This window comes from Bradyrhizobium sp. USDA 3256, from assembly GCF_054058275.1.
The window spans coordinates 2,889,018-3,338,431 of the sequence record NZ_JBSSAE010000002.1; the positions used below are offsets into that span (position 1 = coordinate 2,889,018).

Annotated in this window: 423 protein-coding genes, 4 tRNA genes and 6 pseudogenes (1 of these 433 only partly in view); 224 read left to right on the top strand and 209 right to left on the bottom strand. The window is 64.7% G+C overall.

From position 1 onward, the window contains the following. Positions 1–6: 6 nt before the first annotated feature. Positions 7–252 (top strand): PilZ domain-containing protein, encoded by a 246-nt coding sequence (locus ACVWY5_RS15155; protein WP_028332304.1) that lies wholly within the window; start codon positions 7–9, stop codon positions 250–252. A 125-nt stretch (positions 253–377) separates the two neighbouring features. Here ACVWY5_RS15155 and ACVWY5_RS15160 read toward each other — a convergent pair whose 3' ends face one another. Continuing rightward, positions 378–626, bottom strand: coding sequence for a hypothetical protein (locus ACVWY5_RS15160; protein ID WP_028332303.1), 249 nt, complete (start codon positions 624–626; stop codon positions 378–380). 150 nt (positions 627–776) lie between these two features. Between ACVWY5_RS15160 and ACVWY5_RS15165 the strand changes: the two genes are divergently transcribed. Both ACVWY5_RS15165 and ACVWY5_RS15170 read left to right on the top strand, forming a co-directional pair. Beyond that, entirely contained in the window at positions 777–1,454 is a 678-nt protein-coding gene (locus ACVWY5_RS15165; RefSeq protein ID WP_016843937.1) for a nitroreductase, read from the top strand. 235 nt (positions 1,455–1,689) lie between these two features. After that, entirely contained in the window at positions 1,690–2,853 is a 1,164-nt protein-coding gene (locus ACVWY5_RS15170; protein ID WP_028332302.1) for an acyl-CoA dehydrogenase family protein, read from the top strand. A gap of 98 nt (positions 2,854–2,951) precedes the next feature. Here the strand turns inward: ACVWY5_RS15170 and ACVWY5_RS15175 are convergent, their stop codons facing one another. Beyond that, complete coding sequence (locus ACVWY5_RS15175) at positions 2,952–5,033, bottom strand: methyl-accepting chemotaxis protein (RefSeq protein ID WP_028332301.1); 2,082 nt, start codon at positions 5,031–5,033, stop codon at positions 2,952–2,954. Positions 5,034–5,198: 165 nt separating this feature from the next. Next, complete coding sequence (locus ACVWY5_RS15180; RefSeq protein WP_283090515.1) at positions 5,199–5,513, bottom strand: hypothetical protein; 315 nt, start codon at positions 5,511–5,513, stop codon at positions 5,199–5,201. 132 nt (positions 5,514–5,645) lie between these two features. On the opposite strand from ACVWY5_RS15180, the gene ACVWY5_RS15185 reads away from it, so the two are divergent. Both ACVWY5_RS15185 and ACVWY5_RS15190 read left to right on the top strand, forming a co-directional pair. Then, positions 5,646–6,236 carry an NADPH-dependent FMN reductase gene (locus tag ACVWY5_RS15185; RefSeq protein ID WP_028332299.1) on the top strand — a complete coding sequence of 197 codons (591 nt, stop codon included), beginning with the start codon at positions 5,646–5,648 and terminating at the stop codon, positions 6,234–6,236. Between the two features lie 34 nt (positions 6,237–6,270). Beyond that, entirely contained in the window at positions 6,271–7,053 is a 783-nt protein-coding gene (locus ACVWY5_RS15190; RefSeq protein WP_028332298.1) for an SDR family oxidoreductase, read from the top strand. Positions 7,054–7,138: 85 nt separating this feature from the next. Here the strand turns inward: ACVWY5_RS15190 and ACVWY5_RS15195 are convergent, their stop codons facing one another. Beyond that, complete coding sequence (locus ACVWY5_RS15195) at positions 7,139–7,522, bottom strand: hypothetical protein (RefSeq protein WP_016843931.1); 384 nt, start codon at positions 7,520–7,522, stop codon at positions 7,139–7,141. Between the two features lie 175 nt (positions 7,523–7,697). Between ACVWY5_RS15195 and ACVWY5_RS15200 the strand changes: the two genes are divergently transcribed. Then, on the top strand, positions 7,698–8,327 hold the full coding sequence (locus ACVWY5_RS15200; RefSeq protein ID WP_456671675.1) for a L,D-transpeptidase: 630 nt from the start codon (positions 7,698–7,700) through the stop codon (positions 8,325–8,327). Between the two features lie 76 nt (positions 8,328–8,403). On the opposite strand, the gene ACVWY5_RS15205 is transcribed toward ACVWY5_RS15200, so the two are convergent. Further along, positions 8,404–9,486: a hypothetical protein gene (locus ACVWY5_RS15205; RefSeq protein ID WP_051376006.1), complete on the bottom strand. Its 1,083-nt coding sequence runs from the start codon at positions 9,484–9,486 to the stop codon at positions 8,404–8,406. Positions 9,487–9,865: 379 nt separating this feature from the next. On the opposite strand from ACVWY5_RS15205, the gene ACVWY5_RS15210 reads away from it, so the two are divergent. From ACVWY5_RS15210 to ACVWY5_RS15220, 3 genes are all read left to right on the top strand, one after another. Then, on the top strand, positions 9,866–10,447 hold the full coding sequence (locus tag ACVWY5_RS15210; protein ID WP_321177255.1) for a septal ring lytic transglycosylase RlpA family protein: 582 nt from the start codon (positions 9,866–9,868) through the stop codon (positions 10,445–10,447). A 382-nt stretch (positions 10,448–10,829) separates the two neighbouring features. Continuing rightward, positions 10,830–11,000 carry a hypothetical protein gene (locus ACVWY5_RS15215; protein ID WP_160321804.1) on the top strand — a complete coding sequence of 57 codons (171 nt, stop codon included), beginning with the start codon at positions 10,830–10,832 and terminating at the stop codon, positions 10,998–11,000. 105 nt (positions 11,001–11,105) lie between these two features. Further along, positions 11,106–11,312 (top strand): hypothetical protein, encoded by a 207-nt coding sequence (locus tag ACVWY5_RS15220; protein ID WP_028332295.1) that lies wholly within the window; start codon positions 11,106–11,108, stop codon positions 11,310–11,312. On the opposite strand, the gene ACVWY5_RS15225 is transcribed toward ACVWY5_RS15220, so the two are convergent. Beyond that, positions 11,309–12,037, bottom strand: a complete 729-nt coding sequence (locus ACVWY5_RS15225) for a class I SAM-dependent methyltransferase (RefSeq protein WP_028332294.1) — start codon at positions 12,035–12,037, stop codon at positions 11,309–11,311. The genes ACVWY5_RS15220 and ACVWY5_RS15225 overlap by 4 nt on opposite strands. 128 nt (positions 12,038–12,165) lie before the next feature. Between ACVWY5_RS15225 and ACVWY5_RS15230 the strand changes: the two genes are divergently transcribed. Beyond that, positions 12,166–12,351: a hypothetical protein gene (locus tag ACVWY5_RS15230; protein WP_028332293.1), complete on the top strand. Its 186-nt coding sequence runs from the start codon at positions 12,166–12,168 to the stop codon at positions 12,349–12,351. A gap of 81 nt (positions 12,352–12,432) precedes the next feature. On the opposite strand, the gene ACVWY5_RS15235 is transcribed toward ACVWY5_RS15230, so the two are convergent. From ACVWY5_RS15235 to ACVWY5_RS15265, 7 genes are all read right to left on the bottom strand, one after another. After that, complete coding sequence (locus ACVWY5_RS15235; protein WP_016840755.1) at positions 12,433–12,669, bottom strand: hypothetical protein; 237 nt, start codon at positions 12,667–12,669, stop codon at positions 12,433–12,435. A 424-nt stretch (positions 12,670–13,093) separates the two neighbouring features. Beyond that, the gene (locus ACVWY5_RS15240; protein WP_321177256.1) at positions 13,094–13,267 is read right to left on the bottom strand and encodes a hypothetical protein; all 174 of its coding nucleotides are present in this window, start codon (positions 13,265–13,267) and stop codon (positions 13,094–13,096) included. A gap of 9 nt (positions 13,268–13,276) precedes the next feature. Further along, positions 13,277–13,507, bottom strand: coding sequence for a DUF6894 family protein (locus ACVWY5_RS15245; RefSeq protein WP_028332292.1), 231 nt, complete (start codon positions 13,505–13,507; stop codon positions 13,277–13,279). 140 nt (positions 13,508–13,647) lie between these two features. Then, entirely contained in the window at positions 13,648–13,992 is a 345-nt protein-coding gene (locus tag ACVWY5_RS15250; protein WP_028332291.1) for a tRNA-binding protein, read from the bottom strand. After that, entirely contained in the window at positions 13,992–14,618 is a 627-nt protein-coding gene (locus ACVWY5_RS15255; protein ID WP_028332290.1) for a LysE family translocator, read from the bottom strand. The genes ACVWY5_RS15250 and ACVWY5_RS15255 overlap by 1 nt, the downstream gene beginning before the upstream one ends. 18 nt (positions 14,619–14,636) lie before the next feature. Further along, a complete protein-coding gene (pdxY, locus tag ACVWY5_RS15260) occupies positions 14,637–15,509 on the bottom strand; it encodes a pyridoxal kinase PdxY (RefSeq protein WP_063616694.1) in 873 nt (290 codons plus the stop codon). Between the two features lie 10 nt (positions 15,510–15,519). Beyond that, the gene (locus tag ACVWY5_RS15265) at positions 15,520–15,693 is read right to left on the bottom strand and encodes a hypothetical protein (RefSeq protein ID WP_016840760.1); all 174 of its coding nucleotides are present in this window, start codon (positions 15,691–15,693) and stop codon (positions 15,520–15,522) included. A gap of 588 nt (positions 15,694–16,281) precedes the next feature. Here ACVWY5_RS15265 and ACVWY5_RS15270 point away from each other — a divergent pair. Beyond that, positions 16,282–16,524: a hypothetical protein gene (locus ACVWY5_RS15270; protein ID WP_028332289.1), complete on the top strand. Its 243-nt coding sequence runs from the start codon at positions 16,282–16,284 to the stop codon at positions 16,522–16,524. Positions 16,525–16,610: 86 nt separating this feature from the next. Continuing rightward, complete coding sequence (locus ACVWY5_RS15275) at positions 16,611–17,279, top strand: FMN-binding negative transcriptional regulator (protein ID WP_038377178.1); 669 nt, start codon at positions 16,611–16,613, stop codon at positions 17,277–17,279. 268 nt (positions 17,280–17,547) lie between these two features. On the opposite strand, the gene ACVWY5_RS15280 is transcribed toward ACVWY5_RS15275, so the two are convergent. Further along, a complete protein-coding gene (locus ACVWY5_RS15280) occupies positions 17,548–18,351 on the bottom strand; it encodes an alpha/beta fold hydrolase (RefSeq protein ID WP_028332288.1) in 804 nt (267 codons plus the stop codon). A 116-nt stretch (positions 18,352–18,467) separates the two neighbouring features. On the opposite strand from ACVWY5_RS15280, the gene ACVWY5_RS15285 reads away from it, so the two are divergent. From ACVWY5_RS15285 to panD, 6 genes are all read left to right on the top strand, one after another. After that, the gene (locus tag ACVWY5_RS15285) at positions 18,468–19,406 is read left to right on the top strand and encodes a LysR family transcriptional regulator (protein ID WP_028332287.1); all 939 of its coding nucleotides are present in this window, start codon (positions 18,468–18,470) and stop codon (positions 19,404–19,406) included. 465 nt (positions 19,407–19,871) lie between these two features. Further along, positions 19,872–20,609 carry an ROK family protein gene (locus tag ACVWY5_RS15290; protein ID WP_028332286.1) on the top strand — a complete coding sequence of 246 codons (738 nt, stop codon included), beginning with the start codon at positions 19,872–19,874 and terminating at the stop codon, positions 20,607–20,609. A gap of 130 nt (positions 20,610–20,739) precedes the next feature. Then, the gene (locus ACVWY5_RS15295) at positions 20,740–21,000 is read left to right on the top strand and encodes a PepSY domain-containing protein (protein ID WP_028332285.1); all 261 of its coding nucleotides are present in this window, start codon (positions 20,740–20,742) and stop codon (positions 20,998–21,000) included. Positions 21,001–21,183: 183 nt separating this feature from the next. Then, complete coding sequence (locus ACVWY5_RS15300; RefSeq protein WP_028332284.1) at positions 21,184–22,467, top strand: cystathionine gamma-synthase family protein; 1,284 nt, start codon at positions 21,184–21,186, stop codon at positions 22,465–22,467. Between the two features lie 106 nt (positions 22,468–22,573). Continuing rightward, positions 22,574–22,876 (top strand): putative quinol monooxygenase, encoded by a 303-nt coding sequence (locus ACVWY5_RS15305; protein WP_028332283.1) that lies wholly within the window; start codon positions 22,574–22,576, stop codon positions 22,874–22,876. A gap of 240 nt (positions 22,877–23,116) precedes the next feature. Then, positions 23,117–23,506 carry an aspartate 1-decarboxylase gene (panD, locus tag ACVWY5_RS15310; RefSeq protein ID WP_051376016.1) on the top strand — a complete coding sequence of 130 codons (390 nt, stop codon included), beginning with the start codon at positions 23,117–23,119 and terminating at the stop codon, positions 23,504–23,506. Between the two features lie 11 nt (positions 23,507–23,517). Here panD and ACVWY5_RS15315 read toward each other — a convergent pair whose 3' ends face one another. Further along, positions 23,518–23,868, bottom strand: a complete 351-nt coding sequence (locus ACVWY5_RS15315) for a zinc ribbon domain-containing protein YjdM (RefSeq protein WP_028332282.1) — start codon at positions 23,866–23,868, stop codon at positions 23,518–23,520. Positions 23,869–24,140: 272 nt separating this feature from the next. On the opposite strand from ACVWY5_RS15315, the gene ACVWY5_RS15320 reads away from it, so the two are divergent. Further along, complete coding sequence (locus tag ACVWY5_RS15320) at positions 24,141–25,358, top strand: trypsin-like peptidase domain-containing protein (RefSeq protein WP_051376005.1); 1,218 nt, start codon at positions 24,141–24,143, stop codon at positions 25,356–25,358. On the opposite strand, the gene ACVWY5_RS15325 is transcribed toward ACVWY5_RS15320, so the two are convergent. Continuing rightward, a complete protein-coding gene (locus ACVWY5_RS15325; RefSeq protein WP_028332281.1) occupies positions 25,351–26,337 on the bottom strand; it encodes an LLM class flavin-dependent oxidoreductase in 987 nt (328 codons plus the stop codon). The genes ACVWY5_RS15320 and ACVWY5_RS15325 overlap by 8 nt on opposite strands. A gap of 85 nt (positions 26,338–26,422) precedes the next feature. Here ACVWY5_RS15325 and ACVWY5_RS15330 point away from each other — a divergent pair, with 85 nt between their 5' ends. From ACVWY5_RS15330 to ACVWY5_RS15340, 3 genes and pseudogenes are all read left to right on the top strand, one after another. Then, positions 26,423–26,560 (top strand): hypothetical protein, encoded by a 138-nt coding sequence (locus tag ACVWY5_RS15330; RefSeq protein ID WP_321177257.1) that lies wholly within the window; start codon positions 26,423–26,425, stop codon positions 26,558–26,560. Between the two features lie 406 nt (positions 26,561–26,966). Then, positions 26,967–28,091, top strand: a complete 1,125-nt coding sequence (locus tag ACVWY5_RS15335) for a metallophosphoesterase (protein WP_028332280.1) — start codon at positions 26,967–26,969, stop codon at positions 28,089–28,091. A 356-nt stretch (positions 28,092–28,447) separates the two neighbouring features. Then, positions 28,448–28,715 (top strand): annotated as a pseudogene (locus tag ACVWY5_RS15340) (DUF2312 domain-containing protein). Between the two features lie 156 nt (positions 28,716–28,871). Here the strand turns inward: ACVWY5_RS15340 and ACVWY5_RS15345 are convergent. Beyond that, on the bottom strand, positions 28,872–29,567 hold the full coding sequence (locus ACVWY5_RS15345) for a hypothetical protein (protein ID WP_028332279.1): 696 nt from the start codon (positions 29,565–29,567) through the stop codon (positions 28,872–28,874). A 318-nt stretch (positions 29,568–29,885) separates the two neighbouring features. Here ACVWY5_RS15345 and ACVWY5_RS15350 point away from each other — a divergent pair, with 318 nt between their 5' ends. The 3 genes from ACVWY5_RS15350 (at position 29,886) to ACVWY5_RS15360 (ending at position 31,509) form a co-directional block, all read left to right on the top strand. Continuing rightward, a complete protein-coding gene (locus ACVWY5_RS15350) occupies positions 29,886–30,080 on the top strand; it encodes a GapR family DNA-binding domain-containing protein (RefSeq protein WP_283090530.1) in 195 nt (64 codons plus the stop codon). A gap of 251 nt (positions 30,081–30,331) precedes the next feature. Further along, positions 30,332–31,039: a L,D-transpeptidase gene (locus ACVWY5_RS15355; protein ID WP_028332278.1), complete on the top strand. Its 708-nt coding sequence runs from the start codon at positions 30,332–30,334 to the stop codon at positions 31,037–31,039. 38 nt (positions 31,040–31,077) lie between these two features. Then, complete coding sequence (locus ACVWY5_RS15360; protein ID WP_321177258.1) at positions 31,078–31,509, top strand: lysozyme inhibitor LprI family protein; 432 nt, start codon at positions 31,078–31,080, stop codon at positions 31,507–31,509. Positions 31,510–31,643: 134 nt separating this feature from the next. On the opposite strand, the gene ACVWY5_RS15365 is transcribed toward ACVWY5_RS15360, so the two are convergent. After that, positions 31,644–32,237 (bottom strand): SDR family NAD(P)-dependent oxidoreductase, encoded by a 594-nt coding sequence (locus tag ACVWY5_RS15365; protein WP_321177290.1) that lies wholly within the window; start codon positions 32,235–32,237, stop codon positions 31,644–31,646. A 140-nt stretch (positions 32,238–32,377) separates the two neighbouring features. Beyond that, positions 32,378–36,151 (bottom strand): vitamin B12-dependent ribonucleotide reductase, encoded by a 3,774-nt coding sequence (locus tag ACVWY5_RS15370; RefSeq protein ID WP_028332276.1) that lies wholly within the window; start codon positions 36,149–36,151, stop codon positions 32,378–32,380. 809 nt (positions 36,152–36,960) lie between these two features. Here ACVWY5_RS15370 and ACVWY5_RS15375 point away from each other — a divergent pair. After that, positions 36,961–37,854, top strand: coding sequence for a DMT family transporter (locus tag ACVWY5_RS15375; RefSeq protein ID WP_028332275.1), 894 nt, complete (start codon positions 36,961–36,963; stop codon positions 37,852–37,854). A gap of 6 nt (positions 37,855–37,860) precedes the next feature. Here the strand turns inward: ACVWY5_RS15375 and ACVWY5_RS15380 are convergent, their stop codons facing one another. Together ACVWY5_RS15380 and ACVWY5_RS15385 are read right to left on the bottom strand one after the other, a co-directional pair. Further along, positions 37,861–40,098 (bottom strand): CHASE3 domain-containing protein, encoded by a 2,238-nt coding sequence (locus ACVWY5_RS15380; protein WP_028332274.1) that lies wholly within the window; start codon positions 40,096–40,098, stop codon positions 37,861–37,863. Between the two features lie 19 nt (positions 40,099–40,117). Further along, positions 40,118–40,522 (bottom strand): response regulator, encoded by a 405-nt coding sequence (locus tag ACVWY5_RS15385; protein ID WP_028332273.1) that lies wholly within the window; start codon positions 40,520–40,522, stop codon positions 40,118–40,120. Between the two features lie 183 nt (positions 40,523–40,705). Between ACVWY5_RS15385 and ACVWY5_RS15390 the strand changes: the two genes are divergently transcribed. Next, entirely contained in the window at positions 40,706–41,602 is an 897-nt protein-coding gene (locus ACVWY5_RS15390; RefSeq protein WP_028332272.1) for a DMT family transporter, read from the top strand. 68 nt (positions 41,603–41,670) lie between these two features. Here ACVWY5_RS15390 and ACVWY5_RS15395 read toward each other — a convergent pair whose 3' ends face one another. Continuing rightward, positions 41,671–42,237, bottom strand: coding sequence for a BA14K family protein (locus ACVWY5_RS15395; RefSeq protein WP_028332271.1), 567 nt, complete (start codon positions 42,235–42,237; stop codon positions 41,671–41,673). A 268-nt stretch (positions 42,238–42,505) separates the two neighbouring features. On the opposite strand from ACVWY5_RS15395, the gene ACVWY5_RS15400 reads away from it, so the two are divergent. Continuing rightward, entirely contained in the window at positions 42,506–42,916 is a 411-nt protein-coding gene (locus ACVWY5_RS15400; RefSeq protein ID WP_028332270.1) for an NADH:ubiquinone oxidoreductase subunit NDUFA12, read from the top strand. 373 nt (positions 42,917–43,289) lie between these two features. On the opposite strand, the gene ACVWY5_RS15405 is transcribed toward ACVWY5_RS15400, so the two are convergent. Beyond that, on the bottom strand, positions 43,290–43,976 hold the full coding sequence (locus tag ACVWY5_RS15405) for a DJ-1/PfpI family protein (protein WP_028332269.1): 687 nt from the start codon (positions 43,974–43,976) through the stop codon (positions 43,290–43,292). A 159-nt stretch (positions 43,977–44,135) separates the two neighbouring features. Between ACVWY5_RS15405 and ACVWY5_RS15410 the strand changes: the two genes are divergently transcribed. Then, positions 44,136–45,074, top strand: coding sequence for a GlxA family transcriptional regulator (locus ACVWY5_RS15410; protein ID WP_028332268.1), 939 nt, complete (start codon positions 44,136–44,138; stop codon positions 45,072–45,074). 122 nt (positions 45,075–45,196) lie between these two features. After that, positions 45,197–45,415, top strand: coding sequence for a hypothetical protein (locus tag ACVWY5_RS15415; protein ID WP_028332267.1), 219 nt, complete (start codon positions 45,197–45,199; stop codon positions 45,413–45,415). A gap of 246 nt (positions 45,416–45,661) precedes the next feature. Here the strand turns inward: ACVWY5_RS15415 and ACVWY5_RS15420 are convergent, their stop codons facing one another. The 4 genes from ACVWY5_RS15420 to ACVWY5_RS15435 form a co-directional block, all read right to left on the bottom strand. Next, positions 45,662–46,051, bottom strand: coding sequence for a hypothetical protein (locus ACVWY5_RS15420; protein ID WP_018271397.1), 390 nt, complete (start codon positions 46,049–46,051; stop codon positions 45,662–45,664). Between the two features lie 159 nt (positions 46,052–46,210). Then, positions 46,211–47,434, bottom strand: coding sequence for an SLC13 family permease (locus ACVWY5_RS15425; protein ID WP_028332265.1), 1,224 nt, complete (start codon positions 47,432–47,434; stop codon positions 46,211–46,213). A gap of 163 nt (positions 47,435–47,597) precedes the next feature. Beyond that, positions 47,598–48,539: an alpha/beta hydrolase gene (locus ACVWY5_RS15430; RefSeq protein ID WP_028332264.1), complete on the bottom strand. Its 942-nt coding sequence runs from the start codon at positions 48,537–48,539 to the stop codon at positions 47,598–47,600. Between the two features lie 119 nt (positions 48,540–48,658). Beyond that, the gene (locus tag ACVWY5_RS15435; protein ID WP_028332263.1) at positions 48,659–49,438 is read right to left on the bottom strand and encodes an SDR family oxidoreductase; all 780 of its coding nucleotides are present in this window, start codon (positions 49,436–49,438) and stop codon (positions 48,659–48,661) included. Positions 49,439–49,696: 258 nt separating this feature from the next. Here ACVWY5_RS15435 and ACVWY5_RS15440 point away from each other — a divergent pair, with 258 nt between their 5' ends. After that, on the top strand, positions 49,697–50,701 hold the full coding sequence (locus tag ACVWY5_RS15440; RefSeq protein ID WP_038377177.1) for a DUF2155 domain-containing protein: 1,005 nt from the start codon (positions 49,697–49,699) through the stop codon (positions 50,699–50,701). A 108-nt stretch (positions 50,702–50,809) separates the two neighbouring features. On the opposite strand, the gene aat is transcribed toward ACVWY5_RS15440, so the two are convergent. Continuing rightward, positions 50,810–51,490: a leucyl/phenylalanyl-tRNA--protein transferase gene (aat, locus tag ACVWY5_RS15445; protein WP_028332261.1), complete on the bottom strand. Its 681-nt coding sequence runs from the start codon at positions 51,488–51,490 to the stop codon at positions 50,810–50,812. A 223-nt stretch (positions 51,491–51,713) separates the two neighbouring features. On the opposite strand from aat, the gene ACVWY5_RS15450 reads away from it, so the two are divergent. The 7 genes from ACVWY5_RS15450 to ACVWY5_RS15480 all read left to right on the top strand — a co-directional run bounded on the left by ACVWY5_RS15450 (position 51,714) and on the right by ACVWY5_RS15480 (position 63,180). Then, on the top strand, positions 51,714–53,159 hold the full coding sequence (locus ACVWY5_RS15450) for a DASS family sodium-coupled anion symporter (RefSeq protein WP_018271403.1): 1,446 nt from the start codon (positions 51,714–51,716) through the stop codon (positions 53,157–53,159). Between the two features lie 178 nt (positions 53,160–53,337). Continuing rightward, positions 53,338–54,657, top strand: a complete 1,320-nt coding sequence (locus tag ACVWY5_RS15455) for an MdtA/MuxA family multidrug efflux RND transporter periplasmic adaptor subunit (protein WP_428841167.1) — start codon at positions 53,338–53,340, stop codon at positions 54,655–54,657. Further along, positions 54,654–57,761 (top strand): MdtB/MuxB family multidrug efflux RND transporter permease subunit, encoded by a 3,108-nt coding sequence (locus tag ACVWY5_RS15460; protein ID WP_028332259.1) that lies wholly within the window; start codon positions 54,654–54,656, stop codon positions 57,759–57,761. Before ACVWY5_RS15455 ends, ACVWY5_RS15460 begins: the two co-directional genes overlap by 4 nt. Before the next feature lie 3 nt (positions 57,762–57,764). Next, positions 57,765–61,049, top strand: a complete 3,285-nt coding sequence (locus tag ACVWY5_RS15465; protein ID WP_028332258.1) for an efflux RND transporter permease subunit — start codon at positions 57,765–57,767, stop codon at positions 61,047–61,049. Continuing rightward, on the top strand, positions 61,050–62,525 hold the full coding sequence (locus tag ACVWY5_RS15470) for an efflux transporter outer membrane subunit (RefSeq protein WP_456671676.1): 1,476 nt from the start codon (positions 61,050–61,052) through the stop codon (positions 62,523–62,525). An 8-nt stretch (positions 62,526–62,533) separates the two neighbouring features. Then, the gene (locus ACVWY5_RS15475) at positions 62,534–62,842 is read left to right on the top strand and encodes a hypothetical protein (RefSeq protein ID WP_028332256.1); all 309 of its coding nucleotides are present in this window, start codon (positions 62,534–62,536) and stop codon (positions 62,840–62,842) included. A gap of 11 nt (positions 62,843–62,853) precedes the next feature. Then, a complete protein-coding gene (locus tag ACVWY5_RS15480) occupies positions 62,854–63,180 on the top strand; it encodes a BA14K family protein (protein WP_244482490.1) in 327 nt (108 codons plus the stop codon). 25 nt (positions 63,181–63,205) lie between these two features. Here ACVWY5_RS15480 and ACVWY5_RS15485 read toward each other — a convergent pair whose 3' ends face one another. The 8 genes from ACVWY5_RS15485 to ACVWY5_RS15520 all read right to left on the bottom strand — a co-directional run bounded on the left by ACVWY5_RS15485 (position 63,206) and on the right by ACVWY5_RS15520 (position 70,796). Then, a complete protein-coding gene (locus ACVWY5_RS15485; RefSeq protein WP_028332254.1) occupies positions 63,206–63,841 on the bottom strand; it encodes a hypothetical protein in 636 nt (211 codons plus the stop codon). Positions 63,842–64,044: 203 nt separating this feature from the next. After that, positions 64,045–65,136, bottom strand: coding sequence for a sensor histidine kinase (locus tag ACVWY5_RS15490; protein ID WP_028332253.1), 1,092 nt, complete (start codon positions 65,134–65,136; stop codon positions 64,045–64,047). Next, on the bottom strand, positions 65,133–65,573 hold the full coding sequence (locus ACVWY5_RS15495) for a response regulator (RefSeq protein WP_028332252.1): 441 nt from the start codon (positions 65,571–65,573) through the stop codon (positions 65,133–65,135). The genes ACVWY5_RS15490 and ACVWY5_RS15495 overlap by 4 nt, the downstream gene beginning before the upstream one ends. Further along, entirely contained in the window at positions 65,570–67,099 is a 1,530-nt protein-coding gene (locus ACVWY5_RS15500) for a sensor histidine kinase (protein ID WP_038377175.1), read from the bottom strand. Before ACVWY5_RS15500 ends, ACVWY5_RS15495 begins: the two co-directional genes overlap by 4 nt. A gap of 99 nt (positions 67,100–67,198) precedes the next feature. Next, entirely contained in the window at positions 67,199–68,557 is a 1,359-nt protein-coding gene (accC, locus tag ACVWY5_RS15505; protein ID WP_028332250.1) for an acetyl-CoA carboxylase biotin carboxylase subunit, read from the bottom strand. Positions 68,558–68,581: 24 nt separating this feature from the next. Then, on the bottom strand, positions 68,582–69,076 hold the full coding sequence (gene accB / locus ACVWY5_RS15510) for an acetyl-CoA carboxylase biotin carboxyl carrier protein (RefSeq protein ID WP_028332249.1): 495 nt from the start codon (positions 69,074–69,076) through the stop codon (positions 68,582–68,584). A gap of 52 nt (positions 69,077–69,128) precedes the next feature. Beyond that, a complete protein-coding gene (gene aroQ / locus ACVWY5_RS15515) occupies positions 69,129–69,614 on the bottom strand; it encodes a type II 3-dehydroquinate dehydratase (protein WP_028332248.1) in 486 nt (161 codons plus the stop codon). A 363-nt stretch (positions 69,615–69,977) separates the two neighbouring features. Beyond that, positions 69,978–70,796, bottom strand: coding sequence for a DUF1236 domain-containing protein (locus tag ACVWY5_RS15520; protein ID WP_028332247.1), 819 nt, complete (start codon positions 70,794–70,796; stop codon positions 69,978–69,980). Between the two features lie 50 nt (positions 70,797–70,846). On the opposite strand from ACVWY5_RS15520, the gene ACVWY5_RS15525 reads away from it, so the two are divergent. After that, positions 70,847–71,164: a hypothetical protein gene (locus ACVWY5_RS15525; protein ID WP_167350428.1), complete on the top strand. Its 318-nt coding sequence runs from the start codon at positions 70,847–70,849 to the stop codon at positions 71,162–71,164. Positions 71,165–71,187: 23 nt separating this feature from the next. Here the strand turns inward: ACVWY5_RS15525 and ACVWY5_RS15530 are convergent, their stop codons facing one another. Together ACVWY5_RS15530 and ACVWY5_RS15535 are read right to left on the bottom strand one after the other, a co-directional pair. Further along, a complete protein-coding gene (locus ACVWY5_RS15530) occupies positions 71,188–71,955 on the bottom strand; it encodes a DsbA family protein (RefSeq protein ID WP_016840097.1) in 768 nt (255 codons plus the stop codon). Positions 71,956–72,041: 86 nt separating this feature from the next. After that, a complete protein-coding gene (locus ACVWY5_RS15535; protein ID WP_028332246.1) occupies positions 72,042–73,448 on the bottom strand; it encodes a M48 family metalloprotease in 1,407 nt (468 codons plus the stop codon). A gap of 227 nt (positions 73,449–73,675) precedes the next feature. Between ACVWY5_RS15535 and ACVWY5_RS15540 the strand changes: the two genes are divergently transcribed. Both ACVWY5_RS15540 and ACVWY5_RS15545 read left to right on the top strand, forming a co-directional pair. After that, on the top strand, positions 73,676–74,863 hold the full coding sequence (locus tag ACVWY5_RS15540; RefSeq protein WP_028332245.1) for an aminotransferase class I/II-fold pyridoxal phosphate-dependent enzyme: 1,188 nt from the start codon (positions 73,676–73,678) through the stop codon (positions 74,861–74,863). A gap of 219 nt (positions 74,864–75,082) precedes the next feature. Further along, entirely contained in the window at positions 75,083–76,417 is a 1,335-nt protein-coding gene (locus ACVWY5_RS15545) for a dicarboxylate/amino acid:cation symporter (RefSeq protein WP_028332244.1), read from the top strand. A gap of 70 nt (positions 76,418–76,487) precedes the next feature. Here ACVWY5_RS15545 and ACVWY5_RS15550 read toward each other — a convergent pair whose 3' ends face one another. Both ACVWY5_RS15550 and ACVWY5_RS15555 read right to left on the bottom strand, forming a co-directional pair. After that, the gene (locus tag ACVWY5_RS15550; protein WP_028332243.1) at positions 76,488–77,720 is read right to left on the bottom strand and encodes an NAD(P)/FAD-dependent oxidoreductase; all 1,233 of its coding nucleotides are present in this window, start codon (positions 77,718–77,720) and stop codon (positions 76,488–76,490) included. 106 nt (positions 77,721–77,826) lie between these two features. Next, positions 77,827–80,358, bottom strand: coding sequence for an Rne/Rng family ribonuclease (locus tag ACVWY5_RS15555; RefSeq protein ID WP_428841059.1), 2,532 nt, complete (start codon positions 80,356–80,358; stop codon positions 77,827–77,829). Positions 80,359–80,385: 27 nt separating this feature from the next. Here ACVWY5_RS15555 and ACVWY5_RS15560 point away from each other — a divergent pair, with 27 nt between their 5' ends. The 6 genes from ACVWY5_RS15560 (at position 80,386) to ACVWY5_RS15585 (ending at position 89,008) form a co-directional block, all read left to right on the top strand. Further along, positions 80,386–81,111 (top strand): hypothetical protein, encoded by a 726-nt coding sequence (locus ACVWY5_RS15560; protein ID WP_028332241.1) that lies wholly within the window; start codon positions 80,386–80,388, stop codon positions 81,109–81,111. 615 nt (positions 81,112–81,726) lie between these two features. After that, complete coding sequence (locus tag ACVWY5_RS15565; protein ID WP_028332240.1) at positions 81,727–83,037, top strand: N-acetylmuramoyl-L-alanine amidase; 1,311 nt, start codon at positions 81,727–81,729, stop codon at positions 83,035–83,037. Positions 83,038–83,274: 237 nt separating this feature from the next. Next, complete coding sequence (locus ACVWY5_RS15570; protein WP_028332239.1) at positions 83,275–85,776, top strand: penicillin-binding protein 1A; 2,502 nt, start codon at positions 83,275–83,277, stop codon at positions 85,774–85,776. Between the two features lie 208 nt (positions 85,777–85,984). Next, a protein-coding gene (gene prfB / locus ACVWY5_RS15575; protein WP_152977819.1) for a peptide chain release factor 2 occupies positions 85,985–87,116 on the top strand; the annotation gives its coding sequence in 2 pieces (ribosomal slippage) (positions 85,985–86,053 and positions 86,055–87,116; 1,131 coding nt in all). Positions 87,117–87,119: 3 nt separating this feature from the next. Next, positions 87,120–87,989, top strand: a complete 870-nt coding sequence (locus ACVWY5_RS15580) for an NAD(P)-dependent oxidoreductase (RefSeq protein WP_028332237.1) — start codon at positions 87,120–87,122, stop codon at positions 87,987–87,989. Positions 87,990–88,072: 83 nt separating this feature from the next. After that, positions 88,073–89,008, top strand: coding sequence for a DMT family transporter (locus tag ACVWY5_RS15585; protein WP_028332236.1), 936 nt, complete (start codon positions 88,073–88,075; stop codon positions 89,006–89,008). Here ACVWY5_RS15585 and ACVWY5_RS15590 read toward each other — a convergent pair. Beyond that, positions 88,968–91,121 carry a carbamoyltransferase C-terminal domain-containing protein gene (locus ACVWY5_RS15590; RefSeq protein WP_028332235.1) on the bottom strand — a complete coding sequence of 718 codons (2,154 nt, stop codon included), beginning with the start codon at positions 91,119–91,121 and terminating at the stop codon, positions 88,968–88,970. The two genes, ACVWY5_RS15585 and ACVWY5_RS15590, sit on opposite strands and share 41 nt — an antisense overlap. Before the next feature lie 160 nt (positions 91,122–91,281). On the opposite strand from ACVWY5_RS15590, the gene ACVWY5_RS15595 reads away from it, so the two are divergent. Continuing rightward, positions 91,282–92,517, top strand: coding sequence for an ABC transporter substrate-binding protein (locus tag ACVWY5_RS15595; RefSeq protein WP_028332234.1), 1,236 nt, complete (start codon positions 91,282–91,284; stop codon positions 92,515–92,517). A gap of 193 nt (positions 92,518–92,710) precedes the next feature. Here ACVWY5_RS15595 and ACVWY5_RS15600 read toward each other — a convergent pair whose 3' ends face one another. The 6 genes from ACVWY5_RS15600 to ACVWY5_RS15625 form a co-directional block, all read right to left on the bottom strand. After that, positions 92,711–93,997, bottom strand: coding sequence for an O-antigen ligase family protein (locus ACVWY5_RS15600; protein ID WP_028332233.1), 1,287 nt, complete (start codon positions 93,995–93,997; stop codon positions 92,711–92,713). A gap of 6 nt (positions 93,998–94,003) precedes the next feature. Next, complete coding sequence (locus ACVWY5_RS15605) at positions 94,004–95,431, bottom strand: glycosyltransferase family 4 protein (RefSeq protein ID WP_028332232.1); 1,428 nt, start codon at positions 95,429–95,431, stop codon at positions 94,004–94,006. After that, positions 95,428–96,168 (bottom strand): ABC transporter ATP-binding protein, encoded by a 741-nt coding sequence (locus tag ACVWY5_RS15610; protein WP_028332231.1) that lies wholly within the window; start codon positions 96,166–96,168, stop codon positions 95,428–95,430. The genes ACVWY5_RS15605 and ACVWY5_RS15610 overlap by 4 nt, the downstream gene beginning before the upstream one ends. 3 nt (positions 96,169–96,171) lie before the next feature. After that, positions 96,172–98,109 carry a glycosyltransferase gene (locus ACVWY5_RS15615; protein ID WP_028332230.1) on the bottom strand — a complete coding sequence of 646 codons (1,938 nt, stop codon included), beginning with the start codon at positions 98,107–98,109 and terminating at the stop codon, positions 96,172–96,174. Between the two features lie 17 nt (positions 98,110–98,126). After that, on the bottom strand, positions 98,127–98,339 hold the full coding sequence (locus ACVWY5_RS15620) for a hypothetical protein (protein ID WP_028332229.1): 213 nt from the start codon (positions 98,337–98,339) through the stop codon (positions 98,127–98,129). Positions 98,340–98,773: 434 nt separating this feature from the next. Further along, positions 98,774–99,205 carry a hypothetical protein gene (locus ACVWY5_RS15625; protein ID WP_028332228.1) on the bottom strand — a complete coding sequence of 144 codons (432 nt, stop codon included), beginning with the start codon at positions 99,203–99,205 and terminating at the stop codon, positions 98,774–98,776. A gap of 163 nt (positions 99,206–99,368) precedes the next feature. Here ACVWY5_RS15625 and ACVWY5_RS15630 point away from each other — a divergent pair, with 163 nt between their 5' ends. Together ACVWY5_RS15630 and ACVWY5_RS15635 are read left to right on the top strand one after the other, a co-directional pair. Continuing rightward, positions 99,369–100,244, top strand: coding sequence for a DUF6502 family protein (locus ACVWY5_RS15630; RefSeq protein ID WP_028332227.1), 876 nt, complete (start codon positions 99,369–99,371; stop codon positions 100,242–100,244). Continuing rightward, positions 100,241–101,488, top strand: coding sequence for a DUF5666 domain-containing protein (locus ACVWY5_RS15635; protein ID WP_028332226.1), 1,248 nt, complete (start codon positions 100,241–100,243; stop codon positions 101,486–101,488). Before ACVWY5_RS15630 ends, ACVWY5_RS15635 begins: the two co-directional genes overlap by 4 nt. Before the next feature lie 171 nt (positions 101,489–101,659). Here the strand turns inward: ACVWY5_RS15635 and ACVWY5_RS15640 are convergent, their stop codons facing one another. Both ACVWY5_RS15640 and ACVWY5_RS15645 read right to left on the bottom strand, forming a co-directional pair. Beyond that, on the bottom strand, positions 101,660–103,015 hold the full coding sequence (locus ACVWY5_RS15640) for a M23 family metallopeptidase (protein ID WP_080666947.1): 1,356 nt from the start codon (positions 103,013–103,015) through the stop codon (positions 101,660–101,662). Positions 103,016–103,115: 100 nt separating this feature from the next. Next, positions 103,116–103,829, bottom strand: a complete 714-nt coding sequence (locus ACVWY5_RS15645) for a peroxiredoxin (protein WP_321177260.1) — start codon at positions 103,827–103,829, stop codon at positions 103,116–103,118. A gap of 227 nt (positions 103,830–104,056) precedes the next feature. Between ACVWY5_RS15645 and ACVWY5_RS15650 the strand changes: the two genes are divergently transcribed. Further along, positions 104,057–107,758 carry a YhdP family protein gene (locus tag ACVWY5_RS15650; protein ID WP_028332222.1) on the top strand — a complete coding sequence of 1,234 codons (3,702 nt, stop codon included), beginning with the start codon at positions 104,057–104,059 and terminating at the stop codon, positions 107,756–107,758. Between the two features lie 671 nt (positions 107,759–108,429). Here the strand turns inward: ACVWY5_RS15650 and ACVWY5_RS15655 are convergent. Both ACVWY5_RS15655 and tyrS read right to left on the bottom strand, forming a co-directional pair. Beyond that, complete coding sequence (locus ACVWY5_RS15655; protein WP_028332221.1) at positions 108,430–109,677, bottom strand: MFS transporter; 1,248 nt, start codon at positions 109,675–109,677, stop codon at positions 108,430–108,432. 56 nt (positions 109,678–109,733) lie between these two features. Then, positions 109,734–110,987 carry a tyrosine--tRNA ligase gene (tyrS, locus tag ACVWY5_RS15660; protein WP_028332220.1) on the bottom strand — a complete coding sequence of 418 codons (1,254 nt, stop codon included), beginning with the start codon at positions 110,985–110,987 and terminating at the stop codon, positions 109,734–109,736. A 152-nt stretch (positions 110,988–111,139) separates the two neighbouring features. On the opposite strand from tyrS, the gene ACVWY5_RS15665 reads away from it, so the two are divergent. The 3 genes from ACVWY5_RS15665 to ACVWY5_RS15675 all read left to right on the top strand — a co-directional run bounded on the left by ACVWY5_RS15665 (position 111,140) and on the right by ACVWY5_RS15675 (position 113,336). Further along, the gene (locus ACVWY5_RS15665; protein WP_028332219.1) at positions 111,140–112,243 is read left to right on the top strand and encodes an anhydro-N-acetylmuramic acid kinase; all 1,104 of its coding nucleotides are present in this window, start codon (positions 111,140–111,142) and stop codon (positions 112,241–112,243) included. 82 nt (positions 112,244–112,325) lie between these two features. Continuing rightward, entirely contained in the window at positions 112,326–113,003 is a 678-nt protein-coding gene (locus tag ACVWY5_RS15670) for a glutathione S-transferase family protein (RefSeq protein ID WP_028332218.1), read from the top strand. A 3-nt stretch (positions 113,004–113,006) separates the two neighbouring features. After that, positions 113,007–113,336 carry a DMT family transporter gene (locus ACVWY5_RS15675; protein WP_028332217.1) on the top strand — a complete coding sequence of 110 codons (330 nt, stop codon included), beginning with the start codon at positions 113,007–113,009 and terminating at the stop codon, positions 113,334–113,336. A gap of 195 nt (positions 113,337–113,531) precedes the next feature. Here the strand turns inward: ACVWY5_RS15675 and ACVWY5_RS15680 are convergent, their stop codons facing one another. After that, entirely contained in the window at positions 113,532–114,179 is a 648-nt protein-coding gene (locus ACVWY5_RS15680) for an alpha/beta hydrolase (protein ID WP_016843213.1), read from the bottom strand. Between the two features lie 145 nt (positions 114,180–114,324). Here ACVWY5_RS15680 and ACVWY5_RS15685 point away from each other — a divergent pair, with 145 nt between their 5' ends. The 9 genes from ACVWY5_RS15685 to ACVWY5_RS15725 all read left to right on the top strand — a co-directional run bounded on the left by ACVWY5_RS15685 (position 114,325) and on the right by ACVWY5_RS15725 (position 122,322). Continuing rightward, positions 114,325–114,522, top strand: coding sequence for a hypothetical protein (locus ACVWY5_RS15685; RefSeq protein ID WP_028332216.1), 198 nt, complete (start codon positions 114,325–114,327; stop codon positions 114,520–114,522). Between the two features lie 100 nt (positions 114,523–114,622). Next, positions 114,623–115,780: a cysteine desulfurase family protein gene (locus tag ACVWY5_RS15690; RefSeq protein WP_028332215.1), complete on the top strand. Its 1,158-nt coding sequence runs from the start codon at positions 114,623–114,625 to the stop codon at positions 115,778–115,780. 94 nt (positions 115,781–115,874) lie between these two features. After that, positions 115,875–117,371 (top strand): Fe-S cluster assembly protein SufB, encoded by a 1,497-nt coding sequence (gene sufB / locus ACVWY5_RS15695; RefSeq protein ID WP_028332214.1) that lies wholly within the window; start codon positions 115,875–115,877, stop codon positions 117,369–117,371. Between the two features lie 57 nt (positions 117,372–117,428). Beyond that, positions 117,429–118,181, top strand: coding sequence for a Fe-S cluster assembly ATPase SufC (sufC, locus tag ACVWY5_RS15700; RefSeq protein ID WP_028332213.1), 753 nt, complete (start codon positions 117,429–117,431; stop codon positions 118,179–118,181). Positions 118,182–118,198: 17 nt separating this feature from the next. Further along, positions 118,199–119,521: a Fe-S cluster assembly protein SufD gene (gene sufD, locus ACVWY5_RS15705; RefSeq protein WP_456671677.1), complete on the top strand. Its 1,323-nt coding sequence runs from the start codon at positions 118,199–118,201 to the stop codon at positions 119,519–119,521. Further along, complete coding sequence (locus tag ACVWY5_RS15710) at positions 119,518–120,765, top strand: cysteine desulfurase (protein ID WP_028332211.1); 1,248 nt, start codon at positions 119,518–119,520, stop codon at positions 120,763–120,765. Before sufD ends, ACVWY5_RS15710 begins: the two co-directional genes overlap by 4 nt. Beyond that, positions 120,762–121,133 (top strand): SUF system Fe-S cluster assembly protein, encoded by a 372-nt coding sequence (locus tag ACVWY5_RS15715; RefSeq protein WP_016845787.1) that lies wholly within the window; start codon positions 120,762–120,764, stop codon positions 121,131–121,133. Before ACVWY5_RS15710 ends, ACVWY5_RS15715 begins: the two co-directional genes overlap by 4 nt. Positions 121,134–121,295: 162 nt before the next feature. Beyond that, positions 121,296–121,685 (top strand): HesB/IscA family protein, encoded by a 390-nt coding sequence (locus tag ACVWY5_RS15720; RefSeq protein ID WP_028332210.1) that lies wholly within the window; start codon positions 121,296–121,298, stop codon positions 121,683–121,685. A 169-nt stretch (positions 121,686–121,854) separates the two neighbouring features. Continuing rightward, positions 121,855–122,322 (top strand): TfoX/Sxy family protein, encoded by a 468-nt coding sequence (locus ACVWY5_RS15725; protein WP_028352419.1) that lies wholly within the window; start codon positions 121,855–121,857, stop codon positions 122,320–122,322. 128 nt (positions 122,323–122,450) lie between these two features. On the opposite strand, the gene ACVWY5_RS15730 is transcribed toward ACVWY5_RS15725, so the two are convergent. The 4 genes from ACVWY5_RS15730 to ACVWY5_RS15745 form a co-directional block, all read right to left on the bottom strand. After that, positions 122,451–123,518 carry a GGDEF domain-containing protein gene (locus ACVWY5_RS15730; RefSeq protein WP_028332209.1) on the bottom strand — a complete coding sequence of 356 codons (1,068 nt, stop codon included), beginning with the start codon at positions 123,516–123,518 and terminating at the stop codon, positions 122,451–122,453. Positions 123,519–123,835: 317 nt separating this feature from the next. Beyond that, the gene (locus tag ACVWY5_RS15735; RefSeq protein ID WP_028332208.1) at positions 123,836–125,317 is read right to left on the bottom strand and encodes a DEAD/DEAH box helicase; all 1,482 of its coding nucleotides are present in this window, start codon (positions 125,315–125,317) and stop codon (positions 123,836–123,838) included. A 253-nt stretch (positions 125,318–125,570) separates the two neighbouring features. Then, a complete protein-coding gene (locus ACVWY5_RS15740) occupies positions 125,571–126,263 on the bottom strand; it encodes a helix-turn-helix transcriptional regulator (RefSeq protein ID WP_051376003.1) in 693 nt (230 codons plus the stop codon). 252 nt (positions 126,264–126,515) lie between these two features. Beyond that, positions 126,516–127,469, bottom strand: coding sequence for a helix-turn-helix transcriptional regulator (locus ACVWY5_RS15745; RefSeq protein WP_028332207.1), 954 nt, complete (start codon positions 127,467–127,469; stop codon positions 126,516–126,518). 230 nt (positions 127,470–127,699) lie between these two features. On the opposite strand from ACVWY5_RS15745, the gene ACVWY5_RS15750 reads away from it, so the two are divergent. The 3 genes from ACVWY5_RS15750 to ACVWY5_RS15760 all read left to right on the top strand — a co-directional run bounded on the left by ACVWY5_RS15750 (position 127,700) and on the right by ACVWY5_RS15760 (position 131,494). Next, on the top strand, positions 127,700–129,196 hold the full coding sequence (locus ACVWY5_RS15750; RefSeq protein ID WP_051376002.1) for a caspase family protein: 1,497 nt from the start codon (positions 127,700–127,702) through the stop codon (positions 129,194–129,196). A gap of 76 nt (positions 129,197–129,272) precedes the next feature. Continuing rightward, the gene (locus ACVWY5_RS15755) at positions 129,273–130,517 is read left to right on the top strand and encodes an FAD-dependent oxidoreductase (RefSeq protein ID WP_028352420.1); all 1,245 of its coding nucleotides are present in this window, start codon (positions 129,273–129,275) and stop codon (positions 130,515–130,517) included. A gap of 200 nt (positions 130,518–130,717) precedes the next feature. Continuing rightward, positions 130,718–131,494, top strand: coding sequence for an outer membrane protein (locus ACVWY5_RS15760; protein WP_038377172.1), 777 nt, complete (start codon positions 130,718–130,720; stop codon positions 131,492–131,494). Between the two features lie 75 nt (positions 131,495–131,569). Here ACVWY5_RS15760 and ACVWY5_RS15765 read toward each other — a convergent pair whose 3' ends face one another. The 4 genes from ACVWY5_RS15765 to ACVWY5_RS15780 form a co-directional block, all read right to left on the bottom strand. Next, on the bottom strand, positions 131,570–132,340 hold the full coding sequence (locus ACVWY5_RS15765; RefSeq protein ID WP_028332203.1) for a glucose 1-dehydrogenase: 771 nt from the start codon (positions 132,338–132,340) through the stop codon (positions 131,570–131,572). 197 nt (positions 132,341–132,537) lie between these two features. After that, a complete protein-coding gene (locus tag ACVWY5_RS15770) occupies positions 132,538–133,329 on the bottom strand; it encodes an outer membrane protein (RefSeq protein WP_028332202.1) in 792 nt (263 codons plus the stop codon). Between the two features lie 226 nt (positions 133,330–133,555). After that, on the bottom strand, positions 133,556–135,616 hold the full coding sequence (gene parE, locus ACVWY5_RS15775) for a DNA topoisomerase IV subunit B (RefSeq protein ID WP_028332201.1): 2,061 nt from the start codon (positions 135,614–135,616) through the stop codon (positions 133,556–133,558). Between the two features lie 126 nt (positions 135,617–135,742). Then, entirely contained in the window at positions 135,743–136,111 is a 369-nt protein-coding gene (locus ACVWY5_RS15780; RefSeq protein WP_028332200.1) for a hypothetical protein, read from the bottom strand. Between the two features lie 185 nt (positions 136,112–136,296). On the opposite strand from ACVWY5_RS15780, the gene ACVWY5_RS15785 reads away from it, so the two are divergent. The 5 genes from ACVWY5_RS15785 to ACVWY5_RS15805 all read left to right on the top strand — a co-directional run bounded on the left by ACVWY5_RS15785 (position 136,297) and on the right by ACVWY5_RS15805 (position 140,561). After that, on the top strand, positions 136,297–136,827 hold the full coding sequence (locus tag ACVWY5_RS15785) for a DedA family protein (protein WP_028332199.1): 531 nt from the start codon (positions 136,297–136,299) through the stop codon (positions 136,825–136,827). 148 nt (positions 136,828–136,975) lie between these two features. Further along, positions 136,976–137,965, top strand: coding sequence for an MBL fold metallo-hydrolase (locus ACVWY5_RS15790; RefSeq protein ID WP_028332198.1), 990 nt, complete (start codon positions 136,976–136,978; stop codon positions 137,963–137,965). Positions 137,966–138,304: 339 nt separating this feature from the next. Next, a complete protein-coding gene (locus ACVWY5_RS15795) occupies positions 138,305–138,982 on the top strand; it encodes an FMN-binding negative transcriptional regulator (RefSeq protein WP_028332196.1) in 678 nt (225 codons plus the stop codon). Further along, positions 138,979–139,956, top strand: coding sequence for an N-acetyl-gamma-glutamyl-phosphate reductase (argC, locus tag ACVWY5_RS15800; RefSeq protein ID WP_028332195.1), 978 nt, complete (start codon positions 138,979–138,981; stop codon positions 139,954–139,956). Before ACVWY5_RS15795 ends, argC begins: the two co-directional genes overlap by 4 nt. Before the next feature lie 14 nt (positions 139,957–139,970). Next, positions 139,971–140,561 (top strand): class I SAM-dependent methyltransferase, encoded by a 591-nt coding sequence (locus ACVWY5_RS15805; protein ID WP_028332194.1) that lies wholly within the window; start codon positions 139,971–139,973, stop codon positions 140,559–140,561. A gap of 50 nt (positions 140,562–140,611) precedes the next feature. Here ACVWY5_RS15805 and ACVWY5_RS15810 read toward each other — a convergent pair whose 3' ends face one another. Further along, complete coding sequence (locus tag ACVWY5_RS15810) at positions 140,612–141,010, bottom strand: MAPEG family protein (RefSeq protein WP_028332193.1); 399 nt, start codon at positions 141,008–141,010, stop codon at positions 140,612–140,614. 109 nt (positions 141,011–141,119) lie between these two features. After that, positions 141,120–142,928 (bottom strand): class I poly(R)-hydroxyalkanoic acid synthase, encoded by a 1,809-nt coding sequence (locus tag ACVWY5_RS15815; RefSeq protein ID WP_028332192.1) that lies wholly within the window; start codon positions 142,926–142,928, stop codon positions 141,120–141,122. 291 nt (positions 142,929–143,219) lie between these two features. On the opposite strand from ACVWY5_RS15815, the gene ACVWY5_RS15820 reads away from it, so the two are divergent. The 7 genes from ACVWY5_RS15820 to ACVWY5_RS15850 all read left to right on the top strand — a co-directional run bounded on the left by ACVWY5_RS15820 (position 143,220) and on the right by ACVWY5_RS15850 (position 150,963). Next, the gene (locus tag ACVWY5_RS15820) at positions 143,220–143,495 is read left to right on the top strand and encodes a hypothetical protein (protein WP_016842954.1); all 276 of its coding nucleotides are present in this window, start codon (positions 143,220–143,222) and stop codon (positions 143,493–143,495) included. 217 nt (positions 143,496–143,712) lie between these two features. Further along, the gene (locus tag ACVWY5_RS15825; RefSeq protein ID WP_016842955.1) at positions 143,713–144,933 is read left to right on the top strand and encodes an LL-diaminopimelate aminotransferase; all 1,221 of its coding nucleotides are present in this window, start codon (positions 143,713–143,715) and stop codon (positions 144,931–144,933) included. 38 nt (positions 144,934–144,971) lie between these two features. Further along, positions 144,972–146,291, top strand: a complete 1,320-nt coding sequence (locus tag ACVWY5_RS15830; RefSeq protein ID WP_028332191.1) for a homoserine dehydrogenase — start codon at positions 144,972–144,974, stop codon at positions 146,289–146,291. 79 nt (positions 146,292–146,370) lie between these two features. After that, positions 146,371–147,369, top strand: a complete 999-nt coding sequence (gene glpX, locus ACVWY5_RS15835; protein ID WP_028332190.1) for a class II fructose-bisphosphatase — start codon at positions 146,371–146,373, stop codon at positions 147,367–147,369. A gap of 140 nt (positions 147,370–147,509) precedes the next feature. Next, the gene (locus tag ACVWY5_RS15840; RefSeq protein ID WP_028332189.1) at positions 147,510–148,229 is read left to right on the top strand and encodes a haloacid dehalogenase type II; all 720 of its coding nucleotides are present in this window, start codon (positions 147,510–147,512) and stop codon (positions 148,227–148,229) included. 55 nt (positions 148,230–148,284) lie between these two features. Beyond that, entirely contained in the window at positions 148,285–150,126 is a 1,842-nt protein-coding gene (gene recJ, locus ACVWY5_RS15845) for a single-stranded-DNA-specific exonuclease RecJ (protein WP_028332188.1), read from the top strand. A gap of 18 nt (positions 150,127–150,144) precedes the next feature. Then, positions 150,145–150,963, top strand: coding sequence for an SDR family NAD(P)-dependent oxidoreductase (locus ACVWY5_RS15850; RefSeq protein ID WP_028332187.1), 819 nt, complete (start codon positions 150,145–150,147; stop codon positions 150,961–150,963). A 199-nt stretch (positions 150,964–151,162) separates the two neighbouring features. On the opposite strand, the gene ACVWY5_RS15855 is transcribed toward ACVWY5_RS15850, so the two are convergent. Together ACVWY5_RS15855 and ACVWY5_RS15860 are read right to left on the bottom strand one after the other, a co-directional pair. Next, complete coding sequence (locus ACVWY5_RS15855) at positions 151,163–152,398, bottom strand: lytic murein transglycosylase (protein WP_028332186.1); 1,236 nt, start codon at positions 152,396–152,398, stop codon at positions 151,163–151,165. Between the two features lie 138 nt (positions 152,399–152,536). Next, the gene (locus ACVWY5_RS15860) at positions 152,537–153,037 is read right to left on the bottom strand and encodes a hypothetical protein (RefSeq protein ID WP_157344997.1); all 501 of its coding nucleotides are present in this window, start codon (positions 153,035–153,037) and stop codon (positions 152,537–152,539) included. Positions 153,038–153,231: 194 nt separating this feature from the next. Here ACVWY5_RS15860 and ACVWY5_RS15865 point away from each other — a divergent pair, with 194 nt between their 5' ends. Next, positions 153,232–154,749 carry a tetratricopeptide repeat protein gene (locus ACVWY5_RS15865; protein WP_198400188.1) on the top strand — a complete coding sequence of 506 codons (1,518 nt, stop codon included), beginning with the start codon at positions 153,232–153,234 and terminating at the stop codon, positions 154,747–154,749. A gap of 47 nt (positions 154,750–154,796) precedes the next feature. On the opposite strand, the gene ACVWY5_RS15870 is transcribed toward ACVWY5_RS15865, so the two are convergent. Then, a complete protein-coding gene (locus tag ACVWY5_RS15870) occupies positions 154,797–155,372 on the bottom strand; it encodes a MarR family winged helix-turn-helix transcriptional regulator (protein WP_028332183.1) in 576 nt (191 codons plus the stop codon). A gap of 95 nt (positions 155,373–155,467) precedes the next feature. Between ACVWY5_RS15870 and ACVWY5_RS15875 the strand changes: the two genes are divergently transcribed. From ACVWY5_RS15875 to ACVWY5_RS15885, 3 genes are all read left to right on the top strand, one after another. Further along, positions 155,468–155,947 (top strand): carboxymuconolactone decarboxylase family protein, encoded by a 480-nt coding sequence (locus ACVWY5_RS15875; protein ID WP_028332182.1) that lies wholly within the window; start codon positions 155,468–155,470, stop codon positions 155,945–155,947. A gap of 37 nt (positions 155,948–155,984) precedes the next feature. Beyond that, a complete protein-coding gene (locus ACVWY5_RS15880; RefSeq protein ID WP_028332181.1) occupies positions 155,985–156,491 on the top strand; it encodes a cupin domain-containing protein in 507 nt (168 codons plus the stop codon). A 147-nt stretch (positions 156,492–156,638) separates the two neighbouring features. Further along, positions 156,639–157,532, top strand: coding sequence for a dihydrodipicolinate synthase family protein (locus tag ACVWY5_RS15885; RefSeq protein ID WP_028332180.1), 894 nt, complete (start codon positions 156,639–156,641; stop codon positions 157,530–157,532). A gap of 122 nt (positions 157,533–157,654) precedes the next feature. Here the strand turns inward: ACVWY5_RS15885 and ACVWY5_RS15890 are convergent, their stop codons facing one another. The 4 genes from ACVWY5_RS15890 to ACVWY5_RS15905 all read right to left on the bottom strand — a co-directional run bounded on the left by ACVWY5_RS15890 (position 157,655) and on the right by ACVWY5_RS15905 (position 161,033). Then, a complete protein-coding gene (locus tag ACVWY5_RS15890) occupies positions 157,655–158,107 on the bottom strand; it encodes a DUF805 domain-containing protein (protein WP_080666945.1) in 453 nt (150 codons plus the stop codon). A 298-nt stretch (positions 158,108–158,405) separates the two neighbouring features. Further along, on the bottom strand, positions 158,406–160,010 hold the full coding sequence (locus ACVWY5_RS15895; protein ID WP_028332178.1) for a peptidoglycan DD-metalloendopeptidase family protein: 1,605 nt from the start codon (positions 160,008–160,010) through the stop codon (positions 158,406–158,408). A gap of 127 nt (positions 160,011–160,137) precedes the next feature. Then, positions 160,138–160,704: an elongation factor P gene (gene efp, locus ACVWY5_RS15900; protein ID WP_016844580.1), complete on the bottom strand. Its 567-nt coding sequence runs from the start codon at positions 160,702–160,704 to the stop codon at positions 160,138–160,140. 164 nt (positions 160,705–160,868) lie between these two features. Beyond that, positions 160,869–161,033 carry a hypothetical protein gene (locus tag ACVWY5_RS15905; RefSeq protein WP_157345005.1) on the bottom strand — a complete coding sequence of 55 codons (165 nt, stop codon included), beginning with the start codon at positions 161,031–161,033 and terminating at the stop codon, positions 160,869–160,871. Positions 161,034–161,379: 346 nt separating this feature from the next. Here ACVWY5_RS15905 and epmA point away from each other — a divergent pair, with 346 nt between their 5' ends. The 3 genes from epmA to ACVWY5_RS15920 all read left to right on the top strand — a co-directional run bounded on the left by epmA (position 161,380) and on the right by ACVWY5_RS15920 (position 164,029). Further along, positions 161,380–162,432 (top strand): EF-P lysine aminoacylase EpmA, encoded by a 1,053-nt coding sequence (epmA, locus tag ACVWY5_RS15910; RefSeq protein WP_028332177.1) that lies wholly within the window; start codon positions 161,380–161,382, stop codon positions 162,430–162,432. Then, entirely contained in the window at positions 162,429–163,520 is a 1,092-nt protein-coding gene (locus ACVWY5_RS15915; RefSeq protein ID WP_028332176.1) for a lysine-2,3-aminomutase-like protein, read from the top strand. Before epmA ends, ACVWY5_RS15915 begins: the two co-directional genes overlap by 4 nt. A 263-nt stretch (positions 163,521–163,783) precedes the next feature. After that, positions 163,784–164,029, top strand: a complete 246-nt coding sequence (locus tag ACVWY5_RS15920; RefSeq protein WP_244978602.1) for a hypothetical protein — start codon at positions 163,784–163,786, stop codon at positions 164,027–164,029. A gap of 66 nt (positions 164,030–164,095) precedes the next feature. Here the strand turns inward: ACVWY5_RS15920 and ACVWY5_RS15925 are convergent, their stop codons facing one another. From ACVWY5_RS15925 to ACVWY5_RS15940, 4 genes are all read right to left on the bottom strand, one after another. After that, positions 164,096–165,181, bottom strand: a complete 1,086-nt coding sequence (locus ACVWY5_RS15925; protein ID WP_028332173.1) for a 3-deoxy-7-phosphoheptulonate synthase — start codon at positions 165,179–165,181, stop codon at positions 164,096–164,098. Between the two features lie 235 nt (positions 165,182–165,416). Next, positions 165,417–165,989 carry an HdeD family acid-resistance protein gene (locus ACVWY5_RS15930; protein WP_028332172.1) on the bottom strand — a complete coding sequence of 191 codons (573 nt, stop codon included), beginning with the start codon at positions 165,987–165,989 and terminating at the stop codon, positions 165,417–165,419. An 88-nt stretch (positions 165,990–166,077) separates the two neighbouring features. Then, positions 166,078–167,937 (bottom strand): acyltransferase family protein, encoded by a 1,860-nt coding sequence (locus ACVWY5_RS15935; RefSeq protein WP_051376001.1) that lies wholly within the window; start codon positions 167,935–167,937, stop codon positions 166,078–166,080. 79 nt (positions 167,938–168,016) lie between these two features. After that, positions 168,017–169,054 (bottom strand): PrsW family glutamic-type intramembrane protease, encoded by a 1,038-nt coding sequence (locus ACVWY5_RS15940; RefSeq protein ID WP_028332171.1) that lies wholly within the window; start codon positions 169,052–169,054, stop codon positions 168,017–168,019. A gap of 353 nt (positions 169,055–169,407) precedes the next feature. On the opposite strand from ACVWY5_RS15940, the gene ACVWY5_RS15945 reads away from it, so the two are divergent. Then, the gene (locus tag ACVWY5_RS15945; protein ID WP_028332170.1) at positions 169,408–170,313 is read left to right on the top strand and encodes a sulfite exporter TauE/SafE family protein; all 906 of its coding nucleotides are present in this window, start codon (positions 169,408–169,410) and stop codon (positions 170,311–170,313) included. Between the two features lie 7 nt (positions 170,314–170,320). Here ACVWY5_RS15945 and ACVWY5_RS15950 read toward each other — a convergent pair whose 3' ends face one another. Then, positions 170,321–171,553 (bottom strand): Zn-dependent hydrolase, encoded by a 1,233-nt coding sequence (locus tag ACVWY5_RS15950; protein ID WP_028332169.1) that lies wholly within the window; start codon positions 171,551–171,553, stop codon positions 170,321–170,323. A gap of 152 nt (positions 171,554–171,705) precedes the next feature. Between ACVWY5_RS15950 and ACVWY5_RS15955 the strand changes: the two genes are divergently transcribed. The 3 genes from ACVWY5_RS15955 to ACVWY5_RS15965 all read left to right on the top strand — a co-directional run bounded on the left by ACVWY5_RS15955 (position 171,706) and on the right by ACVWY5_RS15965 (position 172,517). After that, a complete protein-coding gene (locus ACVWY5_RS15955) occupies positions 171,706–172,050 on the top strand; it encodes a hypothetical protein (protein WP_028332168.1) in 345 nt (114 codons plus the stop codon). Positions 172,051–172,134: 84 nt separating this feature from the next. Next, positions 172,135–172,284, top strand: a complete 150-nt coding sequence (locus ACVWY5_RS15960; RefSeq protein WP_016844593.1) for a hypothetical protein — start codon at positions 172,135–172,137, stop codon at positions 172,282–172,284. 158 nt (positions 172,285–172,442) lie between these two features. Next, positions 172,443–172,517 (top strand) — tRNA-Glu (locus ACVWY5_RS15965). Between the two features lie 323 nt (positions 172,518–172,840). Here ACVWY5_RS15965 and ACVWY5_RS15970 read toward each other — a convergent pair. Further along, positions 172,841–173,482: a methyltransferase domain-containing protein gene (locus tag ACVWY5_RS15970; protein WP_050384302.1), complete on the bottom strand. Its 642-nt coding sequence runs from the start codon at positions 173,480–173,482 to the stop codon at positions 172,841–172,843. A gap of 201 nt (positions 173,483–173,683) precedes the next feature. Between ACVWY5_RS15970 and ACVWY5_RS15975 the strand changes: the two genes are divergently transcribed. The 3 genes from ACVWY5_RS15975 to ACVWY5_RS15985 are packed head-to-tail and all read left to right on the top strand — an operon-like array spanning position 173,684 to position 174,715. Next, positions 173,684–174,178: a hypothetical protein gene (locus ACVWY5_RS15975; RefSeq protein WP_028332167.1), complete on the top strand. Its 495-nt coding sequence runs from the start codon at positions 173,684–173,686 to the stop codon at positions 174,176–174,178. Next, positions 174,178–174,435, top strand: a complete 258-nt coding sequence (locus tag ACVWY5_RS15980) for a PilZ domain-containing protein (RefSeq protein WP_028332166.1) — start codon at positions 174,178–174,180, stop codon at positions 174,433–174,435. Before ACVWY5_RS15975 ends, ACVWY5_RS15980 begins: the two co-directional genes overlap by 1 nt. Positions 174,436–174,466: 31 nt before the next feature. Beyond that, positions 174,467–174,715 (top strand): hypothetical protein, encoded by a 249-nt coding sequence (locus ACVWY5_RS15985; RefSeq protein WP_028332165.1) that lies wholly within the window; start codon positions 174,467–174,469, stop codon positions 174,713–174,715. An 18-nt stretch (positions 174,716–174,733) separates the two neighbouring features. Here ACVWY5_RS15985 and ACVWY5_RS15990 read toward each other — a convergent pair whose 3' ends face one another. The 5 genes from ACVWY5_RS15990 to ACVWY5_RS16010 all read right to left on the bottom strand — a co-directional run bounded on the left by ACVWY5_RS15990 (position 174,734) and on the right by ACVWY5_RS16010 (position 177,871). After that, entirely contained in the window at positions 174,734–175,375 is a 642-nt protein-coding gene (locus ACVWY5_RS15990) for a glutathione S-transferase family protein (RefSeq protein WP_028332164.1), read from the bottom strand. 348 nt (positions 175,376–175,723) lie between these two features. After that, positions 175,724–176,176, bottom strand: a complete 453-nt coding sequence (locus tag ACVWY5_RS15995; protein ID WP_028332163.1) for a VOC family protein — start codon at positions 176,174–176,176, stop codon at positions 175,724–175,726. Between the two features lie 804 nt (positions 176,177–176,980). Further along, complete coding sequence (locus tag ACVWY5_RS16000; protein WP_321177261.1) at positions 176,981–177,112, bottom strand: hypothetical protein; 132 nt, start codon at positions 177,110–177,112, stop codon at positions 176,981–176,983. Positions 177,113–177,401: 289 nt separating this feature from the next. Further along, positions 177,402–177,629 carry a hypothetical protein gene (locus ACVWY5_RS16005; protein WP_038377169.1) on the bottom strand — a complete coding sequence of 76 codons (228 nt, stop codon included), beginning with the start codon at positions 177,627–177,629 and terminating at the stop codon, positions 177,402–177,404. A gap of 68 nt (positions 177,630–177,697) precedes the next feature. Then, positions 177,698–177,871, bottom strand: a complete 174-nt coding sequence (locus ACVWY5_RS16010) for a hypothetical protein (protein WP_018271496.1) — start codon at positions 177,869–177,871, stop codon at positions 177,698–177,700. Positions 177,872–178,041: 170 nt separating this feature from the next. On the opposite strand from ACVWY5_RS16010, the gene ACVWY5_RS16015 reads away from it, so the two are divergent. Together ACVWY5_RS16015 and ACVWY5_RS16020 are read left to right on the top strand one after the other, a co-directional pair. After that, entirely contained in the window at positions 178,042–178,389 is a 348-nt protein-coding gene (locus tag ACVWY5_RS16015; RefSeq protein WP_028332161.1) for a GrlR family regulatory protein, read from the top strand. A gap of 254 nt (positions 178,390–178,643) precedes the next feature. After that, complete coding sequence (locus ACVWY5_RS16020) at positions 178,644–178,829, top strand: hypothetical protein (protein WP_038377167.1); 186 nt, start codon at positions 178,644–178,646, stop codon at positions 178,827–178,829. 448 nt (positions 178,830–179,277) lie between these two features. Here the strand turns inward: ACVWY5_RS16020 and ACVWY5_RS16025 are convergent, their stop codons facing one another. Then, positions 179,278–179,439, bottom strand: coding sequence for a hypothetical protein (locus ACVWY5_RS16025; protein ID WP_321177262.1), 162 nt, complete (start codon positions 179,437–179,439; stop codon positions 179,278–179,280). A 250-nt stretch (positions 179,440–179,689) separates the two neighbouring features. Between ACVWY5_RS16025 and ACVWY5_RS16030 the strand changes: the two genes are divergently transcribed. The 4 genes from ACVWY5_RS16030 (at position 179,690) to ACVWY5_RS16045 (ending at position 182,120) form a co-directional block, all read left to right on the top strand. Further along, a complete protein-coding gene (locus ACVWY5_RS16030) occupies positions 179,690–180,451 on the top strand; it encodes a Sir2 family NAD-dependent protein deacetylase (protein ID WP_028332159.1) in 762 nt (253 codons plus the stop codon). Positions 180,452–180,660: 209 nt separating this feature from the next. Next, on the top strand, positions 180,661–181,323 hold the full coding sequence (locus tag ACVWY5_RS16035) for a cold-shock protein (RefSeq protein ID WP_028332158.1): 663 nt from the start codon (positions 180,661–180,663) through the stop codon (positions 181,321–181,323). A 121-nt stretch (positions 181,324–181,444) separates the two neighbouring features. After that, positions 181,445–181,924 (top strand): DUF192 domain-containing protein, encoded by a 480-nt coding sequence (locus ACVWY5_RS16040; RefSeq protein WP_028332157.1) that lies wholly within the window; start codon positions 181,445–181,447, stop codon positions 181,922–181,924. A gap of 119 nt (positions 181,925–182,043) precedes the next feature. Then, positions 182,044–182,120 (top strand) — tRNA-Pro (locus ACVWY5_RS16045). A gap of 193 nt (positions 182,121–182,313) precedes the next feature. Here the strand turns inward: ACVWY5_RS16045 and ACVWY5_RS16050 are convergent. Continuing rightward, positions 182,314–182,496 carry a hypothetical protein gene (locus tag ACVWY5_RS16050; RefSeq protein ID WP_028332156.1) on the bottom strand — a complete coding sequence of 61 codons (183 nt, stop codon included), beginning with the start codon at positions 182,494–182,496 and terminating at the stop codon, positions 182,314–182,316. A gap of 425 nt (positions 182,497–182,921) precedes the next feature. Between ACVWY5_RS16050 and ACVWY5_RS16055 the strand changes: the two genes are divergently transcribed. Beyond that, positions 182,922–183,698, top strand: a complete 777-nt coding sequence (locus ACVWY5_RS16055) for a cyclase family protein (protein WP_028332155.1) — start codon at positions 182,922–182,924, stop codon at positions 183,696–183,698. 320 nt (positions 183,699–184,018) lie between these two features. Here the strand turns inward: ACVWY5_RS16055 and ACVWY5_RS16060 are convergent, their stop codons facing one another. Then, positions 184,019–184,306, bottom strand: a complete 288-nt coding sequence (locus tag ACVWY5_RS16060) for a hypothetical protein (protein ID WP_080666942.1) — start codon at positions 184,304–184,306, stop codon at positions 184,019–184,021. 367 nt (positions 184,307–184,673) lie between these two features. Between ACVWY5_RS16060 and ACVWY5_RS16065 the strand changes: the two genes are divergently transcribed. Continuing rightward, a complete protein-coding gene (locus ACVWY5_RS16065; protein ID WP_028332154.1) occupies positions 184,674–186,491 on the top strand; it encodes a carbamoyltransferase family protein in 1,818 nt (605 codons plus the stop codon). Between the two features lie 85 nt (positions 186,492–186,576). On the opposite strand, the gene ACVWY5_RS16070 is transcribed toward ACVWY5_RS16065, so the two are convergent. Then, positions 186,577–187,740 (bottom strand): OpgC domain-containing protein, encoded by a 1,164-nt coding sequence (locus ACVWY5_RS16070; protein WP_028332153.1) that lies wholly within the window; start codon positions 187,738–187,740, stop codon positions 186,577–186,579. 242 nt (positions 187,741–187,982) lie between these two features. Here ACVWY5_RS16070 and ACVWY5_RS16075 point away from each other — a divergent pair, with 242 nt between their 5' ends. Next, positions 187,983–188,288, top strand: coding sequence for an ETC complex I subunit (locus ACVWY5_RS16075; RefSeq protein WP_016846428.1), 306 nt, complete (start codon positions 187,983–187,985; stop codon positions 188,286–188,288). A 33-nt stretch (positions 188,289–188,321) separates the two neighbouring features. Here the strand turns inward: ACVWY5_RS16075 and ACVWY5_RS16080 are convergent, their stop codons facing one another. Then, a complete protein-coding gene (locus tag ACVWY5_RS16080; RefSeq protein WP_028332152.1) occupies positions 188,322–188,816 on the bottom strand; it encodes an Lrp/AsnC family transcriptional regulator in 495 nt (164 codons plus the stop codon). A gap of 2 nt (positions 188,817–188,818) precedes the next feature. Beyond that, on the bottom strand, positions 188,819–189,472 hold the full coding sequence (locus tag ACVWY5_RS16085; protein WP_028332151.1) for a TetR/AcrR family transcriptional regulator: 654 nt from the start codon (positions 189,470–189,472) through the stop codon (positions 188,819–188,821). 192 nt (positions 189,473–189,664) lie between these two features. On the opposite strand from ACVWY5_RS16085, the gene ACVWY5_RS16090 reads away from it, so the two are divergent. The 4 genes from ACVWY5_RS16090 (at position 189,665) to ACVWY5_RS16105 (ending at position 195,506) form a co-directional block, all read left to right on the top strand. Then, a complete protein-coding gene (locus tag ACVWY5_RS16090) occupies positions 189,665–190,837 on the top strand; it encodes an isovaleryl-CoA dehydrogenase (RefSeq protein WP_028332150.1) in 1,173 nt (390 codons plus the stop codon). Positions 190,838–190,978: 141 nt separating this feature from the next. Next, positions 190,979–192,583, top strand: a complete 1,605-nt coding sequence (locus tag ACVWY5_RS16095; RefSeq protein WP_028332149.1) for a carboxyl transferase domain-containing protein — start codon at positions 190,979–190,981, stop codon at positions 192,581–192,583. 2 nt (positions 192,584–192,585) lie between these two features. Then, positions 192,586–194,595 (top strand): acetyl-CoA carboxylase biotin carboxylase subunit, encoded by a 2,010-nt coding sequence (locus ACVWY5_RS16100; RefSeq protein ID WP_028332148.1) that lies wholly within the window; start codon positions 192,586–192,588, stop codon positions 194,593–194,595. Further along, positions 194,592–195,506, top strand: coding sequence for a hydroxymethylglutaryl-CoA lyase (locus ACVWY5_RS16105; protein ID WP_028332147.1), 915 nt, complete (start codon positions 194,592–194,594; stop codon positions 195,504–195,506). Before ACVWY5_RS16100 ends, ACVWY5_RS16105 begins: the two co-directional genes overlap by 4 nt. A 318-nt stretch (positions 195,507–195,824) precedes the next feature. On the opposite strand, the gene ACVWY5_RS16110 is transcribed toward ACVWY5_RS16105, so the two are convergent. Continuing rightward, positions 195,825–196,007 (bottom strand): hypothetical protein, encoded by a 183-nt coding sequence (locus ACVWY5_RS16110; protein ID WP_016846867.1) that lies wholly within the window; start codon positions 196,005–196,007, stop codon positions 195,825–195,827. Between the two features lie 491 nt (positions 196,008–196,498). Between ACVWY5_RS16110 and ACVWY5_RS16115 the strand changes: the two genes are divergently transcribed. The 3 genes from ACVWY5_RS16115 (at position 196,499) to ACVWY5_RS16125 (ending at position 201,653) form a co-directional block, all read left to right on the top strand. Further along, a complete protein-coding gene (locus ACVWY5_RS16115; RefSeq protein WP_028332146.1) occupies positions 196,499–198,115 on the top strand; it encodes a sensor domain-containing diguanylate cyclase in 1,617 nt (538 codons plus the stop codon). A gap of 990 nt (positions 198,116–199,105) precedes the next feature. Beyond that, entirely contained in the window at positions 199,106–200,830 is a 1,725-nt protein-coding gene (ilvD, locus tag ACVWY5_RS16120) for a dihydroxy-acid dehydratase (RefSeq protein ID WP_028332145.1), read from the top strand. Beyond that, positions 200,817–201,653 (top strand): tetratricopeptide repeat protein, encoded by an 837-nt coding sequence (locus tag ACVWY5_RS16125; RefSeq protein ID WP_026192730.1) that lies wholly within the window; start codon positions 200,817–200,819, stop codon positions 201,651–201,653. Before ilvD ends, ACVWY5_RS16125 begins: the two co-directional genes overlap by 14 nt. Before the next feature lie 21 nt (positions 201,654–201,674). Here ACVWY5_RS16125 and xth read toward each other — a convergent pair whose 3' ends face one another. Further along, entirely contained in the window at positions 201,675–202,466 is a 792-nt protein-coding gene (gene xth, locus ACVWY5_RS16130) for an exodeoxyribonuclease III (RefSeq protein ID WP_028332144.1), read from the bottom strand. Between the two features lie 162 nt (positions 202,467–202,628). On the opposite strand from xth, the gene ACVWY5_RS16135 reads away from it, so the two are divergent. Next, on the top strand, positions 202,629–203,762 hold the full coding sequence (locus tag ACVWY5_RS16135; RefSeq protein ID WP_028332143.1) for an efflux RND transporter periplasmic adaptor subunit: 1,134 nt from the start codon (positions 202,629–202,631) through the stop codon (positions 203,760–203,762). Positions 203,763–203,765: 3 nt separating this feature from the next. After that, positions 203,766–206,894, top strand: a complete 3,129-nt coding sequence (locus ACVWY5_RS16140; RefSeq protein ID WP_028332142.1) for an efflux RND transporter permease subunit — start codon at positions 203,766–203,768, stop codon at positions 206,892–206,894. 63 nt (positions 206,895–206,957) lie between these two features. Here ACVWY5_RS16140 and erpA read toward each other — a convergent pair whose 3' ends face one another. Next, positions 206,958–207,287, bottom strand: a complete 330-nt coding sequence (gene erpA / locus ACVWY5_RS16145) for an iron-sulfur cluster insertion protein ErpA (protein ID WP_016846874.1) — start codon at positions 207,285–207,287, stop codon at positions 206,958–206,960. A 138-nt stretch (positions 207,288–207,425) separates the two neighbouring features. Between erpA and ACVWY5_RS16150 the strand changes: the two genes are divergently transcribed. From ACVWY5_RS16150 to surE, 12 genes and pseudogenes are all read left to right on the top strand, one after another. Then, positions 207,426–208,634 carry a deoxyguanosinetriphosphate triphosphohydrolase gene (locus ACVWY5_RS16150; protein WP_028332141.1) on the top strand — a complete coding sequence of 403 codons (1,209 nt, stop codon included), beginning with the start codon at positions 207,426–207,428 and terminating at the stop codon, positions 208,632–208,634. Positions 208,635–208,643: 9 nt separating this feature from the next. Beyond that, positions 208,644–210,440: an arginine--tRNA ligase gene (argS, locus tag ACVWY5_RS16155; RefSeq protein WP_028332140.1), complete on the top strand. Its 1,797-nt coding sequence runs from the start codon at positions 208,644–208,646 to the stop codon at positions 210,438–210,440. 118 nt (positions 210,441–210,558) lie between these two features. Next, the gene (locus ACVWY5_RS16160) at positions 210,559–212,025 is read left to right on the top strand and encodes an SPOR domain-containing protein (protein ID WP_028332139.1); all 1,467 of its coding nucleotides are present in this window, start codon (positions 210,559–210,561) and stop codon (positions 212,023–212,025) included. A gap of 46 nt (positions 212,026–212,071) precedes the next feature. Further along, positions 212,072–213,094, top strand: a complete 1,023-nt coding sequence (gene nagZ / locus ACVWY5_RS16165) for a beta-N-acetylhexosaminidase (RefSeq protein ID WP_028332138.1) — start codon at positions 212,072–212,074, stop codon at positions 213,092–213,094. Beyond that, the gene (locus ACVWY5_RS16170; protein WP_028332137.1) at positions 213,091–213,912 is read left to right on the top strand and encodes a segregation and condensation protein A; all 822 of its coding nucleotides are present in this window, start codon (positions 213,091–213,093) and stop codon (positions 213,910–213,912) included. Before nagZ ends, ACVWY5_RS16170 begins: the two co-directional genes overlap by 4 nt. Positions 213,913–213,934: 22 nt before the next feature. After that, positions 213,935–214,816, top strand: a pseudogene (gene scpB / locus ACVWY5_RS16175) (SMC-Scp complex subunit ScpB); the annotation flags it as partial. A gap of 180 nt (positions 214,817–214,996) precedes the next feature. Next, positions 214,997–215,230, top strand: coding sequence for a twin-arginine translocase TatA/TatE family subunit (locus ACVWY5_RS16180; RefSeq protein WP_028332136.1), 234 nt, complete (start codon positions 214,997–214,999; stop codon positions 215,228–215,230). Between the two features lie 159 nt (positions 215,231–215,389). Continuing rightward, positions 215,390–215,890 carry a Sec-independent protein translocase protein TatB gene (gene tatB / locus ACVWY5_RS16185; RefSeq protein WP_028332135.1) on the top strand — a complete coding sequence of 167 codons (501 nt, stop codon included), beginning with the start codon at positions 215,390–215,392 and terminating at the stop codon, positions 215,888–215,890. Next, entirely contained in the window at positions 215,887–216,693 is an 807-nt protein-coding gene (gene tatC, locus ACVWY5_RS16190) for a twin-arginine translocase subunit TatC (RefSeq protein WP_028332134.1), read from the top strand. Before tatB ends, tatC begins: the two co-directional genes overlap by 4 nt. Before the next feature lie 202 nt (positions 216,694–216,895). Next, on the top strand, positions 216,896–218,227 hold the full coding sequence (gene serS, locus ACVWY5_RS16195; RefSeq protein WP_028332133.1) for a serine--tRNA ligase: 1,332 nt from the start codon (positions 216,896–216,898) through the stop codon (positions 218,225–218,227). A 13-nt stretch (positions 218,228–218,240) separates the two neighbouring features. Beyond that, positions 218,241–219,290 (top strand): hypothetical protein, encoded by a 1,050-nt coding sequence (locus ACVWY5_RS16200; protein WP_456671678.1) that lies wholly within the window; start codon positions 218,241–218,243, stop codon positions 219,288–219,290. Positions 219,291–219,369: 79 nt separating this feature from the next. After that, entirely contained in the window at positions 219,370–220,137 is a 768-nt protein-coding gene (gene surE, locus ACVWY5_RS16205; protein WP_028332131.1) for a 5'/3'-nucleotidase SurE, read from the top strand. 108 nt (positions 220,138–220,245) lie between these two features. On the opposite strand, the gene ACVWY5_RS16210 is transcribed toward surE, so the two are convergent. Further along, positions 220,246–220,623, bottom strand: a complete 378-nt coding sequence (locus tag ACVWY5_RS16210; RefSeq protein ID WP_026192734.1) for a response regulator — start codon at positions 220,621–220,623, stop codon at positions 220,246–220,248. A gap of 377 nt (positions 220,624–221,000) precedes the next feature. Here ACVWY5_RS16210 and ACVWY5_RS16215 point away from each other — a divergent pair, with 377 nt between their 5' ends. Continuing rightward, complete coding sequence (locus ACVWY5_RS16215; protein ID WP_050384337.1) at positions 221,001–221,657, top strand: protein-L-isoaspartate(D-aspartate) O-methyltransferase; 657 nt, start codon at positions 221,001–221,003, stop codon at positions 221,655–221,657. Between the two features lie 110 nt (positions 221,658–221,767). Continuing rightward, entirely contained in the window at positions 221,768–223,159 is a 1,392-nt protein-coding gene (locus tag ACVWY5_RS16220) for a LysM peptidoglycan-binding domain-containing M23 family metallopeptidase (protein WP_028332129.1), read from the top strand. Positions 223,160–223,388: 229 nt separating this feature from the next. On the opposite strand, the gene ACVWY5_RS16225 is transcribed toward ACVWY5_RS16220, so the two are convergent. After that, complete coding sequence (locus ACVWY5_RS16225) at positions 223,389–224,372, bottom strand: ATP-binding protein (RefSeq protein ID WP_028332128.1); 984 nt, start codon at positions 224,370–224,372, stop codon at positions 223,389–223,391. Positions 224,373–224,562: 190 nt separating this feature from the next. On the opposite strand from ACVWY5_RS16225, the gene yajC reads away from it, so the two are divergent. The 5 genes from yajC to ACVWY5_RS16250 are packed head-to-tail and all read left to right on the top strand — an operon-like array spanning position 224,563 to position 228,855. Further along, on the top strand, positions 224,563–224,919 hold the full coding sequence (gene yajC, locus ACVWY5_RS16230) for a preprotein translocase subunit YajC (protein ID WP_026192737.1): 357 nt from the start codon (positions 224,563–224,565) through the stop codon (positions 224,917–224,919). A 39-nt stretch (positions 224,920–224,958) separates the two neighbouring features. Continuing rightward, positions 224,959–226,560 carry a protein translocase subunit SecD gene (gene secD / locus ACVWY5_RS16235; RefSeq protein ID WP_028332127.1) on the top strand — a complete coding sequence of 534 codons (1,602 nt, stop codon included), beginning with the start codon at positions 224,959–224,961 and terminating at the stop codon, positions 226,558–226,560. A gap of 10 nt (positions 226,561–226,570) precedes the next feature. After that, positions 226,571–227,605 (top strand): protein translocase subunit SecF, encoded by a 1,035-nt coding sequence (secF, locus tag ACVWY5_RS16240; protein WP_028332126.1) that lies wholly within the window; start codon positions 226,571–226,573, stop codon positions 227,603–227,605. Between the two features lie 6 nt (positions 227,606–227,611). Then, complete coding sequence (locus tag ACVWY5_RS16245; RefSeq protein WP_018271534.1) at positions 227,612–227,995, top strand: Mth938-like domain-containing protein; 384 nt, start codon at positions 227,612–227,614, stop codon at positions 227,993–227,995. Next, entirely contained in the window at positions 227,992–228,855 is an 864-nt protein-coding gene (locus ACVWY5_RS16250; RefSeq protein ID WP_028332125.1) for a phytoene/squalene synthase family protein, read from the top strand. The genes ACVWY5_RS16245 and ACVWY5_RS16250 overlap by 4 nt, the downstream gene beginning before the upstream one ends. Here the strand turns inward: ACVWY5_RS16250 and ACVWY5_RS16255 are convergent. The 4 genes from ACVWY5_RS16255 to ACVWY5_RS16270 all read right to left on the bottom strand — a co-directional run bounded on the left by ACVWY5_RS16255 (position 228,852) and on the right by ACVWY5_RS16270 (position 232,029). Beyond that, positions 228,852–229,136 (bottom strand): DUF1488 family protein, encoded by a 285-nt coding sequence (locus ACVWY5_RS16255; RefSeq protein WP_028332124.1) that lies wholly within the window; start codon positions 229,134–229,136, stop codon positions 228,852–228,854. The two genes, ACVWY5_RS16250 and ACVWY5_RS16255, sit on opposite strands and share 4 nt — an antisense overlap. An 87-nt stretch (positions 229,137–229,223) precedes the next feature. After that, a complete protein-coding gene (locus tag ACVWY5_RS16260; RefSeq protein ID WP_028332123.1) occupies positions 229,224–230,327 on the bottom strand; it encodes a serine/threonine protein kinase in 1,104 nt (367 codons plus the stop codon). Between the two features lie 5 nt (positions 230,328–230,332). Then, positions 230,333–231,766: a methylenetetrahydrofolate--tRNA-(uracil(54)-C(5))-methyltransferase (FADH(2)-oxidizing) TrmFO gene (gene trmFO, locus ACVWY5_RS16265; protein WP_028332122.1), complete on the bottom strand. Its 1,434-nt coding sequence runs from the start codon at positions 231,764–231,766 to the stop codon at positions 230,333–230,335. Positions 231,767–231,876: 110 nt separating this feature from the next. Then, a complete protein-coding gene (locus ACVWY5_RS16270) occupies positions 231,877–232,029 on the bottom strand; it encodes a DUF1127 domain-containing protein (RefSeq protein WP_016846063.1) in 153 nt (50 codons plus the stop codon). A gap of 722 nt (positions 232,030–232,751) precedes the next feature. On the opposite strand from ACVWY5_RS16270, the gene ACVWY5_RS16275 reads away from it, so the two are divergent. Next, complete coding sequence (locus ACVWY5_RS16275) at positions 232,752–233,036, top strand: hypothetical protein (RefSeq protein ID WP_028332121.1); 285 nt, start codon at positions 232,752–232,754, stop codon at positions 233,034–233,036. Positions 233,037–233,170: 134 nt separating this feature from the next. On the opposite strand, the gene ACVWY5_RS16280 is transcribed toward ACVWY5_RS16275, so the two are convergent. Both ACVWY5_RS16280 and ACVWY5_RS16285 read right to left on the bottom strand, forming a co-directional pair. Continuing rightward, the gene (locus ACVWY5_RS16280; protein ID WP_028332120.1) at positions 233,171–233,986 is read right to left on the bottom strand and encodes a lytic murein transglycosylase; all 816 of its coding nucleotides are present in this window, start codon (positions 233,984–233,986) and stop codon (positions 233,171–233,173) included. Positions 233,987–234,215: 229 nt separating this feature from the next. Beyond that, the gene (locus ACVWY5_RS16285; RefSeq protein WP_028332119.1) at positions 234,216–235,127 is read right to left on the bottom strand and encodes a DUF2189 domain-containing protein; all 912 of its coding nucleotides are present in this window, start codon (positions 235,125–235,127) and stop codon (positions 234,216–234,218) included. 288 nt (positions 235,128–235,415) lie between these two features. Here ACVWY5_RS16285 and ACVWY5_RS16290 point away from each other — a divergent pair, with 288 nt between their 5' ends. Both ACVWY5_RS16290 and ACVWY5_RS16295 read left to right on the top strand, forming a co-directional pair. Next, entirely contained in the window at positions 235,416–235,829 is a 414-nt protein-coding gene (locus tag ACVWY5_RS16290) for a DUF3597 domain-containing protein (RefSeq protein WP_028332118.1), read from the top strand. A gap of 105 nt (positions 235,830–235,934) precedes the next feature. Beyond that, on the top strand, positions 235,935–236,726 hold the full coding sequence (locus ACVWY5_RS16295; protein ID WP_028332117.1) for a fumarylacetoacetate hydrolase family protein: 792 nt from the start codon (positions 235,935–235,937) through the stop codon (positions 236,724–236,726). 111 nt (positions 236,727–236,837) lie between these two features. Here ACVWY5_RS16295 and ACVWY5_RS16300 read toward each other — a convergent pair whose 3' ends face one another. Continuing rightward, entirely contained in the window at positions 236,838–237,110 is a 273-nt protein-coding gene (locus ACVWY5_RS16300) for a GNAT family N-acetyltransferase (RefSeq protein ID WP_028332116.1), read from the bottom strand. Between the two features lie 100 nt (positions 237,111–237,210). Between ACVWY5_RS16300 and ACVWY5_RS16305 the strand changes: the two genes are divergently transcribed. The 4 genes from ACVWY5_RS16305 to ACVWY5_RS16320 all read left to right on the top strand — a co-directional run bounded on the left by ACVWY5_RS16305 (position 237,211) and on the right by ACVWY5_RS16320 (position 241,468). Further along, a complete protein-coding gene (locus ACVWY5_RS16305) occupies positions 237,211–238,155 on the top strand; it encodes a tetratricopeptide repeat protein (RefSeq protein ID WP_028332115.1) in 945 nt (314 codons plus the stop codon). A gap of 180 nt (positions 238,156–238,335) precedes the next feature. Next, positions 238,336–238,737, top strand: a complete 402-nt coding sequence (locus tag ACVWY5_RS16310; RefSeq protein WP_028332114.1) for an SPW repeat protein — start codon at positions 238,336–238,338, stop codon at positions 238,735–238,737. A gap of 210 nt (positions 238,738–238,947) precedes the next feature. Continuing rightward, a complete protein-coding gene (locus tag ACVWY5_RS16315) occupies positions 238,948–240,588 on the top strand; it encodes an acyl-CoA synthetase (RefSeq protein ID WP_051376000.1) in 1,641 nt (546 codons plus the stop codon). A 4-nt stretch (positions 240,589–240,592) separates the two neighbouring features. Continuing rightward, on the top strand, positions 240,593–241,468 hold the full coding sequence (locus ACVWY5_RS16320) for a PCC domain-containing protein (protein WP_028332112.1): 876 nt from the start codon (positions 240,593–240,595) through the stop codon (positions 241,466–241,468). Positions 241,469–241,779: 311 nt separating this feature from the next. Here the strand turns inward: ACVWY5_RS16320 and ACVWY5_RS16325 are convergent, their stop codons facing one another. After that, the gene (locus tag ACVWY5_RS16325) at positions 241,780–242,103 is read right to left on the bottom strand and encodes a hypothetical protein (RefSeq protein ID WP_038377162.1); all 324 of its coding nucleotides are present in this window, start codon (positions 242,101–242,103) and stop codon (positions 241,780–241,782) included. Between the two features lie 83 nt (positions 242,104–242,186). Between ACVWY5_RS16325 and ACVWY5_RS16330 the strand changes: the two genes are divergently transcribed. The 5 genes from ACVWY5_RS16330 to ACVWY5_RS16350 all read left to right on the top strand — a co-directional run bounded on the left by ACVWY5_RS16330 (position 242,187) and on the right by ACVWY5_RS16350 (position 245,814). Further along, positions 242,187–242,954, top strand: coding sequence for an AAA family ATPase (locus ACVWY5_RS16330; protein ID WP_028332110.1), 768 nt, complete (start codon positions 242,187–242,189; stop codon positions 242,952–242,954). A 157-nt stretch (positions 242,955–243,111) separates the two neighbouring features. Beyond that, positions 243,112–243,651 carry an SRPBCC family protein gene (locus tag ACVWY5_RS16335; protein ID WP_028332109.1) on the top strand — a complete coding sequence of 180 codons (540 nt, stop codon included), beginning with the start codon at positions 243,112–243,114 and terminating at the stop codon, positions 243,649–243,651. Between the two features lie 84 nt (positions 243,652–243,735). Then, positions 243,736–244,695 carry a YVTN family beta-propeller repeat protein gene (locus ACVWY5_RS16340; RefSeq protein WP_456671774.1) on the top strand — a complete coding sequence of 320 codons (960 nt, stop codon included), beginning with the start codon at positions 243,736–243,738 and terminating at the stop codon, positions 244,693–244,695. Positions 244,696–244,953: 258 nt separating this feature from the next. Beyond that, positions 244,954–245,286 carry a PRC-barrel domain-containing protein gene (locus ACVWY5_RS16345; protein WP_028332108.1) on the top strand — a complete coding sequence of 111 codons (333 nt, stop codon included), beginning with the start codon at positions 244,954–244,956 and terminating at the stop codon, positions 245,284–245,286. A gap of 225 nt (positions 245,287–245,511) precedes the next feature. Beyond that, positions 245,512–245,814 carry a VOC family protein gene (locus tag ACVWY5_RS16350; RefSeq protein WP_028332107.1) on the top strand — a complete coding sequence of 101 codons (303 nt, stop codon included), beginning with the start codon at positions 245,512–245,514 and terminating at the stop codon, positions 245,812–245,814. A 118-nt stretch (positions 245,815–245,932) separates the two neighbouring features. Here the strand turns inward: ACVWY5_RS16350 and uvrA are convergent, their stop codons facing one another. The 3 genes from uvrA to ACVWY5_RS16365 all read right to left on the bottom strand — a co-directional run bounded on the left by uvrA (position 245,933) and on the right by ACVWY5_RS16365 (position 250,860). Continuing rightward, positions 245,933–248,914: an excinuclease ABC subunit UvrA gene (uvrA, locus tag ACVWY5_RS16355; RefSeq protein ID WP_028332106.1), complete on the bottom strand. Its 2,982-nt coding sequence runs from the start codon at positions 248,912–248,914 to the stop codon at positions 245,933–245,935. A 269-nt stretch (positions 248,915–249,183) separates the two neighbouring features. Beyond that, positions 249,184–249,843 carry an outer membrane protein gene (locus ACVWY5_RS16360; protein ID WP_028332105.1) on the bottom strand — a complete coding sequence of 220 codons (660 nt, stop codon included), beginning with the start codon at positions 249,841–249,843 and terminating at the stop codon, positions 249,184–249,186. Positions 249,844–250,113: 270 nt separating this feature from the next. Further along, entirely contained in the window at positions 250,114–250,860 is a 747-nt protein-coding gene (locus tag ACVWY5_RS16365) for an outer membrane protein (RefSeq protein WP_028332104.1), read from the bottom strand. 448 nt (positions 250,861–251,308) lie between these two features. Between ACVWY5_RS16365 and ACVWY5_RS16370 the strand changes: the two genes are divergently transcribed. The 4 genes from ACVWY5_RS16370 to ACVWY5_RS16385 all read left to right on the top strand — a co-directional run bounded on the left by ACVWY5_RS16370 (position 251,309) and on the right by ACVWY5_RS16385 (position 257,347). Beyond that, a complete protein-coding gene (locus ACVWY5_RS16370) occupies positions 251,309–251,800 on the top strand; it encodes a single-stranded DNA-binding protein (protein ID WP_028332103.1) in 492 nt (163 codons plus the stop codon). Between the two features lie 253 nt (positions 251,801–252,053). Then, positions 252,054–252,452: a DUF2306 domain-containing protein gene (locus ACVWY5_RS16375; protein WP_028332102.1), complete on the top strand. Its 399-nt coding sequence runs from the start codon at positions 252,054–252,056 to the stop codon at positions 252,450–252,452. A 224-nt stretch (positions 252,453–252,676) separates the two neighbouring features. Beyond that, positions 252,677–255,403 carry a DNA gyrase subunit A gene (gene gyrA, locus ACVWY5_RS16380; protein ID WP_028332101.1) on the top strand — a complete coding sequence of 909 codons (2,727 nt, stop codon included), beginning with the start codon at positions 252,677–252,679 and terminating at the stop codon, positions 255,401–255,403. A 168-nt stretch (positions 255,404–255,571) separates the two neighbouring features. Next, positions 255,572–257,347: an adenylate/guanylate cyclase domain-containing protein gene (locus ACVWY5_RS16385; protein ID WP_028332100.1), complete on the top strand. Its 1,776-nt coding sequence runs from the start codon at positions 255,572–255,574 to the stop codon at positions 257,345–257,347. 115 nt (positions 257,348–257,462) lie between these two features. Here the strand turns inward: ACVWY5_RS16385 and ACVWY5_RS16390 are convergent, their stop codons facing one another. Together ACVWY5_RS16390 and ACVWY5_RS16395 are read right to left on the bottom strand one after the other, a co-directional pair. Then, a complete protein-coding gene (locus tag ACVWY5_RS16390; RefSeq protein WP_050384392.1) occupies positions 257,463–259,361 on the bottom strand; it encodes a potassium transporter Kup in 1,899 nt (632 codons plus the stop codon). 166 nt (positions 259,362–259,527) lie between these two features. Beyond that, a complete protein-coding gene (locus ACVWY5_RS16395) occupies positions 259,528–259,785 on the bottom strand; it encodes a hypothetical protein (protein ID WP_028332098.1) in 258 nt (85 codons plus the stop codon). A 267-nt stretch (positions 259,786–260,052) separates the two neighbouring features. On the opposite strand from ACVWY5_RS16395, the gene coaD reads away from it, so the two are divergent. The 5 genes from coaD (at position 260,053) to queA (ending at position 263,244) form a co-directional block, all read left to right on the top strand. Further along, positions 260,053–260,550 (top strand): pantetheine-phosphate adenylyltransferase, encoded by a 498-nt coding sequence (gene coaD / locus ACVWY5_RS16400; protein WP_028332097.1) that lies wholly within the window; start codon positions 260,053–260,055, stop codon positions 260,548–260,550. 45 nt (positions 260,551–260,595) lie between these two features. After that, a complete protein-coding gene (locus ACVWY5_RS16405) occupies positions 260,596–261,159 on the top strand; it encodes a peptidylprolyl isomerase (protein WP_028332096.1) in 564 nt (187 codons plus the stop codon). A 5-nt stretch (positions 261,160–261,164) separates the two neighbouring features. After that, on the top strand, positions 261,165–261,602 hold the full coding sequence (locus ACVWY5_RS16410; RefSeq protein ID WP_028332095.1) for a hypothetical protein: 438 nt from the start codon (positions 261,165–261,167) through the stop codon (positions 261,600–261,602). After that, the gene (locus tag ACVWY5_RS16415) at positions 261,578–262,042 is read left to right on the top strand and encodes a peptidylprolyl isomerase (RefSeq protein WP_028332094.1); all 465 of its coding nucleotides are present in this window, start codon (positions 261,578–261,580) and stop codon (positions 262,040–262,042) included. The genes ACVWY5_RS16410 and ACVWY5_RS16415 overlap by 25 nt, the downstream gene beginning before the upstream one ends. A gap of 125 nt (positions 262,043–262,167) precedes the next feature. Continuing rightward, positions 262,168–263,244, top strand: a complete 1,077-nt coding sequence (queA, locus tag ACVWY5_RS16420) for a tRNA preQ1(34) S-adenosylmethionine ribosyltransferase-isomerase QueA (protein WP_028332093.1) — start codon at positions 262,168–262,170, stop codon at positions 263,242–263,244. 371 nt (positions 263,245–263,615) lie between these two features. Here the strand turns inward: queA and ACVWY5_RS16425 are convergent, their stop codons facing one another. Further along, positions 263,616–264,653, bottom strand: a complete 1,038-nt coding sequence (locus ACVWY5_RS16425) for an aspartate-semialdehyde dehydrogenase (protein WP_028332092.1) — start codon at positions 264,651–264,653, stop codon at positions 263,616–263,618. 118 nt (positions 264,654–264,771) lie between these two features. Here ACVWY5_RS16425 and ACVWY5_RS16430 point away from each other — a divergent pair, with 118 nt between their 5' ends. Continuing rightward, positions 264,772–264,900 carry a hypothetical protein gene (locus tag ACVWY5_RS16430; RefSeq protein ID WP_283087423.1) on the top strand — a complete coding sequence of 43 codons (129 nt, stop codon included), beginning with the start codon at positions 264,772–264,774 and terminating at the stop codon, positions 264,898–264,900. 85 nt (positions 264,901–264,985) lie between these two features. Here the strand turns inward: ACVWY5_RS16430 and ACVWY5_RS16435 are convergent, their stop codons facing one another. The 3 genes from ACVWY5_RS16435 to ACVWY5_RS16445 form a co-directional block, all read right to left on the bottom strand. After that, complete coding sequence (locus ACVWY5_RS16435) at positions 264,986–265,603, bottom strand: PepSY domain-containing protein (protein ID WP_050384363.1); 618 nt, start codon at positions 265,601–265,603, stop codon at positions 264,986–264,988. Positions 265,604–265,859: 256 nt separating this feature from the next. Continuing rightward, the gene (locus ACVWY5_RS16440; protein WP_028332090.1) at positions 265,860–266,609 is read right to left on the bottom strand and encodes a TetR/AcrR family transcriptional regulator; all 750 of its coding nucleotides are present in this window, start codon (positions 266,607–266,609) and stop codon (positions 265,860–265,862) included. A gap of 96 nt (positions 266,610–266,705) precedes the next feature. Beyond that, positions 266,706–267,839 carry a patatin-like phospholipase family protein gene (locus tag ACVWY5_RS16445; protein ID WP_028332089.1) on the bottom strand — a complete coding sequence of 378 codons (1,134 nt, stop codon included), beginning with the start codon at positions 267,837–267,839 and terminating at the stop codon, positions 266,706–266,708. 248 nt (positions 267,840–268,087) lie between these two features. On the opposite strand from ACVWY5_RS16445, the gene tgt reads away from it, so the two are divergent. Then, a complete protein-coding gene (gene tgt, locus ACVWY5_RS16450) occupies positions 268,088–269,221 on the top strand; it encodes a tRNA guanosine(34) transglycosylase Tgt (protein WP_028332088.1) in 1,134 nt (377 codons plus the stop codon). Between the two features lie 9 nt (positions 269,222–269,230). On the opposite strand, the gene ACVWY5_RS16455 is transcribed toward tgt, so the two are convergent. Beyond that, positions 269,231–269,446 carry a hypothetical protein gene (locus ACVWY5_RS16455; protein ID WP_028332087.1) on the bottom strand — a complete coding sequence of 72 codons (216 nt, stop codon included), beginning with the start codon at positions 269,444–269,446 and terminating at the stop codon, positions 269,231–269,233. 224 nt (positions 269,447–269,670) lie between these two features. Here ACVWY5_RS16455 and cysK point away from each other — a divergent pair, with 224 nt between their 5' ends. Both cysK and ACVWY5_RS16465 read left to right on the top strand, forming a co-directional pair. Further along, positions 269,671–270,645 (top strand): cysteine synthase A, encoded by a 975-nt coding sequence (cysK, locus tag ACVWY5_RS16460; protein ID WP_028332086.1) that lies wholly within the window; start codon positions 269,671–269,673, stop codon positions 270,643–270,645. Between the two features lie 18 nt (positions 270,646–270,663). Beyond that, the gene (locus ACVWY5_RS16465) at positions 270,664–270,903 is read left to right on the top strand and encodes a BrnA antitoxin family protein (protein WP_021081279.1); all 240 of its coding nucleotides are present in this window, start codon (positions 270,664–270,666) and stop codon (positions 270,901–270,903) included. An 83-nt stretch (positions 270,904–270,986) separates the two neighbouring features. On the opposite strand, the gene ACVWY5_RS16470 is transcribed toward ACVWY5_RS16465, so the two are convergent. Continuing rightward, positions 270,987–271,862 (bottom strand): DMT family transporter, encoded by an 876-nt coding sequence (locus tag ACVWY5_RS16470; RefSeq protein WP_028332085.1) that lies wholly within the window; start codon positions 271,860–271,862, stop codon positions 270,987–270,989. Between the two features lie 143 nt (positions 271,863–272,005). Here ACVWY5_RS16470 and ACVWY5_RS16475 point away from each other — a divergent pair, with 143 nt between their 5' ends. Continuing rightward, a complete protein-coding gene (locus ACVWY5_RS16475) occupies positions 272,006–272,404 on the top strand; it encodes a RidA family protein (RefSeq protein ID WP_028332084.1) in 399 nt (132 codons plus the stop codon). Between the two features lie 93 nt (positions 272,405–272,497). Here ACVWY5_RS16475 and ACVWY5_RS16480 read toward each other — a convergent pair whose 3' ends face one another. The 7 genes from ACVWY5_RS16480 to ACVWY5_RS16510 form a co-directional block, all read right to left on the bottom strand. Next, positions 272,498–273,052, bottom strand: coding sequence for a hypothetical protein (locus tag ACVWY5_RS16480; protein ID WP_028332083.1), 555 nt, complete (start codon positions 273,050–273,052; stop codon positions 272,498–272,500). Then, positions 272,997–273,356: a hypothetical protein gene (locus tag ACVWY5_RS16485; RefSeq protein WP_076828571.1), complete on the bottom strand. Its 360-nt coding sequence runs from the start codon at positions 273,354–273,356 to the stop codon at positions 272,997–272,999. The genes ACVWY5_RS16480 and ACVWY5_RS16485 overlap by 56 nt, the downstream gene beginning before the upstream one ends. A gap of 193 nt (positions 273,357–273,549) precedes the next feature. Then, entirely contained in the window at positions 273,550–274,149 is a 600-nt protein-coding gene (locus tag ACVWY5_RS16490) for a formyltransferase family protein (protein WP_028332082.1), read from the bottom strand. Between the two features lie 121 nt (positions 274,150–274,270). After that, positions 274,271–275,560 (bottom strand): hemolysin family protein, encoded by a 1,290-nt coding sequence (locus ACVWY5_RS16495; RefSeq protein ID WP_028332081.1) that lies wholly within the window; start codon positions 275,558–275,560, stop codon positions 274,271–274,273. A 164-nt stretch (positions 275,561–275,724) separates the two neighbouring features. Then, positions 275,725–275,982, bottom strand: a complete 258-nt coding sequence (locus tag ACVWY5_RS16500) for a hypothetical protein (protein ID WP_028332080.1) — start codon at positions 275,980–275,982, stop codon at positions 275,725–275,727. A gap of 128 nt (positions 275,983–276,110) precedes the next feature. Next, positions 276,111–276,326 (bottom strand): hypothetical protein, encoded by a 216-nt coding sequence (locus ACVWY5_RS16505; RefSeq protein WP_028332079.1) that lies wholly within the window; start codon positions 276,324–276,326, stop codon positions 276,111–276,113. A gap of 218 nt (positions 276,327–276,544) precedes the next feature. Beyond that, on the bottom strand, positions 276,545–276,694 hold the full coding sequence (locus ACVWY5_RS16510; RefSeq protein ID WP_321177264.1) for a hypothetical protein: 150 nt from the start codon (positions 276,692–276,694) through the stop codon (positions 276,545–276,547). Positions 276,695–276,944: 250 nt separating this feature from the next. On the opposite strand from ACVWY5_RS16510, the gene ACVWY5_RS16515 reads away from it, so the two are divergent. Further along, on the top strand, positions 276,945–277,136 hold the full coding sequence (locus ACVWY5_RS16515) for a hypothetical protein (protein ID WP_157348719.1): 192 nt from the start codon (positions 276,945–276,947) through the stop codon (positions 277,134–277,136). Positions 277,137–277,273: 137 nt separating this feature from the next. Then, complete coding sequence (locus ACVWY5_RS16520; RefSeq protein ID WP_028332078.1) at positions 277,274–278,125, top strand: 3-hydroxybutyryl-CoA dehydrogenase; 852 nt, start codon at positions 277,274–277,276, stop codon at positions 278,123–278,125. Positions 278,126–278,281: 156 nt separating this feature from the next. Here ACVWY5_RS16520 and ACVWY5_RS16525 read toward each other — a convergent pair whose 3' ends face one another. After that, complete coding sequence (locus ACVWY5_RS16525) at positions 278,282–279,073, bottom strand: hypothetical protein (RefSeq protein WP_028332077.1); 792 nt, start codon at positions 279,071–279,073, stop codon at positions 278,282–278,284. A 339-nt stretch (positions 279,074–279,412) separates the two neighbouring features. On the opposite strand from ACVWY5_RS16525, the gene ACVWY5_RS16530 reads away from it, so the two are divergent. The 3 genes from ACVWY5_RS16530 to ACVWY5_RS16540 all read left to right on the top strand — a co-directional run bounded on the left by ACVWY5_RS16530 (position 279,413) and on the right by ACVWY5_RS16540 (position 280,420). Continuing rightward, positions 279,413–279,673: a DUF3551 domain-containing protein gene (locus ACVWY5_RS16530; RefSeq protein WP_028332076.1), complete on the top strand. Its 261-nt coding sequence runs from the start codon at positions 279,413–279,415 to the stop codon at positions 279,671–279,673. A gap of 88 nt (positions 279,674–279,761) precedes the next feature. Beyond that, positions 279,762–279,926 (top strand): hypothetical protein, encoded by a 165-nt coding sequence (locus ACVWY5_RS16535; RefSeq protein WP_016846117.1) that lies wholly within the window; start codon positions 279,762–279,764, stop codon positions 279,924–279,926. A gap of 35 nt (positions 279,927–279,961) precedes the next feature. Continuing rightward, positions 279,962–280,420: a hypothetical protein gene (locus tag ACVWY5_RS16540; protein ID WP_028332075.1), complete on the top strand. Its 459-nt coding sequence runs from the start codon at positions 279,962–279,964 to the stop codon at positions 280,418–280,420. A 27-nt stretch (positions 280,421–280,447) separates the two neighbouring features. On the opposite strand, the gene ACVWY5_RS16545 is transcribed toward ACVWY5_RS16540, so the two are convergent. Next, positions 280,448–280,666, bottom strand: coding sequence for a hypothetical protein (locus ACVWY5_RS16545; protein WP_028332074.1), 219 nt, complete (start codon positions 280,664–280,666; stop codon positions 280,448–280,450). Between the two features lie 266 nt (positions 280,667–280,932). Between ACVWY5_RS16545 and ACVWY5_RS16550 the strand changes: the two genes are divergently transcribed. The 3 genes from ACVWY5_RS16550 to ACVWY5_RS16560 all read left to right on the top strand — a co-directional run bounded on the left by ACVWY5_RS16550 (position 280,933) and on the right by ACVWY5_RS16560 (position 282,686). Beyond that, positions 280,933–281,127 (top strand): hypothetical protein, encoded by a 195-nt coding sequence (locus tag ACVWY5_RS16550; protein ID WP_016846119.1) that lies wholly within the window; start codon positions 280,933–280,935, stop codon positions 281,125–281,127. Positions 281,128–281,345: 218 nt separating this feature from the next. Next, a complete protein-coding gene (locus tag ACVWY5_RS16555) occupies positions 281,346–282,251 on the top strand; it encodes a ribonuclease Z (RefSeq protein WP_028332073.1) in 906 nt (301 codons plus the stop codon). Between the two features lie 198 nt (positions 282,252–282,449). Further along, on the top strand, positions 282,450–282,686 hold the full coding sequence (locus ACVWY5_RS16560) for a hypothetical protein (RefSeq protein ID WP_028332072.1): 237 nt from the start codon (positions 282,450–282,452) through the stop codon (positions 282,684–282,686). A 365-nt stretch (positions 282,687–283,051) separates the two neighbouring features. Here ACVWY5_RS16560 and ACVWY5_RS16565 read toward each other — a convergent pair whose 3' ends face one another. Together ACVWY5_RS16565 and ACVWY5_RS16570 are read right to left on the bottom strand one after the other, a co-directional pair. Then, the gene (locus tag ACVWY5_RS16565) at positions 283,052–283,183 is read right to left on the bottom strand and encodes a hypothetical protein (RefSeq protein ID WP_256438746.1); all 132 of its coding nucleotides are present in this window, start codon (positions 283,181–283,183) and stop codon (positions 283,052–283,054) included. 773 nt (positions 283,184–283,956) lie between these two features. Continuing rightward, the gene (locus ACVWY5_RS16570) at positions 283,957–285,330 is read right to left on the bottom strand and encodes a N5-glutamine methyltransferase family protein (protein WP_028332070.1); all 1,374 of its coding nucleotides are present in this window, start codon (positions 285,328–285,330) and stop codon (positions 283,957–283,959) included. A gap of 470 nt (positions 285,331–285,800) precedes the next feature. Between ACVWY5_RS16570 and ACVWY5_RS16575 the strand changes: the two are divergent. Beyond that, positions 285,801–286,007, top strand: a pseudogene (locus tag ACVWY5_RS16575) (hypothetical protein); the annotation flags it as partial. 45 nt (positions 286,008–286,052) lie between these two features. Here ACVWY5_RS16575 and ACVWY5_RS16580 read toward each other — a convergent pair. The 3 genes from ACVWY5_RS16580 to ACVWY5_RS16590 form a co-directional block, all read right to left on the bottom strand. Further along, a tRNA-Lys gene (locus tag ACVWY5_RS16580) sits at positions 286,053–286,128 on the bottom strand. Between the two features lie 189 nt (positions 286,129–286,317). After that, positions 286,318–289,167 (bottom strand): glycosyltransferase, encoded by a 2,850-nt coding sequence (locus ACVWY5_RS16585; RefSeq protein WP_028332068.1) that lies wholly within the window; start codon positions 289,165–289,167, stop codon positions 286,318–286,320. A gap of 5 nt (positions 289,168–289,172) precedes the next feature. Continuing rightward, positions 289,173–289,973, bottom strand: a complete 801-nt coding sequence (locus tag ACVWY5_RS16590) for a beta-1-3, beta-1-6-glucan biosynthesis protein (RefSeq protein ID WP_456671679.1) — start codon at positions 289,971–289,973, stop codon at positions 289,173–289,175. A gap of 245 nt (positions 289,974–290,218) precedes the next feature. Here ACVWY5_RS16590 and ACVWY5_RS16595 point away from each other — a divergent pair, with 245 nt between their 5' ends. Continuing rightward, positions 290,219–291,847 (top strand): glycoside hydrolase family 17 protein, encoded by a 1,629-nt coding sequence (locus ACVWY5_RS16595; protein WP_028332066.1) that lies wholly within the window; start codon positions 290,219–290,221, stop codon positions 291,845–291,847. Here the strand turns inward: ACVWY5_RS16595 and ACVWY5_RS16600 are convergent. Together ACVWY5_RS16600 and ACVWY5_RS16605 are read right to left on the bottom strand one after the other, a co-directional pair. After that, on the bottom strand, positions 291,807–292,187 hold the full coding sequence (locus ACVWY5_RS16600; RefSeq protein WP_028332065.1) for a hypothetical protein: 381 nt from the start codon (positions 292,185–292,187) through the stop codon (positions 291,807–291,809). The two genes, ACVWY5_RS16595 and ACVWY5_RS16600, sit on opposite strands and share 41 nt — an antisense overlap. Before the next feature lie 94 nt (positions 292,188–292,281). Beyond that, positions 292,282–293,655, bottom strand: coding sequence for a hypothetical protein (locus tag ACVWY5_RS16605; RefSeq protein WP_028332064.1), 1,374 nt, complete (start codon positions 293,653–293,655; stop codon positions 292,282–292,284). Between the two features lie 182 nt (positions 293,656–293,837). Here ACVWY5_RS16605 and glmU point away from each other — a divergent pair, with 182 nt between their 5' ends. Next, positions 293,838–295,196, top strand: coding sequence for a bifunctional UDP-N-acetylglucosamine diphosphorylase/glucosamine-1-phosphate N-acetyltransferase GlmU (gene glmU / locus ACVWY5_RS16610; RefSeq protein ID WP_028332063.1), 1,359 nt, complete (start codon positions 293,838–293,840; stop codon positions 295,194–295,196). A gap of 293 nt (positions 295,197–295,489) precedes the next feature. Here glmU and ACVWY5_RS16615 read toward each other — a convergent pair whose 3' ends face one another. From ACVWY5_RS16615 to ACVWY5_RS16625, 3 genes are all read right to left on the bottom strand, one after another. Then, positions 295,490–297,073 (bottom strand): solute symporter family protein, encoded by a 1,584-nt coding sequence (locus ACVWY5_RS16615; protein WP_028332062.1) that lies wholly within the window; start codon positions 297,071–297,073, stop codon positions 295,490–295,492. Positions 297,074–297,085: 12 nt separating this feature from the next. Then, positions 297,086–297,412: a DUF485 domain-containing protein gene (locus ACVWY5_RS16620; protein WP_080666934.1), complete on the bottom strand. Its 327-nt coding sequence runs from the start codon at positions 297,410–297,412 to the stop codon at positions 297,086–297,088. 81 nt (positions 297,413–297,493) lie between these two features. Next, on the bottom strand, positions 297,494–298,444 hold the full coding sequence (locus tag ACVWY5_RS16625) for a LysR family transcriptional regulator (protein ID WP_028332060.1): 951 nt from the start codon (positions 298,442–298,444) through the stop codon (positions 297,494–297,496). Between the two features lie 276 nt (positions 298,445–298,720). On the opposite strand from ACVWY5_RS16625, the pseudogene ACVWY5_RS16630 reads away from it, so the two are divergent. The 6 genes and pseudogenes from ACVWY5_RS16630 to ACVWY5_RS16655 all read left to right on the top strand — a co-directional run bounded on the left by ACVWY5_RS16630 (position 298,721) and on the right by ACVWY5_RS16655 (position 304,708). After that, a pseudogene (locus ACVWY5_RS16630) lies at positions 298,721–299,786 on the top strand (carbon-nitrogen hydrolase family protein). 175 nt (positions 299,787–299,961) lie between these two features. Further along, on the top strand, positions 299,962–300,756 hold the full coding sequence (locus tag ACVWY5_RS16635) for an adenylate/guanylate cyclase domain-containing protein (RefSeq protein WP_028332058.1): 795 nt from the start codon (positions 299,962–299,964) through the stop codon (positions 300,754–300,756). 137 nt (positions 300,757–300,893) lie between these two features. Beyond that, a complete protein-coding gene (locus tag ACVWY5_RS16640) occupies positions 300,894–301,169 on the top strand; it encodes a hypothetical protein (RefSeq protein WP_028332057.1) in 276 nt (91 codons plus the stop codon). After that, on the top strand, positions 301,166–301,813 hold the full coding sequence (locus tag ACVWY5_RS16645) for a hypothetical protein (protein ID WP_028332056.1): 648 nt from the start codon (positions 301,166–301,168) through the stop codon (positions 301,811–301,813). The genes ACVWY5_RS16640 and ACVWY5_RS16645 overlap by 4 nt, the downstream gene beginning before the upstream one ends. A gap of 175 nt (positions 301,814–301,988) precedes the next feature. Then, positions 301,989–303,815, top strand: a complete 1,827-nt coding sequence (glmS, locus tag ACVWY5_RS16650; RefSeq protein ID WP_028332055.1) for a glutamine--fructose-6-phosphate transaminase (isomerizing) — start codon at positions 301,989–301,991, stop codon at positions 303,813–303,815. A gap of 95 nt (positions 303,816–303,910) precedes the next feature. Beyond that, positions 303,911–304,708: a DUF502 domain-containing protein gene (locus ACVWY5_RS16655; protein ID WP_028332054.1), complete on the top strand. Its 798-nt coding sequence runs from the start codon at positions 303,911–303,913 to the stop codon at positions 304,706–304,708. A gap of 109 nt (positions 304,709–304,817) precedes the next feature. Here ACVWY5_RS16655 and recG read toward each other — a convergent pair whose 3' ends face one another. Further along, positions 304,818–306,926: an ATP-dependent DNA helicase RecG gene (gene recG, locus ACVWY5_RS16660; RefSeq protein WP_028332053.1), complete on the bottom strand. Its 2,109-nt coding sequence runs from the start codon at positions 306,924–306,926 to the stop codon at positions 304,818–304,820. Between the two features lie 252 nt (positions 306,927–307,178). On the opposite strand from recG, the gene ACVWY5_RS16665 reads away from it, so the two are divergent. From ACVWY5_RS16665 to ACVWY5_RS16675, 3 genes are all read left to right on the top strand, one after another. Continuing rightward, positions 307,179–307,469, top strand: coding sequence for an FAD assembly factor SdhE (locus ACVWY5_RS16665; protein WP_028332052.1), 291 nt, complete (start codon positions 307,179–307,181; stop codon positions 307,467–307,469). Then, positions 307,466–310,984 (top strand): transcription-repair coupling factor, encoded by a 3,519-nt coding sequence (gene mfd, locus ACVWY5_RS16670; RefSeq protein ID WP_028332051.1) that lies wholly within the window; start codon positions 307,466–307,468, stop codon positions 310,982–310,984. The genes ACVWY5_RS16665 and mfd overlap by 4 nt, the downstream gene beginning before the upstream one ends. A 193-nt stretch (positions 310,985–311,177) precedes the next feature. Continuing rightward, positions 311,178–313,847 (top strand): arylsulfatase, encoded by a 2,670-nt coding sequence (locus ACVWY5_RS16675; protein ID WP_028332050.1) that lies wholly within the window; start codon positions 311,178–311,180, stop codon positions 313,845–313,847. 154 nt (positions 313,848–314,001) lie between these two features. On the opposite strand, the gene ACVWY5_RS16680 is transcribed toward ACVWY5_RS16675, so the two are convergent. The 3 genes from ACVWY5_RS16680 to ACVWY5_RS16690 form a co-directional block, all read right to left on the bottom strand. Next, positions 314,002–315,228 (bottom strand): hypothetical protein, encoded by a 1,227-nt coding sequence (locus tag ACVWY5_RS16680; protein WP_028332049.1) that lies wholly within the window; start codon positions 315,226–315,228, stop codon positions 314,002–314,004. Positions 315,229–315,333: 105 nt separating this feature from the next. After that, positions 315,334–316,887, bottom strand: a complete 1,554-nt coding sequence (locus ACVWY5_RS16685; RefSeq protein WP_028332048.1) for a class I adenylate-forming enzyme family protein — start codon at positions 316,885–316,887, stop codon at positions 315,334–315,336. 28 nt (positions 316,888–316,915) lie between these two features. After that, positions 316,916–318,652 (bottom strand): extracellular solute-binding protein, encoded by a 1,737-nt coding sequence (locus ACVWY5_RS16690; protein ID WP_321177291.1) that lies wholly within the window; start codon positions 318,650–318,652, stop codon positions 316,916–316,918. A gap of 400 nt (positions 318,653–319,052) precedes the next feature. Here ACVWY5_RS16690 and ACVWY5_RS16695 point away from each other — a divergent pair, with 400 nt between their 5' ends. Continuing rightward, positions 319,053–319,883, top strand: a complete 831-nt coding sequence (locus ACVWY5_RS16695) for an invasion associated locus B family protein (protein ID WP_028332046.1) — start codon at positions 319,053–319,055, stop codon at positions 319,881–319,883. A gap of 340 nt (positions 319,884–320,223) precedes the next feature. Further along, positions 320,224–321,498 (top strand): MFS transporter, encoded by a 1,275-nt coding sequence (locus ACVWY5_RS16700; RefSeq protein WP_028332045.1) that lies wholly within the window; start codon positions 320,224–320,226, stop codon positions 321,496–321,498. A gap of 47 nt (positions 321,499–321,545) precedes the next feature. Here ACVWY5_RS16700 and hspQ read toward each other — a convergent pair whose 3' ends face one another. Then, the gene (gene hspQ / locus ACVWY5_RS16705) at positions 321,546–321,878 is read right to left on the bottom strand and encodes a heat shock protein HspQ (protein ID WP_021081543.1); all 333 of its coding nucleotides are present in this window, start codon (positions 321,876–321,878) and stop codon (positions 321,546–321,548) included. A gap of 121 nt (positions 321,879–321,999) precedes the next feature. On the opposite strand from hspQ, the gene ACVWY5_RS16710 reads away from it, so the two are divergent. Next, positions 322,000–322,953, top strand: a complete 954-nt coding sequence (locus ACVWY5_RS16710; protein ID WP_028332044.1) for an AEC family transporter — start codon at positions 322,000–322,002, stop codon at positions 322,951–322,953. A gap of 70 nt (positions 322,954–323,023) precedes the next feature. Here ACVWY5_RS16710 and ACVWY5_RS16715 read toward each other — a convergent pair whose 3' ends face one another. Next, a complete protein-coding gene (locus ACVWY5_RS16715; RefSeq protein WP_028332043.1) occupies positions 323,024–324,208 on the bottom strand; it encodes a UbiH/UbiF family hydroxylase in 1,185 nt (394 codons plus the stop codon). Between the two features lie 132 nt (positions 324,209–324,340). Between ACVWY5_RS16715 and pcsA the strand changes: the two genes are divergently transcribed. The 3 genes from pcsA (at position 324,341) to ACVWY5_RS16730 (ending at position 326,924) form a co-directional block, all read left to right on the top strand. Beyond that, positions 324,341–325,069: a phosphatidylcholine synthase gene (gene pcsA / locus ACVWY5_RS16720; protein ID WP_051375998.1), complete on the top strand. Its 729-nt coding sequence runs from the start codon at positions 324,341–324,343 to the stop codon at positions 325,067–325,069. After that, positions 325,066–325,791, top strand: a complete 726-nt coding sequence (locus ACVWY5_RS16725; protein ID WP_028332041.1) for a TerC family protein — start codon at positions 325,066–325,068, stop codon at positions 325,789–325,791. Before pcsA ends, ACVWY5_RS16725 begins: the two co-directional genes overlap by 4 nt. A 158-nt stretch (positions 325,792–325,949) precedes the next feature. Next, complete coding sequence (locus tag ACVWY5_RS16730; protein WP_028332040.1) at positions 325,950–326,924, top strand: quinone oxidoreductase family protein; 975 nt, start codon at positions 325,950–325,952, stop codon at positions 326,922–326,924. A 117-nt stretch (positions 326,925–327,041) separates the two neighbouring features. On the opposite strand, the gene ACVWY5_RS16735 is transcribed toward ACVWY5_RS16730, so the two are convergent. Next, a complete protein-coding gene (locus ACVWY5_RS16735; protein WP_028332039.1) occupies positions 327,042–328,238 on the bottom strand; it encodes an acetylornithine transaminase in 1,197 nt (398 codons plus the stop codon). A 235-nt stretch (positions 328,239–328,473) separates the two neighbouring features. After that, on the bottom strand, positions 328,474–329,799 hold the full coding sequence (gene rimO, locus ACVWY5_RS16740) for a 30S ribosomal protein S12 methylthiotransferase RimO (RefSeq protein WP_028332038.1): 1,326 nt from the start codon (positions 329,797–329,799) through the stop codon (positions 328,474–328,476). 116 nt (positions 329,800–329,915) lie between these two features. Here rimO and ACVWY5_RS16745 point away from each other — a divergent pair, with 116 nt between their 5' ends. The 3 genes from ACVWY5_RS16745 to ACVWY5_RS16755 all read left to right on the top strand — a co-directional run bounded on the left by ACVWY5_RS16745 (position 329,916) and on the right by ACVWY5_RS16755 (position 332,155). After that, positions 329,916–330,506, top strand: a complete 591-nt coding sequence (locus ACVWY5_RS16745) for an ANTAR domain-containing response regulator (protein WP_028332037.1) — start codon at positions 329,916–329,918, stop codon at positions 330,504–330,506. Continuing rightward, complete coding sequence (locus tag ACVWY5_RS16750) at positions 330,503–331,660, top strand: CmpA/NrtA family ABC transporter substrate-binding protein (RefSeq protein ID WP_028332036.1); 1,158 nt, start codon at positions 330,503–330,505, stop codon at positions 331,658–331,660. The genes ACVWY5_RS16745 and ACVWY5_RS16750 overlap by 4 nt, the downstream gene beginning before the upstream one ends. A 342-nt stretch (positions 331,661–332,002) precedes the next feature. Next, complete coding sequence (locus ACVWY5_RS16755) at positions 332,003–332,155, top strand: hypothetical protein (protein ID WP_321177265.1); 153 nt, start codon at positions 332,003–332,005, stop codon at positions 332,153–332,155. A 74-nt stretch (positions 332,156–332,229) separates the two neighbouring features. Here the strand turns inward: ACVWY5_RS16755 and ACVWY5_RS16760 are convergent, their stop codons facing one another. From ACVWY5_RS16760 to pxpB, 4 genes are all read right to left on the bottom strand, one after another. Then, positions 332,230–332,646: a hypothetical protein gene (locus ACVWY5_RS16760; protein ID WP_051375997.1), complete on the bottom strand. Its 417-nt coding sequence runs from the start codon at positions 332,644–332,646 to the stop codon at positions 332,230–332,232. Positions 332,647–332,798: 152 nt separating this feature from the next. Beyond that, positions 332,799–333,572: a LamB/YcsF family protein gene (locus tag ACVWY5_RS16765; RefSeq protein WP_028332035.1), complete on the bottom strand. Its 774-nt coding sequence runs from the start codon at positions 333,570–333,572 to the stop codon at positions 332,799–332,801. 30 nt (positions 333,573–333,602) lie between these two features. Further along, positions 333,603–334,637, bottom strand: coding sequence for a 5-oxoprolinase subunit C family protein (locus tag ACVWY5_RS16770; RefSeq protein WP_028332034.1), 1,035 nt, complete (start codon positions 334,635–334,637; stop codon positions 333,603–333,605). Next, positions 334,634–335,365, bottom strand: a complete 732-nt coding sequence (gene pxpB, locus ACVWY5_RS16775) for a 5-oxoprolinase subunit PxpB (RefSeq protein ID WP_028332033.1) — start codon at positions 335,363–335,365, stop codon at positions 334,634–334,636. Before pxpB ends, ACVWY5_RS16770 begins: the two co-directional genes overlap by 4 nt. 212 nt (positions 335,366–335,577) lie before the next feature. Between pxpB and ACVWY5_RS16780 the strand changes: the two genes are divergently transcribed. Both ACVWY5_RS16780 and ACVWY5_RS16785 read left to right on the top strand, forming a co-directional pair. Next, positions 335,578–336,276 carry a ribonuclease activity regulator RraA gene (locus ACVWY5_RS16780; protein WP_028332032.1) on the top strand — a complete coding sequence of 233 codons (699 nt, stop codon included), beginning with the start codon at positions 335,578–335,580 and terminating at the stop codon, positions 336,274–336,276. Positions 336,277–336,299: 23 nt separating this feature from the next. After that, positions 336,300–336,704 carry a (R)-mandelonitrile lyase gene (locus tag ACVWY5_RS16785; RefSeq protein WP_016847553.1) on the top strand — a complete coding sequence of 135 codons (405 nt, stop codon included), beginning with the start codon at positions 336,300–336,302 and terminating at the stop codon, positions 336,702–336,704. A gap of 211 nt (positions 336,705–336,915) precedes the next feature. Here ACVWY5_RS16785 and ACVWY5_RS16790 read toward each other — a convergent pair whose 3' ends face one another. The 9 genes from ACVWY5_RS16790 to ACVWY5_RS16830 all read right to left on the bottom strand — a co-directional run bounded on the left by ACVWY5_RS16790 (position 336,916) and on the right by ACVWY5_RS16830 (position 346,410). Further along, positions 336,916–337,725 carry a DUF2147 domain-containing protein gene (locus ACVWY5_RS16790; protein ID WP_028332031.1) on the bottom strand — a complete coding sequence of 270 codons (810 nt, stop codon included), beginning with the start codon at positions 337,723–337,725 and terminating at the stop codon, positions 336,916–336,918. Positions 337,726–337,896: 171 nt separating this feature from the next. Further along, the gene (locus ACVWY5_RS16795) at positions 337,897–338,670 is read right to left on the bottom strand and encodes a transporter substrate-binding domain-containing protein (RefSeq protein ID WP_321177266.1); all 774 of its coding nucleotides are present in this window, start codon (positions 338,668–338,670) and stop codon (positions 337,897–337,899) included. A 54-nt stretch (positions 338,671–338,724) separates the two neighbouring features. After that, entirely contained in the window at positions 338,725–339,390 is a 666-nt protein-coding gene (locus ACVWY5_RS16800) for a hypothetical protein (protein WP_051375996.1), read from the bottom strand. A 100-nt stretch (positions 339,391–339,490) separates the two neighbouring features. Beyond that, positions 339,491–340,915: an amidase gene (locus tag ACVWY5_RS16805; RefSeq protein WP_028332029.1), complete on the bottom strand. Its 1,425-nt coding sequence runs from the start codon at positions 340,913–340,915 to the stop codon at positions 339,491–339,493. Positions 340,916–340,984: 69 nt separating this feature from the next. After that, entirely contained in the window at positions 340,985–341,974 is a 990-nt protein-coding gene (locus ACVWY5_RS16810; RefSeq protein ID WP_028332028.1) for a hydroxyacid dehydrogenase, read from the bottom strand. A 29-nt stretch (positions 341,975–342,003) separates the two neighbouring features. After that, on the bottom strand, positions 342,004–343,104 hold the full coding sequence (locus ACVWY5_RS16815) for an ABC transporter ATP-binding protein (RefSeq protein WP_028332027.1): 1,101 nt from the start codon (positions 343,102–343,104) through the stop codon (positions 342,004–342,006). A gap of 4 nt (positions 343,105–343,108) precedes the next feature. Beyond that, a complete protein-coding gene (locus ACVWY5_RS16820; protein WP_016847559.1) occupies positions 343,109–344,020 on the bottom strand; it encodes a carbohydrate ABC transporter permease in 912 nt (303 codons plus the stop codon). After that, complete coding sequence (locus tag ACVWY5_RS16825) at positions 344,020–344,958, bottom strand: carbohydrate ABC transporter permease (RefSeq protein ID WP_028332026.1); 939 nt, start codon at positions 344,956–344,958, stop codon at positions 344,020–344,022. The genes ACVWY5_RS16820 and ACVWY5_RS16825 overlap by 1 nt, the downstream gene beginning before the upstream one ends. A gap of 111 nt (positions 344,959–345,069) precedes the next feature. Then, complete coding sequence (locus ACVWY5_RS16830) at positions 345,070–346,410, bottom strand: ABC transporter substrate-binding protein (protein ID WP_028332025.1); 1,341 nt, start codon at positions 346,408–346,410, stop codon at positions 345,070–345,072. A 454-nt stretch (positions 346,411–346,864) separates the two neighbouring features. Here ACVWY5_RS16830 and ACVWY5_RS16835 point away from each other — a divergent pair, with 454 nt between their 5' ends. Beyond that, a complete protein-coding gene (locus ACVWY5_RS16835; RefSeq protein WP_028332024.1) occupies positions 346,865–347,611 on the top strand; it encodes a Spy/CpxP family protein refolding chaperone in 747 nt (248 codons plus the stop codon). A 301-nt stretch (positions 347,612–347,912) separates the two neighbouring features. Here ACVWY5_RS16835 and ACVWY5_RS16840 read toward each other — a convergent pair whose 3' ends face one another. The 3 genes from ACVWY5_RS16840 to ACVWY5_RS16850 are packed head-to-tail and all read right to left on the bottom strand — an operon-like array spanning position 347,913 to position 350,944. Further along, on the bottom strand, positions 347,913–348,314 hold the full coding sequence (locus ACVWY5_RS16840) for a VOC family protein (protein WP_028332023.1): 402 nt from the start codon (positions 348,312–348,314) through the stop codon (positions 347,913–347,915). A 24-nt stretch (positions 348,315–348,338) separates the two neighbouring features. Further along, positions 348,339–349,526, bottom strand: coding sequence for an acyl-CoA dehydrogenase family protein (locus tag ACVWY5_RS16845; RefSeq protein ID WP_028332022.1), 1,188 nt, complete (start codon positions 349,524–349,526; stop codon positions 348,339–348,341). 11 nt (positions 349,527–349,537) lie between these two features. Next, on the bottom strand, positions 349,538–350,944 hold the full coding sequence (locus ACVWY5_RS16850) for an MFS transporter (RefSeq protein WP_028332021.1): 1,407 nt from the start codon (positions 350,942–350,944) through the stop codon (positions 349,538–349,540). 264 nt (positions 350,945–351,208) lie between these two features. Here ACVWY5_RS16850 and ACVWY5_RS16855 point away from each other — a divergent pair, with 264 nt between their 5' ends. Both ACVWY5_RS16855 and ACVWY5_RS16860 read left to right on the top strand, forming a co-directional pair. After that, positions 351,209–351,460, top strand: coding sequence for a PilZ domain-containing protein (locus tag ACVWY5_RS16855; protein ID WP_028332020.1), 252 nt, complete (start codon positions 351,209–351,211; stop codon positions 351,458–351,460). An 85-nt stretch (positions 351,461–351,545) separates the two neighbouring features. Further along, entirely contained in the window at positions 351,546–352,277 is a 732-nt protein-coding gene (locus ACVWY5_RS16860) for an adenylate/guanylate cyclase domain-containing protein (protein ID WP_028332019.1), read from the top strand. Between the two features lie 159 nt (positions 352,278–352,436). Here ACVWY5_RS16860 and ACVWY5_RS16865 read toward each other — a convergent pair whose 3' ends face one another. Continuing rightward, the gene (locus ACVWY5_RS16865) at positions 352,437–354,506 is read right to left on the bottom strand and encodes an ATP-dependent helicase (protein WP_028332018.1); all 2,070 of its coding nucleotides are present in this window, start codon (positions 354,504–354,506) and stop codon (positions 352,437–352,439) included. Positions 354,507–354,618: 112 nt separating this feature from the next. Here ACVWY5_RS16865 and ACVWY5_RS16870 point away from each other — a divergent pair, with 112 nt between their 5' ends. Then, positions 354,619–354,876 carry a hypothetical protein gene (locus ACVWY5_RS16870; RefSeq protein WP_018271640.1) on the top strand — a complete coding sequence of 86 codons (258 nt, stop codon included), beginning with the start codon at positions 354,619–354,621 and terminating at the stop codon, positions 354,874–354,876. Positions 354,877–355,049: 173 nt separating this feature from the next. Here ACVWY5_RS16870 and ACVWY5_RS16875 read toward each other — a convergent pair whose 3' ends face one another. After that, positions 355,050–355,304 carry a hypothetical protein gene (locus ACVWY5_RS16875; protein ID WP_028332017.1) on the bottom strand — a complete coding sequence of 85 codons (255 nt, stop codon included), beginning with the start codon at positions 355,302–355,304 and terminating at the stop codon, positions 355,050–355,052. 118 nt (positions 355,305–355,422) lie between these two features. After that, positions 355,423–355,623 (bottom strand): DUF3072 domain-containing protein, encoded by a 201-nt coding sequence (locus ACVWY5_RS16880; RefSeq protein ID WP_026192767.1) that lies wholly within the window; start codon positions 355,621–355,623, stop codon positions 355,423–355,425. A gap of 61 nt (positions 355,624–355,684) precedes the next feature. Between ACVWY5_RS16880 and ACVWY5_RS16885 the strand changes: the two genes are divergently transcribed. After that, positions 355,685–355,996, top strand: a complete 312-nt coding sequence (locus ACVWY5_RS16885) for a hypothetical protein (RefSeq protein WP_038377154.1) — start codon at positions 355,685–355,687, stop codon at positions 355,994–355,996. Between the two features lie 133 nt (positions 355,997–356,129). Further along, positions 356,130–356,348 carry a hypothetical protein gene (locus tag ACVWY5_RS16890; protein ID WP_016845796.1) on the top strand — a complete coding sequence of 73 codons (219 nt, stop codon included), beginning with the start codon at positions 356,130–356,132 and terminating at the stop codon, positions 356,346–356,348. A gap of 116 nt (positions 356,349–356,464) precedes the next feature. Here the strand turns inward: ACVWY5_RS16890 and ACVWY5_RS16895 are convergent, their stop codons facing one another. Then, positions 356,465–358,453, bottom strand: coding sequence for a hybrid sensor histidine kinase/response regulator (locus tag ACVWY5_RS16895; protein ID WP_051375995.1), 1,989 nt, complete (start codon positions 358,451–358,453; stop codon positions 356,465–356,467). A gap of 273 nt (positions 358,454–358,726) precedes the next feature. On the opposite strand from ACVWY5_RS16895, the gene ACVWY5_RS16900 reads away from it, so the two are divergent. From ACVWY5_RS16900 to ACVWY5_RS16920, 5 genes are all read left to right on the top strand, one after another. Beyond that, the gene (locus ACVWY5_RS16900) at positions 358,727–365,017 is read left to right on the top strand and encodes a HAMP domain-containing protein (protein ID WP_028332016.1); all 6,291 of its coding nucleotides are present in this window, start codon (positions 358,727–358,729) and stop codon (positions 365,015–365,017) included. A 16-nt stretch (positions 365,018–365,033) separates the two neighbouring features. Continuing rightward, entirely contained in the window at positions 365,034–366,530 is a 1,497-nt protein-coding gene (locus ACVWY5_RS16905; RefSeq protein ID WP_038377200.1) for a sensor histidine kinase, read from the top strand. An 84-nt stretch (positions 366,531–366,614) separates the two neighbouring features. Continuing rightward, positions 366,615–367,772 (top strand): HlyD family secretion protein, encoded by a 1,158-nt coding sequence (locus ACVWY5_RS16910; RefSeq protein WP_028332014.1) that lies wholly within the window; start codon positions 366,615–366,617, stop codon positions 367,770–367,772. Continuing rightward, positions 367,769–369,382, top strand: coding sequence for a DHA2 family efflux MFS transporter permease subunit (locus ACVWY5_RS16915; RefSeq protein WP_028332013.1), 1,614 nt, complete (start codon positions 367,769–367,771; stop codon positions 369,380–369,382). The genes ACVWY5_RS16910 and ACVWY5_RS16915 overlap by 4 nt, the downstream gene beginning before the upstream one ends. Positions 369,383–369,462: 80 nt before the next feature. Then, positions 369,463–370,806 carry a PQQ-dependent sugar dehydrogenase gene (locus ACVWY5_RS16920; RefSeq protein WP_028332012.1) on the top strand — a complete coding sequence of 448 codons (1,344 nt, stop codon included), beginning with the start codon at positions 369,463–369,465 and terminating at the stop codon, positions 370,804–370,806. A gap of 119 nt (positions 370,807–370,925) precedes the next feature. On the opposite strand, the gene ACVWY5_RS16925 is transcribed toward ACVWY5_RS16920, so the two are convergent. Next, the gene (locus ACVWY5_RS16925; RefSeq protein ID WP_028332011.1) at positions 370,926–371,183 is read right to left on the bottom strand and encodes a hypothetical protein; all 258 of its coding nucleotides are present in this window, start codon (positions 371,181–371,183) and stop codon (positions 370,926–370,928) included. A 201-nt stretch (positions 371,184–371,384) separates the two neighbouring features. Between ACVWY5_RS16925 and ACVWY5_RS16930 the strand changes: the two genes are divergently transcribed. Further along, positions 371,385–372,203 (top strand): aminoglycoside phosphotransferase family protein, encoded by an 819-nt coding sequence (locus ACVWY5_RS16930; RefSeq protein ID WP_028332010.1) that lies wholly within the window; start codon positions 371,385–371,387, stop codon positions 372,201–372,203. Between the two features lie 12 nt (positions 372,204–372,215). On the opposite strand, the gene ACVWY5_RS16935 is transcribed toward ACVWY5_RS16930, so the two are convergent. Both ACVWY5_RS16935 and ACVWY5_RS16940 read right to left on the bottom strand, forming a co-directional pair. Further along, complete coding sequence (locus ACVWY5_RS16935; protein ID WP_321177267.1) at positions 372,216–372,383, bottom strand: hypothetical protein; 168 nt, start codon at positions 372,381–372,383, stop codon at positions 372,216–372,218. A gap of 86 nt (positions 372,384–372,469) precedes the next feature. Continuing rightward, entirely contained in the window at positions 372,470–372,928 is a 459-nt protein-coding gene (locus ACVWY5_RS16940; RefSeq protein WP_028332009.1) for a winged helix-turn-helix transcriptional regulator, read from the bottom strand. 149 nt (positions 372,929–373,077) lie between these two features. On the opposite strand from ACVWY5_RS16940, the gene ACVWY5_RS16945 reads away from it, so the two are divergent. Continuing rightward, on the top strand, positions 373,078–373,998 hold the full coding sequence (locus ACVWY5_RS16945) for an alpha/beta fold hydrolase (protein ID WP_028332008.1): 921 nt from the start codon (positions 373,078–373,080) through the stop codon (positions 373,996–373,998). Between the two features lie 96 nt (positions 373,999–374,094). Here ACVWY5_RS16945 and ACVWY5_RS16950 read toward each other — a convergent pair whose 3' ends face one another. The 9 genes and pseudogenes from ACVWY5_RS16950 to ACVWY5_RS16990 form a co-directional block, all read right to left on the bottom strand. Next, positions 374,095–374,649: an SGNH/GDSL hydrolase family protein gene (locus ACVWY5_RS16950; protein WP_028332007.1), complete on the bottom strand. Its 555-nt coding sequence runs from the start codon at positions 374,647–374,649 to the stop codon at positions 374,095–374,097. Positions 374,650–375,254: 605 nt separating this feature from the next. After that, positions 375,255–375,992 (bottom strand): DUF6065 family protein, encoded by a 738-nt coding sequence (locus ACVWY5_RS16955; protein ID WP_028332006.1) that lies wholly within the window; start codon positions 375,990–375,992, stop codon positions 375,255–375,257. 26 nt (positions 375,993–376,018) lie between these two features. Next, positions 376,019–378,364: an outer membrane beta-barrel protein gene (locus ACVWY5_RS16960; RefSeq protein ID WP_321177268.1), complete on the bottom strand. Its 2,346-nt coding sequence runs from the start codon at positions 378,362–378,364 to the stop codon at positions 376,019–376,021. Positions 378,365–378,672: 308 nt separating this feature from the next. Continuing rightward, positions 378,673–379,011: pseudogene (locus ACVWY5_RS16965) on the bottom strand (SphA family protein); the annotation flags it as partial. Positions 379,012–379,203: 192 nt separating this feature from the next. After that, positions 379,204–379,362: pseudogene (locus ACVWY5_RS16970) on the bottom strand (phage integrase central domain-containing protein); the annotation flags it as partial. A gap of 208 nt (positions 379,363–379,570) precedes the next feature. Further along, a complete protein-coding gene (locus tag ACVWY5_RS16975; protein WP_321177269.1) occupies positions 379,571–379,693 on the bottom strand; it encodes a hypothetical protein in 123 nt (40 codons plus the stop codon). Between the two features lie 162 nt (positions 379,694–379,855). After that, positions 379,856–379,945, bottom strand: a tRNA-Ser gene (locus tag ACVWY5_RS16980). A gap of 68 nt (positions 379,946–380,013) precedes the next feature. Beyond that, a complete protein-coding gene (locus ACVWY5_RS16985) occupies positions 380,014–380,187 on the bottom strand; it encodes a hypothetical protein (RefSeq protein ID WP_244978851.1) in 174 nt (57 codons plus the stop codon). Between the two features lie 799 nt (positions 380,188–380,986). Beyond that, complete coding sequence (locus ACVWY5_RS16990) at positions 380,987–381,133, bottom strand: hypothetical protein (protein WP_157348611.1); 147 nt, start codon at positions 381,131–381,133, stop codon at positions 380,987–380,989. A gap of 447 nt (positions 381,134–381,580) precedes the next feature. Here ACVWY5_RS16990 and ACVWY5_RS16995 point away from each other — a divergent pair, with 447 nt between their 5' ends. Together ACVWY5_RS16995 and ACVWY5_RS17000 are read left to right on the top strand one after the other, a co-directional pair. Further along, entirely contained in the window at positions 381,581–381,952 is a 372-nt protein-coding gene (locus ACVWY5_RS16995; RefSeq protein WP_152977684.1) for a hypothetical protein, read from the top strand. Positions 381,953–383,625: 1,673 nt separating this feature from the next. Continuing rightward, positions 383,626–384,096, top strand: a complete 471-nt coding sequence (locus ACVWY5_RS17000) for an arsenate-mycothiol transferase ArsC (protein WP_063616697.1) — start codon at positions 383,626–383,628, stop codon at positions 384,094–384,096. Here ACVWY5_RS17000 and ACVWY5_RS17005 read toward each other — a convergent pair. Next, positions 384,050–384,484, bottom strand: coding sequence for an NUDIX domain-containing protein (locus ACVWY5_RS17005; protein ID WP_051375994.1), 435 nt, complete (start codon positions 384,482–384,484; stop codon positions 384,050–384,052). The genes ACVWY5_RS17000 and ACVWY5_RS17005 overlap by 47 nt on opposite strands. A 794-nt stretch (positions 384,485–385,278) precedes the next feature. Here ACVWY5_RS17005 and ACVWY5_RS17010 point away from each other — a divergent pair. Continuing rightward, positions 385,279–386,211, top strand: coding sequence for a septal ring lytic transglycosylase RlpA family protein (locus tag ACVWY5_RS17010; protein ID WP_080666931.1), 933 nt, complete (start codon positions 385,279–385,281; stop codon positions 386,209–386,211). Between the two features lie 33 nt (positions 386,212–386,244). On the opposite strand, the gene ACVWY5_RS17015 is transcribed toward ACVWY5_RS17010, so the two are convergent. Then, a complete protein-coding gene (locus ACVWY5_RS17015) occupies positions 386,245–387,180 on the bottom strand; it encodes an alpha/beta fold hydrolase (RefSeq protein ID WP_028332000.1) in 936 nt (311 codons plus the stop codon). Positions 387,181–387,447: 267 nt separating this feature from the next. Here ACVWY5_RS17015 and ACVWY5_RS17020 point away from each other — a divergent pair, with 267 nt between their 5' ends. The 6 genes from ACVWY5_RS17020 (at position 387,448) to ACVWY5_RS17045 (ending at position 394,020) form a co-directional block, all read left to right on the top strand. Further along, a complete protein-coding gene (locus tag ACVWY5_RS17020) occupies positions 387,448–388,602 on the top strand; it encodes a D-alanyl-D-alanine carboxypeptidase family protein (RefSeq protein ID WP_198400337.1) in 1,155 nt (384 codons plus the stop codon). A gap of 1 nt (position 388,603) precedes the next feature. Next, the gene (tmk, locus tag ACVWY5_RS17025; RefSeq protein ID WP_028331998.1) at positions 388,604–389,290 is read left to right on the top strand and encodes a dTMP kinase; all 687 of its coding nucleotides are present in this window, start codon (positions 388,604–388,606) and stop codon (positions 389,288–389,290) included. Further along, entirely contained in the window at positions 389,287–390,327 is a 1,041-nt protein-coding gene (locus ACVWY5_RS17030; protein ID WP_028331997.1) for a DNA polymerase III subunit delta', read from the top strand. The genes tmk and ACVWY5_RS17030 overlap by 4 nt, the downstream gene beginning before the upstream one ends. Positions 390,328–390,416: 89 nt before the next feature. Next, positions 390,417–392,411, top strand: a complete 1,995-nt coding sequence (gene metG / locus ACVWY5_RS17035) for a methionine--tRNA ligase (RefSeq protein WP_080666951.1) — start codon at positions 390,417–390,419, stop codon at positions 392,409–392,411. Between the two features lie 14 nt (positions 392,412–392,425). Further along, the gene (locus tag ACVWY5_RS17040) at positions 392,426–393,217 is read left to right on the top strand and encodes a TatD family hydrolase (RefSeq protein WP_028331995.1); all 792 of its coding nucleotides are present in this window, start codon (positions 392,426–392,428) and stop codon (positions 393,215–393,217) included. Further along, a complete protein-coding gene (locus tag ACVWY5_RS17045) occupies positions 393,214–394,020 on the top strand; it encodes an MBL fold metallo-hydrolase (protein ID WP_028331994.1) in 807 nt (268 codons plus the stop codon). Before ACVWY5_RS17040 ends, ACVWY5_RS17045 begins: the two co-directional genes overlap by 4 nt. 4 nt (positions 394,021–394,024) lie before the next feature. On the opposite strand, the gene ACVWY5_RS17050 is transcribed toward ACVWY5_RS17045, so the two are convergent. The 5 genes from ACVWY5_RS17050 to ACVWY5_RS17070 form a co-directional block, all read right to left on the bottom strand. Beyond that, the gene (locus ACVWY5_RS17050; protein ID WP_028331993.1) at positions 394,025–395,674 is read right to left on the bottom strand and encodes an acyl-CoA synthetase; all 1,650 of its coding nucleotides are present in this window, start codon (positions 395,672–395,674) and stop codon (positions 394,025–394,027) included. 25 nt (positions 395,675–395,699) lie between these two features. After that, positions 395,700–397,586 (bottom strand): TRAP transporter large permease, encoded by a 1,887-nt coding sequence (locus tag ACVWY5_RS17055; protein WP_028331992.1) that lies wholly within the window; start codon positions 397,584–397,586, stop codon positions 395,700–395,702. 40 nt (positions 397,587–397,626) lie between these two features. Continuing rightward, positions 397,627–398,646, bottom strand: a complete 1,020-nt coding sequence (locus ACVWY5_RS17060) for a TRAP transporter substrate-binding protein (protein WP_028331991.1) — start codon at positions 398,644–398,646, stop codon at positions 397,627–397,629. A 640-nt stretch (positions 398,647–399,286) separates the two neighbouring features. Continuing rightward, a complete protein-coding gene (locus ACVWY5_RS17065; protein WP_028331990.1) occupies positions 399,287–399,895 on the bottom strand; it encodes a cysteine hydrolase in 609 nt (202 codons plus the stop codon). A gap of 101 nt (positions 399,896–399,996) precedes the next feature. Beyond that, positions 399,997–400,200: a CsbD family protein gene (locus ACVWY5_RS17070; protein ID WP_028331989.1), complete on the bottom strand. Its 204-nt coding sequence runs from the start codon at positions 400,198–400,200 to the stop codon at positions 399,997–399,999. A gap of 238 nt (positions 400,201–400,438) precedes the next feature. Here ACVWY5_RS17070 and ACVWY5_RS17075 point away from each other — a divergent pair, with 238 nt between their 5' ends. The 3 genes from ACVWY5_RS17075 to ACVWY5_RS17085 all read left to right on the top strand — a co-directional run bounded on the left by ACVWY5_RS17075 (position 400,439) and on the right by ACVWY5_RS17085 (position 402,832). Then, positions 400,439–400,927, top strand: coding sequence for a YciE/YciF ferroxidase family protein (locus ACVWY5_RS17075; protein WP_028331988.1), 489 nt, complete (start codon positions 400,439–400,441; stop codon positions 400,925–400,927). 87 nt (positions 400,928–401,014) lie between these two features. Next, entirely contained in the window at positions 401,015–402,262 is a 1,248-nt protein-coding gene (locus tag ACVWY5_RS17080) for a DUF763 domain-containing protein (RefSeq protein ID WP_028331987.1), read from the top strand. 138 nt (positions 402,263–402,400) lie between these two features. Beyond that, the gene (locus ACVWY5_RS17085) at positions 402,401–402,832 is read left to right on the top strand and encodes a CBS domain-containing protein (protein WP_028331986.1); all 432 of its coding nucleotides are present in this window, start codon (positions 402,401–402,403) and stop codon (positions 402,830–402,832) included. Positions 402,833–403,024: 192 nt separating this feature from the next. Here the strand turns inward: ACVWY5_RS17085 and ACVWY5_RS17090 are convergent, their stop codons facing one another. From ACVWY5_RS17090 to ACVWY5_RS17150, 13 genes are all read right to left on the bottom strand, one after another. Next, entirely contained in the window at positions 403,025–403,354 is a 330-nt protein-coding gene (locus ACVWY5_RS17090; protein WP_028331985.1) for a four-helix bundle copper-binding protein, read from the bottom strand. Between the two features lie 9 nt (positions 403,355–403,363). Beyond that, positions 403,364–403,588 carry a hypothetical protein gene (locus ACVWY5_RS17095; protein ID WP_028331984.1) on the bottom strand — a complete coding sequence of 75 codons (225 nt, stop codon included), beginning with the start codon at positions 403,586–403,588 and terminating at the stop codon, positions 403,364–403,366. A gap of 53 nt (positions 403,589–403,641) precedes the next feature. Continuing rightward, entirely contained in the window at positions 403,642–404,724 is a 1,083-nt protein-coding gene (locus ACVWY5_RS17100) for a YihY/virulence factor BrkB family protein (RefSeq protein WP_028331983.1), read from the bottom strand. Between the two features lie 2 nt (positions 404,725–404,726). Further along, positions 404,727–405,230 (bottom strand): hypothetical protein, encoded by a 504-nt coding sequence (locus ACVWY5_RS17105; protein ID WP_028331982.1) that lies wholly within the window; start codon positions 405,228–405,230, stop codon positions 404,727–404,729. Positions 405,231–405,337: 107 nt separating this feature from the next. Continuing rightward, entirely contained in the window at positions 405,338–405,781 is a 444-nt protein-coding gene (locus ACVWY5_RS17110; RefSeq protein ID WP_321177270.1) for a hypothetical protein, read from the bottom strand. 4 nt (positions 405,782–405,785) lie between these two features. Continuing rightward, entirely contained in the window at positions 405,786–406,007 is a 222-nt protein-coding gene (locus ACVWY5_RS17115; protein ID WP_028331981.1) for a hypothetical protein, read from the bottom strand. A gap of 33 nt (positions 406,008–406,040) precedes the next feature. Further along, positions 406,041–406,889 (bottom strand): hypothetical protein, encoded by an 849-nt coding sequence (locus tag ACVWY5_RS17120; protein ID WP_028331980.1) that lies wholly within the window; start codon positions 406,887–406,889, stop codon positions 406,041–406,043. A 266-nt stretch (positions 406,890–407,155) separates the two neighbouring features. Beyond that, positions 407,156–407,410, bottom strand: a complete 255-nt coding sequence (locus ACVWY5_RS17125) for a hypothetical protein (RefSeq protein ID WP_028331979.1) — start codon at positions 407,408–407,410, stop codon at positions 407,156–407,158. Positions 407,411–407,771: 361 nt separating this feature from the next. Beyond that, positions 407,772–407,972 carry a hypothetical protein gene (locus ACVWY5_RS17130; protein ID WP_028331978.1) on the bottom strand — a complete coding sequence of 67 codons (201 nt, stop codon included), beginning with the start codon at positions 407,970–407,972 and terminating at the stop codon, positions 407,772–407,774. A 303-nt stretch (positions 407,973–408,275) separates the two neighbouring features. After that, positions 408,276–409,022, bottom strand: a complete 747-nt coding sequence (locus tag ACVWY5_RS17135; RefSeq protein WP_028331977.1) for a Crp/Fnr family transcriptional regulator — start codon at positions 409,020–409,022, stop codon at positions 408,276–408,278. Beyond that, entirely contained in the window at positions 409,023–412,193 is a 3,171-nt protein-coding gene (locus tag ACVWY5_RS17140; protein WP_028331976.1) for a CheR family methyltransferase, read from the bottom strand. Between the two features lie 364 nt (positions 412,194–412,557). Next, entirely contained in the window at positions 412,558–412,827 is a 270-nt protein-coding gene (locus ACVWY5_RS17145) for a hypothetical protein (protein WP_028331974.1), read from the bottom strand. Further along, entirely contained in the window at positions 412,827–413,837 is a 1,011-nt protein-coding gene (locus ACVWY5_RS17150) for a chemotaxis protein CheB (RefSeq protein WP_028331973.1), read from the bottom strand. The genes ACVWY5_RS17145 and ACVWY5_RS17150 overlap by 1 nt, the downstream gene beginning before the upstream one ends. 97 nt (positions 413,838–413,934) lie before the next feature. On the opposite strand from ACVWY5_RS17150, the gene ACVWY5_RS17155 reads away from it, so the two are divergent. Both ACVWY5_RS17155 and ACVWY5_RS17160 read left to right on the top strand, forming a co-directional pair. After that, complete coding sequence (locus ACVWY5_RS17155) at positions 413,935–414,360, top strand: response regulator (protein ID WP_028352427.1); 426 nt, start codon at positions 413,935–413,937, stop codon at positions 414,358–414,360. A gap of 119 nt (positions 414,361–414,479) precedes the next feature. Then, positions 414,480–414,659, top strand: a complete 180-nt coding sequence (locus tag ACVWY5_RS17160; RefSeq protein WP_321177271.1) for a hypothetical protein — start codon at positions 414,480–414,482, stop codon at positions 414,657–414,659. 417 nt (positions 414,660–415,076) lie between these two features. Here ACVWY5_RS17160 and ACVWY5_RS17165 read toward each other — a convergent pair whose 3' ends face one another. The 3 genes from ACVWY5_RS17165 to ACVWY5_RS17175 all read right to left on the bottom strand — a co-directional run bounded on the left by ACVWY5_RS17165 (position 415,077) and on the right by ACVWY5_RS17175 (position 416,437). Continuing rightward, a complete protein-coding gene (locus ACVWY5_RS17165) occupies positions 415,077–415,256 on the bottom strand; it encodes a hypothetical protein (RefSeq protein WP_028331971.1) in 180 nt (59 codons plus the stop codon). A gap of 236 nt (positions 415,257–415,492) precedes the next feature. Continuing rightward, on the bottom strand, positions 415,493–415,687 hold the full coding sequence (locus ACVWY5_RS17170) for a hypothetical protein (RefSeq protein ID WP_028331970.1): 195 nt from the start codon (positions 415,685–415,687) through the stop codon (positions 415,493–415,495). A 402-nt stretch (positions 415,688–416,089) separates the two neighbouring features. Further along, entirely contained in the window at positions 416,090–416,437 is a 348-nt protein-coding gene (locus tag ACVWY5_RS17175) for a response regulator (RefSeq protein WP_028331969.1), read from the bottom strand. A gap of 650 nt (positions 416,438–417,087) precedes the next feature. Here ACVWY5_RS17175 and ACVWY5_RS17180 point away from each other — a divergent pair. From ACVWY5_RS17180 to ACVWY5_RS17190, 3 genes are read left to right on the top strand one after another with little or no spacing between them, the layout of a single operon-like run. Then, a complete protein-coding gene (locus tag ACVWY5_RS17180) occupies positions 417,088–419,499 on the top strand; it encodes a phosphoketolase family protein (protein WP_028331968.1) in 2,412 nt (803 codons plus the stop codon). A 3-nt stretch (positions 419,500–419,502) separates the two neighbouring features. Beyond that, a complete protein-coding gene (locus tag ACVWY5_RS17185; RefSeq protein WP_028331967.1) occupies positions 419,503–420,687 on the top strand; it encodes an acetate/propionate family kinase in 1,185 nt (394 codons plus the stop codon). A 42-nt stretch (positions 420,688–420,729) separates the two neighbouring features. Next, positions 420,730–421,302 (top strand): DUF6496 domain-containing protein, encoded by a 573-nt coding sequence (locus ACVWY5_RS17190; RefSeq protein ID WP_321177272.1) that lies wholly within the window; start codon positions 420,730–420,732, stop codon positions 421,300–421,302. Between the two features lie 246 nt (positions 421,303–421,548). On the opposite strand, the gene ACVWY5_RS17195 is transcribed toward ACVWY5_RS17190, so the two are convergent. Beyond that, a complete protein-coding gene (locus tag ACVWY5_RS17195) occupies positions 421,549–422,355 on the bottom strand; it encodes an enoyl-CoA hydratase/isomerase family protein (protein ID WP_028331965.1) in 807 nt (268 codons plus the stop codon). A gap of 74 nt (positions 422,356–422,429) precedes the next feature. Between ACVWY5_RS17195 and nthA the strand changes: the two genes are divergently transcribed. The 3 genes from nthA to ACVWY5_RS17210 are packed head-to-tail and all read left to right on the top strand — an operon-like array spanning position 422,430 to position 424,092. Next, complete coding sequence (gene nthA, locus ACVWY5_RS17200) at positions 422,430–423,059, top strand: nitrile hydratase subunit alpha (RefSeq protein WP_028331964.1); 630 nt, start codon at positions 422,430–422,432, stop codon at positions 423,057–423,059. Next, positions 423,056–423,715 carry a nitrile hydratase subunit beta gene (gene nthB / locus ACVWY5_RS17205; RefSeq protein ID WP_028331963.1) on the top strand — a complete coding sequence of 220 codons (660 nt, stop codon included), beginning with the start codon at positions 423,056–423,058 and terminating at the stop codon, positions 423,713–423,715. Before nthA ends, nthB begins: the two co-directional genes overlap by 4 nt. Further along, positions 423,715–424,092 carry a nitrile hydratase accessory protein gene (locus ACVWY5_RS17210; RefSeq protein WP_028331962.1) on the top strand — a complete coding sequence of 126 codons (378 nt, stop codon included), beginning with the start codon at positions 423,715–423,717 and terminating at the stop codon, positions 424,090–424,092. Before nthB ends, ACVWY5_RS17210 begins: the two co-directional genes overlap by 1 nt. 434 nt (positions 424,093–424,526) lie before the next feature. Here ACVWY5_RS17210 and queC read toward each other — a convergent pair whose 3' ends face one another. Next, a complete protein-coding gene (gene queC, locus ACVWY5_RS17215; RefSeq protein WP_028331961.1) occupies positions 424,527–425,246 on the bottom strand; it encodes a 7-cyano-7-deazaguanine synthase QueC in 720 nt (239 codons plus the stop codon). 128 nt (positions 425,247–425,374) lie between these two features. On the opposite strand from queC, the gene mazG reads away from it, so the two are divergent. Next, positions 425,375–426,229 (top strand): nucleoside triphosphate pyrophosphohydrolase, encoded by an 855-nt coding sequence (gene mazG / locus ACVWY5_RS17220; protein ID WP_028331960.1) that lies wholly within the window; start codon positions 425,375–425,377, stop codon positions 426,227–426,229. Positions 426,230–426,373: 144 nt separating this feature from the next. On the opposite strand, the gene mgtE is transcribed toward mazG, so the two are convergent. The 8 genes from mgtE to dusB form a co-directional block, all read right to left on the bottom strand. Beyond that, on the bottom strand, positions 426,374–427,744 hold the full coding sequence (gene mgtE / locus ACVWY5_RS17225) for a magnesium transporter (RefSeq protein WP_028331959.1): 1,371 nt from the start codon (positions 427,742–427,744) through the stop codon (positions 426,374–426,376). A gap of 155 nt (positions 427,745–427,899) precedes the next feature. Further along, positions 427,900–429,282, bottom strand: a complete 1,383-nt coding sequence (gene hflX / locus ACVWY5_RS17230) for a GTPase HflX (protein WP_028331958.1) — start codon at positions 429,280–429,282, stop codon at positions 427,900–427,902. A gap of 11 nt (positions 429,283–429,293) precedes the next feature. Then, positions 429,294–429,542, bottom strand: a complete 249-nt coding sequence (gene hfq / locus ACVWY5_RS17235; protein WP_006020546.1) for an RNA chaperone Hfq — start codon at positions 429,540–429,542, stop codon at positions 429,294–429,296. Positions 429,543–429,918: 376 nt separating this feature from the next. After that, on the bottom strand, positions 429,919–431,289 hold the full coding sequence (gene ntrX, locus ACVWY5_RS17240) for a nitrogen assimilation response regulator NtrX (protein WP_028331957.1): 1,371 nt from the start codon (positions 431,287–431,289) through the stop codon (positions 429,919–429,921). Between the two features lie 17 nt (positions 431,290–431,306). Further along, positions 431,307–433,778 (bottom strand): sensor histidine kinase NtrY-like, encoded by a 2,472-nt coding sequence (locus ACVWY5_RS17245; RefSeq protein WP_028331956.1) that lies wholly within the window; start codon positions 433,776–433,778, stop codon positions 431,307–431,309. A gap of 177 nt (positions 433,779–433,955) precedes the next feature. Further along, the gene (ntrC, locus tag ACVWY5_RS17250) at positions 433,956–435,398 is read right to left on the bottom strand and encodes a nitrogen regulation protein NR(I) (RefSeq protein ID WP_021079341.1); all 1,443 of its coding nucleotides are present in this window, start codon (positions 435,396–435,398) and stop codon (positions 433,956–433,958) included. Between the two features lie 9 nt (positions 435,399–435,407). Next, positions 435,408–436,583, bottom strand: coding sequence for a two-component system sensor histidine kinase NtrB (locus ACVWY5_RS17255; protein WP_028331955.1), 1,176 nt, complete (start codon positions 436,581–436,583; stop codon positions 435,408–435,410). Next, complete coding sequence (gene dusB / locus ACVWY5_RS17260; RefSeq protein WP_244978399.1) at positions 436,580–437,533, bottom strand: tRNA dihydrouridine synthase DusB; 954 nt, start codon at positions 437,531–437,533, stop codon at positions 436,580–436,582. The genes ACVWY5_RS17255 and dusB overlap by 4 nt, the downstream gene beginning before the upstream one ends. Positions 437,534–437,866: 333 nt before the next feature. On the opposite strand from dusB, the gene ACVWY5_RS17265 reads away from it, so the two are divergent. The 3 genes from ACVWY5_RS17265 to ACVWY5_RS17275 all read left to right on the top strand — a co-directional run bounded on the left by ACVWY5_RS17265 (position 437,867) and on the right by ACVWY5_RS17275 (position 440,233). After that, on the top strand, positions 437,867–439,063 hold the full coding sequence (locus ACVWY5_RS17265; protein ID WP_028331953.1) for a bifunctional 2-C-methyl-D-erythritol 4-phosphate cytidylyltransferase/2-C-methyl-D-erythritol 2,4-cyclodiphosphate synthase: 1,197 nt from the start codon (positions 437,867–437,869) through the stop codon (positions 439,061–439,063). Between the two features lies 1 nt (position 439,064). Continuing rightward, the gene (locus ACVWY5_RS17270) at positions 439,065–439,664 is read left to right on the top strand and encodes a CinA family protein (protein ID WP_028331952.1); all 600 of its coding nucleotides are present in this window, start codon (positions 439,065–439,067) and stop codon (positions 439,662–439,664) included. A 173-nt stretch (positions 439,665–439,837) separates the two neighbouring features. Next, positions 439,838–440,233 carry a BA14K family protein gene (locus tag ACVWY5_RS17275; protein ID WP_028331951.1) on the top strand — a complete coding sequence of 132 codons (396 nt, stop codon included), beginning with the start codon at positions 439,838–439,840 and terminating at the stop codon, positions 440,231–440,233. A gap of 88 nt (positions 440,234–440,321) precedes the next feature. On the opposite strand, the gene ACVWY5_RS17280 is transcribed toward ACVWY5_RS17275, so the two are convergent. The 3 genes from ACVWY5_RS17280 to lipA all read right to left on the bottom strand — a co-directional run bounded on the left by ACVWY5_RS17280 (position 440,322) and on the right by lipA (position 442,399). Then, positions 440,322–440,789, bottom strand: a complete 468-nt coding sequence (locus tag ACVWY5_RS17280; protein WP_028331950.1) for a type II toxin-antitoxin system RatA family toxin — start codon at positions 440,787–440,789, stop codon at positions 440,322–440,324. Beyond that, positions 440,789–441,328, bottom strand: coding sequence for a P-loop NTPase family protein (locus ACVWY5_RS17285; RefSeq protein WP_028331949.1), 540 nt, complete (start codon positions 441,326–441,328; stop codon positions 440,789–440,791). The genes ACVWY5_RS17280 and ACVWY5_RS17285 overlap by 1 nt, the downstream gene beginning before the upstream one ends. Positions 441,329–441,439: 111 nt before the next feature. Then, entirely contained in the window at positions 441,440–442,399 is a 960-nt protein-coding gene (gene lipA, locus ACVWY5_RS17290; protein ID WP_028331948.1) for a lipoyl synthase, read from the bottom strand. A 187-nt stretch (positions 442,400–442,586) separates the two neighbouring features. Between lipA and ACVWY5_RS17295 the strand changes: the two genes are divergently transcribed. Beyond that, a complete protein-coding gene (locus ACVWY5_RS17295) occupies positions 442,587–443,192 on the top strand; it encodes a DNA-3-methyladenine glycosylase (protein ID WP_038377151.1) in 606 nt (201 codons plus the stop codon). An 18-nt stretch (positions 443,193–443,210) separates the two neighbouring features. On the opposite strand, the gene ACVWY5_RS17300 is transcribed toward ACVWY5_RS17295, so the two are convergent. The 4 genes from ACVWY5_RS17300 to ACVWY5_RS17315 form a co-directional block, all read right to left on the bottom strand. Beyond that, positions 443,211–446,078, bottom strand: coding sequence for a valine--tRNA ligase (locus tag ACVWY5_RS17300; protein WP_028331946.1), 2,868 nt, complete (start codon positions 446,076–446,078; stop codon positions 443,211–443,213). Positions 446,079–446,267: 189 nt separating this feature from the next. Continuing rightward, positions 446,268–447,002 carry a PopZ family protein gene (locus ACVWY5_RS17305; protein WP_028331945.1) on the bottom strand — a complete coding sequence of 245 codons (735 nt, stop codon included), beginning with the start codon at positions 447,000–447,002 and terminating at the stop codon, positions 446,268–446,270. Between the two features lie 334 nt (positions 447,003–447,336). Continuing rightward, complete coding sequence (locus ACVWY5_RS17310) at positions 447,337–448,740, bottom strand: TolC family outer membrane protein (RefSeq protein ID WP_028331944.1); 1,404 nt, start codon at positions 448,738–448,740, stop codon at positions 447,337–447,339. Positions 448,741–448,955: 215 nt separating this feature from the next. After that, positions 448,956–449,414, bottom strand: partial view of a protein-L-isoaspartate O-methyltransferase family protein gene (locus ACVWY5_RS17315; protein WP_028331943.1) — the 3' portion only. The gene runs 207 nt beyond the window's last position; 459 of the gene's 666 nt are visible here — the last part of the coding sequence; the start codon falls outside the window, past its right edge — the gene reads right to left on this strand; its stop codon occupies positions 448,956–448,958.

Here is a 449,414-nt window from a genome sequence, read left to right on the forward strand (position 1 = left end):
ACGGTAATGCATCCCCGGAGATTTGCGCGTGTTCGTCCGATCGGATGCGTATCCAGCGTGGTCAAGCTCCAGCTTGAACCGAAGGCGCCGCTGATCGAATGCCGGCTGGTGGACTATTCCGCCGGCGGAGCCTGCCTGGAATTTGCCAAGCCGATCCAGTTGCCGGAACGTTTCGAAATGTTTCACGGCAACACCAGGAAACGGTGCCGGCGGGTCTGGAGCAGGGGCGTGCGGGTCGGCGTCTCGTTCTGAGGGCGCCCGCCGGTCGGGGGCGATCCACCAGCCGAAAGCCGTTCGGGCCGCGCCCTGCGCGACCCGATGGTTTGTCCCGATTGAAGTCTGTCCCGATGAGGGGTGAAAAGGCGTCGACGAGGGGCTCAGGCGCCGCTCTGGCACTTCTTCATGAACGAGGTTTTGGCCGCGCCGGCCAGCTTCTTGCCGTCGGAGCCGACTGCCTTGCTCTCGCAGGCATCCGTTGTGCACTTCTTCATGAACGAGGTCTTGGCCGCGCCGGCCAGCGGCTTGCCGTCCTTGCCGACGGCTTTCGTCTCGCAGGAGGCGTCCTGTGCAAATGCCGAACCGGCGGCAAAGGTCGCGATCACGGCCGCCAAGAAAATCCGCTTCATCTGGGTTCTCCCTAAACCAAACCAGTGCCCGGATTGGATACGGGATTCCTGGTCCGATCAAGTTCCCATGGCCGATTTTGTCGATAAAATACCCGGATCAGATCAAGGAAATTCCGCGGGCAGCGCGGAACAAAATCGGGGAAGCGCGGAATGGAATTCGAGACGCTGGTACAGTCACGCAAAAGCGTGCGCGGGTTCAAGAAGCAGCCGGTGTCGCGGGCGACGGTCGAGGAGATCATCGAGGTGGCCAAGCGCGCGCCGTCCTCGATGAACACCCAGCCCTGGCACGTCCACGTCCTGACCGGGGCGCCGCTGGAGGAAGTGCGCCGCCGCAACATGGATGAGATGGTCGCCGGTGCCAAGGTGAAGCGCGACATCGTCAGCCATGGCGAGTACCAGGGCGTGCATCGCGGCCGCCAGGTCGACATCGCCAAGAAGCTGTTCGGGGCGATGGGCATTGCCCGCGACGACAAGCCGATGCGGCAGGACTGGGTGCTGCGCGGCTTCCGCCAGTTCGATGCTCCGGTGTCGCTGGTCCTGACCTACGACCGGATCCTCGATCCGGGCGCGGTCTGCCATTTCGATCTCGGCGCGCTCTGCTACGGCATCGTGCTCGCAGCCTGGGATCGCGGCCTTGGCAGCGTGATCAACGGTCAGGGCATCATGCGCTCCGACATCGTGCGCGAGGTCGCCGACATCCCGGAAGACGAGGTGATCATGACCTGCGTCGCGATGGGCTATCCCGACGACAGCTTTGCCGCCAATGCGGTGCGCTCCGACCGCGAGGCCAACAACGATTTTGTCCGCTACGTCGGCTTTGCCGATTAGCGCGGTGTCGATCGCCTGCTCAGGGGCAACAACCTCGTGCGGCGCGCTTGGTTGCTCGATGCGCCGGCGTGTCCGGCGCATTTGCGTACGCGCCGACCACGCCGCGGGATATTGAATTCCGCGCCGTGAAACCATCGCGCGAGCGTGAGCGCGGCTGCGCGTTTCCGCTATTCCGGCCGATAAAAAATGCGCTACTGGTTTTTTGAAGCACAACAGCGCAGGCGAGGAATCTCAGATGAGCGACGATGAACAGACAGCCATGATCCGCGAAACCGTCGCGAGATTCGTCGATCGCGAACTGATCCCGCTCGAGCCGCACTATCTGAAATCGAAGCTGCCCGGCAGCGATCACCCCGAGCTCACGTCGGAACAGCGCAAGCGGCTGCGCGACGTCTCGAAGGAGCTCGGCCTCTGGGGCCTCGATGCGCCCGAGGATCTCGGTGGCCACGACCTGCCGACGCGCACGATGGCTGCGGTGCACGAAGAACTCGGCCGCAGTTGCGTGCCGTTCGTGCTGCCGCCGGACTCGCCGAACCTGCGCATGCTGCAGGCGGTCGGTACCGACGCGCAGAAGAAGAAGTATCTGCAGCCCTATATCGAAGGCCGGATGGCCTCGGCGATCGCGATCTCCGAACCCGGCGCCGGCGGCGATCCCGCGGGCATGAAGACGCGCGCGGTGCTCGAAGGCGAACAGTGGGTGCTTAACGGCCGCAAGATCTGGATCAGCAATGCACGCGCCGCCGACTTCATCATCGTGATGGCGCGGGTCGGCAACGATCAGCGCCAGGGCGGCATCACCTCCTTCATCGTCGAGAAGGGCACGGCGGGCTTCATCATCGAGCGCGAGATCCCGATGGTCGGCGGCGGCTCGACCTACGAGATGGTGTTCGAGGATTGCCGCATCCCGAAGGACTCCGTGCTCGGCGAGGTCGGCAAGGGCTACGCGCCGATGCAGCTGCGGCTGCGCACGCGGCGACTCGAGATGGGATCGACCTGCGTCGGTATCACCAAGCGTGCGCTCGACATGATGTGCGAGCACGCCAGGCAGCGCGAGACGTTCGGCGTCAAGCTCGCCGAGCGCCAGGCGATCCAGTGGTGGATCGCCGATATCTCCACGCGCATGCATGCGTGCCGGCTGATGGTGCGCGAGGCCGCCGACAAGACCGACCGCGGCGAGGACATCCGCCACGAGGCTTCGATGATCAAGGTGTTCGCGACCGAGATGGCCTATGACGCCTGCGACCACGCGATGCAGACGCTCGGCGCGCTCGGCGTGACGCTGGAATTGCCGCTCAACGCGCTGTGGCAGAAGGCGCGCCTGATGCGGGTCTACGAAGGCCCGAGCGAGGTGCATCGCCAGGCGATCGCACGCCGCGTACTCGGCTTGCGGGGCGGCTAGGCCCTCAGAGCCTGTCATCGGGCGCGCGTTCGCGCGACCCGTTGGCTCGCAGTGACGGGGAGAACCTTTCCGCTCCTGTGATCGCGGCGTGTTCTCGATTACGCCGCCCGCACGTCGGACAGGAAGCGGTTGACCTGGCCGGCGAGGTCCTTGGACTGCGTCGAGAGCTGTTCGGCCGCGCCGAGCACCTGGTTCGCGGCGCCGCCGGTGTCGTCGGCGGCGCGCTGCACGCCGGAGATGTTGGAATTGACCTCCTGGGTACCGCGCGCGGCTTCCTGAACGCTGCGCGAGATCTCCTTGGTCGCCGAGCCCTGTTCCTCGATCGCTGCGGCGATCGCGGTGCCGATCTGGTCGATCTCGGTGATGACGTCGATGACGCTGCGGATCGCCGTCACGGTCTCGTCGCTCGCGGTCTGGATCGCGGTGATCTGCTCGGAGATCTCCGTGGTTGCCTTCGCGGTCTGGCCGGCCAGCGACTTCACCTCGGACGCGACCACGGCAAAGCCGCGGCCGGCCTCGCCGGCGCGGGCCGCCTCGATGGTGGCGTTGAGCGCGAGCAGATTGGTCTGTGCCGCGATGCTCTGGATCAGCGTTACGACGTCGCCGATCTTCTGCGCGCCCTCGGCCAGCGAGCGCGCGGTGTCGCCGGTGCGCCGGGCATGGTCGACCGCGCGCGCGGCGATCTCGGTCGAGGTCGCGACCTGGCGGGCGATCTCCGAAATCGAGGAGGTCAGCTCCTCGGTGGCGCTCGCCACCGTCTGCACGTTGGTCGAGGTCTGATCGGATGCCGCGGCGACGACGGCGGCCTGGCGGTTGGTGGCGGCGGCGGTGGCCGACATCGATTGCGCCGTGTCCTCCATCACCGAGGATGCCGCGGACAACCCGCCGACCAGCTCGGTGACCTTGGCTTCGAAGGCGCGGGTCAGGTCGTCGAGCACGCGGGCGCGGCGCATCTTGACGTCGTTCTCGGCTTCCTTCTCGGCAGCGAGGCGATCGGCTTCGATCTTGTTGTCCTTGAACACCTGCACGGCGGCGGCCATCGCGCCGATCTCGTCCTTGCGCGCGGCGCCCGGGATCATCTCGGCAACTTCGCCCGAGGCAAGGCGCGACATCCGGCCGGTGAGGGCCGCGATCGGGTTGAGGATGCGGCGACGGACCATGACGATCAGGCCGGCGCTGACGGCAACGACCGCGAGCAGTCCGATCAGCGCCACCACGAAGCTGAAGCGCGCCGACGAATAGGCGCTCGCAAGGCCTTGCTCGGCATTCTCGTAGAATGCGTCGCGCACGGTGATGATGGAGGCGAGGCCGATCTGGGATTCAACGTAATAGGTCTCGACGTCCTGCTCATACTTGCCGGAGATCGCGCCTTCCTTGGCGAGCTTCAGCGCCTTGCCGAAACGCTCGACGTAGTCGGCCTGCATCTTGCCCAGCGCCGTCAGGACATTGGCTGATGTCGCCGGATTGTTGCGCAACTCCTGCAGCGTCGAGAGGATCTGCTCGGTGCGGCCGGTGCTGCGGAACAGCTCCAGCTTTTCCTGTTCGGTCGCGACACGCTTGGCGCCGACCAGCGCCTTGTGCAGGCTGGCATTGAGGCCGCCGGTGTCGCGCAGCGTCCAGGCGACATTGGCATAGCTGGCCTGGCGGTAGGCGTTGCCGTCAAGGCCGGCGAGGCGGCGCACCTGCTCGTCGAGCAGCACGGTGACGCCGGCGTTGAAGACGGAGTTGTCAGCGACGATCTTGGTTGCGGCCGGACGGCGGGCGTCGACCGGACCTGCGATCGCCTTCTCGATCGCGTCGCGGAGCGCGGCGAACTTGGCCTTCAGCGCATCGATCGCGCTCGCAACCGCTTCGCCGTCGTCGAGCGAGCCGGGCAGCGTGGCGCGGACCTGATTGACCTTGGCGAGCGCGCTGTCGGTCAGCTTGCGCAGCTTGTCGAGATCGGCGATCTGCTTCTGGTCGATCGCGCCGGTGCCGAACAAGAGGTTGGTGGACATGCCGCGCTCGGAGTTCATGTAGCGCGGGATGTCGCCGACGGCGCGGACGATTTCGAGCCGGTTCTGCGCGGTCGAGACCTTGTCCATGGTCTGGTACTTGGTCACCGCGACATAGGCCGCCAGTCCGCCGCCGACCGCGGACAATGAGACGATCGCGGCCGTCAGGAGAGTACCGATTTTCATGGGATGCGCGCCATTCTTGACGAGAGAGGGGAGGCCTCAACCGTAGCGGGCGTGCATTAAGCTTGGGTTTATGATGCGGGAGCCGCCGCAACGGTCCCGGCCGTTTGGTCCGAAAGTCGAAGGCGCCGCGCCGCCCGGCCGCGCGTGGCGGCAGGGCGTGACACGTCAGTGCTCGTCGTCGTCAGCGCCCTTGGCCGCGGGGCGGTGTTGGGTGGCGCCGTTCGAGCCCGCTTCGCCGCAGGGGAGCTGGTTCCAGGTGCCATCGGCGGCCTGCTGATAGGCCTGGCAGCCGGACGAAGTGGTGGTGGTGGATTTTTCGTCGGCCTTCTGCCGCTCGGTACTCTTCGCCAGCGCAGGCGTGGCAACGGCAGCGATGGCTGCGAGCGAGCCTGCGAAGACCAGGTTTGCGATCCGCATGTCGGTTCCTTCTTCTCGAAGCGAAAACATATCCAGAAAACAAATCTGGCGATTTTTGGCCACGGCGAAGGGCCTGCGACGAATTGCTTAATGCCGGCGGAAAGAGCTGGAATGCCGGTTAACACTCGTGCGCGGCGGCTCACCGCGCACCCACCGCAGGACGCTGTTGCCACACCGTGCTAGGATCGGCTTGTCATGACCCACCGCATACTCGTGTTCTACGGCTCCTATCGCTCGGATCGCATGGGCATCCGGCTGGCACACTTCATCGTCGACGGCCTTCGTGCGCGCGGCGACGATGTCGAGTTGATCGATGCCAAGGCGGTCGGCCTGCCGATGCTCGACCGGATGTACAAGGAACATCCCAAGGGGCAGGCGCCGGCCGTGCTCGAAACGCTCGCCGGAAAAATCCGCGACGCCGACGGCTTCTTGTTCATCACCGGCGAATACAATTGGGGCATCCAGCCCGGGTTGAAGAACCTGACCGACCATTTCCTCGAGGAATGGTTCTGGCGTCCCGCGGCGATCGCAAGCTATTCGGCCGGGCGGTTCGCCGGCGTGCGCGCCGCGACCGCTTGGCACGGTACGCTGTCCGAGATGGGCATGGTGGTGGTGTCGAGCACGATCGGTGCGGGACCGATCGCGCAGACGCTGTCGGCCGAGGGCAAGCCGATCGGCGAGGCCGGCAAGGCGCTCGAACGCGCCTTTCCGCGTTTTGCCGACGATTTTTCCTGGTGGATCGAAGCCGCAAAGGCACAGCGCGGGCGCAAGGCGCCGCCCTACTGAGCGCAGGTCTGCCAACTCCAGGAGTTTCGCGATCATGAGCTTCTTCACATCGCCGTTCGATCCCGCGCGCGAGACAGCCCTGGTGACCGGCGCGGGCAACGGCATCGGCCGCGCCATTGCGCAGGCCCTGGTCGGCGAAGGTGTGCGGACGGTGTTTGCCGATCTGCATGAGGACAAGGTTCTGGCGGCGATCAAGGCCGCGCCGCGTCCCGAACTCGCGGTCGCGTGGGCCGGCGATCTCGCGCAGCGCGCGGCGTGCGACGCCCTGCTGGCGCATGCGCAAGCCACAGTCGGACAGGTGACCCATTTCGTCCACAGCGCTTCGCCGCCGCGCCGCGAAGCCGATCATGCGATGGCCGTCGACGAAGAGACCTGGCGGCAGATGCATGCGGTCAATCTCGATGCCGGCTTTCATATGTCGCGCGAACTGGCGCGTAAGCTGATCGCAGCGAAGACGCCGGGCTCGTTCCTGCTGCTCACCTCGCTGCATGCCGGCACGCCGCGCAACCTGCCGCATTACTCGACCGCGAAGGCCGGCATGGCGATGCTGGTGAAGGAGCTTGCCAAGAGCTGGGGCCGCTATGACATCCGCGTCAATGCGCTGGTGCCCGGCGCGATCGCGGCCGGCGGCTTCGTCGCCGATCCAGCGCTGGCAAAGCACATTCCGCTCGGGCGGCTTGGCCAGGCGGACGATCTCGCGCCGATGGCGCTTGCCGTGCTCTCGCACAAGCTCTCCGGTTACGTCACCGGGGCGTCGATCGTGGTCGACGGCGGCCTGTCGCTGACCAACTGGTTCGCGCCGCCGGAGCTCGATTGAGGATTCTTGTCTGACGCGTTTTCTTCACGCGAACCGGTGCCCATCCCGCATCAGGTGCGGGACAGGCTTCGCTCGAAAACGCTTTCTATTCCTTCGTCCTGATGTAACCCGCAAGCCGCGTCTTCTGGTCCTGGCACCAGGTGGTCATGCTGCCGGCGCGGCGCTGATCGAGGTCGGTGGTCTGGGTTGCGATCGCGACTTCCGTCATCAGGTCGTCGGCCTGCTTCTCGCCCATCTTGCCGCCCGTATGCATGAAGGCGATCGCCTTGCGCACCTTCTCGGTGGTGCCGTCGGGCAGATGCATGTCCTGCGCCCGCTGCACGAGGTCCTGATAGACCAGATCGGTGCCGGGGCACTCGACCTTGGCGGCGAAGGCCTGCAGCACCATCGTGACATAGGCCGCGCGCGGATCGGCATGGGCAGGGGTTGCTGCGACAATCAGGCCGCCGATCAGCAGAGCGTAGCGCATGGATTTCCTCCGGAGGTTTTGGACGTTTTTTGTGAGGCTAGCGTCCAAGGGAACCGAGTGCAACCGCCGGGACACACTCACGGAAAGAACCGATCAAACAGACGTGTTCCAACCTGCGCTGCCACGATTTCAGCACGATTTCGGCAGCATGTGGCACAAGTTGACGCAGGGGAGAATGATCGTGTCAAAGTTGGGGCTTGCTGCGGTGCTGGTGGGGTCGCTTGCGCTTGGCGGCTGCATGCAGGCGACGCTGTCGCCGGCGACGGATGTCGCGATGACGCCGCGTGATCGGCAGTTGCTGGCGCATCCGCCCTATGCGGACGCCAAGATCCCGCAGCAGTTCCAGCGGCACATTGTCGAGTACACCCGTCGGGAGCAGCCGGGTTCGATCCTGGTCGATACCGACGCGCGCTACCTCTATTACGTGCTGCCCGGCGGCAAGGCGATCCGTTACGGCGTCGCCGTCGGCGAGGAGGCGATGGCTTTCTCCGGCGTCGCCACGGTCGGCCGCCTGGCCGAATGGCCGGATTGGGTTCCGACCCAGGATATCCAGGAGCGGCTCGGGCCGTATCCGAAGCGTGTCGCCGGTGGACCGGCCAATCCGCTCGGCGCCCGGGGCATCTACCTCTACCAGGGCAACAAGGACACGCTGTATCGCATCCACGGCACCAACCAGCCCGAATATATCGGGCAGGCGATCTCGTCGGGCTGCATTCGCATGACCAATGGCGACGTGATCGACCTTTATCAGCGGATCAAGCCGGGCGCGACCGTGGTCGTGCTGCCGCCGGGACAGAGCGCTTAATTCGAATACGAAGCGTTATCGCGGCCGATCGCGTCATCGCGATCGGCCGCACGCTTTTTTACCGGTCGGTCAGGCTTCAGCGCAGCGGCATCGGCGGCCGAACCACCGGGCCGCCATCATCCGCGTCAACAACAGAGGACTGCTGCTGCACCGGCCGCGGTGCCGCAACCGCCTGCGGGGCGGCGGGAGCCGGCAGCGGCGCTGCTGACGCGGGCGGCGGAGGCGGCGGGATATAGGCCTGCGCCGGCCGGCGGACCGGCGGCGGCGCAACGGCGGCATGCGGCGCTGCCTGTGGCGTGACCGCGGCGCGCGGGCGCGGCGGAGCGACCGGCCGCGGCTCGACGGCCCTGGTCTCGGTCGTCTTCGCGACCCGCTGTGCCAACTGATCCTGGCTGGCCTTGAGCTGGTCGATGCTGGTCTTCAGTTGCTCGATCTGCTGTCCCATCGACGCGAGATCGCGCGCCATCGATTGCAGCAACTGCGTCTGGTCAGGTGTGGCTGCGGCTGGTGCCGCCGCGGCAGCGGGCGCAACCGGCGCTGCTGCAGCAGCCGGAGCCGCGGCAGGGGCGGGCGCCGGCGCGGCTGTGGCAGGCACGGCCGTGGCGACGTCCTGTGGCGGAGTGGCCGGTGCGGCTTCAGCTGCCGCCTGATCGGTGGTCGCCGCCTGTGCTGGCGGCGCACTCGCCTGATCCGAGGCGGAGGCTGCCTTGCCCGGGATCAGCGAAGTCAGTGCAGCGATCTGAGGCGCCCACTCGGCGGCCATCTGCCTGGCGCGATCGCCGTAGTGCTGCCACGCCGCGGTGCCCATGGCGCCGGCGATCGCGAAGCAGAACCAGAAGGCGCGGATCGCCCATTTGCTGGTGGGGCGCGGCGCGCGGTCCAATCTGATGTCGTCAAGTCGGCCGTTATGGCTTGGCGCGCTATAGGCCGGCTCGGCCGGCGGCTCCGGCGCCACTGACGGCGGCACCGAGGCGACGGCCGCGGCGGATGCGACCGGGGGCGCGGACGAAGGCGCGAGGCTCGGGCCGAAATAGGGCTCGCGCTGCCCCGGCGCTGCCCTTCCGGCAGGCGCAACGGCGTTGTCCGGACGTACCGGAGCGAAGCTGGGTTCGATCGCGAAAATATCGTGTGGATCTGCGTCTTTCAGTGTCGATTGCATGGCGGTCCCCGTTTCATTCCAAGGTCAACCGCAAATGGGCGGCCGGCAAATTTACGCTCTGTATTGACCCCTGACCCTGTCCCCACGACTCCAGTCCGGTTTGACCAAAGCAAGGCGAGAGGGTGGAGAGGTTGGGGAGTTTCGGGAACCCCGGCCGGGGACGAAGCGCACGAGCGTCCACGGCCTCTCGCGCAGCGCCCCGTACTGCATTCCGGATGAAAGCTCCCTGGGTTGTGTGGCGTATCCACCACACCCGAGGGCAAATCGCATCGCGTCCGGCAGGTCCGACCGTGCTCCGCCACCGTTCCGCCCCGATTGGATTCGGCTGATAGGCCGTTGGATTTTCGGCTTGGGCTGGGGCGCAAGTTGGGGGTGCAACATGTCACGCGACGATGCAGTCAACTCGTACGTCGGCGTCAGATGCAGCGCGCATGGTGCTGCGGCCTCGATCCTGTTTGCGCATGCCCAAAAGCCGCTCAGGCTGCTTGCTGTGATGATCGGCGCGGCGTCGCTCGCGGCGTGCGCGCAGTCCTCCGTTGTCAGCCAGCGCTCGCAGGCGCTCGCGAGCCGGCCGGCATCGATCGAGCCGTCGCGGGCTGCGTCATCTGCCACGCGCACACGCATCGCCACGGCGCGCAGGCATACGCCTTATGCCTCGCGCAGGACCGGCGACAGCAAGATCGCCTCGCATGGCGTTGCGAGCTTCTACAGCGAGGAGCAGCCGACCGCGAGCGGCGAGAAGTTCGACGGGCGCGAGTTGACGGCCGCGCATCCGACATTGCCGTTCGGCACCAGGCTTCGCGTTACCGACGTCAAGAGCGGCCGTTCGGTCACGGTGCGCGTCAATGACCGCGGACCCTACGTTCCCGGGCGCATCGTCGACGTCTCGCATTCTGCGGCGCAATCGCTCGGCATGATCGGCAAGGGCATCACGAATGTCAGGCTCGACGTCGTGCAGTGAACGGCGTGCTGCAAGCCGGGCTCGGGATTTTTGCCGGCGCAATCGGGAAAAAGTCCCGGCGTTGGGCGCGCTTTAATCCTGTTGCCCGAACGATGGCGGCAAATAGAATTGTTGCCGCTACTTCCCCGCGCTCTCCATTTCCAGGCGCGTGGATTTCTACCCAATGAACCTTCCCCGCCTTGGTGTCCCTCCAGGGCGGGGTTTTTCTTGTGGCCGCCATGGGCGCCGCATGCGTTGACAGGGCAAGCCGGCGCCATAACTTCCGTCCTGCTCTGGAGGGCGGCGATGCCAAACAACAATCAAGAAACTGACGGCTTCGCATTGGGGCGGCCGTCACGGCGCGGGGCATTGCAGCTCTTCCTGGGCGGCGCCGCGGTCATGCTTGCAGCTTGTTGCCGGTCATCGTCGTGGTGCCCTCGCGCGGCGCGTCGAGGCCGACCTCGATCCGGTGCGTGCCTCTGCCGTCCTGGGACCGCAGATGCGATTCGCGCGCAGCGTCAACGTCAACTCATTGGCGCTGGATATGCCGACCTTGATGGGAAAGCTCGCATAGGCGCGTCCGCGGATTGCGCGCTGCCGCATCTTGCGCCGGCGGTTCCACCAAATTGTCACACTCCCAGCGAAATCCGGCCCAAAGCCGCTGCCAACAAATCGCCGGATGGACCACGTCGGCGAGGGACAAGCGTTGGCCTACAAGATGATCGCAGAACGCGAGAACGAAACGGTCAGGATCGAGCGCGAGAGCACCTTCATCATCATCGCCAAGGCCAAGGTCTGGGCGAGCGAAGGGTGGCAGGTGGTAATCACCGACAAGGACGGGAAATCATACCCGCCCGAGGAGTTCGACAAGCTGCTCGCGGCCTAGCGTTGCGCTGACACCAGCAGCATCATCGGGCGTTCGAGCTCGTCGGCCAGTTCGGGCATCGCCTTGATCTGCTCGCGCGTCGGGGAGAATTCCTCGACATGGCGCAGCGTGAAGCCGGCGCCGATCAACGCGTTGAGCGTGGTGCCGATGGTGCGGTGATATTTCAGCACGCCCTTCACATACCAGTCGGTCCGGCGGTCGCCTTCGATGAAATAGCGGTTGACCGGCCAGGTCTTGCGGCCGTCTTCGTCCTGCCCCCAGTCCGGATGGGCCGCCGCCATGTAGACCGGATGCTCGATGGTGAAGACCAGATGCCCCTCCGGGACAAGAGCGCGATACAGCATGCGCGCCAGGCGATCGAAATCCCTGATGTAGTGGAAGGCGAGGACGGAGTAGGCGAGATCGAATGTCGATTTCGGCAGCTCCAGCGTCTCGAGGTCGGCGATCTCGTAGGTGATCGCCGCATCCTGTGTCATGGCCGCGGCGCGGGCGATCATGTTCTGCGAGAGGTCGACGCCGAGCACGTCGGATGCGCCCTGCTCGCGCATCCAGCGCGACACCCAACCGAAGCCGCAGCCGAGATCGACCACGCGCTTGCCCGCGACATCGGGCAGCATGGCGCGGATCGCCGGCCATTCGGGCGCACCGAGCAGTCCGCGGACCTGCCGCGGCAGCTGGCTGTAGCCGGCGAAGAAGCCGGGATCGTCATAGATGTTCTGCGCCATGGCTCTCTCTGTAACCGCCGCCGCGCCGCGTGGGAACGGCTGATTGTGGCGCGCCCGGCGTGCTGCTGGAACCAGATGCGGCGCTCAGTGGTTTCTGATGTCAGCAGTCGACAGCCGAGGAGAGCGCCATGTTAGCCGAGATGCAAATCCACACCATCGCGCGGCAGATGCTGTTGAAGCACGGTCCGGAGGCGATCGCCCAGGCCGCGCAGAACGCCGTGGCCTGCGAGAGCAAGGGCGAGACCGACGACGCGCGCGACTGGCGCCATATCGAGGACGCAATGAAGATGATGCGCGGGCCGCATCAGAGCTGACGGCGGGCAGAGACGACCCGCCGTCGCGCAACAACGCTGGGACCGCGCGAGCGCGATCGCCGCAATCCTAACCGACGGTCGCTAGCCCGCCCGGCGCCACCGCGGCACGGGATCGAGCGGCGTGCGGTAGAGCTCGCGCCGGTCGATGTCGGTGACGCGCACGGCGCAGCCGCGCGCCTTCAGCTCCGGTTTGACCTGCGACAGCTCGTTGGCGAGCTGGTCGGCGCGGTCGGAGGCGAGGCTGATGTCTTCGAGGATGATGGTTCCTTGATTGCGGAACTCGTCCCCCACCACGAGATCGAAGGTGTAGTACGGCATTCCGAAGTCTCCGTTTCGGTTTGCATCACAGGGTAACACTGAGTCGAGCATTCCCTAAGATGCGTGGCGCACAATCAACGTGCGATCGGCGCAAAAACGATGTGCAGCGCATCAAGCACGACGAACGAACAAGCCACGCCGCACGGCGAAGGAGTCCTTTGAACCAGCTCACCGCCATGCCGTTAAGATTTGATTAAAACAGTCGTCGCAAGCTTGAGACCAAGTGGAATCGCAGCGGAACCGGACTCCGGGAACCGGCAGCTGCAGGAGAAGGCCGGTGGCGTAACGCCCGCCGGCCTTTTCTCGTCGGGGATGCCGCGAAGCTAGAGCATGATCCGGAAAAATGCGACGCGGTTTTCCGAAAAGATCATGATCAAACAAAGAGCTAAAGCGCGATGACGATTCGACCCAATCTCATCGCGCTTTAGTCGCGCAGGGCGGCTTGCCGCCGGGCGCGGCACTTCGGGCCGGGCCCGCGCATGTAGTACAGTTCGGGGCGATAGGGGTTGATGACGCCATCGATCAGCGTGACGCAGCGCGCGACGAGGCGGGCGAGGTGGCGCCGCAACGGCCGCAGGGCAAGTTCCATCGAATTCATGGCATGCCCTCAGTGCAGCTCGCCGAGGATGGCGGTGAACGGCAGCTCGAAGATCTCGGTTCCGATGTCGTCGGTGACGTGGACCGCCCAGTTGCGCCAGTCCTCCACGCTCGGTGTCATGACAAAGCTGCGCGCCAGCTGCTCCGCATACACGCGTGCCTCCGCCAGATCCATCGCGGCGCCGGTGCGATCCAGGATGACGTGCTTGTCGTCGGAGCAATGAAAGAAAACTGCGGACATTCTTCCGATTCCCATGCCGAAGCGATTCTCGCGCGTTGCAATAGCAGCGCGCGCGGGCACGGAGAATCCGGGTGATCCCCCATCGGTAAACTACGGGGATTCCAGACGATTTGAATCACGCGGCCGTGATCAGTCCGACGTCAGAAGATCGGCTCGCCGATCGCAACCTCGCTGCGCGGACCGAGCACGATCACCTTGCCACCGGCGTCCTTGGCGCCGAGGATCAGGAGTTCCGAGGTGAAACCCGCGATGTTCTTCGGCCCCAGATTGCAGATGCACACGACCAGCGAGCCGACCAGCGCCGCCGGCTCGTAATTCGTGATCTGCGCGCTCGACCACATGATCCGCCCGGCGCCGATATCGACGCCGACCTTGTAAGACGGATTGCGGGCGCGCGGAAACGGCTGCACCTCGACGACCTCGCCGATCCGGATATCGAGGCGGGCGAAGTCGTCGTAGCTGGCCTGCGGCTTGAGCGGAGACATCAGCGCTCCTGGAACGCAAGGCGGACACCGAGCGCGATATAGATCGTGCCGACCACACGGCCCTGCCACTGCCCGATGCGGCGATGCCGCCTGATCCACGGGCTGATCTGGCCGGCGGCGAGCGCCAGCAGCGAGGTGTAGACCGCGCTCATCACGACGAAGATCAGACCGAGGGTCGCGAACTGCGCCACCGGCGAGCCGTGGCCGGGATGCACGAACTGCGGCAGGAAGGCGAGGAAAAACAGCGCGGTCTTCGGATTGAGCATTTCCGCCCAGATCGCCTGCCGGAACGCACGCCGCGGATCGACCGGCTGCGCCGCCGGCAAATCCAGCTCGTCGTTCTTTTCGAACAGGGCGCGGACGCCGAGCACGATCAGGTAGATCACGCCGGCATATTTCACGACCGAGAACGCCAGCGCCGAGGTCATCAGCACGGCCGAAAGGCCGAATGTCGCCATCGCGGTGTGGACGAGATCGCCGAGCGCGATACCGAACCCGGTCGCGACGCCGACGCGTGCGCCGCCGGTGACCGAACGCGCGAGCACCAGCAGCACCGCCGGCCCGGGGATCAGGAACAGGCCGAGCACGACGGCGGCGTAGGTGAGGAGGGTGGTGATGTCGATCATGAAGACCTGTCCCGGATGTCAGGATGCGGCGATGGCGACCGCCGCGAAGCGCGGCTTCGGATCAAGCATCACGCCGGCGCTTTCGACAATGCGCATTTCCTCGGTTCCGCTCTGCGCCGTGCGCTCCAGCACGCCGTGGACGCTTGAGGCGGCGTGGCTGAGCGCATCCGGCGTCGCCAGGCTGCGCGCGCGGGCGGCGACGAACAGCGCGGCGAACAGATCTCCGGTGCCGGACGGACTGATCGGAACCCGCGGCGTGCGCACGCGCCAGGCGCAAGTCTTGTCGGATTGAGTTCGCTCGATCGCCAGCGTCTCGATCTCGCTCTGCGGCGTGCCCGCCAGCTCGGCGCTGGTGATGACGACGGTCTGAGGTCCCCTCGCCATCAGCGCGCTCGCCTGCGCGACGACGTCATCGATCGTCGTCACGCGTGCGCCGCAGAGGAACTCGAACTCGAAATGGTTGGGCGTGATGATGTCGGCGAGCGGGCAGAGCTGGTCGCGCACCAGCGGCGGAATGTCCGATCGCACGAACATGCCGCGGTCGCGGTCGCCGAGCACGGGATCGCAGCAATAGAGCAGGGCCGGGTTCGCCGCCTTCGCGCGGTCGACGAAGTCGGCGACGTCCATGGCGATGTCGGCCGAGCCGAGATAGCCCGACAGGATCAGCCGCGCGGCCTCGACCGCGCCGCGCTCCTCGATGCCACGCAGCAGGTCGGCGACCAGCTGCACGTCGAGCACCCGGCCGCGGATGGTCGGATAGCCGGGCCGGTTGCTGAGCAGCGTGGTCGGCACGGCGACGACGTCGATGCCGTGCAGCTGGATCGGAAAGCTGGCGGCGCTGTTGCCGACATGACCCCAGGCGACCTGTGACTGGATTGAGATGACGGTCATCTTGTGCGCATCACCCGAACAGTGCGGCGTAGATGACGTAGAGCCAGCCCAGGATACCGTGGATGATCGCCCACAGGATCGAATGGTTCTTGGTGTAGGAGATCGCGATCGCCAGCGCCGAGCCGAACCCCACGCCGTATTTCGCCCCCTCGACGCGGACGCCATAATATCGATTGCCGTTCATGGGGAATCCTTCCAGCGGGAGGGCGTGAGCGTGAAGGCAGCGTAACCTGCTAGTTGCAGTCAGTTCAACGGCGGACACGGCTGCTGCGCGGCTCAGCATGGCGGTGATAGTCCGGGCCCGCGTTTTTCCACATCGTCGTCCCGGCGTAGGCCGGGACCCATACCCCCAGGATCGGGCGATGAGGAAAGCTGTGGCCGCGGCGTCGCGCAACAATCACCTTTTGTGGTTATGGGTCCCGGCCTGCGCCGGGACGACGGTGAATGTGTGACGCGGCCAGTGAGTTATACATCCGCGTTCTCGCGACATGTGGACAGGTCTTGCTGAGTTGCCCGTCGGGCTGTTTTGTCGCAGGCGGCGCAGCCCGGTTTGATTTGCGGGTTCGCGTCGGAACCCCGTCTGTCACGCCGCGATCAACCGAACGTGTCGGATCGACGTGGAAGAAGATGCACGGGTGGACTGTCCTGCATCCAAACGCTTGCCTCATGGCGTCGGAATAAGACGGCAGAGCGATCGATCATGATGTGAGCGCGAACCGATCGGCGGGCGGCGAACAAGGCGCCGGCGTGCCGAATCCAACAGGAGCAACTGATGTCCAGGATCAAACAGGTTGCGGCCGCGCTGACCGCGCTCGCCATGCTGACGGGGTCGGCCATGGCGCACGAAGTGCCGGCGGCGGGCCCATCCGCGCTCGCGAAGAGCCATGCCGCCGCCGGCCGCTGGAGCGGCGGTCCGCCGCGCATGGCGGTCCCGCATTTCGGCGAGTCCGAGGCGCTGCCCCGCGACCAGCCCGGCGGCGTCTGCGATCACGGCGACAATGCCATGATCTGCTGAGCCGGATCGTGCATGGCGGTGATCTCCGGCGAAAGTTGCGCTAGCCTTGCTGGGTCGTCTCCCTCCAGCTCGCGAGCGCCGCCGCCATGCACATCCTCCGTCCCCAGTTTCGCATCGAGCAAGACCGCGCGCTCGCCTTTGCGGCGGCACGCGGCTTCGGCGCCATCGTCGCCGCCGATGCGCGCGGCCCGCGCGCGTCCCACGTGCCGTTCGTGATCGAGCGGCGCGACGATCGCGTGATCGTGCAGATTCATCTCACCGCGAAAAATCCGCTGGTCGAGCTCGCGGACGGCACGCGGCGCTTCCTCCTGATCGTCTCCGGCGATGACGCCTACATCTCCAACGACTGGTATGTCTCACCCGACAACGTTTCGACCTGGCTCTACGAGGCGGTGCATTTGTCCGGCGTCGCGCATCTGCGCGATCACGGCGAGAACCGCGGCCACGGCGACGCGCTACTCGCGGTCTCCGAGGCGCGGCTGCAAAAGCAGCCCTGGGACCTGACGCAGATGGAGCCCGGCAAGCGCGAGGCGATGCTGGCAGGGATCAGGGTGATCGACATCGTCGTCGACGAGATCGAGGGCCAGTCAAAGCTGAACCAGCACAAGAGCGATGCGGATTATGTCGCGCTGGTCAACCGCCTTGCGCAAGTGCAGGAGACGACGAGCCAAAGGCTGGCCGAGAAGATGCGCGCGCTGCGGCCGGAGCTTGAATTTAACGTTGGACGGTGCGCAGGGAGGGGCAGCTCCGTGTAACCCGGCGCTGAGGCGGCAGAGGGCGGATTACGCTTGCGCTAATCCGCGCCATAGAGCCGATCGGCATCGAATCCGCAAACGTGTTGTTAAGAATCGCTCCGCGCTGATTTACTCGATTCCGATTCGTTCTTTGCGAACAAAATGGAGTCGAATGGGGAACATGTGGTGCGTGATCCATGTAGCCCGCATGAGTGAAGCGATATGCGGGGCCTGATCGCGTACTCTTCGAGCGGTCCCGGATGTCGCTTCGCTCATCCGGGCTACGCAGTCATGTGGCGGAGAGCGCCAGGAAGCTCACGACCTCTCGGTTGAATCGATCCCGCTGCTCGATATTGAGGATGTGAACGCCGGGCAGCAGAACGAGCTTGGCATCGGTGATTGTCGCGGCGATATCAGCGCTGTGGCTGGCCCGCGTGACGGTGTCGCTCTCGCCGCCGATCACCAGGGTCGGCGCCGCAATCAGCGAGATGACGCGGCGGAGATCGACGTCGCGCAGTGCGGCGTAACATCCGGCGAGACCGCGCGGCGGCGTGGTCAGCACCATGTTGCGGAATTCGTCGACGACCTCGTTCGGCGTGGCCAGCATCGCCGCCGGAAACCAGTTGCGCATGAAGCCATCCGCGATTCCATTCATGTCCTTGGCCGCAAGCACCGCGCGAATCTGCTCGTCGAACGGCAGTTCGGACGCCAGATAGGACGAGGTGTTCGAGAGGATCAGGCGGTCGATGCGGTCAGGCGCGAAGATGCCGAGCCACTGCCCGACGAAACCGCCGAGTGACAGGCCGAGGAAATGCGCCCGATCGATGCCGAGGGCGTCGAGTAATTCGACCACATCGCGACCGAGCCGGTCCATCGAGTAGGCGCCCGTGGGCGCGTCCGACCCGCCGTGACCGCGGGTGTCGTAGCGGAGCACCCGAAACGACCGGCTGAGGGCCGGCATCGAACGATCCCACATGTGCAGGTTGGTGGCGATCGAGTTCGACAGCGCGAGCACCGGCCGATCGTTGGGACCGTCGATACGGTACGCAATCCGGCAGCCGTCCGCCGTGGTGAAGTGTCGTTCGCCGCTCATCTCATCAGTCCCTTGTGCTGGTGGAAGCCGGCAGGCTTCGCGTCGAGCCAGGCTAGGACTCGCGCCTCCGAAGAAAAATTACTAAGTTTGATCAAACTCTGTAGGGTTTATGGACAATGGATCGGATCAAGCTGCACGATTTGCGTTGCTTTGACGCTGTCGCGACCAAGGGAAGCTTTCAGGCCGCCGGCACGGCGCTGAACCGGTCGCACCCGTCGGTGTTCGCGGCGGTCGCCCGGCTCGAGCAGCAGCTCGGCCTCACGCTATTCGATCGCAGCGGATACCGTATCGGGCTGACGGACGCCGGCCGGACGTTTCACGCACGCGCGCAGGTGACGCTGCGCGAACTCGATCTGCTGCAGGGCTATGCGGAGCAGCTTGCCGGCGGAGAAGAGGTCGTCCTGCGTGTCGTCATCGGCGACCTGTGCCCGCGGCCGCCGGTGCTGCAGATGCTGTCGGAGTTCTTTGCCCGCTATCCCAACACGCGCCTGCACCTCGAATATGAGGCGGTCGGCGGACCGCTCGAGCGCCTGATCGATGACAACGCCGATCTGGTGTTTCATCGCGCGGAGCCGTCCGATCCGCGATTCGAACAGGTCAAGCTCTCGACCACGGCCATGGTGCCGGTCGTCGCTCCCGGCTTTCTGCCGTTTGCGCGGACGAAGAAGGTCACGCCGGAGCAGATGCGCCCCTTCACGCAGTGCGTCATCCGCGACACGGCGCGGCGAGCGTCGTCGGAAAACTTCTTCCTGATCGAAGGTGCGCACCAGTGTAGCGTGCCGGACCAGATGATGAAGAAGGAGCTGATCCTGCATCGTCTCGCCTGGGGCCATCTGCCCGCATGGCTGATCGAGGACGAGCTGCGGGACGGCAGGCTGATCAGCATCGCCGGACCGAATTTTCCGGGCCGCGAGGAAAATCTTGCGGCAGTCCGCCATCGCCAGCATTCGCACGGACCGGTGGCGGAAGCGCTCTGGCTTCATCTCAAGAGCTGGCGGCTCGCTCAGCGTGCAGGGCGGGCGACCCGACCGGACCGCGCGAAGCGCGGCCGATAATTGGCGCGGAGTAACCCGACGCAGTGACGTCGTCGGTGGATGTCCGATTAGGTTAGGCTTGCGTGCATCCGCCGTACAAAGTGCCGCGGCATCGAAGTCGCGCAAACCTATTGTTAAGAATCGTTTCGCGCCGATTTTTCGATTCCGATTCGTTTCGCGCGAACAAACTGGAGTCGGATCGAGAACGTGGCCGCGGTGCGACTCATCGATCGATCAGTGATGCGGGAGAACGCAGTGCGCTTGAGATGCGCCGCGATGTTGCGTGCCGAGAGCAATAATCCCATCATGATACAACATCGATTGTTCGGATGCGGTCGATGTATGTGCGTTGTTAACATCTGGATCGCGCCGATTTTCCTGATTCCGATTCGTTCTTCGCGAACAAATTGGAGTCAGATGCAGAACGTCGCTGTGGCGCGCGATATGTTTCTCTGCTCCACTCGGCGCGCATAGGAGAGCGGATTGATGGCCAAGAAGGCAGGCAACAAGACCAGCAAGAAGACGAACGGGCCCGCGTCGCGCCGCACCGTGCTGGCGATCGACGTCGGCGGCACGCATGTGAAGGTCATGACCGACAAGGAGCGCGTCAAGCGCGAATTCGAGTCGGGTCCAACTCTGTCCGCGACCGAGATGGTGCGGCAGGTCAAGTTGCTGACCAAGGACTGGTCCTATGACGTGATCTCGGTCGGTTATCCGGGACCCGTCGTTCACAACCGTCCGCTGACCGAGCCGCACAATCTCGGCCGCGGCTGGGCCGGTTTCGATTTTCACCGCGCGTTCGGCCGCCCGACCAGGGTCGTCAACGATGCGCTGATGCAGGCGATCGGCAGTTATCAGGGCGGCCGGATGCTGTTTCTCGGCCTCGGCACCGGCCTCGGCTCGGCGATGATCGTGGATGGTGTTTACGAGCCGATGGAGCTCGGTCATTTGCCGTACCGCAAGGGCGCGACGTTCGAGGATTATGTCGGCGCCGCGGGTCTCGAGCGGCGCGGCCGGAAGAAGTGGCGCAAGAGCGTCGACGACGTCATCGCGCGGCTGTCCGCCGCGCTGGAGCCCGAGTACATCGTGCTCGGCGGCGGCAATGCCGACAAGGTCGACAACCCGCCGCCCAAGGTGAGGTTCGGCGACAACGCCAACGCATTCGAGGGCGGATTTCGAATGTGGAAGAAGCGAGCGCGCAAGGCGAACGGCGCGCGTCGATGAAACCGGAACCGCCACCAAATCGCCGCAACTGCCGAAGTTTCGCGCTGCTTCGTCACCCCTGTTGTCGGAACTGATTGGGGGCGCCGCTCGTTTGATGCGGCATAACATCCCGTTCCATGAGGAGTGAGCCATGCGAAGTTTCATTATTCCCGCGATCGCGGCCCTGGCGATCGGCGCAGCGACGCCGGCGATGGCCTACGATTCCGGCAGTCAGATCTCGATGGAGGCCGCGCTCGATGTCGCGACCGGTCTCGGCATCGTGACGGTGTCCAACACCCAGTTCCTCGGCGACGAGTGGGAGGTCGAGGGGCGTGACCGCCTCGGCCGCTGGATGCAGGTCGATGTCGACGCGCGGACCGGCGAGGTGCGCAACGTGGATCGCGGCTGGTAACCCGCGTCTTCACCACTGCGTGAAAATTCGAAACGGCCGGCGGAGCAGGGTGCACGCCGGCCGTTCGTTATCCAGAACTGTCTGATGCCGTGCTTTGGCTGAATGGCATAAAGCTGGGGTATGCTGGTCCCATCATTCCGGGAATCGCCGCCAGCGCGGCGGCCCGTGAACAGGAGACCGGCCATGACAAAACCGTTTCCATCCAAAACCCATATCGGTAATCACCTGCTGCATCCGGAAACCCAGATGCTGAACTACGGCTACGATCCGCAACTGTCGGAGGGCGCCGTCAAGCCGCCCGTGTTCCTGACCTCGACCTTCGTGTTCCGCACCGCCGAGGACGGCAAGGACTTTTTCGACTTTGTCGCGGGCCGGCGCGAGCCTCCGGAAGGCATGGGGGCGGGGCTGGTCTATTCGCGCTTCAATCATCCGAACAGCGAGATCGTCGAGGACCGGCTTGCGATCTATGAGCGCACCGAGAGCTGCGCGCTGTTCTCCTCCGGCATGTCGGCGATCTCGACCACGGTGCTGGCCTTCGCGCGGCCCGGCGACGTGATCCTGCATTCGCAGCCGCTCTATGGCGGCACCGAGACGCTGTTCGCCAGGACGCTGGCGGGCTTCTCGATTCACGCCGTGGGCTTTGCCGACGGCCTCGACGAAAGTGTCATTCGCGCCGCTGCCGACGAGGCGATGAAGAAGGGGCGTGTCGCGATGATCTTCATCGAGACGCCGGCCAATCCGACCAACGGCCTGGTCGATATCGCGCTGACGCGGCGCATCGCCGACGCGATCGGCAAGGCACAGGGCCATACGCCGATCATCGCCTGCGACAACACGCTGCTCGGGCCGGTGTTTCAGCGGCCGATCGAGCACGGCGCCGATCTCTCGCTGTACTCGCTGACGAAATATGTCGGCGGCCATTCCGACCTGATCGCAGGCGCGGCGCTCGGCTCGAAGAAGCTGATGAAGGATGTCAAGGCGCTGCGCGGCGCGATTGGCACCCAGCTCGATCCGCATTCCTGCTGGATGATCAGCCGTTCGCTGGAAACGCTCAGCCTGCGCATGGAAAAGGCCGACCGCAACGCGCGGATCGTCGCCGATTATCTGCGCGACCATCCCAAGGTGGCGCAGGTGCATTACCTCGGCCATCACGATCCGGCATCCCCCGCGGGCCGCGTGTTCGCGAGCCAAAGCAGCGGCGCCGGTTCGACCTTCTCGTTCGACATCGTCGGCGGGCAGCAGGCGGCGGAGAAATTCCTCAACTCGCTGCAGATTTTCAAGCTCGCAGTCAGTCTCGGCGGCACCGAGTCGCTCGCGAGCCTGCCGGCCACCATGACGCATTCCGGCGTGCCGGCCGATATCCGCAAGCGGATCGGCGTGCTGGATTCGACGATCCGGCTCTCGATCGGGATCGAGCATCCGTCCGACCTGGTGGCCGACATCGCGCAGGCGTTGAGCAGGGTGTGAGCGAGAAAAAAGCGTGTAGGATGGGCAGAACCAACGGGTCCGCGCGACGCGATGATAAACTCCACGAAACCCGTCCTACAGGCTACCAAATCTCCGGAGAGAATGCATGCTGACAATCACGGCGATCATCCGCGCGAAGAAGGGCCATGAGGCGACGATGCGTCAGGCATTGCTCGACGTCGTCGAGCATGTCCGCGCCAACGAGCCGTCCACCGTCGGCTACTACGTCTCGCAGGATGCAGCCGATCCCTGCGGGTTTGCAACTTATGAACGATATCTCGATCAGGCGGCCATGGACCGGCACAACAATTCGCCGGCTGTGGCGCGGTTCTTTGAGATCGCGAAGCCGATCCTCGACGGCGAAGTGATCCTGGTCTCGGCGAACGAGATTGCGAGCAAGCCGGAGTAGGGTTGGTCACCGGGTCACAAATAATAGCCTGCTCCGGAAAGGCTTCGCCGTAGCGCATTCATTCTCCGATTTGGGCGGCGCGGAGCATTGCAGACCGGCGCGGTCGGCGATTTCAGGACAAACCCACCGCGGCGGAACTGCGCTTGAAGCGAACGCGGGAGCGGACAACGTTGACGCGGAGGCGGCGCGCCGTTATTGGCGGCGCGGAAAATTCCGACGCAACGATACGGGATGGTCTCGATGCAAGTGACTTTGATGAAAGGCAAGATTCATCGCGCGCACGTCACCGAAGCGGACTTGCATTACGAGGGGTCGATTTCGATCGACCGCAATTTGATCGAGGCCGCCGGTTTTCTCATCAATGAACGCGTCGACATCTATAACATCGACACCGGCGCGCGCTTCTCGACCTACGTGATCGAGGCGCCGGTGGGATCGGGCACCATCGGCCTCAACGGCGCGGCCGCGCGGCTCGCCATGGCCGGCGACAAGGTCATCATCGTCGCCTATGCCAGCTTCGACGCCGACGAGGCGCGCAAATTTCATCCGCGGGTCGTGCTGGTCGACGACAAGAACCGGCACATTGCGAAGGCTGCCGTCTCACCGGCGAAAGCGCTGGCGGATGCGTAAGCTGGGCTACGCTAGGCCTTCTTGACGAACTCCGATTTCAGATTCATCGCGCCGATGCCGTCGATCTTGCAGGCGATGTTGTGTCCGTCGCTGCCCTCGGTGAGGCGGATGTTCCTGACCTTGGTGCCGCCCTTGACCACCGACGACGAGCCCTTGACCTTGAGGTCCTTGATCACGATGACGCTGTCGCCGTCCGTCAGCGGGTTGCCGTGCGCGTCGCGCACGCCCGCTTCCTGCGCGGTCTCGGCGGCCGCGGCCGCATCGCTGCTCCACTCATGGGCACATTCCGGGCAGACCCAGAGAGCGCCGTCCTGATAGGCATGCTCGGAATTGCATTTCGGGCAGTTCATTGCGGCGTCCATGGTCGAGATCGTCTCCGTCGTTGCGGGCGCACCGTAGGGGCACAGGCGGGCAAAGCAAGCGAAAACCCGGCGATTTGATGCGCAAAGCGGCGCAAAGGTGGCGAGCCGCCCGTCCACCCGCGGATGCCGGTGGAACGGTCTGCGCCGCTATCCGTTGCCGTTCGTCGCTCGGCATTGCGCCCCTGTGCTGCAGGGAACGGTTCACTGATCGTCGCGTCCGGGCGGCAATTCATCCAGGAGCAATCGGCTGATCCCAAACATGGACGCAGAAGATGAATCAGAGAAATCCGGCCTTCGTCTGCCTTCGCACGTCGCTCGTCACCGCTGCCTTCACGTCGGCGTTGCTGGTGGGCGCAAGCCTTGTGAGCGCAAGTCTTGCCCGCGCACAGCCAGTGAATTCGCGCGCGGATCATGGCAATGGTGGTCCTGGCGAGTTCGCCGACCTTGCGGAGAGGGTCGGGCCGGCCGTGATTGGCGTCAACGCCAAGGTGGCGGCAGCGGCGGATGATGACGATTCTTCTCCCGGCGACTCCCCCGGCGGTTCTCTTGGGCCGGACGGCTCGCCCGATCAGGACACGCCGGGGAGGGCCGTTCCGAATCCCGGCAAGCGCGGACCGGGCAATCTGCCGAAGCTGGGCGAGATGACTTCGATCGGTTCGGGCTTCTTCATCTCGGCGGACGGCTATGCGGTGACGAACAATCACGTCCTCGGCGGCAGCGACCGCGCCGACGTTCGCACCAGCGACAACAAGGTCTACAAGGCGAAGGTGTTGGGCAAGGATCCGGTCAGCGACCTGGCTCTGCTCAAGGTCGATGGGCGGACCGACTTCAGCTATGTCAAGCTCGCGGATCAAGCGCCGCGCACCGGCGATTGGGTGCTCGCAGCCGGCAATTCATTCGGCCTCGGAAACACCGTCACCGCGGGGATCGTCTCGGCGCGAGCGCGCGACCTGGAGACGGGGTCTTCGGAAGATTTCGTCCAGATCGACGCGCGGATCAACCGTGGCGATTCCGGCGGGCCGAGCTTCAACACGCATGGCGAGGTGATCGGCGTGAACAGCCTGATCTTCTCGCCCTCCGGCGGCTCGGTCGGTGTCGCGTTTGCGATACCCGCCGATACCGTGAAGACGGTGATCCCGCAGCTGAAGGACAAGGGCACGGTCACGCGGGGCTGGATGGGCGCCCAGATTCAATCGATCACCCCCGGCATTGCCGAAAGCTTAAGTGCGGACAATCTGCACGGCGCGGTCGTGGTCGGCGTGCAGACCGGTGGCCCGGCGGCGAAGGCCGGATTGAGGCGAGGGGACGTGATCACCTCGGTCAATGACGAGCCGATCAAGAGCGCCAACGAGCTGACCAAGAAGGTCTATGCTGGGGCGCCGGGCAGTTCGGTCAAGCTTTCGATGCTGCGGGACAATGCGCCGAATTCGCTGAGCGTGACGCTCGGCCAGCTCGCGCAGTCGCAGGCGCCCGCCGGCCTGCTCAAGTGATCCCGCCGGCCTTGGCGATCAGCTCGAACGATCGCAGCCGCTTCTGGTGATCGTAGACGTCGGACACGATCATCAGCTCGTCGGCGCCGGTCTCGGCGACCAGCGCGTCGATGCCGGCGCGCACCGTCGCGGGCGAGCCGATGATGGAGCGCGCGAGCATCCGCATCGCCTGCACCTTCTCCGACGGCGACCAGTAGCTCTCGATGTCGTCGATCGGCGGCTGACTGAGGCCGCGCGCGCCGCGGAAGATGTTGGTGAACGACATCTGCTGCGTGGTCGCCAGCCGCCGCGCCTCCTCGTCGGTGTCGGCGGCGATGATGTTGACGCCGACCATGGTGTAGGGGCGGTCGAGCTGCTCCGACGGCTTGAAGCGGGCGCGGTAGATCTGCAGCGCCTGGATCAAGAGCTCGGGGGCAAAGTGCGAGGCGAAGGCGTAGGGCAGGCCGAGCTCGCCGGCCAGCATCGCGCCGAAATTGCTCGAGCCGAGAATCCACAGCGGCACGTCGGTGCCCGCGGCCGGCACCGCCTGGATGCGCTGGTTGGGGCCGGCCGCGGCGAGGAAGGCCTGCACCTCGAGCACGTCCTGCGGAAAGTTCTCGGCGGCTTCCGGCGTGCGGCGCAGCGCGCGCAGCGTGAGCTGGTCGGTGCCCGGCGCGCGGCCGAGGCCAAGGTCGATGCGGTCAGGAAACAGCCGCGCCAGCGTGCCGAACTGCTCGGCAATGACATAGGGCGCGTGGTTCGGCAGCATGATGCCGCCGGCGCCGACCCGGATGGTCTTGGTGCCCGCAGCGATGTGCCCGATCACAACCGACGTCGCGGCGCTGGCGATGCCCGCCATGTTGTGATGCTCCGCCACCCAGATGCGGCGATAGCCGAGCGCCTCCGCATGCACGGCGACATCGCGCGCGTTATAGAGCGCGCCGCGCGCGTCGGTTTCCTCGGTGACGCGGACGAGATCGAGAATGGACAGGGCGGCCACGGCGACTCCGGAGCGTTAGGGACGGGGAGCCGATGGTATTTGGCTGTGTCCAGGTGGGTGCGAAACGGCGGGGAGCTGCCGGTTCATGCAGATGCATATGGATGCGGTCGCCACGCGGGTCAATCCGCCCGATGCGACCGAGGAAGCAGAGCTGCCCACCCAAAATATCGAAAACAACCCCATGCAAAGTAGGTTGCCGCCGGCACTCGGAAGTACGACTTGACGCGTCGGGCAAATCAGCGGTACTTTTCCATTATTCCGAAATAGCCCGGGCGCTCGCAGCCACGCGAAAGTGTGGGTCAATCTGCCGAACCCGACCGCCATCGGAGAATCGACGCGTCAGCCCCCAGACGATTGCGGCCGTGGCGAAAATGAGCGACGTTCAAGTTCTATTTCCGAAGGAACGGCTGATGATGCCCATGCGGGGAGGCGCCTGGGGACCTCAACCAAAGCTTCAACGCGGCCCTCGGCTGTGCGGGGCGGCGGCCGTGTGCGCGCAGGGCGCTTCCGCGAAGCGCAACTTGCCGAAAATGTGCTGACGATGGCGCCTTACGCGCGCTGCCGATCCACCCTACCTTCGCTGAGTGCCGACCCCGCAGCCTTAACCGATCCGATCCGGAGCGAGACCTATTCCCCAGCTCATCTTCGGCCTGACCAGCCTGCTGATCCTGGCCCGCTTCATCTGGCCGCTCGACTGGCCGCTCACGGCAAAGATCGTCGCGGCGTTGTTCGTGCTGGTCGCCTTGCAGTTTCACCGCTGGAACAGGCTGTCGTCGGGATCGGAATTCTCGCCGGAGTTTCCGCGTCCGGTGGTTGTCCTGTTCAACTGGGCGTTCGGCGCGATCATGCTGCTGGCGCTGCTGCAACTGGCACTCGATGCCGGGCTGCTGGTGGCCGCGCTGATCCACGGCGGGTTCGTCGGCGCGCCTGATGGCGTCCGCTACGCACTTGCCGCGCTCGCGGCCGCAGCCGCCGCGATCGGCGTCCATCAGGCGATGCGCATTCCACCGCTCAGGGACGTCGAGGTCGGGATCCGCGGACTTCCGCTTCAGTTCGACGGCTACACCATCCTGCAACTCACCGATCTGCACATCAGCCGGCTGTTTCCGGCGCCGTGGGCGCGCGCCGTGGTCGAGCGATCGAACAAGCTCGGCGCGGACCTGATCGCGATCACCGGCGACCTGATCGACGGCACCATCGATGCGCGGCGCAACGACATCGCGCCGCTGCGCGATCTGATGGCGGGCGATGGCGTGTACGTGATCTCGGGCAATCACGAATATATCTTCGGCTATGACGGCTGGATGGCGCACTACGAAACGCTCGGCCTGCGCTCACTCGAGAACCGGCACATCGTGCTCGAACGCGGTGCTGGCCGCCTGGTGATCGCGGGGATTACCGACCGCGCGTCGCGCCACAGGGGGCATTCCATCCGCGACCTTGCCGCGGTTCTCGACGGCGCCCCCAACGGCGCGCCCATCGTCCTGCTCGACCACCAGCCGAGCGACGCACGAAAGGCAGCCCGGCTCGGCGTCGCCCTGCAGCTCTCCGGACACACCCATGGCGGATTGATCCTGGGGATCGACCGCCTCGCCGCGCGCGCCAATGCCGGCTTCGTCTCGGGCCTCTACGACGTCGACGGGATGACGCTCTACGTCAACAACGGCACCGCGCTATGGCCGGGCTTTGCCTTGCGGCTCGGCCGCCCGTCGGAATTGACCCGGATCACGTTGCGGGTGGCAGGCGATACCTGAGTGATTTGTGACGCATGCGATGATGCCATTGCGAGGTCGTCAAAAAATACCTCAGCTGCGTGGCACAATGCTCCCGGGGATGACGGATCGACTTGATTCTCCTGTCAAACTGCTAGGTCGGTGTCATCACCCGCGAAAGCGGGTGATCCAGTATTCCAGAGACGCCGGTGCTGGAGCCGAAAGGCCGCGGCGTACTGGATCGCCCGGTCGAGCCGGGCGATGACGGTGTGGGTGAGGGCGCCGAAGCAATGCATGGTTCAAGCTATGAACAAGCCGCCGCGATGCCGTTTGCTCAAGACATTGGTCATCTCTTTTCTTTGCTCTCATTTTCACGACCTCATTCAGCAGCAGGCACCATGTCTGACATCACCATTCCCGGCGGAAATTCGTTCCTTCGTCGAGCGGATCGTGAACCGTGACACTGAGATGCAGGAACTCAGCGAGCGGAAGAAGGAAGTCTTCTCCGAGGCGAAGGGCGAAGGTTTTGATGTGAAGATCCTCAAGGAGATCATCAAGCTGCGCAAGCAGGAGCAGGACGAGCGCGACGAGCGTGAAAATTTGCTCGATCTCTACATGCGCGCCATGGAAACCGCGCCGCCGGACAAGGCAGCGAATGCGGCCTGAGCGAAACGAACAAGCACGTAACGAGTAGGGTGGGTTCGCCAACGGATCGCGCGGAGCGCGTGTCCGATGATAGACTCCTCGTAACCCGCCGCTCGGCGTTACCGCCACGAAGGGCGGATTACGCTGCGCTAATCCGCCCTACGAGCCGCGAGATGCTCATCGCGTCGGTCTCTTTTGGTAGACACCTGAAAATGAGACGTTTGTCCCGCCGCAATGGAGGTTGTCGCCGACAACCAGTAACTTGCCGACGAGCTGCATCGTGACCTGACAGTCGAGTTCGTCCGTCCCGTCACCGAATTTCATCTTATCGCCTGAAGGTTTTGCTTCGTAATCAAGCTCGCCGGAATGGGTGCGGCTGCCCGAACCCCAAATGGCCTCGCCCTTGATGGCCAGCTGACCTGCCTCTTTCGATTTCGAGATGCGAATGACGTTGTCGTAGGCACGCCATTCGCCGAGCCAATCCCGTTCTGCCGGTCGTCGTATGTCCTCCTGCCACGCAAGCCTTTCGATCTCGATCCAGCCGACCGTCTCAGTGCCCTTGCGAGGTTGAAACCAACTGCATGCGAACTTGCCTGACGTCCGGGAAACAATGACTTCATCGTTGCGAACGACATAAGTTTTCAGACGACAGACTTGGTCGTCGGGGCAACGCTCGTTGCCATCGCCGCGGAAATAGATCCTGTCGCCGGCTGCGCCTTTGATCTTCGCCAGCCTGTAGTCGGTGCTCTCGCGCGGGAAATATCCGTTCCGACAAATGTTGTCGGCGTTGCCCTTGAGCTGGCCGGATGCGGGCGAGGTTTGGAGAATGCTCCATGCGAGGAGTCCGAGCGAAGCCTGGACAACGCGTCTCATTGGGTTTTCACCTTCGATTCATTTCCCGCATGGAATGCGGCAGGGTGGTGGGGCAGTGATTCCATACTAATTTGGTCCGACAAAGCGCCGCAGATCAATCGCATAGAAACGTGATCAATCAGTTGTTGCCATCGCGTAGGGCGGATTAGCCGAAGGCGTAACCCGCCGACCTTTAACGACGCAATGGCGGATTACGCTTCCGCCTTCGCTCAATGAGCTACGGCGGACAAGTCGCTAATCCGCCCTGCGAGCTGACATCACCATTCCCGGCGGAAAAATTCGTCCTTCGTCGAGCGGATCGAGAACTTTGACACCGAAATGCAGGAACTGAGCGAGCAGAAGAAGGAAGTGTTCTCGGAGGCGAAGGGCGAAGGTTTCGTCGTGAAGATCCTCAAGGAGATCATCAAGCTGCGCAAGCAGGACCAGGACGACGAGCGTGAAAGCTTGCGCGATCTCTACATGCGCGCGATGGAAGCCGCGCCGGCGGAAGACAAGACCGCGAAGGCGGCGTGAGGCCTATGGAAGCGCGTCGCGCGCTTCCATAGACAGACAGCGGGTAGGGCGGGTTAGCGACTTGCCTGCCGTCGCTCATTGAGCGAAGGCGGAAGCGTAACCCGCCGAAGTTCTTGCATTGTTCCCGGGGAGGCTTCACAAGACCGTCTGTTGGTCAACCTCAGACAATGACGAAGAACTTTTCTTTTCCTTTCTACTGTATGCCAAAGTCTGCTCCGGCCGCGCAACGGGACAAGGGGAGATCCGAAATCATGATCATGGACCGTGGAATTGCCGACACCGGTGCGATGAGCGAGGGCGCTCTGCCCGGACCTCGGTCGCGGCTTCTCAACCGCCGGGCGTTTCTGGTCGGCTCTGCTGCCGGTCTCGCCGCACTGAGCCTGGCCGGTTGCGCATCCGACTACATGAGCCTGGCCGAGGCGCAGAAGGTCTACGGGCCGGTGCCCGACGAGAAATTCCCGATCCCCGCGGTGGACGTCAGCAAGGTCGATCCGAAATATTTTCGCAAGACAGTGAAGTACGACAGCGCTGAGGCGCCCGGGACGATCATCGTCGATCCGAGCAAATACTATGTCTACCGCATCGAAGGCGAAGGAAACGCGACCCGCTATGGCGCCAATGTCGGCCGCGATGGGTTCCGGTGGAGCGGGGAGGCTTACGTCGGGCGCAAAGCCGAATGGCCGACCTGGACGCCGCCCAAGGAGATGATCGCGCGCCAGCCGGAGGCGGGCAAATATGCTCGCGGCATGCCGGGAGGTCTCGACAATCCACTTGGCGCGCGCGTGCTCTACCTCTACCAGAATGGGGCGTACACGCTTTACACGATCTACAGCACCAGCGCCCCCGAAACGATCGGGAACGGCATTACGAGCGGCTGTACCGGCCTCCTTAGTCAGGACATGATCGACCTCTATTCGCGAACGCCCGTCAAAACGAAGGTGATCGTGCTGCCGGCGTAAGCGGCGCCGGCCGTCGCCAGGGACGCCTTTGTGCGGCGATGGTTGTCGAAGGACGCAGGCAGGGTGATCTGGACGTGGTGATGCTTTCGCGAAGGCTTGTCATTGTTGCTTCCATGCTCGTGCTCGGGACTTCATCGGTCCGCGCGCAGCAAAGCGCCGAGTATGATGCGTGCATGGACAAGGCAGAAGGCGTGTCAACGAAGATGCTCGATTGCGGCAAGACCGAAATCGACAAGTGGGACACGCGGCTCAACACCGCCTATCAAGCCCTTCTCGCCAGCTCGAAGGGCGAGGCGCACGCGCAATTGCTCGGAGAACAGCGGGCCTGGCTGAAGCATCATCTCAGCGAAACCCATCGCCTCGCCGCGGACCCCAACAACGGGTCCGTCGCGTTCCTCGACTCCCAGGCGTTCGAATTGAAGGACATCGCCGACCGCACGCTGCTTCTTGAAAAGCGTGCCAGCCGGTAGCCCGCATGAGCGAAGCGACATGCGGGATCGGGTGGCAACGTCCTGTGATGCTGGTCTCGGATGTCGCGGAGCCTGTCATCGGGCGCGCATTCGCGCGACCCGTTGGCTCATCCGAGGCTACGCTTGCTGCGCGCTCATCGCTTCGGGGTGCGCCCGCGGATCCGGTCGAAGCCTTGCTTGATTGCGGCGAAGCGCGCGTCGACAATCGGCTCGAATTCGAGGTCGGTGAAGATATAGGGCCAGTCGTTTTCGATGCCTTCGCGGACGAGCTCACCGACATAGTTGGGATCGATGCCCTCGGAGACGCGTTGGCGGATCAGATTGATCTGCTCGGCAATTGGGCCCGACGTCGGCAAGGTACTGACCGCCCCCTCGAAGCGCTCGGGAAGGTTGCGCCTCGAGTTCACGATTTGCGTGCGGATGAACCCGGGACACAGCACCGATACGCCGATCCCTCGCGGCGCGAGTTCAAGCCGCAGGCCCTCGGATAGCGCGACAACGCCGTATTTTGAAACATTGTATGCGTTGCTCGCCCCTGAAATAAGACCGGCGATCGAGGCTGTGGAGACGATGTGTCCACCCTCGCCATGCTGCTCTATCAACGGCCCGAAAATCTCGATTCCCCAAATGGTCGCCATCAGGTTGACACCAAGAGTCCAATCCCACGACGCGTCGGTCCAGGTGCCATAGGGCCCACCGCCACCAACGCCCGCGTTGTTGACGAGGATAGGCGTTTGTTAGTGCCACAGTCTGACTCGCAGTTTTGATGTACAACCTGTAGTACGCTTCGCACTATTCATGCTTTGTTCCGCCAAGTCAATAACGGCGCAAAATGCGCCGTTATTGCTGCCTCGGAAAGCGTGCCGCCCTACGAACACCCCGTCGTGCTTCCGCACGTATCGCACTTCATACACGTCCCATTCCGCACCAGCGTGAAGTTGCCGCACTCCGAGCACATCTCGCCCTCATAGCCCTTGGCCTTTGCTTCGGCGCGACGCTCCGCCTTGGACGGGGCGGCGGCCGCGGCGGTGCCGGGCTTGCTCCAGTTCAATGCCTCGAGCTTCTCGGTCGGCGAGAGGTCGTGGCTTACTTCCTGCTTCAGGGCGACCGCGCCTTCGACGGTGTCGGAGGCACCGCGCGAGGTTGCGCCGTGGGAGGCGAGCGCGGTGACGCGGTTGCCGGCGGGCGCGTTGTCGGCGCCCTGGCTCACCGCGGCCGAGCCGCCGCGCATGACGACGAGGTTGTCGGTGCGCGACCGGGTCAGGCCCTTCGACAGGTACTTTGTGGCCTGATGCTGGGCCGGGGCCTCATCCGGCTCCTTGCCTTCCTCGACGCCCTTGCCGAGCGCGTCGAAGCCCGACTCGTTCGGATCGACATGGGCGAGGTCGAAGCGCGCCATGTAGCTCACCGCGAGCTCGCGGAAGACATAGTCGAGGATCGAGGTCGCGTACTTGATCGAGTCGTTGCCCTGCACGGGACCCGCGGGCTCGAAGCGGGTGAAGGTGAAGGCGTCGACATACTCTTCCAGCGGCACGCCGTATTGCAGACCCAGGGATACTGCGATCGCAAAATTGTTGATGAAGGAGCGCAGCGCCGCGCCTTCCTTGTGCATGTCGATGAAGATCTCGCCGAGCCGTCCGTCGTCATATTCGCCGGTGCGCAGGTAGACCTTGTGGCCGCCGACCACCGCCTTCTGGGTGTAGCCCTTGCGTCGGTCAGGCATCTTCTCGCGCTCGCGCATCACGACGATGCGCTCGACCAGCTTCTCGACGATCTTCTCCGAGACCTGGGCGGCACGCGCCGCCATCGGCTTCTCGTAGAGCGCCTCCACCGCATCGTCCTCGTCCTCATCGTCGGAGATGAGCTGCGAGTTGAGCGGCTGCGACAGTTTCGAGCCGTCGCGGTACAGCGCGTTGGCCTTCAGCGCCAGCTTCCACGACAGCAAATAGGCGGACTTGCAGTCCTCCACCGTGGCGTCGTTCGGCATGTTGATGGTCTTGGAGATCGCGCCCGAGATGAACGGCTGCGAGGCCGCCATCATCCTTATGTGGCTCTCGACCGAGAGGTAACGCTTGCCGATCTTGCCGCAGGGATTGGCGCAGTCGAACACCGGGTAGTGCTCGGCCTTCAGATGCGGGGCGCCTTCGACCGTCATCGCGCCGCAGATGTGCACGTTGGCGGCCTCGATCTCGCGCTTGGTGAAGCCGACGGCCTGGAGCAGGTCGAAGCCGGGGGCTGCGATCGCTTCCGCGCCGATGCCGAGCTGGTCGCGGATGAAGTCTTCGCCGAAGGTCCACTTATTGAAGGCGAACTTGATGTCGAACGCGGTCGGCAGCGCTTTTTCCACCTTGGCAATGGCTTCATCGGTGAAGCCCTTGGCCTTCAGCGTCGAGGCGTTGATCCCGGGCGCATTCGACAGCGAGCCGTGGCCGACGGCGTAGGCCTCGATCTCCGCGATCTCGCTCTCGCGATAGCCGAGCGCGCGCAGCGCCGAGGGCACCGCCTGGTTGATGATCTTGAAGTAGCCGCCGCCGGCGAGCTTCTTGAACTTCACCAGCGCGAAGTCGGGCTCGATGCCGGTGGTGTCGCAATCCATCACGAGGCCGATGGTGCCGGTCGGCGCCACCACGGTGGTCTGGGCGTTGCGATAGCCGTTGACCTCGCCGAGCGCCAGCGCGTCGTCCCAGGCCAGCCTGGCATGGGTGACGATGTCTTGCTGCGGGCAGGAGGCGTGGTCGAGCGGCACCGGGTTGACCGAGAGCGCCTCGTAACCGGTGGCGTTGCCGTGGGCGGCGCGGCGGTGGTTGCGGATCACGCGCAGCATGTGGGCGGCGTTCTTCTTGTAGCCCGGGAAGGTGCCGAGCTCGGCCGCCATCTCGGCCGAGGTCTTGTAGGAGATGCCGGTCATCACAGCGGTCAGCGCGCCGCACAGCGAACGGCCTTCCTTCGAGTCATACGGCAGGCCCATGGTCATCAAGAGGCCGCCGATATTTGCAAAACCGAGGCCGAGGGTGCGGAATTCGTAGGACAGTTCGGCGATCGCCTTCGACGGGAACTGGGCCATCATGACCGAGATTTCGAGCACGATGGTCCAGAGCCGGCACAGGTGCTCGTAGGACTCGATGTCGAACCGCTTGGTGGTGGTGCTGTAGAACGTCAGCAGGTTGGCCGAGGCGAGGTTGCACGCCGTGTCGTCCAGGAACATGTATTCCGAGCACGGATTGGACGCGCGGATGTCGCCGGACGCCTTGCAGGTGTGCCAGTCGTTCATCGTGGTGTTGAAGTGCAGGCCGGGATCGGCGCTCGCCCAGGCGGCGTAGCCGATCTTCTCCCAGAGGTCGCGGGCCTTCAGCGTCTTCGTCACCTTCTTCGTGGTGCGGCCGACCAGATTCCAGTCGCCGTCCGTTTCCACCGCGCGCAGGAAGTCATCCTTCAGCGACACCGAGTTGTTGGAGTTCTGGCCGGAGACGGTGAGGTAGGCCTCGGAATCCCAGTCGGTGTCGTAGGTGTCGAACGAGATATCCTTGTAGCCCTGCTTGGCGAACTGGATGACGCGCTTGATGTAGTTGTCCGGCACCAGCGCGCGGCGGGCGAGCTTGATCTCGCGGCGGAGCGCCGGGTTCTTCTCGGGATCGAAGCAGTCGTCGCCGCTGCCTTCGCAGTTGACGCAGGCCTTCATCACGGCCTTGAGATGCTTCTGGTTGATCTTGGAGCCGGTGACGAGAGCTGCGACCTTCTGCTCCTCCTTCACCTTCCAGTCGATATAGGTCTCGATATCGGGGTGATCGGCGTCGACCACGACCATCTTGGCGGCGCGGCGCGTGGTGCCGCCCGATTTGATCGCGCCCGCGGCGCGGTCGCCGATCTTGAGGAAGCTCATCAGGCCCGACGAGCGGCCGCCGCCGGACAGCTTTTCGCCTTCGCCGCGCAGGCTCGAGAAGTTGGAGCCGGTGCCGGAGCCATACTTGAACAGGCGCGCCTCGCGCACCCAGAGGTCCATGATACCGCCCTCGTTGACGAGGTCGTCGCCGACGCCCTGGATGAAGCAGGCATGCGGCTGCGGATGCTCATAGGCCGACTTCGATTTTGTCAGTTTGCCGGTTTTCCAATCGACATAGTAATGCCCTTGGCCCGGACCATCGACGCCATAGGCCCAATGGAGACCGGTGTTGAACCACTGCGGCGAGTTCGGCGCGACCATCTGCTTCGCCAGTTGGAAGCGCAGTTCGTCGAAGAAGGCGAGGGCGTCTTCTTCCGTGGAGAAGTAGCCGCCCTTCCAGCCCCAATAGGTCCAGCAGCCGGCGAGGCGATCGAACACCTGCTTGGCCGAGGTCTCGCCGACGATGCGCTCGTTCTCCGGCAGGAGGCCAAGCGCCTCGGTGTCGGGCACCGAACGCCACAGCCACGACGGCACGGTCTCTTCCTCGACCTTCTTCAGGCGCGCGGCAACGCCCGCCTTGCGGAAATACTTCTGCGCCAGCACGTCGGAGGCGACCTGCGACCAGAACTCCGGAACCTCGACGTTCTCGGCGCGGAACACGACCGAGCCGTCCGGATTGCGGATCTCTGAGGTGGTCAGGCGGAAATTGATCCCGGCATAGGGAGATTGTCCGCTGGTGGTGTTGCGTCGTTCGATTCGCATGGTCGAGCCCCGTCTCTTCTTCTGCCCGGCCCCACGTTTGTCCGCAGGCGCCGGAATGTTGTCTGTTCGCGGACTCAGGGAACACGCGTCAGCATGCCTCCCGTCATCCGCAGCTCAGCCGGTGGACCCGGCCTGTTTTCTCTCATCCGTTCGGCGCCGGTTTGACCCGGCCCTGCGGAGGCATCGTCCCGGCGCGGCGCCCGACTGGTCGGGTGCTCCGGGTCATGCATTCAACGCCCCAAAACGCTTCACGCGACACGTCACGCCAACGCTTCTTCGCGGGCCGGTTACGGCCTCTGTTTCCGGGTCCTTCGCGGCCCGTTTGTCGTCCCCGACGGTGGCCCAAAATCAGGGCAGAGAAGCCCTTCGCCCGCGGCCCAAAGGCCTGGCGGAGTGGTCATTTTGGAACCCTTGTGGGAGCGACCGGCGGGGACCCAAACACACTCGCGCCGAACAGGTTGAAAGCTAGGCCATGTCCGTCACGCCCGTCAAGGACTAGTACGAGTTTCTGAATCAAACACTAAATATGGTGGAAAGAGGGGGATAACAGGGGTCGGTGCCGCGCCTGTGATCGAGCCAACTATCGGTGAGTCCTCAGGGATTCCCAAGCCAAAAAAATTCCTATCGCCTGTGGATCGGAGCTTCGCCCCGCTGTTCACAGGCGAAGTTTTTATTCGCGGTCCCGGATTGAATTTTGGGGACTCACGTAGGCCTACGGGCAAAGTACGGATCAGGCATGTCAGAGCCGTGATGGTCGGGCGACAAAATCGCGGGCAAGGTGAGGCCGACTCACATCCCCGCCGGGTTCCATGACAGTCCAGAAGCCTTCCGCGCGGCCGCGCCTTGCGCCCGCCGGCCTGATGTTCCTCGCCATCACCTCGGTGGGCTGGGGGTTCAACTGGCCGTCCACCAAGTTCCTGCTCGGCGAACTGCCACCGCTGACCTTGCGCGGTACCACCGGGGTGATCGGCGCCGTGCTGCTGGCGGTGCTGGCGCTGATCCGCGCCCAGAGCCTGCATGTCGAGAGCCGGCTGTGGCCGCGGCTCGTGCTGTATGCGGCGCTCAACGTCACCGGCTGGATGGTGCTGATGGGGCTCGCGCTGCTCTGGCTGCCGGCGAGCGAGGCCGCGCTGATCGCCTACACCATGCCGGTATGGGCCTCGCTGCTGGCCTGGCCGGTGCTCGGCGAACGGCCGACGCTGCTGCGGACCATCGCGCTGGTGATGGCCTTTGCAGGCCTCGCCGCGATCATGGGCGGCAGCGGCATCACCGCAAGCAAGGAGAAGCTGCCGGGAATCATCATGGCGCTCGGCGGCGCGTTCGGCTTTGCGCTCGGCACCGTGCTGGCGAAGAAGTACCCGCTGGTGATGCCGCCGATCCCGGCCGCGGCCTGGCAGATCGGCCTCGGCTGCGTGCCGATCGCGATCGTCGGCCTCGTGATCGAGACCACGCATCTCGACCGCATCACGACCGTCGGCTGGTGGCTGCTGGTCTATTCGACGCTGATCCAGTTCTGCGTCGCCTATGTCGCGTGGTTCGCCGCGCTCGCGCGCCTGCCGGCCTCGGTCGCGGCGATCGGCACCATGGCGGTACCTGTGATCGGCGTGGTGGCCTCCGCAGTCGCACTGCACGAGCCGCTGGGGCCAAGCCAGATCGTGGCGCTGCTGTTCACGCTCGCCGGCGTCGCGCTGGCGACGCGGTAGCTCACATCACTCGCCGAGCGCCTGCTGCAGCATGCTGGCGAGCTGCGCCTTGCGGTAGGGCTTGGCCAGCAGCAGCACGCCTTCGTCGAGGCGGCCGTGATGCACGATCGCGTTCTCGGTGTAGCCCGAGGTGTAGAGCACCTTGATGCCGGGCCGGCGCTTCTGGACCTCGTCGGCGAGCTGGCGGCCGTTCATGCCGCCGGGCATGATCACGTCGGTGAACAGGAGGTCGAACTTCTCGCCCTTGTCGACCAGCGCCAGCGCGGCGCGGGCGTCGGGCACGGCGATGGTCTTGTAGCCGAGCGCGCCTAGCTGCGTAACCACATAGTTGCGCACCAGCTGGTCGTCTTCCACCACCAGGATGACTTCGCTGCCGCGCCGCACCGGCTCCGGCGGGGGCGCCTCCACCTCGACCTGGCCGCGGGCAGGGGGCAGATAGAGCTTGATCGTGGTGCCGTGGCCTTCCTCGCTGTAGATCTTGATATGGCCGCCGGACTGCTTGACGAAGCCGTAGACCATGCTCATGCCGAGGCCGGAGCCCTTGCCGACTTCCTTGGTGGTGAAGAACGGCTCGAACACCTTGTCCTGCACCGCATGCGACATGCCGGTACCGGTGTCGCTGACCGCGAGCAGCACGTAGCGGCCCGGCGTGATGTCGGGATTAACAGCCGCATAGGCGTCGTCGAGCACGATGTTGCTGGTCTCGAACAGCAGCTTGCCGCCGTTCGGCATCGCGTCGCGGGCGTTGATCGCCATGTTGAGCAGCGAGTTGGCAAGCTGCGACGGATCGATATGGACGCTGGCGACATCGGGCGCCAGCACCGAATTGATCTCGATCTGCTCGCCGAGCGTCGGCCGCAGCAGCTTGGCGATGTCGACCACGGTGCCGTTGATATCGACGGTGCGCGGCTCCAGCGGCTGGCGGCGCGCGAAGGCGAGCAGATGCTGGATCAGCTCGCGGCAGCGCTCGGCGGCGCGGTCGATCAGCTCGGCGGTTTTCGCGAGCTGCGGCTGGGCGCGCAGGCTGTCGACCAGCGTCTCGGTGGTGCCGGTGATGACCGTCAGCATGTTGTTGAAGTCGTGCGCGACGCCGCCGGTCAGCTTGCCGATGGCGTCGAGCTTCTGCGCCTGCTGCAGCTTGTGCTCGGTTTCGCGCGAGGCGGTGATGTCGTGATAGATCAGTGCCGCGCCGGTGACGGTGTCGTCGCCATCGCGCAGCGGGCGGCCCGACACCACGAGGTGCATCGGGGGAGCGCCGCGGACCGGCTTAGCGACGAATTCCAGTTCGTCGAATTCCTCGCCGCGCAGCGCCCTGGCCGACGGCATGTCGTCGGCCTGCATCGGCGTGACGCCGTCGGCCTGGAACACGTTGCTCAGCGCGCGCAGCCGCTGGACCGACATGCCCGGCTTGTAGCGCAGCATGCTCTCGGCGGCCGGGTTCGACAGCAGCACGGTGCCGGCGCTGTCGATCACCAGCACCGCCTCCGCCATGGTGCGGAAGGTGGTTTCCATCACCGAGGTGGAGCGGCGGAGCTCTTCGAGCGCGGCGCCGAGATCCTTGGTGCGATCGGCGACCTTGCCCTCGAGCGACAGATTGGTCGCCTTGGTTGCGCTGAGCGCGCCCTGCAGTTCGCGGCTGGCGCGCCGGGCCGTCAGCGTCAGCGCGATCGCCAGCAGCAGGATCATCGCGACGCCCGCGAGATCGATCATCAGCAGCAGCCGCCCGTTGGTCTTGGACTGGTCGGTGCGAATCCGGAGCAGGCGGCGCTCTTCGGTGACCAGGCGGTCGAGCGCCGCGCCGACCTTGTCGGTCAGAGCCCGGCTCTCGCCCGCGGAGACCAGCGCCGCGGCGCCGGCCGTGTCGCCCGCGCTGCGCAATCTGATCAGTTCGGCGCCGAGCGCAACGGCACGCTGGACCTCGACCCTGGTGCCCGTGATCAGCTGCGCCTCCTCGGGCGCCGACGTCACCGCGGCCATCAGGTCGTCGAAGGCCGAGGTGAGGGCTGCGCTCTGCTCGCGAAACTCGTCGGCAAAGGACGCATCGCCCGTCAGCGCGAAACCGCGCGCCGCGCTTTCGACGCTGCGCGGCAGCTGACGCGCGTCCGAAATGCGCTTGAGGATGCTGAGCGTGCGGTCGACCGAATCAATCTCGCTGCGCGACTTGACGTCCAACCCGATCGACGCCGCGCTGATGACGAGGAGGATCGCAAGGCCGCTGCCGAGAATGAGACGCTGGGAAGCCATCGACGATTAGTACGAGCAATTATTTCGAAAGACGAGCGGAAGGTGCATACTTCGCAAGACATTCGTTAACGGCGGCAATCAGCGCCTGCGGGGTGAACGGCTTGCGCAGGCAGGCGGACGCGCCGAGCTCGATCGTCATCCGCAGGAAGTCCGGCGCGCGGTCGGCATTGGCGAAGGCATAGCCCGACATCGCGATGACGGGAATTTCCGGGGCGCGCTCGTGGAAGACGCGGATCGCCTCGAACCCGCGCATATGCGGCATGAAGACGTCGACCAGCATGACGTCGAAGGTGGCCTGCTCGAGCGCGCGCATGCCGGCTTCGCCGCCATCGGCGACGGTGACCTCGAAGCCCTGGCGCTGCAGACACACCTCGATGGCAACGCACACCATCGGGTCGTCATCGACCACGAGAACGCTCGGCACGATGCATCCTCTTTTTTCTAACGGCCTCGCGTGCCGGCGACTCGCTTGGCCTGTTCGTCAATTAAGGCGGAACCTAGACGGAAAGTCTGTATCATAGAATGCATATGCTGTTTGCTGACAAGCAGATTTCCAGCTAGCCGTGACACATCACTTGTATTTGTCCATCCCCTTTACGACAGGTCCATGACCGCAGTTCCCGTCGCCGGCCGCGCCCCGCTGTCACCGCTTGGCCTCACATTCCTCGTGGTCGCCTCGATCGGCTGGGGACTCAACTTCCCGATCATGAAGTTCCTGCTCACGGAGTGGCCGCCGCTGTCCTCGCGCGGGCTGTGCGGCGTGGTCGGCGCGGTTGCGCTCGGCCTGACCGCGCTGGTGCGGGGACAGACGCTGCGCGTGCCCGACGGCATGTGGTTGCGGCTTGCTTTGGTGTCGACGCTGTCGATCGGCGGCTGGGTCGCGTCCATGGGCCTCGCGCTGATCTGGCTGCGGGCCAGCGAGGCGGCCGTGCTCGGGATAACGATTCCGGTGTGGGTCGCGCTGGTGGCCTGGCCGGTGCTCGGTGAGCGCGTGTCGCTGCCGCGCGCGCTTGCACTTGCGGTGGCGCTCGCCGGGATCGCGGCGCTGATCGGCGGCGGCGGCATCGACGCAAGCCTTGGCAAGCTGCCGGGGATTCTGTTCGCGCTCGCCGGCGCGCTCTGCGTCGGGCTTGGCACGGTGCTGACCAAATCGTTCAAGCTCGCGATGCCGCCGCTGTCGCTCGCGGCCTGGCAGCTTGCGATCGGCTGCGTGCCGATCGCGATCATCGGCATCATGATCGAGCAGCCGCAGCTCGCCGCGCTGTCGCAGTTTGGCTGGGCGTCGATGATCTACATGACGTTGATCCAGTTCTGCCTTTGCTATGTCTGCTGGTTTGCAGCGCTCGAGAGATTGCCGGCGGCGACCGCGTCGATCGGCACGCTGCTGGTCCCCGTCGTCGGCGTGCTTGCGGCAGCGGCGATGCTGCGCGAGCCGCTCAGCGCGAGCGATATCGCAGCGCTCGTGGTGACGTTCGCGGCCGTCGGGGTCGCCTTGCGCACATAAGACTTGCGTACATGAAAAAAGGGCGGCGCTGGCGCCGCCCTTTTGCAATTAGGAATTCAGGCCTTCATTTACGGGCAGGGATGCCGCCGGCCGTCATAGCCGAGATAGGTGCCCGAGGCAGGATCGTAGGACCTGTAGCGCTGCGCGCAGTAGCTGGCGCCGCCGCCGCTCGGCACCTCTACGGCGACAGACGGTTCATCGTAATAGCCGTAGCTGTCGTCGTAGTAGCCGGGGCCGTAGCCATAATAGCCGGAGCCATAATACGCGCCCGAGGCGAGGGCGCCGCCGACGACCGCACCGGCCACCGCGCCGGGCCAGAAGCCGCCGCCACGATGGTAACCCCCGTGCCAGCCGCCACCGCCGCGCCAACCGCCGCCGCCACCACCGGCCCAGTGACCGCCGCCACCGCCGCCGTGCCAGCCGCCGCCACCGCCGCCGCCCATGGCACCTCCGCCTCCGCGGCCGCCGCCGCCAAAGCCACCACCACCACCGCCGCCGCCGCCAACGTGGCCACCGCCGCCGCCCATCGCGCCCATCTGTGCGGCAGACTGGGCGAACGAAACGGTCGGCGCCACGGCCAACGGCAGCGCAAGCGCCAGAGCCGCGGCGGTGCTCAGAACCTTCATATTGATCATTTTGGACTCCATCAAAACGGTGAATGTCTAACCATCTCTGTGGTCGGACGTTCCCGTGCTCCACATTGATTGTGGGTCATCTTCGCGTAGCCGGCGGCTCATGTATGGCAGCTGAACAAAACTCCTCGTGACCGCGTCATTTGGTCGCCAAATGGGAGCATAAACCGGGGGCTGTCCGAGGGGTGCGGGGCTACCTTGGCGGCGGCTGGACATTTGGGGAATGAGGTGGCATCAGAGCCGCATAGTCTCGAACCACGACCGGCCACGCATGAAACAATTCCTGCTGAAATTCTTCACCTGGTGGAATGGCCAGACCTTTGGCACGCAATTGTGGACCTCGCGATTCGGCGAACTGGTCGGCGAGGACGAGCAGGGCAACCGCTATTACCGCACCAAGGGCGGTGAGATCGATCCGACGCTGCATTTCGAGCGTCGCTGGGTGGTCTACAACGGTTACGCCGAAGCCTCCCGCATTCCGGCCGGCTGGCACGGCTGGCTGCATCACACCGTCGATGTGCCGCCGACCGAGCAGAGCTACCAGGCGCGCGAATGGGAGAAGCCGCATCTGCCGAACCTGACCGGCACCGCGCAGGCCTACCGCCCGTCCGGCTCGACGCTGGCGAGCGGCCGCCGCCCCAAGGCGACCGGCGACTATCACGCCTGGACCCCAGGAAGCTGACTCTCACGCATTGTTGTTCTGACGTGCGCGTGCGTAACGACGCGCGTGCATCGCACACGCGCCCGGCAGCGCAAGCGCGCGCCTGTGAACAACGGTAACAGCGGGGACAGATCGGCTGCAGCCGATGCTGTCCGCTTGCGCCGAGCGCGGGTTCGCGGCTCAATAGGGCCATCTTACGGAGATGGGAAACCATCGCGTCGGATCGGGCTCCAGATCGCGACTGTCCCGATGTGCAGCGGCCTCCGAGTTGGATGCGGCCGGGAGATAGGCCCCCGGTACAGACGTCCTGAAATCGCCCGCAAATGTGAGGCTACCGTGAGACAGGAAGGGCCGCTCGGGAAACCGGGCGGCCTTTTTCTTTGCGGCGATCAAGTCAGGACAGCCGTGCCGCAGCACGGCCCATCAAGTCGGCGCGGCGCGCCTGCGACGGCGCGATCCGCTCTTTCATGAAGGCGAGGATCTCGGCCGGTGCGGTATCCGGCGAGCCCGCGTTGAACGGCGGGGCCGGGTTGTATTCGAGCCTGAGCTGGATCGCTTCCGCGGTCTTGCGGTCGACGAGCTCCGACACCAGCGTCAGCGCGAAGTCGATGCCCGCGGTGACGCCGCCGCCGGTGAAGCGATTGCGGTCGACGCAGACCCGCGTCCTGGTCGGAATGGCCCCGAAGCCCGACAGGAAATCAATCGAGCTCCAATGCGTGGTCGCGCGATAGCCCTTGAGCAGGCCGGCCGCGCCGAGCACCAGCGATCCCGTGCAGACCGACGTGACGTACTTGGCTCGCTCGGCCTGCTTGCGCAGGAAGGCCAGCATCTCATCGTCGCCAACCATGTCGTCGGTGCCGAAGCCGCCGGGCACGCAGATCACGTCGAGCTGCGGGCAATCGGCAAAGGTCGTGGTCGGCGTCAGGACCATGACGGAATCAGTCGAAACGGGTTCGATGCGCTTCCAGATCAGATGCACCTTGGCGCCGGGGACCGAGGAGAACACCTGCAGCGGACCGGTCAGGTCGAGCTGGGTCACCTTCGGGAAGACGAGCAATCCAATCTGCAAGGGTTCGGTCATCGGAGCCTCCAAATAGCGCTTGACGGAACCACGATGTCATGATGGCCTCTCGTCCAAAATGGCGTATTTCCCTCATTTTCGGACGCAGGGCCTCTGAGAGACGCAAGGCGCCTGAGAGAGGGCCGCCAAGAAAGTAACGTCACCTGTGAGGATTTGGCGATGATCGGCATCCTGATCTTTCCCGATTTCCAGTTGCTCGACGCGGCCGGCCCGATCGCGGCCTTCGAGATCGCGGCGCGGTTCGCCAACAACGCGCCGGTGATCAGGACGCTTGCGGTGAAGGCAGGACCAGTGCGCTCTTCGTCCGGTGTCGAGATGCTCGCGCGCGGCTTCAAGCCAGCGACGGCGATCACCACGCTGATCATTGCCGGCGGCAACGGCGTGCGCACGCCGGCGAGCTGTCCCGCCACGCTGTCATTCGTGCGGCGGATGGCGGGCCGCGGCATTCGCGTCGCCAGCGTCTGCTCGGGCGCCTATGTGCTGGCCGAAGCGGGCCTGCTCGACGGCCGCCGCGCCACCACGCATTGGCAGCGCACGCCGCATTTCGTGAAGACCTATCCGAAGATCAAGCTCGAGCCGGACCAGATCTTCGTCCGCGACGGCAATATCTGGAGTTCGGCCGGCATCACCGCCGGCATCGACCTCGCGCTCGCGATGATCACCGAGGACTATGGCGACGAGATCGCGCAGAACACCGCGCGGCAACTCGTGCTGTATCATCGGCGCAGCGGCGGGCAGTCGCAGTTTTCCTCGCTGCTGGAATTGAAGACGCCGAACGGCCGGTTCGGGCCGCTGCTCGCTTGGGCGCGCGAGCATCTCGATGCGCCGCTGACGGTCGAGGACCTCGCCGACAAGGCCGGGATGAGTTCGCGGCATTTCACCCGCGCCTTCATCGCGGAGACCGGCACGACGCCATCGAAAGCGGTCGAGCGGCTCAGGATCGAAGTCGCGCGGCAGCGCGTGCAATCGTCGGGCGAGGCGATCGAGCGCGTCGCCGAGATCACCGGCTTCCGCGATCCCGAGCGGATGCGCCGCGCCTTCATCCGTGCCTTCGGCCAGCCGCCGCAATCGCTGCGGCGTGCCGCGCGGGCAGGGTAGGCGCGTTTGGGACAAGCTCGTTGTCCGATTTCACCCGACCCATCTCGTCTTTGCAGTGATGAACCTGGCGAGGGTTCCCGTGACCCACGTTAAGTGGGCATTGGGGACCCGAGGAGGTTCTAATGACAAAGCATCGAACGATTACCGGGTTCGTGGCTGTCGCCCTGCTAGCTGTCACCGCGACCGCCGCGACCATCAGGTCGCACGCGCCCCGGACCGACGGCATTGCCGTCGCCGGCGCGGACGCGCTCCCGGCCAAGGATTTCAGCGATCGCTGGTCCGCGATATCCGATTTGCCTCCGGCAACGGAAATGACCGGGCGTGCCGCTGACGCGCGTTAAGGTCATGGACGGAAGTCCGGCCCGGTCGGGGACGCGACCCGTGCTGAGATCACTCGTCTCGCAACAAAAAAGCCCCGCCGAAGCGGGGCAAGATGTTGAACGACTTCGTCTTGAGCGACTTGGTCTTGAATAGAACTAACGGTTCCGCCGCGCCGGAATAGCGCAGTCATTCACCAATACAGGATCAGCCCACGATCGCAGAGATCCACGGATGCGCTGATCACGAAACGGGCTTCAACCGAAAAATCACTGGCTCAATGTATCGGTTGCGATCTTCTTCTTGAGTGCTTCGCAGGTATCCCTGACTTCCGCGGTCATCAACGAGACGGCTTCGATCTGCAGGAAGAAACGCTTGCCCTGATCGCGGTAACCGGCAGCGAACTCCTTGATCTCCGCGATCATGTCATGAACGCCTGCGACCATGACCTCGCAGTTCTTGGCGGCCAATTGTAGTTCCGATCCAAGGGCCTCGATCTCTTTCACCGCCGCTTCATATTCGCGCACGACTGCCTCGGCCGACAGCTTGCCCACCTCGTTGACGCCATTGCGATGCTCGACGTAGTCCGGCATCGGTGAGAGGGGGCGGATGTTGCTGCGTGGTCGATGCGACGTCACGGTGTTGATTTCGTCCTCCATCTGCTCCGACGGAGCGCGGGCGAGGACTTCTGCACTAACACTCATGCGGACTCTCCATAAGTTGTTACGGCGAATGGAGTTTAGCAATGTCAACGGATTTGTCTCGATTTTCCACAGTTTTGAGACAAGTGCAATTGTGCACTGCAGCATTGCGTTGCGTCAATGTGGCGCGTCGGGGTGCCAGCCAAGCAGTGCGAGCATCACAAAGAAGCCGACGACATAGGCCGCCATGATCGGCCAGCCCTGGGTGATCCAGCGGACCACCGATTTGGCTTCCGGATACATGTTGGACACCGCAACGCCGGCCGACGAGCCGAACCAGACCATCGACCCGCCGAATCCGACTGCGTAGGCGAGAAAGCCCCAGTCATAGCCGCCTTGCTTCAGCGCCAGCGCGGTCAGGGGAATATTGTCGAACACCGCCGAGACGAAGCCGAGCCCGAGCGCGGTCTGCCACGACGCCGCGGGCAATTTCTCCACCGGCATCATCGAGGCCGCCGTCACCAGCGCGAGCAGGAAGACGGTGCCCTTCAGCGTCTCGGGCATCACCGACCAGTCCGGCCGGCGCAGCACTGAGGTGACCAGGATCGCGGCCCAGACCGCGAGCCCGAGCACGGGCAGTGTATCGAGCAGCGCGGGGAACTTCAGATTGGCCGTCACATTGGCCGTCAGCGCGGCGAGCAGGATCACGGCCACGATCGCAACCCGCGCCCAGTCGATTCTGAGGCCGGACGGTGCATCCTTCACGATCGGCGAGAAGCGGTGCTGTTGCAGCGAGGCCGGCACCGCAAACACCAGCATCGCGACGATGGCTGCGACATACGCCTCCACCACCGTGAGCGGGCTGATGCCGTCGATCCACATCATCGTCGTCGTGGTGTCGCCGACGACGCTGCCGGCGCCGCCGGCATTCGATGCGGCGACGATGGCCGCGAGATAGCCGATATGGACGCGGCCGCGGAACACGTGGCGCGCGACGGTGCCGCCGATCAGCGCTGCGGCGATGTTGTCGAGGAAGCCCGACAACACGAACACGATGACCAGCAGGATCAGTCCGCCCTTCCAGTCATCGGGCAGCAGCGCCGGCATCTCGTCGGGAATGCGGCTCTCCTCGAAATGGCGCGACAGCAGCGCAAAGCCCATCAGGAGCAGGAACAGGTTGGCGAGCGTGACCCACTCATGCTCCATGTGATGCGCGAGACCGGGCAGGCCGGCGCCGAATTTCGCAAAGCCCGCGAACAGCAGCTTGTAGGCGACGATCGCGGCAAGGCCCGTCAGCGCCACCGCGAGCGTGTGGTGATGGAAGATCGCGACGCCGAGCAGCGTCAGCGCGAACAGGATGAAATCGAGCGGGATACCGTAGACGAGGAGTGGCGTGAGCAAGACGATCTCGCTGGCTGGAGTGCCGGGCGGCATGAAGCGCTGACGGCGGCACTATCGCGCGGCGTGGGGAACTTCAAGGCGCGCTAACGCCGCAACAGGCTCGCGATGCGCTCGCGAGCCCCGATCGGGACGACGCCAGCCACGTCGCAGCGGGCCCGATTGCTCAGCCCAGCGTCTTCAGCCAGGCGCTGATCTCGGTCACCGCGATGTTGGCCTGATTGAGCAGCTTGCCCATGGTGAAGAAGCCGTGGAACTGGCCGGGGAAATGCCGATAGGTCACCGGCACGCCGGCGTCCTTGAGGAATTTCGCATACTCGTCGCCTTCGTCGCGCAACGGATCGGCGCCGGCGGTCAGCACATAGGCGGGCGGCAATCCGGCAAAGTCCTTCGCGCGCGCCGGCGAGGCACGCCAGTCGTTGTTGTCGGCGTCGCCGAGATAATGGTTGGCGAACCAGCCGATCACCGAATGCGTCAGGAGGATGCTGGTCTCGGGCTCGCGATGCGAGGGATGCTTCCGCGAGAAATCTGTTGCGGGATAGATCAGCAGCTGGGCGGCAAGCTTCGGCCCGCCGTCGCGGGCGGTGAGGGCAACCACGGCCGCGAGGTTGCCGCCGGCGCTGTCGCCGCCGACGATCAGGCGCTCGCCGTCGATGCCGAGATCCCCGGCATTGGCGGCGACCCATCGGGTCGCGGTGACGGCGTCGTCCACCGCGGCAGGGAAACGATGCTCGGGCGCGAGGCGATAATCGATCGAGATCACGATCAGCTCGCCCTCATGGGCAAGCTTCTGGCAGACCACCTCATGGGTATCGAGATCGCCGATCACCCAGCCGCCGCCGTGGAAGAACACCAGGCAGGGCGCGAGCCCGTCTTTCTTGCGCAGCGTGTTCGGCGTGTAGATGCGGGCAGGGATCGTGCCGTGCGGCGCCGGGATCGCGTGCGGCTTGCTCGATTCCAGCGCGGGCGGCTCGGGATTGGAGACGACGCGGGCGGCTCGATAATAGTCGCGCGCTTCCAGCGCGGTCAGCGTCTCATAGGCGGGCCGGCCGGCCTCCTGGAACGCCTTGTAGACGGCAGCGGCATCGGGATCGAGAACGACGGGCATGGACAACAAACCTTCTTGTGATGCTTGGTGATGTCATTCCGGGGCGATGCGAGCATCGAACCCGGAATCTCGAGATTCCGGGTCTGGTGCTTAGGCACCATCCCGGAATGACAGTGGCCCTAGGCGGCGGTGCGGCCGCCGTCGACGGTGTAGGCGGAGCCGGAGACGTAGCTCGCCTCGTCGGAGGCAAGAAAAGCGACGACGGAGGCGACCTCGCTTGCGAGGCCGAGCCGGCGCGCCGGGATGCGGTCGACGATCTTCTCGATCGGCGGCGGCGCGTTGCCGCCGGAGCGGCCCTGCAGGATCGTGCTCAGCATCCGGCTCTCGATCATGCCGGGGCAGACGCAATTGACCCGCACGCCGGTGCCGGTGCATTCCCAGGCCGCGCTCTTGGTCAGCCCGATCACCGCGTGCTTGCTCGCGCTGTAGACCGCGATCATCGGCGATCCCACGAGGCCGGCGATCGAGGCGGTGTTGATGATGCTGCCCTTGTTCTGCTTCAGCATGACAGGCAGCACATGCTTCATGCCGAGGAAGACGCCGACGACATTGACGTCGAGCACCCGGCGGAAGCTCTCCAGCGAATATTCAGGGATCGGCCTGATGTCGCCCTCGACGCCGGCGTTGTTGTAGAAGGCATCGATGGTGCCGAAGCGATCGACGGCGGCGCGGACATAGTCCTTGACCTCCTCCTCGTCGGTGACGTCGGCTTCGATTGCGAGGGCCTCGGCCGAGGCGGGCAGGTCCTTGATGGCGGTTTTGAGATCGGCGCCCTTGCGGTCGACTGCGACAATCCGCGCACCCCGTTCGGCGAGCAGTTGGAGCGAGGCGGTTCCGATGACGCCGGCAGCCCCGGTGACGATGGCGACCCGGCCGTCGAGCCTGATGCGATCGGGCATGGTGGGTTTCCTCTGGCTGGTCCGGTTCGATCCGGATTTTCCTGATTTTCACGCGTGGCCGCGTGGCTTGAGCGTGAGGACTATCACACGTGTTCCCAGGAGTGACCAGAGGGTGACCAGAGGCTGAGCAGTTGCGCCGGGGAGAGGTGGCCGGGTGCCCTTTCCCCGCCGTATTCGGCGTGTTAACCGATGGCCTGCGAGCGGCCGATATCAAGGTAGACTGTCGCGAGCCCGATTCGCCCTTTAAAGCCGCGCGAGATGCTTCGAACCGTTGCCCTGACTGGCTTTGCGGCCCTGGTTGCCGCCTCAACCATCTCGCTTGCGCCGCCTGCGCGCGCGCAGATCGGAACGATTTTCTCCGATCCCGCGCCGCGTCCGCCCGGCGCGATCCCGCGTGGTCAGCCGGCCCCTCCCAGCGACGACGACGAGGAAGTGCCGGAATTGCCGCGCGGCCGCCTGCTGCCGACACAGCCGCGGGCGCTGCCGCCAGGCCAGGCGGTGCCGCCGCCCGGTAGCGTGCAGTCGCAGCCGCTGGCGCCGCCGCCCGGCTCGCCGGTGGCTCCGCAGGGCACCCAGCCCGGTGTCGCCGTGCAGCCGCCGCAACCCGGCGGTCCCGCCGTTGCCAATACGCCGCCCGGCGCCAACCCGCTGCCGCCGGGGCAGCGTCCCAAGGGCACGCCCCAGGGCACTCCGCCGCAGACGCCTGCCGCGTTGCAGCCGGGCGACGAGGTCGTGCAGGAGCCGCCGTCGACCAAGATCACCAACAAGAAGGCGAGCTTCTCCGGTCTCGACAAGATCACCGGGCGCATCATCAATTTCGACGAGGATATCGGCGAGACCGTGCAGTTCGGCGCGCTGCGGGTGAAGACCGATGCCTGTTACACGAGGCCGTCGACGGAAGCCGCCAACACCGACGCCTTTGTCGAGGTCGACGAGATCACCTTGCAGGGCGAGGTGAAGCGGATCTTCTCGGGCTGGATGTTCGCGGCAAGCCCCGGCCTGCACGGCGTCGAGCATCCGATCTACGACATCTGGCTGACCGACTGCAAAGGGCCGGACCAGACCATCGTGACCGCCGCGCCCGATCCGCCGAAGGCGCCGACGCCGCCTCCGCCGCCGGCCCAGAAGCGCGCGCCGCAGAAGCAGGCCGCGCCGCGTCCGCCGCCGCAGCCGCTGCCGCAATACCAGCAGCAGCCGCCACCTCCGCCGCCCCAGCAACAGCAGCGCCCGGGCGGGTTGTTCGGCGGATTGTTCGGGAACTAGCAAGCACGGCGTAGCCCGGATGGAGCGAAAGCGAAATCCGGGGTCTTCTCCGCGGAGAGACTTTCCCGGATTGCGCTTCGCTGCATCCGGGCTACGTGCACCACAAGATCAATTGCGCGCGGCGATGATTGCCAGCGCGTCGGCACCTTTGACCGGCTGGGTGGCGTCGAGCTTGCGGAAATCCGCCGGCGCGCCCGTGATCGCCTTGTCGAGCAGCGTGCGATAGCGGCGGCGCGAGATCTCGATCGCGCCGAACGTCCTCAGGTGCTCCGTCACATATTGCGTGTCGAGCAGCTCGAACCCGCCCGCCATCAGCCGCGCCACCAGATGCACCAGCGCGACCTTCGATGCGTCGCGCGTGGTGTGAAACATGCTTTCGCCGAAGAAGGCGCGGCCGAGGCTGACGCCGTAGAGCCCGCCGACCAGATCGTCGTCCTGCCAGACCTCGACGCTGTGGCAATGGCCCGACGCATACAGCCCGACATAGAGATCGCGGATGCGCCTGTTGATCCAGGTGTCGTCGCGGCCGGGCTGCGGCGCCGCGCAGCCGGCGATCACGGCCTTGAACGCGGTATCGACGGTGACGGTGAAGGCATCCGAGCGCACGGTGCGCGCGAGGCGAGAGGCGACACGGAAGCCGTCGAACGGAATCACGCCGCGCAATTCCGGCTCGACCCAGAACAGGGTCGGATCGTCGGCGCTCTCCGCCATCGGGAAGATGCCGCAGGCATAGGCGCGCAGCAGCACCTCGGGCGTGATCTCGGAGGAGGCGGAGTCGCGTGACGTCATGCCGCCAAGGATAGCAAAGCGCGGGCGGTCTTGCGATGGGGGCTGCCACCGGGACGCTACGTGTTGACGAAACGCGCCGGTTCCTCCACAAGCCGCGCCGTTCCGCCGCAGTTTCCCGAGACGGACTGCGCGGTCGTGCTAGATTGCAACAAAAAGATGGCGGCGCTGCCGGGACAAGGTGGCTCGCGCGCCCGACAATCGACACAGGTGAGGGGGACGCTGCATGAAATGGTCATGGCGGACGTTTGCGCCGTTGCTGGTCTGGCTGGTGATCTATCTGGTCCCGGTGCCTTCGGGGCTGAACGCCAATCAGTGGCACTATTTCGCGGTGTTCGCCGCCGTGATCACCGGGCTGATCCTTGAATCGATGCCGGTCGGCGCAGTCGGTCTGATCGGCCTGACGGTCGCCGGCATCGGCGGCTATGTCGAGCACGACCCGAACAAATCGCTGCGCTGGATGCTCGGCGGCTTTTCCGAGAGCACGGTGTGGCTGATCGTCGGCGCCTTCGTGTTCTCGATCGGCTATCGCAAGAGCGGGCTCGGCCGCCGGCTGGCGCTGCTCTTGGTGCGCGGCCTCGGCCGCCGCACCATCGGGCTCGGCTACGCGGTGGCGTTCTCCGATCTCGTGCTGGCGCCGGCGACGCCGTCCAACACCGCACGCTCGGGCGGCACCATCTATCCGATCGTCAGCAACATCCCGCGCATCTACGGCTCCGAGCCCGGCCCGACCGCGGGCAAGATCGGCACCTTCGTGATGTGGACCGCGTTCGCGACCACGGCCGTCACCAGCTCGCTGTTCCTGACCGCGCTGGCGCCGAACGCCGCCGCGCTCTCGATCGCCAAGAAGCTCGTCAACATCGAGGTCGGCTGGTCGCAATGGTTCATCGGCTTCGCGCCACTCGGGATCCTCTTGCTGCTGCTGGTGCCGCTGCTCAGCTATCTGGTCTGCCGGCCCGAGATCAAGGAGAGCCCGGAGATCGTGACCTGGAGCGAGGGCGAGCTCGCCAAGATGGGGCCGCCGTCGCGGCACGAATGGATCATGGCGGTGCTGGTGGTGCTCGCGATGTTCCTGTGGATCTGCGGCTCCAATCCCAATATCAGCGTGCCGCTGCTCGGCTCGAACTTCATCAACGCGACCACGGTCGTGTTCGTCGTGATCTCGCTGATGCTGCTGACCGGCGTGATCGCGTTCGAGGACATCGTCGCGGAGAAGAGCGCGTGGGAGGTATTTTTCTATTTCACCTCGCTGCTCACGCTGTCGTCGGGCCTCAACGAGATCGGCTTCATCAAATGGGTCGCCGAGGGCTATGCCAAGCCGCTCTCCGGCACGTCGCCGCTGGTCGGGATGATCCTGCTCGTCACCTTCTTCTTCTGGATCCACTATTTCTTCTCGAGCATCACCTCGCATACCGCCGCCGTGCTGCCGGTGGTGCTCGCCGTCGGCTCCAGCATTCCCGGCCTGTCGGTACAGACCTTGATGCTGCTCTGCGTCTATTCGCTGGGCCTGATGGGCGTGATCTCGCCCTATGCCACGGGACCGGCGCCGATGTATTACGGCAGCGGCTATATCGGCAAAGGCGACTTCTGGAAATTCGGGCTGATCTTCGGCCTGATCTACTTTGCCGGATTGTTGCTGATCGTGTTGCCCTGGTTACAAATGATCGGGTAAAATAGCCACAATCCAGCGAGAAACAGCCGCCGACCGGGAAGGAGCACTTTCCTTTCCGATTCTTAACGCGCTTTGTCCGGCAGGAGCCTTCAAAATGCTTCGTCGGATGTGGCGCGCGCGGAGTTCAGGGGACACATAGAGCCGCGCGAGCTCGTTCGTGTTTCTTCGTGGGCAAGTTATGGACCAGCAGATCAAAGACCCGTCGATTTTAGCGCCCGAGCAAACCAGGCGAGGTTCGCGTTGGCGGGGGTTTCTGACGGGATGTCTCGTGTTGGCGGTGCTGGCAGGCATCGTCTGGTGGACGCGGCAGCAGGCCGCGCCGCCGCAGGCCGGTGGCGGGCGCAACGCCGGGCCGATGTCGATCGTGCCGGAGACGATCGGCAAGGGCGATATCGGCGTCAGCCTGAATGCGCTCGGCACCGTGACGTCGCTCGCGACCGTGACGATCAGGAGCCAGATCAGCGGCTATCTGATGAAGATCGATTTCAAGGAGGGCGACGAGGTCAGGAAAGGCGACCTGATCGCCGAGATCGATTCGCGCCCCTATGAGGCGACGCTGGCGCAGGCCAAGGGCCAGCTCGCCCGCGACGAGGCGCAGCTGAAGGGCGCCCAGGTCGATCTCACCCGCTACCAGAACCTCGCTGCGCAGAACGCGGTGCCGCACCAGACGCTCGACACCCAGGTCGCGCTGGTCGCGCAGTATCAGGGCACGGTGGAAGCCGATCGCGCCTCGGTGAAGTCGGCCGAGGTGAATTTGCAATATTGTCACATCGTGTCGCCGATCAACGGGCGCGTCGGACTGCGCCAGGTTGATCTCGGCAACTATGTGACGCCGGGCGATACCAACGGCCTCGTCGTGATCACGCAGCTCGAGCCGATCAGCGTGCTGTTCACGCTGCCGGAGGACAATCTGCAGGCGGTCGCGAAGCGGTTGAAGGAGGGCGCGGTGCTGCCGGCGGCGGCCTATGACCGCAGCGGCGCCAACAAGCTCGCCGAGGGATCGTTGCAGACCTTCGACAGCCAGATCGATGCGACCACCGGTACCATCAAGCTGCGCGCGCAGTTCGAGAACGACAAGCGCACACTGTTTCCGAACCAGTTCGTCAACGTCCGCCTGCTGCTCGATACCCACAAGGATGCGACGACGATGTCGACCGCCGGCATCCAGCGCGGCGTCCCCGGCACCTTCGTCTATCTGGTCAACGGCGACAGCACGGTCTCGGTGCGGCCGGTGAAGCTCGGCGTCACCGACGGTGACCGGGTCGAGGTGCTGTCCGGGCTCGTGGCCGGCGATCGCATCGTGATCGACGGCGCCGACAAGCTGCGCGAGGGCGCCAAGGTGGTTGTGCGCTCCGCCGCCGATGCCGCGAACCCGGCCGCTGCGGCCAAGGGGGCGGCGAGTGGCGCGGCGAAGGGAGACGGCAAGGGAGATAGTAAGGACGGCGCTGATCCCGGAGGCGGCCACCACAAGCGGTCCGAGGACGGGCAGAAAAAATGAACCCGTCGCGGCCATTCATCCTGCGGCCGGTGGCGACGACCCTGATGATGATCGCCATCATGCTGTCGGGCATGCTGGCGTTCAGATTTCTCCCGGTCGCGGCGCTGCCGGAGGTCGACTATCCGACCATCCAGGTGCAGACGTTTTATCCGGGCGCGAGCCCCGACGTGATGACCTCGTCGGTAACGGCGCCGCTCGAGGTGCAGTTCGGCCAGATGCCGAATCTGACCCAGATGAGCTCGGTGAGCTCGGCGGGCTCGTCCGTGATCACGCTGCAATTCGGCCTGTCGATCTCGCTCGACGTCGCCGAGCAGGAGGTGCAGGCCGCGATCAATGCCGCGGGCAATCTGCTGCCGTCGGACCTGCCGGCGCCGCCGATCTACGCCAAGGTCAATCCGGCCGATGCACCGATCCTGACCCTCGGCCTGACCTCGAAGACCATGCCGCTGACCCAGGTGCAGGATTTCGTCGACACGCGGCTGGCGCAGAAGATCTCGCAGCTGCCCGGCGTCGGCCTCGTCAGCATCAGCGGCGGCCAGCGGCCCGCGGTGCGCATCCAGGCCGATATCCGCAAGCTCGCGGCCTATGGCCTCAACATCGACGATCTCCGTACCACGCTCGGCAACGCCAACGTCAACACGCCGAAGGGCAATTTCGACGGCGCGATGCGCGCCTACACCATCAATGCCAACGACCAGATCCGCAATGCCAGTGACTACCGCTCGCTGATCATCGCCTACAAGAACGGCTCGCCGGTCCGCCTCAGCGATGTCGGCAACGTCGTCGACGGCGCGCAGAACGACAAGCTCGGCGCCTGGATGAACGAGACGCCGGCGATCATCCTCAACATCCAGCGCCAGCCCGGCGCCAACGTCATCTCGGTGGTGCAGGGCATCAAGGATCTGCTTCCGCAGCTGCAGGCCACGCTGCCGGCCGCGATCGACCTCAATATCCTGACTGACCGCACCGTCACGATCCGGGCCTCGGTGCGCGACGTCGAATACGAGCTGTCGCTCGCCGTGATCCTGGTCGTGCTAGTGATCTTCGTGTTCCTGCGCTCGACCCGCGCCACGCTGATCCCGAGCCTGTCGGTGCCGCTCTCGCTGGTCGGCACGCTGGGCGCGATGTATCTGTTCGGCTTCAGCCTGAACAATCTGTCGCTGATGGCGCTGACGATCGCGACCGGCTTCGTGGTCGACGACGCCATCGTCGTGATCGAGAACATCTCGCGCTATATCGAGGAGGGCGAATCTCCGCTCGAGGCGGCGCTGCGCGGCTCCGAGCAGATCGGCTTCACCATCATCTCGCTGACGGTGTCGCTGATCGCGGTGCTGATCCCGCTGTTGTTCATGGGCGACGTCGTCGGCCGCCTGTTCCGCGAATTCGCCATCACGCTGTCGGTCACGATCCTGATCTCGGCCGTGGTGTCGCTGACCCTGGTGCCGATGGCCTGTGCGAAGCTGCTGAAGCCGGAGGCCATGACGCGCGAGAACACCTTCCAGCGGCTCAGCCGCGAAGGCTTCGATGCCGTGATCGCGATCTACGCCCGGATGCTCAACTGGGTGCTGGATCGCCAGACCTTCGTGCTGCTGATCGCGCTCGCCACCTTTGGTCTGACGGCGCTGCTCTATGTCGTCATCCCCAAGGGCTTCTTTCCAGTGCAGGACACCGGCGTGATCCAGGCGATCTCCGAGGCGCCGCAATCGGTGTCCTATGCGGCGATGGCCGAGCGGCAGCAGCGGCTCGCCAGCGCGATCCTGAAGGATCCGGACGTGCAGAGCCTGTCGTCGTTCATCGGCGTCGACGGCACCAACACCACGCTGAACAGCGGCCGCATCCTGATCAATCTGAAGCCGCATGAGCAGCGCAAGGCTAATGTCTCGACGATCATGGACCGGATCAAGGCGAGCACGGCGGCGCTGACCGGCATCACGCTCTACATGCAGCCGGTCCAGGACCTCACCATCGAAGGCACGGTGAGCCGGACGCAGTATCAGTTTATCCTGCAGGATGCTGATCCGAACGAGCTTGCGGAATGGACGCCGAAGCTGGTCGACAAGCTCCGGGAATTGCCAGAGCTCAGTGACGTCACCAGCGATATTTCGGCGCAAGGGCTTTCGGTGTTCGTCGACATCGACCGCGACCAGGCTGCGCGGTTCGGCATCACGCCGGCGACGATCGACAACGCGCTGTACGATTCCTACGGCCAGCGCATCGTCTCGACCGTCTTTACCAATTCGAACCAGTACCGCGTGATCCTGGAAGCCGATCCGTCGCTGCAGGCTTCGCTGGATTCGCTGTCGTCGATCTATCTGCCGTCATCGGTGGGCTCGACGCCAGTGCCGCTGTCGGTGATGGCCAAGATGCGGGTGGAGACCGCGCCGTTGCAGATCTCGCATCTCGGCCAGTTCCCGTCGGCGACGGTCTCGTTCAACCTCGCGCCCGGGGCGTCGCTCGGCGGGGCAGTGACGGCGATCAAGCAGGCCCAGGCCGACATCAACCAGCCGCTCGGCATGATCACGAGCTTCCAGGGCGCGGCGCTGGCGTTCCAGTCCTCGCTCTCCAACCAGCTGTTCCTGATCCTGGCCGCGATCATCACGGTCTATATCGTGCTCGGCGTGCTCTATGAGAGCTTCATCCATCCTTTGACCATCCTCTCGACGCTGCCCTCGGCCGGCATCGGCGCGCTGCTGGCGTTGATGATGGCCGGCCAGGATCTCACCATCATCGCGATCATCGGCATCATTCTCCTGATCGGCATCGTGAAGAAGAATGCGATCATGATGATCGATTTTGCGCTCGACGCCGAGCGCAACGAGGGCAAGCCGCCGCGGGAGGCGATCTACCAGGCCTGCCTGCTGCGGTTCCGGCCGATCATCATGACGACGATGGCAGCTGTCCTCGGCGCGCTGCCGCTGATGCTCGGCAGCGGCGCGGGGTCCGAGCTGCGGCATCCGCTCGGTATCTCGATCGTCGGCGGCCTCTTGGTGAGCCAGCTGCTGACGCTGTTCACGACACCGGTGATCTATCTCTGGTTCGATCGCCTCGCGCTGCGGTTTGCCGGGCGGGCAGACGAGATCGGCGAGGCGAGCGGGTCGCGTTGAGCCATGGAACCGTCAACGCCCTTCATCCGTAGGCCGGTAGCGACCACGCTGTTGACGTTCGGGCTCGCGGCGGCCGGCATCGTCGCGTTCTTCAAGCTGCCGGTGTCGCCGCTGCCGCAGGTGGATTTCCCGACCATCTCGGTGCAGGCGACGCTGCCCGGCGCCAGCCCGCAGGATGTCGCGACCACGGTCGCCAGTCCGCTCGAGCGCCATCTCGGCCAGATCGCCGATGTCACCGAGATGACGTCGTCGAGCTCGGTCGGCGCGACCCGCATCACGCTGCAGTTCGGGCTGAACCGCGACATCAACGGCGCGGCGCGCGACGTGCAGGCCGCGATCAATGCGGCGCGCGCCGACCTGCCGACCAGCCTGCGCAGCAATCCGACCTACCGCAAGGTCAACCCGGCCGACGCGCCGATCCTGATCCTGACGCTGACGTCGGATACGCTGACGCGCGGCGATCTCTACGACGCCGCCTCCACCGTGCTGGCGCAGAAGCTGTCGCAGGTCGAGGGCATCGGCGAGGTGGTGGTCGGCGGCAGCTCGCTGCCGGCCGTGCGCGTCGATCTGATCCCGCAGGCGCTCTACAAATACGGCATCGGGCTGGAAGACGTCCGCGCGGCGCTGTCGAGCGCCAACGCCCACAGCCCGAAGGGCGGCATCGACGTCGGCGACCAGCGCTACCAGGTCTACGCCAACGACCAGGCCAACAAGGCCGACGACTACAGATCGCTGATCGTGGCCTACCGCAATGGCGCGCCGGTTCATCTCTCCGACGTCGGCGAGGTGGCCGACGGCGTCGAGAATTTGCGCAATGCCGGGCTCGCCAACGGCAAGCCGGCGGTGCTGATCATCCTCTACCGGCAGCCGAACGCCAATATCATCTCGACCGTCGACCTCGTGAAGGGGCTGATGCCGCAGCTGCAGGCGTCGGTCTCGCCGGCGATCGATATCGGCTTTGCGGTCGACCGTTCGACCACCATCCGCACCTCGCTCCGGGACGTCGAACGAACCCTGGTTCTGGCGGTGCTGCTGGTCATCATCGTGGTGTTCGCGTTCCTGCGCAATGCGCGCGCCACGTTCATTCCGGTAGTGGCGGTCTCGGTGTCGCTGGTCGCGACCTTCGGGGCGATGTACCTGTTCGGCTACAGCCTCGACAATCTCTCCCTGATGGCGCTGACGGTCGCGACCGGCTTCGTGGTCGACGACGCCATCGTGGTGCTGGAGAACGTCACCCGTTACATCGAGGACGGCCTGAGCCCGCTCGAGGCGGCGCTGAAGGGCGCCAACGAGGTCGGCTTCACCGTGCTGTCGATGAGCATCTCGCTGATCGCGGTATTCATCCCGATCCTGCTGATGGCCGGCATCGTAGGGCGGCTGTTCCGCGAGTTCGCGATGGTGATCTCGATCTCGATCCTGATCTCGCTCGCGGTCTCGCTGGCGACCACGCCGATGATGTGCGCCGTGCTGCTCAAGCCGGACGCCGGCGGCCATGGCCGGCTCTATTGGGCGAGCGAGCGCTTCTTCGAGGCGATGCTGAATTTCTACCGCAGAACGCTGACCGCGGCGCTGGCGCATCCGCTGTTGGTGATGCTGATCCTGGCGGCGGTGTTCGGCCTCAACTTCTATCTCTACGACGTAATCCCGAAAGGCTTCTTCCCGCAGCAGGACACCGGCCGGCTGGTCGGCTCGATCCAGGCCGACCAGAGCGTGTCGTTCCAGCTGATGCAGCAGAAGCTCGCGCAGTTCGTCGGCATCATCAAGCGCGATCCGGCGGTGGAGACGGCGGTCGGCTTCACCGGCGGCGGGCAAACCAATTCCGGCTTCGTGTTCGTCTCACTGCGTCCGCTCGATGAGCGCAAGATCGGCGCCGACGGCGTGATCGCGCGGCTGCGCCGCGAGATGTCGGTGGTGCCGGGCGCGAGCCTGTTCCTGCAGGCGGTGCAGGACATCCGGGTCGGGGGCAGGGCCTCGAACGCGCAGTATCAGTACACCCTGCAGGGATCGACGCTGGAGGAGCTCAATGAATGGACGCCGAAGATCGCGGCGGCCCTGCAGCGCGATCCGAACCTCGCCGACGTCAACAGCGACCAGCAGAACAAGGGCCTGGAATCCGATCTCGTGATCGACCGCGACGCGGCGGCCCGGCTCGGCATCACGGTGAGCCAGATCGACAACACCCTCTACGACGCCTTCGGCCAGCGGCAGGTGTCGACGATCTATGTCGCGCGCAACCAGTATCACGTCATCATGGAGGTCGCGCCGCGCTACTGGCAGAATCCGGAGACGCTGAAGGACGTCTATATCAGCACGTCCGGCGGTTCGGTCGGCGGCTCGCAATCGACTAACGCGGTGGCGGGCACCGTGGTGGCGCCGGGCACCTCGAGCGCGGCCAGTGCGGCCAACGCCCAGGCGGCGCGCAACCAGGCGACCAATTCGATCGGTTCGACCGGGAAGGGCGTGGCCTCGACCGGATCGGCCGTCTCCACCAGCAGCGAGACCATGATCCCGTTGTCGGAAGTTGCAGCATTCAAGCAGGGCGCGACGCCGCTTGCTGTCAATCACCAGGGCCGGTTGGTCGCCAACACCATCTCGTTCAACCTGCCGCCGAACGTGTCGCTGAGCACGGCGGTCGGCAGCATCGAGGCGACCATGAACCGGATCGGGGTCCCGGCCACGATCCGCGGCACCTTCCAGGGTACCGCCAAGGCGTTCCAGGACTCGCTGAGCAACCAGCCGTTCCTGATCCTGGCCGCGCTGGTGACGATCTACATCGTGCTGGGCGTGCTCTACGAAAGCTACATCCATCCGCTGACCATCCTGTCCACACTGCCCTCGGCGGGTGTGGGCGCCTTGCTGGCGCTGATGGCATTCAAGACCGAGTTCAGTATCATGGCGCTGATCGGCGTCATCCTGCTGATCGGCATTGTGAAGAAGAACGCGATCATGATGATCGACTTTGCGCTGGAGGCGGAACGCGGGCGCGGGCTGGAGCCGCTCGAGGCGATCCGGGAGGCCTGCCTGCTGCGCTTCCGCCCCATCATGATGACGACGATGGCCGCGCTGCTCGGGGCGGTGCCGCTGGCGATCGGCATGGGCGACGGCGGCGAGCTGCGGCAGCCGCTCGGCATCGCCATCGTCGGGGGCCTCATCCTGAGCCAGGTCCTCACGCTCTACACGACGCCGGTCATCTACCTCTATCTCGACCGGTTCCGCCTGTGGGCCCAGCGCGTGCGCCGCGGCGGCGCGATGCGGATGCCGGGCTCCTCACTTCAACCGGGCGAGTAAATGCCGACAGGTGCAGCGTTGCGAAATCTTCAGTTGATGCGCAAGCCGATCCGGCTTCTGCGCGTGGCGGCGCTCGGCGGCCTCAGCCTCGGTCTGTCCGGCTGTATTCCCGGGGCGGAGAAGCCCGAGCTCAGCCTGGAAGTGCCGGCGAGCTACAAGTCTGCGGCCAAGGGCGATGCCGATGCGGCTTTTCCGGCGCTCGCCTGGTGGCGCGGCTTCCGCTCGCCCGAACTGACCGGGCTGATGGAATCCGCGCAGCTCTACAATCTCGACATCGCGGTGGCGATCGCCCAGATCGTGCAGGCAGACGCCCAGGTCGGCGTTTCCGGCGCCGCGCTGCTGCCGTCCATCTCCGGATCGGCGAATGCCGAGCGCCAGCGTGTGGCGACGGGATCCAGTTCGTCGTTCGGCACCAGCGGCACCTTCTCGCAGTACAGCCTGGGGCTGAGCGCAAGCTACATCGTCGATTTCTGGGGCAAGAACCGCGCGACGCTGTCGGCCTCGGAGGAGAGCGCGACCGTCGCGCGCTACAATCGCGAGGTGGTCGCGCTGACCACGATGGCGACGGTCGCCAACACCTATTTCCAGCTGCTGGCGGCGCAGGACCAGATCAAGGTCACCCGTCGCAACCTCGCTGCGGCCGAGCGCATCCTTGCGCTGATCAAGTCGCAATTCGCCGGCGGCACCGCTTCGCAGCTCGATCTGTCGCAGCAGGAGGCGCTGGTCGCCACGCAGCGCGCGGCGATCCCGCCGCTCGAGGTAACGGTCGGGCAGAACATCGCGGCGCTCGCCGTGCTGGTGGCGCGCGCGCCGGCCGATTTCAAGGTGCGCGGCGGGTCCACCACCCAGATCGCGGTGCCGCGCGTCACGCCGGGACTGCCGTCGGAATTGCTCTACCAGCGGCCTGACGTCCGCGAGGCCGAGGCGCAGCTGGCGTCGTCCAATTTCAGCGTCGACGCGGCGCGCGCAGCATTCTTTCCGCAGATCCAGCTGACCGGCACCACCGGTTTCCAGAGCGCGGCGCTGGCCTCGCTGTTCGCGCCGGGCGCCTGGTATTACACGCTCGCCGCCGGGCTGACCCAGCCGCTGTTCGACGGCTTCCTGCTGGAGAGCCAGCTCAAGCTCGCCAAGGGCCAGCAGCTGCAAAACCTGCAGGCCTATCGCAAGGCGGTGCTGTCGGCCTTCGCCGATGTCGAGAAGGCACTGATCGCGTTGCAGAAGTACACATTGCAGGAGCGCCTGCAGTCCGACGTCGTCGCCGCCTCGCGCAAGGCGTTCGAGGTCGCCGAGACGCAGCTGCGCGGCGGTACGGTCAACCTGATCACGGTGCTGCAGGCGCAGCAGACGCTGTTCACGGCCGAGAACAATCTGGTCACGGTCCGGCTCAACAAGCTGCTGGCGGCAAGCAGCCTGTTCCAGGCGCTCGGCGGCGGCGGCTGGACGCCCGCCGGTACGCTGGCGGCGGCGGTGCCATGAGGTCAGCCATGCAGCGTTTCGCGACACTCCTCGTTGCCCTCGTCATCGCGCTCGGCGCATCGACCGGCGCGTCCCGCGCGCAGCAGCGGCCACCGAACAGCGTTCCGCTCGCCTTCGGCATGAGCGCCGACCAGGCCAGCCAGTCGCTCGGCGTTCCCCTGAATTACGTGCGCGGCACGCCGGGCAATGAATTGTTCGTCGCGCTGCCCAATGTCAGGGGCAGCGTGCTGTCGCGGCGCAGCGACGGGCTCTATCTGCAATTCGGCAAGGGACGCCTGATCGCCTGGAAGGGCGACTGGGGCACCCTTCCGCAATGAGGGTTTTCGCCATGATTGCCATCAGAGGACTGATCGCCTGCGCCGCCATCGCACTCAGCGTAGCCGCGGCGTCGGCCCAGCAGCGGCCGTTGCGCTACGGCAGCACCGGCGGCGCGTATTTCGACGGCAGGGACGACGACCGCGATTTTCGCAGCAACGGCTATTTCCCCGGCAATTTCGCGGCCGATCCCTTCAGCGCGGGGTTCGGTGCGGCCGGCCTGTTCGGCTCGACGCCATATCACTCCGCGCGACCCTATCCGTCGCAGGTCGTGTTTGGCGCACCGTGTCAGGATTGCCGTCCGCCCCGCGCACGCCGGCATCGCGGCAGGCACGAGTAAGGCGCTTCGCAGAGGCTTGATGCCTCTAGGCCCAGCGCAAGAGCTCGTCGATGATGCGCGGCTTCATCCAGCCGGCCTTGTCGATGATTTCGTTGCGCAGAGTGTCCTTTTCCATCTCGTATCCTTCATGCGAGATATCCCGGCTGCCGGTCGCGGTGATCCCGTACGTCTCGAGCAGGGCGTTGTGCCGCGCCTTCCACGCGATCACATGCTCGGTCATGACTTGCGTCACGGATGGAAGGAAACCGGGATGGCCTGCCAGGCCGCATGACGCCGTGGTCTGCGGGTCTCCTGCCAGCATGATCACGTTCCACTCGTCGTAGCCGATCAGCCCCATTTGCGCGTAGAGGAACGCGCCATGCGGTCCATCCCAGATATTTTGGTCGATGACCAGGAACGGCACCGCGTGGCAGTGGCCGTGCCGCGCCGTCATGTCGCGGTTGAAGGTCTCGGTACGGTCCTGCAATCGCTTGTTGGCCGCAGCGAACACGGCAAGGCGATTGTCTGCCGTCGGCACGATGCTGGCTTCGTCATCAGGCGCGAAACCTGCATCGCGCAGCATCGAGCCGATCAGCGGGTGATCCCACTGCTGCTTGTGAAAAGCGGGCGTCGCGCCGTCGGCGCCCGGCGCCGGACACACGGTCTCCTTGAGCTCGCCCAAGGTCGTTTCTTGCTTCTTTCCAAAAACTGGCCTGCGCCCGAACATCGCGTGCCGCTCCTGCCAAGCAGTTGGCACGAGCATCGCAAAGAACGCCCAGAACTTTCTTAACTGGTCAGGCCCGGCGCGCCGCGATTCATCAACAGCATGACGCAGTCGTTAAAGCGATCCGGACAAATCAATCGAATTTGCTGAAATTTGCGGCATTAGCTGGCGGCGGCGCTTGCCGATTTGTCGAGCGCCGGGCTGACGCGGGCGAACCGCACCACGAAGCGGGTGCCCTTGTGGCCGGGGTCGCGCTCGACGCTGGCATCGAGCTTGGCTGCCATCGCGCTGACGATCCGCTGGCCCATGCCGGTGCCGCGCGGATCGGCCTGGTCGGAAAAGCCGACCCCGTCGTCGCTGATCGCGAGCTGCAGATCGTCGCCTTGCGGCTTCAGCTCGACATGGATCGGGCCGGCGCCGTCGGGATAGGCGTATTTCACGGCGTTCATCACCAGCTCGTTGACGATGATGCCGATCGCGACCGCGCGGTCGGGATCGATCTCGATCGGGTCGGCCTTCAAGGTCAGCCGCGACATCTTGTTGCCTTCGGCCGATCGCCGGAGATCCTCGAGCAGTGCCTCGAGATACTGGTTGAGCATCACCGTTTTGAAGTCGTGCGAGGTGTAGAGGCGGCGGTGCACCTGTGCGACGGCCGCGACGCGCCCCATCGCGTTGGTGAGCGCGGCCTTCACATCCTGCTGGGTCGCGGAGTTGGCCTGCAGATGCAGCAGCGAGGCGATGATCTGCAGCGAATTGCCGACGCGATGGTTGACCTCGCGGAGCAGAACCTCACGCTCCGCGGCGAGCGCGGCATAGCGGTCGCGCGAGGCGTGCACCTCGGCCTCGGCCTCGTCGCGCGCCTTCTGGAGCGCGGCCTGCCGGATCGCGCCGTTCACCGCGACCTGGAGCAGGGGGATGAACTCGCCCCTGACGTCCTTGACCAGATAGTCCGCCGCGCCGGCCTTCAGCGCGGTGACGGCGATCGCCGAATCCTGCGACGCGGTGACGAACACCACCGGCGGAGCGTCCGGTATCTTGAGGATCTGCTCCAGGGTCTCCAGCCCATCGAGGCCGGGCATGTACTGATCGAGCGCGACGACGTCGATGCCGCCCTGGCCGAGCCGGTCGAGGCCTTCCTGGCCGCTTGCGGCGTGCACGACCTTGTAGCCTGCGCGCGTCAGCCCGCGTTCGACGAGGCGCGCCAGCGCCGCGTCGTCGTCGATGTAGAGCAGTGTCGGCGTTGCGCTGGTCATACGGCAGCCGGCGGCACCTGAATTACCGAAAAGAACAGGCCAAGCTGACGAATCGCGTTGGCAAAGCTTTCGTAGTTCACCGGCTTGGTGATGTAGACGTTGCAACCGAGCTCGTAGCAACGCTTGATCTCCTGGGAGTCGTCGGTCGTGGTCAGCACGACCACCGGCGTCGACTTGAGATATTTGTTCTCCTTGACCCGCTTCAGAATATCGATGCCGGTCATGTCGGGCAGATTGAGATCGAGCAGGATCAGCAGGGCCTGGCCCTTGCGCTCGACGGCGCTGCCATCCTTGCCGAACAGGTAGTTCACGGCCTCTGTACCGTTGGTGAACGGAATGATCTCATTGTTGACGCCCGAGCGCCGGATGTTCCGCTCAATCAGGCGGGCATGGCCCTCGTCGTCTTCGATCATGATGATGGTGACTGGATCACTCATGTCACTTTGTCCCGGTTCTTGCCTGACCAATTGATAGGCAGCGTGATCGTGAAGGTGCTGCCGTTGTGAAGTTCCGATGCTACCGACATGGTGCCGCCCAGTCTGCGCACAAGTGCGCGGACATGGGCAAGCCCGATGCCCTGACCGGGCTTGTCCTGGGTTCCGGCGCGACGGAACAAATCGAAGATGCGCTGGTGGTCCTTCGGATCGATGCCGCGGCCGTTGTCGGTGACCTCGAAGATCGCGAAGCCGAGCTTGGTGCGGCCCTCGATCGAAATCTCGCCGGGAACGCCGTTCCTGAGGTACTTGAGTGCGTTGTCGATCAGATTGGAGAAGATCTGCTCCAGCGCGAGGCGGTCGCTGACGATATTCGGCAACGCGCCGACCTCGACGGTCGCATTGGCCTCGACGGCCTGGTGAGCCACCGTCTTGACGATGCCGTCGATGAGCTCGCGCAGATCGATGCGCTCGGGCTTGAACTCGCGGCGGCCCTCGCGGGTGAGATTGAGGATCGCACTGATCAGGCGATCCATCTTGGCGATCGACGATTTGATGAAGCCGAGCGATTCATTGAAGTCGTCGGATAGCTGCTTGTCGGAGCCTTCGAGCTCGGGCTCGGCCACATCGGTCGCGTCTTCCGGCATCGCCGGCGCCAGCGAAGCGGCGCGATTGAGCGTGGCGATCCGCTTGAAGATGTCGCCGCGCAGTTCCTCGAGCTCGCTGGTGAAGCCCATGATGTTGACCAGCGGAGAGCGCAGATCGTGGCTGACGATATAGGCGAAGCGCTGGATTTCCTCGTTGGCCTCGCGCAGGTCGGAGGTGCGCTCGTCGACGATGGTTTCGAGATTGACGTTGCTGTCGCGCAGCCTGGCCTCGGCCTCGTCGCGCGCCCGCGACGATCGCCGCAGCAGCACGACCGAGAGAGCGGCGAGCGCCAGCACCATGCAGGAGCCGGCGATCGTGACGGAGGAGGCCAGCACCTGGGTCTTGTCCGCCGTCGCTGTGCGCAATGCCAGCAGACGATCCTCCTCGGTGCGGATGTCGCGGGCGATCCGGGCGATCGCCTCCACCGCATCGGTCGATGTGGTCTTGCGCAGGACGTCGATGCTGGTCGCCGTGTCGTTGTTCTTGACGCGCTCGATGCTGAGCGCGAACTCGGCCAGCCGTTGCTCGACGGCGGCTTTGAGCTTCGCGGCATTGGCGACCTGCGCCGGATTGTCCACGGTCATCATCTGGAGATGGTTGAGTGCGGCCGGGACTCCCGCTGCCGCGGACTGGTACTCGGACAGATATTGTGGTGCTGATGTCAGCAGATACGCCCTGGTCGCGCTTTCGGCGCGCCTGACGTCGAGCAGCAGGTTGGCAACCTGGCTCTCGGTCTCGACGGTGTGAATCACCCAGGCGTTGTCCTCGCGCGCCTTGTTGACCAGCAGGACCGACGCCACGCTGACCGCGACCAGCACGAAAAATCCCGCCGACAGCAGGAGGATCTGTAACGTCGACCGGCGTCGTGAAACGACCGTCACGACGATCTCGCTATGGGAGTGGGATTCAACGCGTCCCCGTGGAAAGCCAATAACCCTATAGTACGTTTGAGGAAGGGCTGGGTTCCACGGAGTTCCGAACTATTTTGCGGCGTCGGATGGCTGGCCGGCGAGGTATTGCTCCAGCCAGTGAATGTGGTAGTCGCCCTCGATGATGTCGGGCTCGCGCACCAGCGCGCGGAACAGCGGCAGCGTCGTCTCGATCCCGTCGACCACCATCTCGTCCAGCGCCCGACGCAGCCGCATCAGGCATTCGCCGCGGGTCTTGCCGTGCACGATCAGCTTGCCGACCAGCGAGTCGTAATAGGGCGGGATCACATAGCCCTGATAGACGGCGGAATCGATCCGCACGCCGAGGCCACCGGGCGGATGGAATTGCGTGATCCGGCCGGGCGAGGGACGGAAGGTCTGCGGGTTCTCCGCATTGATGCGGCACTCGATGGCGTGGCCGATGATCGCGATGTCGTCCTGCTTGGCCGGAAGGTCGCCGCCGGCGGCAATCCGGATCTGCTCCAGCACCAGATCGATATCGGTGATGCTTTCGGTGACGGGATGCTCGACCTGGATGCGCGTGTTCATTTCGATGAAATAGAACTCGCCGTCCTCATAGAGGAATTCGATGGTGCCGACGCCGAGATATTTCATGTCCCGCATCGCCTTGGCGCAGGTCTCCCCGATCCTGGCGCGCGCCGCCGCCGCGAGCACGGGCGAGGGCCCTTCCTCCCAGACCTTCTGGTGACGGCGCTGCAGCGAGCAGTCGCGCTCGCCGAGATGGATGGCGCCGCCGCGGCCGTCGCCGAGAATCTGGATCTCGATGTGGCGCGGCTTCTGCAGGTATTTCTCCAGGTAGACCGAGGCGTCGCCGAACGCCGACTTGGCCTCGTTGGCCGCGGTCGAGAGCGCCAGCGCAAGGTCAGCCTCGGTATGGGCGACCTTCATGCCGCGGCCGCCGCCGCCGGCGGCCGCCTTCACCAGCACCGGGAAGCCGATCTCCTTGCCGATCGCGAGCGCGTCAGCCTCCGAGGTCACCGCGCCGTCCGAGCCCGGCACCACGGGAATGCCGAGGCGCTTGGCGGTCTTCTTGGCTTCGATCTTGTCGCCCATCAGGCGGATGTGCTCGGCCTTCGGTCCGATGAAGCCCAGATTGTGGTCGGCGAGGATCTCGGCGAAGCGCGCGTTCTCGGACAGGAAGCCGTAGCCGGGATGCACGGCGTCGGCGCCGGTGATCTCGCAGGCCGCGAGCAGCGCCGGCACGTTGAGATAGGAATCCTTCGACGGCGGCGGGCCGATGCACACGCTTTCATCGGCGAGCCGCACATGCATGGCGTCGGCGTCGGCGGTGGAATGCACCGCGACCGTCGAGATGCCGAGCTCCTTGCAGGCGCGCAGCACGCGAAGCGCGATCTCGCCGCGATTGGCTATGAGGATCTTGTCGAACATCGCAGCGCCTGGCGTTGACGGAAGCTATTCAATGATGACGAGCGGCTCGCCGAATTCGACCGGCTGGCCATCCTCGACGAGAATCTGCGTCACGGTGCCCGCGCGCGGCGACGGGATCTGGTTCATCGTCTTCATCGCCTCGATGATCAGAAGCGTCTGACCAGCGCTGACCTTGGTGCCGATTTCAATGAACGGCTTGGCGCCCGGCTCGGGCGCCCAATAGGCGGTGCCGACCATCGGCGAGGGCACGGCGCCCGGGTGCTTGGCGAGATCGGTCGCAGCCGCCGGGACGGCCAAGGCGGCCGGTCCGGCAACGCTCGCCACGGAGGCCGCGGGCACCGAGGCCGCGATGCTGATGTTGCGCGCGACACGGACGCGCAGGCCGGCACGCTCGATCTCGATCTCGGTCAGATTGGTTTCCGCGAGCAGCAGCGCGAGCTCGCGAATGAGGGCGCTGTCGTCGTTCTTGGAGTCGTTCTTGGATTTTGCGGCTGATTTGTCGTCTGGCTGGCGCGCCATGCTCTGTGATCCAAAATCTTTGTCTGGTGACGGGGAACGTCAGGATTGACGATTAAGTCTTTGGCTTGGCGTCGATCTTGGTATCGATCCTGGCACCGATCTTGGTGGCGAGGCCGATGATCGCAAGCCGGTAGCCGTCGATGCCGAAGCCGCAAAGTGACGCGAAGGCGGCTTTAGCAGTGAACGAGTGGTGCCGGAAGCTTTCGCGGGCGTGGATGTTGCTGACGTGAACTTCGACCGCGGGTATCTTGACCGCGACCAGCGCGTCATGCAGCGCGATCGAGGTATGAGAGTAGCCACCGGCGTTGATGATGATGCCGACCGCTTTCTTGGCGTGCGCCTCATGGATGAAGTCGATCAGTTCACCCTCGCGGTTGGACTGCCGGCAGTCGGCGCTCAGCCCGAACTGGCGCGCGGTGTCCGCGCACAGCTTCTCGACGTCGGCGAGGGTGGCGTGGCCGTAGGTCTCCGGCTCGCGCGTCCCCAGCAGATTGAGGTTCGGGCCGTTCAGCACATAGATCGTTCCGGCAGCAGCCATTCCAGAGTTTCCTGCCAAAGTTTTCCTGCCAAGGGTTCCGGCCAAAGGTTCCGAAGGGGGTCCGACAAGGGGTGGAGTGGGCCGGGTTATAGGTAACAACCGGCCGAAGGGGAAGTCTTTAGGTGAAATCAGAACGTCTTCAACAACTTCCTCCACCCTGTTAGATAACTGTCCTAACCTCCGGAAAATGCTGATTAACCAAATCTTGCGGAAGTCGCCTTCGTGGGGCGCTCCGGCCCGCCATCCACTGCGTGATGCGGGGGCGGCCGAAAGCAAGACCCCGCCCTGAAGGGGGCGGGGTCGAGATGAAGGCAAGGGCCCGTCTTCGAGGGCCCGTCTTGGCGCCCTCGCACCGAGGCCGGTTTAGCCCTCGATGATGTAGACGATCTCATGGGTCTCAGGCTGAACGATCACGTAGCGGCCCTTGACCAGGATGAACTGATAGCCGCGCCACTGCGGGTAGATCGTCACGACCCGCTCCGGCACCGGGTAGAAGTGGACGTCAGCCGGAACGCGGGTGCCGACCGCCACATTGAAGTTCACGTTGGTGGCTTCGGTCACGTGCTCCGACTTGATCGCGGTCGTGATCTGGGTGCGCTTCTCGGCCGGCGGAGCCGCGGTGGCCGACGTTGCCGCGTTGCCGGTCGTCGTCTGCGTGCGGCTCGTGTCGTTGGTCTGCGCGCGGTTGGGGTCGGCCGGGCTCTTGGTCTGAGCGTTCTGGTTGGTCGTGGCACCGGCACCGCTCTTGTCGCGGCTCTCGGCGTTCATCTTGCCGCTCTTGTCACGCTCCTCGGCTTTCATGTTGCCGCTCTTGTCGCGACCCTCGGCCTTCATGTCCTTCGAGCCTTCCTTGGAGCCCTTGGTCGCCTCGTTCTCCGAGCTCATGCCCTTCGACTTTTGGGTGCTGTCCTGTGCACCCTTGGTGGCCGCGCCGGACTTCTCGGACTCAGCTCCCTTGGTGCTCGACTCACCGGTCGTCGAATGCTCGGAACCCTTCATGCCGCTCTTGTCATGCTGCATGGTGCCCGATGACGCGCCACCGGACGGTGCAGACTGCTGCGTGGTCGCACCACCACCGGCTCCGGTTTCCTTGTTGGCGCCGCCGGCGCCCTGTGCGTTCGCGAAACCGGTGCCGGCGATCAAAGCGGCTGCGGCGACCGAAATCAGAAAGCGGTTAGACATCGTAATTCCTCCTCGTTTTTCAGCATTGCCCGCGCCGACAACGGGAGAGCATGTGCGATGTTCCTGTTGATTTGCGGTTCCTTGCGGTTTGTTCTTCAGGTGAATGCGCGATGAACGCGCGAGATGAATGCGCGGCTGCTTCAACTGCAGGCCCAGTAGAACTCCATGCTCGCAAGATCGAGCTGGCCGTTGCCGCCGCCGAAATTGAAGCCGCCGAAATAGTCTTCGATCTCGAGAGCAGGTCGCGCTGTATTTTCAGCTTCGCGCGACTTGCGTCGTTGGGGACGGCCCTTGCTTGCGGCCCGCGCGGAATCGGTTCGGTGACGGCAATAAAAAAATCCGGCTGCCTGGCAGCCGGATTTTTCTGAATGAGCGCTATCCTTAGCGGCGATCAGCAGGTCGCCTTGCCGCAGCGGGCGATGCCGATCTTTTCCTTGAGGTTGTCGACGCCGACGGCGCCGATCACGACCTGCTTGCCGATCACGTAGCTCGGCGTGCCGTTCATGCCCATGGATTCGGCGAGGCGGAAGTTCTCCTCGATGGTCGCCTTCACTTCGGGGCTCGCCATATCCTTCTCGAGTTTCGCCATGTCGAGACCGACCTCCTTGGCGACCGCCAGCGCGCGTGCCTTGTCGGCGGCGCCGCGGCCGCCGAGCAGCTTCTGATGGAAATCGAGATACTTCTTGCCGGTCGGATCCTGCATGCGCACGGCGACCGCGACCTGCGCGGCCTCGACCGAGCCCTGGCTCAGCACCGGGAATTCCTTCAGCACGACCTTCAGCTTCGGATCCGCCTTCATCAAATCGAGCATGTCGGACATCGCGCGCTTGCAGTAGCCGCAATTGTAATCGAAGAACTCGACGAAGGTGACGTCGCCGTCCTTGTTGCCGAGCATGACGCCGCGCGGCGAATTGAAGATGGTGTCGGCGTTCTTGGCGACGCTCTGCTCATGCTTCTCGGCTTCGGCGGCGGCCTGCCGCTTGCTCAGCTCGTTCATCGCCTCCTCGAGCACCTCCGGGTGCGCGATCAGATAGTTGCGCACGATGGTCTCGATGTCGCCGCGCTGGGTGTCGGTGAAGCTCTGCGCGGAGGCCGGAAGCGGCGCGGCGCAAACGCCGAGCGCGAGCAGGGCAGGGGCAAGAAAACGAAGCGCTGGCATGACAAAATCCTTGTTCGCGGTGGCCCAAAATACGGCGGGGCCGTGAGCCGGTTTCGGTGATCGTTGTATGGAACTACGGTTTATTTCTAGTTGTTTTTCTGACCCGGCATGGGCTTGGCGCTCACAATGTCGTCAGCTTTGACCCAGCCGGGCGTGCCGATCGCGAATCGCGTCTTGGCGCGTGACGCAAGGTCGCGGGCGGTCTTGGTGTCGCCGCGGAGATAAGCGGCCTGCGCCGAGGCGAGGTCGGCCTGGGCATAGTCGCCCTTGCGGCCATAGGCCATCGCGAGCTGGGTATAGCCGAGCGGCGCCTCGGGCTCGCGCGCCACCGCGGCGCGCAGCATGTTGATCGCTTCGTCGGTATAGGCCTTGTTGTCGGAGGCGACCAGCGCCTGGCCGAGCAGCATCTCGATCAAAGGCGAATTGCTGGAGAGCTGCACCGCGCGGCGCAGCGGCGCGATGGCTTCGGCCGGCCGGCCGCCTTCGAGCAGCGCCTGGCCGCGCAATTCATGGAAATAGGGATTGTTGGGCTGCACCTGGATCAAGCCGTCGATCTGCGCGATCGCCGAGCGCAGATCGCCGTGCAGATAGGTCGTGATCGCGCGTGCATAGCGCGCCGGCAGACTGGTGTTGGACAGCGGATAGCGGCGGTAGACCGTGTCCTGCCGCTCCATGAAGCCCGAGATCTTGGCGCGCATCATGTCGTGGCGCAGCTGCAGCGCCGGATCGTCCTTCTTGTCCCAATAGGGGCTGGAGCGCGCCAGTTCCTGCAGCGCGGAGACGCGATCGACCGGCATCGGGTGCGACTGCAGATAGGGGTCGGCCCCGCGCGAGGCGAACAGGCTCTCGTCGGTGAAGCGCTTGAACGTCTCGTACATGCCCTTGGCAGACTGTCCGGTCGCGTTCAGGAACTTGACGCCGGCACGGTCGGCGTTCTCTTCCTGCTGGCGCTGATAAGACAATAGCGTGCGCTGAATGACCGCTTGCGGCGCCGAGATCGCCGCGGCGCCTGCGCTGGAGAGACCGTTGCCGCCACCGCGGCCGCCCGCACCCGCGGCAAGCGCGCCGACGCCGAGTAGCATCGCGATGATCATCTGGGTCTGGGCCTGCGCGAGCTGCTCGCGCATCTTGGCGAGATGGCCGCCGGCGAGGTGGCCGGTCTCGTGCGCCAGCACGCCGATGATCTGGTTCGGCGTTTCCGATTGCAGCAGCGCGCCGTAATTGACGAAGATGCGCCGGCCGTCGGCGACGAAAGCGTTGAACGAGCCGTTGTTGATGATCACGATCTGGATGTTCTGCTTCTCCAGACCGGCGGCGCGCAGGATCGGCCTTGTGTATTCGCGCAGCAACTGTTCGGACTCGGTGTCGCGCAGCACCGGCGGGCCTTTTTGCTGGGCTCGCGCAGGAACGACGGGCCCGATCGCGAGCGTAACCGCAGTCATGAGCGCGGTCAGCTTGAAGGTCCTGGTGCGGAGCGAGAGGCGGAACAGCATGGGCGATCTATCGGCGATGACTGGCCGCGCCGGCACAAGTCCGGGTTTCGGGCCCGACCGGATCAGGCGCGTGGCGCAGTCTGTTGTTTTTGCAGTTCTTCTTCACGCGAACCGGGTATTCACTTGGCCTGAAAGCGTTATAAGGAGCCACCGAATGCGGCCAGTCTGGGGCGGCAGCCGGTAACGGGAACCCGAATTCGGCAGCGGCCGTGCAATAGCAGAAATCCATGCGTGAAGCGACACCGAGAGACCGTGTAAGCAGCCTGTTGACAGCGTCCGGACGGAGCGATGTTCCGCCGTTCATGGTGATGGACGTGATGGCGGCGGCCGCGCGAATCGAGGCCGCCGGCGGCCATGTCATCCATATGGAGGTGGGGCAGCCCGCCGCAGGCGCGCCGAAGCCGGCGATCGCGGCCGCGCAGGCCGCGCTTGCGGAGGGGCGGATCGACTACACCTCGGCGCTCGGCATTCCCTCGCTGCGCGCGCGCATCGCCCGGCACTACAGCGACACGTATGGTTGCACGGTCGACGCGGAGCGCATCATCGTCACGACCGGTTCGTCGGGCGGGTTCATCCTGGCGTTTCTTGCGATGTTCGAACCGGGCGACCGGGTCGCCGTGACCGTGCCGGGCTATCCGCCGTACCGGCATATCCTGACCGCGCTGGGCTGCGAGCCGGTGCTGATCGAAACCTCCGGCGACACCCGCCATGCCCTGACCGGCGAGGCGCTGCTCGCCGCCCACCGCAAGGCGCCGCTGAAGGGCGTGCTGGTCGGCAGCCCCGCCAACCCGACCGGCACCATGATGTCGCGCGAGGCGCTGTCGACCCTGATGGCGGCCGCCGACAGCGCCGGCATCCGCTTCATCTCCGACGAGATCTATCACGGGCTCGACTACGCGTTCGCTGCGGTGACGGCCGCAGAGCTGTCGCCGAACGCGCTCGTGATCAACTCGTTCTCGAAGTACTTCTGCATGACCGGCTGGCGTGTCGGCTGGATGGTGGTGCCCGACGTGCTGGTGCGGCCGATCGAGCGGCTGCAGCAGAACCTGTCGATCTCGGTGCCGACCCTGTCGCAAATCGCGGCCGAGGCGGCGTTCGAAGGCCGCGAGGAGATGGAGGCGATCAAGCGCGGCTATCAGGAGAACCGCCGCATCCTGATCGAAGGCCTGCCGAAGGCTGGCCTGACCAAATTCCTCCCCGCAGACGGCGCGTTCTACCTGTATGCCGACGTCTCCGACTTCACCGCCGACAGCTTCGCCTTCGCCAGCGAGATGCTCGAGAAGGCGCATGTCGCGGCGACCCCCGGCGTCGATTTCGATCCGATCCACGGCCGCGCCTTCATCCGTTTTTCATATGCACGCTCGGCCCCGGAGATGCAGGAAGCAGTTGCACGGATCGCGCATTGGCTTAAATAGCCCGCGAACTCCAGGAGCCTTCAAACTCCAAGAGCCACCAAGAGCCTTCCGGCGTTCGCTTTGCCTTTCGGATCGGTTTCGCAGCGCAGTGCCGTGGTTTCGCCGGCACTGTGGCGGACCGATCATCGCGGATAAGCGGCAGGGCCCACACAGTTCCATTTGACTTGAACCGCCAAGTTGATCTTGGCTGTTTCCGCCATTTCTGAGGGGGAGTGACACATGGCAACGGCAACCGTTGTCACGGCTGCGCCGGCGAGCGCCGGCAGCAAGCCGTGGTATAAAGTTCTCTATGTCCAGGTCCTGATCGCGATCGTGCTCGGCGCATTGGTCGGCTGGTTGTGGCCGGGCCTTGCCACCAACGAGTGGATCAAGGCGCTCGGCGACGGCTTCATCAAGCTGATCAAGATGGTGATCGCGCCGATCATCTTCTGCACCGTGGTGTCGGGCATCGCCCATATACAAGATGCCAAGAAGGTCGGCCGCATCGGCGTCAAGGCGCTGGTGTATTTCGAGGTTGTCTCGACCTTCGCGCTGGTGATCGGATTGCTGGTCGGCAATCTGATCAAGCCTGGCGCCGGCTTCGGCAATGCGGCGGCGAACGCGCAGGCGGTCGCCGGCTATGCCAAGCAGGCGGAGGCGCAGAAGAGCGTCGACTTCGTGCTGCACATCATTCCGGACACCGTGGTCGGCGCATTCGCGCAGGGCGAGATCCTGCAGGTGCTGCTGTTCTCGGTGCTGTTCGGCTTCGCGATCATGGGCCTCGGCGATCGCGGCCACACCATCCGCTCGTTCATCGACGACGCCGCGCACGCCGTGTTCGGCGTCATCTCGATCGTGATGCGGGCGGCGCCGATCGGCGCGTTCGGCGCGATGGCCTTCACCATCGGCAAGTTCGGCACCGGCGCGATCCTCAACCTGATGGGGCTGATCGCGACGTTCTATCTGACCGCCGCGCTGTTCGTGTTCGTGGTGCTCGGCATCATCGCGCGGATCGCCGGGTTCTCGATCTTCAAGTTCCTGGCCTATATCAAGGACGAACTCCTGATCGTGCTCGGTACCTCGTCTTCGGAGAGCGCGCTGCCGTCATTGATGGAGAAGCTCGAGCGTCTCGGCTGCTCGAAATCGGTGGTCGGCCTCGTGGTGCCCACGGGTTACTCGTTCAACCTCGACGGCACCAACATCTACATGACGCTGGCGACCTTGTTCATCGCGCAGGCGCTGGGCTTCGATCTCACCTTCAGCCAGCAGCTCACGATCCTGATCGTGGCGATGCTGACCTCGAAGGGCGCCTCCGGCATCACCGGCGCCGGCTTCATCACGCTGGCGGCGACGCTTGCGGTGGTCGATCCGCGGCTGGTGCCGGGCATGGCGATCGTGCTCGGCATCGACAAGTTCATGAGCGAGTGCCGCGCGCTGACCAATCTGTGCGGCAACGGCGTCGCCTGCGTGATCGTCGCCTGGTGGGAGGGCGAGCTCGACCGCGACAAGCTCAACGCCAATCTCGCCAAGCAGGTCGACCCGACCGACATGGAGACCGCGTTGACGACGGACTAAAGATCCTTGTTTTGACGCGTTTTCTTCACGCGAACCGGAGTCCACTTCGCTCGAAAACGCTTTGTCGACGTCAGAACCGGTCCAGTCGATACGGCGAGGTGTCCACCGCGGATGCCTCGCCGTTCATCGTTTCGGCCAGCACGCGCGCGGTCGCCGGGCCGAGCGTGAAGCCCTGATGGCCGTGACCGAAATTCACCCATAGCCCACGATGGCGCGGCACGGGCCCGAGCACCGGCAGCATGTCGGTCGTGCAGGGGCGGGTGCCGAACCAAGGCTCGGGCTCGACGCGGCTGCCGATCTCGATCAGCTCGCGCGCGGCCGCTTCGGCGTAGCCGAGCTGGATCGGCGTCGCCGGTGCGTCGGGACTGGTCAGCTCCGCGCCGGTGGTGATGCGGATGCCCTTGGCCATCGGCGCCATCGCATATCCATTTGCGGTGTCGACCAGCGGCAGGTCGAGCGAGCGGCCGCCCTGGTAGTGCATGTGGTAGCCGCGCTTGCGCACCAGCGGGATCCGGTAGCCGAACTTGCGCAGCAATTGCGGTGACCACGGCCCGAGCGTGACCACGACGTGGGCGGCATCGATCCGGCCGCCACTGGTGTCGACCGACCAGCCGGACGTCGTCTGCGTCAGCGTCTGGGCATCGCCGCGCAGCAACGTGCCGCCGAGACGCTCGAACAGTCCGGCATAGGCGGAAACAAGCCCGCCGGGGTCCGACACGGTCCAGGGCCCAAGCCAGTGAATGGCGCCGGGCAGGTCGTCACGCAGCAACGGCTCCGCGTTGGCGAGCTCGCGGCCGTCAAGCACGCGAAACGTCACGCCGAAGTCGCGCTGGTTCTCCTCGGCGATTGCAATGGCCTGTTCGAGCGCGGCCGGGTCGCGATGCAGCAGGCGATAGCCGGCGCGGCGGATCAGATTATCGGCATGGGCATCGCGGATCAGCGTGTCGTGCTCCGCGGTGGCGTAGGCGATCAGGCGCGCCCATGCGATGGTGGCTTCACGGTGCCGCTCGGGCGTCGAGTTCCACCAATAGCGCAGCAGCGGGCCGGCGTGCTGCGGCAGCGACGCCAGACGGTAGCGCACGTCGTTGGTGCGCCCCATCGCGATCCGGGCGAGGATGGCGGGATCGCGCGGCATCGGGTAGGGCCGCACCGCCTCGCTCTGGATGATGCCGGCATTGCCGTAGCTGGTTTCGCGGCCCGGTTCCTTGCGGTCGACGAGCGTCACCGACCAGCCGCGACGCTGCAGGTGCAGAGCCGTGCTGACGCCCACCATGCCGCCGCCAAGAACGATCGCGCTTTGCATTGGGATCCGTCTCCGTCAGGCTCCGTTACGCCGGCGTCTGACGAACGGATTGCCTGTTCAATAAAAACGCCCGGCGTGAGCCGGGCGTTCTGACTTGCAGGTGGTGCTAATTGCCGCCGCCGAAGCGGCGCGACCACCAGCCCTTGCGGGCCGGAGCCTCGGCCGCAGCGGCCGGTGCCGGTTCTGGAGCAGCCGCGGCCGGCTCAGGGGCAGCTTCCTCCGCCGGGCTTTGAACCAGCGCCGCTGATGCCTCGGGCTGTGGGCTCGATGCGAAGTTGACCTTTTCGCGCACCGTCGAACGGCGGCGCTGCGCGCGGTCACCTTCGGCAGTGTCCTCGGCGGCAGACGCCGCGGCGGTTTCGGGCTCGGGTGCCGCGACCGGCTCAACAGGTGCGACCTCGGTCGGCTGCCACTCCGGCGGCTCGGCGACCAGTTCGGGCTGCGCCAGCGAGGGAGCCGGCTCCGCATCATGGCTATCGAAATCGGCGACTGCGTCGGAGGCCTCCGACGTCGCCGCCGGGGTCAACTCATCGGAGATCGATCCGGCGAGGCCGTCATCCGGTCCGCCACTGCCGCGCCGGCGGCGGCCGCCACGGCGCCCGCGGCGCCGCGGACGGCGATCGCCATTGCCGGCCTGGTCGTCGCGGGCAGCGGTCTGCTGTTCGTCGCCTTCGTCCTCATCACCTTCGGCATCGGCGGCGGCAACCGCCTCGGTACCTTCTGGCAGGACATGCATGAGATCGCCGTCCTCGCGCGGCTGCTGGGCGCCTTCACGCGCCTCGCTGCCGCCACCGCGGCCGCGGCGCCGGCGGCGACGCTTGCGGCGCTGACCGTCGCCTTCGCCCTCGGCAGAGCCCGATTCATCACCGGCCGCCCGCTCGTCGGCGAGACCCTCGGTCTCGTCGGTCTCGATCTCGGCCTCGTATTCGAACAGTTCTTCCTCGTCATCGGCCTCTTCGGCCTGGGCCGGAGCCGCAGCAGTCTGCGCAGCAAGCAGCGCCTTGGCGGCTTCGAGCGTATGCACCTGCTCGCCGCGGTCGATGATGTAGGACTGCTGGCCGTGCACTGTGGCGTCCGCGACGATCGACAGCGAAACCCGGAAGGAGTCTTCGAGGTCGCGCAGATGGCCGCGCTTGTGATTGAGCACGTAGAGCGCGACGTCGGTACGGGTGCGGACCACCAGATTGTGGGTCGCGCCCTTCATCAGGATTTCCTCGATGCCGCGCAGGAGCTGCAGCGCCACCGACGAGACCGAACGGACGTGACCGCTTCCGCCGCATTGCGGGCAGGGCTCCGTCGAGCTTTCGAGCACGCTGGCGCGGATGCGCTGGCGCGACATTTCCAAGAGGCCGAAATGCGAGATGCGGCCGACCTGGATCCGCGCGCGGTCCTGGCGCAGGCAGTCGGACAGCTTGCGCTCGACCGCGCGGTTGTTGCGCTTCTCGTCCATGTCGATGAAGTCGATGACGATCAGGCCGGCGAGGTCACGCAGGCGCAATTGGCGCGCGACTTCTTCCGCCGCTTCCAGATTGGTCTTAAGCGCGGTGTCCTCGATATGGTGCTCGCGCGTGGCGCGGCCGGAGTTGACGTCGATCGAGACCAGCGCCTCGGTCTGGTTGATCACGATGTAGCCGCCGGAGCGCAATTGCACGGTCGGCGAGAACATCGCGTCGAGTTGGCTTTCGACGCCCATGCGCGAGAACAGCGGCTGGCCGTCGCGATATTGCTTCACCGCGCGCACATTGGCCGGCATCAGCATCTTCATGAAGTCGCGCGCTTCGCGGTAGCCGGCTTCGCCCGCCACCTGGATCTCGTCGATCTCCTTGTTGTAGAGGTCGCGCAGCGAGCGCTTGATCAGCGAGCCTTCCTCGTAAACCAGCGTCGGCGCCTGCGACTTCAGCGTCAGGTCGCGCACCGTTTCCCACATCCGGATCAGATATTCGAAGTCGCGCTTGATCTCCGGCTTGCTGCGGGAGGCGCCGGCGGTGCGCAGGATGATCCCCATGCCCTCGGGCACGTCGAGATCCTGCACCACTTCCTTCAGCCGCGAACGGTCCTGGGCGGAGGTGATCTTGCGGCTGATGCCGCCGCCGCGCGCGGTGTTGGGCATCAGCACGGCGTAGCGGCCGGCGAGCGACAGATAGGTGGTCAGCGCGGCGCCCTTGTTGCCGCGCTCTTCCTTGACGACCTGCACCAGCATCACCTGCCGGCGCTTGATCACTTCCTGGATCTTGTACTGGCGGCGCGGACGGAACGGGCGCTCCGGAACCTCCTCGAGCACGTCGTCGCCGCCAACTGACTCGACGACGTCCTCTTCCTCGCCTTCCTCGCCGTCATCCTCTTCGTCGTCTTCGCCGGCCTCGTCGCCCGGCCCGGTCTCGGGCGCGACCACCTCGGCGAGCGCGCCATATTCGGCGACCGCGTGCTCATCGGCGGCGGCGTGAACCTCGTCGGAAGCCACGTGCGGCGCGTCGTCGGCATGCGCGGCGTTTTCCTCGATCTGCTCCTCATGGGCGCGCTCGGGCTCATGATTGACCTCGACCGTGTCGATGGTCTCGGGCGCGGCCGACGCGGCGGAGGCTTCGACCACAGCAACGACGGGGTCGGACGGGGCGTCGGCAACCGCCGCCTCGCTCACCTCGGGGGCGCGGTCGTGATCATGTGCATGATCGTGGTCGTGATGGTCGTCGTGACCATGATCGTGGTGGCCATGATCGTCGTGGTCATGATCATGCTGATGCTCATGGTCCTCGTGATGCGCATGATCATGCGCCTCATGTTCGTGGCCTTCCTGGGCGACCACGCCGTGATCGTGGTGCCCGGCATCATGTTCATGATGCTCGGCATCGACGGGATGTTCGTGGGCCTCGATGGTAGGCAGCGCCTGCGTGTCGTTCGCGCCCTCGATCACCTCGCTCTGGACGCGCTCGCCATGGCCGCGGCGACGGGCGTTGCGATGGCGCGACCGGCGGCGATGGCCGCGGTTCTCGTGCTCTTCCTCGGCCTCGCGATGGGCGCGCTCGTCGGCTTCAATCAGCGCCTGACGGTCGGCGACCGGGATCTGGTAATAGTCGGGATGGATTTCGCTGAAGGCCAGGAAGCCGTGCCGGTTGCCGCCATACTCGATGAAGGCGGCCTGCAGCGACGGCTCTACGCGCGTAACCTTGGCGAGATAAATGTTGCCGCGCAGCTGCTTGCGCTGGGCGGTCTCGAAATCAAACTCTTCGACGCGATTGCCACGGACCACGACGACCCGGGTCTCTTCCGGGTGGGTGGCATCGATCAACATCTTGTTGGGCATTTTGGAGCTCTTGACGGCGGCGGGCGCGGATCATGGCGCGCGCAAACTGCGCCGCCCGGTGACGCGACGGTCCACCTGATTCGGGGGTGAGGGGAAGGCCGAAACGCATCTCGCGGCGCAGCGCCGGACGGGAACTCACCGGGATGATGCGACGGGCGAAGTTTTCACCTCGCGTCAGCGCGATCATTCGGGGGATCCTGGTCGGCAATACAGTCTGGCGCATTAAGCGTCGGCCCGTCTAAACATGTTGGCGGCGAAAAATACCGCCGTATCTTTTGCTGAAAGCCCCGCCTGGCGCCGAAGCGCCCGCCGGCCATCGCATATCGAGGCCCCAAGGGACCGGATAATCGGTTATGCCGTGTCTCAAACCGTCCCTCTGGCGAGGGAGTGTGCCTGGGACCGGACGCCGCTCGGGCTTGAATCCGCCACTCCGTGTCAGCCGCGCGCGGCGCTGGCTGGGGAGGGACCGGAAAAACACGGCGGGATCTTCGATCAGGAAGGTTCCACCGCTGCACCGGGAGGCTGAACGCGACACAACCGGGAGTACTAGCCGTCAGCACCTCGTACATACGTGGATTGACCGCCGCGTGCAAGGGAAGCGTCACGCCGCCGCAACACTCGGTTCTTTTCGCCGGAGCGTCATTAGGGAGCGATTAACCGTGTGGTTCTAATGCGGTAAGAAGCAGCTGGGAGGCTACGAATCGGGTGGCGAACCGCGCAAAACACCTTGTTTTTCTGGGATGCGGGCTGTTGTGCGCCGCAACATGGGTGTTTGCCATTGCCGGCGCCCCGAGCGCCGCCGAGGGACCGCAGAACGGCCAGCCTGCGTCGGCCGCGAGCGCGCCGAATTTCCCTGTCGCATCCGGCGCCAGGCTCGCCGGCGACGCCAAGCAGACCCGATTCATCCTCGACCTCGACCGCAAGATCGAATTTCGCGCCTTCCCGCTGGCGGAGCCCTACCGCGTCGTGGTCGACATCCCGCAGGTCGATTTTCAGCTCGCGGCCGGCACCGGCTCGGCGGGGCGGGGCCTGGTGAAGGCGTTCCGCTATGGTCTCGTGATGCCCGGCGGCTCGCGGATCGTGTTCGACCTGACCGGACCGGTGAAGATCGCCAATTCCTACGTGCTCGACGCCGCCAACGGCCAGCCGCCGCGGCTGGTGCTGGACTTCGAGGAGGTCGACCGCACCAGCTTCGTGCAGTCGCTGGCGCCCGCGAGCCGGCCCGAATCGAAACCGGCGATTTCCGAATCCACCACGGCGACCATTCCGGCCGTTACCTCTGCGGCGCTGCCGCCGGTTGCGGTCACTGACGCGCGCCCGCTGATCGTGATCGATCCGGGTCACGGCGGCATCGACAACGGCACGCAATCCGGCGACCAGACCGAGAAAAACCTGGTGCTGGGCTTTGGCCTTGCCCTGCGCGACCGGATCGAGAAGTCGGGCAAGTATCGGGTGGTCATGACGCGGTCCGACGACACTTTCATCCCGCTTAACGACCGGGTGAAGATCGCGCGCTCCCAGTCCGCGGCACTGTTCGTCTCGATCCATGCCGACGCCCTGCCGCGCCGCGAGGGCGATGCCCAGGGCGCCACGATCTACACGGTGTCGGACAAGGCCTCCGACGCCGAGGCGGAACGGCTGGCGGAGGCGGAAAACAAGGCCGACGCCATCGCCGGCGTGAACCTGACCGACGAGCCGACCGAGGTCGCCGACATTCTGATCGACCTCGCGCAGCGTGAAACCAAGACGTTCTCCAATCGCTTCGCGCGTCTTCTGATGGACGAGATGAAGACCACCGTGCGGATGCACAAGCATCCGCTCAAATCGGCCGGCTTCCGGGTGCTGAAGGCGCCCGACGTGCCGTCCGTGCTGGTCGAGATCGGCTACGTCTCCAACAAGGGGGACCTCGAGCACCTGGTCTCCGAGAGCTGGCGGAACAAGGCGGTCGGCTCGATGGTGCAGGCGATCGACACGTTCTTCGCCAAACGGCTGGCAACTGCCGGGTCGGCAAAGTGAAATCGGCTCGCTGAAAAGCCGGGGCCGTTGCGCCGAAGCCCTAGTTTGGCCACAGCCGCGACGGTATAGACAATGGACCGCAGGTCCGCAGAATCGACCATATTGTCCGGCGGCTCTTGTATACTCGCGTGCGCAAGGTGGCTCGCTGGGCCCAAGCTTCGTTGTGTGAGGCTTTCGCACTTTTGGACAGGCGCTTCTGACGACTGAGCGCCGGAGGGTAGGAACGGAACGTCGATAATGCGCCTGCTCGTGCGGTTTATGGGTTTCTTGTTCGCCGCCGGAACCGTCGTGTTCCTGGTCGGTGTCGCCGCCGTCGCTGGCGCCATCTGGCATTTCTCCAAGGATCTGCCTGACTACTCGCAGCTGCAGGACTATGAGCCGCCGGTGATGACCCGCGTGCATGCCGCCGACGGCGCGCTGCTCGGCGAATACTCCAAGGAGCGCCGGCTCTATCTGCCGATCCAGGCGGTGCCGAAACTCGTGATCAACGCCTTCCTCGCCGCCGAAGACAAGAACTTCTACGAGCACGGCGGCATCGACTATCAGGGCATGGCGCGCGCCGCGATCCTTTATGCGCAGAACTACGGCTCGAACCGTCGCCCGCAGGGCGCCTCGACCATCACCCAGCAGGTCGCGAAGAACTTCCTGCTCACCAACGAGGTCTCGTTCAGCCGCAAGATCAAGGAGGCCTTGCTGGCGATGCGCATCGAGCGCGCCTATTCCAAGGACCGCATCCTCGAGCTCTATCTGAACGAAATCTATCTCGGCCTCGGTGCGTACGGGATCGCGGCGGCGTCGCTGGTCTATTTCGACAAGTCGGTCAACGAGCTGACGATCGCGGAAGCGTCCTACCTCGCGGCGCTGCCGAAAGCGCCGGCGGCGCTGCATCCGGTGCGCAACCGTGACCGCGCGATCGAGCGCCGTAACTATGTGATCGATCGTCTGCTGGAGAACGGCTGGATCAAGCAGGCCGACGCCGACAAGGCGCGCAAGGACCCCCTCAACGTCACCAGCCGCTCGAACGGCGCGCACATCTTCGCCGGCGAATATTTCGCCGAGGAGGTCCGCCGTGACATCTTCGAGCGTTATGGCGAAAAGAAGCTCTACGAGGGTGGCCTGTCGGTGCGCACCACGCTCGATCCCAAGATCCAGGTGATGGCCCGCAAGACCATGGTCGCGGGTCTCGTCAATTACGACGAGGCGCAGGGCTGGCGCGGGGCGCTGCACAAGCTCGACATTTCCGGTGACTGGGGCGTCAAGCTTGCCGACGTGAAGTCGCTGTCCGACATCTCGCCGTGGCGGATGGCCGTCGTGCTCGAGACCAGCGATCAGTCGGCGCGGATCGGCTTCCAGCCGGGCCGCGAGCTCGGCGGCGCGGTCAGCAAGGAACGGCAGACCGGCATCATCACGATGGACGGTGTGCGCTGGGCCAAGACCAAGGGCAAGGCGCCGAGTGCGGTTTCGCAGGTGCTGCAGCCGGGCGACGTGATCTACGCTGACCCGCTGGTGACCAAGGACGGCAACGCGGTCGAAGGCCAGTATCGCCTGCGGCAATTGCCTGAAGTGTCCGGCGCCATGGTGGCGATGGATCCGTGGACTGGTCGCGTGCTCGCGATGGTCGGCGGCTTCTCGTTCGACCAGAGCCAGTTCAACCGCGCGACGCAGGCCTACCGGCAGCCGGGCTCGTCGTTCAAGCCGATCGTATACTCGTCGGCGCTCGACAACGGCTACACACCGTCGACCACCGTGATCGACGCGCCGATCGAGATCGATCAGGGGCAGGGCGCCGGCGTGTGGCGTCCGGAGAACTATTCGACCGGCAAATATTACGGCCCGACCACGCTGCGCAACGCGCTGCAGCGCTCGCTCAACACCGTCACAGTGCGGCTCGCGCAGGACATCGGCATGCCGCTGGTCGGCGAATACGCCAAGCGCTTCGGCGTCTATGACGAATTGCCGAACTATCTGTCGTATGCGCTCGGTGCCGGCGAGACGACCGTGATGCGCATGGTCACGGCCTATTCGATGTTCGCCAATGGCGGCCGCCGGGTGAAGCCGACGCTGATCGATCGCATCCAGGATCGCTACGGCCACACCATCTTCAAGCACGACACCCGCGAATGCCGCGGCTGCGACGCGCCCGGGGGCTGGAAGAGCCAGCCGGAGCCGCAGCTCGTCGACCGCCGCGAGCAGGTGCTCGACCCGATGACCGCCTATCAGATCACCGAGATGATGGAAGGCGTTGTCCAGCGCGGCACCGCGACCGTCGTGAAGGAGGTCGGCAAGCCGATCGCCGGCAAGACCGGCACCACCAACGACGAGAAGGACGTCTGGTTCGTCGGCTTCTCGCCAGATCTCGCAGTCGGCGTCTACATGGGCTACGACAAGCCGCGCAATCTCGGCCGCGCCGCCACCGGCGGCCACGTCGCCGCGCCGATCGCCCGCGACTTCCTCAAGCTTGCGCTCGCCGACAAGCCGCCGACGCCGTTCAAGGTTCCGGCCGGTATCAAGCTGATCCGCGTCGACGCCAAGACCGGCATGCGCGCCGGCCCCGGCGACGGCGGCAACACCATCCTCGAAGCCTTCAAGCCGGGCACCGCGCCGCCGGAGAACTATTCGGTCATCGGCGTCGCCGATGCCGATGGGCGCGGCCCAGCACCTGGCCCGCAGCCGTCGCAGAATGGGGCCCAGCCCGATGGCGGCTTCTTCATGCGTCCGGGAACCGGGGGGCTTTACTAGCGCGTTTTCAAGCGAAGTGGATACCGGTTCGCGTGAAGAAAACGCGTCAAAACAAAAACCTAGAGCCCCGTTTCGATCCAATCGGAACGGAAACAGCTCGGGCCTCCGGCACGGCCAAATCGCCGGGATATTGCGGCCAAGCCGATTGCGCTTTGCTGCGCCGGTCGCTACATCCCCCGGAACCTTTTTAGCCAACACCTGAAAGACCATGCGCGCGGAAATCGAACGCCTTGTTGAAGAGATCAAGCAGTCAGTCGGGCTGCTGAGGAGGCATCTTTGACGTCGAACAATCGACGGCACGTCTCGCCGAGCTGAACAAGCTCGCTGAAGACTCCAATCTCTGGAACGATCCCCAGAAGGCCCAGCGGCTGATGCAGGAGCGTACCTCGCTGGAGGACGCGCTCTCAGGCATCGGCAAGGTCGAGCGCGAGCTCGAGGACCAGGTCGGCATGATCGAGCTCGGCGAGGCCGAGAACGATGAGGGCGTGGTCGCCGAGGCCGAGAAGGCGCTCAAGGACCTCAAGAAGGAGGTCGCCCGGCGCGAGCTGGAGGCGCTGCTGTCGGGCGAGGCCGACAAGTTCGATTCCTATCTCGAAGTCCATGCCGGCGCCGGCGGCACCGAGAGCCAGGACTGGGCGCAGATGCTGCTGCGCATGTACACGCGCTGGGCGGAGAAGCACGGCTTCAAGATCGAGTTCCTGGAAGAGTCCCAGGGCGAAGAAGCCGGCATCAAGTCCGCCACCATCCAGATCAGCGGCCACAACGCCTATGGCTGGCTGAAGACCGAGGCCGGCGTGCATCGCCTGGTGCGCATCTCGCCGTTCGATTCCAACGCGCGGCGGCACACCTCGTTCTCGTCGGTGCAGATCTTCCCGGTGATCGACGACTCCATCAAGATCGAGATCAAGGAGTCCGATGTCCGCACCGACACCATGCGGTCGGGCGGCGCCGGCGGTCAGCACGTCAACAAGACTGAGTCGGCGGTGCGCCTCACCCATATTCCGACCGGCATCGCGGTGGTCTGCCAGGCCGGCCGCTCCCAGCACAAGAACCGGGCGCAGGCCTGGGACATGCTGCGCGCGCGGCTCTACGAGATCGAGCTGAAGAAGCGCGAGGAGCAGGCCGCTGCCGATCAGGCCGCCAAGACCGATATCGGCTGGGGTCACCAGATCCGCTCCTACGTGCTGCAGCCCTATCAGATGGTGAAGGACCTGCGCACCGGTGTGCAGACCTCCGATACGTCGGGGGTGCTCGATGGCGATCTCGATGAATTCATGGCGGCGACGCTGGCGCAGCGTGCCTTCGGCACCGGGCCCGGCTCCGTCGAGGATGTGGATTAGCCCATGCCGCGCGTCGCTTTCATTGGATTGGGACGCATGGGCCACGGCATGGCCGGCCGTTACCTCGATGCCGGCTTCACGGTCGCGGTGTGGAACCGGAGCAAGGCCAAGGCCGCCGACCTGATCGCCCGCGGCGCGCTGTGGGCGACCTCGCCGGAGGACGCCGCGATCGACGCCGATGCTGTCGTGACCATGGTCGCCGACGACGAGGCCTCGCGCGCGGTCTGGCTGACCAAGGACGGCGCTTCCGCCAACATGAAGGCCGGCACGCTCGCGATCGAATGCTCCACGGTCTCGTACCAGCACACGCTCGAGATGGCGCGCGAGCTCAACAGCCGCGGCCTGATCTACATCGATTGTCCGGTCACCGGCCTGCCGGAGGCGGCGGCCGCCGGCAAGCTGACGCTGCTGGTGGGGGCCGATCCGGCCGATCTGGAACGCGCGCAGCCTTATCTCGCGCCGATCGGCAGCACGATCCGGCATTTCGGCCCGGTCGGCACCGGCACCGTGTTCAAGCTGATCAACAACCTGATCGGCGCGGTGCAGATCGCAAGCCTCGCCGAGGGCGTCGCGATCGCCGAGCAGGCCGGCCTTGACATGCAACTGGTGGCCGAGGCGCTGGCGACCGGCGCGGTGGCAAGCCCGCAGGTGATCCGCCACTCCAAGCGGATGATCGACCGCAACTTCTCCGGCGCATCGTTCACCGCGGCGCTGCGCCACAAGGACGCCGATTACGCCGTGCGGCTCGCCGAGACCTTGCTGCCCGGCGTACCCGTTAGCCGCGCCGCGCTCGCCGCCTACGACAAGGCGAAGGCCCATGCGCCCGACGCCGACGAGGGCCAGATGATCGAGATCGTGTCGCGGCCGAAATAGGCGGGCCGCCATTCTCGGAAATCGGGTGGGAATATTCGCGGCGCTGCCCTAGTCACCTGTCCGACTGCAGGTGAGTGCCCGACATGCCTTCCGCCGACAACCGCATCGATCGCCGCGACTGGGGGCTGCTTATCCTGCTGTCGGTACTCTGGGGCGGCTCGTTCTTCTTCAACGGCGTGATCCTGCGCGAATTGCCGCCGCTGACCCTGGTGCTGCTGCGCGTCGCGCTCGGCACGATCATCCTGCTGCCGCTGCTGCGGGCCGCCGGAATCGAATTCCCGCGCGGCCTGTCCGGCTGGGTCCCGTTCGCCGCGATGGGGCTGTTCAACAATGTGCTGCCGTTCGCGCTGATCGTGTTCGGGCAGACCTATATTCCGAGCGGGCTGGCTTCGATCCTCAATGCGACGACGCCGCTGTTCGCGGTGGTCGTGATGGCGGCGGCCGGCGAGGAGCGGCTGCAGGCGCGGCGCGTGGCGGGCGTCCTGGTCGGGCTGATCGGGGTTGCGATCCTGCACGGCGATGCGCTCGGTTTCGACAGCCGGCAGGGCATCGGCATCCTGCTGTGCCTCGCTGGCGCCTTCAGCTACGGCCTTGCGGCGCTGATCGGGCGGCGGCTGCCGCAGCGGGTGCCGCCGCTGGGGACCGCGACGTTCCAGATGATCGCCTCGGCGGTGCTGATGGCGCCCATCGCCGCCGTCGTCGAACGGCCGTGGCTGTTGCCGATGCCGCATCCGGCGACATGGCTCGCCGTGCTCGGGCTCGCGGCGCTGTCGACGGCGCTGGCCTATATCGTGTTTTTCCAGATCCTGCAGCGCTCCGGCGCGACCAATGTGATGCTGGTGACGCTGCTGATTCCGGTCACCGCGCTGCTGCTCGGATATCTCGTGCTCGGCGAGCCGATCGCGCTGCGCGAGGTGATCGGCGCACTGGTGATCGCGAGCGCGCTGCTGCTGATCGACGGCCGCGTGCTGGCCTGGTTCAGCCGCGCGCCTGCTTCCACGCCGCATACCATCCGCTGAAGCGTCCGCTGTCGCGCTCGCCGCCGTGCCAGGCGGCATGGGCGGTGCCGTCGTCCGCGACCAGCACCACGGCATCTAGCCCCTTGGAGCGGCGCAGCGTGTCCATCGCCTGCGCCGGCGTCTGCGCGATCGGCCCTGCGACGTTGAACGAGGTGTTGACCGACATCTCGACGCCGATATGGCGGCCGAGCGCCTTCAGATAGGCATGGGTGAGGGGATCGTCCGCCTCGCGTACGATCTGGATGCGGCCGGTGCCGTCGGCATGCACCACCGCCGGAATCTTCGCGCGCGCCTCGGGCTTCGAATGCGCCGTGAGCACCATGTAGTTATAGGCGTTGTAGTCGGCATCGGAGGCGCCGTCTTCCAGCTCGAAATAGTCGAGCGCGGCCTCTAGCGTCGCCATCGGCGCCAGTGGCCGGATCGCCTCGCGATACTTGACGCGCTCGTTGAGCCGCTCGCGCACCTCGGGATCGCAGGGATTGGCGAGGATCGAGCGATGGCCGAGCGCGCGCGGGCCGGTTTCAGCGGCGCCCTGATAGATCGCGATCACGCCGCCTTGCGCGACCATGGATGCCATCAGGTCGGCAACCGCGTCGCGCCCTTCTGACGTCGCCACATTGCCGATCTCGGTCGAGGCGATGTCGTCGGCTTGCAACGCCGCGGTGATGTCGGCGTTCGAGGGCGGCAGGCCGCAATAGAATGCGTGCGACAGCGGCGCGCCGCGCGGCGCGCCCGCCATATGCGCGAACAGCCAGGCGGCGCCGATCGGCACGCCGGGATCGCCGGGCACCGGCGGCACCCACATATGCAGTCGCGTCTTGCGCTGCTGCGCCCGCTCAAACCACGCCTCGTCGAAATGCTCGAGCAGACGCATGTTGCCGAGCGCGTTCAGCGCGACGCCTCCGGTCAGCACCAGGCGGTCGGTGCCGGTGGTGCGCAGGAGATGGTCGATGACGTGGATCATCGCGTCCTCGAACACCAGTTGCGTCGCGGCTGCCTTATCGACGCGGTCCTTGGTGTCGGGGCGGTGATTGATGTCCTCGACGCGCAACACGGCGTCGGGATTCCAGAGCTGGTCAGGGCGCAGCGGCGGACCGAGAATGTCAATCAGCGGCTGATGATAGGGATCGTCGGCGGGATCGGCGTACCAATTGGCCATCGCGCGATTGAGCTGCACGCTGCCATTGGGCCCGAGCTGCAGCACCGCCTTCAGGCGCGAATAATACGGATTGGTGGCGCGGTTCATGTCGCCCCAGGCGGCGGCGCCCATGTAGCGGCCCTCGCTGGAGAGCCAGGTCCAGCCGCCCTGGCTCGACGAGATCACGGTGTAGAAGGCGCCGAGCGAGTCGAACAGGCTCTCATTGCAATAGAGCTGCTTCATCTCGCCATTCTCGGCGACATAGAGCGAGATCGAGCCGACGTCGCCGGTGCCGTCGAGCACCGCGATCGCGACCCGTTCGCGCGTATCGGCGAACGGAGAGGCCGTGAACGAGTACCAGGCGTGATTGTCGTGGTGCGGCATGCAGATCAGCGGCAATTGCTTGTCGAGCCCGTACATCCTGCCGAGCCGGCGCGACAGCCGCCGCACCTGATCCAGCTGGCGCAGATTGATTGCCGGAGCGATCGGGGCGCGCAGCAATTTGAGGCTGGCCGGCGCTTCCTCGAGCGAGGTGCGGATCAGCATCGCCAGCAGCGCCGGATAGTCCCATGTCGTGACGAAGGCGGCGATGTCGCCGACATCGCGGCCCATCCGCTGCAACACCTTGCGCATGTCGTCGAGTGCGTATTGCGGGAACTCGTTGGTGTGCTTGTTGCCGGAGAAGCGCTCTTCCTCGTTGTTGACGATCAGGCGCGGTCCGTCCTTCCGGGTGATCTCGACCAGCGCGACGCCGGTGTTGTGCGTGCCGGGGCAGGCGAGGCCTGCGATATAGACGGTCTCGCCGCGCTGCAGCTTCTCGCGGATCGAGGCGATCGTGCGCTGCGCGAACGCGCCATTGGCCTTGTGCAGGCCACGCTTCGCCAACGCAGACTCGCTGAGGCGGCGCGTGATCTCATAGCCCGCGGCCGCAAGATGCGGATGCCGCGGACCGGTACGGATGTCCGGCTTACGCAATCAGAACGCCTCGACTCGTGATCCCCAGATCGACCTTCAATCATAAATAGCGCCAGGCAACAATGCCGTTTCGCCCAACGGAAAAACCCAACGCTTGCCAGCACATGCGTCTCTTGCGAGACTTGCCGCCAAAACCAACGACAAAAATCGGGAGAAAACGATGCCGGCTCGTTTCGGATATATTGGCGCAATCGCGGCGTTCGCAAGTGCCGCACTGATCGCGACCTCGGCCACCGCGCAGAAGAAATACGATCCCGGCGCGAGTGATGGCGAAATCAAGATCGGCAACATCATGCCATACAGCGGCCCCGCGTCGTCCTATGGGGTGATCGGCAAGACCGAGGCCGCGTTCTTCAAGATGATCAACGAGCAGGGCGGCATCAACGGCCGCAAGATCAACTTCATCAGCTACGACGACGCCTATTCGCCGCCAAAGGCGATCGAGCAGGCGCGCAAGCTGGTCGAGAGCGACGAGGTGCTGCTGATCTTCCAGCCGCTCGGCACGCCGTCCAATTCGGCAATCATGAAATACATGAATGCCAAGAAGGTGCCGCAATTGTTCGTCGCCTCCGGAGGCACCAAGTTCGGCGACCCCAAGAACTTCCCCTGGACGATGGGCTTTCAGCCCAACTACCAGAGCGAGGGCCGCATCTACGCAAAGTACATTCGCGACAAATTCCCCGACAGTAAGATCGCGGTGTTCTGGCAGAATGACGATGCCGGCAAGGATCAGTTCAAGGGCCTGAAGGACGGGCTCGGCGACAAGGTCGGCATGATCATCGCCGACAAGTCGTACGAGGTCTCCGATCCCTCGATCGATTCGCAGATCGTCGCGCTGCACGATTCCGGCGCCGACATCTTCTTCTCCTGGGCGGCGCCGAAGGGATCGGCGCAGGCGATCCGGAAAGTGGGCGAGCTCGGCTGGAAGCCGAAATTCTTCCTCGCCAACACCGCGACCTCGGTCGCCTCGGTGCTGAAACCGGCCGGACTCGAGTTCTCCAAGAGCATCATCTCGACCGCCTATCTGAAGGACCCGACCGATCCGACCTGGGACAAGGATCCGGCGGTGCAAAACTGGCGCGCCTTCATGGACAAGTATTACCCCGACGGCGACAAGGCCAACGCCAACAACCTCTATGGCTATGTCCAGGCCGAGGCGATGATGCAGGTGCTGAAGCAGTGCGGCGACAATCTCACGCGCGAGAACGTGATGAAGCAGGCCGCCAGCCTGAAGAACTTCCACTCCGACCTGATGCTGCCGGGCGTCATGGTCAACACCTCCCCCGACGACTACTTCCCGATCGAGCAGATGCAGCTGATGCGCTTCAACGGCGAGGCATGGGAGCTGTTCGGCGACGTGATCACCGGCGAGGTCGGGCACGAAGCGTCGCGGTAGGCGGTCGGTTGTTAGAACGGCGTTGCCAGCGCCGCAAACACCGCCGTCGTCCGGGCGAAAGCCGGGACCCATACTCCGCGGCGGACGTTGTTGAAGGGACTCGTCGTTTCAGCGACGCGCAATAACAAGAGCTTGGGGGAATGGGTCCCGGCCTTCGCCGGGACGACACTGAACGCGTGGCGCGATCAGTGAGTCACACATCCGCATTTTCCGGCCGGCGGGCGCGGAGCGCCATGCCGCCGGCGACGCCGACACCGATCACGTACATCCAGCCTTCGTGAAAATCGGACAGATGCGAATTGAGCAGCGAGCTTGTGATGTTCTGCACGACCACGGCGAGTCCGATCCAGCTCACGAGATCGCGGCCGGCGAACAGCCTGACGTGGCTGATCCACATCGCGTAGAGCAGCAGGATGCCGATCAGCCCCCACTGGACCCCGACATTAAGGGTCTGGTTGTGCGGGTTGTTGATCACCTCGGCCTCAAGGCCGGCTTGTCCGACGGCATCCTGTGTGAACATGTGCCTGATCGAGCCGGTGCCGTGGCCGAGCCACGGCGCCTCGCCGATGAACTTCACGGACTTCCGCCAGTAGGTCAGGCGCTGCGCCGTGGAAGCGATGCCTGACGTATCGTGCGCCCGATACTCGATACTGACATTGGCGATGCGCTGGCGCAGGTATGGGGACGTGGTCCAGACCACGAGGCTGGTGACCGCGACGACGGCGAACAGCAGCCGGGTGGCGCGCCGCGACAAATGCAACGAGGCGAACAGGATCAACAGCACCGGCATGTAGACCAGCGCGGTCCGGGCCGAGACGACATAGAGCATGTTGGCGACGAACAGCAGCATCAGCGCGATGGTGCCGGCCGCGAAGCGCCATTGCCGGGCCCGCAGCGCGGTCAATGCCGGCAGCGCCAGCGCGAACGCGCAGAGCGCGAACTCCTGGCTCTGGTCGAGGTAGTTCTTGACCGGCACGCCGTCGGAGGCGGTGTGCGCGAGCTTGAGCTGCGGCAGCGCCGGCACGATCCAGGACAGGATCATCAGCACCGTGCAGGACACCAGGAAGGCCAAGAACACCCAGAGCCCGCCCTGCGAGCGCTGGAAATAGCCGAGCAGGAACGGGAGCAGCAGCAGCTTGCTGAGCGGCTTGATGCCCTGCAGCCGTTCGACCCAGCTCGTCTCCGACCACGCTTGGCCCATCACCGCGAGTGCGACCAGCGCGATCGGCAACGCAAAGGCCGGTTGCGCCAGGTCGAGAATGAACTGCTCCCAGTCGATGGTCGGGATCACGGCGACAAGCCACAGCAGCATGAAAACGGCGAGTGCCGTGGTCGACCAGGGTAGCGACGCCGCGGCCAAGGCGATCAGGGTATCGGTGGCGCGGACATAGGGGACTGAGCCGGACCAGGTGCGGACGCGATCGCACCATCGTGCTGGCGGTTCGATTGCGAGACCAATTGCGTCGGAATCGGTGCTCATGACCGGTCACACGCCGTGCGCGGTTGCACCGTTGAAGGTCGCCATCGCGGCGGCGAGCGCCGCGGCGGCGGCCGCGACGTCCGGGGCAGCCCGATGCGACAGCAGGTCGCGCGCCTGGGTGTGGTGGCCGAAGCGCTCGGCCAACTCGGCCCGCCGCGCACGGATCCGGTCGCGCCATTGCTCCTGCTGCGCCAGCACGCGCCGCACGGAGGCGCAGATCGAGTCGGTCGAGAACGGATCGAAATAGTCGGCAAGCTCGCCCGCGACCTCGCGGAACACGGCAATATCGGAGCACAGCACGGGGGTATTGGCCGCGAATGCCTCGATGATCGGGACGCCAAAGCCTTCGGCGAGGCTCGGCATGATCAGGCCGTGCGCGCCCGCGATCAGTGCCGCCTTCTCGTGCTCGTCGACATAGCCGGAGAAGCGGACGTTCTTCGGCAGGTTGCGCGCCTGGTTGGCGCCGCCGGCATAGCCGATCACGACGAGATCGGCCTCCGGCAGCTTGCGGAAGGCGCGGATGACGGCCGCGAGGTTCTTGCGGGGCTCGTTCGAGACGATGACGACGAAGCTCGGCCGTGCCGGGATGGCGGTTGGCACCGGCGCAAGCGGCGCTTCCGCGACGTCGAAACGGGTCCGCGGATAGACCACTCGCGCCGGAATATGCGCATATTGCGGGAGCAGGGCGCGGAAGCGGTTCATGCTGTAGTTCGAGACGAAGGCGAGCTCGTCAGCCTGGTTCACGCTGGTGAAAAGGCGCGACAGGAACAGGCGTGTCGCGATGTCATCCAGCTTGAGATCGGTGATCGGCAACAGGTCGTGCACGACGCAAATCACCTTTGCGCCCGGGCGGCGCTGGATCGCAACCCGGGTCGGGGTGTCGATGAGAATGACGTCATAGTCGCGCGCATCGACCCGCGGCGGCGGCAACCGCGTCAGGGCCGACGTGTCCTGATAGCTGTAGAAGCCGGGCTCGAGCAAAAAATCGCCGAACAACTCGAGATGGCGCAAATCGGTCGGAATGTATTCGAGGCCCTCGGTCCGGTTCTCGATCAGCTTGACGCTGGTCGGCAGCAGATGAATCGAGCGCAGTAAGGCGATGATGAATTCGAGCGAGGTCGCCGCGTTGAGCTTGTGCTTGAACCAGTCGACGGTGCGGCGCAGGCCGCCGCGCATGATCGGCGAGTTCATGTCGGTTTCATCGAGGTAACGATAGAGCGCGAGCAGCTCGATCAGCCGTGAGTCCTCGGGCAGCAGGCGCGTCCGCTGCTGCCTGCGGCGCAGCTTCCGGTACCGGCGCGTGGTCTCCACGACGAGGGTCAGAGCATGGCCGTCGCCGGCCAGCGAGCGGATCAATTCACGGGTGAAATGGAAGATGCCGCGCTTGTGGTTGGGCTCGCCAAGCGCCTCGCTGACGACCAGGATCTTTGTCATGCGCTGATTTCTCTGAGCTCGAGGTGATGCGGGGCGGGCGCATCCAGCGCGACGGTGCTGGCGATGCGGCCGTGATCGAGATTGATGATGCTGTTGCAGGTCCGGCGCAGCAGGGCGTGGTCGTGCGAGGCGATGATCACGATTGCCGCGGTCTCGACCATCTTGCGCAGCCGCTGCTCGGCCTTGGCCGAGAAATTCTCGTCGACCACGCTGAGCCACTCGTCGAGCAGCAGGATGTCGGCGGGAAACGCCGTCGCGGTTGCGAACAGCACGCGCATCAGCATGCCCGACGAGAACATGCGCAGCGGCAGCCGTCGCATGCGCTCCTCCAGTTCCGTGAACGCCCAGATCTCGTCCAGGACCGCCGGCGTCGGCTTGCGTCCCGAGATCCGCAGCAGCAGGCTGATATTGTCGGCGGCGACGAAATCGAGATTGACGCCGGCGCCGAGGCCGAGCAGCGGCACGATGTTGCCGGAGATCTCGACGCGGCCGCTGGTCGCCGGGAACACGCCGGCGATCAGCCGCAGCAGAGTGGACTTGCCGGAGCCGTTCGGGCCGGCGAGGCCGATGCGTGCGCCGGCTTTCGCCTCGATCGAGATGTCATCGACCGCGCGGATGGTCCGCATCTCGCTGGTCTGGCGGAACAGGCGGCCGAGCAGGCGGCGCTTCAGCGAGAAGTCGTAGGCGCCGTACAGCGGATAATCGAGGCAGACGTCGTGGAGGTGGATGATTGCCATTCCCTAGATCCAGAATGCCGCTTTGCGCAGATGGGTCATGGTGACGATCGCGGCGACCGCGAGCGCGGCGAGGCAGGCCAGCACGTAGATCACGCTTGCCGTTGCGACATGACCGGTCGCCAGCGGGTCGCGCCAGATCGCGAACAAATGCGTCAGCGGATTGAGCCGCATCACGGTCGAGCCGCGATCGATCATCTCGGATGTCCAGATGATCGGCGAGGCCAGGAAGGCCAGCGTCAGCGAGGACTCGATGATCGGTTTGATGTCGCGGTAACGCGTCGCCAGCGCGCCGAGCACGAGGCTCAGGCCCAGCGTGCAGACCACGAACAGGGCGAGGCCGGGGAGGGCGGCGATGGCGCCGCCGACATCGCGCGGCGTCAGCACGAGCCACAGGAGCAGCGGCACGACCGCGTTATGGGCGGCGAACAGTGCCTGCCGGAAGGTACATTGCAGCAGAAAGATCACAGGGGGCAGCGCGCGATCCTTGATCAGGCTGGCCGAGCCCTGCAGCGCCGTGGTGGCGTCGAGCACCACGCTGTTGAGGAAGGTCCAGGCGGTGAGGCTCGCCGCCAGCATCGGCAGCCGCGCCACCGCGCTGGCGTTGGAGAGATGGCCGATGACCGAGCCGAGCACGGCCACCATGATCGCCATCTGGATCGACATCCAGAAGGGTCCAAGGAGGGAGCGGACGTAGCGATGACGCACGTCGGACCAGGCCAGTGTTGCCGCGATCTGGATTGCGCCGACGAAACCGGCCGTTCGGGGACGCGGGGCTGGGGCTGACGACCCCGCGTCCCTTGCGGCGGCCTCTTCGGTAACGACCTTGCGATACACCGTCTCGACTCCCTCCTTGAAGGCTGCGGTTGAGTATTTCGTCATCGCGCGATGGCGCGCGGCCTGACCCATGCGGCGGCGTCGCTCGGGATCGTTGATCAGCGTCTCGATGGCGTCGGCGAGCGCGGTGGGATCGCCGGGCGGCACCGTGATGGCCTCGAGGCCGTCGCGGGCGACATGCGGAACGCCGGTGTCGAGCGCGGTGTTGACGACGGGCCGGCTTGCAGCCATCGCCTCAAGCTGCGCCAGCCCGAAGGTCTCCGCATTGGTCACCGACGGCATCACGAACACGTCGGCGATGCGCATCAGCTTGACGCGCTCGCTTTCGGACACCGAGCCGAGCAGGCGGACGCGATCCTGCAAGCCGTAGTCGCGGATCAGTTGCTCGAGGTTGTCGCGCTCGCGGCCCTCGCCGACGATCCAGACCTCGAAATTACGGGCGTGCGCGGCGCGCACCAGCACGTCAAAACCCTTGTAGGGCACGAGGCGTCCGCAGGCGAGCACGAGACGGCCGCGGGCGTTGACGTCGTCGGCCTGGGCGGCCGGCCGGTCATATTTGGCGACATCGACGCCGAACGGAACGGCGTGGCATTTGTCGGAGAATTCCTGCAGCAGCGGCGTGGTTTCGATCAGCACCGGATCGGAGACGATGATCGCGGCGGCCCGGCGCAGCGTTCGCCGCATCATCGGCTCGACGAGGAAGCGCAAGGCCGCGTGCGAGACGATGTCGGCGTGCCAGTGCACGACCAGCGGGCAGGTGCGGCCGAGCCCGAATGCGAAGACGAGATCGGCGAGCGGAAAGGGGGCGTGCAGCGCCAGCAGATCGTGCTCGGCGATGCGGCGCCACAGCCGCCACGGATAGGTCGGCGCCGCCGGCAGCGACAGCACGTCGCCGAACGAGTGCACGCGCTCGACCGCAACGTCGTTGACCACGATCTGCCGCTCGCCGCCGGAGCGCGAGCAGACCAGCACGGCGGCGTTGAACGTGTCCTTCAGTCCGGCGCAGATATCGCGGATCACCGTCAGCGTGCCGCCGAACAGGTCGGGATAGTAGACCTTGAAGATGTGGAGCACCGACGGACGCCGGGCCTGCTCGTTGACGATCATGGGTGGCTCGATCCGGATCATGCGACGAACAGGGCGACGATGAATGGCAGCGCCAGCGCGGCGGCGAACACCAGCGAGCGCAGCAGCGCCGGAAACACCGGCTCGATCGGGCCGCAAGGCGCCTGCGGCGTGAAACAGAATGGCGCCTGCGGCGTGAAACGGAGTGCGGTGGCGGCGAACCGACCGGGTTCGTGAAACGAACAGGATTCGCGGGCCGAACGAAGCGACATTGGGTCGGATTCCCTTCTGGATGAATTCTGGATACGTGGGAAAATTTCACACGTCAATCGCGTCGAACTAAAATGTGGGATTATGTTCCACGTATGGCGGTGGATAACTTTTCTGGGAGACAAGAATCGGAACGCATGACGGTGCGATCGCGCCGCGACGGCACGAGCGAGCGAATGCGGGAGTTTCTAAGCGCCGTGAGCCAACTTGTGGGTCGAGCAACGGCCTCCGCTTCACCTCGCCCCGCGTGCGGGGAGAGGTCGGAACGCATCGTCAGATGCGTTCCGGGTGAGGGGGAGTCTCCGCGAGCTCAGCTATCACGGCAGATGCAGAGACAGCCCCTCACCCCAACCCTCTCCCCGTAAGAACGGGGAGAGGGAGCGCAGCACCATTGCGCTCGCCATTCGACCGAATCTCATCTTGCTCTAGCGGAGCGTCAGGCCGGCTCGGCGGTGCTGCGTTCGACCGGCTGCAACTGGCGCCTGATCGCGGCGATGTCGAAATGAATCCGCTCGGGCAGCATTGCCGCTGCCGGGCGCTGCAGATCCTGCTCGATCACGACGCGCTTGCCGCCGTCGGAGGTCAGCGCAATCGAGATCGATTGCGCGCGGGGCTCGGCGCGGAGGCCGGCATGCGCGCGGCAGGCATATTCGCCGGCGCGCAGGCCGCCGAAACCGAAGGCGAGCAGGCGGCCGTAGATATAGAGCGCGAGCAGGTCGGTTTCGTCGAAGCGGCGCGGCGATCCGGGCGCAACGCCCGGCAGACAGGGATAGCCGCCCGCCATCACCGTCGACACGAACTCCTCAAAGGGAACCTGGGCGATCCGGCAGGCTTCCGCGATCGCAAGGTCGAATCGGGCAGACGTCATGGAGCGGTCCGTGGCGATGGCGGCAGTGCCGGACTCCGTGACACCCGCTGGCGAGCACGCGAGCTGTGTCCGGGAGGTGATTTTGTTTCTCATACGTGGGAAAATGTCACACGTCAAGTAAGGTGGGATTGTGTCCCACGGCGCGTGCGGCTAAAAGTTAGGCATGAATGCCAAGGCCCCGAAGTCGAAGGTGGGATCGTCCGCGCCGATCGCCGCAGCGAAGCTGCACGCGCCGCTGGCGCGCATGCTGCGCCCGCTGGTGCGGCTCTGCATCCGCGGCGGCATGACGTTCCCGGCGCTGACCCAGCTGCTGCGCGAGCTCTATGTCAACGTCGCCGAGCACGACTTCGCGCTCGAGGGCAAGGAGCAGACCGACAGCCGCGTCAGCCTGCTGACCGGCATCCACCGCAAGGAGGTGGCGCGGCTGCGCGGCGCCGGGGCGCCGGTCAATGCGGTGCCGGCGACGCTGTCGCGCACCAGCGCGATCATCGCGCGCTGGCTGGCGGCGCCCGAGTTCACCGATGCCAAGGGAGATCCACTGCCGTTGCCGCGGACCGCCGACGGCGGCGCGCCGTCGTTCGAGACGCTGGTCGAATCGATCACCAAGGATGTGCGGCCGCGCGCGGTGCTGGACGAATGGCTCGACCGCAAGCTCGTCACCATCAATGACGACGACGAGATCATGCTGGTCGAGGAGGCCTTCGTGCCGCATGGCGACGACGATCGCAAATGGCACTATCTCGGCCGCAACCTGCACGACCATGTCGCGGCCGCCGAGCTCAACGTGTCCTCGGCCGCGCCGCGCTTCCTCGAACGCGCGGTGCATTACGACGGGCTGTCGGCGAAGCTGGCGAAACGGCTCGAGGGGCGCTCGCGCGAGCTGGCGATGGAGGCGCTCAAGGTCGCCAACCGCGAGGCCAACCGCGCCTTGGCGAAGGACAAGGGCGGCGACTATCGCTGGAATTTCGGCATCTACATCTACCGCGAGGGGCCGGATGGTCCGGTGGATGACGATGCCGACGAAGGCGGTGCAGCGTGAAGCGCCCGCCGATCATTTCGCGCCGCGCGCTGCTTGTCGGCTTCTGGCTCGCCGGAACGTCGCTCGCGGGCGCGCAGGTCAAGAAGCGCGGCAACGATCAGGGCATCGGCGGCACCGGCATCACCGGTTCCGATCAGGGCATCGGTGGCACCGGCATCGTCGGGGTGATCCAGCGGTTCGGCTCGATCTATGTCAATGGCGAGCGCGTCGCCTATGCACCCGACGTGCCGGTCAGAATCGACGGCGAGGCGGCGAGCGCCAAGGCGCTACGGATCGGACAGCTGGCGCGCGTGGTGGCGCGGCGCGATGCCGGCGGCACGCTGTCGACCAAACGCATCGATGTGACTAGCGAGGTGACCGGGCCGGTCGAGCAAGTGAAGCCGGGCGGGCTGACAGTGCTCGGCCAGACGGTCGCCTGGACCGGGCGCGAGAGCTGGCTGAAGGTGGGCGCGCATGTCGCCGTGTTCGGTCTGCGTCGCACCGACGGCGTCGTCGTCGCAAGTCTGGTGCAGGAGCGCCATGACGCCGCCGCGCGTGTCGCAGGGCCGCTCGAGCGTGACCGTGCCGGCGTCTTGCGGATCGGCGAGCTCAAGCTCGCCGGCGTCGATGCGGCGCTGGCCGGTCAGCGCGTGCAGGCCGAGGGACATGTCGCGCAGGGCGTGATGCAGGTGTCGCGCAGCCGCGCCGACGACTTCTCCGATCTCGCCGGCGCGAACCGGCTGCTGATCGAGGCCTATGTGCGGCGGGTCGGCAACGGCCTGCAGCTCGGCTCTGGTTTCGTTGCGCGCGACCATTCGCGGTTTTCGCCGGCGGCCGATACGCGCGTCGTCGTCAACGCGCAGTTGTCGGGCCCGCGCGAACTGCGCGTCGAATCGGTGCAGTCGGTCGGCAAGTTCCCGGGCTCGTCGGTGAAGAGCCCGGGCACGCCGGGCCGTGGCCCCGGCGGCGGCGGATCCGGACCCGGGCATGGAGCGGGACCCGGCGGGCCGGGCGGCCGCAGTGCGCCTGGTGGCGGCGGTCCAGGTGGCGGCCCCAGCGGAGCGCCGTCCGGCATGCCGGGCGGCAGCCCGCCAGGCGGCGGGCCTGCGCCCGATCCGCTGAGCGGTGGAACGACCGGCCCCGGCGGCTTCGGCCCACCCGGCGGACCGTTCGGCCCTGGCGGCGGTGGCGGTGGTCCGTTCGGGCCCGGCGGCGGATTCGGGGGTGGCGGACCGCCCGGCGGCATGGGCGGCGGCCGCCGCTGAAACCACAAACGCGATCGGCGCAAGCGAGACTGCTTGCGCCGATGTTCAGATCGATCGTTGTGCGATTGAGCTAGAGCATGATCCGGAAAAGTGCGAAGCGGTTTTCCGAAAAGATCATGATCAAACAAAGAGCTAAAGCGCGATGACGATTCGACCCAATCTCATTGCGCTTTAGCCGGCGCTGAGCCGGACGCCGGCGCGGAGGAATTTCTGCGGGTCGACCGCTTCGCCGTCGATGCGGGTCTCGTAATGCAGATGCGGTCCGGTGGAGCGGCCGGTCGAGCCGACGGCGCCGATCACCTGGCCGATCTTGACGTATTCACCGACCTTGACGCCGATCTCGGAGAGATGGCCGTAGCGGGTCGAGAGCCCGTTGCCGTGATCGACCTCGACCATGCGGCCATAGCCGCCGGCCCAGCCCGCCGACACCACCTTGCCGTTGGCCGTGACACGCACCGGATCGCCTTGCGCGGCGCGGAAGTCGAGGCCGGTGTGCATTGCCGGCCGGCCAAGGAAGGGATCGGAGCGCACGCCGAAGCCGCTGGTGAACTCGACTTCACCGACCACGGGCTTGCGGTAAGGCACCAGCGCCAGCGTCTGGTTCAGTCGCTGCATCTGTGCCCGGTTGATGTTGATGCGATAGAGCTGGCGTTCGAACGCGCCGGCGTCGGCAGAGAGTTTCACGGGGACAAAGGGTCCACCCATGCCGGAGCGCGGCGTCGCCGCCTCGAGCTGCGCCATGTTGAGGCCGAGATCGGAGATCACGCCGCGCATCCGGCGCACCTTGGAATCGATGCTGTCCTCGACCGAGGCGAGCGCGGCAACCTGGCGTCGCTCGACCTGGTCAAGCGAGGTCTGCAGGCGGACCAGCACGTTGTCGACGCCCTGGGCCTTCGCGAACTGGTTCGGCTGCGTCTTGGCGATCAGCGGCGCGCGCGATTCCAGCCGTGCCTCGCGATCCGGCGGCGCCACGAAGATCACGGTGTCGCTGATCGGGGAGGGTTTCAGCGTACCTGAGGACGGCGCCGCCTCGGCGCGGCCCTGCGGCTTGATTGATCCGGTGGTCGTAACATCAGGCATCGCGCCGAGTGCGGTGGCGCGCGATTCCAGCGTCGACTGCCGCTTCATGATCTGGTCGAGCTTCTGGTCGAACTGCTCCTGGTCGAGCAGCTGGCGGCTGGTGGTGCGGTCGACCTTGGCGCGCAACTCCGAGATGCGGTCCTCATAGGCGTATTGCATCTCGGCCTGGCGCGCGATCAGCCGGGTCAGCACGTCGTCACGGAACGCGAAATAGGTCGCGGTCGCCGCCGACCACATGCCGAGCAGCACCACGGTGCCGACGATGATCCAGAACACCACCGGCCCGAACCGGACCTGCTTGCCGGCATGGACCAGGGTATAGCCCTCGCCGGAGGCCGCCACCGCCGCGGCGGCAGGTGCGGGGTGATGGGCTGCCGGACGGCGCGCCGGCGTCCGGCCATGGTCCTGCGGATGATGGTGTTTGTGGTGACCGGACCGGCTCGACATCGGCACTCCCGCGGCCGGTCGGACCAAGCTCCGGACGGCTTATTTGCGGGGCCGATTTGAGCCCGTCATGGTTAATTTTCAGGAAACGGAACCCGTCCCGTCAGAGCGCCCGGGCCGCCTCCAATACCATTTCGGCGTGGCCATCGACCTTCACATGACGCCAGATGCGGGCGACCTTTCCACTGGAATCGACCAGAACCGTCGTGCGAATAATTCCCATGAAGGTCCTGCCATACATGGATTTTTCGCCCCAGGCGCCATACGCCTCCAGCATCTGGTGGGCCGGATCGGAGACCAGCGGCACCGAGAGCTGGTGTTTGTTTCGAAATGACTCCTGCGCCTTAACCGTGTCGGCGGAAATGCCGACCACTTCGGTCCCTGCAGCGGCGAACGCGCTTTTGAGCCGGGTGAAATCGATCGCCTCCCTGGTGCAGCCGGGGGTGTCGGCGCGGGGGTAGAAGAACAGCACCAGCTTCTTGCCGGCAAAATCCTTCAGCGAAACGCTGTCCCCGCCGTCGCGCGGCAGGTTGAAGGTCGGTGCAGTGACGCCCTCGGCAAGTGTGACGGCGGACGAACTGGTCACGGTTGCGGCCGGCTCTCGCTTTAACGGTTTGGATGCCGCCTTGTGCGAGGCTTTGCTTCGAACACCCGCTGCGGTCGCCCTGGTCGTTTTCTTGGCCGCTGCCTTCTTCGCAACCGCTGTGCGGGTTTTCGTCGCGGACTTCCCAGTGCTTGCGCTTGCGGCGCGCGCAACCTTTGTTGCGACCCGCTTCCCGGTTGTGTTGGAGGATTTCTTGCGCGTTTTCTTGGACATACGCCTTCCTTTCGTCGCTTTCCGAAGCTCAACCATTGGGGTATTGCGGTCTTATTGGCGGCGGCCGGATTCGCACCGGCCGCTGGGCAAGTTTGATGGCCACGGAGTATGGTGACAAGGAATTCGACGCGTGACCCGTCCGCTTGCTGAATTGGCTTTTGATTGGTTGGTTTGGTCCGCTCTGGGGGCCATCGGCGAGTAACATGATTAGGCGAGGATAGGCGGCGATGCCGGCACAGGAGCGCTCGATACGTATCGACGGGCGCCCCGATGGCGGCGATCAGCTTCGCCGTCAGCACCGAGAGGCAATGGCAAGGAACACGTCGCCGCAGGGTCCAAATCCGCGCGCCGGGGCTGACTTCTCGCAATGGGAAGACGACGGTGCGTGGGACGAGCAGGATGAGGCGGCGGGCAACCGTGCGCGGCAATTGCTGGCGCGTTCCAACACCAACTTGCATCGCTTCACCGATTTCTGCTCCGGCATGCAGCGCTGGCTGAATGGCGAGCGCTGGATCCGTCGCATCGGACTGGTCCTCGTGGTGCTGGTCGCGATGTTCGCGACCTGCTTCGGCGGGCTGTGGTGGCGGCTCGGCGCCGGCCCGATCAATCTCGACATGGCGACGCCGTGGCTCGCCGCGGCGATCGAGGAGAATATCGGCCACGGCAATACGGTCGAGGTCGGCGGAACGCAGATCGAGCGCGCCGGCCGCGTCAGGATCGCGGTGCGCATCCGCGACATCATCGTCCGCGACCGCGACCATGCGGTGGTTGCGAGCGCGCCGAAGGCCGAAGTGCGCCTGTCGGGAACCGCGCTCTTGATGGGCCAGTTGCGGGCCGAGAGCCTCAATCTCGTCGATGCGGAACTGTCGGTGCGCATCACGCCCGACGGCAATGTCACCGTGTCCGCCGGCGACACCGCAAAACCGCTGGCCACCGGCGTTGCCTCCAAGCGGGAGGCGGGGATGCCGCCGACATTCCCGCGTCCGACACCCACAGCACCACCGCCGCCGGTTACCTCGCCGCCAGCTGCCGCCGAGCCCTCGGCGTCGCCCGATTCGGCCCAGAGCGGGCTACTCGCCGGTCTCGACTGGCTCGACAGCCTCAGTATGACCGGGCTCGACGGGCAGAACCTCAACGAGATCGGCCTGAAGAACGGCAATCTTGTCGTCGACGATCAGCAGCGCGGCAACAAATGGAGCTTTGAGAACATCAGCCTCAGCCTGCGGCGCCCGAGCGGCGGCGGCGTTGCGCTCAGCTTCGGCGAGGAGGGCGCAAAACCCTGGTCGGTGCGCGTGCTGGTCGGACCACAGCAGAATGGCGTGCGCTCGGTCGACATCAAGGCCGACAAGGTTTCCACCCGGAACATCCTGCTCGCGCTCCGGACCAAGGATCTGACCTACACCGCCGACCTGCCGCTGTCGGGCGAGATGAAGGGCGAACTCGGCCGCGACGGCCTGCCGACCTACTTCCGCGGCAAGATCAATGTCGGCGCCGGCAACATCATCGACACCGACACGCCCGACTACCCGATGCCGATCGATTCCGCCGAGATGAGCGTGGAATGGGATTCGGGGCGGCGCGTGCTGCTGGCACCGATCAAGATCATCTCGGGCGCCAACCGCATCACGCTGCTCGGCCATCTCGAGCCGCCGAACGACAACGTCACCGACTGGCAGGCCGGCCTGTCGGGCGGCACCATCGTGCTGGCAGACGCCGACAAGAACGAACCGCCGTTGATCTTCAATCGCATCAACATCGGCTTCCGGTTCGACACCGACAAGAAGCGCGTGCTGCTGACCCAGGCCGACATCTCCAATGGCGAGATCGGCGTCGCCGGAACCGGCAGCATCGACTATTCCGGCGAGCCGCGGCTGCAGCTCGGATTCGCCGGCACGCCGATGTCGGCCTCGGCCCTGAAACGGATGTGGCCGATCATCATCGTGCCCGAGGTGCGCGAATGGGTGCTCGAGCGGATCGACCGCGGCACGCTCCAGCGTATCGATGTCGGCGTCAATTCGCCGGTGCACAACCTGTCGCGCAAGGGACCGCCGATCCCGGATGACGGCCTCTCGGTCAACATTGTCGCCTCGGGTGTCACGGTGCGTCCGGTGGATCAGATGCCCGCGGTGCATGACGCGGATCTGAAGGCCAGAGTGACCGGCCGCACCGCGACCGTGACCATCAACCAGGGCATTGCGGACACGCCGGCGGGCCGCAAAATCACGCTGTCGGACTTCACCTTCGAGGTGCCGGACATGGCGCCGAAGCCATCGCCGTCCAAGGTCAAGTTCCGGGTCGACTGTCCGGTGCCGGCCGCCGCCGAAATCCTCGCGTCCGACCGGCTCAGCGATCTCTCCGGTCCGCCGATCGATCCCAACGCCAGCAAGGGCAACGTCACCGCGACGATCAATCTCGGCATGCCCGTGAAGGGCGAGCTGACCAAGGCCGATACGCTCTACTCCGTCACCGCCGACATATCCGGTGTTGCCGTCGACAAGCTGGTGATGAACCAGAAGCTCGAAGCCAACACGCTGAAGGTGATCGCCAGCAATGCCGGCTTCCAGGTCAAGGGCGACGTCAAGATCAACGGGCAGGCGGCCTCGCTCGACTACCGCAAGCCGGCCGAGGGCGATGCCGACGTCAAGCTGCAGGCGACGCTGGACGATGCGAGCCGCGCGCGCCTCGGGCTTGATCTCGGTCCCGCGGTCTCGGGCGCGATCCCGATCAAGCTGAGCGGCAAGATCGGCAGCGGCGACAACCCCACCACCAAGATGGGCGTCGAAGCCGACCTGACCCAGCTCAAGCTCGACAACATCCTGCCGGGCTGGGTCAAGGCGCAGGGCCGGGCCGGCAAGGCGACCTTCAACGTGGTGCCGAAGGGGCAATCGACCAGGTTCGAGGACATCTCGATCGACGGCGCCGGCGTGTCGATCAAGGGCGCGCTCGAGGTCGACCAGAACGGCGACCTCATGAATGCCTACTTCCCGACCTACGCGCCGTCGGAAGGCGACAAGACATCGCTGCGGGCCGATCGCGGTCCCGACGGCGTGATCAAGGTGACGATGCGCGGCGACGTGTTCGACGGCCGCGGCTTCCTGAAGTCGGCGATCTCCGGCCGCGACGGCGATCCCAAGAGCAAGACCAGGACCACCGATTTCGATGTCGATCTGAAACTCGGCGCGGTCGCAGGATTCAACGGCGAAGCGCTGCGCAGCGTCGACGCCAAGGTCTCGCGCCGCAACGGGTTCTTCAAGGCGTTCACGCTGAGCGGCAAGGTCGGCCGCGACACCCCCGTCACGGTCGATATGCGCGGACGCCAGCAGGGCCGCGAGGTGATCTATCTGCAGACCAGCGACGCCGGTGCGTTCCTGCGCTTCATCGACACCTATTCGAAGGTGGTCGGCGGCCAGCTTACGCTCGCGATGGAGCCGCCGATCCCCGAGCCGAGCCCAAGGGAGGGGCTCATCAATATTACCGGATTCTCGGTGAAGGGCGAAACCCAGCTCGATCGCGCCGTTGCCGGCGGGCCGGTCAGCACCCAGAACGGCATCGGGTTCGACGCGCTGCGCGCCGAATTCACGCGCCAGAGCGGGCAGCTGTCGATCCGCAACGGTGTGGTCAAGGGACCGACCATCGGCGCGACGATCGAAGGCAGCATCGACTATATCGGCAACCAGGTGCGGATGAACGGCACCTTCATTCCGATGTACGGGTTGAACAACATGTTCGGCCAGATTCCGTTCTTCGGGATTTTCCTCGGCGCCGGCAGCAATGAAGGCCTGATCGGCGTGACGTATGAAGTGGTCGGCACGCCGAGCCAGCCGGTGCTGCGCGTCAATCCGATCTCCGCGCTGGCGCCCGGCCTGACGCGCAAGATCTTCGAGTTCAAGCAGTACGGCCCGAACGATCTGCCGACGACGAACAACTAGAACGCTCGCTTATCGACGCCTGCTTTCAAGGTCGGTCGAGATCGCGCGCTGACGCGCGGCGGCGGGTTCCTCTCCGCATTCATCCGAGGCTGCGACCAAGTCCGAGCGACCTGCCGTCCGGATGACGTTCGCGCAGGAACCTTGCCCTGTCTGGGATGTTGGAGAGCAATTCAACAACTCAGGAGGAACTCTCATGAGAACCCTGTTATTGGCTGGTGTACTGGCGGTCGCCGGTTTCGCTATGGCCACGCCGATCTCCATTGCACCCGCGTCAGCTCAGGTTGCCGTTGATACTCCGCTCGGCGGCGTAAGAGTGGGCCCGGAGCCCCGTTACTACCGAGACTACGATCGACCCGCTTATCGCGCCTACGGGTATGATCGCGGATATCGCGGATGCCGCACCGTCACGATCGAGCGTGACGACGGATCGGTCCGGAGAGTTCGTCGCTGCGGCTAGCAGTACCGGACCAGAGGATCGACTTCCGGGCTAAGGCCGCTCGAGTCGGTTCTCGCAATCAAGGAATTGGAGCCATCGACTAGGGCCGCCGCTGTTGGCGGCCTGTTTCATTTCGCGAATGCCGCCGGTCGGCCCAAAGGCGTTGGCCCAAGGCCGGCATGCGTTCATGTCGGATTCCACATCGCCTCCGCAGGGCAAGCGGACGCGTCCGAGCTCACCGCCGCAGCGCCGGCACCACCAGGAACGGGATCAGGCCGAGCACCACATTGACCAGCGCGAAGGCGATCAGCGGATTGTAGCTGTGGGTCCAGTCGTGGATCAGGCCGCCGCCCCATGAGCCAAGGCCGGAGCCGAGGCCGCTGCCGATCATGATCGTGCCGTAGATCGTGCCGACGCGCTCGCCGCGGAAGATCTTCAGCGCGGTCGCGGTGATCAGCGGGCCGCGCGAGCCGATCATGCTGCCGAAGCAGATGATGAAGCCGGTCAACAGCCAGTAGTTCGGATACCATTGCAGCAGCCAGAGCAGGATGATGCCGAGGATCGAGACGCCGTAGCTGAACAATACCGACGGCCGGCGGCCGATGATGCCGTCGAGGGTGGACACGCCGAGCATGCCGACGAACAGCGCGACGCCGGAGAAGCCCCAGGCGGTTGCCGCCTGCAGCGGCGGGAAGCCGACATCGATCAGATAGGCGACGATCTGCGCGGTCAGCGCATACATCGCGATCGCGGTGAAGAAGAAGGTGGAGAACAGCGCCCAGAAGGCGTGGTGGCGCATCGCGCTGAGCAGCGTCCAGCCTTCGTCGGCCAAGCTGCTTTCCGCCTTCCTGACGATATGCGGCGATCCGCCGGCGAGCAGCCGCCACGGCAGAAAGACCAGCGGAACAAGCAGGCAGAGCGCGCCGATGCCGAACACCTGATAGGCCTCGCGCCAGCCGATCCGGTCGATCAGAACTTGCGACAGTGGCAACAGCAGCAACAGGCCGGCGCCGGTCGCCGAATACATCACGGCCATCGCGGTCGGCAGGCGTGGTCCGAACCAGCGGCCGAGCAGGATCGAATTCGACACATTGCCGATCAGCGCGGTGCCGAAACCGACGCAGAGGCCGACGCTGAGCTGGAATTGCCAGAGCGCTTGTGCGCGCGAGGCGACGAGGAAGGCGCAACCGAGCAGCGAGAGGCCGAGCGCATAGACCACGCGCGGACCCGAGCGGTCGAACAGGCGTCCGACCAGTGGCGCGGTCAGACCGCTGGCGAGCCAGGTCAGCGAGTAGACCGACACTACAGCGGCGCGATCCCAGCCGAAATTTTCCGAGATCGGTTTCAGGAAAACGGTGAAGCTGTCGCTAAGGCCGCGCCCAAGCACCGACAGCACGAAGCAGAGCGCGAGCACGTTCAGCGCGATGCGGGACTGCTTCGCCGGCGTGGCAAGCGTGTCGTCCGGAGGCGTGGTCTGGTCCATCGGAAAGATGGGAGCGCGCTTTCCGCACTCCCGACAACCGACAAATGCGAATGCGCCTATGCAGGCTTCAACAGGACGTGGCGCTTCTTGCCGAGCGACAGTTTCACCACGCCTTCCGGCGTGAGATTGGTCGAAGTCAGCAGCATCTTCTCATCGGTCACGGCTGCATCGTTGACGCGAAGGCCGCCGCCCTTGATCTGCCGGCGCGCTTCGCCGTTGGAAGCGACGAGCTCGGCCTTGACGAAGGCGACCAGCACGCCGACGCCGGCTTCAAATTCGCCGCGCGGAATTTCCACCGTCGGCAAGGTTTCGGCCAGCGCACCTTCCTCGAAGGTGCGGCGCGCGGTCTCGGCGGCTTCGTTCGCTGCATCGCGGCCATGGAGCAGGGCGGTCGCCTCGGTCGCCAGCACCTTCTTTGCCTCGTTGATCTCGCCACCGGCCAGCGCCGCAAGCTTGCTGATCTCGCTCATCGGCAGGATGGTGAACAGCTTGAGGAACTTGACGACGTCGGCGTCCTCGACATTGCGCCAGTACTGCCAGAAGTCGTAGGGCGAGAACTGGTCGGCGTTGAGCCACACCGCGCCCTTGGCGGTCTTGCCCATCTTGTCGCCGGAGGCGGTGGTGAGCAGCGGCGTGGTCAGCGCGAACAGTTGCGGCGTGCCCATGCGGCGGCCGAGATCGACGCCGTTGACGATATTGCCCCACTGGTCGGAGCCGCCCATCTGCAGCCGGCAGCCGGCGCGGCGCGACAGTTCGACGAAATCGTAGGCCTGGCAGACCATGTAGTTGAATTCGATGAAGCTCATCTCCTGCTCGCGCTCGAGCCGGAGCCGCACCGAGTCCATGGTCAGCATGCGGTTGACCGAGAAGTGCCGGCCGATGTCGCGCAGCATCTCGATCCAGTTCAATTTGGTCAGCCACTCGGCATTGTCGAGCATGATGGCGTCGGAAGGCCCATTGCCATAGCGCAGCACCTTGGCGAACACGCCGCGGATCGAGGCCTTGTTGGCTTCGATCTCCGCAACCGTGCGCATTGCGCGCGTCTCGTCCTTGCCGGAGGGGTCGCCGACCATCGTGGTGCCGCCACCCATCAGCGTGATCGGCTTGTTGCCGCTCTGCTGCAGCCAATACAGCATCATCATGGTGAGGAAGTTGCCGATGTGCAGCGACGGCGCGGTGCAGTCATAGCCGACATAGGCGGTCGCCTGGCCCTTCGCGGCAAGCGCGTCGAGGCCCTCGAAATCGGAGCACTGGTGGACGAAGCCGCGTTCCTGTAAAGTGTTCAGGAAATCCGATTTAAATGCAGTCATTTGTCGGCGAGCCAGATCATTCTTGTTTTACGGTTTTTGCATCTATTTGCGGAACCTTGATGCTTGAGGCTGCCGCAGGCGGACGTGCAGTGGCATTATAGGATGTACTTGTTTGAGACAAGCCGGGGGTTCCCGGCTGGGGCGCTTCCAGGATGATGTTAACGGCACTCGGTCTGATGAGCGGCACCTCGCTCGACGGGGTTGACGTGGCATTGATCGAAACCGACGGCCGCCAGATCAAGGCCTTCGGGCCCTCGGGCTATCGGCCTTATACCGAAGGCGAGCGCAGCCTGCTGCGCCAGGCGCTGACTGAGGCGGTCCACCTGTCGCGGCGCGACGCCCGGCCGGGGATTTTGCGGCAGGCCGAGCAGGCCGTCACCACGGCCCATGCCGAGGCGGTCGCCAGCTTCACGGCTCAGCACCGGATCTCGGCCCAGGACATCGACATCGTCGGGTTCCATGGCCAGACCGTGCTGCACCGCCCCGAGCGCAGGTTGACGGTGCAGATCGGCGATGCCCTGGCGCTCGCCAAGGTGATCCACATTCCGGTGATGCACGATTTCCGCGCCGCCGACGTCGAGGCCGGCGGGCAGGGCGCGCCGTTCGTGCCGGTCTACCACCGCGCGCTGGCGCAATCGCTGAACCGCGAGGGGCCGATCGTCGTGGTCAATATCGGCGGCGTCTCCAACATCACCTATATCGACGGCACGGACACGCTGATCGCCTGCGACACCGGGCCGGGCAATGCGCTGCTCGACGACTTCATGTTCCGTCAGATGCATCAGCCGTTCGACAACGCCGGCAAGTTCGCCGCGCTGGGCAGGCCCGACGAGAGTTGGATCGCACAGGCGCTGAAGCTGCCGTTCTTTGCGCTGCCGCCGCCGAAATCGCTCGACCGCAACGACTTCGCCGGCCTCAAGCTCGGCGCCGTGGCGCCAGCTGATGGCGCCGCGACACTGACCGCATTCACTGCCGCGGCCATCGCCCGCGTCGTGCCGTTGCTGCCGAAACGGCCGAAAAGCTGGATCATCTGCGGCGGCGGCGCCTCCAACCTCACAATGCTGCGGATGCTGCGCGAGCGTCTGGCACCGGCGACCGTCGAGCCGGCCGAGGCGCTCGGCTGGGCGGCGGATGCGATCGAGGCGCAGGCGTTCGGCTTCCTTGCCGCACGCGGCATGAAGGGCCTGCCGCTGAGCTACCCCGCCACCACGGGGGTGCCGATCCCGATGACAGGGGGCATTATCGCGCGACCGTGATTTAGATGCAAATGCATCTACCTTGACAGTTCCATGCCGTTGCATTTAATTCGATGCAGTTGCATTGAACGCGAGGTTCGTCATGGCCGCCCTGAAACTGATCAGCCACAAGCTCTGCCCCTATGTGCAACGCGCGGTGATCGCGCTGCGTGAGAAGGGCGTGCCGTTCGAGCGGATCGACATCGATCTCGCCAGCAAGCCGGACTGGTTCCTGAAGATCTCGCCGCTCGGCAAGGTGCCGGTGCTGGTGGTGACGCGCGACGACGGCAAGGAGGTCGCGCTGTTCGAGAGCAACGTGATCTGCGAGTACATCGAGGAGACGCAGGCCGGCGCCAGGCTGCACCCACAGGATCCTCTTGTCCGCGCCGAGCATCGCGCCTGGATGGAATTCGGCTCGGCCATTCTCGGTGATCTCTGGGGGCTCGAGACCGCCACCGATGCGGCGGCCTTCGAGAGCAAGCGGCAGGCGGTCGCGGCGAAATTCGCGCGCGTGGAGGCTGCGCTCGGCGCCGGTCCGTTCTTCGCCGGCCAGAATTTCAGTCTGGTGGATGCGGTGTTCGCGCCGATCTTCCGCTATTTCGATTTGTTCGACCAGCTGACCGATCTCGCCGTTTTCACCCACACGCCAAAACTTCGGGCCTGGCGCAGCGCGCTGGCGCAGCGGCCGAGCGTACGCAGTGCGGTGTCGCCTGACTATCCGGCGCTGCTGCATGCGTTCCTGGTCGGCCACCGCGCGCATATGCTGAAGCTCGCCGCGTAAGCCATGTCGCATTCGGTTGCCTGGATCGCGCTCGTCGTCGCCGGCCTGCTGGACGTCGGCTGGGCGATTTCGATGAAATATGCCGAAGGCTATACGCGGCTCGGCTGGACGCTGGTCTCGCTGCTGCTGCTCGCCGCGTTCGTGTTCCTGCTCGGACGCGCGCTGCAGGTGCTCGGCGTCGGCGTCGCCTACACGGTTTGGACCGGCATCGGCGCGGCCGGCACGCTCGCCATGGGCGTGCTGCTGTTCAACGAGGCGCTCAACCCGATGAAGGTCGCGGGGATTGCGCTGGTGCTGGTCGGGATTGCGGCGCTGAAGCTGGCACCGGAATGAGAGTAGGGACCGTAGAGGAGGGACCGTAGCCCGGATGAGCGCAGCGATATCCGGGTTCTTGTCGGCCGCGACCCGCATGTCGCTTCGCTCATCCGGGCTACGTGGAATCCGTAGCCCGGATGGAGCGAAGCCCGCGGAGACAGTGATCCCGGATGTCGCTGCGCTTCATCCGGGCTACAAATACAGCAGCGCGGCTCAGCGCACGTTGGCGAGACGCATGTCGAGATAGCCGGTCACCGTCTCCATCAGCGGCTCGAGCTTGCCGTCGAAGAAGTGGTTGGCGCCGGGGATGACCTGCTGGTCGATCACGATGCCCTTCTGCGTCTTCAGCTTCTCGACAAGCGTGTTGACGTCCTTGGGCGGCACCACGGCATCCTTGTCGCCGTGCACGATCAGGCCCGACGACGGGCAGGGCGCAAGGAACGAGAAGTCGTAGAGGTTGGCGGGCGGAGCGATCGAGATGAATCCCTCGACCTCCGGCCGGCGCATCAGAAGCTGCATGCCGATCCAAGCGCCGAACGAGAAGCCCGCAACCCAGCAGGCGCGCGCTTCCGGATTGATCGCCTGCGCCCAGTCGAGCGCGCTCGCGGCGTCGGACAATTCGCCGGTGCCGTGATCGAACGAGCCCTGGCTGCGGCCGACGCCACGGAAGTTGAAGCGCAGCACCGAGAAGCCGCGATGCGCGAACGCGTAGTAGCACTGATAGACGATCTGGTGGTTCATCGTGCCGTGGAACTGCGGATGCGGATGCAGGATCATCGCAATCGGCGCGTTCTTCTGCTTGGCCGGGTGGTAGCGGCCCTCGAGGCGGCCAGCGGGGCCGGTGAAAATGACTTCAGGCATTGTGTTCCCTTGATTGCCGCGTTCCCTTGATTGACGTCGATCAATCAACCGGTTGGAGCCATCTTCAGCGACGGTTCGCGAACAGAGCAGCTCGTGATGAAATCGGCGCAGGCACCGCCGCGCGGCACGCTGGAGGCCTTCTAGCATGACGCAAGGGGCAAAAATCAAGGAAATTGTGCCGCTTGGCGGTCGCGAATCCGCGCGCGCAGCCAGTGCGTCGGCGGCGATCCGGATCGACACGCCGGATTGCTTCGAAGGCTACCTGAAGTTTCTCATCATGCTATCGCGCTCGGGGGACCGCGAACGCCGTGTCTCGCGGCAGCACGGCTCCTGGCGCGAATGAAAAATCTCCCGTGCCGGTGACGTCTGATCTGGTCTCGGTCGTCAACTGTCGTTATCTCGCAGTGAAGGCCGCAACCACGGTGGTTGCCGCGGATAGCTCCATGGCCGATCGCGTCTATCTCGACTGGAATGCCACCACGCCGCTTCGCCAGGAGGCGAAGGCGGCGATGGCTGCGGCGTGGGAATTGATCGGCAACCCGTCCTCGGTGCACAGCGAGGGACGACGGGCGCGACGGCTGCTTGAGGATGCCCGCAATGTCGTGGCGAAGGCGGTCGGCGGCCGGCCGCAGGACGTGGTGTTTCTCTCCGGCGGGACCGAAGCCAATGCGCTCGCACTGACGCCGGGATTGCGCCGCGCCGCGGGCGCGCCGGTGCAGCGGCTCCTGGTGTCGGCGATCGAGCACGCGTCCGTGCTCGCGGGCGGTCGGTTTGCGACGGAGGCGACCTCCGCAATCCACGTCACGCGCGCCGGTGTGATCGATCTCAACCATCTGCGCGCAGTGCTGGCCGATGGTCCGCCGGCTCTGGTCTCGGTGATGCTGGCGAACAACGAGACCGGTGCCATTCAGCCGGTGGCTGATGTCGCCGAAATCGTCCATGCGTCTGGCGGGCTGCTGCATGTCGATGCGATCCAGGCGTTCGGCAAGATCCCGTTCGATCTGGCCTCGACGCAGGCCGACCTCGTGACGCTGTCGGCGCACAAGATCGGCGGACCGAAGGGCGCAGGCGCGCTGGTGCTCGCCGAGGGCGTCGAGGGTGTGGAGGCGTTTCTGCGCGGCGGCGGGCAGGAGCTCGGGCGACGGGCAGGGACCGAGAATATCGCCGGCATCGCCGGGTTCGGTGCGGCCGCCAAGGCGGCGATGACGGCGCTGAAAGCCGACGCGGCCCGCGTCAGGGGACTGCGCGACCGGCTCGAGCACGGGCTGCGGCAGACGCCGGACGTGCTGGTGTTCTCCGATGACGTCAAGCGGTTGCCAAATACCGTCCTGTTCACGGCGCCCGGAATAAAGGCCGAGACGGCGGTCATCGGGTTCGACCTTGGGGGAATCGCGGTCTCGTCCGGTTCCGCCTGTTCGTCGGGCAAGGTCCAGCCGTCCCACGTGTTAGAGGCAATGGGATACCGTTCAGAGGTGTCCCAGGGAGCGGTGCGGCTCAGTCTTGGCTGGTCTACCACGGAGACAGACGTGGATTTGACCGTCAAGGCTTGGCGAAAGCTCGCCGATACCTTAGTTAAGGGGGAGCGACGAAACACAGCTTGAACTGTTCTAAGCGGATTTCGTCGCCAAAGCATCGTAAGAGATTTTTGGAACTTGAGATCCACCGCGGTCCTTGAAACCGCGAGCGGAGGATTGAATGCCTGCTGTACAAGAGACGGTCGAGCGCGTCCGGCGCATCGACGTCGACCAGTATCGATATGGGTTTGAGACGCTGATCGAGTCCGACAAGGCCCCGAAGGGGCTGTCGGAAGACACCGTCCGCTTCATCTCCGCAAAGAAGAACGAACCGGCCTGGATGCTGGAATGGCGTCTGGAGGCGTATCGCCGCTGGCTGACGATGACCGAGCCGACCTGGGCGCGCGTCGACTATCCGAAGATCGACTACCAGGACATCTACTACTACGCGGCGCCGAAGCCGAAGAAGACGCTGTCGTCGATCGACGAGATCGATCCGGAAATCCTCAAGACCTACGAGAAGCTCGGCATCCCCTTGCGCGAGGTCGCGATCCTCGAGGGCGTCGAGCCGCCGCCCGGCGGCGAGCAGACGCCGAACCGCAAGATCGCGGTCGACGCCGTGTTCGACTCGGTTTCGGTCGCGACCACCTTCCAGAAGGAGCTGAAGGCGGCCGGCGTGATCTTCATGCCGATCTCAGAGGCGATCCGCGAGCATCCCGAGCTGGTGCAGAAATATCTCGGCACCGTGGTGCCGACCTCGGACAATTACTTTGCGACGCTGAATTCGGCGGTGTTCTCCGACGGCTCGTTCGTCTACGTGCCGCCGGGCGTGCGCTGCCCGATGGAGTTGTCGACCTATTTCCGCATCAACGAGCGCAACACCGGCCAGTTCGAGCGGACGCTGATCATCGCCGACAAGGGCTCCTACGTCTCCTATCTCGAGGGCTGCACCGCGCCGCAGCGCGACGAGAACCAGCTGCACGCCGCCGTGGTCGAGCTCGTCACGCTCGACGATGCCGAGATCAAGTATTCGACGGTGCAGAACTGGTACCCGGGCAATTCGGAAGGCAAGGGCGGCATCTACAATTTCGTCACCAAGCGTGGCGACTGCCGTGGTCGCAGTTCGAAGATCTCCTGGACCCAGGTCGAGACCGGTTCGGCGATCACCTGGAAATATCCGAGCTGCATCCTGCGCGGCGACAATTCGAGCGGCGAGTTCTACTCGATCGCGATCTCGAACGGTTTCCAGCAGGTCGATAGCGGCACCAAGATGATCCATCTCGGCAAGAACACGTCGAGCCGGATCATCTCCAAGGGCATCGCCGCCGGCAAGTCGCAGAACACCTATCGCGGTCTCGTCAGCGCGCATCGCAAGGCCACCGGCGCGCGCAACTACACCGCCTGCGACTCGCTTCTGATCGGCGACAAGTGCGGTGCGCACACCGTGCCCTATGTCGAGGCCAAGAATTCCTCGGCGACGTTCGAGCATGAAGCGACGACGTCGAAGATTTCCGAGGACGTGCTGTTCTACTGCATCCAGCGCGGGCTCTCGCAGGAAGAAGCCGTCGGCCTCGTCGTCAATGGCTTCGTGAAGGACGTGCTGCAGCAACTGCCGATGGAGTTCGCGGTGGAAGCGCAGAAGCTGATCTCGATCAGCCTTGAAGGTTCGGTTGGCTAATCCATCCCGCTAACGGCGCGGCCGACGCGCCTCGGGGTGATGCTCAGGAAAAATCAGATGTCTCTGCTTGAAGTGAAAGATCTGCAGGTTCGTGTCGAGGAGCGTGAGATCCTCCACGGGCTGTCGCTCACGGTGAACCCGGGCGAGGTGCACGCGATCATGGGGCCGAACGGCTCCGGCAAGTCGACGCTCTCCCACGTCATCGCCGGCAAGCCGGGCTATGAAGTCACCGGCGGGCAGATCCTGTTCAGGGGCGAGGACCTCCTGGAGATGGAGCCCAACGAGCGCGCCGCCAAGGGCGTGTTCCTGGCGTTCCAGTATCCGGTCGAGATTCCCGGCGTCACCACCTGGAATTTCCTGCATGCGGCGCTCAACGCCCAGCGCAAGGCGCGCGGCGAGGACGAGATCTCGTCGCCGGCCTTCCTCAAGAAGGTCCGCGAGGTCGCCAAGTCGCTGAACATTCCGCAGGACATGCTGAAGCGCGGCGTCAATGTCGGCTTCTCCGGCGGCGAGAAGAAGCGCAATGAGATTCTGCAGATGGCGCTGTTCGAGCCGGCCGTCTGCATCCTCGACGAAATGGATTCCGGCCTCGACATTGACGCGCTTCGGATCGCGGCCGACGGCGTCAACGCGCTGCGCTCGCCGGAGCGCGCGATGGTCGTGATCACCCACTATCAGCGGCTGCTCAACTACATCGTGCCCGACTTTGTGCACGTGATGTCGAAGGGCCGGGTGGTGAAGAGCGGCGGCAAGGAACTGGCGCTGGAACTGGAAGAGTCCGGTTACGCGCAGTTCGAAGACGCTGCCTGACAAACACGGGTTTTGTGATGAACGTTGTTGCAAAGACCGAGACCGGGCGTGCGCTGGGCGATGCATTCGCCGTGGTGCGCGACCGTCTGCCGGGCGAGGGCAAGATCGCCGATCAGCGGCGCCAGGCCTTCGAGGCTTATGAACGATCAGGCCTGCCGCATCGCCGGATCGAGGACTGGAAATACACCGACCTGCGCGCGCTGATGCGCGAAGTGCTGCCGCTCGCGGCGTCCCCGGATGATGCCGCGCTGAGCCGCGCCAGGGCCGTCGTACAGGCCCGCGCGATCGAAGGCGTCCGGCGCCTGGTGCTGGTCGACGGCGCATTCGCGCCTGATCTCTCCGATTGGCAGGATCTGGAAAAAGGGCTCTCGATCAATCCGCTGCGCCTTGCGCTGGAAGCCGGCGACGAGATCGTCGCGACACAGGCTCTCGCGTCCGATGTCGCCAACCCCATGATCGCGCTGAATGGCGCGATGGCGACCGACGGGGTCGTCATCGACGTCGCCAACGGCACGGTGCTGACCCAGCCGCTGCACATCGTGCATGTCGCATCCGGCACTGCGCCGGCCTCGACGTTCACGCGGTCGCTGCTCCGGCTCGGCCGCGATGCCGGCGTGACGCTGGTGGAAAGCTATCTCGCTGCCGACGGCGCCAAGGCCTACCAGACCCATGACGGACTGGTTGTTGCGATCGGTGACAATTCACGGCTCGATCACGTGCGCCTCGTCGAAGACAGCGTCGATGCCTTCAACATTTCCTCGGCGACGGTGTCGCTCGGCGCGCATGTCCATTTCAACACCTTCGGCCTGACCTCGGGCGGGCACGTCAGCCGCTACCAGCTGACGGTGACCTGCGCCGGCGAAGGTTCGACGGTCGAGACCAACGGCGTCAATCTGATCAACGGCAAGCAGCACGCCGACACCACGCTGTTCATGGATCACGCGGTGCCGCACTGCGCGAGCCGCGAGGTCTTCCGTGCCGTCGTCGACGACCGCGCCCATTCGGTGTTCCAGGGCCGCATCATCGTCCGCCCCGACGCGCAGAAGACCGACGCCAAGATGATGACCCGTGCGCTGCTGCTGTCCGACGACGCGGAGGCCGACAACAAGCCCGAGCTCGAGATCTTCGCCGACGACGTCACCTGCGGTCACGGTGCGACCACCGGCGCGCTCGACGAGAGTCTGCTGTTCTACATGCGCGCCCGCGGACTGCCCGAGAAGGAAGCGCAGGCGCTCCTGATCCAGGCCTTGGTCGGCGAGGCGATCGAGACCATCGCCAGCGACGAGTTGCGCGAGGTCGCAATTGCCGCCGCGCAGCGCTGGCTTCAGGCGAGGGCGTGAGCATGCACAAGGCGGTCGCCAACGGCAGTTACGACGTCGCGCTGGTGCGGCAGGATTTCCCGGCGCTCGCCATGCAGATCTACGGCAAGCCGCTGGTCTATCTCGACAACGCGGCCTCGGCGCAGAAGCCGAATGCGGTGCTCGACCGAATGACCGAGGCCTACAAGAGCGAATACGCCAACGTGCATCGCGGCCTGCATTACCTCGCCAATGCCGCGACGGAGGCCTATGAAGGCGCCCGCGGCAAGGTCGCGCAGTTCATCAACGCCCGCCGCAATGAAGAGATCGTCTTCACCCGCAACGTCACCGAGGCGATCAACCTGGTGGCGTCGTCCTGGGGCGGAGTGAACATCAAGGAGGGCGACGAGATCGTCCTCTCGATCATGGAGCACCACTCCAACATCGTGCCGTGGCATTTCCTCCGGGAGCGCCATGGTGCCGTGATCAAGTGGGCGCCGGTCGACGACGAGGGCAATTTCCTGATCGAGGAGTTCGAGAAGCTCCTGACCCCGCGTACCAGGATCGTCGCGATCACCCAGATGTCGAACGCGCTCGGCACGCTGGTTCCGGTCAAGGACGTGATCCGGCTGGCGCACGCCCGCGGCATCCCGGTGCTGGTCGACGGCGCGCAAGGCGCGGTGCACCTGCCGATCGACGTCCAGGACCTCGATTGCGATTTCTACGCCTTTACCGGCCACAAGGTGTACGGACCGACCGGCATCGGCGCGCTCTACGCCAAGCACGAACATCTGGTGGCGATGCGGCCGTTCAACGGCGGCGGCGAGATGATCCGTGAGGTGGCCAAGGACTGGGTCACCTACGGCGATCCGCCGCACAAGTTCGAGGCCGGGACGCCGCCGATCGTCGAGGCGATCGGGCTGGGGGCTGCGATCGACTACGTCAATTCAATCGGCAAGGAGCGCATCGCCGCGCATGAGCATGAGCTTCTCACCTATGCGCAGGAGCGTCTGCGCGAGATCAACTCGTTGCGCGTGATCGGAACCGCCCGCAACAAGGGACCGGTGATTTCCTTCGAGATGAAGGGCGCGCATCCCCATGACGTCGCGACCGTGATCGACCGCCAGGGTATTGCGGTGCGCGCCGGCACGCATTGCGTGATGCCGCTTTTAGAGCGGTTCAACGTGACGGCCACCTGCCGTGCATCCTTCGGGATGTATAATACAAGGGAAGAAGTCGACCATCTGGCGCAGGCGCTGATCAAGGCGCGGGAATTGTTCGCATGACCGATACAGCCGAAGTCAAGACGGCCACCATGGAAACCACCTCGGCGCTGCCGGCGGAGGAGACCGAGCGCATGAGCGGCGAGATCGTCGCGGCGCTGAAGACGGTGTTCGATCCCGAAATCCCGGCCGACATCTACGAACTCGGCCTGATCTACAAGGTCGATCTCAAGGATGATCGCTCGGTCGACATCATGATGACGCTGACCACACCGAACTGCCCGGCCGCCGGCGAGCTGCCGCAGATGGTGGAGAACGCGGTCGCCAGCGTTCCTGGCGTCGGCGTCGTCAACGTCAATCTGGTGTGGGATCCGGCCTGGACGCCGGACCGGATGTCGGACGAGGCACGCCTCGTCCTCAATATGTGGTGATGTGTCACAGCGTTTTCGAGCGAAGTGGATGCCGGTTCGCGTGAAGAAAACGCGTCAGAACAAGAGGTAAAGGTTCTGATCAAGTCAGAACCTTTACGGATTGGACTTAGGCTCAAGAAGACCGGCAATTGATTTGCCGCTGGGACTGACCACATGAGTGACATGACGCAAGCTTCACCGACCCCAGCCAAACCGAAGCGGCCGCGCCCGCAGGTCATGAAACTGACCGATGCCGCCGCGGAGCGGATCACCGAGCTGACCAAGCGCGCCGACTCCGAGATCGTCGGGCTGCGCGTCGGCATCAAGAATGGCGGCTGCGCCGGACAGTCCTATACCGTCGAATACGCCCACGAGATCCGTCCGACCGATGAAGTGGTCGAAGACAAGGGCGTGAAGATCCTGGTCGATCCGAAGGCCGTGCTGTTCCTGCTTGGAACCGAGATGGACTATGTGGCCGACAAGATGCAGGCCCAGTTCGTGTTCAACAACCCGAACCAGGTCTCCGCCTGTGGTTGCGGCGAATCGGTGCAGCTCAAGCCGGCCGCGGTCTGACAGCGTCGTCCGGGCCGGGTGCGCAATTGCGCACGGGGGCCGGGACCCAAACCACCAGCATTGATTGTTGATCCGATCGTCGCCCATACTGCCTTATCGAGAGGCTGCGGCGTATAGGTCCCGGCCCCCCATGCGCAATTGCGCACTCGGCCGGGACGACGGTGGGCACATGGACCGCGAATTCCTCACCGACCTGTTCGCCGATTTCGGCCCGGTCACGCTGCGCCGGATGTTCTCCGGCTACGGCATCTCGGCTGACGGCACCAATTTCGCGCTGGCCCTGCGTGCCGGGCTCTACTTTCGTGCCGACGAGCAGACCATCCCGCAATTTGAGGCGGAGGGCAGCGGGCCATTCCAATATCAGACACGGTCGAAGACCGTCACGGTGAACTCCTACTGGCAGCTGCCGGCACGGCTGTTCGATGATTCGGAAGAACTCGCGGTCTGGGCACGGTCGGCACTCGGCGCCGCCCAGCGCGCCGCGCTGCGCAAGCGGCCGAGGAAACGAGCGGCTGCGCGAAAGCCGAAGGCGCCTGCGAAGAAGACTGCAGGCAAGAAAGCGGCGACCAAAAGAGCGGCAAAGAAAGCGTCCAAGACGACGAGTAGGCGCGCTACGAAGAAAAAGTCCTCATCCTAAGACAGCCACCTCCGTCCACATCATTGCGAGGAGCGATAGCGACGAAGCAATCCATGGGTCCGCATATGCGGTTAGGTGGATTGCTTCGCTTTGCTCGCAATGACGATTGAGGCAGTTGAGCGACCAGATCACGCCACGCGGGCCTGGATCTCGGTGCTGTATTCCGGATCGGCCTCGCAGATCACACGGTTGCGGCCGGCGCGCTTGGCGGCATAGAGGCAGGCGTCGGCGCGCTCGATCAGCGAGTCCGTGTCGTCGGACGGCTTCAGCATGGAGACGCCGACCGAGATCGTGACACGGCCGAGGATCTCGCCGGTTGACTTCTTCTTCAGCTCCTTGGCCATCACGGCGCGGCGGATGTGGTCGGCGACCGTCAGCGCCTGCCGCAGCGCCGTGTTGGGAAGCACCACGGCGAATTCCTCGCCGCCATAACGAGCGGTGATGTCCTGGCCCTTGATGTTCTGCTTCAGCGACTGTGCCACCAGCCGCAGCACCTGGTCGCCGGTGAGATGGCCGTAGGAGTCGTTGAACGATTTGAAGTGGTCGATGTCGAACATCAGGAGCGACAGCGGCTCGCCGCTGGCGAGCGCGGCCTGCACCGCCATGTCGATCGAGTGGTCGAAATATTTCCGGTTGCCGAGGCCGGTGAGCGGATCGGTCAGGCTCTCGGCGCGGATCGCCTCGAGGCTGTGCTGCAAGTCGCTGATCTCCGACTTCGACAGCGCGAGCCGGCTCTCCAATGCCTGATTGGTCTCGCGCATCTCGCGCGTCGATTTTGCCAGGCTATCGACGATTGCCTTGATGTGATCGCGGGTGGTCGCGCTCGCAAGCTTATCGCTGGCACCGACGAGGCTGGCGTCATAGGTCGCGGACACGCCGAGCGCATCGGTGATCAACTTCATGACGGCGTCGATCTCGCCGATGACGCGCGCGCCGACCTTGTCGATGCGGTCGGAGGTCTTGATGTGCGAAAGGTAGGTTTCGTAGATCTGCTCGAGATCGGATTCAGAGAGCTTGCCGCTGCGTGCCAGCGTCTCGTTGATGACCTTGTTGAGCGGCGCGTTGTATCCGGTCGCGTAGACGTACCAGATTTCGTAGTTGCGGGGGACTGCGGTCTGGCGAAGCGAGCGGATCTGGCCAAGTGCGACTTCGGCAAAGGCCAACGTACGTTCGTGTTCGTCCAGCAGCTTGACCACTGTCACGTCCTCAATGCACGCAATGCCGATTAAACCCGGCAGCAATGACTAAACTATTGGGGCGAGGGTACGGGACGAGAGTGAAGGCAAGGTAAACAGTGGAACTATGGGGAAGTCCGCTGCAACGGCCATGCGGCGCGGCCGATCTTTGTCCGCCTTGAGCGCCACTTTCGGGCGCTTTTCGTTTGCTCGCGATTGCGATGCGCAAACTGCGCGCATTTGCTTCAAACGCCGGGGATCAGCGCGTGCGCCGGTCGCGGGTGGCAACAGAGATTGGCTGGACTACCGCCGCTGGCGCGGCGGCATCGGAGCAGGCCTTATGCGCGTGCGCGCACAGGTCGCAGCAGGAAGGCGGGCAGGTGCGAATGATCGGCGGGCTCGTGGTCCACCTCGCGCTGCGGTCGCCGTGGCTCGGCACGCCCGATCGACGGCACGTGGGACGGAGCGGCCTGCGGAGCCGAATTACGGCCGTGGCGCGGTTCACGCTCCGGCTTCGCTGCGCGCTCCTCGCGGGGCTCCCGCTCGTGACGCGCTTCGCGCGGCTCGCGCTCACCGTGGCGCGCTTCACGCTCACGGCGCGGCTTGCGGCCGCCGCGGGCACCATCGCGCGAACCTTCGCGGCCACGCGAGCGGCGCGGCGCGGCGTCCTCGTCAGAGGCTTCGCTGTGAACGGTGTAGTCGCCCTCGGTGCGCGGAATCTGCTGGCCGATCAGCTTCTCGATCGCGGCCATCGACTTGCTGTCGAGCGGCGTGACGATGGAGATCGCGGTACCGGTCCGACCGGCGCGGCCGGTGCGGCCGATGCGATGGACGTAGTCGTCGGGGTGATGCGGCACATCGAAGTTGAAGACGTGGCTGACGGCGGGAATATCGAGACCGCGGGCGGCGACGTCGGAGGCCACCAGCAGGGGCAGCTCGCCCTTGCGGAATTGATCGAGCGCGGCCATGCGGGCGCTCTGGTCCATGTCGCCGTGCAGGGCGCCGACGCTGAAGCCGTGCTTCTGCAGTGACTTGTGAAGGACGGCGACTTCGCGCTTGCGATTGCAGAAGATAATCGCGTTGTTGAGGTCCTTGGCGTCGCGCAGCAGGCGGCGCAGGATCTCGCGCTTCTCGTGCGGCTCGCGGCCGGCGGGCACCTGGGATTGGGTCACGGTCACCGCGGTCGTCGCGGGCTTGGAGACCTCGATCCGGGCCGGGTTGTGCAGGAAGGCCTCGGTGATGCGGCTGATTTCCGGCGGCATCGTCGCGGTGAAGAACAGGGTCTGCCGCGTGAACGGGACGAGCTTGCAGATGCGCTCGATGTCGGGAATGAAGCCCATGTCGAGCATGCGATCGGCTTCGTCGATCACCAGCAGCTCGACGCCGGTGAGCAGCAGGCCGCCGCGTTCGGTGTGGTCGAGCAGGCGGCCGGGCGTTGCGATCAGGACATCGACGCCACGCATCAGCTTGGAGTCCTGGTCGCCGAACGAGACGCCGCCGATCAGCAGGGCGACGTTGAGCTTCTGGCCGGCGCCGTATTTGTCGAAGTTCTCCTTCACCTGCGCGGCGAGTTCGCGGGTCGGCTCGAGGATCAGGGTGCGCGGCATCCGTGCCCGGGCGCGGCCCTTCTCGAGGATCGTGAGCATCGGGAGAACGAAGGCAGCGGTCTTGCCGGTGCCGGTCTGGGCAATGCCGAGGACGTCGCGCCGGGCGAGAACGTGCGGGATTGCCTGTTCCTGGATGGGAGTGGGGTTGGTGTAACCGGTAGCCGCAACAGCGGCGAGGACCTTATCGGACAGGCCTAGATTGGAAAAAGACATTGAGCCTCTGGTCGAAACCGCCGTTCGGAATCGAAGGTAAAAGGCTGTCGCGTTCGGCCCCGAAACGGCTTGCTTTTCTATAAAGCTCGGGGGCTCTGACTAACGCTGACGGACGGCAAACCTGACGAATCGCGTTTCGATCCGAGGGCCGCGTTGCCTCGCAACATAGGGGCGAAACCGGTAAAGTCAATCTTGGAACCGGCCGGATAGCCGAAAAAGCTTAACGTTTTGACTGAAATACGCGTCTTTTTCGTCATTTGGCGGTCAAATGAATCACGACTCCCGCCCCGGACGGCGAGGCTGCAGCAGGGGCTTCCGCGCTGTCTTTCATCCTGAATCCGCCGGGCGTCAGGCCTTCGGAAGCGCCGAATATCCGGTAGAAAGTGGCGAGGCTGCCGAACCCGCAGGTGAGGGCGATGTCGACGATCGGCCGCGGCGGCTTCTCGCGAAGCAGCCTTCGGCTCTCGCTCAGGCGCTGGGCGGTGACGGTCTGCGAAAAGCTCGTCCCGGTCGCTTCGAACAAGACGTGCAGGTAGCGGACCGAGACGCCGAGCATGCCGGCGACCATCCCTGGCGACAGGCTTGGCCTGGCAAGATGGCGCGTGATCAGGCGGCGCGCGAGGCTGAGCCGGCCGACGCGCAGCGCCTGCTGCGCCCGGCGGCTGCCCGGCCTGATCACACCGCGCTCGATCAGCGCAAGGTCCGCCACGATCTTAACCAGCGCAGGAATGCAAGCGTTATCACCGGCCTCCGTCGCCTCCTTGAAGTCGGCGAGGCAAGCTTCGAGCAGCGGCGCCCAGCCGTGATTGCTGGTCGCCGCTGAGCCCTGACGGGCTGGCTCAGGTGCCGGGATTTGATCCGGCCGCAGGTCCGCGGCATCGAGAGGAATGCGCGTCGCGCCTGTAGCTAGCGTTTCCTGGCTGTGATCCCCGTGCTTACCGCGCATCGTGACTGATCCCTCGCTCTGCGTGAGAGCGCGCGTCGCCGGTAAGGAAATTTGCGGTGCCGAACCCGGACGAAGCGCCGCAGTGGTTCTGGCGAAATGGCCGGAAAATATCTTCTCAATGCGCGCAGGCTGATCACTTCGGTTCAACGAACGTCGGATCGCGCGGCGGTGTGAAGTTCAGGGAGGTGAAGGGGGCGCGGCCGAGCTACGGCAAATTGCGAGCGCGGTGTCCCGGCCGGTCCGGACGGGCGCTCAGGCCGTTTGTGCGCGATAGTCGCCCGGCGTCATGGATTCGGATGCATTGAAGAGGCGGTAGAACGTCGCAAGGCTCTCGAAGCCGCAGGCAAAGGCGACCTCGGCGATCGTCTGCCTGGGCTGCTCGCGGAGCAGGCGGCGGCTTTGTTCGAGCCGGAGCGCGGTGACGGTCTCCGAGAAGCTCATCTCGGTCTCCTCGAACAGGATGTGCAGATGACGGACCGAGATGCCGAGCAGGCCGGCAATCAGGGTTGGCGACAGCGCTGCACGCGCCAGATGGCGCCGGATCAGGCGCCGGGCCAGCGACAAATGGGCGGTTCGCAAGGCCTGCTGCGCGAGCCGGCTCTTCGGCCGCATGATGCCGCGCTCGATCAGCGCTATATGAGCCAGGGCCTGCACCGTCGGAGCCGTGCCCGCCGCCGCGGCATCGTTGCTTTCGATGAGGTCGCGGAAGCATGATTCCAGCAGAGCCCGCAGCGCGGTCTCATCCTGCAAGGGCCTGGGGACGAGTTCGCCGAGCTCGGCGCCCGACGGGACGATGTTCGCCACCGGGACCTTGATGATGCGCAGGTGGAAGCCGTCATCGTGCAGGGGGACAGTGCGATAGGGCAGGTCCGAATAGCTGGTCGCGAACATGCCGTCGCGAACGGAAAATTCATCGAGCCGCGCGCCGCCGAACCAGCCGCCGCCGCCAAGCTGCTGGTAGATGCACAGGCTGTTGCTGGCCGCGTCGGCGATGTCGCCCGTGCGCCGCTCGACACGGTACGGCGAGGCCCGTAGCTCGACCAGCCCGGCATCGCCGAGCTTGCGCAGCGAGAACTCGCCGAAGAAGTCGCGGCGCCGGTCGGCTTCCAGCTCGGCAGTGACGCCGAACAGCCCCTTGGCGCGAACCTCGCGCCAATAGTCGAAGCGATCCTTGGGATCGACTTGATCAGTAGACCATGTGTGCACGGAAAAGCCGTTGCGACGTGCGGAGAGCTCGAGCCGGATGGAGGTTCGAATCTATCACGCGGGCCGTAAAAAGAAACTTGACCTAAGACAAATCGGACCCCTCATTTCGGCCTGGCGTGGCCGGCCGGAACGGCCGTCCGCGGCCGGCCTTGAACCGGCCAAACGGCTGGTCCGACTATTAGGCGGCGGTCGCACGGGCGGCGCGTTTGTCGTGCAGGCGGGAAAACGGGATGAAGAGCTGGCTTTCGAGACTTTCCGCGATCCTTTGGGCGGTTGCATTTGTCGTATCGGCCGCACCGGCCCAGGCCGAAAAGCGCGTCGCGCTGGTGATCGGCAACAATGACTACAGGAACGTGCCCAGGCTGCAGAAGGCGGTCAACGACGCCCGCACCATCGGCGACACGCTGAAGCAGCTCGGCTTCAGCGTCATGGTGGCCGAGAACCTCAACCGGCAGGCGTTCTCCGAGACGCTGCTCGCGTTCGACCGCGCCGTGGAACCCGGCGATACAGCGTTCTTCTTCTATGCCGGCCACGGCTTCGAGATCGCCGGCCAGAATTTCCTGCTGCCGACCGACGTGCCGGCCGCCACCGAAGGGCAGGAGGAATTGGTGCGCGACGCCTCTGTTCTCGCCGACCGCATCGTCGAGCGCTTGCAGAACAAGAAGGCGCGGACCTCGATCCTGGTGTTCGACGCCTGCCGCAACAATCCGTTCGAGCGCGCCGGCACGCGCGCGGTCGCCGGCGGCGGTGGCCTCGCGCCGATGACGCAGCTGCCGGAGGGCGTGTTCTCGGTGTTTTCGGCGGGGCCGCGCCAGACCGCGCTCGACCGTCTTTCGAACGACGATGCCAATCCCAATTCGGTGTTCACGCGGACCTTCGCCAAGGAGCTGCTGCAGCCCGGCGAGAATCTCGTCCAGGTCGCGCAGCGCACGCGGCGCCTGGTCAGCGAGATGGCCGAGACCGTGAAGCACAAGCAGATCCCGGTCTATTTCGACCAGATGGTCGACGATGTCTTCCTGAACGGGATCGCAAAGGGACAGGCCGAGGCGGTCAAGCCGTCCGCGCCGCCGCAGCAGGTGGCCGCGCTGCCGCCGGTCGCGGTGCCGAAGCTGCCGAAGGAGGATTCGATCAACGCGCCGATCGCGAGCTTCTCGCGGCACAATGGCGGCTGGACCGTGGTGTTCTCAATCGCCGATCCGACGCTCGGGATTTCCTGGCGGATCGGCGACAGCGGCGATTTCCGCGAAACCGGCTTCATCGACACGCTCGATCCGCGCACGCGCAAGCGGATGCCCAATCCGTCGGTCGAGTTGCCGGCCGATGCGCCGGCCGCCACGATCGAGATTCGCTATGTCGATACGCAAGGCATGATGCAGGGGCCGTTCCCGATCAAGTTCGATCCCGACGCCGCGCTGATCCGCGACCAGCGCAAGATCCTCGACATGACCGCGACCAGCTGGCTGTCATTCCGCGAGTTCAACGGGCTGCTGGTCTACTATACGCACCTGATGTCGTATCGCTGCGCGATCCGCGAGGTGCGCATTGGCATCGACACTGCGGTGCCGGACAAGGTCCTGAAGATGCCATCCTGCAATTCGCGCGATCCCAGCGCGATCCCGTCTGACGCGCAGCCTTATCTGAAGCTCGCGCCGCAGACCAGGGCGGTCTCGGTCGAGCTGACCTATCGCGACGGCAGCGTGTCGGAAATCAAGACCTTCAGGCGATAGCCTTGCATCCTTGTTGCCCGATCGATCCGCGTTACAATCTGGTTCTGAAGGGCGAGGCAGCGGTGAGGACGGCATCATGGATGCAGGCTATCCGGCAGGGCCGAACACGCGTCAGATCAGGACGCGCTGCTGTGTGGTCGGTGGCGGACCGGCCGGCATGATGCTTGGCTATCTGCTCGGACGCGCCGGGGTCGATGTCGTGGTGCTGGAGAAGCACGCCGACTTCTTCCGCGACTTCCGCGGCGATACCGTGCATCCGTCGACCCTGCAGGTGATGGACGAACTCGGCCTGATCGACGGCTTCCTGAAGCTGCCGCATCAGGACATCCAGACGCTCGACGGCATGTTCGGCGGCACCTCGGTGCGGATCGCCGACCTCCGCCGCCTCAGCGTCAAATACCCCTTCATCGCGATGATGCCACAGTGGGACTTCCTCAATTACCTGCGCGAGAGCGGCAAGCGCTTCCCCTCGCTGAAGGTGCTGATGAAGGCCGAGGCGACCGATCTGATCCGGCGCGGCGATGCTGTCGCAGGCGTGCACGCGAACACACCCGACGGCCCGGTCGAGATCGAGGCGGATCTGACCATCGGCTGCGACGGACGTCATTCGATCGTGCGCGAGCGCGCCGGCCTCGACGTCGAGGAGATCGGCGCGCCGATGGATGTGTTGTGGTTTCGCGTCGGGCGGCGTCCGGACGAGACCGAGAATTTGTTCGCCCGCGTCGAGCACGGCAAGATGATGGTGACCTTCGATCGCGGCGACTACTGGCAATGCGCCTATGTGATCGCCAAGGGCCGATACGAGGCGGTGAAGGCGAGGGGATTGCCGTCGCTGCTCGACGACGTGCTGCGGCTGGCGCCGATCCTCAAGGCCGGCATTGCCGACGTGAAGAGCTTTGACGACGTCAAGCTGCTCACGGTCGCGATCAATCGCCTGACGCGCTGGACCCGTCCCGGCCTGCTCTGCATCGGCGACGCCGCGCATGCGATGTCGCCGATCGGCGGCGTTGGCGTCAATCTCGCGGTGCAGGATGCCGTCGCGACCGCCAACATCCTGGCGGCGAAGCTCGTTCACGGCGTGCCGTCGGAAGACGAGCTCGATGCGGTGCGACGGCGCCGCGAATTCCCTGTGCGCGTGACACAGCGCATGCAGGTGATCGCGCAGAACAACATCATCAGCGCCGCGCTGAAGGCCGGCGATCAGCCGGTGCCGTTGGCGCTGCGGTTGATCACGGCAATGCCATGGCTGCAGGGTCTCACCGCACGTATGGTCGCCGTCGGGGTGCGGCCGGAGCACGTGCATTCGCCGGCGGCGGGCTGAACGGCGCGCCGTGCGGCCGGAAGGAATTCATCAGGGATAACAGCTGCTTAATTCGATTGATGAAAGTTGCTCGACCGCAACAGCAAGACAAGATTCGAAATGCGCGCGAGTGGATTCCGCTCCGGCAGCTTCAGCGATTTTCTTTTGGTAAGGGTCTCTCTGGAAAAGCTGTGCCCGTCAGACAACCTGGGGGTGCTGCTGTGTTTCGTACCAAATTCATTGCCGTCCTGACTGCAACCACGGCGCTCGGCGTCAGCGCCGCATCGGCCGCCGACCTTGCCGCCCGTCCGTTCACCAAGGCACCGGCCTATGTGGAAACGATCTACAACTGGGCCGGCTTCTACATCGGCGGGCACCTCGGCGGTGCCTGGACCAACGAGCAGTGGGTGAACAGCGCCAACACCTCGCCGTTCGGCGACCTCTCGCCGGGCCAGGGCTTCCGTCAGCGCGGCTCGGGTTTCATGGGCGGCGGTCAGATCGGCTACAACTGGCAGGCCAACAGTTTCGTGTTCGGTGTCGAGGGCACGATCTCCGGGCTCGACAATTCCGGCCGCGTCACCAACACGGTGTTCGGCGTCGGCCGCGACGATCAGTTCAGCTGGCGCTCGAATGTCATGGCGACGATCGTCGGTCGTGCCGGCTACGCGATCCAGAACAACCTGCTCTATATCAAGGGCGGCTATGCCGGCGTGAACAACCGCCTGTCCGTCGTCGACAACCTTCCGCCGTCGACCGGCTCCGGCAGCCAGACTCATTGGGCCAGCGGCTGGACCGTCGGCGGTGGCTGGGAATACGGCATCACCCGCAACTGGACCATCGGCGTCGAATACAATTACGCGGCCTTCGAGCGTCAGGCCTATCAGCTCGCCGGCACCGCCGCAGGGACCTATACGTTCGATGCCAAGCCGCGCGACATTCAGTGGGCGGTGGTGCGCGTGAACTACAAGTTCGACGCGCCGGCCATCGCGCGCTACTGAACTACTCTGAGGCGAACAGGATGCGAGGGCCCCGGCGATGCGCCGGGGCTCTCGTGTTTCAGGGCGCTCGTGTTTTCAGGCCATCACCGAATAGCCGCCGTCGACGGGGATCGCGGTGCCGGTGACGAAGTCCGACGCGGGCGACGCCAGGAACACGGCGATGCCTGCGAAGTCGTCGATCGCCCCCCAGCGTGCCGCCGGCGTGCGAGCAAGCACGCGCTCGTGCAGCCCGGCCACCTGCTGGCGCGCGCCTTTGGTCAGGTCGGTATCGATCCAGCCGGGCAGGATGGCGTTGACCTGGATGTTGTCGGGAGCCCAGGCGTTGGCGCAGGCGCGGGTGTACTGCACGATGCCGCCCTTGCTCGCGGCATAGGCCGCGGCGAAGCTCGCACCGAAGATCGACATCATCGAGCCGATATTGATGATCTTGCCGTGGCCCGACGCCTTGAGCGCCGGATAGGCCGCCTTCGAGCACATGAACGCGCTGGTGAGGTTGGTATCGATCACCTTGCTCCACTCCTCCAGCTCGAGCTCGTGCGGAGGCTTGCGGATGCTCATGCCGGCGTTGTTGACGAGAATGTCGATCCCGCCGAGCTCGCGAACGACCCGTTCGACCATGGCCGGGACGGCGGCCTTGTCGGTCACGTCGGTTGCCACCGCGATCGCCTTGGCGCCGCGCTTGCCGAGATCCTCGACAGCGGCCTTCGACTTCGCCTCGTTGCGGCCGACCACGGCAATCGCCGCGCCGGCGTCCGCCAGGCCGCGCGCCATGCCAAGCCCGATGCCGCCATTGCCGCCGGTGACGATGGCGACCCGGCCCGAGAGATCAAACTGTCCGTTTTTCATTGTTGTTGTCCGCTGAGGTTTGAACCGGGCGCGAGAGTGCCCGATCGTCACGGCGCTGACCAGATCGGCCACAGCCGGTCCGCCCTGCGCCGGCGGGCTTGCGCGTGGGGCGATTTCCACGACGTTCGGGCAACAAAAAAGCCCCGGACAATGCCGGGGCTTTTGCTCTGCAATCTCAGCAGGGATCAGTACGCAGCTCAGTACTTGGCGACAACCGGACCGGTCCAGTTGAAGCGGTAGACCAGCGAGGTGCTGATGGTCTGGACAAGCGGCTTGAAGGTGATGTCGCGGCCATTCGAGATGTTGGTGCCGTCGACCAGCTCCGAGATGTTCTTGTTGTCGTAGTAAGCGGCGCGATACTCGGTCTTCATGAACCAGCCCGGCGCGGTGATGCCGAAGATGTTCAGGTTGTTCTCGACGCCGCCGCCGACGAACCAGCCGCCGCGATCGAAGTCGTTGGTGTGCAGACCCGAGGGAAGCGCGCTTGCGGTGTTGAACAGCGTGGTGCCCTTCCAGTGCGAGCTGGAGTAACCGGCGTTGACGTAGGACAGGACGTTCGGCGCGATCAGGTAGCCGAGGCGCGCACCAGCCGCCCAGCTGTAGTCGTTCTTGATGTTGCCGGCGACGAACGGACCCTGATCCTGGATGGTACCCTTCAGGCTGCCGAACTGACCGTCGGCGAACACGCCGATGACCCAGCTGTTGGCGGTCTGCCAGTCGTAACCGGCGCCGACGGTGCCGTACCAGCCATCGCCGCCCTGGCGCTGGTTGAAGCCGAGGATCGGCGCACCCGTGACGGTCGACTGGACGCCCGTGTCAGCGTCCCAGACGCCGCCGCCGCCACCGCCGAAGATGTAGAAGCCGGTCCAGCTCGGAGCGACCGGAACCGGGGCAGGAGCCTTGGTGTAGGGGCGGGCGGCCAGGTCGGCAGCCGACGCCGATGCCGTCATCGCAGCAACCGCGGTCAGAGCGAGCAAAATCTTCTTCATATCCAAATCCTCGACTAGCGTTCGATCAGGTCGCTCAGGGGAGTGCGCTGGCACCGATTCCCGAAACTCATGTTGGGACTATACGTGGTTCCGTTGGAAATGCTGTTGCTGGTGAGACACATCCGGCCGAAAACGAAGCCACTGGGGCTCTCCGAACGGGCAAAATGGCAACGGCCGCCCCGATCTGGGGGCGGCCGGAAACTCATTTCAGATCAATCGGTTGGGCCTAGACGTCGAGCAGGTCGTCGCTGGCGAATTCGGCCTTGTCGGAAATGAAGGCGAAGCGGGCTTCGGCCTTGGTGCCCATCAGCCGCTCGACCGAGTCGGCGGTGCCCTCGCGATCGTCGGCCAGCAGCACCACGCGCAGCAGCGTGCGCTTGGCCGGATCCATCGTGGTTTCCTTGAGCTGCGTCGGGTTCATTTCACCGAGGCCTTTGAAGCGGCTGACCTCGACCTTGGCGTTGGCGTTGAACTCGCTCTTCAGCAATTGGTCCTTGTGCACGTCGTCGCGGGCATAAACCGACTTGGTGCCGTGGGTCAGCTTGTAGAGCGGCGGCACCGCCAGATAGAGGTGCCCCTGGTCGATCAACGGCCGCATCTGCCGATAGAAGAAGGTGATCAGCAGCGAAGCGATGTGCGCGCCGTCGACGTCGGCGTCGGTCATGATGATGATGCGCTGATAGCGCAGATCCTCTTCGCGGTAATGCGCGAGCATGCCGCAGCCGATCGCCTGCACGAGGTCGGAGAGTAGCGCGTTAGCCGTCAGCTTGTCCTTGCCGGCAGAGGCGACGTTGAGGATCTTGCCGCGCAGCGGCAATATTGCCTGGGTCTTGCGATCGCGCGCCTGCTTGGCGCTGCCGCCGGCCGAGTCGCCTTCGACGATGAAGAGCTCGGAGCCTTCGGTACCGGCGTCGGAGCAATCGGCGAGCTTGCCGGGCAGGCGCAGCTTCTTGCCGGCGGTCTTGCGCGCAGTCTCCTTTTCCTGGCGGCGGCGCAGCCGCTCCTCGGCGCGATCGATCACGAAATCGAGCAGCCGGTTGGCCTGGTTCGGATTGCCCGACAACCAATGGTCGAACGGATCCTTCATCGCCTGTTCGACGATGCGCTGCGCTTCGGCGGTGGCGAGGCGGTCCTTCGTTTGGCCCTGGAATTCAGGCTCGCGCACGAACACCGAGAGCATGACGGCCGCGCCCACCATCACGTCTTCCGAGGTGATGGAGGCCGCACGCTTGCCCTGGCCCGCGCGTTCGGCGTGGTCCTTGAGGCCGCGCAACAATGCGCTGCGCAAGCCCGATTCGTGCGTACCGCCATCGGGCGTCGGCACCGTGTTGGTGTAGGACGACAGGAAGCCGTCGGCATCGGCCGTCCAGGCCACGGCCCATTCGCACGCGCCATGCGCGCCGCTGCGGCCGGATTTGCCGGAGAAGATATCCTGATGCACCAGCGTGTCGGCGTGGATCGCCGCGGCCAGATAGTCCTTCAGGCCGCCGGGGAAGTGGAACTTGGCTTCCGCCGGGACGTCTTCGACGCCCTTCAAGAGCTCCTGGTCGCAGTGCCAGCGAATCTCGACGCCGCCGAACAGATAGGCCTTCGAGCGCGTCATCTTGAACAGACGCTGCGGCTTGAAAGCCGCCTTGGCGCCGAAAATGTCGGTGTCCGGCTTGAAGCGGATGCGCGTGCCGCGGCGGTTGTTGACCTTGCCGAGGTCTTCGAGCTTGCCCTTGGGATGGCCGCGCTCGAAGGTCATGCGATGCAACTGACCGCTGCGCGCAACCTCGACCTCGAGCCGCGAGGAGAGGGCGTTGACCACGGAGACACCGACACCGTGCAGGCCGCCCGAGGTCTCGTAGACCTTGGAGTCGAACTTGCCGCCCGAGTGCAGCGTGCACATGATGACTTCGAGCGCCGACTTCTTCGGGAATTTCGGATGCGGGTCTACCGGAATGCCGCGGCCATTGTCGGTCACGGTCAGGAAGCCGTCGGCGGTCAGCTCCACGTCGATGAAGGTGGCGTGGCCCGCCAGCGCCTCATCCATGCAGTTGTCGATCACCTCGGCGAACAGGTGGTGCAGGGCCTTCTCGTCGGTGCCGCCGATATACATGCCAGGGCGCCGGCGGACCGGTTCCAGCCCCTCCAGCACCTCGATGTCAGCCGCCGTATAGCCGGCTTCGGCGCCTCCGGCGGATCGCGAAGCAGCCTTCGCCGGAGCGCGTCCCTTCGGTTCCGGGGCTCCGAACAGATCGTCGGCAGATTTACTTTTGGCGTTCGACTTCAATGATTTGGCCATGGTTCTTCAAGTGGCGCACCGGTCACGGCGCGGCGAATCGGTTGCTCTGACTATGCCACGGATGGGCTGCAAATGGGGACGGCCGCACCCTGGAGCCCGGCCATCCTCATAGATAGGAGACCGCGATTACGCCCGCGAGGTGCGGAATACAACGACCGTGAACAGGGCCATGGCGGCGACCACAAGCAGTGATCCGACGATCGGCGCCGCCTCGAACGACGGTCCCTTCAGCAGCACGGCGGCCACACCGGCCGGGAACAGGACGCCGCCGACGATATGCAGCCAGCCCTGGATTCTGGCGAGCAGCATGCTGCCCGCTTCCGGCACCAGCCGGTAGTAGAGGCCGAACAGGAACAGCAGTACGCCGCCGACCAGATTGAGATGCGCATGCGCCGGTCCCAACGTGAAGTCGTGATGGATACCCATGGCGATGCCCGCGAGCATTCCGAACAGCAGGACGAGAACGCTCACGCACATCATCAGCGATCCGATCATCCAGTAATTCCTTTTTCTTGTGAGGGAGATGCCAGCCTGGACCTCAGGGGCCTTACGGGAAATCACGCTCGATCCCCGCCTTTGTGACTTGATGTCACGCGATCGGCTGGCTTACCTGTTCTTAGGCTGCGTGCTGCTAGAAAGGTTCAATCGAGGTTCAACGGAGCGGGAAGGCACACGACGAGATGGAAGACCTTGCGCGGGCCCTGGCCGAATTTGTCCGCCACCACCAGGCCTGGGCCGCTCCGATCGTCATGCTGCTGGCGTTCGCTGAATCGCTCGCCTTCATTTCATTGCTGGTTCCGGCCTGGGGCGCGCTGGTCGCGATCGGCGCCCTGATCGGCGTCAGCGGGATCAGCTTCTGGCCGATCTGGATCGCGGGCGGCGTCGGCGCTGCACTCGGCGACTGGGTCTCCTACTGGTTCGGCTATCGCTACAAGGAGCAGGTCGCGCAGATGTGGCCGCTGTCGCGCTACCCGGAGATACTGCCGCGGGGCGAGGCCTTCGTGAAGAGCTGGGGCGTGCCCAGCATCTTCATCGGCCGCTTCTTCGGTCCACTGCGCGCCTCGGTGCCGCTTGCGGCCGGCATTTTCGAAATGTCGTACTGGCAATTCCAGATCGCCAATTTCGTCTCCGCCCTGGTCTGGTCGGCAGCGCTGCTGCTGTTCGGCGACGTCATCGCGCATGCCATCGAGTGGGTGTGGCGGGTGGTGTAGCAAGCTCCGGAATAAGGCCGACCTGCAGGGGTTAGGCGGGAGGGTAACCGCTCGCGCTGTCGGCATCGCGCGAGTATCGAAACGCTGATACAACCGCGCCCACCGGGCGCGAATTCATCGGGCGCAGTCTTACTGGGAAGGACAGCACATGGAATTGACACGACGTCATGCTCTCGCCGGCGCCGCCGGCATCGCCGCCGCACCGTTGCTATCAGCCGTTCCTGCGGCCGCTGTGGCGGCGGTCGCCGACAAGCAGGCGCCGAGCTTCTATCGCTACAAGGTCGGCGACATCCTCGTCACCGTGGTGTCCGACGGCAAGAACGTCTTCAAGCTGGAAGACTCCTTCATCCCCAATGCGAAGCGGGACGAGGTCAACGCGGCGCTGGAGAAGGCGTTCATGCCGCGGGACATGATGACGATCTGGTTCGCACCGCTGGTGCTCAACACCGGCGGCAAGCTGGTGGTGATCGACACCGGCAATGGCGCGCTGGCGAAGGCCAGCACGAAGGGCGCCAATGGCCTGTTCGCCGACAATTTCGTCGCCGCCGGCTTCGATCCCAAGAGTGTCGACATGGTCGTGATCTCGCACTTCCACGGCGACCACGTGAACGGCCTCTTGACCGCCGAAGGCACGCCGGCATTCCCCAATGCCGAGGTGCTGGTGCCGGCAACCGAATGGAAGTTCTGGATGGACGATGGCGAGATGAGCCGGGCGCCGGCCGGCCGCATGCAGGGCCTGTTCAAGAACAACCGCAATATCTTCGAAGCCGGCCTGAAGAAGAAGGTCACGCCCTACGAGTGGGGCAAGGAGATCGCGCCGGGCCTGACCTCGGTCGAGACCGTCGGCCACACGCCGGGCCACACCTCCTACGTGCTGGCCTCGGGCCCGGACAAGGTCTTCATCCAGTCCGACGTCACCAACAATCCGAACCTGTTCGCGACCAACCCCGGCTGGCATGCGTTCTTCGACCAGGACGGCGACGTGGCGGAGAAGACCCGCCGGCGCATCTACGACATGGTGGTTGCCGAGCGGCTCCAGGTGCAGGGCTTCCACTATCCGTTCCCGGGCCTCGGCAATGTGGTGAAGGACGGCAGCGGCTATCGCGTCGTGCCGGCACCGTGGAATCCGGCGATTTAAGGTGTCATTCCGGGGCGATGCGTAAGCATCGAACCCGGAATCTCGCGCCGCAACCTCCGGATTCCCCGATGCGCGATTGCGCATCTGAGGTTCGCGCGCAACGCGCGCCCCGGAATGACAAAAGCAACCTTGACGTCAAGCGGGCGCGGCCTTATAGCCGCGCACATGATCAACGCCGCGACCATCATCATTGCCCGCCGCCGCCGCATTTTCGCGGTATGGGCGGTCGCTCGCGTTTAAGACCATCGCCTCTGCCGCCGGACCTGATCCCGCGGCGCTCTCCTGAAAAAGACACGCGGTTCGATCTGGTGGCTCCTTCGTCATGCAGGAGCACCAATCATGTATACGCCACCGCCCTTCAAGCCTGACCGCGCCGCGAGCCTTGCCTTCGCGGAAGCGCGCGGTTTCGGCATGGCCTGCGCGTGGGACGGCGCCAAGCCGATCGCCTCCGCGCTCCCGTTCTATCTGACCTATGCCGCTGACGGGACACCGCAGGCGCTGTTTCATGTTGCCCGTCACAATCCGCTGGTAAAGCTGGCGGGCGGGTTGCCAAGTGGGGGGTCTTGGCTGCTGGCCGTCAACGGCGCGGATGCCTATGTGTCGGCGGACTGGTATGTGTCGCCCGACCAGGTGCCGACCTGGCTCTATCAGGCCGTGCATCTGACGGGGCCGGTGCGGACCCTGTCGGGTGAGGAACTTGCGCTTCAGGTCGATGCGCTGAGTGCGAAGTTCGAGGACCGGCTGCTGCCGAAGAAGCCGTGGATGTCAGGCAAGATGACAGCCGCGCGGCTCGATGCCATGAAGAAGGCGATCGTGGGCTTTGAGATGACGGTGGAAGAGGTGGAGGGCAGCTTCAAGCTGAACCAGCACAAATCCGAGACCGACTTTGCGGCGGTCGCAGCCCACCTTGGCGTGCAGGCGGATGCCGGCGCGCAACAGATTGCGCATCTGATGCGGCAGGCGCGGCCGGAAGTCTTTGCTAACCAAACGAACGAGCTCGAAAGGAGCGTGCCATGACTCTCACCGACACCAATCCAAAGACCAAGAGCGGTGCGACCAAGGCCACCGTGTTCGTCGATGGCGCGTCCGGCACGACGGGCCTCGGCATCCAGGAACGGCTGCTCTCGATCGGCGACGTCGCGGTGAAGCACATCGCCGAGGACAAGCGGAAGGACGCCGGCGCCAAGCGCGCGCTGATGGAGGAGGTGGATCTCGTGATCCTCTGCCTGCCTGACGAGGCCGCCAAGGAGACCGTGGCGCTGATCGACACAATGGGCAATGCCGCGCCGAAAGTGCTCGATGCCTCGACAGCCTATCGCGTTGCGCCCGACTGGGCTTACGGTTTCCCCGAGCTCGCGCCCGACCAGGCCGACAAGATCCGTAACGCGAACAAGGTCTCCAATCCGGGTTGCTATCCGACCGGCGCGATCGCGCTGCTGCGGCCGATCGTCGATGCCGGCCTGCTGCCGGCGGATTATCCCGTCACCGTCAACGCGGTGAGCGGTTATTCAGGCGGCGGCAAGTCGATGATCGCCAGCTTCGAGGACGGCTCGGCGCCGGCCTTCGAGCTCTACGGCCTCGGCTTCGAGCACAAGCACGTGCCGGAGATGCAGCTCTACTCGCATCTGACGCGAAGGCCGATCTTCATCCCGTCGGTCGGCAACTACCGGCAGGGCATGCTGGTTTCGGTGCCGCTGCAACTCGACGCACTGCCGGGCAAACCGACCGGCGCCGATTTGCAGGCGGTTCTGGCGAAATGGTACGCCGGCAGCAAATATGTCTCCGTGATGCCGCTGCAGAACGAGGCCGCCAAGGGCGGGCGGCTCGAGCCGGAGGCACTCAACGAGACCAACCAGCTCGAGCTCTATGTCTTCGCCAGCGACAAGCACCACCAGGCGGTGCTGGTCGCGCGGCTCGACAATCTGGGCAAGGGCGCCTCGGGTGCCGCGGTCCAGAACATGCGGCTGATGCTCGGGCTGGCCGACAGCTGACGGCGACGCGGATCGTGGACGACGCCACGCTGCAGTTCTATCGGCGCAATGCCGAGGCCTATGCCGGGTGGGCGAAAGCCCCGTCCACCCGGCTGATCGGCTTTCTGAAGCTGCTGCCGCCGGGCGGCGCGATCCTCGAACTCGGTTGCGGCGCCGGCAATCATGCCGCTGTCATGCTCGCCGAAGGCTTTGTGCTGCGTGCGACCGACGGGTCGCCCGAGATGGCCGAGGTCGCGGCGCGCCGCATCAATCATCCCGTCGAGGCGATGCTGTTCGATGAGCTCGAGGACCGCGAAGCCTATGACGGCGTCTGGGCCAGCGCCTGCCTGCTGCATGTGCCGCGCGACGAATTGGCCGGCATCCTCGGCCGCATCCATCGGGCGCTGAAACCCGGTGGCGTTTTCTACGCGAGCTACAAGATCGGCCATGGCGATGGCCGCGACAGCATCGGCCGCTACTACAATTATCCCGCGGCAGACTGGCTCGCTGCGACCTACGCCGCGTCAGGGGCGTGGACGCAAGTCTCGTCCGACACCAGCGAGATCAAGAGCTTTGACGAGGCGCCCGCGACGATGCTGCACATCGTGGTGCGCAAGGGCTGCTAGTTGATGCCGCGCCGGCGCGGCTGTCGCCGCAACCGGGGGGAATATTTGGATCAGACGACCTTGAAGATCGCGAGCGCCAGCACGGCCTGGGCTAGGAAGCCGACCGTGAAGGCCAGGGTGCGGAACACCGGCAGGCCGAGCGTGTACACGATCAGGTGGGCGACGCGGGCCCAGAAATAGACGGCGCAGGCGAGCACGGTCCATTTGGTGGAATAGTCGGCCGCGTTGAGGATCAGGACCAGCGGCGCGAAGATCACGAGGTTCTCGACCGCGTTGTCATGGGCGAACATCAGCCGGTTGGCCCATTCCGCGTGCGGCTTGTCGTTGCGCGAGGGGTTGCCCATGGCGCCGGAGAGGCCGCGCACCTGGCAGCGGTTGATGATGTAGGGGATCCACAAGAGCCCGGTCAGGATCACCGTCAGCGACAGCCAGAACAGTTCGCGCGTCATCGTCTCCCCCTCACGTGAATTCGATTCCCGACCGTCGGGACCGTCTGTTTATAGCTGAGCGGGAGACTTGGCGCTACGCGAAGACTTGATGCTACGCGAACACCTGACGCTATGCGCGCACGCGGACATAGCTGCCCGGGGCGTCCTCGAGCACCTGCGTGCCGTCGGAGCCGACCATGCGCGCCGGGACCGTCTCCGGATCATGGCTTTCCAGCCAGCCGCGCCAGTCGGGCCACCACGAGCCCTTGTGCTCCTCGGCGCCCTTCAGCCAGTCGGCGAGCTTCATGTCCTTGATGTTGTCGTTGGTCCAGTACTGGTACTTCTTCGACGCGGGCGGATTGACGACGCCGGCGATATGGCCGGAGCCGGACAGCACATATCTCACCGGGCCGCCGAAGAACTGCGAACCGTAGAGCACCGATTCCGCCGGCGCGATGTGATCCTCGCGTGCGGCGAGGTTGTAGACGGGCACCTTCACCTTCGACAGATCGAGCAGCGTGTTGTCCAGCACCATGGTGCCGGTCGACAGGCGGTTCTCCAGATAGCAGTTGCGCAGGTAGTAGGAGTGGTTCGACGACGGCATCCGCGTCGCGTCCGAATTCCAGTGCAGCAGGTCGAACGAGGAGGGCGTCTGGCCCTTCAGATAATTGTTCACGACATACGACCAGATCAGGTCGTTTGAGCGCAGCATGTTGAAGGCCATCGCCATCTTGCTGCCCTCGAGCACGCCGGATTCCTGCATGTCGCGTTCGAGCGCCGAGATCTGGTCTTCGTCGACGAACACCAGGAGATCGCCGGCATGGGTGAAGTCGACCTGCGCGGCAAAGAACGTCGCCGACGTCACGCGCTGGCGGCGCTTCTCGGCGAGATAGGCGAGCGTCGAGGCGAGCAGGGTGCCGCCGACGCAATAGCCGGCGGTGTGCACCTTCATCTCGCCGGTGACCTTCTCGATGACGTCCATCGCCGTGAGCGGGCCTTCGGTCATGTAGTCGGCCCAGGTCTTCTTGCCGAGCTCCCTGTCCGGATTGACCCAGGAGATCACGAACACCGTGATGCCCTGGTCGACGCACCATTTGACGTAGGATTTCTCGGGGCGCAGATCGAGGATGTAGAACTTGTTGATCCAGGGCGGCACGATCAGCAGCGGCGTGCGCAGCACGTTCTCGGTCGCCGGCGAATACTGGATCAGCTGCATCAGCTCGTTCTGGAAGATCACCTTGCCCGGCGTCGTCGCCATGTTGACGCCGACCTCGAGATTGCTCGAGTCAGACTGGCGGATCCGCAGCGTGCCGTGGCCGGCCTCGATATCCTCGGCCAGCATCTTCATGCCGCGCACCAGATTGTCGCCATTGGTCTCGACGGTGGCGCGCAGCACCTCCGGATTGGTCAGCACGAAATTCGACGGCGCCAGCGCGTTGGTGATCTGCTGGACGTAGAATTCGGCCTTCTTGCGCGTGTGGGGATCGATCCCGTCGGCGTCATGGACCAGCTGCTGCGCCCATTTCGCGGTCAGCAAATAGAGCTGCAGGATGAAGTCGAAGAACTGGTTCGACTTCCATTCCGGATCCTGGAAGCGCTTGTCGCGCGGGGCCGGGGCGATCGCCGGTTTGGCATCGGCTTCGCCGGCCATGCGGCGCACCGCCGAGCCCCAGAGATCGAGATAGTCCTTGCCGAGCTGCATCTGCAGCGACGAGGCGCGTTCCTTGTCGGACAGCCAGTATTCGGCGATCACGCTGAAGGTCTTGATGACCTCACCGAGCTCATTCGGCGGCTTGTCGCGGACTTCTCCCGTCTGGCGCGGCTTGAGATAGGCTGCCAGCGCCTGGCCGCTGCTCTCCATCGCCCGCGCGATGTTCATGGCGAAGGCTTCGGCGTTGAATTTCGGGGTGGCCTGGGTGTCGGTACTAACGTTGCTCATCTCTGGTACAATATCGCGTCGTTTGGAGGGCGTCATCGCGCGGTGCGGCAATGGAAATCAGTCAAAATCCGATGTTTCGCTCTGTTGCGGTGCGAGAAAAAATCTTTGTTTAGTCATATTGAAGCCTCAGGGGTCGCTTTTGGTGTTCCCGCTTTAAGCGTTTCGGGCGACAATGGTTTGAAACGCTGAAGTCGGAATTAACGCAGCGGGGACGCTGCAAGGCTCGTACCAGTGCGACCCGTGTCGGCAACGTGCGACGTGCGCGCTAGCTTGTTGGGGACAATTCGGCGCATGCCGATCGATCGAATGAACAGGGGGCTCGCGGCCGCAGTGCTGCTCGCGTCGTTGGTGGCGCTGAGCGGGTGCTCGAGCACGATCGCCGATATGACGATGCCGGCCGATGCGCCGGCGCGCGAGAAGGACGCCGGCGGCTACCTGCCGGTCCACGATCTTCCGCCCGACCGCGCCGATCCGACGATCAAGCCGGCGGACCAGGCCAAGATCGAGCAGGAGCTGATTGCCGCGCGCGCGCGGCAGGCCTCGACGGCTGCCCAAAGCGGGAAGTAGCGCCCGACGAACGACCGATCAGCGCTGGCGCCGCCCGATGTCCGTGCTAAAAGAAACCCAGTTCAACCGCAGATCCGGCCGCAGCCCCCAGATCGTGCGCCTGAATTCGCTCTAAGTCATTGATTCAGTGCGATTTCTGTCAGAGGCCGAGCCGGCTTCCGCAAACTGGACCAAGGGGGGTCGATTCTGGCATCGCGGTTGTCGGAGCAAGGGTCCCATGGAAGATTTTTACCGCATTCGCCGTCTGCCGCCTTACGTCTTTGAGAAGGTCAACCAGGCCAAGGCGGCCGCGCGCAACGCCGGGGCCGACATCATCGACATGGGCATGGGGAACCCGGACCTGCCGACCCCGCCGCATGTGATCGAGAAGCTCAAGGAGACGCTGGGCAAGCCGCGGACCGACCGCTACTCGGCCTCGCGCGGCATCAACGGCCTGCGCAAGGCCCAGGCCGCCTATTATGCGCGCCGCTTCGGCGTCAAGCTCAACCCCGACACCCAGGTGGTCGCGACGCTCGGCTCGAAGGAGGGGTTTGCCAACGTCGCGCAGGCGATCACGGCGCCCGGCGACGTCGTGCTGTGCCCCAATCCGAGCTATCCGATCCATGCCTTCGGCTTCCTGATGGCGGGCGGCGTGATCCGCTCGGTGCCCTCGGAGCCGACGCCGCAGTTCTTCGAAGCGGTCGAGCGGGCGATCATCCATTCGATCCCGAAGCCGATCGCGCTGATCGTCTGCTATCCGTCGAACCCGACCGCCTATGTCGCCGACCTCGACTTCTACAAGGACCTCGTCGCGTTCGCGAAGAAGCACGACATCTTCATCCTGTCCGATCTCGCCTACGCCGAGGTCTATTTCGACGAGAACAATCCGCCGCCATCGGTGCTGCAGGTGCCCGGCGCGATCGACGTCACCGTCGAGTTCACCTCGATGTCGAAGACGTTCTCGATGGCCGGCTGGCGCATGGGCTTTGCGGTCGGCAATGAGCGGATCATCGCGGCGCTGGCGCGGGTCAAATCCTATCTCGATTACGGCGCGTTCACGCCGGTCCAGGTGGCGGCGACCGCGGCGCTGAACGGTCCCGACGACTGCATCCGCGAGATGCGCGACACCTACCGCAAGCGCCGCGATGCGCTGGTCGAGTCATTCGGCCGCGCCGGCTGGGACATTCCGCCGCCGCAGGCCTCGATGTTCGCCTGGGCGCCGCTGCCCAAGGCGTTCGAGGCGGTCGGCAGCATGCAGTTCGCGACCCTGATGGTGGAGAAATCCGGCGTCGTGGTGTCGCCCGGCGTGGCGTTCGGCGAGCATGGCGAGGGCTATGTCCGCATTGCGATGGTGGAGAACGAGCAGCGCATCCGGCAGGCCGCGCGCGGCGTGCGCCGCTTCCTTGAAAGCGGCATCGAAACGTTGCACAACGTCGTTCCTCTCGCCAACCGACGCTAATCCTTCCAGGTTGCTCAATCTCCAGGTTCCTTAAATCCATGGTCGCACCCCTGAACGTGGGCATAGCGGGGCTCGGCACCGTCGGTGCCGATGTCGTCCGCCTCATCGAAACGCAAGGACGGGCGCTGGCCGAGCGCAGCGGGCGCGGCGTTCGCGTCGTCGCGGTCACGGCGCGCTCGAAAGCCAAGAAGCGCGGCCTCGACCTGCGCGGCATCGCCTGGGCGAAGAGCCCCGAGGCGCTCGCCGAAGATCCCAATATCGACTGCTTCGTCGAATTGATGGGCGGCGCCGGAGATCCCGCGCTGTCCGCGATCGAGACCGCGCTGAAGGCCGGCAAGTCGGTCGTCACCGCCAACAAGGCGCTGATCGCCAAGCATGGACTGCGTCTCGCCGCTTCTGCCGAGAAGCACGGCGGCGCGCTGAATTTCGAGGCGGCGGTCGGTGCGGCGATCCCGGTCATCAAGACGCTGCGCGAGGGCCTCGCGGGCACCAGCGTCAACCGCGTCTACGGCATCCTCAACGGCACCTGCAATTACATCCTGACCCGGATGGAGCAGGAGGGCCTGTCGTTCGAGGAGTGTCTGAAGGACGCCCAGCGGCTCGGCTATGCCGAAGCCAACCCGTCGTTCGACGTCGATGGTCACGACACTGCGCAGAAGCTTGCAATCCTGGCGAGCCTCGCCTTCGGAACCAAGGTCGCGGAAAGCGCTGTTTATGTCGAAGGCATCTCCTCGATCACGCCGGAAGACCTCAAGGCCGCCGCGGAACTCGGTTACCGCGTCAAGCTGCTCGGCGTTGCCGTGCGCACGGCAAAGGGCATTGAGCAGCGCGTGCACCCGACCATGGTGCCGAAATCATCCTCGATCGCGCAGGTGATGGGCGTCACCAATGCGGTCGCGATCGACGGCGAGGGGATTCCGCCGATCACGCTGGTTGGACCCGGCGCCGGCGGCGGCGCGACGGCTTCGGCCGTGGTCGCCGACATCGCCGACGTCGCCCGCGGCATCCGTGCCAAGCCGTTCGGACGCCCGGTGGATCGGTTGCGCGACACCACCAAGGCGCCGATGGAACGCCATGAAGGTGGCTATTATATCCGCCTGATGGCGCGCGATCTTGCAGGCACTGCCGCAACAATCGCCACCCGGCTGGCGGAACAGAAGATATCTCTGGAATCCATCGTGCAACGGCACCCGGATGGCGTCGATGTGAACGGCGCGGCCAAAAAACCTTCACCGGTCCCGGTCATTCTGATTACCTATGCGACCAGCGAGGATGCCGTGCATCGTGCATTGGCCGCAGTGCAGCGCGATAAGGTCATCAGCGGCCGGCCGCAGGTGATCCGGATCGAGAAAAACTAGCGCATGGCCTGAACGGGTCGGGCGTGAGACGATTGATGCGGGCAGGCTGGCCTGTCCCCGAGGCTTAAGGAGTACGCCGATGTCGACCCATATTTCCGTTCCGCCGCAGATGCTGCTCGAGCGCATCCTGACGCTCGAAATCGTGCGCGTGACGGAGCGCGCGGCAGTGTCGGCCGCGCGGCTGCGCGGCCATGGCCAGGAGAAGGCCGCCGACAAGGCCGCGGTCGACGCGATGCGGCGCGAGCTCAACAAGCTGCCGATCGAGGGCACCATCGTGATCGGCGAGGGCGAGCGCGACGAGGCGCCGATGCTGTTCATCGGCGAGAAGGTCGGCCTCAATGCCGGCCCCAAGGTCGACATCGCGGTCGACCCGCTCGAAGGCACCACGCTGTGCGCCAAGAACATGCCGGGCTCGATCGCCACGATGGCGATGGCCGACGGCGGCACGCTGCTGCACGCGCCCGACGTCTACATGCAGAAGATCGCGATCGGCCCGGGCTACGCCAAGAATGTGATCGAGCTCGACGCGCCGCCGGCCGACAACGTCCGCCGGCTCGCCAAGGCCAAGGGCGTCGACCCCAGCGCAATCAACGTGCTGGTGCTCGACCGTCCGCGCCATGCCGACATCATCAACAGCGTGCGTTCAACCGGCGCTGCCGTGCAGCTGATCACCGACGGCGACGTCGCCGGCGTCATTCACTGTGCCAAACCCGATGAGACCGGCGTCGACATGTATATCGGCACCGGCGGCGCCCCCGAGGGCGTGCTCGCGGCAGTCGCGCTGCGCTGCATCGGCGGCCAGATGCAGTGCCGCCTGATCCTGGACACCGAGGAGAAGCGCGAGCGCGCGCACAAGATGGGCGTCACCGATCCGAAGATGATCTACGGCATCGAGGACATGGCCAAGGGCGACTGCCTGTTCGCCGCCACCGGCGTCACCACCGGCTCGCTGCTGACCGGCGTGAAGTTCAAGAAGGACGTAATCGAGACCGAGACGGTCGTGATGCGCTCGGTCACCGGCACCGTGCGCTACATCAAGGCGGAGCATCGGCAGCTCGAGAAATTCCACCTGGACTAGGCAACGTCATTTCCGGGGCGTCCGAAGAACGAACCACAGATGCGCAATTGCGCATCGGGGAATCTCGAGGTTCCGGGTCTGGTGCTACGCACCATCCCGGAACGACGGGATAAACAACAACAAGAAAAAGGGAGACGCGCATGTCCGATCTGTCCGGGGTCAAGGCGCTGGTATTCGACGTGTTCGGGACCGTGGTGGACTGGCGCACCAGCCTGATCGACGACTTCACCAAATGGGGCGAGACGCGCGGTATCAAGGCCGATTGGACCGCGCTGGTCGATGGCTGGCGCGCGGTCTATGCGGCCTCGATGGACGAGGTGCGCAAGAACCCGCAGAACGGCTACGTCATCCTGGACGTATTGCACCGCCGCTCGCTGGAAAAACTCGTCGCGCAGTTCGACATCAAGGGGCTGAGTGAGGCCGATTTGCAGCATCTGACGCTGGGCTGGCATCGCCTGCACGCGTGGCCCGACAGCGTCGCCGGTCTGACCCGGCTGAAGACCAAATACATCATCTCACCGCTGTCCAACGGCAACGTCGCGTTGCTCACCAACATGGCGAAGTTCGCGGGCCTGCCGTGGGATCTCGTGATGTCGGCCGAACTGTTCGAGCACTACAAGCCCGATCCGGAAACCTATCTCGGCGCCGCGAAGCTGCTCTGCCTGCCGCCGGAGCAGGTGATGATGGTCGCCGCGCACAATTACGACCTGAAGCACGCGCAGAAGCTCGGCCTGAAGACCGCCTTCGTGGCGCGTCCGACCGAATACGGTCCGCTGCAGAAGTACGATTTCGAGGCCACTGGCGAGTGGGACATCGTGGCCAAGGATTTCGGGGAAATCGCCAGCCGAATGGGCTGCTAGAACTGGTCCACAAATCATCGAAGCGTTACGATTCCTGCCTGATTGGGAAGGGCTCATGACGCTGCACGCATCCGCACTGCCCGTCGAGGCGCCACAGGCGTTCCTCGGCGTGACGCGGTCGCTGACCGGAAAACTCTGGCGCGACCGGCTGGATGCGCGCGGGGCGGCGCGGGCGCTCGCGATCGTGCAGCGCTATCAATTGCCGGAAATGCTGGCGCGCGTGCTGGCGGGGCGCGACGTCGGGATCGACGAGGTTCCCGACTTTCTCGACCCGACCATCCGCAAGCTGATGCCGGATCCTCACACGGTCACCGAGATGGAGCATGCCGCCAAGCGCATCGCGGATGCCGCGGTGCGCGGCGAGAAGGTTGCGATCTTCGGCGACTATGATGTCGACGGTGCGACTTCGGCCGCGCTGCTGACCTGGCATCTGCGCCACTGCGGGCTGGACCCGCTGATCCACATTCCCGACCGCATTTTCGAAGGCTACGGACCGAACGTCGACGCCGTGCGCGCGCTGGCGGCGAAGGGCGCGACGCTGCTCGTCACGGTCGATTGCGGCACCACCAGCATCGAGCCGCTGGCGGAAGCCAGGAAGCTCGGCATGTCGGTCGTCGTGATCGATCATCACCAGACCGGCGATGTGTTGCCCGAGGTCGACGCACTGGTGAATCCGAACCGGCCCGACGATCTCTCGGGGCTCGGCCATCTTGCAGCGGTCGGCCTCGTGCTGGTGACCTTGGTCGCGGTGAATCGCGAGCTGCGCCAGCGCGGCTTCTGGACCGGCGAGATGCCGGAGCCGGACCTGCTCAGCGTGCTGCATCACGTCGCGCTCGGCACCGTCGCCGACGTCGCGCCGCTGATCGGGCTCAACCGGGCCTTCGTCGCCAAGGGCCTGATCGCGATGCGACGCCGCGATCATGTCGGCCACACCGCGTTGATGGACGTCGCGCGGCTGAACGGCCCGCCGGAGGCCTGGCATCTCGGCTTCATGCTGGGACCGCGCATCAATGCCGGCGGGCGCATCGGGCGCGCCGATCTCGGCGTGCGGCTATTGCTCGAAGGCGATATCTCAGAAGCTGCGCGGATCGCGGCCGAGCTCGATCGCCTCAATGCCGAGCGGCGCGTGATCGAGCAGGCGGCCGAGGCGCAGGCCGAGGCCGAGGCGCTGGCCTCGCTCGGGCTCGAGGACAAGGGCGCTGTCATCGTCACCGCGGCGGAAGGCTGGCATCCCGGCGTGGTTGGGCTGGTCGCGGCGCGGCTGAAGGAGAAGTTCGCGCGTCCCGCGTTTGCGATCGCGCTGGAGCCCGGCGGCATCGGCACCGGATCGGGCCGCTCGATCGGCGGCGTCGATCTCGGCAAGGCGGTGCGGCAGGCGGTGCACGACGGCCTTCTGATGAAGGGCGGCGGGCACGCGATGGCGGCCGGCGTCACGCTGCGCAAGGAGAAGCTCGCCGAATTCCGCGCTTACATGGAGAGCGCGCTGGCGGCCGACGTCGCCAATTCGCGCCACGAGAACGAGCTGTTCATCGATGGCGCCGTGAGCGCGCGCGCGGTGACGCCGGAGTTCGCCGGGACACTCAATCGCGCTGGCCCGTTCGGCAGCGCCAATCCGGAGCCGGTGATCGCGCTGCCGTCGCATCAGCTGGTCTATGCCGACGAGGTCGGGCAGGCGCATCTGCGGCTGCGCTTCAAGTCCGGCGATGGCTCGATCGTCAACGGTATCGCATTCCGTTCCGTCGGACAGAAGCTCGGCAGCGCCTTGACGCAAAATCGCGGCCAGCAATTGCACGTGGCGGGCTCTCTTGCGGTCGACCGTTGGCAAGGCACCGAACGTGTGCAATTCCGTGTCCTCGACGTCGCGGTGCCGGATCAGGGCCCGACGGTGATCCGATAAGAAACGTTGGGAGAGGACATGTCAGGACAGGTTGAAGGCAAGGTCGCGCTGGTGACCGGCGGCGCATCGGGCATTGGCGAGGCCATCGTCGAATTGCTCGCGCAGGAAGGCGCGACCGTTATTGCGACCGATATCGATGAGTTGAGGGGACCCGAGCTCGCCGCGCGGCTCACCAAGGCCGGGCGGAACGTGACCTTCTTGCCGCAGGACGTTACCAGCGAGGAGCGCTGGATCGAGATCATCAGTGAGATCGGCAAACGCCATGGTCGCCTCGATATCATGGTCTCGAATGCCGGCATCGGCATCGGAGCGCCCTCGATTGTCGAGATGTCGCTCGCGGACTGGCGTCGCCAGACCGCCATCAATATCGACGGCGTATTCTTGTCGGTGAAGCACTCGCTGCCGCTGATGCGCAAGCATGGCGGCGGCTCCATCATCATGATGTCGTCGCTGGCCGGCCTGCGCGGCGCAGCGACCCTTTCCGGCTACAGCGCCACGAAGGGCGCGGTCCGGTTGTTCGCCAAGTCGATCGCGATGGAGTGCGCGCAGGTGAACGACGGCATCCGCGTGAACTCGGTGCATCCCGGCATCATCGACACGCCGATCTGGGGCAAGATCCCGACCGGCGCGACCGGTGCCGGCCAGAACGCGCCGATCGATCCGGAGGAGCGGGCAAGGTTCGCCACGCCACTCGGACGCGCCGGCCAGGCCATCGAGATCGCCCAGGGCGTGCTCTATCTCGCTTCGGACGCGTCGCGTTACGTCACAGGCAGCGAGCTTGTGATCGATGGCGGCATGAATGCCGGCGGCGTGGTGCGGCAGCCTGCGAGCCGATAGGAGCGAACTGTCGTAGCTCGCATGAGCGGAGCGATATGCGGGAAATGCGTCCCCGGGTATCGCTTTCGCTCACCCGGGCTACGCAGATCGCATGATGCCTAAAGCATGATCCGGAAAAGTGCGAAGCGGTTTTCCGAAAAGATCATGCTCAAACAAAGAGCTAAAGCGCGATGACGATTCAACCTAATCTCATCGCGCTTTAGCCGCCTTGCCGTAACCGCGCCAACACCTTGAGCCCGCCGTAACCGTCGGCGGGCAACAGGCCCATCTTGATCTGAAAATCCTTGATCGCCTTCATGGTGTCGTTGCCGACGCGGCCGTCGGTGCCGCCGGTGTCGAAGCCGGCCTTGGTCAGCCGCGTCTGCATCTCCTGCACCTCGGCGAGCGTCAGCGCGCGCTCCGAGCCCGGGAAGGGTTGGATGAAGGGCGGCCCGCCGAGGCAGCGATCGCCGAGATGGCAGATCGCCAGCGCGTAGTTCATGGATGGGTTGTAGCTCTTCACCGAATTGAAGTTCGGACCGAGCAGGAAGGCCGGGCCACCGGCGACCGGGATCCACAGTTGCGCTGATGCGTTCGGCTGCGGAAACGGCTGGCCGTCGGCTCTGACGACGCCGGCGCTGGCCCAGGCCGCATAGGTGCGGCTGCCGCTGGCGCCGCCGCCGGGCGCGCGGACCTCGTAGCCCCAATGCTCGCCGCGGTGCCACTTGCCGCGGTTGACGAGATATTTCGCGGTCGAGCCCAGCGCGTCGTCGGGCCGGCCGAACGGCGAGACCTTGCCGTCGCCGTCATAGTCGAAGCCGACATTGAGCCAGACTTCCGGCATCCACTGCGAATGACCCATCGCGCCGGCCCAGGAGCCGTTCATTTCCTGAGGCGTGCTCCAGCCGCGCTGCACGATCTTCATCGCGTTGATCAGTTCGGTCTCCCAATAGGCCTTGCGGCGCGGCTCGTTCCAGGCGAGCGCCGCCAGCGAGGGAAACACTGGCGTCATGTGGTTCTGCTGCACCAGCGGATCGCCATAGGCGGATTCGACGCCCCACAGCGCGAGCAGCGTGCCGCGCTCGACGCCGAAGTCGCGTTCGATCCGGCCGAACAGCGCCTCGTTCTTCTTCAGCGCCTCGCGGCCGTGGATGATGCGCCAGTCGGAGACGCGGCGATTGATGTACTGCCAGATCTGCTCGTGGAATTCAGGCTGGTTGCGCATCTGCCTGAAAACGCTCATGTCGGGCTCAATCCGCCCCATGCAGCGATTCCACGTCGCCTCCGAGATGCCTTTTGCGAGCGCGCGGGCGCGAAAATTGTCGCGCCACTGGTCGAAGCCCGGCGGGGCGGCCGCCAGCGCGGCGAGCGGATTGGCCAGCACCACGCCCGCCGCGAGCCCCGCTTTCAGAACGGCGCGGCGGGCAGGGGATTTTGGAGAATCAGGCTGTTTCATACGTCCAGTCTAGCGGCGCTTCCCGGATGGGCCAAAACCCATGATGCCGCAAGAAATCGGCAGGATCCACACAGGGGATGCGCCGTCGAGCGTCCGCTCAGTCACGCAGCGCAGGCATCGCGGCAACGGAGCGCGACGTCACTTGGTATAGTGTTCGACAATAGAGATACGGGTTCCCTCAAAGGGACCCTCGGCGGTCTCTGCGTCGATCAATTGACCCTCCAGTGTATAGGTCGTGCCGACGCCGACGCCGGAAAGCGAATTGCCATCCGCGCTGATCGCGACGCGAAAGACAGCTCGTTGGTTGCCGATGTGCTTCCCGCCGGCATCGAACTTGAAGGCGTGCCAAGTCGCCTGGAATTCGCGTTCGCCGGTCTGCACCCAGGCGCCGTGAGAGGGGCTCATCACCGGCGATCGATCGGTCGTTCGGACCGACGTGCCATCGGAAGTGAACGTCACCAGCGCATACCCTCGGGAGGGCGGTCGGGTAAAGGTGACACGCCACGTACCGACGATGGCGGGCGTGGCTTTTGCGGATATCGACGGACGCTCCTGGGCGCCTGCGCCGTCATGAATGGAACAGCTCACGATCGCCGACGCCATGGCAACCCCAAGAATGTGCATTGCTCTTTTGGCCATCGTCCCCTCCAATGGGCTGGGGTACGAGGGCAAGCTAAGCGCAACCGTCCGGCCGCGCTTGATCATTCCCTGATTTTTTTCTGACAAAGCCCTGTGGCCTGCTAAGCTGTCTCGCTTCGAGTCCGAACAGGCGACGGGCTTCCATGCGGTACCGCTTCGGGAATTGCGTTCTGTCCCCCGACAGTAGGGAGCTGATGCGGGGCCCGAACCTTGTCGTCCTGGCACCACAGGTTTTCGATCTACTCGTCTACCTGATCCGCCATCGCGAGCGAATGGTCAGCAAGGACGAACTCATCAACGCCATTTGGGGCGGTCGCGCCGTTTCCGATGCGGCTCTGACCACACGGGTTTACGTGGCCCGTACCGCTATCGGCGACAGTGGACGGAAGCAGAAATACATCAAGACCCTCGCGCGGCGTGGTGTCCGGTTTGTCGGGCAAGTTGAGGAAATCCGCGCGTCGCCGAACGACCGATCACCAACCGGACTTGTCGCCTCTCGCGGATCGCCACGAGGAGAAACGGACGGGCCATCGATCTGCGTTTTCGCCTTCACGCACACCTATCCGGATCGCGGTTCCGTGGCGCTAGGAGAGTTGGTGTCGGAGCAGGTGCGTATCGAGCTGACGAGAAGGCGCTGGCTGAAGGTCGCGGCTGCTGTGGAAGGAGAACAGAATTTCGTCGGGACGCCGGCAATCGCAGCACCTCGCGCGCAGGACTGCCGTTATAGGCTCCGTGGAAGCGTCAACCACCACATCAGCGGGCGATGCCGGGTCTCGGCCGAGGTGGTGGAGACCTGGAGCGGCGTCAACATTTGGGGCGAGAGATACGATACAAGCGGTGCCGACGGGCTTAGAAGCCAACGCTTGATCGCCGACGCCATCGCGCGCGGCGCGGCAGCCGAGATCCTCGCCCGCGAGCTATCGCGCGCGCTCGGTACCAAACCGGACGACCTCGGAGCGTGGGAGGCGTACCAGCTCGGCATCTGGCACATGTCGGGGTGCAACTCGAATGCAATCGATGCCGCGCAGCATCTTTTCCAGCAGTCGGTCGATCTCGACCCGCACTTCTCATCGGCTCATTCCGCGCTGGCGTGGGCGCACATGATGGCAGCATCCATCTATAGCAAGGTCACAGTCGCCGCCGGATGCGAGCTCGCGCGGCCGCTCGTGATGCGAGCAATTGCACTTGATGACGCCGATCCCGAGCCCCGGGCGCGCCTCGCGTTACTGAGTTTCCTCAATGGCGATGTCGAGAGCGCCATCGAAGAGGCCGAGACCGTGCTGGCGGTGAAACCGGATTGCGCGAGTGCGCTCGGCGTGAGAGGCGCTGCGTACATCGCGGCCGGCCACCGCGCTCAGGGACGGAATTCGATACGCATGTTCTTGCGGCTAAGCCCAAATGATCCGGTCCGGCCCGTGCGGCTCACACAACTTGCGACCTCACACTACCTCGATGGCGACTATGAGGAGGCGGCGCGAATAGCGAAGCACACAACACAGCGGTTCCCACAGCATCCGTATGCGTATCGCTGGCTGGCTGCCGCGCAGGGTCAGCTCGGCCGGGTGGAGGAGGCCAGCGCTGCCCTCGAAGCCCTGCGAACAAGATGGCCGAACTCCTTTGAAATGTACGTTGCCCGACAACCTCCGTCCTATTGCATCGGCGAATTCAAGCCTATGTTGGCAGGGCTGCAGAAAGCTCACTTGAGCATTTGAGTTCGCGGGCGCTCGCCCAACGTTTTGGAAGACCGCTACAGTCCGCGCTAGCTATCCTGCAAATCCGTCGCGGTCTTTGACAGCCACTGCCGGACAATTTGCTCCGATTTGGCGTCGAGGCTGCCGGCAAGCCGGCGTTCCTGGGCCTGGGCGATCTGCCGGCATTTCTCCAGCAGCGCGGTTCCATGGCTGGTCAACGTCCATTGCAGCACCCGGCCGTGGACGGGGTGCGGCGTCTTGCCGATGGCGCCGTCGCGCTCGAGGTTGCGGATGATCACGCTCACGGTCTGCGGCGTCAGCAGCGCGACGCGGGCCAGATCGGCGCCTGAGAGCCCCGGATAGGCTTTCAGCATCGTCAGCACGACGAATTGCGGAGAGGTGACGCCGAGCCGTCCCAGCTGGCGCTCCATCGACAGCCGCGAGGCAGCGTGGGCTTGGCGCAGCAGATAGGCAAGATAGCCCTGCTCGCCGCGCTTGCCTTCGCCCGGCGCCGGAACGGAAGGGGCGAGCAGGACGTCGCTGGTACTCGATCCCGCATTCGCTGCGGCCCTTCGGTCGGCGGCTTTTTCGACCGGACGCCGCTCGGCGGTGCCGGATTTGCCTCGGTTCTGCATTGCCGCCATGTCGCGTGCTGTCGCCTTTGCCGATGTCCGCATCTTGCCGATGATATCAGAGCTCTGATAATATCTCATTACACTGATAACACGAGGCCAGGCCAATGTCACATGCCCGCAAGGAATACACCGACTTCGAGAAGCTCGCGCCCGACGTCTTCGCCGCGGTGCGCGCGCTCGGCCAGTTCGCGGCGAAGGCCGGCCTCGACAAGCAGCTGCTCGAACTCGTCAAGCTGCGCGCCTCGCAGATCAATGGCTGCGCGTTCTGCGTGCAGTATCACATCCTGCAGGGCGAGAGCCTCGGCGTGCCCGCCGACAAGCTGAACCTCGTCGTGGTGTGGCGCGAGGCGCCGCAGTTCACGCCGCGCGAGCGCGCCGCGCTGGCCTGGACCGAAGCGTTGACGACCCTGCCGAACGGCGTCAGCGACGAGGTCTATGCGCAGGCCGCCGCTGAATTCTCCGAGCAGGAGCTGACTTACCTGACCTCGGCGATCGCATCGATCAATGTCTGGAACCGGTTCGGCGCGGCCTATCGCTGGACGCCGCCGCCGCGCCGGCAGCGTGCGGACGCGGCGGCTTCGTAACGTCGAGACGGAACGGCAACTGACAGGGAGAAAAACAATGACCTCGATGGCAATGACATCGTCTCTTCCATTCGCGCGTCCGCCGCGGCCGGTCGCGCTGGCCGTGATCGCGGGACTGGCCTCCGCCTTCGTGATCGGCAAGGCAGTGCCGACCCCGATGGACGCGATCTCTTCTGTGATCGCGCCGCTGTGCGCCAGCGCCAATGCGGCGTCACCGCTCGACAAGGTCGAGGTCATCAGCTCGCACGCGCTGCCCAATGTGGCGGGCAAGCGTGTCACGGTGGTGCGCGTGTTCTATGGTCCCGGCGGCTTCACGCCGCCGCACCGCCATTCCGGTTCGGTGACGGCCTACATCACCAAGGGGGAAATCCGCTCCCAGCTCGGCGGCGGGCCGGTCGAGACTTTCAAGGTCGGCCAGTCCTTCTTCGAGCCGCCGGGCTCGACCCACATGGTCTCGGCCAATGCGAGCACCACGGAGCCGGCGGAGCTGATCGCGGTGTTCGTGGCCGACGAGGGCGCGCAGCTGACCACGATGCTCGAGTAGCGATCGGTTGAGCGCTCGTTCTGCAAGACGTGCGCATTGGACCAGTTTAATGCTCAGTTCGCCTGAAACTGGACCTTGCACGCAACGGGGCGTGTCGATTGATTGCACGACACGTTGCGGCGACGGTTGCCGACGAGGGACAAATCGATGATCAGTCTGAAGGGGCTCTCTGCCTTCCCGATAACGCCTTCGAACCGGGATGGGCGGGTCGATGCGGGTGCGCTCCGTGCCTTGCTCGACCCCTTGATTGCGGCGAAGGTGGATTCGGTCGGGCTGCTGGGCAGTACCGGCTCGTACCCGTATTTCAGCCGCGATGAGCGGCGGCGCGCCGTGCAGGCGGCGACCGCCTTGGCGGACGGCAACACACCAATACTGGTTGGCATCGGCGCACTGCGCACCGACGATGCGGTGCGGCTGGCTCAAGACGCGCGTGATGCCGGCGCGACGGCAGGGCTGTTGGCGGCGGTTTCCTATACGCCGCTGACCGATGACGAGGTCTTTGAGCATTTTCAAACCGTGGCCCGCGAGAGCGGATTGCCGATCTGCATCTATGACAATCCCGGAACGACTCATTTTCAATTCACGCCGGCCCTCATCGGCCGTCTGAGCCTGGTCGAGGGAATCGTCGCGGTGAAAAGTCCGGCGCTGGATGCTTCGACCGTGGCGGGCCATCTCAGGGAATTGCGGGCTGTGGTTCCGGACGGCGTTGCGCTGGGTTACAGCGCCGACTGGAATTGCACCGAGGCGCTGCTGGCGGGCGGAGACACCTGGTACAGCGTTCTCGCAGGAATCTTCCCGAAGGTCTGCGTGGACATCGTTCGCGCTGCGACGAGCGGCGATGCGGCCCGGGCGCGAGAGCTCAACGCGCGTCTGCAGCCGATTTGGGATCTGTTCAGGACATATTCCAGTCTGCGTGTTGTCTACGCACTTGCCAATCTCAGAGGGGTCTGCACGGCCGAGCCTCCACGTCCGATATTGCCGCTGCCCGCGGACGCTCAGAGGCGCGTCAAGGAGACGTTGGCTGCGATGGAGATCGACTGATCGCAACTACGGCGGAGGGCGCTAGAGCATGATCCGGAAAAGTGCGAAGCGGTTTTCCGGAAAGATCATGCTTAAACGACGAGCTAGAGCGCGATGACGATTCAACCTGATCTTATCGCGCTTTAGATGCCGGCGCGCGCCAGCGGATCGCGGCCGAACCGGTTATCACCCTTCGATCCCGGCAGCACGCTCAGCGTTGCGACGAGCGCCAGATAGGGGATCCAGTATTTGACGTGCAGCGCGGCGGCGAGGTGGGGAATGGCGAGGATCGTCAGCGCCCACCAGCCCGACACGTTGAGGTCGTGCAGCCGCTTCACTAGGATCGCCGCGAACGGCCACAATGACAGCATGAGCAGCAAACGCAGGACGGACAGGTCGTCGGCGGGCGGGCTGCTGTCGTAATACCGTGGACCGGGGTCGAGCCTTACGCCGATGCGAATGACGAGCATGTCGACCAGCACGAGGCCGAAAAACCCCAGGCTGAATTCCTGCCGACTGATGCGGCCCTTCACCGAGAGAAAAAACCAGCTGAAGGTCGAAAGCATGCTTGTTTGTGGTCCGGCCTGAATGGGCATCTGATAGGGACTTGCGTCCGATGGTCAAAGCGGGACAGGTTCCCGCGGTTTGCTGCTTCCATCATGATCATTCAAGCTGGCAATTGTCGCCGCGACATGGCGCGCATCGATGCGATTCCGAATGGAACCTGCGGTGGGCGTTGCACAATTTCGGAATAATGGAATAGTGCCGCTGATTTGCCCGGCGTGTCAAGTTGTCGTGTCGAACGATGGCAGCCGCCGGCTACTTTGCATGGGGTTGTTTTTCGATATTTTGGCAGTGCGCCCCGAACCGGTGTCCCTTTCGCTCGACAACACTCTAATTGCCGCCGCCTTCCTGGGTGTCGATGCGATGCAAGACGTCGTCGGGCAGGGCATGGGCCACGGCGGCTGCAAGCCCGGGCTCCGGTCCGATCTCGCGGCCGCGGCCGCGGATCAGCCTCTCATAGGCCGACACCAGCGTGGTGTAGGGATTGACCCACAGCCAGCCATCGCGCGTGAACAGCTGGACGTCGAAATGCAGATGCCGCGATGTGCCGTTGGGGTGGTCGAGATAGTTCGAGACCACGCCGATCTTCTCGCCCTCGCTGACGCGGCGTCCGTTGAGCAGGCCGTCGGCATCCATCACTGACGGGTTCATGTGCATGTAGCGGAAGCGGACGTGCTCGGTGCGGGTGTTGACCTGCAACGTCGCGGCCTGCTGTTGCGCCGAGCGGATCACGATACTGTCGCGCACCGCAACGACCGCCTGCTGCTTGGGATCGCAACCATCCTTGCTGTCGGCCGGACACGCGCCGGGGCGGATGTCCTGGCCCTGATGGCCGTAGCCGCTGGCGCATTGGCCGACCTCGAAGCTGCGCGCCTCGCAGAAATTGTCTTGCCAGGGATACGTGTCGATGGCCGCGCCGGGTTTGCGCTTGGCGAAGGATTGCGAGTGCGCGAAGGCCGGCGCCTTCTCGAGCGGAAAGCGGATCTGCGAATAGACGGTGAAGTCGGCGTGGCCGCCTTGTTGCCTGCGGCCGCCGCTGCCCGCGACGATGTCGCCGCTCGGGTGGTAGGTGAAGTCGGCGGATTGCACGGCCGGCCGCTCGGCGATGTCGGAGGCGACGTCGCTGCGCGGCCGTGACGGCTGGCCGCCGGCGATGCGCAAGGCCTTCAGAAATCGCTCGGCGACCGGATAGGCCTCGCGGCAGGCCAGCCGCTTCGGCCGCGGCGCGCTGTCGAGGCACTGGATCGACAGGACATAGGGAATCCCGAAGCGGGTGAAGGCGTAGCGGACATAGCCCTCGCGAATGAAGCGGCGCAGGTCCGGAAACTGCGCGGCCAGCGTCTTGACCGGCTCGCCCTTGCCGCCGAGCCGGTCGGCGAGGTCGTAGACCAGGATCGAGCCGGAAATCTGCACCTCGACCGGCTTTGCAAATGTCCGCTGCGGCAGGCCGTCGCCGGCGCCGGGGTCGAGCGAGAACACGGCATCGTAGCCCGACGCACCGGCATGGAAGAAATCGACCGCGCGGAAATCGGCCTGGTAGCGCGCGATCGACAGGCTGTCCGGCGCACTGTTTTGCCGCGCGTCGAGATAGCTTGCGGGGTCGAACGGCAGCAGCACCGGGATCGGGCTCTGCGCGATGCCGGGAAACAGCGGCGCTGTCACCGCGTTCAACTGCACCAGCGCAGGCGTCGCCCGCGGATCGGTGGCGGCGACGCGGCGCTGGCCGGCGAAAGTGAAGCCGGCGGCGATGGCCGGGCGGCTGCCGATCTCTTGCCGCAGCTGGTCGAGCACGGCACGCCATTCGACCCGCATGGCCGAGATCGATGGCGTTCGGAATTCGTCGGCATGGGCGCGGGGAAGAGGCGAGAGCAGGGCTGCCAGCCAGCAACTGACGAAGCTGACCACCTTCCTGTTCACTGCACACCCCGGGCTCATGTCTGATCGCCCGAGAGACTAAAGCAAGTTCCGGAAAAGTGTGTAGCCGTTTTCGGTAAAGTTGACGCTTAACCAACAAGTTGAGGCGCGGTGACGATTCATTTCAAATCCCACCGCGCGTCAGCGCCTAGTCCTTGGCGCGTTCGACGTAGGAACCGTCTTCGGTCATGACCACGATGCGCGTGCCCGTGGTGATGTGCGGCGGCACGCCGGTGCGCAGGCCGTTGGACAGCATGGCCGGCTTGTAGGACGAGGAGGCGGTCTGGCCCTTGGTCACGGGCTCGGTCTCGACCACTTCCAGCGTCACGCGCTGCGGCAGCTGGATCGCGACCGGGTTGCCCTCGTGCATCGAGAGCTTCACGGTCATGTTCTCCTGCAGATACGGCGCGGACGAGCCGACGATCTCCTTGGAGACCTGGACCTGGTCGTAGTTGTCGTTGTTCATGAAGTGGAAGCCGTCGCCATCTTCATAGAGGTAGTTGTAGTTGTGGTCCTCGACGGTGGCCTTCTCGACCTGGTCGGTGGTCTTGTAGCGCTCCGAGACCTTCACGCCGTCGCCGATGCGGCGCATTTCGATCTGGCTGACCGGGGTGCCCTTGCCGGGATGAATGTTCTCGGCGGACAGGACCACATAGAGCTTGCCGTCCTGCTCGATGACGTTGCCCTTGCGGATGGAACTGGCGATGACTTTCAAAGGTGTTTTCCTGAATTTGAGAGCCTAAGGGCGCCAACCGGATCGGCAGCCCCTCGGCCATGGCGGCGATTTCGGGCTGCAACATACTGATTTGTCCCTGAGATGCCAGTCTTTTGCGGCCGGATTCGCAAGGTTGCCAACCGTCCCGGTCGTCCCAATCGGCCCTATTTTGGGGCCGGATCGGGCGTTTTCAGTGCGGTCCGGTTGTGCTCGGCAAAGCTCGCGGGAACCGAGAATGTCCCGGTTTTCAGATCGTAGAGGCAACGCCAATCCTCGACCCAGGGGAACGGCGTTTCCTCCCCCTGGATGTCGAACGACAGGCCGATCACGGTTAGCGGGCCAGTGCTGGCGCATCGAGGCGTAGTTGTCCTCGAGCCCCTTGATCAGACAAGGCCGAGACACACACGCAGGGCTGTTCCGCGTAACCAACCGGCCATGGGGCTCATCCGTTTCAGCGAATCTGCGGATGGGACGGGTGAGCCGTCGTTCAGGTTCAGCCACGCGCGCGCATGGACAAGGTGCACGTCTTTCGACAAGAAGGGATCAGCCTCGCTGCGTTGCGCGGAGGCTCAGGCTGTGTAGGCTTATGAACTTGTGTGGAATCAATCGGTTGCGCAGGACTGTTGAGTGCGGATGGCGGCTCGTTGATGTTGAATCCATGAGGATGCTCTGGCGATGACAGCTCATGACCGGCCGTCGCCCTGGTGGACGCCGCAGCGCTATGCCGACCGCAGGCCGTTCTTGCAGGCGCGGACGGCGATCACGCGAGCGGTGCGCGCCTGGTTCGAGGAGCAGGGATTTGCCGAGGTCGAGACCGCGATCCTGCAGATCTCGCCGGGCAACGAGACCCATCTGCACGCCCCCCGCACCGAGCTCAGGCACGCCGATGGCTCACATGCGCCGCGCTATCTGCGCACCTCGCCGGAGTTCGCCTGCAAGAAGCTGCTCGCGGCCGGCGAGCCGAAGATTTACGAGTTCGCGCGGGTGTTCCGCGACCGCGAGCGCGGCGACCTGCATCTGCCCGAATTCACCATGCTGGAATGGTACCGCGCCAATGCCGGCTATGACGCCATCATGGCCGACACGATCGTCGTGATCGCCCATGCGGCGCAGGCGACCGGGATCGGGCGGTTTTCATTCCGTGGCAGGATGGCCGATCCCTTTGCCGAGCCGGAGCTGCTGACGGTCGCGGCAGGTTTCGAGCGCTTCGCCGGCATCGATCTCCTGGCGACGATCTCAGGCGGCGAAGGCGACCGCGAGGCGCTTGCGGCGGCTGCAGCAGCGCGGGTGCGGGTTGCAGATGACGACACCTGGTCCGATATCTTCAGCAAGGTGCTGGTCGAGCATGTCGAGCCTCATCTGGGACAGGGCCGTCTGACGGTGCTGTTCGAATATCCCTCGCCAGAGGCCGCGCTGGCGCGCACCAAGGCCGGCGATCCTGATGTCGCCGAGCGTTTCGAGGTCTATGCCTGCGGCGTCGAGCTCGCCAACGGCTTCGGCGAGCTGACCGACGCGGCCGAGCAGCGCCATCGTTTCACCGCAGCGATGGACGAGAAGGCCCGCCGTTATGGCGAGCGCTATCCGCTCGACGACGATTTCCTTGCCGCGGTCGGCCAGATGCCGGAGGCCAGCGGCGTCGCGCTCGGCTTCGACCGGCTGGTAATGCTGGCCAGCGGCGCGCCACGAATTGATCAGGTGGTCTGGACACCGCCTGCGGGAGAGACATGAACAGGATCGATCCAAAACTGGCGGCGACGCTGCGACAGCCGCGCGAGCTGGTCGATGCCGGGCTCGCGCCGGTCGCAGCACTGGCCGAGCTCGAGCGGGTCGCTGCGCGCTACGCGGTCGCGGTGACGCCGGAGCTCGCCGCGCTGATTGATCCGGCCGATCCCGCCGACCCGATCGCGCGGCAGTTCATCCCGAGCGCCGACGAACTCGTCGAGCAGCCGGGCGAGAACGCCGATCCGATCGGCGACGATGCGCATTCGCCGGTCGCCGGAATCGTGCATCGCTATCCCGATCGGGTGTTGTTCAAGCTCGTCCATGTCTGCGCGGTGTATTGCCGGTTCTGTTTCCGGCGCGAAATGGTTGGGCCGGGAAAGGCCTCGGCCTTGTCCGGTGACGCCTACCGCGCGGCGCTGGATTACATCCGCAGCCATCCGGAGATCTGGGAAGTTATCCTGACCGGCGGCGATCCCCTGATGCTGTCGCCGCGCAGGCTGAGCGAGATCATGGCCGATCTCGCCGATATCGATCATGTGAAGATCGTTCGCCTCCACACCCGTGTTCCGATCGCCGATCCGGGCCGTATCAATCCCGAGATGATCGCGGCACTTCGGGTCGAAGGCGCGACGACCTGGATTGCGATCCACGCCAACCATCCGCGTGAGCTGAGCAACACTGCCCGCGCGGCGTGCGCGCGCCTTGCCGACGCGGGCATTCCCTTGGTGAGCCAGTCCGTCCTGCTGCGCGGCATCAATGACGATGCTGCGACGCTCGAGGCGCTGATGCGCGGCTTCGTCGAGTGCAGGATCAAGCCCTATTATCTGCATCACGGCGACCTTGCGCCCGGCACAGCGCATTTGCGCACCACGATCGAAGCCGGGCAGGAACTGATGCGGGCGTTGCGCGGGCGTGTGTCCGGACTTTGTCAGCCGGATTATGTGCTCGACATCCCCGGCGGCCACGGCAAGGCGCCGATCGGCCCGAGCTATTTGTCGCAGCCGGCTTCCCGCGAACGTGAAGATCCGATGGAACGGCGCTACCGTATCGTCGATTATTGCGGCGACGTTCATTTTTACCCGCCGCAATCCTGAGGCGGCGATGAGCGGGGCCGGGGACGGACGGCAGGAGCCGCCCGAGGACGGGGGCAACCGCAGCATCGAAAATGCTGTGATGTTCGGCTTCTTTGTGGTGCTGGTCGCCGCGGGAATCTGGCTCCTTGGCACGATGGCCGATATACGGAAGGTACAGGATTGCGCAGCGCAGGGGCGACGCAACTGTGCTACCGTCGAGGTGCCGGAACGGGCGCGATAGGGTTGAGAAGCGGAGACGCGAGATGCGGAAGACAGTTTTGTTGATGGCTCTGATGATGGTTGCGGCCGGAGCGCCCCAGCTTGGCACGTCCCCGGCATGGGCGCAGCAACAGGGCGGATCGTCCTCCATGCAGAAGGGCGGGACGGTCCCGGAGGCGCCGATCGGACATCGTCAGCCGCGCCGCGGCGACGTTGGCAGTGAGAAGAATATCAGCGATCCGAACAGTCAGGCCAACAAGGAAGACGCGGCGCTCGACAGGAAGATCAAGAGCATCTGCCGCGGTTGCTAACCCACGCAGCTGACCGGCGAGGCGCGATATCCGCCCCGCCGGCAACGCTCAATCCATTCGGCCGCGTCAGGCCGAACGCTCCTGCAGGCCGTCACGCTGTACCCTGCGCCTTGCGTCGACAGCATCGGCCAGCTGCTTCAACACGTCTGCCGTCGTCCCGAGGTCGATGCAGCCATCCGTGATGCTCTGGCCGTAGGTCAGCGCCTTGCCCGGCACGACGTCCTGGCGTCCCGCAACAAGGTTGCTCTCGATCATCACGCCGATGATGCGCTGTTCGCCGCCTGCGACCTGGCGCGCGATGTCGGCGGCAACCGCCGGCTGGTTCTCCGGCTTCTTGCTGCTGTTAGCGTGGCTGGCGTCGATCATCAGCCGCGCTGCGACACCGGCGCGGCCGAGCTCGGCGGCGGCAGCATCGACGCTCGCGGCATCATAGTTCGGCGCCCGGCCTCCACGCAGGATGACGTGGCAGTCTTCATTGCCGCTGGTGGCGGCGATCGCCGAACGGCCGCCCTTGGTGACCGCCATGAAATGATGCGGGTGCGAGGCCGACTTCACCGCGTCCGCCGCGATCCGCACGCCGCCGTCGGTGCTGTTCTTGAAGCCGACCGGGCAGGACAGGCCGGAAGCCAGCTCGCGATGGATCTGGCTCTCGGTGGTGCGCGCGCCGATCGCGGCCCAGGAGACCAGATCGGCGATGTATTGCGGCGTCGTCATGTCGAGGAATTCGGTGCTGGCCGGCAGGCCGAGATTGTTCACTGCCGACAGCACGTTGCGGGCGAGCCGCAGGCCCTTGTTGATGTCGAAGCTGCCGTCGAGATCGGGATCGTTGATCAGCCCCTTCCAGCCGACGGTGGTGCGGGGCTTCTCGAAATAGACCCGCATCACGATCTCGAGGCGGTCGGCGAACTGTTCGCGCAGGCTGGCGAGGCGCTCGGCGTAATCGACGGCCGCCGCGGGATCGTGGATGGAGCAGGGGCCGACGACGACCAGCAGGCGGTCATCGGTGCCGTTCAGGATCGCGTGGACGGCGTTGCGGGCGCCCATGACCACCCGGGTCGCCGTCAGGGTGCGCGGGACCTCCCGCATCACCTCTTCGGGCGTACTGAGCTCTTTCAATTCCTTGATGCGAAGATCGTCTGTCGTACTCAACACGGCTGGCTCCTTTGGAGTTCGGGACCTGCCGGCACACAAAAAAGCCGCCAGGTCTGGCGGCTTGTTTTGGACGTTTGCTGCAATTCTTCAGATTGAGCGCGATCCTCCTGCCGCCAGCGAGCTGTCGTAGCTAAAGTACCAAAAATAGCTGGTGGCTGATGTGATCATGGGCGGCTGTATAGCGCAGGGATTTGGGGCTGTCACCCCCCAAATGCAAGCCCTCCGCGGTTCGGCGTCAAGTGTTGCGCGCCGCCAACGCCATGCCGATCAGGGTCGCGCCGCCGAACATCAGATTGAGGCCGACGAGGAGGCCGATCGCCCACCCCGCGGATTCCGGCAAGCCCGCGATGATGAAGAAGGCGATCACGATGTCCATCAGGCCGGCGATCAGCAGCCACGACCAGCGTCCCGACAATTCGCGGCGGTGCTCCAGCGCGTACATGACGGTGGCGACGCCCTCGGCGACGAAGTAGGCGCCGACCACGATGGTGATCGTCAGCACGCCCTGCATCGGACGGGCGAGCAGCACCATGCCGGCCAGCACGGCGAGCGCGGCCGAAATCAGCGACCACCAGAAGCCCGGCATGTTGCGCGCCCAGAACGTCACGATCAGCCCGCCGATGCCTGAGATCAGGAACATCCAGCCGAGGAAGATGGTGACGGCGAGGCTCGCGAAGGTCGGAACGATCATCGCGGCGATGCCGAGGATCACCAGCAGGATGCCTTCGAACAGGAACGCCTTCCAGTGCGCCTTCACCGCGGCCTGCATTTCCGATCGCAGCTTGTCGAGGTCGTTGGACAGGGTCATCGCGGCTCTCCGGATCTGCGCGTGTGCAGTCTATCCTAACCGGTCATAAATGTTCAGCCCGTCAGTTGCGGCAGCAATAGCTGTGCGCTCATCTTTCCGCATGGCGGTTTTCGACAGCCAGAATCCTTGGCACAAGCCTGGCCGCCAGATATCGCGAGGCGCGCGGCGACAGGTGCAGGAAGTCGGCCGATACCAGATCGATTGCGCTGGTCCCGACCCTCGTCAGACATCCGTCCGCGTTGCACAGCTCGTCATAGGGCGACAGGTATTCGATCCCGAGATCGGCGGCGATCTGCCCAACGCGGTCGTCAGCCTGCTTGGTCGATCGCACGTCGTGGCGGCGTTCCGGGATCAACGCATGATGGCGCAAGAAATATTGCACCGTCAGATGTGGCACCGTGTCGGTCCAGACCGGGACAGGGCCGACCAGGATGACACGGGCGGCGCCGGCCTGTCTGAGGGCGGCAATCGTCGGGCGGAGATCGTCGGTGGTGGGTTCTCTGCTCCACACCAGGTGTAGGAGCACGATATCGGGGTGCGAGTGGGCAACCGCAGCAACGATGTGGCGGTTGGTTTGAACACAGAACGGAATGACCTCGGCCTGCGCGGTGAAGAGCGGCGGGCAGGAATTGACGGTGAACTGGGCTAACCCGAATTGATCGCCCTGGACTTGGCGCAGCCCGGCGGCAAGCATGCCGGCGGTCGAATCGCCCCAGACGAAAACAAGCGGGCGCTTGCTGGCGTCGACGCAACTCGGATCAAACACGGGATCGGCGGAAGCGGAGATGTGGCATTCGCCGTATCTCAGGAAATCCCTGGATACGGTCATGGCGCCGGCTTCGCGAACGATCGCCGGAAGCCGAAAGGCAAAGCCGTCGACGATCGCCAATGCTCCCACCGATGCAACGGCCACCATCGATGCCGCAAGGACCGGCGCCACCCGCCACTGCCCGAACCTGATTGGGCGCTCGACGTAGCGATAGGTTGCCCAGGCCAGAATGAAGCTGGCCCCAACGGCCAGCCCGTTCTCGGCCAAGGTCAGGGGACGACCTTTGAAGCTCGCCGCAAAAACCAGGATCGGCCAATGCCAGAGGTAGAGCGGATAGCTGATCAGCCCGATCGCGACCGCGGTACGGGTCGAGAGAAATCGATTGCGACCTGACATGATGAGGGCGGCGGCTGCGGCGACCGGCGCCACCGCTGCGATCCCGGGGTAGGTCATGGAGGGCGAATAGAACGCGGTTACCGCCGCGATCACTGCGAGCGCGGACCATCCGAGAAGGTCGCGCGCCGCGGAGAATCCGTTGGGCAGGCAGACGGCCACCAATGCTCCGGCCGCGAGCTCCCACGCCCGCGTGAACGGCTGGTAGAATGCGGCTTCAGGGTTGGTTCGAACGACCAGGATATTTGCGACAAGCGATGCGATGAAGATAAGGGCAAGGGGAGCGGCGGCGGCGATCCGCCATCGCATCAGCGCCCACAGCAGCAAAGGCCAGACAAGATAGAACTGTTCCTCGATGCCGAGCGACCAGAGATGGAGCAGTGGTTTCGTTTGCGCGGCCGCATCGAAATAGCCACCCTCCGAATAGAACAGCAGGTTTGCCGAGAAACCCGCGCCTGCCGCAATCTCCTTTCCAAGGGCCACCAACTCGCTCGGCATCAGAAGTTGCCATCCGGCGATGAAGGCGGCGATCAAGACGACGATCAGGGCGGGAAAAATCCTGCGAATGCGACGCGCATAGAACGTCGCAAGGCTGAAGCTCCCGTTCTGAATGTCGCCATAGATGATCCCGGTGATCAGGTACCCGGAAATGACGAAGAAGATGTCGACCCCGACGAAACCCCCGGGAACATATTGCGGGAACGCGTGGCCAAGCACGACCAACGAGACGGCAACGGCCCGCAGGCCGTCGATATCCGACCGATAATTCTTGTAGTTGTGCCCCATCGTCCTCTCGCGCCTGGTCTGTGTCTCTCCCTGAACCTGCCGAGGTTGTTTTGCAAGGGGAGCGGTGCCGGCCGGGGCGCTAGCTTTGACCGGGAGCGGACGGAAAGCCCTCCGAGGCGGTCCGCATCCGGTTGCGGCCGAGGAAGTAGACCGCGGTGGTCGCGATCAGCAGCGCCAGTCCGATCAGGATCGAGGTGAAGCCGATCGGGACCAGGATGAACGACGCATTGCGCTCGGGATTGACGTACCAATGATGCAGCGAGGTGAGCAGGAAGGAGACGCCGGCAAAGCCGGCGCCGCCGCCGATCAGCAGCAGCGCCCACATCCGCCGCAGCTGGCTGAGCCGCTCGCGCGCAACGTCAGTGCGCGGCGCATGATGCTTGCCGAGGCGTCGCACCAGGCGGATTGCAAAGCCGATCGAGGAGAAGCCGATCAGCACGCTGGCCGAGCCGAGCAGCAGCCGCGTGGTCGAGCCGAGATCGGGGATGCGCTGGAGCGCGAGCAGCGGAAAATCGAACGCCGCGTGCAGCGCGACCGGCGCGACCAGCACCAGTGCCCAATTCGTCATGCGCGCCCAGTCGCGGTGGCCCCGGTAGGCGCCGAGCGCGCCACCGGAGCGCGCGATCGCAAGGTAGGCGCCGGCGATGATGCCGAGCGCGCCGTGGAACGGCACCGTGAGCACGCTGCGCAACGCCGCGAGCGCACGCCACATGTCCTTGTGCTGGACCAGATAGGCGAGGTTCTCATAGGCGGCAAATCCAAGTCCGGCGGCCGCGCCATAGACCACCGTATCCATCGGATCGGCGAAGGCGCGGCGCCGCGTCGAGATCGCGACGATGACGAGCACCTTGACGATCTCCTCCGGTGCCGCGACTCCGAACGCTGCACGCACCGCCTGCGTCGCCCAGGGATTGTCGGGAATGGCGAGCAGTGCATTGAACGGAATTCGCGCCAGGCCGAGCAGCGAGATGCTGGCCGCGCCGAGCACGAAGGCGAGCCACACCTGAACCGGCGGTCCGGGGCGCTCGTCGGCGGCGATGACCAGCCACAACACCAGCAATGCGGGGGCAATGGCGGCGGCGCCGATGACGGTTGGAAGCGACTCAAGCAACAACATGAGCCGGACGGGCCCCTTTGATGGCACCAAGGCGATGCGTGCCGAAGAAATGGCAGCAAGTTCAGCGGATTGCAAATCGGTCTGATGCCGTTCTCGTGACCAATATGCCACGGTGCCTTACGAAAGCGGGTTGGAAGGGTGCCGTTGCGGGACCTTGATCAGCTAAGGGCCGAGGGCGGCTCCCGGACAGGTTCCTGACGGGCGGCAGGTCCATGGCGTTCCAGGCGCAGGAGCTTTGGTAGCCCGACGATGCCGGGATCGCGACCTGTGGGTCCGATCAGCTTTCGGCACCGCGTCCCTGTCGTTGGGCTATAATGCCGTGGGCAAGGCGACTGATCCGGTAAAAGCCAGAGATGCTTTCGATTGATTCTGCTGTGATCGTTCTTGCCGTGATCGCGCTGTTTGCGGCGTTCGTAAATGGCGCACTTGGTTACGGGTTTTCCTCGCTCACGGTGCCGGTCGCACTCGTCTTCTACACCAACCGCGTCCTCAATCCCGCGGTGGTCATCGTCGAAGTCTTCGTCAATCTGTATGTCCTGTGCATCAACCTGAGCGGTGTTCCGGCCGTGTGGCGGCGCGTGCTGCCTATTCTCATCGGCATGCTGCCCGGCATCGCGGTCGGAGCCTTTGCGCTGACGTCGCTTCAGCCAGGCTGGACCAAGTTCGCCACCTACTCGATCATTCTGCCGCTCATTCTGCTGCAGGCGGCCGGTTGGCGGAGGCCGATCCAGTCGAAATGGCTGGTCGGTTTGCCTTTCGGAACGATGCTCGGGATCTTGTACTCGGTCACGACCATTTCGGGCCCGCCGCTGGCGATCCTCTTCAACAATCAGGGCCTCGTCAAAGATGAGTTTCGGGCCGGTCTCGCACTGGTTCGGGTGACGGAGTCCAGCCTGACTGCAATCGCGTATTACAAGCTCGGTCTGTTCGTCGACGAGAGCCGGAGCATCCTGTTCGTGCTCGTTCCCTGCGTTGTCCTCGGCATACCGCTCGGTGCCTGGCTGATCCGGCGGCTGGACGCCGAGACGTTTCGCCGGATCTGCATGAGCTTTGATGCGTGGGTCGTGGGATTCGGCCTGTCGCGCGTATTGATCGAAGTGAAGCTGACGGAAAGCCCGTGGGCCTACAGCGTCATGGCCGGCACGATCCTGATCGACATCTGCTTGCTGTACGTCTTCTTCACCGCGAGGAGAAGCACCGTGCAGAGCTCGCACGCGTTGGCTTCGCTGAAGTCGGGCAACCGGGGCGGTCCGACCTGAAGGTGCTCTAACCTGCGAGCAGGCGCCGGCAGGTTTCGACAAATACCTCGGCACCCGTGACGATATCTGCGTCGTCGGTGTTCTCGCTCCAGTGATGGCTGATGCCCCCGATCGACGGCACGAACAGCATCGCCGCCGGCATGATGGTGGCCAGGACCTGGGCGTCATGGCCGGCGCCGCTCGGCATGCGGATCGATTTGCCGCCGGCGCAGGCTGCGCTCGCGGCTTCGATCGCATCCTGGAATGCGGGCGTCATCATCGCGGGCACCCCGGTGCGGATGCGCTCAACCTTCACGCCGCAACGGCCCTGAGCGGTGGCCTCGGCCGCCAGCCGATGCAGCTGCTCCTCGAGACGTGCGATCACCTCGGGATTGTCGTCACGAATCTGGAATAGCATCTCGGCGCCGCCTGGAATGATGCTCGGTGCGCCCGGGTCCAGCGTGATGCGGCCGGTGGTCCAAACCGTGCGCGGTCCCGACAGGGCAGGGAAGCTGTCGTCGATCGCGACGCAGAACCGCGCCAGCGCGAGGCCGGCGTCCCTGCGCACCGCCATCCGCGTGGTGCCGGCGTGGTTCTGCTCGCCGGTGAAGGTGATGCGATACTGCCAGATGCCGACGATCGAGGTGACGACGCCGATCTTGAGCCCGCTGCTTTCCAGCGTGTCGCCTTGCTCGATATGCGCTTCGAGATAGCCGATATGGCGGCCGGCCTCGGCGTTGAGGCGCGGGCGGCCGGCGAAGCCTGCCTCGCGCAATGCATCGCGCATGGTGCGATCGCTGGAGCGGTCGCGGGCTGCATCGATGTCGGCTTCGGTCACTGCAGCGACAAACGACCGGCTGCCGAGGAAACTGCCGAAATGCCCTTCCTCGTCGCACCACGCGGCGACCTCGACCGCGCCGTTCGCGTCCGGGTCGGTATTGATGACGCGCGCCGCCTCCAGCGCGTAGATCACGCCGAGCGGCCCATCGAGCCAGCCCGCATGGTTCTGGCTCTCCAGATGCGAGCCGGCGAGCAGCTTTGGACCTGCCTTCGCGCTGGAGCCGAGCACATTGCCGATGCCGTCGATCGTCGCGGTGAGATTGGCGTCCGGCAAACGCGCCGCGAGCCAGTCGAGCGAGCGCAGATGCGGCTCCGAGAATGTCGGCTTGTGCACGCCGGTCTTGTAGGCGCCAATCGCTCGGAGCGCGTTGAGATCGGCGAGCACGCGCTTGCCGTCGAAGCGACCGTTGATGCCTGGCATGATTGGACTCCGGATTGCGTCTTGATTTGCGCCCTGGCGCCTCATTCCCGTCTTGATGCCGTCGCGGTTGGATGCGACGGAACAATCAGGGCAAACGATTTCTTAGCGGTTCTGCTCTTAGGTCGCAGTACGAATAGCGTGAGAGTGTGATCATGTCTGCATTCCGGAACTGGGCTCGCAAGGCCGCTGTGCTGTTTCTTCCGATCGCGCTCGGCGCCTGCGCGCAGGTCTCGCAGCAATACAGCATGACCACGCCCCCGCCGGGGACAGGTCCGCTGGCCTGGGACGGTGCCGGACAGGACCCCAATCTCCCGCAGCCGCGGCGCCATGCGCGGAATGTGTCGCCCGCGGTGGCGGACACATCGCCTGCGCAACTGTCGGAAGCGGATGCCGACGACCGGCTGGCGCGCAAGCTCGTGATCTGCAGCACCTGCATCAAGCGGACGCCCGTGGCGGATCAGCCGAATAATCGTCAGGACGTCGCCAGCAATCACTAGCGGCTGGCGCTGAGCGCTGTTGCTGGACACCCAGCCGGCTCGCAGGCCTTAGTTAGGCCACGATGTCGGTCGATGCGCAGGCTCATGTCGATCCGAAGATTCATTGTTCCCGTCGTCGTCGTCGCGCTTGCCGCAGCAATCCTGATTCACGTCGGGGGCTCGCGTGCGCATGCGCATGTGCCGACGCATTGCGGCTTCTGGACCTCGATCGAGGCCGGATTGTCCTGCAGGTGATCTCCAGGTGTCCTTCCCAGTGACCTGCAAGCCGGGAAAAGCGTTCTGAACGCTTGCCCGTCCGGCCAATCGCCACTATACGTTCGCCCGTCGCGGCTTGAGAGCTGTGGCCAGTCCGGCGCATCTCACGTCTAACGTATTGATTTGCCGGGAGTTTTGCTCCCTTCGTCTATCGGTTAGGACGCCACCCTTTCACGGTGGAGAGAGCGGTTCGATTCCGCTAGGGAGCGCCATCACGGCCAAAGTGAAGACTCCACAAAATCAGGCGTTTAAGCGTCCAGATTAACATTTTCGGCGCATCATCCGGTCGATCTCGCGACGACAGTTCTATCAGCAAACTACGTGAAGTGATCCCCAAGCGCGGGCGATCGCCGCGCTTGGGGCCGGAACGGTCCCGGGTGAACTGGCGCTTGTCTTTGCTCTGCCGTCAGACCAGCAATTGCCGCAATTGCTTCTTGGTTGGGGCTTACGATCGCAATTGGCGCTGCTCCGAGCATGACGGCAGGGCAGACCGATGACTTTTTCGGCCTGCTGCGCGACTGCGAGAATTGCTAGCTCAATTTCGCCTGGAAATAATCCACACGACGATCGGCCAGCTCGGCTCATTTCGTAACGCCAATTGGTAAATTGGATTGGACGGGTCGTCCGGGATGGGTTTCATCCGAAGCGGGGATGCCATCAATCCGATTACCTCGCGGTTGCCCCATCCTCCGCAAACGATCGACTCGGCGTTCGCCTTGTCAGATATCAGCCTTAGCGATTCCGGAGTGAAACGCCAAAAGTCCTTCGGCGCCGCGTGAATGCCATTGACGAAACATGTCGTGTGACAGACGTAGCCGCCCGGCTTCACAACTCTGATTGATTCAGAGAATGCTCTTTGAGGGTCTCCCTCGACGTGTTCGAGAACCTGGTCCGAGATGCAGAAGTCAAAAGTGCCGCTCTCGAATGGCAAATCTATGAAGTTGGCATCAGGATAGCTGACCTCTGTGTATTTCGTTTTGGTCAGTCCCAGCTCAACGCCGAGTCCTTTCGATCCGGATATCGAGAGGCACGTTTTTTCGTTTCCGTCATATTCTGATAGAGCGCGATGGAGCGCTTTGTACATCGCGAGGCGCGTGATCCACCACGTCTTTGGACCAGGCGCGTCGAGAGCGTGTTCGTAAAGTTGCCGAATGGTGGTTGGCGAGAGACCGTCCATTGTTTTTCCCTTGAAGGTGGCACACTACCGTAGTGCAAATATCGAACTGAGCCCCAGCAAATGGAAATGAGATGTGCGGCAGTCGCCCGCTCCCTTCAATTAAAGAGAGGAGCATATGCACCACGATCAATCCGATCAAGTGCGGCGTCTAGCGGTTCGAGACTTGCATCAATTGAGTTCGGTGCCAAGGACGCATTCTTTATGAGCGACGGTGTGAGTATCGCGCGAACGCTGGCGAGCATTTACGGCAACGACGACACCGCAGCACTTGGCCGCGGCCAGGCAGCCGCGCTGCGCTTGGTACAAACCATGCTGCAGATCAGCCAAGTCAGCCAGGATATCACTCGCGGAGTCCTAACCGACTTCGAAACCCGGATTTGCAACGGCGCTTCAGCCATGGACGCGCAGCCAAGACTGCAGGCCCAAACGCGCTCGGTAAGATTGCCGACAAACTTGCGCAGACGGCCGCCGACAATCTCCGGACGTAGGCGTTCGGTGGCTCGTCTGGTGATGACTTGCCGAGGTTCCTTGGCATTGGGTGCCGCCTGGAGCGGGCACGATCACAGTCAGGGGGCGCTTTGCCGTGCCGCGCTGGCAGATGTAGATGTGAACAATCCCGAGATCGCTGCAATCCGCGCTTCTTTGGCAACCCTTTGTAAAGCCAACGGCGATACGGCTGGGCCCGGGATGATGTGATGGCTCCAGGGACCAAGAAGCGCGAAGCGCGCAAATCGCTGCGGCAATCCGGCTGGATCACGCTCGATGGCGGGTTCGCAGCGCGGCCCTGCGTGGTCGAGGACATGTCCTCGTCGGGCGCCAAGATCACGGTCCAGGACAACAACACGCTGCCGGCAAAGCTGCGGCTGGCGTTCTCGCGCGACGCCCGCACCGGGCGCGCCTGCGAAGTGGTGTGGCGCGAGGGCAGGACGTTCGGCGTCAAGTTCGTGCGCTAGCCTGATCCGGTGGCGTGGGATAAAAGGCCGGATGCGCAAGACCTGCATTGCCATCATCGCCGTCCTGCTTCCCGCCGCCGCGTTGGCGCAGCAGGGCGACCGCCGCAATTTCCAGACGCCCGCTGACACCGGCAAAACCTTGCCGTCGAAATCCGCGACGCGGAGCAATCCATGCGCGTCGTACGGACCCGGCTTCGTCAAGGTGGAAGGCTCCGACACCTGCGTGAAGCTCGGTGGCGCCGTCAGCGTCGGTGGCGGGATGTCCAGCGGCAGACGTTGAGCGGCCTGCCGCCCGCGCTCACGACATCGGCGGCGCGATGAACCGCACGAAGGCCGGCCGCCCCGCGATCTCACCGAACCAGCGTTCGAGATGGGGCAGCTTCGGCTTGGTAACGCCCTCGACGCCGAGCCAGCGCCGCGCAAAGGCGCCGAGCGCGATGTCGGCGATCGTGAACTGATCGCCCTCGATGAAGCGGCGCCTTGCGAGCTGGGCCTCGACGACGCGCCACACCACGCCCTCGGCATCGGCATCCTTCTGGATCTGCACCATGTCGCGCTTCTCCGGCGGCGTGCGCACCAGCCCCCAGAACACCGGCCGGTCGACCGGCTGCATCGTCGACAGCGTCCAGTCGAGCCAGCGGTCGACGGCGGCGCGCGCCTTCGGCGCTTGCGGATAGAGCGGCGCGCCATGACCATAGGCCATGCAGAGATAGCGCATCACCGAATTGGATTCCCACAGCACAAAGTCGCCGTCGACCAGCGTCGGAACACGGCCATTCGGATTCATCGCGAGATAGTCGGGCTGATCGTTCTTGCCAAACTGCATGCCGGCATCGATGCGCTGATAGGGGAGGTCGAGCTCGGTGAGACACCAGAGCACCTTCTGCACGTTGACCGAGTTGGCCCGACCCCAGATCGTCAGTTGCGGCTTGCTGTCCATCACGCGTTTCTTCCCGCTGTTGTGCTTTGCGCGCGTTCATAGCTGAAGCGTCGGGGAAAAGCGCGGGGTGAATTGCACCGAGAGCAAAAAAAGAGGCTCCGCCGCATAGCGGCAGAGCCTTGCTGACAGCCATGCTTCAAGACGCCGTCAGTGACCGAACAACAACCACAAAACAATGATCACCGGGATCGGCACACCCAACAGCCAAAGCAAAATTCCTCTTCCCATCGTTGCCTCCTCGCATGCTTGTGAGGGAGCAACGTCAACGATCGCGTCGCGTTCCTCGCGATCGCCCGGCGCTTCAGCAAGGGCGAAACGCCGACAGGAACGTAGATGCAGGCGCGGTGTTTACCAATGGCCGGTGTTCGGCATCGATGCCCACGGCTCGGCCGGGGCTTTCGGCTCGCCCTTTTGCAGGATCTCGATCGAGTGCAGGTCGGGCGAACGCACGAACGCCATGTTGCCGTCGCGCGGCGGACGATTGATGGTGACGCCCATCTTCCTCAGCTTCTCGCAGGTCGCGTAGATGTCGTCGACCTCGTAGGCGAGATGGCCGAAATGGCGGTCCTCGCCGTATTTCTCCTCATCCCAATTGTAGGTCAGCTCGACCAGCGGCGCGCCGCGGGTCTGCGGCAGGGACTTGAGCAGATGGAGGTCTTCCTCCGCGCAGAGAAACACCAGCGTGAAGCGGCCCTTCTCATTGTCGATGCGGCGCACTTCCTTCAGCCCCAGCGCGTCCTGATAGAATTTCATCGCGACATCGAGATTGCGGACGCGCAGCATGGTGTGCAGATAGCGCATTTTTTTATCCTCCTGCAGATCAGAGATTTTGTTTGGGCTCGGGCGAGACGGGCCAAGGAATAGCAGCAAAACGCGACGCGGGGCAGGGGTTTGCGCGAGTTTTGCCGATCGCATTTCGCCTTTGCATGCTCACGCCTTCGCGAGCGCCGGCTCCCGTTGCGCCGCGCGATCGCGCAGACGGGACGTGCCGCGACACGCTTGCGCAGCAAGCGGATGCAAGAAAGCCCCGCCCAGCAAAATTTCTGGGACGGGGCTTGTGGTCGAGCCTTGGAGGCGCGGCCTCTATCGCACTGATTGCCGATCACGGCCAATCAAGGACGCGCGAGGTTGGACGGCCTCTAAGCGCAAAACCCCGCGAGTGGGCTCGCGAGGTCTGATGCCGACCGGCCTTGGGGAGATCGTGCCGGCAACCGGGCATACAATGTCGCTGCGCGCGGAAGGTTCCCGGGTCCGGAAAATAGAAAGCCCCGCAGGCTGGATGCGGGGCTTTCCCAGCTGACGGACTGGGGATCTCTCAGGGCGTGAGCCGTCAACTGTTGGAGACCAAACTTAAGGTTGAATTTGTAAAATGCAACAGCGCCGCGTAGACGGAGTATGTTCGTCCCACAGCGCTGCGCCGGATGCTGGGCCCTGAAATCCCCCAGCGCCCTTTATGTCTTCGCGCCGCGCGAAAGGTTCAAGAGAAAGACCCGCGAGGGGGATTCGCGGGGGGCTTCCAAAGCTGACAAGGCGGTGAGCTGTCGGCACCACTTGTTATGTGCATGTCGTTTCGGCCGACTGGTTCCTCGAATTGGCTGACCGGCGTCAGGAACGTCCGGGTTTCCAATCGGGCTGCGGCTCGTATTCGTCGACCCGCTCGACGCGATAACCGGCAGGCAGGATCTGGCCACCCAGTTCGTCTGCGACCGGAACATCCTCGACAAAGCCGTCGATCAACGCCGCCTCCCAAACTTCCTTCTCCGTCGCGAACGATCTTCCGAGCTGCGTGTTGCCGCGGAACAGGGCGTACGTGGGCGCCTCCAAAAAACAAAACCCCGCCAGTTACCGAAGTAAGCTGACGGGGCTTGTTGAGCTGATATTTCCGGTGGATTTCTCCCTCGTTGTACCGCTCGCCAAACCAACGGCGGAACGAGAAACTCGTTCCTTCCTTTTTTGAAGGCCGCCACTTTTTTTTGAAGGTCACTTTTTTATGGTTGCAGCTCCCCGGACGTCCGGCCGTGGGAACCTACTTTTTTGCGTCGTCCCTTTTCGCCGCGCCCTTTGCGGTGTCCTTCGTCTCGGACTTGTTGGCCCGCTTCGCGTCCATCCCCGTGGTGTCCATCGCGCCGCTCTGAGTGGCTCCGTTGGTGCTTTCAGGCCGTTCCATGCCGCTCTGCGGCGCGGGACCCGTATCCTGGGCAAAGGCCGCGCCGCATATCAGGGTGAGGACGGTGGCCGCGATCAGCTTGCACATGGGTGCCTCCTGGCGTCACCAGGATGACCCGTGCGCAGTCGAGAGGTTCCTGTCGGCCGGCGCCGTTCTTACACCTTGATGTCGAGGATGGTCTCGACCGCTTCACGGTCGGCCTGGTTCTTCGCGGCGAAGACGTCCAGCACATCCTCATTGATGATGCGCGGCTGCTCCTTCGCCGTCTGGTCGACGACGAGTTGCACTCTGGCTTGCGTCACTTCGACAGGTACGGGGTATACGAGCATGGCTCCCTCCCTCCGGAGGATCGAACCTTGTCAGGGCTTTCTTAACGATTTGTGAGCACCCAGGGCCCGCTTTTTGCCTCGATTCGGAAGGGGCGGACGGTATCGGCCCGCTCGCATGCCGGCCGGGTTGGAGCCATACTGCGGGCCGTCAGGACCGGGCGGCGCGATCGATGAAGAACGGGCTCTATTCGATCCACATCCAGATGACCGACGGCGTGAAGGGCCGCGACAGCGGCATCCTGATCCTGCGCGACGGCCTCTTGATAGGCGGTGGGCCATATTTCTGGTCAATCGGGGCCTACACGGCCGGCGAGGGGACCTGGAAGGGACATCTCAGCACCAATCAGCATTCGCCATTCGCCGATCCGTTCGCCCGGCCATTGTTCGCCGGACAGGAAGTGACGAGCGGGTTCTCCGGCACATTCAGCGGCGACGAGGCTGAGGCGTTCGGAACCGTCCTGGTTGGAACCCGCAGCCTGAGTTTCCGGGCGACCCTGAAATGGCTCGCCGATGCCTGAATGCGTGCACGCGGCGCAAGGCTGTGGATGAGCGTGCAGCAAGAGCCGTATTTTGTTGGATAATTGGTCCCGCTGGCGTTGTGGATTTGCTGCGGACAAGCAGGGGATATCGCTGTGAATCCGATACGGCCGCCAATCGGGAGATCCCGGACGAGGCACTATCCGGCCACCGCTAACCCTACCTGGTTAGGTTAAGGGCAGCATCGTGTTGTCACCACCTGCGATTGCGATTGGGATGGCTGCGGGTGACAGCCATGATGCCATCGTTCCAAAGTGCTGATCGACCGACCCACCGGCGCGTGATGGTGGTGGGGCTGCTGTTCTGCTCGGCTTTTGTCGCGATTAGCTTCTGGCTTCGGCCGCAGCCGGAGAGCGGCAAGGTGCTTGTGAAGTCGGACCGGCTGGTCCGGACCGCGGGAGAGGCCCGGAAGGCAAATTGAAGACGGCAAGCCGGGGGAGCGGCAAGTCGGGACGCGCCGCCGGCGCTCAGTCCGGCAACTTCCCGTTCGGACGCTTGTGATACATCGCGATGCCGATGAAGCCGGCAAAGCCCATCACGTTAAGCAGCAGTTCCATCCATGCCGGCATCGATGCCAACCTCGTTCACCGCCAAGCTAATCTCTGAGGTTGTATTTTTGTTCCAGCGCTAACCGATGGTAGCTTTGCGCTATCGCATGGCTGGCGCGTTTTCGAGCGATCCGATCGGAACGGAAAACGCTCGAGGGAACCGGAACTGCGTTTGCGGCAACCATCGCACAGCGGCACTGGCAATAGCCATCAGCCCGGAGCACACCGCTCGGGGCTTTCTCACTTGCGCCTCATGGCGCAATCGCAGGTGCCCGGACCGTGAGCGCGGTCGCCTGGCAGAGGGCATCAACCGGTCTTGCGTTAAGCGGTCCTGCGTTGAAATCCACTCCAGGCATTGCCGAGCGTGTTGTCGTAATATTCCTGGCGATCGCGCTCGAACTTCTGCTGCGTCGCCCTGAAGCTGGCAACGCGTGCGACGATCTCCTCGCGCTCGCGCGCGACGCGGTCTTCCTGATCGGTCATGCCCATCCTCCTGGCCGTGGTCCTGTCCCGGGCGCATTGGCGTCGGCGAATTGGGCGTCAATGCGGAGCTGCCAGTGCAGGAATGTGATGATGCTGAGGCGGTGGAAGAGCGACCAGGCGGAGGCGTCGACGCAGCTGGTCGCAAGGCGATCGATCAAGGCACCGATCGCAGCCGATCGCTCGCGCAACGGTTGAGCTCGCAATCGGTCTGGCCGTGCTATAGTCGCTGCGGCCAACCGGATTGTTTTCAGTGATCGCGAAAGACTTGCGCAGCGGCGTCGAGCAGCTCGGCAACATGATTGCAGAGGCGTCGTCCATCGTGCCCTTCACCGGCGCGGGCATCTCCACCGAGTGCGGCATTCCCGATTTCCGCTCGCCCGGCGGGCTGTGGACCCGCAACCGGCCGATTCCGTTCGACGAGTTCGTCGCCAGCCAGGACGCGCGCGACGAGTCATGGCGGCGCCGCTTTGCGATGGAACAGACGTTTGCGGCGGCCAAACCCGGTCGCGGGCATCGCGCACTTGCGTCGCTTTACCGGGCCGGCAAGGTTCCCGGCATCATCACGCAAAACATCGACAACCTGCACCAGGCGTCGGGCTTCAAGGCCGACGACGTCATCGAGCTGCACGGCAACACGACCTATGGCCGCTGCATCGGCTGCGGCAAGGACTACGAGCTGTCGTGGGTGAAGCAGCAGTTCGACAAGACGGGCAGCGCCCCCGATTGCGCGGACTGCGGCGATCCGGTGAAGACCGCGACGATCTCGTTCGGGCAATCGATGCCTGAGGATGCGATGCGCCGCGCGGCGGAACTCTCCCGGCACTGCGATCTGTTTCTGGCGATCGGCTCATCGCTTGTGGTGTGGCCCGCCGCGGGCTTTCCTATGATGGCGAAGGAGAGCGACGCGCGGCTCGTGATCATCAACAACGAGCCGACCGATCAGGACGACCTCGCCGATCTGGTGATCCGCCACGACATCGGCGACACGCTTGGTCCTTTCGTAGGAAATTGATGCCCAATTGATTCGCGGCTGTGCAAGCCTGTTCATAGTTCCCGCAAGAATCGTTTTTTAGCTATGCCCGGCAAGCGGGAGTGTTATCTTTTGGTTGAGAGATTCGCGCCGCGTCCAAATCAGTCCGAGTGAGTTGGTCATGGAGAGCAGCGTGTACAGGGTGCGCCGCAACGACGGCGATCTGCATTTGATGTGTGGGGTCCGGGGTCATGGGGTCGGACGGATTTGAGTCCAAGAAGCTCGGCGGACCGCCGATGGGCGGAGTTGGGCAAAGCAGGATTGGTCAAGGCGAGTATGGAAGCGCGCCACGCGATCCGGCGATGGATGCTTTCTCAGGCCTCGGTGACACAGCGGCCAACCTCGTCGAAGTTTCCGGCGTCATCAAATGGTTCGACGCCTCGAAGGGATACGGCTTCATCGTCCCCGACAATGGCTGGCCCGACATCCTGCTGCACGTGACCGTGCTGCGGCGCGACGGCTATCAGACCGCTTATGAAGGCGCGCGGCTGGTCGTCGAATGCGTGCAGCGCGCGAAGGGCTACCAGGCTTTCCGCATCGTCTCGATGGACGAATCGACGGCAATCCATCCGGCGCAGATGCTGCCGCCCCGCACCCATGTCACGGTGACCGCGACCAGCGGGCTCGAGCGCGCGCAGGTCAAGTGGTTCAACCGGCTGCGCGGCTTCGGCTTCGTGACTTGCGGCGAGGGCACGCCCGACATCTTCGTGCATATGGAGACGCTGCGTCGCTTCGGCATGACCGAACTACGCCCCGGCCAATATGTGCTGGTGCGGTTTGGGCCCGGCTCCAAGGGCATGATGGCCGCCGAGATCCACCCGGAGACCGGTCCGTCGGCGCTGTCGTCGCACTGATCCGGGTCTGATACGCCTTGACGGAAACGTGAGCCGCCGGCGAGCCGTCTCGGCTCTGGCATTTGCTGCAATCGTCGGGTTAGGGTCCGCCGGAAAATCTTCCCGGTGTGAGTATTCGTCGATGAATTTCGTTCGCATTGTTGGGCGCCATCGTTCGTGGTTGATGGCCTGCCTCGTGATCATGTTCGGTGCACTGCTGGCTTCGGCCGCGCAGGCCGCCAGCGTCCAGCCGCTCGAGATCGTCACCAAGTCCGGCGTGCACGTCTTCTCGGTCGAAATGGCGACCACCGAGCAGGAGAAGGAAACCGGCCTGATGTACCGGAAGGAGCTCGCGGACGGCAAAGGCATGCTGTTCGACTTCTCGCCGGAGCAGGAAGTGTCGATGTGGATGAAGAACACCTACATCTCGCTCGACATGATCTTCATCCGCGCCGACGGGCGCATCCTGCGGATCGCCGAAAACACCGAGCCGCTCTCAACCAGGATCATTCCGTCGCGCGGGCTCGCCAAGGGCGTGCTCGAGGTGATTGCCGGGACCGCGCAGAAATACGGCATCCAGCCTGGCGACCGGGTTGCCCATCCGCTGTTCGGCGGCCGTTAGCGTCCGGTTTTGACGCGATTTCCAGACGAAAAGCGGTGCTGGATTCGCCGCACGGAGCTCCCATCCGTGCCTTGCTGGCGCTGGCTGAAGCGTGTATCCACGGGGCTTCTCGGAAATGTCGGGGTATAGCGCAGCCTGGTAGCGCGGCAGTTTTGGGTACTGCAGGTCGTTGGTTCGAATCCAGCTGCCCCGACCATCCAAATCAAAGACTTAACAGAGACGCTCCGCCGGCAGATGAGGCGGACGCGATGTTTATCGGCGCGTGCTCGGCATTCGTGTCTGACCTGGACCACACATCGCGGTCAGTTGGCTCCCTGAAATAGTAAGCGCCGGACCCAAGCCCCCGCGCTCCACTGCCCGCAACTTCAGCCGCCCGGGCGCTGACCAGATCAACGAGCCGGCGGGTTGTAGCGATCCAGGATCACGGTTCTTGAACCGCTCTCCGGCGGTCGCGAGATGGGATCGTCGAATTTGTGATAGCGGTCGAACTGCTGCTGCTCATCGCGCAGATGTGGCGCATCGGCGGACGAGTAGGCTCTATTTGCACCGTTCCAGTGATCAAATCCCGACACGACGCAACCCCGTCTTGGTTCAGATGCTGGTTGGTTAGCATCGTTGTGGGGGTATCTCTGTATCGGCGTGGCAACACCATCAGCAATCCGCGCGACATGAGCACACGTATTGTTTCTGCGGCTCTCTGTGCGTGAACAGCTCTGGCACGGGCAACCAGGCTTCGGCCGAGATTGTCTCGCCTAATGCAACAACGCCGCCTGGACGGAATATGCTCGTCCAGACGGCGCCGTCGAAATACTGGGCCCTGAAATCCCCAGTGCCAATGGGTCGTGCGGGCGGGGGATAGGTTCAACGTTGCGCCGCCTTGCCGCAGTCCAGAGCACGACATCGTGAGCTGCGATCTCGAGCGGATGTGGCTTGCCGATAACGCGCGCGCGCTGGCAGGGTAGTTCGGCCCGACAAGACCAATCCGCGAGAAAGCACCATGGCGCGCAGACTGATCGATATCTCCGTTCCCTTGCAAAACGACGTTCCAGCCGATCCGCCCGGCAACCATCCGACCATCCAGTATATCGATCACCAGCAGGGGCTGCCGCGCATGCTGCAGTTCTTCGATGGACTGAAGGCGGAGGACTTGCCCGACGGACAGGGCTGGGCCGTCGAGCAGGTCTCGCTCTCCACCCACAATGGCACGCATCTCGATGCGCCCTGGCATTTCCATCCGACCATGAACCGCGGCGAGCGGTCCTGGACCATTGACGAGGTGCCGCTGGAATGGTGCTTCCAGCCGGGCGTGAAGCTGGACTTCCGCCATCTGCCTGACGGTTATGTCTCGACCGCCAAGGATGTCGAAGCCGAGCTGAAGCGCATCGGCCACACGCTGTCGCCGCTCGAGATCGTCGTCGTCAACACCAGCGCGGGCGCGAAATATGGCCAGCCCGACTACGTCAATTCGGGCTGCGGCATGGGCTACGAGGCGACGATGTATCTGCTCGAGCGCGGCGTGCGGCTGACCGGCATCGACGGCTGGAGCTGGGACGCGCCGTTCGTCTTCACCGCGAAGAGATACGCCGAGACCAGGGACGCCAGCCTGATCTGGGAAGGCCACAAGGCCGGGCGGCACATCGGTTACTGTCACATCGAGAAGCTGCACAATCTGGAGCTCTTGCCGTCCACCGGGTTCATGGTGTCGTGCTTCCCGATGAAGATCGAGCGCGCGTCGGCGGGGTGGACGAGGGCGGTCGCGATCCTCGACGGGTAGGCGCGGTGGGGTGTGTCCGGCCGGTTTCGGGAACCGGTGGACAGGCTGTGCATTACTGGCTGTTGTTGCGGTACGGTTACAGCTTGAGGCAGCCAAATCTGTTCTTATGCACGCAGTAGATGCATTGGGTGATCGGGCCGCCGGCTCGTCCTCGCGTCCCGATTTCGGAAGCGTTCTCTCCCGTGACTAGAGCCCCGGCGTCTCCCGGGGCTCTTTCTTGCGTGCCGCAGCTGAGGCTGGCCGCAAAAGAAAATCAGGTGCGCCGCGATCGACGCACCTGATCATTATCTTCAATATCGCTTGTGTCGGCCGGGTGGTTGTTACCACCGGCAAACGCGAACGCCACGCGGGGTCCACCAGCAACGGGGACCGGCATAACCACCGTAGTAGCCATAGCCGCGGCCATAGCCCCATCCGCGACCGCGGCCCCAGCCGCCACGATAGCCCCAGCCGCCGCCACGATAGCCCCAGCCACCGCCACGTCCGCGCCAGGCTTGCGCAGGCGCTGTCGTGACGCCGACCAGGATGGCGGAGGTGCTTGCGACATAGACGAACAACAAAGCGACTGCTGCCAGGCAACGAGTCAGGATATTGTAGCGTTTAGTCATTCTGAAGATCTCCAGTCCACTTCCAAACATCTGAACTGATGCTGGCTGTCTCGCTTAGACGCGCGAGACCGGCATTCGGTTCGAGCATGCTAAGACGATATTTTCACTAAGGTTCTTGCGAGCTTTAACGACTCTATTGAGACCAACAGGTAAGGTCAAGTTACAGTCCCGCCTGCAAAGGATGCTGTCGTTGCTGCACTCATCTTGTCGTTCATCCGCCGTTCATTCTGTTCATCTTGCGTTGCGCCGATTTGATTTGTGCATCGCAGAAGCAGAGGTTTGAGAACCTCGGAAAATGCCGGCGAGAACTTGAAGTCGACACGATCCTGTTCTCTCAGCGTTGCAGTATCCTTCCCAAAGAGTGCCCATGCCGAAACAACACACTTACGTCCTTGGTCTCAACGTCTACGACCATGACGTCAGCGCCTGCCTGCTGCGTGACGGCGCGATCGCCTACGCGATCTCCAAGGAGCGCATCACCCGCGAGAAGCACGCCTCCGGCTTCTACAAGGAAGTCGTCGACTACTGCCTGTCGGCCGAGGGCATCACCCTCGACGACGTCGATCTCGTGGTGCGCAACAGCTACATCCTGCCGGTGCCCGAGATGGAGGAGCGGATGCTCCACCAGGATATGCCGGGCTTCCTGCCGATCGCCGAACGCAACGAGGCAATCAAGCACCCGCTGTTTCGTTCCAAATCCGACAAGGTGGTGTCGATCTCGCACCACCTCGCGCATGCCTATAGCGCGTTCGCGGTGTCGCCATTCAAGGACGGCGTCGTGATGATCGTCGATGGCGTCGGCAACTATCAGGCCGACGCGATGGAGTCCTATCCGCAGGATGAGGCATCGCCGCTGGCCCGCGAGTCCGAGAGTTACTACAGGTTCGACGACACCAGACTCGAATGCCTGAAGAAGGTCTTCATGGAGCCGGCGCGCGGGCTCTTGTCGGACGAGTTCTACAACATGCCGGGGCTGGGGGCGCTGTACAGCCGGGTCTCGACCTATGTATTCGGCGACTGGAACAAGTGCGGCGAGCTGATGGGGCTGGCGCCCTATGGCCGCCATGAGCAGGTCGGCCATCTGCTCGAGATGAAGGACGGCAAGCTGCACGTGCCGTTCTGGGGCGCCGAGAACCGGCAGCCCTTCGTGCTCGACAGCGGCAGCTGGGACAAAAGCCCGACGATGCGGCACTGGGAGGACATCGCCTGGCGGGTGCAGGACGACACCGAGAACGTGCTGCTGGCGCGGGCGCGCTGGCTGCGCGAGACCACGGGTGCGAAAAATCTCTGCATCGCCGGCGGCGTCGCGCTGAACTGCGTGGCCAACGGGCGCATCGCGCGCGAGTCGGGTTTCGAAAACATCTGGATCCAGCCCGCCGCCGGCGACGACGGGATCGCCATCGGTTGCGCCTATTACGGCTGGCTCGAGGTGCTCAAGCAGCGCCGCTCGTTCGTGATGGACCACGCCTATGTCGGGCGGCGCTACAGCGAGGCCGAGGTGGCCGCCGCGCTGCAAAGCTTCCTGGTGCGCATCCAGATCGACGCGAAGCGCAGCGACAATATCTGCCGCGACACCGCAAAGCTGCTCGCCGACCAGCGCGTGATCGGCTGGTTTCAGGACCGTTCCGAGTTCGGTCCGCGCGCGCTCGGCAACCGCAGCCTGATCGCCGATCCGCGCAAGGCCGAGATGAAGGACATCCTCAACAGCCGGGTCAAGCACCGCCAGGCCTTCCGGCCGTTCGCGCCGATCGTGCTGGCCGAGCGCATGAAGGAGATCTTCGAAGGCGAGGAGGACTCGCCCTACATGCTGATCGCAAAGCCGGTGCGGCCGGAATGGCGCGACAGGATCCCGGCGATCGTGCATGTCGACGGTTCGGCGCGGGTGCAGAGCGTGCGGGAACAGACCAACCCGATGCTCTATCGCCTGCTGAAGGAGTTCGAGGCGCTGACCGGCGTGCCGGTCCTGATCAACACCTCGTTCAACGTCAAGGGCGAGCCGATCATCGAGACGCCGCAGGACGCGGTCAGCTGCTTCCTCACTACGGGGATCGACAACCTCGTGATGCATGACACGCTGGTGTCGAAGACCGCAATGCACAAGGTGGTCACGCCCGTGATGACGACGTTCGGCGACGTCGCCACCATCGTCTCCTCGACCACGCAGGACACCAGCCGCGGCGGCTAGAGCATGGCCCGGAAAAGCGCGAAGCGGTTCTTCCCGCGACAAACGCGAAGCGTTTGCGCGGCCTTGCTCAAAAATAAGGGACTTACTACGCCGCCTTCGCCGGCGCCGTGGGTTTTGCCGCCGGCGGCTTGACCGGCTTGTCCTGCCGCTTCGACCACGAGATGTAATAGGCCACGATCGTCATGATCGCGATGCCGGAGATGCTGACGAAGATCTGCGCGAACAGCGAGCCCGAGCTCATCGAGAGCTCGAAATGTCCGACAAAGGACAGGAATACGCCGACGCAGAACACCGCCAGCGACTGCTGGCCGCAGACGATCAGGGGATCGAACACCTTCCACTCCAGCGCCGCCCAGTCCTTCGGGATGAAGCGGATCACCAGCACCGTGATCACCACGAAGTGCAGGAAGCGATACGGCGCGAGGTTGGTCTTGTCGTTCGGGTTGAAGGCCGAATAGAGCCAGTCCGGGAACATGGCGCCGAAGTCCGGGAAGCGCCCGGCCATCGTCATGATCAGCGCGAAGATCATATAGGCGATGCAGAACCACAACGTGTAGCGCGAGTTGATGATGTGCATGTTGTTGCGGGCGCCGCCCATCGCGCACCACGAGCCGAACACGAACAGCACCTGCCAGGCGAACGGATTGAAGTACCAGCTGCCGGCCGGGTAGGCCGGCAGGTTCCAGCCCTGGTGGCGCGACACCAGCCACAGCACGAGCGAGGCCGCCATGGTCCAGTTCGGCCGCCGCAGCATGAACCACAGCACCGGCGGGAACAGGCCCATCAGCACGATATAGAGCGGCAGCACGTCGAGATTGACCGGCTTGAATTTCAGGAACAGGCCCTGGCGCAGCGTCTCGGTGGCGTTGTCGACGAGGCCGGCGACGTTGAACTCGTTGATGATCTCGGAATCGCCGAAGCGCAGCGCCAGATAGCTGATCGAGGCGATGTAGATCACGAACAGGATGATGTGGGCGACGTAGAGCTGCCAGACCCGCTTGGTCAGCCGGGTGGCGCCGACGATGAAGCCGCGTTCCAGCATCATGCGGGCATAGACGAAGGAGGCGGTGTAGCCGGAGATGAAGACGAACAGGTCCGCGGCGTCGCTGAAGCCGTAATTCCGCGTCGTGATCCAGTTCACGACGTTGTCGGGGATGTGATCGAGATAGATCGCCCAGTTCGCGACCCCGCGGAACAGGTCGAGCCGGAGGTCACGTCCTTTTTCGGGCAGGGTAGCGTGGATTTCCATGGCGCGCCGTTTCCTCGAGGTGATGCTTGTCGAGAAGATCGCGCCGCGGGCCCGGGGGCTCCTAAGGGAAGCCTCCCGAGGCCAGATTGTCACAGCGCGGTAGAATGACTATACCGGTCCGGCGAAGGCTGCCTCCGAGATCGAGGAATCACCGATCAGATCGTTGATAGGTGTCTCTATACTATCCCGGCGGTCTCCTTCAAATCGCTTCCATGTCGCACATCCCACGGGGCCGACCATCCATGACCGCACGCATTTTTAAGCCCGCCAAAAACGCGATGCAATCGGGACGTGCCAAGACCAAAGAGTGGCAACTGGACTACGAGCCGGAGCAGCCGCGCTCCGTGGAGCCCTTGATGGGCTGGACCTCGTCCACCGACATGAAGCAGCAGCTGACGCTGCAGTTCGAGACCAAGGAAGAGGCGGTCGCCTATTGCGAGCGCAAGGGCATCGCCTACCAGGTGATCGAGCCGAAGGATTCGGCGCACCGCCAGATCGCCTATGCCGACAATTTCGCGTTCCGCCGCTGGGAGCCCTGGACCCACTAAGGTTGGACGCACCAGTCCAGACTAGCGCCCGGATCAGCTCGCCGCGGGCGCGGCGAGGGCGCCCGGGATCGGCAGCGGCGCGTCCTTGGAGACGCCGAGCACCGGAAAGCTTCTGATCTTACGCACATTGGGCAGGCCGGCGAATTGCAGCAGCTGCTGGCGCATGTCGTCGACGCTGGGCGCGACGCATCTCAGCATGAAGTCGGCATCGCCCGAGATCCGCCAGCATTGCAGGAAGCGCGGCACTGCCGCCACATCAGCCTCGAACGCCTCGATCGCGCTCAGGGTCTGGCTGTCGAGCTGGATCAGCACGAAGGTCGTCACCTCATAGCCGAGCAGCCGTTCGTCCAGCGTGGCGCGGATCGCCTGGATCACGCCGCGGCTGCGCAGGGCGCGAACCCGGCGCAGGCAGGGCGGTGCGGTAATGCCGACCCGTTCGGCAAGTTCGTTGATCCTGATCCGGCCGTCCCGCTGCAACTCGGACAGGATCCGCAGATCGATGTCATCGAGTTGTGGGCGCTCCGTCACGGCTACGAGCCCGCCACGGCGGCGCGCCGGCTGGCGCCGCCGTAGCTCGCCTGGCCGATCGCGGCCTGCGGCGCGACGCCCGACAGCACCAGCTTCTCATGCGCCGCGATGATGGCGTCGCGGGTCAGCCGGCCGCCGGGGCGGTACCAGGTGCACAGCCCGGTGAGCAGCGCCAGGATCGCGAAGGTCGCGACCTGGATGTCGACCACCTCGAACACGCCGTCCGACACTCCATCGGTGAGGATCTGCGCCAGCCGCTGCTCATAGGCGCCGCGCAGCGCCACCACCGCGTCGTAGTTCTTCGCATCGAGGCTGCGCAGCTCGGAATTGGCGATGAAGACCTCGCGCTTGCGGGTCATGTGATAGGTGACGTGAAAGGCCACGAAGGCGCGCAGCTTCTCGACCGGATCGGCTTTGCCCTCCAGCGCAAGGTCAAGCTCGCGCAGCAAATCGTTGATATGGTCCTGGACCAGATCGAACAGCAGGTCCTGCTTGGTTGAGATATGGTTGTAGAGTGAGCCCGCCTGGATGCCGACCTCGGCGGCAAGCTGGCGCAGGCTCATGGCCTCGTAGCCGTGTTCGAAGATCAGGCGCACGCCGGCCTTGCGGATCGCCTCCAGCGTGGTGGGACCGTGTGAGCCGATCGTGCGTGCCATCGGGGCCTCGGAGGGTGTTGGCTTGCCAGGGAGAACCAGGAAACAAGCGAACGACCGTATGTATATCGCATGAAATCCCAGTGAATTCAATGAACTGCGGATTTCGCGCCCAAACCTTAGCACGATTGCTTGCGAAGCCAAGAAAAAAACGTATGATCGTTTAATTGCAAGATGAATCTCACGGGAGGGATCATGGCCTCGAACCAGGCGGCAATCTTCAATTTCGACCTTGGCGAGACCGCGGATGCGATCCGCGAGACGGTGCATGATTTCTCGACCAACGAGATCGCGCCGCGCGCCGCCGAGATCGACCGCAGCAACCAGTTTCCGCGCGACCTCTGGCCCAGGATCGGCGCGCTCGGCCTGCACGGCATCACCGTCGAGGAGGAGTATGGCGGCTCGGGCCTCGGCTATCTCGAGCATTGCATCGCGGTCGAGGAGATCTCGCGGGCGTCGGCCTCGGTCGGCCTGTCCTACGGCGCGCATTCCAACCTTTGCGTCAACCAGATCCGCCGCAACGGCAACGAGGCGCAGAAGCGCAAATACCTGCCGAAGCTGATCTCCGGCGAGCATGTCGGCTCGCTTGCGATGTCGGAGCCGCAGGCTGGCTCGGACGTGGTCTCGATGAAGACCCGCGCCGACAAGAAGGGCGACCGCTTCGTGCTGAACGGCAACAAGATGTGGATCACCAACGGCCCGGTCGCCGATACGCTGGTGGTCTACGCGAAGACCGATCCGAATGCCGGCCCGCGTGGCATCACCGCCTTCATCATCGAAAAGGGCATGAAGGGATTTTCCACCGCGCAGAAGCTCGACAAGCTCGGCATGCGCGGCTCCGACACCTGCGAGCTGGTGTTCGAGGATTGCGAGGTGCCGGAGGAGAACGTGCTCTCCGAGGTCGGCCGCGGCGTCAACGTGCTGATGAGTGGTCTCGACTATGAGCGCGCGGTGCTGGCGGCGGGGCCGATCGGCATCATGCAGGCCTGCATGGACGTGGTGCTGCCCTACGTGCACGAGCGTAAGCAGTTCGGCGAGCCGATCGGCTCGTTCCAGCTGGTGCAGGGCAAGGTCGCCGACATGTACACCACGATGAACGCCTCGCGCGCCTATGTTTATGCCGTGGCGAAGGCCTGCGACCGCGGCGAGACCACGCGCGAGGACGCCGCCGGCGCCATCCTCTATGCCGCGGAGAAGGCCACCCAGTGCGCGCTGGATGCGATCCAGCTCTTGGGCGGCAACGGCTACATCAACGATTATCCGACCGGCCGCTTGCTGCGCGACGCAAAGCTCTACGAGATCGGCGCCGGCACCAGCGAGATCCGCCGCATGCTGATCGGCCGCGAGCTGTTCGCCAAGACAGCCTGATATCTTCTCCCTCGCCCCGCGTTTGCGGGGAGAGGGGCGGGGTGCGGGGCTGTCACCGCATCAATGGTGGCAGTTGTGTTCATCCCGGCACGATGATTGACCTTGAACCCCACCGATACTCCAACGAAACGTGCAACACCGATGCCGCTTCATTCGACGATCGATCCCACATCTTCTGAATTCGCCCGCAACGCCGAGGTGATGCGCGGCCTGGTCGCGGAGCTCCGCGGCAAGCTCAACCAGGTGGCCGGCGGCGGCGGCGAGACCTCGCGCAAGCGGCACACCTCGCGCGGCAAGATGCTGGCGCGCGACCGCGTCGATCTCCTGGTCGATCCCGGCACCGCATTCCTCGAGCTGTCGCCGCTCGCCGCCAACGGGCTCTATGGTGGTGACGTGCATTCGGCCAGCGTCATCACCGGCGTCGGGCGCATCTCGGGGCGCGAATGCATCATCGTCGCCAACGACGCCACCATCAAGGGCGGCACCTATTACCCGATCACGGTGAAGAAGCATCTGCGCGCCCAGGACATCGCGCGGCAGAACAATCTGCCCTGCGTCTACATGGTGGATTCCGGCGGCGCCTTCCTGCCGCTGCAGGACGAGATCTTTCCCGACGAGCGGCATTTCGGCCGCATCTTCTACAATCAGGCCCAGATGTCGTCGCAAGGCATCCCGCAGATCGCGATCGTGATGGGATCCTGCACCGCGGGCGGCGCCTATGTGCCGGCGATGTCCGACGAGAGCATCATCGTGCGGAATCAGGGCACGATCTTCCTCGGCGGTCCGCCGCTGGTGAAGGCGGCGACCGGCGAGGTCGTCACCGCCGAAGAGCTCGGCGGCGCCGATGTCCACTCGCGACAGTCGGGCGTGACCGATCATTATGCGCAGAACGACGCCCACGCGATCGGGATCGCGCGCCGCATCGTCGGCACGCTGAAGCAGCCGGTGAAGGCGCAGCTCAACATGCGTCCCCCGCAGGAGCCGCTGTTTCCGGCCGAGGAGATCTACGGCGTGGTCTCCGCCGACGGCAGAAAACCGTTCGACGTGCACGACATCATCGCGCGGATCGTCGACGGCTCCGAATTCGACGAGTTCAAGAAGCTCTACGGCACCACGCTGATCTGCGGCTTCGCCCATATCTTTGGCTATCCGGTCGGCATCATCGCCAACAACGGCATCCTGTTCAGCGAGAGCTCGCTGAAGGGCGCGCATTTCATCGAGCTGTGCTGCCAGCGCGGCATTCCCCTGGTGTTCCTGCAGAACATCACCGGCTTCATGGTCGGCAAGAAGTACGAGGCCGGCGGCATCGCGCGCGACGGCGCCAAGCTGGTGACGGCGGTCGCGACCGCCGGCGTGCCGAAATTCACCGTGGTGATCGGCGGCTCCTACGGGGCCGGCAATTACGGTATGTGCGGCCGCGCCTACAGCCCGCGCTTCCTCTGGCTGTGGCCGAATGCGCGCATCTCGGTGATGGGCGGCGAGCAGGCCTCGATGGTGCTGAGCCAGGTGCGGCGCGACGGCATCGAGGCCAAGGGCGAGAGCTGGTCGGCGGAAGAGGAAGACAAATTCCGCGAGCCGATCCGCGCGCAATACGAGAAGCAGGGCAATCCCTATTACGCCACGGCGCGGCTGTGGGACGACGGCGTGATCGATCCCGCCGACACCCGCCTCGTGCTCGGGCTCGGCCTCTCGGCGGCAGCGAACGCGCCGATCGAGCCCACGAAATTCGGCCTGTTCAGGATGTGACCATGGACCGCTCAAAACTCACCCGGCGTTTCCGCACGCTTCTGATCGCCAACCGCGGCGAGATCGCCTGCCGCGTCATCCGCTCGGCGCGCGCCATGGGACTGCGCACCGTCGCGGTTTATTCCGAGGCCGACCGCGACGCGATGCATGTCGCGCTCGCCGACGAGGCGGTGCTGCTCGGTCCGGCACGGGCGCGCGACAGCTATCTCAACATTGAGCGCGTCATCGCCGCCGCCAGGGAGACCGGCGCCGAGGCGGTGCATCCCGGCTACGGCTTCCTGTCTGAAAATGCCGAGTTCGCGCAGGCCTGCCTCAAGGCCGGTCTGGTGTTCGTCGGCCCGACCGCCGAGATGATGACGGCGATGGGCTCGAAATCCGGCTCGAAGGCGCTGATGGAGAAGGCCGGCGTGCCGCTGGTGCCGGGCTATCACGGCGAGGCCCAGGACGAGGCGACCCTGGCCGAAGCGGCCAACCGGATCGGCTTCCCCGTGCTGGTCAAGGCGTCCGCCGGCGGCGGCGGGCGCGGCATGCGCGTGGTCAATTCGGCGGCTGAGCTCACGGCCGCGATCACCAGTGCCAAGCGCGAGGCCAAGGCGGCATTCGGCGACGACCGCATGCTGATCGAGAAATACGTGCAGAACCCGCGCCACATCGAGGTGCAGATCATCGGTGACAGCCACGGCAATCTGCTCTCGCTGTGGGAGCGCGAATGCACGCTGCAGCGCCGCCACCAGAAGGTGATCGAGGAGGCGCCGTCGCCAACGCTGAACGCCGCGCAGCGCGAGACGGTTTGCGAGGCTGCCCGCAAGGCCGCCGGCGCAGTCAACTATATCGGCGCCGGCACCATCGAGTTCGTCTCCGACGGCAAGGACGTGTTCTTCATCGAGATGAACACCCGTCTGCAGGTCGAGCACCCCGTCACCGAGCTGATCACCGGCGTCGATCTCGTCGAATGGCAGCTCCGCGTCGCTTTCGGCGAGGCGCTGCCGCAGAAGCAGGACCAGATCAAGCTGAACGGCCATGCCATCGAGGCTCGCGTCTACGCCGAAAATCCGCAGAAGAACTTCATGCCCTCGGTCGGCCGCATCAAGACCTGGCGGACGCCGCCGGAAGGCGACGGCCTGCGCATCGATGCCGGCTATCGCAGCGGCGATAACGTATCGCCTTACTATGACGCGATGCTCGCCAAGGTGATCGCCTGGGCGCCGACGCGCGAGGGCGCGATCGACAAGCTCAATCGCGGGCTGCAGGAAACCGATGTCCGCGGCATCGTCACCAATATCCCGTTCCTGTCGGCGCTGGTGACGCATCCGGACACGCGAGCCAATGCGATCGACACCGGCTTCATCGAGCGTGAGCTGAAGAACCTGACATCGGGTACCGGCACGGCCGGCGAGTTCGAGCTCTGCGCGGCGGTCGCCGCGATCGTCAACGACGAGCAGAAGGCGGCGCAGCGCGAGGCCAACTCGCCGTGGCAGGCGTTCGGCTGGATGCCAGTCGGCCGCCGTCAGCGGGTGTTTTCGTTCCGGCAGGGCCATGAGCCCGCCCGGACCATCACGCTGCACTATGGCAACGGACCGTCGACGCTCTCCGTCGGCGGGCGCGAACTCGTCTTCGCCATCTCGTCAGCCGGCGATGACGGCTTCGACCTGACGCTTGGCGGCCTCAAGTCGCGTATTGCCGCGGTCATCGAGGGCCACGAGCTTTACTTGCGCACCCGCAACGGCCGCTTCGACCTGCACTGGGTCGATCCGTTCGGCGGTGAGAGCGAGGAACAGGTCGGCGAGGACAAGATCGTGGCGCCATTGCCGGGCACTGTGGTCGCGCTGCTGGCCGAGGAGGGCGCGACGCTCGAGAAGGGCGCCCCGATCCTCACCCTGGAAGTGATGAAGATGGAGCAGACCCTGCGCGCGCCCTATGCCGGGGTGCTGAAGAAGCTCAAATGCAAGATCGGCGACATCGTCGGCGAGGGCGTCGAGCTTGCCGAAGTCGAACCTGCGGCCGCGTTATGAGCGATCAGATCCAACTCGTCGAGATGGGGCCGCGCGACGGCCTGCAGAACGAGAAGACGCCGGTCAGCGTCGAGGCGCGCATCGCCTTCGTCGAGGCGCTTGTGGCGGCCGGGCTCAATACCGTCGAGGTCGGCGCCTTCGTGTCGCCGAAGGCGATCCCGCAGATGGCGAGCTCCGACCAGGTGCTGCGCGGCGTCAGCCACATAAAGGGCGCCGAATTCCACGTGCTGGTGCCGAACGAGAAGGGCTATGACGCCGCGCGCGCGGCCGGCGCCGAGGTGGTCTCGGTGTTCGCGGCGGCCTCCGAAGGTTTCTCCCGCGCCAACATCAACTGCTCGGTCGCGGAATCGATCGAGCGCTTCAAGCCGGTGCTGGCGCGCGCCAAGGCCGACGGCGTCAAGGTGCGTGGCTACATCTCCTGCGTGCTCGGCTGTCCGTTCGACGGCGAGATCAAGCCGAAGGCGGTCGCCGACCTCGCGGTGACGCTGTGGGATCTCGGCTGCTACGAGATATCGCTCGGCGACACCATCGGCGTCGGCACGCCGCTGAAGGCCAAAGAGATGCTGCGTGCGGTCGGTTCTGAGTTGCCGATCGGCAACCTCGCGATGCACTTCCACGACACCTACGGCCAGGCGCTCGCCAATCTCTATGCCGGCATGGAGGAGGGCGTTCGCGTCATCGATGCCGCCGCCGGCGGGCTCGGCGGCTGCCCCTACGCCCCCGGCGCCACCGGCAACGTCGCGACCGAGGACGTCGTCTACATGCTCGAGGGCATGGGCGTGAAGACCGGGATCGATATGGACAGACTGCTGGCCGCGACCAGCGAGATCGCCGGCTTGCTCGGCCGTCCGCCGGTCAGCCGCGTCGCTTCCGCGCTCAACGCGAAGCGCAAGCGGCTCGGCAACTCGTAAATTGTGGGATGCTTGGAGCGATTTCCGTTGCTCGAGGAGCGAAGGCGGAAGCGATACCCATCGCGGCCCGGCCGGCATTGACGGGTATCGGGATTGCAGCCGCCTCAATCTCCGGCGATCGCGCTCAGAGTTATGCGCTGCGAAGCGCAGATTCAAGGCTCATAGTCGCGCCTCTGGCTTGCGCAGTCTGGGCCTCCCGAAGCTGGACACTCAACCCATATGCATGTGGTGCGACAGCGCCTCGCGCTATCGCCGCCCTCCTTGAGGGCGTTTCCTCCCTAGACTTGGGCCGCTTGTTGTTTCGAGCGGCCCTTTTTCTTACGCCGCCGGAGCATTGATCGTCGCGATCACGGCCCTCATATCGGTCGCCAGCTCGCGATAGTGCCCGCCCAACCGCTGGTATAGCTCGCGGTTGCTCCCATCCAGCGTCCTGCTAGCGATGAGCTCGCATTCGTCGGCGAGGATCTCAAATCGTTCCAGCTTTGCTTGGAGAGCAGACATGGCGGGCGTTTCCCTGACACTGTTACTGAGGGAGTTGCGACGCTACTACTCGGACTGCGTCTAACACAGCATAATTATAGGGAAGAACTAAATTCTTCCCGGCAGTGACTTTGACCGATTGATGGGAGCGACTTGTCCGCCGTAGCTCGAACAGCGAAGGCGGAAGCGCCTGAGCGTTTCGAGGCATTCCGGAGGCAAATCGAAGCGCTCGGGCAAGAGGTGAGCAACTGACGATGCGGCGCAGCCGTAATCGGATCGGTCGCGCGCAGCGAAGCCCATCAATTCAGTATCCGCGGCGCAAAGATGGGTAGCGCTTCGCTCCACCCTACGAGCGAGTCCTCTCGCCGGATGGAACCCGTTTTGCGGCGCACACAGCCGGCGTCATCGGCTCGGCTCGGCTCCCGATAAACCCTCCCGAAAGCATTCATGGCTTGGTGACTCAAACGTGCTGAGGTGAGAGGGCTCGCAATTGCTCCAGGTGGATTCTCGCCATGTCCGGACAGATGTCAGCTTCCCGCGGCCGAACGTTTCTGGCCGGAAAGATCGTCTTCAACTTCGGCCGGTCGGCCTTCGACTGCACGGTCCGCCAGCTCACGGAGATGGGCGCTACCGTGGAACTTGAAAGTGTCGTTGGCATTCCCGATCACATTCAACTGTTGCTCGTCGGCAGCAATCAGGTGAAGCCATGCAAACGGCTGTGGCAATCGGACCGCCAGCTCGGCCTGGCTTTTGAAGAGCAAGAGGCCAACGCTGCGGCGCCCGCGCCTGCCGCTCCTGCGCCGGCCGCCATTCCGGAGCGGCGCAGCGGCGACATTCTGCGCGGGCACATGCTGGCGCTGCGCGCGGCGCTCGATCAGATCCCCGTCGGGATCCTGCTGTTGGACGCGGAGCTGAAGGCCCTGTTCATCAACCGCGCGTTTCGGAACATGTGGCGGCTTCCGGACGAGGTGGCCGACCGCAACCCCAGCTTCACCGACCTGATGCATCACGGCTGCAAGACCATGGCCTACGAGCTGCCGGCCGCGCAGCTCGAAGCCTATGTTGCCGAGCGCGTCCGCCTCGTGAGCGTCGGGGACCCAAACCCGATCGATCTCAGGCGCAGCAATGGTGATGTGGTTCGATGTCAGTGCACGCCGCTGCCCGACGGCGGCCGGATGGTGAGCTATACGCCCGTGACCGACATCGTGCGCGCATCCGACAAACTGAAGGTGCTGACCGGCGCGCTCGAGAACGTGGAGGACGGTGTCGTCCTGCTCGACCGCGATCTCAATGCGATCTTCCTCAATCGGCGAATGCGGGAATTCTGGGAGGTGAGCGGGGAGGAGGTCGCGCGGCATCCGGCATACATCACACTGCTCACGCGCAACCGCCGCGCCGTTCCGGCGGGCGCGACCCCGGAGCAGATCAGGGCCTTTCCTGCGAAGCGGATCGCGGAGATCAAGGCAGGCGATCACAAGCGCGACGTGCAGACGCCGGACGGCCGCCATATCAGGATCCATTGCTCGACGATGGCAAACGGCGGTCGCATGCTGACCTTCGTCGACGTGACCGATCTCGTCCGCAACGCACGGCAGCTGGAGGTGCTTGCGACCACCGATCCGCTCACCGGATTGTTCAACCGCAGGCACTTCCTGACAACGCTGGATGCAGAGTGGAGCCGGTTCCAGCGCTACTATCGTTCCGTATCCGTGCTGATGGTCGATATCGATCACTTCAAGAGCATCAATGATCGCTTCGGGCATGCGGTCGGTGACGAGGCCATCAAGGCTGTTGCCGGGATATGCATTCGGGGCAAGCGCAAGTCCGACGTCGTCGGTCGCGTCGGAGGCGAGGAGTTCGCCGTCCTGCTGCCGGAGACCACATTGTCGCGCGCCCGAACCGTCGCCGAGCGCATCCGCAAGCGGGCGGAAGCGTTAACGGTGGGCGCGGATGATCGACCGGTGTCACTCACGGTGAGCATCGGCGTTGCCGAGGCCATCACGAGCATGCCCGGGATAGACGCCCTGATGAAGGCTGCCGACGCAGCACTCTATCAAGCCAAGGAGCGCGGTCGAAATCGCGTTGAGTGCTGGTCGTCTCCGGTGCCGCCGAAGCTGGCGGCGGAGTAGAGGTTGCGAACGTCGTCTCCCCGTCGTCATTCCCGGGGTGTGCGAAGCATGAGCCCGGAATGACGCGTGGATGGGGTGCGGCCTCTGCCACTGGTGCGGACATGGACGACTCTTGCTCGCGACCAACGGGGTCGCCAATTTGCTCGACGTCCGCCTGTGAGCCGTGTTGCGCAAGCCCAGTCTCGCCGGGGAGAGCACGAAGTAAGCCGTAGCCCATCGCGCAGGGAAAGCCGGATTGCTCCGGTTCCACCTGTGGTCCTACCCCCGAGCTTACTACCCATTGCTCGGGGCCCATGGGTGCGATCGGCACCCGGCTCTTCCTGCGCCCTCTTCAACAGAGAGGGCGGAACGAAGAGCAAAGCTCGGGCAAAACATGTCGCGAGAATGCGAAGTTATGACCACTGACCGCGCAACACACTCAGTGTCGTCCCTGCGAAAGCAGGGACCCATAACCACCAATGCCGACTATTGCGCGATTCTGATACGACGAGCCCCATTCACAACACCCGCTGCGGAGTATGGGTCCCGGCCTTCGCCGGGACGACAGCGGAGGACGCACCCCCTCGGCTCAAGCACTGGCGCCTCTGGAATGCTGGATCGCTCGCATGCGCGGGTGATGACACCGAATACGCTGTTTGACAGTTGAGTCCGTGCGCAACGGCTGTCCCTCAATCCCGTTACCTAAGCAATCCCGTTACTCCAGCGAGCTCGATCACGAGGTGGCAATCTGTCGGCTATGTGGTCAGGCTCGCGCCAGGTTCCCATAAGGACTGATAATACATGGTTGCCCGGCGGCCACGATTGTTGCGATGATGCAACGGTGCCCGAACATTTAACCTTAAAAGCACCCGGTCCGTAGTCGCGCCGCTTTTTAGCCACACCCCGACATGAAAGGATATTCACGTAGCTGAATAGCCAGCGCTCCGACGGCGGGACATTTTTTCGGGTTCCGGCGTTGATGGAGGAAAGAGCGCCGGGAACAGGGTCGCGATGGACGCCAAACCGAACATCAAGGGCAGGCTGCCCAGCCGTCACGTGACGGAAGGGCCCGAGCGCGCTCCGCACCGTTCCTATCTCTACGCGATGGGGCTGACGACAGCCCAGATTCATCAACCCTTTGTCGGCGTTGCTTCATGTTGGAATGAAGCCGCTCCCTGCAACATTTCGCTGATGCGCCAGGCGCAGGCGGTGAAGAAGGGCGTGGCCTCGGCCGGCGGCACGCCGCGCGAGTTCTGCACCATCACCGTCACCGACGGCATCGCGATGGGCCATGACGGCATGCGCTCGTCGCTGCCGTCGCGTGAGTGCATCGCCGATTCGGTCGAGCTGACGGTCCGCGGCCACTCCTATGACGCGCTGGTCGGGCTCGCCGGCTGCGACAAGTCGCTGCCGGGCATGATGATGGCGATGGTCCGCCTCAACGTGCCGTCGATCTTCATCTATGGCGGCTCGATCCTGCCCGGCAACTTCCGCGGCCAGCCGGTCACCGTCCAGGACATGTTCGAGGCAGTCGGCAAGCACTCGGTTGGCGCCATGTCGGACGAGGACCTCGACGAGATCGAGCGGGTGGCGTGCCCGTCGGCCGGCGCTTGCGGCGCCCAGTTCACCGCCAACACCATGGCGACCGTCTCCGAGGCGATTGGCCTTGCGCTCCCGTATTCCGCCGGGGCTCCGGCGCCTTACGAGATCCGCGACTCCTTCTGCGCTGCCGCCGGCGAGAAGGTGATGGAGCTGATCGAGAAAAACATCCGGCCCCGTGACATCGTCACCCGCGAAGCCCTTGAAAATGCTGCGGCCGTGGTTGCAGCCTCAGGTGGTTCGACCAATGCTGCGCTGCACCTGCCGGCGATCGCCCATGAGTGCGGCATTAAATTCAATTTGTTCGACGTTGCCGAAATCTTCAAAAAGACTCCTTACGTCGCGGATTTGAAGCCGGGCGGCCGTTATGTTGCCAAAGACATGTTTGAAGTAGGTGGCATTCCGCTGCTGATGAAGACGCTGCTCGACAATGGCCACATGCACGGGAATTGCCTGACCGTCACTGGCCGAACGATCGCCGAAAACCTCAAAAGCGTGAAATGGAATCCGCACCAGGATGTGGTGCGGCCCGCCGACAATCCGATCACCGTGACGGGTGGGGTTGTCGGGTTAAAGGGTAATCTCGCTCCGGAGGGTGCGATCGTGAAGGTCGCGGGAATGTCCAACCTGAGGTTTACCGGTCCGGCCCGGTGCTTCGACCGCGAGGAAGATGCCTTCGAGGCGGTGCAGAAGCGCACCTACAGGGAAGGCGAGGTGATCGTGATCCGCTATGAGGGGCCGAAGGGCGGTCCCGGCATGCGGGAGATGCTGGCGACCACGGCGGCACTGACCGGACAGGGGATGGGCGGCAAGATTGCCCTGATCACCGATGGCCGGTTCTCCGGCGCCACCCGTGGCTTCTGCATCGGACATATCGGACCTGAAGCGGCCGTCGGCGGGCCGATCGGGTTGTTGCAAGACGGCGACATCATCGAGATCGATGCGGTCGCCGGCACCCTTAACGTAAATTTGAGCGACGCCGAACTCGCAAATCGTAAGACCAAATGGGCCCCTCGCGCGACGAACCATACATCTGGTGCGCTGTGGAAGTACGCCGAGCAAGTGGGGCCGGCGGTGGATGGCGCAGTCACCCATCCGGGTGGCGCGTACGAGAAACAGTGTTATGCGGACGTTTAGGCGTACGATATTGGCGTTTGCGTTAGGGGCCATTCCGGTGGCAGGCCCCGGATTCGGATTCGACGGCGCCCCGGTCAACCCACAAGATACGGTTCTTCCTGTGGTTTCCCCGCAGCCGGGGACAGCCGGCGCGCTGAAACGGGCCGCCACCCCGGTGGCGCCTGCGGCGACCTCGCCGACCTCGTCGTTCAGCACGCTGCAGTACCAGGCCGAAGGCGGCCACCCCGTGGCGCAGTGGAAGCTCGGCAAGATGTACGCCGAGGGCGATGGCGTCATCCAGGACGACATGCGCGCCTTCGAGTATTTCAGCCGGATCGCCAATGCGCATGCCGAGGATTCCCCGTCGGCGCCGCAGGCCTCGATCGTGGCCAATGCCTTTGTCGCGCTCGGCCGCTATTATCTGAGCGGCATTCCCAATTCCAAGGTGAAGGCGGACACCGAGCGGGCGCGGGAGATGTTCTCCTATGCCGCGTCCTATTTCGGTAATGCCGACGCCCAGTACGACCTTGCCCGGCTCTACCTGAAGACGCCGGACGCCTCGCGCGACGATTTCCGCTATGGCGCGCGATGGCTCGGGCTCGCCGCCCAGAAGGGCCAGCATCAGGCGCAGGCGCTGCTCGGCCAGATGCTGTTCAACGGCGATCGCCTGCCGCCGCAGCGGGCCCGCGGCCTGATGTGGCTGACGCTGGCGCGCGACAGCGCGACGCCGGATGAGGCCTGGATCAAGGAAAGCTACAACCGGGCGATCGCCAAGGCCTCCGAGGACGATCGCGCGATGGCGCTGCAGATGCTCGAGCACTGGGTGCAGGGCCGCCGGGATTGATCTTCCGGTCGGCCGGCGGGGTCAGGCGATCTCGAAATCGAGATCGGCCCAGACCGGGACGTGGTCGGACGGCTTCTCCCAGGCGCGGACATAGCTGTCGATACCGACGTCGATCAGTCGGTCGCTCGCCTGCGGCGACATCAAGAGATGGTCGATGCGCAGGCCCCAGTTCTTCTGCCAGGCGCCGGCCTGGTAGTCCCAGAAGGTGTACTGGCCCGGCTCGTCATTGACCGCTCGCAATGCGTCAGTCAGGCCGAGGCCGAGCAGTGACTGGAAGGCCTCGCGGGTTTGAGGCCGAAACAGCGCGTCATCGGCCCAGGCGGCGGGATTGTAGACGTCGCGCGCGGCCGGGATGACGTTGAAGTCGCCGGCCAGGATCAGCGGCTCCTCGGCCTTCAGCCGCTCCTTCGAATACTCAAGAAGCCGCGACATCCACTTGAGCTTATACGGATATTTGTCGGTATTAGCGGGGTTGCCATTGGGCAGATAAAGGCACGCGACCCGGATCACGCCTTGTTTCAGCGTGACGACGCCTTCGAGGAAGCGGGCATGGGCGTCCTCGTCGTCGCCGGCGAGGCCCGATTTGGTCTCGTCGAACGGCAGTTTCGACAGCAGCGCGACGCCGTTGAAGGTCTTCTGGCCGTGCGTGACGACATTGTACCCGAGCGCCTCGACCTCGAGGCGGGGAAACGCATCATCGACGCATTTGATCTCCTGCAGACAGACGATGTCGGGGGAGCACTCCTTCAGCCAGCTGACCAGAAGTTCGATCCGTTGCCGGACCGAGTTGACGTTCCACGTAGCGATGCGCATGCAAATGACCGGATTGAAGCCGCACTATTTCACTTAGGTGGCATACCATGGGCGGTCCGCCTGTGCTAACTCTCTCCGGAAACAAGGCGCAACAATTGCCGACGGGGGAGTGACGACGCGTTCCGGCTTGCAAGGGAAGCCGGCGGCGCACGTGCAAAACTTATGAAAAAACGCAGTTTGGTTCTGACTGTCGCTGTTCTCGGCATTGCGGCCGGGGCGGCTTATATGACCCGCACTTCATGGATGGGTGGCGGCGCCGCCACCGCGCAAGGGACCCCGCGGCCGCGCGTGGTGTCCGTGGATCTCGCCAAGGCGGAACGCAAATCGGTTCCGGTCGATGTCGATGCCATCGGGCAGGTCACGCCGATCTCCAGCGTGGCACTGAAGTCGCGGCTGGAGACCACCATTGTCGCGGTGCATTTCGAGGACGGCGCCAGGGTCAATGAAGGCGACCTGCTGTTCACCCTCGACGCGCGGCAGATCGACGCGCAGATCGAACAGGCCGAGGGCGTCCTGGCCCGCGACCAGGCCCAGCTCGAGGGCGCGCAGCGCGACCTCCGCCGCTACACCGAGCTGGTCGGCAAGGGTGCGACCACCCAGGTCAACCTCGACAACGCCAAGACCCAGTCCGACGTCCTGATCGGCACCATCAAGGCCGACCGCTTCGCGCTGGAGAATCTCCGCGTCCAGAAGAGCTACACCGTCATCCGCGCACCATTCGCGGGACGGATCAGCGCCGCCAATGTCAAGGTCGGCAACTTCGTCCGCCCCGCCGACACCCAGCCGCTCGCGGTCATCAACCAGATGGCACCGGTCTACGTCACCTTCGCGATTCCGCAGCGGGCGCTGGTCGATCTGCGCGACGCCATGGGGAAGGGCGATTCAAAGGTGATCGCGACCATTCCCGGCCACCAGCGCTCCGAGCGCGGCAAGGTCGCGATGGTCGAGAACGCCGTCGACGCGACCACCGGCATGGTGACCGTGCGCGGCATCATGAACAACGAGAGCGAGACGCTCTGGCCCGGCACCATCGTGCAGACCAAGCTGATCATCCGCAGCGAAGACGCGGTCGTGGTGCCGACGGTCGCGGTGCAGCGCAGCCAGAACGGCAATTTCGTCTTCGTCGTCAAGGACGGCGTCGCCAAGGTCCGGCCGGTCAAGGTCGATCGCACCTTTCAGGGCAGCTCGGTGATCTCGGACGGATTGGCGGGCGATGAAAGCGTCGTCGTCGACGGCCAGCTGCTGCTGTCCGAGGGATCGCGGGTCGAGTTGCGGGCGCGCAAGGCCGGAGCCTGACCGATGACGCTCTCCGAGCTTTGCATCCGCCGCCCGGTCATGACGACGCTGATCACGGCGTCGATCATCGCATTCGGCGTGTTCGGCTTCCGCCTGCTGCCGGTCTCGGCGCTGCCCAAGGTGGACTTCCCGACCATCGCGGTGACCGCGACCTTGCCCGGCGCCAGCGCCGACACCATGGCGGCCTCGGTCGCCGGCATCATCGAGCGCCAGCTCTCGACCATTGCCGGCATCTCCTCGATGTCCTCGAACTCCTCGCAGGGCACGAGCGTCATCACCATCCAGTTCGACCTCAACCGCAACATCGATGCCGCCGCGCTCGACGTGCAGACCGCGTTGACGATCGCGCAGCGCCGGCTGCCGATCGAGATGACGATCCCGCCGAGCTTCCGGAAGGTGAACCCGGCGGACTTCCCGGTGCTGTTCGTCTCGCTCGGCTCGGCGACGCTGCCGCTGTCGAGCGTCAATGAGTATGGCGACATCACGATCGGGCAGGCGCTGTCGCAGCTGCCGGGCGTCGCCCAGGTCTTGATCTACGGCGCGCAGAAATTCGCGATCCGCGTCCAGGCCGATCCGCAGGCCGCCGCCGCGCGCGGCGTCTCGATGGAGGATATCCGCGCCGCGGTGTCGCGCGCCAATTCGTCGACGCCGGTCGGTACCTTGAACGGCCCCAAGCAGGACGTGGCACTGCAGGCCTCCGGCCAGATGGACAAGGCGGCCGACTACCGCCAGATCTATGTCGCCTGGCGCAACGGCTCGCCGGTCCGGCTCGACGAGATCGCCAAGGTCTATGACAGCGTCGAGAACGACAAGATCGCGACCTGGATGAACGACGAGCGGGCGATCGTGCTCGCGATCCAGAAGCAGCCCGACGCCAACACCGTGGCGGTGGTCGACGCCGTGCTGGCCAAGCTGCCGTCGCTGCGCGCCGCCATTCCGCCCTCGGTGACCATGCAGGTCATGATGGACCGCTCGGTCTCGATCCGCCAGGCGGTCAGCGACGTCGAGGAGACCCTGCTGATCGCGATCGGGCTCGTGATCCTCGTGATCTTCCTGTTCCTGCGCTCGGCCTCTGCGACCTTCATCCCGGCGTTGGCGGTACCGATCTCGCTGTTCGGCACCTGCGCGGCGATGTACGCGCTGGACTACTCCATCAACAACATGACGCTGCTGGCGCTGACGCTCTCGGTCGGCTTCGTGGTCGACGACGCCATCGTCATGCTGGAGAACATCGTCCGCCATATCGAGCACGGCATGAAGCCGTTCGAGGCGGCGCTGAAGGGCGCCCGCGAGATCGGCTTCACCATCATCTCGATCACCTTCTCGCTGATCGCCGTGTTCATCCCGGTGCTCTTGATGGGCGGTATCGTCGGCCGCGTGTTCCGCGAGTTCGCGGTGACGATCTCGGTTGCGATCATCGTCTCCGGCTTCGTGTCGCTGACCCTGACGCCGATGCTGTGCGCCCGCGTGCTGCGCGCGCATGACGCGACCAAGCGGCCGAACATCGTGCTGCGGGCGTTCGAGGCGATGTTCGAGGCCTGGCTGCGCGCCTATGAATGGGCGCTCGACTGGGTGCTGGCCAAGAAGGCGCTGATGCTGGTGGTGACGCTCGCGACGCTCGGCGGTACCGTCTATCTCTACATGATCGTGCCGAAGGGCTTCTTCCCGCAGGAGGACACCGGCTTCCTGATCGGCGTGACGGAGGCCGCGACCGACACCTCGTTCGAGGCGATGAAGGTGCGCCAGCAGGCGTTGGTGGAGGTGATGCGGACCGATCCAGCGGTGGATTACATCAACTCCACCGTCGGCTCAGGCGGTCCCAATCCGACCACCAATTACGGTCGGTTGTTCATCGCACTGAAGCCGCAGAAGACCCGCGACAACGCCACCGTGGTGATCGGCCGGCTCCGTCAGAAGGCACGCGAGATTCCGGGCATGCAGGCGTTCTTCCAGAGCGTCCAGAACCTCAACATCGGCGGCCGGATCTCCAAGAGCCAGTATCAGTATGTGATGCAGAGCGGCGACACCGAGTCGCTGTACCGGCTGGCGCCCGAGATGCGCGACAAGATCGAGAAGATCCCAGGACTCCTCGACGTCACCACCGACCTCTACATCAAGAACCCGCAGATGACGGTCGACATCGACCGCGAGAAGGCGGCGGTCTACGGCGTCACCGTCGACCAGGTCCGCAACCAGCTCTACAACGCCTACGGCGCGCGGCAGGTCGGCACCATCTACATGCCGTCGAACGACTACCAGATTATCCTGGAGGTGCAGCCGCAGTTTCGCGTCGATCCGTCCGATCTGTCGAAGCTCTACATGAAGACCGCGAATGGCCAGACCATCCCGCTGGATGCGGTTGCGAGGTTGGTGCCGACGGTCGGACCGCTGCAGATCAACCACCAGGGCCAGCAGCCGGCGGTGACGATCTCGTTCAACCTCGCGCCGGGCTATTCGCTCGGCTACGCGGTCGACAAGATCACCGAGCTCGAGCAGAACGCGAACCTGCCGCCGACGATCGCGACCGGCTTCTCCGGCACCGCGCAGGTGTTCCAGGATTCGCTGCGCGGGCAGGGCGTGCTGATCCTCGCCGCGGTGTTCGCGGCCTTCGTGATCCTCGGCATTCTCTATGAGAGCTTCATCCATCCGATCACGATCATTTCCGGTCTGCCGTCGGCCGGCATCGGCGCGATCCTGACGCTGATGATGTTCGGGATGGAGCTGTCGGTCATCGCGATGATCGGCATCGTGATGCTGGTCGGCATCGTCAAGAAGAACGCGATCATGATGGTCGACTTCGCGCTGGAGCGCCGCCGCGTCGGCCTCAGCGCCGAGCACGCGATCCGCGAGGCGGCACTGCTGCGCTTCCGCCCGATCATGATGACGACGTTCGCGGCGATCTTCGGCACGCTGCCGATCGCGCTTGGCGCGGGTGCCGGCGCCGAACTGCGTCAGCCGCTCGGCGTCGCCGTGGTCGGCGGCCTCTGCGTGTCGCAATTGCTGACGCTGTTCATCACGCCCGTGATCTACATCTATCTCGACCGCATCGACCGCAGGCTGCGGCGCAAGCTCGATCCCCATGCGGAGACAGGCGGCGACGTCGAGCGGCCGCAGGTGGTCGCGGCGGAATAGCCGAGCGTTCGGCGCGAGCCGGAAACCGGCTCGCCGGGAGAAACCGCTTGGGATCGCGAAGCGTTAGATCGAGAAGCTGGTGCCGCAGCCGCAGGAGGCGGTGGCGTTCGGATTGACGACGCGGAACGAGGCGCCGATCAGGTCGTCGACGAAATCGACTTCGGAGCCCGCGAGGAACGGGACCGAGGCCGGATCGATCAGCACCACCGCGCTGTCGCGCTCGATCACGAGGTCGTCATCGGCCTGGGTGCGCTCGACGTCGAACTTGTACTGGAAACCGGAGCAGCCGCCGCCCTCGACCGAAATGCGCAGCTTGGCGCCTTCGCCTTCCTTGCTGAGGATCTGCCCGATCCGGCGGGCGGCCCGTTCGCTGACGGTGATGGCAGCAGTCATGTCGGTCTCCGAAACCCTATTTGAGCATGATCTGATCCGGATCAGGCCCGGCGTCATCCCCAATTCATTTGGTCGGCCGCCTTAGTCATAGTTAAGTGCGTCGGACCATGGAATCAAATGGATAAGGACTAAAATACAGTGTCGGTCGGAATGGCTGCCCCCCGCGCGCCTTATGCCTGCGACCCCGATCGCAGCCGCGGCCGGCTGGTCGCGGAGCCGCCGAGCCGGACCCGGAGCCCGTTCCGGCGCGACTGCGACCGGGTGATCCATTCCACCGCGTTCCGCCGCCTCAAGCACAAGACGCAGGTCTTCGTCTTCCACGAGGGCGATCACTACCGCACTAGGCTGACCCATTCGCTGGAGGTCGCGCAGATCGCCCGGGCGCTGGCGCGCCAGCTCGGGGTCGACGAGGATCTGACCGAGACGCTGGCGCTGGCGCATGACCTCGGCCATCCGCCGTTCGGCCATGCCGGCGAGCGGGCGCTCGACGAATGCCTGAGGGATGACGGCGGCTTCGACCATAATGCGCAGGCGCTGCGGGTCGTCACCTCGCTGGAGCATCGCTACCCCGAATTCGGCGGGCTGAACCTGACCTGGGAATCGCTCGAAGGGATCGTCAAGCACAACGGTCCGCTGACCGAGCGCAACGGCGCACCGGCCGGCCGCTACCTGGAGAGTGGAATCCCGATCGGAATTGCCGACTACAACAAGGGCCACGACCTCGAGCTCTGGAGCTATGCCTCGCTCGAGGCGCAGATCGCGGCCTTCGCCGACGACATCGCCTACGACGCGCACGATATCGATGACGGCCTGCGTGCCGGCCTGTTCGCGGTCGACGACCTCAAGGAGATGCCGCTGACCGCTGAGATCATCGCCGAGATCGACCGCCACTATCCCGGGCTCGACGAGGTCCGGCGCGGGGCCGAACTGGTGCGTGAGCTGATCTCACACTTCATCAGCGCGGTCTTCAACGAAGCGAGCCGGCGCCTCGCGGCCGCGCAGCCGCAATCGGCGCACGACGTGCGCCACCACAACACCCCGCTGATCGCGTTTCCCTCCGAGGTGGCGGAGCAGGAGGCGGCGATCAAGGCGTTCCTGTTCCGGCGGATGTATCGCCACAAGCGGGTGATGCTGGTGATGGGGGAGGCGGAGGAGGTGGTCCGCAATCTGTTCGAGCGCTACCAGCAATCGCCCGAAGACCTGCCGGCAGAATGGATCGAGGGCAGCGTGCAGGAGACCGGGAGCGCTCGGAACAGGCGGATCGGCAATTTCATTGCCGGGATGACCGACCGTTTCGCCCTGATCGAGCATCAAAGGCTTTTTGACTCGACCCCGGATTTGCGTTAGCGCCCTGCCATGGCCGACACCACTGCTTCACCACACCTTTTTGCCGACATGTTGACGCGCGTGCACGCGATCTGTGCCGCTGTCGCTGCCGAGGACAATTGGCCCGCCGGCATCGACCTGTCCCGTGTCGTGGTGGAGCCGCCGCGCGACGCCAGCCATGGCGACATGGCGACCAATGCCGCGATGGTGCTCGCCAAGGACGCCAAGGCCAAGCCGCGCGAGCTTGCCGACAAGATCGCCGAGCGGTTGCGCGCCGACGCGCTGGTGGCCTCCGTCGATGTCGCCGGGCCCGGCTTCATCAACCTGACCTTGAAGCCGCAGGTCTGGGCGGACGCGCTGCGCGCCGTGCTGGCCGCCGGCTCGGCTTACGGGCGCAGCGATGTCGGCAAGGCCGAGAAGGTCAATGTCGAATACGTCTCGGCCAACCCGACCGGGCCGATGCATGTCGGCCATTGCCGCGGCGCCGTGTTCGGCGATGCGCTGTGCAGCCTGCTGCAATTCGCCGGCTTCGACGTCTGCCGCGAATATTACATCAACGACGCCGGCGCCCAGGTCGACGTGCTCGCGCGTTCGGCGTTCCTGCGCTACCGCGAGGCGCTGGGCCAGGACATCGGCGCGATCCCGGAAGGGCTCTATCCCGGTGACTACCTCGTGCCGGTCGGCGAGGCGCTCGCCGGGGAATACGGCGAGAAGCTGCTCGACATGGAGGAAGCCGCGTGGCTGCCGATCGTGCGCGACAAGGCGATCGCGATGATGATGGAGATGATCAAGGGCGATCTCGCCGCGCTCAACATCCATCACGACGTGTTCTTCTCCGAGCGCTCGCTGATCACGTCAGGCAACAACAAGGTCGCCGAGACGATCGATTTCCTACGCGCCAAGGGCGACATCTACGAGGGCCGTTTGCCGCCGCCGAAGGGCAAACCGGTCGAGGACTACGAGGATCGCGAGCAGTCGCTGTTCCGCGCCACCGCCTATGGCGACGACGTCGATCGACCGCTGATCAAGTCGGATGGCTCCTACACCTACTTCGCATCCGATATCGCCAACCATCGCTACAAGTTCGAGCGTGGCTTCACCAATCTGATCGACGTATTCGGCGCCGATCATGGCGGCTACATCAAGCGCATGCAGGCCGCCGTGAAGGCGGTGACAGCGGGCAAGGCTGTGCTCGACGTCAAGATCGTGCAGCTCGTGAAGCTGCTGCGCGACGGCGAGCCGGTGAAGATGTCGAAGCGGTCCGGCGAATTCGTCACGCTGCGCGAGGTGGTCGACGAGGTCGGCTCCGACGCTGTCCGATTCATGATGCTGTTCCGCAAGAACGACGCGGTGCTCGATTTCGACCTCGCCAAGGTGATCGAGCAGTCAAAGGACAACGCGGTCTTCTACGTCCAGTACGGCCACGCCCGCGGCCATTCGATCTTCCGCAACGCGCGAGAGGAAGCGGTTCCCGATCTGCCCGCGACCGATGAGGCCCGGCTGGCCTATCTCCGTAATGCTACGGTCGAGCGGCTGACCGACCCCGCCGAGCTCGAGCTGCTCAAGCGGCTTGCGCTTTATCCGCGGATGATCGAGGCTGCGGCGGTGGCACATGAGCCGCACCGAATCGCTTTTTATCTCTATGATTTGGCCAGTGAATTTCATGCGCTTTGGACCAAGGGGCGCGATTTGCCCTATTTACGCTTCATTATCAATAATGATGCAGAGATCACGAGGGCGCGACTGGCAATGGTTCAGGGCGTCGTCTCGGTTCTGGCATCGGGCTTAGCCGTTCTAGGCGTCCACGCTCCGACCGAGATGCGGTAGGCAGGGGCATTAGGCCCTCACGAGTGGGGATTTGTGAGGGCATCTGGCAGAGGCCAACTCGTACGGACCGGCTGTGCCGGCGATCTTGGCGCTGTCCCGAAGGGGATGCATCATCACAATGGCTGATCGATATCAGGACCGACATTTTCCCGCCGACACGGCTTCCAAGGCCGACAGCGATCCGCTTGCCGAACTGGCACGGCTGATCGGCCAGACGGATCCCTTCGGCTCCGCCAACAAGCCGCCGCCGCGTCCGCTGCAGTCGCGCGCCAACGCGCGGCCGCAACAATACGAGCCGCAGGCCGAGGACGAGGATGCGCGGCCCGCGGGCCCGCCGCCCTGGATGCAGCGCGCGCGGCAGGAGGCTGTCGCTCCGCCTCCCGTGCAGAACATCGAAGACGAAGAGCCCGAGCAGGACTACCAGCCGAAGCCGGTGCATCCGTTGCATCGCTATGCGGCCCAGCAGGCGCAGCCCGCGCCTGCGCCGGTGGCGCAATATCGGCCGGTCGAGGCGCCTCGACAGCCGGAGGCTTTTGACGAGGAGCCGCACTATCAGAGTGGCGGTCAGAGTCAGGATCCGTCGCGCTATGACGACGCGCTCTACGGCCAACTGGAAGCCGGCGAGCAGGACCTGCAGCGCGATCCCGCCTATCCGGACGATCCCTATGCCTATGAGGAGGCCTACGAGGAAGAACCTGAGCCCCGCCGGCGGCGCAGCGGCTTGATAACGGTCGCCGCGGTGCTGGCGCTCGGCGTGTTCGGTGTCGGTGGCGCATACGCCTACCGGACCTATGTCGGTTCGCCCCGCAGCGGTGAGCCGCCGATCATCAAGGCTGACAACACGCCGACCAAGGTGATCCCGGCCCAGGCCGACGCGCCGGCCAAGACGCCGGACCGCATGGCGACGGGCGACGGCACCGAGAAGATCGTGTCGCGCGAAGAGACGCCGGTCGACGTCAATTCGAAGACCGCCGGACCGCGCGTCGTGTTTCCGCCGCTAAACGCCAATGCGAATCCACCGCCGCCCGCCAGCGTGCAGACGGCACAGCCGGCGCCGGCGCCGATCACCGCGAACGGCACGTTGCCGAACAACGAGCCGCGCAAGGTCCGCACGCTCTCGGTCAAGGGCGATACGCCCGATGGCACGCAGGCGACCTCGGCCGTGCCGGCGAAACCTCCGGCGGCGGCCAAGCCTCCGGCGTCGCGCGGCAACCCGGCTGCGGCCAATGCCAGCGTCAACTCGCCAATGTCGCTTGTTCCCGGCCAGGCTGAGGCGGCTCCGGCCGCGCCTCCGACCCGGGTGGCCTCGACCTCGGCGGCTCCGGTTGGCGGCGGCGGGTATCTGGTCCAGGTCTCCTCGCAGAAGAACGAGGCGGACGCGCAGGCGTCCTATCGGACGCTGCAAGGCAAGTATCGCAACGTGCTCGGTTCGCAGCCTCTGGTGGTGAAGCGCGTCGATCTCGGCGAGAAGGGCGTCTACTACCGCGCCTTTGCCGGCCCGTTCGCGTCCTCAGAAGAGGCGAGCCAAGTGTGCAAGAGCCTGATGTCGGCGGGTGGGCCGCAGTGCCTCATCCAAAGAAATTAAAGGCCGTTTCCTTGACCCGTGAGCTGCATACGGCCTAATCGGCCGAATGACGAACCGCGCATTCATCACGGGCATATCCGGGCTGATCCTCAAGGACGCCGAACGCGAGTTCATTCGCACCGAGCGGCCATGGGGCTTCATCCTGTTCAAGCGCAACATCGAGAGTCCTGCCCAAGTGGCGGCTCTTGTTGGGGAACTCCGGTCCGCAATCGGCGTCGCCGATGCCCCGGTCCTGATCGACCAGGAAGGCGGGCGGGTGCAGCGGCTCGGCCCGCCGCATTGGCCGGCCTATCCGCCGGGCGCGAGCTTTGGGGCGCTCTACGACATCGATCCGAAGCTGGGGCTTGCGGCAGCCCGGCTCAGCTCACGGCTGATTGCGGCCGATCTGATTGATCTCGGAATCACCGTCGATTGCCTGCCCTTGGCCGACATTCCGGTGGCCGGGGCGGATGCGGTGATCGGCAATCGGGCCTATGGAACCGAGCCGGACAAGGTCGCGGCGATCGCCCGCGCGGTCACGGACGGGCTGGAACAGGGCGGGGTCCTGCCGGTTCTCAAGCATATTCCCGGCCATGGCCGGGCCACGGCGGACAGCCATTTCCGCCTTCCGACCGTTGATACCGCCAAGGCCGAGCTGGAACGGACCGATTTTGCCGCGTTCCAGCCGCTTGCGGATCTGCCGATGGCCATGACTGCACATGTTGTGTTTAGCGCGCTCGACCCCGTCCATCCGGCGACGACTTCTGCGACAATCATCGAACAGGTGATTCGCGGCCTGATCGGGTTCCAGGGTTTGTTGATGAGTGATGACGTGTCGATGAATGCGCTGGCCGGATCGATTGCCGAGCGGACCCGCGCCATCGTCACCGCCGGTTGCGACATTGTTCTGCACTGCAACGGCAACATTGACGAGATGCGCGAGGTCGCACGCGAAACGCCGGAACTGACCGGCAAGGCGCTTGAGCGCGCCAAGGCGACGCTCGCCGCGCGCAAGCCGCCTCAGCCGCTCGACCGGCTGGCGGCACGGGCTGAACTGGATGCGTTGTTGGATCAGGTAGGGACGGCATGACCGCTGAAATTCTTTCGTTTGATACCGGGCGGCCGGCCGACCTCGCCGAGGGTGAACCGGCGCTGGTGGTCGACGTCGAGGGCTATGAGGGCCCGCTCGACCTGCTGTTGACGCTGGCGCGGCAGCAGAAGGTCGACCTGTCGAAGATCTCGATTCTCGCGCTCGCCGACCAATACCTTTCCTTCATCGAGGCAGCGCGCAAGATTCGCCTCGAGCTTGCGGCCGACTATCTGGTGATGGCGGCGTGGCTGGCGTTCCTGAAGTCGCGGCTCCTGCTGCCCGAGCCGCCGAGCGCGGAGGGGCCGAGCGCCGAGGAAATGGCGACCGCGCTCGCCAACCGGCTGCGCCGGCTGGAGGCGATCCGCGAGGCGGCGAACCGGCTGATGAACCGGCCCCAGTTCCAGCGCGATATCTTTCCGCGCGGTAATCCGGAATCGATCGCCGAGATCAAGCATCCGAAGTTCACCGCAACGCTGTACGACCTGCTGTCGGCCTATGCCACGCAGCGCCAGTCGCGCGTGCTGACCTCGGTGCATCTGGCCAAGCGGACGGTGTGGTCGCTGGCCGAAGCGCGCGCCTCGCTGGAGCGGCTGGTCGGCATCGCCGAGGACTGGAGCTGCCTCGACGAGTACCTGATGAATTACGTCGCCGATCCCACGCAGAAAGCAACGGTGTTCGCATCGAGCTTCGCTGCCGCCCTCGAGCTGGTTCGCGAGGGCGAGATGGAGATCAACCAGAAGCAGGCGTTCGCGCCGATCTATTTCCGAAAGCGTCAAGCGCAAGCCGCAATGGCAGCGCCGGACCTGTCGGTTGAGTAAGTGGAAGAAGGAGAGCAAGCCCATGGCAAGCTTGGCGGAAGTGCGCAGAGAAGAGCCCGAGGAGGAGGTTTCTCCTATGGATCCGGTGGCGCGTCCTGAGGAATTGCGGCTCCTTGAAGCCCTGTTGTTTGCATCGGCCGAGCCGATCGATCAGGCAACGCTGGCAAAGCGGATGCCCGACGGCGTCGACGTCAAGGCGGCGCTCGCGCAGCTGCAGGCGGAATACGCGCCGCGCGGCGTCAACCTGGTGCGTGTCGCCAACAAGTGGACGTTCCGCACCGCCGGCGATCTGTCGTGGCTGATGACGCGCGAGAGCACCGAGACGCGGAAGCTGTCGCGTGCCGCGATCGAGGTGCTGGCGATCGTTGCCTATCACCAGCCGGTGACACGCGCCGAGATCGAAGAGATTCGCGGCGTGGTCACGTCGAAGGGCACGATCGATGTGCTGCTCGAGACCGGCTGGATCCGCCCGCGCGGCCGCCGCAAGACGCCGGGCCGACCGCTCACCTTCGGAACCACCGACGCGTTCCTGTCGCAGTTCAGCCTGGAAGCGCTCGGCGACCTGCCGGGACTCGAGGAGCTGAAGGGCACGGGTCTGCTCGACTCGCGTCTGCCGACCGGATTTTCCGTTCCGTCGCCGTCGGATGACGCGACGCTGCGGGAGGACGAGGAGCCGCTCGAGCCGGGTGATACGCTGGAACTGCTGCTGGCGCCGGCCGTCGAGCCGGAAGCCGAGGAACCGAAAGCCGACGCAGAAACGACTGATGAGGTTGGGACTGCCGAGGTTGGGACTGCCGAGGTCGAAGCGACCGCCCAGGCGGAGGTCGAGGCGGACGTTTCCTCTGACGCGGATGCGGCCGAACCTGACGCCGGCGAGCCGGAAGACCGCGCCGACCACGCCGGTGATGACGCCGACACCGAGGACAAGGGCGAATAAGCCTGAATATTCCCGGTTAAGCCTAGCAATATTACGTAGCCGCGACAGCGATTTGCCGCGGCCGAGGTCCTTGTTTTTGACACCCCGCGGGCCTACCTTCCGGCAAAGTTCAGGCCGGTCCGCCGGCCATTTCTGGAGGGTTGCAGGATGGGTTCGTTGAGCATTTGGCACTGGATCGTCGTGATCGCAGTGGTCCTGCTGCTGTTCGGACGCGGCAAGATTTCTGATCTGATGGGTGACGTTGCCCAGGGCATCAAGGCCTTCAAGAAGGGCATGCAGGACGACGACAAGGTCGCCGAGAAGACCGAGCCCACCAAATCGATCGATCACAATGCGGCGCCGTCGGCCGCGCGCCAGGACGTCGGCAGCAAAGCCGTCTAACGCGCTTGTACTGACGCATATTTCGACGTTTTTTCTTGCGCGAAACGGTGACGCCGTCGCAGAGACGCGCTATGGACGCCGATTGAGAAAAGGCGCCGGCAGCCCCAGATCCTGTTGGGAGCGATGGGGCCGATGGCGGCGCGCTAGGCGGAAGAATTCATGTTCGATATCGGGTGGAGTGAACTGGTCGTCATCGCGGTCGTCGCGCTGATCGCCATCGGCCCGAAAGAACTGCCGGGCGTGCTGCGCATGGTCGGGCAATGGATGGGCAAGGCCCGCAAGATGGCCTCCGAATTCCAGGGCCAGTTCCAGGAAGCCATGCGCGAAGCCGAGATGGCCGACCTCAAAAAGAGCTTTGACGAGGTCAGGGAGGCCGCGACCGGCATCACCAGCGGCAACATCATGACCTCGCTGCAGAAGGACGTCAGCGACGCCCTGCAGATCGACAAGCCGGTCGATGCGCAGGTCGCGTCCGCAATCGACGCACCGGTGACGCCCACGACTCCTGCCGAGCCGACGCCGGAAACCTTCGTCGAGGCCGAGGCGCATGCGGCCGCCGGCGAGCCGCTTGCGATTACCAATGAGGTGAAGGGTGAGCCGGCGCCGCAGGACGTGACGCCGGCGCAGCCCGAAGTGCTCAAGGACGCGAGGGCGTCATGAGCGCCGAAGACATCGAGGCCAGCAAGGCCCCCTTGATGGATCACCTGATCGAGCTGCGCTCGCGGCTGATCAAGGCGCTGCTCGGCTTCGGCGTGGCCTTCATCATCTGCTTCTTCTTCGCCAAGCAGATCTACAACGTGCTGGTCTGGCCGTTCGTCTGGATCGCGGGGCCGGAGAATTCAAAATTCATCTACACCGCGCTGCTGGAATATTTCATCACCCAGCTGAAGCTTGCGCTGTTCGGCGCGGGCTTCATCTCCTTTCCGATCGTCGCCACCCAGATCTACAAATTCGTCGCGCCCGGTCTCTACCGGCATGAGCGCAACGCGTTCCTGCCGTACCTGATCGCCACCCCGGTGTTCTTCGTGATGGGCGCGGCGCTGGTCTATTTCGTCGTGCTGCCGATGCTGGTGCGGTTCTCGCTCGGCATGCAGCAGGCCGGCGGCGCGGAGACCGCGCAGATCCAGCTGCTGCCCAAGGTCGGCGAATATCTTTCGCTGATGATGTCGCTGATCTTCGCCTTCGGCATAGCGTTCCAGCTTCCGGTGATCCTGACGCTGCTCGGCCGCATCGGCATCGTCACCTCGAAGATGCTGAAGGAGAAGCGGCGCTACTTCATCGTGATCGCCTTCATCATCGCCGCCGTGCTGACGCCGCCCGACGTGCTGAGCCAGGCCTCGCTCGCGATCCCGCTGCTCGCGCTCTACGAGGGTGCCATCATCGCGGTCCGGATCGTGGAAAAGAAGGCCGCGACCTCGAATGCCTCGTCCGGGGCGCCGTCGGCGACCAATCCCGCCGAATAAAGTGATTTCGCCTCACACTCGGCGTCATACCCCGCGAAAGCGGGGTATCCAGTACGCCGCGGCCTCTCGGTGACACGCTGACGCCTCTGGAATCCTGGATCGCCCGCCTTCGCGGGCGATGACAGTTGTGCTAGTTGAGGCACGCCGCAAAACGTTGACATACAACGTCATCTGCCTGAGCGACGTTAGGACCCCGACTGCCATGCACGACATCAAAGCGATCCGCGACAACCCGACAGCCTTCGACGCCGGCCTGAAGCGCCGCGGGTTAGAGGCCCTGTCGCCGTCGCTGCTGGCGATCGACGAGAAGCGGCGTGCGGCGATCCTGGCGTCCGAGCAGGCCCAGGCGCGTCGCAATGCGGCCTCGAAGGAGATCGGCGAGGCCAAGAAGGCAAAGGACGAAGCGCGCGCGGCCACGCTGATGGCTGAAGTCGCCGAGCTGAAGACCACGATGCCGGAGCTCGAGCTGGCGGCGAAGACGGCCGATGAACAGCTGACCAAGGAGCTGTCGTCGATTCCGAACCTGCCGCTCGACGAGGTGCCCGACGGCACCGACGAGCACGGCAACGTCCAGCACCATGTGTACGGCAAGAAGCGCGACTACGGCTTTGCGCCGAAGCTGCATGACGATCTCGGCACCGCGCTGGGCGACATGGATTTCGAGGCGGCGGCGAAACTGTCCGGCGCACGCTTCGTCGTGCTGAAGAAGGGGCTGGCTCGGCTCGAGCGTGCGATCGGGCAATTCATGCTCGACCTGCACACCGGCGAGCACGGCTACACCGAGATCAATCCGCCGCTGCTGGTGCGCGACGCCGTGATGTTCGGCACCGGTCAGTTGCCGAAATTCGAGGACGACCAGTTCTGGGCGATCAAGGGCGAATTGCTCGCGTCGCCGAATGCCGATCTGCGCAGCGAGCGCCTCGGCCTGATCCCGACCGCCGAGGTCTCGCTGACCAACCTCGCGCGCGAATCCATCCTCGACGAGAAGGAGCTGCCGATGCGGCTCACCGCGCTGACGCCGTGCTTCCGCGCCGAGGCGGGCGCGGCGGGGCGCGACACGCGCGGCATGATCCGCCAGCACCAGTTCACAAAGGTCGAGCTGGTGTCGATCACGACGCCGGAAGCCAGCAAGGATGAGCTGGAGCGCATGCTGTCCTGCGCCGAGCAGGTTCTACAGAAGCTCGACCTGCATTATCGCGTGATGACGCTGTGCGCCGGCGACATGGGCTTCTCGGCGCAGAAGACCTACGACATCGAGGTGTGGATGCCGGGGCAGGGCGATGGCGGCGCCTATCGCGAGATTTCGAGCTGCTCGGTGTGCGGCGATTTCCAGGCCCGCCGCATGGATGCGCGCTATCGCGGCCCCGACGGCAAGCCGCGCTTCGTGCATACGCTGAACGGCTCCGGCACGGCGGTCGGGCGCGCCTTGATCGCGGTGATGGAGACCTATCAGCAGCAGGATGGTTCGATCGCGGTGCCCGATGTGCTGCAGCCCTATATGGGCGGGCTCAAGGTCATCGAGCACGGCATGTGAGGCGAGGGCCAGTGTGATGCCGCTGCACCGTGACATCCACTGGCTAGGTCGACAATGGGCCGTTACGGGCCACGGTCTGCAGCTGATCAATCAGAAGCAGATGGGCTATTACGACATCGAGGCCGCGCGCCTGTGGGACGCGCGCGTGACCGAGGTGCAATCGAAGGCCTGGATTGACAGGCCCGACTTCGACAAGGCGCTGGAGATCGCGCGCGGCAAGTTCGCCCAGATGGCACCGGCCGATCTGCCGCCACCTGCATCGATTGCGTCGCCGCCAGCGCCGGTCCGGGCGCCGCCGGCCGCGCCGCGCGCTCCGCTTGAAGCGACATCGGTGCCCTCGATCGAGGAGCTGCTGGCCAGGCTGAAATCGAAATCGGCTGCGACGGCGCCGGTCGCAAAACCGGCCGAGGCGCTCGCTCCCGTGCCGCCCAAACCCGAACCGCTCAGGGTTGAGCCTCGGAAGGTCGAGCCGGCACGGTCCGAGCTCCCCCAAGCGGCTTCAGTCGCCCCCGAACCGTCCAGGGCTGAGCCTCGCGCGTTTGAAGCTCCGAAGGCCGAGTCGCTCACGACCGCATCCGCCAAAGCCGATCCCATGAAGGCCGATTCGGTCACGGCCGATCCCATCAAGTCCGAGCTGTCCACATCGGAGCTTCCGAAGCCTCCCAAGCCTGAGCCACGCCAAACCGCATCAATTGCTCTTGAGCCGGCCAGGCCGGAAGCTCGGAGGGTTGATCCGCCCAAGGTTGAAGCTCTCAAATCTGAAGCTCCCAAGGTTGAAGCAGAGCTTGAGCCTGCCAAGCCTGAACCTGCCAAGCCCGGGCCTCCAACGTCAGAAGCTGTCACGTCCCGGGGGCTCGGGGCCGAACTGCGTCAGACCCCGCGGGTCAAAATGCCGGAGGCGCCGCGGCCAACGCCCGTCATCGCGGTTGTTCGGCGGCCGGCTAGGGCAGCCTGGCCGGTGTTCGAGCGCAAGATCGCCGGCAGCGCGCGATTTGTCCGTCCATGGCGCGTGACGTCGGCACGATGGCGCGGGCCATCGCCAGGTTTGCCTCCGCGGCCCTAGCCGGTTAAGACGGCAATCAACTCAAGAAACCGCAGCGTAAGATACCCGCGCCGAATCGGAACAAAAGGCACTTTGACGGATGCGAATTCTCTGCACCAATGATGACGGCATCCATGCTCCAGGCCTGCAGGTCGTCGAGCAGATCGCACGCGCGTTGTCCGACGACGTCTGGATCGTTGCCCCCGAGCTCGATCAGTCCGGCGTCTCGCATTCGCTGTCGCTCAACGATCCGCTGCGTCTGCGCGAAGTCAGCCCGCGTCACTTCGCGGTGCGCGGCACGCCGACCGATTGCGTCATCATGGGTGCGCGGCACATTCTCGGAGACAAGCTGCCGGATCTCGTGCTGAGCGGCGTCAACAAGGGCCGCAACGTCGCCGAGGACGTGGTCTATTCCGGCACCATCGCCGGCGCGCTGGAAGGCACTATTCTGGGCTTTCCGTCATTCGCGCTGTCGCAGGAATTCTCGATCGAGACGCGCAACGCGCCGCTGTGGGACACTGCGCTGAAATTCGGACCCGACATCATCCGCAAGGTGATCGGCGCCGGCGTCCCCAGGAATACCGTCATCAATGTCAACTTCCCGTCCTGCATGCCCGATGACGTGAAGGGCATCCGGATCACGCGGCAGGGCAAGCGCAATCAGGGGTTCCTGAAGATCGATCGCCGTCACGACGGACGCGGCAATCCGTATTTCTGGATCGGCTTCGAGCGCGCGGCGATGATGGATGCGCCGGCCGAAGGCACCGATCTCGCCGCGCTTGCGGCGCGCTACGTCTCGGTCACACCGCTGCGGCTCGACCGCACCGATGAAGCATTTTCGGAAACGCTGATTGATACGCTGAAGTAATCCTCGGGGAATCTGTAGCCCGGATGGAGCGAAGCGAAATCCGGGACCCGTGTTGTGAAGTCCCCGGATTGCGCTTCGCTCCATCCGGGCTACGCGCGCAACTTGCCGTTAAACCGGCGCGCCCTTCATCGCGCTGGAGATCACCTGGGCCAGCGTCTCCAGCTGGAAGGGTTTTTGCAGCGCCGGACGGTCGCGGTACTCCGGAGGCAGGCCGGACGAGCCATAGCCGGTCGCGAAGATGAAGGGGCGGTTGCGGGCGTTGATCAGTTCGGCGACCGGGGTGATCACCTTGCCATTGACGTTGACGTCGAGGATTGCGAGGTCGAATTCGGTCGATTGCGCAAGCTTGACCGCTTCGCCGATTTCGCCGGCCTCGGCCGCGACGCTATGGCCGAGTTCCTCCAGCATATCGGCGACCATCATCCGGATCATGACCTCGTCCTCTACGAGGAAAACTGAACAGCCCGCCGGCCGTATCGCTGTCATGATGGAATCCTTGCCCTTCCCTGAATTAGGCTCGCAAATAACATTACAGCGCGCAATGCAAACGTTTGGGAATTGGTCCTTTTCCAGCGCGCCACAGCGTTTGCCGCATCGCCCCGGCCGGCTTTGTTGCGCAAGATTTGCCCAACAGCCAACGAGGTGTGTTGGCCCTGCGAGCGTCCCTGATCTGGCCCACCCAGACGTTAACTGCGCATCGCCGCCGATTATATGTGAGGGAGCCGGGCCGGCGCCAATGTCAAATCTGGCAATGGTTCCTGGCCGGGAACAAAACGCGACGGGAAATTTTTCCTTAACGCGGTATTTCGGATTTCAATGGCATCAAAGAGGGCAAAATTCTGCGCTGCTGCCCAGAGACGCTGATGAACATGGCCGTGAACCCCGATCCGACCGAGAAGATGATGTTTCAGCTGACCCTGCGGCGGCGCGGGGTGAGCGATCAGGCGGTGCTGCGTACGATGGAGGAGGTGCCGCGCGAGGTCTTCGTCGATCCGCGCGATCGCAACGAGGCCTATCGCGACAGCGCGCTTGCGATCGCCTGCGGGCAGACCATCAGCCAGCCTTTCGTCGTGGCCTACATGACCGAGCAGTTGCAACTGCAGAAGGACCATCGCGTGCTCGAGATCGGCACCGGCTCGGGCTATCAGGCGGCCGTGCTGTCCCGGTTGTGCAAGCAGGTGCTGACCATCGAGCGCTACCGGACGCTGGCCGACGGCGCCCGCAAGCGCCTCGAAAAGCTGGGCTATTACAATATCGAGGTGCTGCTCGGGGACGGCTTCGACGTTCCGGCCGGGGCAGGCGACTTCGACCGCATCATCGTCACCGCGGCGATGGAGCAAATCCCGGAGAAGCTCTTGGAGCGGCTCGAACCCGGCGGCATCCTGATCGCCCCGGTCGGGCCGCATCAGGGTACCCAGACCCTCGTCCGCGTGGTGCGGACCGAGAACGGCTTCGACCGCAAGGAACTGGTCGACGTCCGCTTTGTGCCGGCGCTGCCGGGAATCGCGCGCGAATTGTAAATTCGGCGATTTGCTGCTTGGCACCAACGCCTTATTCGCAGGGTTAAGCGGTTATTTACTCGGTACGTGTTTACTCAAAACAGTCTTTTGTTGCGTACGAGTGAGTAACCATGTCCGGGGTTGTTGAGTTGCTTCGCTCGCGTCGCGTGCCGCAGGTTGCGGTGCTGACGCTGATGTCCATGGCTTTTGCCGGTTGCAGCGCCGATATGTCGTCGCGCTTCTCGCAAAATTCCTACTCGCAAAATCCGTTTGCGTTTGATCCGCAGCCGACCGGCACTGTGCAGCAGGCGCCGCCGCCGCGCGAGTTGCCGCAATACGCGCGGCCGCGAACGCAACCGCAGTATTCGCAATATCAGTCACAGCCGTTGCCGCCGCCGGTCGCAGCCGCGCCGCAGTCCTATCCGGTCGCCAATGGCAATGCCGGCGTCTCCGGAGGAGGGCGCGGGGTCTCGTCCTACACGCCGCCGCCCGCGCGTCCGCAGATCGAATCCACCGGCACCGTTCCGCATTCGGTCGCAGCAGCCCATGCCGGGCATAACGGCACGACCATCATTGTCGGCACCAGCGACACCCTGGAAGTGCTGGCGCGCCGCTACAACGTCTCGACCGCCGAGATCCTGCGCGCCAACGGCTACAAGGGACCGCGCGCGCTGTCGCCCGGCCAGCAGCTGGTCATTCCGCGCCCGACGGCGTCGGCCGCAGCGCCGGCGATGGCCGCGCCGGCGGCACGCCCGGTCGCCGTGGCAGCCGCGCCTGCCGGCGTCCACTATGTCAATCGTGGCGACACGCTGCACAGCATCGCGCGCCAGCACCACATTCCCGTGGCCGAGCTCGCCCGCGCCAACAATCTCGACCAGTCGGCACGGCTGAGCCTCGGCATGAAGCTCGTGGTGCCCGGCGCCAAGACGGCGATGGCAGCACCTGCGCCCGCTGCGCAACCGGTTGCTACCGCGCCGGTTGCCGCTGTGGCTCCGGCGCCGGCGGTCGCAGCCCCGAAGGTCGTTGCAACCGCGCTGCCGCAGCAGAGCGCGCGGCTGGTCCAACCGACCGCCCCCGTCGAACAGCCGGCGGCTGCCGCTGAAGCGCCCGTCGTCACCAAGTCGAGCGAGGCCACCGGCGCGTTGCCGACCTTCCGCTGGCCGGTGCGCGGCAAGGTCATCACCGCCTACGGCTCGAAGACCAACGGCAAGGTCAATGACGGCATCAACGTCGCAGTGCCCGAGGGTACGCCGGTGAAAGCTGCCGAAGACGGCGTCGTCGCCTACTCGGGCAACGAGCTGAAGGGCTACGGCAATCTCGTGCTGGTTCGTCATTCGAACGGCTACGTCACCGCCTATGCCCATGCGAGCGAAATCCTGGTGAAGCGCGGCGATACCATCAAGCGCGGTCAGGTGATTGCCAAGTCGGGCCAGAGCGGCGAGGCGGGCTCGCCGCAGCTCCACTTCGAGATCCGCAAGGGATCGTCGCCGGTCGATCCGCTCCAGTTCCTCAACGGCGCGTAAGCTACGCGTCGGGACTTCCAGGGACTTCCAAGTCTCACAACAAAGACAGCGGGGGAGGCGCAAGCCTCCCCCGCTTTGTTTTGACGATTGCAGCGACGAGCCGCGTAGCCCGGATGGAGCGAAGCGAAATCCGTGAGCTCACTCGCGGAATGCTCCGATCCCGGATTGCGCTGCGCTCGATCCGGGCTACACGGGCGATGAGGGGAGGGGCTATGCCTCCCACTGCCTGTTAGTTGCCGCTCAGCCGCACACCGAGCCGGCCCGCCAGTTCCTGCGTATACTGCCAGGCCACGCGGCCCGAGCGCGATCCGCGCGTGGTCGACCATTCGAGCGCCTCGCGCTCGAGTTCGTCGTCGGCGATCTTGATGCCGTAATGGTCGCAATAGCCCTTCACCATCGCGAGGTATTCGTCCTGGCTGCAGCGATGGAAGCCGAGCCAGAGGCCGAAGCGGTCCGACAGCGACACCTTTTCCTCGACCGCTTCGCCGGGATTGATCGCGGTCGAGCGTTCGTTCTCGATCATCTCGCGCGCCAGCAGATGCCGCCGGTTCGAGGTCGCATAGAGGATGACGTTGTCGGGGCGCCCCTCGATGCCGCCTTCCAGCACTGCCTTCAGCGACTTGTACGAGGCATCGTTGCCGTCGAAGGAGAGGTCGTCGCAAAACACGATGAAGCGGAAAGAGGAGCTGCGCAGCAGCTCCATCAGGCCGGGCAGGCTCTCGATGTCCTCGCGGTGGATCTCGATCAGCTTCAGCCGGTCGGCCGGCTTGCGATCGACATTGATGCTGGCATGCGCGGCCTTGACCAGCGACGACTTGCCCATGCCGCGGGCGCCCCAGAGCAGCGCATTGTTGGCGGGAAGTCCGTCGGCGAAGCGTTCGGTGTTCTCGATCAGGATATCGCGCATCCGGTCGACGCCCTTGAGCAGGCCGATCTCGACACGGCTGACGCGCGGCACCGGGGCGAGGCGCCCGTCCGGATGCCAGACGAAGGCGTCCGCGGCACTGAGCGACTCGGCCGGATCGGCGGCCGGGGAGGCGGCCGCGAGGCGGCTCGCGATGGTCTCCAGGGCGTTCGCGATCCGCTCGGCGGTCGCGCCGTCGAGCGGCGTTACCGGGCTTTTTGTCGCGGCTTTTGCGGCGCTGTTGGCGGCGGCTCTGGGGGCTATTTTGCGGGCTGTTTTACTGGTCGATTTCTTGGCTTTTTTCGGCATTTGTCCAGTTCCTGACGGCGCAGCCTTATCGGGCTGGCGGCGGTCCCGCAAGCGCCCTAAATGAAGGTCCGTTAACGTTGCAATTGGGACCGCGGCCGCTATAGTCCGCGCGAATTTGTCCGGACCGCCATACCGCCCCGAATCCGAGGGCGCTGCCGGTTCTTTCCCGTCTTATCCGAGGATCGTCCGAATGCTGATTACTCCTGCGTTTGCCCAGGCTGGAGCGACTGGTGACACCAACAGCATGTTGATGTCGCTGCTGCCATTCGCGCTGATCTTCGTCATCATGTACTTCCTGATTCTGCGCCCGCAGCAGAAGAAGGTGCGCGACCATGCGGACCTCGTGAAGAACATCCGCCGCGGCGACACCGTGGTGACCTCGGGCGGCCTCGTCGGCAAGGTGACCAAGGTGGTCGACGACGACCAGATCGAGTTCGAGATTTCGGACGGCGTTCGCGTGCGCCAGATGCGCCAGATGATCTCGGGTGTGCGTACCAAGGGTGAGCCGGCGAAGGGCGACGCCAAGGACGAGGCGTCCGCGAGCTGATTGCCGCGGCGCCTTTTTGGAATCTGACGGGTCAACTCGATGTTGTATTTCACGCGGTGGCGAGCGCTGGGGATTATCCTGACAGCGCTGGTGGTCTGCCTGTGCGCCGTGCCCAATTTCTTCCCCGAAGCGCAGGTGAAGACCTGGCCGGCCTGGGCGCAGCGGCGCCTGGTCCTCGGCCTCGATTTGCAGGGCGGCTCGTATTTGCTGCTCGAAGTCGACTCCAACTACGTGAAGAAGGAGAAGCTCGACCAGATCCGCGACGATGTCCGGAAGGTGCTTCGTGAAGCCAAGATCGGCTACACCGGCCTCGTGGTCCGCAACGACGCGGTGGAAGTCCGCATCTCCAAGGAAGGCGACCAGGCGACGGCGTTGTCGAAGCTCCGCGAGCTGTCGCAGCCGCTCGGCGGCCTGCTCGGCTCCAGCGGCCAGCGCAGCCTTGAGGTTGAGGACGCGGGCGGCGGCCTGATCCGCCTGAAGGTGCCGCAGGCCGCGGTCACCGAGCGAATCCGGCAGACCATCGAGCAATCGATCCAGATCGTCGAACGGCGCGTCAACGAGCTCGGCACGGTCGAGCCGGTGATCCAGCGCCAGGGCACCGACCGCATCCTGGTCCAGGTGCCGGGCCTGCAGGATCCGACCCGCCTGAAGGAGCTGCTCGGCAAGACCGCGAAGATGGAATTCCGCATGGTCGACAGCTCGGTGTCGCCGGACCAGGCCCAGCAGGGCCGCCTGCCGCCGGACTCCGAACTCTTGATGAGCGCGTCACCGCCGCCGGTTCCGTATGTCGTCAAGAAACAGGTTCTGGTTTCCGGGGGCGAGCTGTCCGATGCACAGCCCGGCTTTGACCAGCGCACCGGCGAGGCGATCGTCAGCTTCAAGTTCAACACGTCGGGAGCGCGCAAATTTGCGCAGGCGACGGCCGAAAACGTCGGCCAGCCGTTTGCGATCGTGCTCGACAACAAGGTGATCTCGGCGCCCGTGATCCGTGAGCCGATCACCGGCGGACAGGGCCAGATCTCCGGCAGCTTCACCGTGCAGTCGGCCAACGATCTGGCGATCCTGATGCGCGCCGGCGCGCTGCCGGCGCCGCTGACCGTGATCGAGGAGCGTACCGTCGGTCCCGGCCTCGGACAGGACTCGATCGAGAAGGGCGAGCTCGCAGCCTATGTCGGCTCGATCCTGGTCATCGTGTTCATGCTGATCACCTATCGGCTGTTCGGCGTGTTCGCCAACATCGCGGTGGCGATCAACGTCGCCATGATCTTCGGACTGCTGTCGCTGCTCAACGCCACGCTGACGTTGCCGGGCATCGCCGGCATCGTGCTGACCGTCGGCATCGCGGTCGACTCCAACGTGCTGATCTACGAGCGCATCCGCGAGGAATTGCGCGGCGGCCGTAACGCGATCTCGGCGATCGACGCCGGCTTCAAGCGGGCATTGGCGACCATCCTTGACTCCAACATCACCACCTTCATCGCCGCCGCCGTGCTGTTCTACATCGGCACCGGACCGGTCCGCGGCTTTGCCGTGACGCTCGGCATCGGCATCATCACCACGGTGTTCACCGCCTTTACCCTGACGCGCCTGATCGTCGCCGGCTGGGTGCGGTGGAAGCGGCCGCAAACCGTGCCGATCTGAGAGGCCTGTTGTGACTCATACCGTTCTCATTGGCCTTGGCATCCTGATCGCCGTCTTGACCGTGGTCGCGGCGCTCGGCCTGCTGCCGGCGCTGCGCATCGTTCCGGACGACACCCATTTCGATTTCACCCGCTTTCGCCGCATCAGCTTCCCGATCTCGGCGCTGCTCTCGATCCTTGCCATCACGCTGTTCTTCACCCATGGCCTGAATTTCGGCATCGACTTCAAGGGCGGCACGCTGCTGGAGGTGCAGGCCAAGTCCGGTACCGCCGACATCGCCGCGATGCGCACGACCTTGAACGGCCTTGGCCTCGGCGAGGTGCAGTTGCAGCAGTTCGGCGGTCCGGCGGAAGTCCTGATCCGCGTCGCCGAGCAGCCCGGCGGCGACAAGGCGCAGCAGGATGCGGTGACGAAAGTGCGCGGCGCGCTTGGCGAATCCGTCGATTACCGCCGCGTCGAGGTGGTGGGACCGCGCGTCTCAGGCGAACTGCTGGCCTACGGCATGATCGGCCTGATGTTCGCGATCATGGGCATCCTGATCTACCTCTGGTTCCGGTTCGAATGGCAGTTCGCACTCGGCGCCATGATCGCCAACGTCCACGACATCGTGCTCACGATCGGCTTCATGTCGATCACCCAGGTCGATTTCGACCTCACCAGCATCGCGGCGCTGCTGACGATTCTCGGTTATTCGCTCAACGATACCGTCGTCATCTACGACCGTATCCGCGAGATGCTGCGGCGCTACAAGAAGATGCCGATGCCGCAGCTGCTGAACGAATCGATCAATTCGACGCTGTCGCGCTCGATCATCACCCACGTCACCGTGACGCTGGCTTTGCTCGCACTGCTGCTGTTCGGCGGCCAGGCGATCCACAGCTTCACCGCGGTCATGATGTTCGGCGTGGTGCTGGTCGGCACCTACACATCGATCTTTATCGCGGCGCCGATTCTGATCTATCTCGGTGTTCACACCACGCGGGGTGGAGACGCGGCGCAGGACGCGCCGGCAAAGAAGCCGGACACGGCGGCAGCCAAGAAGTAGCCGGTCATGAGCAACTCCTCGGACGCTCCCCATCTTCCGAGGTCGGCGCCGATCGAGGCCTACGGCAAGGGCGGCTTCGCGTTTGCCGATATGTCGCACCGCGGCTCGCTCTTGTGCCTGCCTGACTCGATCTGGGCCTGGCCGGTCACCCGGCCGCAGGAGATCGACGAATACTCGCTGCAAAAGGTGTTCGCGGCCGCCAATGCGATCGACACACTGATCGTCGGCACCGGCACCGACGTCTGGGTCCCGCCAAAGGGCTTGCGCGAGGCCTTGCGGGCCGTGCGGGTGGTGCTCGATCCGATGCAGACGGGACCTGCGATCCGCACCTACAACATCATGCTGGGCGAGCGGCGTCGCGTCGCGGCGGCGCTGATCGCGGTGCCATGAGCGCGACGGAGGCACCGAAGGACGGCGCGGCCTTCTGCGCCGATCTGGTGCGGAGCCATGACTTCGTGCGCTACGCGTCGACCCTGTTCCTGCCGGGCCCGGAGCGGCGGGCGATGCTTGCGATCTACGCCTTCAACATCGAGGTCTCGCGCGTGCATGAGCAGGTCAGCCAGCCGCTGCCCGGCGAGATGCGGCTGCAATGGTGGACCGATATGCTGGCCGGCGCGGGCCATGGCGGCGTCGAGGGCAATCCGGTTGCGGCAGAACTGCTGCACACGATCCGCAATCACCGTCTGCCGGTCTCGCCATTCTCGCGGCTGGTCGAGGAGCACCAGTTCGATCTCTACAACGACCCGATGCCGTCGCTGGCCGCGCTCGAGGGCTATCTCGACGCCACGGCCTCAGTGCTGTTCTCGCAGGCCACGCGCGTGGTGGCGCGGCCGTCGGAGGCGATCGATCACCTGGCCCGTCATGCGGGTCTTGCCCAGGGCATGGCGCAGGTCATCGCTACGCTCGGCCGCGATGCCTCACGGCATCAGCTGTTTCTGCCGTTACAGCTGCTGCAGCAGCACGGCGGCAGCAAGGAGGAGGTGTTCGCCGGCAAGGTGACGCCGAACATCCGTGCCGCGATCGATCAGCTTGCGGACGAGGCGCAGGGCCATCTCAAGACCGCATTCGGGCTGCTTGCGGATGTCCCGTCCGGCGTGAGGCCGATCTTCCTGCCGCTCGCTTGCGTGAGGCGCGAGCTGACCCGGGCGAGGAGGGAGGACTACGACCCGTTCCTGCCGAAGCCGGTCTCGCGCCTGCGCACGCTCTGGACGTTGTGGCGAGCCGCGCGCACGGAGGAGTTCGGTCGCTAGCTCTGCTCTTTCGCGATGTGCTTGGTGAAGATCCGGATCGTTGTGCCCCTGACGATCCGACCGCTGTCGTAGATGTCGGATGCGATCTGTTCGACCGCGTCGCGCAGCGCGACGAACTGCGCCTGCCGCGCCATGCTCGCCGTTCCGCGCGTGCCGGCCAGCTCGTCCAGTGCGGCGTCGCTGATCTGGCATTCGATTTCCTGGTCGCCGTTCATCATGGTGAATCCGAACGCCAGTCGTTCGGAATCGTATCCCCCGATCCGGCCACGGGTGAGTGGCATTAAACTTGTCCCTTGAGCGCGCTACCCCTCGCAAAGAGTGGAGCTTCGCGCCGCGTTTGTCGAGGGCCACGCGCCGGGAAGCGCGCGCTAACCCGCCGGCCGGTCCATCTCGGCGACTTCAAAATTGAAGCGGTCGCGCAGATTCTTGCGTTGCTCGAGGATGTCCTTGAGGAACTCGCGATCGGCGTCGCTGCGCATCATCGGCTCGATCAGGTCGATCTGGTTCATGGCGACGAGCTGCAGGATTTCGGTGCGCGGCTTGCCGGCGGCGTCGCGCGGCAGCGCGTGCACGACCTGGATGTGTTCGGGCGGCTTGACGCCCCTGGCCGCGGTAAGCTCGTTGCGCAGCGTCTTTTCCAGCGCGGACTGGTCCGCCTCGACGAAGGCGTAGAGTCCGACGCCGACGCGCCGGTCGGCAAAGGCGACGATCGCGGTGTCGCGCACCTGCGGATTCTTGCGGATCAGATCGATCAATACCGGGGCGTCGTTGACCAGCCTCCGGCCGCCGCCTTCGCGGTCGGTGAAATTGAAGATGCCGCGCGTGATCGCCTGATAGACCTTCTTGCCGGTCTTGAGCCAGATGCTGGCGACCGCGGACTTCTTGGCGAGCACCTTGCGCTCCTTCGGCGTCAACGCCTCCGGCGCGTAACTGCGCTTGTGCTTCAACAGATGCCGCAGATCCTCATAGGCGGCGATGCGGAACAGTCGGCTGCGGGTCTTGAAGCAGGCGGCAAGCTGGAAGTCGGTGAGGTAGGCGCGGCCATCGCGGCCGACCAGCCAGTTCTGCTCCTTGGCGAGATCGTTGTGGCAGATGCCGGCGCGATGCAGCTTGCGCAACGCCGCCTTGGCGGAACGAAAATAGGCGACATCGCCGTGCGGCTTCGCCAGATGCAGCGCCGCGCCGTCGATGAAGCCGCGCACCAGTGCGCGACGGCCGGCCCACAACAGCTTCGGCCCGACGTCGAGGTCGCGCGCCAAGGCCAGCGCGCGGCGCTCGCGCGAGAACAGATGCAGCGCCAGGGCGAACGACCAGAACGGCACCTGATCGAGCCGGCGCAGCACGCCGTCGACCTCGCCGTCATCGGCGCGGAAGCGGCCGCGCTCGACGGTCGAGAACACGTCGCGCTTGAGCAGCACGCCCTGGCTCCACCGCACCGACAGGGTGGCGTCATCGTCTTTCGGCAAGCTCATGACTGTCAGGCCGCTGCAGCAACGCGCAGATGCTCTGCGATCCAGTGGTCGAGATCGGCGAGCGCGCGCGCGCTCATCGCCTGCTTCTTGGCGACGGTCTTCTCGTTGCCGCGCAGCCGCGAGCCGTCCGGCTTCTTGGTCGGCGCACTGGCCAGCGGCGGGAACAGACCGAAATTGATGTTCATCGGCTGGAACGAGCGCGAACCGGCCTCGATCGCTTCGATGTGGCCGCCGGTGATGTGGCCGAGCAGCGCGCCGAGCGCGGTCGTCGCCGGCGGCGGCGTCAGCGCGGCACCGCGCATGTCGGCGGCAGCGCAAAGGCCGGCGATCAGGCCGACGCTGGCCGACTCGACGTAACCCTCGCAGCCCGTCATCTGCCCGGCGAAGCGCAGCCGCGGCTGCGCGCGCAGACGCAACTGTCCGTCGAGCAGCTTTGGCGAATTCAGGAAGGTATTGCGATGCAGGCCGCCGAGGCGGGCGAACTCCGCGTTCTCGAGGCCCGGGATGGTGCGGAACACGCGCTGCTGCGCGCCGTGCTTCAGCTTGGTCTGGAAGCCGACGATGTTGTAGAGCGTGCCGAGCTTGTTGTCCTGCCGCAGCTGGACGATCGCATATGGCTTGACGGTCGGGTTGTGCGGATTGGTCAATCCCACCGGCTTCATCGGCCCGTGGCGCAGCGTCTCGTGACCACGTTCGGCCATCACCTCGACCGGCAGGCAGCCGTCGAAATAGGGCGTGTTGGTTTCCCAGTCCTTGAAGTCGATCTTCTCGCCATCGAGCAGCGCCGCGACGAAGGCGTCATACTGCTCCTTCGTCATCGGGCAGTTGATGTAGTCGGCGCCGGTGCCGCCGGGGCCGACCTTGTCGTAGCGCGACTGAAACCAGGCCACCGACATGTCGATGGAATCCTTGTGCACGATCGGCGCGATCGCGTCGAAGAATGCCAGCGCGCTCTCGTCGGTCAGCTGCCTGATCGCGTCGGCAAGCGGTGCCGAGGTGAGGGGGCCGGTCGCGACGATGACGTTGCTCCAGTCGGCCGGCGGCAGCCCTGCGACTTCCTCTCGGCTGATCTCGATCAGCGGATGTTCATTGAGCGCCTTGGTGACGGCGGCCGAAAAGCCGTCGCGGTCGACCGCCAGCGCGCCGCCGGCGGGCACCTGGTTGGCGTCGGCCGAGCGCATGATCAGGGAGCCCAGCCGCCGCATCTCCGCGTGCAGCAGCCCGACCGCGTTGTTGGCGGCATCGTCGGAGCGGAAGGAGTTCGAGCAGACCAGTTCGGCGCAGCCTTCGGTCCGATGCGCCTCGGTCATCCGGTGCGGGCGCATTTCATGCAGCACGGCGCGGACGCCGGCATTGGCGACCTGCCAGGCGGCTTCCGAGCCGGCGAGCCCCGCGCCCACGATGTGCACGGGTTGGGAAGAGGATTGATGCGGTGTCATCGCGCAGCGTTAGCGCGTTTTGATCTCATATGCATCTGAAACCGCACCACAAACGACAACGCCCGCTGTGGAAGCGGGCGTTATCCGTTCAGCAGATGGCTTGCGGCCGATTAGCCGTTGTAGGTGCCGGCGGCAACGCGCGGAATGTCCGAGCGGTCGAGGCCGATATCGGCGAGTTCGCGATCGCTGAGCTGGGACAGTTCGCTGACATTGCGCTGATAATCCCGGAAAGCCTGGATCATGCGGATGAGCGAGAGCAACATGGTAGTCTCCTAGTAATTCAGATTCAGCTTTTCCAAAGCCTCATCGTTGAAGTGAATATAGATGATATAGTGCAGTGCGGTAGTTCCGATGTTGCGATGCAGCTAAGCTCAAAACGCATAGCGACGGTAAGTTCCGGTTAACCGTTTGGCGCATGGGGACAGGACCCGTGGACCAAAGTTCCATAGAATCGGGCGACGACGTCAAAATCTTCTTGAGATCAGTGAGTTAGAAGGGTGATAGCGCGCTGGATTACGCCGTCTACATGGTAATTACGGACCGTTCGGTCAAGGGATGACGCGCGGCTGACGCCGGATCACGGCGACGTGTTCCATGCGTGATTCGCATGCTGAATATTGCGGTATGAATGATTGAATATTCATAACATGACGATGTCGACACCTAGGTAAGCGTAGCGTCAATCAGTCGCATTGACCTCAGAGGTAATTCGGTCCTTCTCCCCGATCGGATTTTTGCCTGCCGCGCGAACGGTCTGCTGATTATCGGAAGCGCAGCTCGATTGAAGTGAATGCATCGAGCAAAGCTATTGCGGCGGCGCTTCCTTACCGACACGTAATCAAAACACTATGCAACGCATGCGCGATGCGCGCGCAGCGCTCATCACATTTGTATCGCGCGAAGTTCATTCTGAACGGTGTCGGGAACAGCGAATAATCGTTCCGCAGATTCCGCAATCACGCTGGGATCTGTCCAAGAAAAACAGATGGATCATCCCATGATTAAGACATTGATCGCAGCAGCCACCGTGGCTGCCGTTGCCTATGCTGTCGCTCCCGCTCAGGCCGCGCATCGTCATCACGCGGGCCTCGGCTGCAGCGGTGCCAATCTCGGCAAGACCGAAGCTGCAGTCGAAGCCATGGCTGACAATGAGGTCAAATTCGCGGCGGAGAAGGAAGTCTCGCTCGCCCAGGACGCGATGCTGAACAACAAGTGGGGCGCTTGCGGCGCGCATCTCAGCAAGGCTGCCGAAGCCAGCATGGCGAAGTAGGTTTTGATCATAGCGATAAGGGCCGATTGCCTGGGGCAGTCGGCCCTTTTTGATTCATCCGTAGCTGAACCAGCTTTGATCTAGTCAGAGCAGAAGGTTCGCCTCGCTGCGCCGCTCAAGCTGGTGTGAAAGCGCTACGGAGCCTTGGCGAGTTGGGTGGCGAAGTAGCCGATCGTCTTGGCGTATACCTCGCTCTTGTTCCACTGCTGGATCACCGCAAAATTCTCGCTGCCGGGCTCCCAGCCCTTGCCCTTCTTCCAGCCATAGCTCTTCAAATAGTTCGCCGTCGACGCCAGCACGTCGGGCACGTTGTGCAGGAGGTCGCGCTTGCCGTTGCCGTCGAAGTCGACCGCGAACTTGATGTAGGACGACGGCATGAATTGAGTCTGGCCGATCTCGCCGGCCCAGGCGCCGCGCATCTCCTGCGGCGGCAGATCGCCGCGCTCGACGATGCGCAAGGCGTCCGTCAACTCGGCCTTGAACATGTCGGAGCGGCGGCAATCATAGGCGAGCGTCGCCAGCGAACGTATGGTCGGAAACTTTCCGGTGTTGACGCCGAAATCGGTCTCCAGTCCCCAGATCGCGACGAGGATTTCGCCCGGTACGCCGTAGGCCTCCTCGATTCGCGACAGCACCGAGCCGTAGCGCTTCATCATGTCGGAGCCGCGATTGAGCCGCGGCGGCACCATGCGGCCCGAGAATTGCTCGAAGGTCTGGCTGAACACCTGCTGCGAGTGGTCGCGGGCGAGGATCGCCTTGTCCTGCGTGACGCCAGCCAGCCCGGCCTGGATCGCGTTCTGCGAAATGCCCTTCGTCGCAGCCTCTTTCTTGAAATCGTCGAGCCAGGATTCGAACGTGCCCGTGCCGCATTGAGCGGCCAGCGCCGATGCCGTCGAGGTCAGGAGCCACGCGCCGATGGCGAGCGTGCGAAAGCAAGAGCGAGAGGTCATAGGCAATTCACTCCGGAGTCTGCGATGTCGTCGATTGGTCGCGAAGGCGGCGGGTATGTTCGCGGCAACAGCGGCCAAAACAAGGCTCGTGACCGAGCCGTTTTTCTCAGGCCGCGCTGCAAATGCCACGCCAGTTTCACACCCATTTGACGATCCTGAACGACAAACCGCCGGCCGAACATATCGGCCGGCGGTTGCTTTGACGTTTACGAATCCGGGTTAGCGGCGCTTAGCCGCGATCGCTGCGCCGCCAAGGAAACAAATTGGCCGGGAAGTCCGCGGCGGGCTTGCGCTCGCGCGGTTCGGGGATCACCGGCCGCGCATTCGGATCCTTGACGATGACCTCGCGATAGAGATGCCAGGTGGCGTGACCGAGCAGCGGGATCACCACGGCAAGCCCGAGGAAGAACGGGATCGTGCCCAGCACCAGCAGCACCGCGACGATCAGGCCCCAGGCCGCCATCGGCACCGGGTTCTGTGCGACGGCGCGCATCGACGTCACCATGGCCTCGCCGGCGGTCGCCTGGCGGTCGAGCATCATGGGGAAGGCGATCACGCTGATGCAAAGCGCGACGAGCGCGAACAGGAAGCCGACGCTGCAGCCGACCACGATGAGCCACCAGCCTTGCTGGGTGGTCAGCACGCGCGCGGCAAAATCGGGAATGTTGGCCGCGGTCTCATAGCCGAACACCGCCGTGTAGATCGCCTGGGCGGTGGCGATCCAGGTCACGAACAGCGCGAACAGCAGCGTTCCGACCCCAAGCATCGCGCCGAATGACGGTGAGCGGAATACCTCCATGGCATCCCAGGCAGATGCTTCCCCGCCGTCCTCGCGGCGGCGGCTCATCTCGTAGAGGCCGATGGCGGCAAACGGGCCGAGTAGGGCAAAGCCCGCGGCCAGCGGAAACAGTAGGGGGAGCACGGAATAGCCGTGCACGGTGCGCGCAAGCACGAGGCCGAGCACAGGATAGATCAGGCAGAGGACGATGGCATGACTTGGCACCGCCTTGAAGTCTTCCCAGCCGAGACGCAGCGCATGATGCAAATCGGACAGGCCGATGGTGCGGATGACCGGCGCAGACGCGGCGCCTTGTCCGCTCTGCGTCATCGAACTGACATTGCCTTGGTATGATGTGGCCATGGTCGTTGTCTCCCTCTGCGCGGTCGCATCTGGCGCCCGGCACGCGGGCACAAACCTGCCGCCTCTCGAAGCGATCACGATCAAGCCAGACGCGAAAGACAGAGCAGGGAACTGGCCGTGTCGCGAACTGTGCAATGAGGCTACTCCCAAACTGCGCCAAAAGCACTCACGCTTAAGTGAATGTCGCATTGGCAAGCTATGGAGGGGGCGATAGACTTGAACTGCGACCTCGGTCAGGCGCCCCAAGGCCGTCTGGCCTTCACATCTCAACTCTCTTGGGAGCGAACGATGAGCATTTTCGGAAAAATCATGGGCGCGATCTTCGGCAGCAGCGCCACCGCTGCGCCCGCCGGCGGAACGGCCACAAGCGCAGCCCCCGCCGGTGGATCCGGCAGCGCATCGTCGTCTCCTGCCGCAGTGCCCGCCGGCGCGGCGCCGGCGCAGTCCGTTGACGTCGCCCCGATCCTCGACAAGGCGGTTGCCGCCAAGGGCGAGAAGCTCGAGTGGCGGACCTCGATCGTCGACCTGATGAAGGCGCTCGACATCGACTCCAGTCTGTCGGCCCGCAAGGAGCTCGCCAAGGAGCTCGGCTACACCGGCGACACCAGCGATTCCGCCAGCATGAACATCTGGCTGCACAAGCAGGTGATGACCAAGCTCGCGGCCAATGGCGGCAAGCTGCCCCCCGACATCAAGCACTGACGGGATCATCCTCCCGTGCATAGAAAGGGCCCGCGCCAACGCGGGCCCTTTTTTATCGATCGGCGAACATCTATAGGTCGGCCAACAACAACAAGGAGAACGCCCATGACTGATCTCGATCGCCGGACGATGCTTGCGACCGGCGCCCTCGCACTGGCCGGCGCCGCCGCGCAATCCGCGCCGGCCCATGCCGAGGCCACGCCGAAGGCGATGTTTCCGGTCGCCGCCGTGACGATCCCGATCGTCGGCGCCAGCGAGGTGTTCCAGGTTCGCCGCATCTACTGCATCGGCCGCAACTACGCCGCGCACGCCATCGAGCGCGGTTCGGATCCGACGCGCGAGCCGCCGTTCTTCTTCCAGAAGCCGACGGATGCGGTTCAGAATGTCGCGATCGGCACCGTCGCAGATCATCCCTATCCGTCGCTGACCAAGAACTATCACCACGAGGTCGAGCTGGTCGCCGCGCTGAAATCCGGCGGCACCAATATTCCGGCCGACAAGGCGCTCGATCATGTCTATGGCTACGCGCTCGGCCTCGACATGACGCGGCGCGATCTGCAGAACGGCATGGCCGCGGAGAAGAAGCCCTGGGAGATCGGCAAGAGCTTTGACCATGCCGCGGTGCTTGGGCCGATCCATCCGGCTGACAAGACCGGCCATTTCACGCAAGGGGCCATCTCGCTCGCGATCAACGGCACGGTGCGACAAAGCTCGGATCTGAAGAACATGATCTGGAGCGTCGCCGAGCAGATCGCAAAGCTGTCCGAGGCATTCGAGTTGAAGGCCGGCGACATCATTTATTCCGGTACGCCGGAGAACGTCGGTCCGGTGGTCAAGGGCGACGTGTTGCTGTGCAAGCTCGAAGGCCTGCCCGACATGTCGATCAAGATCGTCTGACGAACGCGGCGCAAAGCGTTTTCGAGCGAAGTGGATACCTGTTCGCGTAAAGAAGACGCGTCATAAGGAAAAGCTAGAGCCCGTTCCGATTCCATCGGAACGGAACGGGCTCTAGCCGGCAAGGTCCGCGTGTTCCGGATGCTTGTTGAGGTAATCCACCACAAAACCGCAGCCGGCGATCACCTTGCGGCCGTCGGCGCGGATCAGATCCAGCGCACCCTTGACCAGCTCCGATGCGATGCCGCGGCCGCGCAGGGCGCGCGGTGTCTCGGTATGGGTGATGATGACGGCCGCGGGCGTCCGCCGGTAGTTCGCAAAAGCGAGGCCGCCCTCGGTGTCGAGCTCGAAGCGGTTTTGGTCCCTGTTGTCGCGGACGGCGGCCATCGCAAAATCCCGGTTGATTCACAGGCCCTGATGTAAGCGTGTGAACCGGCCGGTGCAAAGCCGCGACCAACCCGCAAATTGGCATTTGTGGATTGACGATATGCGCATTTTGGCCTGTCTGACCGCCGTGTTGCTCGGCGCCGCCCTGACGCTTCCAGACCCGCCGCAAGCCGCTGCCACCGACGATCCGAGCTGGCAGACCTGCGTCGGCCTGACGACGGCACCCGGCGACCGCGTGGCTGCCTGCACCACGGTGATCGACGGCAAGGCCGAGGCCGGCAAGCGGCTGGCCGGGGCCTATTGCAATCGCGGCCATGGGCTGACGGAGAAGCGCGAGCTCGACGCTGCGCTCGCCGACCTCAACGAGGCCATCAAGCTCGATCCCGCCTATGCCTGCGCCTACACCAATCGCGGCCGCGTCTACGCCTTCAGGCGCGATCTCGATCATGCGATTGCCGATTACGACGAGGCGATCCGCATCGATCCGGCGTTCGCGCTGGCCTACAACAACCGCGGCGATGCCTGGCTCAACAAGGGCGATCTCGACCGCGCGCTGGCCGATCTCAGCCTCGCCATCAAATTCAATCCGCAACTCGCCACCGCCTACGGCAATCGCGGCTTCGTCTACCACCGCAAGCGCGATGCGGCGCATGCGATCGCCGACTTCACCACCGAGATCAAGCTCGAGCCCAACGTGCTCGCCTACATCAACCGCGGCAATGTCTATCGCGATACCGAGCAGCTCGATCGCGCCGCCGCCGACTATGGCGAGGCGGCGAGGATCGCGCCGACCGACGCGCGCGGCTGGCGCAACCGCGGCATGATCCGGCTCTTTCAGGGCGACAACAAGGGCGGGCTCGCCGATTACGACAAGGCGCTGCAATACGATCCCGCCGACGTCTATTCCTGGAACAATCGCGGCCAGGCCAAGCTACGGCTCGGCGACAAGAAGGGCGCGGCGGCCGATTTCCGCAAGGCGCTCGAGCTGCAGCCCGATCTCCAGAGCGCCAAGGGGGCACTGGCGCGGCTCGGCGGGGCGCGGTGACATCCTGCCGGCCACGGCTGCTCCCGCCGTGTCGCGCACACGCGGCACAGGCCTTGCGAATGGATGCAGTTCGATTAGGTTTGATGTCAGACATACGCCCCTGATGCGGCCGGATGGTCGTCTGGTACGGAGTGGCGGAGCCGGCCGCCGACGTATGCCTCTTGTCGGAGGAGGTTCGTCATGTCGGACAATCGTTTCTTCAACACACACCGTCCCTGGGAGGACTGGTTCGGCATGCTGCTCGGCGTGCTGATCATGGTCTCTCCCTGGTTTCCGATGCAGGTGAGCGGCGCCGTCGATATCGAGCGCAGCCACCTCGTCCTCAACAGCTTCATGGTCGGCATGCTGGTGCTCGGCATCGCCCAGCTCGAATATGTCGCGCTGCACCGCTGGGAGGAGGTGGCCAGCATCCTGCTCGGTCTCTGGCTGATGGCGTCGCCCATGGTCTTTGGTTACGCCGAGGACCACGCGCTGCAGTTCTGGCACATCCTGCTCGGCGCCCTGGTCGCCTTTATAGGCGCGTTGCAGCTGTGGCAGGACTGGAACCTGAGCGAGCAGGAACTCGCCAAGCACCCGCAGTAGCGGCCTGGGCAGAAAACAACGGGTTGACCGCCACCGGCGCGCGGAATCATCGGGCTGCGCCCGGCGGGCCTTGCCGAAGGCGGCGGCTTGGCGATAAACCGGGCGGTACCAATCCCTTGCGGCGCTTGAAGACGCCCGGTTCTGACCGAGGAAACACCCGATGACCGTCCTGACCTTGCCCTGTCTGTTGTGCGTATCGGCGGGGCGGCAATGAGCGGGACGGCTGCTGCCGCGCCGCGCGGCGGGATCGCGCGAGTATCGCGCCGGGTGATGAACCTCGCCTACATCCTGACCCAGAACGCCCGCCGCCACGGCGATCGCCCCGGCTTCGTCTGGAACGAGAAGGCCTGGTCGTGGCGCCATATCGACCAGAACGTCTCGGCGCTGGCGGCGGCATTGGCGGCGCGTGGCATCGTCAAGGGCGACCGCATCCTGGTGCATTCCAAGAACTGCGACGAGATGTTCTGGTCGATGTTCGCGGCCTTCCGGCTCGGCGCGGTCTGGGTGCCGACCAATTTCCGCCTGATGCCGGACGAGGTCGCTTATCTCGCGGTGGCTTCCGGCGCCAAGGCGTTTCTCTGCCACGCCGACTTCCCCGAGCATGCCAAGGCAGCAGCCAATCCCGCGCTCGAATTCGTCTGGCGGATTGGGGAGGAGGGCACGTTCGGCGAGGCGACCGTCGGCGACGTCATCGCCACGCACGCCGGCGCTGTGGCCGAGAACGTTGCCGTCGACTATGACGATCCCTGCTGGTTCTTCTTCACCTCCGGCACCACCGGCCGCTCCAAGGCCGCGGTCCTGACCCATGGCCAGATGGCCTTCATCATCACCAACCATCTCGCCGACTTGATGCCCGGCACCACGGAAGAGGACGCCTCGCTGGTGGTGGCGCCGCTGTCGCATGGCGCCGGCGTACATCAATTGGTGCAGACCGCGCGCGGCGTGCCGACCATCCTGCTGCCGTCGGAAAAGTTCGACATCGCCGAAGCCTTCCGGCTGATCGCCAAGCATCGCGTCAGCAACATGTTCACGGTGCCGACCATCCTGAAGATGATGGTCGAGCATCCCGCCGCCGACCAACACGACCACTCCTCGCTGCGCTACATCATCTACGCCGGCGCGCCGATGTATCGCGAGGACCAGAAGGCCGCGCTGAACAAGCTCGGCGGCGTGCTGGTGCAGTATTTCGGTCTCGGCGAGGTCACCGGCAACATCACCGTGCTGCCGCCCGGCCTGCACCATCCCGAGGACGGGCTGCATGCGCGGATCGGCACCTGCGGCTTCGAGCGCACCGGGATGCAGGTCTCGATCCAGGGCGACGATGGAAGCGAGCTGAAGGCGCACGAGACCGGCGAGATCTGCGTGATCGGTCCCGGCGTGTTCGCGGGCTACTACGACAACCCCGAGGCCAACGCGAAGGCGTTTCGCGACGGCTGGTTCCGCACCGGCGACCTCGGCCACATGGACGAGGAGGGCTTCGTCTACATCACCGGCCGCGCCTCCGACATGTACATCTCGGGCGGCTCCAACATCTATCCGCGCGAGATCGAGGAGAAGCTCCTGACCCATCCCGCAGTCGGCGAGGTCGCCGTGCTCGGCGTGCCCGATCCCTTCTGGGGCGAGGTCGGCGTCGCGGTCTGCGTCGCGCGCGAAGGCACCGAGGCGGTCGCGGAGGCGGAGCTTGCCGCCTATCTCGCGCCAAAAGTGCCGCGCTACAAGATGCCGAAACGCTTCTTCTTCTGGGAGGCGCTGCCGAAATCCGGCTACGGCAAGGTGCCGAAGCGGCTGATCCGCGACGAGCTCGAGGCGCGCGGGTTGCTCGAGGTGATCGCCAAATCGACGGGCGCGTGAGGCGATGCGCAGCATCGCCCAGCCTGGCGCTCCGCATCCAGAGCGCATCCAACGGGTCAGCGCGCGCGGCCGCGCCTTTTCATTCGTGCTCGAGGCCGGCATTCCCTTGCTCGAAGCCGTACGCCGCGGCTTTGCGGCGGAGGGTTTTTCCGGCGGCGTCCTCAGCGCGAAAAGCGGCGCGCTCGGGCCGTTCGCCTATGTGATGCCGGCGCTGTCGAAGGACGGCGTCAACGCCGCGTTCTACAGCGACACGTTCCGTCCCGACGGCGTGACGCGGCTCAAGCTGGCGGCGCTGACCTTCGGCGAACGTGACGGCGCGCCGTTCTTTCATTGCCACGGCCTGTGGACCGAAGCCGACGGCCGCTTCAACGGCGGCCACATGCTGCCGGACGAAACCATTGTCGCCGAGCCGTTCGAGGTGAACGCGTTCGGGATCGACGGCGCGACGTTCCTGGCTGAAGCGGACAGTGAGACCAATTTCAAGCTGTTCGGTCCCGTCGCCAGCGCGCCGCGTGGGGCCAGGACCACGAGCCATGTCTTCGTGCTGCGGCTGCGGCCGAACCAGGATTTTGCCTGCGCGCTGGAAGGCTTCTGCCGCCAGCACGGCATCCTGCGCGCGCGGCTGCATGGCGGCGTCGGCTCGACCATCGGTGCCGTCCTCACCGACGGCCACAGCGTGGTGCCGTTCGCGACCGAGCTCGCGGTGACCGCGGGCGAGATCGCACCGGACGCGGATGGCCGGCTGCATGCCGAGCTCGACGTCGCACTGGTCGACTATCTCGGCGGCATCGCCGAGGGACGTCTGGTGCGCGGCGACAATCCGGTGCTGATGACGATGGAGCTGGCGCTGGAGGTGCTTGAGGAGGCGGAGCAGCCGTAGGGGCACTGCACGCTCCATCCCCATCGTCGTCCCGGCGAAGGCCGGAGCCGATATCGCGCGGCGGCCTCCGCTGTCGTCCCTGCGAAAGCAGGGACCCATAACCACAGACGTTCGTTGTCGAAGCGAGCTGTGGTTCCAGCGTTATGCACTAATGACCTTCGGTGGTTATGGGTCCCGGCTCGCGCTTCGCTTGCCCGGGACGACACCTAATTTGTTGCGCGATCTGCGAGACACACATCCACTCGCGACATGAATTGTCCGAGGTTTGCTGCCTTCGCCGCCCTCTCTTGACCAGAGGGCGCGGGGGCCGCTCACCGCCGCTTGCGGACATCGATGTTGATGTCGAGGTCGATCTCGCTGACGCAGGTCTGCTCGGTGCGACGCGAGCCGCCCTCGTACCAAGCGCCGTTGCGCAGGCTGATGTCGCCGACGCGAGCGAGCCGCAGGCAGCGCCATTGCGGCAGTTGGCCCGAGCTCGAGCCGCCGAACTGCCAGGCCAGCACGACCTCTTCACCGCTCCTGTTGTGGCCGATGATGTGCGGGCAGAGTTCGCGCGGCCGGCCGTCATGGATGCAGACCGCTTGCTGTTCGTTGAGGATCGCCTTGCGGAAGAGGGCGTAAGCTTTGCTAGGCATGGGACATCCGGCCATCTAGGATTGCTGCGGGCTCCTATCATATAAACTGGGCCACCCGCCGTTGTTTCCCCGGATCCGCGCCGATGGCCAGAGGACGACACCGCCCGATCAACATGCCCGCGCCATATCTGAGGCGCGTCTGGCTCGATCCCAAGCGCATTCCCAATCGCAACGCATATCCGTTCGCGCTGCCGCTGCTGCGCGACGATTTCGAGCTCAGCTTCGACAAGGCAATCACCATCATTGTCGGCGAGAACGGTACCGGCAAGTCGACGCTGCTCGAGGGGATCGCCGTGATGGCCGGCTATGATGACGCCGGCGGCGGCAAGGGCTACCGTGCGGTCGATCACGGCGGTGCAGTGGAGAAAATGGGCGGCTCGCTTGCCGCGGCGCTTCGTGCGAGCTGGCTGCCCAAGATCACCAATGGCTGGTTCTTCCGCGCCGAGAGCTTCTTCTCGGTGGCGCGCTATGTGGACGCGGCAGCGCTGGACGTCAGAGACCTGCCGCCGAACTTCCTGTCGTATTCGCATGGCGAGGGCTTCTTGCGCTTCTTCGAGGAGCGCTGCCAGCGGCAAGGCATCTTCATCTTCGACGAACCGGAATCGGCGCTGTCGCCGTCGCGCCAGATCGAATTCCTCAAGCTGCTGCACCGGATGCACGGCACCGGCCACTGCCAGGTGATCATGGCCACGCATTCACCGGTCCTGATGGCCTATCCGAATGCGACGCTGCTGCGGCTGAGCAAATACGCGCTGGAGCCGGTGAGCCTGAGGGACACCGATCACTACCGGCTGATGCGCGAGTTCTGCGACGACCCGAAGAGGTTTGTCGAGGCGGCGATCGAGGAGTGAAACCCACCGCCCGGCTGACTTGCCTCCCGGCGAAGCCGCCGGCCGCGACTTCGCTCTGGTGCAAGAAGCCGGTCCCCGATCTAGTCTAGAACCCGGACCATAAACTGCGGCATGCGCCAGGCGGCGGATGGCCGGTACATATCGGGAGAGAACAAGGATGAGGCGAACGATCGCGCGAGCTGGCGTCGTGGTGGCGGCATTGGCTGTGTTAGGGGCCGCCTGGGCTCACGGGCCGACCCGCCAGAAGGTGCGGGAATCGATCGAGATCGACGCGCCGCAGGCCAAGGTGTGGGCGGTGATCGGCAATTTCCAGGACATGGGCTGGCTCGCCGGTGTCGCCAGGACCGAGGGCGAGAAAGGCAACGAGATCGGCGCCACGCGGCGGCTGACGTTGGGGCCCGGCGCCACCGTCGACGAGGAACTCTACAAATACGAACCCGAGATGATGAGCTATTCGTACCGGATCACGGCGGTCGACGTGAAGGTGCTGCCGGTCACCAACTATTCCTCGACGCTGACGGTGTCGCCGGCACCGGACGGCAAGTCGAAGCTGGAATGGGCCGGCGCGTTCTATCGCGGCTTTCCGAACAATGATCCGCCTCCGGAACTGAGCGACGAGGCCGCGGTGAAGGCGGTGAGCGGGCTCTACAAGGCCGGGCTCGAAGCGCTGAAGAAGAAGATCGAGAGCGGGACCTGAGCATGATCCGGAAAAGTGCGAAGCGATTTTCCGACAAGATCATGCTCAAAACAAGGAGCCAAAGCGCGATGACGGTTTGTCCCAATCTCATCGGGCTTTAGGCGTGCGCTCGATTGCGCTCGTCGCGCTGCTTGCCAGCCTCGGCGCCGCGCGTGTGCCGAGGAGGCGTTCGTCACCAACCAGCTCAGCGACGACCTCACAGTGGTCGATCTCGCGACCTCGAAGCCGGTTGCGACCATCGCGATCGGTGGCAAGCCCGCCGGCGTTGCCGTCAGCAATGACGGCCGCTTCGCCTACGTGACCAGTCCGGATGCCAAGGCGGTCACGGTGGTCGACGCGTCGGCGCGAAAGGTGGTGGGCCGGGTCGATGTCGGCGGCGGGCCGCTCGGCATCGCGGTCGCGCCCGATGGCGCGACGGTTTATGTCGCCGACTGGTACGCCGCCGCGGTGCGGATGATCGATGCCAGAGAGCGCCGTGTCGCCGCAAGTATCGCGGTCGGTGCATCGCCGTCCGGGCTGGCGGTGACGCCGGATGGGCTGCTGCTGCTGTCGGCGGATCGCGACGACGACAGCGTCTCCATCATCGACACCGCCTCGCGCGAGCGGAGAGGGATCGTGAAGGTCGGTACGAGGCCGTTTGGTGTCACCATCGACGCCGATGGCAAGCGCGCCTACACCGCCAATGTCGGCACCAACGACGTCTCGGTGATCGACATCGCGACCGCCCGCGAGGTCGGCCGCGTGCATGTCGGCCTGCGTCCCTACGCGGTGGCGCTGGCGCAGGGCCGCGGCTTCGTCACCGACCAGTATGACGGCAAGGTCAGCGTGTTCGACCTCGCGACCTTGCAGCCGGTGAAGCGCATCACCGTCGGCGATTACCCCGAAGGCATCGAGGCGACCGCCGACGGCAAGCGCATCCTGGTCGCGAACTGGGAGAGCAACACGCTGAGCGTGATCGACGCCGCCGAGCTGAAGGTGATCGGTGAGGTCAAGGTCGGCGACGGTCCGAGGGCGTTCGGGGCGTTCCTGAGGAGGACGGAGTAGGCGGAAGGTGAGTGGGGTGTCCCAAAATATCGAAAACAACCCCATGCAAAGGAGCAGGCTGCCGCCGACATTCGAAAAGCGACTTGACGCGTCGGGCAAATCAGCGATACGTTTTTATTATTCCGAAATTGTGCAAGCGTCCGCCGCCGCGCGATAGCCAATCGCTCCTCCGGCCTGTCGCCGAACCGCGCCCCATTGGCTCACCAGCGCGGCAGGCATATATTATCGGGCAATACGAGAAAACACAGGGAGGATGCCATGCATCATACCTTGGTGCCCAGTGACCGGGTCGAGCACGTCTGCGTCTTCGGGCGCGACGGCGCAAAGCTCGGGTCGATCGAGCGGCTGATGCTCGACAAGGTGAGCGGAACGGTGGCCTACGCCATCATCAGGACCGGCGGCGTGCTGAGTACCCACCACCACTATCCCGTCAAATGGACCGCGCTGCACTTCGATCCCGTGCGGCAGGCCTTCGAAGCCGAGGTGACGCTGGAGGATTTGCGCGCCGGGCCGTCCGAGTTCGACGGCGACGCATTCGACTGGGGCGATCGCTCGCAGTCGTATACGCACCCGAATTATTGGGCGGTGTAGGGCAGGCGAGGTGGTTGTTGTAGCCCGCCATGAGCGAAGCGACATGCGGGACCGCCGTTGGCGACTGCCAGAGCCCCCGGATATCGCTTCGCTCATCCGGGCTACTTGCTCCTGCGTTTCTGGTGGCTTTCATCAGCGCCGCATCATCGTCGCTTCGTCAAAGGCAGACCATGCCCCGGTTCAAGCCCGCCGGCTGGCCTTCCGTCATACCGCGACCTCACCGGCTTGGCCAGATTCCTTCGAGACGTTTTCGATGCGCAGGGCGAAGTTCGCTCCGACGCGCCGACGGAAATCCGGATCGGAGACTCGATCGTCCTGATCAGCGATGGCGGAGGCGTGTGCGAGGCGATGCCGGCCTTTCTCTACGTCTATGTTCAAGACGCGGACGAGACCTATCGTCGGGCGATCGCGGCAGCCGCTGAATCCATCGAGATACCCGTGGATACGCCCTACGGCGACAGACGCGCGACGGTCCGGGATGCCTGGGCAAACGTCTGGCAGATCGCCACATGCCGCAGTAATCAGTAGGATGGGTCGAGCGAAGCGATACCCATCATTCGGGCCGCGGGGGTGAGTTGTTGGGTTTCGCTTCGCTCGACCCAACCTACTTGCATGTTGCGGTAACTCGCACTGACGAGCGATGCCGCTACTCCGCCGCCTCGCTCGCTGAGCTCTTCCTCGGCTTGCTGTTCGCCTTCTTCAGCACCGGGGCCAAAAACTTCCCGGTGTAACTGCGCGGTGCCTTGACGATGTCCTCCGGCGGGCCCCAGGCGACGATCTCGCCGCCGCCGTCGCCGCCTTCGGGGCCGAGGTCGATGACCCAGTCGGCGGTCTTGATGACCTCGAGATTGTGCTCGATCACCACGACCGTGTTGCCCTGGGCGACCAGCTCGTGCAGCACCTCGAGCAGTTTTGCGACGTCGTGGAAGTGCAGGCCGGTGGTCGGCTCGTCCAGGATGTAGAGCGTGCGGCCGGTTGCGCGCTTTGACAGCTCCTTGGCCAGCTTGACGCGCTGGGCTTCGCCGCCCGACAGCGTCGTCGCCTGCTGGCCGACATGGATGTAGTCGAGGCCGACCCGGTGCAGGGTCTGGAAGGTCTCGCGCACGCGCGGCACCGCCTTGAAGAACTCGGCGGCTTCCTCGACCGTCATGTCGAGCACGTCGGCGATGCTCTTGCCCTTGAACAGCACCTCCAGCGTCTCGCGGTTGTAGCGCTTGCCTTTGCAGGTGTCGCAGGTGACGTAGACGTCGGGCAGGAAGTGCATCTCGATCTTGATGACGCCGTCGCCCTGGCAGGCCTCGCAGCGGCCGCCCTTGACGTTGAAGGAGAAGCGCCCGGGCTCGTAGCCGCGCGCCTTGGCCTCGGGCAGGCCGGCGAACCATTCGCGGATCGGCGTGAAGGCGCCGGTATAGGTCGCGGGGTTCGAGCGCGGGGTGCGGCCGATCGGCGACTGGTCGATGTCGATGATCTTGTCGATGTGCTCGAGGCCCTCGATGCGGTCGTGCGGCGCCGCGCCCTCGCTGGCATTGTTCAGCTTGCGGGCGATGGCGCGGTACAGCGTGTCGATCAGCAGCGTCGACTTGCCGCCGCCCGAGACGCCGGTGACGCAGGTGAACAGGCCGAGCGGAATCTCGGCCGAGACGTTCTTGAGGTTATTGCCGCGGGCGTTGACGACCTTGATGGTGCGCCGGTGGTTCGGCGGCCGCCGGTCGGGGACCGGCACCGAAAGCTCGCCGGTCAGATATTTGCCGGTCAGCGATTTCGGGTTGCGCATGATCTGGTCGGGCGTGCCCTCGGCGACGATGTGACCGCCATGCATGCCGGCGCCGGGGCCGATGTCGAGCACGTAATCGGCGAGGCGGATCGCGTCCTCGTCATGCTCGACCACGACCACGGTGTTGCCGAGGTCGCGCAGTCTCTTGAGCGTGTCGAGCAGGCGGGCATTGTCGCGCTGGTGCAGGCCGATCGACGGCTCGTCCAGCACGTAGAGCACGCCGGTGAGGCCTGAGCCGATCTGCGAGGCGAGGCGGATGCGCTGGCTCTCGCCGCCGGACAGCGTGCCGGAGGAGCGCGACAGCGTCAGGTAGTTCAGGCCGACGTCGAGCAGGAAGGTCAGGCGCTCGCGGATCTCCTTGAGGATGCGCGTCGCGATCTCGTTCTGCTGCGCATTGAGCGCTTCCGGCACCGTCTCGAACCATTCGCCGGCGCGCTTCACCGAGAGCTCCGAGATCTCGCCGATATGCTTGCCGCCGATCTTGACGCACAGCGCCTCCGGCTTCAGCCGGTGGCCGTTGCAGCCTTCGCAGGGCACGTCGGAGAAATACTTGCCGAGCTCCTCGCGCGCCCACTCGCTCTCGGTCTCGCGGTAGCGGCGGTCGATGTTGGTGACGACGCCCTCGAACGGCTTCTTGGTGTCGTAGGAGCGGACGCCGTCCTCATAGGAGAACTTGATCTCGTCGTCGCCGGAGCCGTGCAGCAGCGCGTTCTGGACCTTCTTGGTGAGGTCCTTCCACTTGGTGTCGAGCGTGAACTTGTAGTGTTTGCCGAGGGCGGTCAGGGTCTGGATGTAATAGGGCGAGGACGATTTCGCCCAGGGCGCGATCGCGCCCTTGCGCAGGGTCAGCTCCTTGTCGGGGATGACCAGGTCCTCGTCGATATGCTGCTCGACGCCGAGGCCGCCGCAGGCCGGGCACGCGCCATAGGGGTTGTTGAACGAGAACAGCCGCGGCTCGATCTCGGGGATCGTGAAGCCGGACACCGGGCAGGCGAATTTTTCCGAGAACAGGATGCGCTCCGGCCCGCTCTTGTCGTGGATTTTTGCCGTTTTCTTCTTGTCTTCCTTTTCACCCGCGGCCGCCGCCGGTGCGTCGGCATACTCGATCACGGCGAGGCCTTCGGCGAGCTTCAGCGCGGTCTCGAAGCTTTCCGCGAGGCGCTGGGCGAGGTCGGGGCGTACCACGATGCGGTCGACCACGACATCGATGTCGTGCGGGAATTTCTTGTCGAGCGCGGGCGCCTCCGACAGCTCATAGAAGGTGCCGTCGATCTTGACGCGCTGAAAGCCCTTCTTGAGATACTCGGCGAGCTCCTTCTTGTACTCGCCCTTGCGGCCGCGCACGACCGGCGCCAGCAGATAGAGACGGGTGCCCTCGGGGAGCGCCAGCACGCGATCGACCATCTGCGAGACGATCTGGCTCTCGATCGGCAGCCCCGTGGCCGGCGAATAGGGCACGCCGACGCGCGCCCAGAGCAGGCGCATGTAGTCGTAGATCTCGGTGACCGTGCCGACGGTCGAGCGCGGGTTCTTCGACGTGGTCTTCTGCTCGATCGAGATCGCCGGCGACAGGCCGTCGATCTGGTCGACATCAGGCTTCTGCATCATCTCGAGGAATTGGCGCGCATAGGCCGACAGCGACTCGACGTAGCGGCGCTGCCCCTCGGCATAGATGGTGTCGAACGCGAGCGAGGATTTGCCGGAGCCGGACAGGCCGGTGAACACCACGAGCTTGTCGCGGGGAATCTCGACGTCGATGTTCTTCAGATTGTGTTCGCGCGCGCCACGGATTGTGATGGCGCGCGATGAGGAGCCGGCGTTCTGTTGGCGCTTCGCCTTGAGCACTTCATCCATTGCGACAGTTCCGGGCGCATGCTTGGGCGCCTTTTGGGCGCGCATCGCCGGTGATGCCGGGACCTTGCGCCGATGGGGTGTGAAGACTGGAACGTAGGAAGAACGGCCGACAATTTCCAGTGCTGAATAGCGTCCATCAACGGATAGTTTGCCTGATGGCAGCAGCCGTCAGCAGCGCCGGTTCCCTGACGCAAAAAGGCCGGCGCGAGGCCGGCCTTTCGGTGCGATCCGACCGCCGACGGCGGTCAGCAATTCGTTCAATACTTGTCTTAGTACTTGGCGACGATCGGGCCGCCGAAGTGATAGTTCACGCCGAACTGGGCGCTGTGCAGCTCGAGCGTACCGGACGGCACGCCGAAATAGGTCTCGCTGTCGAGGCTGCGATACAGGTATTCGCCCTTGATCGACCACTGCGGCGCGATGAACGCTTCGACGCCGGCGCCGACGGTCCAGCCGGAGTGGAAGTTGCTCTGCGAGGCGGTCACGCCGAGCGCGGTGACGCTGACCTCGTTGTTGGCCCAGGCGTAGCCGCCGGTGCCGTAGAACAGCACCTTGTCGACGGCGAAGCCGAGGCGACCGCGCACGGTGCCGAGCGAGTCGATCTTGCTGCGGGCGGTGACGCCGAGCGTCGAGACCGATGCGTCGATGTCAGCGCCTGCAGCGTCGACCTCGAGGCCGTACACGATGTTGCCGGCCTGCCAGTTGTAGCCGATGGTGCCGCCGCCGAAGCCGCCCTCCATGCTCGGGGTGCCGGAGTTCTCGCTGGCGTAGCCGCCGAAGCCGCCGACGTAGAAGCCGGTCCAGTTGTAGATCGCCGCCGGCGGCGGAGCCTTCACGTAAGGCGCGCGTGCCGCCATGTCGGCAGCCATCGCCGGTGCAAAAGCGCTCAGTGCAAACATGCCGGCCGAGGCCAGCAAAACATTCCTGATTTTCAAAGTCCGAGTCCCGTTTTTCTTGCTCATTTTCTTGTTGTCCCTTCAAAGATTTTGAAGAGAGCGTCACAGCAGTGTCGCGTGACGTGCTGGTGCTTCTACAGAGAAATGCCGGAACGTGTGTATCCACGAAACCACAACGCACCGAAAACGGCCCCGGTGAGGTGCGCGTGTACACGCAACGAAAAAGCCGGCGCACAAACCAGCACAAACAAAAAGGCCGGCGCGAGGCCGGCCCTTCGTCTGGATCAAATCGGCCTGGCGCGATCAGTAGCGCGCGACGACCGGGCCACCCCACTTGTAGTTCACGCGGACGGTGACGAGGTCGACGTCCTGGCGATCGCGGATGGTGCTGTTCAGCGTGCCGTTGGGGGCGATCAGGTTGTAGGTCTTGTCCTGCATGAACAGGTGGTCGTATTCGATGCCTGCGGTCCAGTTCGGCGCGAAGCCGACTTCGATGCCGGCGCCGACGGTGCCGCCCCAGCGGGTGTCGCTGGCGCTGCCGACCAGCACGCCGGTCGGGGTGAAGTAGGTGTTGAAGCGGTTGTCGGTCAGCGCCGCGCCGCCCTTGGCGTAGAGCAGCACGTTGTTGATGGCGTAACCGATCTGGCCGGTGAACAGGCCGAATGCGTCGATCTTGGACTGGTTGGTGAACAGGCCCGGGAAGATCGCGCTGCCGTTGCTGCCCTTCAGGTCAGCCCAGTCGCCCTGCGCTTCAAGGCCGAACACCCAGGTGCCGGCCTGCCAGCGATAGCCGATCTGGCCACCGGCGACGCCGCCGGTTGCGTCATGGCAACCGTCCGAGGCGAGGAAGATGCCGGCCGGGAGCTGGTCCCAGCAATTGTGGCTCGAGCCCCAGCCGCCGTTGGCGCCGATGTAGAAACCGGTCCAGTCATAGATCGGTGCAACCACCGGCGGCGGCGCCTTGGTGTAGGGGCGCGCAGCGAGGTCGGCGGCCGCTGCAGGCGCAGCAAACGCAATCAGAGCAACCGTACCGAGCAAAAACTTCTTCATTATCAGTCCCCCAACTCCCCGATCGGCTTCCAAACGGTCCCGAAGCACGATCCCAGACGCGAGCGCCCGCGCCACGGTTGGAGCTATACGCTGATTCAACCGGAAACGCAGTCTCCCAAATGCAACACTCGCGGAGGAAGTGTCGATAAGGCAAGATACTGATTTCTTTATTATTTTTCTAAATCTTGTTGCCGGGCGTCGGCCGGTGCCGAGATCGACTGCCGCTCCGACGGCACTGGCCACTTCTACGGTTGGTTGTGGCGAACAAAACTGGAACGGCGCCGGATCCGATGCTATATCTCGAATATCGTGGATAACCGGCGCGACGGCAAAGGCGGCGAGCCGGCACCGGCGTATAGGGTCATCCACGACGCCTGCGATGTAAGTGGCGAAGGTTGAGAGTGGCGACCGATGTCCGGACGCCCGGTTTTTGAGTGGAGATGATGCGATGGCAGGAAGCGTGAACAAGGTGATCCTGGTGGGCAACCTCGGCAAGGATCCGGAAATCCGGCGGACGCAGGACGGCCGTCCGATCGCAAACCTTTCCATCGCTACCTCGGAAACCTGGCGCGACAAGGGCACCGGCGAGCGCAAGGAAAAGACCGAGTGGCACCGCGTCGTGATCTTCAACGAGGGCCTCTGCAAGGTCGCCGAGCAGTATCTGAAGAAGGGCGCCAAGGTGTACATCGAGGGTCAGCTGCAGACCCGCAAATGGACCGACCAGAGCGGCGTCGAGAAGTACTCGACCGAAGTCGTGCTGCAGGGCTTCAACTCCAACCTCACCATGCTCGACGGGCGTGGCGGTGGAGGCAGCAGCTTCTCCGATGATGGCGGCAGCGATTTCGGCTCGGCCGGACCGGTCAGTTCGGCACCGCGCCGTGCAGTCGCCGCGGGTGGCGGCAGCCGCAACAGCGACATGGACGACGACATCCCGTTCTGATGAGCGGTCGCGCTTCCGTCGATTCCGTCAGGCGCCGTTCCGTGAAGATCATTCTCCGGAGGGGCGTCCCGATTGCGGGTAGGGCTGTCTTCGTGTGGGTTATGAGGATAACCTTGCACTCGGCTGATCTCATTTGAGCATTGACAGGGAACCGTTGCGGTTCCACGGGACTTTGACACATCTCGATGTGAATGATATTTACATTGGTCTGCGGCGAGTGGAATGCCGCGAGCTTCACTCGAGGGCCGCCACCATGAGCCTCGCGCCATTGCTCGACGCCGCGCCTGCGATCCCGCTCCACGCCTTTGCCGCGATGGCCGCCTTCGTGCTCGGCTCCATCCAGCTCGCCGCCCCCAAGGGCACGCTGCCGCACCGGACCCTCGGCTGGATCTGGGTGATCCTGATGCTGGTGGTCGCCGGAAGCTCGTTCTGGATCCATCAGATCCAACTGGTCGGTCCCTGGAGCCCGATCCACCTGCTGTCGATCTTCTCGCTCGCCATGCTGGCGCTCGGCGTGACGGCCGCACGGAGCCACAATGTCCGCCGCCACAGGTTCACGATGATCGGCATCTTCTTCGGCGCACTGCTCGTCGCCGGGCTGTTCACCTTCATGCCCGGGCGGATCATGCACGCGGTGGTTTTCGGCCACTGACGGGAGAGGCGAGTAGCGAATGGCGGATAGCGATAGGGGATTTTTCCATTGGCTATTCGCCCTTCGCTACACGCTTCGCGACCAAGCAGCCGGAACCTCGGCGCTCCACCCGTAAGTGCATGAAAAAACGAACGGAAAAACGGCTTGCCGGAGCCGCGCAAGGGTGGTTATCAGGCCCCTGATGGGCTATATGATTCCCCAGTAGAACCGACCGGATTTCCCCATTGTCCGATAACGACGACCACAAGCCCGGCGAGCCGCCGGGACCCTCAGATATTCGTCCCGTTTCCATTCTCGACGAGATGAAGAAGTCCTACCTCGATTACGCGATGAGCGTGATCGTGTCGCGTGCGCTGCCCGATGCGCGCGACGGGCTCAAGCCGGTGCACCGGCGCATCCTCTATTCGATGCATGAGCAGGGACATACGCCGGACAAGAAATACGTGAAATCCGCACGCGTCGTCGGCGACGTGATCGGTAAATATCACCCGCATGGCGACCAGTCGATTTACGACGCGATGGTCCGCATGGCGCAGGATTTCTCCCTGCGCGTGCCGCTGATCGACGGCCAGGGCAATTTCGGTTCGGTCGACGGCGATCCGCCGGCCGCCTATCGATATACGGAAGCGCGGCTGACCCGGGCGGCGCTTGCCGTTCTGGCCGACATCGACATGGAAACCGTCGATTTCCAGCCGAACTACGACAACTCCGAAAAAGAGCCGTCGGTTCTGCCGGCCCGGTTCCCGAACCTCTTGGTCAATGGCGCCGGCGGCATCGCCGTCGGCATGGCGACCAACATCCCGCCGCATAATCTCGGCGAGGTGGTCGATGCCTGCGTGGCGCTGATCGACAATCCGGCGCTCACGATCGACGAGCTGATCGACATCATTCCCGGACCGGACTTCCCGACCGGCGGCGTCATCCTGGGCCGCCAGGGCATTCGCAGCGCCTACCATCTCGGCCGCGGCTCGATCGTGATGCGCGGCAAGGTGACGATCGACACGATCAGGAAGGATCGCGAAGCGATCATCATCACCGAAATTCCCTATCAGGTGAACAAGGCGACGATGGTCGAGCGCATCGCCGATCTCGTCAAAGAGAAGAAGATCGAGGGCATCGGGGACCTGCGCGACGAGTCCGATCGTGACGGCTATCGCGTCGTCATCGAGCTGAAGCGCGAAGCGGTGCCCGACGTGGTGCTGAACCAGCTCTACCGATTCACACCGCTGCAGACCAATTTCCCGGCCAACATGCTGGCGCTGGATTCCGGCCGTCCGCAGACGATGAATCTGAAGGACCTGCTCACCATCTTCGTCGCGTTCCGCGAGCAGGTGGTGACCCGGCGGACCAAGTTCCTGCTCGGCAAGGCGCGCGACCGCGCCCACATCCTGGTCGGCCTTGCGATCGCGGTCGCCAACATCGACGAGATCATCCGCGTCATCCGGACCTCGCCCGATCCGAACACCGCGCGCGAGGCGCTGATGTCGCGCGACTGGCCGGCACGCGACGTCGAGGCGATGATCACGCTGATCGACGATCCCCGACATCGCATCAACGAGGACGGCACGCTGCGGCTGTCGATGGAGCAGGCCAGGGCCATCCTCGACCTTCGCCTGCAGCGCTTGACCGCGCTGGGGCGCGACGAGATTTCCGAAGAGCTCGACAAGCTCGCGGCCGAGATCGCCGACTATCTCGACATCCTGCGCTCGCGCGCCCGCGTGCAGGGCATCGTCAAGACCGAGCTGGCCGAGGTGAAGCAGCAGTTCGCCACCCCGCGCAAGACCGTGATCATCGAGCAGGAGGGCGAGGTCGAGGACGAGGACCTGATCCAGCGCGAGGACATGGTCGTCACCGTGTCGCATGCGGGCTACGTCAAGCGCGTGCCGCTGTCGACCTACCGGGCGCAGCGCCGCGGCGGCAAGGGCCGCGCCGGCATGCAGACCCGCGACGAGGATTTCGTCTCACGCCTGTTCGTGGCCTCGACCCACACACCGGTGCTGTTCTTCTCGTCGCGCGGCCAGGTCTACAAGGAGAAGGTCTGGCGGCTGCCGATGGCCGCGCCGAACGCGCGCGGCAAGGCGCTGATCAACATCCTGCCGCTGGAGCAGGGCGAGCGCATCACCACGATCATGCCGCTGCCGGAGGATGAATCCTCCTGGGCCAATCTCGACGTGATGTTCGCGACGACCGGCGGCACGGTTCGCCGCAACAAGCTGTCCGACTTCGTCGACGTGCGCCGCTCCGGCATCATCGCCATGAAGCTCGGGGAAGGCGAGGCGATCGTCGACGTCCAGATCTGCACCGAGCATGACGACGTGCTGCTGACCGCCGCCGGCGGACAGTGCATCCGTTTCCCCGTCACCGATGTGCGCGTCTTCACTGGCCGCACGTCGATGGGCGTGCGCGGCATTGCGCTGGCCGAGGCCGACAAGCTGATCTCGCTGGCGATCCTTCGCCATGTCGAGACCACCTCGGATGAGCGCTCGGCGTACCTGAAGATGCGCCGCGCGGTGGCCGGCGAGGCCACGACCGAGGAGCCGGTCGAGGCCGAGGGCGAGGAGACCGCGAATGCGATCCAGCTGTCGCAGGAGCGCTATGCCGAACTGTCGGCGGCAGAGCAGGTGGTGCTGACCGTCTCCGTCAACGGCTATGGCAAGCGGACCTCGTCCTACGAGTACCGCACCACCGGCCGCGGCGGCAAAGGCATCGTCGCGATGAGCGTCAACAACCGCAACGGCAACCTGGTGGCGTCGTTCCCGGTCGAGGACGCCGACCAGATCATGCTGGTCACCGACAAGGGCCAACTGATCCGCTGCCCGGTGGCTGACATCCGCGTCGCCGGCCGCTCGACCCAGGGCGTGATCGTGTTCGACACCGCCGAGGACGAGCACGTGGTCTCGGTCGAGCACATTCCGGAAGAGGAAAACGGCGAGAACGGCAACGGCGGCTAGCGCCGCCGTTTCGATTAACCCGCAGCCGGAATGCAGCCAACGGGCGTGCAACATGCGCGCCCGTTGACAGGCTCCGGGAATCCGGCGGCCTGCCTCACGCCCCTGGCCCAAGGGCAACGCCCTATGCTTTGATGGGTCCGGCGGATCTACCGATCTCGGGAGGCCGTTTTGACCGATCATCGCGTTGAACGGCGGCTTGCAGCGATCCTCGCGGCTGACGTGGCCGGATATAGTCGGCTGACCGGCCTGGACGAGGAAGGGACACACGTCCGGCTCAGGGAGCGTCTGCGTGGACTCGCTGATCCCAAGATCAGCGAACACCGCGGCAAGGTCGTCAAGCACACGGGCGACGGCGTGCTCGCCGAGTTCGGCAGTGTCGTGGATGCGGTGCGTTGCGCGATTGAGGTCCAGCGCGCAATGGCCGAGCAAAATGCCATGGTACCGCAGCTCAAGCGGATCGAATTCCGCATTGGCATCCACGTCGGCGACATCATCGTCGATGAAAACGATATCTTTGGAGACGGCGTCAATATTGCCGCCCGCCTTGAAGGGATCGCGGATCCCGGCGGGATCTGCATCTCGGACGATGCGCAACGTCAAATCCGCGGCAAGGTCGATGCCGTGTTCGAGGACATGGGCTCGCAGAACCTGAAGAACATTGCTGAGCCGATGCGCGCGTGGCGATCGAGGGTAAATGCGGGCCATCCCGCGGGCGCGCCGATCGAGCCGCCGGTCGACAGCGCGCAAGCTCTGGCGCTCCCCGACAAGCCGTCGATCGCCGTGCTGCCGTTCGAGAATATGAGCGGCGACCCCGAGCAGGAATACTTCGCGGACGGAATGGTCGAGGAGATCATCACCGCGCTGTCGCGCTTCAAATGGCTGTTCGTGATCGCCCGAAATTCGAGTTTCACCTTCAAGGGCCGGGCGGTCGATATCAAGGAGGTCGGCCGCAGGCTTGGCGTCCGCTATGTCCTTGAGGGGTCTGTGCGAAAGGCCGCGGGGAAGGTTCGCATCACCGGGCAGTTGATCGATGCGGTGACCGGAACGCACATCTGGGCAGACAGGTTCGAGCGCGACCTGACGGACATATTCGCTCTCCAGGACGAGGTGACCGTCGCCGTCGTTTCGGCCATTCAACCAAAATTGTTGCAGATCGAAATCGGCCTGTCGGCACGGCGACCGGAGAACCTCACCGCCTATGATTTCTATCTCCGCGCCATGCAGCAGCATTACCTGATGACCGCCGACGGGTTGGCCGAGGCGATCAGGCTGGCGCATCGTGCTTTGGAGCTTGACCCCCGGTTCGGCTTTGTCGCCGCTCTGGCAGGTCTCGCGCACATGCAGAACATCCTTTGGGGGCATGCCGTCGATCCTCAATTTGACCGCAAGGAAGCGGTTCGGCTGCTTCGCCTGGCATTGAGCATCGACGATGGTGATGCGGAGACATTAGCCTGGGTTTCCCTCACCTCGGCGTACATGGCCGGCGATTGTGAGAGTGAGATCGAATTGGCCGACCGGGCGGTCGCTCTCAATCCGAATTCATATCGCGCATGGACAGCCAGAGGCAGTGTCTATCGAGTTGCCGGGCTTCCGGATGAAGCGGTCCGGAGTTTTGAACGCGCCATCCGCCTGAGCCCGTTAGACCCGCGGCTACCCATCACGTTTGTTGGGATGGGGATGGCCTTCATCGAGCTTCGCCGCTTTGACGAGGCCATCGTCGCAGCGAACAAATGCCGGCGCCAGAATGCCTCCTATTCGCTGGCTTACCGTTGTCTCGCGTCCGCGTTCGCCCATCTCGGACGCGACTCGGAGGCGCGAGAGGCGGCGGCGCTCCTGCTTCAGCTCGATCCCGCCTTTACAATATCCGCAATGATCGCCAGGGGCGGGTACCCAAACGCGCAGCTGTTGATCGAGGGGCTTCGGAAGGCGGGATTGCCCGAATGAATTGTGCCTGCGGGCGCTGACGAGGTGGCCAGCGAACCAAATCCGGTGGCTTGCGGTGCGGTTTCCATTGTCCCGGATTGCGCTTCGCTTCATCCGGGCTACGCAGGCGACGAGATTAAATCTCGATCTCCGTCCCGAACTCCACGACCTGTCCGGTCGGCACGCCGAAGAACGCCGCCGACCGTTCGGCGTTGCGCTGCAGGAACGCGAATAGCGATTCCCGCCATACCCACATGCCTGGAATGTCTTCCCTCGGAATGATGGTCTCGCGGCCGATGTAGTAGGTCACATCGGTCAGACGCAGACCGGGCAGTTTGCCCTGACGGCAGGCGAGCTTCAGCCCTTCGTACACGGTCGGATATTGCATGAAGCCGTAACGCAGGATGACCCGGATGATGCCCGGGGTGACGTCGTGAACCACAACGCGATCCTCGTCCGAGATGCGCGGGGATTCCTCGATCTGGACGGTGACCAGCAGCACGCGCTGGTGCAGCACGTGGTTGTGCTTGACGAACTGGGTCAAGGCAAGCGGCACGCCGTTGGGGGCAGAGGCGAGGAATATGGCGGTGCCCGGCAGCCGGCTGTGGCACTTGTTGACCGCGGTCTCGATCAGATCTTCTTCCGGCTGACGCAGCTTGCTGCGCGCCGTCTCGACCAGTTTCACTCCGCCGCGCCAGGTCAGCATCAGGAAGGCCACCGCAGCGGCGAGCAGCAGCGGGAACCAGCCGCCTTCGAACAGCTTGGTCGAGTTCGCCGCAAAGAAGATCGCGTCGATCACGAAAAAGAAGCCGTTCACGGCGATCACGATGATCGGCGAATAGCCCCACTGGATCGCGACCAGCGCTGCAAGCAGCGTGGTGATCGCCATCAACAGCGACACTGCGATGCCGTAGGCGCCGGCGAGCGCGTCGGAACTGCCGAAGGCGAGCACCGCGCCGAGTGTGCCGGCGGCGAGCATCCAGTTCACCAGCGGCACGTAGATCTGCCCGATCGCATCGCTCGTGGTGTGCTCGATGTGCATGCGCGGCAGGAAGCCGAGCTGGATCGATTGCTGGGTCAGCGAGAACACACCCGAGATGATGGCCTGCGAGGCGATCACGGTGGCGATGGTCGCGAGCAGGACGAGCGGGTAATGCGACCAGTCAGGCGAGAGTTGGAAGAACGGGTTTTCGATCGCGGTCGGGTCGGTGATCAACAGCGCGGCCTGGCCGAAATAGTTCAGCACCAAAGCGGGCAGGCAGACAGCGAACCAGGCGAGCCGGATCGGAAAGCGGCCGAAATGCCCCATGTCGGCATACATCGCCTCACCGCCGGTCACCGCGAGGAAGGCGGCGCCAAGGATGGCGAAGCTGACGTGAAAATCCTGATGGATCAGGAAATCGAATGCATAGAGCGGGCTCAGCGCAACCAGCACGCCGGGCGCCTTGACGATGCCGTGAATGCCGAGGGCTGCCAGCACAGCGAACCAGAACAGCATCACCGGGCCGAAGATCCTCCCGATGAAGCCGGTGCCCTGCTTCTGCATCATGAACAGGCCGATCAGGATCACGACGGTGATCGGCACCACCGCAGGGGTCAGCGAGGGCGCGTCGACCTTGAGGCCCTCGATTGCCGACAGCACCGAAATGGCCGGCGTGATGGCGCCGTCGCCGTAGAGCAGGGCGGCGCCGATCAGGCCGACCACCAGAAGATGGGCGCGCCAGGTGCCGGGCGCCGCGTTGCGCGCCGAGAGCAGCGCCAAGAGCGCGACGATGCCGCCTTCGCCGCGGTTGTCCGCGCGCAGGATCAGCATCGCGTATTTGATCGAGATGATGAGGATCAGCGCCCACAGGATCAGCGAGACCACGCCGAGCACCGCGCTCTCGGTGAGGGGACCGCCATGGGTGGCGGCCTTGGCGGCTTCCTTCAGAGCGTAGAGGGGGCTGGTGCCGATGTCGCCATAGACGACGCCGAGGGCACCGAGCGTGACGGCAACCGGGATCGGACTGGACGGGGGGTGGCCAGAAGAAACGATGGCGGGCGTACTCGTCACGGCAATCCCCCGATGGCTGCGCCCGCCGGATCATCCGGCCGGGCGCCTTAGACGATAGTCTGCGACGGGACGTCGCAAATTACCATTGGGTTTTGTGTGACGGCCTGACCTTACGCCAGGCTTACGAGGGAGTTCGATTGAATGCGGGCTACGGGGTACGGTCGGCGGTAACCAGGCGGGCTTCGCGAACCGCCGTCTTGTTGCCGGCGCTGCGCAGGCACGAGGCCTCGAAGTTCGGCCAGGCTTGCTGCGAGCAGTCCTTGCCGACCGGGTGGACGTCGAGACGGTCGCTCTTGGCCAGCGGCTGCGGCGTGGAGGCTTCGACCTGCGGCGCAAAGCCCGGCAGCACGGTGAGCGCAGCGGCAATGAACGCGGCAACAGCGATGGCGGAAAGTGCCTTGATCATGACGGTCCCCAGTTGATCGGGCCGCCCGGGCCCGTCGTTTCGTTGTCCAATGTCTACCGGCCGCAAGTTTCCTGGTGTCTTCGCCGCCCCGCGAAATGGTTTCGTCGCGGACCGCTTCTGTTTCGTCCGCCAACGGCCGACGAAACATTCACCCTCGTAGACGCTGGCATCCCAGGACTCGTTCACTGGACGACTGGAAATTTGTTTCGAGCGGGCGATGGAACCCGGGCGGCTTGCCGGGGAGAGCCGGGCGGGTTAGGAGGGACCATGTCCCGTATCGCGATCTATCCCGGCTCCTTCGATCCCGTCACCAACGGCCATCTGGACGTGGTGAAACAGGCCGTCTTCCTCTGCGACCGCCTGATCGTCGCCATTGGCGTCCATCCCGGCAAGAAGCCGCTGTTTTCCATCGAGGAACGGCTGGCCATGGTCCATGAGGTGTTCGACCCCATCGCCCAGCAGGCGGGCTGCGCCTTCGAAAGCGCAACCTATGACAATCTCACGGTCGCAGCGGCGCGCGCGGCCAAGGCCACGCTGATGATTCGCGGCCTGCGCGACGGCACCGATCTCGATTACGAGATGCAGCTTGCCGGCATGAACGAGGCCATGGCGCCCGAGGTGCATACCGTATTCGTTCCGGCGTCGGTTGCGGTCCGCCCGATCACCGCCACACTGGTGCGCCAAATCGCCCAGATGGGCGGCGACTTCTCTGCATTCGTGCCGTCATCGGTCGCAGCTAGCCTGAAGGCCAAGTTCGCCGGCTGATCCCGGCGGCCTGCCACACCTCAACGTTAAAGCTCCGGAGTTGCCATGATCCGCATTCTTGCATTCGTTGCCGCGCTGCTCTGCGTCGTGCCCGCGGTCGCGCAGCCGCTGCCGGCCAATCTCGACAAGGCCGATGCGATCGTGATCGACACCACCAAGGGCCGCATCGTCATCAAGCTGCGCACCGACATCGCGCCCAAGCATGCCGAGCGCATCAAGCAGCTGGCGCGCGAGGGCTTCTACAACAACGTGCCGTTCCATCGCGTGATGGACGGCTTCATGGCGCAGACCGGCGACGGCCAGAACTTCAACGGCACCGGCGGCTCGAAATATCCGAACCTGAAGCAGGAATTCTCCCAGGTCCCGTTCAAGCGCGGCATCGTCGGCATGGCCCGGCGCGGCGACAGCGTCGACAGCGCCAATTCGCAGTTCTTCATCATGTTCGCCGACGGACCGAGCCTGAACGGCCAGTACACCGTGATCGGCGAGGTGGTGCAGGGCATGGACGTGGTCGACAAGCTGAAGAAGGCGTCTGCGGGCTCTCCTGGCGGAGCCGTCACCGATCCCGACAAGATGGTGAAGGTGCAGGTCGCATCCGACATCAAGTGATCCGCATGGCGGCGCGCTGCAAACCACTCGCCTGGTTCGCCGCGCCGCTGGTTTGCCTGACGCTGGCCGTACCGGTGCAGGCCGAGCCGGAGCAACTCAATACGATCAAGGACGTTGTTCTTGCCATCCACCGCTGCTGGCGGCCGCCGCCGGCGGAGAAGGCCGGCCCGATCGACATCACCGTCATTGTCAGCTTCAACCGCGAGGGCGCAATCCTCGGACATCCCAGGATCAGCTATGAATCGCAGGAGGCGACCGACAACGACCGGATTGCGTACCGGATCGCGGTGATGGAGACGTTGCAACGCTGCACGCCGTTGCCATTTACCGAGAGCCTGGGCGGCGCGGTCGCCGGCCGTCCATTCGCAATCCCGTTCAGGAATAAGAAGTATCCACCCCGAAGCCAGGAGAAGCGAGCATGGCTGCTACCGAAAATACTCTGATCCTCGAAACCACGCAGGGCCCGGTCACGATCGAGATGCGCCCGGATCTCGCGCCCGGCCACGTCGCGCGGATCAAGGAGCTGGTGCGCGAGGGCTTCTACGACGGCATCGTGTTCCATCGCGTGATCGACGGCTTCATGGCGCAGACCGGCTGCCCGCAGGGCACCGGCATGGGCGGCTCCGGCAAGAAGCTGAAGGCCGAATTCAACAAGGAGCCGCATGTCCGCGGCACCGCCTCGATGGCCCGCGCCGCCAATCCGGATTCCGGCGACAGCCAGTTCTTCATCTGCTTCGACGACGCCTCGTTCCTCAACGGCCAGTACACCGTCTGGGGCAAGGTCACCGAGGGCATGGAGAATGTCGACAAGATCAAGCGCGGCGAGCCGGTGAAGGATCCGGACAAGATCGTCAAGGCGCGCATGGCCGTCGACGCGACGTAAGTCAAACACTCCGTCATTCCGGGGCACGCGAAGCGTGAACCCCAATGCGCAATCGCGCATTGTGGAATCTCGAGGTTCCGGGTTCGATGCTGTCGCATCGCCCCGGAACGACGTTGCTGAGTAAGATGCGCACCGACCTCTTCGACTTCGAACTACCCCCGGAAAGCATCGCGCTTCGCCCCGCGAGCCCGCGCGATGCCGCGCGGATGCTGGTGGTGCATCCGGAAGGCGTGCTGCGCGACGCCTCGATCGCCGACCTGCCGCAGTGGCTGGAGCCGGGCGATCAGATCGTCGTCAACGACACCAAGGTGATCGCGGCGCAGCTCAAGGGCCGCCGGATCGGGCGCGACACCGAGCCGAAGATCGAGGCGACCTTGATCAAGCGGCTCGACGGCTCGCGCTGGCAGGCGCTGGTGAAGCCGGCGAAGAAGCTCAGCCCCGGCGACACCATCCGCTTCGGCAATGAGGGCAGGGTCTGCCTGCTCGGCAATCTCGATGCAGAGGTCGAGGCGAAGGGGCAGGAGGGCGAGGTGACGCTGTCATTCTCGTTCCATGGTCCGGTGCTCGACCAGGCGATCGCCGATGTCGGCGCCACGCCGCTGCCGCCCTACATCGCCTCCAAGCGCACGCCTGACGAGAAGGACGTCAGCGACTACCAGACCATGTTCGCCGCCAATGAGGGCGCGGTCGCCGCGCCCACGGCGGGGCTGCATTTCACGCCGGCGCTGGAGGCCGCGCTGAGGAGCCGCGGCGTCCAGTTGCACCGCCTGACGCTGCATGTCGGGGCAGGGACGTTCCTGCCGGTGAAGACCGAGGAGACCTCGGAGCACAAGATGCATGCCGAATGGGGCTGCGTCACCGCCGAGACTGCTTCCGCCTTGAATGCCGCGCGCGCAAAGGGCGGCCGGATCGTCGCGATCGGCACCACGTCGCTGCGGCTGCTGGAAAGCGCCGCCAATGCCGACGGCACCATCCAGCCGTTTGCGGCGGAAACCTCGATCTTCATCACGCCGGGCTACCGCTTCCGCGCGGTCGATATTTTGCTGACCAACTTCCATCTGCCGCGCTCGACGCTGTTCATGCTGGTCTCGGCCTTCTCCGGCCTCGAGACGATGCAAGGCGCCTACGCCCATGCGATCAGGAACGGCTACCGGTTCTATTCGTACGGCGATGCGTGCTTGCTGTTTCGCGCAGGCAGGTAGTTAAGCGAGCTCAACTTTGTCGCCGTCACCCCGAGGTGCGAGCGGAGCGAGCCTCGAAGGATGACGGGACTGAAGGCGGGACAACATGTCCGACGTCGTCCCTGCGAAAGCAGGGACCCATAACCACAGGGTTTAATTGTTGAGGAAGGCTGTGGCCCCAGCCCTGCGCAACAATGGCCTTCGGTGGTTATGGGTCCCGGCCTTCGCCGGGACGACATTGAATGTTTGGCACCGCTCCTCCGCCATATATTCACATTCTCTGAGGTGGCCGCTTCTTCAGCGGCCCTCGAAGGGCGACGGCCCCACTGGGGTCGATGCATCCTTCGAGACGCCCGCTGCGCGGGGGGCCCTCAGGATGACGGTCCTTACATTCACGCCATCGCACGCTCAGGGAGCAACTCGGCAATCTGCACCGCGTTGAGGGCGGCGCCCTTGAGCAGCTGATCGGCCGCGACGAACATCGAGATCGAGTGGCCGCTGGGGTCGCTGAGGTCCTTGCGGATGCGGCCGACCAGCACGTCGTCCTGGCCGGAGGCGTCGATCGGCATCGGGAAGTAGTTCTTGGCGCGATCGTCGACGACCTTGACGCCCGGCGCCTGCGCCATGATCGCGCGCACCTGGTCCTCGGTGATCGGCTTCTCGCATTCGAAGGTGATCGCCTCGCAATGCGCGCGCAGCACCGGCACCCGCACGCAGGTAACGCCGACCGCGATCTTCTCGTCCTCGAAGATCTTGTGGGTCTCCTTGATGACCTTGGTCTCCTCGTCGTTGTAGCCGGTCTCCGGATCAACAGCGGTGTTGTGGTTGAACAGGTTGAAGGCGTAGGGGTGCGGCATCACCTTCGGGGTGTAGACCTGTCCGTTCAGATTGGCGCGGGTGGACTCGACGAGCTCCTCCATCGCGGCTGCGCCGGCGCCGCTCGCGGCCTGGTAGGTCGAGATGATCACGCGCTTGATGCGGTTCTTCTGATGGATCGGCCACAGCGGCACCAGGGCGGTGATGGCGGCGCAGTTCGGGTTGGCGATGATGCCCTTGTGGTCGCGGATGCGGTTGGCGTTGATCTCGGGGATCACCAGCGGAACGTTCGGATCCATCCGGAACGCCGAGGAATTGTCGACCACGACGGCGCCGGACTTCACCGCAAGCGGCGCGAACTTCCTGGAGATGCCGCTGCCGGCCGAGAACAGCGCGATGTCGACGCCCTCGAAGGCGCGCTCGGTCAGTTCCTCGATCACGACCGGCTTGCCGCGGAAGCTGACGGTCTTGCCGGCCGAGCGGGCGCTCGCCAGCGCCTTCAGCTTGCCGACGCGGAAGCCGCGCTTGTCCATGGTGGCGATGAATTCGGCGCCGACGGCGCCGGTGACGCCGACAATTGCGACGACGGGATCGTTACTCACTTTGTCCTCCATTCGAGTTCTATTTCAGGCAACAAAAAAGCCCCGGACCTTCATCAGGCGGGGCTTCGGGCAGAGATGATGCGGTTCGACCGACTACGCGCGCACGCCTCCCGAGGCCCCGGAGGGCTTGGTGGTTTTGCTGGTGCGTTTGGTCGCGGTGATCATGGCTCGGACTTATGCGGGACAGATCGGCGTCCGTCAACGGCTTTTGGGCGAAAACTTGGCGATGCCCGCCTGGAGCATTTTCGGTTCTGATTGAATCAGAACCGAAGCTCTAGCTTCTTGTTTTGACGCGCTTTCTTCACGCGAACTGCTGTCCGCTTCGCTCAAAAACGCTCTTGGCCTCAGCGCCTGCGCGCGCCGGGCGGTTCGAGGATCACCTCTTTCAGGTCGCTGCCGGCGAGCACGACGATGACGAAATTGAGCTTGCCGCGTTCGCGCATCAGGCCGCCGCTGATCGCCTTCCCGGAGGTCGTGCGCTCGGCCACCCGCACGGCGTCGGCGAGGCGATGCCGGAGCGCCTTGAGCACGACGAGGTTGTCACGGTCTTCGGCGCCGAGCGACTTCAGCGGCGCGGCGGCCTCGCCACCCACCACTTCGCCGGTCGCCGCGTCGATGGCGTGCCGCCAGATGCGGTCCTGCTGCATGGTCTTGACCCGGTAGACCGCGGGCTCCGACGCGCCGTCGAAGCTGATGTCGGCGGTGATCGAACCGGAATGCAGCGCCTCCGCAATCGCCATCGCCTTGCGCAGCGAGATCTGGGCCGCCTGGAAGCTGTCGAGCTCGCGGCGAACCGTGTGCGCGTCGAGCGCGGTGTCGTTGTCCTGCGGGGTGAGCGCTGCGGCCGTCGAGCTCGTGATCGCGTGCGCCGGCGTCGCGAAGGGCAGGGCAATGAGCGCGGTTGCCAGCAGCCGCGTGCCGAATGCCCAATGCCGCAGTGCGTGTAATCGTCCCGTCGTCATGGTCGCATCCGTCGCGTCGAACCGCCGCCCGGGCAGAGAAAGTGCGGCCGACCTTTGTTAGTCAGAGGTCGGCCGCCGAACGTTCAGACGGAGCGATGGCGGCAGCTCCGTCGTGACGATCGAAGTTACAAGGCGACACGAAACCGTTGGGGGGCTGAACTTGGGTCTCGCGTCTCATTGCAACTAAACAATACGGTTTCGTTCTGTTTCCTTCAAGGCTCATCACGACAACGTGTGAGGCGATGCAACGATCCTGTCAGCGGGCCGGCCGGCGGCGCGCCTTCGTCGCTTCTTTGGCCGCATCGCGAAGCCGGTCCTGCGGCCCGACGGCGCCGGCGAGAAACAGCCGGATCGAGACTTCCATCCGGGTCTCGGCGGTCTTCATGTCAATCGGAGTTCCGAATGTCGCCATCCGGTGGGTGTGGCCGACCACCATGTTGAGGAATGTCTCGGCCGCGATCGTGGTGTCCTCGAGGTCGAGGGCGCCTTTGTCGACCAGATGGTCGAAGAAATCCGCCGTGGTGGACACCGCTTTCGACCAGCCTTCGTCGACGGCCAGCTTGGCGACCTCGGGGAAATTAATTGCCTGCGCGGTCAGGATCCGGCTGAAGGCGATGGAGTCGGCGCTGCAGTTCAGCACCAACAACTGACGCCCGAGCTCGGTCAGCCGTTCCTCGACCGAACCGTCGCAGTTGCCGCCGGCCTGCGCTTCGGCCGCCGCGGCGGCGAGCGGGGCAAGCCAGCGGGCGATCTCGCGGCGGAGCACCGCGGCGAAAAGGCCGCGCTTGTCGCCATATTGACCGTAGACGGTGGGCTTGCTGACGCGGGCGGCCTCGGCCACCGCGTCGATCGACGTCGCATCGAAGCCGCGCTCGAGGAACAGGCGGGTGGCGACCTCGATCAGCCGCTGGTCGCGCTCGATCGCAGCGTCCCGCGTCGGCCGGCCGCCGCGTGACTTGATCACGCCGCGCTTGGCCACCTTGGCCTTGGTTGCGGTCAATCCCATTTGCCCATTCATCTCGTTGTGCGTCGGACGGGTCCGTCCGGTCTATAACCCGCGCCGAGCGGATTCGTCCATTCGGCGGTACCGGGAGCAGGCCGCTTACGGCGGCGTCGCGGTCCAGGCCTGCCCGGCGGCGGCCTTGTCGTATCCGTACTGGTAGAGCGCGCGCATATAGGCGGTGTCGAAGCCCTGCGTTTCCGGCGCCGGATAGTCACGCTCGATGTAGGACAGATGGAAACCCAGCCGGTTGCGTCGGGCGAAGTCATAGGTCGAGAGGATGACCGAGCGCGTCTGCGCCTGCGTGATCGCGGAGATGCTGCGGGAGGCGACGTCGATCGTCGAGTTCGACACCAGCTCGAAGTTGCCCTCGAGCTTCTTGTTGACGAGGATGTAGATGTTCATACGGCTGTTGGCGGGCCAGCCGCGCTCGCGGAACAGCAGCGCATCCGGCAATGTCAGCACCGGCGCGGTCACGCCGCCGTCGACATGCATCTCCTGGAAGCGGCGGCCCTGGCCCTCGGCGTCGATCATGATCGGCGGAAACACCAGCGGGATGCTGGCGGAGGCGGCCATCACGTCGCGAAACAGCTGTAGCGCCTCGGGCGTTCCGACGGCGGCGATTCGCCCCATGTCCCAGATTACCGTGCGCTGGGTGTCGAGATCGGTGGTGACGATCAGGAGCTTTCGGCCCTTGGCGTTTTCGTGCGCCACCTCGCTCAGGATCTCCGGACCGACGTAGCGCGCCACCAGTTCGCGCAGCCGCTTGTTGCCGAACAGCCCGGAGCCGAACAGCACCCGCATCAGGCTCGGATCCTGCAGCAGGCTTTCCGCGATGCCCGAGGTGTAGACCTCCTTCAGCGTGTCGTCGTAGCGCGGGCCAAGGAAGGCAAAGGGCGCAATCAGTCCGCCGGTGCTGACGCCGGAGACGACCGAAAAGGCCGGGCGGTTGCCGGCCGCGGTCCAGCCGTTGAGGACGCCCACGCCATAGGCGCCGTCGGCACCGCCGCCCGAGAGGGCGAGATAACTCGTGATCGGCGCGACGCTGCGCTTCTCGAGCTTGAATTTTGATGCCGGCTCGTCGGCATAGCGGCGCAGCCCATCGAGATCGAGCACGCGGGAATTGGCGGCGTCGGCGGCCGTGTAAGGCATCCGCGGCAGCGAACTGCAGGCCGAAAGCGCTAGGGCGAGGCCGCACAGCAGCACCGCCTGCCGGATCGCGCAGGCAGCCGTCATCCAAGGGCCGGCGCCGGCGGGCCGGACGCTAGGGGTAAGACCATCTCTGCCAGTCACGTTCGCGGATCGACGTCGCTGCGGGGAGCCGGTTGCCATATTGTCGTCATAAAACGACACGGTTTCGTTTTGTTTAAGCTAGCTGATGATGCAAGGCAAGCGTCCGGCCGGTTGTCCGTGTTCACGAAGTCGCGCGAGGGCCGTTATCCGACGGGTTGATCGGGCACCGGCGACACGCAATAAGCAGCCGCATGAATCTTCCCAATCATTTCGAGCTGCTGGCAACCGACGGCGCCGCCCGCACCGGGCGCCTGACCACGCCGCACGGCCTCGTGCGGACGCCCGCCTTCATGCCAGTCGGCACCGCGGGCGCGATGAAGGGCATGCATTGGCGCGAGGTGCGCGATGCCGGCGCCGATATCGTGCTCGGCAACACCTATCACCTGATGCTGCGTCCCGGCGCCGAGCGCATTGCCGGGCTTGGCGGCCTGCAGCGCTTCACCGGCTGGGGCGGCCCGATGTTGACGGATTCCGGCGGCTTCCAGGTGATGTCGCTGTCGGAGCTGCGCAAGGTGACCGAGAAGGCCGTGACCTTCCGCTCGCATATCGACGGCACCAAGGTCGAGCTGTCGCCGGAGCGCTCGATCGAGGTGCAGCGGCTGCTCGGCTCCGACATCGCCATGCAGATGGACGAATGCGTGCGGTTGCCGGCGGAACGCGCCGACATCGAGCGCGCGATGCAGCTGTCGCTGCGCTGGGCCGAGCGCTCCAAGCGCGCGTTTGAAGCGGCGCCCGACGGCTACATGCTGTTCGGCATCGTGCAGGGCGGCGACGTCCCGGATCTGCGACACGCCAGCGCGCGCGGGCTGACTGGCATCGGCTTTCACGGTTACGCGATCGGAGGCCTCGCGGTCGGCGAGCCGCAGGCGGTCATGCTGGCGATGATCGAAGAGACCGCGCCGGCGCTCCCGGTCGATCGGCCGCGTTATCTGATGGGCGTCGGCACGCCGGAGGACATCCTCGAGGCGGTGGCGCGCGGCGTCGACATGTTCGACTGTGTGATGCCGACACGGAACGGACGCCACGGCATGGCGTTCACCCGCTTCGGGCAGATCAACCTGCGCAACGCCCGGCACGTCGACGATCCGCGTCCGCTCGATGAAGAAAGCCCGTGGCCGGCGGCGAACGGCTATTCGCGCGCCTATCTGCATCACCTGGTGCGGTCGGGCGAAACACTTGGGGCAATGCTGCTGTCCGAAATCAACGTCGCCTATTACCAGCAGCTGATGCAGGGCATCCGCGATGCGGTGGCGAACGGCACGTTCGAGGACTTCAGAACGAAAACGCGCGCCGGTTGGGCGCGCGGTGACATCGCTCCAAGATGAGCTGTGTGATCAGTTGCACACGATCGGTTTCACCGCGTGTTTGGTAACGAACCCGTAACCGCAATTGTCGCAGGTCCAGAGATAGCTGATCAGATTGTCGAACAGGTACGCGGACGCTTCCGCCGCCACCATGGAGTCCGCACACACCGGACAGGTCGGCAAATCGCAGCCGCGCGGATCGGGCCTGGACGCTGTGGTCGACAGAACTTCAGCGAGAGCTGGCATGTGACCTCCTTTGCGTTCTGAGCTGCACCTGACGAAAGTATATAAACCCATTTGTTTGACCTTGTCGCAACACAAATGCGTAGGTTTTACGTTATTTGCGCAGGTTCTATTTTGCGATGCAACGAATTCGCATTGCGGCGGTTTCTCACTTGCGCGCCATGGTGCGCTGCTTCTAATGAGACAAGACCGCATATTCCCAGCACATCCGCTACAGGAGCCGCTTGATGGACGCGCCGTCGACAACGAGTGCAGTGCAACCCGGACGCGGCCGCGTCTTTGACTCCATCGTCGATGCGATCGGCTCCACGCCGATCGTGCGGCTGCGCAGATTGCCGCAGGCGGCTGGCGTCAACGCGACGATCCTCGCCAAGCTGGAATACTTCAATCCGGCGGCCAGCGTGAAAGACCGCATCGGCGCGGCGATGATCGTGGCGATGGAGAAGGCCGGCATCATCAACGCCGACACCGTGCTGATCGAGCCGACCTCGGGCAACACCGGGATTGCGCTTGCCTATGTCGCGGCCTCGCGCGGCTATCGGCTCAAGCTCGTCATGCCGGAATCGATGTCGATCGAGCGACGGCGGATGCTGGCCTTTCTCGGTGCGGAGATTGTGCTGACCCCGGCCGCGCAGGGCATGAAGGGCTCGATCGCGACCGCAGAAGAATTGGTGCGCACGACGCCCAACGCTGTCATGCCGCAGCAGTTCAAGAACCTCGCCAATCCCGAGATCCATCGCCGCACCACCGCCGAGGAGATCTGGAACGACACCGGCGGCAACATCGATTACTTCGTCGCCGGCGTTGGCACCGGCGGCACCATCACGGGCGTTGGCCAGGTGCTGAAGCCGCGCAAGCCGTCATTGCGCGTCGTCGCGGTGGAGCCGGAAGAGAGCCCGGTGCTGTCGGGCGGCCAGCACACGCCGCACAAGATCCAGGGCATCGGTGCGGGCTTCATCCCTGAGATCCTCGACCGCTCCGTGATCGACGAGATCGTCAAGGTCAACAGCGCGACCGCGATCGAGACCGCGCGCGAACTGGCGCGCAATGAAGGCATCCCCGGCGGTATCTCGTCGGGTGCCGCGATCGCTGCCGCCTTGCAGATCGGCAAGCGGCCGGAAGCGGCCGGCAAAACCATTCTGGCGATTGTGCCGTCGTTCTCGGAGCGCTATCTCTCGACGGTACTGTTTGAAGGAATCTGAGACACAGGAATCCAGCATATGGCTGACCAGCCGAGGCGACCGCGAACCCTGAACGATGCCCGCAGCGAAGCCGAGGCGGCGTTCAAGCGCGCCACCACCAAGGTCGCGGACGCGGTGCCAAAGACCGTCGCTGTCCCCGGCGTCCGCGAGCAGGTCACGCTGAGGATTGATCAGGACGTGCTGGCGTATTTCCAGGAGGGCGGCCCCGGCTGGCAGGACCGCATCAACGCGGCGTTGCGCAAGGCCGCCGGAAAGTAACACGCTTTCGAAACCAGGAGGCCGGGACGATCCCCGGGCTTTTTGGCGGGCGGGGCGCGGCCGCGCTGGCTGCGGCGCGAGCGTCACCTCCCGCGCGCCGGCTTCCTTGCGGTCGGTTTCAGGTTCATGAGGTTGCCGGCCAGGATCATGGCCGCGCCGAGCACGGTGTAGACATCGAGCCTTTCGGCATAGATCAGCCAGCCGGCGATCGCCGTCAGCGGCACGCGGACGAAATCCATCGGGATCACGACAGTGGCGTCGGCGTGGAGCAGGGCGCGTGCCATGCAATAGTGCGAGAACGTGCCGCAGAACGCGATCACGGCGAGCCAGCCCCAGGTTGAGAGCGGCGGCCAGGTCCAGACGTAGAGCGCAGGCCCGATGCTCGCGAGCGATTGCACCGCGAGCATCCAGAACATGATCGTCAGCGTCTGCTCGGTCCGCGTCAGCGACTTGACCACGGCGACCGAGATGCCGAAGCCGACCGCCGCGGCGAGCGCGATCAGCTGGCCCGGATTGATCGCGCCGGCCGCCGGCCGCACGATCACGAACACGCCGACCAGGCCAAGCACGATCGCGACGATCTTCCACCGCGTCATCCGCTCGCCGAGAAAGCTCGCCGCAAGGATCGCGGTCCAGATCGGCATCGTGAACTCGATCGCGACCACCTGGCCGATCGGGATCAATGTCAGCGCAAAGAACCAGCCGAGCTGCGCGCAGAAATGGATCAGGTTGCGCGCGATATGGACGTGCACCCGTGCCGTCTTCACGATCGCAAACCCGCCATTCATGTGGATCAGCGGATAGAGCATCGCGAAGCCGAGCACGCCGCGAACGGCCATCAGCTGGAAGACGTTGACCTCGCGCGTCGCCTCGCGGCCGGCCACCGCCACGATCAGCATCAGCGCGAGCCAGCCGGACATCCACAATGCTGCGCGGGTTTTTGAGGGCGTGCGATCCATGACGAGGAACGAACCGAGGAGGGGTGCCCGGTATCGGCGAGCTGCCATGAATTTGCAACGCGCAATTCTGCCTGCGCGGTGATGCGTCAACCATGTGATCTCTGCTAAGCAGGTCGGCAAAATCAAATCAGGAGGATCTGTTCATGCGTGTCTTGCAACCGGCCGAATGGTCGAAACCCCGCGGCTTCTCGCACGGTGTCGCGTTCGACGCGCCCGGCAGGTGGATCGTGCTGGCGGGGCAGACTGGCGGCGACGAGAAGGGCGACTACGCCCCCGAGATGGCCGCCCAGGTCGGCACCGCGTTGAAGCGCATCATCAAGCTGTTGAACGAAGCCGGCGCCGGCCCCGAGCACATCGTCCGCTTGACCTGGTACCTGACCAGCCGCAGCGAGTATGAGGCCGCGGGCGCCGGTATTGGCGCGGCGTGGAAGGAGACGCTCGGGCGCAATTTCCCGCCGTCGACGTTGCTCTATATCGGCGGGCTGGTCGATCAGCGCGCCAAGGTCGAGATCGAGGTCACCGCATTCGTGCCTGCGGCATAGCATCGCTGGGGCGTACGCGAGGAATTGCCGCTCAGCCAAACAAAAAGCCCTCGGGGATGACCCGAGGGCTTTCCACGTTGGAGCGCGGATCGATTACTTCGACAGCGTGATGCTGGCGCCGCGGAACTGGCTGTCGGCCCTGATCGTGACCGCCTGCTTGTTGCCGGTGGTGCGCATCGAGATATCGGCGTTGAAGCCGGGAGCACTGGCAATGACCTGGAAGTTGCCGCCGCCACCGCGACCCTGCAACGAGCCGCTGACATTGCGGCTGGACTCGCTCCAATTGCCGCTGACCACGCTGCCTTCGGCCTGCACATCGGCCGCCAGGTTGAACTTATAGGCGTCGCTTGCGCAGGTGAGGATCATGGTCATCCGGGGCCCGCCGACGTGATACGTCGCCCGGCAGCGGATGCGCTCGCTGGAGCCGTCGTCCAGCGTGACCGAGCCGGCGCCCGACCAGGTGCCCGCCATGCCGGCGAACGGGCCGGACTGGGCATGGCCCGTGGTGCTTGCGAGTGCGGCCACAAAAAATGCGGCGGCTGCAAATGCTGGCCGCCGCGCGATGGCAAAGAAACTTGATAGGCTGGTGATCTTACTGACGGGATGCTTCCCATCGGCCGCTGCACGGTACGCCAGCTGATGCCCCATTCCACTTCCCCGATCCGGAGTTGCCACTGAGTTGTCCGTTCGCATATGCACCATTGATCGAGACTCGCACAAGTCCCCCGCTGCCGACGGTGCCGGAGATCGCCGCGCCCTGTGCCGAGATCTTTCCTTCAGCGACGGTCACGGTCGAGCTCTGCGACGGTTCGCAGCTGCCGGTCTTGGTGACGACGGTGACGTTCCAAAGCCCGTCATAAGGCTGCTGAGCGGACACGGGAGCAGCGGTGAGGGCGGCAGCCGAAGCGACCGAAGTGACCAAAATCAGGTCGCGAATGCGGATCGAACGCATGAATCAAATCCCTGTAATTTCGTGTGATGACGCGGCTTATCCTGTCACAATGTGTTCAAAATTTGCTGCGTCGCGGGAGTCCCCAAATGTTCCTGTGAACTCAAACACATCACGGTGAATTCGGTTCCGGATCAGGAACGGAAAATCCGAGCATGGTTTTTTCGAACAAGGTACTCCCATACTCTAGCTCGGGTTAGTGTTTGCCAAGGCTCAGATTCGGCGCCTTGGTCGCAAACTGCTCATCCTGGACCTTGGCCGGCAGCGAGCCGTTGACCTTGCCGTAGTCGATGACCTGGGCGAGCAGACGCAAACCGAGCGGCGCCAGCGCGCGCTCCCACAGCTCGCGGGCGGTCTCGCCTTTCTTGACGAACACCCAGTCCTGCGCGGCGATCGCGCCGGCGTCCATGCGGTCGGCGAGGTGATAGATGCTGCCGCCGGCGATCGGATCGCCTTCCTTGATGGTCCATTCTACCGCCGCGATGCCGCGGTGGCGCGGCAGCAGCGACGGGTGGTATCCGATGCCGCCGAGCCTGGACGCGGCAAGCGCCTCTCTGCTGACCCGGGCGTGGCTATGGGCGGTCACGATCAGGTCGGTGTCCGGCGCAATCTCGGCGGCCGTCACCAGCTTTGGATCGGCCTGCACAACGACTTCGATGCCGGCCGCCCTGGCTGCTGCCGCCAGCCGGTCCTCGCCGTCATGGACGACCACCCTGACCAGCGTGACGTGGTGCTCACGCAGCATGTTCAGGGTCGTCACGCCGAAATGGCGGGAACCGACAAGGGTAATGCGCATGGGGATCTATTCCGTGGGGTTTACTCGGGGATTGCTCGGGCCGCCGCTATGCCGATAGCACACCGCGGCGGCCTGTTTCGCTGTCTTGCCGCTTATCAACAGGACGGCCGGGTGGCAAATGTCAGGCCGCCGGCTGCTTGCTGGCCAGAACCTTGTCGATGCGCCGGCCGTCGAGGTCGACGATCTCGAATTCCCAGCCCTGCGCGGCGGTTTTCGCGCCGACATCGGGGATCGCGCCGAATTCATGCAGCAGGAAGCCGGCCGCGGTCTGGTACGGCCGCGGCGAGGGCAGCGTGATGCCGAGCAGTTCGCTGAATTCCAGCGCCGGCATCCAGCCCGAGATCAGATAGGAGCCGTCGGCGCGCCGGACATAGGCAGGCTCGGCCGGGCCTTCCTCGGTGTGGAAGGCGCCGACGATGGCCTCGAGGATGTCGGCGCTGGTGACGACGCCCTGGAAGGTGCCGTACTCGTCGTGGACGAGGCCGATATGTACTCTGGAGTCGCGCAGAATCGCGACCACGTCGCGGGCGTCGACGGTCTCCGGAATGATCGGCGCATCGCGCGTGAGCGCGCGGATGTCGGGCGTCTGGCCCGCGAGGTAGACGTCGAGCACGTCCTTGGCCTGCACGATGCCGAGCGCATGATCGCGGTTGCCGTCGAACACCACGCAGCGCGAGTGACTGCTCTTCTGCAGCGTCGCCAGGATCTCGGCCGCGGGGGCGGCGAGGTCGATCAGGCTGACCTCGTGGCGCGGCGTCATCACCGCGCCGACCGGCAGATCGCCGAGCCGCATCACGCCGGCGATCATCTCCTTTTCGCCGGGCTCGAGCACACCGGCGTTCTCGGCCTCCACCACCAGCGTCTTGATCTCGTCCTCGCTGACGCGGTCCTGTGCATCCTCGCGATGGCCGAGCACCCACAGCAGCAGCTTGCCGGAACGGTCGAGCAGCCACACCAGCGGCAGCGACAGCCGCGCCATCATGGTCATGGCCGGAGCGACCTTGACCGCGATCGACTCGGGATCGCGCAAGGCGATCTGCTTCGGCACCAGTTCGCCAACGATCAGCGAGGCATAGGTGATCACGCCGACGACGAGGCCGACGCCGACCGCGTCCGCGATACTTGCGGACACGCCGAGCTCAAGCAGCCATTGGGTCAGACGCTGGCCAAGCGTTGCGCCGGAGAAGGCGCCGGACAGCACGCCGATCAGCGTGATGCCGATCTGCACCGTGGAGAGGAACTTGCCGGGATCGGAGGCCAGTGCAAGGGCGCGGCGCGAACCGCTGACGCCTCGTTCGACCAGCGCCGCAAGACGCCCCGGACGCGAGGAGACGATCGCGAGCTCCGACATCGACAACAGACCGTTGACGACGATCAAGACCGCCACGATCGCAAGTTCCAGATATAACACGGGAGTCCCTAAACATTGGCGGCGTGGGCCGCTACATGACGCCCAATATAGGCATACCGGAGCGGTTTTGCTGTGCCTTGTCGGGCGTTCCTGCACAAGCAGAGGGTGCGTATGGCCAGCATGCAGCAAGATATCGCGGCATTTTGGCGCGCTGGCATCAGGTCCTAGGCGAGGATCCGCAGCGCCGGCTTGGCGAACCTCCTGCCCGATGAGGCGGGCTGCATCAGCATCCGTTTGGAGGCGGCTTGCAGTTGCACGCGCAAATCGGCGTTGCATTGCTTCATCTGGTTGCGCAGTTCGCGGCGGGAGAAGGCGGTGAGCGAGGGGTCCGCGAGTTGCTGCCAGGCCCTGCGCAGCCATTCCTGCAGTTCGCGAATGTTCTGATCCAGAACCTTCTGATCAAACACGCCGGGCTGGGTCATGCCGCCAAATCCCACGAAGCGATCAGTTGCAAAGTAACCCTGATTCGCGTCGCTTCACCTAGCGCTATGTTGCGCAGGCGCGCTTGCTGCAGGGGAGATCGAAGGCTGCAGGCTTGTTCGTGCCCGCGTCAGCCAGCGTCGCCGGGCCCGGTGCGCAGCAAATCCAGCGCGACCGGCAGCGCGAGGACCAGCGCTGCGAGCATCGAGAGATGACGCGTCTGCGCGGCGGTCAGGCCGAGATCGCATTGGGCGAGATAGGCCAGCATGATCGCGATGTAGGCGGCGACGCAGATTGCGACGGCGATGCTTCCGAAATCGGTCTTGCTGTCGGTCTTATCGTCCACGGCGGCGCCACCTCGTTGCGGGCGCGGCGTAGCGTGGTTCGGCTTCGCCACCTATGAACTGGATCACGGGCGAGGCGCCGCTCCGGCCGAATGGCTTCGTGCGTCGCGACGGGCCAACTGGCGGAGACAAACGTCGCGATCGGCATTCCGCAGCGACGTGGCCGCAGCGACTGAAACTCCAGCCCGGCCTTGGCGACCACCTGCCGCCACCAAGCGGCCTAGCGGGAAGGGTTGCGTTTCGGCTGGCCTTCGCGCGGAAGCTCGACCGGGATGTGGGGCGCGGTGCTCACCACGCGGGGGCTTCCGTCGGAATGGGTCTGGCCGTTGAGCAATGTCTCGAGCACCAAAAAGAATTTTTCAGAAAGCATGGGCGTAGCCCTCGTCGTCCAATGTCCTTGTGTCGCGGCGCGCCGCGGAAAATTCGATCAACAAAATGCGAGTCGCACCGGCATGGCGATGCTGCGGCGCAAGGCCTCCCGCACGCAATCCGGGAGATTACCGGCGCCCACGCCGTCAACCGAGGCTTGCGCGAAATAGTTGCCAGGTTCCTAACGATTGCCGGTGCAGCACGTGATGGCGCTCACCGTTCCTTCAAGGATGCACGTTAATGATAGGGGTATGGATCGTGACCAGGACATCGACGAGGGATTTGGATCGACGCTGCGCCGCAGCTACGGGCGGCTGGCCTGGTGGATCGTCCGACTTAACCGCGTGCTCGAACCGTCGCGCGCGGCCGAACCACCGCGCGCCCTATCGCCGCCGCGGCCGGCCGTTCCGCCACGGCGACCTGTCCCGCCGCGCCCGGAATAGACCTCACCGGAATACCGGCTTCCGCTGTATCGGCCGTGCGGCCGGACTGCTATTCATGCGCCATCCGCGGACTCCTCCGGTCCGCCGTTTTTGACGATGCGGCCGCGCGGCCGCGCAAGCGACGAGGGACGAACGCAATGATTGAGACGGTTGGCATTATCGGCGCCGGGACCATGGGCAACGGCATCGCGCAGATCTGCGCGGCGGCAGGCCTCGGCGTGACCATGGTGGATATCTCCGAGGCGGCGGTCCAGCGCGGCTTGAAGACGGTCGGGAGCAGTCTCGATCGGCTGGTCGCCAAGGAGAAGATGACCGCGGCCGATCGCGACGCGACGCTCGGGCGTATCAATGCGACCACCGACAAGGCCAAGCTCGCCGCCTGCGATCTCGTGATCGAAGCCGCGACCGAGAACGAGGAGCTGAAGGTCAAGATCCTGAAGGATCTCTCTGCGGGACTGAAGCCGAGCGCGCTGGTCGCAACCAACACCTCGTCGATCTCGATCACCCGCCTTGCGGCCTCGACCGATCGTCCCGACCGCTTCATCGGGATGCATTTCTTCAATCCGGTGCCGGTGATGGCGCTGCTCGAATTGATCCGGGGCCTGCAGACCTCGGACGACACCGTCGCCAAGGCCGAAGCGTTCGCCAAGCGGGTCGGCAAGGTGGCGATCACGGCGAAGAACAGCCCCGGCTTTGCGGTGAACCGCATCCTGTGTCCGATGATCAACGAGGCGATCTTCGCGCTGCAGGAAGGCATTGCCACCGCCGAGGAGATCGATGCCGGCATGAAGCTCGGCTGCAACCATCCGATCGGCCCGCTAGCGCTCGCCGATCTGATCGGGCTCGACACGATGCTGTCGGTGATGGAGGTGTTCTATACCGGCTTCAACGACCCCAAATATCGGCCGGCGCCGCTGCTGAAGGAGATGGTCGACGCCGGCCATCTCGGCCGCAAGACCGGGCAGGGGTTCTACAGCTACAGCAAGTGAGGCCGGCGCGCGCCTGACCCCGTAATCATCCGGGATGGATCGCGCGGACAAGGTCGCGTAACGACAAGACCTGATCCGCCACGAGGCGGGGGACATCAGAAACGAGGCCCGGTCTCCTAGGCACACCGGGCCTCGTTTTTTTGTGGGATACCGGGCTCAGTTGGCCGATGCGACCGGCGTGACGCCGGTTTCCTCGGGATCGGCGCCGAACAGGCCGACGAGATACTTGTAGTAGTCCGGCATCTTCTCCTTGAGCGTGGCGCGCGTATAGGGTTCGTGCTCGGAATCCTTGCCGGCCAGGAAGATGCTCGCCGTCACCGCGAAGAACTCCTGCTGGTTCTTCAGTGCATAGGCCTCCTTGGCGAACAGCTCCTTCGACTTGGCCTGGCTGAGGAAGCCCTTGATGCCCTTGTTCTCATAGCCGTTCGGCATCAGCCGGGCGTGATAGGCGTGAAGGAATTCGTGCAGCAGCACCGGGTCCTTCGCGTAACGCATCATGTTCGGACGCATCCTGATGATGCCGATGCCGGAATCGAGCGCAAGCGCGAGCGGATCCGAATTGGTCCATTGCTGCTTGTCGTGATCCCAGATGGTGACGTCGCGCGTCGTGCCGCGGTCCCATTCCGGCGGCGTCAAGCCATAGCAGGCCGCTGCCGCGCCTTCGTCGAGACACGCCATCTCGCTGGCAACGATCGGCACGCGATGGAAGAACTGCAGCACCTTCGGGCTGAAGCCTGCGGTTTCCACGACGTCGAGCTGGCGGCGGACCATGTCGGCGATGCTGGTAACGTCCTTGCGGTCGGCATTCTCGGAGAGATCGAAGACGTAGCCGCGATACTTCTCGACGCTGCTCGGTGCCGCCTCGGACGGCCCCGACATTCGTGGTCCGGCAACGGCCGGCCCGGCCGCAAGTGACAGGATCATTGAAGCAATGAGCGCGCTGCGCATGACTATCCCCCGTGTGACGAGCCTCTCCGGTGTCGTCGTCCATTGAGCCGGGCGGGAGACTAGGGCAGCCGCCTTGCAGCGCGCTTAAGTCGTACATTTCAACCGCGCATCTGCGATTAGGCGTCGGTTAACTACATGCGGAGGGAGGGCCCGGCGGGCAGCGGGTCAGCGGGTCCGGGGGCCGCGAGGGCCGACGACCGATCAGCCGGTCCTCACCGTGCCGCGACCAGGCTTCGAACGATCGTCACAGCTTCTTGAGGCGGTCACCGGAAACCTCGCAGATCCTGCGGGCGTACCTAGATCAGCGGGTGGGAGCCGATGGAGCAAGGAAACACGATCATGCGCAGGACGAATTGGGCAATTCTGGCGTTCGCGGCGCTCGGAACGAGCTGGATTGTCGGTTCCGCGTCGCCTGCGGCGGCCGATCCCTATGAGTATCCCTGGTGCATCCAGGGCCGGCAGGAGGGATATCCCGGCTATTGCGGCTACCAGACCTACCAGCAGTGCCAGGCATCCGCGTCGGGCCGCGACGCCTATTGCGGCATCAATCCGCGCGTCGCGTTCAGCCAGCAGCGGGTGGCGCCGCGGGCATTCCGCTGAGCGGTGCGAGGAGGTCGGGCCAAGCGACCGTCGGGCACGATGGTTGCATAGCTGACGGTCGGATCTTTTTTTTTGCCTTGGAGCGAATATGGGCGAGATCATCAGGTTCATCTCGAAGTCCGAACGCGAGCGCGCGCGGCTGATCCGCGAGGCGCGTGCGAACTATGAGCGCATCTTTCCATCGGCCGATCCGGCTGATGCGCAAGGCGCCGCAGACGAGGGCAGCGGCAGCGAGGCGTCGTCGAAGCCGTAGCGCCGGTAATGCGCGCAAGGGGAGGCGGAGCGGCGATGTGGCAGCGTTTGTGGCAGACTTGGACGATCGACAAGCCGGCCGTGCTTGGCGATTGGCTGTGGCAGATCCTGGTCGTTGAGCTTGCCGCCTTGCTCGATCGGCTGACGTTGCGGAAGCTGATCGCGCTGATCCCGGTTGCGATCGTGATCGGCGCCTATTGGCACCGGATTCCGCTTCCTCCCGAGCTGATGCTGGTTGGCGATGTGCTGGCCTATATCGACATCTTCTCGATGATCTTCCTGATCGGCTTCTTTACCCGCGTTGCAACGGTTGTGGCCGTCGTCAGACAGGCCATCGGTCTCGTCCGCGCCGTGATGCGGCATGTGCCGATGGCGCTGCACAGATTTGGCGTTCGTGACCATCGTGCCAAGGATAGCGCGCGCCGCAGGCGGCTCACGCATGCGAAGACAGATGACGATGGCGCCGCCGGCATGGCAGGCCTGGCTTGGGCCTAGTCGGACGCGATTTGGCGGTGACGAACGCTATCGCGGCTGTCCGGCCTGCTGATCGCCGTCATCCGCCTCGAGCCGGGCCGGGCTGCGCGCGGAAGCGTCGTCCTGGCTCCGCCGGTGCGAACTGGAGAGGTCGGTCGCACCGTGCTGGGACCGATGAAACGCGATACCCATCTGGAAACTCCAGACGCCGAACAGCAGCGCGCCTGCCACACAGGCCGCCACGAAAGCCCAATCGCGTTTCCTCATCGGTCCAACAAAGCCAATTCGCTACCGCATCAACCGCGTGCGTTCCAGGGCTCGCCAAGCGAGACCGGCGCATTGTGAGACGATTGCACGCGCTTGTCGATCCGCGCAGCTCACCTCGCATCGGTCACGCAGCGGTGATCATCAAATCATGCGTCCAGAAACACTCCGACCAGATTGCTCGGCCCCCGCAACAAACTTGCCAAACTTTCACTAGGGCGCTGGCGCACTGAGTTCGAAAATGCAGGACCCGATCGGACGATTCGCCAATGACCGAACTTGAGGAGCTCAGATATTTCGAGCATCAGTGCCTGGAGATGGCGGAGCAATCCACGCTGCCGGATGCCCGCCGCGCGCTCCAGATCCTGGCGCGCAACTACGCCGCCGCGGCCGAAATCGTCGAACGGCGCGCGCAATCCGCCAACACTGCGCTCGCGCAGCTGTTTCGATGCTTGAGGCTGTGACCGGTTGAGGGCGTGACGAGGCCGCCGCGCGCGCCGGTCACGACGATCGATCCCGTTGGCGGCGCGGATGCGGTCTGCCCGTAACGCAGCCGGCTTCAGGACGCCTCGGTCCACCGTCGTCCGCATCGAAGTGCTTGAACACATCGGGCGACGCTGCCATCAGATTGCGCGATCTCGGCGGCATGGCGCCGTCGGTAGTCGGAAGGCGAGGTGCTGCGATGTTCTCGCTGACTTTTCTGGGAACGTCGGCAAGCGTGCCGTCTCCCGAGCGCAACCACCCGGGCATCCTTGTCGAGGCAGCCGGCAGTCGTATTCTGGTCGATTGCGGCGAGGGAACGCAGCGCCAGCTGCTGCGGAGTGGCGCCGGCTTTCGACGGCTTGATCATCTGCTGTTGACTCACGGGCATTTCGATCATGTGCTCGGCATCCCCGGGCTGTTTTCGACCCTCCGGTTGCGGCAAAGTTCGGATGCGATGACGATTCATGCCGGACCCGGTACGCTCGATGTCGTCGTCCGCATGCTGGCGGGGCTGTGGGGCGAGGGCAGAGCGCCGATCCCGCTTGATCTGGTGCCGTTGAGCGAGGGACGAGTCCTCGACGCCGGCGAATTCACCATCGATTGCTTTCCGGTCCGCCACCGGGATACGGACAGCTTCGCCTTCTCCTTTCAGAGCGCGGTGCGCCGGCATCTGCTCCCGGACCGGCTTCTGGCGCTGCGCGTGCCTGATGGGCCGGTTCGTCGGGAGCTGGCGGAGGGGCGGCAGGTGAAGCTGGACGATGGTCGCACCATCGATCCGGAGCAGGTGCTTGGCTCGGCCCAGGGGCGAAAGAAGCTCGTCATTGTCGGTGATGCTGAAACAACCGACGGGCTGGCCGAACACGCCAGGGACGCCGACGTGCTGGTGATCGAAGCGACGTTTCTCGAGCGCGACGCGGCTATCGCGCGCGACTACGGACACTTGACGGCCAGCGAAGCCGCCGCGTTCGCGGCGCGGAGCGGGGTCAAGCAGCTCGTGCTCACCCACATCTCCGGCCGCTACCCGGATGAGGACATTCTGGCGGAGGCGACGAGAATTTTCCCGAACAGCCGGATAGCCATCGACTTCGATCGCATCGCGATCTGAGTGCAGCGGCCTCCACCCCGGCGAAGGAACGCTGTCGAGGGTGTCTGTGAAAGCGTGCCGGTGCCGTGCCAGCAACGCTTCATTAACCCGACTCACGCAACGTCGTTCTAGGCCGTCTGGATGGGCCGCTAGCAGAAGGCCGCCACGAGTGACTACGTGGCGGCCTTTCGCGTCTCACAGTGCCAAGGGAGACGACCGATGGACTACGGCGCCTTCACCGACGCCAGCCTGAAGATGATGTACGAAGCCGTCCGCGGTGCGCTCAAAGCCGACGACGAATTCGAGGCGGCCGGCGAAGAGCCAAAATTCCGGGTCCGCGCGACGCCCGAGTGGAAGCGGCATGCCGGCAGCCTCGAGGCCGAGATGCTGAAGCGAGGGCTCCAGCTCGACATCATCGACTGGACAGGCGGCCAGGGCGAACTGCCGTTATCTTGACGGCCGAACTCCAGCAGCGTTCCGAATGTTCGCTCCAAATTGTGCGCTGAACGGCGCGCTTGCGCCGTCATGCCTCGCGCTCCACCCGCCTCGGCGCGAGGCGACCTTTCTGGCGCGGGCGGCTTTCGATGTGCCTTGAGCTGTTCCCCGATCGTTCCCTTTCAACGACGACGCTGGCCCGATCAGAACGTGCAGTGGCCAAAGCTGAATCCCGCACGGGCCTAATTTGCTCCATCGATGCGCCGCCATTTTGCCGCGCCTCGTTCGCTTTGCCCAACTCTGTTCATATACCTTACGAGGTAACACAGATGTCATCTGTTCGCGGTTTGTGTCGCCACCAATCGGGGTACTCGATCCAGCTTTGCCTACGGCTCGGGCTTCAGGGCGTCCGTCAATGCCTGCTTGATGTGTTCGGCCTGTTCCTTCGTCAGCTTCTCGGCGAAGTGGCCGTCTTTCTTCAACTGCGCTGGCCCCTTGAGCTCGCGATCATAAACCATCCAGTCGGTGCTTCCTCTCCGAACGACAAACCTTGACTGTAGGGGCGCTGCGTATCTCAACGATGCCTCCCAATGAATCCAGCTGCTCGTCTCCAAAAGACACATCCGGCGGCAGCTTGTTCCGAACCGGGACACTGAAATTTCCTGCGCCACCTAAAGAGCAAGGCTCATGCCGGAATACACGCGCCGCCAACCGGTCCGGAGAACCGCAGGCAGGCTCGACGCAGGCGACGCCGAACGTGGACTGCGACAGGGAGAGCAACGGGCCGTTGGCGTCCGAATGCGTCTGGTCCGAGCATTGGGATTGCAGTTCTGACCGTCCCGAAAAATTGCGCCGCCGGGCCCGAAATGAGTTGTCCCGGCGGCGCCCTGTTCTTCCAGCCTCTGGGCCCTGAAATCCCCAGCGCCGAAAACCTACTAAAGATCACGCCGAACAACTGTGGCTTGGTTCACACAAAATTAAGAAGAAGAGCCGGCGCCAGGGCCCGGGCCGGCTTCCAAACACCACGAGAGCGATGTCACTGCCGCACGGAAATTTCGCGAATGTTTGGGAGGCTGACTACTTGGCTCAAATGTATGAGCGGCCCGAGACATAGGCGACAGTCCGTACCGGACACATGGGTTACACTTTCCGCTTCCGTTCTGCGGGAGGTGTGGTTGCCGCGCAAAGCGAGTTCGGTGATGGAAGAGCGCCTTAGCTTTGTCGCCCGTCTGCTGGACGGGGAGGCCATGACGGACGTCTGCCGGGAGTGATGCTGTGGCTCCACCGTGTCCTACGAGTTGTTCGGCGATATTCCAGCAGGTGACCCGTAGGCATCGTGATCAGCGATTACGCTGCAACTTCCGTCCTCTCGGAAGAACAGGCCACTGCCTGCGACTTCCTTCCACCAACCCCGGCCAGTCCGAGATCGACGCATACTCACCACGCCAAAGCGCCACGCGCTCATATCACCCTGGAATGGCTGCTCGGAGAACAAATCTTGATATCCCGGCACAGGCCAGGTGTGATCCAGCACGTCCCACTCCGCGAGATTGCCTTCAAGCCAGGCATCGAAGTGATCCCTGATTTTCGTTCCTGGAGGATTCGGAAACAGAGCATTGATGTAGGCTGTTCCGTCCGCATCCAACCTCGTGGGAAGAGCCTCGACGACCCTCCGCAGAAGCTCAGTGCCTTCTATTCCACCGCTCCAAAAATTATCGCTCGCCTTGGCGGCAGTGTCCGGTGCGTAAGGAGGGTTACATACCAGCAGATCACATGTCCCGTCGATCGAATCGAAGAGATCGCTTGTAACGAAATCGATGTTGCTCTTTTCGTTTAGCGCTGCATTGAAGTTGGAGAATGCGATGGCGCGTGGACTGACGTCTGCGCCCACGACTGTCGCAGAATGGTCGCTTGCCAGAATAGCGTGCACTCCGGAGCCTGTTCCGAGATCAATGGCGCGCCTGCGGGGGATCCTCTTCACAAAGCCGCCGAGCATAAAGCTCTCTCCCCACAACCACATGACTTGATTGATTGCGGTATTCTTCTCTGCTTGGTCGGTGACCAGGTATTTCCCGTAACATGGGAACAAACAGAAGTTCGACTGCAACAAGTCGCCGTTTTTTTCGGCCAATCTCATTTCGAGGGCCACATCGACAAAGAACGACGAAATCTGCTTCGCGATAACGTCTGCGCTCACCTGCTGGCCATCGATGAAGAGCGTAATGAGATTGTCGATCGGATCGCTCTTCCGAGGAGTCCAGGACATTCGCATTCTTTGCCAGAAATTGACGCCGAGGCGAGGAAGGACCTCAAGACGTTCGGCACAGCTTGCGAGGTCGTAACCGCAACTCCGGAGCTCTTTAACGAAGCGGCTCATGCGTTCACGCCGTGCCGGGACTGTCGGCAGCGGAACTTCCCTGGAAACTGTCGGCAGGAGCGCTCTCGTCCCGTCCTCGCGCTCGACCGGCAGGGAGTCGGCCGGACCGCTCTTCAGCGTCTCCGCCTGCCGAAGCCAGGCGAGCAGTTCTTGCTTTCGGTCGGCCAGTGTCGCGCGTAACTCTGCGTCAAGCGCGCCAGCGGGGGCGCTGCACTTGAGGCGGTCCCCTTCGACCCATATTCTGACGTTCCGCTCGCGGAGAACCGATAGAAGCGTGGCCGTTTCCATTTGAGATCGTCCTCGGGTGCTTCGCCTTGGAATGGGCGCCCGACCTTGGAGGAGCCGGGCGGATGCCATCCCAAGCTTCTTTCGGCACCTGGTCAATCATCCGCATGGCGAGAACACCCGACGCCGTCGGCTTGAAATGCATGCCGGCGGCGCCGACCTAGCCCCAGGAAGAAGTGCAAATTCCCGATGGATATTGCGACGTGCGAAACGCCAAGGGCTCGTGGCCCTAGCCCCACTAGATGAGGTACTCCGAATGTATCGGACAGCCCAGGCGAACAGATCTTTCCCAGACGGGAGCGTCCGCGCGAACGTCCCGCTCTCGTGATATTCAAGCCAGCTTTTTCCGATTGCATGTTGGAGCCCAGTCCACTTGGCCGGCATTGCCTTGTCCCGGTAGAGCATGGGGGCGTTGATCTTCTCGATGTAGATTCGGCCGCCCCGGATCGGCTCGAATGCTCTCGCGTGCTCCATCAAGCGTCGGGCGGCTTTGCCTGCACCGCAAGCGGATCAACATCTCCACCGTGCTGGCCGGCCAACAACTCGGCATCAAGGAAGTCGACGACGGCATTTTGCTCGTCAGCTTCATGCACGATGATTTGGGATACTTCGACCTGGAGCAGAAAACCTTGCAACCCCTCGACAACCCGTTCGGCACGAGGCTGTCACCCATGTCTTAGGTACGACCTGTTACCCATGTCGCCGGGCTGGACAAAGAATTTGTTTGGTGAGCGCGGAGGGACTCGAACCCTCGACCCCATGATTAAAAGTCACGTGCTCTACCGCCTGAGCTACGCGCTCACTCACCTGAACAATAGATCCGGACGCCAGCGGTGAACCGCTCCGGATCGTGCTCCAGCCCGCGCTGTGTAGGGGGCAGGGCCCATCGGGTCAATAGCCGAGGGGCGCTCAATTGTGCACCGGCGCGCCGGATTTGCCGTTCCGGCGCCTGTGGTTAGGGCCGTTTCTTGAAGTCGGCCAAATCCGGCGCTAGTTGTCGCGGCGGATTTCCGAGCCGACCGGCTGCGACGGGGCGGCGACCGAGGGCAGGCTGACCGGGCGCAATCCGATCAGTTCCGCGGTACGGATCGCGCTGTTGCGCCAGAATGCGAACTCGTTGATCCGCGAATTTTCCAGGATTGCGATGGAGACCGCCGCCAGGAATGGCAGGCTCTGCAACACCAGGACGCCGGCGAAGATGTAGATCTCGCGCACCTGCTTGTAACCGTTGGTGACGACCAGCACGACGGCGCCGATCAGCAGCAACACCCCGATCACGGCTTCCCAGAACGCCTGGAACTCGATCGACATCCGCGACAGGCCTCCCTTGGAGGTGCGGGCGAACGCGAGATGCTCGGTGATCAGGCCCTGCGCCACCGCGCGTGACACCGTCCACTGTACGCTCATCGCCGCGATCATGGCTCCTAACATCTGGCCGGCCTTGATGTTCACGCGCAGCCGGTAGAGCGCGACGAAATGCACCAGCGAGACGATGAAGGAGGCGATGATCGGCAGCGTCAGAATCTTGTCGGGGATCGCGATGTCGGCGAAGGCGACGATCGGCACCCAGATCAGATTGAGGATCGCAACCACGACGCCGAGACTTTCGGCGCCGAGCCAGTTGAGCCAACCCAGCGAGAACTCGCGGCGCTGATCGGGCGTCAGCCGGCTGGCGCCGGGCAGGAAGCGCCGCCAGTGCTTCTTGACGATCTGGAAGCCGCCATAGGCCCAGCGATGGCGCTGCTTCTTGAAGGCCTCGTAGGTGTCGGGCAGCAGGCCTTCGCCGTAACGCACATTGGTGTAGTGCGTGAGCCAGCCCTGCTGCTGGATCGAGAGGCCGAGATCGGTGTCCTCGCAGATCGTGTCAGAGGACCAGCCGCCGGCCTTGTCCATCGCGGCGCGGCGGATCAGGCACATCGTGCCGTGCACGATGATGGCGTTGAACTCGTTGCGCTGGACCATGCCGATGTCGAAGAACCCGGCATATTCGCCGTTCATGATGTAGTGCATCAGCGAGCGATCGCCGTCGCGATGCTCCTGCGGCGCCTGCACGAGGCCGACGCGCGGATCGGCGAACGCCGGCACGAGATCCTTCAGCCAGTCCGGATGCACGACGTAGTCGGCGTCGATGATGCCGATGATCTCGGCATCCGCCGCGGTGCGGTCCATCGCGATGCGCAGCGCGCCGGCCTTGAAGCCCTGCACCTTCTCGGCATTGATGAACTTGAAGCGCTCGCCGAGCAGCCGGCAGTGATCCTGGATCGGCCGCCAGAAGTCGGGATCGGGCGTGTTGTTGATGATGCAGACGCACTCGAAGTTCGGATAGTCGAGCCGCGACACCGCATCGAGCGTCTGCTTGAGCATCTCGACCGGCTCGAAATAGGCCGGGATGTGGATCGAGACCTTCGGAAACTTCACGTTCTCGCCGATTGTGGCGGGCGCGAGCGGCGCGCTTTTGCCGATCAGCCGGCGCGGGCCGCGGCCGAACGCGACCGCAGCGATCTCCTCGATCCGGGCCATCGCGATCAGGACCAGCGGAACCAGCAGCACCAGGCCGAGGCTGAGCGCGAAGGCCGAGCCCCAGACGAAGTAGTGCGTGGTCCAGTACGAGAACACGGTCGCGACCCACGCGCCAACGCCGTTGGCGGCCGCCGACAAGAGCAGCGCCTGCATCACGGTCGGCTGGTCCAGCCGCAGGATCGGCAGCGACATGAACAGGCCGACCAGGACGGCGACCAGCGCAATCTTCCAGTAGTTCAGATCGGTGACCGGTCCGGTCCAGGCGAATTTCGCCTCGCGGTCGGCATTGAGGATGCCCCAGTAGGGACCGACGCCGCCTTCGAAGAACTTCCAGGGCTGATCGATGGCTTCGACGATGTTGTAGTCCATGCCGATGGCTTCGGCGCGGGTGACGAAGTTGCGCAGCACCGTGGCCTGCTGGAACGGACCGGGCTCGGCGCTGCGCAGATTGTAGCCTTGGCTCGGCCAGCCGAATTCGGCGATCAGGATGCGCTTGCCGGGGAAGGAGTCGCGCAGCAGGTTGTAGCGGTCGACCGCCTGGTCCACCGCCTGCTTGTCAGTGAAGTTTTCCCAATAGGGCAGCACGTGCGCGGCGATGAAATCGGCGGAATTGGCGAGTTGCGGATGGTCGCGCCAGATGTTCCAGATTTCACCGGTCGTGACGGGGACGTTGACCGACTTCTTGACCCGCTGGATCACCTTGATCAGCCGGTGCACGTTGTTTTCGGCGACTGCCCACTTGATCGCTTCAGCGCGCTTGCTCAAGCCGCTGCTGCCGTTCTCATCCGGCTGCATTTCGGCGTCGTGAAGACGCTGCGCTTCCTCGCGAAGAATCCTCTCGGACTCCTCGGGCGGCACGCCGATCTCCGGAACCGAACCGAGGTTTTCCAGCGGCACCTGCTCGCCGCGGAACACGGTTTCGTTGCCGACCACGATGCCGATGACGTTGCTGTTGCGCTTGGCCAGGTTGATCGCAGCTTCGATCTCGCGGTTGTTGCGGTTGGCGTCCTTGTCGATCCACGCGCCGACGGTGACCTTCATGCCGAACTCGGCGGCGACCGGCGGCACCAGCTCATTGCCTTCGGTCGACGAATAGAGGCGGACCGCTTTGGTGAGTGTGGAGAGCTTCTTCAGGTCGGCGCGCACCTTCTCGGTGTCGGCGGCAACGTCTGCGACGGTGTGGCCTGACTCGAACGGAGCGTAGGACAGGCTCGGCAGCGTGCCACGGAAATCGGGCGCCGACTGCCTCTCCTGGAAGAGACCCCACAGGGCGGCGTGGGCGGCGGTGACAAGCAACAGGACGGCGACGACGGCGCGCATCGCGGTTAAACCATACGGGGCCTGAGATTGAGGACTAAGCGAACCCGTCCCCTAGGTTCGACCAACACGACAGCGGAGGGAAAGATATCTCCGCCATCCGATTTAACAACTGGTGTGCCGCGATGGCGTTTTAAGGGCGCAAGCCGTTCCAGCCGCGAAAAAAATCGCGGTCGGACCCCGTCGCGGGATACGGCTATTTCGACGCCGGCGCAGGTGCCGCCGACGGGGTCGGTGCAGGCGAAGGCGACGCTGCCGGTGCCGGTGCGGCGGTGCCGGCCGCCGCCGGCGCCGGGGTGGGAGCAGCGGGCCGCCGCCGCAGCCTGGGGCTGCGCGCCCGGATTGATCCAGCAGGCGTGGATGCGGCCGTCGAGGCTGCCGCGCACCTTGTCGTCGATCTGGGCGCCGAACCGGGTCAGGCAGCGGAACGTCGCTTGGACGTGGCCGCCAGGGCAGCCGAACCGGTCGTAGAGGTCGAGATGGCGGAACGCGGTGTCGAGATCGTCGTTCCACATCAGGCGGACGACGCGCCGGCCGAGCCAGACGCATTCCGGGTTGCCGGCCGGGCCGTTGATGGCCTGCTGGGCCTCGACGAATTCCTCGACCTTGCGCTGGTTGGCTTCCCGTGCGGCATTTGCGTTGGCGTCGGGCTGTCCAGGCTGCTGTTTGGCCTGATCCGGCGGATTCGGCGTGCCGCTCTGGGCGAACGCGCCGCCGGCCCCAATGAGGAGCGCAAGGCCCGTGACAAGGCCCGTTACGGCAAGATGGCGCAAACTAGTGTTCTTCAACTCAAGCAGCCGTCGACGCATGTATTCCCCGATAATGTTCCTGCCCCCGCGGGATCATCCTAACGGCTCGCGTGATGCCGTCCAAATAGGTCTCCAGTGCGGCGGAGACTCTGGCGAAATCTGATGACTGGAATTTGGTATTTTGTCCAGCAAACTCACAACTTTATCGACCCAGCGCAAAACTGTCGCAGGACAACCATGGTATTGACCTAATCCCGCTCTTGGCAGATGGGCTGTGACCGGCTAATTCGACGGTCCCCCGGAGGATGGAACCGATTTCGCTTCGTACGCCGCTGGCGCTTCTCCTGATCTCGTTCGCCGTGATTGCATCCGTGTGGTGGTGGCTCGCCACGCCGATTACGCTCGTGCGCGCGCCGATCGATCCCGCTGCAAAGCTGCAATGCGTGTCCTATACGCCGTTCCGCGGCGCGCAGACGCCGCTGGATCCCACCACGCAGATTCCAGTCGAGCAGATCGAGCAGGATCTGACCGATCTCGCCAAGGTCACCGACTGCGTGCGCACCTATTCGATCGAGAGCGGCCTCGACCAGGTCCCTGGCGTTGCGGCCAAGGTCGGGCTGAAGGTGATGCAGGGCATCTGGCTCAGCAGCAACCGCTTCAAGAATTTGCAGCAGATCGCGATCGCGGTCCGGCTCGCCAAGGAGTATCCTGGCGTCGTCACCTCGCTGATCGTCGGCAACGAGGTGTTGCTGCGCGGCGAGATGACCGCCACCGATCTTGCCGGCAACATCCGCGCGGTGAAGGCGGCGGCGGGCAATCTTCCTGTCACCTATGCCGACGTCTGGGAATACTGGGTGAAGAACCGCGAGATTTATGACGCGGTCGATTTCGTCACCATTCACATCCTGCCGTATTGGGAGGACATCCCGGTCAAGGCGAAGTACGCCGCGGCGCATGTCGACGATATCCGCAAGCGGATGGCGGTGACATTCCCGGGCAAGGAGATCCTGATCGGCGAGACCGGCTGGCCGAGCCAGGGGCGGATGCGGGAGGGCGCATTGCCGTCGCGCACCAACCAGGCGCGGGTGGTGTCCGAGATCCTCGACCTCGCCAAGCGCGAGGGCTTTCGGGTCAACCTGATCGAGGCCTACGACCAGCCCTGGAAGCGCAAGCTCGAGGGCACCGTCGGCGGCAATTGGGGCCTGTTCGATTCGATCAAGCGGCAGGTGAAGTATCCGCCCGGCGTTGCTATCACGAACTATCCGGACTGGAAGCTACAGATGGCGGGCGGCATGGCGCTGTCCGTCGCCACATTCCTCGCGGCCTGGCTGACGCTGCGCCGCCGGCCGTGGACGCCGCGGCCGTCGGCCTGGATCGCGGTCGCCATTTCGGCGACGACGGCGGGGGCGCTGCTCGGGATTGCCGGCGACAAGATGTATTACGAGAGCTACGGCGTCGGCGGCTGGCTGCATTGGGGCGCGCTGCTCGCGGCGGGCATTGCCGCGCCACTGCTGACGGCGCATGCGCTGATCGCCGGGCGGTCGCTGCCGACCTTCCTGGAACTGGTCGGGCCGCGCGACTATCGCGGCAAGGGCGTGATCGGCGCGGTGTTGGCGATTGTGCTGATCATCACCACCGTGATTGCTGCCGAAACCGCGCTCGGCTTCACCTTCGATCCGCGCTACCGCGATTTCCCGTATGCCTCGCTGACCATGGCGGTGGTGCCATTCGCGCTGCTGACCATGCTCAATCGCCCGAAGGAAGGCATCCGGCCGCTCGCGGAATCCGTGTTCGCCGGCCTGCTGGTGATCGCCGCCGGCTACACGATCTACAACGAGGGCACGATCAACTGGCAGTCGGACTGGACCTGCGTGATGTACCTCTTGCTCGCCGCTACGCTGTGGCGGGCGCGGGCCGCGCAAAACCCAGGATGAACAGCCCGATCGCGAGCCCCGACAGCACGACATTGTAGAGCACGATCCCGAGCCCCGCCGCGATCAAGCCGCCGGTCAGCAGCACGATCGACGGCCGCATCAGGTTGAGCACCGCGATTACCAGCGCGGTGATCCCGAACACCGAGTTCTTGAACAGTACGGTCGACAGCGCGCGAGCCTTGCAGAGCATGGTCTGCGCGCCGGCGTCGCAGGCCAGCGCAACGGGAGAGAACTCGATTGCCAGATAGCGCACGTAGAGCGCGTAGCCGACGGTGACGAAGCCCACGACCATCAGGAACTGGACCTGATAGGGGGAGAGGCGGAACGGAGGTTTTGTCATCGCGGCACTATGGTCGGGATCGGGTTGCGGGACAAGCTCGGTCGGAGCATCGAAATCGGTTGAAAATCCGGCCACAATCCCTTGGCCAACATGATTATTGGCTGTTCCGCCGGAATATCGAGGAGATCGTGGTCGGCTCCGGCTTCTTGTCCTCGGCGACCGGCTGCTGCTGTGGCGGCGATGGTGGTGCGGCGGCGCGCTTCGGCACGGCCCGCCGATGCGATGGCGCCGGCTTGGCTCCGGCGGGCGGCTCGTTGAGGGCCAGCCGCTGGCCGTCATAGATCGCCGTCTCGCAGGTCCGCTGCACCAGGCTGAGGCCCGCGCAGATCCTGGCGGCGGTGCCGGCGTCGTTCAGCGGTCCAGCCACCAGGCGCAACTGCATGCCGAGCCCGTTGCTGTTCTCCTTGATCACGATGATCGGCCGCAGCGCCGCCAGCGGCGCGTTGGCCTTCGACTTCAACAGGCCGCGCCACAGCGCGCGCAGTCCATTGACCGAATTGGCCGTGCCGAGATCGACGCCGAACTCGGTGCGGTGGATCTGTGCCTGCGGCGCATCGTCCTCGGCGTCCGGATCCGCTGTGATCACCAGCGGCGGCATCGGTGCGGTGGTGACATCGTTGGCGGTCGGCGGCTTGACCGCTTCGGTTGCCTTGTTCGCCGCAGGATCGAGCGATGCCAGGACCGGCTTGTCGGCAAGCGGCTTGTTATCCGCGACCGGCGCCGGCGCTGCGGGGGAATCCTCGGCGCTGGCCGCGGCGGCGCTCATCGGACTGGCGATCGATGCGGCCGTGGCGGAATTCGGCGCCGAATTGTCGGAGACTAGCGGCTTCTCCGCGACGGCCTGCGGCTTGGCGGCCGCGGGCGCCGGTTTCTTGTCGGCCGTTGCCGGCTTTTCGGCCGCCGCAACCGGCTTCTCGATCGGCCCAGTCGCCTTGCTGTCGCCGGCTGCGGGCAGCTTGTCGATCGCCGCCGGCTTGTCCAACGCGACCGGCGGCGTTGTTGCGACGGCGGCAACGGTTGGCGCGGAGGCGGCGGGGGACGAACTGGCGGTTCCGGGCGAGGGCGCCGCTGCCAAGGGCGATGGTGCCGACGGCTGCCTCGCGATCGCGCCGGTCACGGAGTCGAGACCCTGCTCCAGCGTGGTGACGCGCGAATACAGCCGGTCGCGGTCGCCGTTGAGCGTATCGATCGCGGACGCGAGCCGGCGCGTCTCGTTGTGGCTCTCCTTCGCCAGCGTCTGCAGCTGCTGGGCCTGTCGCGCGAGGTCCGCTGCGGCGACCTGGTCGCGCCGCAGCGACAACGCCGACTGGTTGGCCATCACCGCGACGGTGACGGCGCCGACCGCGGCAACGCCCCACGAGCCGAGCCGCCACAGCATGCGGCGATCCAGAGCATCCTCCTCGGCCAAAAAGCCGGTGGTGCCCTCGGTGTCGAATTCCGCCGCCAGATTGTCGCGATCTTTGGCCAAAGCCCGCTTGGCCCTCCTCAAGGCCCGCCGAATCACGAGGCAAAGATTAACAGGAAATGGACCGGGAACTTGAATCCGGAGCGCCACGGAGGCGAATCGGTTTCTTCTGCCGGGGAAAACAATTAAAGACGGCCTCGAAGACAGCTTTGCGCGCGAACTGCGCGCGACATCGAGGATTGCGAATGACTGCGCGAACGAGCCTGACAGTGGTGCTTGCGGCCGGTGAGGGCACGCGGATGCGCTCGTCGCTGCCGAAGGTGCTGCACCCCGTGGCCGGGCAGCCGCTGCTGTCGCACGTGCTCAACGCTGCGGCCTCCGGCGAGGGATCGCAGCTGGCGGTCGTGGTCGGCCCGGACCATGAGGCGGTCGCAGCCGAAGCACGCCGGGTGCGGCCCGACGCGCAGACCTTCGTGCAGCGCGTACGGCTCGGCACCGCGCATGCGGTGCTGGCGGCACGCGAGGCGATCGCCCGCGGTGCCGACGACCTCTTGGTCGCATTCGGCGACACGCCGCTGATCTCGGCCGAGACCTTCGCCCGGATGCGCGCGCCGCTGCGCGACGGCGCGGCGCTTGCGGTGCTCGGCTTCCATGCCGCCGACCCGACCGGCTACGGCCGGCTGGTGGTCGAGAACGGCAAGCTGGTTGGGATCCGCGAGCAGGCCGATGCCAGTGCCGAAGAGCGCAAGATCACGCTGTGCAATGCCGGCGTGATGGCGTTCGACGGCAAGAAGGCGCTCGCGATCATCGAGAAGATCGGCAATGCCAATGCCAAGGGCGAATATTATCTGACCGATGCCGTCGGCATTGTCAGGGAACTCGGACTGGAGGCCGTCGTGATCGACACCAGCGAAGACGAAGTGCGCGGCATCAACACCAAGGCGCAGCTCGCCGAGGCCGAGGCCGTGATGCAGACACGGCTGCGCAACCAGGCGCTCGAGGCCGGCGTGACCCTGATCGCGCCGGAAACCGTCTATCTTGCCGCCGACACCAAGTTCGGCAAGGACGTCACGATCGAGCCGTTCGTGGTGATCGGACCCGGCGTTTCGATCGACGACGGCGCCGTAATCCATTCCTTCTCGCACATCACCCAAGCCACGATCGGCAAGAAGGTGGAGCTCGGACCCTACGCGCGGCTGCGGCCCGGCACTTCGCTCGGCGATGGCGTGAAGATCGGCAATTTCGTCGAGACCAAGGGTTCGAGGCTGGAGGCCGGGGTCAAGGTCAACCATCTCTCCTATGTCGGCGACGCCCATGTCGGTGCCAATTCCAACCTCGGTGCCGGCACCATCACCTGCAACTATGACGGCTTCCTCAAGCACAAGACGCTGATCGGCGAGGGCGCCTTCATCGGCACCAATACGTCGCTGGTCGCGCCGGTCACGATCGGCAAGGGCGCCTATATCGGCTCGGGCTCCGTGATCACCAAGGACGTTCCTGACGATGCGATGGCGCTCGAGCGCAGCGAGCAGTCCATCCGCGAAGGCGGCGCCGCGCGCTACCGCACGGCGAAGCTGAAGGAGAAGGCTGCGAAGGGGAAGTGATGCCGTCGTCGTGCTTCGGGACGGCCGCGTCGCGGCTTCATGACGGTGATAGAGACGAGCCCGCAACCTCCTCAACCGTCGTCCTGGCGAAAGCCAGGACTCATAACCACCGAATTCGGTGATGAACGGGATCGCGGCCCCAGCGTCGCGCAACAACCAAGATTTGGGGTAATGGGTCCTGGCTTTCGCCAGGACGACACTGCGTGTGTTGCGCGATCTGTGAGTCACACATCCGCATCGGGTGACGGGGTTCGCAAACGGGCCGATCCGCAACGTCGATCGGTTGACCCCGTTCATGCCGCATTCTTCGCCTGGCCCGGATCGTCGAGGGTCGGCTGGACCGGTCCGAGCAGGATGCGCCGCTGCATCTCGTCGAAGGCGAGGTTTGCGTTCTTCTCCCGTGTCGCCAGCGACAGCAGGATCGCGACCGCAAAGGATAGCGGCATGCTGATGATCGCGGGATTGCGCAGCGACACGAACCACCATTGATGCTCGATCGCGGCGAGCGGCTTGCCGAGAATGTCGACCTGGATGGTCGGGGACAGATAGATCAGCACCAGCGAGCTCAGCGTGCCGACGAGGATGCTCGCCACGGCAGCAGGCGTCGTGAAGTGGCGCCAGGTGATGGCGAGCACCAGCGACGGGAAGTTGGCGGCGCAGGCGATCGAGAACGCAAGTCCCGCCATGAAGGCGACATTCTGGCCTTCGAACGCGATTCCCAGACCGATGGCGAGGATGGAAATCAGAACGGTCGCGACCCGCGCGACCTTGAGCTGCTCGGCCTCCGAAGCGGTGCCGTTTCGGATCACATTGGTCCAGACGTCGTGGCAGAGCGTGGCGACGCCCGACAGTGTCAGCCCCGCGACGACGGCAAGCATGGTCGCGAACGCGACCGCGCAGATGAAGCCGAAGAACGCATTGCCGCCGACGGTGAGTGCGAGCAGGGGTGCTGCCATGTTGCCGCCGCCGCCGGCCTTGGCCACCGCCTCGGCGCCGACCAGCACCATGGCGCCGAAGCCGATGATGAAGACCATGAGATGAAAGACGCCGATCAGGCCGGTGGCATAGAGGATCGACAGCCGTGCGGCTTTGGAATCCTTCACCGTGTAGGCCCGCATCAGCACATGCGGCATCGCGGCGGTTCCGAACATCAGGCCGAGCCCGAGCGAGATGGCATCCCATTGACCCGAGACCACCTTCGATCCCGGCTGCAGCACCTTGGTGCCGTATTTCTCGGACGCCGCGGCGAACAGCTTCAGCGGGTTCATGTCGAAATGGGTCAACACGAGGAGGGCGAGCAGGATGCCGCCGCCCATCAGCAGCACAGCCTTGACCACCTGCACCCAGGTCGTCGCCAACATGCCGCCGAACAGGACATAGACCAGCATCACGCTGCCGACGACGATGACCGACCAGGTGTAGGGCAGGCCGAACAGCAGCTTGATCAGCGATCCTGTCGCGACCATCTGGGCGATCAAGTAGAACAGGATCACGGCAAGTGTACCGATGGCGCCGGCGAGGCGCACCGGGCGCTGGCGCAGGCGATAGGCCACGACGTCGGCGAAGGTGAAACGGCCGACATTGCGCAATGGCTCGACGATCAGGAACAGAATGATCGGCCAGCCGACCAGCCACCCGATCGAATAGATCATGCCGTCGAAGCCGTTCGAGGTGACGATGCCGGCAATTCCGAGCAGGGCCGCGGCGCTCAGGAAGTCTCCCGCGAGTGCCCAGCCGTTCTGCCACGGCGTGACCTGGCCGCCGGCGGCAAAGAAATGCTCGGTGGTGCGCGTGCGCCGCGCAGCCCAATAGGTGATCGCCAGCGTCAACGCCATGAAGGCGAAGAAGAACCCGATCGAAAGCGTGCTGCTGCCCATTTGCCTGTCCCCTTAGCGAAGCTCGCGAACGCCTGCGTCGAACACCCGGTTCGCCCACAGCACGTAGACCAGGCAGAGCACGAAGGAAGAGATGATGACGAGCGGGCCGAGCACGATGCAAAGCGACAGGCCGGGCATCAGGATGGTGCCGAGCAGCGGCTTGTCGAACGCGAAGAGTCCCATGAAGCCGAAATAGATCACGATCATCGCGGCGCTCAGAACGAGCGCGACCGTCAGCCGCTTCTTGGCCAGTTTCTTGGCGAGCTTCTCGGCCGGTTTCTTGGCCAATGCACCGCCGCTCGGCGCCGGATCGGCATTGCCGGGAATAACCACGTTCATATCGGCCCCCTCAAAACTTCAGCGCGCGCGCTCTGCTTGCGCCAATCGGACGAGCTTCAGCCGGGGGGCGACGGAAGGGAATTATGGATTTTTGCAATCTGCCGTGCGTGGCTGCGGCACGACATCGGCCAGCGTGACCTGCATGTCGGGATCCTGCTTCAGGGTATTTTTCAGGAAGGCGCGGACGGCGCGGATGCGCGGAGCGAATTGCAGGTCGCTGTGGACATTGAGCCAGACCTCGCGAACGGTGCCGGCGAGAGCCGGCAGCACGGGTATCAGGTCGGGCCGGTCCCTTGTGGCAAAGCTCGGAAGCATCACGATGCCGAGGCCGCCCGCCGCGGCGTTCATCTGCGCGATCATGCTGTTGGAGTGGAAGGCGATTTTCGGCTCTTCGATGACGTCGGCGAGCCAGCGCACCGAATCGACCTGGATCAGGTCCTCGATATAGGACACGAACCAATGATCCTGCAGGTCGCGCAGGCTTGCGGGCATCCCATGGTGGTCGAGATAGTCCTGGCTCGCGAATAGCCCGAGCCGGAACTTGCCGATGCGCTCCGAGATCAGGCCCGGACCGGGCGGCCGGAAGAAGGACACGAACAGATCGGCCTCGCGCTTATGGACGTAGACCGTCTGGGCGGACGTGACGAGTTCGACGGTGAGCTGCGGCGTGGTGCGTCGCAGTTTGGCGAAACGCTGCGCCAAATAGAGCGAGGCGATCCCCTCCATGGTGGCGAGCCGCACGGTCCCGACGAGCTCCTGGGTGTCGCTGGCGCTGGCCTCCTCGCGGATGGCGATCACCGCGCTCTCGACCCGCTCGGCATGACGCAACAGCCGCTCGCCGACTTCGTTGAGCTTGAGGCCGGTGCGGTGGCGTTCGAACACCGCAACCCCGAGGGAAGCTTCCATTTGGGCGATGCGGCGGCTGACGGTGGAATGGTCGAGCCGGAGCCGCTTTGCGGTCTGGCTGAGATTGCCGGCGCGGGCGGCGCAGAGAAACACCCGCAGATCGTCCCAGTTGATCGTGTCGAACATGATTTGCCTCCAGGTTGCGGCCGTTGAGATTGCGGCCCTTGTCAGCAAGGCAATTCCCGTTCCAGCGCGTGGCGGCTCCGATCCTTCGCAACCGACCTTGCGACAATTCCCATGCACGCCGGCAAGGCAGGGATGATACCGCTTCGCGCTGCTCATCCTAGAGCCTTCCGTTCCGGTTGGATCGGAACGGGGGCTCCAGATTTTTGTTTCGACGCGTTTTCTTCATGCGAACCGGTATCCACTTCGCTGGAAAACGCTCTGGCCGGGATTTTCGACATGCTCCCTCGTTTCAAGGCTGCTGCCGTCCACGCCGCGCCGGTCTTCCTCGACAGCTGGGCGACCACCGAAAAGGCGATCGCCATCATTCGCGAGGCGGCCAGGGCCGGCGCCGAGCTGATCGCGTTTCCCGAAACCTATATTCCCGCCTTTCCGGTCTGGGCCGCGCTGTGGCCTCCAATCGACAACCACGATCTGTTCGTGCGTATGGCGGAGCAATCCGTGCTGGCGGACGGACCGGAAGTGGCGCGGCTTTTGCGCCGAGGCGCGTGCCCTCGGCGTCACCGTCTCGATCGGCATCAGCGAGCGTTCGGCCGTCAGCGTCGGGGGGCTATGGAACTCGAACCTGCTGATCGGCGAGACCGGAGAAATTCTCATCCATCACCGCAAGCTGGTTCCGACCTTCTATGAGAAGCTGGTGTGGTCGTCCGGCGATGGTGCGGGCCTCAAGGTCGCGGAGACGCGGCAGGGCCGGATCGGCGGGTTGATTTGCGGCGAGAATACCAATCCATTGGCTCGCTTCGCGCTGATGGCGCAGGGCGAGCAGGTGCACATTTCGAGCTGGCCGCCGATGTGGCCCACCCGGCGCCCGGCCGGCGGCGGCAATTTCGACAACGTGGCCGCCAACCGCATCCGGGCCAGCGCCCATTGCTTCGAGGCCAAGGTATTCGGGATCGTCACCGCCGGCTACATGGACCAGGCGATGCGCGCCTTCCTCATTGAACGCGATCGAACGATCGCCGACGTGATCGACCAGACGCCGCGTGCGGCGAGCTTCTTCGTCGATCCGACCGGCAGCGTCTTCGGCGATGGATTGCAGGACGAGGAGGGGATCGCCTACGCGGAGATCGATCTCAATCGCTGCGTCGAGCCGAAACAGTTTCACGACGTGGTCGGTTACTACAACCGCTTCGACATCTTCGGCGTGACGGTCGACCGCAGCCGATTGACCCCGGCTCGATTTCGCGATTCAGAGCAGCCAATAGCGGAAGCGCAAGACGCGGCAATTCTGTCGGTCGATGCCGACGCTGCATCGAATGGGCAGGGGCGCGACCTCCGGAGCTGACGAAGCGCTGGTGCCGCCCTATACAATCCTTCGTCCGCGTGCGGGACCCGACGCGGACATCGCAATCCGGCATTCTCGATGGTCCGCAAACCTGCACCGTTGCCAACGCGGGAATGTATGGCTACGCTTTACCCTGGGTAGGCTGCCAAACGCTTCTTCGATCGGCCGGGCGCTCATGCCAAAATTCCTTCGCATCGGAGTCCATCAGTCGAACGTTTCCGGATACACGTCGAAGGCATGGTGCATTCGACGGGCCGGCTCGACGGTTTTCCTGAAATGGGGTGCCGTGCAGGTTGATGGCGCGGGCGACGGGCGAAAGGTCTACTGGACGTTTCCACCGCAGGAAAAAACCATTCGCTGCCGCACGGTGCAGCGCGCCCGGGACTACACCAAGGCCGCCATCGCGCGGCGACGCAGCCATCGCTATGAACCGCTGGCTGGGAATATCGCGAACCGGCGTCGAACCGCCGATCGGGACTCGCAGCTCAAACAGGCGCTCGCCACGATCCTCTATGTCGATATCGTCCGATCCACCGAAAAGGCCGCGCGGCTCGGCGACACGCGCTGGGCGACGGTGATGAATCACTACTATGTCGCTGTGCGCAGGGAGCTGAAGGCCTTGCGGGGGAAGGAAGTCGTGACGACCGGGGACGGGGTGTTGGCGACGTTCCGCGCGCCGGCAGCCGGGATCCGTTGCGCGACCGCAATCCGCGAGTCCGTGCGCACGCTGGGGCTGGAGATCAGGGTCGGACTGCACGCGGGCGAATACAAGGTGAGCGGGGCGGAGGTGATCGGTCTTGCGTTTCACATCGGCGCGCGCGTCGCGGCGAAAGCACGGGCCGGCGAAGTGCTGGTCTCGAGCGCGGTCAAGGACCTGATGTCAAAGTCCGAAATCCGCTTCAAGGACCGCGGCGCGCACCAGCTCAAGGGCGTGCCGGAGCGATGGCGGCTCTACCGGGTTGAGCATTAGGACGTCCTGGGAGCGCCGGTTACCGCCAGCGTCGGCTGGCCTCGCCGAAAGGCGTTAATGACGTATTGATGCGGTTAGCGACGTTTGCCGTCTGCGGTTTCATCGCTCTTAGGAGGCGACGAGGCAAAACACGCATCATGCGCAAACATGCCGCGACCATTCTGACCGGAATCTTTTGCAGCCTGGTGACGTACTTCAGTGTCGCACGACTCTACCAATGGGCCGAGACCGGACAGTTGGCGGTGCTGTCCCGGAAGGCACACGACCAACCTGAGTTCGTTTCCTGGGGCGACGATCGGCCCAGCTTCGTGCTGCTGTTCGCGCTCTATCTGTTTTTCCTCAAGAACGGACTGCACGGCATGCTGGTCACGTGCCGCGACGTCTGGCTGCGTGGCCGGGGATGGGAACCGTGAGCGCGCGGCTGATCGCTGGATTGATCAAGGTGCTGCTCGGCGGTCTTCTCACGGCCGGTCCGCCGCTCGTGTCGGTGGCGCGCGGCGACGAAACTTCGAGCATCAATGCACGACGCGAGGCGCTTCGCGAATGGAGCAGCCTTGCCAATGGACGCACGGACTTTGAAATTTCCGATCCGGCCTTGGTGCCAAGGATGCTCGCGCTTGCTGCCGAGCAATCCGGCTGCAAATACAGGGATGACATCGAAAAGTTGCCGGTTCGCTTCATGAAAGTGGCCGGGCACCGTCTCGCGCTGATGTTCTGTCGGCTTTCCGTGACCGGATCGCATCGCGCGTTCGATCTTTCCGACGTCAGCAGACCAAAGCCAATGGAATTTCCGTACGTCGCGCTGAACGGCTTCGGTACGACGGACACTCCGGGGTTCATCACATGGAGGGAGGAGGCCGGCTTGTTTCAGGCCGAAACCGGATCGGACCTGTGTCCCAGCCCGCACCTGCGGCATGTCTATCGGCTAGACGTGACCAGTCGCGAAAGCTTTGTCGTGGTTCGCGTCGAGGTCAGCGCGCCTGCGTGCGGCGCGGGTCAAGAATGGACCACGATCTGGGAGGCGAAACCGTGGCCCGCGCCGGCGGATCCGCGCTGACGCGCTCTTGCCAAAATGGTTAGCCCCGATTAACCAGCCTTTCGCATCAACCTTGCCGTTTAAGACTGTCGCAATCGGCAATAATTATTGAGTATCTTGCGGCCGGCGATTCCCGTTAAGGGACCGTGTCGCCGCTTTGGCAAATTTTCGGCGATTTTTGGGGACATTGAACCGCATGTGCGGCATCGTCGGCATTCTTGGACGCGCTCCGGTCGCGGAGCAATTGGTGGATTCGCTCAAGCGGCTCGAATATCGCGGCTATGATTCCGCGGGTGTCGCCACGCTGGAGAATGGCGGCCTTGCGCGGCGCCGTGCCGAAGGCAAGCTGAAGAATCTTGAGGCCCGGCTCGAGGCAAAGCCGCTCGGCGGCCACACCGGCATCGGCCACACCCGCTGGGCCACCCACGGCCGGCCGACCGAGAACAACGCGCACCCGCACGCCACCGAGCGCGTTGCCGTGGTGCATAACGGCATCATCGAGAATTTCCGCGAGCTGCGCGAGGAACTCAAGGCCAAGGGTGCGGTGTTCTCGACCGAGACCGACACCGAGGTCGTGGTGCATCTGGTCGACAATCTGCTCAAGGGTGGCGTCAAGCCGATCGAGGCGGTGAGGGCGGTGCTGTCGCAGCTGCGCGGCGCGTTCGCGCTCGGCTTCATCTTCGCCGGCGAGGACGATTTGATGATCGGCGCCCGCAACGGCCCGCCGCTCGCGGTCGGCCATGGCGATGGCGAGATGTATCTCGGGTCCGACGCGATCGCGCTCGGGCCGTTCACCGACACGATCAGCTATCTTGAGGACGGCGACTGGGTGGTGCTGAACCGCAAGGGCGCCACGATCTTCGACAAGGACAACGCCATCGTCCACCGCGAGGCGATCAAGCACACGACGGCAACGGCGCTGGTCGACAAGGCGAACTACCGCCACTTCATGGCGAAGGAGATCCACGAGCAGCCCGAAGTGGTCGGGCACACGCTGGCGCGCTATGTCGACATGGCGACCGAGCGTGTCACCATGCCGGTGAAACTGCCGTTCGACTTCAAGGATATCCAGCGCGTCTCGATCACCGCCTGCGGCACCGCGAGCTATGCCGGCTTCGTCGCGAAATACTGGCTGGAGCGGCTGGCCCGGCTGCCGGTCGAGCTCGATGTCGCCTCCGAATTCCGCTACCGCGAGGCTCCGCTGCGCAAGGGCGACCTTGCGATCTTCATCTCGCAGTCAGGCGAGACCGCCGACACGCTGGCGGCGCTGCGCTACGCCAAGGCGCAGGGCGCGCACACGCTCTCGGTCGTCAACGTGCCGACCTCGACGATCGCGCGCGAGAGCGAGACCGTGCTGCAGACGCTCGCCGGCCCCGAGATCGGGGTCGCCTCGACCAAGGCGTTCACCTGCCAGCTGATGGTGCTGGCCTCGCTCGCGGTCGCCGCCGGCAAGGCGCGCGGCGAGCTGTCCGATGCCGACGAGGCCAAGCTGGTGCATGGCCTGGTCGAGATCCCGCGCCTGATGTCGGAAGCGCTCACCACCGAAGTGCAGATCGAGAAGCTGGCGCGCGAGATCTCGAAGTCGCGCGACGTGCTCTATCTCGGCCGCGGCACCAGCTATCCGCTGGCGCTGGAAGGCGCGCTGAAGCTGAAGGAAATCTCCTACATCCACGCCGAGGGCTACGCCGCCGGCGAGCTCAAGCATGGACCGATCGCGCTGATCGACGAGCACATGCCGGTCGTGGTGATCGCGCCGTACGACAAGGTGTTCGAGAAGACCGTCTCCAACATGCAGGAGGTCGCCGCCCGCGGCGGCAAGATCATCCTCATGACCGACGCCAAGGGCGCGGCGGAAGCGACCATCCAGTCGCTGGTGACGATCGTGATGCCGGACATGGGGGCGACCTTCGCGCCGATGGTCTACGCCGTGCCGGTGCAGCTGCTCGCCTATCATACCGCTGTCGTGATGGGCACCGATGTCGACCAGCCGCGGAATCTGGCCAAATCGGTCACGGTCGAATAGTCGCAAGCCGCGGCTTCACGCGGCCCTTCAAAAATGCGACAGAATGGCTTAGCTGGGTGGTGGACTACGGCCGCTTCGACGACCCTGGAACCGCAATGACCTCCAACCAAGTGCCTCCCGCCTCGACCGGTGAATTGCCCCCGGATGCCCCGCGCGGGCTGATGGCGCGGTTTCGCAACTATTTCCTGACCGGCCTCGTGGTGGCCGGGCCGGTTGCGATCACCCTGTATCTGACCTGGTGGTTCGTGAACTGGGTCGACAATCTGGTCCGGCCGTTCGTGCCCACGGCCTACCGGCCGGAAACCTATCTGCCGTTCGGGCTGCCGGGTTCCGGCCTGATCGTCGCGGTCATCGCGCTGACGCTGCTCGGCTTCCTCACCGCCAATCTGATCGGGCGAACCCTGGTCGATCTCGGCGAGCGGCTGCTTGGCCGCATCCCTGCGGTGCGCGCGATCTATCGCGGCCTGAAGCAGGTGTTCGAAACGCTGTTCTCCGGCAACGGCTCGAGCTTCCGCCGCGTCGGCCTGGTCGAGTTTCCCTCGCCCGGCATGTGGTCGATCGTGCTGATCTCGCAGGCGCCGAGCGCCGAGCTCGCCGCCAGCCTGCCCGGAGCGGAAGAGCATATCTCGGTGTTCCTGCCGTGCGCGCCGAACCCGACCACCGGCTTCTTCTTCTATGTGCCGAAGAGCAAGATCATCGAGATCGAGATGAGCACCGAGGATGCCGCGACGCTGATCATGTCGGCCGGCGTGGTGCAGCCTGGCGCCAATGATCAGAAGCGCGCCGCGGCGCTCGCCGGCATGGCCAATGCTGCGCGCATTGCGAGCCAGGCTTCGGCGAGCCAGGCCTCGCTGCAGCCGGCAACTCAGCCCGCGCCGGCGAAGGTGGAGTAGCTCCCGTATCCCGCGTCATCGCGAGGAGCGAAGTGACGAAGCAATCCACGCTTCCGCATGTGCGGAACGATGGATTGCTTCGCTGCGCTCGCAATGAATGCGCTGGCCGCTACCCCGCGCCGATCAGCGGCACGGCTTCGTCGCGCTCGTAGAGGTAGAGCAGGACGCGCAGCGCTTCGCCGCGTTCGCCCTTCAGCTTCGGATTGTCCTTCATGATCCGCAGCGCCTCGTCGCGGGCCTGGGTGATCAGCTGGCCGTGCACCTCGGAGCGCGCGATGCGGTAGCCGGGCAGGCCGCTCTGGCGGATGCCGAGCACATCGCCTTCGCCGCGCAGCTTCAGATCCTCCTCGGCGATCCGGAATCCATCCGTGGTCTCGCGGATCACCTTGAGCCGCGCCTTCGACATCTCGCCGAGCGGCTCCTTGTAGAGCAGCAGGCAGGTCGAGGCTTCCGAGCCGCGGCCGATGCGCCCGCGTAGCTGATGCAGCTGCGCAAGCCCGAAACGTTCGGCGTTCTCGATCACCATGATGGTCGCCGCCGGTACGTCGACGCCGACCTCGACCACCGTGGTCGCGACCAGAAGGCTGATCTCGTGCGCGGCGAATTGCGCCATCACGCGGTCCTTCTCGGTGCCCTTCATCTGGCCGTGCACGAGGCCGACGCGATCGCCGAACCGCTTCTGCAAGCTCTCGAAACGCTCGGTCGCGTTGGTGAGATGCTCGGTGCCCTCGGCCTCGGATTCATCGACCAGCGGGCAGATCCAGTAGACCAGCTTGCCGGCGCCGAGCGCGCGGCCGACGCCGTCCATCACGTCCTCGATCCGGCTCATCGGCACCGCGCGGGTGTCGATCGGCTGGCGGCCGGCGGGCTTTTCGCGCAGCTCCGAGACGTCCATATCGCCGAAGTAAGTCAGCACCAGCGTGCGCGGAATCGGGGTGGCGCTCAGCACCAGCACGTCGACGGCCTCGCCCTTGGAGGTCAGCGCGAGGCGCTCGCGCACGCCGAAGCGATGCTGCTCGTCGACCACGGCAAGCGCCAGCGCCTTGTAGATCACATCGTCCTGGATCAGCGCGTGGGTGCCGACCAGGAGATCGACCTCGCCGGCCTCGAGCTGTGCCAGCAACTCGCGGCGCTCCTTGCCTTTCTCGCGGCCGGTGAGGATCGCAACGCGTAGGCCGGCGCGCTCGGCGAGCGGCGCGATGGTCTTGATGTGCTGGCGCGCCAGGATTTCGGTCGGCGCCATCAGCGCGGCCTGCTTGCCGGCTTCCGCAACCGCGGCGGCAGCCAGCAGCGCCACCACGGTCTTGCCGGAACCGACATCGCCCTGCACGAGGCGCAGCATCCGCACCGGCTGCTGCAGGTCCGCGATGATTGCCGCGACCGCCTCTTGCTGCGACCTGGTCAGCGCATAGGGCAGGGCATCGATGATCTTCCGGCGCAGATGACCATCGCCGGCGTTGCGCACACCGGCGGGGCGGCGCAGCGTGGCGCGGATCAGGGCGAGCGCGAGCTGGCCGGCCAGCAGTTCGTCGAATGCGAGACGTGACCAGAACGGACCGTCGGGCAGGATATCGGTCAGCTCGACCGGAACATGCACGCGGGTCAGCGCCTCCCTGATCGGCGGGAAGTTGCAGCGGCGCAGCACCTCGGGGCTGATCCACTCCGGCAGATCCGGCAGCTTGGTTAGCGCCTGCGCGATGGCGCGGCGGAGCGAGCCGATCGCAAGCCCCTCGGTCAGCGGATAGACCGGATCGATGCCGGACAGTTTTGCAAAGCCCGCTTCATCGACGACGCGATCGGGATGCACGATTTGCGGGATGCCGTCATACATCGCCAGCGTGCCGGAGACGTAGCGCTTCTCGCCGACCGGCAGCAGCTTCTCGACATAGCCAGGCTGGGCGCGGAAGAAGGTCAGCACGACGTCGCCGGTGTCGTCGCTGGCATAGACGAGGTAGGGCGCGCGCGAATTGCGTGGCGGCGGCGGGCGATGGCGGTCGACGGTGACCTCGAGCGTCACCATGGTTCCGACCGCGGCGTCGCGGATCTTCGGTCGGGCGCGGCGGTCGATCACGCTCGCCGGCAGATGCAGCAGCAGGTCGACCAGCCGCGGCGTCTCGCTGCGGTCGAGCAGATAGCGCAGCAGCTTGTCCTGCTTCGGGCCGACCCCTTGCAGGGTCGTGACCTGGGCAAACAGCGGATTGAGCAGGGCTGGGCGCATCGACGAATCCAAGACCGTTTCACACCGTCATGCCCGGCCTTGTGCCGGGCATCCACGTCTTTTTTTGGAGCTGATGTCGGCCGGGTCCCGTCTTCGGCAAAGGCTTCGACAGACGCGCAAGCCCGGCAATGACGGCATGCGCCCACGGAAACCCCAAAACGCGGCGAATGAGGGCTGACATCGGCCATCGCCATCGCTATATCAGGCCCGCCCGGCACGTCCGGGCTTTTGGCGTTGGATGGATTTTGGGACATGACGGGATCGACACGATCGAGCAGCGGGCTCGATGACCGCCGCAAGCGGCTTTTGTTTCGCTGCTGGCATCGCGGCACCCGGGAGATGGACCTGATCCTCGGCCGCTTCGCCGACGCGACCATTGGCGAACTGTCCGACCACGAGCTCGGCGAGCTCGAGCATCTGATCGAGGTGCCGGATCCCGACCTCTATGCGGCGCTGACCGGCGACAAGGTGCTGCCGGCCGAATATGCGACCGCGCTGTTTGCCCGCATCAAGGCGTTCCGGGTCGCGGATCCCAGCGCATGAAACAGCCCATGAAATCACCGGCCGCGATGCTCGCGCCCGGCCGGGTGCTCACCATCGCCAACGTCGCCGAGGGCGCCGAAGGGCTCGTCATCTCCGATCTGGCGCGCGCGATTGCGGCGCAGCCGAAGCGGCCGGCCGTCAGCCTTGCCGTGGTGTGCCGCGACGGCGCGCGGATGCAGCAGCTCGCCCGCGCGCTGGAGTTCTTTGCGCCCGATATCGCCGTGATGCAGGTTCCGGCCTGGGACTGCCAGCCCTATGACCGCGTCTCGCCGCACGCCGGCATTTTGGCGCAACGGCTCACCGCTTTGGCCAAGTTGTCGCGGCTGGTCGGCAGCGACAAGCCGCTGATCGTGCTGACGACGGTGAATGCCGCCGTGCAGCGCGTACCGGCTCGCGATCAGGTCGCAGCGCAAGCGCTGTCGGTTGCGCCCGGCAATGTGGTGCCGATGGATTCGGTCGTGGCCTGGCTCGAGCACAATGGCTACACCCGTTCGTCAACGGTGCGCGAGCCCGGCGAATATGCCGTGCGCGGCGGCATCCTCGATCTGTTTCCGGCCGGCCTCGACCAGCCGGTGCGCTTCGACTTCTTCGGCGACTCCCTTGAGTCGATCCGCACCTTCGATGCCGAAACCCAGCGCACGCTGCTCGATATGCGCGGGCTCGATCTCGTGCCGGTCTCGGAATTCCAGCTCACCACCGAGACCATCCGGCGTTTCCGCATGGGCTATGTCGCCGCGTTCGGCGCGCCGGAGCGCGACGATCAGCTCTATGAAGCCGTGTCCGAGGGACGGCGCCATCCCGGCATGGAGCACTGGCTGCCGCTGTTCCAGGAGCGGATGGACACGCTGTTCGATTATCTCGACGGCGCGACGGTTGCGATCGAGCCGCAGGGCGAGGACGCCGCGCGCGAGCGCTTCTCGCAGATCGTTGACTACTATGACGCGCGGCGCGAGGCGCTGGAGCATCCGGGCAGCGGCGCGATCTACAAGCCGCTGCCGCCGGACCAGCTCTATCTGACCGAGGCCGAATGGGCCAAGCTGCTCGGCGATGCGCCGCTGGCGCGGCTGACGCCGTTCGCGGTGCCCGAGGGCTCGAGCGAGGTGTTCGACGCCGGCGCGCGGCAGGGCCGCAATTTCGCGCCCGAACGCGCCGACGCCAACGTCAACGTGTTCGAGGCCGTGGTCGGCCATGTCGGCGCGCTGCAGTCGCAACGCAAGAAGGTCATCGTCGCGCTGTGGAGCGAGGGCTCGCGCGACCGCATGGGCGCGATGCTGCGCGACCACAAGCTCCTGAACACGACCAGCGTCAACACCTGGCGGATCGTGCAGGCGACGCCGCGCAACGAGACCATGCTGGCCGTGCTCGGCATGGAATCCGGCTTCGAGACCGACGAATTCGCCGTCATCAGCGAGCAGGACATTCTCGGCGACCGCCTGGTGCGGCCGCGCAAGGCGAGCCGCAAGCTCGACAATTTCATCTCGGAGGTAACGAGCCTTGCGACCGGCGATCTCGTGGTCCATGTCGAGCACGGCATCGGCCGCTTCGTCGGGCTGCAGACGCTGGAAGTCTCCGGCGCGCCGCATGACTGTCTCGAGCTGCACTATGCCGCCGAGACAAAACTGTTCCTGCCGGTCGAGAACATCGAGCTGTTGTCGCGCTACGGCTCCGACAGCGCCAATGTCGAGCTCGATCGTCTCGGCGGCGGCGGCTGGCAGGCGCGCAAGGCCAAGCTGAAGAACCGGATCCGCGAGATCGCGGGCGAATTGATCAAGATCGCGGCCGAGCGGCAGCTGCACGAGGCGCCGAAGTTCCCGCTGCAGCCGCACGTCTATGACGAGTTCTGCGCGCGCTTCCCCTATGAGGAGACCGAGGATCAGTTAGGGGCCATCACCTCGACCTTGAAGGATCTCGAGATCGGCCGTCCGATGGACCGGCTGATTTGTGGCGACGTCGGCTTCGGCAAGACCGAGGTGGCGCTGCGCGCGGCGTTCGCCGTGGCGCTGGAGGGCAGGCAGGTCGCGGTGGTGGTGCCGACCACGCTGCTGGCGCGTCAGCACTCGCGGACTTTCACCGAGCGCTTCCGCGGCTTCCCGGTCAATGTCGCGCAGGCCTCACGGCTGGTGTCGACCAAGGAACTCAGCCAGGTCAAGAAAGGGCTCACCGACGGCAGCGTCGACATCGTCGTCGGCACCCATGCGCTGCTCGGCAAGACCATCAAGTTCAAGGACCTCGGCCTGTTGATCGTGGACGAGGAACAGCATTTCGGCGTCAGCCACAAGGAACGGCTGAAGCAGCTGCGCGCCCAGGTCCACGTGCTGACGCTGTCGGCAACCCCGATCCCGCGCACCCTTCAGCTTGCATTGACCGGCGTCCGCGAGCTCTCGATCATTGCCTCGCCGCCGGTCGATCGTCTTGCGGTGCGCACCTTCGTCGCGCCGCACGATCCCCTGATGATCCGCGAGGCGCTGCTGCGCGAACGCTACCGCGGCGGGCAGGCGTTCTACGTCGTGCCGCGGATCGAGGACCTTGCCGGCGTCAAGGACTTCCTCGACAAGAACGTGCCCGAGATGAAGGTCGCGGTCGCCCACGGCCAGATGCCGCCGACCGTGATCGAGGACATCATGTCGGCGTTCTACGACGGCAAATACGACATCCTGCTGTCGACCACGATCGTCGAGTCCGGTCTCGACATCCCGAACGCCAACACGCTGATCGTGCACCGCGCCGATATGTTCGGCCTCGCCCAGCTCTACCAGCTGCGCGGCCGCGTCGGCCGCTCCAAGCTGCGTGCCTATGCGCTGTTCACGCTGCCGGCACAGCAGAAGATCACGGCGCAGGCGGAGCGGCGGCTCAAGGTGCTGCAGTCGCTGGAGACGCTGGGGGCCGGCTTCCAGCTCGCCTCGCACGACCTCGACATCCGCGGCGCCGGCAATCTGCTCGGCGAGGAGCAATCCGGCCACATCAAGGAAGTCGGCTTCGAGCTGTACCAGTCGATGCTGGAGGAGGCGATCGTCAACCTCAAGGCCGGCGTCGCCGAGCCGGCTGCCGACCGCTGGTCGCCGCAGATCACGATCGGCATGCCGGTCCTGATCCCCGAGGACTATGTCAACGACCTCAGCGTGCGGCTGTCGCTGTATCGTCGGCTCGCCGATCTCGACACCGACGAGGACATCGACGCCTTCGCCGCCGAGATGCGCGACCGCTTCGGCGTGCTGCCGGACGAGGTGCGCTATCTGTTCAAGGTCGCGGCGATCAAGGCCTATTGCCGAAGGGCCAATGTCGGGAAGGTCGATGCCGGCCCGAAGGGCGCCGTGATCGCATTCCGCGACAACAGTTTTGCGCATCCGGAGCGGCTGGTCAGCTTCATCCGCCAGCACGGCCAGGCCGCCAAGGTGCGGCCGGACATGAAGGTGGTGTTCTTCCAGGAGTGGGATACTCCCGAAGAGCGGCTCGCGGGCACCACCGAGATCCTGCGCCAGCTCGCCAATCTCGCGGAGAGCAAGAAGGCAGCTTAGACTACGTTCTCCGGCAGATCGCGTTCCAGCGGACTTGACCGGCCTTGCTACCCGCTCGACCTGGTCGCGAATGACCCAAAACGGACAGCGGGCTTTCGGCCGGCGCTCCCGGCTTGATCTACATCAATGTTCCGCGCTTGCGCCGGGCCAGACTCGTTCCCCTATCTTCAATTTATTGTTTAGGGAGGGTGGAATGAGCGCAATTCGTATTGTCGCTATCGGATTTCTGCTCTCCAGCTCCACGTTTGCGTTGGCGCAGGGCACCGCCGGCACCCCCGGTTCGCCGGCGGCTACGATCACCATCCCCGGCAATCAGCTTCCGCCGCCTCCACAACAATTCGGTGGCAAGATCGAACGCGATGCAACCCAGTCGTCGCCCTATTGGCCGTCGCGGATCGTGCCGCCCAAGGGAGCACCGAACGTTCTGTTGATCATTACCGACGATGCCGGCTATGGCGTACCGAGCACATTCGGCGGCGTGATTCCGACACCCGCGCTGGACCGCGTCGCCCAGAACGGCCTACGCTTCACCAATTTCCATTCCACCGCGCTGTGTTCGCCGACGCGCGCCGCGCTCATTACCGGGCGCAACCATCATTCGGTCGGCTATGGCGTGGTCGCCGAACAGGCCACCGGCTATCCCGGCTATGACAGCGTCATCACCAAGGACAAGGCCACCATTGGCCGCATCCTCACCGACAACGGCTATCGCACAGCCTGGTTTGGCAAGAACCACAACACGCCGGAATATCAGTCGAGCCAGGCCGGTCCGTTCGATCAGTGGCCGACCGGCATGGGGTTCGAATATTTCTACGGCTTCATGGGCGGCGACACCAATCAGTGGCAGCCCGGCAATCTCGTTCGCAACACCACGCCGATCTATCCTTACGAAGGTAAACCCGGTTGGAATTTGATGACGGCGATGGCCGACGACGCGATCGACTACGTAAATCGTATGAACGCGCTTTCGCCCGACACACCGTTCTTCGTCAAGTTCGCGCCGGGTGCGACGCACGCCCCCCATCACCCAACGCCGGAGTGGGTCAAGAAGATCAGCGACATGCACCTGTTCGACCAAGGCTGGAACAAGCTGCGTGACACCATCTTCGAGAACCAGAAGCGGCTCGGAGTCATTCCACAGAATGCAAAGCTGACGCCATGGCCGAAGGATCTGATCAAGGAATGGGATCAGCTTTCGGCCGATGAGAAGAAGCTGTTCATCCGCCAAGCTGAGGTGTTTGCGGCCTACGCCGCCTATGCCGACAACGAAATTGGTCGTGTCATTCAGTCTATCGAAGACATGGGCAAGCTCGACAACACTTTGATCATCTACATCGAGGGCGACAACGGCACCAGCGCGGAAGGCCAGCCGAACGGAACGCCGAACGAAGTGGCGATGTTCAACCAGATCAACCCGTCCGTCGAAGATCAGCTCAAATATTTCTACGACGTATGGGGCACCGATCGCACCTACAATCACATGTCGATCGGCTGGGCCTGGGCGTTTGACACACCGTTCTCCTGGACCAAACAGATCGTGTCGCATTTTGGCGGCACGCGCCAGGGCATGGCGATTTCCTGGCCAGCGGCGATCAAGGACAAGGGCGGTATCCGGAGCCAGTTCCACCACGTCATCGACGTTGTGCCGACCATTCTCGAGGCGGCCCAGATCAAGCAGCCCGACATCGTCGACGGCATCAAGCAAAGCCCGATCGAGGGCGTCAGCATGATGTACACGTTTGATCAGAAGAACGCGGATGCGCCGTCCACCCACAAGACGCAATATTTCGAAATGTTCGCCGACCGCGCGCTCTACAATGATGGCTGGATCGCGAGCACCAAGGTCCTGCGACCACCATGGGTGACGATTGCCAAACTGCCGAGCCCGCAGGATTACCCGTGGGAGTTCTACGATCTCCGCAACGACTGGACGCAGGCCGAGGATGTCGCCGCCAAGTATCCGGACAAGCTGAAGGAACTGCAGGCGATGTTTTGGAAGGAGGCGGAAAAGTACCAGGTGCTGCCGCTCGACTCCTCGGTGGCCGCCCGCCTCGTCACGCCGCGTCCGAGCCTCAGTGCTGCCCGCACCAAGTTCAGCTGGACCCGGCCGATCACGGGCACGCCGAATGGCGACGCACCGAGCATCCTCAACTCCTCCTACACCTTCAAAGCCGAAGTGGACATTCCGCAAGGCGGCGCTGAGGGCATGCTTGTGACCCAGGGCGGTCGTTTCGGCGGCTATGGGCTCTATGTCCTGAACAGCAAGCCCGTGTTCACCTGGAATCTCGTCGACCTCAAGCGCGTGCGCTGGGAGGGGTCGGGGCTACCCCCCGGCAAGCACGTGATCGAGTTCGACTTCAAGTACGATGGCCTTGGCGCTGCCACCATGGTGTTCGGCAACTACAGCGGCATCGGACAGGGCGGCACCGGCACGCTGAAAGTTGATGGCAACGCGGTAGCCACAGAGAAGATGGAGCATACGCTGCCGTTTATCCTGCAGTGGGACGAGGCGTTTGACATCGGCTCCGACACGGGCACGCCGGTCGACGACAATGATTATCAGACGCCATTCGCCTTCACAGGCAAGATCGACAAGATCTCGCTGGACATCGACCGTCCAAAGCTGAGCCCGGAGGATGTCAAGCGTCTGCAGGAGGCTGCGCGTGCGGCTGGTGACGGTCCTTCCGCCGACCCCGGAAAGACGGCTTCGGTCACGCCGCAGGTCGGCACTGTTGGCGTAAGCCTTGTCGAGAAGATCCAGTTGCGGATCGACAAGCGCGAGGGCTGTCGCAAGCAGGCCGAGGCGCAGGGGCTCGGCATCGTGGACCGTATCAAGTTCGTCCAGCAATGCGTCCAGCAGTGATACCGGTGGCGAGATCGCCTTCGGGCAGTCTCTTGCACCTTCACATGTCGCTTGTTGGCCCACCGCGTCATTTCGTTGCGCTGTGGAGTTCAATCGCTATCGGGGCATAGCGGACGCCGGTAACCGTTCAGCCGGCAAATGATAGGTTCACGGCTTAAGACGCCGCGCGCTCCGGCGTTCCGAACAGGCGCCCGAGCAAGGAGATCGCGGAATCGCCCGGCATCAGCGTTGCGACGCTGACTGCGGGCTCGGAGCGGGCATCGCGGCGGCCGTTCTGGGTGTGGCGCATCACGCTTGCCAGACGTCGCGTGATCGCTTGTGCGTTGCGCAGGTCGGTGCCGGCGAATGCCACGACCAGCGAGCGGTCGTCATGCACCGCGCCGAAATCGACCTGGCGCATCAGCCGGCTGATGATCCGTGCGCCGTCGAATTGCGCGCGGGGTTGTGCTTCGTCGAAGGTGAAGCGCGCCACCGAGAGCGCGCCGCCGCGCTCGGCGGTCTGGTAGACGGCGGTCGCGAAGTCGCGCTCGAACGCGGCCTTGGTGAGCAGGCCGGTGCGGGCATCGATCAGACCCTTGGCGTCGATCGCCTTCAGCATGCGGCCGAGCCGCGCCTCGAAGGCGTGCTGGCGGATCATCGGCAGCGCCATGTCGGCGATGCGGGTCGGCCCGGCGGTGACGATCTCGAGATTGGGCAACTCGTATCGCGGCGTCAGCTCGCCCGAGGCGACGATCACGGGCAACGGGCGGAAGCGGACATCCTCGGTCAGCACGGTCAGGAATGCATCCATCACCCGCGGCGTGAAGCCTTCCGCCAGCACGATGCCGTCGATATCGCGGCTACTGAGATGCTTGGCGGCAGCCTCGATGCTGAGGGCGCCGACCACGCCGGCGCGCTCGCCGAGCGCGACCGACAGCGTCGGGTAGGCGCCGCCGCGACCGATCAACAGCGCGGTGGCCTCTCCGATCGGATCGATGTCAGACAGGGCGATCGGTGCCGGCGGCACCAGGCGGCGCATCACGGTGGCATGCAGCGCGCGAACGCGTAAGGACGCGTTGAGCCGGGCCACCAGCCGATCCGGCAGACCCTTGTTCTGGAAGAATGCGATCACGGTGTCGGGCAGGGTGGTCGCGGGATCGACCGCGATCAGCGGCAGATACGGCGCGCGGGCGGCGGCGCGCTTGGCGAGACCCGACAGGGTGACGAAGTCGACCCCCTCGGCGGCCGCGATGATCGCGGCCGGCTTGACCTGCTCGATGGCCCGTCCGGCCTCGTTCCAGTCGGTGACCACGACCGGGAACAGTTTCGTCTCATCGAGGACTGCGGCGAACGACGGCTTTGCCGACGCCGATACAATGAGGACCGGACCTTGTTGAGACATTCGAACGCTCGAAACCAATGCAGAAATCAGCAACAGCTGCGATGCTAGTTCGCATGGCTTAATGCGGCGTCAACACAATGATAAGACTAACACAATGATAAGATTTTAACTCACCCCGGCGCCGCCACGGTCGCGAAACGCTTCGACCATCAAGGGGTTAAGCCCAAGTTCTGTGAGGGCGTCACGGGCGCGCGCATTGTCGTGCGCCCGTCCGGCCAGCCGGTGGCCGCTGAGACGGTCCGGCAATGCGGTGAGCAGCGCGCCCTGGCCGAGGCGGCGCGACCATTCCTGCAGCTCCTGGGCGAGGAAGCGGTAGCCGCCGACCGTCATCACCCCCGACGGCGGCGCGGTGATGTTGATCGCTCCGGTCGCGCGATCGACCCGCGCGGCATATTCGGTGTCGACGAAATCGCGCGGCGACGGCGCGATCAGGCTGTCGCCGGGCGGAGGCGGCGGCGCATAGGCGGCGACCGGCACCATCGGGCCGCGCAGGCCGAGCGTGCCCTTCGGCGTCAGCAGGATCTCCCCGGCGACCGATGCGCCGGGCGCTTCGCGCGGCGCACTGTGCGGCCCCGGCTTGATCACGGCCGGCGATCCGTCCTCGGCGGTGCGGCGGGCGCCGAACAGCCCGGCCTCGCCGAACAGATAGACGTCGGTCATCGTCACCCGCCGCGAGCCCCAGTGCGGGCTGGAGGCAACTTGCTCGGGCGTACGCCAGAGGCCGATCACGGTGCGCAGGCTGGGCAGGCGCTCCGACAGGCCGCGCTCGTCGAGCCGCAGTGCGAGCTGCGCCGGCGCGATTAGCGTGTTGCAGGTGTGATCGTTGAACTGGGTCTCGAACGCGTCCTCGTCGAACGGGTGGTGCAGCACCAGCGTTCCGCCCGACAGCAGCCAGGTCACCAGCGACGCGCAGATGCCGGCGAACGACATCGGCGCGAACGCCGACATGATGGTGGCGCCTTGCGGCAGATCGCTCTCCAGCGACATCGCGAGCCCGCCGGCAATCAGGCCGAAATGCGCCCGCGGCACCGGACGAAGACCTTCGCTGGTGACGTCGAACGAGATCAGCGCCGGCTTGCGGCCGTCCTCGATCATCGGGCGCGAGGCCCGGGAGTCCTCCAGGATCGCCTGGTCGAGCGACGCCATGCCTTCGGGCAGATCGGTCCCGAAGCCGCAGACATGGCGGATCGAGAACGCTTCCGCCGCGGCGTTCATGGCGATGTCGGCATACGAGACGCCGTCGATCCGGCCGCAGCTGACGATCGCCCGCGCCGCGGTGCGGTTGAGCACGGACGTCAGCTCGGCCTGCCGCCACAGCAGCGGCAGCGGCACCACCACGAGGCCGACCCGATGCGCGGCAAGAACCGTCAGGGCGAATTCGACCGTGCCGGGCAGCTGCACGGCGATCACCGTGTTGGCCGGCAATCCGCTCTGCACAAAGTGGGCGGCGATCGCCGAGATCGCGCGGTCGGCCTGGGCATAGGTCAGGCGCTTGCGGGTCTGTCCGGTGATGCGCTGCTTGTTGAGCGGGTCGACCAGCGCCAGCGCCTCGGGCTGCCGCGCCAAAGTGCGCTTGAACAGGGTATCGAGCGTTGGCGAGGTGATCGACTGGTTCACGGGTTCAACGTCGGTTGCATCGCTTCGCTCGGACCAGGTCATGCCGCGTCGGGTCGTATCACTCGGCAAATCATCTGGATTGCGTGCCGGGCTTCTGCTGCCACCAAGTCTCCGGCAGGTAGCCCGTCAACGCCGTGGTCGAAGGCCGTTCTATCCGATTCCAGCGCGCGATCCATTGCTCTCCCAAGTTAAATAGGGGGATAGCGTAGAAGCCCGACATCAGGGCCCGGTCCAGCGCCCGGACCGCCGAGACGAAGGCCGGCCGCTCGCGCGCCGCGAGCAGCGCCGCGATCATGGCGTCGATGGCGGGGTCCCTGGCGCCCATGTAATTCCTTGTGCCCGGCAAATCGGCGGCCTGGCTGCCCCAGTAGAACCATTGCTCGTTGCCCGGCGACAGCGACTGGTCCCAGCGGATGGGGATCATGTCGAAGTCATAGCCGACCCGGCGCTGCTCGAACTGCACCGCGTCGACCACCCGCACCGCGGCTTCGATGCCGGCTCGCTTCAGGTCACGCTGATAGGCGAGGGCGATCCGCTCATGCTCGCGCGTCGTCACCAGGATCTCGATGCGCAGCGGCGTCCCTGTCGAGCGCTGCTTCAAGACTGTGCCGTCGAGCGCGTAGCCCGCCTCGGCGAGCAGCGCGAGCGCAGTGCGCAGGAGGCCGCGGTCGCGCCCCGACCCGTCGGTGACCGGCAGACGATAGCGGCCGTCGAGGATATCGGGCTGGATGTGCGACAGGTATGGCTTGAGCAGCTCGCGCTCGCGATCGTCGGCGGGGCGGCCATAGGCGGACAGATCCGATCCCGCAAAGAAACCGCCGGCGCGCGAGAACAGTCCGAAATAATAGTTGCGGTTGACCCATTCGAAATCGAACAGCATCGCCAGTGCCTGACGCACCCGCAGGTCGGCGAATTTCGGCCGCCGGCTGTTGAAAACCAGGAATTCGGACGGCCGCGGCGTGCCGATCTTGATGGTGTCGCGGATCACCTCGCCGTTGCGCGCCGCCGGGAAGTCATAACCTTCGTGCCAGCGCAGCGGCTCGGTCTCGGTCCGGAAATCATACAGGCCACGCTTGAAGGCCTCGAACATGCCGTTGGCCTCGCGGTAGTAATCGAGCCTGATCTCGTCGAAGTTCCAGAGGCCGCAATTGATGGGCAGGTCGCGGCCCCAATAATTGGGATCGCGCGTGAAGGTCACGCTGGCGCCGGGCTTGACCGCCGTCACGCGGTAGGGGCCGGACCCGATCGGCGGCGCCAAGCTGGTTTCCTCGAATTTTTCGGGGTCGATGGCGTGCCGCGGCAGGATCGGCATCAGGCCGAGGATCAGCGGCAATTCGCGATCCGCCACGCCGCCGAAATCGAACCGGACCGTGAGCGGGTCGAGCTCCTCGGCCTTTGCGACTTTCGAATAATACTGACGGTGCATTGGACGGCCGTGGTCGCGCAGCAGCGCCAGCGAGAACAACACGTCGTCGGCCAGCACCGGCCGGCCATCCGAAAAGCGGGCGCGGGGATCGATGTGGAATGTCACATAGCTTCTGGCGTCGTCGGTCTCGACGCTGCGCGCGAGCAGGCCGTACAGCGTGAACGGCTCGTTATTGCCCCGCGCCATCAGGCTTTCGTAGACATAACCGCGCTCATAGCCGTAGCCCCTGACCTGCTGCACGGGGACGCCCCTGATGATCAGGGGATTGAGACTGTCGAAGGTGCCGATCACGCCCTGAACCAGGCGACCGCCCTTGGACGCGTCGGGATTGGCGTAGGGCAGGTGGGTAAAGTCGGGTGGCAGCGCGGGGGCGCCATGCATCGCGATCGCGTGGCTCTCGGCGGCGGCCGCAGCGACCAGCCCGCTCGTCAGGAATCCCAAGACCGGAAATCCCAAGCCCAGGAATCCCAACGCCAGCCAGATGGCGGCCCATGCGGCGCGCCAAGTGTGCCCGGGAACACGTGCGTGAGGCGCCGGATTTGATTCGCGAAACGTCACGTCCGGAGGTTTATCACAGGCGGCTGAAACTCGCCGCGAGATGGGCGCAAATACGCTTGTCGGCATTGATCTTTCCGCACGCCGCTGTATTGAAGGCGTGCAATTCGAAGGCGGGAACGCCTGTCACGTATCCGCCTCAATTGACTAGGAGACAGCCGCCCAAACGGCTATGTGTCGGCGCCTGCAGCGGTTTCGGGCTTCCGTTCAGAAAGGGTTTTCCGCAATGAATTTCCGTATCTTGGCCGCCCCGGTCCGGCCGCATGGGCGAATTGTCGCCCTGATGGCGGCGACGGCATTCTCTGCAGCGCTCCTGGTTCCTGCCGCTCAGGCCCAGCAGCCGGCAGCGCCGGCGCCTGCGGCACCGAAGGCTGCGCCCAAGGCGGCACCCAAGGCAGCTCCGAAGGCTCCGGCAGCCCAGGCGCCCGCCCAAGCACCGGCCGCCGGCCAGCCGCCCGCTGCGGCCGGCCAGCCGCCGGCGCAGGATCAGCAGATCCAACTGATCTACGCCCCCTGGACCAAGTTCTGCCTGAAGGGCCAGGAAGCCAACGCCAAGCAGGTCTGCTTCACCGGCAAGGACGGCCGCATCGAGTCCGGCCAGCCGGTGATCGCCGCCGTGATCATCGAGCCGGAAGGCGAGCCGAAGAAGATCCTGCGCGTCACGCTGCCGCTCGGCATGCAGCTCGTGCACGGCACCCGCATCATCGTCGACGGCAACCCGCCGCAGCAGGCGCCCTATGTGATCTGCTTCCAGAACGGCTGCATGTCCGACTATGAAGCAACGCCCGAGCTGATCGCCAACATGAAAAAGGGCCAGAACCTCGTGGTCCAGGCGATCAATTCCAACGGCGCGCCGCTGACGCTGCCGCTGCCGCTCAACACCGAATTCGCCAAGGCCTATGACGGCCCGCCGACCGATCCGAAGGTGTTCGAGGAAAACTCGAAGAAGCTGCAGGAAGAGTTGCAGAAGCGCGCCGAAGAGCAGCGCAAGAAGCTGGAAGGCGCGGGCGGTGGCTCCGCGCAGGCTCCGGCGCCGGCCAACCCGGCGGCCAAGTAAACACTTCAATCACGCGTTCAAGAAAGCGCGAGATCATCGCGATCAAAAGGCGCCCGGAAGGGCGCCTTTTTTGTCATGCGAAACAGACTGGCTGCTGGCAGCCTGCTGCGCTGGTGATCGTGCAGATCGTGTGCGATGGTCGCCGCAGGGTGCTTCGATTGCGTCGCGCGATGAGCGCGCATCGTTGGTGCCTCGTCCGGACAAGTCCGGCGTCGAAGCACAATCATAAATCCGATACGGGAGGCCAGACGAAAGCGCGAACAGCGCCTTCGATGCGCAAATGCGCGCGTGGGTCTTTCCGCGAATCCTGGCCGCCGTTCGCAGCCATGGAAGTCGCGCAATGTCCCAGCAAGTCAGCACGCAGCGGCGGGAACTGCGCTCCCGGCCTCGGGAGCAGCCGACCGGCGGTGCTTCGGTCGATGCCGGCGTTCGCGTCAGCCAGGACAACGTCCCCGGAACGTTTCATCCCGGCATCGTCCATCTCGCGCTGGCGATGGGCGGCTTTGCGATCGGCATCGCCGAATTCGCGACCATGAGCCTGTTGCCGTTCTTCGCCCACGACCTGCACGTCAGTGAGCCCCAGGCGGGCCACGCGATCAGCGCCTACGCACTCGGCGTCGTCGTCGGTGCGCCGGTCATCGCGGTGCTGTCGGCGCGCATGACCCGGCGGACGCTGCTGATCGTGCTGATGGGCTTCTTCGCGCTGATGAACGGCCTTTCGGGGCTGGCGCCCGATTATCACACCATGCTGGCGCTGCGCTTCCTGGCGGGGCTGCCGCACGGCGCCTATTTCGGCATCGCCATGCTGGTCGCGGCCTCGCTGGTCCCGACGGACAAGCGCACGGCGGCCGTCGGCCGCGTGCTGCTGGGGCTCACCATCGCGACGACGATCGGCGTTCCGCTCGCCAACGGGGTCGGGCAGGCAATCGGCTGGCGCTGGGCCTTCGCGATCGTCGCCGGCCTCGCGCTCTTGACCGCGATGCTGGTCCTGATCTTCGCCCCGCGCGATGCCGCCAGCAGCAAGGCGAGCCCGCTGCGCGAACTGTCGGCACTCGGGCGCAAGCATGTCTGGCTGACGCTGGCTATCGGCGCCATCGGTTTCGGCGGGCTGTTCTCGGTCTACACCTATCTGGCGTCGACCATGCTGGCGGTGACGCACACGTCGCCCGCACTGGTGCCGGTGACGCTATGCGTATTCGGCGCCGGCCTCACCGCCGGCAACATCATCGTGCCGCGCTTCGCCGACCGCGCGCTGATGGCAACCGCGGGCGGGCTCCTGCTGTGGTCGGCGGCGACGCTCGCGCTCTATCCGCTGGCGGCAGGAGATTTCTGGACGCTGACCGCCGACGTGTTCCTGATCGGTCTGGGCGGGGCGCTCGCCACCGTGCTGCAGACCCGCCTGATGGACGTCGCGGGCGAGGCGCAGAGCCTCGCTGCGGCGCTCAACCATTCCGCCTTTAACGTCGCCAATGCGCTGGGGCCGTGGCTCGGCGGAATGGCGGTCGCAGCCGGCTACGGCTGGACGTCGACCGGCCTGGTCGGCGCGGGGCTGGCGCTGGCGGGCTTTGCGGTCTGGGCGATCGCGGTTGTCTTGGCCAAGCGCGAGGGTGTGTGAGCGTGGCAGCGCGAACGCCGTGGCATTCGCCGGACCGCCGCCGGAGCTCAGTTCAGCGACGGATTGCGCGGACGGTAGCCGCCCGATTTGTCCTTGATGAAGATCTCCGCCACCTGCGAATGCCGGATCGGCTCGCCGGACTCGTCGGGCAAGAGGTTCTGCTCCGAGACATAGGCGACGTATTCGGTTTCCGAGTTTTCCGCGAGCAGATGGTAGAACGGCTGGTCCTTGTGCGGCCGCATGTCCTCGGGGATCGACAGCCACCATTCCTCGGTGTTGTTGAACTCCGGGTCGATATCAAAAATCACGCCCCGGAAGGAGAACACCCGGTGACGGACGATCTGCCCGATCTGAAACTTGGCGGTGCGCGCTTTGATCATGGCTCGTCGATAGACCAACATTGTGGCCGATGCTAGGGGCTAAGGTCCGAATTAGCCCACGCTTTACCGATTCCAGCTCTGCAAAAACGACCCGAAATCCGGCCGAGAAACTACTTTCAGAATGATCGATATCCTCAATCTGGCGTTGTCGTATTTCGGCTTGATCTTCATCGGCTATGCGTGCGGCAAGGCCAAGGGTTTGCCCGAGAGCGGGCTCGCCTGGATGAATTTCTTCCTGCTTTACGTTTCGTTGCCGGCGCTGCTGTTCGGGATCATGTCCAAGACGCCGTTTGCGGAGCTGAACAACCCGCCATTCCTGATCGCCACCACGCTCGGAACCGTGCTCGCATTCTTCCTGGCGATGGTCGCGGGCAAGGTGATCGGCGGGCTCACGCTGCGCGAGGCGACGCTGGCCGGCCTGTCGGGCGCCTACGGCAATATCGGCTATATGGGGCCCGGCCTCGCGCTCGCCGTGCTCGGTGCCAAGGCGGCGGCGCCGACCGCGCTGATCTTCTGCTGCGACAGCATCTTCCTGTTCTCGATCGTGCCGCTGCTGATCGAGCTCACCGACCGCGATCATCCCTCGCTGCTGCACGCACTCGGCGTGGTGCTGCGGCAGATCGTGCAGAACCCGCTGATCATGTCGGCGGTGTTCGGGGCGCTGGTCGCCGGCTTTCACATCCCGATCCCGGTCGCGCTCGATCGCACCATCCAGTTCCTGGAAAATGCCGCCGCGCCGACGGCGCTGTTCGTGCTCGGCATCACGGTGGCGCTGCGGCCGTTCGAGCGGGTGCCGTGGGAGGTCCCGGGCGTGGTCGCGATCAAGCTTTTGATCCATCCGCTGCTGGCGTTCGGCCTGATGCTGCTGTTCGGCCCGTTCGCGCAGCCTTGGGCTGCGACGGCGGTGCTGATGGCCTCACTGCCGCCGGCGCTCAACGTGTTCGTGATCGCGCGGCAGAACGACACCTGGATCGAGCCGGCGTCGGTCGCGGTGCTGATCGGCACCTTCGCCTCGGTGGTCACGCTGACCAGCGTGATGTGGTTCATCCAGAGCGGACGGCTGGTGTTTCCCTGATCGGCGCGCTTCTTATTTGACGCGTTTTCTTAACGCGAACCGGTACCCACTTCGCTCGAAAACGCTTTGCTCACCGCCGCCACGACGGCGCGAGGCCTTCGCGCATCGCGAGGCGCCGCAACGGGCCGAATGCGCCGAGCAGATGCAGTCCGGCAGCGCGCGCCGTCTGCATGCCGAGGAAATCACTCAGCAGCGACCGGTTGGCGATATCGATCGCCCAGGTCCGGCTGGCGACATCGGGGCGCCGCGCCGCCTGGTAGCGCGACAGCACATTGGGCGCGCCGGGATCTTCGCCACGACCGATCGCCTGACCCGTGATCTCGGCGATATCGGCGGCATCGCGCAGTCCCATATTGAGACCCTGCGCGCCGATCGGCGGCAGCACATGGGCGGATTCCCCGACCAGCGCGATCCGGTTCTTGGCGAATTGCCGCGGCCGCTCGATGGCGAGCGGAAACACGTGACGGCCGCCCTGGACCTCGATGCGGCCGAGGATGGAATGCGATTGTCGCTCGGCGGCGAGGGACAATTCGTCGTCGCCGAGTGCCATCAGCCGTTCGGCCTCCTTGGGCGCCGAGACCCAGACCACGCTGCTTCGGTTGCCGCTGAGCGGCACGAACACGCAGGGGCCGTGCTCGGTGTGGAACTCGGTAGAGATGTTGTGGTGCGGCCGGGTGTGGGTGACGTTGAAGGTGAGGGCGGACTGCCCGAGCTCGCGGCTTGTCACCTCGATGCCGGCGGCCTCGCGGGACAATGAATTGCGCCCGTCGGCACCGACCACGAGCCGGGCCTGAAGCGACTGGCCCTGACGCGTCACCACGGTGACCGCGGCAGCGTCCGGCCGCACCGAGGCGGCTTCATCGTCGAACCGCGTCAGCGCGGACAGTTCGCCGGCGCGGTCCTCGAGCGCCGCGACCAGCGAGCGGTTGTCGATGTTGAAGCCGAACTGCTCGCGGCCGATCTCATCGGACGAGAAGCGCACCTCGGGCGCACGGATCAGGCGGCCGGTGTCATCGACGAGGCGCATGGTCTTGAGCGCCGCCGCTCGGTCGCTGCAGCGCCGCCAGACGTCCAGCCGCTCCAGGATATCGGTCGAGGCACCGAGCAGCGCGGTGGTCCGGTTGTCGGCATAGGGCGCGCGGCGCGCCAGCAGCGCGGTCCGTGCACCTGCGTCGGCAAGGGCAATCGCAGCCGTCAATCCGGCCGGACCGCCGCCTATTACGATAACGTCATAATCCAGCGAGCTGTCGGTCATACCAGGACATTTGACATGCTTGGCCCGATTTTCAAGCCATCGGTAACCACCAAGAGTTTCCAACGCTTTGCGCGGCGGAACGCCGCAAGACCGCATATGCAAACCGCTCCGATTCCTGATAGCACTCGGCCGATGGAGCATTCGAGCCAGCCCGATGCGTTGCCAGAACGGATGCGGACCGCCGCATTCTCCGTTCATATTTTCACGGCGCTGGGCGCCGGGGTCGCGCTGCTGGCGATGCTGGAGGCGGTGCGCGAGCACTGGGCCAACATGTTCGCCTGGCTTGGGGTCGCGCTGGTCATCGACGGGATCGACGGCCCGCTGGCGCGCCGTCTCGACGTAGTGCGGCTGCAGCCGAACTGGTCGGGCGAGGTGCTCGACCTGGTGGTTGATTTCGTTACCTATGTGTTCGTGCCGGCCTATGCGATCACCGCGAGCGGCATGCTGCTGCCGCTGGCGGCGCCGATCCTCGGCATCGGCATCGTGGTCTCCAGCGCGCTGTATTTCGCCGACCGCCGCATGAAGGCCGATGACAACCATTTCCGCGGCTTCCCGGCGCTGTGGAATGCGGCGGCGTTCTACCTGTTCCTTCTGCACCTGCCGCCGGTGCTGTCGACGATCGTGGTCGCGCTCCTGATCGTGCTGACCTTCGCGCCGTTCCACGTGCTGCATCCGCTGCGTGTGGTGCGGCTGCGCTGGCTCACGCTGTGGCTGCTCGGCGCATGGGCGCTGCTCGGCATGTACACGCTTGCCAACGATTTCGTGGTCGGAGCGCCGATCACTTTCGGTCTCTGCGCCATCGCCGTCTACATCGTCGGCAGCGATACCGTGATCCGCCGGATGAAAGCCTTCAGAGCATGATGCAATTGATCACCAGCCCGGAAGCCTGGGCGGCGCTGTTGACGCTGACTGCGCTCGAGATCGTGCTCGGCATCGACAACGTGATTTTCCTGTCGGTGATCGTGTCGCGGATCCCGCCCGCGCAGGCCAAGCGCGCGCGGCAGATCGGCCTGCTGCTGGCGCTGGTGTTCCGCATTCTGCTGCTCTCGATCCTGGTCTGGCTGATCGGGCTGACCCAACCGGTCATATCAGTGAAGGACGTCGCGCTGTCGTGGCGCGACATCATCCTGATCGGCGGCGGCCTGTTCCTGATCGCGAAAGCGACCCACGAGATCCACGGCGAGGTCGAGGCGCGCGAGGGGGAAGCCGACGACAGGCCGAGCGCCAGTGCGTTCTTCTGGGTGATCGTGCAGATCATCATCATCGACTTGGTGTTCTCGCTGGATTCGATCATCACCGCGATCGGCATGGCGCAGGACATCGAGATCATGATCGCGGCGGTGGTGATCGCCTGCGCCATCATGTACATCTCGTCGGGACCGGTGGCGCGCTTTGTCGCGGAGCACCCGACCACCAAGATGCTGGCGCTGGCCTTCCTGGTGCTGATCGGCGTGGCGCTGGTGGCCGACGGCTTCAAATTCCACATCCCGCGCGGCTATATCTATTTCGCGATCGCCTTCTCGGCCGCTGTCGAGGCGTTCAACGTCATGGCCAAGCGCAACCGCAGGAAGCCGGCGCGCTAATCGGCATTGTCTCCGCGCAAACGCTGCGCGTTTGTCGCGCGGGAAGACCGCTTCGCGCTTTTCCGGATCATGCCATGGCCGGTTCCGGCCCGCTTGGTTGACAAGCCGGCCGCGATGGCATTCGCTCGCTTGACGCTGATATTGAGGGGAGCGACGACATGACCAAGGCTGTGCGCGTGCACCAGGTGGGGGGCCCGGAGGTCCTGACCTATGAGGACGTCGAGGTGGGCGCCCCGGGGACGGGCGAGATCCGGATCCGCCAGCACGCGGTCGGTCTGAACTTCATCGACGTCTATTTCCGCACCGGCCTCTACAAGGCGCCCGGCCTGCCGTTCATCGCGGGCAACGAGGCCGCAGGCGAGGTGTTGGCCGTGGGGCCGGGCGTGACCAATTTCCACCCCGGCGATCGCGTCGCCTACTACTACAATCTCGGCGGCTACGCGTCCGAGCGCGTCATCCCGGCCGACAAGCTCGTCAAGCTGCCCGACCATATCACCTACGAGCAGGGCGCCGTGCTGATGCTGAAGGGCCTCACGGTCTGGTATCTCCTGCACAAGACCTTCAAGGTCGAGCACGGCCATCGCGTGCTGATCCACGCCGCGGCGGGCGGCATCGGGCTGCTCGCCTGCCAGTGGGCGCGGGCGCTTGGCGCGCATGTCATCGGCACCGTCGGCTCGAAGGCGAAGGCCGATCTCGCGCTCGCCAATGGCTGCGATCACGTCATCCTCTACAACGAGGAGAACTTCGTCGAACGCGTCAAGCAGATCAGCCGCGGCGAGCTCTGCGACGTCGTCTATGACGGCGTCGGCAAGACCACGTTCCCGGGATCGCTGTCCTGCCTCAGGCCGCGCGGTCTGTTCGTCTCCTTCGGCAACGCATCGGGTCCGGTGCCGCCGTTCCCGCTTGCCGAACTCAACAACCACGGCTCGCTGTTCGCGACGCGGCCCAAGCTCAACGACTATGTCGGCACCCGCAAGGAGTTGCTCGAAGGCGCCGACACGCTGTTCGCCGCCGTGATCAACGGCAAGCTGCACGTGCCGATCAACCACGCCTATGCGCTCAAGGACGCGGCCAAAGCGCATATCGATCTGGAGAGCCGGGCGACCACCGGCGCGGCAATTTTGCGGCCGTAGAGAGATCGTCATTCCGGGGCACGCGAAGCGTGAACCTCAGGTGCGCAATTGCGCACCGGGGAATCTCGAGATTCCGGGTTTGATGCTGCGCGTCGCCCCGGAACGACTGGGCGATTGCTACGCCACCCGCCGCGCCGCGCCGACCTTGGTCAGCACGGTATCCAGGCAGTCGATGACAAGGGAAATCTCCTCCCGCGTCACGTTGAGCGCCGGCATGAAGCGCAGCGCGTCCGGCTGCGGCGAATTGATCAGCACGCCGGCCGCGAACGCCTCGGCAACCACGGCGGCGCCGATCGGAATCTTGAGGTCGAGCGCCAGCAGGAGGCCGCGGCCCCTGATCTCGCCGAGACCGTGCCGCGACGACAGCCGCTGCAATTCGCGCTCGAGCAATAGGCCGGCATCGACAACCGATTTCAGGAAATCGGGCTTGCTGATCTGATCGAGCACGGCAAGCCCTGCGGCGCACATCAGCGGATTGCCGTTGAAGGTGCCGCCTTGGTCGCCGTGATCGAAGCACGAGGCATGCTCGGTCGCGAGCAGGGCCGCGAGCGGCACGCCGCCGCCGATGCCCTTGCCGAGCGTCATGATGTCGGGCTCGACCCCGGCGTGCTGATAGCCGAACAGCTTTCCGGTCCGGCCGATGCCGGTCTGAATCTCGTCGACGATCAAGAGCAGGCCGCGCTGCTGGGTCAGCGCCCGCAACTCCCTGAGGAATTCATCCGTCGCGGGCCAGACGCCGGCCTCGCCCTGGATCGGCTCCAGCATGACCGCGACCGTCGACGACGAGATCAGCTTTCGCACCGACTCGATGTCGTTCAGCCTGGCCTTGCGGAAGCCCGGGACCTTCGGCTCGAACAGGGGCTCGAACGCCTTCTTGCCCGAGGCCGACATGGTCGCGAGCGTGCGGCCGTGGAAGCCGCCTTCGAAGGTGATGATCTCGTGCGCGCCATTCTTGTACTTCGTGCCATATTTGCGCGCGAGCTTGATCGCGCCTTCATTGGCCTCCGCGCCTGAGTTGGCGAAGAACACCTGGTCGAAGCAGCTGTTGTCGACTAGCAACTTCGCCAGTTTCAGGCTCTGCTCGTTGTAGAACGCCGGGCTTGGCGTCAGCAGCCGCCTGGCCTGCGCGGCCAGCGCGTCGGCAACGATGACTGGCGAGTGGCCGAGGGGATTGACGGCCCAGCCCTGCACGAAATCGAGATAGCGGTTGCGGTTGCTGTCCCACAAATACGAGCCGGCGCCGCGCACGAAGACGACCTCGGGGCGAGCGGTGATGTCCATCAGCGCATCGAACGGATGGGTGGCGTTGGTCATGTCGTTCTCCTCTGGGGTCGGTATTGGGAAAGGGCAGGCCGAAAAACGAGAAGGCCGCGCTTTGGGGGCGCGGCCTTCTCGAAAACCTTGGCTGATTTATAGGATCAGCGATGGCGTCGGACACGGCGCAGCCCAGCATCGTCGCGGGTGCGACGACGGCAGATGGCGCGGCGGTGGGTCCGGTTCAGCTTCATGGCGCAGGCCCATACAGCCGAACGCCGGAACATGTCAAGCGTCAGAATCCGGCGACGCTGCCGTGCAGGTCGTATTGGTCGGAGCGCTCGATCTTGGCGGTGACGATCTCGCCGACCTTGAGCGGACGGCGGCTGGTGAGGTAGACGGCGCCGTCGATCTCCGGCGCATCGGCCTTTGACCGGCCCTTCGCCACCGTTGGGCCGACCTCGTCGATGATAACCTGCTGGCGGGTGCCGACCTTGCGCTTCAGGCGCCTCGCGGAGATCTTCTGCTGCCGCGCCATCAGCGCATTCCAGCGCTCCTGCTGGACCTCGTCGGGCACGGCATTGCCGATCGCATTCGACGCGGCGCCGGCAACCGGCTCGTATTTGAAGCAGCCGAGGCGATCGATTCCGGCTTCATCGAGCCAGTCGAGCAGATAGGCGAAGTCGGAATCGGTCTCGCCGGGGAAACCGACGATGAAGGTCGAGCGCAGCGTCAGCTCGGGGCACTGCTCGCGCCACTTCTGGATGCGTGCCAGCGTCTTCTCCTGCGCAGCCGGGCGCTTCATCGCGCGCAGCACGTCCGGGCTCGCATGCTGGAAGGGGATGTCAAGATAGGGCAGCACCTTGCCCTCGGTCATCAGGCCGATGACCTCGTCGACATGCGGGTAGGGGTAGACATATTGCAGCCGCACCCAGGCGCCGAGCTCGCCGAGCTCCTTGGCGAGATCGAAGAATTTTGCGCGGACGCTGCGGTCCTGCCAGGGACTCTCGGCGTATTTCAGGTCGACGCCATAGGCCGAGGTGTCCTGGGAAATGACGAGCAATTCCTTGACGCCGGCCTTCACCAGCTTCTCGGCCTCGCGCAGCACGTCATTGGCAGGCCGCGACACCAGATCGCCGCGCAGCTTCGGGATGATGCAGAAGCTGCAGCGGTTGTTGCAGCCTTCGGAAATCTTCAAATACGCGTAGTGCCGCGGCGTCAGCTTGACGCCCTGCGGCGGCACCAGGTCGATATGCGGGTTGTGCGCCGGCGGCAGCGCGCGATGCACGGCGTCCAGCACGCTTTCATATTGCTGTGGCCCCGTGATCGAGAGCACGCCGGGATAGGCGCTCTCGATCTGCTCTGGCTCGGCGCCCATGCAGCCGGTGACGATGACCTTGCCGTTCTCGGCCATGGCCTCGCCGATCGCGGCGAGCGATTCCTGCTTGGCGCTGTCGAGAAAGCCGCAGGTGTTGACGATGACGATGTCGGCGCCGTCATGCTTGCGCGCCAGCTCATAGCCTTCCGCGCGCAGCCGGGTGATGATGCGCTCGGAATCGACCAGCGCCTTGGGGCACCCCAAGGACACAAAGCTCACTTTCGGCGCGGCGGCCTCTTGCATATCTCTGATCTGCCTGATGAATGGGCAGGAGCTAGTCCCAATTGCCGAGAATTACAACCCTTTCCCGGGGCTTCCGGCATGATATGGATGCATCTGCCGGGCCTTAAGAGTTGTCGATGAGCGCTGAATCGTCTCCCAAGATCGTCATAGTCGACGAGAGCCCGATCCGAGCGGCCATCCTGGAGGAGGGACTGCGGGAGGCCGGGTATACGGATGTCGTGCATATCAGCGAGATGCAGAGCCTGCTCTCGCGAATCTATGCGCTCGACCCCGAGATCATCGTCATCGACCTCGAGAACCCCAGTCGCGACGTGCTGGAACAAATGTTCCAGGTCAGCCGCGCGGTCCGCCGGCCGATCGCGATGTTCGTCGACCAGAGCGACGCCGCCTCGATCCAGGCCTCGGTCGAGGCGGGCGTCTCCGCCTACATCGTCGATGGTCTCAAGAAGGAGCGGATGAAGCCGATCCTCGATCTGTGCGTCTCCCGCTTCAATGCCTTCGCCAAGTTGCAGGACGAGCTCGACCGCACCAAGCACGCGCTGGAGGAGCGCAAGGTGATCGATCGCGCCAAGGGCATCCTGATGAAGGTGAAGGGGCTGACCGAGGAGGAGGCCTACGTGCTGATGCGCTCGACCGCGATGCGCGAGAAAAAGAAGATCGGAGAGATCGCGCAATCGATCCTGACGGCGTCGGAGCTCCTGAAATGACCACACCATTGCGCATCGGGTTCATTCCGCTGGTCGACGCTGCCGCGCTGATCGTTGCCGTCGACAAGGGATTTGCCGCGTCCGAAGGCCTCGACGTCACGCTGGTGCGGGAAGTGTCGTGGTCGAACGTCCGCGACAAGCTCAATATCGGCCTGTTCGACGCCGCTCATCTGTTGGCGCCGGTGGCGATCGCCTCGAGCCTCGGGCTCGGTCACGTCAAGGTGCCGATCGCGGCGCCCTTCAACCTCGGGCTCAACGGCAATGCCATCACGGTATCGCCGGCGCTGCACGCCGCGCTGATGGAAGAGATCGACGGCGACCGCTTCGATCCGATGGCAACCGCACAGGCGCTCGCCCGCGTGGTGGCCAAGCGGCGGAAGAGCGGGGCAGAGCCGCTGACCTTCGGCATGACCTTCCCGTTCTCGACCCACAATTACCAGTTGCGGTTCTGGATGGCCGCCGGCGGCGTCGATCCCGATGAGGATGTCCAACTCGTGGTGCTGCCGCCGCCCTACATGGTCGACAGTCTCGCCAACGGCCATGTCGACGCGTTTTGCGTCGGCGCACCCTGGAATTCGATCGCGGTCGATCTCGGCATCGGCCACATCCTGCATTTCGTCTCCGACATCCTGCTCAGCGCGGTGGAAAAGGTATTGGCTCTGCGGCAGAGCTGGTCGGAGAAGCATCCCGACACCGTGGCGGCGCTGGTGCGTGCACATCTGCGCGCCGTGGAGTTCATCGAGCGGCCCGAGACCCGGTCCGAGGTCGCGGGCATCCTGGCGCAGCCCGAGCGGATTGGTGTCGATGCCAGCGTCATCCAGCGCACGCTCGATGGCCACCTGAAGATTTCGCCCGACGGCACCATGCGCGAGAGCAATCGCTATTTGCTCGTCGGGCGCGAGGCTGCGGCGCGGCCTGATCCGGGGCAGGCGGCCTGGCTCTATGCGCAGATGGTTCGCTGGGGCCAAACGCCGTACCGGCCGGAGGCGCTGAAGACCGCCATGGCCGTGTTCAGGCCCGACCTCTACGACGCCGCATCGGGTCGCCCGGCCGGCGCCTCCAGCGCCATCGGGGCGTTCGCCGGCCCGCCGTTCGACCCGGGCGACGTTCCGGGGCATCTGGCGGCGTTCAAGATCGGGCGCTGGAAGGCCTGAGCGTGACGGAGCGGCCGCTTCCGGCCGGCTCGTGCACGACCGGTGCGTCCTGTTGCTGGGACAAGGATGGGCAACGGGCGCGGCAGCGGCAGCGCCTCGACTATCCACCTCCGGCTACTTTGTATGGGGTTGTTTTCGAGATTTTCGGTTCTTGCGGGACTGCTGCGGGTTCCCGACGCCTCGAATTGCGGCGAATAGGATTCTCGGCCGAGCGCACGAGAAGGAATATTCCTCTCGGAACCGAGTTCCCGGAGGCGGCGGCATCGCTATTTTTGCCGCCCGCTTGAATCCGGACGCGAACGATATTCCATATGGTCGAGAATGGCGCGTTGGAGATCGACCATGCGCGAGCTATCGGCGGAGGCCCGCCTGCACCTTTACGCGCGACACATTTCACGGAAGTCCGGGACCGGAATTCACACGGCGGCGTTCTACAGCGCATTTGCGGTGATCGCGGCCATCGTGTTCGGCACGCTGTCCGTCCACCCGTTCTGAACCCTTCGGAAAATTCAAGAGCCGCCGTCTGATATCCTCAGGCGGCGGCTTCGTGTTGGCTGGATGCTGACGGCTCAGTAGCCGTAGCCGCGACCATATCCGTAGCCGTAGCCGCCACCGCAGGTGCTGCAGGTCGGCTGAACCGGCGCGTAGTAGGAATAGCCCGGCGAGACCATTTCGGTGCGCTCCTGCGTGGCGTATTGCGGCGCGATGCGCTCATAGGCGACGCCTTCGGGCGCGACCATCACCGTCTTCGGCACCATCACGGTGCGATACTGTGCCGGCGTGCGATGCGCGACGACGCGGCCCGGCGCCACCATGACGGTCTCCTGCACCGTGCGATACTGCGGCGGCACGCTCTGCACCTGATAGCAGGTCGTGCACGGCTGCGGCGGCGGCGTATAGCAGCTGTAGCAGCCGGCGGATGCCGCGCTGGTGAAGGCGGCGGTAGCAACCGCGGCGATGGTGAAGGAGAGGCTGGTGCGGAACATGCTTTCGTACCCAATTTCCTAAGAGGACAATCAAAGGCTCGGAAGCTGCACCTAGCAATCAAACGGCAAGTTTGGGTTTAAGAAGACTCTTAACGAAATCTAAAAGGGCCGGCGCGGCGGCCGGCCCTTTTTTTGATCAATGCGTTCGCGGCTTAGTACGCGGTCTTGAACGGCGCAACGGTGATGCCCGCCTGTTTCAGCGCCTCGCGCAGGCCGCGCGCGATCTCGACGGCACCACGCGTGTCGCCGTGGATACAAACGGTATCGGTCTGCATCTTGATCACCTTGCCGGTGACCGAGACGACGGCACCGTCCTGCACCATCCGCACCACACGATCGGCAATCGCCTTGGGATCGTGCAGCACCGCGCCGGGCTTCTTGCGCGACACCAGGTTGCCATCGTCCTCATAGGCGCGGTCGGCGAACACCTCATGCGCCATCCGCAGATTTGCCGCTTCACCTGCGCGCACCAGCTTTGAGTTGGCGAGCACCACGAAGATGAGATTGGGGTCGACTGCCTTGATCGCATTGGCGATCGCTCGTGCAGTCATGTCGTCCTCGCAAGCGACGTTGGAAATCGCGCCATGCGCCTTCACATGGGTGACCTTGTGGCCGGCCGCGGTCGCGATCGCCTGCAGCGCGCCGATCTGATAGGCGATCAGGTTCTCGATCTCCGAGGACGTCAGTCCCGGCATCGGGCGGCGGCCAAAGCCGTGCAGATCGCGATAGCCGGGATGGGCGCCGACGCTGACGCCACGCGCCTTCGCCAGCTCGACCGTCTTGCGCATGATGTCGGCGTCGCCGGCATGAAAGCCGCAGGCGACGTTGACCGAGGTCGCAAGCTCGATCATTGCGGCATCATTGCCCATTTCCCAGGGGCCAAAGCTTTCGCCGAGATCGCAATTGAGGTCGATGGTTGAGGTCATGACGATCGATCCGTCTGTTGTTGTACAGATTCAGGGTAGCGCAACTTGCCAGGTCGACACATCGACGGCGTTGACGGCCTGACCCGCGACATTCGCATCCCGCAGCGCTTCGATGTTGAGGCCAAAATCCTCAATGCCACGGAGGCGGTCGGGCAGGGAACGCAGCAGCTCGTGGAACTTGATCGCCTCGGCCTGCGCTTCCGCCATCGTCACCGCCTTGAAGCGGAACGGCCGGCCGGCCGAGATCTGCGCGAAGCGGCCGAAATCGGCCGTGATCACGGTTGCGATCTTCGGATAGCCGCCGCTGGTGCCGCGGTCCGGCATCAGCACGATCGGCTGCCCGTTGCCGGGCACCTGGATGCTGCCGTTCACGGTGCCGTCGGAGACGATGTTGTGGCCGTCGAGATGCTTGATGACGGGACCTTCGAGGCGATAGCCCATGCGGTCGCTGGTCGCCGAGATCTTCCACTCGCTGTCGACCAACAGTTTCTTGTTGTCCTCGGCGAACTCGTCGTCCTGCGGGCCGAACACGATGCGGATCGGCGCATCGGTCGCGGCCGGCATTTCGATGCGGCGTTCGGGCGCGCCGCTTGCAGCCTGCGTCGTCAACCCGTCGCCGCTTTGCAGCGGCCGCGGGTAGGGGCTGCCGAGCCCGGCGCGGGCGTTGACGGCGAGGCTGCCGAACATCGGCTCGCCCTCGATGCCGTGCTCGATCGCGAGATAGCTGAACGAGCCGCCGCGCGCGAAGCCGAGAGTGAGCGTCTCACCTTCGGCGATCGTTGCCGAGCTGTCGAACGCGACCGGCCGGCCGCCGATATCGGCATTGCGCGACGCGCCGGCGAGCCCGACGCGCACCGTACCGCCGCGCGCGGTGAAGCTGGCGCCGAACGGGCCGATCTCCACCGCGGCAGCGTACAGCTCATTGCCGACCAGCGTGTTGGCGGCCGCCAGCGAAAGGCGGTCCATCGCGCCGCTCGGCGTCAGGCCGTAGCGCTGCGAGCCCGGACGTCCGCCGTCCTGCACCGAGCTTGCCGGGCCGATCGAGGTGACGACGAGCTTGCTCATGGCGTCACCAGTTCAGCGACGAACTCGCCGGCCTCGGCGGCGCGGTCCTGTTCGGCAAAGGTCTTGGCGTCGATCGCGGTGAAGGTGATGGCATCGCCCGGCTCCAGCAGGAAGGTCGGATCGCGATGCAACTGGTAGGTCCTCACTGGCGTGCGGCCGAGCAGGTGCCAGCCGCTCGGGCCGGCCAGGCACTGCACGCCGGTCTGGATGCCGCCGATCGAAATGGTGCCGGCCGGGGTCAGCAGCCGCGGGTCCTTGCGCCGCGGCATGTGCAGGAAGGTCTCCAGCCCGCTGAGATAGGACCAGCCAGGCGTGAAGCCGATCATGGCGACCCGATAGTCGCCGGCGACATGGCGCGCCACGACCTCGTCCGGCGTGGTTTTGAGCGCCTTCGCGACGTCCTCGAGATCGATGCCATGCTCGCCGCCATAGGTCACGGGAATCCGCCAGCGCCGCGTTCCGGTCTCGGTCGGCGGCGCCTTGGCCGCGCGTGCCAGTAGTTGCCCGCCGAGCGCATCGAAGCTGATCTGGACGGGGTCGTAATGCACCAGCAGCGACCGGTAGGTCGGCACGGTCTCGGTGATGCCGGCGATCGGCTCGGCAGCGATCACGCGGTCGAGCGCCAGCACCCGCCGGTTGGCGGCGTCATCGATGGTGCGGCTGAATTCCACCGTGATGGCGCTGTCGCCACTCGGCAAAAGGCGGGGAGGACTTAAGGGTTCGGCCATTGGGTCAAGCGCTGTCGTCAGCCATCAAGCTAGCGTGTTTCGAGATAAAACGGAATTCGCTTCGTGCAAAATGATGCAGCAACTTCAATAAATTAATCGGCATGCTGGCGATAAATTTGGATGATCGCAGCTTTTTCGCGCAGCCCTTGACGCAAGGCCCTTGCCCGGCAACATGCGCCGGTCTTTTCCTCCCATCGGAGCAAGCTTTCCAGATGTCACTGTCCGCCGAAGCGATCGCGACGCTGTCGCACGTGTCCACCGCCACCATCACCACCGTCCTGCTCAAGAAGGGCCTGCGCAACATCTGGATGCGCGGCACCAAGCCGCTGAAGCCGGGGCAGAAGCGGCTGGTCGGACCGGCCTTCACGCTGCGCTTCGTGCCGGCCCGTGAGGATCTGGCGACGCCGGAATCCTGGTCGTCGCCGATCTCGACCCGCACCGCGATCGAGGCGATGCCGGCGGGCTGCATTGCCGTGGTCGATGCCATGGGCATCACCGATGCCGGCATTTTCGGCGACATCCTCTGCGCTCGCATGGTCAAGCGCGGGGTGACGGCGCTGATCACCGACGGCGTGGTGCGCGACGTCGAGGGCGTGCTCGGCACCGGCCTGCCGGTGTGGTGCGACGGCTACGCCGCTCCGCCGTCGGTCGCAGGCCTGACCTTCGTCGGCTGGGGCGAACCGATCGGCTGCGGCGGCGTTGCCGTATTCCCGAACGACGTGGTGGTGGCCGACCAGGACGGCGCGGTGCTGATCCCGCAGGCGTTCCTCGATCACGTGTTGGCCGAGGGGCCGGAGCAGGAACGGATGGAAGCCTGGATCGTCAACGAGGTGAACAATGGCGCCCAGCTACCCGGCCTGTATCCGATGAATGCCGAGACCAAGGCGCGCTACGCCGCGACCAAGAAATAGCGTCAAGAAAGGGAGGTAACCCCATGGACATCCACGTTTCCGGCTCGCGGCCGACCCGCCGCGCGCCGAAGGAGAATTTTACCGGCACGGTGTTGCAGGACCCGATCAACATGGCGCCTGCGCCGGCGCGGCTCAACGCCTCGCGCGTGTCGTTCGAGCCCGGCGCACGCACCGCCTGGCACACCCATCCGCTCGGACAGACGCTGTACGTGATCTCGGGCATCGGGCGCGTGCAGGCCAAGGGCGGCCCGATCAGGGAGATTCGTCCCGGCGATGTGGTCTGGATTCCGCCGAACGAGAAGCACTGGCATGGGGCCTCGCCGGACAACAGCATGACCCACATCGCCATGCAGGAGGCGCTCGATGGCGTCTATTCGACCTGGATGGAGCACGTCACCGACGAGGAATACAACGGCAAGGTCGGCTGAAGCGTCGTAGCAGTTCAAAAGATGAAAGCCCCGCTCGTCAGGCGGGGCTTTTTCGTATGCGTAGCCCGGATGGAGACCGCAGCCCGGATGGAGCGAAGCGCAATCCGGGGCGGTCTCTCCTGCGGTAACAATCCCGGATTTCGCGGAGTCTGTCATCGGGCGCGCATTCGCGCGACCCGTTGGCTTCATCCGGGCTACGATCCAAGCGTAATCAATTCACCCGCGTCCAGGTCTGGCCGCCGCAGAACATGCCGCCGAACGCACAGCCCTGGACGCGCAGCGTGTCCGGGCTCTTCATCGCGATGGTGGAATCGTAGGTGCTGCCGCTGTTCGGATCGAAGATGCGGCCGCTCCATTTATCCTTGCCCGGCTTCATGTTGATCAGAACCTGTTCGCCGTTGGCGTTCGATTTCTTATCGACGGCGTAGCCACAGAGATTGGCGCCGCATTGCTCGATGCGGATTTTGCCTTCCTTCTCTTCGGTGAGCCAGAGGCCGAGCGGCGAATTCGCTGCTTGCACGGGATTGGCGAGCGGCTTGGGCGCTGGAGCGTTCGGCGAGGCGGCACCGACGGTTGGAGCGGTAGTGGGCTTTGCAGCAGGCGCGGCAGTTGGCTGGACGGCTGGCGGCGCGGGCGGCGGCGTGGCCGCAACGCCCGTGCTGGCCGGATCTGTCGTTGTTGCGGCAGGCGCCGGCGGGACGGCGGCCTGATCGACGGGTGGCGGAGCAGCCGCTGCTGGCGCGCCGGGTGGCGCGGCCTGAGAATTCGTCTTAGCGTCCGTCTTAGTGTCCGACTTGGCGTCCGTGTTGGCTTCCTTCGGAGCCTTGCGCTTCTGCTCGGTGTCCTCGCGTTTGGCGCGCTTGGTGCCGCGGGGAGTATTGTCGTAGACGCCGGGGATCGAAACCGTGCCGCGATCAGGATCGATGTGAATGGTGCGGCCGCCGTAATCGAATGTGTACTGCGCCTGCGCTGCGGCCGTGCTCGCCAGCACGAGCGTGGCGATCGCCAGTAGCTTTCTCATCTCGACCTCCGGTGCAGAGAACCCGTTCGCAAGGCTATCCGGTGACCACCTCGTTGAACGTGTCCCAGATCACGGTCAGAACATGAGTCGTATCCTTGCGGCTTAGGTTCAAATCGCTGGATTGCGGTCTGGTTTCAGGCCGTGCGCTTCAAATGATGAGCGTGACGCAGGCTATTCGAACCACGCGGCGTAGATCTTCGCGTAGCTGCCATCTTCGCGTGCGATGTGAAGCCATTGGTCGACGAACGCCTTCAATGCGACGTCGCGCTGCATCCAGTAGGCCTTTTCCGCGAAGTCGAACGGCTTGTCGGGATGAACGGCGCACAGCACGCCGGGATGCAGCTTCTGCTGATAGCGCGTCTCGGATGCATCGGTCATCATCAGGTCGGCATCGCCCTTGGCGATCTCGTCGAAGATTTTGGTGTTGTCGTTGAAGACCCGGATCTCGGCGGTTTTCACATGGGCGCGCACGAAGCGCTCATTGGTGCCGCCGGGATTGACGATCACGCGGGTGCCCGGTTTGTCGATCTCGGCGATCGTCTCAAACTTGCCCTTGTCGGCACAGCGCGCGATCGGCGTCTTGCCCTCGCGCATGATCGGCGTCGAGAACAGACCCTTCTTCTGCCGATCGAGGGTGATGGAGACGCCGCCCATCGCGACGTCGAAATCGTTGGCCTCGAAATCCCTGGTCATCTGCGGCCACGACGTCGGCACGAACTCGACCTTGACGCCGAGCGCCTTGCCGAGTGACTGCGCCATGTCGACATCGAAGCCGCGGAAGGCCTTGGTCTCCTTGTCGAGATAGGTGAAGGGCAAATAGTCGCCGGTCATGCCGACCCGCAGGATGCCGCGCTTGACGATCTCATCCAGCCGGGACGGCGCCTGCTGCGCGTGCGCGGTGGACAGGAGCAAGGCGAAGGCGAGGCCGGCCAGCGCGCGAAACATCGAGGTCTTCTCCATCCGCATTTGATTGCGATGCCCGAAGGCACGTACCGCGTCTCAGGCCTCGTTGCTGTCCTTGCTCGCCTGATTGACGGTCGCAGTGCGGCTGAGCATCTCGTGCTTGAAATGCTCGAAACGCCGCCGCGCTTCGGCCTCACGATCGTCGACGAATTTGATCGCGGCGTCCCGCTCCATCGGGCCGTTGACGAGCGGGGTCGATGCCGCGCCGACGGTCTCGTCGACATAATATTGGGCGCCGTCCTGGCGCACCGTCCAGCGGAAGCGCAGCGCGGCCATCGGGCCTGGGCCGGACCTGGAATAGCCATTGGCCTCGATCGGTTGGGGCGGCGGCTGGATCGGCTCCGGCTCCGCTTCTGGCTCGCTCGGCTCCGGTTCGCTTGGCTCCGGTTCACTTGCCTCAGCCTTGCTTGGCTCGGACCGTTCGACCGGCTCGGGCTGCTCGATCGGAGGCGGCTCGACCGCCGACGGCTCGGCGGGCGCGGCCTCGACGGACACGGTCGTGATGGACACGGTCTCGACTGATACGACTTCGACTGACGACGGAAGGGGCGGCGGCATCGCGATGGAGACCGGAGGCTCCTTGGCAGGCTCGGCTTCCTTATCCGCCGTCTTGTCAGACGATTTGGCCTTCTCGGGAGGTGTCGTCGTCTGATCGAGAATGCTCGCGATTGCAGCGAGCGCATTGTCGGTCGGGTCACTCACGGTTCGGTCTCCCAGGCTCGGCGTTGGCGGAATCGCGCCGACGCCATTCCTATCTACCTGATGTGACTGGCCTTTGTCAGCCCGGGCGCTTCGATGGGGCCTACGCGCAAATCGGCGGACGCCGGTCCTTCCAGGGGCGGACCTGTTCGAGCTGGCCGGCCAGGCGGAACAGCAGTCCTTCCTCGCCGAGCTTGGCCGCGAACATCATGCCGAGCGGCAGACCGGCCTTGTTCCAGGCCAGCGGCACCGACATCGCCGGCTGTCCGGACATGTTGAACATCGAGGTGCCCGGCATGTAGCGGCGCAGCACCGGCGCGATGTGGCCGAGGTCCTCGGACATCGTGTTCAGCTCGCCGAGGCGGAGCGGCGGCGCGCACAGCGTCGGGCTGAGGAAGATGTCGCAACCTTCGAAGAAGGTCGCAAGCGCGCGCGAGATCTGGAACGCTGCAAGCTGCGCGGCCACGTAGTCGGCCGGGTTCATCTTGGTCGCATTCTGGGCGCTGGCGAGCGTGAGCCGCTCGACATCGTCCGACGTCAGGGTGCGCCCGACGCGCTGCTCGAGCAGACGGATGGTCAGCGCCGTGTTGCCGCCGACGATGGTCGTCATGACCGCGGCGGGATCGGCCGCCAGCGGCGGCGCACGCTCCTCGACATGATGGCCGAGCCCCGCCAGCAGCTTGGCTATGTCGCGCACCGCCGCGGCGATCTCGGGATCGATGGCATCGCCGTAGGGCGACTTGTCGGTGAAGCTGATGCGCAAATGGCCGGGATCGCGGCCGACTTCCTGCGAGAACGGTCGCTCCGGCGGCGGCGCGACATAGAGGCTCGACGGCTCCGGGCCGTGGATCGCATCCATCATGACCGCGCTGTCGCGGACGCTGATGCTGAGCACGTGGCCGACCGAGAAGCCGCCCCAGCCTTCGCCGCGATCGGGCCCGCAGGGGTTGCGGGCACGCGTCGGCTTCATGCCGAACACCCCGGACGCGGAGGCGGGGATCCGGATCGACCCGCCGCCGTCGCTGGCATGCGCGACGGGCAGGATGCGGGCCGCGACCGCGGCCCCGGCGCCGCCGGACGAGCCGCCGGAGGAATGGTCGAGATTCCAGGGATTGCGGGTCGGGCCGAACAGGCGGGATTCGGTCGTCGGCATCAGGCCGAATTCTGGGCTCGAGCTCTTGCCGAAGATCGCAAGCCCGGCGTCGAGGAAGCGCTGGGCCAGCGTGCCGTTGTGATCGGCGACGAAGTCCTTCAGCAGGCTGGCACCCGACGTGGTGCGTGTGCCCTCGAGCAGATCGAGGTCCTTGAGCAGGAACGGCACGCCGGTGAAGGGACCGTCAGGCAGCCCCTTGGCGATCTGGCGCTCGGCGTAGTCGTAGTGCTTGACGACCACTGCGTTGATCTTGGGATCGACGGCGGCAGTGCGCGCGATCGCCTCGTCAAGCAGCTCCTTCGGCGTCACGTCCTTGTTGCGGACGAGCTCGGCGAGACCGACCGCATCGTAGTTGCCGAATTCCTTGAAAGCCATGTGGGTACTCCGCATCGCCGGGCCGATCTTTTCGGATCGGCCGCGGCGCAAACGAGGAAGGCTGAAAGCTCAGCCGAGGACGTCCTGGTTGATCACGTTCTGGCGCAGCGGATTGCCATCCAGCACGCTCAGGATATTGCGTGCGGTCTGCTCGCTCATGCGATCGACGGCCTCGACCGTGACGCCGGCGACGTGCGGCGCCATGATCACGTTGGGCAAAGTGTGCAGGGGTTGGCCGACCGGCGGCGGCTCGACCTCGAACACGTCGAGGCCAGCGCCGGCGAGCTTGCCCGACACCAGCGCGTCGTGCAGCGCCTTCTCGTCGACGATGCCGCCGCGGGCGGTGTTGATGAGATAGGCGGTCGGCTTCATCAGCCTGATCCGCGCGGCGTTGAACAGCCCGACCGTTTCGGGATTCTTCGGGCAATGGATCGTGACGAAATCCGCCCGCGGCAGCGCCGCTTCGAGGCTCGGCACGGCCTCGCAGCCCGCTGCGGTAATCTCGCTGGCGGGCTTGTAGGGATCGTAGACCAGCACGTTCATTTCCATGGCGAGGCAGCGCTTGGCGGTGCGGGAGCCGATGCGGCCGAAGCCAACGATCAGCACGGTCTTGCCGTAGAGGTCGAACGGAAGCACGCCGAGCCGGCTCGCCCAGGTGCCATCCTTGACCATCGTGTGCATTTCCTGCGCGCGCTTGGCCAGAGTCAGCATCATGAACAAGGCTTGTTCGGCGACCGACGGCGAGTTCGCGGTGCCTGCGACCATCAGCGGCACCTTGCGGCGCGACAGCGCCGGAACGTCGACGGCGTCATAGCCGACACCGATCCGGGTCACCACCATCATGCCCTTGGACGCCTCCAGCTCCGCCTCGCCGAAGCGGGTTGCGCCGAGCGCCACGCCATGGACCGGCGCATGCTGCTCGAGCATGGTCTGAAAGTCCTTGGCGGAGATCAGGTTGGGAAATTCGATGAGTTCTACGTCGTCCCGCTCCTTGAGGAGCACCCGTGCCCCCGGAGACAGAGTCTGGGTGATGAAGATCTTCTTCTTGTTGGTGGCCATTTCCTGCCCTTGAGGTTTCTTGTGCGCCGTCAAAGGACGGCGCCGGTCACCTCGTTTAGCAAATGCATATTGTTGAGGTCCACAGCCAATCGGAGCGGGGTGCCATCCTGCGCGCCGGCATTGGGATTGACCCGGCCGCAGACCTGGGTGCCCTCGAGCGTGAAATAGACCAGAGTCTCCATCCCCATCGGCTCGGTGACGTCGAGCATGGCGTCGAACGGCTCGACGCCCGGATCGGCATGCGGCCGCGCCTCCATGACGTGCTCGGGCCGGATGCCCAGCAACAGCTTGTCGGTGCGGGAGAGAGCCTGGTAGCGGGCGGCGCGTGCCGGCGGCAGCGCGAAGGTGAGGCGATCGGTCAGTCGCACGTTGAGCTTTCCGCCGGTGTCCTCGAGCCGACAGGGCACGAAATTCATCGCGGGCGAGCCGATGAAGCTGGCGACGAACCGGGTCGCCGGCTTGTGGTAGAGCTCGTTGGGCGTGCCGATCTGCTCGATCCTGCCGTGATTCATCACCACGACGCGGTCGGCGAGCGTCATCGCCTCGACCTGGTCGTGGGTGACGTAGACCGTCGTGGTGCGGACCTTCTGATGCACCTTCTTGATCTCGATCCGCATCTGCACGCGCAGCTTGGCGTCGAGGTTGGAGAGCGGCTCGTCGAACAGGAACACCTTCGGATTGCGCACGATCGCCCGTCCCATCGCGACGCGCTGGCGCTGGCCGCCGGAGAGCTGCTTCGGCTTGCGGTCGATCAGGTCGGTGATGTCGAGCATGCGGGCGGCCTCGGTGACCCGGCTCTTGATCTCGGCCTTGGGATAGTGCTTCAGCCGCAGACCGAACGACATGTTCTCGGCAACGGTCATGTGCGGATAGAGCGCATAGTTCTGGAACACCATCGCGATGTCGCGGTCCTTCGGCGGCACGTCGTTGACGACGTCGCCGCCGATCATGATGTCGCCGTCGGAAATGTCCTCGAGGCCGGCGATCATCCGCAGCGTCGTCGACTTGCCGCAGCCGCTCGGCCCGACCAGCACCACGAACTCATGGTCGGCGATATCAAGGTCGATGCCGCGCACCGCCTCGACCTCATCGTAACGCTTCACAACCTTCCGCAAACTGACATCAGCCATAAGTTCAACCCTTTGTCGCACCGGCGGTCAGGCCGGCAATGTAGTAGTCCATCAGGAAGGCATAGATGATCAGCGGCGGCGCGGCGCCGAGCAGGGCGCCGGTCATGATCTGTCCCCAGTTGAAGACGTCCCCCTTGATCAGGGTCGTGATGATGCCGACCGGCAGCACCAGCTGATCGGTCGATGTCGTGAACACCAGCGGATAGAGGAACTGAGCCCAGGAGACGGTGAAGGCGAAGATCGTGGCCGCGATCAGGCCGGGCAGCGCGACCGGGATGAAGATCCGCGTCAGCGTCTGGAACCAGCTCGCGCCGTCGATGATCGCCGCTTCGTCGAGCTCCTTCGGGATCGAGGCGAAATAGCCGATCATGATCCAGGTGCAGAACGGCACCGTCAGCGTCGGGTAGATGAACAGCAGCACGTACCAGCGATTGACGAGCTGGATGCCGGTCCAGTCGCCGAACACGGCGAACATCTTGAACAGCGGAATGAACAGCAGGCTGTCCGGAATGAGATAGGTGAGGAACACGCCGGTGGCGAGCGTCGCCGAGCCCCAGAATTTCATCCGCGCCAGCGCGAAGGCCGCCGGCACGCTGATCAGCATCGTGATGGTGACCACGATGATCGAGACCCAGGCCGAATTCCAGAAAAAGCGCAGGAACTGGTTCGAGGTCAGGAGCTCGATGTAGTTGCTGAGGGTCGGATGATAGACCCACCACGGATTGGTCGCGGCCGAGATCTCGGCGCTGCTCTTCAGCGAGGTGATCAGCATGTAGATCGGCGGCGTCAGCGAGAAGATCGCAAACAGCACCAGGAAGAAATAGGACCAGCGTAGCGCCCAGGCGCGGTCGCGGCTCATGCTGCCGTACTTGACCTTGCGGGTCGGTCCGGACTTGTCGATCGTCAGCGAGCTCATCAGGCTTCGTTCCCGCGTTTGGTGATGTCGCGCAGGATGAAGATCGCCGCGACCGCGAGGATCGGCACCATGAACAGCGAAACGCTGGCGCCGAGCGGCACATCGCTGCCCTCGATACCGACGCGGAACGCCCAGGTGGCGAAGATATGGGTGTGGTCGAGCGGCCCGCCTGCGGTCAGGATACGCACGATGTCGAAATTGGCGAAGGTCACGATCAGCGAGAACAACGTCGTGATCGCGATGATGTTGCGCATCATCGGCAGGGTCACGTACCAAATGCGCTGCCACCAATTGGCGCCGTCGATCGCAGCCGCCTCATAAAGCTGGTCGGGCACCGATTTCAACGCCGCCAGATACATGATCATGAAGAACGGCGCGCCGTACCAGACGTTGACCAGGATCACCGAGAAGCGCGCCCACATCGCATCGCCGGTCCACGGGATCGGCCCGATGCCGAAGAAGGAAAGCGTGTAGTTGAAGGCGCTGTAGGAGGGGTCGAACAACCAGAGCCACGCCAGCGTGCTCATCGCCGGCGGGATCACCCACGGCACCAGCAGCATGCCGCGCCACTTGCGCTGCTTGTTGGCGGGTACGTTGTGCACGAAATGCGCGACGATGAAGCCGATCAGGGCTTTGAAGATCACCGCCGAGATCGCGAAAATGCAGGATTGCTTGACCACCAGCCAGAAGGTGTCGCGCTTGAACAGGAACTCGAAATTGCCGAACCCGACGAACTTCGTCATCGCCTTGTTCAGCGTCGCGAGGTGCAAGGAGTAGAGGGCCGGGTAGAGCACCAGGATCGCGATCAGGAGGATCAGCGGCAATGTCATCAGGAATGCGGCCATCGACTTGCGCCGCAGCGCGTTGCGCAGGCCGACGCGCCTTCGTCCCGACTGGGCAGCGGCTGCGCGGTTGGATTGGAATGCGACATCAACCATAACGCAGGTCCCTCGCGCGGGTTGGTTGCACAGCGCGCCGGTTCGGCGGCCGATCAGTGAAGACGGAGCCTCGCGCGGCCAACGGATGGTCGCGCGAGACCTCGCTTGTCGTCAGCTTCGCATGAAGCCTTCGCACTCGCCCTCGGCCCAGGCGAGCGTCTTTTCCATGCTTTCACCCTGGTAGTACCGCAGGCACATCTTGGTCAGCGTGGCCTGGAAGTAGATCTGCTGCGCGATCTTGGGCGGCGCGGGCGAGGCCGCAATCGATAGCGTCTGGTGCTTGTAGGGGTTCGGATAGTGGTAGAGCGTCCCCTTTGGCGGCGTTTGCTCCGCCCAGACCTTCAAGGTCGTGAGCTTTTCGTAGGCCGGCAGGTCATAGCCGCCGCTTGCGACCACCATCTTCTCGATCGATGCGGGTTGCGACAGGTGGGACAGCAGGCTCTTGGCCGCCTCCTTGTTCTTCGAGAACGACCAGATCGACCAGAAGAACGGCAGATAGGGCGCGAAGCGTCCCTTCGGCCCGGCCGGGAACCCGTGCGTCCAGCACTGCTCCGCGACTTGCGGAGCATCGCGCTTGGCGACCGCCCATGCGCTCGGCGGATTCAGGATCATCGCGCCCTTGCCGGCAACCAGCCACTTGTTGTTGGAAGCGTCGTCCCATGCCGACACGTCGGGCGGCAGGAAGGCGAGCAGCTTCTTGTAGTAGTCGAGGGCCTGGCGCACCGCATCGGTCTTGACGGTGAGGTTGCCCTTGGCATCGACCAGCTGCGCGCCGAACGACTGGAAGATCGCGCCGGCGGTGTCGACGCTGTCGCTGGTTTCGCCGAGGCCGATACCGAACGGGAATCCGGCCTTGTGGCAGGCTTCGGCTGCCTTGAGGAACGTATCGAGGGTCCAGTTATCGGCTTTCGGCTCGCTGCCGGCCGGATACATCTCCTGCACGTCGATGTTGGCATGTTTCTTCATCAGGTCGATGCGTGAGCAGGGACCCTTGATCTGGCTGCCGACGCTGGCGGGAACGCCGAGCCATTTGCCGCCGGCCTGGCCGAGATATTTCACCGTGCCATTGACATCGCCGTTCAGCTTGATGAGCGGATCCATGATGTCGTTGACCGGCTCGAGCAGCTCGGCGTTGGCCTGCGGCCACCATGTCGGCATCTGGAAGATATCGTGACCGGATTTCGCCTGCGCCTCGGCGGCGATGGTGACGATGTTCTTGTTGCCCTGGCTGGTGATGTAGTCGATCTGGACCTCGACTTTCTCCTTGGCAGCCCATTCATTGACCAGCTCGGTGGACGCACTGTTCGCGCCGGGCACCCAGTGATCCCAGAAGCCCATCGAGAGCTTTCCGGCTGCGTAGGCGCCACGCACGTAGGGGGCTGTAATCAGCGCGGCCGATGACAGCGCTGTCGCTGCGACGAATTCTCGGCGCGAGAGCTTCTTCCGTGACATGGCATTCCCTCCCTGGTAGCCAACGGACAAAAGGCTTTTTTGAATCCCGTTGTTGTTTTTGTGCGTCGCGTTTGCGCGACGTCGCGGGATTGCGTTGACACCGATCAGAACAGAATTGCCGGCATCTGTCGAGAAACGAGATGCTGATGCCAACTAGAACTAACGTTGTGGTCAAATAGCAGGCAGTGTCGTTCGCATCATTGCAGTTGCCGGCGGTTTGCCGCGCGTCTTGCGATCATGCTGCGACGCACGCGGGGGGTGACGCAGACAAGGTCGGAGGCGGTGCGCGGTTGAGCCGCAGCTTTCCGGTCGAGCCTTAGCGAACTCTGTTCCGCCGTGGTGATGCCCGGTGCGGCCGATAGACTTGCCGAAGCCGGAAACGCTAAAGTCCGGATTCGTCAAACCTGCTCCCGCATCAATTCCGCAATCCACCACCGATCATGGAGACCCGATCATGCTCATCCCGGTAGCGAAGCTGCGAGCGCAATGGAGATTGTGCGCCGCGGTTGGGGCCGCCACCGTCACGTTGCTCGCAGCGCCTCATCGGGTCGATGCGCAGATCGTGCAGGGCGTCGAAAAGGGTGCGCGCGAGGGCAACAAGGCCGCCGGGCCGGTCGGCGGCGTCCTCGGCGGAGCCATCGGCGGCGTTGTCGGGGTGGTGACCGGCGTGACCGGGGTGTTGACCGGCAACAATGGCAACAGCGCCAACCCCAATGCCGGCAGCGGCAAGAACGCGCAGGCCCCGGCGGCCGGCGCCAAGGCCACCAAGTCGGCCAAGGCTGCCGCCAAGGACAAGGGCGCGAAGCAGGCACCGACCGTGCTGACCCAGGCCGGCGCGCCGCAGCTGACGGCCGAACAGATCGTCGCCAACAGCGACGCCAACATCGAACGGATCAAGAAGGAGCTCAACCTGACGCCGGAGCAGGAGAAGAACTGGGCCGGCTTCAACAGTGCGATGCACTATCTCGGCCACAACGGCGCCGACCGCCTCAACCTGCGCATCGCGCGGGCGCAGCGCGATCCGCCGGATGACATTATCGAACAGATGCGCAACGAGGCCCAGTTCCTCAATGACCGGGCGGTCGATCAGCGCGGCGTTGCCGACGCAGCCGAGCCGCTGTTTGCCAGCCTCGACGACAAGCAGAAACAAATCTTCATCAACGAAATGGTCCGCCTGAGCCACGAACGCGGGCTCGACTGAGGAAATCTCGCCGGCCAGTGGGGAGGAATAGCCGGGCCACCAAGCCCTGGGGTAGGTTAAAGGCGCAGCACCCGGCTATTCTGCCGCAGCGGCGCGGCCCGGTTAATTCGTCATTCAATGTTGAAGAAAAACGGACCGGATCACGCCCGAGTGATGGCCGAGTCAGGGCCTTGTCGGGAACCATCCACAGCGCCTGAGGCCAGCGCGGATTGAGCCGTCAATGACCGGGACATCGGCGCGCAAAAGCGGCGATGTCCTTCGGACGCTATGCCGGCAACCCGCGATCCGGAAACGCCGGCGCTTAGCTCTTCGGGAAGTTCAGCTCCACACCGACGCCGTCCGGATCGTAGAGGAATATCTGGGTGTCGCCGGTGCGCGGCACGATCTGCTCACGGAAGGTGACGTTCTTCGACTGCAGGCGCTTGCGCACGGCCTCGACGTCGCTGGCAGCAAAGGCGATGTGGTCGAGGCGGCCGGTGTCCTCATATTTCTTCTCGGTGCCGCGCACCACGATGCCGTCGCGCGGCTTGCGGGTGCCCATCAGATGGACGGTGGCCTGGCCGCCGGAATAGAGCCAGTAGCCGGGGAAATCGAGCGGCGGCCGTTCGCCGTTCTCGAGCCCGAGCACATCGCAATAGAACGTCTTGGTCTTCTCCAGATCCTGCGGCTCGATGGTGTAATGCTGTAGTCCGCCCAATGGCATGGTTCTTCTCCTTGAGAAATCGGGTTAAACGAAGCCGAGGTCGGCATCGACGCCCAGCATCCAGGCGCCGACGGTCTCGAAATGGCTGAAGCGGCCCTGCAATTGCTGGGTCACGGTGTGAATGTCGCGGAAGCGCCGCTCCAGCGGATGGCCGTCGAAGATCGCGGTGGCGCCGGCGGTGTTGTAGGCGAAATCGACGGCCTCCCGCGCCTTGTGGATGGCGTGCGTGGCCGCCATCCGGATCGTCATGCGCTGCGCGACCGTGATGCTGTGGCCGGCAACCAGATCCTTCCAGATGTCGGCCATCGACTGCAGCAGGAAGGCGCGGGCCGCGCGCAGATTGACCTCGGCCTGGGCGAGGCCGGACTGCACCACGGCATTGTCACGCAGCGTCTTCTTCATGCCGCGCGGCACCTTGTTGCGGGCGACGTCGATGAAATTGTCGAGCGCGCTGCGGGCAATGCCGCAGGCGACCCCGGCAAAGCCGATCTGGTAGCAGGTGTGGTTGCTCATCCGGTACAGCGGGCCATCCTCGCGGCACTCGCGGTCGAATTCGCGGGTAATCGAATGGTCCGCGCGGACGAAGAAGTCGTCGAGCGCGAACTGGTCGCTGGCGGTACCGCGCAATCCGACCGTGTTCCAGATGTCAGTCCATGCGACGTCCTCGGTCCGCACCAGCATGGTGCGCTCGACCTGCTCACCATTGGCATCCCGGCGCGGCGCGCCGTCCGCGGCATAGACCGGGCAGTGCGCGCCGAGCCAGGTGGCGTGCCGCCCGCCCGAGGCAAACGACCAGACCCCGGTGACGCGATAGCCGCCCTCGCACTCGATCGCCTTGACCTTCGGGCCGGGGCCCCAGGCCAGCACGGCACGCGGGTCGGCAAACACTTCCTGCGCGACCGGCAGGTTGAGATAGGCCGCCGACATCGCGCAGCCGCCGGCCTGGCTCAGACACCACGCCGTCGAGGCATCCGCCTTGGCGATGGTCTCGATGGCATGGAAGAAGGTGACGGGATCGGTCTCGATCCCGTCGGTTGAACGCGGCAGCAAAAGGCGGAACAGCCGCGCCTCATGCAGCCGGTCGAGCAGGTCGGGCGGCAGGCGGCGCGTCGTTTCGATATCGTTGGAGGCGGCCGCCACCGCGTCCCTGATCGCCTCGGCGCGGGCGATCACGTCGCGATCACCCATAAGGTCCGCAGAAGTCACATTCATGTTCGCCTCCCTCAGGCGCGCCGGATCGTCGCGGAGGCCGCGACGTCGGCCGCCGCGTTGAGCTCCTTGTCGATCTGCTCGATCGATTTGCCCCGGGTCTCGAGCCCGAAGAACAAATAGACAGCACCCGCCATCAGGAACCAGCAGCCGAGATAGACAAAGGCGGTCGGGATCTGGGTCAGTGGCACGTCGGGCTTGAGGTAGTTGTTCGAACCGACGATCAGCGCCAGCCCGACCGGCCCGATGATCTTGCCGATGCCGCCGAAGCCATAGGCCGACCCCATCCCCGTGGTGCGCAGATGCGACGGCCAGACTTCCGCCGCGTAGGGACCGACGATCGCAAAGCCGCCGTCGGCGAAGAAGAAGGCGGCGGCCAGCAGCAGCCAGAACGCCGACATGCCGAACAAAGTCGCGTCGTAGTGGTAGCCGGCAATGATGGTCAGCGCGCCGGCGCCGAAGCCGAGCAGGCCGCCGGCAACACGCCGTCCGAGCAGCTCCGAGAAATAAGAGAACGAGATGCGGCCGAGGAAGCCGGTGATGCTGAGCAGGATCATCATCTTGGCGGCTTCCTGCGGCGTCACCTTCAGGAGCAGCACGAACAGCGCAGGGGCCCATAGCGTGATGCCGTAGACGCCGGTTTGCGCGCCGGCATTGCCGAGCCAGGAGACGATCAGGCTGCGCGGATATTTGAACAGATCGAACCAGCTCGTCGTGACGATCGGACCGGCGTCGGCCGCGCTCGGCAGCGGCAGCTCCGACGGCGGCACCTGCAGCGCCCAGGCCAGCGACTTGCGGGCTTCGTCATAGCGTCCTTGCCGGCACAGCCAGCGCGGCGACTCCGGGACCCAGATCCGAACCAGCAGCACCAGGACCGACGGCAGCACGCCGATCGCAAACAACAGCCGCCACTGATCGGTTCCCATGACGGCTCCGAGCACCGCGCCGAGGCCGACGCCGAGCGGGATCACGCAGGTGACGAGGCCGCCGACCCAGCCGCGCTTGTGCGAGGGCATGAACTCCTGCACCAGCGGCAGGTCGACACAATAAAGACCGCCGACGCCGGTGCCGACGAAGAAGCGCAGGATTGCCAGATAGACCCAGCCATTATCGGGTGTGAAATAGAGCAGGCCGGTCGCGATCGAGAAGTTCAGCACCGTGCCGATGAAGACGATACGCCGCCCGACCCGGTCGGCGAGCCAGCCCCAGAGGTAGGCGCCGAGGATGGCCCCGATGCCGGAACTCATCAGCACGGTGGCCGACTGGCCGAAGGTGAGCTTCCACGGTCCGATCAGGAACGCGAGCACGAAGCCGATCAGGAAGTAGTCGAAGAATTCCAGCGCATCGCCGATGATGGCCGCCGCAAGGATCTTGATCTGGTTGCCGGTCAGAGTCGTCCGGCGATCGAGAATCTCGAACATGGCGCGTCTCCCCATGGCGCCTGTTCATTGTTCCCCGGAGCGTGCGTCGCGCCAGCGCATCGCCCATAGGATGAGGCTATCCTCGCGCCAGCGCGAACGACAAGCCCGCGCCGACGCGGGGCTCATCTGCATTGGCGCGATAAGCGGTTCGGCTTACTGCTGCGCACAAATGGTGGTGCGAAAACCCGATGTGAGCCGCCGGAGCCGTTGACTTCTGCAATGCCGATCGCTCACGTTTGCGTGGAGCAAGCGGGGAGCAGCCGGGTGGACGAAAAGCGCAAGCATCCGCGAACCGAGGTCAATGAACCCGGCTATGTCTCGTCGGGCGGTTCGGTCATGCATTGCACGATCGTGAACATCTCGCCGGAAGGGGCGGCCATCGAGGTGGAGAATCCGGCCTTCGTCCCGCACAGATTCCGCCTGGTGATGGCCCGCGACGCCTCGGTCGTCCATGAGTGCCAGGTGATCTGGAGCAAGAAGACGCGAATTGGAGTGAGTTTCGTGGCGACCGCCTGAGCGCGGCAATCTCGATTGGGGACGCCCATGAACCAGCGTGCCAAGGGGCCCGGGTTTCGTTGCTGGAACGGCAGGTGATCCGCCGATGACTCCGGAACCTGCAACAATCTGCCTTGGCTGCTGGCAAAATCTGCATATGCCGATCCCGTTGCGCGGTCCCTTGGCGGCGCCGTTCCGTCTGTTCGGCGTCCGGCCGAGCCGCATGAACCCGAACACATGCACGATCTGCGAGATGGCCTTCTCGAAGATCATGAAGGCGCGTGCCGTGACCATCGATGCCACCATCCTGTTCGCCGATCTGCGCGGCTATACCACCCTGACGCAGACCATCGCGCAGGACGGGCTGACCTCGCTGCTCGACGCGTTCTACGACGACTGCGCCGCCGCGATCTGGCGCTATGACGGCATCCTCAACAAGACCATCGGCGACGCCGTGTTCGCGATCTTCAATTTTCCGGTGCGGCGCGACGATCATGCCGTGCAGGCCTTGCTCGCGGCGCGCCAGATCCAGCGCAGTTTTCGCGACAGGCACGACGCGCTGGTGCGGGCGATCGGCGCCGGCGACATCGAGATCGGCATCGGAATCGGGCTGGATAGCGGTGACACCAATTTCGGTGAGTTCGGCCACACTCACCGCGACCTGACGGCAGTCGGCACGGTGGTCAATCGCGCGGCACGCGCGCAGGCGGCCGCCAGGTCAGGCGAGATTCTTGTGACGACGGCCGTGCGGGATCGAACCCGCGACATGATCACGGCAGCCGGTGCCGATTACACCCTGAAGGGCTTTGACCAGCCCGTCACATTGTTTCCAGCGTGAATCGGCTTTGGCGCGAATTGACGCGGCGTCAAAAAAGACGGCTCCAGCGTGCAATGCGCGCCGAAGCCGTCGGGGATGGTCGTTTGCCGATTACGAACGCCGCCTCAACGCAAGGTCGGCGGCTTTGTTCCAGCCCGTATGAAAATCTTCGAACCGGCGTCAGCGCCACATGCCGCGCATCCGGGCGCCGATGTCGATCGGCGGCGCGCGGTTGGCTGCGGATGCCTGCGCGGTCGCGGCGCGCGGCCAGGTGGTCCGCTCGAACATCGGCAGCAGTCGTTCCGGGATGAAGCGGGTGCGCGAGGCATACATGTGGCGGTCGCCCTTGGCCGCCTGGCCGTGGACGAAGAAGCGCTGCGGCACCAGCAGATGCAGATCGTCCTTGGCGCGGGTCATCGCGACATAGAGCAGGCGGCGCTCCTCCTCGAGTTCGGCCGACGTGCCGGCGCCGAGGTCGGAGGGCATGCAGCCGTCGACGACATTGAGCACATAGACGGATTTCCATTCCTGGCCCTTGGCGGAATGGATCGTCGACAGGATCAGATAATCCTCATCGAGCAGCGGCACGCCAGCCTGATCGCTGGTCGCATCGGGTGGATCGAGCGTGAGCTCGGTGAGAAAACGTTCGCGTGACGGGTAGCCGGCGGCGATCTGCTCGAGCTGAATGAGATCGGCCCGGCGGACCTCGCTGTCCTCGTGGATGCGATCGAGATGCGGTTCGTACCAGAGGCGGGCGCGTTCGATATCGACGGGCCATTCCGAGTAGCGAAGGTTCTCGATGGTCTCCACGAACAGCCGCCAGTCCGCACCGGCGCGGGGCGGAGCGGGCAGCGCGACGAGCGCAGCGATCGGATCGGCGGCCTCGGTCATGCGGTCGAGCACCCGCTGTGCCGAGGCCGGTCCGACGCCGGGCAATAGATGGAGAACGCGAAAACCTGCAACCCGGTCGCGTGGATTGGCGGCGAAGCGCAGCAGCGCCAGCATGTCCTTGACATGCGCGGCGTCGAGGAATTTGAGGCCGCCGAATTTCACGAACGGAATGTTGCGGCGGGTCAGTTCGACCTCCAGCGGTCCGCTGTGCGAGGAGGTGCGGAACAGCACCGCCTGGTGCTTCAACAGGGCGCCTTCCTCGCGATTGGCCAGCACCTGCTCGACGATGTAACGGGCCTGATCGGCCTCATCGCGGATCGTGACGAGCAGCGGCTTGCGGGTCGAGGTCCGGTCGGTCCACAGGTTCTTGGTGAAGCGTTCCTTGGCGAGCGAGATCACGCCATTGGCGGCCGACAGGATCGGCTGCGTCGAGCGATAGTTGCGGTCGAGCGTAACGATCTCGGCGGCCGGGGTGAACTGGGCCGGGAAGTCAAGGATGTTGCGCACGGTGGCGGCGCGGAACGAATAGATCGACTGCGCGTCGTCGCCGACCACGGTGAGCCCGCGTCCCGCGGGCTTGAGTGCGAGCAGGATCGAGGACTGCAGGCGGTTGGTGTCCTGATATTCGTCGACCATCACATGGTCGAAGCGGCCGCCGATCTCCTCGGCCAGCGCGGTGTCCGTCACCATCTGCGCCCAGTAGAGCAGGAGGTCGTCGTAATCGAGCACGTTCTGCCGCTGCTTGGCTTCGACATAGGCCCCGAACAGCTGTTTCAATTCACGGGCCCAGCCGGAGCACCATGGGAAGAACTGGCCGAGCACGGCCTCGATCGGCATCTCCGCGTTCACGCAGCGCGAATAGATCGCAAGGCAGGTGCCCTTGGTTGGGAACCGGCTTTCGGTGCGGGAGAAACCGAGATCGTGGCGGACCAGATTGATCAGGTCGGCGGAATCCTCGCGGTCATGGATCGTGAAGGCCGGGTCGAGGCCGATACGCTCGGCGAATTCGCGCAGCAGCCGCGCGCCGATGCCATGGAACGTGCCGGCCCAATTCAGCGCATCGGTCATGACCGAGGCGCGATCGCCGAGCACGCGGCGTGCAATGCGCTCGACGCGGCCGGCCATCTCGCCGGCTGCGCGCCGCGAGAACGTCATCAACAGGATGCGGCGCGGATCGGCGCCAGCGACGATCAGATGCGCGACGCGATGGGCGAGGGTGTTGGTCTTGCCGGAACCCGCGCCCGCGATCACCAGCAGCGGTGCGCCGACGATGCAATCCTTGCCGACCCCGTGCTCGACTGCGCGGCGCTGCTCGGCATTGAGCGCATCGAGATAGGCTGTGTTGGCAAGATCAGTCACGAATCACCCCTGCGAAACGCTAACAGACATTGCGATTCATTGGGGCTGACGCGCCGAGGCGGACGCAGAGAAATTAGATTGACATTAACGTGGCGCGGCGCACAACCCCGCCATGGGTGACGTATCCAAATCCGACACGCCGCTGAAGGCGACGTTCAAGGTGCGGCTGAACGGCGAGACGGTGACGCTCGCGACCGTCGGCCAGGCCTATCGCTTCATCAGCAATCTCAGCGCCGTCGAATGGATGGAGTTCCGCTCGCTGCATGACGAGGCATTGGTTGCGCTCGAGAGAGCGGCCGGTAACGCCATGCTGACGGTGCAAGCGACCAACGCGTTGCGGATGCTGTTCGTCCGCGCGAAATTGCTTTGAAAAGAAAATGAGCCGCCTTGGTGTTCCCTTGGCCCTCCAAGGCGGCCCGAGAGTGCGGCTGAAGCGCATTGCGCACCCGGCCGTCGCGTGTACCGCCGTTACCTTGTTTGCGGCCATAACGAACAGGGCCTTACGCAACCGCCGCCGATTCGGCTGTAGCCGCGGCACCACAATCAGGGGCCAACGTCGTCGACCAGGCGGTCATACACAAGCGCGGACCGGAGGTTCATGGTTGCGATCTTGAGATAGCTCGGCTCGCGCATGGCGTTGTTGAACATCATGATCGCCGTCTTCCAGTAGCCGCGCTCGCGCTGATCCAGGTTCAGCGCGGACAGGTAGTCCGCGGCGTCGCCGACCGTCGCGAGCGTTCGGCCGTCCTTCAGCGTAATCGGGAACGCAAGCGGCGACCGCTTCTCCAGCTCCAGCACGTCAGGCTCCCCCAGGACCAAGCAGCCATAAGACAAAGCAGCAATAACAGGAACAGACCTAGCTGCGCCGCTATATCAAAGCCTTAAGGGGACGTCCGGCCTGGTTGGAGCGGACGGTTCAGAAAGAATCCGCCAGCGCGATCTCCGCCTTCAGCGCATCGATGCGCCGTTCGGCTTCCTCGGACGTCAGGTCGCGTGCGTACTGGTTCGGCTGATAGGCCTCCTCGGCGAGGCTCCTCAACCGCAGCGCCTGGGCACGGGTCATCAGCCCGCCAAGCCGCTCCGCAACTCCACCATATCTTACCGCTGCCACGCTCATTGCTTGCCTCGCTTGCTGGATCGTGACTTGACAATATGTTCTATTTTTGTTCTAACAAGGCATGGACAATAAGATCAATGAAATTCGGCGCAAGATCAGCACGTTGCGAGCTGAGATGAGTTTGATCGAGGCGTCAATCCGGGATCAGGTCAACCGCGACCTCGATTGCAGCGAAGCATCGTACCGGCTGATGGCGATGCGAGCCGAAGTGGCCCAGCTGGTCGGCCGGTGGAAGGCCGCCGGCGGCGGCGAGCGTCTCCCCACGGTCCGGGAGCGGCTCAGCCGGAGCTTCGAGGATCGCGCCGGCACGAAGGTGAAGGTGGACAAGGACAAGGCGAAGCCTGCGCCCGGTCACAGCAACGCCCGGGTGTGATCCGGCGGTTCGCCCAAAGAAGGGAGCCTCGAACGCGGGCTCAGGCCCAAATCAGGTTTCAAGGCAGGAACCCTAACCGCGGGATCTGCATTTTCTTGTGGTGAGAGCCAATACCATAGCATCGCCCAGCGCCATGATCGCCGATCCGACCGCGCCACCGCGGGCATCGATGAATGACGATCGCAGTCCGTTGCTGACGCTGATCTCCTGCATCAGCTGCATCAGAACGATGCGGCTCGAGAGCAGCCATCCGGGCAGTGAGGGCAGGGATATTCTTCAGTACCGCTGCGAGCAATGCAGCCGCATCGAGCGGGTGCAATTGGTGCGCCGAAGCTGGCCGGCGGAACGCTAGCCTTTCGATTTAGAACTAAAGCGCGATGAGATTAGGTTGAATCGTCATCGCGCCTTAGCTCTTTGTTTGAGCATGATCTTTTTGGAAAACCGCTTCGCACTTTTCCGGATCATGCTTTAGGAGCGGGCTTTCGCCTTTGGTCTTGCCGCGACGTCATGCGCGGTGGCATCGAACTCGCTCGAAGCGTTGCCGGATGGCCCGCTCGTCGCGCTGCCGACGCTGTGCCCCGTCAACTTTGCGAGTTCGCGGCTGAGGTCGTGGATGTGGTACGGCTTGCGTAACACCGGAAAGTCGGACCTCACGTCGCGTGCGCTCGCGCTGTAGCCTGTCGTCAGCAGGATCGGCAGCTCGGGCTTTCTGTCCCGGATCGTGCGCGCCAGCTTCAGTCCATCGATCCTGCCGGGCATGACGATGTCGCTGAACACCACATCGATTCCGTTGGCGTCGATCTCCGACAAGGCGGCCTCCGCGTTCGAGGCCCAGCGCACGGTGTAGCCGAGCTGTTCGAGCAGGCCCGTGCTCGCATCGGCGACGGCAGGATTGTCCTCGATCAGCAGGATCGTGGCCAAGCCGGGCGCGCTGTGCCCCGTGGCCGTGCGCTTTGCGGCCGCAGTTCCCCGCGGCAGATAGATGCTGACCATCGTGCCCTTGCCGAGCGCGCTTGCAATCTCGACCCGGCCATCCGCCTGGTGTGCGAAACCGTGAACCTGGGACAACCCAAGGCCGGTCCCTTTGCCGACCGGCTTGGTGGTGAAGAAGGGATCAAAGACCTTGTTCATGACATCGTCGGGAATGCCTTCGCCGGTGTCGGTAATGCTGACGACCACCTGGGCTGCTTCCGGGACATTGCGCGCCGCAACGGTCAGCGTGCCGCCGTCGGTCATCGCATCCCGGGCATTGACCACGAGGTTGATCAGCGCGGTCTCGAATTCCGTCGGATCGACGAAGATCGGCCAGAGATCCGGTTTGATCTCCATGTTCAGCTTGATCGCGCCGCCGAGCGCGCTGGTCAAAACCTCTCGTACTGCGGTGACCCTTTCAGCGACGTTGATGCTCTGCGGATTGACACTCTGCCGACGCGCGAAGGTGAGGAGCTGCCTGGTCAGGGACGCGGCACGCTCGGATGCGGTTTCGATGGCGCTGAGTGCAAGCTTGCTCCGCTCGCTCGTCACCTCGCGCTTGATGCGATACAGATTGCCCGAAATGACCATCAGCAGGTTGTTGAAGTCGTGCGCAACACCGCCGGTCAGCTGGCCGAGCGCATCCATCTTTTGCGATTCCGCAAGCTGGCGTTGCACCTGTTCGAGCTTCTGTTGCGCCTCGCGGCGTTCGGAAATGTCCCGGGTGATCTTGGCGAAGCCGACCAGAGTGCCGTCGGTATCGCGGATCGGATCGATCACGACGCTCGCCCAGAAGAACGAACCGTCCTTGCGGACCCGCCAGCCTTCCTCCACGTAATGCCCGGTCTCTTCCGCGATCTTGAGCGCATGGGCGGGCTTGCCGGCAGCCCGGTCGGCCGGCGTATAGAACCGCGAGAAGTGCTGGCCAATAATTTCGCCGGGCGAATAGCCCTTGATGCGCTCGCCGCCGGCGTTCCAATTGGCGACGATGCCGGCCGGCGTCAGCATATAGAGCGCATAGTCGGTGACATTGCTCACCAGCAGGCGGAACTGGCTTTCGCTGGCCTCGAGGTCCGCGCGCGCCTGACGCCGCTCGGTGATGTCGCGGGTAACCATTGCGTAGCCGACGAGCTTGCGCTTCTCGTAGATCGGATCGATGGCCACAGCGGCGTAGAATTGCGACCCGTCCTTGCGGACAGACCAGCCTTCGGCCGCTGAGTGCTTTTCCTTCCGCGCCATCTGCAGCGCTCTCGCCGGAACGCCGGATGCGCGGTCTTCCGCAGGATAGAAGACCGAGAAGTGCTTGCCGAGGATCGCCTTGGCCGGATAGCCCGTGATGCGCTCGGCGCCCTTGTTCCAGTTGATGACCCGGCCATCGGGGCCGAGCATGCAAATGGCGTAGTCGACCACGCCGCCGGCCCCCGGCCGACGATCGTGCCGGCTCTCGACGATGCCCCGTTTGGGTTGTTCTGATTTCTTAACCATCACCGATCCTGCCCCCGCCCGAAACGCGCGGGGGCGGTCAATGTTCCATGTGAACACAAGGACCGGGCGATCAGGGCCGGCTCCGTCGTTCTTCGGAAAAGTTCGGCCAATGGTCGGAACTTTTGGTTCCAATCGCGATTAAGGTACTCGGTTTGCGTCACAAATTGCGGCTTTGGCGTTTTCCCGCTTGAATAGATCAAGGGCAGTCATTCTTATGGTCACACTGGCTTTTCCGAGTCTCTGGATTCGCGGCCAGCGCGTAGGGGAAATTACATGACCGATCTCGGTTCGTCGCCTCGTCCCCGTGCTGATACGCGCCGCAGCCAACAATCAAACGGAAGCCTCGATTCCTCGCATGACCTGCTGCAGTCGCTGCAGGCGATGCGCGCCGGCGACTTCTCAGTCCGGATGCGTGGCGACTATCTCGGCATCGACGGCAAGATCGCAGACGCCTTCAACGAAATCGCAGCCGCCAACGAGCGCATGGCGCAGCAATTGGCGCGCGTCGGCCAGGTCGTCGGCCGCGAGGGACAGACCCGCCAACGCGTCAATTTCGGCCTCGCCAGTGGCGCCTGGGCCGACATGGAGAGCTCGGTCAACACGCTGATCGACGATCTGCTGTGGCCGACCCGCGAGGTCACCCGCGCGGTCGCTGCAGTGGCGCAAGGCGACCTGCTGCAGACCGTGCAACTCGACGTCGAGGGCCGGCCGCTGCGCGGCGAATTCCTGCAGTCGGCGAACATCGTCAACACGATGATCAAGCAGCTCTCGGTGTTCACCTCGGAGGTCACGCGCGTGGCGCGCGAAGTCGGCACCGAGGGCAAGCTCGGCGGCCAGGCCCAGGTGCCGGAAGTGACCGGCGTCTGGAAGGACCTGACCGAGAGCGTCAATTCGATGGCCAACAACCTGACCGGCCAGGTCCGCAACATCGCCGAGGTGACGATCGCGGTCGCCAACGGCGACCTGTCCAAGAAGATCACGGTCGACGTTCGCGGCGAGATCCTGCAGCTGAAGGAAGCCATCAACACGATGGTCGATCAGCTGCGTTCGTTCGCTTCCGAAGTGACGCGCGTGGCGCGCGAGGTCGGCACCGACGGCAAGCTCGGCGGCCAGGCGATCGTGCCGGGCGTCGCCGGCACCTGGAAGGACCTCACCGACTCGGTGAACGCGATGTGCGGCAACCTGACCGCCCAGGTACGCAACATCGCCAACGTGACCACGGCCGTGGCGCGCGGCGACCTGTCGCGCAAGATCACGGTCGACGTCAGCGGCGAGATTTTGGAGCTGAAGGACACCATCAACACGATGGTGGACCAGCTCAACTCGTTCGCGTCGGAAGTGACGCGCGTGGCGCGCGAGGTCGGCACCGAGGGCAAGCTCGGTGGCCAGGCCCAGGTGCCCGGCGTTGCCGGCACCTGGAAGGACCTGACCGACAACGTCAACTTCATGGCGTCGAACCTGACCGCGCAGGTGCGCAACATCGCCGACGTCGCGACCGCGATCGCCGGCGGCGACCTCTCGAAGAAGATCACGGTCAACGTGTCGGGCGAGATCCTTCAGCTGAAGGAAACGCTGAACACGATGGTCGACCAGCTCAACGCGTTTGCGTCGGAAGTGACGCGCGTGGCGCGCGAGGTCGGCACCGAAGGCAAGCTCGGCGGCCAGGCCAACGTGCTCGGCGTTGCCGGCACCTGGAAGGATCTGACCGACAACGTCAACTTCATGGCGTCGAACCTGACCGCGCAGGTGCGCAACATCGCCGCCGTGACGACGGCGGTCGCGGGCGGCGACCTCTCCAAGAAGATCACGGTGGACGTGCGCGGCGAAATCCTCGAGCTGAAGGACACCATCAACACGATGGTGGACCAGCTCAACGCGTTCGCCGGCGAGGTGACGCGCGTGGCGCGCGAGGTCGGCACCGAAGGCAAGCTCGGCGGCCAGGCCGAGGTGCGCGGCGTCGCCGGCACCTGGAAGGATCTCACCGACAGCGTCAACTCGATGGCGTCGAACCTGACCGCGCAGGTCCGCAACATCGCTGAGGTCGCGACCGCGGTGGCGAAGGGCGACCTGTCGAAGAAGATCACGGTCAACGTGTCGGGCGAAATCCTTCAGCTGAAGGAAACGCTGAACACGATGGTGGACCAGCTCAACGCCTTCGCCGGCGAGGTGACGCGCGTGGCGCGCGAGGTCGGCACCGACGGCAAGCTCGGCGGCCAGGCCGAGGTGCCCGGTGTCGCCGGCACCTGGAAGGACCTGACGGACAGCGTCAACTCGATGGCCGGCAATCTCACGGCGCAGGTCCGTAACATCGCCGAGGTCGCGACCGCGATCGCCGGCGGCGACCTGTCGCGCAAGATCACGGTCGACGTGCGCGGCGAGATCCTTCAGCTGAAGCAAACGCTGAACACGATGGTCGACCAGCTCAACCGCTTCGCGGGCGAGGTGACGCGCGTGGCGCGCGAGGTCGGCACCGACGGCAGCCTGGGCGGCCAGGCCAATGTGCCCGGCGTCGCCGGCACCTGGAAGGACTTGACCGATAACGTCAACTCGATGGCCGGCAACCTGACCGCGCAGGTCCGCAACATCGCGGAGGTGACGACCGCCGTGGCGCGCGGCGACCTGTCGCGCAAGATCACGGTCGACGTGAAGGGCGAAATCCTCGAGCTCAAGAACACCATCAACACCATGGTGGATCAGCTCAATGCGTTTGCGGGCGAGGTGACGCGCGTGGCGCGCGAGGTCGGCACCGAGGGCAAGCTCGGCGGCCAGGCCGAAGTGCCCGGCGTCGCCGGCACCTGGAAGGATTTGACCGACAACGTCAACTTCATGGCGTCGAACCTGACCGCGCAGGTCCGCAACATCGCCGAGGTCGCAAGCGCGATCGCCGGCGGCGACCTGTCGAAGAAGATCACCGTGGACGTGCGCGGCGAGATCCTGCTGCTCAAGGACACCCTGAACACGATGGTCGAGCAGTTGCGCTCGTTCGCCGCCGAAGTGACGCGCGTGGCGCGCGAGGTCGGCACCGAGGGACGGCTGGGCGGCCAGGCCGTGGTGCCCGGCGTCGGCGGCACCTGGAAGGACCTCACCGACAACGTCAACCTGCTGGCGGCGAACCTGACCACCCAGGTGCGCAACATCGCCGAAGTCACCACCGCGGTGGCGCGCGGCGACCTCTCGCGCAAGATCACGGTCGACGTGAAGGGTGAAATCCTCGAGCTCAAGAACACCATCAACACCATGGTCGACCAGCTCAACGCCTTCGCCGGCGAGGTGACGCGCGTGGCGCGCGAGGTCGGCACCGAAGGCAAGCTTGGCGGCCAGGCCGAGGTGCGCGGCGTTGCCGGCACCTGGAAGGACCTCACCGACACCGTCAACGTCATGGCGGTAAACCTGACCGAGCAGGTGCGCGGCATCGTCAAGGTGGTGACCGCGGTCGCCAACGGTGATCTGAAGCAGAACCTGACAGTGAAATCGAAGGGCGAGGTGGCCGCGCTCGCCGACACCATCAACAACATGACCGAGACGCTTGCGACCTTCGCCGAACAGGTCACCAGCGTGGCGCGCGAGGTCGGCGTCGAGGGACGGCTCGGCGGTCAGGCCAACGTGCCCGGCGCGGCCGGCACCTGGAAGGATCTCACCGGCAACGTCAACCTGCTCGCGGCCAACCTGACCTCGCAGGTGCGCGCGATCGCGGAAGTGGCGACCGCCGTGACCAAGGGCGACCTGACGCGCTCGATCCAGGTCGACGTCCGCGGCGAGGTCGCCGAGCTCAAGGACAACATCAACACGATGATCGGCAACCTCCGTCTGACCACGGAGCGCAACACCGAACAGGACTGGCTGAAGACCAATCTGGCGCGCTTCACCAACATGCTGCAGGGCCAGCGCGATCTTGCGACCGTCGGCCGGCTGCTGCTGACCGAGCTCGCGCCGCTGATCAACGCGCATATGGGCGTGATCTACCAGGTCGACAATCCCGAGAATGCGCAGTTGCGCCTGTTATCGGCTTATGCCAGCGACAGCAGCAATCCGCATCCGCAGATCGTCCAGTTCGGCGAGGGATTGATCGGCCAATGCGCGCTCGACAAGCGCCAGCGTCTCGTCTCCGAGATTCCCGGCGATGCGGTGCCGATCAATTCGGCCTTGATGCGGATCATGCCGAAGAATCTCGTCGTGTTTCCGGTGCAGTTCGAGAACCAGGTCAAGGCGGTGATCGAGCTGTCCTCGATCTCCTCGTTCACGACCTCGCAGATCACCTTCCTCGAACAGTTGACCGACAGCATCGGCATCGTGCTCAACAGCATCGAGGCGACGATGCAGACCGAGGCGCTGCTCAAGCAGTCGCAACAGCTCGCCGGCGAGTTGCAAACCCAGCAGAAGGAATTGCAGCAGACCAACGATCAGCTGGAGCAGAAGGCCCAGCAGCTTGCCGAACGCAATGTCGACGTCGAGCGCAAGAACCAGGAAATCGAGCAGGCGCGGCGCGCGCTGGAAGAAAAGGCGACCGAGCTGTCGCTGACTTCGAAGTACAAGTCCGAATTCCTCGCCAACATGTCGCACGAGTTGCGGACGCCGCTGAACTCGATCCTGATCCTGGGCCAGCAGCTCACCGAAAATCCCGACGGCAATCTGACCGGCAAGCAGGTCGAGTTTGCCCGCACCATTCACGGCGCCGGCACCGACCTGTTGAACCTGATCAGCGACATCCTCGATCTCTCCAAGATCGAGTCCGGCACGGTGACGGTCGACGCCGAGGAAATTCTGACATCGAGCCTGCTCGAGACCGTCGGACGGCCGTTCCGGCACGAGGCGGAGAACCGGCATCTCTCGTTCAGCATCGATGTCGACGCCAATCTTGCGCGCAGCATGGTCACCGACTCCAAGCGGCTGCAGCAGGTGCTCAAGAACCTGTTGTCGAATGCGTTCAAGTTCACTGCTGAAGGCGGCGTCAGCCTGACCGTGTCGGCCGCGCTCGGCGGCTGGAGTGTGGAGCATCCGATCCTCAATGCGGCGCCCGCCGTCGTTGCGTTCGAGGTGTCGGATACCGGCATCGGCATTCCACAAGACAAGCAGAAGCTGATTTTCGAGGCGTTCCAGCAGGCCGACGCCGGCACCAGCCGCAAATATGGCGGCACCGGTCTTGGACTGGCGATCAGCCGTGAGCTCGCCGGTCTGCTCGGCGGCGAGATCCATCTGCGCAGTGCGCCGGGCAAGGGCTCGACCTTCACGCTCTATCTGCCGTTGAAATATGCCGGCCCCTCGGTGGCACTGCGTCAGCAGGCCCAGCCGCTCCCGATGCCGCACACGCCGGCGCCGGCGTTGCAGGTGTCAGGCGCGCAGGAGCGTGTGATCGAGCAGCTTCCGGACGACCGGCTCGATCTCGAGCCCGGCGACACCATCCTTCTGATCGTCGAGGACGACCCGCATTACGCGCGGGTGCTGATTGATCTGGCGCGCGACAAGGGCTTCAAGGTGCTGGTCGCAAGCCGCGGTGCCGAAGCGCTGGATCTGGCCAAGCAGTTCCAGCCGAGCGCGGTGTCGCTCGACGTCTTCCTGCCCGACATGCTGGGCTGGACGGTGCTGAGCCAGCTCAAGCACAATCCGCTGACCCGTCACATTCCGGTTCAGATCATCACGCTCGACGAGGACCGGCAGCACGCGCTGGCGCGCGGCGCGTTCTCCTTCGTCAACAAGCCGACGACGACGGAGGGCGTCAGCGCCGCGCTGTCGCAGATCAAGGAATACGCCAGACCACGCCGCAAGCGCCTGCTGATCGTGGAGGACAATGCGGCGGAGCAGCTCAGCATCACCGAACTGCTCGGGCACGAGGATATCGAGATCGTGACCAGCGGCACCGGGGCAGGGGCGCTCTCGACGATGCGCGACAACCCGTGCGACTGCGTCGTGCTCGACCTGCGCCTGCCGGACATGAGCGGTTTCGAGGTGCTGGATCAGATCCGCAAGGACGAGATGCTGTCCAATATTCCCGTTGTCGTGTTTACGGGCCGGGAACTTTCAGCGGAAGAAGACGCGGAACTGCATACGATGGCGCGCAGCATCGTCGTCAAGGGCGTGGAATCGCCGGAGCGTCTGCTCGACGAAACGTCACTGTTCCTGCATCGTGTGATCACGGAATTGCCCGTCGAAAAACAGAGGATGCTGGAGAAGCTCAATAGTTCCGATGAGGATCTTATTGGCAAGACCGCACTGCTGGTCGACGACGATGCCCGCAACATCTTCGCGCTCTCGAGCGTGTTGGAGCGGCGAGGTATGAAGGTGTTGACTGCGACAACCGGTCACGAGGCGATCTCGCTGGTCGAATCCAATCCCAAGATTGCGATCGTGCTGATGGACATCATGATGCCGCAGATGGACGGTTACCAGACCATCGGCGCCATCCGGCAAAACCCCGCCTTCGCGCGGCTGCCGATCATCGCGCTGACCGCGAAAGCGATGAAAGGCGATCGAGAGAAATGCCTGGAGGCAGGCGCGTCCGACTATCTGGCGAAACCCGTGAACACCGAGCAACTGCTGCTGGCGATCCGCATGTGGCTGCACCGCTGATCGGCGATCGAACATGATGGACCACGAAAAGGTAAACATCCTTCTGGTCGATGACCAGCCGGCGAAGCTGCTGGCCTATGAGGTCATCCTGAAGGAGCTCGGCGAGACGCTGGTCGCCGCGTCGTCGGGCCGCGAGGCGCTGGAGTTCCTGCTCAAGAACGAAGTCGCGGTCATCCTGGTCGACGTCTGCATGCCAGAGCTCGACGGCTTCGAGCTCGCGGCGATGATCCGCGAACATCCGCGCTTCCAGAAGACCGCTATGATCTTCATCTCGGCGATCCAGGTCAGCGATATCGACCGGCTTCGCGGCTACGAGATGGGCGCGGTCGATTACGTGCCGGTGCCCGTCGTGCCCGAGGTGCTGCGGGCAAAGATCCGCGTGTTCGCCGAACTCTACCGCAAGACACGGCAGCTCGAACGCCTCAACGCGGAGCTCGAGGACCGCGTGCGCGCACGCACCGCCGAGCTCGAGCAGTCGACCACGCGGCTGGTCGAAAGCGAGGCGCGCCGCAGCATGGCGATTGCCGCCGGCAAGATGGGCTCGTGGGACTGGGATTGGGTCAACGGCGACTGGATGTGGGACGAGGGGCAATACAAGATCTTCGGCGTTGACCCAAAATCCTTCAAGCTCACCTCCGACAATATACAGGCGCTGTTTCATCCCGACGATGTCGAGCACCTCCGGCAAGCCTGGACCGGCTTCGGCAAGGGCCAGACGTCCTATGAAACCGAATTCCGCGTCATGCGGCCGGACGGCGAAGTGCGCTGGTGCGTCGGCACAGCCGCGGCCACCAGCGACCGCAACGGCAAGGTGGTACGGGTGAGCGGCGTCACCGTCGACATCACCGATCGCAAGAAGGCCGAGGAGCGGCAGAGCCTGCTCACCCGCGAGGTCGATCATCGCGCCAAGAACGCGCTCGCGCTGGCGCAATCGATCGTGCGGCTGACGCGCGCGCAGAACGTGACCGCCTATGTGCGGGCGGTCGAGGGCCGCATCACGGCGCTGGCACGCGTGCACACGGTGCTGTCGCTGTCGAGCTGGCAGGGCGCCGAAATCCGGCGGCTGGTCACCGAGGAGATCGCGCCGTATTCGGAAGCCGGACAGATCCAGATCGATGGCGAAGAGGTGCAGTTGCAGCCCGCGACCGCGCAGACCTTGGCGCTGGCGCTGCATGAGCTCGTCACCAACTCCGCCAAATACGGTAGTCTGTCGGTGCTGTCGGGCCGGCTTGCGATCACCTGGGAACTGCACGACGAAACGCTGATCCTGGCCTGGGTGGAATCGGGCGGACCTCCCGTGACCAAGCCGAAGCAGAGAGGTTTCGGCACGAGAAGCGTCATCGCCAGCATCGAGACCCAGCTCGGCGGTCGCGCCGACTTCGATTGGCGCACCGAGGGTCTGGTGTGCCGGCTCACGGTTCCGCTCAAGGCGCTGGCTGGAGAGCCCGCGGCCTACCGCGATTTGTCGACGGCCGAGCAGCGCCAGCCCATGGTCAGTTCCAGGGCCGTGTAGCGCATCCCACCCGAACAGGAACCAAGCGCCGGACGCTGCGGTTAACGGGGCTTGATCGCTCCATTCGTGGCTTGAGGTGCTACCGTGGATGCCCAAACCCGAGAGCGCGGGCCGTCCGGGGAGAAACCGCGGCAGCCCGAGCACAATCCCGAGCAAGGATCGCGACCCGACGGCGCATCCTCGCCACAGCAGGAAACCGAGCGCAAGCCATCGATGCGCGACCGGCTGCGCGAGCACTGGCTGCTTGCCACAGTCGGCGCCGGTCTGCTCCTGCTCGCGATCATCGGTGGCGTGAGCTATTGGCTCAACGTGCGTCACTATGAATCGACCGATGACGCGTTCGTGGCCGCACGCAGCTTTGCGGTGGCGGCAAAGGTCGGCGGCTATGTCGTCGAGGTCCCCGTCACCGACAACCAGCACGTCAATGCCGGCGATCTCCTCGCGAGGATCGACGAGCGCGACTACAAGATATCAGTCGATCAAGCCAGCGCGCAGGTCGCGGTCGCAGAGGCCAATATCGCCAACGTCGAAGCCCAGATCGACAGCCAGCAGGAGCAGATCAAGGAAGCCAAGGCGCAGCAGGAGCAGGCCGAGGCGCAATTGAAGTTCGCGCGGGAGGAGGCGGAGCGCGCCCAGAACCTCGTCGAAAAGGGCGCGGGCACGGTGCAGCGGCAGCAGCAGACCCGCTCGGATCTCGACGCCCAGCAGGCCAATGCCAGCCGCGCCAGAACGGCAGTGACTGCCGCAGAGCTCGGCGTCAAGACGCTCGAGGCTCAGCTCAAGAGCAGCAAGGCATCGCTCGAGCAGGCGCAGGCTCAGCTCGATCAGGCCAAATTGAATTTGCAACATACCCGCATCGTCGCGGCGCAATCCGGACGCGTCGTCAAGCTGAGCGGCGCGGTCGGCACTTATGTGGCGCCGGCCCAGAGCGTCATGATGTTCGTTCCTGACGAGGTCTGGATCACCGCCAACTACAAGGAAACGCAGCTGACGGACATGCGCCCGGGCCAGCCGGTCGAGATCAGGATCGATGCCTATCCGGGGCGGAAGCTCACCGGCCGCGTGGCTTCGGTTCAGCCGGGCTCGGGCACTGCGTTCAGCCTGCTGCCGGCGGAGAACGCGACCGGCAATTTCGTCAAAGTCGTGCAGCGCGTTCCCGTGAAGATCGTGATCGACAATTGGCCGAATGACGTTCCGATCGGGCCGGGCATGTCGGTCGTGCCCTGGACCAGGGTGCGATGAGCGACGTTGCGGCAGGCGGCGGCGCAGCCTGGTCGCCGGAGCGTTCGGCTGCTGGCGGACATAACCCCTATCTGATCGCCTTCGTCGTCTCGATCGCGACATTCATGGAGGTGCTGGACACCACCATCGCGAACGTGGCCCTGCGCCATATCGCGGGCGGCCTGGCGGTCGGCATCGACGAGAGCACCTATGTCATCACCAGCTATCTGGTCGCCAACGCGATCGTGCTGTCGATCTCGGGCTGGCTCTCGACCGTGATCGGCCGCAAGCGCTTCTACATGATCTGCGTTGGCACCTTCGCGTTCGCGTCCCTGCTGTGCGGGCTTGCCTGGAGCCTGGAGGCGCTGGTTCTGTTCCGGATCATCCAGGGTCTTGGCGGCGGCGGAATGGCGACAAGCGAGCAGGCGATCCTCGCCGACTCCTTTCCGCCGGCCAAGCGTGGCCAGGCGTTCGCGATCTACGGCGTCGCGGTGGTGGTTGCTCCCGTGGTCGGGCCGACGCTCGGCGGCTGGATCACCGATACCTATAGCTGGCACTGGATCTTTCTGATCAACGTGCCGATGGGCTTGCTCTCGCTGTTCCTGGTCGGGACGCTGGTCAAGGAGCCGTCCAGCGCCGAGCAGGAACGCAAGGAGTTCCTCAAGGACGGCCTGCGCGTCGACTACATCGGATTCGTGCTGGTCGCGATCGGGCTCGGTTCGCTCGAATTCGTGCTCGACGAAGGCCAGCGCAAGGACTGGTTCGGGTCCAACATGATCGTCGGCTTCGCGCTGGCCTCGGCGATTTGCCTGATCGCGCTGATCCCCTGGGAGCTGACGCGCAAGGACCCGATCGTCGATCTCCGCCTGCTGGGACGTCGCCAGTTCGGATCGTGTTTCCTGGTGATGCTGTGCACCGGTGCGGTGCTGATCTCATCGACGCAGCTCCTGCCGCAGCTGTTGCAGACCGAGCTGAACTATACTGCGCTGCTTGCAGGGCTCGCACTGTCGCCCGGCGGCATCGTCACGCTGATCTTGATGCCGGTGGTCGGCAATCTCGTCAGTCGCGTCCAACCGAAATATCTGATCGCGATCGGCGGCTGCATCGTTGCATTCTCGATGTGGCACCTGACGGGACTGAACGGCGACATCACCTATGGCTATGCTGCGCTCGCACGCATCTTCCTCTCCGCCGGGCTTCCGTTCCTGTTTCTGCCCGTCACGACGGCCTCATATGACGGCGTGCCGCCGGACAAGACCAACCAGGCCTCGGCGCTGATCAACGTCGCGCGCAATATCGGCGGGTCGATGGGCGTCGCACTCGCCCAGACCGCACTGGCGCAACGCCAGCAATTCCACCAGAGCCGGCTGGTCGAGCATGCCGCGCCGTCGGATATCGGGTATCAGCAGACCATCGACACGATGACGCGATTCTTTCAGGCGCAGGGATCGAACGCATCGGACGCCGCGTCCCAGGCGGTCGCCTGGGTCGGCCAGACCTTGCAGCGGCAGGTCGACCTGCTCGCCTATATCGACGTGTTCTGGATGCTCTCGATCATCGGCCTCGTGATGATCCCGCTGGCGCTGATCATCAAGCCGGTCGATCTGACGGCGCCGCCCAAGGGACATTAAAGCAGACGACATTGTGAACGCGGGAGCGGCCGAACCGCGCTATGAACGGCGTGGCCGAAGGGAAATCGCGCGAGGAGCATATGCCCAGGACGAGTCTTGCCGGTGCAGGTCTGTCGGCCGTCTTCCTCGCGGCGGTCAGCATCACGCGGTCGGGCGCCGAGCCCGTGCTGAAAGGCGCGGAAGCCTTCGGCGACTGGCAACGCGACAAGCCGGGCACGGTGCGCCTGATCACGCCGCAGGACTTGCCCAAGCCCGGGGCAACGGCGTCGAGCAGCAAGTTTCCGCGCGTCATCCCGAGACCTGCATCGGTTGCGCCGCAGGTGCCGGCAGGGTTCAAGGTCGAACTGTTTGCGAGCGGGCTCAGCGGCCCGCGGATGATCCGGACCGCGCCCAATGGCGATATCTTCGTGATGGAAACCGGCTCCGGCCGTATTCGTATCCTGCGCAGCGCCGAAGGGGCCACCAGGCCTGCGACCAACGACGTCTACGCAACCGGATTGAACCAGCCGTTCGGCATCGCGTTCTTCCCGAGCGGCGACGCTCCGCAATGGCTCTATGTCGCCAACACCGACAGTGTCGTGCGCTTTGCCTACCGCAACGGCGATCTCAAGGCGTCGGGAAAGCCCGAGACCATCGTCGCCCGGCTGCCGCACGGCTACGGCCATTCCACGCGTGATATCGTGTTCACGCCGGACGACAAGCGGATGCTGGTGTCGGTCGGCTCCGCCGGCAACGCAGGCGAGGGGCTCGGTCGCCCGCCGAAAGGCATCGATGCCTGGAGCCGCGACCACGCACTCGGCGCTGCCTGGGGCGACGAGACCGACCGCGCTGCCGTGCTCGCCTTCGATCCTGATGGCAAGAACCAAAAGCTGTTTGCTACCGGAATCCGCAATTGCGTCGGACTTGCGATCCAGCCCGGAAGCGGCACGCCGTGGTGCTCGACCAACGAGCGCGACGGCCGCGGCGACAATCTTGTGCCCGACTATGTGACACGGGTCCGCGAAGGCGCGTTCTACGGCTGGCCCTGGTACTACATCGGCGGCAACGAAGACCCCGCGCATGCCGGGGCGCGGCCCGACCTGAAGGACAAGGTGACGGTCCCCGACGTGCTGTTGCAGGCCCACTCGGCGTCCCTCGGCCTGACCTTCTACACCGGCAGCAGCTTTCCGCCGGAGTATCGCGGCGATGCGTTTGCCGCCGAACACGGCTCGTGGAATCGGTCGAAGCGCACCGGCTACAAGGTCATTCGCATCAGGCTGAAGGACGGCGTGCCGACCGGCGAGTACGAGGATTTCGTCACCGGCTTCGTCATCGGCGACAATGAGGTCTGGGGCCGTCCGGTCGGTGTGACGGTCGCGCGCGACGGCGCACTGCTGGTCTCCGAGGACGGCAACGGCACGATCTGGCGCGTCAGCCGCGACTAAAGCGCGATGAGATTAGGTTGAATCGTCATCGCGCCTTAGCTCTTTGTTTGAGCATGATCTTTTCGGAAAACCGCTTCGCACTTTTCCGGATCATGCTTTAGCGCTGTAAGCGGCGCGCGCTAGCCGAGCCCATCCTTGAGGCCATACTCCTCGTAGATGGTCAGGGGATCGGTGTCGGGAAACAACCTGCACTTGGCCTGCGCAAGATGCAGCGTGACGGCGCCGGCCTCACATCTGGCGGTCAGGATTTTTCGGACATCCTCCATATGCGCGCGCGGCTGATGCTTTGTCGGCAGCTGTTCGAGCGCCACCAGCGCTGTGGCCAGGGCCTCCGTGACCACCCATTCGTCGTGTCCGGTAATTCCCTTTCGCGGCATCGCCACACCCTCCGTAGCACCGGCTGCGACATTGTAGCGCGAGATGGGTGGGGGCTGTCATCAGCCAACATGGGCAGGGCAGCGGGGAACCGGTTCGCGTGGCCCTGCCACGATGCGCCGCAGGGAACCGGCGTGGCAGCGCGCGGAAGCAATGATTAGAAACACGAGGCTCGCTACCTCGTCCCCGGTCAGTCCACCCAAATGTTCGCTCCCTATCTCTCGGCCTGGAGTCTTGTCCCCGACGGCGACCCGATCGTGACGCACGCCGCACGGTTGCTGCCGGTGCGCCGGCATGGGGAGCCGGCCATGCTCAAGCTCTCGCACGAGCCGGACGAGCGCCTCGGTGCCGTCGTGATGGAGTGGTGGGACGGCGAAGGTGCGGCGCGGGTTCTTGCCCGTGACGTCGACGCCCTTCTGCTCGAGAGGGCGACGGGATCGGCTTCGCTCAGCGAAATGGCGCGAACCGGCGGGGACGACGAGGCCTGCAGGATACTCTGTGCGACGGCTGATCGGCTTCACGCCGAGAGAGCGAAGCCGCGGCCGGATCTGACGCCGCTTGCGCACTGGTTTCGTGAGTTGTGGCCCGCGGCGAGGGCGCATGGCGGTATTCTGAACCGATCCGCCGAAGTTGCCGAAGCTCTGCTGGGCGATCAGCGTGAGATCGTGGTCCTGCATGGCGACCTGCAGCATGACAACGTGCTCGACTTCGGCGCGCGCGGCTGGCTTGCGATCGATCCGAAGCATCTTGTCGGCGAGCGCAGCTTCGACTTCGCCAACATCTTCACCAATCCGGATCTTGCGGATCCGACACAGCCGGTCGCGATCGAACCCGGACGCTTTGCACGGCGGCTCGATATCGTCGTTGAAGCGGCGCGGCTGGATCGCCGGCGCCTGCTGTCATGGATCGTAGCCTGGACCGGCTTGTCGGCCGCATGGTTTCTGGGGGATGGCGATCCGCTCGCCGAAATCGACCTTACGATTGCACAGCTCGCCGCCGCCGAACTCGACCGGATGGCGTAGGGCGCGCAGCGACTACGCCGCCGCGGCGCTGGCTCCACTCAGCGACACTCTCAAAATCCGCCACTTCGAGATATCGAAGAAGTATGCGGCCTTGATGCGCGCGGAAGCGGGGTCCGGTGCCTGAATCGCCGTGTGGAATTGCCGCGTCCCATCGCTCAGCGAAATCCGGAATGTCTGCATTGGTCGAACCTCCACGCGCGGATGCTGCGGCACGGGGGGTTAACATCCGGTTGCTGTTGATGGCGCGCGCGACACGCTCGCTTCTCTCACTCAGGTGAAGCCGGCGTCAGCCGCACCATCGTGTCCTCCGCGCCAACGACGCGTCCATCTTGCGCGCGCAATTCGAGCCGTCGCACCGGCAGCCCGTTCTTGCGGTCGACCAGCAGCACATGCGCCTCATCGGGCTCAAAGAAGAAATCCTCACCCCATTGGCGGAGCGCAACGAGGAGCGGAAAGAGGCCGCGTCCCTTTTCGGTCAACACATATTCCTGGTAGGGACTGCCGTCGCTTGCGGGCACCGTCTCCATGATGCCATGCGCCAGAAGATTGCGGAGCCGGGCCGAGAGGATGTTCTTGGCAAGCCCGAGGCTTTTCTGAAACTCGCCGAAGCGGCGCAGCCCGTCGAACGCATCGCGGACGATCAGCAGCGACCACCAGTCGCCGATCGCATCCAGCGGCCGGGCAACGCCGCACATCGAGTCCCTGTGGCTCACTCGCTTGGCCATCGTGATCCTCAACACTCATTCCCTGGGGGTGATCGGCGCTCAGTGCCGCGGCCGGAAAACCACCCGATCGTGGGTTCGATATATTGGTTGCAAAGTAAAACCTCAAGCGATACACGACGGTTTCAAATTAAAACCTCCTGAGGTCCGCCATGATCCAAGCCGACGCCGCGTTCGACGGCACCTTTCCTTTCGCACCGCATTTCAGCGCGGCGCCGGGCTTTCAGATGCATTACGTCGACGAAGGTCCGCGGGACGGCGAGGTGCTGCTTTGCCTGCACGGCGAACCAAGCTGGGGCTATCTGTTCCGCCACCTCGTGCCGGGCCTCAGTGCGACGCACCGGGTGGTCGTTCCGGATCACATGGGTTTTGGCAAGAGCGCGACGCCGGCGCATCGCAGCTACTGGCTGCAGGACCATGTCGACAATCTCGAAGCGCTGGTGCGCGCGCTTGATCTCACCAACATCACGCTCGTCATGCATGATTTCGGCGGCCCGGTCGGCATGGGGCCAGCGACCCGGCATCCGGGCCGGATCCGCCGCATCGTCTCCGCCAATGGGCCAACGCCGTTCGGGCAGGGCGATCTGTTCGATCGCGTTGCCGCCAACGCGCAGGTCTCGCCGTGGTTTCAGTGGATCGCAAAGGCCGAGGCGAGCGGCGACCTCGAACCGGTTCTCGGACAGCTCGGCTTCAACATTTTGAGCACGCTGAAACTCAACGGATTCGAGAACAACGCCGTCATCACGGACGCCTGGCTCGCCGCCTACGGCGCGCACTTCGCCCGTCCGGCGGACTGCCTCGGTGCGATCGGCTGGGCCAAGGGCCTTGCGACCGGCGCGCATCAATTCCAGGCGCCCGATCCCGCCGCCGACCGTTTGATCCGCAGCAAGCCTGCGCTCGCGATCTGGGGCGAGGCGGATCGCACGCTGCGCGCAGAGCATTTCCTGCCGCTGTTCTCCGCAATCTTCCCGGCGGCACCGGTCAGGCGCCTTGCCGGTGTCGGGCATTACTGTTTCGAGGATGCGCCTGAGGAAATTGCCGCCCTGATTGCGGAGTTCATCCGGCAAACGTGACTGCGCGCCTGATCGCGTGCCGCGGGCAGGGCAGCAAGGACCATGCAACGCTCCTGTATTGTGGGCCGTGCCAGTCGTCGGGCCGGCCCTCGCAAGTCACATCGTGCATTCGGCCGAGATCGCCGCCTCAAGTGCCGGCACCCAGGCCTTGTAGGCGGCCGCAGTGAAGTGAATGCCGTCGGCCATCTTCGCGCCGGGCGGCAGATGCGGGTCGATAAACCGAACATCACGCGCAGCTGCGGCGGCTTCGATCGCCCGGTTGGTCGGTTCGTCAGCTGCGACGGCGATGGCCACCAATGGCCGCGTCGACAGCGACTTGACGGTCTCGATGAGGTCGGTGAAGTCGCGTTGCGCCGTTGGCGATCCGGCGTCGTTGGCGCCGACCGCGAGGACGAGCAAGAACGCGCCCTGGTCCTGCAGCACGCGCCCGGCGAGCTGCTTTGCCTCCGCGATGGTCTGACCGCCAACGCCGGCATTGATGACCGGACGTCCGCAGAGCTGCCGGGGCAGCGGAGCCATTTCGGTGATGCTGTCGCCAAGCACGACGATCGGCGCCGGCGCGTCGGCGAGCGCAGCGCGTATCATGAATTCGCGCACCGCGGCATGATCGTGAAAGGCGTGCTGAGACACTTCGCCGAAACGGTTGCGCATCCTCTGCAGCTCCGCAAAGGAAGCGACAAAACCAATCAGAAAAGTAACGGCCAAAACCCAAGGTAGTGCGCGACGCATTGCTCCTCAGAGCTATCATCGCGGCTCCAGCCCGAGCAATATTCGGAAACAACCCCACAACGCCGGAGCGATCACTTTCTGCGGATCACGTCCTGCGGGAGGTGGCCGGATACGGTGGCGCGCAACCCGTTACCTTCGTTGCGGCCATCGGGTGGTTGGCTATCGCTGCCGCTTTGGTCTCAGCTCCGAGCCCGGCAGGACCTCGCCCAATCGAAGGCAACCCTACTGAAACAGTTGAAATTTCTGAAAATTTGGTCTGAGAAAGCTACGGTCCCGACCACGGCTGTCCGTGGAGGGGGGCCAACGAAACAAGGCGGGGCGTGAGGCCAAGTGCAAATCCGCCAGCGTCGTCAAGCGCGAGAACATCGTTGAATGTCGCCGTCGCTATCGGGACCGCCAAATCGCCGCGCAAGCGAGCGCGCTCATCGGGTAAGAAGGGACCTTCGGTTGGATGCGGAAGACGCAACCCGATCTCAGTGCACGCCATGCATCATGCGAACCAGCTTTCCGCCACGGAAAGGTGGACCTTATTCCTTGGCAACAAAATCCTTCAGGCGGAGACGGCTTCGGTGATCGGCATCCGTTTCCTCTCCCGAGGGATTGATGCCGCGGAAATATGACTTTTGCCATCGCTGCCGCGTTGCTTCCGATCCTGGATGCTGAAGGTCGGTGTTGAACGCGCTGCGGCGTTCCGACCACAGTTTGAACTCTCGCTCGATATCAGGCGCCTTTGACAATAACGATATCTCCGGCTCTATGCGTTCGAGGCTTCCGCGTTCGATCGGAAAGAGATGGCAATACGGCTCGCCCTGCTCGAACCTTACCTTCGTATTCGAGCGCGTGAATCGCCAGTTCATCGTGAAGGTGTACGGTGACCAATCCGTCTCGATAATTCCACTTAGAGGTGCAATAGCGTCTTTCGGCCGGTTTATCGGTCCGGTAACAAAGAGGTCGAAACGGGGATCGGTGCGGAACAGGCACGGGACGTGGAAGGTCAGGACGCCATGCCCGAAATGGCTCGCAGCTGGCGCTTCCGTGCCAAGATCGGGCTTGATCCGGATGGTTTCCTTGTGATTGAGCCCGTCCCACCGTGCTGAAAAGCCCGACGGGCAGAGCAGTTCCCAGCCGTGGACGTTTGCAATGTTGAGAGGCAAACAGCGATAGGCGAACCGCTGGTCGGTGGCATCCATCCAATCGCGTTCGAGCGGCGCAGGACGGATGCGAACGGCGTGACCGTCCATTGTGTAAGCGACGAGTTTTGGCATCACCCAGGCTGTCTTTTCCTAAGGCATTAGCGCGAGAACCAGCCGGTGCCGCTGACTAGCGGGCCGGTGAATTTGTAGTTCAAGCCTACGCGAACCAAGTCCTCCGTCAATTTCGCCGAGTGGGTCCATGCGTATGGGCTTAGCGCGCCAACGTCTTGTGGCGCCGGGGCCGTCCGATCACCGAGATCAACGTGGAGATATTCGAGCTTTGCGGTCCACGGGCCGCTCAGAACGGTCTCCCAGCCGAGCCCTGCCGTCCATCCTGGCTTCACGCGCGAGTCGGAACCGGCAAACCGAAAGCCCGAGAACCCCGGGAAATCCGTTGCGGTCGAAAAGGCAAAGTCCGCATAGGCCAAACCCGCCGTCACGTAGACGAGGTTCGATGAGTTAGCCAGGAACCCCAATCGCCCGCGGACAGTGCCGACAAAATTCGATCGAAAGCTGTTCTCCCAGGTCGCGGCGACTCCGGGCGCCAGAGGGAAGGGTCCTCGCAGATCGGATGATCCCAGATCCGTGTAGTTGATATCTGTCTCGAGCCCAACGACCGTCTTGTCGTATTGCACGTTGCAGGAAACGCCGCCGCCGGCCGCTAGTCCGCCTGTGCGTCGGGCGCCGATCGAACCTGCCTGCTGGGCGGCAATTTCGGGGAGGACTCCGTTGGCTTGCGCAAAATCTACGATGGCGCCGTTGGGAGTAGAAGCGAACTCGGCGTTGGCCGAGCCATAGCCGGCGTTCACACCGACACTGCAGCCTGTCCAGCTATAGGGTATGACCGGCGGAGCCTTCAGCGGCATATATGCGGCAAAGGCGGAACTCACCTCGTCGAATCGCACCCGCAAATGCGCCTTCGCCTCCCAGACATCGATTCCGGGATTGAAGAATGACAGATAGCCGCCCGACAACCACACTTCGGTCTGTGACCCGACTTGAGCCCGGACGCCGCCGCGTAGTTGTCCATGCCAGCGCGTCAATCCAATGTCCGTCCCATCGATGGTGGTGATGGTGTCGACAAGCTGCTGAGTGTCGTAGCGCAAGGTGGCCTGGACGAACGGCTGCAACACATATCGCTGGTCAAAGACAAAATTCCGATTGAGCTCGACCGAGCCTTCGACGTGACCCCAGCTATAGCCTTGGCCCGGAATCGGAAAACCCTGGCCGCTTGTGACACCCGCGACGTCGTCGTGAGCATGAAAAACCGTGAACCGGGGCAGGACACGCATCCAGGGCGTATCGATGATCTGGGTGAGGCTCGAAGACAGGAAGACGCGGTTGACGGGCATGTTGGCGCCATGCCCGAAAACGTCGAAGGCGCGATCAAGCCGCACGTAGCCGAGCCAGGCATCGAACATCGTCGTGGGCGTGACGAGCCAGCCCACATAGGGTCCTCCTCCGATTCCCGATTGGTAGAGCGAAGCATTAAGCCCTTCGTAGGAGACCTTGGTGCTTTCCGGGTTGAAAGCAAATCCCACGATGAGATCCGGCCGGAATCGATAGTCGAGCCCGTATGTCAGCTCCGACAGCGTGCCTTGCGATGTGAGCCCGACGAGCCGGTCGGTGAAGTTGACCTGGCGCGGCGTCATCCACGCATGCCAGCCGTTGCCCATTGATGCCTGGACAGGGCTGGTGGCGAAGCTTGCCTGCTGATTGAACCCCGCGAGGATAGCATCCGAGATGAAGTAATTGCGCGCAAGGTCGCTCCCTAACGCGCGCGCGAGATTTGCGTGCGGCACCGGCATGGGCGGTGGCGGCGGAGGTGGCGGCCCCGGCGGAGGAGGCGGTGGCGGCCCTGGAGGTGGAGGAGGCGGCGGCGACGGAGGCACCGGCGTGGGCGGCGGCGGTGGTGGAGGTGACGGCGGCGGCCCGGGGGGAGGCGGCGGCGGTGGTGGCGATATCGAACATAACTGATTGGTGAATGCGTTCACCTCGTTTGAAACGGATTTTTCCCCGAGCACCGGTCCCAGGACGCTACCATAGGCCCTGAACTTCTCATGATCATCGAACGACGGCGGAAATACCTCGGTGGCCGTGTCCGTTCGCAGGTCGAGGAAGGTTGGGCCGCCCGTGATCGACCCGGTCTTGCTGAAGCGCCACATGAAGGCAGTTTGTGGATCGCCCTGCACGCTGCTCGCGTTGATGCAATAGTCATTGGTCGCGGCGCGATAGCCATCAAAACCAAGATGGATCCGATCCGCCGCGACGGCGGCTTGCCCATATACAAGTGTCGCGGCTGTTCCGAAGAAAAGAGGACGAAGCCGCATCGGCCATTGCCGGTCGATGGGAGCAGAAGGCGCACGCAGGCGCTCGGCTCCAACGTTGCCTCCGGCTGGTTTGGCCGATGCAATTAAGATCGACCTGATGCGCGACTCGTCCATTCGCACTCTCCGTAACGAATCTCGTCGCGATCAAGCATGGGATCATCGGCGCCGAAATTGCGGCAGGAGAGATTGCTACCGGAAATAGTTTCCAATTGTTGTCGGCTGGCAACTGTTCATTACAATTGTTCACTATGCCGCTGCGCGCTGAGCGCAACTTTTCCAGCGCGGAGTTGCAATCAGCATTGGTTGCACGCGCAAGCTTTGGCACAAGCTGCATATCTCATGTCAAGGAAGCGTCGTCGCGACATTCCCTTGGCCAGGCTCCCTTGCCCAAGGCGTCGTCGCGGCACCCAGACAGGATATGCTTACTTCGTAATTGAATGCTTCGTCGGTGTGACGGTGGATGTTGGTGCGACATTCGAGATTGCGAAGGTCAACCAGACGTTCCACCCCTCTGGTCGGGTCTCGGCAGCGAACTCCCTGTAACCCTTGAAATTCAGATAGCCCTGCTTGTGTCCGATCGGAAAGAGATAGCCGACTTGCGGACCGATGCCGAAAACCCGCGACCTAAATCGACCAAGAAACGGCGCCGCACCGAAGTCGTCAGTGATCTGTTGATAGGCATATCCGACCATGCCGACAAAAAGCTGTTTCGATAAAAAGTGGGAAGCGCCCCAGTCAAAATGGAAATCGATCCCATTTTGAGGGCCTGTGTGGCCCGGATGAGCGAAGTGGTGACGAACGACATGCTTGGGCCGCTTGGGCAGTTTTTCTCGCAGCTGCTTGGTGGGCTCGGCGGGATTTCGGAAGTCGGGATCGTCGATGTTAGCGTTCTTGGCCATGATGGTTTCGATACGACCACGCACGCGGTTGGCGGTCTCACGTTTGGTCAGCCAGATCGGTTCGAGCAGTTGGTGGATGTGGCTCGGCTTGATCTCCGCGATGGTTAGGTTTCCGATCGTCGGATAGGCATACCGCTTAAGCGAGGAGGGCCACTGGTCGCGGTGTCTTTCGCAACAGGTTCGACCACTGCGCGCGAATATAGACCTCAGCACACTCCTCAAAGGTCGGCGCCGCGTTCTACGCTTCGACCGCCTTCACCTCCTGGCGAACCTCACGGCGCTCCTGCACGATGTCTATGCCGGCCGTGTTGCGGTCTTCCTTCACGCGTAGACGAACTGCGTCACGTGCAAGCCGAGCGTTCTTGAGGGATACTTCCCTGAAGGACCCGAGGCCGTGCCGTCGCTCCTTGCCGTCCTTCCACTAACGATAGGGCCAGCTCTTCGCCGCGGGGCCGGTAACTATCAGGTAGAGCCCGTCGCCGTCGGTATATTTGCCGGGCTTTGTTTCGCGTTCGATGTCGAGCGGTTTCAGCTTTCCAGCCACATGTCCCTCCGATCAAAACCATCCTCCGAACCTACGGTCCCAAGCTACGGTTTGCGCTTTGATTGTGAGGAACGACGGCGAATTAAGGAATACAGCTTGCCGGCGAAGGCGCTGATTTTGCTGGAGATTCCGAACGGTGGAGAACACCGGAGAACACTGTACTGGCGGAAGGGGTGGGATTCGAACCCACGGTACCCTTGCGGGCACGCCGGTTTTCAAGACCGGTGCCTTAAACCACTCGGCCACCCTTCCAAGCCTTGTAATCGTTGAGGTTTCTAGCTGGCGGGTGAGAACAAAGCTAGGACTTTGCTACCGTCTTGCTACCCAACGTCGTCGGCGCGCTTGTTTATGGCCGCGCGCAGTACCCCGTCAACCGCCGGGGCAGCTTCACCCTGCATATTCGGCATCAGGTGGCTGAGATCCATCGTGATCGCGATGGACGAATGTCCGAGCCGTTTCTGCACCACCTTGGGGTGAATGTTGGATGCCAGCATGTGGCTGGCGTGTCTGTGCCGTAGGCTGTGCAGGGCGACGTCCCCCCAGGAAGTCGGGCACGACGTGCGTCAGGCTTTGCGGCTGGAGCCGGCTGTCGTCCGCTTGGGTGACGACGTGAAGCTCGGCGGTCCATGGAACTCCAAGGCGAAGCAATTCCTCAGCATGGGCCGCGCGCCAAGGGCGCAGCTCTTCGACCGCCATGGCGGGGAGGGCGACTGTCCGAGCCTTGCGGCTTCCTAGCTTCTTTCTCGTGGATCTCGCCAGCATCGATCTGCTCTGTGCTGGAAGGCATCAGCAAGCCGGAGCTTGGCCGGGTACCCTTTCGAGGGAGTCGCCAACTGACGGCGGCCTGTTAGGGAATGGATTTCCGCCCCGCAGAGCCTATTGGCGCGGGGCCGGCCAGGGGCGGAGGGCTCATGGACGGAAAGGGGATTTGATCCGCTCCATTGATTGATTTCTCTAGTCGTTTCTCGAAGCGAATCTCATCGTTCGATGATGGGCATATCTTCTCCCAGCCTACACCATAGGCTGTGCCTAGAAATTCGATCTGATCTGTCTCGAAAGTCTGAATAATTCGCTGTCTGCTGCAGGCTGGGACGATTGCGCTTTTTGTGCTGTTGCCGTCGGGCCGCTTTAGCGAATATTGCATCGTTACCGGTGCGCCACAGCGATTGACGACAGTCCAGGTCTGCAAAGAGCCGTCCTTCGTTTTGATGGGGCCCGTGAAACAGTTTTGGGCATTGGCATTCGCGGCAAGTACGCAAGGCATGAGCGAAACTGCGACCGCCCAGACAAGTTTCATGTGCTCTGGTTGCCCATGGACCGCATCGCGTTATCTGTCATTTGCTTCTGATAGGCTGCGCGCGCGCTGAAACGGGCGGCAATGATCAGCGCGATCGGAATGCCCACAAGTACGAGACAAGTCACGGTGCCGATGGTTGCCATCGTAGTCTTGCTCCCGGTGATCTTCTTCCGAGAGTCTGAATCAACCGCAGGCTGCTATCAAGGGCAAAGTTTCCCGTCAGTCGTTGTCTTTGGGACTGTGATCGCATCAGCTTGAACAGCTCGAGGACATCGGCAAGCCGGAGCTTCGTGCCTTTAGGCATATATTGCAGGAGGAGATGCCCGGGTATTGGCCGCTAACTCGTCACGCTTGATCGGTCGCGCCCGGCGTGGAACGCCCGCATATCGGCGGCAAATTGCCGAGCGCTTTCGGACGGGGTCTCGAGAGGCCTTCGTTTGAGCATGGCTGGGAGATAAGCGTTCCGCGCTTTGCGAAATGGCGACGATGGCCGTAGAAACACGGGAATTTCGGGTGGGGAGAATAGGCTAAAATGCAGCTTTGGTGAGATCGCCAATCGATATGCGATGAGCGCCTCGAGGAGTCTTTACGTGCAAGTCATACGGAATGGATTTTTATCGCTGCTGGCCTTGGGAGCGTTGACCCTGGAGGGTCACGCGCAAACTGTGGTCGCAGCATTGGAGTGCGATTTTCCGCCAGCTTCAACGGGTGATTGGAACATGGCCGCATCGACCCTCCAGTACTATATCGATACAGCAGGAGGTTGGAGAGTGAACGAAGATTCCTTCTCCTTCGATGGTCCGACAAAAATTGCTATCGGTGGAAAGGATAGCACAGCTTCGCTTTCGATCATTATTTCCCGACAGTCAGGCAAAGCTACCAAAACGCTGAGGTCGGAAGGGAAATCCCTTACAGTCAGCGGGGAATGCAAAAAGATGGAATCGTCCGGACGTAAATTTTAGGCGCACCCGTCGGCTCAAATGCTCGGGCTGGCGAGCGAAAAAGCCCCTAGCCCAAGACGCCCTTGGCGAAATCAATCACCTCGCCCCAGTCCATCTGGGCATCGACCCAGCCTACCTTGCCGCAGGCGGCGCATTCAGGTGTGCCGAGATGTCGTGCCAGTCCAGTCGGGGAGGTCGAGCTTCAGTAGACCGTTGTGGTGCTGACAGCCGACACAGAAGACCAGCACCATTTTGAAACCGGCGCTTCGATCGACGGGACCGATCCAGTAGCGGAAAAGGTGAGTGGGCTTGCGGCCAGGGCATAGTCTAGCGCTTCCGCAGACGCCTATAAGATCGCCGTCACCGCTGCCGGCGAGCAGCAGGCCTGGGCCGCGGCCTGGATCTGAATTGGCGAAATCGGCCCGCCGGGCGCGAACCGGCGGAGGCGGGCTCGGTATTGGCATCAAGTGTCCGTGAAATGTGAGGCCGTTCACACTCGATCATCGCGAGTTGGCCTAACGCACGGGCGGGTGGCAGCTCGGTGTCGGAGAATCGTGATGCCGTTTTTCAGCAGCCAAAGCTTGTCGTCAGCAGTCGCGGCTTCAGTGCCCAGTATTCTCATCGTGGGAGCAGTTAGCTTTGCGGCTGTTGGTTATGTGGAGTGGTCGTCGGGCGTTAATCTGGCCCATTTCATGAGCCGGACTGCCCCGGATGCCTCAATGCCGGTTCTACCGCTCAAGGGAAGAACAGGTTGCCAGCAGGGCAATAGGCCGCTGCCGAGGCTCTCTCTACCGCTCGAGTGACGCCAGCCTAAAGCGACAGTGCCCAATCTCCCAAGGAGACTAAGCCGCCAGCTCCCGGAATGGTTTCCAGCGGTGCCTGTCCTTGGGCGGATTTGGGCGGCCAGCCAGATCATAACCTTTGGGTCCTTCGTGATGGCGGAAATCGAGGAGCCTGACTTTCGCACGATTGAAGCAAATTGTTGGTCTGAGATCTTTAGGCCGGCGCGAATAGCACGGCCTTCGTAGCAATCTTGTCGCCAGTCATCTCGAGACGCCTCTCGCGCGTCAGCGCGGTAAATCTCAAAAATTACGCCGCCGGGCCCGAAATGGTTTGTCCCGGCGGCGCCCTGTCATTCCCAGCGCTAGGGCCCTGAAATTCCCAATGTCATTTATTTAGCAGGTACGCGGAGGGACGGCTGTTGCCTAACTCACACAAGGTCAAAAAGAGGAGCCGACGCTCAGGGCCGGTGCGCCAGCTCCTCCGAAACGTGACCGTGCTGCGTCCCCAACGGACCGGTCCCTCGGAGAAGCCTGCGCCGATGGGGTCGTTGATTTGCTAACGAACCCCAATTTCCGGATGCGCCCTGTGGGGTACCCCGTGAGATCTCGGCAAGTGCGCTGCGACGTCGAGTACAATTCAGGCTGCCGCGGATGTACCGGCGCGATCTGCTGAACCTGAGGCGGCCTGCTCACTGGCGCCCGTGCCCCCAGCAGACGGAATGACGGCCTCAGCAACCCCACGCTGAGGCCGTTTTCGGTTGCCGCCCGCCGCTCAAAATTGGAACCGCAATTGGCACCCAACTTGGTAGCGAAACCCGGGTCGGCCCGTCATTCGCCCGGTCGGTGAGCTGAAAGGGCCCATGCTCGCAACGCCGTTGACCGCGAGGGGCCACGTTGGCCATGATGAGGCCCATGAAGCGTGTCCTCTTTCTCTGCACCGGCAACTATTATCGCAGTCGATACGCCGAGGAACTGTTCAACCATCTTGCAAGAGCCGAACAACTGGCGTGGCGCGCATCCTCCAGAGGCGCGGCCGAGCGGGGATCGCCCGACAATGTCGGGCCGATGTCGGTCTTCGCCGACGATCGTCTCCGCGCGAGCGGCATCGTTCCGGAAGGCGCGGCGCGCTTTCCGCAGCCCTGTTCATTGGCCGACTTCGACGACGCCGACCTCGTGATCGCGCTCAAGGAGACCGAGCACCGTCCGCTAGTCGAGCGCCGGTTCCCCGAGGTCGCCGACAGGGTGACTTACTGGCACGTGGACGATATCGACTTTGCTCATCCGTCAGTCGCATTGGCCATGATCGACGATCACATCCGCGCACTGGTTTCAGCGCTCAGGTCGTCGGTTCGCGCTTCAGGAAGATCTCCAGCGCAAACGTAGCCGGGCGCGCGAGCCTGCCGCTGATGCGTTCGAGGTCGTCGATGGCGACGATCTCGAGGCGACCTTCGGTCACCTTCAATTGGTCGATGGGCACGTCGCGCGCGAGGAACACATCGCCGCGAAGCGTGCCGTTTGGCGTTGCATGATCGGGACCGGAATAGCGGCCGATCAACTCGAAACGCTCGGGCGGTACGTAGTAGCCGATCTCCTCGTGGATCTCGCGCACCACGCATTCGAGGAAGGTCTCGGCGCCTTCCCGCCGGCCGCCAAACAGGCTGATCTTTCCGCGATCGGTAACATGCGGGAGGTCGTCGCGCCGCTGCATCAGCAGCCGGCCATCTGTGCTGACGAGAAGGGCGGACGTTCCCTCCCTGACACTGACGGTCATCCGTACATCCTCTTCTGGAAAAGGCGAGGATGCGTCACGAGTGGGACGGGGAGAAGACCGCGCGTCTGCCGCAACCCGATTGGCAGGGAATGAGTAGGGGTAACCGATGCCTGTCGCACGGGCGCCGATAGCGCCCGAGGTCTCAGAAACGTTCAGCCGAAAGCGAACGCCAGCAGGCTCGAACACAGCAGCACTAGGCTTGCCGCGGTCAGGGTCAGAAATCCGTCGGAGACCAAATCGTGATTACGCATGATACACCCGCCTTCAATCGATGCTCATCCGAATTGATTAAAGCTTTCCGAACATTCACTCCTGGAAAGAGGTGACGCGTCTTTCCGCCTTCAACGGACTGTCAGGCCCGGTGCCGATAGCCTTCCACGGCGTGCGCCAAGAAGATCGCCGCACTCACCAAGCCCATCACCGCTGTAACCGTCTCGATCATCGCAAACTTCCTTTGCGCCCCACGCGGACGAGAAAACGATTGCAGCCTTGCACAGTCAAAAAGATTCAATTGTTGGAATCCAAGATGCCCCCCGACTGATGATTTGCTGCAACAGTGTGTCTGATCCCGGGACAGGCGAGGGCGTTTGGCAGGGGCGAAGGTCAGTAGAACGACGGAGGAGGCGCAACAGACCGTTCACCAAGACGCCACCGCCCGCCGGCTCTCCCCATTTCCGCCGTGTTCCGGTTGCGATATCGTCACGCTATGGTGCGGAGGTGGGCCGCACAGCGACGGCAAGGGACTTCGAGGCCTCGGAGTAGGCGCAGGTCCGGCAGAATGGTACTTGGGGCAGATGGGGATTAGACGGCCAGATTCGATGATCCGGACGGCGCGCGGCGCCGTTGCGGTGGCGACGTGCCTCGTCCTCGCCAATTGTGCCTCCTCGAACAAGTTCGCCAGCCGGGTCGACCCCAAATACGGGGTGTCGTCGAGCCCGCGCGTGGTGGCGCTGGGTGATCCCGTGCCGAAAGGCGGCGGCACCTATCGCATCGGCAAGCCTTACGTCGTCGCCGGCCGCACCTATGTGCCGGAGGAGAACGAGAACTACCGCGCCGAGGGCATGGCGTCCTGGTACGGCGACGATTTCCATGGCCGCCTGACCGCCAATGGCGAGGTGTTCGACATGGGCTCGCTCACCGCCGCCCATCCGACCTTGCCGATGCCGAGCTACGCCCGCGTCACCAATCTGAGCAATGGCAGGTCGCTCGTCGTTCGGGTCAATGACCGCGGCCCGTACCACGGCAATCGCCTCATAGACGTCTCGAACAAAGCCGCAGAACTGCTTGAATTCAAAGGCAATGGCGTGGCCCGCGTCCGTGTCGAATATGTCGGGCGGGCGCCGCTCGAAGGGTCCGACGACCGCCAGCTGATGGCGACCTTGCGCACCGGTACTCCCGCGCCGTCCCCGTCGATGGTCCGGGTCGCGTCTGCACGGCCGTTCGTGCCGGAGATGTCGTCCTCCTCGGGCCGGGTCCGTGGCGACGTTCCGTTGCCGGAGGGGCGGCCCTACAGCCTCGGCAACACCCAGGCCGACTACGCCTCGGTGAGCGCGACCTCCGAAATGTCGGCCTCGAGCCGGTCGCACCGCCGCGCTCTGAACAATCCGCGCGAAGTCTCCTATGAGGGTGATGCGCGCTATGCCGCAAGCCCTAGCCCGGCCGCCGCCTATGTCCCGATCGACGCGCGCGGACCGGCCGAAGTCCTGAGCGGGCGCGGCCTCTACTGAGCCATGCGCTTACAGATCAGGCTGTTGGCCTGATCAGTTCAGAAACGCAATCAGCGCCGCGTTGACCTCGTCGGGGCGTTCCTGCTGGATCCAGTGGCCGGCGCCCTCGATGATCAGCTTCTGCTTGAGGTTCGGCAGCACGCGCTCCATATCCGCGACCCGCTTGGCGCCGATCAGCCCGGTGATCACCGAATCATTCGAGCCGGCGATGAACAGCGACGGCTGATGGATCTGCGCGTCCTGCCAGGGCGCGGTCAGCTCCCAGTTGCGGTCGAGATTGCGGTACCAGTTGAGGCCGCCGCGGAAGCCGGATTGCCGATAGCCTTCGGCGAATTCGGCAATGTCGGCCTCGGTCAGCCAGGCCGGCAACGGCATTCCGGCCGGCAGCTTGCCGAGGAAGCCCTTGGCCTCGTCGACGAACATCGAGCTTGGATCGGAGACGCCACGCCCGAGCACCAGGCGCATGGTGTGGGCGATGTCGCGCTCGAACTCGGCCTCGGCCACGCCGGGCGGCTGAAAATACTGCCAATAGAAATTGGTGATGCCGCTGTTGCGCAGGGTCTCGAGCGGACGACCTCGGCCGCGGAACGGTGGCGGCACGCTGAGGCCGGCGACTTTCGTGAAGATGTCGGGACGGAACAGGGCCGCGTGCCAGGCCACCGGCGCACCCCAGTCATGGCCGACGATCATCGCGCGTGTCTCGCCGAGCGCGGCAACCAGCGCCACCATGTCTCCGACCGTATCGAAAATCGTGTAGGCGCCGACCTCGGCCGGCGCGCCGGTGCGGCCGAAGCCGCGCATGTCAGGCGCGACGACCCGAAAGCCTGCCGCGGCCAGCGCCGCGATCTGGTGCCGCCATGAATAGGACAGTTCCGGCCAGCCATGACAGAGCACGACCAGCGGGCCTTGCCCGGCCTCGCGCACGAACATGTCGATGCCGTTGGCGGAGATGGTGCGGGAGGATGACATTCGCGTTTCCGCCTTGTTTGCCGGTTCTGCTGACGTTAGCTGGTTCCAAGGATACGGACGTTCAACGCAACCGGCAATCCGGCCGGCGGTGCACAAGCGCAGAAACCTCAGTTGTTTGCGATACTTCCAGCTGTTAGAACGCAGTCTTTCAGGACATCGCCGATGGCAGCCCCAACCGCAGTTCCCCGCACGTTGTCAGCTCGCGCCGGGCGTTGCTGGCGCGGCCTGGTCGCGGCCGCGGTCGCGCTGGCGATCGGTTGCGGCGGAATGGTCTATGCCGCCAACAACAGCGTCCAGGGCGCCAAGAAGGAAGAGGGCGGGTTCGACGGCGATGCGCCGACCGCGATCCTGGTGGAGGCCTCAAGCGGCAGCGTGCTGTTCGAGAAGAACGCCGACGAGTTGCGCGCGCCATCCAGCATGATGAAGCTGATGACGGCCGAGGTGGTGTTCGACGCCATCAAGAAGGGCGACATCAAGCTCACGGACGAGTACCGGATCAGCGAGAACGCCTGGCGGCGCGGCGGGGCGCCGTCCGGCACCTCGACGATGTTCGCGGCGATCAACAGCAAGGTCTCGGTCGACGATCTCCTGCATGGCGCGATCATCCCGAGCGGCAACGACGCCTGCATCGCGCTCGCCGAAGGCATTGCCGGCAACGAGCATACCTTTGCGACCGATTTCATGACCAAGCGCGCCCGCGAGCTCGACATGACCAAGTCGACCTTCGGCAATTCCAACGGGCTGCCCGACCCGGCCAACAAGATGACGGTCCGGGAGCTCGCAACGCTGGCGCGCCACATCATCCTGACCTACCCGGACAGGTACAAGCTGTTCGGCGAGAAGGAATTCACCTGGAACAAGATCCGCCAGCAGAACCGCAATCCGCTGCTGAACGCGTTGCCCGGTGCCGACGGCCTGAAGACCGGCTACACCAAGGAAGGCGGCTACGGCATGGTCGGCTCGGCGGTGCAGAACGACACGCGGCTGATCGTCGTGGTCAACGGCCTCGAGGATTCCGAGGACCGCGCGACCGAAGCCAAGAAGATGCTGGAATGGGGGTTCCGCAGCTTCGAGACGCGGACCCTGATCGCGGCCAATCAGCCGGTCGGCTACGCGCGGGTGTTCGGCGGCGAGAGCCGCTCGGTCAAGCTCGTCAGCCCCGATCCGATCAAGGTGATGGTGTCGAAGAACGGCAACGACAAGCTGCTGGCACGCGTCATCTATAGCGGCCCGGTCAAGGCGCCGATCACCGCCGGCCAGAAGATCGGGGTGGTGCGGGTGTGGCGCGGCGCCAATGTCGCGATGGAGACTCCGGTCTTCGCAGCGGACGCCGTCGGCACCGGATCGACGATGCGTCGCGCGCTCGATGGCGCCCAGGAGCTGGTCATCGGCATGTTCCGCGCAGGGGTCGAGAAGCTCTGACATGGCGGAAGCAGCAGTCCAACGGCCGAGCTTGCGCGGTCGCTTCATCACCTTTGAGGGCGGCGAGGGGTCGGGCAAATCGACCCAGATCCGCAAGCTTGCCGAACGTCTCGATGCCGCCAAGCTGCGCGCGATCGTGACCCGCGAGCCCGGCGGCTCGCCGGGGGCGGAGATCATCCGTCACCTGGTGCTGTCGGGGATGGGCAAGCTGCTCGGGCCGGAGGCCGAGACGCTGCTGTTCGCCGCTGCGCGCGACGACCATGTCCGCACCGTGATTCTGCCGGCGCTCAACCAAGGCATCTGGGTGTTGTGCGATCGCTTCTTCGATTCCACGCGCGCCTATCAGGGCCAGCTCGGGCAGGTATCGCCCGAACTCGTCAATGCCTTGCAGCGCGTGACCATCGGCGATCTCAAGCCCGACCTGACCTTCATCCTCGATGTGCCGGTCGAAGTCGGACTGCAACGCGCCGCCGCGCGACGCGGCAACGCCACCGCCGATCGGTTCGAGGCCGAAGGCATCAAGTTCCATCAGGACTTGCGTGATGCGTACCGCCGGATCGCGGCCGAAGATCCGGAGCGCTGCGTCCTGATCGACGCTACGGCCGATCCGGACACGGTCACGGCCAGGATATGGGCCGCGCTGCGCGAACATCTGCGCGCAACGCTTGCGGCGGACAGCATCGCATGAGCGCGCGCAAGGTCGAACAGGAGAGCGCCGCCCGCCATCCGCGCGAAACGCCGGATTTGTTCGGGCAGCGCGAGGCGGAGACCGCGCTGCTCGATGCCTATCGCAGCGGACGAATTCCGCACGCCTGGCTGATCGGCGGCGCGCAAGGCATCGGCAAGGCGACGCTGGCCTACCGCATGGCGCGGTTCGTGCTGGCGTTTCGCAATCCGAAATCGTCCCAGGTGCAGCAGGCGCCGACGCTGCGGGTCGATCCGGCCGACCCCGTAGCGCGGCAGGTCGCGGCAGGCGCTCATGGCGGGCTCCTTGTGCTCGAGCGCGGCCTTAACGATCGCGGCGTGATGCGGACCGTCATCACGGTCGACGAGACACGCGAGACCATCTCGTTCTTCGGCTCGACGGCTGCGGTCGACGGCTGGCGCGTCTGCATCGTCGATACCGTCGACGAGCTCAATCCCAACGCCGCGAACGCGCTGCTGAAGATCCTCGAGGAGCCGCCACAGCAGTCGCTGTTCCTCCTGGTCAGCCACGCACCGTCACGGGTGCTGCCGACCATTCTGTCCCGCTGCCGCAAATTGCTGCTGCGGCCGCTGGAGACGGACGATGTGGTGCGCGCGGCCGCGGCCGCTACCGATATCGATGCCGACGATCCGGCGCTGGCGGAAGCCGCCGCGGCATCCGAAGGCAGCGTCGGGCGGGCGCTGTCGCTGCTCGGCGGCGATGCGCTGAAACTGCAGCAACGCACGGCCGCGCTGCTCGCGACGCTTCCGAGCGTCGATCCGCGTGAGCTGCATGCGCTGGGCGAAGCGCTCGGCACCAGCGACCGCGTCGCGCTCGCCGCTTTCATCGACGGCATCGATCGCTGGATGAGCGAGCGCATGCGCACGGGCGATGCCAATGCCAATCTGCCGCGCCTTGCACGGCTGGCGGAGGTATGGGAAAAGATCGTCCGCGCCGCGCGCGATACCGAAGCCTACAATCTGGAGCGCAAGCCGCTGGTTTTCTCGGTGTTTTCGATGCTCGCAGACGCGACCCGATAGACACCGCGTCTGACAACACATCCGTCTGACAACACATCCGTCTGACAACACTCCCGACAATCTCGTTTCGATCTGCAAAGGATTCCGTGGTGGCGACCGCTAAGAAGACATCGTCGAAAAAAGCCAAGAAGACGAAGAAGGCATTGCCCGCTCGCGCGACCAGCAAAGCCACGGCGAAGTCGCGGGCGGCCAAAAAGGCCGGGCGCGTCGTCAGGAGAGCAAAGAAGGCCGCCAAGTCCAAGTCCAAGACCGGAGCCAAGGGCGCCAGGAAATCGGCGGCGAAGAAGGTCGTCAAAAAGGCCGTCAAGAAGGCTGCGAAGAAGACGGCCAAGAGCACGGCCAAAAAGGCTACTGCGAAGACCACCAAGGCTCCGCCGAAGCAGGCGGCCGCAGCAGCCGTCGCGCCGGCGGCAAAGAAGCCCGCGGCTTCGAAGCCTCCGGCTGCCGAGAAGGCGCCGAGACCGGCAAAGGTTCGCGCTCCGAAGCAGCCCAAACCCGCAGCGGCGGCTCCTGCGGCCGCTTCCGTCCCGGTGCCCGCCGCGGACCGCGGCAACGTCTTCTACATCACGACCGCGATCGCTTATCCGAACGGGCAGCCGCATATCGGCCACGCCTATGAGGCGATCGCGACCGATGCGCTGGCGCGCTTTCAGCGGCTCGACGGCAAGGATGTGTTCTTCCTGACCGGCACCGACGAGCACGGCCTGAAGATGATCCAGACCGCGCAGAACGAGGGCATGACGCCGTTCGATCTCGCAACCCGCAACGCGGCGCGCTTCAAGGAGATGGACGAGCGTCTCAACGTCTCGTTCGACCGCTTCATCCGCACCTCGGAGCCTGCGCATCACGAGTCGGTGCAGGCGATCTGGCGCGGTATGCAGGACAATGGCGACATCTATATCGACACCTATGCCGGCTGGTACTCGGTGCGCGACGAGGCCTATTACGCCGAGGAGGAGACCGTCGTCGGAGAGGACAATGTCCGCCGCGGCCCGCAGGGCACGCCGGTCGAATGGGTCGAGGAGAAGAGCTATTTCTTCAAGCTGTCGGCCTACCAGGACAAGCTGCTGCATCTCTATGAGAGCCAGCCCGATTTCATCGGCCCGGATTCGCGCCGCAACGAGGTGATGAGTTTCGTGCGCGGCGGGCTCAAGGACCTCTCGATCTCGCGCACCACGTTCGACTGGGGCGTCAAGGTCCCGGACGATCCCGAGCACGTGATGTATGTCTGGGTCGACGCGCTGACCAACTACATCACCGGTGTCGGCTATCCCGATGAGAACGACAAGCATTGGCGCTATTGGCCGGCCGACGTGCACATCATCGGCAAGGACATCATCCGCTTCCACGCCGTGTACTGGCCGGCCTTCCTGATGTCGGCAGGCATTCCCGTGCAGAAGCGGGTCTATGCGCACGGCTTCCTGTTCAACAGGGGCGAGAAGATGTCGAAGTCGGTCGGCAACGTGGTCGACCCCTTCAATCTCGCCGAGCAGTACGGCGTCGACCAGATGCGCTACTTCTTCCTGCGCGAAGTGCCGTTCGGCCAGGACGGCAACTACAACCACGAGGCCATCGTCGCGCGCATCAACGCCGACCTCGCCAATGATTTCGGCAATCTGGCGCAGCGTTCACTGTCGATGATCGCCAAACAACTCGGCGGCGTGCTGCCGGAGCCCGGCGAATTCAGCGACAACGACAAGGCAATCCTGGCGCAGGCCGACGCCATGCTGGAGACGTCGCGGACCGCGATGGCGACGCAGCAGATCCATCAATGGCTCAACACGGTTTGGGCCGTGGTCGCCGAGGCCAACCGCTATTTTGCCGGCGAGGCGCCGTGGGCGCTGGCGAAGACTGATCCCGCGCGCCAGAAGACGGTGTTGTATGTCACCGCCGAAGTCGTGCGCCAGATCGCGATCATGGCGCAGGCCGTGATGCCGGAGTCCTGCGGCAAGATGCTCGACAGCCTCGGTATCGCTGCTGACGCCCGCAGCTTCGCCGCGGTCGCCGAACGGATCAGGCCGGGTACGGTTTTGCCGGCGCCGGTCGGCGTCTTCCCGCGCTATGTGGAACCGAAGACCGAATGAGCGGTTCGAAATTCATGCTGGTCGACAGTCATTGCCATCTGGATTTTCCCGACTTTGCCGACGATCTCGACGGGATCGTCGGGCGCGCCGAGGCGGCCGGCATCGGCCGCATGGTCACGATCTCGACCCGGGTGAGGCGGCTCGGCGGGCTGCTCGCGATCGCGGAGCGCTTTCCCGACGTCTACTGCTCGGTCGGCACCCATCCGCATCATGCCGATGAAGAGGACGGCATCCCGGCCAGCGAACTGATCGAGCTGACGAAGCATCCGAAGGTCGTGGCGCTCGGCGAGGCGGGGCTCGACTATTTCTACGAGCACGGTTCGCGCGAGGCCCAGGAGCGCGGCTTTCGCGCGCACATCGCGGCGGCGCGCGAAACCGGCCTGCCGCTGGTCATCCATACCAGGGAGGCCGACGAGGATTGCGGCCGCATCCTGGAGGACGAGGTCGCGAAGGGCCCGTTCAAGGCGGTTCTGCACTGCTACACCGGCGGGCGCGAGCTCGCGATGAGGGCGATCGCGCTCGGGCTGTCGATCTCGTTCACGGGCATCCTGACCTTCAAGAAGTCGGACGCGCTGCGCGCGCTGGCAGCCGAGCTGCCGGCCGACCGCATCATGGTCGAGACCGACGCGCCGTATCTTGCGCCCGGCAAATTCCGCGGCAAGCGCAACGAGCCGTCCTATGTCGTCGAGATCGCCAGGGTGCTCGCCGAAACGCGCGGCGTTTCCCTGGAGGAGATCTCGCGGCAGACCACCGAAAACTTCTTCCGGCTGTTCTCCAAGGTGCCGGCGCCGAAGGTTGCTGCATGACGCTGACACTGACCATTCTGGGCTGCGGCTCGTCCGCCGGCGTGCCGCGCCCTGCACTCGGCTGGGGCGCCTGCGATCCCAGCAATCCCAAGAACCGCCGTCGCCGCTGCTCGATCATGGCCGAGCGCACCATGGAGCACGGCACCACGCGGGTCGTGATCGACACTTCGCCCGATCTGCGCGAGCAGCTGATCGACAGCAATGTGGAGCACATCGACGCGGTGTTCCTGACGCATGAGCACGCCGACCAGACGCACGGCATCGACGATTTACGCTCGGTCGTGCTGCACCAACGCCGCCGCATCCCGGTCTACTTCAACCAGTCGACCGCCAAGGACATGATGGCGCGGTTCTCCTATTGCTTCATCTCGCCGGAAGGCAGCGACTATCCGCCGATCCTGACACGGCATTCGATCGAGGCCGGCGAGAGCCATACGGTCCAGGGGAAGGGCGGTCCGGTGAAGCTCGAGGCCTTTCTGGTTCATCATGGCAAGATCCCGGCGCTCGGCTACCGCATCGGCGGCGCCGCCTACACGCCCGATCTGCACGACATCCCCCAGGAGAGCTGGCCGACGCTCGAAGGTCTCGATCTCTGGATCGTCGACGGCTTGCGCTATGCGCAGCATCCCAGCCATTTCAGCGTTGCGGACGCGCTGTCGTGGATCGAGCGCTTCAAGCCGAAGCGCGCGATCATCACCAACATGCATTCCGACCTCGACTACGAGGTGCTGCGGCAGAGCCTGCCGGCCGACGTCATCCCGGCCCATGACGGCATGCGGCTGACGCTCGACCGGGCAGGCTGAAGGCTCAGGCCGAGATCGCCTTGGCCGATCCGACCTGGTTGCGCAGCAGGAATTTCTGGATCTTGCCGGTCGAGGTCTTCGGGATCACGCCGAACACCACGGATTTCGGCGTCTTGAACCCCGACATGTGCTCGCGGCAATAGGCGATGATCTCGGCCTCGGTCGCCTTGGCGCCGTCCTTCAGCTCGATGAAGGCGCAGGGCACTTCACCCCATTTCGGGTCGGGCTTTGCCACGACCGCCGCGAACAGCACGGCCGGGTGCTTGTAGAGGATATCCTCGACCTCGACGGAGGAGACGTTCTCGCCGCCGGAGATGATGATGTCCTTGGAGCGGTCCTTGATGATGACGTAACCGTGCTCGTCGAGCACGCCGAGATCGCCGGTGTGAAACCAGCCGCCGGCAAAGGCTTCCTGCGTCGCCTTCGCGTTCTTCAGATAGCCCTTCATCACGATGTTGCCGCGGAACATGACCTCGCCGATGGTCTCGCCGTCGCGCGGCACCTCGCGCATGGTCTCGGGATCGAGCACCGTGACGCCTTCCTGCAGCGGGTAGGACACGCCCTGACGCCGCTTCAGCTGCGCGCGCGCATCAGCCGACAGCTCATCCCAGCCCGGCTGCTCGGCGCAGACCGAGGCGGGGCCATAGACCTCGGTCAACCCGTAGACATGGGTCAGCTTGATGCCGATGCGCTCGCCGCCCTCGAGGACGGCAACCGGCGGCGCCGCGCCCGCGATCAGGCCGACAACGGGCTTTGCCTTGCCGGCCTTTGGCGCGTCGGGCGCGTTGATCAGCGTGTTGTAGACGATCGGCGCGCCGCACATGTGGGTGACGCCGTGCCTCGGGATCAGTTCGAAGATCTTGGCCGGGTCGACCTTGCGCAGGCAGACATTGACGCCGGCGGCCGCCGCGATCGTCCAGGGGAAGCACCAGCCGTTGCAATGAAACATCGGCAGCGTCCAGAGATAGACCGGATGCTGGCCGAGATTGCCGGCGAGGATGTTGCTGACGGCGTTGAGATAGGCGCCGCGGTGATGGGTCACGACGCCCTTGGGATTGCCCGTCGTGCCCGACGTGTAGCTCAGCGCGATCGCATCCCATTCGTCGGCCGGCGGCCGTTCCACGAAGCCGGGATCGCCCGCCGCGACCGCCGCCTCATACTCGATCTCGCCGATCCGCTTGCCGCCGCCGAAGGCCGCGTCATCGACGTCGATCACGAATGGCTTTGCGCCCTTCATCAGGGTCAGGGCCTCCGCGATTACGCCGGAAAATTCGGGATCGACCAGAATGATCTTTGCGCCGCCATGCTCGAGCTGGAACGCGATCGACGCCGCGTCGAGGCGGATGTTGAGCGCATTGAGCACCGCGCCGGTCATCGGCACCGCGAAGTGCAATTCATTCATCGCCGGGATGTTCGGCAGCATCGCCGCGACCGTGTCGCCATGGCCGATGCCATGATCCGCGAGATAGGACGCAAAGCGCCTGCAGCGCTCGTAGGTCTCTTTCCAGGTGAAGCTGCGGCCCTCATAGACCGCGCTGAGATGGTCGGGATAGACGGCGGCCGAGCGCGCCAGGAAGCTCAGCGGCGAGAGCGGCACGTAGTTGGCCGGCGTCTTGTCCAACCCGATCGAGTACTGGTTCTGAGCTGCACTCATGGCTCTATCCCATCCGCAAGGTGCTTTACAGGAAACCGATCGATATCCAGGGGAAGATGGCGACGATGATCAGGCCGATCAACAGCGCCAGCATGTAATCCCAGATCGGCCGGATACCCTCGGCCGGATCGACGCGCCCGATGGCGCAGGCGGCATAATAGCCGACTCCGAACGGCGGCGCGAACAGGCCGATGCCCATCGCCAGGATGATGATCATGGCGTAGTGCACCTCGTGGACGCCGACCTGGTGCGCAATCGGAAACAGCAGCGGCCCGAACAGCACGATCGCCGGGATGCCCTCGAGCACGCTGCCGAGGATCACGAAGGCCAGGATCGAGACCGCGATAAAGGTCGCCGAACCGCCCGGCAGCCCGGTCATCGCCGCCGCCAGCGCCCGCGAGAAGCCGGACTGGGTCAGGCCCCAGGCCATGCCGGTCGCGGTACCGATGATGAACAGGATCGCCCCCGACAGGCACGCCGTGTCGATCAGCATCGGCAGCAATCGCCGCCAGTTGAACTTGCGGTAGATCAAGAGGCCAATGACGAAGGCATAGACGATGCCGATGGTCGACACTTCGGTGGCGGTGGCGATGCCTTCGACCACGGCGTAGCGGATCACGAAGGGCAGGGCCAATGCGGGCAGGGCGAACACAAACGCCTTGCCAATCTCGCTGCCGGTGGCGCGCTGGACGTGGCTGCGGTCTTCGCCGCGGTAGCGCCACCACACCAGCCCCGACAGCGTGATCGCCAGCACCACGCCCGGCAGCAGGCCGCCGGTGAACAGCGCCGAGATCGAGACGCCGGTCACCGAGCCGATCGTTATCAGCACGAGGCTCGGCGGAATGGTTTCGGTCTGCGCGCCGGTGGCGGCGAGGAGGGCGACCAGATCGCCCGGCTTGGCGCCGCGCTGCTTCATTTCCGGGAACAGCACGGGCGCGACGGCGGCCATGTCGGCGGCCTTCGATCCGGAGATGCCGGAAACCAGATACATGGCGCCGACCAGCACGTAATGCAGGCCGCCGCGGACATGACCGAGCAGGCTCGCCAGGAACGCCACCATGGCCCGCGCCATGCCGGTCATCTCGATCAGGAGACCGAGGAAGACGAACAACGGCACCGACAGCAGGATCAGATGGCTCATGCCCTCGTCCATCCGGCCGACCAGTACCATCAGCGGCGTCCGCGTGGTCAGCGCCAGATAACCGAAGATCGCCATGCCGAAGGCAAAGCCGATCGGCACGCCGGCGAACACGCAGAAGCCGACCACGCCGACGAAGAAGATGACCAGATTGAGGTTGCCGAGCGGCCGCAGCATCGGCTGCGCCAGCCAGAACGCGCCGATCAGCGCAGCCACGGTCAGCGCGGCCAGCAGGAAGGTCTTGAAATCGCCGACCCGGGCCAGCCGCAGCAGCGCGAACAGCGCCATCAGGCAGGTGCCGACCGGCAGCGCCGCCGCGCGCCAGGTGTTGGATATCTGCAGCGCCGGCGTCGTGATGAAGCTTTCCTCATAGGCGTATTCATAGGCAGGCCGCACGATCAGGATCAGGAACGCCAGCGCGGCGCAGGTCGCGACGACGTCGAGATAGGCCCACAGCCGCGGTCCCGCGCTTGCGACCAGCGCCGTCATCCGCATGTGCTCGCCGCGGCGGAACGCCACCGCCGAGCCCAGCATCGCGAGCCACAGGAACAGGATCGATGCCAGTTCGTCGGACCAGATCAGCGGCGCATGGAGCACGTAACGCGACACCACGCCGGCGAACAGGATCACGACCTCGGCGACGACAAGGATCGCCGCCGGGATTTCGACCAGCATCCCGAGCGCCGCGTCGATGGAGCCGAGAATGGAGCGGCGGCGAGGGGGCTGCGACGCCGCCTCGCCGGCCACGGCCGGCGTCATCTCGACATGAGCCATAGCAAATCTCCCGCTGGCAAGCGCCTCCTGCTTTGATCGATCAGGACAGTTTGCCGACGGACTTCTCGAGCAGATCCCAGGCCTTCTCGCCGTACTTGCCCTTCCACTCGGCGTAGAAACCGGCGGCGCGGAGCTTGTCGCGGAACGGCCCGACCTCGGGCTGGTTGAAGACGAGCCCCTTGCCCGTGAGCTCCTGCTTTACGGTGGCGTTCAGCTTCTCGGTATCCTCACGCTCCTTGACGGCCGCCGCGTTGACGTTCTTGGCGACGATGGTCTTGATATCGTCCGGCAGCGCCGCCCAGGCCCGGCGGTTCATCAGGAACCAGAAGCCGTCCCACATGTGGTTGGTCATCGAGCAGTATTTCTGCACCTCGTAGAGCTTCGCTGCCGAGATCAGCGCCAACGGGTTTTCCTGGCCTTCGACGATCTTGGTCTGCAGCGCCGAATAGACCTCGCTGAAATTGATCGAGGCGGGCGATGCATCGAACGCCTTGAACATCGAGGTCCATAGTGGCGACACCGGCACGCGAATCTTGAAGCCCTTGAGATCGTCGGGACCGGTGATCGGCTTGGTTGACGACGTGGTCTGGCGGAAGCCGTTGTCCCAGATCTTCTCCATGACCTCGAGGCCGGCCTTGTTGATCTCGCCGCGCACATAGGCGCCGAGATCGCCGTCCATGGCCTTCCAGACCGTGGGATAGTCCGGGAATGCGAAGCCGATGCCATTGATCGAGGCGGCCGGCACCAGGGTCGCCAGGATCAGGCCGGACAGCGTGAAGAACTCGACGCCGCCGGAGCGCACCTGGCTCAGCATGTCGGTATCGGAACCGAGCTGGCTGTTCGGGAACACCTGCAGGTCAAACCGGCCGTTGGTCTCGGTCTTGATCGCCGCGGCCATCTCCCGGGCACGCGCCACGAACGGATGCGACTCCGGCAGATTGTTGGCGAACTTGTAAGAGAACTCGGCCGACTGGGCGCGCGCGACATAGGGCGCGCCAATCCCGCCGAGGACGGCGGAAGCGGCGGAAACCTTCAGCAGCGTGCGTCGTGAAAAGCTCATTGGTTGCTCCCTCAAGAGGCTTGTTGTTGTTCTGAGATGCCATCCTATACGGACCTGATGCCGCGGGGTCACCAGCGATCTCTGCACAGCTGGGGCTTATTGCAGCGTCCGTACGCGGCGGCAATATCGGCTTTCAGATGAGATGGGCGCGCGTGGATCGCTGCGGCGTCAGCACGAGCCCGACGAACGGCTTGGACACATCAGCACACATGCCAACTTGCGGATTGGTGCGAAGATTTCCCACTAAATATCTGATCCAATTGTAGATATAGATATTCCATAATATACCTTATGCGAATTACGGATATGGGCCTGGCCACGATCGCCGGCAGCTTTTCCGTTGCTCCGCTAACCTTCGCCGCAAGGCCGAGAATCAGGAACCTTGGTACCGTCTGGCAGATTGACGGCCCAGTCCTGCCTTCCAGCGGCTGGGCGATGCGCCGTATCCGCCAGGCACGCCTGCCTCGACTTGTGCGGTCCGGTCATCCCGATCGTCTCGCATGGTCAATCGCTGGCAGGACCAGAACGGCTGCCCCGCAGCTACCCATCCGCCAGCGTCAGCTCAGCCCCAGGAAGCAGGTATTGCCACCCCTGCTCCGATCGCCCTGATACCAGTACCTCGCTTCGGCGCGTTGTCGCTTCAGTCGTCGAGGGCCCACATCCGGAGGATGTCGGCCGTGGACGCCACCTCGATCTGGATGCTGAAGCGTTCGGCATAGAGCTGCAGCAGCGCGTCATGGCTTTGATCGGAAGAGCTGCATAGCGCGTCCTCGGCCACGATCACCCGATAGCCGATATCGATCGCGGCCAGTACGCTGGCGAGCACGCACACGTCGGTCTCGCCGCCCGACACGATCACCGTATCGATCCCGTGCGCATCCAGATGAGCCTGCAGGCGCCCATTGCCGAACGCGTTATAGATCGGCCGGTCGACGGCGGCGGCCGGCGGCACACAGGCAGCGAGCGCCGGCACGAGCTCGATCAACTCCGGATCGAGCCGCTCGCGGGTCACGCATTCCCATTTCTCGTAATAGGCCCGCCAAATCCCTCGCGCGTCGTGCTTCGAGCGCGGCGGAATAAAGCGGGTGAATACGGTACGTTCAGGCGCATGCTGTGCCAGCTTGATGATGCGCGGCAGCACGCGGTCCATCCAGGGCGTCGCCCAGGGCGCCCCGGGCTCGAACAGCCGCTGCATGTCGATGCACAGGTGCGCCGCGCGCGGACCCGGCGGAGTGAGAAGCTGTCCCATCGCTCACTCCTGCGCGCGCCGGCCGGATGCCGTCACACGCAGGATCAGCCGCTCAGGCCGCGAAAGGCCCCGCCGAAGCGGGGCCCGGAACGTGGTGCCGTTCACCATTTCTGGCGGCCGTACCAGTCGTTCACTTCCTTGGCGGCTTGATCCTTGGCATAGCCGTAGCGCTGCTGCAGACGGCCCTCGAGCTGGTCCTGCTTGCCGTCGATCACATCGAGATCGTCGTCGGTGAGCTTGCCCCACTGCTCCTTGACCTTGCCCTTGACCTGCTTCCAATTGCCTTCAACACGATTCCAATCCATTGCGGTTCTCCCTTGAACGATGAGACCGACCAACGGGCCGGTCGAGGCTTCGTTCCGAAGCCGCGTTGCGGCAAGACTTCGCAATCAAGACTTCGCAATCCGACCAAGCTCCATCGTGACGCGCTTGAATGCGCGACAGCCGAGAATGCGCTTTGCCGCGCATCGATCAAGGATAGGAACTTGCTTTCCGCGCTCGTGTTGGCACTCCGGAATATTCACCCAACTCACGGAGCGACCAATGCCGGACAAGGATCTCAGCGCCCTCTTCCTCGATACCCTCAAGGACATTTATTACGCGGAAAAGCAGATCCTGAAGGCGTTGCCGCGGATGGCCAAGGCCGCCGAGTCCGACGATCTGCGTGCGGCGTTCGAGAAGCATCATGACGAGACCGAAGGACAGATCGAGCGGCTCGAGCAGATCTTCGACCTGATGGGCAAGCCGGCGCGCGGCAAGAAGTGCGACGCCATCGAGGGGATCATCGACGAGGGCAAGGAGATCATGGAGGAGTATGCCGACACGCCGGCGCTCGACGCGGGCCTGCTCTCGGCAGCCCAGGCCGTCGAGCATTACGAGATCGCTCGCTACGGCACCCTGAAAGCCTGGGCCAACCGGCTCAGCATGAAGGATGCGGTTAAGCTCATCGACCAGACCCTGGCCGAGGAAAAGAAGACGGATGAAGCGCTCACCAAGCTCGCCGTCAGCAGCATCAACGCCGAAGCGGCCTGACGAGACGGGCGATGAAGCGACGTCCGCTTAGTACACACGCTCGCATTTGCTGGTAGATTATACGCCGATTCAGCATCCGGGAGCCCAATGGCCCGACGCACCGGCAGCGCCGATCTTCCGCTCCATGGTGGCCGCGTGCCGCCATGGCTGGCGACACGCATGGCGATGCTGGGCGGCATCATCACCCAGGCCATCGTCCACCATTACGGCCGCGACGCCTTTTTGCAGCGACTGTCGCATCCGTTCTGGTTCCAGTCGTTCGGTGCCGTGATGGGTATGGACTGGCACTCGTCCGGCATCACCACCAGCGTCATCGGCGCGTTGAAGCGAGGTCTGGCGCCGCTGCAAGGCGAGCTTGGAATCCACGTCTGCGGCGGCCGCGGCAAGCATTCGCGCCGCACGCCCGATGAACTGTCCGCCCTCGGCGACCGCGTCGGATTCGACGGTGCCGCCCTGACCCGCGCAAGCCGGCTGGTGGCCAAGGTCGACAGCGCCGCGGTGCAGGACGGCTTCGAGCTCTACCTGCACGGTTTCTTCGTCACCGACGACGGCAAATGGACTGTCGTCCAGCAAGGCATGAACGGCGACAAGCGGCAGGCCCGCCGCTATCACTGGCACTCCGAGGGCCTGCGCAGCTTCGTCGACGAGCCGCACAGCGCGATCGACGGCCCGGCGCAGGGCGAGATCGTCAATCTCACCGATCACCGCGCCGAAAGCTCGCGCCAGGCGCAGCTCGATCTGCTCGCTGCGCTTGGGCCGGACGGCATCACGCGCGAATATGCCGAGTTGACGCAGAGCGTGACCGCGCAACCGGATCTCCTGCACCTGATCATGCCCGCGCATCACGACGTGCGCTCGAGCGACGTGTTCGTCCGCCGCCTGCACGGCACCTTGGCCGCGGCTGTCGATCGCGGGCCGCTGGATTTTCCCGAACTGCCGCTGACGCCCGGCGTCGGCGCCCGCACGGTGCAGTCGCTCGCGATGGTCGCCGAGGTCGTTCACGGGACGCCCTACCGCTTCCGCGATCCGGCGCGCTTCTCGCTCGCCCATGGCGGCAAGGACCGTCATCCCTTCCCGGTGCCGATCAAGGTCTATGACGAGACCATCCGCGTGCTGAAGTCGGCCGTGCAGCAGGCAAAGCTCGGCCGCGACGAGGAGATGCAGGCCTTGAAGCGGCTCGATGATCAGGCCCGCAGGTTGGAACGAACCGCCACCGGCCCCTCCTTCGAGGCGTTTGTCGCGAACGAGCGCGCCCATTCGCCCGCACTCGACGGCCGCTCGGTGTTCGGCTGGGAAGCCGACCTTGCCGAGCGCAACGGGATCACCAAGCCCTAGTAGCACCGCGGCCGGCCGGCCGCCGACGCTTCGTTCCCGGAGGACACCTGCGACCTGGCCGCGGCGACAATGTTAGGAACGCCGTTCCGGGCGGCATCGTTAGGCCGTTGACGCAACCAGCCAAATGGAGAGGCTACCATGAAGGTTTGCGACGCGATGACACCTGACGTCCAGCTGTGCACCCCCGACGATACGCTCCGCGATGCCGCGGAAGCGATGGCAGCGCTCGGTGTCGGCCTGCTGCCGGTTGCCGATAGCGAGCGCCTGGTCGGCATGATCACGGACCGCGACATCGCGCTTCGCGGCATCGGAATGGGTCGCGGCCCCGACTCGCGGGTCGGCGACGTCATGACGGCCGAGGTGAAGTATTGCTTCGAAGATCAGGAGCTCGAGGACATCGCGCAGAACATGGGTGCGATCCAGGTTCGGCGCTTGCCGGTGCTGAGCCGGGACAAGCGCCTGGTCGGAATCATCGCCCTCGGGGATATCGCCCTGATCCAGGCCAGCGATGGTACGGGCTTGGCGCTCAGCCAGATCTCACGCCCGACCACCCAACACGCGCAACTCTAGACTTACACGGCTCCGCTTCGTGGCCCAGGCTCGCAAAAGCCCAGCTCGCGAAGCGGAGCGTCAGGTGCGCCAATGGCCGACTATATACCGTGGATCGTGATTGCCGCCGGGGTCATCGCCCTGATCGTCACGGCGCTGCTCTGGCGCGCCCACTACGTCAGCTCCGATTGACCGAACGAGGAGCCCGCGCCGTCAGGCCGCCATTTTGCGGCAGGATTCCGCACACGCACGGCACATCGCCACGCATTCGTCCATGCCGCCGACGCGCTCGCAATCCTCGGCGCATTCACCGCAGATCTCCGCGCATTCCCGGCAGGTGTGCTTGTGGTGCGGGGTGTTGATCAGCATGAAATGGGCCGCCGTCCGGCACATTTCCGCACAAGCCATCATCAATCGGAAATGCGCCGGCTCGACATGCTTGCCGCCGGTGACGAGACAATGGTTCATGGCCGTGCCGAGGCAGGTCCTATAGCAGGACAGACAGGTCTCGACGCATCGATTCATTTCCTCAGAGAATGCCATGTCGATACCTCACGCCTGCGCCAGCAGCTGGCGCAGGTAGCAGAGCCCGTCAAGGGTCAGCTTCGACTCGCGGACCTCGCCCTGCGCGATCTCGGCTTCGAGGAAGGTCTCAAGCTCGGGAAGCGCGCGGTCGAACCTGTCCGCGATGCCCATCAGCTCGCAGGTTTGCTTGATCCGCTCGATCGGTTTTTCCAGCACGTTGATCTCAACCATTTTGGCATAAGCCCGGGTCATGCCATTGGTTCCTATGCTCATTGCCGGATGCGCTGCTGCGGGGTCTGCGCCGGCTACGACGCCCTGCCCACCGTGTCGGCCATGGATGCGCCACGCGCTCCGAGCGGCTTGCGGTGGCCCTCGGTCGAATCGAGCATGGTCTGGTGCTCGATCTCTGAATTCAGCTCTGCTCCGCACAGCACGATGATGGCGGACATCCACATCCACGTCATCAGACCGATGGCCGCCCCCAGCGAGCCATAGGTCGCGTTGTAATCGCCGAAGTTCGCCAGATACCAGGAGAGCAGCACCGAACCGGCCAGCCACAGCACGGCCGCCGCAACGGCGCCGACGCTGAGCCACTGCCAGCGCGGCCTGGTTCGGCTCGGGCCATAGCGGTACAGCACCGCGAGCGCGGTGAGGAGCAGGAGCACCAGGATCGGCCACCGTCCGAACCGGACGACGAGCTCGGCCGTCGTGCCCAGTCCGACCTGCTGCAGCAAAAGCGGGACGACGACCACCGCTCCGACCATCAACATGATGGAAATCAGCCCGGCGATCGTGAACGACAGGGACATCAGATTGAGTTTGACGAAGCTACGCTTTTCCTTCTCGTCATAGACGACGTTGAGCGCATCGAAGATCGCCTTCATGCCGGCATTGGCGCTCCAGATCGCGATCAGCAGGCCGGCGGCAAAGGTCAGGCCGAGCGTCGAGGTCCCCTTCGCGAGCACGCGGGCGATCTGGTCCTGGACGATCGCAAACGAGCCTTCCGGCAGCATCAGAGCCAGGCTCTGCAGGTTCGATGAGATCGTGGACGGATCGGCGAACAGGCCGTAGCTCGAGACCAGCGCGGTGATCGCCGGGAAGATCGCGAGCAAGCCGTAGAACACGACGCCGGCCGCGGTGGCCAGCAGGCGGTCCTCGTCGATCTGCTGATAGGTCCGCAGCAGAATGTCCTTCCAGCCGGCAGTCGGAATCTCGAGCGGCGTGTCAGCGAGCCGTCCACGATCTTGCGTTTCCGCTAGCACGGGTTCGACGCCCTGCTCCCGAGCGGACCGCCGCTCCGATCGGGACAGCTGGCGAGAGATCGCCAGGGTCGCAAGAGCCGTTGCACCGGCGAGCATCAGGTCGTTCGTCCAATTGCGCGGCGCCATCGCTAGTCCTGGATCGCGTCGCGCTGACGCCGGGCGCGCGATGCAGCAAACCAGCCGACAAGCATGATTGCAGCCCCGGCGGCCAGCGCGCGGGTGGTGGGATCTACGTTCGCCCCTGCTCCCGTCCGGCTGGTGGCGATCAGCCGCGCGGCGACGGGCACTGCGATCGCGCGCTTGAGCATGTCGGCCTGTCGGCCCGGGCGCGGCACGGCCGGCGCAGGACGCGCGAGCAGCACGCGGCCCATGATCAACCCCACGATCCCGAGGAGGACAAAGACGCCCCCGATCGCGGCATATGCGATCCAGATGCCGTAGTGCACTTCAAGGGCGTGGAAAGCCGCGCCAACCCCGATCCCGATCGCGATCAGAAGCGAGACCGCACCTGCCAGCATGAAGCTGCATGCAAGTGCGTAGCCGGTCACCAGGCGCCCCAGCCATTGCCGCAAATCCGCAAGGTAGGAGCGGAAGATCAGGCTCAGCGAAGACGGCCAGGTGTTGACGCGCATGACGAGGTCCGTAGCAAGTTGGCACCCGACAACCCGGCAGGAAGATCGACGTTCCTCCCCGGCAACGCGCGATGGTTCGCGCCCTGCGGGACAGCGCGGACCGAGCGCTAACTGACCGGAGGGAGATTTGCGCGTGGTGGCATGGAGCTCGGGAATGGCTTCGCGACCAAGAGCGTCGCGCGTTCGTCGGTTTCGAGCGCGATCTTCTGGGCAAGCATCACGTCGCCCGCCGCCAGCGAGCCGACGGGCCGGAAGCACCAGCCCAGCACGATGCGGCCGCCGCCGTCCATCTCATAGACGTTGGTCGAGGTGCCGTAGCAAATCCGGTATCGCTTGCCGGACTCCGAGCCGATAACGTCGAAGCGCTTATACTTTTCGAACTGCGCCCGCTGCTCGGGTGACAGCCACGCGGACAGCAGCGCAAGTCCGCGCGCCTCGATTCGTTCATACGCCTTCCAGCGATCCCAGATCGCGGCCAGCGTCGCACCCAGCGTGCTGGCGGCGCGCCGGAGCACGGACCGCAGGGACATCTCGCGCAGACGGGCGAGCATGGCGTCAGCCGCCGACCAGCCTCGGATAGAACAGGGTTTCCTCGGCGGTCGGATCGAGCGCGCGGACCAACTTCGCCTCTCCGGTCGCTTGCCGGATTGCGGCGATGTAGCCATCCGACGTGAGCTGGGTGAAGCGAGCATTCGCCCAGGCCAGCTGCTCACTGTTGTCGGGATCGAACTGCTGCCTCGTGTCGCCGGAGTGATCCATCACCAAGATCGTTGCCATCATCGTCTCCCTTGAAGGACATTCACACCTGCATCAGACAATCGGCACGGCCGTCGTCGGCCTGCCGCCCATCCACTCCGGCAGCGCGGCGCCGTCGCGGTGACGGCCGCCCGCGCCGGCCGAGGCCCACGCGGCGATCGCACCGAACAGCAGCGCCGCCGCAACCGAGAACGCCAAAATCACCGCGCTGCGCCGCGACCGCTGGATGGCGGTCCTGGCATCGCCCATCACGCTGTCGACGCGCTTCTCCGCCTCCGCCGCAGGCAGACCGGTCGCGGCCGCGACCTGCTGGATCAGATAGCTGCGATCGTCGGCGCTGACGCCGCTGCGGCCGGAGCTCGTCAGCAGGATGCGGCCCGCCTCCGCCCGCTCATAGCCGATATCGATATTGGCCGGACGCCGCTGCGACCGGTACAGGCGGTCGAGCTCGGCGCTCAGCAACGGCTCCGCGGCCGTCGCAGATGGCCGGTTCTGGACCACCGGGCGCGTGGTCGACAGCCCAACCAGCGCGACGATCGTAGCACCGAGGATGACGGCGAGCGCCCAAGCGGTCAGGCCGTGAAGCCCGTCGCGGCTGTCGATCTCGTCGGATGGCGTCGCGCCGATCACGCGCTGCGCCCGACCGGCGATGTAGCCGCCGACGCCGAAGCTCACCAGCGCCTGCAGGATCAAATACAGCCCCGACAGCAACGCGAGCGCAGCCGATGCATCGCGCCATGACGGCGAGCTTGAACTGACACCCAATCCGACCGCCGCGCCGAAGCCGATCAGGATCACCGACAGCGCCGCCGCTGCCAACGCGCCGGCAATGACCGGGCTCCATTGCAGCCGAAGCCCGGTCCTGTTGGCGGCGGACACAGCAAGCCCTCGCTCGTTATCCATGACGCGCCTACCGCAGCCCGAAGAACGACAATATCGCCAAAATGACCACAATCAGTCCGACCAGATAAATCAGCTGGTTCATGCAAACCTCCTCCGTCCATCTCGTCCTGACAATCTGGTGGAGAAGCCAAGGTTCCTACGGGGACGAACCGGCACGATGCAGCAAGCCAATAACGCGATGCAGTAAGCCAATAAAAAGGGCCCCGCCGAAGCGAGGCCCTCATTGGTCGTCGCGATCTGCTTATCGCGACGCGCGACCAGCACCGTTAGTCGTCGTCCCAGTCATGACCACGGATCACGAAGCCGCGGTCGCGGTAGTAGTCGCGATGATGGTTGTACCAGCCGTGGTGCCAGCCCCGGTCATGCCGGTATACGTCGACGCGCGGGCCACCATAATATCGATCGCCGTAGTAGCCGTGGTCGCGGCCGACATAGATGCCCACACCCTGCGCGCTCGCAACGGTCGGTGCCGCTATCGAGAGTGCCGCAACCGCGGCAAGAGCGTAAGTAAGCTTCGTCATGGCATCCTCCTTTCTAGTACGCCGTGATAACGACCGTCGTCCGCGCATGTTGCAGGAACAGGATCGGAACTTTCCTGAACGTTCCTTCACCATCATGGCGGCTGGACGTGACCGGCGGACGAGATCGAGGAGCCCTCGACGCGCTCTGCTCGATCGCTGCGGCTCCGCTCCCACCTGCTCGACACAAGTGACCCCAGCTCAGGGGTGGAGAGCTGGGGTCGTAGCGGGGTTCTCCTGGTTGCGCTGACGGCCGGTCGGCGCGTCAGCTCGCGAGAGCATGCACGTCGCAGTCGGTTCCGGCACTAACGTCTGCAAATGTGCGACGCACAATCGTGCCGCTGCGATTGCCCGGTCAGACTGCTTAGCGCCACATGCTCGGGGCGGTGCGCAACGCGGCCTGGCCTGCGATGCGCAGCTCATCGATTGACGAGCGTCCCTCGCGAATGGCCTGCAACAATCCGGAAGCGACGTTGGTCCGCTTCGTCGTATCCGAGCGCGGCACGCCTCCGCAGACCTCGTCGAGCACCGCGCGAAGCACTGCCGCCGTCTCTCCATCGAGCATGATTGCCTCCCTGCCCTCGTGGATTGAACTGCATCGTAGCGCGAGACCGCGCGAGAGGAGTTCAAGTATGTTAACAGTCGTATCCAAATCTTGCGCGGCCGACCGTCGCGCTGTCTTCGTCGTGACAAATCACTGTCATGTTCAGATCGTCAGCGCACTCTGCAATATGACGCGCACCCGCGTCAGTCCCGCTGCGACATTTCAAGGATCGCATCAGCGACTGCCTGCGGCGTCTCACGCGCCCGCCGCACCAGCATCCGTCGCGATTTCAGGGGGAGCAGCATAGAGCCGGCTTGCCGCGTCTCAGCCGTGCCGCTTGGTGTGCAGATAGTCGGCCGAAAACAGCGCCGTGTCCTTGAGCAGCTTCAGGTCGTTGATCGTCAGCATGCGGTCGCGCAGCACGATCAGGCCGGAGCCGCGCAGCTCCTGCAGCGTCCTGTTGACATGGACCACCGACAGGCCGGTGGCATCGGCGAGATCCATCTGCGTGACCGGGAACAGGCAGGAATCGCCGTCGATCATTCCGATCGGCAGCAGGCGCTCGTAGAGTTCGCACAACAGATGCGCGACCCGCTCCAGCGCCACGCGCCGTCCGATGTTGACCGTCCACTCCCGCTGGATCGCGCTGCTTACCATGGTTTCGCACCACAGCGCCTCCTCCAGCGAACGGTCGCTCGCCAGCAGCTGCTCGAACGCCGGACGCTTGATGTCGGCGTAGGTGACCGGGGTCAGTGCGCCGATCGAATGATCCATCACCGACAGCAGATAGACGCAGGCGTCGCAGCTGTCGCCCGGCAGGACGAAATTGACGATCTGACGGCGGCCGTCCGCCAGCGTCTTGTAGCGGCAGAGCCAGCCCGACAGGATGATCCTGACGCTGTCGACCGGATCGCCTTCGGTGGCGAGGTCTTCGCCCGGGCGGGCGCGATGCAGCCCGTCCTGGATCGCCTGCTGCAGCAACGCGATCCCGCGTTCGGACAATTGCCGCATGGCGTTGAGCCGCCGGATTACCGGCTGCGCCAGATTTCCCTCGAGGATCGGGGGATGCATCTAGCTCCCCATGCTCGGCGTATGGATGGCTTGCGGGCTCATTGGTATCGCGATCGTGCAGCGGAGTCCCGACGGATTGAACTCGAGCGTGGTCTTGCCCTTGAACTCGAACGCCAGCGTTCGCTCCAGGAGATCGGACCCAAATCCCCTGCGGCGCGGCGGCGTGACCGCGGGTCCGCTGCGTTCGTGCCAGTCGAACACCAGTTGTCGCGGCTCGGCCGCATCATCGATGCGCCACGAGACGTCGATGCGCCCGGCGGTCTGGCCCAGCGCGCCATATTTCAAGGCATTGGTTGCGAGCTCGTGGATCGCCAGCGCGAAGGTCTCCGCGGCCTTGGGCTGCAGGCGGATCCTGGGACCTTTGACCTTCAGTTGCTCGTCTTCCTTCGCGTTGTACGCAAGCAATTCCTCGACCACGAGATATTCGAGGTCGACGCCGCCCTCCGGATCGCGGGTCACCAGCGACTGGGTCCGCGCAAAGGCGTTGAGGCGTCCATCCAGATGCGACGCATAGTCCTCGACGCTCGCGCTGGTCTCGGCCGAGCGGCGCGCGATCGAGCGGACCACGCCCAGCGTGTTGCGGACGCGATGCTGCAGCTCGGCGAGCAGCAGCCGCTGCCGTTCCTCCGCCCGCGTGATCGCGGTGACGTCGATGAAGGTGATCACGACGCCGGCGATGAAATTGTCGATGCTGCGGTACGGCAGGATGCGCACGATATAGCGCGTGCCGCTGTCGGGCGCGGTCAACTCGCGCTCGGCGCTGGCCAGCGTCCGCAGCACGCGCCGCACATCGTCGTAGAGCTCCTCGATCGGGATACGCGCCTTGATATGCGCGATCGGGCGGCCGACATCGGTCTCGACCAGATGCAGCAATTGCGTGATCGCCGGCGTGAAGTTCATCACCTTCAGATCGTTGTCCAGGAACACGGTGGCGATCTGGGTGCTCTCGAGGAAATTCTTCAGGTCGCTGGTGGCACGGGTCAATTCCTGCACGCGGTGCGCCAGCTCGCCGTTGACGGTGGTCAGCTCCTCATTGACCGACTGCAATTCCTCCCGCGAGGTCTCCAGTTCCTCGTTGGCGGATTGCAGTTCCTCATTGAGCGATTGATATTCCTCGTTGGAGGATTTCAATTCCTCGTTCGTACTCTCGAGCTCCTCGATCGTAGCTTGCAGCCGCTCGCGGGTGGCGCGCAGCTCGCTTTCCAGCCGCTCGACATGCTCGGTCCTGACCAGAATGTTGGGGTTGCCTTCGGCGGGCTCCGCCTGCCGGATCGGGCCATCCTTGAACAGGACGACGAAGTTGCGATGACCGGCAGGGCCGTCCTGGATCGGCTCGACCGTGATATCGACCAGCACACGATGCCCGTTGACGCCGAGTTGCACCTGCTCGGCATGCGCGGCCTCGTTGGTTTCCGCGGCACGGCTGAGCGCGGTGCGCAGCTCAAGCCTGAGGTCGCGGTGCACGAGTTGCAGCAGGTCGAGCGTCGCCGTGCCTGCGGTCGGCTCGATATAGCGGCCGGTGCGGCCGGAGAAATGCAGGATGTGAAAGTGGTCGTCGGTGATCACATAGGCCGGCGCATAGCGCTCGGCGATGCGCTGGGCGCGCCGCTCGAGGCCGACATCGTGGCCAACGGAGCGCACCGGCGGCACGTCGATCGCGGCCCGCCCGGTCGCCGTCGTGATCGGAAACTCCGGCGGCAGCCGCGTTCCGGTCTCGAGCCTCTTGAAGATGCGCGCGCGCCGGTCGACCGGCGCGAACAGCTTCGGATGTCGTGTGACGTTCTCGGAATTGCCGAGAAACAGGAAGCGGTCCGGCAACAGCGCGAAGTGGAACAGCGGGATGACGCGGTTCTGCAGCTCGCCATTGAGGTAGATCAGCAGATTGCGGCACGAGACCAGATCGAGCTTGGAGAACGGCGCGTCCTTGATGACATTGTGCTGCGAGAAGATGCACATCTCGCGCAGCTCCTTGACGACGCAGTAGGTGTCGCCTTCGCGGACGAACCAGCGCGCCAGCCGTTCCGGCGTCATATCGCTCTCGATGCTGGTGCGATAGCGCCCGACGCGGGCGGCGGCGAGCGCGCGCCCGTCGATGTCGGTCGCGAAGATCTGCACCTGCGGTACCGAGTCGAGACCGGCCATATGCTCGCGCAGCAGGATGCCGATCGAATAGGCCTCTTCGCCGGTTGCGCAGCCAAGCACCCAGACACGCACCTGCTGGCCGGCGCCCTTTCCTTCGAACATCTTCGGGATGATCTGGGTTTCCAGGACATCGAACTCCTTCTTGTCGCGGAAAAATTCCGTGACGCCGATCAGGAGGTCGTTGAACAGATGTTGCGCCTCGTCCTTGTCGTTTCTCAGGAAATCGACATAGGCGGAGATCTCGTCGATCTGCACCACCTGCATGCGGCGCTGGACGCGACGCAGGAAGGTATTCTGCTTGTAGCCGTGGAAATCGTTGCCGGTCTTGTTGCGAAGGATATCCGCGATGCGCGCAAGCGAGCTTGCTGCCGCGGCCAGCACCTCGTCGAATCCCTGTTTTTCCTCGAGCCGGCGCAGGTGGCGGGCATAGACGTCGATATGCTCGGGAATGGCCTCGGGCGGCAGGACAAAATCCGCGATCGCGACGGCCGAATTACCTTCCTCATGCGGGTTGGATTCGCCCTCCCCGATGCGTTCGGCGATCGCCAGGCCGCCATGATCCTTCAGGGTCGCGACCCCGAGCGTGCCGTCGCCACCGGTGCCGGCCAGCACCACGCCGATCGATTCCTCGGCGCGCTCCTCCGCCAGCGACACCAGGAAGCTGTCAATGGTGGCCCGCTCGGCGCGCGCCTGCTCGGCGCGCCGCACGGCGAAACGGTCGCCATGAACGGTGGTGATCATGTCGGACGGACACAGATGGATCACGCCGCCCTCGACGAGCTGTCCGTCGCTGATTTCGGACAGTCGGGCGCCTTCCGATCGCTGCAACGCTTCGCGCAACCGGGTGTCCTCGATGGCATCCCGGTACTGCAACACGAGCACGACAGCCTGGTCCGGATTGAGCCTCAGCTTCGAGAAGAACCGCTCGATGCTGTCGAGGGTGCCGGCGGACGCGCCCACACCGATGATCAGCGGCGCCTTGGACTGGCGCTCTTCGTCTCCGCTCTGGGGTTGGCCAACATCATCCATGATTGCAGCGGCTCTCATTCTCCTGCTGGCGTCTCGCCCGCGTCTTTTGATAGCAGAGTTTAGTCCTATCCCAACGGGATAGGTAGGAATTCTCCAACCTCCCGGGAACCTCGACTCCGGGATCGATTGCTCTCCAAAACCGGAAGGGTCATAGTTAGGTGATGGCAGCCGACCCGACCATAGATGGATCCGGAGAGCTCGCGGCCCTGATCAGGCGCGCGGAACGGGCGACCGCAGAAGCCCATCGCCTCATCGACGAGAATGACCTCTGGCGCCGGCGCGTCCTCCAGCAGTTTGACCACATGTTCGAACTTGGAGCGGAGTTCAGGGCAGCGAGGCGCGTGCCCGATCCTCCTCCCAGGCGCTAGTGCCGTGTCACCCGCTCCTCGAGATATGCGACCCGCTGCACGATCAAGGTTCGATGCCGCTCCCACTCGATTAAGGTCTGCTTGAGCAAGCCGACCAGCCGCTCGGCTTGCACAGTGTCGTGACCGGCCCGTTGCAGCCAATCCAGCAAATCCTGCTGGCTGCGCAGCCGCCTCCAGCCCTCCTCGATGTCGATGTCCGCCTTGACCAGCAGCTCGCGCTCGGACCGCAACTGTTCGGCCCAGTTCGCATGCTCAGCGCTGGCCATCACGGTTCCTTCCGCGCCGGTCGTTTCGGATCGAGTGATTGTAGCATGACTCGCCGGATCATATCGGCGTATTCGCGGTATTCAGCGGCGCGCGCGTCATACATTTGCGCGATCGCCGGGCGACCGCTCTGGCGGCCGTCATCGGCCATCCGGTGCACCAGTTCGGCGCGCTCCTCGATGATGCGCAGCGCGACCCGAAGCGCCTCGTCGACCCGGCCCTCCTGCTCCTTGGCAAGCGCGTCGGCCGTATAGGCGTGACCGACCTGACAGCGAAATCGCAGCGGGTGCCCCACCTTGAGCTCGGAAAGGACGCCGCCGCACCCTGGACAGGTCAGGGGCGCGGGATCAGCAATATCGACCAGCGTATCGCTGCCGACGCGCTCGCCCGCCGCGATCTTCACCTCCAGCACGATCTCCGGCGGGATCGGCAGCACCGCGCCGGCCCGCTCCCGGGCCAGTTCGGACAGCACATCGCCAAGCCGTGCACCCGGGATACAGAGATCAACCGTGGTCGCTTCCAAGGCCCTGAGCGGCATTTCGTCGGACATCGCGTCCCGGGGCTCCTGAACCAGCGCGACCCCACCGCAGCGCTTGATCGCGTTCAGGCCCGCCGCGCCGTCGGACAGCAGGCCGCTGAGCACGACGCCGATCACCCGCGGTCCGTAGTGCAGTGCGGCCGAGCGAAACAGCGCGTCGATCGCCGGCCGGACCAGGTTTTCGCGTGGCCCGCGGCCGAGCATCAGGTGGCCGTCCTGGATCAGCAGATGGTGGTCCGGCGCCGCCAGATAGACGTGACCATTTTCGATGACCATGCCGCTTTCCGCCTGCCGGACCGGCAGCTTGCCGGCGGCGCTCGCGACCGTGGAGAGAATGCCGATGCCGTGGGACGGTATGTGCAATACGACGAAGACCGCGGCCGGCAGGTCCGTCGGCAGTCGGCCCAGAATCTGCTTCAACGGTGCCGTCGCCCCAGCCGAACCGCCGATGACGATGATGTCGCGATTGGACATGGAACCTGCCTTTTCCGACATTATTTGCAACAAGACGAGCATTCGTCCTATGTTCCAATTTTGCGACGATATCACGCCGGGTACGGCCGGAATCGACATGTCCGAATTTGCACCTTTGCGCGAACGCTCACTCCTGACAGGACGGCGCGTCCTGATCGTCGAAGACGAATATTTCCTTGCCGACGACATGCGCAGCGCGCTGCGCGCGCTCGGTGCCGATATCGCCGGGCCGGCCGGCGACATCGACGATGCGCTTCGTATCCTTCACGATGGCGGCGTGATCGATGGTGCGGTGCTCGACGTAAACATCCGCAAGCAGATGATTTATCCGGTTGCGCGCGAGCTGCAGGCGCGCGGCGTGCCGATCGTGTTCACCTCGGGATACGACAAGATCGTGCTGAGCACCGAGTTCGCGGACGTCCCGCTGTGGGAGAAACCGTTCGATCATCGCGCCATGGCGCACGGGCTCGCCGGCATGATCCTGCACGGCGATCCCATGAACCAGATTGATCCGCAGGCTTGACCACCCGTCTCACGACGCCTCCGGGCGCGAATATCCGCTCGAGCATTTGCAAATGTTAGTGCGGAGATCTGCAGAGAGCCTCACGATACTGCAGTGACGATATCGGACGGGGGTGCGTAATGACCGAGATCGAAAGACGTATCGAGCTGCTGGAGCAGACGGCCGCAGAACGCGCGCTGATCGCCGACCTCTCGACCGTCACGGAAACCCGCATCCGTAACGCCCAATTGGCAGACGAGTTGCGCCTCGTCGTCGCGCAGCTCAGGACCTTGAGGCCGGGTGACGCTCATATGGTCTGATTGTCTCGGCTAACGATCTCCGGCGAACCGGCGGCGTGACGCATCCTCCCATCGTTTTCAGGAAGGACAGCGACACTGCACGATTCAACAGATCGGATCGCGGAATGCCGGCAACTGGCCGACGAAGCCGACCGCAAGGCCTCGACATCCAGCGTCGGAACGACGCGCAAGGATTACGAATTGTTGGCGCGATCCTGGCGACGATTGGCGCTGAGCTACGAATTCTCTGCGCTTCTCGAACGCTTCATCAAAGCCCGCTAAAGCATGATCCGGAAAAGTGCGAAGCGGTTTTCCGAAAAGATCATGCTCAAACAAAGAGCTAAGGCGCGATGACGATTCAACCTAATCTCATCCCGCTTTGGTCGGCCTACCGACCGATCGGGACATTGCCCGTGCCCGGCCCCACCAGCGAGAGCCCTACGTGCTGTTGTCGCGGTGAGCTTTGATCTCCATGCGCGCGCTCGCGGAATTACGCACCGATTGCCGCAGCTCGGCAAGCTGATCGTCTCGCTGATCGGCGAGCGATTTCTTTTGTGCGCGCAAAGTGTGACTTTCTTCGATGGCAAGCTGAGCGCGGGCGAACAGGGGATCGATCATCGGCGAAACATGCCACTCGATCGCTGCGTCCGCCCTGTCATGGGATAAGTCGGGGGCAGGTTTACCCAGCAAGCGGTGCGACAAACATATCAGTCCATGAGACTTCGAAAATTGTTCGAGCGCACGTTCGGCGCTCGCATCGATGCGGGCTCCATAGCCTGATAGTTGGCGAGCTGGTCCCCGTAATTGCCATCCCGCATGGTTCCGCCTCCGCAAGGTTGCGAAAGCAACGCAAGTTAGGATTTCAGGTTCCCGTACTGGCTTTCCTCTTGCGGAAAGGGTTCCTGCGTTTTACGGCCCAGAAACGTGCTGGCGGGACTTTCGGCGAGGAGTTTGCGTGCGTGGCCGACGACCCGGCTCGTCCGCCGGGCATCGTCCAGATCCGGATCGTGGGAATTGGAAAGGCGATAGATGTGCCGCTCGTTGGGCATGGGCGCGCTCCCTGGTTATGCAGGCGGGAGCACAATCGGTCTCTCAGCCACCGACGCCTACGGCAGAGCCTTGGCCGATGATGAGGAGACAACAAACCTCGGCCAGGAAAGTTGCCAACAAAGTGCCGTGCCGGGAACCACAGCGCAAAACATGCGGTGTCGTCCCTGCGAAAGCAGGGACCCATAGTCGCCGACGGCAGTTCGCTTGCTGTGCTGGAGCCACAGCCCGTTTCAACAACGCAGCCCTGTGGTTATGGGTCGGTCCCTGCTTTCGCAGGGACGACGTGCGGAAAGAGCAGCGAGCTCTCATTCTCTTTGGTGCCATTGCGCACGGGGGGCCGGGACCCATAACGCCGCTGCGCATCCCGGCGCGCGCCCATCGATCAGCGTTCAGCTCGCCAGCTATCCGGCGACGTTCATCTGCTTGCACAGCATCCCGAGAGCTTCCGCACACCCGCGCGGCTTGGTCACCACCGGGAGATGCGCATACTTCTCGGGCAGCGTGCTGGCGTCGTAGCCGGTGTACAGGGTGACCGGTGTTCCCATCGCAAGCAGGGCATCGATCAACTTGTAGGACGAGGTTCCATTGACGTTGATGTCGATCAGCGCGCCAGAGGCTCCGGAAGCGTGCGGGCGGGCTTCGTCGATCGAAGCGAACGGGCCGACGACGTGATAGCCGGCCTGTCGTGCCAGCGCGGCACAGTCATCGGCAATGAAATACTCGTCTTCCACGATCAAGATCGTACGCATAGCAGCACCTCTGCCAGTTGCGCGGATGATCGAGGTGTTAACGTTGTCGCGCTGGTTGGGTTTCCCGACGCGCGCCGTTCCGCGCACCTTCAGGACAGCGACTATGGCCTATTTCAGAGAGCGGGGTATTTCGACGCCGAGGTGGGACTGGTCCCGTTTTCAGGCACACGCCGTCAGCTACCGGCCACCAGCAACCCAAGGTACAGCCAGAGTACAATTGTCACGGTCATCGTTGCTGCGAAAAAGTAGCGGTCGATGAGATTCATCAACTGTACCTTCGGCTGACTATGGCGGATATCGAATCGCGGTCGAAACATCATTCGCTGTCGCTTGTCATCTCTCTGCCTGGTTCCGGCATTTACATATGAGAGATCGGTGATCCCGCCCGGAGATGCCTTGTTTGCCGATGTCGAAGAACAAATCAGTCGCCGTCACCGCTAGGCTGTGCGGATGCGCCGCTCCAAGGCGGCAAAGGAAGGAACGAGGATCGGCGCCTGCGGTTGGAGCCGGCGAACGCAATGCGTCAGCCAAGAACCGCCGCCACTATCGCTGCCCGACGTCCCGCCCGGCCTCGCCATCAGTCGAGCACGATCATCACCGGACGGATCAACCTGTAGCTGTTGTGATTGTTTTGGGAAGGAGTTGGCTCCATGAAGGCAACGATCGAACAAAGAACGACCGCCGGCAATCTCGACCTGCTCGACCGCTACTGGCGCGCCGCCAATTACCTTTCGGTCGGCCAGATCTATCTTCTCGACAATCCGCTGCTCGGCGAGCCGCTGCGCAAGGAACACATCAAGCCCCGCCTGCTCGGCCATTGGGGCACCACGCCGGGCCTGAATTTCGTCTATGCCCATCTCAACCGGGTCATTCGCGCGCTTGATCTCAACGTCATCTACATTTGCGGTCCCGGACATGGCGGTCCGGGCATGGTGGCGAACACTTATCTCGAAGGCACCTACAGCGAGATCTATCCCGACATCGGCCGAGACGCGGACGGTCTGCGCAAACTGTTCCGGCAGTTTTCCTTCCCCGGCGGTATCCCAAGCCACGCGGCACCGGAAACGCCCGGCTCCATTCATGAAGGTGGCGAGCTCGGCTATTCGCTGGTCCACGCCTATGGCGCGGCGTTCGACAATCCGGATCTGATCGTGGCCTGCGTCGTCGGCGACGGCGAGGCGGAAACCGGTCCGCTTGCTGCATCGTGGCACTCGAACAAGTTCCTGAATCCCGCGCGTGACGGAGCGGTGCTGCCGATCCTGCATCTCAACGGCTACAAGATCGCCAATCCGACGGTGCTCGGGCGGATGGGCGACGAGGAAATCCGCAGCCTCTTTCGCGGCTACGGACATGAGCCGCTTTTCGTCGAGGGCGACGATCCGATGCCGATGCATCGCGCCATGGCTGCCGCCCTCGATGACGCGCTTGCGGCAATTCACAAGATCCAAACCGAGGCGCGAGGCGGCAAACGATCGGAGCGGCCGCGCTGGCCGATGATCGTGCTGCGCAGTCCGAAGGGCTGGACCGGTCCGAAGGAGGTCGACGGGCTCAAAGTCGAGGGCTTTTGGCGCGCGCACCAGGTACCGATCGCGCAAGTCCGCGACAACCCCGCGCATCTCAGGCTGCTTGAAGACTGGATGCGCAGCTACCATCCCGAGCACCTGTTCGACAAGGATGGTGCGCTGATCCCGGAGCTCCAGGCCCTCGCCCCGACCGCGAACCGCCGGATGGGCGCCAATCCGCACGCCAATGGCGGCCTTTTGAAACGTGAGCTCCGGCTGCCGGATTGCCGCGCATTTGCCGTCGACGTGAAGCATCCGGGTCAGACGGTCGCCGCAGCGACCCACGAGCTCGGAAAATACCTGCGCGATGTCCTCAAGCTGAATGCGGATGCCGGCAATTTCCGCATCATGGGGCCTGATGAAACCGCCTCGAACCGGCTGGATGCCGTGTTCGAAGCCACCGACCGGGTCTGGATGGAGCCGACCGAGCCGTATGATGTCCATCTCGCTCAAGACGGCCGCGTCATGGAAGTCCTCAGCGAGCACCTCTGCCAGGGCTGGCTGGAGGGCTATCTATTGACCGGACGTCATGGCTTCTTCTCCTGCTATGAAGCGTTCGTCCACATCGTGGATTCAATGTTCAACCAGCACGCAAAATGGCTGAAGGTCTCGCGCCAATTGTCGTGGCGGCGTTCGATCGCTTCGCTCAACTATCTGCTGACGTCGCATGTCTGGCGCCAGGATCACAACGGCTTCAGTCACCAGGATCCTGGCTTTGTCGATCTGGTCACCAACAAGAAAGCCGACATCGTCCGTGTCTATTTCCCGCCCGACGCCAACACGCTGCTATGGGTCGCCGATCACTGCCTGCGAACCTACGATCGGATCAATGTCATTGTCGCCGGCAAACAACCGTCCGCGCAATGGCTTTCGATGCAGGACGCCGCCACTCATTGCGATGCCGGCATTGGCATCTGGACGTGGGCCGGAACCGAGGATGCCACACGCGAGCCCGATGTCGTGATGGCTTGCGCGGGTGACGTTCCGACGCTGGAGACGCTCGCCGCCGTTGATCTGCTGCACAAGGCCCTCCCCGACCTCAATATCCGCGTGGTCAACGTCGTCGACCTGATGACGCTGCAGCCGAGGCAACAGCACCCTCATGGCCTCAGCGATCGCGACTTCGACAGCCTGTTCACGCGCGATCGCCCCGTCATATTCGCCTACCACGGCTACCCATATCTGATCCACCGGCTCACCTATGGCCGGGCCAATCACGACAACATGCACGTGCGCGGCTTTGTCGAGGAAGGTACGACGACCACACCTTTCGACATGGTCGTTCTCAATGGGCTCGACCGCTATCATCTCGCGATCGAGGTGATCGAGCGCGTGCCGGGGCTCGCCACCAGGGCCGCACAGATCAAGCAAGGATACCGGAACGCCTTGATCGCGCATGCGCGATATGTGCGCGAGCATGGCGAGGACATGCCGGAGGTTCGAGACTGGGTCTGGCCGAACGGCACTGCCGGCGCCACCCCTGCCAAATTCGGTGGTTGAGCCATGCCGACGTCCGATGCGGTTCTGGTCGTCAACTCCGGCTCGTCGAGCATCAAGTTCGGCGTTTTCGATGCTTCGCATACCGATCCCACGCTGCTCTGCAAGGCACAGATCGACGAGCACGAGGGCGCGTCGCGATTGGTCTTCACCGATCCAGCCGGCCGCGCGTCGTTCGCGTTGGAGCAAGCCGAACCAGATGCGTCGCCCGATCGGCTGTTCGCCGATGTCCTGGCACGGATCGAACATCATCTCGGCGAGCGGCTGCGTGCCGTCGGGCATCGCGTCGTACACGGCGGCCGCGAATTTCCGCGACCGGTCGAAGTCAATCGGACGGTGCTTGCCGTCCTCGACGCCCTCACCCCGCTGGCGCCGCTGCATCAGCCTCGCTGCCTGACGCCAATCCGGGCAATCAGCGCGATCCGGCCGGAACTGATGCAGGTCGCATGCTTCGACACGTCGTTCCATCATGGCATCGCGCCGCCCGTCAATCGGTTTGCGATCCCGAGACATCTCGAACGCGCCGGCATTCGGCGCTACGGCTTTCACGGCCTCTCCTTTGAATATGTCGCAGGCCGCCTTGCCGACATCTCGGCGGAGTTTTCCGCGAAGCGCACCGTGGTGGCGCATCTCGGTAATGGCGCGAGCCTTTGCGCCATGCGCAACGGCCGGAGCATCGACACCACGATGGGTCTGACGCCTCTCGACGGCCTGGTCATGGGGACCCGTTGCGGCACGATCGATCCGGGCGTTCTGCTTTACCTCCAGCAGCGGCACGGCATGTCGGTCGACGACCTTGAGCAGCTGCTTTATCACCAATCGGGCCTGCTCGGCGTTTCGGGCGTGTCCTCCGACATGCGTGTCTTGCTCGCAAGCCAGGAGCCTGCCGCGAAGGAAGCGGTTGATCTCTTCACGTTCCGCATCGCGCAACAAGTCGCCGCTATGGCTGGCACGCTGGGCGGATTGGAATGCCTGGTGTTCACCGGCGGTATCGGCGAGCACGCGAGCGAAGTTCGCAGCCAGGTCTGCGACCGACTGGGATGGCTGGGTGTCCAGCTCGATCGATCGGCCAACACCGCGGCACAGCTGCACATTGCTGGCAAGGACAGTTCGGTGGACGTGCTCGTCATGGCGACAAACGAGGAAGCAACGATCGCTCACCACTGCGCAGCCTTGATCTCGGGAACCTAGGATCGACGAGAGGCGCTCCTGCGGCAGTGGCTAAATCGACGCTTGAAGGACCGTCTCCTTGAGCCGGACGTTGATGTCCCGGAAACCGAAATCGGCAACGGGAGAACGATGATGCCGGAACGAAAGACGATGCAAAAGGCCAGACAGGACCGGCGCGCGGGAAAGTCGACGACCACCCAGGCGGGCGAGTTCGTGCACGAGGAAATTCGCAAGGTTCGCCGTGGCAAGCACGGAGCGCGATCTTCCAAACAGGCCATTGCAATCGGCCTGTCGAAGGCGAGGCGCGCGGGCGTTGCGCTCCGTCCACCCAAGAAAGGCGCGGCCAAGGCAGCCACCCGCAAGAGCGCGGAGTACGCCTATGAGGCGGGCCAGGGCAAGCGAAAGACCAGACGCAGACCACGCGTCTCGCGAGCGGTGTCCAACGTCCTGAAACGGGAACCGCGCAGCGCGGCGTCGCACGCGGCGCTGTCGAAACAAACGCGGCGCGCGGCCTCGCGGCGTTCTGCATCGGCCCGCTCGGCCGCGGCACGCAAGGCGGCAAAAACCAAGGGATCGGCCGTCCGTTCGGCCGCAGCAAAGAAAGCAGCCCGCACCAGAGCGCGGCAGCGAAAGTAAGCCTGGCGGTCCGAGGAGAGGACGACGATGGCGATTCACATAGGCAAATGCGGACACCGGTGATGGGCGCATGATACCCACTACATGCTCGGTCTCGACAACGGTGCAGGCGGATGACCCCAGCGTCGGCCCCAGGGCCCGCAAAGGTGCCGGGGTCGTCTCCGCACTGCAAAGGCCCTGACGCTTCGGCCCGGCGTCAGGGCCTTGGCCATTCCGAAGCCTGGAAAGGCTCTTGAACGACGCGCATCAGCGCCCCTTGAAGCGCGGCTTCCGCCGTCCGAGGAAGGCCGCGACGCCTTCCTTGTGATCCTCGGTCAGGCTCGCCAGCGCGAACTGGTCGAGGTCCATGTGGCTGGCAAGATCGTCGAGCGCATGCGCGAGCCGGTTGACCGTCAGCTTGGTCATCGCGACCGAGATCGGCGGCTGGGCGGCGACCTTGGCCGCGAGCGCCATCGCGGCGTCATATGACTTTCCAGGATCGGTCACCTGCTCCACCAGGCCCCACTCGTAGGCCTCCTCGGCCGAGATCCGATCGTCGGCCAGGATCACCGCCTGCTTGGTGCGCGCCGGTCCCATCAGATGCAGCATGCGCGGCACGCTCTGCCAGCTCATGTTCATGCCGAGCGCGATTTCCGGCACCCGCATATGTGCGTCGCGCGCCATGACGCGGAAATCCAGCGCGACCGCGAGTGCCACGCCGCCGCCGACGCAAAAGCCCTCAATCGCGCCGATCGTGACTTGCTCCATGTCCTGCCAGGCGCGCGTCAGCCGCGGCCCGAGCTTCAGGTGCCGGCGCAGCGAGCCCATGTCCATGGCCTGGCGCGAACGTCCTTCGGCATCCTTGAGGTCGAAGCCGGCGCTGAACGATTTGGCGCCGCCGGTCAGCACCACCACCGAGGTCTCGCCATCGTCCTCGAAACTGCGCGCCGCGTCAGTCAGCTGCCGCAGTGCCTCCGGCGACAGCGCGTTGATACCGTCGCCGCGGTCGAACCGCACCACGGCGATGCGGCCGTCCGGCCCGAGGCCCTTCTCGATCGTCACATAGTCAACCACGCATACCTCCCCGCTCGCATTCTTGTGTACTGCCTGCCTCGACATAGCACGACGGTTTCGCCTATTCTGTGGGCATGAGCGACCATGATCATCACCACCACGATCACGACCATTCCGAACTGTCGGAGACCGAACTGCGCGTCCGCGCGCTGGAATCGATCCTGACCGAGAAGGGCTATGTCGAGGCTGCCGCGCTCGACGCCATCGTGCAGGCCTACGAGACCAAGATCGGCCCGCATAACGGCGCCCGGGTCGTCGCCAAGGCCTGGACCGATCCCGCCTTCAAGAAGGCGCTGCTCGAGGACGCCAGCAAGGCGGTCGGCACCCTCGGCCATGTCAGCCGAGTCGGCGACCATCTGGTCGCGATCGAGAACACACCCGGCCGCCACAACATGGTCGTCTGCACATTGTGCTCCTGTTATCCCTGGGAAATGCTCGGGCTGCCGCCGGTCTGGTACAAGGCCTCGCCGTATCGCTCGCGCGCGGTCAAGGATCCGCGCGGCGTGCTCGCCGATTTCGGCGTCAGCCTGCCGAAGGAGACGGAAATCCGGGTCTGGGATTCGACCGCGGAGACGCGCTTCCTGGTGCTGCCGATGCGGCCCGAAGGCACCGAGGGCTGGAGCGAAGACCAGCTCGCCGAGCTGGTGACGCGCGATTCCATGATCGGCACCGGCTTTCCCAAAAGACCGGGAGCGCCGTCATGAACGGCGTCCACGACATGGGCGGCATGGACGGGTTCGGCAAGGTCGAGCCCGAGCCGAACGAGCCGATGTTCCATGAGGAATGGGAATCCCGGGTGCTCGCCATGGTCCGCGCGATGGGTGCGGCCGGCGCCTTCAACATCGACGCGTCGCGCTTCTATCGCGAGACCCTGCCCCCGCAGGTCTATCTGTCGAGCTCTTACTACAGGAAATGGCTGCTTGGGCTGGAAGCCCTGCTGCTCGACAAGGGCTTCATCTCGAACGACGACGTCGCCGCCGGGCATTCCGTCGCGCCGGCGAAATCGCTCAAGCACGGCAAGTTCTCCGTCGCCGATGTCGAGCGCGTGATGGTGCGCGGCAAGTTCGGCCGCGCCGCGCCGGGACCTGCGAAATTCAAGGCCGGCGATCGGGTGCGGGCGAAGAACATCCATCCCGCCACGCACACGCGGCTGCCGCGCTATGTGCGCGGTCACGTCGGGGTGATCGAGCGCGATCATGGCTGTCACGTGTTTCCCGATACGGTGGCCAACGACGCCGGCGAGCATCCGCAATGGCTCTACACCGTCGTGTTCGACGGAAGCGAGTTGTGGGGACCGGACTCCGATCCGACCATCAAGGTCTCGATCGACGCGTTCGAGCCGTATCTGGAGGCCGTGTGATGGATGCAGGTGCCGCCGCGCGCGCCACCAGCGCCGTCTCCAGCATCCCCCGCGACCAGGACGGCCCGGTGTTCCGCGCTCCCTGGGAAGCGCAGGCGTTCGCCATGGCCTTGACGCTGCATGACCGCGGCGTGTTCACCTGGACCGAATGGGCGGCGGCGCTTGCCGACCAGATCAAGCGCGCGCAGGCCGCCGGCGATCCCGACACCGGCGAGACCTACTACCAGCACTGGCTCGCGACGCTCGAACATCTCGTCGCCGCCAAGGGCGTCACGACACCGGAGACGCTGCACCGCTACCGCGACGCCTGGGACCACGCCGCCGACCGCACCCCGCACGGCCAGCCGATCGTGCTGACGGCGGCGGATTTTGCGTAGCGCTCGCCCGATTCTCTCCCCGTCGTCCCTGCGAAAGCAGGGACCCATACTCCGCGGCGGACTCCGCGGCGGATATTGTGTGAACGCGGCTTGTCGTTCCACCATCGCTCAACAATGACCATTCGTGGTTATGGGTTCCGGCCTTCGCCGGGACGACGATGGGGATGAGTTCGCGATTCAAGGCGCCATACCTAGCGCTGTCAGCACCTGCGTATGCCTGGTAATCCAGCATTCCAGAGATTGAGCCGAGAAGCCGCAGCGCACCGGATGACCCAATCGAGCCGCACCTGCGCTATTTCTGTATAATAGAAGAGTACCGTTGAGTTGCCCGACGTGTCAAGTTGCCGTGTCGAACGCCAGCAGCCGCCGGAGCCTTTGCATGGGGTTGTTTTCGATATTTTGGCCGTGCGCCCTGCGGGGCCATCAGCCCACGGTTACGGGCCACCCTGCGCGACGTACTCCCGCCACCCCTTGGCCCGCAGGCTGCAGGCCGGACATTCCCCGCAGCCATAGCCCCAATCGTGCTGCGCGCCGCGTTCGCCGAGATAGCAGGTGTGCGAGTGCTCGCGGATCAGGTCGACCAGCCCTGCTCCGCCGAGCTCGTGCGCGAGCCGCCAGGTCGCGGCCTTGTCGAGCCACATCAGCGGCGTGTGCAGCTCGAAATCCCTGGCCATGCCGAGATTGAGCGCGGACTGCAATGCCTTGATGGTCTCGTCGCGGCAATCCGGGTAGCCGGAATAGTCGGTCTCGCACATGCCGCCGATGATGTGGCGGATGCCGCGCCGATAGGCCAGCGCCCCAGCAAAGGTGAGGAACACGAGGTTGCGGCCGGGCACGAAGGTGTTCGGCAAGCCGTCCGCGCCCATTTCGATCGCGACGTCGCGGGTCAGCGCGGTGTCGGAAATCTCCGACAGCGTCGGGATATCAAGCGTGTGGCTGTCGCCGAGCTTCGCGGACCATTCCGGCCGGACCCGCTTGATCCCGGCCAGCAGCTGGTCCCGGCAATCGAGCTCGATCGCGTGGCGTTGGCCATAGGTGAAGCCGAGCATCTCGACGCGGGCAAAGCCCGACAAGGCCCAGGCAAGGCACGTGGTGGAATCCTGGCCGCCGGAAAACAGCACCAGCGCGGTGTCGGAAGCGTTCTGATCGGTCATGGAACGCGATTTAGCACCTGACGGCGCCGTGGCCAATCCGTGGACAGTGCCGTGTTTCCGGCGTGTTTTGCTGGGATCGGGAGGGGTGTTTTGGCATAAAGCCAATACCTCTTTGATGGCGGTGCCCCATGACCCCATGCCGCGACATTTCCCGCCTGATCGAGATCATGGCCGCGCTGCGCACGCCGGTGACCGGCTGCCCGTGGGACCTCGTGCAGAATTTCGAGACCATCGTGCCCTACACGATCGAGGAGGCCTATGAGGTTGCGGATGCGATCACGCGCGGCGATCTCGACGATTTGCGCGAGGAGCTCGGCGACCTCCTGCTGCAGGTGGTCTATCACGCCAGGATGGCCGAGGAGCAGAACGCGTTCGCGTTCGGCGACGTGGTCGAGGCGATCACCAGGAAGATGATCCGCCGTCATCCGCACGTCTTCGCCGACAAGGACGGCAATATCCAGCCGGCCGGCGTCAAGAGCGCCTGGGAACGGATCAAGGCCGAGGAGAAGGCCGAGCGCGCGGCGCGGCGGCCGCCCGAAGAGACCGCGCACAAATCGCTGCTGTCGAGCGTGAAGGCGGGCCTGCCTGCCCTGACGCGCGCGATGGAGTTGCAGCGCAAGGCGTCCACCGTCGGCTTCGACTGGAACGACCCGCGCGCGGTGCTCGCCAAGATACGCGAGGAGGCCGACGAGATAGAGGCCGCGCTCGACCGCAACGACAAGGCGGAGATCGCGGAGGAAACCGGCGACCTGATGTTCGCGCTGGTCAACCTCGCCCGCCACGTCGACGCCGATCCGGAAGCGGCGCTGCGCGCGACCAACGCCAAGTTCGAGCGGCGCTTCGCCTATATCGAGAAGGCGCTGGCGGCGAAGGGACGTTCGCTCGATGGTGCGTCGCTGGAGGAGATGGACGCGTTGTGGAATGAGGCGAAGGGCGCAAACACCGCCGTCGTCCCGGCGAAAGCCGGGACCCATACCGCGTGATCTAACTGTGACTGACGGTGACAGTCCCGCGCAAACGCGGAACTGCGACCGTGCTCAACGATGAGGGCCGGTGGTTATGGGTTCCTGCTTTCGCAGGGACGACAATGAGTGTGCGGGACAGGACTGCCTCTTCCCACAACTGGCTCACAACAGCGTCCCGCGCAGGATCACCGCGGCAACGCCGAAATAGATCACGAGGCCGGTGACGTCGACCAGTGTCGCGACGAACGGCGCGGAGGCGCTGGCCGGGTCGAAGCCGATGCGTTTGAGGATGAATGGCAGCATCGAGCCGCACAGCGATCCGAAGGTGACGATGCCGATCAGCGCGACACCGACGGTCGCAGCGACGAGCACCCAATGCGGGCCGTAGTCGAACAGGCCGAGCGTCTGCCACAGCGTAATTCTGACGACGCCGATCAGGCCGAGAATGGCGCCGAGCACGATACCAGTCGGCACCTCGCGCACGGCGACACGCCACCAGTCGCGCAGCCGCACCTCGTGCAGCGCCAGCGAGCGGATCAACAGCGAGGTTGCCTGCGAGCCGGAATTGCCGCCCGAGCTCATGATCAGCGGGATGAACAGCGTCAGGACGATCGCCCTCTCGAGCTCGCTCTGGTACGACTGCATTGCGGTCGCGGTCAGCATTTCCGACAGGAACAGCGCGCACAGCCAGCCGGCGCGCTTCTTGATCATCTCGCCGAAACCGATCCGCAAATACGGCTCGTCGATCGCTTCCATGCCGCCGAACTTCTGGGCGTCCTCGGTCGATTCCTCGACGATGGCATCGATGACGTCGTCGACCGTGACGATGCCGAGGATATGGCCTGGGCCGTCGACGACGGCGACGGCGAGCAGGTCGTAGCGCGAGATCAGCCGCGCCGCCTCCATGCGGTCGGCCTCCGGCGAGATCATCAGCGGCTTCCGCGCCGGCGCCGCGGTCAGCACATTGGCGTGCGGATCGCCCGAGATCAGACGGCGCAGCGGCACGGCCTGGATCAGGGTCTTCTTGACTGGGTCGATCACGAAGATCGAGTAGACGGTCTCGCGGGTGCGCTCGACCATCCGGATGTGATGCAGGACCTCGGCAATGGTCCAGCTCGAGGGCACGCTGACGAACTCGGTCGTCATGATGCTGCCAGCGCTGCGCTCGGGATAGGCCAACAGCCCCGAGATGACGTTGCGGGTCTCCGGATTGAGCCCGTTCAGCAGCGTGGTGCGCAGCGGCTCGACCAGCTCCTTGAAGATATCGGCGGCACGGTCGTCGGAGACGCCCGACAGCAGCGAGACCGCGGTATCTTTCGGTAGCTCGGCGAGGATCTCGCAGGTGTTGTCGAGCCCGGGCAGGTCGAGCACCTCGATCGCCTTCTCGGCCGGCAGCGATCGCAGCAGCTCCGCGGCATCCGCGGGCTCGCAGGCATTGAGCGCCTCGACGATTTCGGGCGCTCGCTCGTGGGCAAGATCACCGCTCTGGCCGGCGAGCGTCTCTTTCGTGATGATTTCGCTGGTGTCCTGCATCGATCCGCCTCGGCTTTGCGTTCTGCAGCGCAATGAACCAAGGCGGCGCGGATTTCAAACAGAAAGTGCGACGCCACGTCGCAGGCGCATCGGCGCCCTGCAACGTCACGGCATCGTCATATTTCGAAAGATTGCAGGGCCCCGTATTCGAGGGCTTACGCCTCGTAGGGGACGGCGGCGAACCGGCTCATCACGATGTCGCGCTTGGTCTCGTCGACGCGCACCGTCATGTCGAAGCGCTCGCCATGCAGCTCCTTGTTCAGGACCTCGGCATTGCGGTGCAGCCAGCTGATGCCGGCGCCATCGGAGGCATCGATCGAGAGATTGAGCGTCGCGCGCTTGGCCGCGAGGCGATCCTCGATCGCGGCGAGCAGCGCATCGATCCCCTCGCCTGTTGCGGCCGAAACCAGGAAGCATGGCCGCTCCAGCGGACGGCGCGCGGCGATATTGCCCAAATTGTCCCGCTCCTCGGGATCGAAGCGGTCGATCTTGTTCCAGACCTCGATGATACGCTGACCGCCGTCGGCGTCGGGATCGATGCCGAGCCGGCGCAACACTGCCTCAACGTCGCGCTCCTGCGCCTCCGCATCCTCATGGGAGATGTCGCGAACATGCAGGATGATGTCGGCTTCCAGCACCTCTTCCAGCGTGGCGCGGAACGCGGCCACGAGCTGGGTCGGCAAATTGGAGATGAAGCCGACCGTGTCGGAAAGCATCGCCTTGCCGCCATGCGGCAGGTTGAGCGCGCGCAGGGTCGGGTCGAGCGTCGCAAACAGCATGTCCGCTGCCTGCACGTCGGCGCGGGTCAGGCGGTTGAACAGCGTCGATTTGCCGGCATTGGTGTAGCCGACCAGCGCCACCACGCGATACGGCACGCGCTGGCGGCCGGCGCGATGCAGCCGCCGCGTCGCCTGCACCTTCTTCAACTCGCCTTCGAGCTTGGTGATGCGCTCGCTGATCAGGCGGCGGTCGGCCTCGATCTGGGTTTCGCCGGGGCCACCCATGAAGCCGAAGCCGCCGCGCTGGCGCTCGAGATGGGTCCAGGACCGCACCAGGCGGCTGCGCTGGTAGTTGAGATGGGCGAGTTCGACCTGCAGCGCGCCTTCCTTGGTCTTGGCGCGGCGGCCGAAGATTTCCAGGATCAGGCCGGTGCGGTCGAGTACCTTGGTGCTCCAGGCCTTCTCGAGATTGCGCTGCTGGATCGGCGACAGCGCGCAATCCATCACCACGAGCTCGACCTGGTTGCTGGCGACGAGCCCGTTGATTTCCTCGACCTTACCCTTGCCGAGGTAGGTCGCGGGCCGGATCTGACTGACCGGCGCGATGACCGAGTCCACAACACTGAGGTCGATCGCACCGGCGAGGCCGGCGGCTTCCTCGATCCGCGCTTCATAGTCGCGGACAGAGGAATCGGTCTGCGCATCGCCGTCGCCACGGCGCGTGCGCAGGTACGGGCCGATGACGATCACCCGCCCGGTGCTGCCGTCCCCCGCCGACCGCGCACGGTCGGCGCCCCCTTCACGATTGAAGGGTTCCAATCAGTTCACTCTCAAGCCGGTGCGTCCTCACCACCTTCGAACAACTGAATCGGAGCTCCGGGCATGATGGTCGAGATCGCGTGCTTGTAGACCAGCTGCGAGTGACCATCGCGCCGCAGCAGCAAGCAGAAATTGTCGAACCACGTGACAATGCCCTGCAGCTTTACTCCGTTGACCAGAAATATCGTCAGTGGCGTCTTGGTTTTACGAACGTGATTAAGGAAGGTGTCTTGTAGATTTTGTGCGCGGTCTGCCGCCATTGTTTTTGTCCCGCAAGCTTGTGCTTCTTTTTATTGAACCGGTTGCTGCTCTCTGACGGAGCCTCCTCCGGCTGCCCACCTGCCACGAGATCCCCCTCCGGCAGGCATAGCGGTAGGATTAGAGGCTACGCGCGGTTTTTAGGCAAGCCAGTTCGCGGTGCAGTCGGTAGGAACACGGTGGCAATTCTAAGAAAGTGCGGGGAAAGAGACGAATATTCTCGTGGAGAGTGGATAAATCCCCGGTTGTACCGACCCCGCCCTCGCCCCGCTGATCGACCAAACCGCCCCCGAGAGCCGCCTGTCGGCTCCCCGGCTGGTAACCGCCGGGGCTCCGCTCCGAGCCGCCGGCGGACCTGCCGACCTGCCGCGCCGGGGGTCAGCCGACCCCGAGCGCCTTCAGCTTGCGATGCAGCGCCGAGCGCTCCATGCCGACGAACTCCGCGGTGCGCGAGATATTGCCGGAGAAACGGCTGATCTGGGCGATCAGATAGTCGCGCTCGAACACCTCGCGCGCCTCGCGCAACGGCAGGCCCATGATGTGCTCGCCATTGTTGGAGGTCGGCATCGCCGGCACCATCGAGCCGACGTCCTGCGGCAGCATATCGGCGGTGATGATCGCCTCCGGACCGCCGCCGGCCAGGATCATCACGCGCTCGACATTGTTGCGGAGCTGGCGGACGTTGCCCGGCCAGACGTGCGACTGCAGGACCGCCATCGCGTCCTGCCCGATTTGCCGCTTCGGCAGGCCGGTGGCGGCCGAGATCTGGTCCATGAAATAGTCGATCAGCTCGGGGATGTCCTCGCGTCGCTCCGACAGCGGCGGTACGCGGATCGGCACCACTGAGAGGCGATGATAGAGGTCCTCGCGGAAGCGGCCTGCGGCGATCTCCTCCTCGAGATTGCGCGCGGTCGAGGAGATGATGCGGACGTCGACATGAACCTTGCCGGTGCCGCCCTGACGCTGGAAGGTCTGATCGACCAGCACACGCAGAATCTTGTTCTGGGTCTCGCGGGGCATGTCCGCGATCTCGTCGATGAACAGCGTGCCGCCATGCGCCTCCTCGAGCGCGCCGGCCTTGCGCTGCTGTTCGCCGTTCGATCCCTCGATGCCGAACAGCTCGATCTCCATACGCTCCGGCGTGATCGCGGCCGCATTGATCACCACGAACGGCCCCTCGGCGCGCCCGGAGGCATGGTGCAGCGTGCGCGCGGCAAGTTCCTTGCCGGCGCCGGAGGGACCGACGATCAGGATGCGGCTGTTGGCCTTGGCGGCGCGGTCGATGGTCTGGCGCAGCTGGTTCATGCAAGCCGAGCGGCCGGTCAGGACGCTCGCCGCCGGAGCCAGTTGCTTGAGCTCCTTCACCTCGCGCTTGAGCCGCGAGGTTTCCAGCGCCCGGGTCGCGACCAGGATCAGCCGGTCCGACTTGAACGGCTTCTCGATGAAGTCGTAGGCGCCGCGCTTGATCGCGGCGACCGCGGTCTCGATATTGCCGTGGCCCGAGATCATCACGACGGGCAGATCGGCATTGTCCTTCTTGATCTGCTCGAGCAGCTGCAGGCCGTCGAGCTTGGAGCCCTGCAGCCAGATGTCGAGGAAGACCAGATTGGGCCGGCGGTTGGCGATCTCGGCGAGCGCCGAGTCGCTGTCGCGCGCGGTGCGCGTGGAAAAGCCCTCATCGTCCAGAATACCCGCAACGAGGTCGCGAATGTCAGCTTCGTCGTCGACAATCAGAATGTCACTTGCCATGGGTTACACCTGCCTTGTCAGTCGCTCGTCGCGGCTTTGAATTTTGGCTTTTGCGCATTTGGCTCTTGATTATTTGGCCCTTGATCAGCGGGATCTCGGATAGGTTCCTGGGTCGGTTCTTGGATTTTTGGTTCATTGTTGGTCGCTTGTGCCGGGCCGTTGGTCGGCTCCTCCGGCGGATTTTTTTCACTGTCCGGTACGGTCTTGTCCGGTTTGACGTCCGGTTTTTGGTCCTTGCTTTCGGGCTTGTTCTCCGGCTTGGCCGCCTGGCCCGTGACGGCAAAGCGTAGCCGCATCCAGGCGCCGCGCTGGCCATCGCGGAAATCGGAGGCATCCTTGAGCTCGATGCGGCCGCCATGGTCCTCCAGAACGCGGCCGACGATCGCCAGGCCGAGGCCGGTGCCCTTCGCCCGGGTCGTGACATAGGGCTCGAGCAGGCGCGCGCGGGCGACCTTGGGCAGGCCGATGCCGTTGTCGACCACGTCGATCAGGATGTCGTCGTTCTCGCGCTGCGCCACGACGTCGATGCGGCCCTTGCCGAGCTCCTCGCGCGGGACCTGCTCGATCGCCTCGGTGGCATTCTTGATGATGTTGGTCAGCGCCTGCGAGATCAGCCGGCGGTCGAACTGGGCAGGCAGCGGCGACTGCTTGATGTCGGCCTCGATGTCGAGATCGGGATGCGCGACCTTCATCAGGAACACCGCCTGGCGCACCACGTCGGCGACGTCCTCGCCTTCCATCACCGGCTTCGGCATCCGCGCAAAGCGCGAGAACTCGTCGACCATCCGCCTGATGTCGTCGACCTGGCGCACGATGGTATCGGTGCACTGCTCGAAGATCGACTTGTCCTTCTCCTCGGTGATGGTCTTGCCGAACTTGCGGCGGATGCGCTCGGCGGAGAGCTGGATCGGGGTCAGCGGGTTCTTGATCTCGTGGGCGATGCGGCGGGCGACGTCGCCCCAGGCCGAGGTGCGCTGCGCCGACACCAGCTCGGTGATGTCGTCGAGTGTGATGATGTAGCTGTCGCGCGACTGGCTGGTCTGCTCGGCCGAGACGCGGACGGACAGGTTGCGCTCATGGCCGTCGCGCAGGATCGTGACCTGTCCCTGCACCAGGCGCTGCGTTCCCTCGCGGGCGGTCTTCATCATCTCGTCGAGCTCTGGCAGCACGTCCGAGAGCGGATGGCCGAGCGTCTCGGACTCGGCGTGCCCGATCAGCTTCTCCGCCGAGCGGTTGAGGACGCCGATGGTGCCTGAGGCGTCGACCCCGATGATGCCGGCAGAGGCCGACGACAACACCGCTTCGATGAAGCGGCGGCGGCTGTCGATGGTTTCGCTGGCATCGACCAGCTCGTTGCGCTGGGTGCGCAGCTCCTGGGTCATCTTGTTGAAGATTTCGCCGAGCAGCGCGAGGTCGCTTTCCGACTTGTTGACGGGAACCTGGACATTGAGATTGCCGGTCGAGACCTCGCTCGCCGCGCCCATCAGCTGGCGGATCGGCGACACCAGCCCGTTGGCGAAGTTCAGCCCGATCAGCACCGAGGCCATCAGGATGGTCAGCGCGATCACCGCGAACATCAGCGCGAACGCGACCTGGATGCCGAGCCTGCGGGTCTCGAGCTGGGCATATTCCGCCGCGCTGGTCTGCGTCTGCTTGAGCTGGGCAACGACCGCCGGATCGAGCAGCCGCGCCACATACAGGAACATGTCGTCATAGGCCCGCAGGCGGACCACGGAGGCGACGTAGTTTTCCGGAAAGACCGAGATCTTCGGCTCGGTCTCGTTGATGTCCTTCAGGATGTCGGGCGGCGGCGCTTCGTAGTTCAGGCGAACGCCGGTCTCGGCGCTGGCGACGATCTTGCCGTCCTTGTCCATCAGCACCGCGACCGGAAGATTGCGCGACTCGGCGCCGGCCGTCATCAGCTGCAGGAACGTCATGCGATCCTGGTCGTAGAGCGGCCGCGCATGGGCGAGGTCATTGGCCATCGCCAGCGTGTCGCCGTTGATGAGCTGGGCGTGCTCCTGCATGTAGGCGCTGGCGATGGTCAGCGAATTCTGGATCACCTGCTTGGTGGGACCCGAGAACAGCCGGTCGAGGCCGCGCTCGATGGTGACGTTGGCCACGATCGACACCAGCACGGCGGGCAGCACCGCGATCACCGAGAACAGGCCGACGATCTGGACATGCAGCCGCGCCGCGGCCCGGCCGCGCCGCCTCGCCTGCACCATCTGCCAGACTTCCCGGACGATGATGCCGACCAGCAGCAGGATGGTGCCGGCATTGATCATCAGGAAGGAGCGGACCACCTCGGACGTGGGCTCGATCGGGGTCAGCCCGGTCAGCACCACGAAGGTCAGGAAGGCGGACAGCAGCGCGATGGCCACGGCAAACGGCGCCAGCCAGCGCCGCAGCGGGAAGCCCCGCGCCTCTGCATTGGGCTCGGCCGGTGGGGCGTGTAATGTTGAAGCGGTGGTCTCTGCGCTGGTCATACCGGCAATTGAGCTGAGAGCGATCGCCCGCGGGAATTGCGAACTGATGCAATCATATCACAATGTTGCCGAATTGCGACATTTCCGCGGCGCAAACGCTGGTGCGGCGCCGTGTCCTCAAAACCATTTGTGACTACTCAATAACGGTGGTGGGGCCCGTCCCGGCCCCGTCAACCTCTACCCGCCGCTCCGGTAGACCTGGATATCGAGGTCGCGGATCTTCTTGCGCAGCGTATTGCGGTTCAGCCCGAGCAGGTCGGCGGCCCGGATCTGGTTGCCGCGGGTCGCCGCCAGCGCGGCGGTCAACAGCGGGATCTCGATCTCCTTGAGGATGCGGTGGTAGAGGCCCGGCGGCGGCACGCCGTTCGGGAAGCCGGAGAAGTGCGAGGACAGATAGGCCTCGACCGCGCCGCCGAGATTGTCGACGCCGACGGTCGCCGTGCTGCCCGAGGTGACCGCGGGCGGCGCCAGCTCGCCGTCGATGACGGAAGCGGTGATGACGTCCTGCGGATAGAGCGCGGCGAGCCGCCGGGCGAGGTTTTCCAGCTCGCGGACGTTGCCCGGCCAGCGGTGCTGCTTGAGCCGCTCGAGCGCCTGGGCGTCGAGCTTCTTCGGCGGCAGGCCGTCCTTCTCGGCGAGCGAGAAGAAGTGCCTGATCAGGTCGGGCAGATCCTCGATGCGCTCGCGCAGCGGCGGCAGCCGCAGCGGCACCACGTTGAGGCGGAAGAACAGATCCTCGCGGAACAGTCCCTGCTGGATCAGGATGCGCAGGTCCTTGTTGGAGGCGGCGACGATGCGGACGTCGGTCTTGATCGGGGTGCGGCCGCCGACCGTGGTGTATTCGCCCTGCTGCAGCACGCGGAGCAGCCGGGTCTGCGCCTCCATCGGCATGTCGCCGATCTCGTCGAGGAACAGCGTGCCGCCCTCGGCCTGCTCGAAGCGGCCGGAGGCGCGGGTGTTGGCGCCGGTGAAGGCGCCGCGCTCATGGCCGAACAGCTCCGATTCGATCAGGTCGCGCGGGATCGCCGCCATGTTGACCGCGACGAACGGGCCGTTGCGGCGCCGCCCGTAGTCGTGCAGCGCGCGCGCGACCAGCTCCTTGCCGGTGCCTGATTCGCCCGAGATCATCACGGTGAGGTCGGTCTGCATCAGCCGCGCCAGCACGCGGTAGATTTCCTGCATCGCCGGCGAGCGGCCGACCAGCGGGATCGAGTCGAACTCGCCGTCGTCGGCGGGACTGGAAACCCGCTCCTTCGGCTCGGCCAGCGCGCGGCCGACGATGGTGATCAGCTCCTTCAGGTCGAACGGCTTCGGCAGATATTCGTAGGCGCCGCGCTCGGAGGCGCGGATCGCGGTCATGAAGGTGTTCTGCGCGCTCATCACGATGACCGGCAGATTCGGCCGCATCTTCTTGATCCGCGGCAAGAGATCGAACGCGTTCTCGTCGGGCATCACGACGTCGGTGATGACGAGATCGCCCTCACCCTGGCTGACCCAGCGCCACAGCGTGGCGGCGTTGCCGGTGAGGCGAACCTCATAGCCGGCGCGCGACAGCGCCTGGTTCAGGACGGTCCGGATGGCGGTGTCGTCGTCAGCGACAAGTATGCTACCTGCAGGCATTGGTGTTCCTCATCGTGCATCCTGAGAGGCAGGCGAGGACGTACCCGGAACGTCATCGCGGTTGCTTTGGTCGAGTTGCTTGGCGGCGCTGTACATCGGCATCAGCACGCGGAAAGTGGTCTTGCGCGGCTGCGACTCGCATTCGATGATGCCGCCGTGATCGCCGATGATCTTGGCGACCAGCGCGAGGCCGAGCCCGCTGCCGGTCTGCTTGGTGGTGACGAAGGGATCGAACAGGTTCGGCAGCAGGTCTTCCGGCACGCCAGAGCCGTTGTCCTTGACGCAGAATTCCAGCGGCAGCGAGACCCGCGATTTCTTGCCGGGCACCGACAGCCGCACGCCCGGCCGGAACGCCGTGGTGAGCTGGATCTCCGCATCGGTACCGAGATCGGCGACCGCTTCGGCCGCGTTCTTCACGAGGTTGAGGAACACCTGGATCAGCTGGTCCTGGTTGGCCAGCACCGGCGGCAACGACGGATCGTAGTCCTCGATGAAGCGGACATTGCGGGCAAAGCCGGACTGCGCCAGGCGCTTCACATGATCGAGCACGGAATGGATGTTGACCGGACCGCGCGCCACCGGGCGGTCGTCGCCGAACACTTCCATGCGGTCGACCAGCGTCACGATGCGGTCCGCCTCGTCGCAGATCAACCGCGTCAGCAGCCGGTCCTCGGAGGACGCCTGCTGCTCCAAAAGCTGCGCCGCGCCGCGGATGCCCGACAGCGGGTTCTTGATCTCATGGGCGAGCATCGCCGCCAGCGCGATCACCGAGCGCGCCGCGCTGCGATGGGTGAGCTGGCGATCCATCTTGTCGGCGATGGTGCGCTCCTGCAGCATCACCACGATATGCCCGGGCCGCTCGGTCAGCGGCGCGACGTGCAGATCGACCTGGCGATCGCCGCCGATCCGCGGCGTGCCGAGATCGACCTTGTATTCGTTGACCGGCGAGCCGCTCGTCCGCACCTGCTCGATCAACGCCAGCAGCGGGCTGCCGAACGGCACCAGCTCCTTCAGCGACTGCCGGCGCAGGAACTGGGTCGAGATCTCGAAGAAGGATTCGGCTGCGATATTGGCGTCGACGATCCGCCCGTCGGGTGCGACCAGCAGCACCGGATTGGGCAGCGCATTGAGGATGGCCTCCCCGTCAGTCGGCACCGGCCGGCGGAATTCCATGGCTGACGTCATGCGGCAGCACTCCAGGCAAAATCGTCGTAGGCGTCGGCGAGCGAGCGATGCACGCTGGACGGCTCTTCCGCGGTCAGGATCGCCTGCCGCCAGGTCTTCAATGTCGCGGCCGGCGCGCAGCTATAGGCCGCAGCAGCCTCCAGCGCCCAGCCGAGATGCTTGCGTGCATGCTTGAGCCCGATGCGCAGGCCATAGTGGCTGCAAACCTCGTCATAGAGCGCGCGAACGTGCTTGAGTTGCTCGGCGAGCGACGGCGCGGCCTCGGCGATCCCGGTCTCGAGGCGGCGGCCGATCTGTCCCGGCAGCCAGGGCTGCCCCTGCGCGCCGCGGCCGATCATGACGGCGTCGGCACCCGACATCTCGAGCGCGCTGACAGCCTTGTCGAACGAGGTGATGTCGCCGTTGACCACGACCGGGACGGTGACGGCGTCCTTGACGGCGCGCACGGCGTTCCAGTTCGCCTCGCCCTTGTAGAACTGGCAGCGGGTCCGGCCATGCACGGTGATCATCTGCACGCCGGCGGCCTCGGCGCGGCGCGCCAGTTCCGGCGCATTGAGCGAGCGGTCATCCCAGCCGAGCCGCATCTTCAGCGTAACGGGCACCCTGACCGCCGACAGCGTCGCCTCGATCAGCGTGATCGCGTGGTCGAGGTCGCGCATCAGGGCCGAGCCGGACTGGCCCCCGGTCACGTGGCGGGCCGGACAGCCCATGTTGATATCGATGACGTCGGCGCCGGCGCCTTCGGCGATCCGTGCGCCCTCCGCCATCCAGTGGGTCTCGCAGCCTGCCAGCTGGACCACATGCGGCCCGACCCCGGCCGCCTCGCAACGCAGCTTCGACATCGGCTTGCCGTTCACCAGATCGTTGCTGGCGGTCATCTCGGAGACCACCAGGCCGGCGCCCAAAGTGGCAGCGAGTCGCCGAAAGGGCGCATCGGTAATGCCGGACATGGGCGCGAGGAGAACCCGGTTGGCGACAGCAATATCGCCGATCTTCAATGGGTTACGAGGAGTACTTTGCACGCCGGTCACAGCCGTCTCGTCGTTCTGTCAGCCACGCCATTGCAGCTGACGTCGTCTATTCTGCGCACAATTCTTGTGCAGTCAAGGCTCATGCCTACGGTTTAGACATTCCTATCATCAGTGCAAGTGCACTGCAACAAAATCTGCTTTTCCCACAGTCATCGGCAAACGCTCTGTTTTTGCGCAGCGGTCATGCTAAGGGCTGTGCGCGGCGATCCTCGCCGTCCCCCTCATCCCCGATTCGTCTGTCACTGGTTCAAAATGCCAAAGCCTGAGCGTACCGCAGCCATCCTAGTCGCAGCCGGCCGTGGACTGCGCGCCGGCGCAGGCGGGCCGAAGCAATACCGGACGATCGGCGGACAGACGGTTATCTACCGCGCCATGGAGGCGTTCTCCGGACATCCGGACGTGTTTGCGGTGCAGCCTGTGGTCAATCCTGACGACACCGCGCTGTTCGATGAAGCGGTCGCAGGCCTCCGCCATCGGCCGCCGACGCCGGGCGGCGCGACCCGGCAGGCCTCGGTCCATGCCGGGCTCGAGGCGCTTGCAAGTGAGAAGCCGGACATCGTGCTGATCCACGATGCCGCGCGCCCCTTCGTCACCGCAGCCGTGATCTCTCGCGCGATCGCCGCGGCCGGCCGGACCGGCGCTGCGATCCCCGTGATTCCCGTCACCGACACCATCAAGCTCACCGGCGATGCCGGCGACGTCGAGGCGACGCCGGAGCGCGCGCGCCTGCGGATCGCGCAGACGCCACAGGCTTTTCGTTTCGACGTAATATTGGAGGCGCATCGTCGCGCAGCGCGCGATGGCCGCTCCGATTTCACCGACGATGCGGCGCTTGCCGAGTGGGCGGGATTGACGGTTTCGACGTTTGAAGGTGATGCTGCCAACATGAAACTCACCACACCCGAGGACTTCGTGCGCGAGGAAGCGCGGCTCGCAAGCCAGCTCGGCGACATCAGAACCGGCACCGGCTACGACGTGCACGCCTTTGACGACGGTGACCATGTCATGATCTGCGGCGTGCGCGTGCCGCACACGAAGGGATTCCTGGCCCATTCCGACGGCGATGTCGGGCTGCATGCGCTGGTCGACGCGATCCTCGGTGCGCTGGCCGACGGCGATATCGGCTCGCATTTCCCGCCGAGCGACGCCAAGTGGAAGGGCGCCTCCTCCGACCAGTTCCTGAAATATGCGGTCGAGCGCGTCACCGCGCGCGGCGGACGGATCGCCAATCTCGAAGTGACGCTGATCTGCGAGCGACCGAAGATCGGGCCGTTGCGCGACACCATGCGGGCGAAGATCGCGGAGATCTCCGGCGTCCACATCTCGCGCGTGGCGGTCAAGGCCACCACCAGCGAGCGGCTCGGCTTCACCGGCCGCGAGGAAGGCATCGCGGCAACCGCGAGCGCCACGGTCCGCCTCCCGTGGGACGATAAAGGCTGGAGTGCCTGACATGGGCGGCAGCGACGCTCGTGCCCTCTCCCGCTCGCTGCTCGACCTGTGCCGGATGCGCAAGCTGACCATCGCGACCGCCGAATCGTGCACCGGCGGCTTGGTCGCGGGTGCGCTCACCGACATTCCCGGCTCTTCCGACGTGATCGACCGCGGCTTCGTGACCTATTCGAACGAGGCCAAGCGGGTCATGCTCGGCGTCAGGGCGGCGACGCTCGAAACGTTCGGCGCGGTGAGCAAGGAAACCGCGACCGCGATGGCGATCGGCGCGCTGGAAAAGGCCGGCGTCGACCTTGCGGTCTCGATCACCGGCATCGCGGGCCCTGGCGGTGCGACACCGGGCAAGCCGGTCGGCCTGGTGCATTTCGCCGTCGCCGCGCGCGACGGGCGCATCATTCATCGTGAGCAGCGATTTGGCGCAATCGGCCGCAGCACGGTGCGGCAGCGCTCGGTGGTCGAAGCATTGCGCATGCTGATGGAGCTTGCGCGCCCGCCGCAGGCCGCCAAGCCGCGTCGCGAGGCCGCCAGCCGGTTGCGGCCAAGGGTGGCTCGATCGCCGCGGAGCCACGCTGCGAAACGCCGCCGGCCGCCGCGCGGATAGGCCCGACCCAAAGTCGAGTCGCGCGACGGCCCGCCTTACACAGGCTTGTGTCAACTGCGGCCCGGTGACGCTTACCTGAAATGGAACTTTGACGCGGCTTCGCCGCTTTATGTTGTTCCAACTCTGCTGTTTCGATTGTTCGTCCAACAGCAAAATCCCACAACAAGGAGAAAATGATGAAGTTGGGAACTTTGGTCGTGGCCGCCATCAGCGCTGGCGCCATGACGCTGTCGACTGTTGCGCCTTCGTCCGCCGCACCACTCGCTCCCGCGCGATTGCAGGACCAGCCTACCTCCGTCGAGCATGTGCAGTATCGGCACTGGCACGGTGGTCCGCGTTACGGCTATCGCGGCGGATACGGCTACCGCGGTGGTTACTATCGCGATCGTGGCAGTAACGGCGCGGCGATCATCGGCGGGCTGGCGGCCGGCGCGATCATCGGCGGCGCGATTGCGGCGAGCCAGGCCAAGGCCAACAACGACGCCTATTGCTCCCAGCGTTTCCGTACCTACGACCCCGCTTCGGGCACCTACATCGCATCCGGCGGCGTGCGGCGATCCTGCCCGTAAATCGGCGAACGCGCCCCACGCATCATCCGTCGTGCCCGGCCTCGTGCCGGGCATTTGCGTTTCCAGGGGGGCAAACGAGACGGCTTCGCTACGTCGACAGCTGCGGCTTGCCGTAGACCTGATCCGCCCGCTTCTCGAACGCGTGGGCAAACCGCCCGAAAGCCGCGTCGAACATCGAGCCCATCAGCATCGCCAGCATCCGGCTCTTGAATTCGTAGTTCAGGAAGAAGCCGACATCGCATTCGGTTTCCGACCTCGGCTCAAAACTCCAGCGATTCTCCAGATTGCTGAACGGGCCGCGCAGATATTCGACCAGGATCTTCAGATTGGGCCGATCGAGCGTCACCTTGCTGGTGAAGGTTTCCCGCACCAGCTTGAAGGACACCGTCATGTCCGCCACCACGACCTCGGTGCCGTCGTCCTTGGGCGTGCGCTGGCGGATCTTGAGCGACTGGCATAGCGGCACGAATTCGGGATAGCGCTCGACGTCGGCGACCAGATCGAACATTTGAGGTGCGGTGTGCCGGACCCGCCGCTTGCTTGAGAATCGTGGCATCAGTGGATACTCGCACGGTTTTGCCCGAGTGCGAGGCGCTTCAGATAATCATCCGCCTGCGCCCGATCGGTGAAGCAGACCAGCGATTGATCGGGCCGCAAGCCGGCAAAATACTCGATCAGCTTCGGCCGCTGCTGCCGGCGATAGGTCCAGACGTAGCGGAAGAATTCGAGATCGATCTTCTCGGGGCAGCCTTCCGCCATCTCCGGGCGGACCTGGCCATAGCTCCCGGCTATCCGCCTGAAGATACCGAGCATGCATGTCGACCGCGGCAGGTCGAACCAGATGATCGTATCGGAGAGCTCCCGGCGCAATTCCCCTGCACCATGCCTCATGTAGTTCCCATCCATGATCCAGTGCGGCTCGCGGGCTGCTTCGGTCATGCGGCGCTCGAATTCGTCCCTGCCCGACTCGACCCAGCCCGGCTTCCAGAACAGCGCATCGATCGACACGGTCGGAATCCCTGTCATGGCGGACAGCCGCCGCGCAAAGGTCGACTTGCCGGATCCCGACGATCCCATCACCAGAACGCGCTGCATTGGTCCAGTCCAAGGTTCGGTCAAGGTTCGGTCAAGGTTCGGTCAAGGTTCGGTCAAGGCCCGATCAAGCAACGGCGCGCGAGGGCGCCGGCTCACCGCCGTTTGCGAAATCTAGCGGCCGCGGGCCACGCGCGCCGCCTGCAGTTTGGCGAAATCCTCGCCGGCGTGGTGCGACGAGCGCGTCAGCGGGCTCGCCGACACCATCAAAAAGCCCTTGGTATAGGCGACCCGCTCGTAGCCTGCGAACTCGTCCGGCGTCACGTAGCGCATGACGGCGTGATGCTTGCGGGTCGGCTGCAAATACTGGCCGATGGTCAGGAAATCGACTTCGGCCGAGCGCAGATCGTCCATCACCTGCAGCACCTCGTGCCGCTCCTCGCCGAGGCCGACCATGATGCCTGACTTGGTGAAGATGGTCGGATCGATCTCCTTGACCCGCTGCAGCAGCCGGATCGAATGGAAATAGCGGGCGCCGGGACGGACCGTCAGATAGCGCGACGGCACGGTTTCCAGATTGTGGTTGAAGACGTCGGGCTTGGCCGCGACCACGCGCTCCAGCGCGCCGTCCTTGCGCAGGAAGTCCGGTGTCAGGATCTCGATCGTGGTGGTCGGGCAGCGCGCGCGGATGGCGCGGATGGTCTCGGCAAAATGCTCGGCGCCGCCGTCGGCGAGATCGTCGCGATCGACCGAGGTGACCACGACGTGGCTGAGCCCGAGCTTGGCGGTGGCCTCCGCGACATATTCCGGCTCGCTCGCCTCGAGCGCGCCGGGCATGCCGGTCTTGACGTTGCAGAACGCGCAGGCGCGCGTGCAGGTGTCGCCCATGATCATGAAGGTGGCGTGCTTCTTGTCCCAGCACTCACCGATATTGGGGCAGCCCGCCTCCTCGCACACCGTGACGAGGCCGTTCTCCTTCACGATCCGGCGCGTATCCGCATAGCCGCGGGTGTTCGGCGCACGAACGCGGATCCAGTCCGGCTTCGGCGGCGACACGGCATCTGGCCGGTTCACCTTTTCGGGGTGCCGCGGGCGGAGCTGAGTGGTGGAGATGGTGTCGACGATGGTGACCATGGATGCCTGCAAGTCGCGGGAGCACGATCCGGAAAAGTGGAGGCCGGTTTTCCGAACAGATCATGCTCCGAACCAAGGGCTTAGCTAATCGGTGTTGACGCGGCTCGCAACCCGCCCCGCGACCCTAGCAGACCAGCCTATATATTGGCAGTCTTGCGGTCCGTTCCATGCCGATTCCCACCTCAAAATGGCTCAAAAACCCCGATCCATCCGCGCGACCGCGCCGCGCCTCGGCAAGGCGCTGAAACGCTCCTTCTTCGATCGCAGCGTCCACGAGGTCGCCCCCGACCTGATCGGCGCGACCTTCCTGGTCGACGGCGCCGGCGGCATCATCACCGAGGTCGAGGCCTATCATCACACCGACCCGGCGGCGCATTCCTACCGCGGGCCGACCCCGCGCAACCAGGTGATGTTCGGCCCGCCGGGCTTCTCCTACGTCTACCGCTCCTACGGCATCCATTGGTGCGTCAACTTCGTCTGCGAGGAAGCGGGCTCGGCCAGCGCCGTGCTGATCCGCGCGATCGAGCCGACCCGTGGGCTCGCGGCGATGCGCCGGCGGCGCGGACTGGAGGACGAGCGGGCGCTGTGCTCGGGGCCCGGCAAGCTCTGCGAGGCGCTCGGCATCACCATCGCGCACAGCGAATTGCCACTCGACCGCGCCCCGATCGCGCTCCATGCGCGGACCGAAGCACCCGAAATCATCACCGGGGTGCGGATCGGCATCACCAAGGCCGTCGACCTGCCCTGGCGCTACGGGCTGAAGGGATCGAAATTCCTCAGCAAGCGGTTTTGATCGCCACGGCGTCGTTCGCTATGACGCCTTCTTCAGCCGCTCGATCGCCTCGAGGATCTTGGCGCGGCGCTCCGTTGCTGCCGCGCGCTTTTCCTTCTCTTCCTCGACGAGCTCTTCCGGCGCGTTGGCGACGAACTTCTCGTTGGCGAGCTTGGCATCGACCCGTTTGATGTCGGCGTCCGCCTTGCCGAGCTCCTTCTCCAGCCGCGTGCGTTCAGCCGCGAGATCGATCACGCCCTTCAGCGGCAGCGCGACCGCCTCGCCGCGGACAAGGAGCTGCACCGCGCCTTCCGGCGGGTGATCGGCGAACGAGATATCCGACAATCGCGCGAGCCGCTTGATGGTGTCGTTCCAGCGCCGCGCGCGGTCCCGCGTCTCGTCGGAGGCGCCCACGATCACCAGCGGCGTCAGTGTCGACGGCGGGATGTTCATTTCCGCCTTCACCGACCGCATCGCAGTGACGAGATCGACCACCCAGCCGATCTCGGCCTCGGCCGCGGGATCGCTGAACTCGTCGGCGTCGAGCGCGGCAATGACCGGCGGAATGATCGGATCGACCACCGGACCGGCGGTCGCGATCGCGGCCAGCTGCTCGCCTGTCACGCCCGACTTGCGCGGCCAGGACGCCAACACCAACAGGCCGTCGCGCTTTGCGGTCACCGCCCACAGCTCCTCCGTGATGAAGGGCATGAACGGATGCAGCAGCTTGAGGATCTCGTCGCGGGTCCAGGCGATCATGGCGCGGGTCTCGGCCTTGGCCGCGCCCTCCTCGCCCATCAGCACGGGTTTCGCGAGCTCGAGATACCAGTCGCAGAACACGTTCCAGACGAAGCGGTAGATCGCGCCCGCGGCATCGTTGAAGCGATGATCCTCGATCGTCTCGGTGACCTCGCGGGTGACGCGCGAGGTTTCGTGCGCGATCCAGCGGTTCAACGTCTCCTTCGCGCCCTTCGGATCGAAACCGTCCGGCTTGACGCACTCGTTCATCTCGGCGAAGCGGCAGGCGTTCCAGAACTTGGTCGCGAAATTGCGGTTGGTCTCGACCAGATGCGGCGACAGGCGGATGTCATGGCCTTGCGCCGCCTCGCGGGTCAGCGCGAAGCGCAGCGCGTCAGCGCCGTATTCGTCGATCACGCCGAGCGGGTCGATGACGTTGCCCTTCGACTTCGACATCTTGGCGCCCTTCTCGTCGCGGACGAGACGGTGGATGTAGACGGTCGAGAACGGCGCCTCCTTCATGAAATGGAGGCCCATCATCATCATGCGGGCGACCCAGAAGAAGATGATGTCGAAGCCGGTAACCAGCGTGTTGGTCGGGTAGTAGCGCGCGACCTCCGGCGTGTCGTCCGGCCAGCCCAGCGTCGAGAACGGCCACAGGGCCGACGAGAACCAGGTGTCGAGCACGTCCTCGTCGCGCGTGATGAAGCCCTCGCGCTTGGCGGGGTCGACCGCCATGTCGTGGCCCTGCTCCGGCGTGATGACTTCCTGCTCGACGTAATAGCCGAGCGCGTGGCCGACCGCCTCTTCCTCGGTCTCGGCGACGAACACCTTGCCGTCGGGTCCGTACCACGCCGGAATCTGATGGCCCCACCAGAGCTGGCGCGAGATGCACCAGGGCTGGATGTTCTCCATCCACTCGAAATAGGTCTTTTCCCAGTTCTTCGGCACGAACGTGGTTTCGCCCGAGCGCACCGCCGCAATCGCCGGCTGCGCCAGCGTCTTGGCGTCGACATACCACTGGTCGGTCAGATACGGCTCGATCACGACGCCGGAGCGGTCGCCATGCGGCACCATGTGGGTGTTGGGCTCGATCCGCTCGAGGAAGCCGAACTCCTCCAGCCTCGCGACGATCTTCTTGCGCGCCGCGAAGCGCTCGATCTTGTCAAACTCGGCGGCGAACTCGTCGGCGCCCATCGGCAGGCCGCGCAGATAGTCCTCGTTGCCCACCAGGCTGAGGCTGCCTTCCTGGTCGAGCACGCTGATCTGCGGCAGGCCGTGACGCTTGCCGATCTCGAAGTCGTTGAAGTCGTGCGCCGGCGTCACCTTGACCGCGCCCGAGCCCTTCTCCGGATCGGAATAGTCGTCGGCGACGATCGGAATCCTGCGGCTGACCAGCGGCAGGATGACGTGCTGGCCGACCAGATCGGCGTAGCGCTCGTCGTCCGGATGCACCGCGACGGCGGTGTCGCCGAGCATCGTCTCGGGGCGCGTCGTCGCGACCACGATGAACGATTTCGGATCCTCGGGGCTGAAGCTGCGGCCCTCGATCGGATAGCGCAGATACCAGAGATGGCCCCTGACCTCGACCTGCTGCACCTCGAGATCGGAGATCGCGGTGAGCAGCTTCGGGTCCCAATTGACCAGGCGCTTGTCCTTGTAGATCAGGCCATCGCGATGCAGCTCGACGAACACCTTGACGACGGCGCGCGACAGGCCCTCGTCCATGGTGAAGCGCTCGCGCGACCAGTCGCAGGACGCCCCGAGGCGCTTGAGCTGGTTGACGATTGTGCCGCCGCTCTCGGCCTTCCACTGCCAGACCCGCTCGAGGAACTTGGCGCGGCCCATGTCGCGCCGGCCCGGCTCCTGCCGTTCCATCAGCTGACGCTCGACCACCATCTGGGTGGCGATGCCGGCGTGATCGGTGCCGGGCTGCCACAGCACGTCGCGGCCGCGCATCCGCTCGAAGCGGCACAGGATGTCCTGCAGCGTGTTGTTGAGCGCGTGGCCCATGTGCAGCGAGCCGGTCACGTTCGGCGGCGGAATCACAATGGTGAAAGGCGCGGCGTCCTTGCGTTCAGGCCGGCCGGCCTTGAACGCACCGCTCTCCTCCCAGATCCGGGCCATCCGGTGCTCGATATCGGCGGGCTGGTAGTTTTTCTCGATCATGACAATGCGCTGTGGACCATGGAAAGCGTTAGAAAGCCGCCGGAGCGCACCAAGTCAACCGGACCGGTACGTCAAATCGACGTTTAGGGCATTTGGGGAGCTGATTGAGGGCCGCCAGGCCCAACGGCGGAAGCCAGCCTCGCGCCGGCTGCGTTACTAGCGCCGCGCGGACTGGCGCCCGCGGCGGAGCTAGCGCCCGCGGGATACCCGCTCGATCTCGGCCTTGACGATCCGCTCGACCAGCCCGGGCAGATTGTCGTCCAGCCAGGACTTCAGCATCGGCCGCAGCATCTCCTTGACCAGATCCTCGAGCGTCCGCGCATTGTTGCTCAACACCGTGTTGGCCAGCGAGTTGAAGGCCGACTCGACGGCCCGCATCGTGGTTCCCGAGATGATCTGCTGCATGGGCGCGGTCTCGATCGCCGGCGGCTCCCGGGCCGGTTCCGGCGCCCGGCTCCGCGCTTCTGTGAACTCGAGGTCGTCCTGCGGCTCGACCTTGCGGAACGACGGCGCGGCGGCCGGGTTCGGCAGCGCCATCTCGTCGGTGAGTTCGAACACGTCGGCTTCGGGCTGGACTGCGGGCTGCGGCGACGGCCTGATCTCGGCTGCGGGCGTCGCCTCGTCGAGGCTGGCGAGCAGCGAGTCGATGTCGTCCTGACTGTTGCTGGCCGCCGGTGCAGGCGCAGGCGGCGGTGATTTCGGCGCCGGCGCGGCGGCCTTCGCGGCCGGTGGCGCTGCGGGCGGCGGGCTCTTCATCGCGGGCTTGGTTGCTGGTGCTGGCTCGACCTTCGGCGCCGGCGCTGCAGCGGCGGCCGCAGGCTTCTCGGCCGCGGCCGGCTTCGCCTCGTCGTCGGCAATGATGCGACGGATCGACGCCAGGATCTCCTCCATCGAGGGCTCTTGGACCTTCGCAGGTTGCGTCATCTCCGACTCCACATCGAAACGATTTTACATCAAGCCCGAGAGGATTCGCCGGTTCCGATGATGCGGGCGGAGATTTTCGTTGATCCCGCCCGACTTGTCCCCAGATCAAGCCCGCCCGAGGCTTTGTGCAAGCTTCGTGTCGCCCAATGCAGCTTGATCACAGGTGCCGTCGCACCTGTCATCACGCTACGCCGGCGCGCCGCGAATCGCCTTGCTGCCCGACAAAACGGTATGTCAGGCCAATTATCGAATGCAAGCAAACGCGCCTGTTTGCGGTCCTGATTAACTCAGAACCACAAACATGACGCGACAAGCGATGATGATGCGAAGGTGTTTAGCGGCCGTCGGGCGTGCGTACGCCGGCCCAGTTGTCACGAACCTGCTGGTAATGCACGCTCGGATCGTAGACGTTGGTCGAAAGGCCGAGCACCTGCGGCGACAAGCGGCCAACTGCGCTCAGCACGTTATAGGACGCGACGACGCGGTCATGCTGCGCGGTGACCAGCGCGTTGCGCGCGTTGACGAGCGCCTGCTGCGCGTTGAGCACGTCGAGCGTGGTGCGCTGACCGGCCTTGGCCTCTTCGCGCACGCCGTTCAGGGCGATCTCCGACGCGGTCACCTGCGCCTGTGCCGACGCCACCTGCGACTTGCCGGCGACCAGCTGGCCCCACGCGGTGACGACGTTGGCGCGCGCCTGATCGCGGGTCTGTTCGAGCACGAGGCGCTGCTGCGCCAGCGATTCCTTGGACTGGCGGATCAGCGAATATTCCGCACCGCCCTGATAGAGCGGCACCGACAGCTGGACCGCTGTTCCCGCGCTGAATGCGCGCTGGCTGATCAGGGTCTGCTCGTACTGCTGCTGCACCGACGTTTGCAGGTTGACCGACGGGAACAGCGCACCCTCGCTGACCTTGACCTGCAGGAAGTTGACGTCGACGCCGTACATCGCCGAGGTGACGTTCGGATTCTGGGTCAGACTGAGGTCGACGGCGGACGCAAGCGTCGTTGGCAGGAAGCGGTCGACCGGCGAGCCCGGCGCGAGGTTCTGCGGTTCGTTGCCGATGATGCGGCGGAAATTCGAACGCGTCGTCGTCAGGTTCGATTCGGCGGTGAGCTGCTGGGTCTTACCTGCTGCAAGCTGCGCTTCGGATTGCGCGACGTCGGTCCGCGTCACTTCGCCGACATTGAAGCGGTCCTGGGTCTGCTTCAGCGTCTGTTCCAGCACGCGCGTGTTGCTGCGCTGAACTTCGACGATGGCGGAGTCGCGGAGATAGTCCATGTAGATCGTGGCCGCGCTCAGGATCACGGTTTGCTCAAGCACACGCAGGCCCTCGCGCGCCGCCGAGACCTGGCTTTCCGCCGCGCGCACCCTGGGCGCGGTCTGCGCGTTGAACAGCGATTGGTTGACCGTGAGGCCTGCGCTGCGCGGCGCATTGGCGCCATGGATTTGCGTGCGGACAAGATTGTTCGCGTCGCCGCCCTGTGTCGTCAGCGTATCGGTGTATTGGTACCCCGCGCTCGCCGTCAGTGCGACTTTCGGGCGGTAGCCCGACAGTGCCTGCGGAACGTTCTCGTCCGTTGACCGCACCTGCGCGCGTTGCGCGTTCAGCTGGGGATTGTTTTGGTAGGACCGCACCAGCGCGGCCTCGATTGTATCGGCGAGTGCGGGCACAGGGCCCATCTCCGCCAACAGAAGGACGGCAGTCGCAGCCGCGGTGACAACCTTCACCCCACGCATCCCCGGAAATCCAATCATTGTAGTCGCCGTCTCCCACACGCAAATCAGTCCGGCGGTCGCTTCAGTCGAAGTGAGTCCCGCCTCACCTTAGTCCGCAGCTAGGCCCAACGGAACTACCCCGCAACGGAACACGGTCGAAACTCTTCACATGGGGCAAACGGGCCACACTTCTGATTCGGAACGGGATTTTATCAGCCCTGCGCCGCAGGAGAGGGTCAGAAGACGAAGGCGGGAACTCGCTCGAATCCGGGTAAAACGGGGGCCGAGGCGTCGAACAGCTCGCGATGGCCGAAATCCCCGTGGGAGTGCGTCACCAGGGTGGCGCGCGGCGGCGGCAACAGACCGAACACCCCGACCAGCCTGCCCCCCTCCTTGAGCTGGCCGAACAGCCCGGTCGGGACGATCTCCGTGGCACCATTGAGGATAATGACGTCAAACGGGGCGCCCGCGGCATCGCCGTCGGCGGCTGCGGCCGTTTTGACGGTGATATTCCGGATCCCGAGCTCGGCGAACGCCGTGGTCGCCCTTGCGGCAAGCGCCGGATCGCTTTCGGTCGCGCAGACGTCTGCGGCAAAGCGCGCCACGACGGCGGCGGCGTAACCGGTCGCGCAGCCGACCACGAGGACGCGGTCGGTGGCCTTGATCTCGGCGGCCTGGAGCATCCGGGCGAGCAG

Coding starts and splice junctions, on each gene's coding strand:
- ACVWY5_RS17155 (WP_028352427.1), top strand. CDS start 413,935: ATGTCCGAATTTGCACCTTTGCGCGAACGCTCACTCCTGACAGGACGG.
- erpA (WP_016846874.1), bottom strand. CDS start 207,287: ATGACTGCTGCCATCACCGTCAGCGAACGGGCCGCCCGCCGGATCGGG.
- ACVWY5_RS15960 (WP_016844593.1), top strand. CDS start 172,135: ATGTCGATCCGAAGATTCATTGTTCCCGTCGTCGTCGTCGCGCTTGCC.
- ACVWY5_RS15715 (WP_016845787.1), top strand. CDS start 120,762: ATGACCGATACAGCCGAAGTCAAGACGGCCACCATGGAAACCACCTCG.
- ACVWY5_RS15415 (WP_028332267.1), top strand. CDS start 45,197: ATGACAAAGCATCGAACGATTACCGGGTTCGTGGCTGTCGCCCTGCTA.
- ACVWY5_RS15355 (WP_028332278.1), top strand. CDS start 30,332: ATGATCATGGACCGTGGAATTGCCGACACCGGTGCGATGAGCGAGGGC.
- xth (WP_028332144.1), bottom strand. CDS start 202,466: ATGCGCATCGCTACGTGGAACGTCAACTCGGTCCGGCAACGGATCGAA.
- ACVWY5_RS16885 (WP_038377154.1), top strand. CDS start 355,685: ATGGACAATAAGATCAATGAAATTCGGCGCAAGATCAGCACGTTGCGA.
- ACVWY5_RS15190 (WP_028332298.1), top strand. CDS start 6,271: ATGAGCTTCTTCACATCGCCGTTCGATCCCGCGCGCGAGACAGCCCTG.
- glmU (WP_028332063.1), top strand. CDS start 293,838: ATGACTGCGCGAACGAGCCTGACAGTGGTGCTTGCGGCCGGTGAGGGC.
- ACVWY5_RS16590 (WP_456671679.1), bottom strand. CDS start 289,973: ATGCGTCGACGGCTGCTTGAGTTGAAGAACACTAGTTTGCGCCATCTT.
- ACVWY5_RS15245 (WP_028332292.1), bottom strand. CDS start 13,507: ATGTCCGCAGTTTTCTTTCATTGCTCCGACGACAAGCACGTCATCCTG.
- ACVWY5_RS15990 (WP_028332164.1), bottom strand. CDS start 175,375: ATGGACAGCAAGCCGCAACTGACGATCTGGGGTCGGGCCAACTCGGTC.
- ACVWY5_RS17185 (WP_028331967.1), top strand. CDS start 419,503: ATGCCGACGTCCGATGCGGTTCTGGTCGTCAACTCCGGCTCGTCGAGC.
- ACVWY5_RS16680 (WP_028332049.1), bottom strand. CDS start 315,228: ATGTCTCAACAAGGTCCGGTCCTCATTGTATCGGCGTCGGCAAAGCCG.
- ACVWY5_RS17050 (WP_028331993.1), bottom strand. CDS start 395,674: ATGAGTGCAGCTCAGAACCAGTACTCGATCGGGTTGGACAAGACGCCG.
- ACVWY5_RS15295 (WP_028332285.1), top strand. CDS start 20,740: ATGCGAAGTTTCATTATTCCCGCGATCGCGGCCCTGGCGATCGGCGCA.
- ACVWY5_RS16810 (WP_028332028.1), bottom strand. CDS start 341,974: ATGGCCACCAACAAGAAGAAGATCTTCATCACCCAGACTCTGTCTCCG.
- ACVWY5_RS16955 (WP_028332006.1), bottom strand. CDS start 375,992: ATGCCAAAACTCGTCGCTTACACAATGGACGGTCACGCCGTTCGCATC.
- ACVWY5_RS15550 (WP_028332243.1), bottom strand. CDS start 77,720: ATGCAAAGCGCGATCGTTCTTGGCGGCGGCATGGTGGGCGTCAGCACG.
- ACVWY5_RS15770 (WP_028332202.1), bottom strand. CDS start 133,329: ATGAAGAAGATTTTGCTCGCTCTGACCGCGGTTGCTGCGATGACGGCA.
- ACVWY5_RS16285 (WP_028332119.1), bottom strand. CDS start 235,127: ATGGCCACATCATACCAAGGCAATGTCAGTTCGATGACGCAGAGCGGA.
- ACVWY5_RS16525 (WP_028332077.1), bottom strand. CDS start 279,073: ATGCGCAGCGCGCTCATTGCTTCAATGATCCTGTCACTTGCGGCCGGG.
- ACVWY5_RS17255 (WP_028331955.1), bottom strand. CDS start 436,583: ATGACGTCAGCCATGGAATTCCGCCGGCCGGTGCCGACTGACGGGGAG.
- ACVWY5_RS16180 (WP_028332136.1), top strand. CDS start 214,997: ATGGGTTCGTTGAGCATTTGGCACTGGATCGTCGTGATCGCAGTGGTC.
- ACVWY5_RS16745 (WP_028332037.1), top strand. CDS start 329,916: ATGAGCGCTGAATCGTCTCCCAAGATCGTCATAGTCGACGAGAGCCCG.
- ACVWY5_RS15605 (WP_028332232.1), bottom strand. CDS start 95,431: ATGACAAAGATCCTGGTCGTCAGCGAGGCGCTTGGCGAGCCCAACCAC.
- pdxY (WP_063616694.1), bottom strand. CDS start 15,509: ATGACCGTCATCTCAATCCAGTCACAGGTCGCCTGGGGTCATGTCGGC.
- ACVWY5_RS15350 (WP_283090530.1), top strand. CDS start 29,886: ATGCAGGAACTGAGCGAGCAGAAGAAGGAAGTGTTCTCGGAGGCGAAG.
- ACVWY5_RS15540 (WP_028332245.1), top strand. CDS start 73,676: ATGCGTGAAGCGACACCGAGAGACCGTGTAAGCAGCCTGTTGACAGCG.
- ACVWY5_RS17105 (WP_028331982.1), bottom strand. CDS start 405,230: ATGCGCGTCAACACCTGGCCGTCTTCGCTGAGCCTGATCTTCCGCTCC.
- ACVWY5_RS16485 (WP_076828571.1), bottom strand. CDS start 273,356: ATGCGTTCGATCCGCATTCGCGACCTGATTTTGGTCACTTCGGTCGCT.
- ACVWY5_RS15830 (WP_028332191.1), top strand. CDS start 144,972: ATGGTCGCACCCCTGAACGTGGGCATAGCGGGGCTCGGCACCGTCGGT.
- ACVWY5_RS15600 (WP_028332233.1), bottom strand. CDS start 93,997: ATGAGCACCGATTCCGACGCAATTGGTCTCGCAATCGAACCGCCAGCA.
- mgtE (WP_028331959.1), bottom strand. CDS start 427,744: ATGCAGGACACCAGCGAAATCATCACGAAAGAGACGCTCGCCGGCCAG.
- ACVWY5_RS15205 (WP_051376006.1), bottom strand. CDS start 9,486: ATGCAATCGACACTGAAAGACGCAGATCCACACGATATTTTCGCGATC.
- argC (WP_028332195.1), top strand. CDS start 138,979: ATGACTCTCACCGACACCAATCCAAAGACCAAGAGCGGTGCGACCAAG.
- ACVWY5_RS16455 (WP_028332087.1), bottom strand. CDS start 269,446: ATGCCAGCTCTCGCTGAAGTTCTGTCGACCACAGCGTCCAGGCCCGAT.
- ACVWY5_RS15685 (WP_028332216.1), top strand. CDS start 114,325: ATGACGCAAGGGGCAAAAATCAAGGAAATTGTGCCGCTTGGCGGTCGC.
- ACVWY5_RS16640 (WP_028332057.1), top strand. CDS start 300,894: ATGCGCAAACATGCCGCGACCATTCTGACCGGAATCTTTTGCAGCCTG.
- ACVWY5_RS15880 (WP_028332181.1), top strand. CDS start 155,985: ATGACCTCGATGGCAATGACATCGTCTCTTCCATTCGCGCGTCCGCCG.
- ACVWY5_RS16665 (WP_028332052.1), top strand. CDS start 307,179: ATGACGGGATCGACACGATCGAGCAGCGGGCTCGATGACCGCCGCAAG.
- ACVWY5_RS15975 (WP_028332167.1), top strand. CDS start 173,684: ATGAGCGACGGTGTGAGTATCGCGCGAACGCTGGCGAGCATTTACGGC.
- ACVWY5_RS15450 (WP_018271403.1), top strand. CDS start 51,714: ATGAAATGGTCATGGCGGACGTTTGCGCCGTTGCTGGTCTGGCTGGTG.
- ACVWY5_RS15400 (WP_028332270.1), top strand. CDS start 42,506: ATGAAACAATTCCTGCTGAAATTCTTCACCTGGTGGAATGGCCAGACC.
- ACVWY5_RS15870 (WP_028332183.1), bottom strand. CDS start 155,372: ATGGCGGCAATGCAGAACCGAGGCAAATCCGGCACCGCCGAGCGGCGT.
- ACVWY5_RS15490 (WP_028332253.1), bottom strand. CDS start 65,136: ATGACCAGCGCAACGCCGACACTGCTCTACATCGACGACGACGCGGCG.
- ACVWY5_RS16625 (WP_028332060.1), bottom strand. CDS start 298,444: ATGTTCGACACGATCAACTGGGACGATCTGCGGGTGTTTCTCTGCGCC.
- ACVWY5_RS17135 (WP_028331977.1), bottom strand. CDS start 409,022: ATGCATCCCCCGATCCTCGAGGGAAATCTGGCGCAGCCGGTAATCCGG.
- ACVWY5_RS16690 (WP_321177291.1), bottom strand. CDS start 318,652: ATGCATGGCGCCCCCGCGCTGCCACCCGACTTTACCCACCTGCCCTAC.
- ACVWY5_RS16015 (WP_028332161.1), top strand. CDS start 178,042: ATGAAGAACGGGCTCTATTCGATCCACATCCAGATGACCGACGGCGTG.
- ACVWY5_RS16755 (WP_321177265.1), top strand. CDS start 332,003: ATGCGCGAGCTATCGGCGGAGGCCCGCCTGCACCTTTACGCGCGACAC.
- ACVWY5_RS16695 (WP_028332046.1), top strand. CDS start 319,053: ATGAATTTCCGTATCTTGGCCGCCCCGGTCCGGCCGCATGGGCGAATT.
- ACVWY5_RS16535 (WP_016846117.1), top strand. CDS start 279,762: ATGGGCGAGATCATCAGGTTCATCTCGAAGTCCGAACGCGAGCGCGCG.
- sufB (WP_028332214.1), top strand. CDS start 115,875: ATGCCTGCTGTACAAGAGACGGTCGAGCGCGTCCGGCGCATCGACGTC.
- ACVWY5_RS15860 (WP_157344997.1), bottom strand. CDS start 153,037: ATGGCCAAAAGAGCAATGCACATTCTTGGGGTTGCCATGGCGTCGGCG.
- ACVWY5_RS16100 (WP_028332148.1), top strand. CDS start 192,586: ATGGACCGCTCAAAACTCACCCGGCGTTTCCGCACGCTTCTGATCGCC.
- mfd (WP_028332051.1), top strand. CDS start 307,466: ATGAAACAGCCCATGAAATCACCGGCCGCGATGCTCGCGCCCGGCCGG.
- ACVWY5_RS16070 (WP_028332153.1), bottom strand. CDS start 187,740: ATGGAAATCCACGCTACCCTGCCCGAAAAAGGACGTGACCTCCGGCTC.
- ACVWY5_RS16825 (WP_028332026.1), bottom strand. CDS start 344,958: ATGGTTGATGTCGCATTCCAATCCAACCGCGCAGCCGCTGCCCAGTCG.
- ACVWY5_RS15275 (WP_038377178.1), top strand. CDS start 16,611: ATGCACATCCTCCGTCCCCAGTTTCGCATCGAGCAAGACCGCGCGCTC.
- ACVWY5_RS16595 (WP_028332066.1), top strand. CDS start 290,219: ATGGAACCGATTTCGCTTCGTACGCCGCTGGCGCTTCTCCTGATCTCG.
- parE (WP_028332201.1), bottom strand. CDS start 135,616: ATGGCCAAATCATTGAAGTCGAACGCCAAAAGTAAATCTGCCGACGAT.
- ACVWY5_RS15610 (WP_028332231.1), bottom strand. CDS start 96,168: ATGGCAATCATCCACCTCCACGACGTCTGCCTCGATTATCCGCTGTAC.
- ACVWY5_RS17245 (WP_028331956.1), bottom strand. CDS start 433,778: ATGACCAGCGCAGAGACCACCGCTTCAACATTACACGCCCCACCGGCC.
- ACVWY5_RS16435 (WP_050384363.1), bottom strand. CDS start 265,603: ATGACGACGGGACGATTACACGCACTGCGGCATTGGGCATTCGGCACG.
- ACVWY5_RS15265 (WP_016840760.1), bottom strand. CDS start 15,693: ATGAACGGCAATCGATATTATGGCGTCCGCGTCGAGGGGGCGAAATAC.
- ACVWY5_RS15875 (WP_028332182.1), top strand. CDS start 155,468: ATGTCACATGCCCGCAAGGAATACACCGACTTCGAGAAGCTCGCGCCC.
- ACVWY5_RS17130 (WP_028331978.1), bottom strand. CDS start 407,972: ATGCTCGATGGAGAGACGGCGGCAGTGCTTCGCGCGGTGCTCGACGAG.
- ACVWY5_RS15345 (WP_028332279.1), bottom strand. CDS start 29,567: ATGAGACGCGTTGTCCAGGCTTCGCTCGGACTCCTCGCATGGAGCATT.
- dusB (WP_244978399.1), bottom strand. CDS start 437,533: ATGTCCGGCATTACCGATGCGCCCTTTCGGCGACTCGCTGCCACTTTG.
- ACVWY5_RS17085 (WP_028331986.1), top strand. CDS start 402,401: ATGAAGGTTTGCGACGCGATGACACCTGACGTCCAGCTGTGCACCCCC.
- ACVWY5_RS16475 (WP_028332084.1), top strand. CDS start 272,006: ATGCGTGTCTTGCAACCGGCCGAATGGTCGAAACCCCGCGGCTTCTCG.
- ACVWY5_RS15375 (WP_028332275.1), top strand. CDS start 36,961: ATGACAGTCCAGAAGCCTTCCGCGCGGCCGCGCCTTGCGCCCGCCGGC.
- ACVWY5_RS15665 (WP_028332219.1), top strand. CDS start 111,140: ATGATGTTAACGGCACTCGGTCTGATGAGCGGCACCTCGCTCGACGGG.
- ACVWY5_RS16465 (WP_021081279.1), top strand. CDS start 270,664: ATGGCTGACCAGCCGAGGCGACCGCGAACCCTGAACGATGCCCGCAGC.
- ACVWY5_RS16990 (WP_157348611.1), bottom strand. CDS start 381,133: ATGGCAACCATCGGCACCGTGACTTGTCTCGTACTTGTGGGCATTCCG.
- ACVWY5_RS16715 (WP_028332043.1), bottom strand. CDS start 324,208: ATGACCGACAGCTCGCTGGATTATGACGTTATCGTAATAGGCGGCGGT.
- ACVWY5_RS15475 (WP_028332256.1), top strand. CDS start 62,534: ATGCAGCGTTTCGCGACACTCCTCGTTGCCCTCGTCATCGCGCTCGGC.
- ACVWY5_RS15530 (WP_016840097.1), bottom strand. CDS start 71,955: ATGCCAGCGCTTCGTTTTCTTGCCCCTGCCCTGCTCGCGCTCGGCGTT.
- ACVWY5_RS16950 (WP_028332007.1), bottom strand. CDS start 374,649: ATGCGCAACCGTTTCGGCGAAGTGTCTCAGCACGCCTTTCACGATCAT.
- ACVWY5_RS17275 (WP_028331951.1), top strand. CDS start 439,838: ATGATGAAGTTGGGAACTTTGGTCGTGGCCGCCATCAGCGCTGGCGCC.
- ACVWY5_RS16270 (WP_016846063.1), bottom strand. CDS start 232,029: ATGTTGCTCTCGCTCATCCGCATGATCCAGGCTTTCCGGGATTATCAG.
- ACVWY5_RS15935 (WP_051376001.1), bottom strand. CDS start 167,937: ATGGGGCACAACTACAAGAATTATCGGTCGGATATCGACGGCCTGCGG.
- ACVWY5_RS15815 (WP_028332192.1), bottom strand. CDS start 142,928: ATGAGCAACGTTAGTACCGACACCCAGGCCACCCCGAAATTCAACGCC.
- ACVWY5_RS15840 (WP_028332189.1), top strand. CDS start 147,510: ATGTCCGATCTGTCCGGGGTCAAGGCGCTGGTATTCGACGTGTTCGGG.
- ACVWY5_RS16570 (WP_028332070.1), bottom strand. CDS start 285,330: ATGGAAACGGCCACGCTTCTATCGGTTCTCCGCGAGCGGAACGTCAGA.
- aat (WP_028332261.1), bottom strand. CDS start 51,490: ATGACGTCACGCGACTCCGCCTCCTCCGAGATCACGCCCGAGGTGCTG.
- ntrC (WP_021079341.1), bottom strand. CDS start 435,398: ATGCCTGCAGGTAGCATACTTGTCGCTGACGACGACACCGCCATCCGG.
- ACVWY5_RS15495 (WP_028332252.1), bottom strand. CDS start 65,573: ATGAGTGATCCAGTCACCATCATCATGATCGAAGACGACGAGGGCCAT.
- ACVWY5_RS16655 (WP_028332054.1), top strand. CDS start 303,911: ATGACCTCCAACCAAGTGCCTCCCGCCTCGACCGGTGAATTGCCCCCG.
- ACVWY5_RS15255 (WP_028332290.1), bottom strand. CDS start 14,618: ATGATCGACATCACCACCCTCCTCACCTACGCCGCCGTCGTGCTCGGC.
- ACVWY5_RS16880 (WP_026192767.1), bottom strand. CDS start 355,623: ATGAGCGTGGCAGCGGTAAGATATGGTGGAGTTGCGGAGCGGCTTGGC.
- tatC (WP_028332134.1), top strand. CDS start 215,887: ATGAGCGCCGAAGACATCGAGGCCAGCAAGGCCCCCTTGATGGATCAC.
- ACVWY5_RS17140 (WP_028331976.1), bottom strand. CDS start 412,193: ATGGATGATGTTGGCCAACCCCAGAGCGGAGACGAAGAGCGCCAGTCC.
- queA (WP_028332093.1), top strand. CDS start 262,168: ATGCGCACCGACCTCTTCGACTTCGAACTACCCCCGGAAAGCATCGCG.
- ACVWY5_RS15280 (WP_028332288.1), bottom strand. CDS start 18,351: ATGAGCGGCGAACGACACTTCACCACGGCGGACGGCTGCCGGATTGCG.
- ACVWY5_RS16305 (WP_028332115.1), top strand. CDS start 237,211: ATGCGCATTTTGGCCTGTCTGACCGCCGTGTTGCTCGGCGCCGCCCTG.
- argS (WP_028332140.1), top strand. CDS start 208,644: ATGGCCGACACCACTGCTTCACCACACCTTTTTGCCGACATGTTGACG.
- ACVWY5_RS15455 (WP_428841167.1), top strand. CDS start 53,338: ATGGACCAGCAGATCAAAGACCCGTCGATTTTAGCGCCCGAGCAAACC.
- ACVWY5_RS16730 (WP_028332040.1), top strand. CDS start 325,950: ATGACCAAGGCTGTGCGCGTGCACCAGGTGGGGGGCCCGGAGGTCCTG.
- ACVWY5_RS15850 (WP_028332187.1), top strand. CDS start 150,145: ATGTCAGGACAGGTTGAAGGCAAGGTCGCGCTGGTGACCGGCGGCGCA.
- queC (WP_028331961.1), bottom strand. CDS start 425,246: ATGACCGATCAGAACGCTTCCGACACCGCGCTGGTGCTGTTTTCCGGC.
- ACVWY5_RS15285 (WP_028332287.1), top strand. CDS start 18,468: ATGGATCGGATCAAGCTGCACGATTTGCGTTGCTTTGACGCTGTCGCG.
- ACVWY5_RS15995 (WP_028332163.1), bottom strand. CDS start 176,176: ATGCGCTATCTGCACACCATGCTGCGCGTCCGCAATCTCGATGTCGCG.
- ACVWY5_RS15210 (WP_321177255.1), top strand. CDS start 9,866: ATGTCACGCGACGATGCAGTCAACTCGTACGTCGGCGTCAGATGCAGC.
- aroQ (WP_028332248.1), bottom strand. CDS start 69,614: ATGGCTGCTGCCGGAACGATCTATGTGCTGAACGGCCCGAACCTCAAT.
- ACVWY5_RS17055 (WP_028331992.1), bottom strand. CDS start 397,586: ATGGCTCATGTCGAGATGACGCCGGCCGTGGCCGGCGAGGCGGCGTCG.
- ACVWY5_RS16395 (WP_028332098.1), bottom strand. CDS start 259,785: ATGATCAAGGCACTTTCCGCCATCGCTGTTGCCGCGTTCATTGCCGCT.
- ACVWY5_RS16335 (WP_028332109.1), top strand. CDS start 243,112: ATGAGGCGAACGATCGCGCGAGCTGGCGTCGTGGTGGCGGCATTGGCT.
- ACVWY5_RS16700 (WP_028332045.1), top strand. CDS start 320,224: ATGTCCCAGCAAGTCAGCACGCAGCGGCGGGAACTGCGCTCCCGGCCT.
- ACVWY5_RS16510 (WP_321177264.1), bottom strand. CDS start 276,694: ATGCTTTCTGAAAAATTCTTTTTGGTGCTCGAGACATTGCTCAACGGC.
- ACVWY5_RS17020 (WP_198400337.1), top strand. CDS start 387,448: ATGGTCTATGCCGCCAACAACAGCGTCCAGGGCGCCAAGAAGGAAGAG.
- sufC (WP_028332213.1), top strand. CDS start 117,429: ATGTCTCTGCTTGAAGTGAAAGATCTGCAGGTTCGTGTCGAGGAGCGT.
- ACVWY5_RS16370 (WP_028332103.1), top strand. CDS start 251,309: ATGGCAGGAAGCGTGAACAAGGTGATCCTGGTGGGCAACCTCGGCAAG.
- ACVWY5_RS16375 (WP_028332102.1), top strand. CDS start 252,054: ATGAGCCTCGCGCCATTGCTCGACGCCGCGCCTGCGATCCCGCTCCAC.
- ACVWY5_RS15625 (WP_028332228.1), bottom strand. CDS start 99,205: ATGACGTCTGCCCGATTCGACCTTGCGATCGCGGAAGCCTGCCGGATC.
- ACVWY5_RS15175 (WP_028332301.1), bottom strand. CDS start 5,033: ATGAAAATCGGTACTCTCCTGACGGCCGCGATCGTCTCATTGTCCGCG.
- ACVWY5_RS15370 (WP_028332276.1), bottom strand. CDS start 36,151: ATGCGAATCGAACGACGCAACACCACCAGCGGACAATCTCCCTATGCC.
- ACVWY5_RS16115 (WP_028332146.1), top strand. CDS start 196,499: ATGTCCGGACAGATGTCAGCTTCCCGCGGCCGAACGTTTCTGGCCGGA.
- ACVWY5_RS16160 (WP_028332139.1), top strand. CDS start 210,559: ATGGCTGATCGATATCAGGACCGACATTTTCCCGCCGACACGGCTTCC.
- ACVWY5_RS15170 (WP_028332302.1), top strand. CDS start 1,690: ATGAGCGACGATGAACAGACAGCCATGATCCGCGAAACCGTCGCGAGA.
- ACVWY5_RS16275 (WP_028332121.1), top strand. CDS start 232,752: ATGGATCATCCCATGATTAAGACATTGATCGCAGCAGCCACCGTGGCT.
- ACVWY5_RS16890 (WP_016845796.1), top strand. CDS start 356,130: ATGATCGCCGATCCGACCGCGCCACCGCGGGCATCGATGAATGACGAT.
- ACVWY5_RS15755 (WP_028352420.1), top strand. CDS start 129,273: ATGGATGCAGGCTATCCGGCAGGGCCGAACACGCGTCAGATCAGGACG.
- ACVWY5_RS16515 (WP_157348719.1), top strand. CDS start 276,945: ATGGATCGTGACCAGGACATCGACGAGGGATTTGGATCGACGCTGCGC.
- hfq (WP_006020546.1), bottom strand. CDS start 429,542: ATGGCGGCAGACCGCGCACAAAATCTACAAGACACCTTCCTTAATCAC.
- ACVWY5_RS16935 (WP_321177267.1), bottom strand. CDS start 372,383: ATGCAGACATTCCGGATTTCGCTGAGCGATGGGACGCGGCAATTCCAC.
- ACVWY5_RS17075 (WP_028331988.1), top strand. CDS start 400,439: ATGCCGGACAAGGATCTCAGCGCCCTCTTCCTCGATACCCTCAAGGAC.
- sufD (WP_456671677.1), top strand. CDS start 118,199: ATGAACGTTGTTGCAAAGACCGAGACCGGGCGTGCGCTGGGCGATGCA.
- ACVWY5_RS16445 (WP_028332089.1), bottom strand. CDS start 267,839: ATGACGGCTGCCTGCGCGATCCGGCAGGCGGTGCTGCTGTGCGGCCTC.
- ACVWY5_RS17310 (WP_028331944.1), bottom strand. CDS start 448,740: ATGCGTGGGGTGAAGGTTGTCACCGCGGCTGCGACTGCCGTCCTTCTG.
- ACVWY5_RS16835 (WP_028332024.1), top strand. CDS start 346,865: ATGCTCATCCCGGTAGCGAAGCTGCGAGCGCAATGGAGATTGTGCGCC.
- ilvD (WP_028332145.1), top strand. CDS start 199,106: ATGGACGCCAAACCGAACATCAAGGGCAGGCTGCCCAGCCGTCACGTG.
- pcsA (WP_051375998.1), top strand. CDS start 324,341: ATGGAGCATTCGAGCCAGCCCGATGCGTTGCCAGAACGGATGCGGACC.
- ACVWY5_RS16900 (WP_028332016.1), top strand. CDS start 358,727: ATGACCGATCTCGGTTCGTCGCCTCGTCCCCGTGCTGATACGCGCCGC.
- ACVWY5_RS15720 (WP_028332210.1), top strand. CDS start 121,296: ATGACGCAAGCTTCACCGACCCCAGCCAAACCGAAGCGGCCGCGCCCG.
- ACVWY5_RS16215 (WP_050384337.1), top strand. CDS start 221,001: ATGAACATGGCCGTGAACCCCGATCCGACCGAGAAGATGATGTTTCAG.
- ACVWY5_RS15585 (WP_028332236.1), top strand. CDS start 88,073: ATGCCTTCCGCCGACAACCGCATCGATCGCCGCGACTGGGGGCTGCTT.
- ACVWY5_RS16290 (WP_028332118.1), top strand. CDS start 235,416: ATGAGCATTTTCGGAAAAATCATGGGCGCGATCTTCGGCAGCAGCGCC.
- ACVWY5_RS16960 (WP_321177268.1), bottom strand. CDS start 378,364: ATGGACGAGTCGCGCATCAGGTCGATCTTAATTGCATCGGCCAAACCA.
- ACVWY5_RS16550 (WP_016846119.1), top strand. CDS start 280,933: ATGACCGAACTTGAGGAGCTCAGATATTTCGAGCATCAGTGCCTGGAG.
- ACVWY5_RS16790 (WP_028332031.1), bottom strand. CDS start 337,725: ATGAGAAAGCTACTGGCGATCGCCACGCTCGTGCTGGCGAGCACGGCC.
- ACVWY5_RS16930 (WP_028332010.1), top strand. CDS start 371,385: ATGTTCGCTCCCTATCTCTCGGCCTGGAGTCTTGTCCCCGACGGCGAC.
- ACVWY5_RS16530 (WP_028332076.1), top strand. CDS start 279,413: ATGCGCAGGACGAATTGGGCAATTCTGGCGTTCGCGGCGCTCGGAACG.
- ACVWY5_RS15620 (WP_028332229.1), bottom strand. CDS start 98,339: ATGTCGCTTCGTTCGGCCCGCGAATCCTGTTCGTTTCACGAACCCGGT.
- cysK (WP_028332086.1), top strand. CDS start 269,671: ATGGACGCGCCGTCGACAACGAGTGCAGTGCAACCCGGACGCGGCCGC.
- ACVWY5_RS15640 (WP_080666947.1), bottom strand. CDS start 103,015: ATGTCGAGCCGGTCCGGTCACCACAAACACCATCATCCGCAGGACCAT.
- ACVWY5_RS15795 (WP_028332196.1), top strand. CDS start 138,305: ATGTATACGCCACCGCCCTTCAAGCCTGACCGCGCCGCGAGCCTTGCC.
- ACVWY5_RS15315 (WP_028332282.1), bottom strand. CDS start 23,868: ATGGACGCCGCAATGAACTGCCCGAAATGCAATTCCGAGCATGCCTAT.
- ACVWY5_RS16025 (WP_321177262.1), bottom strand. CDS start 179,439: ATGACCGATCAGGAAGACCGCGTCGCGCGCGAGCGCGAGGAGATCGTC.
- ACVWY5_RS17285 (WP_028331949.1), bottom strand. CDS start 441,328: ATGCAGCGCGTTCTGGTGATGGGATCGTCGGGATCCGGCAAGTCGACC.
- ACVWY5_RS17000 (WP_063616697.1), top strand. CDS start 383,626: ATGAAGCGTGTCCTCTTTCTCTGCACCGGCAACTATTATCGCAGTCGA.
- ACVWY5_RS16735 (WP_028332039.1), bottom strand. CDS start 328,238: ATGACCAACGCCACCCATCCGTTCGATGCGCTGATGGACATCACCGCT.
- ACVWY5_RS15470 (WP_456671676.1), top strand. CDS start 61,050: ATGCCGACAGGTGCAGCGTTGCGAAATCTTCAGTTGATGCGCAAGCCG.
- ACVWY5_RS16795 (WP_321177266.1), bottom strand. CDS start 338,670: ATGTTTCGCGCGCTGGCCGGCCTCGCCTTCGCCTTGCTCCTGTCCACC.
- ACVWY5_RS15940 (WP_028332171.1), bottom strand. CDS start 169,054: ATGTTGTTGCTTGAGTCGCTTCCAACCGTCATCGGCGCCGCCGCCATT.
- ACVWY5_RS16480 (WP_028332083.1), bottom strand. CDS start 273,052: ATGGGGCATCAGCTGGCGTACCGTGCAGCGGCCGATGGGAAGCATCCC.
- ACVWY5_RS16815 (WP_028332027.1), bottom strand. CDS start 343,104: ATGGCTGATGTCAGTTTGCGGAAGGTTGTGAAGCGTTACGATGAGGTC.
- surE (WP_028332131.1), top strand. CDS start 219,370: ATGCGAATTCTCTGCACCAATGATGACGGCATCCATGCTCCAGGCCTG.
- ACVWY5_RS15675 (WP_028332217.1), top strand. CDS start 113,007: ATGTCGCATTCGGTTGCCTGGATCGCGCTCGTCGTCGCCGGCCTGCTG.
- tyrS (WP_028332220.1), bottom strand. CDS start 110,987: ATGACTGCATTTAAATCGGATTTCCTGAACACTTTACAGGAACGCGGC.
- ACVWY5_RS16840 (WP_028332023.1), bottom strand. CDS start 348,314: ATGCCATTGGGCGGACTACAGCATTACACCATCGAGCCGCAGGATCTG.
- ACVWY5_RS15420 (WP_018271397.1), bottom strand. CDS start 46,051: ATGGAGGACGAAATCAACACCGTGACGTCGCATCGACCACGCAGCAAC.
- ACVWY5_RS17015 (WP_028332000.1), bottom strand. CDS start 387,180: ATGTCATCCTCCCGCACCATCTCCGCCAACGGCATCGACATGTTCGTG.
- recG (WP_028332053.1), bottom strand. CDS start 306,926: ATGCGCCCAGCCCTGCTCAATCCGCTGTTTGCCCAGGTCACGACCCTG.
- ACVWY5_RS16035 (WP_028332158.1), top strand. CDS start 180,661: ATGGGGTCGGACGGATTTGAGTCCAAGAAGCTCGGCGGACCGCCGATG.
- ACVWY5_RS15460 (WP_028332259.1), top strand. CDS start 54,654: ATGAACCCGTCGCGGCCATTCATCCTGCGGCCGGTGGCGACGACCCTG.
- ACVWY5_RS15950 (WP_028332169.1), bottom strand. CDS start 171,553: ATGCCAGGCATCAACGGTCGCTTCGACGGCAAGCGCGTGCTCGCCGAT.
- ACVWY5_RS16315 (WP_051376000.1), top strand. CDS start 238,948: ATGAGCGGGACGGCTGCTGCCGCGCCGCGCGGCGGGATCGCGCGAGTA.
- uvrA (WP_028332106.1), bottom strand. CDS start 248,914: ATGGATGAAGTGCTCAAGGCGAAGCGCCAACAGAACGCCGGCTCCTCA.
- ACVWY5_RS15680 (WP_016843213.1), bottom strand. CDS start 114,179: ATGCCTGAAGTCATTTTCACCGGCCCCGCTGGCCGCCTCGAGGGCCGC.
- ACVWY5_RS16685 (WP_028332048.1), bottom strand. CDS start 316,887: ATGACCTGGTCCGAGCGAAGCGATGCAACCGACGTTGAACCCGTGAAC.
- ACVWY5_RS17110 (WP_321177270.1), bottom strand. CDS start 405,781: ATGCTCGCCCGTCTGCGCGAGATGTCCCTGCGGTCCGTGCTCCGGCGC.
- ACVWY5_RS15230 (WP_028332293.1), top strand. CDS start 12,166: ATGTTAGCCGAGATGCAAATCCACACCATCGCGCGGCAGATGCTGTTG.
- ACVWY5_RS16520 (WP_028332078.1), top strand. CDS start 277,274: ATGATTGAGACGGTTGGCATTATCGGCGCCGGGACCATGGGCAACGGC.
- ACVWY5_RS15185 (WP_028332299.1), top strand. CDS start 5,646: ATGACCCACCGCATACTCGTGTTCTACGGCTCCTATCGCTCGGATCGC.
- ACVWY5_RS17070 (WP_028331989.1), bottom strand. CDS start 400,200: ATGGATTGGAATCGTGTTGAAGGCAATTGGAAGCAGGTCAAGGGCAAG.
- ACVWY5_RS15930 (WP_028332172.1), bottom strand. CDS start 165,989: ATGACCCTGTCCAACGACCTCGACAAGCTGCGATCGGAAATGCAGGCC.
- ACVWY5_RS15405 (WP_028332269.1), bottom strand. CDS start 43,976: ATGACCGAACCCTTGCAGATTGGATTGCTCGTCTTCCCGAAGGTGACC.
- ACVWY5_RS17045 (WP_028331994.1), top strand. CDS start 393,214: ATGACGCTGACACTGACCATTCTGGGCTGCGGCTCGTCCGCCGGCGTG.
- ACVWY5_RS16010 (WP_018271496.1), bottom strand. CDS start 177,871: ATGCTCGTATACCCCGTACCTGTCGAAGTGACGCAAGCCAGAGTGCAA.
- ACVWY5_RS17090 (WP_028331985.1), bottom strand. CDS start 403,354: ATGGCATTCTCTGAGGAAATGAATCGATGCGTCGAGACCTGTCTGTCC.
- ACVWY5_RS15615 (WP_028332230.1), bottom strand. CDS start 98,109: ATGATCGTCAACGAGCAGGCCCGGCGTCCGTCGGTGCTCCACATCTTC.
- ACVWY5_RS17180 (WP_028331968.1), top strand. CDS start 417,088: ATGAAGGCAACGATCGAACAAAGAACGACCGCCGGCAATCTCGACCTG.
- epmA (WP_028332177.1), top strand. CDS start 161,380: ATGACAGCTCATGACCGGCCGTCGCCCTGGTGGACGCCGCAGCGCTAT.
- mazG (WP_028331960.1), top strand. CDS start 425,375: ATGACCCCATGCCGCGACATTTCCCGCCTGATCGAGATCATGGCCGCG.
- ACVWY5_RS15200 (WP_456671675.1), top strand. CDS start 7,698: ATGATCGTGTCAAAGTTGGGGCTTGCTGCGGTGCTGGTGGGGTCGCTT.
- ACVWY5_RS16830 (WP_028332025.1), bottom strand. CDS start 346,410: ATGTCACGGAAGAAGCTCTCGCGCCGAGAATTCGTCGCAGCGACAGCG.
- ACVWY5_RS16945 (WP_028332008.1), top strand. CDS start 373,078: ATGATCCAAGCCGACGCCGCGTTCGACGGCACCTTTCCTTTCGCACCG.
- ACVWY5_RS15980 (WP_028332166.1), top strand. CDS start 174,178: ATGGCTCCAGGGACCAAGAAGCGCGAAGCGCGCAAATCGCTGCGGCAA.
- ACVWY5_RS15735 (WP_028332208.1), bottom strand. CDS start 125,317: ATGTCTTTTTCCAATCTAGGCCTGTCCGATAAGGTCCTCGCCGCTGTT.
- ACVWY5_RS16925 (WP_028332011.1), bottom strand. CDS start 371,183: ATGCCGCGAAAGGGAATTACCGGACACGACGAATGGGTGGTCACGGAG.
- ACVWY5_RS15240 (WP_321177256.1), bottom strand. CDS start 13,267: ATGAATTCGATGGAACTTGCCCTGCGGCCGTTGCGGCGCCACCTCGCC.
- ACVWY5_RS16425 (WP_028332092.1), bottom strand. CDS start 264,653: ATGGAGGACAAAGTGAGTAACGATCCCGTCGTCGCAATTGTCGGCGTC.
- ACVWY5_RS17295 (WP_038377151.1), top strand. CDS start 442,587: ATGGCTCAAAAACCCCGATCCATCCGCGCGACCGCGCCGCGCCTCGGC.
- ACVWY5_RS17005 (WP_051375994.1), bottom strand. CDS start 384,484: ATGACCGTCAGTGTCAGGGAGGGAACGTCCGCCCTTCTCGTCAGCACA.
- ACVWY5_RS16310 (WP_028332114.1), top strand. CDS start 238,336: ATGTCGGACAATCGTTTCTTCAACACACACCGTCCCTGGGAGGACTGG.
- ACVWY5_RS15595 (WP_028332234.1), top strand. CDS start 91,282: ATGCCGGCTCGTTTCGGATATATTGGCGCAATCGCGGCGTTCGCAAGT.
- ACVWY5_RS16415 (WP_028332094.1), top strand. CDS start 261,578: ATGGCTGCTACCGAAAATACTCTGATCCTCGAAACCACGCAGGGCCCG.
- ACVWY5_RS17210 (WP_028331962.1), top strand. CDS start 423,715: ATGGATGCAGGTGCCGCCGCGCGCGCCACCAGCGCCGTCTCCAGCATC.
- ACVWY5_RS16470 (WP_028332085.1), bottom strand. CDS start 271,862: ATGGATCGCACGCCCTCAAAAACCCGCGCAGCATTGTGGATGTCCGGC.
- ACVWY5_RS16220 (WP_028332129.1), top strand. CDS start 221,768: ATGTCCGGGGTTGTTGAGTTGCTTCGCTCGCGTCGCGTGCCGCAGGTT.
- ACVWY5_RS16210 (WP_026192734.1), bottom strand. CDS start 220,623: ATGACAGCGATACGGCCGGCGGGCTGTTCAGTTTTCCTCGTAGAGGAC.
- ACVWY5_RS15650 (WP_028332222.1), top strand. CDS start 104,057: ATGCCGGCACAGGAGCGCTCGATACGTATCGACGGGCGCCCCGATGGC.
- ACVWY5_RS16600 (WP_028332065.1), bottom strand. CDS start 292,187: ATGACAAAACCTCCGTTCCGCCTCTCCCCCTATCAGGTCCAGTTCCTG.
- ACVWY5_RS15945 (WP_028332170.1), top strand. CDS start 169,408: ATGCTTTCGATTGATTCTGCTGTGATCGTTCTTGCCGTGATCGCGCTG.
- ACVWY5_RS16225 (WP_028332128.1), bottom strand. CDS start 224,372: ATGCCGAAAAAAGCCAAGAAATCGACCAGTAAAACAGCCCGCAAAATA.
- ACVWY5_RS16040 (WP_028332157.1), top strand. CDS start 181,445: ATGAATTTCGTTCGCATTGTTGGGCGCCATCGTTCGTGGTTGATGGCC.
- ACVWY5_RS15825 (WP_016842955.1), top strand. CDS start 143,713: ATGGAAGATTTTTACCGCATTCGCCGTCTGCCGCCTTACGTCTTTGAG.
- ACVWY5_RS17270 (WP_028331952.1), top strand. CDS start 439,065: ATGGGCGGCAGCGACGCTCGTGCCCTCTCCCGCTCGCTGCTCGACCTG.
- ACVWY5_RS15865 (WP_198400188.1), top strand. CDS start 153,232: ATGCGGGGCCCGAACCTTGTCGTCCTGGCACCACAGGTTTTCGATCTA.
- ACVWY5_RS15525 (WP_167350428.1), top strand. CDS start 70,847: ATGTGCGATGTTCCTGTTGATTTGCGGTTCCTTGCGGTTTGTTCTTCA.
- lipA (WP_028331948.1), bottom strand. CDS start 442,399: ATGGTCACCATCGTCGACACCATCTCCACCACTCAGCTCCGCCCGCGG.
- ACVWY5_RS15885 (WP_028332180.1), top strand. CDS start 156,639: ATGATCAGTCTGAAGGGGCTCTCTGCCTTCCCGATAACGCCTTCGAAC.
- ACVWY5_RS16760 (WP_051375997.1), bottom strand. CDS start 332,646: ATGTTCCGCACCAGCCTCTCCTTCACCATCGCCGCGGTTGCTACCGCC.
- ACVWY5_RS16110 (WP_016846867.1), bottom strand. CDS start 196,007: ATGTCTGCTCTCCAAGCAAAGCTGGAACGATTTGAGATCCTCGCCGAC.
- ACVWY5_RS16005 (WP_038377169.1), bottom strand. CDS start 177,629: ATGTGCAAGCTGATCGCGGCCACCGTCCTCACCCTGATATGCGGCGCG.
- ACVWY5_RS17300 (WP_028331946.1), bottom strand. CDS start 446,078: ATGATCGAGAAAAACTACCAGCCCGCCGATATCGAGCACCGGATGGCC.
- ntrX (WP_028331957.1), bottom strand. CDS start 431,289: ATGGCAAGTGACATTCTGATTGTCGACGACGAAGCTGACATTCGCGAC.
- ACVWY5_RS16060 (WP_080666942.1), bottom strand. CDS start 184,306: ATGACTAAACGCTACAATATCCTGACTCGTTGCCTGGCAGCAGTCGCT.
- ACVWY5_RS15480 (WP_244482490.1), top strand. CDS start 62,854: ATGATTGCCATCAGAGGACTGATCGCCTGCGCCGCCATCGCACTCAGC.
- accB (WP_028332249.1), bottom strand. CDS start 69,076: ATGGCGCGCCAGCCAGACGACAAATCAGCCGCAAAATCCAAGAACGAC.
- ACVWY5_RS15690 (WP_028332215.1), top strand. CDS start 114,623: ATGGCCGATCGCGTCTATCTCGACTGGAATGCCACCACGCCGCTTCGC.
- ACVWY5_RS16620 (WP_080666934.1), bottom strand. CDS start 297,412: ATGAACGTGGTTATTCCCGGCAATGCCGATCCGGCGCCGAGCGGCGGT.
- ACVWY5_RS15820 (WP_016842954.1), top strand. CDS start 143,220: ATGCCGATCGATCGAATGAACAGGGGGCTCGCGGCCGCAGTGCTGCTC.
- ACVWY5_RS16250 (WP_028332125.1), top strand. CDS start 227,992: ATGAGCGCGACGGAGGCACCGAAGGACGGCGCGGCCTTCTGCGCCGAT.
- ACVWY5_RS15740 (WP_051376003.1), bottom strand. CDS start 126,263: ATGCGCGGTAAGCACGGGGATCACAGCCAGGAAACGCTAGCTACAGGC.
- tatB (WP_028332135.1), top strand. CDS start 215,390: ATGTTCGATATCGGGTGGAGTGAACTGGTCGTCATCGCGGTCGTCGCG.
- accC (WP_028332250.1), bottom strand. CDS start 68,557: ATGTTCGACAAGATCCTCATAGCCAATCGCGGCGAGATCGCGCTTCGC.
- ACVWY5_RS16920 (WP_028332012.1), top strand. CDS start 369,463: ATGCCCAGGACGAGTCTTGCCGGTGCAGGTCTGTCGGCCGTCTTCCTC.
- ACVWY5_RS15430 (WP_028332264.1), bottom strand. CDS start 48,539: ATGCCCGTCGTTCTCGATCCCGATGCCGCTGCCGTCTACAAGGCGTTC.
- ACVWY5_RS15535 (WP_028332246.1), bottom strand. CDS start 73,448: ATGCTGTTCCGCCTCTCGCTCCGCACCAGGACCTTCAAGCTGACCGCG.
- ACVWY5_RS15320 (WP_051376005.1), top strand. CDS start 24,141: ATGAATCAGAGAAATCCGGCCTTCGTCTGCCTTCGCACGTCGCTCGTC.
- rimO (WP_028332038.1), bottom strand. CDS start 329,799: ATGCAAGAGGCCGCCGCGCCGAAAGTGAGCTTTGTGTCCTTGGGGTGC.
- ACVWY5_RS16255 (WP_028332124.1), bottom strand. CDS start 229,136: ATGCCACTCACCCGTGGCCGGATCGGGGGATACGATTCCGAACGACTG.
- ACVWY5_RS15155 (WP_028332304.1), top strand. CDS start 7: ATGCATCCCCGGAGATTTGCGCGTGTTCGTCCGATCGGATGCGTATCC.
- ACVWY5_RS16095 (WP_028332149.1), top strand. CDS start 190,979: ATGCCGCTTCATTCGACGATCGATCCCACATCTTCTGAATTCGCCCGC.
- ACVWY5_RS15785 (WP_028332199.1), top strand. CDS start 136,297: ATGGAAGACCTTGCGCGGGCCCTGGCCGAATTTGTCCGCCACCACCAG.
- ACVWY5_RS16750 (WP_028332036.1), top strand. CDS start 330,503: ATGACCACACCATTGCGCATCGGGTTCATTCCGCTGGTCGACGCTGCC.
- ACVWY5_RS16090 (WP_028332150.1), top strand. CDS start 189,665: ATGGCCTCGAACCAGGCGGCAATCTTCAATTTCGACCTTGGCGAGACC.
- ACVWY5_RS16500 (WP_028332080.1), bottom strand. CDS start 275,982: ATGACCCAGCCCGGCGTGTTTGATCAGAAGGTTCTGGATCAGAACATT.
- trmFO (WP_028332122.1), bottom strand. CDS start 231,766: ATGACACCGCATCAATCCTCTTCCCAACCCGTGCACATCGTGGGCGCG.
- ACVWY5_RS16585 (WP_028332068.1), bottom strand. CDS start 289,167: ATGCGCGCCGTCGTCGCCGTCCTGTTGCTTGTCACCGCCGCCCACGCC.
- ACVWY5_RS16725 (WP_028332041.1), top strand. CDS start 325,066: ATGATGCAATTGATCACCAGCCCGGAAGCCTGGGCGGCGCTGTTGACG.
- ACVWY5_RS16325 (WP_038377162.1), bottom strand. CDS start 242,103: ATGCCTAGCAAAGCTTACGCCCTCTTCCGCAAGGCGATCCTCAACGAA.
- ACVWY5_RS17125 (WP_028331979.1), bottom strand. CDS start 407,410: ATGACGAAGCTTACTTACGCTCTTGCCGCGGTTGCGGCACTCTCGATA.
- ACVWY5_RS17280 (WP_028331950.1), bottom strand. CDS start 440,789: ATGCCACGATTCTCAAGCAAGCGGCGGGTCCGGCACACCGCACCTCAA.
- ACVWY5_RS16085 (WP_028332151.1), bottom strand. CDS start 189,472: ATGGCACGCACGATCGGCTCACACGGTCCCACCACGCTGGAGGCGATC.
- ACVWY5_RS15915 (WP_028332176.1), top strand. CDS start 162,429: ATGAACAGGATCGATCCAAAACTGGCGGCGACGCTGCGACAGCCGCGC.
- ACVWY5_RS16860 (WP_028332019.1), top strand. CDS start 351,546: ATGACTCCGGAACCTGCAACAATCTGCCTTGGCTGCTGGCAAAATCTG.
- tgt (WP_028332088.1), top strand. CDS start 268,088: ATGAATCTTCCCAATCATTTCGAGCTGCTGGCAACCGACGGCGCCGCC.
- ACVWY5_RS16805 (WP_028332029.1), bottom strand. CDS start 340,915: ATGGCTTTCAAGGAATTCGGCAACTACGATGCGGTCGGTCTCGCCGAG.
- ACVWY5_RS16785 (WP_016847553.1), top strand. CDS start 336,300: ATGGACATCCACGTTTCCGGCTCGCGGCCGACCCGCCGCGCGCCGAAG.
- nthA (WP_028331964.1), top strand. CDS start 422,430: ATGAGCGACCATGATCATCACCACCACGATCACGACCATTCCGAACTG.
- ACVWY5_RS16560 (WP_028332072.1), top strand. CDS start 282,450: ATGGACTACGGCGCCTTCACCGACGCCAGCCTGAAGATGATGTACGAA.
- ACVWY5_RS15250 (WP_028332291.1), bottom strand. CDS start 13,992: ATGTCTCCGCTCAAGCCGCAGGCCAGCTACGACGACTTCGCCCGCCTC.
- ACVWY5_RS15305 (WP_028332283.1), top strand. CDS start 22,574: ATGCTGACAATCACGGCGATCATCCGCGCGAAGAAGGGCCATGAGGCG.
- serS (WP_028332133.1), top strand. CDS start 216,896: ATGCACGACATCAAAGCGATCCGCGACAACCCGACAGCCTTCGACGCC.
- ACVWY5_RS17305 (WP_028331945.1), bottom strand. CDS start 447,002: ATGACGCAACCTGCGAAGGTCCAAGAGCCCTCGATGGAGGAGATCCTG.
- ACVWY5_RS15670 (WP_028332218.1), top strand. CDS start 112,326: ATGGCCGCCCTGAAACTGATCAGCCACAAGCTCTGCCCCTATGTGCAA.
- ACVWY5_RS15810 (WP_028332193.1), bottom strand. CDS start 141,010: ATGACGCGCGAACTGTTCTGGCTGTCGCTGACGGTGATCCTGACCGGG.
- ACVWY5_RS17060 (WP_028331991.1), bottom strand. CDS start 398,646: ATGAGCTTTTCACGACGCACGCTGCTGAAGGTTTCCGCCGCTTCCGCC.
- ACVWY5_RS16765 (WP_028332035.1), bottom strand. CDS start 333,572: ATGACCTCAACCATCGACCTCAATTGCGATCTCGGCGAAAGCTTTGGC.
- ACVWY5_RS16985 (WP_244978851.1), bottom strand. CDS start 380,187: ATGCTGGCATCCAACATTCACCCCAAGGTGGTGCAGAAACGGCTCGGA.
- ACVWY5_RS15545 (WP_028332244.1), top strand. CDS start 75,083: ATGGCAACGGCAACCGTTGTCACGGCTGCGCCGGCGAGCGCCGGCAGC.
- ACVWY5_RS16260 (WP_028332123.1), bottom strand. CDS start 230,327: ATGAGCTTGCCGAAAGACGATGACGCCACCCTGTCGGTGCGGTGGAGC.
- ACVWY5_RS16020 (WP_038377167.1), top strand. CDS start 178,644: ATGATGCCATCGTTCCAAAGTGCTGATCGACCGACCCACCGGCGCGTG.
- ACVWY5_RS16565 (WP_256438746.1), bottom strand. CDS start 283,183: ATGGTTTATGATCGCGAGCTCAAGGGGCCAGCGCAGTTGAAGAAAGAC.
- ACVWY5_RS15985 (WP_028332165.1), top strand. CDS start 174,467: ATGCGCAAGACCTGCATTGCCATCATCGCCGTCCTGCTTCCCGCCGCC.
- ACVWY5_RS15630 (WP_028332227.1), top strand. CDS start 99,369: ATGAATGCCAAGGCCCCGAAGTCGAAGGTGGGATCGTCCGCGCCGATC.
- ACVWY5_RS16320 (WP_028332112.1), top strand. CDS start 240,593: ATGCGCAGCATCGCCCAGCCTGGCGCTCCGCATCCAGAGCGCATCCAA.
- ACVWY5_RS17120 (WP_028331980.1), bottom strand. CDS start 406,889: ATGGATAACGAGCGAGGGCTTGCTGTGTCCGCCGCCAACAGGACCGGG.
- ACVWY5_RS15570 (WP_028332239.1), top strand. CDS start 83,275: ATGCGCCTGCTCGTGCGGTTTATGGGTTTCTTGTTCGCCGCCGGAACC.
- ACVWY5_RS16710 (WP_028332044.1), top strand. CDS start 322,000: ATGATCGATATCCTCAATCTGGCGTTGTCGTATTTCGGCTTGATCTTC.
- ACVWY5_RS16280 (WP_028332120.1), bottom strand. CDS start 233,986: ATGACCTCTCGCTCTTGCTTTCGCACGCTCGCCATCGGCGCGTGGCTC.
- ACVWY5_RS16820 (WP_016847559.1), bottom strand. CDS start 344,020: ATGAGCTCGCTGACGATCGACAAGTCCGGACCGACCCGCAAGGTCAAG.
- ACVWY5_RS16490 (WP_028332082.1), bottom strand. CDS start 274,149: ATGCGCATTACCCTTGTCGGTTCCCGCCATTTCGGCGTGACGACCCTG.
- ACVWY5_RS15790 (WP_028332198.1), top strand. CDS start 136,976: ATGGAATTGACACGACGTCATGCTCTCGCCGGCGCCGCCGGCATCGCC.
- ACVWY5_RS17150 (WP_028331973.1), bottom strand. CDS start 413,837: ATGTCCAATCGCGACATCATCGTCATCGGCGGTTCGGCTGGGGCGACG.
- ACVWY5_RS17040 (WP_028331995.1), top strand. CDS start 392,426: ATGCTGGTCGACAGTCATTGCCATCTGGATTTTCCCGACTTTGCCGAC.
- ACVWY5_RS15330 (WP_321177257.1), top strand. CDS start 26,423: ATGCAGATGCATATGGATGCGGTCGCCACGCGGGTCAATCCGCCCGAT.
- ACVWY5_RS15955 (WP_028332168.1), top strand. CDS start 171,706: ATGTCTGCATTCCGGAACTGGGCTCGCAAGGCCGCTGTGCTGTTTCTT.
- ACVWY5_RS16345 (WP_028332108.1), top strand. CDS start 244,954: ATGCATCATACCTTGGTGCCCAGTGACCGGGTCGAGCACGTCTGCGTC.
- ACVWY5_RS15435 (WP_028332263.1), bottom strand. CDS start 49,438: ATGCCCGATCGCATCAGGCTCGACGGCCGGGTCGCCATCGTCACCGGG.
- ACVWY5_RS15970 (WP_050384302.1), bottom strand. CDS start 173,482: ATGGACGGTCTCTCGCCAACCACCATTCGGCAACTTTACGAACACGCT.
- ACVWY5_RS16845 (WP_028332022.1), bottom strand. CDS start 349,526: ATGAATGTGACTTCTGCGGACCTTATGGGTGATCGCGACGTGATCGCC.
- ACVWY5_RS15765 (WP_028332203.1), bottom strand. CDS start 132,340: ATGAAAAACGGACAGTTTGATCTCTCGGGCCGGGTCGCCATCGTCACC.
- ACVWY5_RS17265 (WP_028331953.1), top strand. CDS start 437,867: ATGCCAAAGCCTGAGCGTACCGCAGCCATCCTAGTCGCAGCCGGCCGT.
- ACVWY5_RS17080 (WP_028331987.1), top strand. CDS start 401,015: ATGGCCCGACGCACCGGCAGCGCCGATCTTCCGCTCCATGGTGGCCGC.
- ACVWY5_RS15360 (WP_321177258.1), top strand. CDS start 31,078: ATGGTTGTCGAAGGACGCAGGCAGGGTGATCTGGACGTGGTGATGCTT.
- ACVWY5_RS15390 (WP_028332272.1), top strand. CDS start 40,706: ATGACCGCAGTTCCCGTCGCCGGCCGCGCCCCGCTGTCACCGCTTGGC.
- ACVWY5_RS15195 (WP_016843931.1), bottom strand. CDS start 7,522: ATGCGCTACGCTCTGCTGATCGGCGGCCTGATTGTCGCAGCAACCCCT.
- ACVWY5_RS15855 (WP_028332186.1), bottom strand. CDS start 152,398: ATGAAACAGCCTGATTCTCCAAAATCCCCTGCCCGCCGCGCCGTTCTG.
- ACVWY5_RS15655 (WP_028332221.1), bottom strand. CDS start 109,677: ATGGACCAGACCACGCCTCCGGACGACACGCTTGCCACGCCGGCGAAG.
- tmk (WP_028331998.1), top strand. CDS start 388,604: ATGGCGGAAGCAGCAGTCCAACGGCCGAGCTTGCGCGGTCGCTTCATC.
- ACVWY5_RS15725 (WP_028352419.1), top strand. CDS start 121,855: ATGGACCGCGAATTCCTCACCGACCTGTTCGCCGATTTCGGCCCGGTC.
- ACVWY5_RS16540 (WP_028332075.1), top strand. CDS start 279,962: ATGTGGCAGCGTTTGTGGCAGACTTGGACGATCGACAAGCCGGCCGTG.
- ACVWY5_RS15440 (WP_038377177.1), top strand. CDS start 49,697: ATGCTTCGAACCGTTGCCCTGACTGGCTTTGCGGCCCTGGTTGCCGCC.
- ACVWY5_RS16065 (WP_028332154.1), top strand. CDS start 184,674: ATGCCGAAACAACACACTTACGTCCTTGGTCTCAACGTCTACGACCAT.
- glmS (WP_028332055.1), top strand. CDS start 301,989: ATGTGCGGCATCGTCGGCATTCTTGGACGCGCTCCGGTCGCGGAGCAA.
- ACVWY5_RS17010 (WP_080666931.1), top strand. CDS start 385,279: ATGGGGATTAGACGGCCAGATTCGATGATCCGGACGGCGCGCGGCGCC.
- ACVWY5_RS16850 (WP_028332021.1), bottom strand. CDS start 350,944: ATGTTCGAGATTCTCGATCGCCGGACGACTCTGACCGGCAACCAGATC.
- ACVWY5_RS16365 (WP_028332104.1), bottom strand. CDS start 250,860: ATGAAGAAGTTTTTGCTCGGTACGGTTGCTCTGATTGCGTTTGCTGCG.
- ACVWY5_RS17145 (WP_028331974.1), bottom strand. CDS start 412,827: ATGGCCAGCGCTGAGCATGCGAACTGGGCCGAACAGTTGCGGTCCGAG.
- panD (WP_051376016.1), top strand. CDS start 23,117: ATGCAAGTGACTTTGATGAAAGGCAAGATTCATCGCGCGCACGTCACC.
- ACVWY5_RS16330 (WP_028332110.1), top strand. CDS start 242,187: ATGGCCAGAGGACGACACCGCCCGATCAACATGCCCGCGCCATATCTG.
- ACVWY5_RS16140 (WP_028332142.1), top strand. CDS start 203,766: ATGACGCTCTCCGAGCTTTGCATCCGCCGCCCGGTCATGACGACGCTG.
- ACVWY5_RS15225 (WP_028332294.1), bottom strand. CDS start 12,037: ATGGCGCAGAACATCTATGACGATCCCGGCTTCTTCGCCGGCTACAGC.
- ACVWY5_RS15895 (WP_028332178.1), bottom strand. CDS start 160,010: ATGAGCCCGGGGTGTGCAGTGAACAGGAAGGTGGTCAGCTTCGTCAGT.
- ACVWY5_RS17095 (WP_028331984.1), bottom strand. CDS start 403,588: ATGACCCGGGCTTATGCCAAAATGGTTGAGATCAACGTGCTGGAAAAA.
- ACVWY5_RS15235 (WP_016840755.1), bottom strand. CDS start 12,669: ATGCCGTACTACACCTTCGATCTCGTGGTGGGGGACGAGTTCCGCAAT.
- ACVWY5_RS15380 (WP_028332274.1), bottom strand. CDS start 40,098: ATGGCTTCCCAGCGTCTCATTCTCGGCAGCGGCCTTGCGATCCTCCTC.
- ACVWY5_RS17165 (WP_028331971.1), bottom strand. CDS start 415,256: ATGATCGATCCCCTGTTCGCCCGCGCTCAGCTTGCCATCGAAGAAAGT.
- ACVWY5_RS17030 (WP_028331997.1), top strand. CDS start 389,287: ATGAGCGCGCGCAAGGTCGAACAGGAGAGCGCCGCCCGCCATCCGCGC.
- ACVWY5_RS15410 (WP_028332268.1), top strand. CDS start 44,136: ATGATCGGCATCCTGATCTTTCCCGATTTCCAGTTGCTCGACGCGGCC.
- ACVWY5_RS15780 (WP_028332200.1), bottom strand. CDS start 136,111: ATGATCGGATCGCTGATGATGTGCGTGAGCGTTCTCGTCCTGCTGTTC.
- yajC (WP_026192737.1), top strand. CDS start 224,563: ATGCTGATTACTCCTGCGTTTGCCCAGGCTGGAGCGACTGGTGACACC.
- ACVWY5_RS15580 (WP_028332237.1), top strand. CDS start 87,120: ATGCCGCGCGTCGCTTTCATTGGATTGGGACGCATGGGCCACGGCATG.
- ACVWY5_RS15160 (WP_028332303.1), bottom strand. CDS start 626: ATGAAGCGGATTTTCTTGGCGGCCGTGATCGCGACCTTTGCCGCCGGT.
- ACVWY5_RS16075 (WP_016846428.1), top strand. CDS start 187,983: ATGACCGCACGCATTTTTAAGCCCGCCAAAAACGCGATGCAATCGGGA.
- ACVWY5_RS16770 (WP_028332034.1), bottom strand. CDS start 334,637: ATGAGCAAGCTCGTCGTCACCTCGATCGGCCCGGCAAGCTCGGTGCAG.
- ACVWY5_RS16615 (WP_028332062.1), bottom strand. CDS start 297,073: ATGGGCAGCAGCACGCTTTCGATCGGGTTCTTCTTCGCCTTCATGGCG.
- ACVWY5_RS16905 (WP_038377200.1), top strand. CDS start 365,034: ATGGACCACGAAAAGGTAAACATCCTTCTGGTCGATGACCAGCCGGCG.
- ACVWY5_RS15270 (WP_028332289.1), top strand. CDS start 16,282: ATGTCCAGGATCAAACAGGTTGCGGCCGCGCTGACCGCGCTCGCCATG.
- hspQ (WP_021081543.1), bottom strand. CDS start 321,878: ATGATCAAAGCGCGCACCGCCAAGTTTCAGATCGGGCAGATCGTCCGT.
- ACVWY5_RS16135 (WP_028332143.1), top strand. CDS start 202,629: ATGAAAAAACGCAGTTTGGTTCTGACTGTCGCTGTTCTCGGCATTGCG.
- ACVWY5_RS17170 (WP_028331970.1), bottom strand. CDS start 415,687: ATGCCCAACGAGCGGCACATCTATCGCCTTTCCAATTCCCACGATCCG.
- ACVWY5_RS17065 (WP_028331990.1), bottom strand. CDS start 399,895: ATGGGACAGCTTCTCACTCCGCCGGGTCCGCGCGCGGCGCACCTGTGC.
- ACVWY5_RS16295 (WP_028332117.1), top strand. CDS start 235,935: ATGACTGATCTCGATCGCCGGACGATGCTTGCGACCGGCGCCCTCGCA.
- ACVWY5_RS17100 (WP_028331983.1), bottom strand. CDS start 404,724: ATGGCGCCGCGCAATTGGACGAACGACCTGATGCTCGCCGGTGCAACG.
- nthB (WP_028331963.1), top strand. CDS start 423,056: ATGAACGGCGTCCACGACATGGGCGGCATGGACGGGTTCGGCAAGGTC.
- ACVWY5_RS16125 (WP_026192730.1), top strand. CDS start 200,817: ATGCGGACGTTTAGGCGTACGATATTGGCGTTTGCGTTAGGGGCCATT.
- recJ (WP_028332188.1), top strand. CDS start 148,285: ATGACGCTGCACGCATCCGCACTGCCCGTCGAGGCGCCACAGGCGTTC.
- ACVWY5_RS16915 (WP_028332013.1), top strand. CDS start 367,769: ATGAGCGACGTTGCGGCAGGCGGCGGCGCAGCCTGGTCGCCGGAGCGT.
- ACVWY5_RS17160 (WP_321177271.1), top strand. CDS start 414,480: ATGACCGAGATCGAAAGACGTATCGAGCTGCTGGAGCAGACGGCCGCA.
- ACVWY5_RS16940 (WP_028332009.1), bottom strand. CDS start 372,928: ATGGCCAAGCGAGTGAGCCACAGGGACTCGATGTGCGGCGTTGCCCGG.
- nagZ (WP_028332138.1), top strand. CDS start 212,072: ATGACGAACCGCGCATTCATCACGGGCATATCCGGGCTGATCCTCAAG.
- ACVWY5_RS16410 (WP_028332095.1), top strand. CDS start 261,165: ATGGCGGCGCGCTGCAAACCACTCGCCTGGTTCGCCGCGCCGCTGGTT.
- ACVWY5_RS15300 (WP_028332284.1), top strand. CDS start 21,184: ATGACAAAACCGTTTCCATCCAAAACCCATATCGGTAATCACCTGCTG.
- ACVWY5_RS16405 (WP_028332096.1), top strand. CDS start 260,596: ATGATCCGCATTCTTGCATTCGTTGCCGCGCTGCTCTGCGTCGTGCCC.
- ACVWY5_RS16105 (WP_028332147.1), top strand. CDS start 194,592: ATGAGCGATCAGATCCAACTCGTCGAGATGGGGCCGCGCGACGGCCTG.
- ACVWY5_RS17115 (WP_028331981.1), bottom strand. CDS start 406,007: ATGGCAACGATCTTGGTGATGGATCACTCCGGCGACACGAGGCAGCAG.
- ACVWY5_RS16635 (WP_028332058.1), top strand. CDS start 299,962: ATGCCAAAATTCCTTCGCATCGGAGTCCATCAGTCGAACGTTTCCGGA.
- ACVWY5_RS15165 (WP_016843937.1), top strand. CDS start 777: ATGGAATTCGAGACGCTGGTACAGTCACGCAAAAGCGTGCGCGGGTTC.
- secD (WP_028332127.1), top strand. CDS start 224,959: ATGTTGTATTTCACGCGGTGGCGAGCGCTGGGGATTATCCTGACAGCG.
- ACVWY5_RS16440 (WP_028332090.1), bottom strand. CDS start 266,609: ATGGGATTGACCGCAACCAAGGCCAAGGTGGCCAAGCGCGGCGTGATC.
- ACVWY5_RS15750 (WP_051376002.1), top strand. CDS start 127,700: ATGAAGAGCTGGCTTTCGAGACTTTCCGCGATCCTTTGGGCGGTTGCA.
- ACVWY5_RS16245 (WP_018271534.1), top strand. CDS start 227,612: ATGAGCAACTCCTCGGACGCTCCCCATCTTCCGAGGTCGGCGCCGATC.
- ACVWY5_RS15290 (WP_028332286.1), top strand. CDS start 19,872: ATGGCCAAGAAGGCAGGCAACAAGACCAGCAAGAAGACGAACGGGCCC.
- ACVWY5_RS16170 (WP_028332137.1), top strand. CDS start 213,091: ATGACCGCTGAAATTCTTTCGTTTGATACCGGGCGGCCGGCCGACCTC.
- ACVWY5_RS16870 (WP_018271640.1), top strand. CDS start 354,619: ATGGGTGACGTATCCAAATCCGACACGCCGCTGAAGGCGACGTTCAAG.
- ACVWY5_RS16055 (WP_028332155.1), top strand. CDS start 182,922: ATGGCGCGCAGACTGATCGATATCTCCGTTCCCTTGCAAAACGACGTT.
- ACVWY5_RS17175 (WP_028331969.1), bottom strand. CDS start 416,437: ATGCGTACGATCTTGATCGTGGAAGACGAGTATTTCATTGCCGATGAC.
- pxpB (WP_028332033.1), bottom strand. CDS start 335,365: ATGGCCGAACCCTTAAGTCCTCCCCGCCTTTTGCCGAGTGGCGACAGC.
- ACVWY5_RS16555 (WP_028332073.1), top strand. CDS start 281,346: ATGTTCTCGCTGACTTTTCTGGGAACGTCGGCAAGCGTGCCGTCTCCC.
- ACVWY5_RS15395 (WP_028332271.1), bottom strand. CDS start 42,237: ATGATCAATATGAAGGTTCTGAGCACCGCCGCGGCTCTGGCGCTTGCG.
- ACVWY5_RS15920 (WP_244978602.1), top strand. CDS start 163,784: ATGGCTCTGATGATGGTTGCGGCCGGAGCGCCCCAGCTTGGCACGTCC.
- coaD (WP_028332097.1), top strand. CDS start 260,053: ATGTCCCGTATCGCGATCTATCCCGGCTCCTTCGATCCCGTCACCAAC.
- ACVWY5_RS16675 (WP_028332050.1), top strand. CDS start 311,178: ATGAGCGCAATTCGTATTGTCGCTATCGGATTTCTGCTCTCCAGCTCC.
- ACVWY5_RS16545 (WP_028332074.1), bottom strand. CDS start 280,666: ATGAGGAAACGCGATTGGGCTTTCGTGGCGGCCTGTGTGGCAGGCGCG.
- ACVWY5_RS15560 (WP_028332241.1), top strand. CDS start 80,386: ATGATCGTGGTCGTGATGGTCGTCGTGACCATGATCGTGGTGGCCATG.
- ACVWY5_RS16895 (WP_051375995.1), bottom strand. CDS start 358,453: ATGGTTAAGAAATCAGAACAACCCAAACGGGGCATCGTCGAGAGCCGG.
- ACVWY5_RS15645 (WP_321177260.1), bottom strand. CDS start 103,829: ATGTCCAAGAAAACGCGCAAGAAATCCTCCAACACAACCGGGAAGCGG.
- ACVWY5_RS16780 (WP_028332032.1), top strand. CDS start 335,578: ATGTCACTGTCCGCCGAAGCGATCGCGACGCTGTCGCACGTGTCCACC.
- ACVWY5_RS16300 (WP_028332116.1), bottom strand. CDS start 237,110: ATGGCCGCCGTCCGCGACAACAGGGACCAAAACCGCTTCGAGCTCGAC.
- ACVWY5_RS15220 (WP_028332295.1), top strand. CDS start 11,106: ATGGACCACGTCGGCGAGGGACAAGCGTTGGCCTACAAGATGATCGCA.
- ACVWY5_RS15520 (WP_028332247.1), bottom strand. CDS start 70,796: ATGTCTAACCGCTTTCTGATTTCGGTCGCCGCAGCCGCTTTGATCGCC.
- glpX (WP_028332190.1), top strand. CDS start 146,371: ATGTCGACCCATATTTCCGTTCCGCCGCAGATGCTGCTCGAGCGCATC.
- ACVWY5_RS15465 (WP_028332258.1), top strand. CDS start 57,765: ATGGAACCGTCAACGCCCTTCATCCGTAGGCCGGTAGCGACCACGCTG.
- ACVWY5_RS15890 (WP_080666945.1), bottom strand. CDS start 158,107: ATGCCCATTCAGGCCGGACCACAAACAAGCATGCTTTCGACCTTCAGC.